This window comes from Amycolatopsis heterodermiae, from assembly GCF_034929455.1.
Classification (GTDB): Bacteria; Actinomycetota; Actinomycetes; order Mycobacteriales; family Pseudonocardiaceae; genus Amycolatopsis; species Amycolatopsis heterodermiae.
The window spans coordinates 109,046-559,971 of the sequence record NZ_JAYFSI010000004.1; the positions used below are offsets into that span (position 1 = coordinate 109,046).

Below are 450,926 nucleotides of genomic sequence, written 5' to 3' on the forward strand. Positions count from 1 at the left end.
AGGGCTACTTCCTCGGCCGCGAGGGCATGAAGTGGTTCTGGGACCAGTACACGACCGACCCCGCCCAGCGCGCGGAGATCACCGCGTCCCCGCTGCGCGCGTCGCTGGAAGAGCTTTCCGGGCTGCCGCCGGCCCTGGTGATCACCGGCGAGGCCGACGTCCTCCGCGACGAGGGTGAGGCGTACGCGGCGAAGCTGCGTCAGGCCGGCGTGCCCGTCACGGCCGTGCGGTACCAGGGCATCATCCACGACTTCGTGATGGTGAACTCGATGCGCGAGACCCACGCCGCCGAAGCCGCGATCACGCAGGCGATCATGGTGCTGACGCGCGCTTTCGCGCAGTGATTTCCTGAGAGAACGCTGAGCGAGTCCCGCGTTGCGGCCCTATGACGGAACTCACAGGGCCGCAACGCAGGTGGTGGGTCAAACGTGCTATATACGCGAGTCCCGCAATCCGGGCGCGCGTTTGCCCGTCTGGAAGGACCCGTCCCATGCACCTCAGCAGCATCCGGCTGGACTCGCCGGTCAACATGATCATCGTGGTCGTGCTGACGCTGCTCGCGATCATCGCGGTGCCGTGGTTCTGGGACCGCTGGAAGCGCAAGCGCCTGTGGCGCAGCGCGACGATCCTGCTGGCGGTCGTCCTCACGGTCGTCTCCACCGGCATGGCGGGCAACATGATCGGCGGGTTCTTCCCGACGGTCGGCTCGCTGCTCGGCACCGGCGTCTACTCCGCGCAGGGCACCGACGCCGAGGCGTCGCAGAACGGCGAGGACCTCGAGAAGCTGCGTGACACGGCGGTGGCGCACGCTCGTGAGGGCAAGGGCACCGTCGTCCACATGAAGGTGACCGGGCGGCGCACCAAGCTCACCCGCGACGTCACCGTCTACCTGCCGCCGCAGTACTTCGACCCGACGTTCAAGGACCTCAAGTTCCCGGTGATCGAGTGGATCCCGAACTACCCGTCCGGCCCCGAGGTCGTCACCGGCGGTTACCACCTGCCGGAGCAGCTCGACGCGGCGATCGGCAAGCGCGTGCTGGCCCCGACCGTGGTGATCGTGCCGGACCCGACGGGCGTCCCGAAGGTCGGCCACGACACCGAGTGCGTCGACGAGGTCAACGGCACCGCGAACGACACCTACCTCACAGCGGACCTGCGGGACTGGGCGCTGCAGAAGCTCGGCGCGGCGCCGGACCGGCGCGCCTGGACGATGGCGGGCTGGTCGTCCGGCGGGTACTGCGCGATGAACCTGGTGACCCGGCACCCGCAGTGGTACGGGCAGGCGGTCAGCGTCAGCGGTTACGACAAGGCACAGGTCGACGCCGAGACCGAGGACCTCTTCCACGGCCGGCAGGACATCAACGACGCCAACAACGTCCGGCTCAACGTGCGCCTGCACCCGTCGCCGGTGGACATCCTCGCCATCGCGGGTGACAAAGAGAGCTACGAAAGCTATGCCATCGACCAAATCCGCCTCGCGGTGCGCCCGCCACTGCGGTTTTCGTCGTGGCGCATCCCGGATGCCGGGCACAACATGAACACCTTCAAGTCCCAGCTCCCCGACCTCCTCGCCTGGATCGGCGCGCACTCCACGGCCCCGGCCCCGCCCGTCCGACAGGTCGAGACCACTGGCGGCGTCCAGCCCTGGCCGTTGCCGCGTTCGGGCGCGCACGGCGCGCTGGCCGACACCGACCAGTAGGCCGTTTGCTGTCCACTGTGGATGGTCCGGCGATTTCCGACATCGTTGTCATCGGTACGGTGCCAGTGATCGGACGTCTGGGGGTTTTCGCCTCGTTTCGCGCACAGTGGTCGCGGGGTACCTGGGTGCGGTGACAGTCGTCACCACATGCTGGGAAGGACTGGAGTCATGGCTCACGCGAAAGGCGCACGCATCCGGGTTCGCGGCCTGCAGCCGGCGCAGGTACTGGCCGGACTGGCCGGGATCGCGTTCATCATCGTCGGCATCATCGGATTCACCAGGACCGGCGTCGGGAACTTCGCCGGCCACCACGACGCCGGGTTGTGGCGGTTCTCGAGCAATCCACTGAGCAGCCTCGTCCGCGTCGTGACCGGCGTCGTCGGCTTGCTGCTCGCGTTCGGTTCGGGCCGCGCCCGGACGTTCGGCTGGCTGCTGTTCATCGGTTACGGCGCCCTGTTCGTCTGGGGCCTGATGATCGACGGCCTCATCTCGAACAACCCGTTCGCCACCGCCGGCAACCCGATGGACCTCGGCCCCGCCGACACCTGGCTGCACCTCGGTGTCGCCGCGCTCGGTCTGCTGATCGCCGTTTTCCCGGCCCGCCGCACGATTCTCGTGCCCGAAGAAGACGAGGTGGTCGACGAGCCCACGGTCGTCGAGCAGCGCACCGACCGCGACCGTGTCGTCGACAACGACCGCACCGAGCGCGTCCCGGTCGTCGACGCCTCGACTGCCGACCGCTCGGCTGCCGACCGCGACCGCGTCGCCGTCGCGGACACCGAGGCGCCCCGGCGTCGCCGTCCGTTCCTGCGCCGTGACCACAACGAGCAAGGCCCGGAGGTCGCTCGTGAAGAGCGTCCGCCGGGCCTCGCGCACTAGATCAGTGGGTTCGGTGGCTCAGTAGCTGTAGCCACCGGAGTCGCTGGAGCTGCTGGATCCCGTACCGCCGCTGCTGGCCGGAGCCTGGCTGGTGGCGGCGGTCGCGGGGTTGGTGCCGAGCTTGCAGCCGGCCGGCTCGATGACGAACCAGGTGCCGTTGACGCCCATGCCGTTCGCGTCGCCCGGCTTCAGGTCCTTCGAGAAGGTGTAGACGGGCCAGCCGCCGATGGTGACCTGCTCGGTGCCGTCCGCGCGCTTGATGCTGCCGAGCAGCTTCGAGTCAATGCCCTGCAGTTCGACCTTGCCGTTCGAGAGGACCGGGGGCCAGGTCTTCTGGCAGTCACCGTTGCAGGCGGAGGTCTTGGCCTTCTTGGTGTCCTTGGTGAACAGGTAGAGGGTCATGCCGTTCTGGTCGGTGATCGCGTCACCGAGGCCGTCGATCTTGGTGGCGCTGAGCTTGACGACACCGGCTTCGGCCGCGGCCTGCCCAGCCTTGCCACCCTTGGCGTTCGCGGCGTACCAGGCGCCACTGACGCCCTGGCCGGTCGCGTCACCGGCCTTGGTGTCCTTGGCGTAGCGGTAGAGCGCCCACCCGCCGACGGTGATCTGCTCGGTCCCGTCGTCCCGGGTCACCTTGCCGACGAGGCTCTTGTCGACCCCCTGGACCTGAACGTCCCCGGTGGCGAGCATCGGCGGCCAAGCCTTGGCGCAGTCACCGTAGCAATTGGACTTCGGCGGCTTCGCCGTGTCCTTGTCGAAGCGGTAGAGGGTCATGCCGTTCTGGTCGGTGAGCACCTGGCCCACGCTGGCGACATCGGCGACGACGAGTTTCGACTCGTTCGACGCCGGGGCCGCGTTGCCCAGCTGCTGGCCGCCGCCGGTGCCACCGGCCGCCGCCGGAGCGACGACGGGCTGTGCGGTTTCGGCGCCCGAGCAAGCGGTGAGCACTGCCAGCCCGGCTGCCGCAGCGGCGACGGAGACGGCGATGCGCGTGCGAAGCATGGAAGTTCTCCTTGTGTCCGTAGGGGTTTTCCGCCGCTCGGTGCGGCTGCCTGATACCCACTACACGGACACTCGGCGAAGGCGGTTCAAAGAATTTTCGCGGACCCTCCGGCCCAGGTCGAGGGCTCTGTTGTTGCGGAGCCGAGGGCGCGATCGACCAGCGTGCCCGCCGCGCCCGTGTACCCGGCGGGGTCCAGCAGAGCGTCGAGCGCGGCCGGCGTCAGCACGTCGGTGACCGCGGGAAGCGCGTCGAGCACCTCCCGCAGCGGACGGCCTTCGCGCACCGCCCGCCGGGACGCCTCCCCGAGCAGTTCCTTCGCCTCGGCCTTGCCGAGCAGTGGAGAGAGCACCGCCGACAGCCGCTCGGAGACGATCAGCCCGTGGGTAGAGGACAGGTTGTCCCGCATCCGGCCGGGATGAGCGGTCAGCCCACGCGCCAGCTCGACGGCCGTGTACGCGGCCCCACCGGTCAACCGCAGACATTCCCGGACGAGCTGCCACTCGGCGTGCCACACCCCGGCCGACCGCTCGTCCTCGGCCAGCATCGACTGCGTGACCCCGGCGGCCAGCACGGGCACCTGCAGCGCGGCGGAGCGCACCAGCGTCGCCAGCACGGGGTTCCGCTTGTGCGGCATCGCCGAGGACCCGCCCCGCCCCTCCGCGGCCGGTTCGGTGACTTCACCGACTTCGGTCCGCGTGAGCGTGACGACGTCGACCGCAAGCTTGCCCAGAGCACCCGCGGTGAACGCGAGCGCGCCGACGAGGTCCACAACCGGCGTCCGCAGCGAATGCCACGGCAGGACCGGCACGGCCAGCCCGGTCTCCTCGGCAAAGGCCACGGTCAACCGCTCCGCATACCCGGCGTCGGCAGAACCCGCCCCCACAGACCCGGCCTCCGCATACCCGGTGGCGTCCCCAGCCCCTACAGACCCACCGTCCGCAAGTCCGGCGCTCGCGGCCCCGGCCTCCGCAGGCTCGATGCCCGCAGACTCGATGTCGACAGGCCCGGCGCCGTCAGCCATGGGCCCAGCGTCCGTACGCGCAGCTTCGTCCGACCCGGAGAAGGCCAACTCGGTGCCGGCTGCTTCCGCGCCCGCAGCCCCGATGCCGGCAGCCACCCCGTCAGTGAACCTGGCGTCGGCACTCCCAGTGTCCGCACGCGCAGCTTCGCTCGACCCAGCGTCGGCGAGGCGGGCGTACTCGATGTACGCCGCCAGCGTTCCGGCCGCGCCGCCCAGGGAGACGGGCAGGCCGCCGTCCAGTACCCGGCGGACTCGCACGGACGCGTCCAGCACCAGCTGCCGCCAGCCCGCGGCCTTGAGGCCGAAGGTCGTCGGCACGGCGTGCGCCGTCAGCGTCCGGCCGGCCATGACCGTGTCCCGGTGCGCGCGGGCCAGCTCGGCCAGGGCCCCGGCGGTGGCGTCGAGGTCATCGGCGAGCGGCCGCAGCGTCCGGGCGGCGACCAGCATCATCGCGGTGTCGAAGATGTCCTGGCTGGTCGAGCCCCGGTGCACGTACTCAGCAGCCTCGGGCGCGCCAGCGCCGACGGCCGACGTCAGCGCCTTGACCAGCCCAACAACCGGGTTCGCGGTAGCCCGCGCCTCCCGCGCCAGCTCGACGACATCGATGCGCGCGCTACCCGCGACCTCGGTGATCGCGTCCGCCGCGGCAGAGGGCACCGTACCGAGCCGAGCCTGCGCTCGAGCCAACGCAGCTTCGGCATCAAGCATGGCGCGCAACCAGGCCTCATCACCGGTCGAAGACTCGGCCGGAGTCCCAGCCCGCACCGGAGACAACAGCCCGCAATCAGGATCGACGGTCATGACCTCAGCATCGCACGCACCTGACCCCGACCACGGCCGAGCAGTCACCCACCAAAGGCTCGGCCGGCAACCGTTCACCCAGCGCCTGCCACGACGCCTGACCACGCCAGCCGGCTTGCCCAGCCGAACCACGCCCGCCGACTGCGGCTCCCGAGCCAAGCCCGCCGACCGCGGCTCCCGAGCCACGCTCGCCGCGAGCTCACCAAGCCATGCCCGCCGACCAAGTCCACCGATCCGTGCTTACCGGACCATGCTCGCCAGCCCAAGCCTGCCGACTAGGCCTGCCGAAGCCTGCTGAACCAGGCCTACGGAACCCGCGCCTGCCGAACCGCGCTCTCCAGTCATGCCTGCCGACCAAGCTCGTGGACGAAGTCCGTCAAACCAGGTCCGCTTGAGCCAAGCCCGCCAAGCAGAACTTGCGCGACCACGCTCGCCAAACCACGCCCCGCCGACCAGGCGCACTGGACCAAGCCCGTCGAACCACCTCTGCCGACCAGGCCCACTGGACCAAGCCCGTCGAACCGCCTCTGCCGACCAGGCCCACTGGACCAAGCCCGCCGGACCGCCTCTGCCGACCGTGCCGGTCGAACCACGCCAGCCGACCGAGCCCGCCGAACCGCGCCAGCCGACCGAGCCCGTCGAACCACGCTTGCCGGCCAATCCCGCTGAGCAAGCCCACCGAGCCACGCCGGGTGACCTCGGCTTCGGTCACCCGATCGCGTCTGGCACCCTTTCCGACCATGACTGACGCCACGCCCGGCGAAGACACCGCCGCCGCATCCGAGGAACGGTTGTTCGCCGCCGAGCGGCTCGTCTTCTTCTCGGACGCCGTCGTGGCCATCGCCATCACCCTGCTCGCCCTCGAGCTGCCGCTGCCGGAGGGGCCCTCCGGCACCGAGCTGCTGCACTCACTCGGCGATCACAAGTCCGAATACATCTCCTTCCTGATCAGTTTCGCCGTCATCGGCGGGCACTGGCGCGCCCACCACCGTCTGTTCGAGCACGTCACCAGGGTGACCAGCGGCCTGATCAGGCTCACCTTCGTCTGGCTGCTGATGCAGGTGATCATGCCCTTCGCCACGAAGGTGATCGGCGAAGACGGCGCGTTCGAATTCCGCTTCGTCTTCTACGCCGTCGTGCAGGTCGTCGCGATGACCGTGTTCGTCCTGATGGTCTGGCAGATCCAGCGCCACCACCTGTACCGCGCGGACACCCCGCCGGAGCTCTTCGGCAGGACCTACCGCGGGGCCGGCGTGATGATCGCCGCCTTCGCCGTGTCGATCCCGGTCGCGTTCTTCACGACCTGGGCCTACGCCTGCTGGATCGTCATTCCGCTCGTCTCCGGCCTCCTTCTTCGGTTCCGAAAGGACTGAAAGGACTGATTCACTCGCCCGTCACGCCGTCGACCCGTTCGCGGATCAAGTCGGCTTGTCCACAGTGGCGCGCGTACTCGCCGACCATCCGCAACATGAGCCAGCGCAAGGTGAACGGCGTGCCGGTGCTCCGCCGGGTACCGGTCGCGTCCAGTGAGCTCGCCGCGACGATCTCCCTCGACCGCTCGCATTCGGCGCGCCACAAAGCAAATTCGTCCTCGACGTTCCCGTCCAGCACGGTGAACTCGAAGTCCGGGTCGTCGTCGGACAGGTAGAGGTTCGGGACGTCCTCGCCCGCGAACTGGATCTGGAACCACCACCGCTCGACACCGGTGAGGTGCCGCAGCAGCCCGTGCAGTGACAGCGACGACGGCGATACCGAGCGCTCCGAGAACTGCGCAGGTGTCAGCCCGGCGCACTTCAGCTCGAAGGTGCGCCGGTAGTAGTCGACGGTCTCGGTCAGCGCCTGCAGCTCGCCCGCGACCTGGGTCAGCTCGGCGCGCTCACCGGTGAGCCGCGGCCCGTAGACGATGTGTTCGGTCATGCGCGGAGCGTGCCACAGGGGTACGACAATTTCGGTTCGCGGCGCCGCCCGGTGACCGGGCAACGGCTGATAACCCCAGTTCAGACACGGTTTGGCGGACCCGGTAACGAATCTTCGGGAGCGGCGATCTGATCTTCGTCACCTGCTGCGCAGTACCAGTCCCCACCGGTCGGAGCGGCACCCTCGGTTCGGAAACAGGAGAACGAACTATGAAGCGAACCGGTCGAAGAACCGCCGTTCTGGCCGCGCTCACCGCCGCGGTCCTCATGGCGGCGCCCGCCGTCGCGTCCGCGGCCCCGCCCGCCAGCGCCCTCGACGTCAGCGACACCACCCTCGGCGCCGGCGACACGTTCACGGTCACCGAGCAGCTCTACAACCCGACGGACTTCACGATCACCGGAGCGAAGGCCGCGGTCTACGCCAAGGAATCGCCGATCGTCGACGTGGTCGACCTCGTGTCGTGCACCGGCTCGATCGCGCCGTGCGCGCAGTACCTGAGCAGCTTCCGCGGCGGGGTCGGCGACCTCGGCCCCGGCGACAGCGCGACGGTGACGTTCACCTTCCGCGTCAAGGACGACGCCATCGGCGGCCAGTACACGCTGCAGCACCAGTTCGCGGGCGACAACTACGCGTTCGGCGTCGAGGACGGCCCGGCCGTCACGATCACGGCGGCGCAGAAGGCCGACGTCAAGGTCGCGCTGGCCGCCACCCCGCGCATCGGCGTGTTCGCCCGGGTCGACTACGTGGTCACGGTGTCGAACACCGGCCCGGCCTCGGCGACCGGCGTCCGCGTGACGGTCAACCCGGGTCCGAACCGGACGGTCACCTCGATGACCGGCTGCACCAAGTCCGGCACGACGCTGAGCTGCACGTTCGGCACCCTCTCCGCGGGCGCCTCGGCAACGGCGAAGTTCACGTCCGAAGGCGGCATCCTCGCCTGGGGCGCGTTCACGACCACCGCCCAGCGCGCGGCGAGCACCCCGGCCGACCCGAACGCCGCGAACGACGCGGCGTCGAAGAAGTGCACGGCGTACACGGGTCTCTACGTGACGTGCTGATCCGTCCATAAGGGAGCGTCAGAGCGCAAAGTCCGCCGTGCGGCCCCGAAGCCGCACGGCGGACGTCGTCTCTTCGACGCTCTGCTCCGAGGTGTCGAGCACGTACCGCTCGAGTTCGCCCAAGGCGGCGAACGCCCAGTGCATGGCCTTGATGGGCTCGATCTCGGTGAGTTCCCGGCCTTCTCGGGCGGTCCCGCGGGCGAGCGTCACGTCGAGGCTCGGCCGCAGGACGACGTAGAACAGGTCCAGACCGTCCCGCTTCACGGCGTCGCGGAACGGCGGCAACGCCCAGGGCCCGACGATGCCGTCGAGTACCACGTCGTAACACCCGCGGGCGTACCCGCACGCGGCTTCGGCGAGCACGCCGAGCACGACCTCGTTCTGCTGAGCGGCCGCAGGCAGGTACGGCGGCACGAAGCCGGTCCGGATCCAGACGTAGAAGCTGTCGGTGTGCAGGTGAACGGTCGGCCGCGTCGCCCCTTCGGCAACCGACTGGGCGACGGTGGACTTCCCGGCCCCGGGCGGCCCGGTGAGGATCAGCAGCGAACCGCTTTCGTCAGGCATGGACGCCATCATGGGCAGGTCCGCCGGGGCAAGACCAGTCTTGACCTCCACAGCGGGCTGATCCACCCGCAGACGGCCGCCGAGCAGGTCCCGGCTAAGCTGAGCACACGGGCCGTTAGCTCAATTGGTAGAGCTGCGGACTTTTAATCCGTAGGTTCTGGGTTCGAGCCCCAGGCGGCCCACTCAAACTCGCAGGTCAGTGGTCCATCGGGCGAGCACCGGCGCAGTCTGGCCGGTGTTGTGACACGCTTCAGCTGTGGATCGATTGCTTCTCGTTGTCCGGCACGCCAAGTCCGCCTGGCCGGAGGGCGTTGATGATCACGAACGTCCTCTCGGGCCGCGGGGGCTCGAAGACGCCCCCAAGGCCGGGCGCTGGCTGAGGGAAAACGGCTACTTGCCCGAGCGCGTGCGCTGCTCCACGGCTCGCCGGGCGCGGGAGACCTGGCGGCTCGTCTCCGGGGAGTTCGAACAGCAGCCGCCGGTCGAGTACGACGGTGACCTCTACGGGGGTGACTACCTGGACATCGCGCGTCGGACGCCGGAGGACGTCGTGAGGCTTGCGCTCGTCGGGCACGAGACCAGCGTCAGCGATGTGACTTTCCAGCTGGCCGGAAGAACGGCGATCGACGCGTTCCCGACCGGTGGCGTCGCGGTATTCGCGGTGACGGAAAGCTGGGCCCGGCTCGAGCGGGCCCAGCTGACCGCTTTCTTCCGTCCTCGGGATTTCCCGGGAAACTAAACTCCGGCCACGCTGGAAATCCAGCTGCGGTAACGCGTGATGTTCGTGTACGCCGTGTTGTTCGACCGGTCGCTCGTCGACGCCACGCCGACCTGGCGGCCCGAGGCGAACATCGGGCCGCCCGAATCGCCGCCCGCTGTGATGCCGTTGACGCGGTTCGCGCACACCGCGACGCCGCCCGCGTAGTCGCTGCAGCCGATCGAGTTCACCCGGACCGTCGCGACCTTCAGGTAGCGCGACTGGCAGTTGATCTCGGAGCCGCACTGGCTGGTCGCGCCCCAGCCGTAGACCGAGACGTTCTGGCCGACCGTGACGTCGCCGACGGCGCCGAGCGGGGAGTACGTCGCGCTCACTGACGTCGTCAGGCGGACGATCGCCAGGTCGGCGCTCGGATTCCGGGTGATCGTCGACCCGGTGGCCGTCACGCCGCCGCTGGTCTGGTCCAGGCTGCCGATCCGGAACGTGTACGTGCCGGAGCTGCTCACGCAGTGCTTCGCGGTCAGGATGTACTGCGGCGCGATGATCGTCGCGGTGCAGTTCTGCTGGCCGTTCACGAACAGCCGCGCCGCCCAAGGACCGCTCGAGGCGTTGCTGCCGCCGATGATCGACGTCTCGGCCGTCGCGGGGCCGGCGAGACCGACCACCGCCAACGCCGCACTCGCGGCCAGCAGGACGAATTTGCCGAAGCGTACTTTCACGCTCACTCCTTATGGGTGCGGTGGATGACCGCACGGAAAAGGCCGGTGGGGACCGAACGTGAGGATTGTCCGTTTACGGGGCGAATTTCCGGAACCGACGAAAGTCGTCCGGCGAACCCTCATTTATTGCCGGGAGGAGGGCTACCTACTGTTCCCGTGCTCAACCCATGGGTGGAGAACCCGGATCAATCCCGGGCTTGAGGACTCCGCCGCCGCGCCGCCCTAGCGTCCTTCACACGGGGAACCGGAGGGGGAGACATGACGGCAAGGAGTGAACGCGTCGCGTTGGGGGCGGTGCTGGTCGTCGCCGCGACGCTCTGGTGCTGGGCGTTGGGCAGCCGGACACTGCAGCCTTACTACGCCGCCGCCGTGCATTCGATGTCCCGGGACGTCACAGCGTTCTTCTTCGCGGGCTTCGACCCGGCCGGGTTCGTCTCGGTCGACAAGCCGCCGCTCGCGTTCTGGACGCAGACGCTCGGCGTGACCGTGTTCGGCTTCCACCCCTGGGCGATCGCGCTGGTCCAGGCCGTCGAGGGCGTCGCCGCGGTGTTCGTGCTGCACCGGGTCGTCCGTCGCTGGGCCGGGCCGGCGACGGCGTTGCTCGCCGCGGCGCTGTTCGCGCTGACGCCGATCACCGCGGCGATCAACCGGGACAACGTGCCCGACACGCTGCTCGTGCTCCTCCTGCTGCTCGCCGCGTACTGCGTCACGCGGGCGGTCGAGGGGAACGGGACGCGCTGGCTGGTGTGGGCCGGGGTGTTCGTCGGCCTCGGCTTCCTGACGAAGATGCTCGCCGCGTGGATCGTGCTGCCCGGGCTCGCGCTGGCGTACTTCCTCGGCGCGCGTGAACGCAGGCTGTCCCGGCTCGCCTTGGCCGGCGCGGTGACGCTGGTCGTGTCGCTGTCCTGGCCGGTCGTCGTGAGCCTGTGGCCGGGCGCGAAGCCGTTCGTCGGCAGCACCACGGACGGCTCGGTGTGGCAGCTGGCCTTCGGCTACAACGGCGTGACGCGGCTGGTCGGCGGCACGACCGGCGTCGGCGCCGGGTACGGCACCACGATCGGCGCGACCCTCGGCGGCGGTCCGGGGCCGCTGCGGTTGTTCGACACCGAGGTCGGCGGGCAGATCGCGTGGCTGCTGCCGCTCGCGCTCGGGTCGCTGGTCGTCGCCGCGTGCCGGGCCCGCGGCGCCGCGCCGGAGACCAGGGCGGGCTGGGCACTGTGGGGTGGCTGGCTGGTCGTCGGCGCGGCCGTGTTCTCGTTCACCGGCGGCATCTTCCACGGCTACTACACCGCCGAGCTCGCACCGGCGATCGCCGCGCTTTCGGCGGCGGGGCTGGTCACCGCGTGGCGGTGGCGCAGCGCCTGGTTCGTCTTGCCCGTCGCGGTCGTGGTGACCGCCGCACTCGCGTTCGTCATCCTGGACCGGACGCCCGGCTGGCTGCCGTGGCTGCGGTACACCGTCGTCGCGCTGGCGCTGCTCACGGTCGTCGCGGCCCTGCTGCGGTCCCGGGTGGTGCCGATCGTGACGGGCCTGGCCACGATCCTCGCCGGGCCGCTGGCCTACGTCGTCGACACCGCGGTGCGGCCGGTCAGTGTGCTGGAGTCCGCCGACCCGAGTGCCGGGCCGTCGTCGACGTCGGCGTTGAGCAGCGTTGTCGGCGCTAAGACGGGCGAAGGTGCCGAAGCCGCGTACATCCGCTTCATGGACAGCGCGTACGAGCTGAGTCCCGGCCAGCGCGAAGTGCTCGCTTACGCGAAGGGGAGCACGCTCGCCGTCGAGGGCGGGACGTACGGCGCGGACCCGTTCCTGCTGAACACCGAGGCGCGCGTGGCGCCACTCGGCGGTTACCTCGGCTTCGATCCGGCGCCCGCCGCCGCGGACCTGCCGGGCTGGGTGGCGGCCGGGAAACTGCGGTACGTGCTGCTGCCGCGGGTCTACCTCGAGATGGGCCGCGGCGGCGGAACGGGGGCCGCCGAGGAAGCGGCCGAGCTGATCCGGCGGATCGGCTGGGAGGCGAAGCAGTGCCGTCCGGTGCCGCCGGCCCGGATCGGACCGGATGCCGCCACGGCGGGGGTGCTCTTCGACTGCGCGGTCAGGCGGTGACGCGCGCCGGGGCGGTTTTGCGCAGCCAGTACAGGCCGATGACCGGCAGGACCAGCGGGATGAAGAGGTAGCCCTCGCCGTAGACCGACCAGACGGTCGGGTGCCGGAAGGCGGCCGCGTCGACGATGCTCAGCGTGCCGATGGTCAGCACGCCCAGCAGCTCGATCGAGCAGGCCGTCAGGGCCACGCGCCACCAGCCGTCGCCGCGGCGGGCCAGTGCGATCGTCGCGACGATGTACACGACCGCGGCGAACGCCGAGAGGATGTACGCGAGCGGTGCTTCGTGGAACTTCGTGCTGATCTGGACGCCGGCCCGCGACGTCGCGGCCAGCGCGAAGATCGCGTACACGGCGACGAGCACCCGTCCGGGGCCGGTGGCCGTCCTACGCTGTTGCTCCACTCCACACCTCGTTCAGTCGCAGCACCATCACCGGGATGGCCAGGCAGGCGATGCCGAGCACGACCGTGCTCGACCGGCTCCGCTCGGCCAGCGCCCAGGCGGCGCCGGCGGGCAGCACGACCAGGCAGCCGATCAGGTAGGCGAGGAACGTCGCCAGGCTGCCGGGGCGCTCACCGCCGGCGAGCAGCACGATCCCGATCACCAGCTGGACGACCAGCAGCACCTCGATGACCGCGAGCGCGATCAGGAGCGGGTTGTCCGGTTCCCGGTTGCGGGCCGCCTGGACGAAGCTCCAGAGCGCGACGAGCGTGGCAGCCACGGCGACCGTCACGGCGAATCCGAAGATCACCCGTTCCTCCTTCCGGTCCGCCGACGTCAACTTACCCCGGGGTACCGGACGGCCCGTCGGCCGTGTGGGGCGGGCGTGGCAGGGGCCACGCGAGGTGATCCACAGTGGACCGGACGGCCAACCTGACCTCGTACTATCGGGAAAATTGATCACCATGCGCCCTTGATGGCATTCTGCCAATTCGGTGGTTTATTCCGGCGAGGTCTTGTTCGGACCTGCAGGAATGGCGTAAAAACCTTCGTGTTACACCCCGACAGGGTGGTTGGTTGCCACGTGGAAATCACGCAGGGTTCGACTACCGCCTGGTAAGTGCCTCTTTTGCCTACCTCGGATAGCCCAGTTGAACCCCCGGGTTGGCGGATTGGCGTGGACCCGTCCGGCATGGGGGAATATTCCTCGTCCCGGGCCGCGCTGCACCGGGGAACGCACAGAGGGGTTATCTCGATGGACCTGCGCTACGAAGCATTTTGCTTCGCCGATCCGTTGTTCTACGACGAACAACAGGAAATCGGTGCGTCGGTCGGCGAGTTCGCGACGGCGCTGCCGGCGCCGGACGCCGGCTGGGTCACCGCCCAGCGTGGCGTGTGGCGCGTGCTGCACCCCGAAGGTCGTGAATTGCCCGGTCAGGGCTGGAAAATCCACGTCTCCGCCGGTCTGGACAACGCTCGCCGGGTCCTCGTGCAGGTGCACGAGTACTGTCTCGAGTACCGCGTCGCCTACAAGCACCTGCGCTCGCCGCTGATCCTGCTGGCCCGGAACTCGAAATACGCACCCCGCGACGGCAGCGGGAAACTGATCACGATTTATCCGGCGAATGAAGACGAGCTGAAGCGCGTCCTGGACGATCTGTCGGTGCGCCTCGAAGGCGAGCACGGGGCCTATATTCTGAGCGACTTGCGTTATGGGGGCGGTCCCCTGTATGTGCGCTACGGCGGATTCGCCGAGCAGTGGGTCGAACACGACGGCAACCGCGTCCTGGCGATCCGCAAGCCGGACGGCAGGCTCGTTCCTGACAAACGGGAACCGACGTTCTCCGTCCCCGACTGGGTGAAGATCCCGCCCTGTTTGCAGAGCAGTATCGCTGCGCGTAAGGCCGGTGACCCGGCTCAGTTCCCCTACCGGGTGACGAGCTCGCTGCACTTCTCCAACGGTGGTGGCGTCTACCTCGCCGACCCGAAAGCGGGCGGTGACCAGGTCGTCCTCAAGGAGGCCCGGCCGCACGCCGGCCTGGACCGGGCGCAGATCGACGCCGTTGAACGGCTGCGACGCGAACACAGCGTGCTCGACCGGCTGACCGGTATCCCCGGTGTGCCGCGCGCCATCGAAACCTTCACCGTCTGGGAACACCACTACCTCGCCATGGAGTACATGCCCGGCACGTCGCTCGGCAACTGGCTGGCCCGCAACTACCCGCTGACCAGGCGCGACACCACCGAAGCCGACCTCACCGCGTACGCCGAACGCGCGCTGGCCGTGCTGGCGAAGGTCGAAGAGACGATCGAGGCGATCCACGCCCGCGGCTTCGTCTTCGGTGACCTCCACGCGCTGAACATCCTGATCGACGAAGACGACGAGAGCCGGGTTTCGCTGATCGACTTCGAGATGGCCGCGGACGTCGAGTCCGGCGAGCGGCCCGCGCTCGGAGCGCCGGGCTTCCGCGCGCCGGCCGACCGGGTCGGCTTCGAGATCGACGAGCACGCCCTGGCGGCGCTGCGGCTGTGGCTCTTCCTGCCGCTGTCCGCGCTGCTGGAGCTGGCGCCGGCGAAGCTGCGCGGCATCGCCGACTTCGTCGAACGCCGGTTCGGCCTGCCCGAGGGGTACGCCGACGCCGCAGTCTCGGTGCTGGCTCCGCGTGCGAAGTCCACGGAGCCGGCACCGGTCCACACCGAGCTGGACCAGGAGAAACCGGACTGGCCGCTGGTCCGCAAGCAGATCGCCGAGGCGATCCTCGCGAGCGCGACACCGGAGCGTCAGGACCGGCTGTTCCCCGGCGACATCGAGCAGTTCCGGGTCGGCGGCGCCTGCTTCGGCGTCGGTGCCGCGGGTGTGCTGCACGCCCTGGACGTCACCGGCGTCGGGCGGTTCCCCGAGCACGAGCGCTGGCTGATCGAATCGGTCCGCCGTAACCCGCCGACCCGGCCCGGCTTCTACGACGGCACCTACGGCATCGCCTACGTGCTGGAGAACCTCGGGCACCACGACGAGGCGGGCCGGCTGCTGGCGTCGTCCGCGCGGCTGGTCGAGCAGACCACCGACCACGCGCTCGAGGGCGGGCTGGCCGGTATCGGCCTGACCCAGCTGCACTTCGCCGCGGCCCGGCAGGACAACGAGTTCGGCAGGCAGGCGCTGACCACCGCGGTCCGGCTGGCCGAGGCGCTCGAAACCGCCGCGCCGCCCGGGAAGTTCGCCCGCGCGGGGCTGCTGTCCGGCTGGTCCGGCCCGGCGCTGCTGTTCATCCGGCTGTTCGAGCGCACCGGTGAGCCCGCGTGGCTGGCGTTCGCCGACCAAGCGCTCAGCCGTGACCTCGAGGAATGCGTGCTCGCCGACGACGCGTCACTGCAGGTCCGCGACGGCGCCACGCGCACGCTCCCGTACGCCGGCATCGGCAGCGCGGGGATCCTCGCGGTCGCCGAGCAGCTGGCGCGGCACCAGCCCGGAGCCGCCGCCTGCGAGAGCCTGCCCGAGCTGCGCCAGTCGTGCCGCGGCGAGTTCGTGATCCACCCCGGCCTGCTCTACGGCCGGCTGGGGCTCGCGGTCGCGCTCGGCATGGGTGCCGCACCCGACCAGCGCGTCCGCGACGCGATCGACCTGCACCTGGCCCGGCTGGCCTGGTACGCGGTGCCGTTCCGCGGCGGGCTCGCCTTCCCCGGCAACCAGCTGCTGCGGTTGTCGATGGACGTCACCACCGGCGGCGCGGGGATCCTCCTCGCACTCGCCGCCCTCCTGGACGGCAAGGAGGTGCTGCCCTTCCTGGGCGGCACGCCGTCCCCCCACACCTCCGGTCGCTGAGGACCGGCGGAATCGAAGAACAATCGAAAGGAAGTTCCATGGAACTCGTTCTGGAGCTGCAGGCCCTGGAGACCCCCGAGGTGCTCAACGGTGGTCACGGCGGCGGTGGCGGCGCGCCGTCGAACCTGAGCCTGCTGGCCTCCTGCACCAACAGCACGCTCTCGCTGCTGACCTGCCACTGACCTGGCAGTTCGCACGCAAGTAGTGCCTAGGTGAACAGTGCGGGAGCGGCACAGGCCAAGTGCGCCGCTCCCGCACGTTCATTCTGGCCCCGGAACCGCCTTCGCGGTACCTCGTCCGAAGGAGTGAGATGCGCGGCTCCGCCGATCGGCTGCTGGCCCGGGTGGCCGGCCTCGATCGACCGAGACTCGCCGCCATCGTCGTCACCGCCCTGGTCGCCACCGCGGCCGGGCTGTTCCTGCCCAGTGCGCTTGCGGCCGCGGTGGACGCCGTGGTCGCGGGCCGCCCCAGCGGGCCCGAGGTCTCCTGGCTGCTGCTCGTCGGCGGCGCGGAGATCGCCGCCGACGTCGTCGGCGGCATCCTGACCACCCGCGTGACCGCGACCGCGTCCGCGTGGCTGCGCCGCACGTTCTCGGACAAGCTCTTCACCCTCGGCACCCGCTCGAAGTTCGCCGAGGGCGACGCGATCAGCCGGCTCACCGGCGACTGCGTCGGCGCGGGCGGCATCGTCACGATCGTCGTCCAGTGCGGCTCGATGCTGGTCATCTCGTCGGGCGCCGTGGTGCTGCTGGCGTTGCTGGACTGGCGGCTCGCGCTCGTGTTCCTCGGCAGCATCCCGTTCGGGTTGCTGCTCGCCCGCAGCCACCTCAAGCACACCGCCGACGATGTCCTTGCCTACCAACAGGTTTCCGGCGAGCTCGCGGCCCGGATGGTCGACGCCGTCGCCGGCCTCCGCACGATCGCCGCGTCCGGCACCGCCGACCGCGAAGCCGAACGGGTGCTGCGCCCGCTGCCGAAGCTGACCCTCGCCGGGATGGGCATCTGGCGCACGCAGGCCCGCATGGTCTGGCGCGCTGGCCTGCTCACCCCGGCGGTGGAGCTGGCCGTGCTGGCCGCGGCCGGCTTCGGCGTGCTCGACGGCCGGCTCAGCGTCGGCGACGTCGTCGCGACGCTCGGCTACGTCGCCCTCGCCCTCGGCCTGGTCACCCAGATACCGCTGCTCACCATGCTGTCGCGGGCGCGCGGCTGCGCCGAACGGCTCGCCGAGGTCCTCGACGAGCCCGAACCGGCGCCCGGCAAGCTCCCGCTGCCGCCTGGTGACGGCACCTTCGACCTGCGGCACGTCGGTGTCACGGGCGCGCTGGCCGAGGTCGACCTGACGATCCCCGGTGGCACGTGCGTCGCGGTCGTCGGCCGTTCGGGCGCGGGGAAGTCCGTGCTCGCCGGGGTGCTCGGCGGGCTGGTCACGCCCGACGAGGGCAGCGTCATGCTCGACGGACGTCCCCTTTCCCGGATCCGCCGCGAAGAGCTGCGCGCGGTGGTCGGCTACGCGTTCGAACGCCCCGCGCTGCTCGGCGCGACGGTCGCCGACGCCGTCGGCTACGGCACGTGGGCCGGCGAGTCCGCGATCCGCGGCGCCTGCCGGACCGCGCAGGTCGACGAAGTCGTCGTCCGCCTGCCCGACGGCTACCGCACCCCGCTGGCCGAGACGCCGTTGTCGGGCGGCGAAGCCCAGCGCCTCGGGCTGGCCCGCGCCATCGTGCACCACCCGCGCGTGCTGATCTTCGACGACGCGACGGCCAGCCTCGACACGGTCACCGAGGCCGCGGTCGAGCGCGACCTGGCCGCCGCGCTGCCCGGCCGGACGCGCGTCGTCGTGACCCACCGGGCCGGCACTGCCGCCCGCGCCGACCTCGTGGTCTGGCTGGAGGACGGCCGGATCCGCGCGGTCGCCCCGCACGCGGCCCTGTGGCAGGAGCCGGGGTACCGCGGCGTCTTCACGGAGGACGACGAGTGAGCCTGCGCCGGCTGTACTGGTCCGCGCTCACGGGGCAGTGGCGTGGTGGCGTCGTGCTGCTCCTGTGTTCGGTGCTCGAAGGGCTACCTGCTTTCTTCTCGGGACGGCTGGTCGAGCTGTCCGTGGATCGTGGTTTCGCCGTCGGCGACCCCGGGACCGGGCTCGGCTGGCTGGCGATGTTCGGCCTGGCCGCGGTGCTGGGCGCGTTCGGCTCGCGGATGGTCTGGCACCAGCTCGGCAAGGTCGTCGAACCGCTGCGCGACGCGCTCGTGACGGCCGTCGTGCGTGGTGTCCTGCACGACGAATCCCCGCCGCGCAACCAGCCCGACTCAAGCGGGGTCGCACGGATCACCCAGCACGTCGAGGTCGTCCGCGACGCGACCGCCGGGCTGCTGGTGCAGGCCCGCGCCATGCTGGTGACGACGGCCTCGGCACTGGCCGGGCTCATGACCGTCGCCGGCGCGCTGGTGCTCCCGGTCGCGGTGCCGGTGGTCGCCTCCCTGGTCGTGTTCGGTTGTCTCCTTCCTTCGCTGGCTCGTCGTCAGCGCGCGCTGGCCCTGGCCGACGAGCACACGGCCGCGACGGCCGGCGCCTCCCTGGCCGGGATGCGCGACGTCGTCGCCTGCGGCGCCGAGCCGATCGCCGCACTGGCGGTGTACGACGCCGTCGACGCCCAAGCTTCGGCGGCCGTACGGGTCGCGCGGTCGAGTGCCCTTCGGTCGCTGGTGATCTCGCTCGGCGGGTTCGTGCCGCTGCTGCTCGCCCTGTCGCTCGCCCCGAGCCTGGTGGCCAGCGGTGCGCTGACCGCCGGCGCGGCGCTGGGCGCGCTGGTCTACCTGGCCACGACGATGCAACCCGCGCTGCGCGGCCTCGCAGCCACGGCCGGCACCGTGGTGCTGCGCCTGCTGGTCGCGCTCCGCCGTCTTTCGGAGACGGCCGAGCTGCCCGACAGGCAGGACGGCACGGCGACCCCGCGCGGCGCCGACGTCCGGGTCCGCGCCCTGACGTTCGGCTGGGGCGCGACGGCCGAACCCGTGGTCCGTGGTCTGGACCTGGGGCTGCGGCCGGGGGAGCACCTCGCCGTCGTCGGCCCGAGCGGAATCGGCAAGTCGACACTGGCCGGCTTGCTGACCGGCATGCTCACACCGCAGGAGGGCCGGGTGCTGCTCGGCGGCGTCCCGGTCCGGGACGTGCCCGCCGCGCTGCGGCACGAGCTCGTGGCGCTGATCCCGCAGGAGGCCTACGTCTTCGCGGGAACAGTCCGCGACAACGTCGGGCTGTTCGCCCCCTCAGCCTCGGACGACGCGCTCACCGCCGCCGCCGCGGCAGTGGGCGCGGGAACGCTGCTGCACCGGCTGGGCGGTCTCGACGCCGAGATCGGCCACGGTGGCGAAGGCGTCTCCGCGGGTGAAGCGCAGTTGCTCGCGCTGGCCAGGGTGTACGCCGGTTCGGCGCGGTTCGTGATCCTCGATGAAGCCACCTCCCATCTCGACCCGGTGTCGGAAGCCCGCGCGGAGCGGGCCTTCGCCGCGCGGGGTGGTGTACTGGTGGTGATCGCGCACCGGCTGTCGTCCGCGCTGCGCGCGGACCGTGTCCTGGTCATGGACGGCCGCGAGACCGCGGTGGGCCGTCACGGCGACCTGCTGGCGAGGTCGCCGCGCTACGCGGAACTCATGCAGGCCTGGGCGGCGCCGGTGGCTGGAGGAGCAGCCACTGAAGACGCCCGGCCAGCGGTGACGGCCGGGACGGACTCCGCGACCGCCGGGGTGGTCGGCGCGGATTCCGCAGTTGTCGCTGCGGGTGGCCTCGCCAGTGCCGCGACCACCACTGCCGCCGGTCGGTCGGCTCGTGGCAGCGCGGCACTTGCGGCGGGCGGCCTTGGTGGTGCCGCCACAGTCGCTGCAGGTGACCTCATGGGAGGACCCGCGACTGCTGCCGTGGTAGGTGGTGCTGCCGCCGGTCGGTCGGCTGGTGACACTTCGCCACCTGCCGCGGGATGCCTCGTGGAAGGACCTGCGACTGCTGCCGTCGCCGGTAGTGCTGCCGCAGGTCGGTCGGCTGGTGGCGCCGCGGCACCTGCCGCAGGTCGGTCGGTTGGTGGCGCCGCGGCACCTGCCGCAGGTCGGTCGGTTGGTGGCGCCGCGGCACCTGCCGCGGATGGCCTTGCCAGTGGCGCCGCGCCTCCTGCCGCGGGTGGCCTCGTCGGAGGACCTGCGACCGCTGCCGGGCCGGCTGCCGTCGCCGGTAGCGCTGCCGTTGGTCGGCCAGCTGGCCATGCCACGCCACCTGCTGCGGATGACCTTGCCAAAGGCGCCATGCCACCTGCGTCTGGTGAACTTGCCGGTGGTGGCACGACAGCCGCTGCAGAGTCCGCCGATGTTCAGCCGCCGCGGCGGCCTTCGCCGGTTCCGCGTACCGCGCGGGCCGGCTGACCGCCTGTCCACTGTGGACATGTTTATGCCGTCCACGTTACCGCCGCCGAACCGCCTCGGAACCCCTCGCGGCGAATCTGTGGATAACTCGCCGATCTTGTCACCAGTTGTGGATAACTCGCGCCGGCCGCCGATTCTTGTCGGTGGGTTGGTGCATGATCGGAAGCATGAAGAAACGCGACCTGCCGGCGGGCAGGTCAGCCAGGCTGTAGTGCTTCCAGCGCTTCGCGAAGCTTGCCGGACACCGGAACCGGCCGGCGTGAGTCGCGGTCCACGAACACGTGGACGAAGTGGCCCTCCGCGATCAGCGATTCGTCGGTGGCGTACATGCCTATCTCGTAGCGCACGCTCGACTTCCCCAGGTGTGCCACCCGCAGGCCCACCCGCAACGCTCCAGGAAAGGAAACCGATGAGTGATACCCGCAGTGCGACTCCACGCACAGCCCGATCACCGCCCCGGCTTCGACGTCGAGGCCGCCCTGCTCGATCAGCCACGTGTTGATCACCGTGTCCATCAGCGAGTAGTGCACCACGTTGTTGACGTGCCCGTAGACGTCGTTGTCCTTCCAGCGCAACGGAACCGTCTGCCAGTGCGGGTAGCCGTTCACCACAGGGACACCGACTCGCGCAGTACGCCGGCGAGGTCCTCTTCGGAGGCCTCGCGGGGTGCGGTGGCCAGCAACCGCTGCTGCTTCAGGGTTCCCTCGACGAGTGAGTCCACATCGGACTCCGTGTAGCCGACGGCACCGATGCCGTCCGGGATGCCGATCCGCCGCATCAGGTCGATCAGCACCGCGGGCAGGTGGTCGGCGAAGTCGCCGGGCCACTCGAAGTCGGGCGCCAGCAGGCGGGCGACCCGCAGGTGGCGGTCCGGCGCCGCGTCGAAGGTGAAGCGGAACGCGGCGGGCGCGGTCAAGGACACCGCCATCCCGTGCGGCACCATGGGTTCGTCACCCGGGTAGCCGTCCGGGTGGAAATCCCTGACCTGCCCGGCGATCGGGTACGCGTTCGCGTGCGGGATGTGCACGCCGGCGTTGCCGAACCCGAGGCCCGCGAACGTCGCGGCCAGCGCCATGGCTTCGCGTGCCTTGAGGTCCGAGCCGTCGGCGACCGCGGCGGGCAGGGCCCACGACAGCAGCCGCAGCGACTGCTCGGCGAACATGTCGGCCAGCGGGTTCGCGCCGCAGTACGGCACGCGCTGCTCCGGGCGCTTGCGGTCGAACTCGGTGTACGGCTTGGCGGTGTAGCTCTCCGCGGCGTGGCACAGGATGTCCATGCCACTCGCGGCCGTGACACCGGCGGGCTGGCTGACGGTGAGCCGCGGGTCGACGACGGCGAGGGTGGGGCGCAGCCGCAGGTGGCTGATGCCGCTCTTGACGCGCAGGGACAGCACGTCCAGCACGCAGACGGTGGTGCTCTCCGAACCGGTGCCGGTGGTCGTGGGCACGGCGACGAGCGGCTTCAGCGGGCGGTCCGGCGCGCGGCCGCCGCCGACCGGGGCGTTGACGTAGTCCATGAGGTCGCCGTCGTTGCTGGTCAGCAGGTTCGCGGCCTTCGCGGTGTCGATCGAGGAGCCGCCGCCGACGGCCACGAAGGCGTCGTACGGGCCGGTTCCGCGGGCGAAGTCAACCGCCTTCTGCATGCTGACATCGGTCGGTTCGACGTGTACGCCGTCGAAGATCTCGGTCTCGATGCCGTAACCCGTGATGCCGTCGGCGATGCGGCGCGGCCAACCGGTCGCGGCGACCTGTGGATCCGTCACGACGAGCACCCGGTGCGCGCCGTACTGCGTCAGGTCGTAGCCGATCTCGTCGCTGGCGCCGGTGCCGTACTTCAACGCCGGTGCGCCGTAAGTAAAAACGGTTTCATGTTCGGTGGCGGCCAAGACTTCGGTCCTCGCTCCCTTGATCGGATCCAGTCGGGCAAAGCGGACATTAAGTCCATCCTTACCGGGTTTCGGCCAAGATCACTTGACTGCACTGAACGGTGCCCGCATAAGCTCTCCTCATTAGATACCAACTGGGAGCGACCGTCGCCCAGACGGCCGTACGGATCCTGACCGAGGCGCGCGTCCGCCGTGTGTACGCGGTGGTCGGTGAATCCTTCCTGGAACTGCTCGACGCGCTCCAGCGCGAGCGCGAGATCACGCTGGTCTCGGCCCGGCACGACGCGGGCGCGGCGTTCATGGCCGAGGCGGAGGGCAAGCTCACCGAGCGCCCCGCCGTCCTGCTCGCCAGCCGCGGGCCGAGTGCGGCGAGCCTGGCGATCGGCGTCCAGACCGCGTACCAGGACGAGACGCCGATGGTGGTCCTGCTCGAGACGCCGGCCGCCGAGCCGACGACGTGGGCCGCCGGTGACCTGCCGACGTCGGACCTGACGGCGATGTTCGAGTCGATCGCCAAGTCGACGTTGCGGGTGACGGACCCGGACAGCCTGCCGAGCCTGCTGGCGCACGCGCTGACGACGTCGCAGGAAGGACGTCCGGGGCCGGTCGTGCTCGGCGTGCCCTGCGACATCTGGGGCATGCCCTACGACGCGGCGAAGCCGATGGCGCGGGTGCGGCCGCCGGCGTCCGGGACGCTGGGCCGTTCGGCGGACGCCGTGGCGCAGCTGGTGGACGAGGCCAAGTACCCGGTGGTCATCGTCGGCGGGCGGGCTCGGGCGGCCCGTGACGAGCTGATCCTGGTCGCCGACGAGCTCGCGTTGCCCGTCTACAACGCCTTCCGGCGCCAGGACGCCTTCCCGGAGAACCACGCGCGCTACGCCGGTCACCTCGGGCTCGGCATCCCGGCGCGGCAGCTGGACGCCTTGGAACGTGCTGACCTCGTGCTCGCCCTCGGCACCCAGCTCGACGAGGTGACGACGCAGAACTACCGCTACCCGACGGCCCAGCAGACGCTGGTCATGGTGGGGCTGGGCATCGAGGTCAGCCCGCGGCGGCGGGGGCTGACGTTCCGGGTGGACTCCGAGGTCGAGCCGTTCCTGCGGGAGCTGCGGGCGGTGGCCTCGCCCCGGACGCGGCGGGCGTCGGCGGCGAACGCCGCGGTCCACACCTTCATGACCCCGCCCGACACCAGTGGGAACACGCGTGTCCACCCAGTGGACGTCGTCCGGGCGTTGCGCAAGCTGGCGCCCGAGGACACCATCGTCACCAGCGACGCCGGCAACTTCGCCCAGTTCATGCACCGCTACTGGTGTTTCACGGCGCCGCGCAGCCAGCTCGGCCCGAGCAACGCCGCGATGGGCTACGCCGTGCCGGCCGCGGTCGCGGCGAAACTGGCCGAGCCGCGGCGGACCGTGGTAGCCATGGTGGGGGACGCCGGGACCCTGATGACCGGCCAGGAGATCGAGACGGCCGTCCGGTACCGGGCGCCGGTGATGGTGGTGGTGTTCCAGAACGGCCTGCACGGCGCCCTCGCCATGCACCAGGCCCGCACGCACGGCAGGCTCTCCGGGGTGTCGATCCCGTTGACCGATTTCGCATCGTGGGCGCGTGGACTCGGGGCCGCGGGGTACACGGTGGACGATCGTGAGGAACTCGAGCCGATCATCGCCAGCGCGCTGGTGCGGCAGCGTCCGTGCGTCATCGACGTGCGCACGGACCCCGATGTGGTGACTCCCGACGTGCGGTTGTCGGCCCTGCTGGGCCAGGCGCGCCCGCAACCTCCCGCCCAGTAACGGTTTTGCTCTGTTTCGATCCGGGAAACGCCGGGAATGTTCAGTGGTAGCACGGCGTTGAGTCAGGTAATCTGGCCGTGTTCCGGTGGTGGTTCGCCGCTGAACCTTCCCGGCCGGGTCCCGGCGGGAAAGAACCGGGTTTCTGTCGGTGCCGCATGGCACCATCGCGGTCATGACCCGCATCGCAGCGGGCAGGGAACGAGGGGAGTTTCGACGTGGCCGATCACCAGCACGCTTCAGAAGCAGCTCGGAAGTCCGGCGTCGTACCGGTGCTGTTCAGCGCCAGCGCGGAGGCGCACGACGACGCCGTCGTCGTGGCGGAGCACGAGACTGCCTGGCGTTCGCCGTTCTCGGCCGAGGGGCTGCGCCCGGCGAGTGGCGAATAGCTCACCTCTCCCGGGTGAAGACGGCTTGTCGGCGCAGGTCAACCTGTGCTTTACTTCAGATGGTCTCGATTTTTGTGTTCGTGTTGAATCACGCTCGCAGAATCCCGCGGGCGTAGTGTCTCCTCGCCGAGGAAGCAAACCGTCCCCGTGCTGACCCGGGGTGCCGAAGTGGCTTCCTGTTTTTTTGGTGTTACACATGGAGATTTTTGATGACTCAGGGCACTGTGAAGTGGTTCAACTCCGAGAAGGGGTTCGGCTTCATCACCCCCGACAACGGTGGCGGCGACGTCTTCGTTCACTACAGCGAGATCCAGGGTAACGGCTTCAAGAGCCTGGAAGAGAACGCTCGCGTCGAGTTCGAGATCGGCCAGGGCCAGAAGGGCCCGCAGGCCACGTCGGTCACCGTGATCTGACTTTGATCTTGGGAAAGGGCCGTCACCCGTTCAGGGTGGCGGTCCTTTTCGTATGCTCCACACCATGATCGAGCACGGGTACACCGTCTCCGGGATGAGCTGCGGGCACTGCGCGCAGTCGGTCACCGAGGAAATCACCGCACTGCCCGGAGTGACCGAAGTGGACGTCGACGTTCCGGCCGGCCGGGTCGTGGTGCGCGCCGGCGTCGCACTGACGGAAGACGCCGTTCGCGGCGCGGTGGAAGAGGCGGGTTTCACCTACGTCGGCACGGCCAGCCTGGTGCCGTAAGCGCGGCTCCCGGTTGGACTGTCCACACTGCTCGGTCCCGGGTGACGATGCGTCGCTGAGCCGATCGGGTTGACGTCGACGTTGGGCCGAACGGCGGTGCGGAGGACACGCGCGAGCCGCCGGTCCTCCTTTGTGATCTTCGCCGCGCCCCGCTACGCCCCGCGCAACACTTGCAACGGCCTGCAACCCTTCCCTGCACCACGCCTGGAGGAGTCTCCTGGTACCCGAAGCGGAACCGGGAGGTCAGGTTGGGCGAAACGGTGGCGGGGATCGTCGCGAATCCGGCGTCGGGGCGGGACATCCGCCGGCTGGTCGCGCAGGCTTCCGTGTTCCCCACCGCGGAGAAGGCGAACATGGTCCAGCGGCTGCTGGCCGCGTTCGCCGTGACCGGGGTCGATCGTGCCCTCGTGTCCACCGATCTCGGCGGGATCTCCGCCGCCGTGCTGCGGGCGCTCGGGCGCGGCGGCACCTGGCCGACCGTCGACTTCCTCGGCGAAGACCCGCTCAGCGGCACCGCGAAGGACACCACCAACGCCGTGCGCCGGATGGTCGAAGCCGGCGCCGGCGTCATCGTCGTGCTCGGGGGCGACGGGACCGCGCGCGTCGCCGCGGCGGCCTGCGACGACGTCCCCCTGCTCGCCCTTTCCACCGGGACCAACAACGCCTTTCCGCAGATGCGGGAGGCGACCGTCGCCGGGTTGGCCGCCGGGCTGATCACCACCGGCCAGATCGATCCCGACCTCGTCACGCACCGGGTCAGCATGCTCGAGGTCGTCACCAAGGCGCGCCGCGAGATCGCGCTGGTGGACGTTTGCGTGTCCCTGAGCAGGCACATCGGCGCGCGGGCGCTGTGGGATCCGGCGTCGCTCACCGAGCTGTACTGCACCTTCGCCGAACCCGACGGCATCGGCCTCTCCAGCATCGCCGGCCAGCTCTGCCCGAGCCCGCGTTCGAGCCCGGACGGCGTCGCGCTGCAGCTCGGGCCGGTCGGCGAGACGCCGTTCGTCGTGCAGGCGCCGATCGCGCCCGGCCTGGTGCGCCCGGTCGGGGTGCGGGCCTGGGGCGTGCTCCAGCCGGGCGTGCGGGTCGAGCTCGCCGCCGCGGGCGGCGTGATCGCGCTCGACGGCGAGCGCGAACTCGAACTGAAGCTCGGCGAGAGCGCGTTCGTCGAGCTCAAGCCGGACGGCCCGTGGTGCGTGGACGTCCGGGCGGCCATGGCGGAGGCGGCGCGGAAGGGCTTGTTGCGTACGGAAACCGATCTAGGGAAGGAGCGTCGTCGATGACGGACACCCTGCGGGAGGCGTATCGCACGATGCGGACCATCCGGGCGTTCGAAGAGCGCGTGCACGAAGAGTTCGCGACCGGCGAGATCCCCGGGTTGGTGCACCTCTACGCGGGTGAGGAGGCTTCGGCCGCCGGTGTCTGCGCCCACCTCGACCACCGCGACACGATCACCGGCACCCACCGCGGCCACGGCCACTGCATCGCCAAGGGCGTGGACGTCAGGGGCATGATGGCCGAGATCTACGGCCGCCGGACCGGCTCCTGCCACGGCAAGGGCGGCTCGATGCACATCGCCGACCTCTCGAAGGGCATGCTCGGCGCCAACGGCATCATCGGCGGCGGGCCGCCGCTGATCTGCGGCGCGGCCCTGGCCGCGAAGCAGCAGGACACCGGCGGCGTCGGCGTGGCGTTCTTCGGTGACGGCGCCGGCAACCAGGGGACGACGCTCGAAGCCCTGAACCTCGCGTCGCTCTGGAACCTGCCGGCGATCTTCGTCGCGGAGAACAACGGGTACGCCGAGGCGACGTCGAGCGACTGGTCCGTCGCGTCGGACAACATCGCCGACCGGGCCGCCGGTTTCGGCATGCCCGGCGTGATCGTGGACGGGTTCGACTTCTTCGCTGTGCACGAAGCCGCCGGTGAGGCGATCGGCCGGGCCCGCGAAGGTGGCGGCCCGACGCTCATCGAGGTCAAGTTCTCCCGCCGCCGGAACCTCGACTGCCTCGAGCGGTTCCGCGCCCGGGTCACCGAGAGTGAAGAGCTGTCCGGAAAGGTCCTCGACGACCTCGACGCCGAAATCGCGAAGCTCATCGAAGACGCCGTCACCGCGGCGAAAGCCGCACCGAAACCCACCTGGGAAGACCTGGAAACCGACGTCTACATCTCGTACTGAGGGAGCGCGCCATGGCCCGCACGATCAGCTACCGCGAGGCGATCACCGAGGCGCTCGCGCAGGAGATGACCCGGGACGAGTCCGTGATCGTGATGGGCGAGGACAACGCGGGCGGCGTGAACGACGACGACACGCGGGGCGGCATCCTGGGGGCCACCCGGGGTCTCGCCGACCGGTTCCCCGGCCGGGTGCTGACCACGCCGATCTCCGAGTCGGCGTTCGTCGGCGCGGCGATCGGTGCCGCGACGCGCGGGCAGCGGCCGGTCGCCGAGCTCATGTTCATCGACTTCATGGGCGTCGGTTTCGACCAGATCTTCAACCAGGCGGCGAAGTTCCGCTACATGTTCGGCGGCAACGCGCGCACGCCGGTGGTGATCCGCACGATGTACGGCGCCGGGCTGCGGGCCGCGGCGCAGCACTCGCAGTGCCTGTACCCGATCTTCACGCACATCCCCGGGCTGAAGGTCGTCGTGCCGTCGAGCCCGTACGAGGCGAAAGGCCTGCTCACCCAGGCGATCCGGGACGACGACCCGGTGGTCTTCTGCGAGCACAAGGCGCTCTACGACACCAGCGGCGACGTGCCCGAGGACAGCTACACGATCCCGTTCGGCCGGGCGAACGTCGTCCGCGACGGGGACGACGTCACGATCGTCGCGATCGGCCGGATGGTCGCGATGGCCCGGCAGGCCGCGACCGAGCTGGCCGCGACCGGCATCGAGGCCGAGGTCATCGACCCGCGCACCACCAGCCCGCTCGACACCCGCACGATCCTGGAGAGCGTCGAGCACACCGGCCGCCTGGTCGTCGTCGACGAGGCTTCGCCGCGCTGCAACCTCGCGACGGACATCTCCGCGCTCGTCGCGAAGGAGGCGTTCGGCTCGCTGCGGGCGCCGATCGAGATGGTGACGCCGCCGCACACCCCCGTGCCGTTCTCCGACGCGCTCGAGGACCTCTACATCCCGGACGCCCAGAAGGTCCTCAACGCCGCGAAGGCGGTCGTGGACTACAAAAGGTGATCCGGGCCCTGTCCGCTTCCGGACAGCTTGGCGAGATTGTCCCCACCTACCGATCACCCGGCCGAAAAGGCAGACTGGGGGCGTCGAGCGCGAGGAGCGGTGGTTGGGTCAGCGGGACCTCGAGGCAGCGTTGCCGGCCGGGGCCGACCCCCGGCAGCACGCGCACGTCCTCGCTCGGGTGCACGAAGCGGCGGTGGCCGGCCGGGAGCTGCCCACCAGGCCACGGCCGGTGATCAGCGCGTCCTGGGAACGGATGCGCCGGCTCGGCGTCGACCCGGACGGCGTGCCCACCGCGCCCGTCCTGACCTTCGAACAGCTCGAAGGACGCCGTCGCGCGAGCGGGCTGGCCGAGGCGCTGCCGACGTTGCGCGGCGGCCTGACCAGCCTCGCCGAGCAGGCCGCGCACATCATGGTGATCGTCGACGCGGGCGGGCACGTGCTCTGGCGCGACGGCAGTGCCGCGGTCAGTCGCCGGGCCGACCGGGTCGGGTTCGTCGAAGGCGCCGACTGGCAGGAGGAAGCCGTCGGCACCAACGCGATCGGCACGACGCTGGTCACGCGCCGCGCGATGCAGGTCTACTCCGCCGAGCACTACGTCCGGGCCCAGCACTTCTGGACGTGCGCCGCCGCGCCGCTGCACGACCCGCGCGACGGCAGGCTGCTCGGGGTCGTCGATCTCTCCGGCCCGGCTTCGACCGTCCACGCGTCGACGTTGGCGCTGGTCGACGCCGTGACGCGGCTGGCGGAGACCCAGCTGCGCACCACCCACCTCACCGAGCTGGAACGCCTTCGCGGCTTCGCGGTGCCGGTGCTCGCGAAGGTCGGCGGGCCGGCCGTCGTGGCCGACGAGCACGGCTGGGTCGCCGCGGCCTCCGGGCTCGCGCCGGTCGACCGGATCGCCCTGCCGTCGGGGCTCGCGCCGGGCCGGGCGTGGCTGCCGGCGTACGGCAGCGTCGCGGTGGAACCGGTGCCGGGCGGCTGGCTGATCCGGCTGACCGAAGACGAGGTCGCGCCGCTCACCCGCGTCGTCCTCGACGTCCGGTCGCCCCGGGAGCCCGACCTGACGGTGACGAGCGGCGCCGGCACCTGGACGCACCGGCTGAGCCCGCGCCACGCGGAGATGCTGTACGTCCTGGCCAGCCGCCGCGACGGCCGCTCGGCGTCCGAGCTATCGCTCGACCTGTTCGGCGACGCCGGCCGCACGGTCACCGTCCGCGCCGAGATGTCCCGGCTCCGGCGGCACTTCGGCGGCATCCTCGGCGCGAAGCCGTACCGCTTCGCCGACGACGTCGAGGTGCTGGTCCGGCGGCCGGACAACGCCGAAGCCGTGCTGCCGCACTCGCTCGCCCCGGCCATCCGCGGCTGAACTCCACCCCCGGCTCCACCCGCCGACGGTCCCGGTCCACCCCGCTTCGTTCGTAGCGTCGTCGCCATGAACAAGTCGGATCTCATCCGCCTGGCCATCGCCAAGGCGACGGAACACAACCGTGGGGGAAAGATGACCGGGAAGACCGTGCTCGGGCTCGCTGTGGTCGGCGTCGTGGTGCTGGTGGCGTTCATCGCCTACCGGCTGATCCTCGTCGAGCTGATCACGAGCCTGACCCACAAGTAAGGGGGGAGTGTTGCCGAAGCGGCCGTTGCTGCCGGACACCATCGCGCCGTCGTGGCTGGTGGTGCAGCTGCTCGGCACGCTCTTCATCGCGGCGACGCTGCTGACCGCGCGGGAGCCGGATCCACGGATCTGGGCCTGTTACGGCGTTTCCGCGGCGTGCTGGCTGGGGTTCGTCGTCCTGGCCTACCGGCTGCCGAGGACGGCGGCGGCGCTGCTCGCGGTGGCCGGCGCGGTGCCGGCCGCCGTCCTCGGCTGGGCCGGGGACTCGTCGGCGATCGTGCTGTCCGTCGTCGCGCTGGGCCGGCTCGCGACGCTGGTCACGGTCGGTGTCGCGGCGATCGTCGGCATCGGCGTGGCGGATGTCGTGCTGGCGGTGACGTCGTCCGCCGTCGCCGGGACGGGCCTCGGGCTCGTCGATATCGGCGTGATGCTCCTGCTCGTGCTGCTCGGGCTCAACCGGCGGCAGTACGAGGTGCAGGCGAAACAGGCGGAAGCGCTGCTGGAGCAGACGCGGCTCGCGCAGGCCGAGCACGCGCGGGCCGCCGCGCTCGACGAGCGCACGCGGATCGCGCGCGAGCTGCACGACGTCCTCGCGCATTCGCTGGGAGCGCTGGGGGTCCAGCTCGAGCTGGCCGAGGCGCTGCTCGCCGAGAAGTCCGATGTGGACGGTGCGCTCGCGACCGTCCGGCGGTCCCGGCGGCTCGCCAACGACGGCCTGGCCGAGGCCCGCGACGCCGTCGCCGCGCTCCGCCGGGACGTCCTGCCGCTGGCCGACGCGCTCGCCGCGGTGGCCGCCGCGCACGCCCGTGACCACGGGGTTTCGGTGGCCTTCGACGCCGAGGGCACGTCACGGCCGTTGCCGTCCGCGGCCGTCGTCGCGCTGGTCGGCATCGCGCGCGAAGCGCTGACCAACGCGGGCAAGCACGCGCCGGGCGAGGACGTCCGGATGCGGTTGACCTACGCGGACGACGACGTCCGGCTCGACGTCACCAACAACCTCGGGGAGTTCACTCGAACAGGTGAAGGTTTCGGGCTGGCCGGGATGCGCGAGCGGCTCGCGCTCGCCGGTGGCACCCTGGCGTCGGGCCCGGAAGACGGCCGGTGGTGCGTGCTCGCGGAGGTGCGGAGTTGATCAGGGTGGTCGTGGCGGACGACCAGCAGGCGGTCCGCGAGGGCCTGGTCGCGCTGCTCGGCCTGCTCGACGACATCACGGTCGTGGCCTCGGCGGCCAACGGCCGTGAAGCGGTCGAGACGCTGGCCACGCACCCCGCCGACGTCGTGCTGATGGACCTGCGGATGCCGGAGCTGGACGGCGTCGCCGCGACCCGGCTGATCCGGCGCGACCACCCCGGCACCGCCGTCGTCGTGCTGACGACCTACGCCGACGACACGTCGATCGCGGACGCCCTGCGCGCCGGCGCCCGCGGCTACCTGACCAAGGACGCCGGCCGCGCCGAGATCGCCGCCGCCCTGAGATCCGCGGCCGCCGGCCAGGCGACCTTCACCGCCGCGGTCTCCGACCGGCTCGTCGCCGCGCTCGACGGCCGGCCCGCGCCGCGCGCCAAGGCCGAGCTGCCGGACGGCCTGACCGCCCGGGAGGCCGAAGTCCTCGGCCTGATCGCGCGCGGCCTGACCAACACGGAGATCGCGGCCGAGCTGTTCATCGGTGAGGCGACGGTCAAAACCCACATCAACAACGCCTTCGCGAAGATCGGCGCCCGGCATCGCGCGGAGGCCGTCCGCTATGCGCTGTCTCACCGTCTCTGAGATCACGTGCTGATGACAGCGGGCGGTGCCGGTGCCCGCGCGCGGGGCGACTCGGCTACCTTTCTGCGGGTAGCGTTCATGGGGAGGACTCGGGGATGACCAGCACTGCGACGGCGCCGGGTCCCACCGCGCCCGCGCCGGGACCCGCACCGCCGTCGCCACCGGACGGCCGCGATCGCGCCGGGGGCCGCAGCGGCCTGCTGGGCCTGCTGGACCTTCCTGGCCAGGGGATACGCGCGATCATCCGGTCGGCCGCGACCACCCCGGGCCGGCTCACCGTGATCGCCGTCGGGCTGGTGCTGCTGGCCCTCGTCGCCGGGCTCGTCGCGACGCTGTCGGTGCAGAACCGCGACAACACGATCACCGGGGTCATCGACCACCGCGAACCCCTCGCCGCCGCGTCCCAGCAGGTCTACCGGTCGCTGTCGGACGCCGACGCGACCGCGGCGAGCGCGTTCCTCTCCATCGGCACCGAACCGCCCGAACTCCGGCAGCGCTATGAGCGTGACATCGCCGAAGCCGGTGCGGCGCTCGCGAAGGCGGCCTCCGACTCCGGTGACGTCGCCGACGCGGCCGGCCCGGTCGACGTGCTGAACCAGTCGCTGCCGGTCTACACCGGCCTGGTCGAGACGGCGCGGTCGAACAACCGGCTCGGCTACCCGGTCGGCGCGTCCTACCTGCGCGAGGCGTCCGAGCTGATGCGGGCGAAGATCCTGCCCGCCGCCCAGGACCTCTACCGCGTCGACACCGAGAAGCTGATCGAAGAGCAGGACAGCGCCACCGGCTTCCCGTGGCTCGCCGTGATCCTTATGGTCGCGCTGCTGGCCGCGCTCGTCGTCGCCCAGGTCTACCTGACCCGCCGGACCAACCGGCTGCTGAACGTCGGGCTCGTCGTCGCGACGGCCGCCGTCGTGGTCTCGCTGCTGTGGGGCTCGGTCGCGTTGATCGTGCAGGGCAGCCTGGTCGGTGGCGGCCAGGACGACGGCTCGCACCGCGTCGACGTCCTCGTCCGCGCGCGCATCGCGGCGCTGCAGGCCCGCGCCGACGAAACGCTGACGCTGGTCGCCCGCGGCGACGGCGCCGCCTACGAAAAGGACTTCGGCACCAACGCCGTCCAGCTGGCCGGGGCCGACGGGCAGGGCGGCCTGCTCGCCGAAGCCCGCAGCCTGATCCCGGACGGTGACGGCGCCAAGAAGGTCGCCGACGCGACCAAGGCCGCGAACGACTGGTTCCAGGCGCACAAGCAGGTCCGCTCCCGCGACGACTCCGGGCAGTACCAGGAAGCCGTCGACCTCGCGGTGCTGGAGGACAAGACCGACGGCTCGGCACCGGCGTTCCGGCGGCTCGACGACAGCCTCCAGGACGCGATCGACGTCGGGCGGCAGGAGTTCCTCGACAGCACCCACAACGGCGACCGCGCGCTGACGCTCCTCGCGCCCGGTTTGGCCGTTCTCGCGATCGTCGCCGCGGCGGGTGTCACCATGGGAATCCGGGAGCGACTGAGGGAGTACCGGTGAGCAGGCGGGGTTACGCGGTCCGGACGGGCGTGCTCGTCGTCGTCGCGGCACTGGCGGCGGCCTGCGGGAGTCCCGGGAAACCGGTCGACCCGGCACCGGTCAGCAACGCCGCCTGGCCGCAGCCCGCGCACGTCGGCGGCCCGGATTCGACGGCCGGCGGCGGCGCCGACACCAGCTGCAACCCGCTGGCCAGCCTCGCGCCGAGCGGGACGTCGATCCCCTCCGGCTCGACCATGGCGAAGATCAAGGAACGCGGGAAGCTGATCGCCGGCGTCGACCAGACGACGTACCTGTTCGGGTTCCGCAACCCGACCACGGGCAACCTCGAGGGCTTCGACATCGACATGGTCAACCAGATCGCCAAGGCGATCTTCGGCTCGGCGGACGGGCACGTCCAGTTCCGCGCGATCCCGTCGTCGCAGCGCGAGAACGTCCTCAAGGACCACCAGGTCGACGTCGTGGTCCGGACCTACAGCATCACGTGCGACCGCCGGAAGGTCGTCCAGTTCTCGTCCGTCTACTACAAGGCGGGGCAGCGGATCCTGGTCACCAAGGAGTCCCCGGTCCGGAAGCTGACCGACCTGACCGGCAAGCGGGTGTGCGCGGCGAAGAAGTCGACGTCGCTGGCGAAGATCGCGACGGACCCGGCGAAGCCGGTGCCGGTCTCGGTGGACAACTGGTCGGACTGCCTGGTGATGCTCCAGCAGGGCCAGGTCGAGGCGGTGTCGACCGACGACACCATTCTCGCCGGGATGGCCGCGCAGGACCCGACGCTGCAGGTCGTCGGCGACCAGTTCACCGAGGAGAACTACGGCATCGGCGTGCCGAAGGACGACGAGGACATGGTCAAGTACGTCAACGCGGTGCTGGACAACGTCCGCGGCAACGGCGCCTGGCAGGACAGCTACCACAAGTGGGTGGAGTCCTCGCTGGGCCCGGCGTCCCCGCCGTCACCGCAGTACCAGTGAGTCGCGCGCGACTAGAATCGGTCCTCGTACGTCGTCGGGGATCTGGGAGGTAGCAGTGTCGGAGGAGCCGCGCCGTCCTCGGCACGCCGCACCGGACGACGAGCAGCAGGTGGCCCCGCCGAGCTGGCAGCCGCCACCACCGGTGCGGTGGGAGACGCCCGAGCCGTCGATCTCCGGGCGGCTCGACGACACCGAGCCGCCCGCCGCCGAGAAGACCGTCTTCCACGCGCCGGTCCGGCGTCCGCCGACGCCGCCGCGGGGTGAGCGGACCTTCGTGCGCGGGCAGATCCCGGGCGCCAACGACCCGACCCGGCCGCCGGGGCGGATGACCCCGGTCGCGCCGCCTGTTGCCCCGCCTGGCGCGCCGCCGGTTGCGCCTCCGGTGGAGCCGACGCAGGCCGTCCGGCCGGACCCGAACGCGCCGCAGCCGACGAGCGTGCTCGCGGCGCCGGCGCCGGAGACCCAGAGCATCATGCCGCCGGTGCCGCGGCCGGAGACCGGGCCGGGGATGCTGCCGGACCCGGGCACCGAGAGCGTGCTGCCCGAGCGCAGCAGCGACGGCAGGCACACCGGCACCGGGACCGGCACGGGCACGGGCGCCGGGACGGGCAGCGGTTCAGGGTCCGGCTCCGGTTCGTTCCCCGGCACGTCGCGGCGGACGTCGTCCCGGACGTCGCGCTCGCGCCGCGGCCGGCTCGGCGCCGGGCTGGTCGAGGTCCCGCCGGTCCCCGCGCGCGACCCGGCGTCGGCGGTGCTGACGAACCCGGTGGTGTCGGAGGAAAAGCGCTTCTGCGGCAGCTGCAGCGCGAAGGTCGGCCGCGGTGTCGACGGGAAACCCGGTTCGCCCGAAGGAAAGTGCGAAAACTGCGGCGCGCCGTTTTCCTTCCTGCCGAAGCTGCAGCCGAACGAACTGGTCGGCGGCCAGTACGAGGTGCTCGGCGCGATCGCGTACGGCGGCCTGGGCTGGATCTACCTGGCGCAGGACCACAACGTCAGCGACCGCTGGGTCGTCCTCAAAGGACTGATCGACACCGGTGACGCGACGGCGATGGCGGCCGCGGCCAACGAACAGCGCTTCCTGGCCGAGGTCGAGCACCCGAACATCGTCAAGATCCACAACTTCGTGCAGCACCCGGACGCGCACAGCGGCACGACCGTCGGCTACATCGTGATGGAGTACGTCGGCGGCCAGTCCCTGCGGCAGCTCGCGCTGGCGCACCACCGGGAGAGCCGTCGTCCGGAGCCGCTGCCGATCGGCCAGGTCATCGCGTACGGGCTGGAGATCCTGCCCGCCATGGGTTACCTGCACAGCCAGGGCCTGCTCTACTGCGACCTCAAGCCGGACAACGTGATCCAGACGAACGAGCAGCTGAAGCTGATCGACCTGGGCGCGGTCCGGCGGACCGACGACTACGAGAGCCCGCTGTTCTTCACCACCGGCTACAGCGCGCCGGAGCTGGCGACGCAGGGCGCGTCGATCGCGTCGGACCTGTTCACCGTCGGGCGCACGCTCGCCGTGCTGAGCTTCGAGTTCACCGGCTACACCACGAAGTTCAAGTCGACCCTGCCGGGCTCGGACGCGGTCCCGCTGTTCGCGCTCTTCGGTTCGTACCACCGGTTCCTGAAGCGCGCGACGCACGCCGACCCGGACCGGCGGTTCCTCTCCGCCGAGGAGATGGCCGACCAGCTCACCGGGGTGCTGCGCGAGATCATGGCGCTGGGCACCGGAAAGCCGCGGCCCGGCGCGTCCACGGTGTTCGGCCCGGAGAGCCGCACGTTCGGCGTGCAGCTCGTGGTGCCGGAAGCCGGCGGGAGCGTGCCGCTGCCCGGCGCGGCCGAGGTCGTCGCCGGCCTGCCGATCCCGCAGGTCGACACGGACGACCCGGCGGCGGGCGTGCTCGCCACGACGACGTCGCTCGAGCCGCGCGGCGCGATCGAGGCGCTGGCCGGCGCGCCCCGCGAGTCGATCGAGGTGCGGCTGCGGATCGTCCGTGCCCGGATCGAGCTGGGCGAGCTGTCCGAGGCGCAGCGCCAGCTGCAGGCGGCGCAGTACCTGGCGATCAAGAACGGCTTCCCGCACGACTGGCGGATCGACTGGTACCGCGGCCTGATCGAGCTGGCGGGCGGCCGTTCGCGCGTCGCGCACGTCGCGTTCGAAGCGGTGTACGACGACCTGCCGGGCGAGATCGCGCCGAAGCTGGCGCTGGGGGTCAGCGCCGAGGGCGTCGGCGACTACTTCGCGGCTGCGCGGTTCTACGAGCTGGTCTGGCGGACCGACCGCAACTACGTCAGCGCCGCCTTCGGCCTCGCCCGCGTCTACCTGGCGCAGGGCGCCCGGACCAGCGCGGTCGAGGTGCTCGAGACGGTGCCGCCGTCGTCGACGCACTACGTCGACGCGCAGGTCGCCGCGATCAAGATCAAGACGACCGCGACCCGGGCAGCGGGCAAGGAAGCCCTGGTCAGCGAGCACGACCTGCTCGACGCGTCGGCCCGGCTCGAACGTCTCCGCCTGGACGCCGAGCGCCGCACGAAGCTCTCGGCCGGGGTGCTCGAAGCCGCGTACGAGTGGCTTCGCGGCCCTCGCCAGGGCCCGCCGTCACCGGGCGGGCGGGTGCTCGGCTGCCAGCTGGACGAGCGCGAGCTGCAGTTCGGCCTGGAGCGCTGCTACCGAGCCCTGGCGCGTTTGGCGGCGACGGTCGAGCAGCGGGTGGAGCTGGTGGACAAGGCGAACGCCATCCGCCCGCGCACCCTCACCTGATCAGGACCCTGCCCGACCCTCGGACACGCGTACCGTCCGCCTGGGTACGCGTGTCGTCCATCCAGGTACGGGAGTCGTCCGCCTGGGTACGCGAGTTCGCCGTTCCGGTACGCGGATCTCGCGTGATCAGTCGCGCGACTCGCGTGACTAGGCGGGCATCTCGCGTGATTGGGCGGGCATCTCGCGTGATTGGAGAGGCATCACGTGTGATCGGGCGGACGACACGCGTACTCGGGTGGACGACACGCGTACCGGGATGGACGACACGGTGTCAGGGGTTGATCTCCCAGTCGCCGCGTTCGCGCTGGTTCTTCTCGTGCTGCGCGGCCAGCTTCTCCAGCGCCTGCGGGTCGCCGTGGTTGGAGAAGTGGTCGAAGCCCACCACGATGAACAGGGCACGGGCGCTCACCGCGATCGGGCCGTCCTCGGCGTCGAGGCGGCCGTCCGCGCTGACGTAGATCTTGCGGCCGGCGATGCCGTCGAGGCGCGCGGTGATGAACAGCGTCGAGCCGACCGGCACCGGGCGGCGGAAGTCCGTCTCCAGCTTCCCGGTGACCGCCGGGCGGCGCATCAGGTTGCCGACCGTCGAGCCGAGCGCCTCGTCGAACGCGCAGGCCAGGAGGCCGCCGTGGGCGAGCCCGGGGGCGCCCTGGTGGGCCGCGGTGACGGTGAACCGCGAGTGCACGACCTGGCCCTCACCGACGGTCGAGCGCAGGTGCAGCCCGGCGTCGGCCTCGTCGCCGCAGCCGAAGCACTCGCCGAAGTGCACACCCAGCTCGGTGCCGGCCACGGGGGCCTTCGGGTGCGGGACCGCCGGCTCCACCGGTACCGGCGGCCAGGGCTGGGAAACACGACTCATGCGCTGACGTTAACTCGCCGGTAGTCGTCCGCTTCGTCCGGCCCGCGACGTGACCGGGCAACGTACACCTCTCAGTAGCCGGAAAATTCCACACCGTAGAGATTCTCCGGCTCAGACTGCCGACCTGCGGCGACCGGGCAAGACTGGAGTGATGAGCTCGAACGGCCCAGTGGGCACCGCACGGAGGAGGTCGTCGTCGGCATGAGCGAACCTGCAGCAACGACGGGCAAACCGTCGGTGGACGAGAGAACCGTCAAGCGGGCGGTGTGGGCGTCCGCGATGGGGAACGCCACCGAGTGGTACGACTACGGCGTCTTCACCTCGGGCGCCATCGCCGTCAGCATCGGCTCGGAGTTCTTCCCCGGCGAGGGCAACGCCGTGCTCAAGTCGCTGGCGCTGCTCGCGGTCGGGTTCATCGTGCGGCCGTTCGGCGGGGCGTTCTTCGGCCCGCTCGGGGACAAGATCGGCCGCCAGAAGGTCCTGGCCATCACGATCCTGCTGATGTCGGGCTGCACCTTCCTGGTCGGCGTCCTGCCGACGTACTCCGGCGGTTACAGCATGGGCATCGCGGCCCCGATCGCGATCCTGCTCCTGCGCATCATCCAGGGCTTCTCCACCGGCGGTGAGTACGGCGGCGCGGCGACGTTCATCGCCGAGTACTCGCCGACCAAGCGCCGTGGCTTCTTCGGCAGCTTCCTCGAACTGGGGACGCTCGCCGGGTACGTGCTCGGCAACCTCGTCGTCCTGGCCGTGACGCTCTCGCTGTCGGCCGACCAGGTCGACGCCTGGGGCTGGCGGATCCCGTTCTTCGTCGCGCTGCCGCTGGGCCTCGTCGGGCTCTACCTGCGGAACAAGCTCGAGGACACCCCCGAGTTCCGCCGGCTGGAGGCCTCGGGCGAGAAGCCGCGGAAGGCGCCGCTCAAGGAGATCTTCACCCGCAACTGGCGGATGATCCTCAACCTGATCGGCATCGTGCTGCTGCTGAACGTCGCGGACTACCTGCTGCTGACGACCATGCCGACGTACTTCACCGAGACGTTGAAGATCAACGACAACACGTCGACGCTGATCATCATCGCCGTCGAGGTCCTGCAGATGGCGATCATCATCCCGCTGGGTGCGCTGTCCGACAAGATCGGCCGGAAACCGCTGCTGCTCACCGCGGCCATCGGGTTCCTGGTGCTGAGCTGGCCGTCGCTGAAGCTGATGCAGTCCGGCAGCATCTTCTGGCTGTTCGTCGGGTTCCTGATCGTGGCGATCCTGCTGGTGCTGATGCTCGCGGTGATCGGCTCGACGTTCCCGGCGATGTTCCCGACCCGCGTCCGGTACGGCTCGTTCGCGATCGGCTACAACATCTCGACGTCGCTGTTCGGTGGTACCTGCGGTGTCATCGTGACGGCGTTGATCCAGAGCACCGGCAACCCGGACTGGCCGGCGTACTACCTGATGGCGGCCGCCCTGATCGCGATCATCCCGATCATCAAGATCCCGGAGACCTCGCAGGTGCCGATCGAGCAGATCGACACCGAGGACAGCGGGGGCGGCAAGTCCCTGACCGGCGCTTCCGCTCAGCGTTGAGCGGATCCGCCTCGCAAAGACGTGTGCCCCGTCCGGATCACCGGGCGGGGCACACGTGCGTCGCGGGTCGTTCCGCAACAGCTAGCGGGTGGTGGTCGCCTCGGTCGGTGCCGTCGGCATCTTCTGCCTGGTGTCGGCCGGGTTCGCGCTCGGCGGGGACGAGGGCCGCTCGGTCTTGCGGACCGTCGTCGAGCTGGGGACCGGCCGCAGCGGGGTGCGTTGCGGTGACTGACCCGGCTGAGCGGCCGGCGGCGCGATCGACGTCGCGGGGACCTCCTCCTGCGCCGGGGCCTTCGTCGGGGACGGGGGAGCGGTGCCGATCGTGGACAGGCCGGGGTCGGCGGGCTGCACCGGATCCGGCGGCCCGAAGCGGTAGCCGGCCAGGAAACCGGCCACCGCGAGGATCACCGCCGTCGCGGTCGAGGTACCCACGACGGCCATCCGCTTGCGTCGTCGCCGGATCCGGCCACCGCGTTCGATCACGTCGGCGGCCTCGAGCCGCATCGGCGGCGTGTCGGCGGCCGCGCCGGTCAGGATCACGCGGACGTCGTCTTCGGGGTCCATGTTCGTCACCTCCCCTCCGTGGGTGCGCTGAACGACAGCGCGCTGTAGTGCGGGCCGAGCCGGTTGCGCAGCGTCGCCAGGCCCCGGGAGGCCTGGCTCTTCACCGTGCCGGTGCTGCAGCCGAGGGCCTGCGCCGTCTCCTCGACGCTCAGGTCCTCGAAGTACCGCAGCACCAGCACGGCGCGCTGCTTGGGGGCCAGTACGGCCAGTGCCTGCCGGACCAGCATGTCCTGGTCGCTCCCGGCGGGTTCCGCCGGGAGCTCCGGCAGGGTGTCGGTGAGCCGCTCCCGTTTCCACCTGCTGCGCCGGTGCTCGGCGAGGAACGTGCGGAGCACGACCTTGCGGGCGTAGGCGTCCAGGGTGTCGTGGCGCGACAGCCTCGGCCAGGCGAGGTACAGCTTGATCAGGGCCGCCTGCGTGAGGTCTTCGGCTTGGTGCCAGTCACCGCAGAGCAGGTACGCCGTGGACCGGAGGCTGTGCGCGCGCTCGCCGAAGTACCGGGCGAACTCGCCGTCCCACGGCGAGCCCGGCCCGGTCGACGGACGGGAGCGGGAGATCACCTGGCTACCGGGTCTCCCAGATCGCCGGGAGGTGCAGGTCGCCGGTCGGACCGGCCGGGACGGCGCGCGGGACGCGCGGAGCCTGCTCGGCACGGGGGACCGTCGGCAGCTTCGTCGCCTCGCGGGGCACGGCGCTGGGCGCGGGACGCCTGGTCTCGGTCGGCGCGGGGGCCAGCGTCGGCGCGGCCGGGCGGGCGGTCGTGGCCTGCGGCGGCGCCGTCGGCTGCGACTGGGCCATGGCGACGCCACCGGTCAGGGCACCACCGGCGAGCACGAGCGCGCCGAGGGACAGGGCGATGCGGATACGCAAGACAGCTCCTCATTCTCGCGGGCGCGGCTGTCGATCGCCGCGCCTCTGCCCGTAGTCATGCGGTGGGTGCTCGCCGGGGTTGCATCGGATTTCGCGGGTTCTGGTGGAACACGAACGGCCGGGAAGTCCGCACTGGACTTCCCGGCCGCCCGGTGTTCGTCGGTGGTCTTGTGGCTCAGCCGGCCAGCGCCGACAGCTTCTGCCAGCTCGCCCAGTCGTAGGTCCAGTCGCTGTAGTCGCCGTCCTTGGCCGTCAGCGTCTGCGTGCTGCCGGTGATCTCGACCGGATCGCCGGTGAGCACGCCGTCGTAGTACTCCTTGGCGCGCGCGGGCGAGAGGTTCAGGCAGCCGTGCGAGATGTTCTTCTTGCCCTGCGCCCAGACCGACGCGGCCAGGCCGTGGATGAACTCGCCGTTGTTGGAGATCCGGACCGCCCACGGCACCACGACGTTCTCGTAGTGGTACTTCGGGTTGCTCATCGCGTACGTGGCCTGCTTGCCCATCACGACGTGCGTGCCGCTGTGGGTGACGCGGCCCGGGTCGGAGTCGAGGCCGTAGCTGACCGGGTAGTCGGCGATCTGCTGGCCGTCGCGGATCACCTGCATGGTGTGCTGCGTGGTGTTGCCCTTGACGATCTGCGAGCGCCCGATGGCGAAGCTGGCCGAGACGTCCTGCTTGCCGTACACGCCGTCGCCGATCTTGACGCCGTAGATCTTGGCGTTGACCTTCACCTGCGTGTTGGGCTTGAAGTACTCCTTCGGCCGCCAGTGCACCGTGGTGTCGCCGTTCAGCCAGGCCCAGGAGCCCTCGGTCTTCGGCGTGGTCTCGACGGAAAGCGCCTTCTCGACGGAGGCCTTGTCGGTGACGCGGCTCGGGAAGGTCAGCGCGATGGGCATCGCGATGCCGTACGTCTGGCCGTCACCGACGTTCAGGCTGGCCTGCGTCTGCCGCCTCGGCTTGACGGTGGTGAACGTGCCGCCGATGGGCACGTTCTTGCCGTCGGAGCCCTGCGCCTGGCCGGACCAGGTGTAGGTCTTGCCGTAGCCGAGCTGCTCGGTGGTGTTCCAGCTCTTCTTGTCCGCCGACGTCTGGCCCTGGACCTGCTTGCCGTCCGGGTTGGTCAGCGTGACCGAGACGATCGTGCCGCTGTCGACCTTGACGCCGACCGGCTCGCCGGGCGCGACGTCCTGCGCGCCCGCGGCCGGGCTCACCGCCAGTTTCGCGGGCTGCGCGGTGGGAGCCGGCGCCTGCGTCGGGCCCCCGCCCGACGTGCCGCTCGCCGACACCGTCGGTTCACTGCTGCACGCCCCCAGCGTCAGCACTGCGACCAAGCCCAGTGCCACAGCCGCGCCCCGGCGCCGCGTGGAGTTCCTCACCGTCACACCCATTCCCCTTTGCCCCTTTGGTGCTTCCCCTCTTCGAGACGCCTCGCGGACCTCGAACGTTGAGCAATGTTCGAGTGACGAACGTCACAGCCGATCCGGTGGGCCTTAACGGAGGGGGCACGGTCGGCTCCGAGCCGTATCCGGTGATCACGGAGCCGATGTGCTGCGCAAGACTAACCGGTGGGTCCGACAGAAGCGGGTGGGGAGCCCTACGACGTTCCGGTGACCTTGGCCGTGACAGGCGTTTTTCGCCTCGATCACGGGGTTCAACTTTGGCCAGATCCCGGTAGTCTGCTTGCAGGCCGTCGTTTTGCGTGTTCGTGGCTTCACACTCGCGGAACTTCTGACGCGAGCCATGGAGCCGACACGCTCTCTTGACTCGACTCGTTGGAACCGCCCGGGACGGCCGGGGTGCCGCTTCGGTGGCATTCGAAGCGGATCTGTGTAACGAGGAGAACAGCGGTGGCGCAAGGCACTGTGAAGTGGTTCAACGCGGAGAAGGGCTTCGGCTTCATCGCGCAGGACGGCGGCGAAGGCGACGTGTTCGTTCACTACTCGGAGATCGAGGGGCGTGGCTTCCGCACCCTCGAGGAGAACCAGCGAGTGGAGTTCGAGGTCGGCCAGGGCCAGAAGGGCCCGCAGGCCCAGAAGGTCCGCGCGATCTGAGACAGGCCCTTTGCGCGTCTTAAGGCCTGAGTGAAGGGCCCCCGGCTGCCGGCCGGGGGCCCTTTCTCATGTGGTCCGGGGTTCAGCGACGTCCGACGGCCGGCGCGTCGAACGCGTCGGCGGGGAAGTGGAACTCGTCGGTGAGGTCGGTCAGCTCTTCGTCCTGGCCCTGGACCTGCCGCTGGTCCTGGAGAGAGGCGGCCTGCCCCTCCCAGTTGAGCCGCTCGAGGATCCACTCCTGCGCGAGCGCCTGGGGAGAGATCCCCCGCGCCTCGGCGACGTCGGAGAGCTGCTTGCTGGCGATGAGGCTCATCCGCAGCTGAAAGACCTGAGCTTCCCCGAACCGCTTGCCGGTCCCGGTGCTCTCGTTGTCAGCATCGGGCGCCAGGGCGGCCAGGTAGCTGGTGAGTTCCTTGTCCTCGACAACACCGTCGTCGGCGGTCTTGGCGGCACCGCGGTGACGCCCGGAGGACACTGCCTTGAGGTTCGTGCGGCTGCTCAAGCGGCCGAGTGAGGGAAGGGGCACGAGCCACACGATAACGGTTAGGTCTCACACCACAAACCACTGTGAGCCACAACACGCCGATTAATTTACCCAATCAGCCCAACCGCCACCTGAATAGCCGAACCACCAGTAAACGCACCGCAATCAGTCACTAACAGTACGAGTCGATCACTTTGCGAAACGCCCTCAGGAAACGCTGGAAGTCTGGCAACCGCACCGTGGGGGTCCGGGGGCTCGGCCCCCGGGAGATATGAACGAAATGATCGAGCCCTGAAGGGCGAAGCCCGAAGGGACTCGAGAAATGGAGGACCCCCGCGCCAGGGGGAGGAACGCGGGGGTCGGAGGGGATCTCCACAGGCGCTGACCGGGGGTGTGTCAGCACCTCGATTGTTGCACGTCTTGCGTGGTTGGGCGAGTGGAGAGCGGGAAATTTCCGCGTGCGGTGTCACTTCGCGTCCGGGGTGACGTTCGTTCGGGTGGTGTTGTTCTCCGGGTGTGCTGATTGCGCTGCGTTGAGCGGAGCGTGGCCTCAGGTTCACTCTCCGGGGGGCTGTGTGTGGCGGCTTGCGCTGGTTAGCCTCGCGGCCAAGTTGTTGTGAGCCGTATGGAGGGGCTATGAGCGGGTCTGTTGAAGTGCGGCAGTTCCTCCTTCGGTACGAAGGTGCCGATGGGGGTGCTGCTCCGTTCGCCGGAGGGTTGCCGGCTCAGCGGAGCGGGGCCGCGGATACGCAGCGGGTGTCGGACGATCAGGTCCGGCGGGCTCGGCTGGCGGTGGCGAACGGTGCGCTGGGGGTCGAGGACTGCGTCCAGTTGCTGGAGATGCTGGGGCTGAACCTGGACGAGGACGGGCAAGCGCCGGTCCAGCGTTGAGCGGGTGGTCGGCCGGGGGTCCGGTGGGCGGTGTGGGTGCCGCCGGGCCTGTCCGGTGATGTTCGTGCAGGTTGTCGCCCTTTTTCGGGGGTAATTTCCGAGTGGTCGCCGGTTTCTTGACGCAGGTTTCGTAACAGTGTTACGTTTGCCGGGTCGAAAGGGGCGGACATGACGGCGATCGAGGACGCGGCCGGGGTGGCGAGCCGGATCCGGCCGGTGGTGCAGGTGCTGGGCGGCAAGTTCATGACGTCGCCGGAGCTTGCGGCGGTCGAGAGCGAGGTGGGTCTGCCGCCGCGTTCGCTGTACGTGCGAGGCCGATCGGCGGTGCTCGGCGACGTGCCGCCGCACGTCGCCGCGGAGCTGTTCGGCATCTTCCCGCACTGGCTGTTCGACTACGTCCTGCCGCCGGCGCAGGAGGCCCTGGACGCGGTCGCCGCGGTCCGCGCCTACGCGGAGTCATCGGCGCGCTGGTCCCGCGTCAACCTTTCGGCCGTATCCGAGCCGGGTCGCCTGGCGGACCTGTTGTTCCGCGTGGTCGACGCCGCGGACGCGAGCGGTCTCGCGCTCTTCGCCGGCTGGCGGCGCGCGCAGCGTCCCGAGGGTGACGTCGAGCGTCTCGGGTTCGCGCTGATGGTCTTCCGCGAGCTGCGCGGCGGCCTGCACTTCGCGGCGCTGCGGGCGGTGGGCCTGTCGGTGCCGGAGGCGGTGGTGGTCGACCCCGAGGGCGGCCGCGAGCGCCTGCTGCGCACGGCGTGGCCGCAGGACGCGGCGGACGAGCTGGTGGCGTCGGCCGAGCGCAAGCCGGACCTGAGCGACCGCTGGCACCGAGCGGAGTCCCTGATCGACGATCGGGTCGGCGAACTGCTGGCGTCGGCGCTGACGGCGGGCGAGGTGATCGAACTGGAGCGCCGGCTGTCGACGTTTGCGCAGGTCCCGGCGCCGGTGCGGGGTTAAGGAACCCCCGGTGCAAAGGGGTGGCGGCGTGCCCTATGCTTGTAATCGCTCCCGGGGGACAACCTGAGAGCGCGGTCGGTCGGTTAGCCGAAACTGATCGGGCTCCCATCGTCCAGCGGCCTAGGACTCCGCCCTTTCAAGGCGGCAACGCGGGTTCGAATCCCGTTGGGAGTACGTAGTACCGTAGTAAAGCAGTACGCAAGGCCCTGTGGCGCAGTTGGTTAGCGCGTCGCCCTGTCACGGCGAAGGTCGCGGGTTCGAGTCCCGTCAGGGTCGCAAGATCGTTCGGCTCCAGGCCGGCGTTCCCGGCCAGGTAGCTCAGTTGGTACGAGCGTCCGCCTGAAAAGCGGAAGGTCGCCGGTTCGACCCCGGCCCTGGCCACCGCTCACGAAGACCGTCTCGACTCAGTCGAGGCGGTTTTTTCGTTACCCGGTGAGCCAGAATGAGGGCATGTACGGCCTGGAAGCGGTGCTTCGACGAGTTCGACGCCGTCGGGCTCGGACGGCATCGGGAGACGGTGAAGTGGCTGTGACGCACGACCCTTGGGACGACGAAGCCGCCACCTTCGACGAGCAGCCCGACCACGGCCTCCGCGATCCCGAAGTCCGGAACGCCTGGGCCGCGCTGCTTCTTCCGCTTCTGCCGCCGGCGGCCGTGGTCGCGGATCTTGGTTGTGGGACCGGGAGTCTCTCGCTTCTGCTCGCCGAGGCCGGGCATCGCGTGCACGGGGTTGATCTCTCCCGGCGGATGCTCGAGGAGGCGCGGAAGAAGGCCGGGACGCGGGTCGAGTTCAGCCATGGTGATGCTGCTGATCCGCCGGTCGATGACCACTCCTGTGACGTCGTTCTGGTGCGGCATGTGTTGTGGGCCATGGCTGATCCGGCGGCCGCCGTCGGGACTTGGGTGCGGTTGCTGAAGCCTGGCGGGCGGCTCGTGCTCGTCGAAGGGCGGTGGTTCACCGGAGCCGGGCTGGCGGCCGAGGAATGCCGGCGTCTGGTCAGGGTGCACCGGCGAGAGGTGGACGTGCGGCCGTTGGACGATCCCGCTCTGTGGGGCGGCGAGATCACCGACGAGCGGTACCTGGTCACGAGCCTGCGTTAGGCCGGACGAGTGAACCGCGACCAGCCGTGTCCGGAACCGGCGGACGGCGTCGACCCAGCGGCGAAGGCGGCCCAAGGACGGGCTGCCACCCACAAAAGGGGAGCCGACATGCGATACCTGCTCACGCTGCACATGAACCCGACCCTCTGGGCCACCCTCACCGACGACCAGAAGAACGAGGTCTACGAAGGCCACGGCACCTTCACCAAGCTGATCACCGGCTCCGGCGAGATGGTCGAGACCAAGGCTCTCGTCGATCCCGCCGGGACCAAGACCGTCCGCGTCGAAAAAGGCACGCCGAGCGTAGAGAGCGGCACCTTCGTCGAGGCCGACTCCTTCCTCTGCGGCTACTACGTCGTCGACGTCGCGAGTGAGGCACGCGCTGTCGAGCTGGCTGCGGAGATTCCGGACGCGCGGTACACCGCCGTCGAGGTGCGCCAGGTGATCCACGAGGCTTGACCTCGATCTTGGTCGAGGTTGCATCCTGGAACCATGAGCTTCGACCTCGACGCCTACCTGGCGCGCACCGGGCAGGAACGCCGTCCGCCGTCGGCGGAAGCGCTCAAGGACCTCACCCGGGCCCACGTGAACGCGATCCCGTTCGAGAACATCGACGTGATTCTCCAGCAGCACCAAGGGATTTCGCTGGACGTCGTGAGCGCGAAGCTCGTCGGGCGGCGGCGGGGCGGCTACTGCTACGAGCAGTCCGGCCTCTTCGCCGCCGTCCTCGAGGCGCTCGGCTACCGCGTCCACCGGCTGTCCGCGCGCGTGCAGCCGCGGCGGCCCGGGCCGTACACGCACATGACGCTCGTCGTGGACGTCGGCGGCGAAAGCTTCCTCACCGACGTCGGGTTCGGGGCCGGGATCCTCGACCCGATGCCGCTGGTGGACGGGCAAGAGACCGACCAGGCCGGCTGGCCGCACCGGCTGCGGCACGAAAACGGCTGGTGGACGCTCCAAAAGGGCACCGAAGACCTGCTCGACTTCCGGCTCAACGAGATGTACCCGATCGACTACGAGGTCTTCCACCACTACACCTCGACGCATCCGAAGTCGCCGTTCACCGGGCGCGTGGTGATCATGACGCTCGAGCCGGGCGTCAGCCGGAAGCTGCTCGGCCGCGAACTCACCGTCGAAAAGCCCGACGGCAGCAGCGAAACGACCACCGTGGCACCGGAAGAGCTCGACACCACCCTCAAGGACTTCGGGATCGAGCTGACGCCGGACGAACTGGCCCGGCTGCGAAAGATCTACTGAGTGCCGAACAGCTCGGCCGCCGAGACCGGACGGCCGAGGTGGTAACCCTGCGCCTGGTCGCAGTCGAGCTTGCGGAGCAGGTCCAGCTGCTCCGCGGTCTCGACGCCTTCGGCGATCACGGTCAGGTCCACCGCGTGGGCCATCGCGATGATGCTCGTGACGATCGCCTCGGCGTCGCGTGATTCGGCGATGCCGGTGATGAACGAGCGGTCGATCTTGAGCGTGTCCAGGGTCAGCCGGCGCAGCTGCGCGAGCGACGAATAGCCGGTGCCGAAATCGTCGATCGCCAGCAGCACGCCCAGGGATCGCAGCGCGGCCAGCACCTCCCCGGCCGCTTCCTGGTCACGCATCAACGCGCTTTCGGTGACCTCCAGGCAGAGCGCGCTCGGCGGCAGGCCGGTGCTGGTGAGCGCGTCCTGGACCGCGGGCACCAGGTGCGGGTCGTCGAGCTGGCGGGTCGAGATGTTGACCTTCAGCGTCAGGTCCAGCCCCTGGTTCGCGCGGCGCGAGGCGAGCTCGCGGGTGGTCGCGCGGAGCATCTCCTTGCCGATCACGTTGATCAGGTCGCTCTCCTCGGCCAGCGGGATGAACTCCGCCGGGGAGATCGCGCCGTGCCGGGGGTGCGTCCACCGCAGCAGCGCCTCGACGGCGACCATCTCGCCGGTCTTCAGGTCGACCACCGGCTGGTAGGCGGGCCAGAGCTGGCCGTCGTGGACCGCGTCGCGCAGGTCCTGCTCCATCCGCAGCCGCCGCTGCATCCGCTCGCGCAGGCCGACGTCGAAGAAGTGGTGGCGGCCGCGCCCGAGCGTCTTCGCCTGGTACATCGCGACGTCCGCGTCGCGCAGCAGGTCTTCGGCGCTGCGGCGGTCCGCGCCGTCGACGAGCACGACGCCGATGCTGGCGTCGAGGTGCAGCTGCCGGCCGAGGACGCCGATCGGCTCGGCCAGCGCGGCCCGCAGGTGCTCGGCCAGCGCGCGGACCTCGCCGGGCTCGGTGACCTCGTTGGTGACGACGACGAACTCGTCGCCGCCCAGCCGGCCGACCAGGTCGGCGCGGCCCGAGCAGCGCCGCAGCCGTTCGCCGACGATCCGCAGCACCTGGTCGCCGACGGAGTGCCCGAGCGAGTCGTTGATGACCTTGAACTTGTCCAAGTCGAGGAACAGCACCGTGGCCGCGCTCCGGCGGGCCCGGACGTCGAGGCGGTCCAGGACCAGGGTCCGGTTGGCCAGCCGGGTCAACGGGTCGTGGGTGGCGTCGTGCGCGAGCCGGGCGCTGATCGCGCGGGTCTCGCTGATGTCGGTGAACGACGTGACGACGGTCGCCGCCGTCGGGTCGTCCGGGTTGAGGAGCCGGGAGGTCAGCGACACCCAGACGTCGCGGCCGTCCGGCCGGCGCAGGCGCACGACCAGGCCGTTGTGCGTGACGCCGGTCCGCCGCGTCTGCACCGAGGGCATCTCGTCCGGCGGGATCCACTGCCCGCCCTCGGTGAACAGCACGAGCGTGTGGCACGGGACGCCGATGAGGTCGGCCTCGGCGACGCCGAGGATCCGGCACGCCGCCGGGTTCGCCGCTTCGATGAGCCCGCCCGGCCCCACCATCAGCACGCCTTCGTCGAGCGAAGCGACGACCGTGCGGTAGTTCTGCTCGGCCCGCCGCCGCGCGGTTTCGTCGGCGCAGACGAGCACCCAGCCGTCGTTCATCTCAGCTGCTGAAACGCGGACCGTGAGCGGTGCGCCGTCCCGTCCGCGGTGCAGGGCTTCGGCGACACCACCGCGGCGCCGGAGGGCCGGCAGGTCGAGCGGCGCGCCGACCAGCTCGCTCGCCCGGCGCCCGACGGCTTCGGCGGCGGTCCACCCGTACACCGTCTCGGCGGCCGGGTTCCAGCTGGTCACGACGCCTTCGCCGGTGGTCGCGATCAGGGCGTCGCTGACGTGGGCGACGAGCGCGGCCTGGTAGCGAAGGGCGTCGGAGGCCGCCTTCTTCGCGGTGATGTCCCGCATGACGACCTGGTAGGAGTTCCCGGCCATGAGCACGGTCTGCGTCTCGACGGCGAACTTGCTGCCGTCCAGCCGGGACATCAGGGCTTCGACGGGCTCGGTGGCCGCGCCCGGCTCGGTCAGCAGCACGAGCTTTTCCAGCAGCGCGGGCCGGGAGTCCTCGGTGACGAAGTCCGTGAACCGGCGGCCGACGACCTCGTCGGCGGTGCAGGCGGCGAACGCCTCCAGGGCGGCGCGGTTGGCGTAGGTGACGACGCCGTTCTCGTGGACGCAGATCGCGTCCGGACTCAGCTCGACCAGCGTGGCGAGGGAGTCTGCCTCCATGAGCGTCCGTCCCCCAAAAAGCAATCGGCGTGTGGCCCGTCGATTACACCACCGACTCCGGTCCCTGCATACCCGCCGGAATCAGCGTCCGGCCTGCGGATGCGCGGCGCAGCCGCGGCCCCCAGAACAGCAGGCCGAAGTGCGCGGCGGCCGCGTGGCCGAGCAGCGTGACGACCGAGTCGAGGGTCGTGGGGTCGTCGCTGACGTAGATCACCGCGATGAACGCCTCCATCGCGGCCAACGCGAGGAGCCGCGCCCGGCCGCGGCACAGGAACACCAGCGCGCCGGCCGTGGTGAAGAAGCCGTAGCTGACCCCGATGTCGAGCCAGTGCCCGGCCGAGTTCGGCAGGACGTGCGCGCTGATCAGGCCCATCACGGGCAGTTCGGTGACGAGCGTCGCGAGCACGTGGCCGGAGAAGAACACCATCACCGCGCGGCGGGCGCCGAACCGGCGTTCCAGCGGCGCGACGGCGATCGCGAAGATCACGACGTAGACGAGCCAGCCTTCGTCCGCCAGCCAGAGCGCGCTGGTCAGCAGCGAGGTCAGCGGCCGCCGCCACAGGTTGTGGGCGTCGGTGCTCGACAGCCGGAGGAGGCGGTCGGTCAGCGACTCGTCGGCGAACCGGAGCAGCAACGTGGTGCCGAGCAATAGGACGAGATAGCCGAAGGTGAACGGGGTTCTCTTCGGATTCGGGAGGAACCGGACGAACTGCCGCCAATTTCGCCGCGCCGGACCCGCGAGGTCGAGCACCCTCGGTTCGGCTTTCAGCAGCATGGTCTCAGCTTCGCCGCTCATTCTGGGAGTATCACCAAAGCCAGCTGTGAAACCCCTGTGGATAGTCACTGACTGTCAGATTGCACAGCACGTAACGAATTTTTGCCCCTACCTCACCCGTTCGGGTGCTTTGTGCGGTAAAAATACCGCCGTGAACGACGAGGTATCGGTCGCCGAGCTGCTCGTGCGCGAGGGCTGGGGCGATCGTCCGGTGCAGTCGCGGTGGCGGGTGGTCGCCGTGATGCTCGCGGTCGTCATCGGCTGCGGGGCCGCCGCGGTGCTGGTCGCGTTCAGCAGCGGCCAGGTGCGCCAGGACGCCGCCCCGGTCGACCAGATCAAGGTCGTCCCGATGCCGCAGCGCACCACCGGCCTCGGCGGCGCCGACCAGGCGACGGACTCCCCGCCCGACGGCGGGATCGGCGGGGGAACCGGCGGCGACGTCGTCGTCCCCGGTGGCGGGCACGAAGGCACCGTCACCGAGGTGCCGGGCCGCACGTCGGACACGCCGAGCAGCACCGAGTCCTCGACGTCGGTCACGCCGACCAGCACGACGGCCTCGAGTTCGAGCCCGCAGACGACCGGCGCGATCGCCCCGCCCTCGAACCAGGCGCCGTCCACCACGCCGACCCCGCGCCAGACCTGCACCATCTGGCTGCTGATCTGCCTGGGCTGATCAGGCGAGCTGCCGGCCGACGTCGCTGAAGTCGGACGTGTTCCACCGCTCGGGCCGCATCACGATGGCGATGTTGTTCCCGTGCGTCCCGTCGGTCGCGTCCGTGTAGGCCTCGCTGATGCCCGGCGGCAGGTAGCGGGCCGCGACCTCGTGCCGTTCCGCCTTGGTCATCGCCCACGTCTTCACGACCGGGCCTTCGACCGAGACGTACTTGTAGACGCCGTCCTGCTCCTGCACGCACAGCGCGAACCGGCCGGCCTCCTCGATCAGCCGCGTCTTGCGCGACCCCGGCGACGTCATCACCATGACGTCCCCGCCCGGCTCGTAGCGGTACCAGATCGGCGTGGTCAGCGGCGCGCGTCCGGGTTCGGCGGCAACGCTCAGCACGCCGACACGCGGCTCGGCCAGGAACGCCTCACGCTCTTCGCGGGTCATCTTGCGGGCCATGGTCCAGCTCCTTAAGGCAATTTGATTTGCCTTAAGGGTACGCAGGCGTGACTCGCTAAAGCAAGGGCGTTTGCTTTAGGGTCTTCGCATGACCCGACCCGGTGGCCGCAGCGCCCGCGTCCGCGACGCGGTGCACGACGCCGTCGTCGAGCTGCTCGCCGCGGGCGAGACCGACGCCACCGTCCCGAAGATCGCCGAACGGGCGGGCGTGAACCCGACCAGCATCTACCGCCGCTGGGGCACCCTCGACAACCTGCTCCTCGACGCCGCCGTGACGCGGCTGCGCGAGACGTCGCCGATCCCGGACACCGGTTCCCTGCGCGGGGACCTGACCGCCTGGGCGAACGGCGTCGAACACGCGATGCGCGACCGGCACGGCCAGATCCTGCTGCGCGCGCTCGTCGCGACCATGGCCCCGGAACGCGAACCGGTCGAATACCTCCGGGCCCGCGGCGACGACCTGCAGCAGACGATCGACGCGGCCGCGGCGCGCGGCGAGGCCGTGCCTGCGGTCCAGGACGTGCTCGACTTCGTCCTGGCCCCGCTCTACCTGCGCGTGCTGTTCCGGCTCCCGGTCGAACCGGGCGTCGGGGGCGAACTCGTCGAACGGTTGCTCAGGGCTCTTTGAGCAGATCCGGTTCTTCGCGACGGCCGAGGTGGTTGAACAGCAGGTTCAGCACGAAGGCCAGGATCGCCGTCACCGTGATCGAGCTGCCGCCGATCGTCTGCAGCCAGGCGGGGAAGTGCTGGAAGATCTTCGGCGCGAACGCCGGCAGCAGGCCGACGCCGAGCGCCACCGCCACGACGAAAGTGTTGTGGTTGCCCGAAAACTCCACCGTGCGCAGGTTCTGCGCGCCGACCGCGGCGACCATCGCGAACATCACCACCGCGACCCCGCCGACCACCGGCTGCGGGATCGCCGCGATGAACGCGCCGATCTTCGGCACCAGGCCCATCAGCACCAGGATCCCGCCGGTCACCGCGACCACCCAGCGGCTGCGCACGCCGGTCATCCGCACCAGCCCGACGTTCTGCGCGAAAGCCGTGTCGGGGAAGGAGTTCATCACGCCGCCGAGCACGGCCGAGAAGCCGTCGGTGGCCAGGCCGCGGGCCAGGTCGGAGTCGGTCGGCGGCCGCCCGGTGATCTCGCCGACGGCGATCATGTCGGCCGTCGACTCGGTGAACGTCACGAGCATGACCACGCACATCGACAGGACCGCGGCGACCGGGAACGTCGGCGCGCCGAAGTGGAACGGCGACGCCAGGCCGAACCAGGCGGCCGCGCCCAGACCGTCCCAGTGCACCAGTCCCAGCGGGATCGCGACGACCAGGCCGATCGCCAGGGCCAGCAGCGGCCCGATCTGGTTGGCGAAGCCGCGCAGCACGCGCGTGAACAGCACGAGCAGCGCGAGCACGCCGAACGCGAGCAGGATGTGCGACAGGGCCGCGTAGTCCGGCGCGGTCGGGTCGTTGCCCGCGATCAGTCCCGCGCCCGGGCCGAGCAGCGAGACGCCGATGACGAGCAGCAGCGTGCCGGTGACCAGCGGCGGGAAGAAGCGGATCAGTCGCGCAAAGGGTCTGGCGATGAGCAGCCCGAAAACGCCGGAGGCCAGCATCGCGCCGTAGACCGCGGGCAGGCCGTACTGCGAGGCGATGAGGATCATCGGGTTGACGACGCTGAACGTCGCGCCCGCCACCACCGGCAGCCGGATGCCCAGCAGCTTCCCGATGCCGATCGACTGGATCAGCGTGGCGATGCCGGCGACCAGCAGGTCGGCGTTCACGAGCAGCCCGATCGTCGCCGGATCGAGCTTGAGCGCGCTGCCGACGATCAACGGCACCGCGACCGCACCGGCGTACATGATCGACATGTGCTGCAGGCCGAGCAGCGCCAAGCGGCCGGCGGGCAGGCCCTGGTCGACCGGGTGGACCTCGGGTTTCGTCATCAACAGCCCCCTTTTCCGGCGCCAGCCAACGCGCTTCGGATGACGGTAGCAAGTCTGCGGGGTCATGATCGTGTTTCCGGGGTGCGGCGGATCGGGCCGTGATGTGTGACCATCGGTGCATGACATCGGGCGGAATTTCCCAGGTGGGCCCGCCGTTTCGCGCCGATCACGTCGGGAGCCTCCTGCGGCCCCCGGTGCTGCGCGACGCGCGACGGCGGCACGAAAGCGGTGAGATCGGCGCGGAGCAGCTCCGCGCGGTCGAGGACGACGCGATCCGTGACGTGATCAAGATGCAGCGGGCGGCCGGGCTGAGCTCGGCCACCGACGGCGAGTTCCGGCGCGCCTCGTGGCACATGGACTTCATCTACGCGCTCGGCGGCGTCTCCAAGAGCGACGAACGGCTGCACGTCAAGTTCCACAACCTGGCTGGCGATCTCGAGTTCAGCCCGCCGGGCCTGCAGGTCGACGGCAAGGTGCGGCTCGAGGAGCCGATCTTCGCCGACCACTTCCGGTTCCTGCAGTCCCATGTGGACCCCGGCGTGACGCCGAAGCTGACCATCCCGTCGCCGAGCATGGTCTACTACCGCGGCGGCCGGGCGGCGGTCAGCGAGACCGTCTACCCGGAGCTGGAAGAGTTCTTCGACGACCTCAGTGCCGCGTACAAGGCGCAGGTCACCGCGATGGCCGGCCTCGGCTGCCGCTACCTGCAGCTCGACGACACGAGCCTCGCGTACCTGAACGACCCGGCGCAGCGGGAGCTCGTCGCGCGGATGGGCGGCGACCCGGACACCCAGCACCTGCGCAACATCGCGACGATCAACGCCGCGCTGGCGGGCCGTCCGGAGGGGCTGACCGTGACGACCCACCTGTGCCGTGGGAACTTCCGGTCGTCGTGGGCCGCCGAGGGCAGTTACGAGTTCGTCGCGGAGGCGGTGTTCGGCGAGCTGGCCGTCGACGGGTTCTTCCTGGAGTACGACGACGAACGCTCCGGCGGTTTCGAGCCGCTTCGGTTCGTGCCCAAGGACAAGAAGGTCGTGCTCGGCCTGGTCACGACCAAGCGGCCCGAGCTGGAGGACCCGGACGTCCTGGTTCGGCGGATCGAGGAGGCGTCGCAGTACGTCGACATCGACCGGCTGTGCCTGTCGGGGCAGTGCGGGTTCTCCTCGACGGAGGAGGGCAACGACCTCACGGTGGACGACCAGCTGCGGAAGCTGGAGCTGATCGTGAAGACGGCCGACCGCGTCTGGGGCGGCCACTGATGATCACCTGCGTCGTCGACTACGTCATCGACCCCGCGAAACTGCCCGACTTCGAACGGTTCGCCGCCGCGTGGATGCGGTTGGTGCAGCGGGAAGGCGGCGTCCACCACGGCTACTTCCTCCCGGCGGAGGGGGCGAGCGACGAGGCCAGGGCGTTGTTCAGCTTCGAGAGCCTCGCGGCGTACGAGCGCTACCGGACGCTGTTCGGCGTCGACCCGGACTTCATCGAGGCCGACAAGATCCGCGACGAGAGCGGCTGCGTGATCCGGTTCCGGCGGACGTTCATGCGCCCGCTGCTGCCGGACGACGACCTCTGACGCGTGTGCCGCCCCGGGTGTGGCCCCGGGGCGGCTCCCATCGAGGCCCGATTCGCGTGAGCCGCAATGGCTCTGCCCGCGGGTTGCGGCGCTTCCCGCCGATGCGAAGACTGATCCCCATGCGACACAGCGCGCAGCGGCCGCCGTCGGTCGTCGATCGGGTGCTCGACCTGCTCGGGGCGTTTTCCGCCGAGCGGCCTCGGCTGACGTTGTCCGAGCTGAGCCGGCGCGTCGACCTGCCGTTGTCGACCACGCACCGGCTGGCCGGGGAGCTGACCCGGCGTGGCGCGCTCGTCCGCGACGAAGCCGGCGCGTTCCGCGTCGGGCTTTGGCTGTGGGAGGTCGCTTCGCTCGCGCCGCACGGGGCCGAACTGCGCGAGAGCGCGATGCCGTTCCTCGAGGACCTTTACGAGGCCACGCACCAGAACGTGCAGCTCGCGGTGCTCGACGGGCCGGAGGTCGTCTACGTCGAGCGCATCTCCGGGCGGGGTGCGGTCAACGTCCTGACCCGGGTCGGCGGCCGGTTGCCGGCGCACGCCACCGGGGTCGGCCAGGTGCTGCTCGCGCACGCCCCGGCCGACGTCCAAGCGGAGGTCGTCGAGGGCCCGCTGAAGGTGTTCACGCCCAAGACGATCAGCTCGGAAGGCGAGCTGCGGCGCGTGCTGGCGGACGTCCGGCGCAACGGGTACGCGATCAGCGACGGCCAGATCGAGCTGATCGCCCTCTCGGTGGCGGCCCCGGTGTACGGCTCGGACGACGAAGTGGCGGCGGCGATCTCGGTCGTCGTCCCGGCGGAGGGCACCGACCCGCGGACGCTGGTCCCGGCGGTGCGGGCGGCCGCGCGCGGGATCTCGCGCGTGCTGGGCGCGCCGCGGGCGCTCAAGACGAGCGGCGAACCCCACTGATCCACTCCTCGACGCGCCGAGCGGGTTGTGCTCAGATGAAGTCATGGGTGAGCAGGGTGTGAGCACGGTGCTGGTCGTCGGAGCCGGGCAGAGCGGGTTCCAGGCCGCGGCTTCGTTGCGCGACCGGGGTTTCGACGGCCGGGTCGTGCTGGTCGGGGACGAGCCCGGGGTGCCGTACCAGCGGCCGCCGCTGTCGAAGGCCTACCTCGCCGGGACCGCCGGGCTCGAACAGCTGCACCTGCGCGGCGAGGACTTCTTCGCCGAGAAGGACATCGAACTCGTCGACGCGCGCGTCAAGTCGATCGACCGGGCCGCGCACCGCATCCACCTCGAGGACGACCAGGAGCTGGCTTACGACCACCTCGTCGTGGCCACCGGCGCGCGCAACCGGGCGCTGCCGGTGCCGGGCGCGGACCTGCCGGGCGTGCTGACCCTGCGCACCCTCGGCGACGCCGACCAGCTCCGCGCGTCCCTTTCCGAGGCGCGGAACGTCGTCGTGGTCGGCGGCGGCTTCATCGGGCTCGAGTTCGCCTCGCACGCCGGCCGTCCAGTGACGGTCGTCGAGGCGCAGGACCGGCTGCTCAACCGCGTCGCGTCACCCGAGATCTCGGAGTACTTCGCCGAACTGCACCGCGAGGCCGGGCACACCGTACTGCTCGGACAGGGCGTTTCCGCGCTGCACGGCGACTCCCAGGTGCGCGAGGTCGAGCTGTCCGACGGCTCCCGCCTGCCCGCCGACCTCGTCGTGATCGCCGTCGGCGTCGTGCCGGAGACGGCGCTGGCCGAGGCCGCCGGCCTCGACGTCGCGAACGGCGTGGTCGTCGACGAGCACCTGCGGACGTCCGACCCGCGGATCTTCGCCATCGGTGACTGCGCGAACTTCCCGTGCGTGCAGGCGGGCGCGGCGACCCGGCTGGAGTCGGTGCAGAACGCCGTCGACCAGGCCCGGTGCGTGGCCGCGGCGCTGACCGGCACCGAAGAGCCGTACGCGAGCCTGCCGTGGTTCTGGACCGACCAGTCGGGCGCGAAGCTGCAGATCGCCGGGATCCTGGCCGACGCCGACCGGACGGTCGTCGCGGGCGACCGCGAGGCGGGGAAGTTCTCGGTGCTGTCGTTCCGCGACGACGTCCTCATCGCGGTCGAGTCGGTGAACCGCCCGGCCGACCACATCGCCGCGCGGCGCCTGTTCACCGCCGACCCGCACCCGCGGTACGCGGACCTCGAGGCGAGCGAGTTCGACCTGAAGGCCCACATGAAAGCAGCGTCAACTCGCGGTTGACGATGCAGGATCGTCAACCTACAGTTGACGGCATGGACCTTCCACTCAACGTCAAGCTCGACGACCTCATCAACGCCATCAAGAGCAACAACGACCAGGACGCCCTCGCCCAGCTGACCGACGCCGTCTACGTGGGTGAGCACCTCGGCGAAGTCGCGGACCACCTGATCGGCCACTTCGTCGACCAGGCGCGCCGGTCCGGGGCCTCGTGGACCGAGATCGGCAAGAGCATGGGCGTCACCAAGCAGGCGGCGCAGAAGCGGTTCGTGCCGAAGGTCGATCCCGGCGGTGACCCGTCCGGGGCGATCGAGCGCGTCTACGGCCGCTACACCGACCGCGCGCGGCACGTGATCGTCGCCGCGCAGAAGGCGGCCATCGACCACGTCAGTCCCGAGATCGACACCGTCCACCTGGTCCTCGGCCTGCTCACCGAACCCGCGGCGCTCGCGGCGGGCGCGATCCTCGCCCAGGGCGTCACGCTGGAGACCGTCCAGGAGACGGCCGAAGCCCAGCTGCCCGAGCCGGCCGGCGAGGTGCCCAGCCCGATGCCGTTCAGCGCCGGGGGGAAGAAGGCCCTGGAGCTGACCCTGCGCGAGGGGCTGCGGCTGGGGCACAACTACATCGGCACCGAGCACATCCTGCTGGCTCTGCTGGAGCAGGGGGAAGGCGTCGGCTTCCAGGTGCTCGACGGCCTGGGGATCAAGAAGGACAAGGCCGAGGCGAAGATCGTCGCGGTCCTGACGGAGATCCTCGCCGCGCGGGGCCAGTGAGGCTCCTCTTGCTGGCCGTGCTGCTCGCGCTGGCCTGGGTGACGCTGCTCTGACCGGGATGGACCAGGGGGTCTTCCCGCTCAGGCACCCCGAAATGCCGTGAAGGCCACCTCGAGGGACTCTGAGTCCCTCAAGGTGGCCTTCACGGCCTTGGACGTCAGGCGTCGGACTCCGGGCGGGCGTCCTCGGCCCAGGCCGTGTGGAACGAGCCGTCGCGGTCGACGCGGCGGTACGTGTGCGCTCCGAAGAAGTCGCGCTGGCCCTGCACCAGGGCCGCCGGGAGGCGGTCGGCGCGCAGGCCGTCGTAGTACGCCAGCGCCGTCGAGAAGCCCGGCGTCGGGATGCCCAGCTGGACGGCGGTCGAGATCACCGAACGCCACGAGTCCTGCGCGTCCTCGACGGCCTTGCGGAAGCCGCCCGAGGTGAGCAGGGTCGGCAGGCCCGGCTCGTCGGCGTAGGCCGCGGTGATGTCGTTGAGGAACTTCGCGCGGATGATGCAGCCGCCGCGCCAGATCGAGGCGACCTTGCCGAGGTCGATGTCCCAGCCGTACTCGGTGGCGCCGGCCTGGATCTGGTTGAAGCCCTGCGCGTACGCGACGACCTTCGACGCGTACAGCGCCTGCTCGACGTCGTCGGCGAAGCGCTCCAGCGACGAGCCCGTCAGCGGCGACCGGGTCGGGCCGCCCAGCCCGCGAGCCGCCGAGCGCAGCGACGTCGAGCCGGACAGCGAACGCGCGAAGACGGCCTCGGCGATGCCCGAGATCGGGACACCCAGGTCGAGGCCGATCTGCACGGTCCAGCGGCCGGTGCCCTTCTGCTCGGCGGCGTCCGCGACGACGTCGACGAACGGCTTGCCGGACGCCTTGTCGACGTGCGCCAGCACCTCGGCGGTGATCTCGATCAGGTAGGAGTCGAGCCGCCCGGTGTTCCAGGTCCGGAACACGTCGGCGATCTCGGCGGGGGAGTAGCCACCCGCGCCGCGCAGCAGGTCGAACGACTCCGCGATGAGCTGCATGTCGGCGTACTCGATGCCGTTGTGCACCATCTTGACGAAGTGGCCGGCGCCGTCGGCACCGATGTGCGTGCAGCACGGCTCGCCGTCGACCTTGGCCGAGATGTCCTCGAACAGCGGGCCGAGGGACTCGTAGGACTCCTTCGAGCCGCCGGGCATGATGCTCGGCCCGTGCAGCGCGCCTTCCTCGCCGCCGGAGACGCCGCTGCCGACGAAGTGCAGCCCGCGCTCGCGCAGGGCCTTCTCCCGGCGGCGGGTGTCGGCGAAGTGGGCGTTGCCGGCGTCGATGATCACGTCGCCGTCTTCCAGCAGCGGCGCGAACTCTTCGATGACGGCGTCCGTCGGGGCGCCCGCCTTGACCATGATCACGACCTGCCGGGGCCGCTCGAGCGCGTCGACGAACTCCTGCGCGGAGTACGCCGGGATGAAGTCGCCCTCGTCGCCGAACTGGTCCACCAGCGTGCGGGTCCGCTCCTCGGACCGGTTGTGCAGGGCCACCGTGTGCCCGTGCCGCGCCAGGTTCCGGGCCAGGTTGCGGCCCATGACCGCCAGGCCGGTGACCCCGATGCTCGCCTTCTTGCTCATCCGAATCCTCTCGAAGTCTCGCTCGATTCAGACACTAGTCCGATCGACGCCTCATGGGAGGCCACGGAGGAGCAGCTCACTCAGTTCAGGAGAAGCAGCGGATCGGCTCGCCGTTGAAGGCGACCATGTCCGTCACGGCCGCGAGCAGGTCGATCTGCGCGCCCCACTCGGCGCCGTCCAGCTCGGCGTACGCCCGGTGCAGGTTCCCCGGCAGCCGCTCCTGTTCGGTCAGGTCCGCGAAGTCACCGAGGTCGGTGTCCTTGGCCAGCTCCAGCGGGGCCAGCCCGGCCGCCTTGCCGCGTTCGGCCGTCTTCTGGACGAAGGCCAGGTAGGCGTCCACCCGGTCGACGACGTCCAGTCCGCACGCCGGGCCGTGGCCCGGCAGGATGACCGCCGGGTCCAGCTCGCGGACGACGTCCAAGGCCTTCCGCCAGCCGGCCACCGAGCCCATCAGCGCGAACGGGCTGCCGCCGTTGAACACCAGGTCACCGGCGTAGAGGACGCGCTGCTCGGGCAGCCAGACCAGCACGTCGTTGGTCGTGTGGGCCGCGTGGCCGGGGTGGATCAGCTCGATCGTGACATCGCCCGCGTGCACGGTCAGGCGGTCGTCGAAGACGACCTCGGGCGGGCGCGAGCGCAGCTCGCCCCAGTCGCTGCCGGTGAAGATGCCCTCGAACGTCTGGATGCCCTCGGCGACCATCAGCTCGCGGGTCTTGCGGTGCCCGATGATCGTGGCGCCCTCGACCAGGTAGTTGCCGTTGGTGTGGTCGCCGTGGTGGTGGGTGTTCACCAGCGTGGTCACCGGCCGGCCGGTGGTGCCCTCGACGGCGGCGAGCAGGGCCCGCGTCCGCCGCTCGGTCGAGCACGTGTCGACGAGCACGGTGTGATCACCGGCGTCGACGAAACCGCAGTTGTTGATGTACCACGAGCCGTCCGGCTGGACGTACCCGTGGACCTGGTCGGCCAGCCGGGTGACGGCGGCGGCGGAGGGGGAGCGATCGGTCACGGGCACCACTATGCCCCGGACCGGTGCCCGCCGGTTGGCCGAACCATCACGAATCCGCTGGTCCAGGCGAGTGAAGACCAAGGTGACTGGCATTCCGCGACATTTCCTGGAACGCTGCGCGATGTCATCATCGAGTTCCGCAAGGTCAAGCACTAGCCTGGGTGGGTTCGATAGTTCGCGCGCGACGGCGACCGGGAGGCCGCCGTCGCTTGGTAGTGGTCCGGGAGAGCAGGGCGATGGCCAGCACCGTCACCTCGCGCCGGAAGCAGCTCGGAAACGAGCTCCGGCACGCCCGCACCGCGGCGCGGATGACACAGCAGCAGGTCGCCGAGGTTCTCGGCTGCACCCAGGGCAAGGTCAACAAGATCGAGTCCGGTGCCGTCGGGGTCAAGCTCGGGGATGTGCGATCGATGCTGAACGCGTTCGGGATCAACGGCGAAGAGGCCGACACGCTGATGAACCTGGCGCGCGCGGCCGCCGGGCAGCGCGGCCACTGGTCCGGCTACCGCTCCGTGGTGCCGCACTGGTTCCGCACCTTCACGGACCTGGAGCCGGCCGCCGCGGAGATCCTCACCTGGCACGGCGAGCGCATCCCGGGCCCGCTGCAGTCCGAGCACTACATGCTCAAGCAGTTCACCGAGTTCGGCGCCACGGACGTGACGTCGCTGGTGCGCAACCGGCTCGACCGCAAGGCCGTGTTCGAGCAGCAGCAGCCGCCGTACTACCGGTTCATCATCAGCGAAGGCGCCCTTCGCCGGGCGCCCGGCGGGTCCGCGCCCGCGGTGATGCTGGACCAGGTCGAGCACCTGCTCTCGCTCGAGCGGCACGCGCGGGTCTACGTCCACGTGCTGCCCTTCGGCGCGCGGCTGGCCGCGGTGCCCAACGACTTCACGATCATGCGCTTCCCGGACCGCACCCGGGACTTCGTCTACATCGAGCACTCCGCGGGCGGGCTGTACCTCGACGACGTCAAGGACTTCAACATCTTCGTCGACTCCTGGGACAGGCTGCGCGGGGCCGCGCTGGAGCGTCAGGAGACCCGGCAGTTCCTCAAGGAGCTCGCGGAGGGTTACCGCGCCCAGATGCAGCAGATCCAATAGGGCGAACGGCGGCGCGAGGCGTCCAAGTGGTGAACAACTTTCGGTAGAGTGCTGCTGTTGCGCCCCGACCCACCACCGGAAGCTGCGCCCGAAGGGGACATCGTGGACCCCGACTTCCTCCCCGACGCCGTCGATCTCGACCGGCCGAACGTGGCGAGGATCTACGACTGGGCCCTCGGCGGCACGGCGAACTGGGCGGTCGACCGGCAGTTCGGCGAGCAGGCGGTGCAGGCATTCCCGCTGGCTCGCGCCCTGGCCCGCGGCAACCGCGCCTTCCTCGGCCGCGCCGTGCGCTACTGCCTTTCCCAGGGCATCCGGCAGTTCCTCGACCTCGGCTCCGGCATCCCGACCGCGGGCAACGTCCACGAGGTGGCCGACGACCACATCGACGACGGCCGCTGCGTCTACGTCGACAACGAGCCGGTCGCCGTCGCGCACGGGCGGATGCTGCTGGAGGAGGCCGGCGACCCCGCGCGCCACGCCGTCCTGCACGCCGACCTGCGGGACGCGGAGGAGGTCTGGGACGCCGCGCTGGCCACCGGCGTGCTCGACCCGGACGAGCCGATCTGCCTGCTCAGCGTGGCCGTGCTGCACTTCCTGCCCGACGTCACCGGCGTGCGCGAGGCGATCCGCGACTACCGGACGCTGCTCGCGCCAGGGTCGGCCTACGTGCTGTCGCACGCGACCGAGTCGGGGGTCACCGGGGCGGAGCTGGAGCAGATCCGGCGTCTGGTCAAGCTGTCCGAGCGGTCGAGCTCGCCCGCGGTTTCCCGGTCGCTCGACGAGATCGCCGCGTTCTTCGGTACCTTCGACGTGGTCGAGCCGGGAATCGTGCCTGTGGGAGAGTGGCGCCCTGACCCCGGCGCCGCCACGGTCCCCCTTGCGAGCGTGGTCGGTGGTGTCGGCCGCAAGCCTGGAGGACGGAACGCATGACGACGCAGGATCCCGAGGCCCCTGAGGGCGTCGACCTGGAGCGGCCGAACGCGGCCCGCATCTACGACTGGTTCCTGGGCGGCGACGCCAACTGGGCCATCGACCGCCAGTTCGGCGAGCAGGCGGTCAAGACCTTCCCGATGATCAAGACGGTCGCCCGCGTCGGCCGGGACTTCCTCGGCCGCGGCGTGCGGTACCTGGCGCGCAACGGGATCGACCAGTTCCTCGACCTCGGCTCCGGCGTCCCGACGGTCGGCAACGTGCACGAGGTCGCGGCCGAGGTGAACCCGAACGCGCGGTGCGTGTACGTCGACAACGAGCCGGTCGCCGTGGCGCACTCCCAGATCCTGCTCGAGCAGGAGGGAGTCGCCGACCGGCACGCGGTGCTGCAGGGTGACCTGCGCGACCCGGCCGACATCTGGAAGCGCGCGCTCGACACCGGCGTCCTGGACCCGAACCGGCCGATCGGCCTGATCATCGTCGGCGTCCTGTACTTCCTCGGCAAGGACGAGCCGGTGGCCGAGACCATCCAGAAGTACCTGTCGCTGCTGCCGTCGGGCTCGTACTTCCTGTCCTCGCACCTGACCACCGAGGGCCTCGACGCGCTGGCCGACTCGGACAGCCGGGCGTCGATCGTGGAGCAGTACAACAAGTCCAGCACCCCGCTGTACCTGCGCAGCAAGGCGGAGTTCTCGTCGTTCTTCGACGGCTTGGAGCTCGTGGAGCCGGGCATCGTCTACCTGCCGGAGTGGCACCCGGAGGAGATCGAGTCCCGGGCCACGAAGAAGCTCGCGAACGACCCGGCGTTCAGCGGCCACATCTGCGGTCTCGGCCGCAAGCCGTGAGCGTGACGGCCGCCGCGTACGACGCGATGGCCGTCCGGTACGCCGAGTTCGCGCGCGACGTCTGGGACGCTTCGCCGATGGACAACGCCGCCCTGGCCGCGTTCGTCGACCACGTCCGCGGTGCCGGGCCGGTGGCCGACCTCGGCTGCGGGCCCGGGTACCTCACGGCGCACCTGCGCGACGCGGGTCTCGACGCGTTCGGGGTCGACCTGTCCCCGGCGATGATCGAGATCGCGCGCGCGAACCAGCCGGGGCTGCGCTTCGAGGTCGGTTCGATGGCGGCGCTGGACATCCCGGACGCCTCGCTCGGCGGGATCCTGTCCTGGTACTCGATGATCCACACCCCGCCGGAAGAGGTGCCGGGGTACTTCGCCGAATTCACCCGGACGTTGGCCTCGGGTGGTCACGTTCTGTTGGGCTGCTTCGAATCCGACGGCGAGCCGCTGACGGTGTTCGACCACGCGGTGACGCCGGCCTACCGGTGGCCGCTGGACGAGCTGGCCGCACTGGCGCGGGACGCGGGTCTCACCGAGCTGGGCCGTGTCTACCGCGTGCCCGGGGAGAACGAGCGGTTCCGCCGCGGCGCGCTCCTGCTGCGGAAATCGTAGCCCCGCAACGGCGAGAGCCCCGGTTCGTCGTGAACCGGGGCTCCTACGTGGTGGTGGAACGCAGTCAGGCGCGCGAGCCGACGTGGCCGCGCAGCAGCGGGGTCAGGTCGATCGCGGTCTCCAGCGGCCGCGTCGTGCGGACGCCGTCGGAGTGGCGGGCCGGGACGTCGAGGTCCGTGGCCCAGGTGGTGGTCTTGCGCAGCGGTGCCTGGATCAGGCTGAAACCGAAGCGGTTCCGCAGCTCGTCCCCGATTCCGAGGCGGCCGCGGTGCTCTTCCTCACGGCGGAAGAGCGAGTTCAAGCGGACGGCCATCGTCTACACCCCCAGCTCTCGTCGCGGTGACCGGGCGGGTTCGCCGGTGGTCAGTCCGAGACAGGGTTCACAAGGCATGCCGACCCCGGGGGTCAGCCATTCGACATCGGTTCGGGAAAGCGCTTCCCCGCACTTGGTACGGACCAGCTCGCTCGTGGCCGCGGTGGCCTCCACGCCGAAGACGTGGACCACCCGGCGGGCCTCACCGGCGGTTCCCCTGGCGAGCCTGCCCACGACGACGACGCCGGGTGGCGCACTGTCTTCGGTAATCACGCTGGTCCTCCCCCATGAGGTTCTGCGATGGTGGATGGTGTGCTGTGCGCGGCCGGCGCGGCGATCGTGCCGCCCGCCGCATGCGGGTTGTCGTTCACCGACAGCGCCGCCCCCGGCCGATGCGATTAATCCTACTCCTGGAATAATCTTCATGTCGAGGCCGGAGCTAGTTGATCACCCGCTTGGCCCTGCACTCTGCTCCATTGAGACACTGAGTAGCCGGGAGCGGGTACCTTCGACCAGGTCACGGCCGCGCCCCCCATCGATCCACGGAGGTACGACCCATGGCGGATTATCCGTCGTTCGCGGATTACGATCCGAGCACGGCCGTGTCCCTGTTCGAAGCGGCCGCGTGGGAGAAGTCGTTCGCCAGCGAGCCCAACGGTGGCAGCTGCGTCGAGGTCAACCTGGGTCGGGAAGGCCTGATCGGCGTCCGCGACACCAAGCTCGCGACCAGCCCCGTCTTCGTGTTCGACACCGCCGAGTGGGAAGCGTTCCTGGTGGCCGTGAAGGCCGGGCAGTTCGATCTGCCCGCCTGACGTGTCCCCTGCGCGGGTGATCATCATCACCCGACCGTGTAAGAAAATCGCGAAGGCCCCCTTCCCTCTACGGTGAAGGAGGCCTTCGCGACAGCGTGGATACGCGTGACTGCCGTATGTGACAGACATCTCACCCGATTGCCGGGAGCTCCCCACCCCGCAGCCGGCCCCGGGTGCGACGCCACGCCAGCACGACGATCACCACGAGCCCGATCAACGGGAGCGTGCTGATCGCCCAGCTCAGTCCCATCGGCGGCCCCGGCTGTTCGAGCACCGGCAGCGCACGCAGGTCGCCGGTGCCGGACCCGGCCGGCCCGTTCACCACGAAGTGGAACGTCCATTCGCCCGGCCGCGGCATCGAGCGGACGTCCAGGCCCCAGACCTCGCGCTTGCGCGGGTGCCGGACCAGCGGCTGGACCCGGTTCTTCCCGCCTTCCGGGTTGATCATCGTGAGCGTGCCGGACTTGTTCTCGATCCCGCCGTCGGGGATGAAGGTGAAGTCCAGCGACTGCTCCGCGCGCAGCGGCCAGGTGCTGAACCCGATGGTCATCGCGTACGGCCCGGCCTGCACGTGCTCGGTGTGCACGATGTTGACGGGCTCGTACGCGTTCGCCGGTGCCTCGGTGGCGAACAGCAGCCCGGCCACGGCGGCCAGGGCCAGAAGTGCCTTACGCATCAGCGGTTTCCCCCTTCTTCGCGGGCGCCAGCAGGCAGAGCATCCCGCCGAACCGCCACCCGGCGAACCCGCCGAGCAGCCCCAACGCCGCGCTGAGCACGGCGGTCGTCGTCAGGTACCAGACCGGCGGCACGTGCGCGCCGGTGTAGAGCATGGCTCGCTGAAGGGGCAGGCTCAGCCCGATCAGCAGCCCGGCGAACCCGCCCACGGCCACCGAAACGCGGCCCGGGCGCCAGCCGCGGCGACGGCCGAAGAGGTAGCCCAGCTCCATCAGCGCGGCCACCGGCAGCAACGCCATCGGCGTCAGCGCGGGCATCTCCGGCACCCCGGAGATCGCGTCCCGCATCGGCAGGCCGACGAGGTCGGCGTAGGCCTGCGCCGCCCACGGCGAGAACCACCAGAAGACCGCCTGCACGGCCGCGACCATCGCCGCGGTGCCGAGCGCGCCGCCCGGGCGGCGGAAGAACCCGGCGCCGACCGCGACCAGCAGCACCGCCATCATCGAGCAGCCGATCGAGACGGCGTCGGCGTAGTCGTCCGGCACCTGCTGCAGGCCGAGGGCCAGCACCGGGCCGAAGGTGAGCAGCACGGTGAGCGACGCCAGCACACCGATCCGGCCCCAGCGGTACTCCCGGGCCGCGGCGAACACGGCCGTCGTGCCGATCAGCGAGATCGTGATCGACAGCAGTAGGCCGATGTGCGGCGGTGAGTCGATGACCGCGTCGAAGCCGTAAAGCCCGTGCCACCACTGGTCCCACAGGCCGTAAAGCAGGAACGTCGCGGCGCCGACGCCCGAGACCAGGTAGCCGATCGGCGCGGCGAAGGTCCTGCCGAACACGTTGACCACGCGCCCGCCGATCCGCGGGTCGACCGGGCGGCCCGCGCGCCGCGCCGCCGTCGTCAGCAGCACGACGGCGAGGCTCGCCAGGCCGACGACCGCACTGCCCGCGTACAGGAACAGGTGCGGCAGCGTGAAGAACGTGTCCGGCCCGACGTCGCTGTGCCACTGGATGTCCCAGGTCAGCCCGACCAGTGACAGCAGCGAACCGCCGAGCACGACGTTCGCCGGCAGCAACCCCGTTCGCGCCTGTTTCGCCACCGACGTCACATGGACGCCGGATGCGGTGAGATCCATTTCCCCCGACCTTTCTACTTGACCAGTACCGGAAAGACGACCTGCGCGGGCCCGCCGGGGCCGCGCAGCGAGACGGTGATCTCCCACTGCCCGGACATCGGCAGCCCGACGTCCGCGGCGCGGAAGTGGCCGGGCCCGTCCGGCCCGGCGGGGACCGGCGCCAGCGCGTGCCCCATCTGCGCCATCACGGGCGCGACGGTGACGGCGTCGGGCGCCGGTCCGGTGACGGCGACCGCGAACGTGTTGCCGCCGATGCGCGGCTGGTCCGCGGAGAACTGCACGGTGTACGGGCCGGAAGTCGCTTGCTGCGTAGTGGGTTTCGCGCCACTGCCGCCCCAGAGCAGCCAGGCGGCCCCGGCCGCGACGACCAGCACGACCACGGTGATCAGCAACGTCGGGCGTTTCATCGGCCGGCTCCTGTCGTCGGGACGTCGACCACGGCGGGAACGGTGAGCACGTGGTAGCCGCGTTCGGCCTGCAGCCAGATCCGGTACCGGCCGGGCGCGGTGAAGGTGTAGGTGAAGCCGACGTCCGGGCCGTACGCGGCGACGGTCTCGTCGGGGCGGTCGACCTGGCCCGCGACCGGCGGGATCATGGCGTGGACGTGCGCCCACGCCGGGGCCTTCGCGGCGGACGCGCCGACATCCGGCCCGGTGATCGGCCCGGCGACGATGAGGTGGCCGAGCATGCCCAGCCACGGTTGCAGGTCACCGGCCGGGAAGTGCGCGGTGACGGTGGTCGGCGTACCGGGGGAGATGCTGAGGTCGACGGGGACGCCGTCGACCGTCCGCGGGCCGGCGCCCGGTGGTTCGGGCGCGGGCGCGGCGGTGCCGGTCAAGTCCACTGTGGACCGGGCGAGCTGGACCCCGCCGCCGCGCCGGACGAGCTCCGCGGCCACGGCGTAGGTGCCCGTCTCCGGATCGGCCACGCGGACGCGGTAGTCGCCGGGGCCGACGCGCACCGGGTGCAGGTGGCTCAGCCGCCCGGACGGCGACACGAGCACCAGGTGCACGAGCGCGTTGTCGTGGATCAGCAGGTCGTCGACCGGCAGGCCGGTGGCGCCGTCGGTGAGCGCCAGCCGCAGGCCGCCGGGTTCGGTGTGCACGGCGAGGTTCACCGGCGGCCGCGAGTAGTCCACTGTGGACAGCTGCGCGTTCGCGTACGGGTCGGTGACGTTGTCGAACGTCGGGTCGAGCTGGCTGCCGGGCGCGGGCGGCGGAGGCGTGCTCGCCGACAGCAGCGCTCCGGTGACCGCGACGGCGAGGGCGGCGACCAGGCCACCCGCCGGGATCAGCGCGAACGCCGTCCGCCGCGCCCGGATCCCGACGACCAGCGCGAGCAGCAGGAACACGCCCGCCGCCACGAACCCGCCGTAGGTCGCCTTCTCCCACGGCGGGACGACCCGCGCGGGCACCAGGAACGGGATCGTCGCGGCCGGCCCGGTCCCGTCGCTGAGCGAAAGCAGCCACGGCCCGGGTTTGTCGACCTGCAGCGTTCCCGGGTACATGCCGGGCGCGGCCCCGAGGACGACGTCACCCCGCGACGTCACGACCCCGTCGGCCGCGGCGGTCAGGTGCAGCGTCCCGGGCGCGGTGCCCTGGTGCGTGACGACGTCGACCCGCAGTGGCGACGGTGTCGTGTCGACCCGCCGGATGATCACGGTCAGCTCGCGCGCGCCGAGCGTCTGCGCCACCTGGACGTCGGTGCCGGTCGGTGCGCCGTCGGCATGCGCGGTCCCCGTGCCGAGCGTGATCCCCAGCAAGGCCAGCAGGAGCAGCAAAGTGGCTTTCGGTGTGGTCCCCATCGTGGTCCGAACCTAGCGACGCCGGGGGGTGGCGGGCGTCACGGCGGCGAGGGAACTCCGGTCCCCAGCCCGGGGGACAGTCACCCCCGGGGATCTCAGGGGTTGAAGAATTTCCGCAGGTGGGAGACGACTTCGCCGGGCTGCTCCTCCGGCAGGAAGTGTCCGCATTCGGCCAGTGCCACGCCGGTGACCTCGTTCGCGTACTCCCGCCAGATGTCCAGCGTCGGCAGGGTGCCGAGCAGGCCGTTCGCGCCCCACAGCGCGAGCAGCGGCTGGGTGATCCGCTTGCCGGCGGCGAAATCGGCGTCGTCGAGCTCGGCGTCGTCCGGGAAGGACGCGCGGTAGTCGTCGAAACCGGCTCGCAGCGCGCCGGGCTGCGAGAACGCGCGGACGTACTCGGCGACGGCGTCCGGGTCGAGGCTGTGGCGCTGGTAGGTCCAGCGTTCGTAGAAGTAACCGAGGTAGGCGGCGATGTTCTGGCCGGCCAGGAGTTCCGGCAGGTCGGGCTGGAGGTGGAAGAGCCAGTGCCAGTAGGCCTTCGCGACGCCGGTGTCGAGCCGCTGCCACATCGCGCGGGTCGGTGCGATGTCGAGCACAGCGAGGCGTTCGACCTGGTCCGGGCGGTCCAGCGCCCAGCGGTGCGCGACGCGGCCACCGCGGTCGTGTCCGGCGACGGCGACCTTCCCGAATCCCAGATGCTCGGCCAGCGCGGCGACGTCGGCGGCCATGGTGCGCTTGTCGTACCCCTGACGTGGTTTGTCGGTGCGGCCGTACCCGCGCAGGTCGGGCGCGATCACGGTGTGCGTCTCGGCCAGCGGTTCGAGGACCTCGTGCCAGCAGTGCGACGTCTGCGGCCAGCCGTGCAGCAGGAACAGCGGCGGGCCGTCGCCGGCGCGCAGGTAGTGCATCCGCAGGTCGTTCACCGTCGCCATGCTCTCTAACCTGTTCATAGGGTTAGAAGGTACGCGAGGTTCTAACCGCATTCAAGGGTTAGAATGACGGGATGGAATGGGTCTTCGACGGTGGCCGCCCGTGTCTCGACCTGGTCAACACGCGCCGCGCCCGGCACGCCGAGGGGGTCGAGCTGCTGACCGGCCCGGACGCGCTGGCGGAGTGGCTCGGCCTGGCCGGCTTCACGGCGGGCCCGGTCACGGCGGGGAACGTCCTGGCCGCGAAGGCGTTGCGCGAGGCCGTGGACCGCGTCCTGCTCACCGAACTGCCCAAGTGGCGGGACGTCGACCTGGTGAACACCACGGCCGCCGCGGCCCCGGCCCTGCCCCCGCGGCTGGCGTTCGGCGACGGTGGGCTGCGTCGCGAAGTCCCGGCGCCGCCGGACCCGGCGGCGGCGGCGCTGGCGGCCCTGGCCGCGGACGCCATCGACCTCGCGACCAGCGGCGCCTCGATCCGCATCTGCGCCGCCGACGACTGCGGCCTGCGCTTTTCCGACGCCTCCCCCCGCCGCAACCGCCAGTGGTGCTCGATGTCCCGCTGCGGCAACCGCGCCAAGGCCCGGGCCCACTACGCCCGCCTACGCCCCCAGACGCATCTTTCTCAGTGAAAGCTCCACCGGGACCGCGAGCGTGACTTTCGCTAGGAAAGATGCGTCTGGGGGCGGGCGCCGGGGCCGTTGTCGTGGCGGATCAGGAGGCGGTAGGCGCGGGGGTGGGCGCGGAACCAGACGTTCAGCTTGCCGATCCAGCGCATGTGCGCCGTCCGGAGCCCGGCTGGGATCGGCGTGCTCGCGAGCCGTACCCAGTGGGCAAAACGCGTGAAGCGGCGCTGGTCGTCGGGTGTCCACTGTAGACCCAGGCGGGCGCGGAACTCCGGGGGCAGCGTGGCCCGGAGCAGGAACATCTGGACCCGGGCGTGCAGCCGCCACCACGAGTCCGGTAGCCATCGGACCGGTTTGCGCACGGTTTGGATGGTCTCGAAGAGCGTCGCAATGGTCGGGTTCGGCTCGAAGTCCGCGACCATCGTGTCGTAGTAGCGCTCGAACGCCGTCCAGTCCGGCGGCAGGTCCTGCTCGCGCACGCCCAGCATTCGGCCGACGTCCCGCATCTGCGCGTAGTACTCATTCAGTTCCGAAGTGGACAGTGGACGGCCGAAGAAGCGTTGTGCGTCAACGGGAACCTTGACCAGGGTCGCGTGCACCCAAGCGTACGCCGCCGGGTTCAACGCGCTGTAGCGGCGGCCACCGGAGACGCCGGTGAAGGTGCGGTGCAACGAGCGCAGCCGCTCGGCTTCGACGCGAGCGCCCGCCGTACCCCCGTAGACGTAGATCGACAGCGACGCGCCCGTGCGCATCAGGCGCGTCCAGGGATCCGAGGTGTAGTTCGAGTGGTCGCGCACCCCCGCCGCGACGACCGGGTGCGCCACCTGCAGCACCAGGACCTGCCCGGCCAGCAGCCCGTCGCGGAAGTCGCCGAAGTACTTCCACGCCGCCGTGCCCCGGACGATCGGCGGAGCCATCAGGCCCCGCGGATCAGCATCATCAGCGGCTCGGCGACCGGGGTCGCGGTGTCGCCGGTGGCCAGCCGCCGCAGCTGCAGCCCGGCGATCAGCGCGACGACCGGGCCGGCCAGCCGCCGTGGATCCGGCACGCCCAGCGCTTCGAGGATCGTCACCGCGAGTTCGTCGTACGCCGCGAAGCAGCGTGAAGACGCTTCGTGCAGCTCCGGGTCACGCGCGGACTGGAGGTACAGCTCGTGCGCGCCGAGCTCGTCGGCGCCGAACGGCAGCTGCGCGATCACGTGCTCGACGATCGACGCCGCCTGCTCGAGGCTGAGGCCGTCCGAGCGGTAGCCGTCGACGATCGCGCCGAGCTTGGCCGTCTCCTCTTCGACGAACAGCAGCATCGCCTCACGCAGCAACGCCGTCTGGCTGGGGAAGTGGTAGGTGAGCGTGCCGAGCGAAACCCCGGCGGCGGCCACGATCCGGCGGTTCGTGAGGCCGCCGACGCCGTGCTCGCCGACGACGGTCAGCGCGCCGCGCAGGATGGCGTCCCGGGTGCTTACCAGCTTGTCTCGGGATGCCGCTCCGGCCACCGTTCGACCTCTTCCAGTTGCGCGGCAAGCGAAATCAGCCGCTCCTCGGCGTGTGACGGGCCGAGCAGCTGGGCCCCGAGCGGGAGCCCGCCGGCGGTGAGCCCGGCCGGGACGTTGACCCCCGGCCAGCCCAGCACGTTCCACGGCCAAGCGTACGGGCAGGCGGCGATCATGGCCTGGTCGGTCTCCCAGCCGGACAGGCCGTCGAACGTGCCGATCGGCGGCGGCGGGGTCGCGGTCGTCGGGGTCAGCAGGACGTCGACGCGGCCGAACACCGAGCCGATCCGGCGGTGCAGCCCCGGCTCGAGCGCGCGGGCCAGCCGCAGCGCGGGCCCGGCCAGCAGCCGGCCCTGGCTGGCGTTGCTGCGGGTGCGCGGGTCGAGCCCGGCCCGGTCGGGCACCCGCAGCGTCCAGTCGCGGACGCCGGTGAGCGAGCGCGGCAGGAACGTCAGGCCGATCAGCCCGTAGTCCGGCTCGACCTCGACGATCTCGTGGCCCAGCCCGGCGAGCGACTCGGCGAGGCGGCGCACGGACGACTCGACGACCGGGTCGAGCCGGGTCTTGGTGGCGGTGAACGGGATCCGCGTCGACAACCCGATGCGCAGCTTCCCCGGCTCGCGGGTGGCGGCGGCCTGGAACGTCCGGCCGGTGCCCGCGGTCGCGTCCAGCAGCAGCGCGGCGTCCTCGACGGTGCGGGCGAGCGGGCCGAGCACGGTCAGCCCGTGGAACAGCTCGCCGTCGGTGGGGATGCGGCCGCGCTGGGTCTTGACGCCGACGAGCCCGGTCCACGCGGCCGGGATGCGCACCGAGCCGGCGCCGTCCGAGCCGAGCGCGGCCGCGATGACCCCCGACGCCACCGCGGCCGCGCTCCCGCCCGAGGAACCGCCGGGCGTGTGCCCGAGGTCCCACGGGTTGCGTGTGGTCCCGAAGGCCGGCCCTTCGGTGAACGGCCATTGGCCCAGTTCGGGCGTGTTCGTCTTGCCGATGATCACGGCCCCGGCCTCGCGCAGCAGGGCGACGGCGGGTGCGTCCCGCGTGGCGGCCGGGAACTCGCCGGGGCAGCCGAACGCGGTGGGCAGGCCGGTGAGGTCGACGTCGTCCTTGATCGCGACGGGCACCCCGAGCAGCGGCCCGCGTTCGCCGGCCGCGAGCCGCCGGTCGGCGTCGGCGGCGTCCGCCCGGGCGTCGTCGTCGCGGAGGTACCGGAAGGCGTTGAGCGTGGCCTGGCTCGCGTGCGCCCGCCCGAGCGCGGCGGCGGTGAGCTCGGCCGAGGTGACGCCGCCCGCGGCGAGCTGCCCGGCCTGCGCGGCGAGCCCGGTGAAGTCGAGCCCGGTCTTCGGTGTCGCGGTCATGGCAGCCCCCGGAAGTTCTCGTTCGTTCGAACGAACGTTACCGGAAACCGACGGTTTCTGAAACTCCCGATGAGTTTTCGCGGCTCGGGACGTCTACCCGGGAAACAACCCAGGAGGAGCAACGATGGCCACGGTGCACGCGGGCATGACCATGTCGCTGGACGGTTTCGTCGCCGATCGGGAGGGCCGCACGGCGCGGCTGTCCGACCCGGTCGCGTCCCGCGGCGCGTTCATGGACGAGCTGATCCGGGAGACCGGCGCGGTCGTCCTGGGCCGCCGGACGTTCGCCATGTCCGAGGACCCGGACTGGTACGTCGGCAACTACGAGTTCCAGGTCCCGATCTTCGTGGTCACCCATACGCCGCCGCCGGTGCCGCCGAAGCAGGACCAGAACCTGACCTTCACGTTCGTCACGGACGGGATCGCGTCGGCGGTCGCCCAGGCGAAGGCGGCCGCCGGGGCGAAGGCCGTCAAGGTGATCGGCGCGAGCGTCGTCCGGCAGGCAGTGCGGGCCGGGCTCGCCGACGAGCTGCACGTCGACGTGGCGCCGGTGCTGCTGGGCGCCGGGCTGTGGCTGTTCGACGACCCGGACCTGGAAGGCGTCACCCTCGAGAAGATCGACGCACGCGACGTCGGGACGTTCACGGCCCTCCGCTTCCGGTGCGCGGCCCCTATCGTGGAGGCATGAACTTCGACGGGTTCCCCACCGCCGCGCTGGACGCCGTTCCCCGCGTCGACCTGGGCGGCTGGCCGACTCCGCTGCACGAAGCACCCCGCCTCGGGGAGGCGCTCGGCCTGCCGAACCTCCTGCTCAAGCGCGACGACGTCCACCCGCTCGGCGCGGGCGGCAACAAGCTCCGCAAGCTGGAGTACCACCTCGGCGCCGCCCTCGAAGCCGGCGCGGACACCGTCATCACCTTCGGCGCCCTGCAGACCAACCACGGCCGCCAGACCGCCGCGGCCTGCGCGAAGCTCGGCCTGCGCTGCGAGCTCGTCCTCACCGCGAAGGTCCCGCGCGACGGCGACGCGTACGAGCACTCCGGCAACATCCCGCTCGACCGGCTCTTCGGCGCGACGGTCCACGTCTGCGCCGACGGCGAGGAGACCGGCCGGACGTACGACCGGCTCGTCGCCGAAGCCGCCGCGGAAGGCCGGAAGGTCGCCACGGTCCCGGTCGGCGGGTCCAACGAGCTGGGCGTGCTCGGCTACGTCCGCGCCACCTACGAGCTCGCGACCCAGCTCGCCGACCGCGGCATCGACCGTGCCCACCTCGTCGTCCCGCACGCCAGCGGCGGCACGGCGGCCGGGGTGGCGCTGGCCACCGGGCTGCTCGGGGGCCTCGGGGTCGGCGTCGCCTGCGTCAGCCACCCGCTCGCCGAGGCCACGGAGAACCTGCGCGAACTCACCGCCGGCGCGGCGAAGCTGCTCGGCGTCGAACCGCCGTCGCTCGACCACGTCCGGCTGGGCGACTCCACGCTCGGCCCCGGCTACGGCATCCCGACCGACGCGGTCTGGGACGCGCTAAAGCTGTTCGGGCGCACGGAAGGCGTCGTGCTCGACCCGGTCTACAGCGGCAAGGTGGCCGCCGCGCTGATCGAGTGGGCGGGGCACTTCGCCCCGGACGACCACGTGGTGTTCCTGCACACCGGCGGGATGCCCGGCCTGTACGGCTACGCGCCCGAATTCGCGGCTGCCGTCGAAGGCTGATTCGAGCCGGGTCGCCACCCGGAGCAGGGTCAGCAGCAGCACGACGTCCGCGAGCAGCAGCACCCGCTGGGTCACGCCGATCGGGATCGCGTCCGACAGGAACGGGAACGGCTCGACCCCGGCCTCGCTCAGCCGCACGAACACGAAGCTCAGGGCGAAGAACCCGAACGTCACCGCCGACAGCCGCAGCGTGCGGACGACGAAGACGCGTTCCGCGCGTCCCTTCAGTGGCTCCAGCAGCGTGAAAGCCGCGCCGGGCAGGCTGCAGAAGGCGACCAGGCACGCGTACAGGTGGATCTCGCCGCTCACCGGGTTCGGCGCGGCCGGGTAGCTCGCCGGGAACACCGCGGCGGCGGCCATGCCGAGCGACCAGAGCGCGAGCAGCAGCCGCGTCGTCCGTGAGAGCGGCACGCCGGCGACCTGCAGCGCGCCGAGCACGGCCAGCGAGCCGATGGCCAGCGACAGCACGCTCGCCGCGAGCATGCCTTCGCCCCGGTCGGTCACGGTGTAGCTCGACAACGTGTCGTACACCGGGTCGTGCGAGCTGATGATGTGCAGCACCACGGCCATGAACAGACCCCAGCCGATCGCGCCCAGCGCCACGAACGTCCACGGTCTCGTGCGCTTCCCCTGTCCCGTCCCCATGGCGTCCAGGTTCCCGAAGAACCGGACGGACGTGATCCGGGAAGACCCTGATTCACACCCTGGAACAGGCCGCGAAGTCGACGAGCACGAGCGCCTGGTCGTCGTGGCGTTTCGGCCGCGGCCAGCGCTCGCCGTCCGGGTCCTGCTTCTCCGCGGTCCGGACGGCGTCCAGCACCGCGTCCGGCCCGTCGGCGCGGGTGGTCGCCAGCGCTTCGCCCCAGTCGAACAGCCGGTACTGGTCGACGCCGATGGACACGCCGTCGCTGGCGAGCAGGACGGCGTCGACGTCGGCGCGCCGCCAGCTGCGCTTCACCGCGTGCGCGGCGGCACCCGGGACGGCTTCGGCGACCCAGAACCCGTCGTGCGCGTTGCGACGGCGGCGGACGTCCGCGCCGGTCTGGAGCATCCCGCGCCGCCGCAGCCCGGCGAGCCGGTCGTCCGAGACGACGTCGACGCCGTCGGTGCCGAACCCGCCGAAGCCGATCACCGGGCTGTCGGCCAGGACCAGCGCGTCGACGCGGTCGTCGAGCCAGCGCACGGCCGCGACGGTGCTCGACGGCGAGCGCTGGGGGCGCAGCTCGTTCTCCGCCGTGACGACGGCGATCGCGGTGGTCAGGACGTCGGTCAGGTCGGCTTCGGGCGTGGTGCGCAGGTCGTCGGCCAGCCGCCGGGCCAGCCGTTCGGCGTACCAGCCGCCCGGGGGCAGCGAGGGGTCCGACGAGGTCGCGCCGTCGAGCAGCAGCACCGCGTTGTCCAGCACGACGACGTGGTCTTCGGTCGGGCGGGGGTGGCCGTCGGCGCCCACCCCGGCCCGCTCGGCGAACACGATCTCCGGCATGGCCCGACTGTACGTCGGCGGGACGATCCTCCGCGGCGAGCGCGTCAACCTGAGTTGACAGGCGGGATATGTCAACGTAGGTTGACGGCATGACGGAAGCGACAGACCTGGCCGCCCGGGCCGGCGACCGCGATCCCCGGGTGGGACTGCGTGCGGTCGCCGCGCTCCGGCGGCTGTTGGAACAACTGGAGGCCGTGCAGGTCCGCAGCGCGCGGATGCACGGCTGGTCGTGGCAGGAGATCGCCGCCGAGCTGGGGGTCAGCCGGCAGGCCGTGCACAAGAAGTACGGGAGGCACTGATGTTCGAGCGGTTCACCGAAGACGCGCGGATGGCCGTCGTCGAGGCGCAGATCGTGGCGCGGGAGTCCGGTTCGACGGAGATCGCGCCACCGCACCTGCTCGCCGGGCTGATGAAGACGGCCGTCCCGTTGCTCGCCGAGCTGGGCGTCTCCACCGAAGACGTCGCCGCGGAGCTGGCCCGCACCCGGCGCCGCGGCGGGGTCAGCGACGCCGACGCCGAAGCGCTCACCGAGTTCGGCATCAATGTCGAGCAGATCGTGGAAGCCGTCGAGCAGACCCACGGGGAAGGCGCGCTGGCCGGCCGGCTCGGCCCGGCCAAGCGTGGGCACATCCCGTTCACCAGCCAGTCGAAGAAGACGCTCGAGCTGAGCCTCAAGGAAGCCGTCCGGCTGGGGGACAAGCACCTCGGGCAGGAGCACATCCTGCTGGCGCTGGCCCAGCAGCGCGGCACGGACGACGTCCTCGCCCGCCGCGGCGCCGACTACGTGACGCTGCGACGGATCGTGCAGCAGCGCAAGGCCGGTTAGTGAGCGCGCTCCTGCTCTTCGCTCTGCGCTTCGCGCCAGGTGACGAGGGGCAGCAGCGCCTGGGTGAGCGGGCCGATCGCCAGTGCGTAGAGCACGGTGCCGACGCCGACGGTCCCGCCGAGCAGCCAGCCGACGGCGACCACGGCGACCTCGATGCCGGTGCGCACCAGCCGGACCGACCAGCCGGTGCGCGCCGCCAGCCCGGTCATCAGGCCGTCACGGGCGCCCGGGCCGAGCCGGGCGCCGACGTAGGTCGCGGTGGCGACGCCGTTCAGCGCGACGCCGCCGACCAGGAACGCGACCTGCCAGGCGAGGTCGTGCTGGTCCGGGAGCACCGCCCGGACCAGGTCGACCACCACCGAGATGACCACGACGTTCGCGACCGTGCCGATCCCGGGCCGCTGGCGCAGTGGAATCCACAGCAGCAGCACGGCCACCGAGACCACGGCGGTCACGGTGCCGAAGGTCAGCCCGGTGTGCTTCATGACGCCTTCGGCCAGCACGCCCCAGGGTTCGAGCCCCAGGTGGGCGCGGGTCAGCACGGCCGCGCTGGTGCCGTAGAGGGCGAGGCCCGCGAGCAGCTGGACGCTGCGGCGGACGGGGTCACGGGAGATCCGGACGGGCCGGAGATCGATCTGAGCCACGTCACCACTATCGGGTGCAAGTGGCCTGGTAAACCATAGCCAATTCTGGGATATTGGCCTGATGGAACCCGCACTCCCACTGGGTGGACGCATCTCTGGTCCGCGACTGGCCGTCATGCTGGGCTCGTGGCGCCAAGGTGGCTCGCGGCAGGGTGCGGTCGATCTCGCCGCGGCCATCGAACTGCAGGTGCTCGACGGCCAGCTCCCGCTCGGCACCCGGCTGCCCGCCGAGCGCGAGCTGGCCGACGCGCTCGGCGCCAGCCGGACGCTGATCGGCGGGGCACTGGACCGGCTGCGGGAGAACGGGTTCGTCGCCAGCCGCCGCGGCGCGGGGTCGTGGATCGCCGCGCCCGGCCGCCGTCGCCGCGAGCCGGTCGCTCCGGCCGGCGGTGACCTGATCGACTTCACGCACGCGTCCTCGCCGGCCATCCCGGGCCTGATCGGCGCGGTCGACGTCGCGCGCCGCGAGCTCGCCGGCCACCTCGCGGGCCACGGCTACCAGGAGCGTGGCCTGCCCGGCCTGCGCGAGCGGATCGCCCAGCGCTACACCGAGCGCGGGCTGCCGACGACCCCCGCGCAGGTCATGGTCACCAACGGCGCGCACCACGCGTTCGTGCTGGCCCTGCGCATGCTCGCCGGCCCGGGCGACCGGGTGCTGGTCGAGCAGCCGACCTACCCGAACGCGCTGGAGGCGATCCGCGCCGCGCACGCGATCCCGGTGCCGGTCGCGCTCGACCCCACCGGCGAGCGCGGCTGGGACATCGCCGGGGTCGACGCGGTGCTGCGCCAGGCGTCACCCCGGTTCGGCTACCTGGTGGTCGACTTCCAGAACCCGACCGGCCTGCGTCTCGACGCCGAAGGCCGCGAACGGCTCGGCGCGGTGCTCTCCCGCGCCCGGACGCCGGTCGTGGTGGACGAGACGCTCGTCGAGCTGGACCTGGAGGGCGACCCGCTGCAGGGGCCGCCGCCGCTGGCCGCGTTCGCCGGGGACCTGGTGATCTGCGTCGGCTCGGCGTCGAAGTCGCACTGGGGCGGGCTGCGGCTCGGCTGGATCCGCGCGTCGGAGGACCTGCTCGGCCGCCTCGTTTCGGCGCGCTACGCGGTGGACCTGGGGTCGCCGGTGTTCGAGCAGGTCATCTTCACGGAGCTGCTGCTGCGAGACGAGGGCTGGGCCGCGCTGGCACGGCGTCGTGAGGAGCTTCGCCGCAACCGTGACGCGCTGGCCGCGGCGGTGCGCGAGTACCTGCCGGACTGGACGTTCACGCTGCCCAAGGGCGGGCTGTCGCTGTGGTGCCGGATGCCCGAGCCGGTGAGCTCCCGGCTGGCGGTGGCGGCCGCGGGGCACGGCGTCCAGATCACGCCGGGCTCGCGCTTCGGCGTCCACGGCGGCTTGGAGCGCTGGCTCCGGCTGCCGTTCTCACTGCCCCCGGAGACGATCAACGAGGCGGTCCGCCGCCTGAGCGCCGCCGAGGCCGCGGTCCGCGGCACACCGCGGTCGCTGGACGCCCCGGTCGCCTGAAACGAACGGACCGGTGCGCCGGATGCGAGCCTGCTCCCAGGGATGGGCGGCGTTCGTGTGCATCCGGCGCACCGGCCTGTTTCCACCACCCGCATCGGTACGTGACTCCGATGCGGGTACCGCGGCTTCCCGGCACAGCCCCTCGACGTGCCGGGAAGCCGGCGGCTCAGGCGGGCTCTCGGTAGAACGAGCCCCTGCTCGGCGCGGTGAGCAGGAACTCCCGGAGCACGCCCGGTGTGGGTCCCGGCGTCGCAGGGGCAGTGCGACGCCGGGACCGGGATCCGACCCGGCCGGGCGCGGTCGGCCGGTCGGAAAGACTGTGGTTGCTGCGCATGGGTCGCCCCTGGGGTACGTCGGACGCGGCGAGGCGTCACGAGACGTGAAAGGGTCACGGATCACGTGCTGGAGCAGGGAAAGGTCGCGCGCTAACGGCGTGGGCGTCCGACAAGATGATCTTGGTTTGGACGCACTTGTCCCCGGCTGCCCGGTTCGGGGTCAGTCGGGTGAGGTGGTGGGCAGGGCGGCTTCGCGCCCCGCGCCGTCGACGTCGTGGTCGCGGCTGGCTCCGATGAGCTTCAGCTGCGTGGTGGTCACGTCGTCGGTGTGCACCGCGAACTGCGGGCGGGCGCCGCCGGGGCCGTCGTGGCCCGGAGCGGCGGTGGGGGCCGGCGCACTCGGCGCGGTGGTACCGCCGCCGGGCAGGCCGGGAGTGGAGTCGCCGCCACCGTTGCGAGCGTGGACGCCCGAATCGCGCGGCTGCTCCTGGACGGCGGGCAGCGTGTTCTGCACCTCGACCAGGTGCACCACCGCGGTCCGGTCGCCGGTCGCCTGGCTTTCCGTGGTGGCCGGAGTCGTCACGGGCGCGGTCTGGGTGCTGGTGGTGGCGGGGGTGGTCGTCACCGGGGTGACGACCCCGGTCACCGTGCTGGGCACGGTCGCCGTGACACCGGCGGCGTTCGACACGCCGTTGAGGATCGGGTTCAGGAGGTCGTCGAGGGGGAGCAGGGCCGGCGCGTCCGGGTTGTTCGCGGGCGGCTGGGTGAGCGGCGCGAGAACCGTGTGGCTCAGGGTGTCGGTGACCGTGCTGACGGTGTGCGTGACGACGCCGACCGTGGTGGTGACGGTATTGAGCGTGCCGCCGACGACGTTGAGGACGTTGCCCACGAGCCCGCCGAGCAGGCCGCTGCCGGACGTCGTCGCCTTGGCCGACGGCTCTTCGGCGGTCTGAACGTCCTTCGTGGACTGTTGCTTCGCCAGGCTCTGCTTCTGGGCGGCCGGGGTCTGGACGGACTTGGTCTCGACGGCCGCGGTGTCGTCGGCCTGGGTGGTCTCGTCCGCCGGGGTTTCGGCCTGCTGCTGGGTGTCGTCACCGGCCGAGGGCTGCTGCGCGCACGTGGCGGCGCCGGTCTCGCGGTGACTCGTGCGGTGGTGGTGGCCGTGCCTGCTGTGCTCCACAGTGGACACCGTCGGGTGCTGGCAGGTCGCCGTTTCGGCGGCCGACGCGGTGTTCCCGGACAGCGCGGCGCCGAGCAGCCAGCCCGCCAGGGTCAGCCCGCCGGCGAGCAGGATCCGGGCCGCGGGACGGGGAAGCGCCGCCGCCCAGGGGCGCGGCGCGGGCGTGGCTTCACCGGCTGTGAGCGCAGGCCGCGCTGGAGCGCCGGGGCGCACGAGCACCGTGCCACTCACCGTCACCACCACCGTCCGCGCCTGAGGCTCTCGCGATGCACGCTCGAGTCCGATCTTGCTGGGGTCTTTCTCCGGCCAGGTCGCAGATCCCCCGGGGCTGCACTCTTTCTAGCACCGCTCGGGAGTCTTTCATCTCTCCCGCGTTCTATCCAGCCCGTAAGGCGGAACGGCCCTACCGGGCAAGGTATCTACGGCCGACGAGTTGATCACTCTCAGTGCCGTTCGGACGTCTCTCTGCGGCCATTCGGACGAGTGCCGCGTTGGGGGTCATTCGGCGTTGACCTGATGTTTTCGGTAGCCGCGTGGCGGACCGTGCCCGACCGGTCGCGCTCGGTGCGTGTTCGCCGATTTCGATTGAGCGATCAGCACGTTTCCGAATTGTGAGACGCCCGGCTGCGGTCCGTGATCAACGGCGGCCCGACGGCGGCATCGGGCCGCCTTCGGTGACCGCGGAGCGTCACGAAGCGCTGCGGCAAGTGAGGGACCCGCCGCCTCACGGCCACCAAAGGCGCGACCGCGGACGTCAGACCAGTTTGCGCAACCGGGTGATGGCCTCGTCGATGACTTCATTGCGCTTGCAGAACGCGAAACGCAAAAGATGTTTCCACTCGTCCGGGTGATCGGTGAATACCTTGACGGGCACCGCGGCGACACCGACCCGGCCGGGCAGTTCCCACGCCAGATCGGCGGCGTCCGTGAAACCGAGCGGCCGGACGTCGACGCAGACGAAGTAGGTGCCCGCCGCCGGCCGCACGGTGAACCCGGCGTCGGCGAGCCCGGCCGAAAGCCGGTCGCGCTTCTCCTGCAGGCTCTCGCGCAGCCCGTCGACCCACGGCAGCTCGTGGTCGAGCGCGTGCGCGACGGCCGGCTGCAGCGGCCCGCCGGAGACGAACGTGATGAACTGCTTCGCCGCCTTGACCGCGGCGACCAGCTCGGGCGTCGAGCAGACCCAGCCGATCTTCCAGCCGGTGCAGTTGAACGTCTTGCCGGCGCTGGAGATGCTCACCGTCCGCTCCCGCATGCCCGGCAGCGTGGCCAGCGGAATGTGTTCGGCGTCATCGAACACCAGGTGCTCGTACACCTCGTCCGTGACGGCGATCAGGTCGTGCTCGACGCAGAGCGTGGCCAGCGCGTCCAGCTCGGCGCGGGTGAAGACGGTGCCGGTCGGGTTGTGTGGCGAGTTGACGAGGATCGCCCGGGTCCGCGGCGTGACGGCGGCCCGCAGCCCGTCGACGTCCAGGCCGAACCGGCCGTCCTCGCCCTCGACGAGCCCGACGACCCGGCGCTGCGCACCCGCCATCGCGACCGCGGCGGCGTAGGAGTCGTAGTACGGCTCGATGACGATGACCTCGTCGCCGGCCTCGGTCAGGGCGATCAGCGTCGCGGTGATGGCCTCGGTCGCCCCCGCGGTGACCAGGATCTCCGCGTCCGGGTCGTACTCGGTGCCGTAGCGCAGCCGGTGCCGCGCGATGGCCGCGCGCAGCTCGGGGCGGCCGGGCCCCGGCGGGTACTGGTTCGCGCCGCCGAACAGGGCGTTCTTCGCCGCGTCGAGCATGCCGGCGGGGCCGTCGGTGTCCGGGAAGCCCTGGCCGAGGTTGACCGCGTCGTGCTGGACGGCGAGGGCCGTCATCTCGGCGAAGATGGTCGAGGTGAACGGCCGCAGGCGGGGGACGAGAGCAGGTTCGCGCACGATCAGCGATCCTCGCGGACAATGGCGGTGTGGAGCAACTGACCCCCGCCAAGGTGACCCCGGCCGATCCGCCGGGCGGCGCAGCCGGTGAAGCGGAAAAGCGGCGCGCGCTGCGCAAGATGAAGCTGGTCGCGCTGTCCTTCCTGATCGGCGCCACCGTCGTGTTCCTGCTGACCAGCTGGGCCCAGTCCAGTGGCTGGCCGGCCTGGGTCGGCTACGTGCGAGCCGCGGCCGAAGCCGGCATGGTCGGTGCGCTGGCGGACTGGTTCGCCGTCACGGCGCTCTTCCGGCACCCGCTCGGCCTGAAGATCCCGCACACGGCGATCATCCCGAACAAGAAGGACGCGCTGGGCAACAGCCTCGGCGAGTTCGTCGGGTCCAACTTCCTCTCCGAGGAGGTCATCCGCGACAAGCTCAAGCGCGTCGAGATCGCCCGGCGCCTCGGCGCGTGGGTGGCGCAGGAGGACAACGCCGAGCGCGTGACGTCCGAGCTGGCCACGGTCGTCCGGGCGGCCGTGAAGGTCCTTCGCGACGAGGACGTCCAGGCGATCATGGAGCAGGCGGTCGCGCGGCGGATCATCGACAAGCCGTGGGGTCCGCCGCTGGGCAAGATCCTGCAGGGCGTCTTCGCCGACGGCGCGCACCACAAGCTCGTGGACCTGATGTGCGACCGCGCCTACGAGTGGGTCCGCGACAACCACACGACCATGCTGCGCGTGGTGTCCGACCGGGCGCCGAGCTGGTCGCCGAAGTTCGTCGACGAGATGCTCGCGGACAAGGTCTACGGCGAGGTGCTGTCGTTCGCGTGGGCGGTCAAGACCGACGTCAACCACCCGATGCGGCTGGCGCTGGACAAGTTCCTCGGCGAGTTCGCCCAGGACCTGCAGACCAATCCGGACGTCATGGCGCGCGCCGAGCAGGTCAAGGGCCAGATCGTGCACCACGAAGAGGTGCAGCGGCTGATCGGCTCGGCCTGGAGCACGGCCAAGGAGATGCTGCTCAACGCGGCCGAGGACCCGTCGAGCGAGCTGCGCCGGCGCGTCCGCGCGGGCCTGGTGTCGCTGGGGTCGCGGCTGGTCTCCGACGACCAGATGCGCGGCAAGGTCGACGGCTGGGTCGAGGGCGCCGCGGCGTACCTGGTGAAGAACTACTCGCAGGAGATCACCACGATCATTACCGACACGGTGGAGCGCTGGGACGCCGAGGAGACGTCCCGCAAGATCGAGCTCCAGGTGGGCCGTGACCTGCAGTTCATCCGCATCAACGGCACGGTCGTCGGCGCGCTGGCCGGCCTCGTCATCTACACCGTCGCGGAGCTGCTCTTCTGACGGCTGAGGCGTATACCACACGTGGGGGACCTTCAAACCAGTTGTCCACAGGAACCTGAGTTATCCCCCGGGTTATCCACAACTTTTCACGGTGATGGCCTAATCCCTGTCCACAACGTGTGGGGGTAAGCCCGTCCGGGGCGTGGATATGTGGTGCTGGTGTGACGAGTTGTCCACAGCTGACCGGGGGTCCGCCGCTCGGATGAGAGCCTCAGCCCGTGGCCGCGCGGGCCCGCCAGCCGCGCGCCTTCTCGCGGTTGCCGCAGACGCGCATCGAGCACCACGTCCGCGAGCGGTTGCGGGACTCGTCGTAGAACGCCCACAGGCAGGTGTCGGCGGGGCAGATCTTCAGCCGGATCCAGTCGCCGCGCACGACCAGCCGGGTGCAGGCGGCGAACACCGCGCCGACGACGTCGTCCGCCATCAGGGCCGGGCCGTCGTCGGTGAGGGAGATCCGGGTGCCGACGTCGACGCTGCCGCCGGGCAGCCTCGGATCGCCGATCGCGGCCCGCAGCGCGTCCCGCGCCGCCCGGGCCTCGGCGGCCGGGTTGGCCCGCAGCGCGTGCCCGGCCGCCCACTCGCGCCACGACCCGGGATGTTCGAGCAGGTCCGTGCCCTCTTCGACGTTGACCGTGTTCAGGAACTCCACCACGAGGGACGCGTCGGTGTGCACGGAACCAGTGTACGGCGGAAGGTGGTTGCACCCTCCAGAGCTAACCCACATAATCCGTTCACTGGTTATTCGCGATCGAAGGGAGCGACGATGGGTGCGGTACCGACGCTGGGAGTGGTGGCCCTCGACTGCCCCGACCCGGTGGCCCTGGCCGCGTTCTACCGGGCGGTGCTGGAGTGGGGCGAGCCCGATGTGGCCGACGACGGCCACTGGGTGACGCTGCCGAACCCGGCCGGCGGCACGGGCCTCGCGTTCCAGCGGGTGCCCGACTACCGGCCGCCGGCGTGGCCGTCCGCGGAGAACCCGCAGCAGATGCACCTCGACCTCGAGGTCACCGACCTGGAAGCGGCGCACGAGCGCGTGCTCGGCCTGGGCGCGAAGCTGCTGGACGACGCCCCGAAGACGTTCCGCGTCTACGCCGATCCGGTGGGCCACCCGTTCTGCCTCTGCGCCTGCTGAGCGGTTTATGCGTAGTCTCGGATGAGTGATTTGTCCGAAGTGTCAGAACCAGATGCGTACCGTGGACAAGAACGGCGTCCACATCGACCAGTGCGAGGGCTGCCGCGGGATCTTCCTGGACCGCGGTGAGCTCGAAGCCATCTCGGGTGCGGAGAGCTCCTTCTACGGCCAGGCTCCACCGCCGTACGGCGCACCGGTCCCGCAGTACGGCCGCGGCGACTCACCGCGCCCGTACCGAGGCGGCCACCCCGACTCGCCGAAGGGCTACCGCGGCGGGGGCTACTCGGACTCGCCGCGGCCGCACCGCGGCGGGTATTCGGATTCGCCGAGGCCGTACGGCCACGGCCACCGCAAGCGCGGCTTCCTCGAGAACCTCTTCGACTGAAGTGGGTCTCGACCTGCGGATCTGCCCGTCGTGCGGCGACCGGGCAGCCCGCCCGGTCGCGGCCGGCGCCGTCCTGACGTGCGTGCGGTGCGAACACCGGTGGCCGTTCACGCGGCTGCCGCTGTTCGCGCTGACCGGCCCGAGCGGAGCCGGCAAGTCGACGGTCGGGCCCTTGCTGACGTCGCGCTTCGCCGGCGAAGTGGTGGTGCTGGAGCAGGACGTCCTGTGGGCGGACGCCCTGCGCGACGACGTCCGGGCGTTCCGCTCGGTCTGGCTCCGCATGGCGGCGATGCTGCACCAGAACGGCCGCCCGGTGGTCCTCTGCGGCACGGTCGCACCCCCGGAGTTCGAGCAGCTGCCGGAGCGCGTGTTCTTCAGCGAGATCCACTACCTGGCCCTGGTCAGCTCGCCTGACTCCCTCCGACGCCGACTCCGTGCCCGTCCGGCCTGGCGCGAGTGGGACGAGCCACGGATCGAGGAGATGCTGGAGTTCAGCGACTGGCTGCGCAACTCGGGCGTGGACGTCTTCGACACCACGGACGTCGCGGCGGAGGACACGGCGGACCACGCCGAGAAGTGGATCCGCTCCCGCCTACCGGACTGAGTGCGTTGTGCCGCGTCAGGCCAGCGGCCAGGTGCGGCCGTCCGGGGCGTCGAGCCAGAACTCCTGGCGCTCACCGGCCACCGTCACGCCGAAGCGGTCGCGCTCCGGCTTGTCCAGCTCGCACCACTCCACGTAGGCCGCTTCCGCGACCTCCCACAGCGCCCGCGGGCCGCCCTGGGCGACCTCGTGCGCGCCGGCGCGTTTGCGGTGGCGGACCCACGAGCCGTCCGGGTGGACCAGCGCGACGCCGGCCTCGCCCGGACCACCCGCGCCCGGATCGACGCCGTCGTGTTCACGCACCGCCCGGACGCCCGGCAACGACAGCCCGGCGAAGAACTCGAACTGCCGGCGCGGCTGCAGCAACGTCGACATCGGCAGCCGCGTCTGCTCCCAGTCTTCGCGCGACGGCATCGGCAGCGGCTCGGTGTCAGGCAGCCGATGCGCGCGAAGGGGCATGAAGCGGCCGTCGCGGGCGAGGACCGGCCCCTGCGCGGCGCCGTCCTCGCCCACGACGAGCCGGACCAGCCCGGCGCCGATCGGCCGGTTCAGCGTCGTCACGATCAGGCCGCCCGGCACCGTCTGCTCCAGCCACGCCGGCGGGATCGACGTCACCGACGCCGTGCACAGCACCCGGTCGAAGACGGTCCCCGCCGGGAAGCCGAGTGCGCCGTCGCCGACCGCGCACGCCGGCCGGTAACCGGCCTCGGCCAGGCGTTCGCGCGCGCCGGCGACGAGCCCGGGGTCGATGTCCACTGTGGACACCTGGCCGGCGCCGCAGCGGTGGCTGAGCAGGGCGGCGTTGTACCCGGTCCCGGTGCCGATCTCGAGCACGCGGTGCCCGTCCCGCACCCGCAGCTCTTCGAGCATGATCGCCATGATCGCGGGCATGCTCGAGGAGCTCGTGGGCGTACCCGTCACCGGCCCGGACGTCCGGGCGAGCTCCCAGCGGCCGGGGTCGTCGTCGAGTTGCGTCACCAGGACGTCGCGCGAGTAGACGGCCTCGAGCCAGCCGGGATCACCGCGCTCGACCGCTGCCCACAGTCCGCCGGCCGCGGTGAAGAACCGCGGCAGGAAGACGTGGCGGGGGACCGCGCGGAACGCGGCGATCCATTCCGGGGCGTGCAGGACGTCCTCGTCGAGCAGCAGCTCGACGAGCCGTCGCCGCAGCCGGGCCGCGCTCGTCATGCGACCACGTTAGCGGTGAGCACCACCACACCCGATGTTGCAAGCAGAGTGCTTGCAATAGCTAGCACACGCGCGTAGCGTCGTTGGTGTCGCGAGGAGGTGACCGGATGACGGAAACCGGTGGGACGCAGCCAGGATCCGGCAGCCCCATGGAGAAGGTCGCGGACATCGCTTCCGACATCGGCGAGTACATCCGCCAACAGCGCAACACCGCGAAGATCTCGTTGCGCCAGCTGTCGAAGCTCGCCGGAGTGTCCAACCCGTACCTGAGTCAGATCGAGCGCGGGGTGCGCAAGCCCAGCGCCGAGATCCTGCAGCAGATCGCCAAGGGACTGCGCATTTCAGCCGAAGCGCTGTATGTGCAGGCCGGGATCCTCGATCTGCCGACGGGTGGTCCGGTGGGCGACGCGATTCGCGCCGACGCCGAGCTGACCGAACGGCAGAAGCAGGTCCTGCTCGACGTCTACGAGTCCTTCCGGCGGGAGAACGCCGCGGCACGGCCGGCCGCCGAATCCCCCACCGCAGACACCACGGACACCACTGACACCGCACCAGCCGCAGACACCAAGAAGGAGTCAGCATGACCACCCCCAAGACCGAAGACGTCAAGAAGGCCGTCAACACCGCCCTCGACCAGGTCCGCACCCCGCTGCTCGCCGCGCTCGGCGCCGGCAACCTGGCCGGCCAGGCCGTCACCGACGCCGTGGCCAAGGCCCGCGAGAACGTGACCAAGGGCAGCGAGACCGCCCGCAAGAACCTGCAGGAGCTGCCGACCGACGTCGAGAGCCTCCGCGAGAAGCTGGACCCGGCCGAGCTGCGCAAGGTCATCGACGAGTACACCGAGGCCGCGCTGAAGCTGTACAACAAGCTGGCCGAGTCGGGCGAGCAGGCGTGGGACAAGTTCTCCACCCAGCCGCAGGTCAAGAAGGCCATCGAGCAGCTCGAGGAGGCCCTGACCACCGCGCAGGGCCAGGTCGAGGGCGTCACCACCGAGGTGCGCGAGCGCGTCGACGGCGTGCTGGGCACCTTCACCAAGCGCACCCGCTCGGTCGGCGAGAAGACCGCCCGCAAGGTGACCGAGGTCGCCGGCGAAGCCGCCGAAGCCGTCGAGGAGCTGGGTGACGACGTCGCCCACGAGACCCGCTCGGTGTCCCGCAAGGTCGCGAACAAGACGGCCCCGAAGACGGCCGCCCCGGCCCGTCGCACCACCACCGGCACCACCAGCACCGCCGCGAAGAAGCCGGCCGCGCCGAAGGCCGACAAGTAAAAACGCCGTGAACCCCCGGCCCCGCCATCGTCCCCTCGGTGGCGGGGCCGGGGTCGTACGGGCGGTTTGCCGTAAGCTGTGGCTGTGCTAGTCGCCGTCTGGATCATCGAAGTCATCCATTGGGGCAGCGCGCTGGTCGGGCTCTTCGCCTTCGTGCACGCGCTGCTCCAGCGTGCCGACGCGTACTCCGCGGCCGACCGCAAGTCCAAGCCCATCTGGATGCTGATCACCGGCGGGGCCACCCTGGCGATGGTGCTGTTCTACCTGGATCCCTTCTCTCCGGGCATGATCTTCTGGGTGCCCGCGGCCGCGGCGTCGCTCGTCTACCTCGTGGACGTCCGCCCCAAACTCATCGAAGTCCAACGCGGCGGCTCCACCTGGTGAGCTCCTTCCCACCCCCGCCGCACTCGGCGGGGGCGCTGTTTTAATGGGGTCGTGACCTGGACCATCGCCGGGAGCCTGACCGTCGTTCCCGCACCCACGCGTACTGACCTCCTCGCCGAGCCCGTGGCCAAGGCGCTGGCCGCGCTCGCCGAACCGGATGCCCTCGGCGTCACGGAAATCGACCCGTCGCTGGCCGACACCGCCGCCTTCTGCGAGGCCTACGGCTCGCCGCTGACCGCGTCCGCGAACTGCGTCGTCGTCGCCGGCAAGCGCTCCGGCGAAGTCCGCTTCGCGGCCGCGCTCGTGCTCGCGACGACCCGCGCCGACGTCAACGGCGTGATCAAGCGCCGCCTCGACGTCCGCAAGGCGTCGTTCGCGCCGATGGACGAAGCCGTCTCACTCACCGGGATGGAGTACGGCGGCATCACGCCCGTCGGCCTGCCCGCCGAGTGGCCGATCCTGATCGACAAGGCCGTCGCCGACGCGCCCGAGCTGGTCATCGGCAGCGGGATCCGCGGCAGCAAGCTGCTGATCTCCGGCGCCGCGCTGGCCGCGCTGCCCGGGGCCGAGGTCATCGAGGGTCTCGCGCAGTGACGTCGGTCTGGCTCCGGTACCTGACCGGCGCCGACATCGACTCGCTCGGCGTCACGGACGCGGACATCGTCGGTGCGGTCGAAGACGTGCTCGCCGACCACGGCCGCGGTCAGGTCGTCTTCGAGCCGCGCACGCACCTCGTGCCGGACAACGGCGGCAAGGGCCACTTCAACATCCTTCGCGGCCACCTGTCGGCGAAGCAGGTCAGTGGCGTGAAGGTCGTCGGTGACTTCGTGGGGAACTTCGAACGGGGCCTCCCTTCGGAGATGGCGTTGATCCTGCTGCTGGACCCGGACACCGGCATGCCGCGGGCGATCGTGGACGGCACGATGATCACCGAAGCCCGCACCGGCGCGATGACCGCCGTCGGCGCGAAGTACCTCGCCCGCCCGGATTCGCGCGTGCTCGGGCACATCGGCGCCCGCGGTACGGCCTGGTGGAACGTCGTGCTGCTGGACTCGTTGTTCGACTTCGCCGAGATCCGCGTGACCAGCAAGCGCCCGGAGTCACGTGAGGACTTCGGCCGCCGGCTGTCCGAGCGGCTCGGCAAGGACGTCCGCGTCTGCGCCACGGCCGAGGAGACCCTGGACGGCGCGGACATCCAGGTCGAGGCCTCCCGGCTGGTCGAACCCGAGGCGCTGGTGCGCCGCGAGTACCTCCGGCCGGGCACCTTCCTGGTGCCCTACGGCACGATCAGCGCGCTGGAGCTCACGCTGCTCGAGGACGTCGACAAGGTCGTCGTCGACGATTGGCGTGAATCGCAGTCCGGCAACCCGCGATTCGGCGCCCTGCGCCCGCAGCTCAACGCCGGCCTCCTCACCGCGGACGGGGTCCACGCCGAGATCGGCGACATCGTGGCCGGCAAGAAGCCCGGCCGCGAGCACGACGCCGAGCGGATCCTGTTCTGGCACCGCGGACTGTCCACAACGGACGTCGCGGTGGCGAACATGATCCTGGCCCGTGCCGAGGCTTCCGGCGTCGGCACCATGCTGCCGTACCGATGATGATCACCGGAAGCGATTTCGCCGACGGTGAACGGTTGGTTCTGGGCAAACCACTGGTAGAAGCCCTGATACGGCGTCGGAACGAGGTCTTGACGGCCCTCCGAACGGGTGAAAACCCGGTCTACGGCGTCAACACGGGGATGGGTCGCCTCGCGGGTGTCGCGCTCGACGCGCGCCAGCAGGCCGAGCACCAGCGCAACCTGCTGATCGGCCGGGCCGTCGGCGGGCCGCCGTGGTTGCCGCCGGAGGACGTCCGCGCCCTGCTCGTCCTGCGGCTGCGGGACTTCCTGCGTCCGTGGTCGGGCGTGAGCGCGGACCTGGTGCGGTTCCTGGTCGACCGGCTGAACGACGGTTTCACCCCCGCGGTTCCGCGCACCGGCTTGGGCAGTTCGGGGGAGATCATCCCGCTGTCGCACGCTTTCCAGACGTTCCTGGGGATCGGCACGGTTCTCGAGGACGGCGTCGAGACACCCGCGGCCGAGGCGCTCGCCGCGCGTGGCGCCGCGCCTTACGTCCTCGGCCCGAAGGAAGGCGCGTCGCTGATCCAGGGGTCGCCGCTGGCCGTCATGCTCGCGCAGCGCGGCTGGGCGGAGGCGCGACGGCTGATCCGATTGCAGACGCTGACGGCGGCCGTCGCGATCGACGTTCTCGGCGCGCCCCGCGCGGTGTTCTCACCGGTCATGGCCGGCGGCGACGACCACTTGCGGAACCTGCTGGAGGAACTGAACGACCTGGTCAGCGGCGGTTTTGTACGCCCGGACGTCGTCCAGGCCCCGCTCTCGGTGCGCGTCGCGCCACGCGCACTGGCCCACGCGAGCCGCGTCGCCGCGGACCTGCGCGAGACTTGGCTGCGCTGGGAGTCGATGCCCGGGGATTCGCCGTCGTTCGTCGACGGCGCATTCGTGCCGGGCACCGGCTATCACGCGGTGGACCTCGGCTTGCGGATGGACGCGCTGACGGCGGCGCTGGTGCACCTCGGCGAGGTGTCGGTGCAGCGGACGCACCGCCTGCTCGACGAGCGCTTCAGCGGCCTCCCACCGCAGCTCACGGCTGATCCCGGACCGCGTGCCGGACTGGTGCCGCTGCACAAGCGCGCGGTGGGCGAGCTGCACGCGCTGCGCCGTCTCGCCACACCGGCGACGCTCGGTTCGATCGACACCTCGGCCGGCCAGGAGGACGTGCAAGCGTTTGCGTGGGCGGCGGGGGAGCAGCTGCGTTCGGCCGCGGCCCACCTGTTCGCGATCACGGCGTGCGAGCTGGTCACGGGCTCTCAAGCCCGGTATTTGGCCGGGGTCAAAGGCGCTGCGGGGCTTCGCGAGTCGTACGAATGGGTGCGGTCGGTGGTGCCGCCGCTGGACGAGGATCGCCCGCTCGGCCCCGAGATCGAGCGCCTGATCGCCGCCTGCCGCGCCGGCTGACCGCTTCCAAGACACCAAACTTCCTTACCGCGCCGGACTTTGCGTCCTCATAACTCCGCGCGCGTGGGGGCGCCCCCGTTCTCGAGTCTATCGGCCGGTGCCGACAATTCCGCGCCGCGCAAGGGAAATCCACCGAGTTGTCCACAGGCCGGTCCCGATGTGGACAACCGGCCGGGATCCGCCCTCGAATCGGACGGGCCGGACGCCGCGGCCGCTACGTTCGTCGGTGTGCGCCCTCCGGGGACGCGGACCCCGAGGAAGGAGGGATACGCCGGTGGGTCCGGGTGAAGGTGAGGGTGCGCGCATAGGGGCGGAAGCCGAGGTCGCGATACAACGGGAGGGCAGCTGGGGATTTCGGGTGACCGATCACGGGATACACCACGGCTTCACGGGCGCCGGCGTCACGTGCCGCGTGCAGCGCGGCGAGGCACACCGCGCGGGCCAGGCCCGAACGACGGAACTCCGGCAAGGTTCCGACGGGCTCCAGCTCGCCGACGGCGTTGTGTTCGTCGAGCCAGATCAGGCACTGGGCGGCGAACCGGCCGTCGGGTGCTTCCACGACCCAATCCAGCCGGCCGCGGTACGGCCAGGCCGTCATGACGTTGCGGTAGCTCGCTTCGGTCACCCGAGACGGGTGCCACACCGCACGATGAACGGCCACCCGACGCGCCAGATCGTCCGCGCCGACCGGGCGGACGGTGAACCCGCCGGGCACCACCGGTTCCGGCAGATCTTCGAGGAGGCGAGACATATACGGCTGGAAGACCGAACTCTCCTGAAGCGCGTAACCGCTTCGCTCCAACGCGGCGACGACATGCTTCTCGGCGTCGAGCACGGTGACCGTGAGCTCGGCGGCGGCAGCGGTGTCCTCGAACCAGCCGAGCACCTCGGACGCGAGTTCGGGGCGCGCGGGATCGACGAGCAGCGCCAGTTCACCGGGTAGCGAGACCCAGCCCCAGGCGACGACTTCGCTTCCCGCTTCCCACAGCGCGGTCGGCCACTCGGCTTCCCGGCCGACGTGCTGGAACCGCTGCCACGCGAGGTCCCCGACGTGCACCGAACTCGACGGCGACCAGATCCGCTGGGCCAGCGCCTGCATGGCTCGCAGATCCGCCGGACCGGTGTATTCGCGGCGCGTGACGGCGGGCATGGGCAGAATCGTCCTGTGCCGCGTCGGCTCCTGCCAAGCGGATTTCCGGGAGGGGCGGGTGTGGACGTCGGGCTGATCGGGCGTGCTGCCGCGATGTTCGCCGTGACGAACGTCGACGACCTCGTGCTGCTCGCGGTGTTCTTCGGCCAGGCGGCCGGGCGTCGCGGCGAGCTCAAGGTCGTGACCGGGCAGTTCATCGGCTTCGCGGCGATCTTGGCCGCGTCGGTCACCGGTGCGCTCGGGGCGGGGCTGCTGCCGGAAGGCGCCGTCCGCTGGCTGGGCGTGCTGCCGGTGCTGCTCGGGATCCGCGCGGCCTGGCAGGCGTGGCGCAGGGACGACGTCGAACCGGCTCCGGCGAGTGGCGTGCTCGCGGTCGCGGCGGTGTGCTTCGCCAACGGCGGCGACAACATCGGCGTGTACGTGCCCGCGTTCGCGGCGACCGGACCCGCGGGCCTGGCCGGCTACGGCGTGGTGTTCCTGGTGGGCGTCGCGGCGTGGTGCGTGCTCGGCCGGTACCTCGCGACCCGTCCGGGCGTGGCGCGGGTCCTCGCGCGCTGGGGGCACGTGGTGCTGCCGGTGACGCTGATCGCGCTCGGTGTGCTGATCCTGACCGGCGCGTTCTAGTCGCGGCGTGCGTTCTGGAGGGCGAGGCCGCGCGGCGTGGCGAGGCGGGTGATCAACGCGAACGCGCCGTCGCACGCCAGCGCCAGGACCACCGCGGCCAGGCCGCCGGCGAAGATCTCGCCGTAGCCCTGGGCGCCCAGCGCGAAGCCGTCGACGATGTAGCGGCCGAGGCCGCCGCCGTCGTTGACGATCGCGCCGATCGCGACCGTGGCGATCAGCTGGAGGAACGAGACCCGGGCGCCCGCCAGGATGATCGGCGACGCCAGCGGGAGCTCGAGCCGCAGCATGATCTGCCACTCGCGGTAGCCCGTGCCGCGGGCGGCGTCCACCGTCTCCTGCTCCAGGGAGACCACGCCGGCGTAGGTGTTGGTGAACAACGGCGGCATCGCCAGGGCGACCAATGCCAGCAGCAGGGGCCAGAACGTCGTGTCCAGCTCCCAGCGGCTGGCCAGGAACCAGAACAGGATGATCAGGCCGAAACTCGGGATCGCGCGGCCGATGTTGACCGCGCTGCTCGCGAGGAACGCGCCCCGGCGGTAGTGGGCCAGCCACAGGGCCGCCGGGATCGTCAGCACGGCCGCGACCACGAGGGCGAGGAGGGAGAACCTGAGGTGCTCGAGCGTCCGGTAGGGGATGCCGGCCTTGTCCGTCCAGCTCCAGCGGTTGGGGTCGGACAGCCACGCGTTCAGCTGGTCGAAGAAGCTCATCGCGCCCGCACCTTCCGGGTCCAAGGGGCCAGCAGGCGTTCGCTGAACCAGAGGATGAGATCGACGACCACGGCCAGGACCACCGACAGCACCACGCCGACGATGATCTCCGTCGGGTTGGGGGTGGCCGTCTGGATACCGGCGCGGATGAAGTAGCCCAGGCCGCCGAGGCCGAGCATCGAGGTGACCGTGACCAGTCCGATGGTCGTCACGGCGGCCACGCGCAGGCCGGCGATGACCACCGGCAGGGCCAGCGGCAGCTCGATCTGCCACAGCAGCCTGCCGCGGGTGTAGCCCATGCCGATCGCGGCCTCGCGGACCTCGTTGGGCACCTGGTCGACGCCGGTGACGATGTTGCGGACCAGGATGAGCAGCGTGTACGTCGCGAGCGGGATCATCGCGGTCACGAACGTCAGCCCGAAGAACGGCACCAGTACGGCGAACGCGCCGAGGCTCGGGATGACGTACAGCGCACCCGCGGTGCTCAGGATGACCCCGTACGACCAGCGGAAGCGCAGCGAGAACACCGCCAGCGCGATCGAGACGACCAGGCCGATGCCGAGCGCGGCACCGGTCAGCGAGATGTGCTCGACGAGGCGCTGGGCGATGTCGTCGGCGTTGCGGTCGACCCAGCGCCACTGGAAGATCGGCGGTCCGCTGTCGGCGGCCAACGGGGTCACCGCGGTCACATGCACCGGCCGACCCTACCCCGATCGGGCGGTGAAATTCCGCAGGCTGGGAATCCTGGGCCTCTTCTCCCAACATGTGGATAGTTGTCGGTGGGTCGGGCTAGGGTCCTTTCGTCTGTTCGAGTGACGAGGGAGTGGGGATTCGTGCGCTGGTTCCGGAACGCGTCCGTGATGGCGGTGGCCGTCGCGGCGACGCTCGGCTTGGCCGCCTGTGGTGGTGGCAGCGACAGCGGTGACAAGCCCGCCGCGCAGAGCAAGGGTGGGGCGCCGATCGTCGTCGCCTCCTTCAACTTCACCGACAGCCAGATCCTCGCCGAGATCTACGCGCAGGCGCTGGAGGCCAAGGGCTACCCGGTGACGCGCAAGCTCAACCTGGGCTCGCGCGAGCTGATCTACCCGTCGCTGAAGTCCGGTGAGCTGCAGTTCATCCCGGAGTACCAGGGCGCGGCGATCACCACCGGCTTCGGCAAGGACGCCGGGAAGACCGCGCAGGAGGAGCACGACCAGCTCGCGAAGCTGTTCGAGCCCAGCGGCGTCTCGCTGCTGAACTTCGCCGCGGCCGAGGACAAGAACACCTACATCGTCAAGTCCGACCTGGCCAAGGACAAGGGCATCGCCTCGATCAGCGACCTGAAGAAGCTGGACAAGGTCGTCATGGCGGGCCCGCCGGAGTGCGAGAAGCGACTCCCGTGCTTCCAGGGCTTCAAGGACGTCTACAAGCTGACGAACGCCACCTTCCAGACGATCCAGGAAGCCGGGCCGCGGGTCGAGCAGCTCAAGTCCGGTGCCGTCACGGTGATCCCGGTCGACTCGGTCAGCCCGCTGACCGGTGACTCGAACTACACCGTGCTCAAGGACGACCTGAACATCGTGCCGACCGAGAACGTCGTGCCGGCGGTGAACAAGAAGGTGCTCGACGAGCGCGGCGCCGACTTCGCGACCGCCGTCAACGCGGTGAGCGCGAAGCTGACGACCGACGTCATGCGGGACCTGAACAAGCGCGTCGACTCCGACGGTGAGAAGGCCGCCGACGTCGCGAAGGACTGGCTGTCCCAGGCCGGTCTCTGACCAACGGTTCTCTGACCAACCGCGCGAAGGCCGTCCCGGAAGGGGCGGCCTTCGTCATGCGGCCGCCGTGCCGCGCACGACCCATGCGCGGGCCGACAGCGGGATCGAGCCGTCCGGGCTGGTCGGCAGACGGCTGCGCAGCAGCTCGCGAAGCTGCGAGCGGCGTGCCTCGGGGAGCGTCATCAGGTACGCCGGCGCCGGACCCTGGCCGCCGAGGAACGGCGTCCAGTAGTCGTCGAAGCCGGTGAACACCGTCGGGACCTTGATCTCCTCGACGGACACCGCGCCGAAGCCCGCTTCGGTCCACAGGCGGCCGAGCGGTTCCGGGCGGCACAACGGGAAGAGGCGGCCTTCGTCGGGCACCCCCGGGTCGAGCTCGCCGGCGGCCTCCCAGAAGTGCCGGATCAGCTGCATGCCTTCGGCGAGGTCCCAGACGTACGCGGCGGCCAGGCCGCCCGGCGCGGTCACCCGGGCGATCTCCGCGGCGGCCTGCGCCGGGTCCGGGACGAAGTTGAGGACCAGGCCGGTCACGACGACGTCGAAGCGGTCGTCTTCGAACGGCAGCGAACGCGCGTCGGCGACCTGGAACGTCACCCGCGGGTCGGCGACGCCGGCGCGGGCGGTCTTCAGGAACTGCTCGGACGGGTCCACGCCGACGACTTCCGCGGGGTCGCCCGCGGCCACCACGGCCGACGTCAGCGCGCCGGTGCCGCAGCCGACGTCCAGCCACCGACGGCTCGCCGGGGCGTCGAGCTGCCGGACGAACGTCTCCGCGACGCGCCGGCTCCACCGCCCGATGTAGGCCTCGTACGCGTCCCCGGCCACCCAGATGTCTCCCGCCACAGTGCGAGTAGAACACACAAAAGCCCAGGTCAGCTGTTGGCCAGATCACCCGTCGCGGCGTTGCCCGCCGTCCTCGCGCGGCGGAGGAAGTCGGTGATCAGGTCCAGCTCGGCTTCGCTGTACTCGTCGCAGATCTCGTCCAGTGCGGCGTTCATGCCCGCATACAGCCGGAACAGCTCGGCGTTGCGGCCACGGACCGCACGCACGGCGATCGCGCGCCGGTCGGACGCCTCCGGGTCGCGCTCCCGGACGATCCAGCCGCCCTTCTGCAGCCGGTCGAGGATCCCGGTCATCGTCGCCGGGTGCAGACCCGCGCTGCGGGCGACCGCGCTCGGGCTCAGCGGGCCGTAGCGGGCGATCAGCTCGAGGCAGTCCAGGTCGACGTCCTTGAGCGTCAGGTGGGAGCTGACCTGGTGGTTCAGCAGCGAAAGCTGGTTCCGCAGTTCGCGCAGCGACTCCTTGACGGCCACGGTCGACCGCCGATGACGGCGCGCGGCATCCGCTCCCTCATCTGCTACGGAACTCATATGATATGCTCCTCGTATCATCTGAACTTCAGGCACCAGCGTATCCCAGGGGAAGGGGTTCTCTTATGATCGTGCTCACCGGGGCGACCGGCTCGGTCGGCCGTCTCCTCGTCGCCGAGCTCAAGGGTCACGAAGTCCGCGTCATCACGCGCTCGCCGAAGGACGCGGGCTTCCCGGCGGACGTCGAGGTCGTCGAAGGCGACCCGCAGCGGCCGGAAACCCTCGAGAACGCCCTGCGCGGCGCGGATGCGCTGTTCCTCCACTCGCGCGCCGTCGGCGACGCCGCGTACGACGTCGTCGCGCGGGCGCGGGACCTCGGTGTCCGGCGCGTGGTCGCGCTCGCCGCGGCCAACGTGGACGACCGGCTCGACGCGCAGCCGTCACGGTTCCGCGGCGACCGCAACAAGGAGGTCGACGACGCGGCCGCCACGAGCGGCCTGGAGTGGGTCAGCCTGCGCCCCAGCTCATTCGCGCTGAACGCCCTCACAGCATGGGGCGGCCAGATCCTCACCGGCGACGACGTCCGCTACGTGTACGCGGACTTCGAGGAATCGCCCCTCCATGAACGCGACCTGGTCGAGATCCTGGCCAAGGCCCTCCTCGATGACGACCTGCTGGGCCGACGCCTCGATCTGACCGGCCCGGAGTCGTTGTCGCACAAGGAAATGGTGCAGCAGATCGGCACCGCGATCGGAAGGCCCCTGCGGTTCCACGAAATCCCGGCACCGATCGCGGCGAAGGGCATGCTGGCCAACGGACTCCCGGAACCGTTCGTAACCGCGATGATGGCCCGCTACGCCGCGCACCTGGTGCGGCCCCAGTTCCCACCAACGGCCGAGGTGGAGAAGATCCTCGGCCGCCCAGCCCGCACCTTCACCGAGTGGGCCACCGACCACACAGCCGACTTCACAGCGCAGCGGTGACCGAATAGCAGCCCGAGCACGCCCCCGAGTCGGGTGCGCTTTCGCCGAGCGAACCACCGAGCACGCCGGCAGGCCGTGGTGCCCAAATGGATCCCCGAGCAGACGGCTCGATTCGGGATGTGGCGGTGAGGGAGCAGTTGCCGACCACACCACAGGCTTCGGTGGGTCGCGGTGACGGGTGGGCTGCTGATCAGTCACCTGGTTCGGAGTGCCGTGGTGAGGGAACGGGCGCTGATCGCGCTGCGGGCTTCAGTGGGTCGCGGTGAATAGGTGGGTCGCCGAGCAGATCGGCTGGTTCGGGATGTGGCGGTGAGGGATACAGGTGCCGAGCGCGCTGCGGGCTTCAGCGGGTCGTGGTGATGGGTGGGTTGCCGATCAGGTCGCCTGGTTAGGGGTGCGGTGGTGAGGGAGCCGGTGTCGAACGTGCTGCGGGGTTCGGTGGGTCGTGGTGAATGAGTGGGTTGCTGATCAGGCGGCTCGGTTTGGAGCGTGGTGGTGAGGGAGCTGCTGCCGTGCACGCTGCGGGCTTCGGTGGTCGCCGTGAACGAATGGGTCGCCGACCAAGCCGCTCCCGTTGGTGCACGGCAGGGGAACGGATGGCTGCCGATGACGCCGCCGACCTCGGTCGGGCGCGGTGAACGAATGGGGTGCCGAGTGCGCTGTGGACTTTGGGGTGTCGTGAGCGAACATTCGCTGGAGGTGTCGCGGTGAATGGGTGGGGCGCCGACCTGACCGCTCAACTCGGGGTGCGGCAATGAAGCTGACACTCTTCGCCGCGTCTGGGCGGACTGGGGCGCATGTGCTTCACCAGGCTCTTGCCGCTGGGCACGACGTTACCGCTGTGGTACGGAATCCAGACGCTGTCACGGCGCCGGTTCGCATCGTGCGGGCGGACCTGGCCGCGGCGGAGACGGCGGTGCTCAAGTCCGCAATGGACGGTTGTGACGCCGTGATCTCCGCGCTGGGGCCACGGCACCACGGTGAGTACGGCGTCGCGTCCCGCGGTACTCGGGCCATCGTCCACGCGATGACGGCGGCCGGTGTGCGGCGGCTGGTCGTGGTGAGTGTGGCCGGTATTTCGACCATTCCGACGCCGAGCCGTCCGAATCCGCCGAAGCGGGATCCGGGGGTGGGGTTCTTCACGCGGACCGTGCTGTCGCCGCTGGCGAAGCTGCGGTTGCAAAAGCACTACGAGGACGTGGCCTTGATGGAGCACGAACTCCGGGTGAGCGGCCTCGACTGGACGTCCGTGCAGCTGCCGCTGCTGACCGACAAGCCGGCGACCGGGCACTACCGGATCGCTTACGAGCAGAGTGTCCGCGGTGGATTCCGGATCGCGCGGGCGGATGCCGCTCATTTCGTGCTCCGTGCGGTCGGTATGCCCGAAACCGTGCGGCATTCCGTTGCCGTCGCGTACTGAAGGTGCGGCTGCTGCGGCCGGGCTCGCGGTCTAGGGTCGACGCTGATCGGGTACCTCGGGAGAAGGAGTGCAATGGGAAAGGTCACGGCCACCGCGGAGCGGACTATCGACGCCCCGGCCGACAAGGTGCGCGCGCTTGTTGCGGACTACGCCGAAACGCGGCCGAAGCTGCTCACCGAGCACTACCGCGACTACGAGGTGACCGCGGGCGGTGTCGGCGCCGGGACCCAGGCCGGCTGGAAGCTGCAGGCGACCTCGAAGCGCGTCCGCGACGTCAAGGCCACCGTCAGTGAGCCGAAGCCCGGCACCCTGGTCGAGACCGACGCGAACTCCAGCATGGTCACCACCTGGACCGTCGACGAGGCCGGCGAGAAGAGCCTGGTCCGGATCGAGACGTCCTGGGACGGCGCCGGTGGCATCGGCGGCTTCTTCGAGAAAACCTTCGCGCCCGGTGGGCTCAAGAAGATCTACGACGGCGTTCTGGGAAAACTTGCGGAGATCGTGTAGCCCGTCACAATCGGAATGCGCGCCCCGGTTACCCGGTTGTACCGGGAGAAATCCGGGGCGCCTGCCCCGCTTGACGTCTCGACCTTAGGAGTTCGACGGTGAACGCACCCGCCCAGGCGACCGAGATCCGGCTCGCTTCCCGTCCGCACGGTGTCCCCACGGACGAGAACTTCGCCATCGTGGACACCGAGATCCCCAGCCCGGGCGAGGGCCAGATCCTGGTGCGCAACCTGATCATGAGCGTCGACCCGGCGATGCGCGGGCGCATGCGCGACGTGAAGTCGTACGCGCCGCCCTTCGAGGTCGGCGAAGTGATGTACGGCGGCGCGGTCGGTGAGGTCGTCGAGTCGAACGTCGACGACGTGAAGCCCGGTGACCACGTGCTGCACCAGGCCGGCTGGCGGACCCACGCCGTGCTCGACGCCAAGCGCTTCGTGAAGGTGGACGCCTCCGCCGCGCCGCTGTCGACCTACCTCGGCGTGCTCGGGATGCCGGGGCTGACCGCGTACGCGGGGCTGCTGGAGTCCGCCGAGTTCAAGCCGGGCGACACGGTGTTCGTCTCCGGTGCGGCCGGTGCGGTCGGCTCGCTGGTCGGGCAGCTCGCGAAGCTCAAGGGCGCCAAGCGGGTCATCGGCTCGGCCGGGTCGGCGGAGAAGGTCCGGCACCTGGTCGAGGACCTCGGCTTCGACGCCGCGTTCAACTACAAGGACGGGCCAGTCGCGGAGCAGCTGCACAAGGCGGCGCCGGAGGGCATCGACGTCTACTTCGACAACGTCGGCGGCGAGCACCTCGAAGCCGCGATCGACGCGATCACCCTGCACGGCCGGATCGCGGTGTGCGGGATGATCTCGCAGTACAACGCCACCGAGCCGACGCCGGCGCCGCGGAACCTCTCGCAGATCATCGCCAAGCGGATCACCATCCGCGGCCTGCTGGTGATCGACCACTGGGGCCTGCAACAGCAGTTCGTCAGCGAGATCGCGCCGCTGGTCAGCTCCGGCGAGATCAAGTACTCGGAGACCTTCGTCGACGGCATCCGCAACGCGCCGGAGGCCTTCCTGGGCCTGCTGTCCGGGGCGAACACCGGCAAGATGCTGGTCCGGATCGCCGAGTAACCAGCGGAGTAACCAGCCGAGCAACTAACCCAGCAGGTCGGCCAGCTCCGGCAGGGTCGACGCGGTGTAGGTGGGCGCGGGCGAGCCGGGCAGCGGGCGGACGCCGGGGCGGGTCAGCAACGCCGTCCGCAGGCCCGCCGCCTGCGCGCCCGCGATGTCCCAGTCGTGGGCCGCGACCATCACCGCGTCGCCCGGCTGGAGCGCGTACGCGTCGAGGACCTGCCGGTACGGCTCGGGCGCGGGCTTGAGCCGGCCGGCCTGCTCGGCCGAGAAGATCCGGTCGAGCAGCGGGGCCAGCCCGGAGTTCTGCAGCTGCGCCTCGGCCGTGGCCAGCGGCGAGTTCGTCAGCGCGACGACGTCGTGGCCGGCTTCGCGCAGCTTTATGAGGCCCGCCACGACGTCCGGGTGGGCCGGGAGCGAGCGCAGGCCGTCGCCGATCGCGGTGAGCCGGTCCGGGGTCAGCTCCCGGCCGTGGCGCGCGGCGACCTCGACGGCGGCCTGGCCGGCGATGCCCGCGAAGTCGCGGTAGCCACCGGACGCCGTGACGGTCAGGACCGTGTGGATGGCCAGCCCGAACCACTCGCGCCGTAGCTCGGGGCTGCCGATGGTCTCGTCGAGCGCGGCGAGGTCGAGCAGGGTCTCGTTGACGTCGAAGACGCACAGCATGGGTTCAGTATTGCTTGGTCCGGGATCCCTCGTTGAGCCGCGCGTCCAGCTCTTCCACCGAAACCGCCAGGCACAGCTGGTCGCGCAGGATCGTGCCCAGCGACGGAAGCGCCGAGCGCTCCGGCCACGTCTCCGGCTCCCACAGCGAAGACCGCAGGAACGCCTTCGCGCAGTGCATGTACAGCTCTTCCACCTCGACGACCACCGCGAGCCGCGGGCGCTTGCCCTTGACCACCAGCCGGTCGAAGTACGGCGCGTCCGACACCAGCGTGGCCCGGCCGTTGACCCGCAGCGTCTCGTTCATGCCCGGGACCAGGAACAACAGCCCGGCGTGCGGGTTGTCGACGATGTTGCGGAAGCTGTCGACCAGCTTGTTGCCCGGCCGGTCCGCGAGCACCAGCGTCCGGTCGTCGAGCACCAGCACCGAGCCCGCCGGGTCGCCGCGGGGTGAGACGTCGCAGCTGCCGTCCGGTGCCGACGTCGCCAGCAGGACGAACGGCGAATGCGCGATCAGGTTCCGCGCGTGGTCGTCGATCCGGTCGAGGATCTTCTGCTGGGTGGTCGGCGACGACTCGCCGATCAGCTCCCGCAAGGCCTCTTGACTGTCGATGACGCTCCCCATGCCTCCAAGCTAACCCAGAGTCCGGCCCGCGATCGCGATCCGCGCGGCCTCGGTGGACTTCGCCACGACCTGGTCCACCGAATAGCCCTGCTTCACGAAGATGCCGTCGAGGTGGAACGTGCCGTAGCCGTGGGCCTGCGTGAACAGCTGCTCCAGCAGCTCCAGCCCGGTCGGCGGGTCGGGCGCGACCGTCAGCGACAGCATGAGGAACTGGTCGGTCAGGCCACGGGCCGCCTCGTGCAGCTCCGCGTAGTCCGGGCCCTGGAGTCCGTCCGCGTAGATGACGTTCAGCCCGGCACGTCGCTCGATCAGGTAGCGCGTGTACGCGCCGGCCGCGGCGGCCAGCGCGTCCGCCGGGTCGTCGTGCGCGGCGATCGCCGTCGCGACGCGGTCGGTGAGCTGGCAGACGATGTTGCGGGCGACCTCGGCGAGCAGCGCCTCCCGCGTCGCGAAGTGGCGGTACGGCGCGCCCGGGCTGACCTGCGCCCGCTTCGCCACCTGGGCCACGGAGAACCCGGAGAGCCCCTGCTCGGCGATCAGGTCGAGGGAGACGCGCACGAGCTCGGCGCGGAGATCACCGTGGTGGTACTTGCCGCCCATGACCTGGATCACATCTCTCACTCGAAATATGTAAGACCCCTCTTACGTAGACCATGTAAGAGACCTCTTACGAGGACAACGGTACTTGAACTTGGAGGGTTCCATGAGCACGACCACGCACGCCATCGCCGCACCGGCGCCGGGTGCGCCGCTCGCGCCGACCACGATCGAGCGCCGCGACCTGCGTCCTGACGACGTCCTGATCGACATCGCCTTCGCCGGCATCTGCCACAGCGACATCCACCAGGCGAAGGAGGACTGGGGCCAGGCCATCTTCCCGATGGTCCCCGGGCACGAGATCGCCGGCGTGGTCGCCGCGGTCGGCTCCGGCGTCACCAAGTACCAGGTCGGCGACCGGGTCGGCGTCGGCTGCATGGTCGACTCCTGCGGTGAGTGCGAGTACTGCCGGGCCGGCACCGAGCAGTTCTGCGTCAAGGGCAACATCCAGACGTACAACGGCGTCGGCTTCGACGGCGGGAACACCTACGGCGGCTACAGCAACCAGATCGTCGTGAAGGACGCCTTCGTCTGCGGCATCCCGGAGGGTATCGACCTCGACGTCGCCGCGCCGCTGCTCTGCGCGGGCATCACCACCTACTCGCCGCTGCACCACTGGGGTGCCGGCCCCGGCAAGAAGGTCGCCGTGATCGGCCTCGGCGGGCTCGGGCACATGGGTGTCAAGATCGCCGCCGCGATGGGCGCCGAGGTGACGGTGCTGAGCCAGAGCCTCAAGAAGCAGGAGGACGGCCTCAAGCTCGGTGCGACCGACTACTACGCGACCAGTGACGAGTCGACGTTCGACGTCCTCAAGGGCAAGTTCGACGTCATCCTCAACACCGTGTCGGCCAAGCTGCCGATCGACGCCTACCTCGGCCTGCTGAAGGTCGGCGGCGCGATGGTGAACGTCGGCGCGCCCGGCGAGCCGCTGAACTACAACGCCTTCTCGCTGCTGGGCGGCAACAAGGTGCTGGCCGGGTCGATGATCGGCGGCATCGCCGAGACCCAGGAGATGCTCGAGTTCTGCGCCGAGCACCACATCGGTGCCGAGATCGAGGTCATCTCGGCCGACAAGGTCAACGAGGCCTACGAGCGCGTCGAGAACTCCGACGTGCGCTACCGGTTCGTCATCGACGCCTCGACCATCGGGGCGTGACGACCGGGCGCGGCAACCGGATCAGAACACCACGGTCCGGTTGCCGTGCACCAGCACCCGGTTCTCCAGGTGCCAGCGCAGGCCGCGGGCGAGGGTGACCTTCTCGATGTCCCGGCCCTTGCGGACCATGTCCTCGACCGAGTCGCCGTGGTCCACGCGGATCACGTCCTGGTCGATGATCGGGCCCGCGTCGAGGTCCGCGGTGACGTAGTGGCAGGTCGCGCCGACCAGCTTCACGCCGCGGGTGTGCGCCTGGTGGTACGGCTTCGCGCCGATGAACGACGGCAGGAAGCTGTGGTGGATGTTGATCGCCCGGCCGGCCCAGTCGCGGCAGAGCTCGGCGGGCAGGATCTGCATGAACCGGGCCAGCACGACCGCGTGCGGGTCGTGCTCGTCGACCAGCTTGCGGACCTGCTCGAACGCCGTGGCCTTGTCGCCGGCGGGGAACGGCACGTGGTGGAACGGGATGCCGTGCGCGCGGGTGATGTCGGCGAGCGACTCGTGGTTGCCGATCACGGCCGCGACGTCGACGTCGAGTTCGCCGGAGGCGACCCGGCCGAGCAGGTCGTACAGGCAGTGCCCGGCCTTCGAGACCAGAATCACCGCCCGCCGCCGCTCGCCGGTGTCGCTGACCTGCCAGCTCGAGTCCGCGGACAGGTCCGCGGCCACCTCGGCGAACCGGGCGCGCAGCCCGGCGGCGTCGAACGGCAGCGAGTCCGCGCGGACGACCTGGCGGGTGAAGAACCAGCCGGTGTCCGGGTCGGTGTGGTAGGCCGCTTCGACGATCCAGCCGCCGTGCTCGGCGAGGAACCCGGAGATCCGGGCGATGATGCCGGTGCGGTCGGGGCAGCCGAAGGTGATGACGAAGCGGCGTTCGGGAGCGGTCACGCCGGATATTGTCTCCCGCCGTTCTTCAGGGTGCCGCCAGTGGTTCGAGGTCGCCGGTGACCGACGCCCGGTGCGGACGGCCCCACAGCGCGCGGTAGACGTCGTCGGCGGCGCCGGAGACCTCGGCGTTCGGCTCGCCGAACGCCCACGTGCGCTCCGGCGTCGTGACGCGCACGTCGGCCGTGATGCCCCGGCGCGGCGTGAGGAACGTCAGGTACTCGTCGACGCCGTCGTTCGCGAAGTCCGGGGAGAACCGCGTCGGCGGGACGTCGTCGAGCGCGGACTCGGCGTCGAGGCGGTGGATCGCCGTCTCGTGGGCCATCCGCCGGATCCAGTCGCCGACCGTCACCTCGAAGCCCGGGTACGGCGAGAACGCCGGGGTTTCCGGGGCCTGGCCGAAGGCTTCGCGCATTGCGAGGCGCTGGCCGTCCCACCACCCCAGGAGGTCTTCCCACTCCGCCGGAGGGGACGGTCTGACCGGCCGATTCACGGCCAGGCTGACGGCGAAGCCGTGCACGAACGCGATGTGCGCGACCAGGTCACTTACTGTCCACTTCGGACAGTTCCGGACCGGTGCCGTCGGACCGGCTTGCAGCGCCGCCCGCTTCAGCGCGTCCGCGTGGATGTCGATCGCTTCCCGCATGGGCCGACCGTAGCCGTCGCCCGGCCTCGATCGCGACGACCAGTCCGAGCCCGAGGGTGAACGACAGCAGCAGGCCCTTCACCGGGTCGTCGGCGAACGCGACGCCGCCGGCGAGGCCGATCAGGACGCTGTAGACCGCCCAGATCGACGCGCCCGCGGCGTCCATCAGCACGAACCGCAGGGGCGGGTACCCGAGGCTGCCGTTCGCGAGCGCGCTGGCGACGCGCCCGCCGGGCAGGTAGCGGGCGGCGATGATCAGCAGGCCACCGTTGCGCCGCACCTGCTCGCGCGCCCACTCGTACCGGCGCCGCCCGTTCTCCCCGCGCTGCAGCCGCTCGATGGCCCGCGGCCCGGCCGTGCGCCCGACGGCGTACCCGAGGCAGTCGCCGGCCCACGCCCCGCCGGCCGCGACGGCGGCGAGCAGCCCCAGCTGCGCCGGGTCCGGCCCGAGCAGCACGGCGACGGTGACGACGGTCGTCTCGCTCGGCATGAACGGCAGCAGCGCGTCCAACCCGGACACGGCGAAGACGAGCACCCACAGCCACGGCGAGCCCAGCGCGTCGCGCAGCAGCTCGGTGACGTGCCCCAGGAGTTCCACGGCTCAATGGTGATCACCGCAGGTCACTTCGGGGTGACGGAGCGGGGGTGGCCCGGTGAACGTTCAGGCAGGGGTGACCGCGGACCAGGGAACCGTCAGCTCGCCGAGCCGGATGCGCCCGGGCGGGCCCAGGACGGGCCAGCCGCGGGAACCCAGCAGCCGCACCGTCTCCAGCCAGCGGGAGCGGGCGCCGAACGCCTGGTGCGGGGCCGCGGCCGCCCAGCAGGCGTCCAGCGTGGACAGCAGCTCGTGGACGCGCTCACCCGGGACGTTCCGGTGGATCAGCGCCTTCGGCAGCCGCTCGGCCACCGTCGACGGCCGGTCCAGACCGGCGAGCCGGACCGACAGGGTCAGCGACACCGGGCCTTCGCGGGACACCAGAACCCACGTCGACAGGCGGCCGATCTCGTCGCACGTGCCTTCGACCAAGAGCCCTTCAGGGGGCATCGACTCCAGCATCAGCTGCCACGCGCCCGCGACCTCGTGCTCCGCGTACTGGCGCAGCACGTTGAACGCCCGGACGAGCACCGGGCGCGTGCCGGCCAGCTCGAAGCCGCCGCGGCGGAAGTCCAGGAGCGGCGGCGACGCGGCGGACTGCGCGGCAGCGACCCGCGCAACGTCCAGTTCCAGGCCCAGCACCCGGACGTCGGGGCGGACCCGGCGCAGCCAGCGGGCCAGCTCCACCGTGGTCACCGGGGACGCGCCGTAACCGAGGTCGACGACCAGGGGATCCGCGGACGCGCGCAGCAAGCGGGTCGTCGGGGGCGCGGTGGCGATCCACCGGTCGACCCGGCGCAGGCGGTTCGGGTTGGTCGTTCCTCGGGTCGGCGCGCCGACCGGGCTCAGGCGGCGTCGGCCAGCCACTTCGCGGAGAATTCGGCTTCGCGGTCCAGCAGCTTCGTCACCTGTTCGGCGATCACGCTCTCCAGCTTCGCGCCGAACAGCGGGATCCGAACGACCACCTCGCCGCTCGTCCGCAGCACCGTCTTGTCGCCGTCCACCAGCAACGCCGTGCGCGCTTTGATCTCGCCCGGGACGCCGCCGACCTCGACCGACGCCTTGCCCTGGTACTCGGCACCCGACGGCTGCCAGATCTGCGTGCGGGTCACCATCAGGTCGCCCTTGTGCAGCGTCCGGACCGCCTGGGGCAGCTTGTCGGCGCTGATGCCCTGCCGCAGCTGGTAGCGCAGGCCCTTCTCGGAGACCTCGTACGAGAGCAGGGCCGCCGCGTGGCCGCCGAGCTCGTCCAGGCGCGCCCGCAGGGCTTCTTCACCGGCCACCGCGGGGTACACGGCGGCGACATCGGCGGCGAAGTCAGCACGGTGCTCGATCCGGGATCCCATGAGCCGGACAGTACCGTCAGACGCGTGAACTCCGCCCGTACTCCCGCACTCCCGAAGCTCTCGGCGTACACCACGCTGCGCCTCGGCGGCCCGGCTCGCCGGTTCGTCAGCGCCGTGACCAGCGAAGATCTCGTCGCGACGGTCCGCGAGGCCGACGCGGCGGGCGAGCCGGTGCTGCTGCTCGGCGGCGGTTCCAACCTGGTGGTCGGCGACGCGGGCTTCGACGGCACGCTGGTCGAGGTGGCGAACACCGGCTGGCGGCGTGACGGGAACGTCGTGGAGGTCGAGGCCGGCCAGAACTGGGACGCCTTCGTCGCGGGCCTGGTCGACGCCGGCCTGGGCGGGCTCGAATGCCTCTCCGGCATCCCGGGCAGCGTCGGCGCGACGCCGATCCAGAACGTCGGCGCGTACGGCTGCGAGGTCGCCGAGTCGATCGTCTCCCTGGAGCTGTACGACCGCGTGACGCGCGAAGTGCGCACGCTCAAGGCCGACGACCTCGGCTTCGCCTACCGCACCAGCATCCTCAAGGGCACCGACACCGGCGTGGTGCTTTCGGTCCGCTTCGAGATCCGCGAAGACGGCCTCTCCGCGCCGATCCGCTACGCCGAGCTCGCGCGCACGCTCGGCGTCGAGATCGGCGAGCGCGTCCCGGCGGCCGAAGCGCGGGACGCCGTGCTCGGGCTGCGTCGCGGCAAGGGCATGGTGCTCGACCCCGACGACCACGACACGTGGAGCGCCGGCTCGTTCTTCACCAACCCGATCGTCCCGTCCGCCGACGCCGAGGCGGTCCTGAAGCGGATCACGGACGCCGTCGAGGGGACCTTCCCGCAGTACCCGGCCGACGGCGGCGTCAAGCTGTCCGCGGCCTGGCTGATCGAGCGCGCCGGCTTCGCCAAGGGGTACCCCGGACCGGGGAACCGCGTCTCGCTGTCGACGAAGCACACGCTCGCGCTGACCAACCGCGGCGAGGCGACGACGGAGGATCTGCTCACCCTGGCCCGCGAGGTCCGCGACGGCGTGTACGAGCGGTTCGGCGTCCGGCTGCACCCCGAGCCGCTGTTGATCAACTGCGTCATTTGAGCCGAAACGGGCAACCTGGACGTGTATCAGACGTCTTTGTCGACAACGGTGACGTCCACCTGAACGGATGGTCTTTACCTTTCGGCAGGTAACGTCGGGCGGGTCACCAGCGCTAAGGGCGTGGAACCTGCTGGTCGGCGGGGGAACTCGGGAGGATTTCGTGATCGAACGGCGCTTGGTCTTCAAGGCGGCTCTCGCGGCCGGGGCCGCGGTGGTCGTCGCGGCGTGTTCGGGCACGAACGACGGCACCGCGCTGCCCACCGGGGCCGCGAACGCCGACGGCGAGGGTGGCGGTGCGCAGCCGGTGGCGAAGATCACGGCCGAGCCGGCCGTCGACGTCAAGGACGCCTCGGTCCTCAAGCCGGTCGTGATCAAGGTCGCCGACGGCAAGCTCACCGAGTGCAAGGTCACCGCCGACAGCGGCAAGGACGTCAAGGGCGACACCGCACCCGACGGTCTCAGCTGGACCAGTTCCGAGCCGCTCGGCTACGGCAAGAAGTACACCTACGCGGCCAAGGCCACCGGCAGCGACGGCAAGCCGGTCGAGTTCACCGGCACGTTCAGCACGGTCAGCCCGGCCAAGCAGGTCCGCGCCACGCTCAACCCGGCCGACAACGCCCAGGTCGGCGTGGCCATGCCGATCAGCGTCAAGTTCGCTTCGCCGGTCAAGGACCGCGCGGCCGTCGAGAAGGCCCTGTCCGTGAAGACGGACAAGAACGTCGAAGGCGCCTGGGGCTGGCTGTCCGACAGCCAGGTCGACTACCGGCCGAAGGAGTACTGGCCGCAGAACATCACGGTGAACGTCGAGGCGAAGCTGTACGGCGTCGAGCTGGGCGGCGGCGCGTACGGCAAGGCCGACGTCACCACGAAGTTCAAGATCGGCCGCAACCAGGTGGTCAAGGTCAACACCCCCGAGCACCAGATGCACGTCTACCGCGGCGGTGCGCAGGTCAAGAGCTACCCGTGCGCGAACGGGCTGGACGCCGAGGTCGACCGCAACACCCCGAACGGCACCTACATCGTGATGAGCAAGGAGCCGACGGCGGTCTTCGACAACGCCCGCTACGGCTACACGAACGTCAACAAGAAGTGGGCCTGCCGGTTCTCCAACCACGGCGAGTACATCCACGAGAACCAGGACAACGCGGCCAACATCGGGAAGACCAACAACTCCCACGGCTGCGTCAACCTGCTCGAGGCCGACGCCAAGGACTACTTCGACTCCGCGCTGGTCGGCGACCCGGTCGAGATCACCGGCTCCAAGCTCGGCGCGCCGATGGCCTCGGACGTCAAGGACTGGAACTACTCCTGGTCGGCCTGGCAGGCGCTGGGCGCGAAGTAGCCGATGCGGACCGAAGTCGTCGGGCACGGCGGGACGCGGCTCGGCCTGCGGGTCGAGGGCGCCGAAAACAGCAGGCCGATCGTGTTCGTGCACGGCTGGGCGCAGTCGTCCGGGGCCTGGGCGGCGCAGCTGGCCGACCCGGCCCTGACCGAGCGGTTCCGCCTGGTCGCGATGGACCTGCGCGGGCACGGCGCGTCCGACGTCCCGGCCGCCGGCTACGACGACCCGGTGGTCTGGGCCGACGACCTCGCCGCGGTGCTCGACTTCGCCGGCCCCGGCGCGGTCGTCGTCGCCTGGTCGTACGGCGGCCTGGTGCTGGCCGACCACATCCGGGTGCACGGCACCGCACGCCTGCGCGGCATCGTGCTCGTGGGCGCGATCACCGAAATCGGCCGCGACCGGCCGGGCGGGCGCGTCGGCCCGCTGATGCGCGAGCACATGCGCGCGATGCTTTCGGACGATCCGGACATCGCGGTCCCGGCCCTCACGGCGTTCTGCCGCGACATGGTCACCCGGCCGATCGCCGGTACGCAGGCACAAGCCCTGCTCGGAGCCGGTCTGAGCGTCCCGCCCGCGGTGCGCGCGGCGCTGTTCCGCCGGGACGTCGGCAGTGAGGACGTCCTGGCCGCGATCGACAAACCCGCCCTCGTCGTGCACGGCTCGCACGACCGCGTGATCGACCCTTCCACGGCGGAACACACGATCGGGAAGATTCCGGGTGCCACCGGGCGTTGGTTCCTTGACGGGGGGCATGCGCCCTTCGCCGAGACCGCGGAGGAGTTCGACGCGGTGCTCCGGCAGTTCGCCGAGGAATGCTGACGCAACGCGGGAGACGAGACCAGGTGACCAGCTCCATCCGGGGGTTCCGTGCTGAGCCGCGCCGGGTAGCCGTGCTGTCCGTGCACACTTCGCCACTCGAGCAGCCGGGGACCGGCGATGCGGGCGGGATGAACGTCTACGTCAGCCAGACGGCGGTCGAGATGGCCCGCCGCGGCGTCGAGGTCGAGGTGTTCACCCGCGCGACGGCGTCGGACCAGCCGCCGAAGGCCGAGCTGGCACCGGGCGTGACCGTCCGGCACGTGCAGGCGGGCCCCTTCGAGCCGCTGAGCCGTGACGAGCTGCCCGCGCAGCTGTGCGCGTTCACCTCCGGCGTGCTGCGCACCGAGGCGTTCCACGAGCCCGGCTACTACGACCTCATCCACTCGCACTACTGGCTCTCGGGCCAGGTCGGCTGGCTCGCCCGCGACCGCTGGTCCGTGCCGCTGGTGCACACCGCGCACACCCTGGCCAAGGTGAAGAACGCCGCGCTCGCCGAGGGCGACAAGCCCGAGCCGCGCGTCCGCGTGATCGGCGAGGAGCAGGTGGTCGCGGAGGCCGACAGGCTGGTCGCCAACACCGCGGTCGAGGCGCGGCAGCTCATCGACCTCTACGGCGCCGAGCCGCACGCGGTGCACGCCGTGCCGCCGGGGGTCGACCTCGAACGCTTCACCCCGGGCTCGAAGGACGTCGCGCGCGCCGAACTCGGCTTGCCCGGCGACGCCGTCGTGCTCGCCTTCGCCGGCCGGATCCAGCCGCTGAAGGCGCCCGACGTGCTGCTGTACGCGGCCGAGGCACTGCTGCGACGGCGTCCCGAACTGGCGTCGAAGCTGGTCGTGCTGATCGTCGGCGGGCCGTCGGGCACTGGCCTGGAACAGCCGCAGGCGCTGCGCGAGCTGGCCGTGTCGCTCGGCATCGAGGCACAGGTGCGGTTCCTGCCACCGCAGCCGGGCCCGGCGCTGGCCCGGGTGTTCCGCGCGGCCGACGTCGTCGCGGTGCCGAGCTACAACGAGTCGTTCGGGCTGGTCGCGCTGGAGGCGCAGGCCTGCGGCACGCCGGTGGTCGCCGCCGAGGTCGGCGGGCTGCCGGTCGCGGTGCCGCACGGCGTCTCCGGCCTCCTGGTGCCCGGGCACGGCGCCGAGGAGTGGGCGGACGCGCTCGCCGCGGTCGCGCTGCGCCCGGACCGGCTCGCGGAGCTCGGGGCCAACGCCGTCGTGCACGCGCGGCACTTCTCCTGGCGTCGTACGACGGACGCGCTGCTCGACATCTATGCTCAGGCCACCAGTGCGTTTCGAAACGCGCTGGACCTGCGTGAAGAGGTGGCGGTGTGAGTCTCGACGAGCTGATCAAGTCCACTTTGGACGACGCTGAGCTGAGCTACGACCGGCGTGGCCCGGGAAAGTACTTCGTCACCTTGCCGGGCACCAAGAAACTCCAGACCAACGCGTGGCTCGTCGACGGCGACCACGCGTTCTCCGTGGAGGCGTTCGTCTGCCGCCGCCCCGACGAGTCCCATGAGGACGTTTACCGCTTCCTGTTGCAGCGCAACGCGAAGCTCTACGGCGTGCACTACACAGTGGACAGTCTCGGTGACATCTACCTGGTCGGCCGGTTCGGCAAGGACACGCTGAGCGCCGAGGAGCTCGACAAGGTGCTCGGCCAGGTCCTCGAGGCCGCCGACGGCGACTTCAACACGCTGCTGGAGATCGGCTTCGCGACGTCCATCAAGCGCGAGTGGGACTGGCGCGTCTCCCGCGGCGAGTCCCTGGCCAACCTCCAGGCGTTCAAGCACCTCGTCGAACCCGCGACGCCGCACGAACCGGGCTTGACCGAGTCGTGACCCGGCCCGTGCAACGGGGCTGAACCGGACATCCGTCTCACCGCCAGTCGAACTGGAGGGAGACGCAGGATGCGGACTCGATGGAGAACCCTGCTCGCGGTCGCGGGCGTGGCGGTCGTTCTGGTGGGCTGCTCGGCGAACTCGTCGTCGCCGTCCTCTGCGGACAGCGCCGGTGTCGGCCCCGCGCCGGCGATTCCGCAGCAGGGCAAGCCGCAGCAGGGCACCAGCGGCGCCAGCAAGGTCGAACCGAACCAGGGTCAGGTCCCCGCACCGCAGGCCGGGGCGAGTGACCGCAAGCTGTCCCGCAGCGCGCGGCTCGACCTGACCGCCACGAAGGTCACCGACGTCGTCGCGCAGGCCCGCGGGATCGCGCAGGGCGCCGGCGGTTACACCGGGCAGGAGAGCACCGGCGAGGACTCCGCGACGCTCAGCCTGGCCGTGCCCGCCGAAAAGCTGGACGGCGTGCTCGACCAGCTCTCGCACCTGGGCACCAGCCTGGTGAAGCGCGAGATGAACACCCAGGACGTCACCGAGCAGGTCATCGACGTCGAAGCGCGGCTGTCGACCCAGCGGGCGTCCGTGGAACGGATTCGTGCCCTGCTGGCGAAGGCGACTTCGGTGTCGGAGATCGCTTCGGTGGAAAGTGAGCTGACGAGCCGCGAAGCGACCCTCGAATCCCTCGAACAGCAACGGAATTCGCTCGCGGGCAGTGTCGCCATGTCGACCGTCTCGATGAGCATCCGGAGCGTGGCCGCGCCACCGCCGCCCGCCGAAGAGGACCACAGTGGATTCCTGGGCGGGCTGGCCGGCGGCTGGGACGCGTTCCTCGTCTTCGGCGGCGGCCTGCTGACGGTGCTGGGCGCGATCGCGCCGTTCCTGCTCATCGTCGGGCCGCTCGCCTGGGGCGGCTGGTGGCTGAACCGGCGTCGCCGCGCGGCGCGGCCGGAGCCGGCGCCGGTGTCGCCCGAGGCGTGAAGCGGGCAGGCGGGACGGCTCGAGGGAGGGGGGAGTCGCGATCTCGAGCCGCCCCGCTGAAGTTCCCGCCGATCAGGACCCGGTGACGAGGGGGGTGCCAACGGGGCCGGCGGGCCGCGGCTCGGCAGGGGGGAGACGAGCCGCGGTCAAAGCCCGAAACCGGCCGGGGAGTGCGTGGAATCCGGCCGCTCGGGACTTAGTCAACCTGTCAGAACTCGACCTGTAATCACAAGACTACACACTAGTCCGTTCGAGTGAACTTTGCGCAGACCGATAACGCAGTGCAGCAAGTTGCACTGAATTTGCGCCTTGTTGGCACGCTGTCTTGTCATGGAGTGAAGGTGTTACCCGCAGGTAACACACTCTCTGTAGGACGGCGGGTCACCAGTCGGCCCGCTGGTCCGTTCTGGCAGGCTAAGGGCATGGCGGAACTTGGGACGTTGGTGCTGCTGCGTCACGGGCAGAGCACGTGGAACGCGGAAAACCTGTTCACCGGCTGGGTCGACGTACCGCTTTCGGAGCAGGGCGAGGGTGAAGCCCGCAAGGGCGGCCAGCTCCTGTCGGAAGCCGCGCTGCTGCCGGACGTGGTGCACACCTCGCTGCTGCGGCGCGCGATCTCGACCGCGAACATCGCGCTGGACGCGGCGGACCGGCACTGGATCCCGGTCAAGCGCGACTGGCGGCTCAACGAGCGCCACTACGGCGCGCTGCAGGGCAAGAACAAGAAGCAGACGCTGGACGAGTTCGGCGAAGAGCAGTTCATGCTCTGGCGCCGCTCCTACGACACCCCGCCGCCGGAGATCGACCCGAAGGACGAGTGGAGCCAGGCGGGCGACGCGCGGTACGCGAACCTCGGCGACGACGCGCCGCTGACCGAGTGCCTCAAGGACGTCGTCACGCGGCTGCTGCCGTACTGGGAGTCCGAGATCGTGCCGGACCTGCGCGCGGGCAAGACCGTGCTGGTCGCCGCGCACGGCAACTCGCTGCGCGCGCTCGTCAAGCACCTCGACGGGATCTCGGACGCGGACATCGCCGGCCTGAACATCCCGACCGGCATCCCGCTGCGCTACGACCTCACCGACGACCTCAAGCCGGTGAAGGCGGGCGGCGAGTACCTCGACCCCGACGCCGCCAAGGAAGCCGCGGCCGCGGTCGCCAACCAGGGGCGCTGACCCACAAGTCCGTGAAGGCCACCTCGAGGGACTCAGAGTCCCTCAAGGTGGCCTTCACGGCTTTCAGGAGGCCGTGACCGTGCGGACGGCGGTGGCCTTCCAGGTGGTGCCTTCGCGGACCAGGTCCAGTTCCGATGTGAAGGGGCGGTCGGTTGAGGTGCCGTCCGCGCCGGTCACCTTGAGGGTCGTGAAGAACAGCACGCTCGCCGTGCCGCCGGACAGGGCGGTGACGCCGGCCATCGGGTCCGGCCCCAGCGCGACCTTCGACGCGCTCTTGCGGATCGCGTCGACGTAGGCCGCCTTCTTCGCGCGGTAATCGCTCAGTAGCGGCCCGGCCGAGACCGCTTCGGCCCGGGCGTACGAGCCGTCGGGGTCGCCGCTATCGGTGGTGAACAGCGCGCCCGCGACCGTGCGCGCCCCGGCCAGCGCCGCATCGCGCAGGCCGGCGAGGCTGCCGTCGTCCGGGTGCGGTGCCGGCGGCGGCTTCGCCGGGTTCACGGCCACGTCGGCGAGCAGCCAGCGACGGTCGGTCTTCACCGCGGTCAGGGCGGCCGTGGCCAGGCCCTTCGAGGTCCCGTTGACCTGCTCCAGCACGGCCAGCTCCCGGATCCGGTCGCCGGTCAGCTCGACCGCCGCGTTCCGCACGACGCGGGTGGTCAGGTGGACCGGCTGCGGGCTCTTCCGGACCGCGTCGAACAACGTCGTGAGCTGCTGCTTCGCCGTTCCCGTGACGTTCGCGGCGACGGCCTGGTCGAACGCGGCCGGGTTCGCCGAGTCGTAGCTGAAGACCGCCTCGGCCGCCGTCTTCACCGCGTCGAGCGCGGCGGCCGTCCCGGGTCCGTTGACGACCGCGAGGTTGCCCTCGAGCGGCTTGGCCGTGCCGGAGACCGCCGACGAGCACGCCGAGGTGGCGAGGACCAGCGCCAGCAGCGCTCGCCTCACAGCAGGCCGGCCTCGCGAGCCCGGGCTCCGGCCTGGAACCGCGACGACGCGCCGAGGAGCTCCATCAGCTCCGCCACCCGCCGCCGGTAGGTCCGCACGCCCACGCCGAGGGCCCGCGCCGCCGTCTCGTCCTTGCTGCCGGACGCCAGCTGCACGAGGATCTCGCGCGCGCCCAGCTCGGTGAACCGGGCCTGGTAGGACTCGAGGTCGGTGCCGCCGGCCCAGGCGGCCTCGAACAGCGACTGGATGCCCTGGACCAGCTCCGGGCTGCTGACGACCGTGTAGCTGCGGACGCCGCCGACGCTGTCGCCGGCCACGATCGCGATCCGGCGGTCGAGCAGGATCGTCTCGTTGACCTCGCGCTCGGTGATCCGGATGCGGGCGCCGTGCGTGGCCATGAACCGCAGGTGCTCGGCCAGCTTCGGGTCGAACAGCACGCCGGGCAGGTACATCTTGCGGACGTTCGTGGCGCGCACCGCCTGCTCCCGCACGGGTGCCGTCGGGTGCGCGACCGACCACGTGTGCAGGTCGCGGGCCGCACACGAAACCTCCGTCGCGGCCGCGAACAGGTGGTCCGTCCGCTCGAAGAGCTCGGCTTCACCCCGCACCACCACCACGTCACTGACTCTCTCCACGCATTCCAGTGTGGCAGCAAATTGCCAAAACCGGTGGTCGCGAGTCCGCGCCGGAAAGCTGGAGCCATGACCACGAACACCCTTCCCGCCGCCGCGGCGGGCACCTGGAAGCTCGGCTCCTTCGAAGTCAACCGGCTCGGTTACGGCGCGATGCGCCTGATGTCCACTTCGGACGGCGGCATCCGCGACCGCGACACGTCCATCGCGGTCCTCCGCCGCGCCGTCGAGCTCGGCGTCAACCACATCGACACCGCGGTGTTCTACTTCGCCGGTCCGCGCTCGGCGAACGAGCTCATCAACAGCGCGCTGTCGCCGTACGACGACCTGACGATCACCACCAAGGTCGGCCCCGGCCGCGACTTCACCGGCGCGTTCTACACCGCCCGTCCCGAGCAGTTGCGGGCCCAGGTCGAGGAGAACCTCCGCGAACTGGGTCTGGACCACCTCGACATCGCGAACTACCGGATCGGCGAAGGCCTCGACCGCGGCGACGGTTCCCTCGCCGACGGGTTCGGCGCGCTCGCCGAACTGCGCGAGGAGGGGCTGATCCGGGAGCTCGGCATCTCCAACGTCGGGCCGGAACACCTCACCGAAGCCCTGGCGATCGCGCCGGTCGTCTGCGTGCAGAACCAGTACGGCCTCACCGCGCGCCGGGAGGACGACGAGATCGTCCGGATGTGCGGCGAGCGCGGCATCGCCTTCGTGCCGTTCTTCGCCGTCGCCAGCGGAACGGGTGAAGACGCGCGGGTCGCGGAGGTCGCGAAGCGCCACGACGCCACCCCGGCGCAGATCCGGCTCGCGTGGACGTTGCACCAGGGCCGGCACGTGCTCGCCATCCCGGGCACGGGTGATCTCGCGCACCTCGAGCAGAACGTCGCCGCGGCGGCTCTGGTGCTCACGGAAGACGATCTGGCGACACTCGAACGGGATCAGTGATTCACCCGGAATGTCTCGCTCGGGAATCGGCCGGGTGAACGTGGGCTGACACCGCGGCGAACAAGTCGTCGCCAGGTGTCGCGGTGCTCACGACAAGGCGGACAACGCTAGGCCGAAGGGCCACATCACAGCTTACGATCGGCCTGTGACCACGCCTGTTTCACTCGCACTGGCCATCGGAACCCTGGTGGCCGGTGTGGTGGTCGGCTACTTCGTCGCGCGGGCGCGGATCCGCCGCGAGGAGACCCGGCCGCCGGGCCCGACCGTCGCGGAGCTGCTGGAGCGATTGGTCCGGTCCTCTCACAACGGCGTCGTCGTGCTCAACAAGTTCGGCGACATGGTGCTGCACAACCCGCGCGCCTACGAGCTCGGCCTCGTCCGGGTGAACCAGGCCGACACCCGGGCCCGCAAGGCCGCCGAACAGGTCGTCGAGACCGACGAGCCGATGGAGATCGACCTCTCGCCGCTGGAAGCGCGCGGCCGCCAGCCGGAGGCGGTGCTCGGCCAGGTCCGGCCCCTCGGCGACGGCTTCACCGTCGTCGAGGCGGTCGACCACTCCGAGGCCATCCGGCTGGAGGCCGTGCGCCGCGACTTCGTCGCCAACGTCAGCCACGAGCTCAAGACCCCGGTCGGGGCGATCGCACTGCTCACCGAGGCCGTGCTCGACGCCGCCGAGGACGTCGAGGAGGTCCGCCGCTTCGGCGGCAAGATCCTGCGCGAGTCCACCCGGCTCGGCCAGCTCGTCACCGAGCTGATCGCGCTGTCGCGGCTGCAGGGGGCCGAACGGCTGCCCGACCTCAACGTCGTCGAGGTCGACGCGGTCGTGCGCGAAGCACTCGGCCGCACCACGCTCTCGGCGGAGTCCGCCGACATCAGCATCACCACCGACCCGGCCAGCGGCCTGCTCATCGAGGGCGACCGGACGCTGCTGGTCACGGCGCTGTCGAACCTGCTGGAGAACGCCGTCGCGTACTCGCCGGCCGGCAGCCCGGTGTCGATCAGCAGGCGGCTGGCCGACGGCATGGTCGAGATCGCCGTCACCGACCGCGGCATCGGCATCCCGGAGGACGAGCAGACCCGCGTGTTCGAGCGCTTCTACCGCGCCGACAAGGCCCGCTCGCGGGCCACCGGCGGCACCGGGCTCGGCCTGGCGATCGTCAAGCACGTCGCGGCCAACCACGGTGGCTCGGTCGGGCTGTGGAGCCGTCCCGGCACCGGCTCGACGTTCACCCTCCGCATCCCCGCGCACGTCCGGCCCGAACCGGCACCCGAGCCGGCGCGCGCCACCAAGACCTCGCCGGCACCACGGCAGGAGAAGACCCCCGAGCGCACCCAGAGGCTCGTGGTTACCGGGCAGGAAAGCCCAGATCATGGAGGAAACCTGTGACCAGGGTTCTCATCGTCGAAGACGAGGAGTCGTTCGCCGACCCGCTCGCCTTCCTGCTGCGGAAGGAAGGGTTCACCGCGGCGGTGGCGGGCACCGGTCAGGCCGCGCTGGAGGAGTTCGACCGCAACGGCGCCGACATCGTCCTGCTCGACCTGATGCTGCCGGGCATGAGCGGCACCGACGTCTGCAAGCAGCTGCGCCAGCGCTCCGCCGTGCCGGTGATCATGGTGACCGCGCGGGACAGCGAGATCGACAAGGTCGTCGGCCTGGAACTGGGCGCGGACGACTACGTCACCAAGCCGTACTCGGCGCGCGAGCTGATCGCGCGGGTCCGCGCGGTGCTGCGCCGCGGCGGCGAGCCCGGCTCCGAGGGCGAGCTGGCCCCGCTGGTGCTCTCGGCCGGCCCGGTGCGGATGGACGTCGAACGGCACGTCGTGACCGTCGACGGCGGGGAGGTCTCGCTCCCGCTCAAGGAGTTCGACCTGCTCGAGTACCTGCTCCGCAACGTCGGCCGGGTGCTGACCCGCGGCCAGCTCATCGACCGGGTGTGGGGCGCGGACTACGTCGGCGACACCAAGACCCTCGACGTCCACGTCAAGCGCCTGCGCTCCAAGATCGAGCCGGACCCGGGCTCGCCGCGTCACCTGGTGACGGTGCGCGGCCTGGGCTACAAGTTCGAGACGTAAAGTCCACTTTGGGCGGTTCGCCCCGGCTCGGAGGCGCGCCGGGGCGCTACCGCACCGAGTGTTGTTGGTTACATGTTCGAGACCTGACGCTCGGGCCGGTACGCTGGATCCCCGTGCGCCTAGGGGTACTCGACGTCGGTTCCAACACCGTCCACCTGCTCGTGGTCGACGCCCACCGTGGCGCCCACCCGACCCCGATGCATTCCGAGAAGTCCGTGCTCCGGCTGGCCGAGCGGATCACCCGCACCGGCGACCTCAGCCGGACGGGTGCCGACGAACTCGTGACCGCCGTCGAGTCGGCCAAGGCGGCCGCCGTCCGGCTCGGCTGCGAAGAGGTCATGGCGTTCGCCACGTCCGCGGTCCGCGAAGCGAAGAACTCGGCGAAGGTGCTGGCCCGCGTGGCCGACGAAACCGGCGTCGAGCTGCGGGTCCTGTCCGGCATCGACGAAGCCCGCCTGACCTTCCTCGCCGTCCGCCGCTGGTACGGCTGGTCGGCGGGCCAGCTGCTGGTGCTCGACATCGGCGGCGGCTCGCTGGAGATCGCGATGGGCCGTGACGAAGAGCCCGTGCTGGCCGAATCGCTGCCGCTGGGCGCCGGCCGCACGACGCGCACCCGGTTCCGGCACGACCCGCCGACGCGCTCGGAGCTCGTCGCCACCTCGGCGTGGCTCGACGACCAGCTCACCGAGCTCGCGCGGAAGGTCACCAAATGGGGTGAACCCGACCGCGTCGTCGCCACGTCGAAGACGTTCCGGTCACTCGCCCGGCTGACCGGCGCCGCCCCCTCGGCGGCGGGCCCGCGCGTGCGACGTACGCTCTCCGACACCGCATTGCGCCAGCTCCTGGCCTTCATCTCGCGGATGCCCTCGGCCGATCTGGCCCAGCTCGAGGGGGTCAGTTCGAGTCGATCGCACCAGCTGGTGGCCGGCGCGCTCGTCGCGCAGGCCACGATGCGGGCGCTCGGGTTGCCGGAACTCGAGATCTGCCCGTGGGCTCTGCGAGAAGGTGTCATCCTGCGGCGGCTGGACCATTCCACCGGCGCGGATGAAACTGGAGCCGCCCTCGCGGCGCGTTTCGGCGCACAGGAGGACCGGTGAAAGCAGACGACTGGACTTCACCCAAGACGGTGTTTTGCTGGAAGCACGGGCACGATGGAGAGGTGACGGACATGCAGAGGACGACGAACAGCGCGCGCTGCGCCGCCGGCGTGCCGTCGGGAACCTCTTCCCGAGGTGCCGGCCGTGACAACTCGGGGCGCGCGGGGGATTACCAGGTATGACGGACCAGACCGGAGGCGACCAGCCGCAGAAGACCGTGGCTGAGCTGCTCGCCCAGCACGGTGCGCAGGTCGACGGCGGACGCCGTCGCCGCCGGCGCGCGGCCGACGACGAAGACGAGCCCGGCACCCCCGAGGCGCCGCCCGCCGCCCCGACGACCGGGTCGCACCGGCGTCCGGGCGTGAGCGACACCGGCCCGCAGGCCATCATCGACCGGGTCGCCAACGAGGGCGGTGGCCCGCCGCCGCCCGCACCGCCCGCCCGGCCCACCGGACGGCGCCGTTCCGAGCCGCCGGCCCCGCCGCCGCCCGCGCCCCGAGCCGTCCCGCAGGACTCGCAGCAGATGCCGCGCCCGCCGCAGCCCCCGGCCCGGCCCGCCCCCGGCGGCGCCGAGTCCGGCCAGTACGCGCGCCCGGTCCCGCCGGACTCGGGCCAGTACCCCCGGCCGCCGCAGGAGTCCGGGCAGTTCACCCGCCCGGCCCCCCAGGAACCGCCGCCGCCGGCCCCGCCGCGGCCGCAGGAGTCGGCCCAGCTGCCGGTGCCGCCGCGCGCCGCGCCGCGCCGCCAGCCGCCCCCGCCGCAGCCGTCCCAGCAGCTGCCGACGCCGCCGCCCCCGGCGGCCGAGGAGACCCGCGCCGCCGTGCCGCCGGTCCGGCGCCGCCCGCCGCCACCGCAGCCGTCGCAGCAGCTGCCGACCCCGCCGCCCGGCGGCCCGCTGTCGGCCCGTCTCGACGGGCTGAACGGCACCCCGGACGCCGACATCGACGGGCCGCCCCCGCCGCCGATGGCCAGCGGCACGTTCGCGCCGCCGCCCGGCGCGCCCGGCCGGCCGCGCCGGGGCCCGGCCCGCCGTCCGCAGCCGAAGCAGGAGGCCTACACGGAGCAGTTCTCGGCCGTCCCCGACGAGGAGCCGCCGCCCCCGCCGCCGCGGAAGGGCAAGCCGGCCGAGATCCCGGACATCTCCACCCCCGCGGGGCTCGCGAACTGGCGCAAGCGCCGCCAGAAGGAGCAGATGGAGGACACCGAGATCGGCGTCATGCCGGTGGTGCCCACCGACACCCCGGACGACGGGTACCCCGACGACGACTTCGAGCCCGACGACGGCTTCGCCCCGGAGAGCAGCGGCTACCAGGCCGCCTACGACGCGGGCCCGCCGACCGGCACGTACCCGCCGCCGATGCCGTTCGCGCCCGGCGGCGACCGCGCCTCGCGGGCGCCGATCCCGGACGACCTCGAGCCGTACGAGCGCGAGTTCGCCGAGCCCGGCTACCCGCCCGGCGGCCCGGACTTCGAGCAGGACGACTACGGCTACGAGCAGGGCGACGGGTACGAAGACGACGAGTACGACGACGTCCCGGAGCCGGCCGCCGAGCCGGAGCCGGCCGGCTCGCCGGGCAAGCAGTGGCTGGGCCTGGCCGGGCAGCTCGCGCTGGGGGTCGTCGGCGGCGCGGCCGTCTGGCTCGGCTTCAACTGGCTGTGGGTGAACATCCCGGCCGCCGCGCTGGTCGCGGCGCTGCTGGTGGTCGTCGCGCTGGTCTGGATCGTGCGGAAGATCCGCCGCGCCGAGGACCTGCAGACGACGGTGCTCGCCGTGTTGGTCGGCTTGGTCGTGACGGTCTCACCGGCGGCGTTGTTGCTGGTAGGACGCTGATCGCCGGGTAGGGGACGAGACCTGCGTCCCCTTCCCGGCCCGGCGGTGCGGCCCACCCTCGGTGACGAGGCAGGATGTCCGGCGTGACAGACGAGAAGCCGGTGCCCGTCGGGCTCAGCACGGCGTCGGTGTGGCCGCTCAAGGCCGGCTCGGCGTTCGAGCTGGCCGCCGAGCTCGGTTACGACGGCGTCGAGGTGATGGTCTGGGCCGACGCGGTCAGCCAGGACGTCACGGCCCTGCGCCGCTGGTCGCGCCGCACCGGCGTGCCCGTGCTGTCGATCCACTCGCCGTCGCTGCTGATCACCCAGCGGATCTGGTCGCCGGACCCGGTGGTGCGGCTGCGGATGTCGGTCGACGCCGCCGTGGAGCTCGGCGCGCGGACCGTGGTGGTGCACCCGCCGTTCCGCTGGCAGCGCCGCTACGGCGACGCGTTCGGTGACCTCGTCGACGAGCTGGAGGAGTCCAGCGGCGTCGAGATCGCCGTCGAGAACATGTTCAAGGTCCGGCCGCCGGGCGGGGCGAAGAACACCCGCGTCTCGGCGTTCCGGCCGTCGATCGACCCCACCGACGTCGGGTTCCGGCACTACACGCTTGATCTCTCCCACACCGCGGCGGCGCGGATGGACGCGCTGGCGCTGGCACAGCGGATGGGGGAGGGCCTCACGCACGTCCACCTCGCCGACGGCACCGGGATCCCCAAGGACGAGCACATGGTGCCGGGCCGCGGTGGCCAGCCGTGCGCCGCGCTGCTGGAGAAGCTGGTCAGCAACGGTTTCGCCGGCCAGATCGTGCTGGAGATCAACACCCGGCACGCCCTGACCCAGGCCCAGCGCGTCCGCGACCTCGCCGAGGCGCTGCTGTTCGCCCGGTTCCACCTGGGGCAGTAACTGAGCACGTACCACGACGCCCGCCTCCAAATCGGGCAGGCGAACACGTAAAGTTCCGACTGTGAACACGTTGCGCTCGTTGATCTCCGCCGTCCCCGGTCAGGACCCGTTTTCCCCGCTCGGGACGGTGGCCACGGACGGGGCCGCGCGTTCGTGAGCGCAACGGACGGCGCCGCCGTGTCCTTCGACACGGCGACTGCGACGCGGTCGATGGGGGACGGCACCTTCACCGCGGTGCTGCGCGCGGAGTGGGCCATCGGGTCCCATCCGCACGGGGGGTTCCTCCTGGCCCTGCTGGCCAAGGCGGCGATCGCCGCGCTCCAGGAACGCGGTGAGCCGCACGCCGAGCCGCTGGTCGTCAGTGCGGAGTTCCTGCACGCGCCCGCGCTCGGCCCGGTGCTGCTGCGCACGGACGTCCGGAAGGTCGGCCGTCGCGCCACGGTCGTCGAAGTCCGGCTGGAGCAGCGCGGCCGCAGCTGCGTCGAGGCGCGCGTGACCACCGGGCGGCTGCCGATGCGGCGCCCGGAGTGGACCGACGTGCCGGCGATGCCCGCGGAGCCGTCGCCGGGGGCGCTGACGATGCCGGAGAGCCCCGAGGGCCCGTTCAACCTGGCCAAGGGCTGCGACGTCCGCCTCGACCCGGCAACGGCGGGCTACCTGTCCGGCCGCACCGGCGAGCCGCCGCGGATGCGCCTGTGGGTCCGGCCGCGCCACGGCCTGGTCGACCCGTACTTCACGCTGCTGGCTTCGGACGTCAACCCACCGGTGGTGATGAACCTGGGCCGCATCGGCTGGGCCCCGACGGTCCAGCTGACGGCGTTGCTGCGCACCCGCCCGGCCCCAGGCTGGCTGAGGGTGATCGTCGAGTCGAGGTCGGTGCACGAGTCGTGGTTCGACTCGGACGCAACGGTGATCGACTCCCAGGGACGGCTGGTGTGCCAGGCACGGCAGCTGGGCCTGGCCCCGGCCCCGGGCGGCTGAGCGATCGCCCAGGCCCGGCACTGGGCGGCTGAGGGGCGTTTGGCACGCTTGACGCCATGACGGTCATCGCGGTGCTGGGTGCGGGGAAGATCGGCGAGGCGTTGCTCTCGGGGCTGCTGCACGGCGGGCACGCGCCGGGCGACCTCCTGTTCACCGAGCGGTACCCGGCGCGCGTCGAGGAGCTGACGGCGCGCTACGGCATCCAGGGTGTCGAGGTCGAGGACGCCGCGAAGCGGGCCGACGTGCTCGTCGTGGCCGTCAAGCCGCAGGACATCGATCCGGTGCTCGACGAGCTGGCGCCGCTGCTCGGGCCGTCGTCGCTCGTCGTGTCCTTGTGCGCGGGGCTGCCGACGTCGCTGTACGAGCGCCGGCTGGCCGAGGGCGTGCCCGTGGTGCGGGTGATGCCGAACACGCCGATGCTGGTCGGCGAGGCCATGAGCGCCATGTCCGCGGGCCGCCACGCGACCGCCGAGCACCTGGCCGTGGTCCGGGACCTGCTCACGCACGTCGGCCAGGTCGTCGAGGTGCCGGAGGGGCAGCAGGACGCCGTCACGGCGCTGTCCGGGTCCGGTCCGGCGTACTTCTTCTACCTGGTCGAGGCCATGATCGACGCCGGCATCCTGCTGGGGCTGCCGCGCGCGCTGGCCGGGCAGCTGATCATCCAGTCGGCGGTCGGCGCGGCGAAGATGCTCACCGAGTCCGAGGAGCACCCGGTGCTGCTGCGCGAGGCCGTGACGTCCCCGGCGGGCACGACCATCAACGCCATCCGCGAGCTGGAGAAGCACGGCGTCCGCGCGGCCCTGCTCGACGCCATCGAAGCGGCCAAAGACCGCTCGGAAGCGCTGGGCAAGGCCCACGAGAGTTAGTCACGGGGCCGGCCTGGCCTCCTGGGTGTGCCCGGATTCGCCCGGATGGGGGGTTTCATTCTCCGTGGGGCACGAGTTGCACGCGCGAGTGCTTGTGCGTTAGCGCTGGTAGGAGCCCATCTCGGTGACAGGCGTCGCATTAGTCCCACCAGTCCCGCTACTCTCGATAGAGCACGTGCGTGTCGATACCACAGGTGGGGAAGCCTCGTGGCGCGACACGTGTCGAAGGACGCGGTAAAAATGTCGCCGAACAAGAAGGAGGATCTGCCGGCAGTCGGGCAGGTCCAGTTCCTGACGGTCGCCGAGGTGGCCACGCTGATGCGGGTCTCCAAGATGACCGTCTACCGTCTCGTGCACTCGGGTGAGCTACCCGCCGTAAGGGTCGGGAAGTCCTTCCGGGTGCCGGAAAAAGCAGTGCACGAGTACCTCCAGGGTGCTTATTACGACGTGGGTTGATCCGGTGAGCGGGCACGCCGCCGCCAGCGGCGCGCGGGGCTTGGACGTGCCCGCCGACCGGCCCGCGCAACGTGGCGGGTAACCTGGAAAACCGCTCGTGCCTGTGCGCTCCACCCGTTGGACGCTGCGCCGGGCAGCGTGACCGACGACGAACTAAGGAGCGCCCATGGGCTCTGTGATCAAGAAGCGCCGTAAGCGCATGTCCAAGAAGAAGCACCGCAAGCTGCTTCGCCGCACGCGTGTGCAGCGTCGTAAGGCCGGTAAGTAGTAACCCGGCTCAGCCGAGCGTAGCCGTGGCCCGTCCAGTCTCTGGGCGGGCCACGTCCATGTTGTGGACACGCCTCCCCTGTTCGAGTGAGGCGTTCATCGCTTTTCGGGGCGTAGCGGTTAATAGCATGTAAGACACCCTGGGACTACCACTGAAGAGCGGTAACATCTCAATGTCCCCCGCGCGATGCTTCCAGTGAGTGCAGGTTCGCGCACCTCGGGTGATCGCCGACCCCCCACTCGCCCTACGCCGCAGGGAGCTGTATGCCGTCGAACATCGTGCTCGTCACCGGGGTCGCCGGGGAACTGGGCGGGAAACTGCTCGCCCGGCTCGGCAACAACCCCGACTTCGAGCGGGTCATCGGCGTCGACACGGTTCCGCCGGACAAGACGGTGCTGCAGCGCATGGGCCACGCGGAGTTCGTCCGCGCGGACATCCGGAACCCGTTGATCGCCAAGGTGATCAGCACGGCCGAAGTGGACACCGTGGTGCACGCGTCGTGCACCGCGCACCCCGCGGGGCCGGGCCGTCGCACGGCCATCAAGGAAGTCAACGTCATCGGCACCATGCGGCTGCTCGCGGCCTGCCAGCGTTCGCCGCTGGTGCGCAAGCTGGTCGTCAAGTCGACCGCCGCGGTGTACGGCGCGGGCGCGCGCTCGCAGGCCGTGTTCACCGAGGACTCCGAGCTCATCCCGACGTCCACCAGCGGGTACGCGAAGGACGCCGTCGAGATGGAGGGTTACGTGCGCGGCCTGACGCGGCGCCGCCCGGACATCACGACCACTTTGTTCCGCTTCGCCAACATCATCGGGCCGGCGACCGACACCGTCCTTTCGCGCTACTTCGCGCTGCCGGTGGTCCCGACCGTCTTCGGGTACGACGCGCGGATCCAGTTGCTGCACTCTTCGGACGCGTTGTCCGTTTTGGAGCGTGCGACGGTCGAGGACAAGCCCGGCGTGTTCAACGTCGGCTCGGACGGGGTACTCACGCTCTCACAGGCGATCCGGCGGGCGGGCCGGGTCGAGCTGCCGATGCCGCGCAGCGTGGTTCCGTCGGTCGGCAAGGTGCTGCGCGGCGCTCGCGTCGTCGACTTCTCCGCCGACCAGGTGCGGCTGCTGAACTTCGGCCGGGTGGTGGACATCACCAAGCTGAAGCAGGATTTCGGCTACACCCCGCGGTGGACGACGTGTGAGGCGTTCGACGACTACATCGTCGGACGCGGCCTGCGCCCGGTGCTCGACGGCGGCCGGTTAGCGGGCCTGGCCGGCAAGGTGCTCGTCGCTGCTGCGACGGGGCAGAGCCGGTGAGCAGACCGCACGACTTGAACGACTTCGAAAGCGAGGCGGAGACGGTGGGCGGTGCCGAGGCACAGGTCATCCCCCTGCACGGGCCGGGCCGCGAGAAGCCGGCGGCGCAGCCCGCCGCCGCGGCCGCGGAAGACCTGCGGGAGACCGATGCCGCGCGAGGAGACGCGCCGGTCGTCGCCTTCCCCGGCGCCGAGCAGCCGACCCCGCCGCCCGACGTGCTCTCCGCCGCCGCGAGATCCGCGCTCGGCTTCATCCGCGACCGGCTGACCGGCGACTACACCGTCGACGAGTTCGGGTTCGACGCCGAACTGACCGACGCGGTGTTCCTCCCGCCGCTGCGCGCGCTGTACCGGAACTGGTTCCGCGTCGACACGCACGGCGTCGAGAACCTCCCGGCCGAGGGCGGCGCGCTGCTGGTGTCCAACCACTCGGGCACGTTGCCGCTGGACTCCCTGATGACGGCGGTCGCGGTCCACGACGAGACCGGCGGACGGCACCTGCGTGGCCTCGGCGCCGACCTGGTGTTCCAGGTGCCGCTGGTGGGTTCGTTCGCCCGCAAGTCGGGCCAGACGCTGGCCTGCAACGCGGACGCGGAACGCCTGCTGCGCAAGGGTGAGCTGGTCGGCGTGTGGCCGGAGGGCTTCAAGGGCGTCGGCAAGCCGTTCTCGTCCCGCTACAAGCTGCAGCGCTTCGGCCGCGGCGGTTTCGTGTCGGCGGCGCTGCGCGCGGGCGTCCCGATCATCCCGGTGTCGGTGATCGGCGCCGAGGAGATCTACCCGAAGCTGGGCGACATCAAGCTGCTGGCCCGCATGCTGGGCCTGCCGTACTTCCCGGTGACGCCGTTCTTCCCGCTGCTGGGCCCGCTGGGCGCGGTCCCGCTCCCGACGAAGTGGAGCATCGAGTTCGGCGAGCCGATCCGCACGGACTCGTTCGAGCCCGACGCCATGGACGACCCGATGCTGGTCTTCCAGCTGACGGACCAGGTGCGCGAGTCGATCCAGCAGACGCTGTACCAGCGGCTTTCACAACGCAAGTCGGTCTTCCGCGGCTGAGGCTGTGGATGAGTTGTCCACAACGGGTGCAGTCATCCACAGATTTCCGCGGGGCCGGTTTTGAGCGGTCGGCGCCGATAGACTGGACCAGGGGACGCCCCCCGGGATAGGGCGGGGGCTGTTTTCTGGCGGATGTGGCGTGGCTCAAAGGCAGCGGAAGGCTTGATCTCGCTGTGGCTCAGCGGCGGATGCCGATCTCGCCGCCGCAGCTCAATGGCGGAAAGACGCGCTCACGGCGGGCTTAGCGGCGGCGGTAAGCCATCCCCGCGGCCACCGCCCCCGCCAAAGCTCCGGCCCCCAGTACCGAAGGCACGCCGATCTTGGCCGCTTTGCGGCCGGTGCGGAAGTCGCGGATCTCCCAGCCTCGGGCGCGGGCCACGTCGCGGAGGCCGCCGTCCGGGTTGACCGCTACCGCGGTGCCCACCGCCGAGAGCATCGGGATGTCGTTGGCCGAGTCCGAATACGCCGTGCAGCGCTTGAGGTTCAGGCCTTCGCGGGACGCCAGCGCGCGGACCGCGTGGGCCTTCGCGCGGCCGTGCAGGAGGTCGCCGACCAGGCGGCCGGTGTAGACGCCGTCGCGGGTTTCGGCCACTGTGCCCAGTGCGCCCGTCAGGCCGAGGCGGCGCGAGATGATCGCCGCCAGCTCGATCGGGGTCGCCGTCACCAGCCAGACGCGCTGGCCGGCGTCCAGGTGCATCTGGGCCAGGGCCCGGGTGCCGGACCAGATCTTGTCGGCCATCAGCTCGTCGTAGATCTCTTCGCTGATCGACGTCAGCTCGTCCACCGTGCGGCCGGCCACAAAGGACAGTGCGCGCTCGCGGTGGGACTTGATGTCTTCCTTGTTCTCACGGCCGCCGAGGCGGAACTTGATCTGGCCCCAGACGAACCCGGCCAGATCGGACGACGTGAAGAACTTCCGCGCCGCGAGCCCGCGGGCGAAGTAGAAGATGGACGCGCCCATCATCATCGTGTTGTCGACGTCGAAGAAGGCGGCCGCGGTGAGGTCCGGCGGGGCCGGCGGGGTGGGCGGCTCGGCGGCTTCGGAGACCACGCGGGCGTGGGCGGCCTCGGCCGACGCCTCGCCCGCGAGCGTGGCGAGCCGCTCGAGCTCCTGACTCTTATCCCTGCCACGCCAAGCTGACACGCAACACCGCCTCCACGCTCTGCCCACGTCCCAGCGAACGTCCTTCGCACAGGGTAGCGAGCCCCCCACCGCTGTGTCGCAGGTGTGGCCCGGACCTCAGCCGATGATGATCGGCGGCAGGCCCGGCAGCAGCGGCGGGACCGAAATCAGCGGCGGCGGCTTCGACGTCGAGGTCGCCGGCGGCCGGCTCGTGGTCGGCGGCTGGCCGAACACCGGCGGCGGCGTGAGCCCGCCGGTCGGCGCCGGGGTGCCCTGGGTCGCCGTGGCGTCCGACGGCGGCAGCTGCGTGCCGGTCGGCGTCGGCGTGGTCGTCTCCGCGGACGACGTCGGTGACGTCGCCGCCGAGGACGGCTCCCCACCCGACGACGGTGCCGGGCGCCGGGTGCACTCGCCGGTCGCCGGGAGCAGGCCGAGGTCGTCGGCCTTGCCGGTGGTGATCTGGTAGCAGTTCAGCCGCGCCACCAGGCCGCTCGTGCGCTCCTGGACCTTGCCGAGCAGGGTCTGCGCGTCGCCGAACACGGTGGCCGCCCCGGCCGGCAGCGCGCTCTGCTGCGCCGCCAGCCGCGCCGCCTGGTTCCGCGCCCACAGCCGGACGTCGGACAGCTGCTGCGCGCCGCTGCCGTCGCTGGTCGCGACGGCCGTCAGCTGCGCGACGCCGGCGCGCAGGTCGCTGGCGAAGTCGTCGTACGCGGTCCGGTAGTCGGCTTCGCTCGCGCCTTCGGCGGCCAGCTCACCGAGTTCGGTGACGCGGTTGGTGGCGAACTCGAGGTGCTTCTTGGCCTTCTCCTGGTCGCCGAAGGTCAAGCTCAGTGACGTCGACTCGCCGGCGCGCTTCACGGCGTACAGCGGGTCGCCCGGCAACGCGCTCCGCGACAGCACGAGCGTCAGGCCGGAGAGGAGGAGGAAGAGGAAGAGCGCGGCGGCCACCAGGTCGGCGGTCCGCGGCCGCCACCTCCGTACCGGGGTGGCCGCCGCCGTCTCCAGCCGGCCCGCGATCTCCGCGCGGATCCGCTGCCGGGTTTCGAGGTCCGGGGCTCCGGCCGCACCGAGCTCGCGCAGTGCGCCGACGAGAGCCAGCTCGTCGGCGAACTCGCCGTCCCGGCGTACCGGGGACGGCTCCAAAGCACGCGCGAACCGATCTGCGTCGGCTCGCTCACGCGCAAACCTCACTGCGCCAGCTCCCTCTCGGGCCTTGGCCGGTCCTGACACCGGTCTGGCAGGAGTAACGATCCAGAAGCCGCGATGGTTACCGGTTTCGGTCGACTAGCCGAAAAGTTCGCGGGTTCAGCGCAATCCGGTGGGCAGCAGTTGTGCCAAACGGCGCACCGCCCGGTGCTGCAACGCCTTGATCGCGCCTTCGTTGCGGTTCATGATCTCGGCCGTCTCCGCCACGGAGAGTCCCTGCAGGAACCGCAGGATGATGCATTCTCGCTGGTCGTCGCCCAGTTCCGCGACGCAGCGCAACAACTCGGTGCGGGTCGCGCGGCTGATGGCCTCCTGCTCGGGGCCGGCCTGCGCGGTCGCGCCGACGCTGAACGGCGCCGAACCGGGTTCGGTCACCTCGTCGGTGACGACCTCGAGGCGGAACCGGCTCGACTTCACGTGGTCGAGCACGAGGTTGCGGGCGATGGTGACGAACCAGGCCCCGACGTCACGTCCCTGGTAGCTCACGGACGTGATCCGGCGCAGCGCGCGCAGGAACGTCTCGCTGGTGACGTCCTCGGCGAGGTCGCGGTCGCCCAGGCGGAACAGGACGTAGCGGTAGACGACGTCGACGTAGCGGTCGTAGAGGCGGCCGAACGCGGACGTGTCGCCGTCCTGCGCCGCGCGCACCAGGTCCCACGCCTCGGCCTTGGCGGCTTCGGCGCGCTCTTCGTCGGAGGCGTCGGACGCGGAAGCCTGACGGCTCAGCGGCACGGCGGAAGATCGCCCGAAGACGCGTTCGGCGAACATGAAGACGGGTCCGCGGCTCACGGCGGTCGGCACGGTCATCGGGCGGCACCTCCGGCGGCGGCTCGGACCCAGTGGGTCACGGTACCCCCGATCAGCGGGCGAGCAGGGGCCTGCCGGCTCGCATGCCCCACGGCCTCGTGGGCAGGCAAGTTCGTCACGGCGACTCCCTCTCTCCGGTCGCGGCAGTGATCATCACCACGCCCCGCGACGCAGTGCAGCATACGTGTAGTTACCGCGAAGTAGGTAGTGGCTCGGGTGTTGCGAAGAGGCGACGCCCGCGGTGTGCCCCCATGACGTCGCGCGAGATGACAGACTTGCAACGCTTTGCTGGGCGAGAGGAAGGCGGGCCTCGGGTGAGTGCCGGTGCGGAGACGTTGTCCGGGGTCGGCGAGCTGCTCGCGCGGGCCGCCTCGACGTGGCCGGAGCACCCGGCCGTGCGGGAGACCGGCGGCGGCCGGACGCTGACCTACCGTGAGCTCGCGGCGGCCGCGGAAGCCCAGGCCAAGACACTTGCAGGTGCAGGTGTCACACCTGGCGACCGGGTGGCGCTGCGGCTGCCCACGTCGGCCGACTTCGTGGTCGCGTTCTACGGGGCGCTGCGCGCCGGCGCGGTCGCCGTGCCGGTGTCGCCGCAGGCGCCCGGTCCCGAGCTCGAGAAGCTGCTCGCGCACAGCGGCGCCAAGGTCGTCGTTCATCGCGACACGGATACGGCGCTGCCGGCCGGGGTGATCGGTCTCACTCCCGAAGCTGACCCGGATGGAGCAGCCGAACCCGTCGACGCCGGGGGTACCGGCGAGGACATAGCGGTCGTTTCGTACACCTCCGGCACCACCGGGCCGCCGCGCGGCGTGATGCTCTCGCACCGCGCGCTGCTGGCCAACCTGGAGCAGCTCAGCGGGGTCGAGGGCGTCCTCGAGCACGATGACAACGTGCTGATCACCATCCCGCTCTTCCACGTCTACGGCCTCGGCCCCGGCCTGCTGCAGGCGACGTCGGTCGGCGCGACCGCGATCCTCTCGGAGCGCTTCGAGGCGCAGCGCACGCTGGCGGACTGCGCCGAATTCGGCGTCACGACGATCACCGGCGTCCCGACGATGTACGCCGAGTTCGCGGCGCTGGGCGCCGAGGAGCTCGGGCGCGGGCTGGCCACCGTTCGGCGGATGACCTCGGGCGCGGCGCCGCTGCACCCGAAGGTGCTCGGCGCGATCCGGGAGGCCACCGGCCTGGACGTCTTCGAGGGGTACGGCCTCACCGAGTGTGCCCCGGTGGTGACGTCGACGCTGGTCACGGGCTACCCGAAGCCCGGTTCGGTCGGCAGCCCGCTGCCCGGGATCGAGCTGCGGCTCGTCGACAGCGACGGCACCGACCAGGCCGTGCCGCTCGACCCGGACGACGTCGACGACGTCTTCGAGGCCGAGGGCGAGACCGGGCTGGTCTCGATCCGCGGCGCGAACCTGTTCTCCGGTTACTGGCCCGACGGCGACCACGGGCCCGACGACGAGGGCTGGTTCCGCACCGGCGACGTCGGCTACCTCGACGTCGACGGCGACCTGCACCTGGTCGACCGGGCCAACGACCTGATCATCGTCAACGGCTTCAACGTCTTCCCGAACGAGGTCGAGTCGGTCATCTCCCAGCTGCCGGAGGTCGCCGAAGCCGCGGTGGTGGGTGTCGTCGACGAGCGCAGCGGCGAGGCCGTGAAGGCGTTCGTGGTGCCGGTCGCCGGCGCGTCGCTGTCCGAGCAGCAGGTCGTCGACCAGTGCGCGGCCCACCTGGCCGGGTACAAGGTGCCGCACGCCGTGGAGTTCGCCGAGTCGCTGCCGCATTCGGCCACCGGCAAGCTGCGCCGGGTGCGGCTGCGGTAGTAAGGACGTCATGGCACAGGTAGTGACGGTGATGGGCCGCGCGGGCTGTCATCTCTGCGAGGTCGCGGAAGCGGACGTCGAGCGCATCTGCGGCGAGCTGGGCGTCACGTGGAACGCGGAAGACGTCGACACGGACCCGGAATGGCGCGCCGAGTACGGCGACCGCGTCCCGGTGATCCTGGTCGACGGCGCCGAACACGGTTACTGGCGCGTCGAAGAGGACCGGCTGCGCAAGGCGCTTTCGTCCTGAACGTCCGGCGTTGTCCTCGCTCGGTGAAGCCGTAACACGTCCGTAAGCACCGCAGGCCCACCCGAATGGCCCACTGCTCCGAAGATGGAGTGGTGAGCACCTTGCAGGACGCGCCTGCCCCGCCCGAGGCGCCCAGGCGGCTTTCGCTGCCGGTCGCGACGCTGATCGGCCTTCTCGCCCTGGCCGCCGCCCTCGGCGTCGGGCACCTGGTCGCGGGCTTCGTCGGTTACACGGCCTCGCCGTTCATCGCGGTCGCGAACTACGTCATCGACCACAGCCCGACCGGCATCGTGAAGTGGGCCGAGCGGACGCTGGGCACCTGGGACAAGCCGATCCTCAAGGTCGGCCTCGCCGTGGTGCTGGTCCTGCTCGCGGTGCTCGCCGGGCAGCTCTCGCGCCGCAAGCCGCTGGCCGGGCAGGTGCTGGTCGGGCTGCTCGGCGCCGCCGGGATCGCCGCCGTTTTCGTGCGCACCGACCTCGGGCAGGTCTCGCTGCTCGCCCCGGTCGCCGCGCTGGTCGCCGGGCTGACCGTGTTCACGATGCTGCACCGGCTCGCCCTGCCGCCCGAGCTCGTCCGGTACGACCGGGGCTTCGACCGGCGGAAGTTCATGCGCGCCGGGGTCGGCATCGCGGCCGGGGCCGGGGTCGCCGCCGTGGTCGGCGAGGTGGCCGGGACCAGCACGAACGCCGAGGACTCGCGGGCCGCCGTCGGCCCGCTCGTGCCCGCGCGCACCGCGCCGCCGCTGCCCGCCGACGCCGACTTCGTCAAGCTCGGCTCACCGCCGTTCATCACGCCCAACGCGGACTTCTACCGGATCGACACCGCGCTGGTCGTGCCCCAGATCCGCACCGAGGACTGGGGCCTGAAGATCCACGGGATGGTCGACCGCGAGGTCAACTTCACCTACGCCGACATCCGCAACCGGCCGCTCGTCGAGCGCCGGGTGACGCTGACCTGCGTGTCCAACGAGGTCGGCGGCCCGCTGATCTCGAACGCGTCGTTCATCGGCGTCGACCTCGTCGACCTGCTCGACGAAGCCGGCGTGCAGACCGGCGCCGAGCAGATGTTCGCCACCAGCGTCGACGGCTGGACCTGCGGCACGCCGGCGAACGTCGCGCTCGACCCGCAGCGCGGCGCGATGCTCGCGATCGGGATGAACGGCGAGCCGCTGCCGGTCGAGCACGGCTTCCCGGCGCGGATCGTCATCCCCGGCCTGTACGGCTACGTGTCCGCCACCAAGTGGGTCAAGGACCTCGAATTCACCAAGTGGGACGCCCGGCAGTCGTATTGGCTCAACCGCGGCTGGGCCGAGCAGGCGCCGATCAAGACCGAGTCCCGGATCGACACCCCGACCGGGTTCGCGGGAGTGTCCGCGGGCAAGGTCCGGCTGGCCGGCACGGCGTGGGCGCAGCACACCGGCATCGCGAAGGTCGAGGTCCGGCTCGACGAGGGCGCGTGGCGCGAAGCCACCCTTTCGGCCGAGGTCAGCAAGGACACCTGGCGGCTGTGGTGGATCGAGCTCGACGTGCCCGCGGGCACGCACCAGGCGTTCGTGCGGGCCACCGACCAGGACGGCTACACCCAGACGGAGAACCGCGCCGACCCGGTGCCCGACGGCGCCACCGGCTGGCACTCCGTCACCCTCGACGCCCACTGACGCCGGAAGTGCCTGGCGGACAAGGATTCTGACGCGGTGTCATGATCCCCGGTGCCGTCCCGGCCCCCGGGAACCGCCTCCGACCAGTGACTTTGTGCGCGCGTTCACAAGTGGACTACCGTAGGACCATCGCCTCCGGGTGGTCCGGCATCGAACCGGACACCGGGCCCTGGGTCAAGACACAGTTCCGAACGGTCGTGGCGATGGCCGCCAGGTGCGCAGCGGCAGGGAGACAACGGCGTGGTGACACAGCGGGGGAGACGCGACGGAGCGGACTCCGCCGGCCGGCCGCCACGACGGCCCCGCCGCCCGGAAACGCCGGACGCCGACAACGCCCCGACGGCCGAGATGCCCGCGGTGCCCGCCGCCGCGGCGAACGGCCGCGGGGATGCCCCTGAGGCCGTCCGGGCGAAGCAGATCCCCGAAGCGGCGGTCGCGCGCCTCGCGGTGTACCTCCGGGTGCTGTCCGGAATGTCCGAACAAGGCGCGACGACCGTTTCGAGCGAAGAGCTTTCGCAGGCGGCGGGCGTCAATTCCGCGAAACTGCGCAAGGATCTCTCGTACCTGGGCTCGTACGGCACCCGTGGCGTCGGCTACGAGGTGAGCGTGCTCGTCAGCCAGATCGAGCGGATCCTCGGCCTGACCCGGCAGCACAAGGTGGCCGTGGTCGGGATCGGCAACCTCGGCCACGCGCTGGCCAACTACGGCGGCTTCCCGGGACGCGGTTTCCCGGTCGAGGCCCTGTTCGACCTGGACGCGGACCTGATCGGCGTGCCGGTCGGCGGCCTGCCCGTGTCCCACATGGACGACATCCCGCGAATCTGCGCCGAGCGCGGCATCTCCATCGGCGTGATCGCCACCCCGCCCACCGCGGCGCAGTCGGTCTGCGACCGCCTGGTCGCCGGGGGCGTCCAGTGCATCCTCAACTTCGCTCCGGTCGTGCTGCAGGTTCCTGCTCACATCGAGGTCCGCAAAGTGGATTTGGCCGTCGAGCTGCAGATACTCTCGTTCCATGTGGCCCGCCGGGCGGACGATGCCGCGAGTAATCAGGGCAATTCCGGGTTACCCGGCACGGGCCTGCCGTCCGACAATGGCCAGGGCAGCGGACGGAACGGCACGGGTCCGGATGGACGGGAAATGGTGGTGCGCTCATGAGCGTGTTGGCGGTCGGCCTCTCGCATCGCAGTGCGGAGCTGAGCACGCTCGAGCGCGTCGCGGTGCCGGCGCCCGAGGTCGGCAAGGTGCTCGACGAGCTGCAGCAGGCCGAGCACATCAGTGAGGTCATGCTCGTCTCGACGTGCAACCGCATCGAGGTCTACGCGGTCGTCGAGACCTTCCACGGCGGCCTGAACGACGTCTCCGAAGTCCTCGCCCGCCAGGCCGGGATGACCCCCGCCGACCTCTACGACAGCCTGTACGTGCACTACGCCGGGGCCGCGGTCGAACACCTCTTCTCGGTCACCTCGGGCCTCGACTCGATGGTCGTCGGCGAGACGCAGATCCTCGGCCAGATCCGGTCGTCCTACGCCACCGCGCGCGAGGCCGGCACGGTCGGCCGCACGCTGCACGAGCTCATCCAGACCACGCTGCGCGTCGGCAAGCGCGTCCACACCGAAACCGGCCTCGACCAGCTGGGCGCGTCGGTCGTGTCCGAAGCGCTCGCCGCGGCCGGTGACGTCACCGGCAAGCACGCCGTCATCGTCGGTGCCGGCTCGATGGGCGCGCTGAGCGCGTCCCAGCTGCGCAAGGCCGGCATCGGCGAGATCACCGTGGCCAACCGCACCGACGCCCGCGCCCGCCGGCTCGCCGCGAACGTCACCGAGCAGGGTGTCCCCGCCCGCGCGATCCCGCTGTCCCTCGTCGCGGACGCCGTCCGCGACGCCGACGTCGTGATCTGCTGCACCGGCGCGCAGGACGCCGTCTTCGGCCCCGCGCAGGTGCTGCCCCGCGGCGGCCGCGCCCTGGTCGTCTGCGACCTCGGCCTGCCCCGCGACGTCGACCCGGCGGTCGCTGACCTCGCCGACGTACGCGTCGTCGACCTGGCCACCGTCCAGCGCCGGATGCGCGAAGCCGGCACCCCGACCACCGACCGGCAGACCGCGAAGGCCACCGGCATCGTGCTCGACGAGGTGCGCGAGTACCTCGCCGGCCAGCGCAGCGCCGAGGTCACCCCGACCGTGACGGCGCTGCGCAAGCGCGCGGCCGAGGTCGTCGACGCCGAGCTGCTGCGGCTGGACCACCGGCTGCCCGACCTCGAGGCGGGCGTCCGGGAAGAGGTCGGCCGCACGGTTCGCCGGGTGGTCGACAAGCTGCTGCACGCGCCGACGGTGCGGGTCAAGCAGCTGGCCGCCGAGACGGCCGACACCGACTACGCGAACGCGTTGCGCGAACTGTTCTGCCTCGACCCGCAGGCACCCGCCGCGGTGGCGAGCCCGACGCCCCCACCGGAGAAGAAGTAGTAGTGACCAGAGTCATTCGCATGGGTACGCGTGGATCGAAGCTCGCGCTCGCCCAGACCGGGCACGTCGCCGACGCGCTGCGCGCCACCGGCGCCGAGGTCGAGATCGTCACGGTGACCACGCCCGGGGACAAGTCCATGGCACCGATCCCGACGATCGGGGTCGGCGTGTTCACCTCCGCGCTGCGGGAAGCGTTGCTGCGCAACGAGGTCGACGTCATCGTCCACTCCTACAAGGACCTCCCGACCGCGCCGGAGCCGGGCATCACGCTCGCCGCCGTGCCGCCGCGCGAGGACCCGCGGGACGCGCTGATCGCGCGCGACGGGCTGACTCTCGGCGAGCTGCCGCCGGGTGCGACGGTGGGCACCGGCTCGCTGCGGCGCACCGCGCAGCTGCACGCGCTGGGTCTCGGTTTGGAAATCGTGCCGATTCGCGGCAATATCGACACCCGCATGCGCAAAGTGACCGACGGCGAGCTGGATGCCGTGGTGCTCGCGCGTGCCGGACTGGCCAGGGTCGGACTGGTCGAGGTGATCACCGAGACCCTCGACCCGATCCAGATGCTGCCCGCGCCCGCACAGGGCGCGCTGGCGGTGGAGTGCCGGGCCGACGACGTGGACCTCGAGCAGCTGCTCACGGCCACGTTGGACGACGAGGGCACGCGGGCCGCGGTGACGGCCGAGCGTGCTCTGCTGGCCGCGCTCGAGGCGGGGTGCAGCTCGCCCGTGGGCGCGCTCGCCGAGATCGTCGAGGATCTCGACGCCGAGGGCAAGGTCGTGGAACGGATCTCGCTGCGCGGCACCGCCGCGGTCGAGGGCGAGGAAGGTGCGGTGGACATGGTCCGGGCCATCGCACTGGCCGACAAGGACCAGGCCGCCCAGCTGGGCAAGGACCTGGCCGCAGAGCTGCTGGACCTCGGCGCCGGAGCCCCCTCCGGTACCGCTGAGTAGCGCTTTTCAGCGCTTCGAAAAGACGTGTAGGAGACCTGCGTCCGTGCCATCCCGCACGGCCGCCGCAAGAGGAGAAACGCACAGATGACCCCCGCGCGAAAGACCACCGGGCGCGTAGCGTTCGTGGGCTCCGGGCCCGGCGACGCCGGCCTGCTCACGGTCCGTGCCCAGGAACTGCTGGCCAAGGCCGAGGTCGTGGTGACCGACCCGGACGTGCCCCAGGCCGTCCTGGCGATGACCGCCGAAGGCGCCGAGGTCCGCCCCGCCGTCGGCGAGGCGGCCGAGGTCGCCAAGGACCTCACCAACGAGGCCAAGGCCGGCCGCCTGGTGCTGCGCCTGATCGCCGGCGACCCGCTGACCACCCCGGCCGTGGTGGCCGAGGTCCAGGCGGTCGCCCGCACGAGCGCCGTGTTCGACGTCATCCCGGGCGTCTCCCCGGGCGCGGCCGTCCCGGCGTACGCCGGCGTCGCGCTCGGCGGCACGCACACCGAGGTCGACGTCCGCGGCGACGTCGACTGGGCGGCACTGGCCGCGGCCCCCGGCCCGCTGGTGCTGCACGCGTCGTCGGCGCACCTCGCCGAGGCCGCTTCGGCGCTGACCGGGCACGGCCTGCCCGCGTCGACCCCGGTCGCGGTGACCGCGAACGGCACCATCAACACCCAGCGCACCCTCGACACCACGCTCGAGAAGGTCGCCAACGACGCCGGTGAGCTCGTCGGGCCGCTGATCGTCACGATCGGCCAGGCCGCCGGGCAGCGCTCGAAGCTGTCGTGGTGGGAGTCCCGCGCGCTGTACGGCTGGAAGGTCCTGGTGCCGCGCACCAAGGAGCAGGCCGGAGAGATGGCCGAGCGCCTGCGCGGCCACGGCGCGACGTCCCACGAGGTCCCGACCATCTCGGTCGAGCCGCCCCGCAGCCCGGCGCAGATGGAGCGTTCGGTCAAGGGCCTGGTCGACGGCCGTTACCAGTGGATCGTCTTCACCTCCACCAACGCGGTGCGCGCGGTGTGGGAGAAGTTCGAGGAGTTCGGGCTCGATGCCCGCGCGTTCTCCGGCGTGAAGATCGCCTGCGTCGGCGCGGCCACCGCGGAGAAGGTGCGCTCGTTCGGCATCATCCCCGAGCTGGTCCCGTCGGGTGAGCAGTCCTCGGAAGGCCTGCTGGCCGAGTTCCCGCCGTACGACGACGTGCTCGACCCGGTCGACCGCGTCCTGCTGCCGCGGGCGGACATCGCCACCGAGACCCTGTCGGCCGGCCTGCGCGAACGCGGCTGGGAGATCGACGACGTCACGGCCTACCGGACCGTCCGGGCGGCGCCGCCGCCCGCCGAGACCCGCGAGATGATCAAGACCGGCGGGTTCGACGCGGTCTGCTTCACCTCGTCCTCGACCGTGCGCAACCTGGTCGGCATCGCCGGCAAGCCGCACACCCGCACGCTGGTCGCGTGCATCGGCCCGAAGACCGCCGAAACCGCGGTGGAGTTCGGGCTCCGGGTCGACGTCCAGCCGGAGAAGGCCGACGTCCCGCACCTGGTGGACGCCCTGGCCGAGCACGCCGCGCGGCTGCGCGCGGAAGGTGCCCTGCCGCCGCCCCGCAAGGCGAAGCGGGCCCGCCGCTCCTGAGGTTCGCTGGTCCGTGAAGGCCACCTTGAGGGACTCAGAGTCTCTCAAGGTGGCCTTCACGGCTTTCCGGGCAAATGCGCTCGGGCACCCTTGCGGGACCCCGGCCGAAGTGCGCGGAGTAACTTGGAGGGGTGTTTCCCGAGCATCGTCCCCGCAGGCTCCGCACCACGCCCGCTATGCGCCGGCTGGTCGGTGAAACGACGCTGCGGCCACGCCAGCTGATCCTCCCGATGTTCGTCGCCGAAGGCCTCGACCAGCCACGGCCGATTTCGAGCATGCCGGGCGTCGTGCAGCACACCCGGGACACCCTGCGGAAGGCCGCCGTCGACGCGGTCAACGCCGGGGTCGGCGGGCTGATGCTGTTCGGCATCCCCGAGACCCGGGACGCCGAGGGCTCCGGCGCCGTCGACGAGCGCGGCATCCTCAACGTCGCCCTGCGCGACCTGCGGGCCGAGCTCGGTGACGCCACCGTCCTGATGGCCGACACCTGCCTCGACGAGTTCACCGACCACGGCCACTGCGGCGTCCTCGACGCCGACGGCGGGGTCGACAACGACGCCACGCTGCGCGTCTACGCCGAGATGGCCGTCGCGCAGGCCGAAGCCGGGGCGCACGTGCTCGGGCCGTCCGGGATGATGGACGGCCAGATCGGCGTCATCCGCCGCGCGCTCGACGAGGTCGGCCACAGCGACAAGGCCATCCTCGCGTACGCCGCGAAGTACGCCAGCGCGTTCTACGGCCCGTTCCGCGAGGCCGTCGATTCGCAGCTCAAGGGCGACCGCAAGACCTACCAGCAGGACCCGGGCAACGCCCGCGAGGCGCTGCGCGAGATCGAGCTGGACCTCGCCGAGGGCGCGGACATGATCATGGTCAAGCCCGCGCTGTCCTATTTGGACGTCCTCAAGGCGGCCGCGGACATCTCCCCGGTGCCGGTGGCGGCGTACAACATCTCGGGCGAGTACGCGATGGTCGAAGCCGCCGCGGCGAACGGCTGGCTGGACCGCGAACGGACCGTCCTCGAAGTACTGACGTCGATCCGCCGGGCGGGCGCCGACATGATCCTGACGTACTGGGCAGCCGAAGCCGCTGCCTGGCTGGACTGACCGGTTAGAGTCCTCGCGTGACGGACAAAGGCACCGGTGACGCCCACGATCTCACCGACGACGAACGCCGCAAGCTGGGCGGCGCACCGGATCCGGTCCTGCCGGGCGAGCAGGCGCCGGTCGCCGACCCGCCCAAGGCGGTCAAGTGGTCGTTCTGGCTGTGGCTCGCCGGCAGCCTGCTGCTGATCGGCGGTTACGTCCAGCTGCTCAGCAGCAAGTCGGCGGTCATCGCGCAGATCGTCGAGGCCACGAAGGACCCGAAGTACTCGCCGCAGGAAATCGCGGACGGGATCACCTCGCGCCTGTGGTACATGCTCTTCGGTTCGATCATCTTCGCGCTGCTGTTCATGCTTTTCGCGTACAAGGCCCGCGAAGGCACCCGCTCGGCCCGGACGGTGCTGACCGTCCTGCCGGTCGTGATGGTGCTGCTGATCTTCGTGATCGCGCCGATCATCAACCTCCTGACGATCATCGCGCTGTTCGTCTTCATCGTCGCGATCTTCCTGCTGTACACGGCGCCGCTGTACTTCCCGAAGGTCGGCAAGCGCTCGTGAGCGAGCGGCTCTACGCCGAGTCCGGCGTGAGCTGGGCCGCCATCGTGTGGGGCCCGGTGTTCGCGCTGGTCGGCGCCCTGGCGGAGCTCGTCACGGGCGGCCCGGTCCACGTCGTGGGCTGGCTGATGGTCGGGTTCGGCCTGTGCGTCATCACGATCCCGTGGGTGTACGCGCGGCGCCGGTTCCTCTCGCTGGAAGTCACGACGAAGCAGCTGCGCCAGGGCCGCGAGAAGCTGCCGGCGGACCAGTTGGCCGACGTCACGGACGTCGGCACCCCGGTCGGCGCGCGTGTGCTGGGCGGCGGCTGGTCGGTGCCCCGCAAGTACGACTCCCTGCCGGTGAAGCTCACGGACGGCTCGGTGGTGCTGGCGTGGGCCAAGGACGTCGAGGCCCTGCAGGACGCGCTGGACCGCCTCGTCCGGGCGACACCGCGGGAGACGTGAGAAAATCTTTTCCGTGATCGACCTTCCGCAGCCCACCGGGGCCGAGCTCTGGCCGCCGGATGAATCCGGGTCCGCCGCGCGGCTGCACAAGCCGTGGCGGATTCTGGTCGCCGTTCTGGAGGTCGTGCTCGCCGTGGCGGCCGGCTGGGGCGTCTACGCCTTCTGGCACAGCGGCATGGCCACCGTCGTGACGCGCACCGACGACGGCGCCGTCCTCGAGTCGCACCGGTACTTCGGGGGCCACCTCGCCGCGGCCATCGGGCTCGGGGTCGTGGCCGCGATCCTGCTGGTGGACGCGGTCCGTCAGCTCTCTCTCGCGCTGCGTACGCGCCCCCGCAAGCCGAAGGACTGATACACAGCTCCTCCACAGGGAACCAACAGTCAATTGCTAAGCGGCGGCCGCAAGGTTGCCGCATGACGCGGGTGCGTGCCTCCAAGGCATGGGTGATCAACGGTGCTCTGATCGTGCTACTGGCCGGGGCGGGATTCGGGATATACCAAGCCTTTACCCCGGCTTCGAACACGGCTCAGGCCCAGACTCGCAGCACGCCGGTGCGCCGGGCGACGGTCTCCGAGACGATTTCCGCCGCCGGGACGCTCGCCAGCAGCTACACCGGCGCGGCGAACTTCACGACGGCCGGCAAGGTGACGTCGATCGACGTCAAGGTCGGCGACGTCGTGAGCGCCGGCCAGAAGCTCGCGACCGTCGACAGCACGCAGGCGGCGAAGCAGCTTCAGGTCGCGAAGGCGAACCTCTCGGTGGCGCAGGACAGCCTCGACGCCGCCGAGACCGCCGAGGACACCCCGGCCACCGGCCAGAACAGTCAGAACAGCCAGAACAGCGCCCAGTCCGCCGCGAACAGCGTCACCTCGGCGCAGGCGAAGCTGGACCAGGCCCAGCTGGACGTCCAGACCGCGCAGACCGCGCTGGACAACACCTCGCTGTACGCGCCCGGCGCCGGCACGGTGACCGCGGTCAACGGCACCGTCGGGCAGCAGTCCTCGAGCGGCGGCTCGGCGAGCAGCTCGCAGACCTCGACCAGCGGTCAAGGCGGCCAGGGCTCGTCGAACTCCAGCTCGGCGGCCGCGTCGTCCAGCAGCTCCAGCAGCAGCACCGGGTTCATCACCATCACGAACATGACCGGCCTGGTCGTGAACACCTCGGTCGCCGAGATCGACGTCAGCAAGGTCAAGGCGGGCCAGAAGGCCACGGTGACGCTCAACGCGCTGCCGGACAAGCCGATCCAGGCGACCGTCGCCAGCATCAACCTGACCCCGACGACCAGCGGCAGCGTCGTCTCCTACGGTGCCCAGCTGGCGCTGACCAGCCCGCCGGACAGGCTGCGGCCCGGCCAGTCGGCGAGCGTCGTGATCACCGTCGCCGAGGCGCAGAACGCGCTGAGCGTGCCGGCCGCGGCCGTGACCACCGCCGGCAACACGAACATCGTCACCGTGCAGGAGAACGGCCAGAACGTGCCGCGCCAGGTGCAGGTCGGCATCCGCGGCGAGTCGACCGTGCAGATCACCTCCGGCCTGACCGAGGGGGAGAACGTCGTGCTCACCGCGACGGCCGCGACCGGCACGGGCGGGACCGGCCGCACCGGGACCGGCGGCACGGGTGGCACCGGCGGTTTCCCGGGTGGCGGGACCGGCGGCTTCCCCGGCGGCGGCCAGCGCGGCACCGGCACGGGCGCCGGCGGCGGTTTCGGCGGCCGCGGGTGAACCCGGTGATCGCGGTCTCCGGACTGCGCAAGACCTACGGCGCGGGGGAGACGGCGGTGCACGCGCTGCGCGGGGTCAACCTGACCGTGTGGCCCGGCGAGTACGTCGCGATCATGGGCGCCTCCGGCTCGGGCAAGTCGACGCTGCTGAACATGCTGGGCTGCCTCGACGTCCCGACGTCCGGCCAGTACCTCCTGGACGGCTTCGGCGTCGGCAAGCTCAACGAGCGGCAGCTGGCGTTGCTGCGCAACCGCAAGATCGGCTTCATCTTCCAGTCGTTCAACCTCGTGCCCCGGACGTCCGCATTGTCCAATGTGGAGCTTCCGCTCGTCTACAGTGGACTCCGCCGGTCGGAACGGCGGCGCCGCGCGCTGGCGGCCCTGGACATGGTCGGGCTGTCCGACCGGGCCAAGCACCTGCCGAGCGAGCTGTCCGGCGGCCAGATCCAGCGCGTCGCCGTGGCGCGGGCGCTGGTCACCGGCCCGGCGATGCTGCTGGCCGACGAGCCGACCGGCAACCTGGACCGCCGCAGCACCGAGGACGTCCTCGGGGTGTTCGACCGGCTCAACCAGCTCGGCCGCACGATCGTCGTGATCACCCACGAGGACGAAGTCGCCGCTCATGCGCGCCGCGTCGTCCGGGTGGACGACGGCCTGATCGTCCAGGACGACGTCACCCGCGCGTCCGGGGTCGTGGGGGCCGTGTCGTGAACCTCTTCGAGATCCTGCGCTTCGCCGTGCGCGGGCTCACCGCGAACAAGCTGCGCTCGTCGCTGACCACGCTCGGCATCACCATCGGCGTCGCCGCGGTGATCCTGCTCGTCGCGGTCGGCAACGGCGCGTCGGCGGCCATCGCGGCCAGCATCCAGGGCCTCGGCACCAACGTCGTCAACGTCTCCCCGGCGCGCGGCGGCGGCCAGGGCGCGTCGGCGCGGCCGCTGACCGTGCAGGACGCGCACGCGCTGGTCGACCCGATCGGCGCGCCCGACGTCAAGGCCGCGTCGCCGGTGGTCAACACGACGGCGACCGCGACCTACGGGCAGACGTCGTACGACATCTCGACCGTCGCGGGCACCGAGCCGGCGTACTTCACCACCACGAACCGCGACCTCGCCGAGGGCGCGCTGTTCACCACCGAGGACGTCACGACGGCGCGGAAGGTCGTCGTGCTCGGCCCGACGACCGCGGAGTCGATCTTCGGCAGCACCACCGCCGCCGTCGGGAAGAACGTGCTGCTCAACAGCATCCAGTTCACCGTGGTCGGGGTGCTGCAGGCCAAGGGCAGCACCGGGCTGCAGAACGCCGACGACGTCGCGATCGCGCCGATCTCGGCCGTCCAGAACTCGCTGGCCGGGTACGGCAGCCTCAGCCAGATCGCCGTCCAGGCCACCAGCGCGGACGCCGTCACGCTGGCGCAGTCCGAGATCACCGCGATCCTCAACGCGCGCCATGGCATCCGGCTCGGCGGCACCGCCGACTACCAGATCCAGAACTCCGAGCAGCTGCTCGCGACCCGGACGTCGGCGACCGAGACGTTCACCGTGCTGCTGGCGGCGGTCGCGGCGATCTCGCTGCTGGTCGGCGGCATCGGCGTCACGAACATCATGCTCGTCACGGTCACCGAGCGGATCCGCGAGATCGGCATCCGCAAGGCCATCGGCGCCCCGCGCTCGGCCATCCTCGGCCAGTTCCTCGCCGAAGCGACCATGCTCAGCCTGTTCGGCGGGCTGCTCGGCGTCGCGATCGGGCTGATCGGCAGCCGGTTCACCATCTCCGGGATCCAGCCGGTCGTGGTGCCCTCGTCGATCCTGCTCGCCTTCGCGGTGTCGGCCCTGATCGGGCTGTTCTTCGGCAGTTTCCCGGCGAACCGGGCCGCCAAGCTGCGGCCGATCGACGCCCTGCGTCACGAATAAGGAGTTCTTCGATGTCTTCGTCCACGACGACCCCGCCGCCCGTCCCCGGGGACGAGCCGACGGCGGTGCTCCCGGCCGTCGAGCCGACGGCGGAGCAGATCGTCGCCAGCCCGGCGGTCGAGGGCGACCTGAACGCCGAGATGCGCCGCGCGGCCAAGCCGTTCTCCCGCGCCACGATGGTGCTGGCCGGGCTGGTCGTGCTCGCGGCCGTGTTCGCCGGCGGCGCCTGGACGCACGCCGCGTTCGGCTCGTCGTCGGGTTCGTCGGGCACGCCGTCCGGGCGCCAGGGCGGCGGCGGCTTCGGCGGTACGCAGGCGGGCGGCACCCAAGGCGGCACTCAGGGCGGCACCGGCACCGGGCAGCAGGGTGGCGGCTTCCGCGGGGCCGGCGGGCGCGGCACCACCGGCACGGTCGACCGCGTCGACGGCACCACGGTCTACGTGAAGACCGCGCAGGGCCAGGACGTCAAGGTGTCCACATCGGACTCGACGACGGTCGGCGTGACCCAGCCGGGCAAGCTCGGCGACCTCAAGCCGGGCGCGACCGTGACGATCCAGGGCCAGGCCGGCGACAACGGGACGGTCGCCGCGCAGGCCATCACCCAGCAGGCCGGGCGCTAGTTCAGCACGATGATGGCGGTGTTGAGCGCGGTCGCGAAGAGGATCCAGGCCAGGTAGGGCACCTGTAGCGCGGCCGCGAGCTTCGACCGGCGGGCGAACAGGACGATCGTCACGACCACGACGACGTCCAGCAGCACGATGTCGAGCAGGGCGAGCACGGCCGCGGCGCCCTCGAAGAACAGCGGGGGCCAGAGCAGGTTGGCCAGCAGGCCGATGCCGTACGCGGCGAACCCGCGGTTCTCGCCGTCGGTGCGCCAGTAGAACCAGCCGGACACCGCGATCGTGACGTACAGCACCGTCCACACCGGACCGAACAGGGACACCGGTGGTGCCCACGCCGGCAGGTCGAAGCGCTCGTAGATCTCCTTCGACGACGTCGCGGCCAGTGCACCGACCGCCGCGACCACGGCGACGACGCCGAGGAAGCCGGCCAGCACCAGCCACGGGTTGCGCTGTGACACACGTTCGGTCACCGGTTGTTCCCCTCCCGGGCGGCGTCCGGCCATCTTAGGGCGGTGACGCCCGCGCGCACCTCGAGTCGCAGGTGATGGGGTCGGCGGCCCGGCGCCCGGGTTTGCGAGACTGGAGGGGTGAGCACTGGAACCGAGCAGTCCAAGGCATGGTTCGACCGCGCGAAGGCGGCCATCCCGGGCGGGGTGAACTCGCCGGTCCGGGCGTTCAACTCGGTCGGCGGCACCCCGCGGTTCATGGTCCGCGGCGAGGGCCCGCACCTGTGGGACGCCGACGGGAACCGCTACGTCGACCTGGTGTCGTCCTGGGGGCCGATGATCCTGGGGCACGCGCACCCGCTGGTCGTCGAGGCGGCCCGCGAAGCGGCGACGTCCGGGCTGTCGTTCGGCACGCCGACGATCGGCGAGGTCGAGCTGGCCGAGGAGATCATCGGCCGGGTCGAGCCCGTCGAGCAGGTGCGGCTGGTCAACTCGGGCACCGAGGCCACGATGAGCGCGATCCGGCTGGCCCGCGGGTTCACCGGCCGCTCGAAGATCATCAAGTTCGCCGGGTGTTACCACGGCCACGTCGACGCGCTGCTCGCCCAGGCGGGCTCCGGCGTCGCGACGCTCGGGCTGCCGACGTCGCCCGGCGTCACCGGTGCCCAGGCCGCGGACACGATCGTGCTGCCCTACAACGACCTCGACGCCGTCCGGCAGTCCTTTGTGGACAACCCGGACACGGTCGCCGCGGTGATCACCGAGGCCGCGGCGGGCAACATGGGCGCCGTCGCGCCGGACGAGGGCTTCAACGCGGCCCTGCTGGAGATCGCCCACGAGCACGGCGCGCTGCTGGTCATGGACGAGGTGATGACCGGCTTCCGCGTCTCGCGCGCGGGCTGGTTCGGCCTGGAAGGCGTGGCCGGCGACCTCTACACGTTCGGCAAGGTGATGTCCGGCGGGCTGCCGGCGGCGGCGTTCGGCGGCCGCGCCGACATCATGGCCAAGCTCGCCCCGGGCGGCCCGGTCTACCAGGCCGGGACGCTGTCCGGGAACCCCGTCGCGGTGGCCGCGGGCCTCGCGACGCTGCGCGCGGCCGACCAGAGCGTCTACGCGGCGCTCGACGCCAACGCCAAGCGCCTCGGCAACCTCTTCCGCCTCGCGCTGAGCGAAGCCGGCGTCGCGAACAGCGTCCAGTACGCGGGCAACCTGGTCAGCGTGTTCTTCGGCGAGGCGCCGGTCCGCGACTACGCGGGCGCGCAGGCGTCCGAGACCTGGCGCTTCCCGCCGTTCTTCCACGCCCTGCTCGACGGCGGCGTGTACGCGCCCCCGAGCGCGTACGAGGCCTGGTTCGTGAACGCGGCCATGGACGACGAAGCGTTCTCGGTGATCGAAGCGGCGCTGCCCGCGGCGGCGCGCGCGGCAGCGGAGGCGGTCAAGTGACCACGGTCGTCCACATGCTTCGCCACGGCGAAGTCCACAACCCCGAGAAGATCCTCTACGGCCGGCTCCCCGGCTACCGGCTCTCCGAGCGCGGGCAGCGTCAGGCGCTGACGGTCGCCGAGGCCGTCGCGGGCCACGACCTCGTGCACGTCGTCGCGTCGCCGCTGCAGCGGGCGCAGGAGACGGCGGCGCCGATCGCGGCCGCGCACCGCCTCGACATCGCGACCGACGCGGAGCTGATCGAGGCCGGCAACCAGTTCGAGGGCCTGCACGTCGCGGTCGGCGACGGCGCGCTGCGGGAGCCGAAGCACTGGTCGAAGCTGGTCAACCCGTTCAAGCCGTCGTGGGGCGAGCCGTACCTGGAGATCGCGCACCGGATGCTCGGCGCGGTCCACCGCGCGCGGGAGGCGGCCGAGGGCCACGAAGCGTTGTGCGTCTCGCACCAGCTGCCGATCTGGACGCTCCGGCGGTTCCTCGAGGGCAAGAAGCTGTGGCACGACCCGCGGCGCCGCCAGTGCTCGCTGGCCTCCCTGACCAGCCTGGTCTTCGACGGCGACGAGCTGCGCGAGATCGTCTACAGCGAGCCCGCGGGGTCGACCGACCCGAAGGTGACCGGGGCATGAAACGGCTCGTCGTCGCGCTGGCCGCGCTGGGCCTGATCGCGGGGTGCAGCGCGGGCAAGGACGCGGTGGTCCAGGGGAGCAGCTTCAGCTTCGTCTCCCCGGGCGGCAAGGTCGACATCAGCTACGACGTCGCCCAGCGCCAGACCGCACCGGTCCTCTCCGGCGACGACCTGATGAACGAGGGCAAGCAGCTGTCGCTGGCGGACTTCCCCGGCAAGGTCGTCGTGCTGAACCTGTGGGGCCAGTGGTGCGGCCCGTGCCGCACGGAGGCGCCCGAGATGGAGAGCCTGGCCAAGCAGGCCCCGGGGGTGCAGGTCGTCGGCATCGACGTCCGCGACCCGGCCCGCGACGTGGCGCAGGACTTCGTCCGCGACCGCAAGCTCACGTACCCGTCGATCTACGACCCGGACGGCCGGGTCCTGCTCAAGCTGAGCGGCTACCCGCGCAACATCATCCCGTCGACGATCGTGCTGGACAAACAGCACCGCGTGGCGGCGGTCTTCCTGCGCCAGGTGCTGGCCCAGGACCTGCTCCCGGTCACCCAGCGCCTGACGGCGGAGCAGGCCTGACCCGGGCCGCCAGGCCGTCGAGGACCACTTCCAGGCCCGTCGCGAAGGCCTCGTCCCGCTCCGCGCGGGGCACGGCCGAGCGGCGGGCCTGTTCTTCGACCGTGAAGCCGTTCACGTAGCTCGTGACGACGTCCGCACAGGCCTCGGTCTCCGGGATTCCCTCGTTGTCGAGCGTCCTGAGCAGGTGGCCCAGGAACTCCGTCGCCGCCGGTCCGGGTTTGCTCATCGTGGCGATCAGGCGGGCGCCGTCCGGGTGGGCGAGCATCGTGTCGCGGTGGGCGTTCGCGAACGCCGTCACGCGGTCCCGCCAGGTCCCGGACGTGCGCAGCCGCCGGGTCGCCACCGCGAGCATGTGCTCGGCGATCGCGTCCAGCAGCGCCTGCTTGTTCGCGTAGTGCCAATAGAGCGCGCCGACGCGCACGCCGAGGCGGCCGGCGAGCCTGCGCGTGGTCAGCTCGTCCAGCCCGGTCTCGTCGAGCAGCTCGATCGCGGCGTCCAGTACCACCGCCTGGTTGAGTGCCATCACAGACCAGTGCACCACGCCTGTCGGGCCCGAGCGGTGTTCAAGCACGCGAAAGCACCAACGGGCCACGAGCGGGACCAAGGTCCTGAACTGCTGTGAGTTAGGTCCTGTGAACCGGCCCCGGAGTTCTCACCGGGACCTCACTGCCTACCCTCAATCCCGTGAACTCCGTTACCGAGCTGGCGATCTCCGGACCGCTGCTGCTCGCCGCGGGCGTCGCGCTGCTGGCCGGAACGATCTCCTTCGCCTCGCCGTGCGTGGTGCCGCTGGTGCCGGGGTACCTCGCGTACCTCGCCGCGCTCGTCGGCGCGGACGCCCCCGCGGTCAAGGCCGACGAGGAGCGCAAGCAGGGCCGCTGGGCCGTCATGGGCGCCGCGCTGCTGTTCGTGCTCGGGTTCACCGTCGTGTTCGTCGCCACCCTGGGCACCCTGGTCTGGCTGGCCGACACGCTCACCCTCAACCAGGACCTGCTGCAGCGCATCGGCGGCGTCCTGACCATCGCGATGGCGCTGGTGTTCCTCGGCTGGATCCCCGGCCTGCAGCGCGAGTTCCGTTCGCACCGCGTGCCCGGCGGCGGCGTCTGGGGCGCCCCGCTGCTCGGCGCGGTCTTCGGCCTCGGCTGGACCCCCTGCATCGGCCCGACGCTCTCGGCCGTCACGACGCTGGCCAGCGCGACCGGCGGCGCCGAGGCCCGCGGGTACCTGCTGATCGCCGTCTACTGCCTCGGCCTCGGGCTGCCGTTCCTGCTCATCGCGCTCGGCGCCCGCTGGGCCGTGCGCGCCACCGACTGGCTGCGCCGCCACGGCCGCCAGGTCCAGGTCTTCGGCGGCGCGCTGCTGATGATCGTCGGCATCCTGCTGGTCACCGGCGTCTGGGGAGATCTGATGGGCTGGCTCCGCAACGAACTGGCCGGCGACCTGAGGCTGCCGCTGTGACGACGATCGAAGCGCCGCCCGCGGCACCGAAGGGGCCCACGCCCGCCAAGCGCACCTTCGCCTTCGTGCGCAACACCTGGCGCGGCCTGACGTCGATGCGCACCGCGCTCGTCCTGCTCTTCCTGCTGGCCTTGGCGGCCCTGCCGGGCGCGCTCCTGCCGCAGCGGAAGCTGAACGCGCCCAAGGTCGACGCGTACATCAGCGCCCACGGCTGGTGGGGCACCCTGCTCGACAAGCTCGAGTTCTACGACGTCTACTCCAGCATCTGGTTCTCGGCGATCTACCTGCTGCTGATGATCTCGCTGGTCGGCTGCCTCACCCCGCGCAGCTTCGAGTACGTCAAGGCGATGCGGGCCAAGCCGGTGCTGACCCCGCGCAACCTGGCGCGGATGCCGCACTACCGGCTCGGCCGCGGCAAGCAGGACGTCTCGGCCGAGATCGCCGCCGTCCACAAGCAGCTGTCCGGCTGGCGCCGCGTGGAGCGCGAAGAGGCCGACGGCGTCCGCACGATCTCCGCCGAACGCGGGTTCCTGCGCGAGACCGGCAACCTGATCTTCCACTTCAGCATGCTGGGCCTGATCGTCTTCTTCGCGCTGGGCAAGCTGTACGGCTACGAAGGCCAGGTCATCGTCCAGGCCGACGGCAGCACGTTCTGCAACTCCGGCATCTACAACTACGACTCCTTCAACGCGGGCCTGCGCGTCGACGGCACCGACCTCGACCCGTTCTGCGTGAAGATCAACGACTTCACCGTGCGCTACACCGACGCCGGCGAGCCGGAGTACTACCACTCGAACATCGAGTACCAGTCCGGCGCGGACCTCGACACGAACACCTGGCGCCCGTACGGCCTCGAGGTCAACTCGCCGCTGCGCACCGTCGGCGACCGCGTCTACCTGCTCGGCCAGGGCTACTCGCCGAAGTTCACGGTGACCTTCCCCGACGGCACCCAGCGCACCCAGAACACGCAGTGGCGCACGGTCGACCCGACCACGATGCTCGCCGAAGGCGCGACGAAGTTCGACCAGCCCGGCGTCACCGACGAGGTGCAGCGGCGGACGCGCCAGCTGGCCATCACCGGCCTCTTCGCGCCGACGTCGTTCGTGCACGGCGGCGTCCTGACGTCGTCGGCGCCGCAGCTGACCGACCCCGCCGTCGCCGTCGACATCATGCGCGGCGACCTCGGCCTCGACTCCGGGCGCGGCCAGTCGGTGTTCGAGATCGACCAGTCGCTGGTCGACGACGGGCGGCTGAAGAAGGTCGCCCGCGAGAACATGAAGGTCGGCCAGGAGATCAAGCTCGACGACGGCACGAAGGTCCGCTTCGACGGCGTCGGCCACTGGGTCTCGCTGCAGGTCTCCCACGACCCGACGCAGGGTTTCGTGCTCGGCTTCGCCATCTCGATGTTCCTCGGCCTCGGCGCGTCCTTGCTGGTCAAGCGCCGCCGGCTGTGGGTCCGGGTGAAGCCGGGCACCGACGACGAGCCGAGTACGGTGATCGAGGTCGCCGGGCTGGCCCGCACCGACCAGGCCGGGTACGGCGAAGAGTTCCACCGGATCAGCGAACGCCTGATAAGTGGTCAGAAGGGCTGAGGCATGCCGATCAACGAGACGCTGTCGCGGTACAGCGACTGGCTGTACACCACCGCCGCGGCGATCTACGTCATCGCGCTGATGATGACGCTGATCGAGCAGGGCTTCGGCGCCAAGGGCCGGCTCGCCACCGAGCGGGCCAAGCTGCGGGCGCGGGAGCTCGTCGGCGCCGGCGGGCCGCCGATCGAGGATGTCCAGGCCGCGCAGCGCGAGGTCGGGCGTCCCGAGCGGATCGGCCGGATGGGCGCGTCGCTGCTGGTGCTCGGCGCGCTGCTGCAGCTGTCGGCGATCGTGCTGCGCGGGCTCGCCGTGCACCGCGCGCCGTGGGGCAACATGTACGAGTACGGCATGGCGGTCACCTTCATCACGGTGGTGACCTGGCTGATCGTGATGTGGAAGTTCCCGGTCCGGCACCTCACCGGCTTCCTGCTGCTGCCCGTCGTGATCCTGATGTTCATCAACGGCACCCTGCTGTACACCATCGCCGCGCCGGTGCAGCCCGCGCTGCAGTCGTACTGGCTGGTCATCCACGTCTCGGCGGCCATCATCGGCTCCGGCGTCTTCCTGGTCCCCGGTGTCGCGAGCGTGCTGTACCTGTTCCGCGCGGCCTACGAGAAGGACCAGACCAAGTTCGCCCGGTTCGCCTCGAAGCTGCCCGCGGCCGACGTCCTCGACCGGATCGCCTACCGGACGACGATCTTCGCCTTCCCGGTCTTCACCTTCGGCGTGCTCTGCGGCGCCGTCTGGGCCGAGTCGGCCTGGGGCCGGTTCTGGGGCTGGGACCCCAAGGAGACGGTCGCGTTCATCGCCTGGGTCGTCTACGCGGCCTACCTGCACTCACGCGCGACGGCCGGCTGGCGCGGCGCGCGGGCGGCGGCGATCAACATCGTCGGGTTCGCCGCGATCATCTTCAACCTGTTCTTCGTGAACCTCGTCACGGCGGGCTTGCACTCCTACGCCGGGGTGGGCTGAGCATCCCGCGGGTACGCCGACTACCGTCGTCATCAGGGGGAACGATGTCGGGCGGAGTGCGCGGAGGTTTACACCGGTGACCGGACCCAGCGAAGAATCGGCTCCAGGCCACTCCGAGCAGGGCGAACAGCAGGCCGAGCCGAAGCCGAGCCTGTTCGCCGACGACCGGACGGACTCGCATCCGCACCCGGAGACGTCGGGCGCGTTCGACGTGCAGCCCACGCAGGCCGTCGCGCCGCCGCCGAACCCGGCCGTGTCGGGCCCGCACCAGGTGCCCAACCCGAGCGTGTCCGGTCCGCACCAGGTGCCGAACCCGGCCGTGTCGGGGCCGCACCAGGTGCCGCAGGGCTACGGCTACGACCAGAACCTCCCGCCGCTGCAGCCGCAACAGCAGCAGCAGTACCAGGCGCAGGCCCAGTACCCCCAGCAGCCGCAGCAGCAGCCCTCCGGCCTGCCGCAGCCGCAGGGCGGCCGGCACGCCGCGCCGCAGCAGCCGGGCGGCCACGGCCACGACCTGTCGACGGCGCACCTGGTCAAGCAGGTCAAGCGGCCGCCGCAGTCGGGCTGGCGCAAGGCCGTCTACGTCGGCAGCGGGAAGCTCATCAACCCGGGGGAGAGCCCGGCCGACACCCAGCGCCGCGACCTCATCGCGCGGGTCAACCAGCCGCTGCGCGGGTGCTACAAGATCGCGATGCTGTCGCTGAAGGGCGGCGTCGGCAAGACCACGGTGACCACGACGCTGGGCGCGACGTTCGCCTCGCTGCGCGGTGACCGCGTGGTGGCCGTGGACGCCAACCCGGACCGCGGCACGCTCTCGCAGAAGATCCCGCTGGAGACCACGGCGACCGTCCGGCACCTGCTGCGCGACGCGGCCCGCATCACGCGCTACAGCGACGTGCGGTCCTACACGTCCCAGGGGGCCAGCCGCCTGGAAATCCTCGCCAGCGAGCAGGATCCGGCCGTTTCCGAGGCCTTCTCCGAGGACGACTACCGCCGCACGGTCAACCTGCTGGAGCACTTCTACAACATCGTGCTCACCGACTGCGGGACCGGCCTGATGCACTCGGCGATGAAGGGCGTCCTGGACGTCGCGGACGCGCTGGTGGTCGTCTCGTCCGGCTCGGTCGACGGCGCCCGCAGCGCCTCGGCCACGCTCGACTGGCTCGAGGCCCACGGCTACGGCGAGCTGGTGAAGCGCTCGGTCGCGGTGATCAACTCGGTCCGTCCCAAGGGCGGTTCGGTCGACCTCGACAAGCTGTCGGCGCACTTCGGCGCCAAGGTCCGCGCGGTCTGCCAGGTCCCGTTCGACCCGCACCTCGAAGAGGGCGCCGAGATCGAGCTGGACCGCCTGAGCGGCGACACCCGCCTGGCCCTGCTGGACCTGGCGGCCACGGTCGCCGACGGCTTCGCGACCCCGCTCTCCCAGCAGTACCGCTGACCCGCTGAGCGCTCTGGTCGTGAGTGTTCAGAAGGGTTAGAACCCTACTGAACACTCACGACGGGGGGTGCGGGAACGTAAAGGGCGGCCTAAAGGTCTTCGTCCCGGCGTTTGCGTTGCTGTTCGGCCAGCTGGCGCAGGAAGTCGGGGTCGTCGTCCGGCGCGATCGGGGCGCGCCGTGGGGTCGACGGCACTCCGATCCGCTGGCCGGCGAACGACCGCCACAGGAGCAGGGCGACGACCAGCGCGCCGACCGCCGCGAGCAGAGCGAGCATGCCGGATCCTTCCGTGTGGCTTGCCAGTCCCACGAGGTTAGCCGCTTCGGCGGGGTTTGGGCCCGAACCGGTGCCGCGGCGTGACGCCGGGAACAACGAGGGGCCGCGTGGGCGGGGTGGTTTCCCCTACCGACACGGCCCCGACGTTCGGATGGTTCAGGCCTTGCGAGCCGGTTCGCTCGCGTCCGTGGTCAGCTCGGCCAGGAGCTCGTTCACCTCGGACTCACGGAACCGCCGGTGCCCGCCCGGGGTCCGGATCGAGCCGATGCGACCTGCCGTCGCCCACCGGGTGACCGTCTTCGGGTCCACCCGGAACAGAGCTGCAACCTCGCCTGGGGTGAGCAGTCGTCCGCCCATCGTCGCGGTCATTTTCCGCCTCCTTAACGACCTCACTGCTATACCGGAGGCGTCCGGGCCCTTTTGGCCCGTTCCGCCGGGGTAGCCAACACGGCAATCGTTGCACTTCACCCGTCAGGTACTCGAACGGTTGTCCAAGAGTAAAGAGCCCTTAAAGGTCAAAACGGACAGGTTGCTTACGCTGTGCAACTATCAGATCCGGTCACCTGAAGTGCGCAGACGACCCTTCCCTTGTCCAGTGGGTGTGGGGCGTGGTGCCAATGGGGGATTGTCCAACCGCATAGAGTGATGGCGTGGATCAGTTGGACCGGAAGATCATCGCGGCGTTGCGTATCAACGGACGAGCCACCTATGCCGATCTGGGGCGGGCCGTCGGGCTGTCCGCGTCGTCGGTACACGAACGCGTCGGCAAGCTGGAGGCCGCCGGCGTGATCACCGGGTACCACGCGGTGGTCGACCCGAGCTCGGTCGGCCTCGGCGTCACCGCCCTCGTCGGCATCCATCCGACGGACACGGCGACGGACGAGGACGTCGCCGACGCGTTGGGCGAGCTCGACGAGGTCGAGAGCTGCTACGCGGTCGCGGGTGACGAAGCCTTCGTCGTCAAGGTGCGCGTGCCGACCGTCGACGAGCTGGAGCGGACCCTCGGCCGGCTCCGGCGCATCCCCGGCGTCGGGCGGACGAACACCACCGTCGTGCTCTCGACCCGCTTCGAGGGGCGCCCGAACAACGCGGGCGTGCACAAAGACCGGCCGGGCGGGGCGTAACCTGCGTCGATGTGAGCACCAACCTGCCCCGTGACCTGACGCTGTACCTGCTGGCCCGGTTCGTGCTGGTCGGCGCGATCGCCTGGGCGCTTTCGCTGACCGGTGTGCCGCTGCTGGTCGCGCTGCTCATCGGGCTGGTCGTCGGCCTGCCGCTGGGCCTGCTGCTGTTCCGCCCGCTCAACGCCCGCGTCACGGCCGGCCTGGCCAAGCGCAACGAGAAGCGCGCGCGGGCCCGGGCCCAGCTGCGCGCGCAGCTGCGCGGCGACTCCGCCGGCCAGCCGGAATGAGCCGCCTGCACAGCCGCAGCTGGGTGCGCGAGGCCGTCCGGATCATCGAGGCCGACGCCAACCGCAGCGCCGACACCCACCTGCACGTCTTCCCGCTGCCCCCGGAGTGGGGCATCGACCTGTACCTCAAGGACGAGTCCGTCCACCCGACCGGCTCGCTGAAGCACCGGCTCGCCCGGTCGCTGTTCCTCTACGGGCTCGTCAACGGCCAGATCGGGCCGGACACCGTGCTCGTCGAGGCCTCCAGCGGCTCCACCGCGGTCTCCGAGGCGTACTTCGCCCGCATGCTCGGCCTGCGCTTCATCACCGTGGTCCCGCGGCGCACGAGCAAGGAGAAGATCGCGCTCATCGAGTTCTACGGCGGTGAGTGCCACTACGTCGACCAGGCGCCGGCGATGTACCCCGAGGCGGAGCGGCTCGCGGCCGAGTGCGGCGGCCACTACCTCGACCAGTTCACCTACGCCGAGCGCGCGACGGACTGGCGGGGCAACAACAACATCGCCGAGTCCGTGTTCGCGCAGATGCGCTCCGAGCGGCACCCGGTGCCGTCCTGGATCGTCGTCGGCGCGGGCACCGGCGGCACGAGCGCGACGTTCGGCCGGTACGTGCGCTACAAGCGGCACACGACCAAGGTCTGCGTGGTCGACCCGGAGAACTCGTCGTTCTTCGGCGCCTGGGAAACCGGTGCGCTCGACTACGCGACCGGCATGCCGTCGCGGATCGAGGGCATCGGGCGGCCGCGCTGCGAGCCGTCGTTCGTACCCGGCGTGATCGACGAGATGTTCCGGATCCCCGACGCCGGCTCCCTGGCCGCGATCCGGCTGCTGCGCGAGCGCACCGGCCACTGGGCGGGCGGCTCGACGGGAACCAACCTCTACGGCGCGTTCCGGCTGATCTCCCGCATGGTCGAGGACGGCCAGGCGGGCAGCGTCGTCACGCTCCTGTGCGACGGCGGCGAGCGCTACGCGCACACCTACTACGACGACGAGTGGGTCGCCCAGCAAGGTCTGGACCTCGCGCCGCACACGGCGTTGTTCGAGGAGTTCCTGGCGACCGGGAAGTTCGCCCCGGACGCCTAGAGGTTCAGGCCGACGGCGGCCAGCACGGCCCACGCGAGCATCGCGAGACCGGTGTCCCGCAACGCGGGGATCAGCTCGCGTCCGGTCTTCCCGCCGTGGACGGCCCCGATCGCGGGAAGGAGCAGGCCGATGGTCAGCACTGCCAGCCCGGCCGGCCAGTGGCCGGTGGCCGCCAGGACCACGCTGAGCACGTACGGCACCACGATCAGTGCCAGATAGAGGTTCCTGGTGCCGCGGTCGCCGAGGCGCGTGGCGAGCGTGCGCTTGCCGGACTCGACGTCGGTCGGGATGTCACGCAGGTTGTTGGCGGTCAGGACCGCCGTCGAGAAGCAGCCGACGGCGACCGCGCACGCCAGCGCGGCCCAGCTGACCCGGCCCGCCTGGACGTAGACCGTGCCCAGCACGCCGGCCAGGCCGAAGAAGACGAATACCGCGATCTCGCCGAAACCGTAGTAGCCGTAGGGCTTCTTGCCGCCGGTGTAGAACCAGGCGCCGAGGATGCAGACGCCGCCCATGGCCAGCAGCCACCAGTACCCGGTGAGCGCGACGAGCAGCAGGCCGAGCACCCCGGCCAAGCCCAGCGCGATGAGTGCCGCCGTCAGCACGGCCTTCGGGGCGGCGACGCCGGACCCGACCAGCCGCAGCGGGCCGACGCGGTGCTCGTCGGTGCCGCGGATGCCGTCGGAGTAGTCGTTGGCGTAGTTGACGCCGACGATCAGCGAGAGCGAGACCAGCAGCGCCAGCACCGAACGCCACCAGGAGAACGCGTCCAGCGCGATCGCCGCGCCGACGCCCGCCACCACCGGGGCCACCGCGTTCGGCAACGTCCGCGGCCGCGCGCCCTCGATCCACTCGCTCACACTCGCCATGGACGTCATTCAACGCCATGACGATCACGGCCGAGCGGGAGCCCGGAAGGTCAGTTCGTGGTGGGCAGCTGCCAGGTGAGCTGGCCGCTGTTGGGGTCCGAAGAAGGACCGTCGGCCAGGGCCGCACCCGCGGGGAGGAGGACACCCAGTGCGACGGCGGTGCTGATCAGGGCGGTGCGGAGCCAGCGCGTCATGGTGAGTAGCCAAGCGGGTGCACCCCGTGCATGTCAACGAAGTGCCGCCGATCAGCCCTGCGAACCCGGCCGGAACCGGGCCTTCACCGCGGCCCGGTCGATCTTGCCCGGGCCGCGAAGGGGCAGCTCAGCGGCGTACTCCACGCGCTTCGGCGTCGACGCGGCGCCCAGCTCGGCCCGCACCGCGGCCCGCAGTTCGTCCGGTTCACGAGGTTCGCCGTCGGGGACCACGAGCGCCACCACGGCCTCGCCCCACTCCGCGTCCGGCAGCCCGACGACGCACGCGTCGCGCACCCCGGGTTGCGCGGCCAGGCAGCGCTCGATCGCGTTCGCGGACACCTTCACGCCGCCGGTGTTGATCATGTCGTCGGCCCGGCCGAGCACCTCGATCCGGCCGTCGGCGTGACGAACCCCACGGTCGGACGTCGTGAACCAGCCGGCTTCGAACGACTCGGCGGTCAGGTCCGGCCGGAGCCGGTAGCCGTGCGCGAGGACGTCACCCGCGATCCGGACGCGCTCCCCCTCGACGTCGACGCGGACCCCGTCCAGGGGGAAGCCGTCGTAGACGCAGCCGCTGGCCGTCTCGCTCATGCCGTACGCGGGCACGATCCGCACCCCGGCTTCGGCGGCGCGCTCGCGCAGGGCGGCCGACGTCGCGGCCGCGCCGACCACGATCCCGTCGAACGTCTTCGCCGCGGCCAGCCCCGCGCCGCCGTCGTCGAGCAGGCGGACCAGCTGCGTCGGCACCAGCGCCGTGTACCGCGGGCCGCCGTTCAACGCCGAGGCCGCGGCGGCGAAGTCGTCCGGCCGGAAGCCGTGGCCGGTCAGGTAGGCCGGTGTGGTGCCCGCCAGCAGCGACCGGACCAGCACCTGCAGCCCGCCGATGTAGTGCGCCGGCGTCGCCAGCAGCCACTGCCCCGGCCCGCCGAGGCGGACGTGGGTCGCCTCGGCGGACGCGACCAGCGCGCGCGCCGACAGCAGCACGCCCTTGGGCGCGCCGGTCGACCCCGACGTGGCGATGACCACGGCGGTGTCCGGCTCGGCGGGCTCGCCGGGCGCCATCGCGTCCCGTAGCGCGGGGTCGGTGAACGGCAGCACGGCCGGGCCGCCGCCCAGCGCGTCCGCGACGGCCGCCTTCAGCGTGTCGAGCGCCTCGGGGGAGCCGTCGAGGGGGAGAGGCCGCAGCTCAGTAGTAATAGGGGACGTCCTCGAAGTCGGGGTCGCGCTTCTGCAGGAACGCGTCACGGCCTTCGACGGCCTCGTCCTGCATGTACGCCAGCCGGGTGGTCTCGCCGGCGAACAGCTGCTGGCCGACCAGGCCGTCATCGGTGAGGTTGAACGCGTACTTCAGCATCCGCTGGGCCGTCGGCGACTTGGCGGCGATCGTCCACGCCCAGTCCAGAGCCTCTTTTTCGAGGTCGGCGTGCGGCACGACGGCGTTCACGGCGCCCATCCGGTGCATCTGCTCGGCGGAGTACTCCCGGCCGAGGAAGAAGATCTCGCGGGCGAACTTCTGGCCGACCATCTTCGCCAGGTAGGCCGAGCCGTACCCGCCGTCGAACGAGCCGACGTCGGCATCGGTCTGCTTGAACTTCGCGTGCTCGGCCGAGGCGAGCGTGAGATCGCACACGACGTGGAGGGAGTGCCCGCCGCCCGCGGCCCAGCCCGGCACGACCGCGATGACCGGTTTCGGCAGGAACCGGATCAGCCGCTGGACCTCGAGGATGTGCAGCCGGCCGGCCCGCGCGGGGTCCACCGTGTCGGAGGTCTCGCCGCTCGCGTACTGATACCCGGAGCGTCCGCGAATACGCTGGTCACCACCGGAGCAGAACGCCCACCCGCCGTCCTTGGGCGACGGGCCGTTCCCGGTGAGCAGGACACAGCCGACGTCGGAGCTCATCCGGGCGTGGTCGAGGGCCCGGTAGAGCTCGTCGACGGTGTGCGGGCGGAAGGCGTTGCGGACCTCCGGGCGGTCGAACGCGATGCGGACCACGCGTTTGCCACCGCGGTTCTCAGCGGAACGGTGGTAGGTGATGTCGGTGAAGGCGAAACCTTCGACCTCGGTCCACGCGGCCGGGTCGAACAGCTCGGAAACTCGGGCGTCATCCACGTTTGGGAGAATAGGACCTGTGGACACTTCTCATCTCGACGGAGCCTGCCGGTGAACCCTTCCACCGCGCAGGCCAGGGTGATCGTCGACGAACTCGTCCGCAACACCGTCTCCCACGTCGTCCTCTGCCCGGGCTCCCGCAACGCGCCGCTGTCGATCGCGCTCTATGACGCCGCGGCGGCCGGGAAGCTGCAGCTCCACGTCCGGATCGACGAGCGCGGCGCCGGTTTCCTCGCGCTCGGCATCGCCGCGCGCACCGGCCGCCCGGTGGCCGTGCTCTGCACGTCCGGCACCGCGGCCGCGAACTTCCACCCGGCCGTGCTGGAGGCCGACCGGGCCGGCGTCCCGCTGATCGTGCTGACCGCCGACCGGCCGCCCGAGCTGCGCGCGGCGGGTGCGTCGCAGGTCATCGACCAGCACCGGCTCTTCGGCAACGCCATCCGCTACTTCGACGAGCTGGCCGTGGCCGAGCGGCGGGCCGGGCAGAACTCGTACTGGCGCAGCCAGATCTGCCGGGCGTGGAACGCGGCCTACGGCGAGTGGCGCTGCGGGCCGGTGCACCTGAACATCCCGTTCCGCGAGCCGCTCGTGCCCGACCTGGACGACGACGGCGAATGGTACGAATCGCTCGAAGGCCGTCCCGACGGTGAGCGCTGGACCGAGCTGCCGGACTTCGGCGCGCTGCCGTCGTTCGTGGTGCCTTCGGCGCGCCACGGCCTGGTCATCGCGTGCGACACCGGCGTGCAGGCGGCCAGTGAGTGGGCCGAGCAGCACGGCTGGCCGGTGATTTCGGAGACCGGCGGCATCGGGCTGTCCGGCGGCACGGCCATCTCGTCCGGCGCGTGGCTGCTGGGCGTCGAGGACTTCATCACGCGGCACAAACCGGAGCAGGTGCTCTGCCTGGGCCGTCCGACGGTGTTCCGGCAGATCCAGAAGGTGCTCTCGGACGCCTCGGTCGAGGTGCTGCTGGTCCGGCCGGACTCGGACTGGCCGGCGCCCGCGCACAACGTCCGCCAGGTCGGGCAGTGGTTCGACGAGCCGACCAAGCCCGCCGACCCGGAGTGGCTGGCGAGTTGGCGCCGCGCCGACGCGGCGGCGTCCGCGGCGGTCACGTCGGTGCTGGACGCGGAGCCGTGGCCGTCGGGCCTGCGCCTGGCGTCGGAACTGGTGGACGCCCTGCCCCCGGACTCGCTACTGGTGGTGGGCTCGTCGAACCCGACCCGCGACGTCGCCCTGGCCGGCCGCCTGCGCCCGGACGTCCTGGTCCACCGCAACCGCGGCGTGGCGGGCATCGACGGCACGGTCTCGACGGCGATAGGCGCGGCCCACGTCCACCGCGGCCCGTCGTACGCGCTGCTGGGCGATTTGACGTTCCTGCACGACGCGTCCGGCCTGCTGACGGGCCCGGCCGAGCAGCGCCCGGACCTGACGATCGTGGTGTGCAACGACGACGGCGGCGGCATATTTTCGCTGCTGGAGCAGGGAGCACCAGAGCATTCGGCGAGTTTCGAGCGCGTCTTCGGCACCCCGCACGGCGCCGACTTGGGCGCGCTGTGCGCGGGGTACCGGGTTCCGCACGTGGTGGCGGAGACGCTGACGGAGTTCCAGGCAGCGTTGCGGCCGGCGCCGGGCCTGCGGGTGGTGGAGGTCAGGGTGGATCGGTCGCGGCACCGCGACCTGCACGCACGGTTGCGTGCTGCGGTTTCGGCGGCGGTCTCCGCCGTCTGACGCTTCGAGCGCTGGGGGCGCGAGTGGCCCTTTCGCGCGGTTGGGGGCGCGAGCGGCCCGTTCGCGTCGTGGTGCGGGCGCACGAGTGGCCCGTTCGCGCCGCGATGGCGGTGAGTGGCCCTTTCGCGCCGCGGTGGCGGTGAGTGGCCCGTTCGTGCTGTTCGGCGCGAGTGGCCCGTTCGCGCCGCGGTGGTGGCGAGTGGCCCTTCGGTGCCGTTTTCGGCGCGAGTGGCCCGTTCGTGCGGGCGTGCGAGTGGTCCGTTGGTGCCCCTGTGGGGTGCGAGTGGCCCTCTCGCGTCGCGGTGAGGCGGGTGGCCCGTTCGTTCCGTGGAGGCGGTGAGTGGCCCGTTCGTGCTGTTTGGGGCGCGAGCGGCCCGTTCGTGCCGTGGTGCGGGCGCACGAGTGGCCCGTTCGCGCCGCAACGGCGCCAACGGCCCCTTGGTGTCGTTTTCGGTGCGGGTGGCCCATTCGTGCGGTCGCGCGAGTGGCCCGTTGGTGCCCTGTGGGAGCGAGCGGCCCGTTCGTGCCGTGGTAACGCGAGTGGACCCTTCGCGCTGTTCAGGGTGCGAGTGGCCCGTTCGCGCCCTCGCGTCCTGGCGCGCGAGTGGTCGGTTGGTGACGTTTTCGGCGCGTTCGGCCCGCCGGCGCCACGCCACGCCGGACACGAACGGCCCGCTCGCGACCTTCGCGCACCCGAACAGCCTCATTCGGTCAACCGCTTTCCGGGTGTGATCTCAGCAGGCAAGATCCTCCCTTCGGCTGTTCCTGGGTGCTTCCTGGCTGGCTACGTTCGAGCGCGCTGATCCTCACCCGTTGGAGGGATTCGAATGCGTGCAAGAACTCGCACCGGCCTCGGTGTGCTCGCGGCCGGGGTTGCCTCGGTGCTGCTCGCCGGTACCGCCAGTGCGGCCCCGACACCCGGCGCGCCGGGCGTCGGTGACTCGTACTACCCGAACGCCGGCAACGGCGGGACGGACGTGCTGCACTACGACATCCGCCTGACCTACCAGCCCGCGACCGACGTGCTGTCCGGCACGACGACCCTGCTGCTCACCGCGACCCAGGACCTGTCGCGGTTCGACCTCGACTTCGCCCTGAAGGCGTCGAGCGTGCTGGTGAACAACCGCCCGGCCCAGTTCGCGAACCAGAACGGCAACGGCGAGCTCGTCGTCACGCCGGCGCAGCCGCTGCTCAAGGGCCAGACCGCCACGGTCGTCGTCGCCTACTCGGACACGCCGTCCACGGAGAAGGTCGACGGGCTCAACGCGTGGAAGAAGGGCTCCTTCGGCGCGCTGGGCGTCGACGAACCGCAGAGCTCCGCGTGGTGGTTCCCGGCCAACGACCACCCGACGGACAAGGCGACCTACGACGTCTCCATCGAAGCCCCGGATGACAACGTTGCCGTCACCAACGGCACGCTCGTCCGCACCACGAAGCAGCGCGCCGGCTGGACCCGCTGGCAGTGGCGCAGCACGAAGCCGCAGGCCACGTACCTGACGTCGTTCATCGTCGGCAAGTACGAGCTCAACCAGGCGACCACGCCGGACGGCAAGCCGTTCATCTCGGCGTACGGCAGCGACCTCGGCGACTCGCTCTACGCGGCGAAGGCCAGCGTCGAGCGGACGCCGGAGATCGACGCGTTCCTGGCGACGAAGTTCGGCCCATACCCGTTCGAGGCCGAGGGTGGCGTCGTCACCAGCGGCATCGGCTTCTCGCTGGAGAACCAGACCCGGCCGACGTACGGCGCGCGCAACTTCGCGGCGGGCTCCAACACGACGCTGATCGCGCACGAGAACGCCCACCAGTGGTTCGGCGACAACGTCTCGCTCGGCCGCTGGAGCGACATCTGGCTGAACGAGGGCTTCGCGTCCTACGCCGAGTGGCTGTGGTCGGAGCACGAGGGCGAGGGCACGGTCGCCGAGCTGGCGCAGTACACCTACGACTCGAACCCGGCCGACGGTGACCTGTGGAAGCTCGTCCCGGCCGACCCGGGCGCGGACAACCAGTTCGACAACGCCGTCTACGACCGCGGCGCGCTGACGCTGCAGGCGCTGCGCACGGCCGTCGGTGACGAGGCGTTCTTCAAGATCCTGCAGGCGTGGCAGGTCCAGAAGGGCGGGTCGAACGGCCGGATCCAGGAGTTCATCGCGCTGGCCGAGAAGGTCTCCGGCAAGCCGCTGTACGACCTGTTCCAGACGTGGCTGTACACGGCGGGCAAGCCGGCGGTGGGCCCGAACGGCGCTTCGCCCGCGGCGTTCACGGCGCGTGCCGCCTCGGTGAAGCCGCAGTCGTTCGACCAGATCCAGGCCAACCACCGGAATCTCGCCGCGGAGCACAAGCACTGAGCAGTACCGCTACGCTCGCGGCGTGAGCACGAGAGGTGAGCGGGCGAGGCGCGTCGGGTGGTGGATAACCCTCGCCGTCGCCTCGCTCCTCACCGTGATGTGCGTGTGCCTGCTGTTCGCGGCGATCCGCAACGACCGCTCGATCTCCGGGCAGCTCGGCACCGCGACGGCCACGGTGGACTCGGTGGCCTTCGACCGCACGATCATCCACTTCGAGACGCCGGACGGCATCGTCCACAGCCCGGCCAACGGAGTCCTCTACCCGGACGGCCTGGCCGCAGGCCAGCTGGTCCGCATCGAGTACGACGCAACGGACCCGGAACTGGCCCGGGTAGCAGGCCGCTCGGCGACGCTGACGCTGTTGCCGCTGGGCAGTTTCGTGTTCTTCACGTGGCTGGTGGCGGGCCCGCTGCTGTGGTGGATCCGACGGCTGAACAAGCGAGCGGTCGCGGAGCCGGCCGCGGCCTGACCAGCCATTTCGCTTTCGAGTGAGGTCGCACGCCTGCTGTCCTGCGCCTTCGCCTCGGTCGACGCGGGATGTCGGTTTCGCAGCGTTGGTTCCGCCTGATGGCGCCGACTGTGGTGAGGATGCGGTGGCCCTCCGGTCGAGCACGGGGACCTGCTGATCGAAAGTGTTCTTGACAGCGCCCTGACCAGACAAGAGTCCCCCACCACACCCAGGGGGGCGTGCCCAGTCCCAGTTTATCGGCGCTGCCCCGGAAAAACGGTGGCGCGGCAAATCTGTGGATAGCTGCACCCGATGTGGATAACTCGATGCACAGGGTGCCTGCCCGCAGATGGCTGTGGAACCGGGTCGAATCGTTCAACAATCTCTGATGCGGCGCCGCAGGCCAAGACCAAGGCCAAGACCTGCCTACCGCTCAACCCAGCTCCCGCAGCCACCGCGTCCGCGTGATCTCGTACTCGACCTCGCCCTGTTCGGCCCCCGGAAGCACCTCCGCATAGTCCTCCGCCGAGATGAACGACCGCGCAAACGTCAACCCCACCGAAGCCATCGTTGCGCGAGATGGCGTGTTCACCGCCATCGTCTGGGCGAAGATCCGTTCCAACCCCAGGTCCGCGAACCCGTACCGCAGCAGCTCGCGAGAACCCTCACTCGCGTACCCCTGACGCCAGTGCCGGCGCAACAGCCGATACCCCAGCTCGGCCTCGCCCTCGACGAACGGCTGGTCCGGTCCTTGCGGCGGCCGCAGGATCCACCAGCCGACGAAGCCACCGGAGGCGGAGCCAGAGCCAGAGGCGAAGCCCATCCAGAAGCCGAACCCGGGCGCGACAGCCATCCGGCGGCGGTGCGCGGCCTCGACCTCGGCCCGCGTGGAAGCCCGGCCCGTCAGGTACCGCATCACTTCCGGGTCCGAGTCCAGCTCGTACTCCAGCTCTCGGTGCTCGTCGGCCAGGGGTACGAGCGTCAGGCGCTCGGTGTGGAGCGTGGGCATGCCTCGATCCTCACAGCGGGCGCAACTCGGTTTCAGCCCGCGTGGGCCGTCTCCTGCCACCAGCCCAGGACCTCGTCCGCCACTCCCGGGGCCGCCACCAGCAGGCCGTCCGTCGGGAGGGCCGTGTCCTCGCCGTGCTTGTCCAGGACCACCGCGCCCGCCTCGATGGCCATCGCCACCGAGCCCGCGACGTCCCATTCGTGGTAGCTGTGCAGGACCGCCGCCGCCGCGTGGCCCAACGCCACCTGCGCGATCGACAGCGCCGCCGAGCCCAGGACCCGGACGCCCGCGTGGGCCGCCGCCGCTCGCTCGATGAAGCCGCCCATGCCCGGCCACGGGCCCTTGCGGGCCAGCTCCGTGCAGACGATCGCGCCCGCCGTGACGCAGCGGTCCGTCAGGCGCACCGGTTTGCCGTTCGCGCGGGCCCCTCGTCCGCGCGCCGCGGCGTAGATCTGGGCCCGGTACGGGTCCGCCACCACCCCGACCACCGGCCCGGCCGCGTCGACCAGCGCCAGGCTGTACGCGCACCACGGCACCCCCGCCACGTAGTTCGCCGTGCCGTCCACCGAGTCGACGACCCAGCGGTACTCCGCGACGTCGGCGCCGTGGTCCGCGCCGAACTCGTGGCCCACCACCGGGATGCCCGGGAACTCGGCGGTCAGCACGCGCCGCGTGTGCCGCTCGAGGATCCGGTCGGTGTCGGTGACCCAGTCGAACGGGGAGTCCAGTGTGGACGGGTGGGCGCCGCGGCCGGCGGTCGCGGTGATCACGTCGGTCGCGTCGTTGGCCAGGCGCCCGGCCACTTCGAGGGCCCTCGACAGCAGGCCGGGCTCCACGGGCCGCGGCGGCCTGGAGGACAAGAGGGTCATGCCTGCTTAGTCTGGGCCCCGCTGGTTTCCGGGACACGACCTTGAGATGACATGTCGTAGCTGATCTGTTCCGGCAGCGTTGGCCGCGGTGTCACGCGGTCGCCAGGATCGGGTGCGATGGTCGGTTGGTGCGAGTCGCGATAGTCACCGAAAGTTTCCTGCCCCAGGTGAACGGCGTGACCAACTCCGTCCTGCGGGTCGTCGAGCACCTCCGGGAACGCCGTCACGACGTGCTGATCATCGCGCCCGGCCCCGGCCCGGACTCCTACCGCGGCGCCCCGGTGATCCGGATCCCCGCCCTCGACTTCCCCGGCGTCAACTCGCTGCCGATCGGCGTGCCGACGCGCACGGTGCTGACGGCGCTGGCCGCGTTCGGGCCGGACGTCGTGCACCTCGCGTCGCCGTTCGTGGTCGGCGCGCGCGGCCTCGCCGCCGCGAGACGGCTGCGGGTGCCCTCGATCGCCGTCTACCAGACCGACATCGCCGGGTTCGCCTCCGCGTACGGCTTCGGCCTCGCCGCCCGCGCCGCCTGGCGCTGGGTGCGGCGGCTGCACTCGCGCGCCGACCGGACGCTGGCGCCATCCACCGACTCCGTCGAGCAGCTGCGGCTGCACGGCGTGCCGCGCGTGCACCGCTGGGCGCGGGGCGTCGACATCGACCGCTTCTCCCCGGCGCACGCCGACGCCGCGCTGCGGGCCGAGCTGGCGCCCAACGGCGAGCTGCTGGTCGGGTTCGTCGGCCGGCTGGCACCCGAGAAGGAGGTCGACCGGCTGGCCGCGCTGGCCGGCGTCCCCGGCATCCGCGTGGTCGTCGTCGGCGACGGGCCCGAACTGCCCGCGCTGAAGGAGCAGCTCCCGGACGCGGCGTTCCTCGGCGCGAAGTACGGCGAAGAGCTCTCCGCCGCGTACGCGAGCTTCGACGTCTTCGTGCACACCGGCCCGCACGAGACGTTCTGCCAGGCGGTGCAGGAGGCGATGGCGTCCGGCCTGCCGGTGCTCGCGCCCGACGCCGGCGGCCCGAAGGACCTGGTCCTGCCCGGCCGCACCGGCTACCTGCTGCCCGCGGACCGCGAGCTGTTCGCGCCGGCGCTGCTGGAGAAGATCGACGCCCTGCGCGACGCCGCGCTGCGGGCGCGCCTCGGCGAGAAGGCGCGCAAGGTCGTGCTCGGGCGGACCTGGCCCGCCGTGTGCCACGAGCTCGTGGGGCACTACGAAGCGGTGCAGGGCCGAGTCGCGCGCGCGGCTTGAGCATGCACATCGTCCAGCTCGCGAACTTCTACGGGCCACGCTCGGGCGGGCTGCGCACGGCGCTGCACCACCTCGGCGCCGGGTACGTCGCGAGCGGGCACGAGGTGACGCTGGTGGTGCCCGGCACCCGCTACGCCGACGAGGTCCTGCCCACCGGCGTCCGCCGGTTCTCCCTGCCGGCGCCGAAGATCCCGGGCACCGGCGGCTACCGCGCCGTCGACCCGCACCGCGTCCGCTCGGTGCTGCGCCAGCTCGAACCGGACCGCCTCGAGGTGTCCGACCGGCTGACGCTGCGGGGGATGGGCGGCTGGGCGCGGCGCCACGGCGTCCCCAGCACGGTGATCTCCCACGAGCGCCTCGACCGGCTGCTGGAGCAGTTCCTGCTGCCCGAAGTCGTCGCGCGCCGCGTCGCCGACGTCGCCAACCGCCGGATGGCCGCGAGCTACGACACGGTCGTCTGCACGACGGCCTTCGCGCGGGCGGAGTTCGACCGGATCGCCGCGCCGAACGTCCGGCGGGTGCCCCTGGGCGTCGACCTGGCGACGTTCCGGCCCGCCATGCGCGACGACGGCTGGCGCGCCGGCCTCGCCGGGGGAGCGGACGCCCTGCTCGTCCACTGTGGACGGCTGTCGCCGGAGAAGCACGTGGAGCGCAGCGTGGACACCGTCGCCGAGCTGACGGAGGCGGGCGCGCGGGTGCGGCTGGTCGTCGCCGGGGACGGCCCGCGACGCCGCGCCCTGGAACGCCGGGCGCGCGGCCTGCCGGTGACGTTCCTGGGGTTCCTGTCCGGCCGCGGTGACGTCGCGCGGCTGCTGGCCAGCGCGGACGTCTCCCTCGCGCCGGGCCCGCACGAGACGTTCGGCCTGGCCGCGCTGGAAGCCCTGGCGTCCGGGACGCCGGTGGTGGTCTCGGCGTCGTCGGCGCTGCGGGAGATCGTCCGGCCGGGCTGCGGCGCGGCGGTCGACGACCACGCGCCCGCGTTCGCCTCGGCCGTCACGAACCTGCTGGACAGCCCGGAGGACCTGCGCCGCGCGGCGGCCCGGGCGCGGGCCGAGGAGTTCACCTGGCCGGCCGCGGTGGCCGGGATGCTGGCCACCTTCCGCTAGGACAGGCGACCGCGCGCGTAGCCGGGGTGGACGCCCGGGGTGAGCCCCTGGTCCTCGGCGATCCTGCTCAGCAGGCCGTGCAGGACGTCGCGTTCGTCGTCGGTCAGCACCGCCGTCATCGTCCGCTCGTGCGCCGCGCCGGCCTGCGCGACGCGGCCCATCAGCGCCTGGCCGTCCTCGCTCAGCTCGACCGCGTAGAGCCGCCGGTCCTCGGCGTTGCGGCGCCGCTCGATCAGGCCGCGCTTCTCCAGCCCGTCGACCAGCGGGACCAGCCGGGTCGCCGGGGTGCCGAGCTGCTTGGCGAGGGTCTGCTGGCTCTGGCCCGGCCGCATCGCGACGAGCCGCAGCAGCCCGACCTGCGCCGGGGTCAGGTCCAGTTCCGCGATGCGTTCGGTGAACCGCTGGGCCGCGTGCGCGCCGACCTGTGCGAGCAGGAACGCGCTGCCCAGCCGCGGTCTCTTCGCTTCCATGGCCGGAACGATAGTCGTTGACAATTCATTACACCAGTGTAATCGTTGACGGCATGAAACGAATTGCGATCACCGCTTACGGCCTGTTCACCGTCGCCGGGGGCGTCCTCGGCGCCACCGGCACCCGCCCGGACTCGTCCGCGGCCGACGTCGCCGCCTACGACGCGAGCCACCACGGCCTGATCCAGCTGCTGGCGCTGGCCGTCTTCGGGGCCGGGTTGTCGCTCGCGGTCTGGACCGCGGCCGCGAGACCGCCGCGGCTGGGCTTCGCTGGTGGTCTCCTCGCTTCGGGGAGCCTCCTGCTGAGCGGCCTCGCGACCTGGACGGCCGCGCAGGACACCGCGTTCGCCCGGCCCTTCACGTCGCTGGCGTTCGCGGCGGGCGCGTTCGGCTTCGCGGTGCCGCTCGCGCTGCTCGTCGCCGCCGTGGCGCGGACGACACCACGCTGGCTGGCGATCACCGGCTACGTGATCGCCGCGCTGGCCGCGCTTTCGGTGTTCGGGATGCTGACGTCCGTGCTCTACCCGCTGATCCCGGTCGGCCGCTTCGGCGGCCTGATCTGGCTGGTGCTCGTGAGCTTCCGCAAGCGCGCCGACTAGCCCGGACCCCGCCCCGCCGCCACCCTCAACGGACGGGCTCCGCCCGACTGTTTAGATTCGAGGCATGTCACGCGCCAGCCTGGACAAGGACCCGCACGAAGTCGCCGCCATGTTCGACGGTGTCGCGGACGGGTACGACCGGGCGAACTCGTTCATGACCTTCGGCTTCGACCGGCGCTGGCGCACCACCACCGCCCGCGTGCTCGACGCCCGAAGCGGCGAGAAGGTCCTGGACCTCGCCGCCGGCACCGGGGTGTCCACCGTCGAGTACGCCCGCGGTGGCGCCTGGTGCCTGGCCGCGGACTTCTCGTTCGGCATGCTCCGGGCCGGGCTGCACCGCAACGTCCCGATGGTGGCGGCGGACGCGCTGAACCTGCCGTTCGCCGACGAGAGCTTCGACGCGGTGACGATCTCGCTGGCGCTGCGGAACTTCGTCGACACGAAGGCCGCGCTCACCGAGATCGCCCGCGTGGTCAAGCCGGGCGGGCGCCTGGTGATCTGCGAGGTCTCGACGCCGCCGTTCCCGCCGATCCGGTTCGTCCACCGGCGGTTCATGCTGAAGCTGCTCACCTGGGTCGGCAAACGGACGTCGTCCAACCCGGAGGCCTACTCCTACCTGGCCGAATCGATGCTGGCCTGGCCGGACCAGCGCACGCTCGGCGAGATCATCGCGAGCGCGGGCTGGGCCGACGTCGAGTGGTTGAACCTCACATTCGGCGTCGTCGCGATCCACCGGGCGCGCAAGCCTGCCTAAACTCGCGTACATGAGTCGTCGCACCGCAGATCAGGACGCCGAAGTCATCGTCGTCGGCGCCGGACCGGCCGGGTCCACCGTCGCGACCTACCTCGCCCGGTCGGGCGTCGACGTCCTGCTGCTGGAGAAGACCGAGTTCCCCCGCGAGAAGGTCTGCGGCGACGGCCTGACCCCACGCGGCGTCAAGCAGCTGATCGACCTCGGCATCGACACGAGCGAGGACGCGGGCTGGGTGCACAGCCGCGGTCTGCGGATCCTCACCGGCGACCTCACGCTGGAGCTCGACTGGCCGGACCTCACGAGCTACCCGCCGTACGGCGTTTCCCGCACCCGCCACGACTTCGACGACCTGCTGGCGAAGCTGGCGGTGAAGGCGGGCGCGCGGCTGTACGAGCGCACCACCGTCACCAGCGCGATCACCGACGCGACCGGCCGCGTGGTCGGCGTCGAGGCGAAGGTCGGCCCGGAGCGCACGCCGGTGAACTACCGCGCGCCGCTGGTCCTGGCCTGCGACGGCGTGTCCGCGCGGCTCGCGCTGAGCGTCGGCATCCAGAAGAACGAGAAGCGCCCGATGGGCGTCGCGGTGCGCCAGTACTACAAGAGCCCGCGCCACGACGACCCGTTCATCGAGGGCCACCTCGAGCTGTGGGACAAGTCCGACCCGCGCGACCCGAAGCTGCTGCCGGGCTACGGCTGGGCGTTCCCGCTCGGCGACGGCACGGTGAACGTCGGCCTCGGCATGCTCTCGACGTCGGCGTCGTTCCGGAACACCGACTACCGCGCGCTGCTGCGCCAGTGGCTCGACGGCACGCCGGAGGAGTGGGGCTACCGCGAGGAGAACGCGATCGGCAAGGTCGGCGGCGCCGGCCTCCCGATGGGCTTCAACCGCACCCCGCACTACCGCGACGGCCTCCTGCTGCTCGGCGACGCGGGCGGCATGGTCAGCCCGTTCAACGGCGAGGGCATCTCCGCGGCGATGGAGTCCGCCCAGATCGCGGCGGAGGTCGTGGTGCAGGCTCTGGCCCGGCGAGAAGGCCCGTCACGCGAGCGCGCGCTGGAGGCGTACCCGCGCGCGGTCCGCGAGCTGATGGGCGGCTACTACCAGCTCGGGAACGTCTTCGCGAAGATCATCGGCAAGCCGAAGATCATGCACGCGTGCACCAAGTACGGCCTGCGCATCAACAAGATCCTCCCGCTGGTCTACAAGGGCCTCTCGGGCTGCTACGACGCCAAGGGCGGCGACGGCGTCGACCGCCTGATCTCGGCCCTGGCGAAGGCCGCCCCCAGCCCCCGCTGACCGGGGTTCTTCGCGCGCGGACACTCGACCGGCCTAGCAAGTTGGCCGTGCGGCCAGTGGGATAGGTCACAGGTCAGCGCCCTGTTTGTCCGGTCGTGACGTGATCATGAAACGTCTTCGTGCAGGTCGCGCGGGCGGCGTTGCCGGGTCGTGACAACGATGGCGTTCGAAGTTAGGGCACCCTTATAACACGGGGGTCTAGGGACAAGAATGTGAGTCGCGTCCTACACTCCCCCCATGCTTTGTGAATCGCTTCACATCCACGACGAGTGGCTTGTGAACTATTTCACAAGCAGGCCCCGGCACCGCCACGGGCCGTAAGGAGACCCTGACCCTCGGCGGTGTGACCCAGGTCCCTTAGGGTGCCGACGAGGCTGAGCGGTTCCCACCACAAGCAAAACCGCAGCGGCGCGGAAAGGATGGCGAAGACCCCGTGCTGATGTTGCCCGTGCTGACCCAAACGGACGCAGTGAACCTGGCGCAGCAGGCCCCGAGCCTGAAGCCCTACCTGCCCCTGGTCCTGTTGTTCGTGCTGGCGCTGGCGTTCGCCACGCTGTCGGTGCTGCTGGGCCCGCTGGTCGGCCCCAGCCGCTACAACAAGGCCAAGCTCGAGGCCTACGAATGCGGCATCGAACCGTCGCCGCAGCCGCTCGTCGGCGGCGGCCGGATGCCGGTGGCGTACTACATCACCGCGATGCTGTTCATCCTGTTCGACATCGAGATGGTCTTCCTCTACCCGTTCGCCGTGCAGGCGGACGCGCTGGGCACGTTCGGCCTGGTGGAGATCCTGCTGTTCATCGCGACGGTCGGCTTCGCGTACGCCTACGTGTGGCGGCGCGGCGGCCTGGATTGGAACTAGACCCATGGGCCTCGAAGAGAAACTCCCCAACGGCATCCTGCTGGCCAGCCTCGAAGGCCTCGTCAACTGGGCGCGGAAGAACTCGATGTGGCCCGCCACCTTCGGGCTGGCCTGCTGCGCGATCGAGATGATGACGGTCGGCGGCTCCCGCTACGACATCGCCCGGTTCGGCATGGAGCGCTTCAGCGCGACGCCGCGCCAGGCCGACCTGATGATCGTCGCGGGCCGGGTCACCCAGAAGATGGCCCCGGTCCTGCGCCAGATCTACGACCAGATGGCCGAGCCCAAGTGGGTCCTCGCCATGGGCGTCTGCGCCTCCTCCGGCGGCATGTTCAACAACTACGCCGTGGTCCAGGGCGTCGACCACATCGTGCCGGTCGACATGTACCTGCCCGGCTGCCCGCCGCGGCCGGAGATGCTGCTGGACGCGATCCTCAAGCTGCACGCCAAGATCCAGGACGAGCCGATCAACGCCCGCCGCGCCGCGATCCGCGCCGCCAGCGGGGCCCGCACCGAGCTCGTCGCGTCGTCGATCAAGTACGCGAAGAAGTAGAAGCGATGACTGAGACCCCAGAACCCGGCGGCGAGCAGTCCAGCGCCGATCGTCCGACCGAAGACGGCCTCGAGCCGCGCGGCACCCGGCCCGCCGGGCCCGTCGTCACCGGCCGCGAACGCCAGGGCATGTTCGGCGTCCACGGCACCGGTGACACCTCCGGCTACGGCGGCGTCCGGCTGCCGGCCTACAACCCGGCGCCGGCCGAGCGGCCGTACGGCGGCTGGTTCGACCAGTTCGCCGACGAGTTCTACGCCGCCTTGTCGGACCACAAGATCCCGTCCGACGCGATCCTGCAGACCACCGTCGACCGTGGCGAGATCACCTTCTACGTCGCCCGCGAGCACCTCGTCGCCATCGCGAAGGTCCTGCGCGACGACGGCGGCCTGCGCTTCGAGCTGCTCAGCTCGGTGTCCGGGGTGGACTACGGCGTCGACGTCCCGCAGCGGCTGCACTCGGTGTACCACTTCACGTCCCTGACCTACCGCCGCCGCATCCGGCTCGAGGTCACCCTCGACGTCGAGGACGCGCACGTGCCGTCGCTGGTCGGGATCTACCCGACCGCCGACTGGCAGGAGCGGGAGACCTGGGACATGTTCGGCATCGTCTACGACGGCCACCCCGCGCTCACCCGCATCCTCATGCCGGACGACTGGGACGGCCACCCCCAGCGCAAGGACTACCCGCTCGGCGGGATCCCGGTCGAATACAAGGGCGCGGAGATCCCGCCGCCGGACCAGCGGAGGTCGTACTCGTGACCATCAACGAAGACGCCACTCAAGTTCCCGAGGCCGACTCGCGCGACACGACCGAAGGCCGCGTCTACTCGGTCTCCGGCGGTGACTGGGACGACGTCGTCGCCGACGCGGCACACGACGAGCGCATGGTCATCAACATGGGCCCGCAGCACCCGTCGACGCACGGCGTGCTCCGGCTCGTGCTGGAGATGGAGGGCGAGACCGTCACGCAGCTGCGGTCGGTCATCGGCTACCTCCACACCGGCATCGAGAAGAACTGCGAGTACCGGACCTGGACCCAGGGCGTCACGTTCGTGACGCGCATGGACTACCTGGCCCCGCTCTCGACGGAGATGGCGTACTGCCTCGGCGTCGAGAAGCTGCTGCAGATCGAGGCCCCGCGCCGCGCGCAGCTGCTGCGCGTGATGCTGCTGGAGATCAACCGCATAGGCTCGCACCTGGTCTACATCGCCACCGGCGGCATGGAGCTCGGCGCCACCACCGCGATGACGCTCGGCTTCCGCGAGCGCGAGGTCGTGCTGCACCTGCTGGAGCACCTCACCGGCCTGCGGATGAACCACGCGTTCATCCGCCCCGGCGGCCTCGCGCAGGACATGCCCGAGGACTACCGCGAGAAGGTCACCGAGTTCGTCCAGACGATGAAGGAACGCCTTCCGCTGTACGACAAGCTCTTCACCGGTCAGCCGATCTGGCGCAACCGGCTCAAGGGTGTCGGGTACCTGCCGGTCGACGCGTGCCTCGCGCTCGGCGTCACCGGCCCGGTGCTGCGGTCCGCGGGCCTGCCGTGGGACCTGCGCAAGACCGAGCCGTACTCCTGCTACGAGGAGTTCGACTTCGACGTCCCGGTCGACAACGGCGCCGACTGCTGGTCGCGCTACCTGATCCGGGTGCACGAGATGCACGAGAGCCTCAAGATCATCGAGCAGTGCCTGGAGAAGCTCGAGCCGGGCCCGGTCATGGTCGAGGACAAGAAGGTCGCCTGGCCCGCGCAGCTGTCCATCGGCAGCGACGGCATGGGCAACTCGCTCGAGCACGTCAAGAAGATCATGGGCCAGTCGATGGAGTCCCTGATCCACCACTTCAAGCTGGTCACCGAGGGCTTCAAGGTGCCGGCCGGGCAGGTCTACACCTCGGTCGAGTCGCCGCGCGGCGAGCTGAGCGCGCACCTGGTGTCCGACGGCGGCACCCGGCCGCTGCGGGTCCACGTGCGCGAACCGAGCTTCGTGAACCTGCAGTCGATGCCCGCAATGGCCGAAGGCGGCCTGGTCGCGGACGTGATCGCCGCCATCGCCTCGATCGACCCCGTCATGGGGGGAGTGGACCGATGACCTCTTCCACCGCAGTGCCCGAACCCGGGCCCAACGCGGCCGACCGGACCCACGCCGCCGCCGGTGGCGACGTCGACGTGATCGCCATCGCGCCGGATCCCGCCGTGGCCGAAGGGATCCTGGCCGAGACGCCGCTTGAGGACATCTTCGACGTAGGCGTCGTGGACCGCGCGCAGGAGATCATCGCGCGCTACCCGGTGGCCCGCTCGGCGCTGCTGCCGATGCTGCACCTCGTGCAGTCGGTGCAGGGGTACGTCAGCCAGGAGGGCATCGCGTTCTGCGCGAACCAGCTCGAGCTGTCCGACGCCGAGGTCGGCGCGGTCGCGACGTTCTACACGATGTACAAGCGCCGCCCGTGCGGCGAGCACCTGGTGAGCGTCTGCACGAACACGCTGTGCGCGGCCATGGGCGGCGACGCGATCTACAAGAAGCTCCAGACGCACCTCGGGTCCGAGTCGGAGCCGCTGGGGCAGAACGAAACCGCGGGCACACCGAACGAGCCGGGTTCGATCACCCTCGAGCACGCCGAGTGCCTCGCGGCCTGCGACCTCGCGCCGGTCATCCAGGTCAACTACGAGTTCTTCGACAACCAGACCGAGGACAAGGCCGTCGCGCTGGTCGACGCGCTGCAGGCCGGCAAGAAGCCGGCCCCGACGCGCGGTGCCCCGCTGACCAGCTTCAAGGGCGCCGAGCTGCAGCTCGCCGGGTTCTTCCCGGAGGACGACCGCCAGTACCGCACGGACGTCGACGGCCCGTCGCAGGCCGTCGAAACCCTGCGGGGCGCGCAGATCGCGCAGGAGCGCGGCTGGGTCGCGCCCGTCGCGCAAGACGTCCCGCTCCCCGAAGTGGAGAAGAAGTAATGGCAGATCCCATTACGCCGGTCCTCACGAAGCGCTGGCTGTCGCCGAACTCCTGGCAGATCGGCACGTACGAGGCGCTGGAGGGCTACACGGCCGTCCGCAAGGCGCTCGCCGGCACGCCGGAGCAGCTCGTCCAGCTGGTCAAGGACTCGGGCCTGCGCGGCCGCGGCGGTGCGGGCTTCCCGGCCGGCATCAAGTGGTCGTTCATGCCGCCGAACTTCGACAAGCCGCACTACCTGGTGATCAACGCCGACGAGGGCGAGCCGGGCACGTGCAAGGACATCCCGCTGATGATGGCGGACCCGCACTCGCTCATCGAGGGCTGCATCATCGCCTCGTACGCGATGCGCTCCAACCACTGCTTCATCTACGTCCGCGGCGAGGCGCTGCACTGCATCCGCCGCCTCAACGCGGCCGTGCGCGAAGCCGAAGCCGCGGGCTACCTGGGCGAGAACATCCTCGGCTCGGGCTTCGACCTCAAGATCACCGTGCACGCCGGCGCCGGCGCGTACATCTGCGGTGAGGAGACGGCGCTGCTCGACTCGCTGGAGGGCCGTCGTGGCCAGCCGCGGCTCAAGCCGCCGTTCCCGGCCGCGGCGGGTCTCTACGCCGCGCCGACCACGGTCAACAACGTCGAGACCATCGCGAGCGCGCCGTTCATCGTCAACGGCGGGTCGAGCTGGTTCCGCGAGATGGGCCGCGAGAAGTCGCCCGGCCCGAAGATCTACTCGATCTCCGGCCACGTAGAGAAGCCCGGCCAGTACGAGTGCCCGCTCGGCACCACGCTGCGCGAGCTGCTCGACATGGCGGGCGGCATGAAGGACGGCGTCCCGCTCAAGTTCTGGACCCCGGGCGGCTCGTCCACCCCGATGTTCACCGCCGAGCACCTCGACGTTCCCCTGGACTTCGAAGGCGCGGCGGAAGCCGGGTCGATGCTGGGCACGACCGCCGTGCAGGTCTTCAACGAGACGGTGTCGGTGCCCTGGGCCGTGATGAAGTGGACGCAGTTCTACGAGCACGAGTCCTGCGGCAAGTGCACGCCGTGCCGCGAGGGCACGTACTGGCTCGCGCAGATCCTCGAGCGCATGGTCGAGGGCCACGGCACCGAAGAGGACATCGACACCCTCCTCGACGTCTGCGACAACATCCTCGGCCGGTCGTTCTGCGCCCTCGGTGACGGCGCGGTGTCGCCGATCCAGAGCGGCATCAAGTACTTCCGCGACGAGTTCCTCGCGCTGTGCGAGAAGAACCGGCACGAACAGACCAAGCCCGAACTCGTGGGAGCGCAGGCATCATGACGATCGCCCCCGACAAGCCAGAGACCCAGGAGACGCCGGTCCCCGAAGGCCACGTGAAGCTGGTCATCGACGGCGAAGAGGTCATCGCCCCCAAGGGTGAGCTGCTGATCCGCACGGCCGAACGCCTCGGCACGGTCATCCCGCGGTTCTGCGACCACCCGCTCCTCGACCCGGCGGGCGCCTGCCGCCAGTGCCTGGTCGAGGTCGAGATGGGCGGCCGGCCGATGCCGAAGCCGCAGGCGTCCTGCACGATGACCGTCGCCGACGGCATGGTCGTCAAGACGCAGCTGACGTCGCCGGTCGCCGACAAGGCCCAGCAGGGTGTGATGGAGCTGCTGCTCATCAACCACCCGCTGGACTGCCCGATCTGCGACAAGGGCGGCGAGTGCCCGCTGCAGAACCAGGCGCTGGCCCACGGCCGCACGGAGTCCCGGTTCGTGGATACCAAGCGGACGTTCCCGAAGCCGCTGCCGATCTCCTCGCAGGTGCTGCTCGACCGGGAACGCTGCGTGCTCTGCCAGCGCTGCACCCGGTTCTCCCGCGAGATCGCCGGCGACCCGTTCATCGAGCTCCTCGAACGCGGCGCCCACCAGCAGATCGGCACCGCGGAGACGGCGGACGTGCTGGACCTGGCCTCGCGCACGACGTCCGGCCAGCCGTTCCAGAGCTACTTCTCCGGCAACGTCATCCAGATCTGCCCGGTCGGCGCCCTGACGAGCGCCGCCTACCGGTTCCGCTCCCGCCCGTTCGACCTGGTGTCCGCGCCGAGCGTCTGCGAGCACTGCTCGTCCGGCTGCGCCGAGCGGACCGACTTCCGCCGCGGCAAGGTCCAGCGCAAGCTGGCCGGCGACGACCCCGAGGTCAACGAAGAGTGGATCTGCGACAAGGGCCGCTTCGCCTTCCGCTACACCTCCGCCGAGGACCGCATCCGGCGTCCGCTGGTCCGCAACCGCGAGACCGGTGAGCTGGAAGAGGCGTCCTGGACCGACGCGCTGCGCATCGCCGCCGCCGGCCTCACCGAGGCCCGCGGCAACGGCGGCGTCGGCGTCCTGCCCGGTGGCCGGCTGACCGTCGAGGACGCCTACGCGTACTCGAAGTTCGCCCGCGTCGCCCTGCAGACCAACGACGTCGACTTCCGCGCCCGCGCGCACTCGGCCGAGGAGCTCGCGTTCCTCACCTCGCACGTCGTGGGCGTGACGCCGGAATCCGGGGTCACCTTCGGCGAGATCGAGCGGGCCCGCACGGTCCTGTGCGTCGCCTTCGAGCCCGAGGACGAAGCGCCGATCGTGTTCCTGCGGCTGCGCAAGGGCGCCCGCAAGAACCGCACCCGGGTCGTCCACCTGGGACAGTGGACGACGTCGTCGGTGCGCAAGACGTTCGGTGAGCTGCTCGCCTGCGTCCCCGGCCAGGAGGCCGCGGCGATCGAGGGCATCAGCAAGCACGCGCCGGACCTCGACGAGGCGCTGAGCGGCGAGAACGCCGTCGTCCTCGTCGGCGAGCGCGCCGCTTCGGTGCCGGGCCTGTTCTCCGCGCTGCACGACCTGGTGGAGCGCACCGGCGTCCGGCTCGCGTGGATCCCGCGCCGCGCCGGTGACCGGGGCGCGCTGGAGGTCGGCTGCGTGCCGGGCCTGCTGCCGGGCGGCCGCCGCGTCGGTGACGACGCCGCCCGCGTCGCCGTCGAAAACGCCTGGGGCGTCCCGCTTCCGTCCGCTCCCGGCCGCGACGCGACCGAGATCCTGAAGGCCGCTTCGGGCCGCGAGCTCGGCGGCCTGGTCGTCGGCGGGGTCGACCCGTACGACCTGCCGGACCCGGACCTCGCGCTGCGCGCGCTGGATGCCGCAGGGTTTGTGGTCAGCCTCGAGCTGCGGCACAGCGCGGTGACCGAGCGCGCGGACGTCGTGCTCCCGGTGGCCGCGTCGGACGAGAAGGCGGGCAGCTACCTCAACTGGGAGGGCCGCACCCGCCCGTTCGACATCACCATCGAGGGCACCGGCTCGCTGCCGGACTGCCGGGTGCTCGACACCCTGGCCGTCGAGATGGACACGGACCTGTTCACGCAGACGCCGGCCGCCGCGCGCGGTGACTACGAGAAGCTCGGCGCGGCCTCCGCGCTGCGCTGGGGTTACGTCGCCGCCGATGGAGCCGCGGTGACTTCCCCGGCCCCGGGTGCCGGCCAGGCGGTCCTGTCGACCTGGCGCCAGCTGATCGACAACGGGTCCCTGCAGGACGGCGAGCCGCACCTCAAGGGCACCCAGCGCAAGCCGGTCGCGCGGTTGTCCGCGAAGACCGCCGAGGGGCTGGGCGCGTCCGTGAAGGTGAGCACCGAACGCGGCGCGATCACGCTGCCGATCGAGGTCGCCGACCTGCCCGACGGCGTGGTGTGGCTGCCGGGCAACTCCGACGGCTCCGCCGTGGCCAAGACGCTCGGTGCCGGTCACGGCGCCGTGGTGAACCTCGCTGGGGGTGAACAGTGACACCGTTGCTGACCGAAGCGGCCGTGGGCAGTGTCCCGGACGCGGCGACGCGTGCGGCGCTGCTGGCGGACGACCCGTTCTGGCTGATCCTGCTGAAGTCCGTGGTCATCCTGCTGATCGGGCCGATCATGACGATCTTCCTGATCGTCTGGGAGCGCAAGGCCGTCGGCCGGATGCAGAACCGGCCCGGCCCCAACCGGGTCGGCCCCGGCGGCTACCTGCAGTCCCTGGCGGACGCGATCAAGCTGCCGTTCAAGGAACAGATCATCCCGGACACCGCCGACCGCAAGGTGTACTTCCTCGCGCCGGTCCTGTCCGCGGTGCCCGCGCTGATCGCGCTGTCGGCCATCCCGTTCGGCCCGGTCGTCTCGATCTTCGGCGAGCGGACCGTGCTGCAGCTGCTCGACCTGCCGGTCAGCCTGCTGGTCGTGCTGGCCTGCTCCTCGATCGGCGTCTACGGCATCGTGCTCGCCGGCTGGGCGTCCGGGTCGCCGTACCCGCTGCTCGGCGGCATGCGCTCGGCCGCCCAGGTGATCTCGTACGAGATCGCGATGGGCCTCTCGATCGTCGCGGTGATCCTGCAGGCCGGTTCGCTGGACCTGGCCGACATCGTCGGCGCCCAGCAGAAGTGGTGGTTCCTCCTCCTGCTGCCGAGCTTCGTGATCTACCTGATCTCGATGGTCGGCGAGACCAACCGCGCCCCGTTCGACCTCCCGGAGGCCGAGTCGGAGCTGGTCGGCGGGTTCCACACCGAGTACAGCTCGATGAAGTTCGCGATGTTCTTCCTCGCCGAGTACGTCAACATGGTGATCGTCTCGGCGTTCGCCACCACGCTGTTCCTCGGCGGCTGGATGGCCCCGTGGCCCCTGTCGCTGATCGGGAACAACGTGCTCAACACCGGCTGGTGGCCGGTGCTGTGGTTCTTCGCGAAGATGTTCGTCCTGCTGTTCGGCTTCATCTGGCTGCGCGGCACGCTGCCCCGCCTGCGCTACGACCAGTTCATGCGCCTGGGCTGGAAGGTCCTGGTCCCGCTGAACCTGGTGTGGATCGTCATGGTGACCTTCGCGAAGGTCATCCACTGGACACCGCTGTCGATCACCATCGCCGCGATCGCGATCCTCATCCTGATCATGCTGTTCTTCTACGTCCGCGCGTCGGGCCGTGAAGAGGAGAGCGACGTCGTGCCGGTGACCGGTGGCGGTTTCCCGGTCCCGCCGCTGGACCTCAAGGTCCCCCAGACCACCCCGCGTCAGAAGGCTTTGGCCAAGGCCGAGGCGAAGGCGGCCCGGCGCAAGCCGGCGGCCGTCGGTACCGCACAGGAAGGAGCGCAAGATGGGGTTTCTTGATCCCGTCAAGGGCTTCGGCGTCACCTTCGGGATGATGTTCAAGAAGGTCGCCACCGAGGAGTACCCGGAGGCCGGCGCGCCGGCCGCCCCGCGCTACCACGGCCGGCACCAGCTGAACCGCCACCCGGACGGCCTCGAGAAGTGCGTCGGCTGCGAGCTGTGCGCCTGGGCGTGCCCGGCGGACGCGATCTTCGTCGAGGGCGGTGACAACACCGAGGAAGCCCGGTACTCCCCGGGCGAGCGGTACGGCGCCGACTACCAGATCAACTACCTGCGCTGCATCGGCTGCGGCCTCTGCATCGAGGCGTGCCCGACCCGGTCGCTGACGATGATCAACTTCTACGAGCTGGCCGACGACGACCGCCAGCGGCTGATCTACACGAAGGAAGACCTCCTCGCGCCGCTGCTGTCCGGCATGGAGCAGCCGCCGCACCCGATGCGGCTCGGCGAGAACGAGCAGGACTACTACGTGAACGGCCCGGAACTGGCGCGCGGGGAGGTCAAGCCGTGATCGCCGCACTCCTGACCCAGGCCCCCACCGGCGCCGCCGCGGGCGTGACGACCGGCGAGGCCATCGCGTTCTGGATCCTCGGCCCGGTCTGCCTGCTCGGCGCGCTCGGCATGATCTTCTCCCGCAACGCCGTGCACTCGGCGCTGTGGCTGGTGCTGACCATGCTGAGCCTGGGCGCGCTGTACATGATCCAGTCGGCGCCGTTCCTGGGCTTCACGCAGATCATCGTCTACACCGGCGCGATCATGATGCTGTTCCTGTTCGTGCTGATGCTGGTCGGCCGCGAGAGCTCCGACTCGGTCGTCGAAGTCCTGCGCGGCCAGCGGCTCGCGGCGACCGTGCTGGGCATCGGCCTGGCCGCGCTGCTGGCCACCGGCATCTACCGGGCGCTGGACACCGTCACCCCGGCCGTCCCGCTCGACTCGGCGACGTCGGCGGGCGGCGGGCCCAAGGGCCTCGGCCGGCTGATCTTCACCGACTACCTGTTCCCGTTCGAGCTGACGTCGGCGCTGCTCATCACCGCCGCGGTCGGCGCGATGGTGCTGGCCTTCACCGACCGGCACGCCAAGGGCGGCAAGAAGACGCAGAAGGAACTGGTCGTCGAGCGCTTCCGCGGCGAGCACGACCGGCCGTCGCCGCTGCCCGGCCCGGGTGTCTTCGCCACCGCCAACTCGGTGTCCACCCCGGCGCTGCTGCCGGACGGCTCGGTCGCGCCGGAGTCCCTGTCGGCGATCATCGAGTCCACCTCGGCGATCGAGCTGGCGAAGGAACGCAAGCTCGTCGCGGACGACCGCCCGCACCCGGACGCGCACGCGCTGGTCGCTTCCGAAGCCGCTTCGGAAGGGGAGAAGGAATGACCCCGACGTACTACCTGCTGCTGTCGGCGCTGCTGTTCTCGATCGGCGCCGTCGGCGTGCTGGTGCGCCGCAACGCGATCGTCGTGTTCATGTGCATCGAGCTGATGCTGAACGCGGTGAACCTCTCGCTCGTGACGTTCGCCCGGATCAACGGCAGCCTCGACGGCCAGATCATGGCCTTCTTCGTGATGGTCGTGGCGGCCGCCGAGGTCGTGGTCGGGCTGGCGATCATCATGGCGATCTTCCGCACCCGGCGCTCGGCCTCGGTCGACGACACCAACCTGCTGAAGTACTAGGAGACACCGAGTGACCGCATCATCGTGGCTGCTGGTGGCCCTGCCTGCCTTCGGCGCGCTCGTCCTGCTGCTGGCGGGCAAGCACGCGAAGGGCTGGGGGCATCTGCTCGGAACGGCCACCGTCACGCTCGCCTTCGTCTGGGGCCTGATCACGTTCTTCTCGGCCGACGGCAAGGCCACGACGGACACCAAGCTCTACTCGTGGATCCCGGCCGGCGCCCTGCAGATCGACTTCGGGCTCCGGGTCGACGCTCTGTCGCTGACGTTCGTGCTGCTCATCACCGGCGTCGGCATGCTGATCCACTTCTACTCGATCGGCTACATGGAGCACGAGGACGGCCGGTACCGCTTCTTCGCGTACCTGAACCTCTTCGTCGCCTCGATGCTGATCCTGGTGCTGGGCAACAGCTTCGTGACGCTCTACCTGGGCTGGGAGGGCGTGGGTCTCGCGTCCTACCTGCTCATCGGCTGGTACCAGGGCCGCCCGTCCGCCGCGACCGCGGCGAAGAAGGCGTTCCTGATGAACCGCGTCGGTGACGTCGGGCTCGCGCTGGCGATCTTCATCATGTTCAAGTACGCCGGTTCGACCGGCTACGCGCAGGTCTTCGACGCGGTGGGCGCCGGCAAGTTCCCGCCGGCCGCGATCACCGCGATGGCGATCTTCCTGCTGCTGGGCGCCTGCGGTAAGTCCGGCCAGTTCCCGCTGCAGGCCTGGCTCCCGGACGCGATGGAGGGCCCGACCCCGGTCTCGGCCCTGATCCACGCGGCGACGATGGTCACCGCCGGCGTCTACCTGGTGGCCCGCTCGCACGACATCTTCAACGCGACGCCGGACGGCAGGCTGATCGTCACGCTGGTCGGAGCGTTCACGCTCCTGCTCGGGTGCATCATCGGCTGCGCGTACGACGACATCAAGAAGGTCCTCGCGTACTCGACGGTCAGCCAGATCGGCTACATGATGCTGGCGGTCGGCCTCGGCCCGGGGATCTACGCGCTGGGCATCATGCACCTGGTGGCGCACGGCTTCTTCAAGGCCGGGCTGTTCCTCGGGGCCGGTTCGGTCATGCACGGCATGAACGACGAGGTCGACATGCGCAAGTTCGGCGGTCTCCGCAAGAAGATGCCGATCACATTCGTCACCTTCGGGCTCGGCTACCTCGCGCTGATCGGCTTCCCGTTCCTCACCGGCTACTACACCAAGGACGCCATCATCGAGGCGGCGTTCGGCCAGGAAGGCTGGCGTGGCTGGGTCTTCGGCATCGCGACGATCGTCGGCGCCGGGCTGACCGCGTTCTACATGACCCGCCTGATGATGATGACGTTCTTCGGCAAGGAGCGCTGGAAGGACATCAAGAGCACCGACGGGCGGGACTTCCACCCGCACGAGTCGAAGCCGATCATGTGGATCCCGATGGCGATCCTCGCGGTCGGTTCGGTCGGCGCCGGTGCGTTCTTCGCGATCGGCGACCGGTTCGTCGACTGGCTGGCCCCGACGGTCGGCGAGTTCCACGAGGCCGAGCACACCCCGATCCCGGCGGCCGTCGTACCGATCCTGACCCTCGTGTTCGCCGCGCTCGGCGTGCTGATCGCGTACCTGATCTTCCGCCGGCCGGTCCCGGTCGAGCGTCCGGAGCGGGTCTCGTTCGTCACCCGCGCCGCCCGCAAGGACCTGTACGGCAACGCGCTCAACGAGACGCTGGTCGCCCGCCCGGGCACCTGGCTCTCGCGGGCGCTGGTGTTCGTCGACAACCGCGGCGTCGACGGCGCCGTCAACGGCCTCGCCGCCGGTCTCGGCGGCGGCTCCGGCCGGCTGAGGCGGCTGCAGACCGGGTTCGTCCGGTCCTACGCGCTGTCGATGCTCGGCGGCACGTTCCTGCTTCTGGCGGCTCTCCTGCTGGTGAGGTTCTCCTGATGACCTGGTTGCTGATCCTCATCCTGGTGCCGCTGCTCGGCTCCCTGGTGCTGGCGTTCCTCAAGGGGAACGACCGCGCCGCGGTGCTGGCCGCGCTCGCCTTCTCGATCCTCGAGTTCCTGCTGATCATCCCGTTCTGGCTCAGCTACTCGCCCTCGGGCGCGCGGCTGCAGATGACGTCGAGCTTCGACTGGATCCCGAGCTTCGGGGTGCACATCGCGTTCGGCACCGACGGCATCTCGCTGATCATGATCGCGGTGATCGCGCTGCTGGTGCCGATCGTCGTCGGCGGGCTCGGCACGATGGACAAGCTCCCGCCCGGCCGCAGCGCCGGCGGGTTCCTGTCGCTGATCCTGCTGCAGGAGGCGCTCACCATCGGCGTCTTCGCCGCGACGGACGTCTTCCTGTTCTACGTGCTGTTCGAGATCATGCTGATCCCGATGTACTTCCTCATCGGCGGTTACGGCGGCGCGAACCGGCAGTACGCGGCGGTGAAGTTCTTCCTCTACTCGTTCCTCGGCGGCCTGATCATGCTGGCCTCGGCGATCGGGGCGTACTCGCTGGCGGACAAGAAGCTCGGCCACGGCACGTTCGACTGGGCCACGCTCGTCACGGTCGTCCGGGACGCGCCGCTGAGCACGCAGATCTGGCTGTTCCTCGGGTTCTTCCTGGCGTTCGCGATCAAGGCGCCGCTCGTGCCGTTCCACACCTGGCTGCCGGACGCGGCGGGGGAGGCGCCGATCGGCGTCGCCGTCCTGCTGGTCGGTGTGCTGGACAAGGTCGGCACGTTCGGCTTCCTGCGCTACTGCCTGCCGATGTTCCCGGACGCGAGCAAGGCACTGGCGCCGCTGGTGCTGGTGCTGTCGGTGATCGGCGTGCTCTACGGCTCGATCCTCGCCGCGGGGCAGCGGGACATGAAGCGGTTCATCGCCTACGTCTCGATCGCCCACTTCGGGTTCATCTCGCTCGGCATCTTCGCGTTCAACGAGCAGGCGATGATCGGCTCGGCGACGTACATGCTCAACCACAGCCTCGCGACCGGCATGCTGATCGTGGTGATCGGCCTGGTCGTCGCGCGCGGCGGGTCGACGAAGATCTCCGACTACGGCGGCATGGCGAAGGTGACCCCGCTGCTCGCGGGCCTGTTCCTCCTCGCCGGGCTGTCCACGTTGTCCTTGCCGGGCACCAACTCGTTCGTCTCCGAGTTCCTGGTGCTCATCGGGTCCTATGTGGACCAGCCGGTGTACACGATCCTCGCGACGGTCGGCATGGTCCTGGCCGCGGCCTACGTCCTCTGGCTCTACCAGCGCGTCATGCAGGGCCCGCTTCGCGGCGATGCCCTGGTGCCGCCCGCCGGGAAGGGCGGTGCCACCCCGGCCCCCGTGGAGTCGGGTGGCGCCGTGGCCACCGCGACCGTGGCCGAGCCGGGAGCGACCAAGGTCATCCGCGACCTCGGCGGCCGCGAGATCGCGATCCTCGCGCCACTGGTCGTGCTGATCATCGTCCTCGGCTTCTACCCGAAGCCGGTGCTCGACACAGTCACCCCGACGGTGCAGCAGACGCTGTCCGCGGTTCAGGGAGGCAAGTAACCCGTGCTCGACATCCTCCTGACCCAGGCGCCGGAGCCACCGATCACGACGCCGTCGGTCGACTACAACGCCGTGCTGCCGGTGCTGATCATCTTCGGCGCGGCCTGCCTCAGCGTGCTGGTGGAAGCGTTCGCCTCGAAGCGCTCGCGGTTCGGCGTGCAGGTCGGGCTGAGCCTGGTCGCGATCCTCGCCGCCGGCGGCTGGCTGATCAAGTACGCGCTGAGCGACGCGCCCGCGGGCGGCGTGAAGACGTTCAGCGGCGCGATCTCGATCGACAAGCCGGCGCTGTTCCTCTGGGGCACGCTGCTGGCCCTGGCGGTCGGCGCGGTGCTGCTGATCTCGGACCGCGTCGTCGAGCCGGGCGGCGCGCTGGTCGCGCAGGCCGGCATCCGGCCGGGCACGGTCCAGGACCGTGCGCAGACGGCGACCGTCATGCAGACCGAGGTCTTCCCGCTGACGCTGTTCGCGCTCGGCGGCATGATGGCGTTCTGCGCGTCGAACGACCTGCTGACGATGTTCATCGCGCTGGAAGTGCTGTCCCTGCCGCTGTACCTGATGTGCGGCCTGGCCCGGCGCCGCCGCCTGCTGTCGCAGGAGTCGGCGGTCAAGTACTTCCTGCTCGGCGCGTTCTCCTCGGCGTTCTTCCTCTACGGCCTCGCGCTGCTGTACGGCTACGCGAACTCCGTGAAGCTGGGCGACATCGCGGCCGCAGCGGCCGGTTCGGACCGCTCGGACACGCTGCTGTTCGCCGGCCTCGGCCTGCTGGTCGTCGGCCTGCTGTTCAAGGGCTCGGTCGGCCCGTTCCACACCTGGACCCCGGACGTCTACCAGGGCGCGCCGACTCCGGTGACGGCGTTCATGGCGGCGTGCACCAAGGTCGCCGCGTTCGGCGGGATCCTGCGGGTGCTGTCGGTGGCGTTCGGCTCCACGAGCTGGGAGTGGCGCGGCGTGCTCTGGGGCGTCGCGATCATCTCGATGGTGATCGGCGCGGTGCTGGGCCTGACCCAGACCGACGTCAAGCGCATGATCGCGTACTCGTCGATCGCGCACGCGGGCTTCCTGCTGATCGGCGCGATCTCGATCACCGAGAACGGCCTGTCCAGCACGCTGTTCTACCTGCTGTCGTACGGCTTCACGACGCTGGCGGCGTTCGGCGTGATCAGCCTGGTCCGCGATTCCTCGGGCGAGGCGACGCACCTCTCGGCGTGGGCGGGCCTGGCGAAACGGTCGCCCCTGGTGGCGGCGGTGTTCACGTTCCTGTTGCTGGCGTTGGCGGGCATCCCGTTGACGTCGGGCTTCGTGGGCAAGTTCGTCGTGTTCTCGGCGGCCCTGTCCGACGGGATGGCCCCGCTGGTGGTCATCGCCCTGGTGTTCAGCGCGGTGGCGGCGTTCTTCTACCTGCGCGTGATCGTGCTGATGTACTTCTCGGAGCCGGCCGCCGACGGCCCCACGGTCACGATCCCGGGCTTCGGCACGGGAACGGCGATCTTCCTCGGCACGGCGGTCACGCTGATCCTGGGCCTGGTCCCGGCGTTCGCCCTGTCGTGGGCGGGTGCGGGCGGCTTCGCTTCCTGAGTTGTTCTTCTGAAAGGGCCGTCACCTGTTCCGGTGGCGGCCCTTTCAGCAGTCCAGCAGTGCTGCGACCCTCCGTCCCAGCACGACGGGATCCCCGGGCATGACGGTGATGTACTCGGCGGCGAGCCCGATGCCCACCCGCCCGGCGTCGACGTCGAGGTAGCTGACCGAGTCCCGCGCTTCTTGGCGTTGTCCCTCCACCTGCTTCGCGGCGTACATCTGCCCGATACCGACGTACGGCCGCTTCAGGAGGTCGTCGAGCCGCTGCGCGTCCCGGCTGCGAGCCGGCGCGTCATCGAAGACGTCGCTGAGCGGCCCCTCCTGGAAGTCCTGCTGCGGCAAGGTGAACGGCGTGAACTCCGCGGCGTGGTAGGGCGGCAGGTTCGCGACGAGCGCGTCGACGGGATGGGTGTCGGGCGGGACACCCTTGAGCCAGACCCGCGAGCCCTGGCACACGGCGGTGACGGCAGTCCGGCCTTTTGCGGCGACCAGAACCCCGATCTGCTCGGTGAGATCGCGAGCGTAGGCGAAGAACTCCGTAGCCGGCCGGTCAAGCAGGTGAAGCACGTCGTCGAATTCGGGCGTGAAGCCGTCGCCCTGGGTGAAGCAGTGCGCGCTGAGCTCCTCAAAGGCGGCCCGGCCGGCCTGCCTCGCGGCGGACGGCGGAATATACCGCAACCCACCGGCAAAGACCGGGTGCGGTTCACCGCAGCCGGCCTGGCGCAGAGCGGTGAGCAGGGTGTCGAGCGAGATGTCGGCCTTCAGCATGTCCTCCTACTTAGGCCGGTTCTCCCCGATGACCGGCGGCATGGGCTTTTCGGTGAACCCGCCGAAGGTCTCGTCAGGATCGGGGTTCTTCAGGTAGGGAGCGGTTTTCTTCTCTTTGTCTTCGTCCTGGGAGCCGCGCCCACCGGCGGCGGTGCCCATGGGCATCCCGTTGGCGCCTCGGGCGCCGGTTGTGCCGCGGGAGGACGGTTGCCCAGGGAGGCGTTCCTCGGAAAGGCGGGCACCAGACCCGCTTCCTGGTCCACGCGGGGTGACGACACCGGCGTTCGGTCCACCCCGGGTGCCTGTGTTGTTCCCCGGCCCAGTCCCGGTGCTTGGCGCGCTCCCAGTGCTGGACCCCGTTCCTGGCCCGATCCCTGTCCCAAACCCTCCGGTCCCTGGCCCGAAGCCACCGTACGGCTGATAACTGGAGCCACCACCGCCGAGATTGCTGACAAACTGCCCGCTGGGCCCGAACTGATACCCACCCTGGGCAGCCGGGGGAGCGACCGGCTGAGGCACGTAGTTGTTGGCATGGGTGCTGTCGGAGGACCCGTTTCCGGGAGTCTGCGCCACAACCTGGTTGCTCGGCTGGTTGGTGGGCTGCACCTGGTTGCGTCCAACTTGGACGTTCTGATCCTGCGCAGAGGTTCGGTCCTGCCCGGAAACGCCCGGCTGATGCGGATTCCGAGCCCATTCACCGGTATCAGTGGCAAAGCTGGTAGGCCGCCCAGTGGTGTCCTGCCCGTGAGTGTCCTGCCCAGGGGCGGTCATGGAGACAGACGCCCCGGAGTCCGCAATTTGAGCGTACTGAGCAGGCATCCGCCCACCATTGGAGGTACTGGCGGAATGGTAAGCGCCAAAGGCATCGATATTGGCCTGGCTATCAGCCTGCCACCCGGCAACCTTGGCGTTGTAAGAAGGACCAACCCCAGCAAGCAGATTGGTGAGATCCTCCGAAGTCATCACCGGCGGCTGAGGCGCAACGGGCTTGACGGAGTTCTTGGCCGTCCCATAGGCATCCATCTGAGCCCCAACAGCCGTCCGGGCCGTCTCAAGATGAACAGCATCATCAGCAGCAGCCCGAACAAGAGGAACGGTGGCATCAGCAGCAGAGTCCCCAGCAGCACCCCGCCACCCAGACATGGTCTTGGCCCGCAACGCACTGATCCGCTGAGCCCGCTCAACCATCCGATCAGTGAGCTGACCAGCCCCATCCTGCGCGTCGGCCAACGAACCTATGCCTTCACCGCCAGTGACCTGCTCGTAGATCTGCGCGGCAGTCAGCGGCACTTCGGTGGCCATCAATTGCCTCCCTTGACGGTAGCGAGGACTTTGGAGCCAACGGTTTGGGCGACCGCACAAGGGTCGCTGTTCCCGATCTTCTCGCGAGACTGGGTGACTGCGATATCCAAGGTGTTGTGATCGCTGGTGCCGACTGCGATCGAGCAGACGCCGTCGGCTCGGTGATCCGCGGTTCCGTACGCCACCGCGGGGTAATCGCCGACCGGTTCGAGGACCTCGAAGAACTTGTAGGTGCTGCCCTTTGCCTGATACACACTGGTCAGGCCCAATCGGTCGACCTTGGAGAAGATGAGGTTGACGCTCGCGCCCGATCCGTCCGCCGGGTCCCAAGTACATGTTGGCCCGGCCGGCCCCTGAAGGTCCGGTTTCGGTGTGACGGACCGGCCGAAAAGCTCTGTCACCTGGGATTCGGTCATCGCAGTGCACGGCGCGGATGCGAACTGATCCGTGTCGATCGGGGATCCCACCTTCGGGACACCGGGACCAGGCACCTCAGGGCTCGTGTTCGAGACCGATGGAGAGCTAGGTGTGTTCGCGGGGGAGGCAACGCCTGATGTTTCTGGTGAGCACGCGGTGAGCGCCACGAATCCGATGCAGACTGGAAAAATGATGCGGCGCACTAGACAATGCCCTTCGCGGTGTTGCCGATCTCCGTGGCGTGAAGCTCTTCGGCGGTCGCGTACTTTCCCAAGGCGATGACGTACTTGTTCGCCATCGCTTCGCAGTAGTCGATCCGCTGCTGCAACGTTGAGTACAGGGACTCACCGGACGATCGGATCAGTTCTGCGTTGCCTCCGCTCGCGTACTCGAGACCTGGCCCCTGCGCCCGCGCGAGTACTTCCGCGTGCGCGAGATCGGTGCGGAACTCAGCGGCCAGATCTCGCCACTCCTTGACCAGTTCTTGCAGCGTCGCCTCGTCGTACTGGAACCCCGGTCCACCAGCCCCCGAGCCCTCAGCTCCATAAACCCCAGCCCGCGGCACCCCATTGGGCCCCGGCAGCTGCCAGTTCCCACCCGGGTCGTAGACCGGGCCCTCACCCACGACCGCTCACACACGCCGTCACGTCAGCTCTCCCCTAGCTTGCACGGTGCTCACGCCCGAGCACCCTGCGTATCCGACGGCTCGTAGCCTACCAAGGTTCCGCCAGGAGAGAATCCGCAGCTCACGGGGGCCGCGGCCGCCAAAACCGCGGCCCCCAAAGAGACCTAAGGCGTCGGTGAGCAGGACGTGTGGCCCAGGATCACCTGGCCCGTGATGCCCGATGCCGGGAGGAAGTTGATGCGCAGCATCGTCAAACCGATGCTGCCGTCGCCCGGGAGGTTCTGGATGTTGAACACCGCGTTCGCCAGGACCGTGCCGTTCGACTTCTTGATCGGGGACACGTAGCCCACCGGGACCGGGCTCGGCGGGTTCGTGATGCCGCTCATGCCGCCGTACGTCCAGCTCGCGTTCGTCTGCTTGTGGGTTGCCGTGCAGGTCACCTTGAACGTCGACAGCTTGATCCGCGGCCCGCCCACGCTGACCAGGGCCGACAGCTCGAAGTTCTTGCCCGTCGCCGTGGACGTCGTCGTCGTGGCGTCCGACTTCGGGTCCGTGACGGCCGTCGTGCAGGACGACGAGCCGCCGCCGAAGGTGACGCCCGTCTTCGACACCGACTGGGCCGTCGCCGTCTTCGGGCCGGCCACCGAGCACTTGCCCTGCACCGGCACCGAGATCGCCGATCCCGCCTTCGTGAAGTCGGCCGAACCGATCTGGGCCACGCCCGGCTGCGGTGCGGCCTGAGCCGGCACGGCAACGGCGAGTCCGGCCACCAACAGCGTTCCGGCGAGCCCCGCTCGCCTCGCGATAGTGCGCATTGCGCTGTCCTCCTTGCTGACCGGGAGAGCTGTCGGGTTCGGCAGTTCTTCCACGCCGTGAATATCCGCCCGTCCGAGCCGCCCGTTGCGTCCGAAACTGTTGATCATCCGTTCGTGGATCATGAACCACCCAGTGGGTATCCCACCGGTATTCGGATACCGAAAGTATTTGGGCCTGTCGGCGACCACGCCGGGTCGATCACCTCGACGACGTCGGGATCAGGTGCCGCCGAGGTGTCATGTTCGTCACCGTTTCCGCAGGACAGCGGGTAAACGGTGGCGCGGGGTAGCCACTACGCTCAAGGGAGAACCCGACCGGTGCACGAGTAGAGCGGAGCCGACGTGTCTGTGCCTTCCCCAGCCCCCGGGGCGGGATCCCTCCCCGCTGCGCCGGGTGGCGCCCTCGAGGACCTGCGCTCGTCGGTTGGCCTGCAGATCGCCGACGAGTCCCTGCTGCGCTCGATCGCCGCCGGCCTGTCCGACGTCGAGAAGCTGCTGCGCGAGGTCGTCCGGAGTGACGTCCAGGCCGTCAACGACGCCGCGTTGCACCTGGTCGAGGCGGGGGGCAAACGCTTCCGCCCGATGTTCACGCTGCTGTCCGCGCAGTTCGGGCCGAAGCAGGACGACCACGTCGTGATCGCCGCCGCCGCGGTCGAGCTGGTGCACCTGGCCACGCTCTACCACGACGACGTCATGGACGAGGCGGACATGCGCCGCGGCGCCGAGAGCGTCAACGCGCGCTGGGACAACACCATCGCCATCCTCACCGGCGACTTCCTCTTCGCCCACGCCTCGCGGCTGGTCGCCGACCTCGGCACGGACGCGGCGCGGATCATCGCCGAGACCTTCGGCGAGCTGGTCACCGGGCAGATGCGCGAGACCGTCGGCCCCGGACCGGGTGACGACGCCGTCTCGCACTACCTCACCGTGATCGCGCAGAAGACCGGTTCGCTGATCGCGACGTCGGGCCGGTTCGGCGGGATGATGTCCGGCGCCGCCGACGAGCACATCGAGGCGCTGCGCCGGTTCGGCGACATCATCGGCACCGCGTTCCAGATCTCCGACGACATCATCGACATCGCCTCGGCGTCCGACGAGCTGGGCAAGGCGCAGGGCACCGACCTGCGCGAAGGCGTCCGGACGTTGCCGATGCTGTACGCACTGGCCGACCCCGGGACCGACCCCCGGCTGGTCGAGCTGCTGTCCGGGCCGATCGCCGACGACGACCTCGTTTCCGAAGCGCTGGAGCTGCTGCGCGCGAGTAGTGGACTCGAACGCGCGCGCGTCACCCTTTCCGACTACGCTCAGCGCGCGCGTGCCGAGCTCACCGCGCTGCCGGCGTCCCCCGCACGGGACGCCTGCGAGTCGGTTGCCGCTTACCTGGTCGCGCGCACGCACTGAACTAGGGGCAGGGATAGATGTCCATTTTCGGACAGGTTTGGCTGTGGAGCCTCGCGGCGTTCTTCGTCGGGGCGCTGCTCACCTGGCTGGTGCTGGTGCTGCCACTCCGCAAGAGCGTCCGCAAGCTGGAGAGCGCGCTGGCGCAGGCCCACGCCGACGCCGCGCGCACCCCCGCGAACGCCGCCGGACTGGCCGCACCGGGCACCGAGGGCTACACGCGACCCGCGCCGTCCTACGACGACGACGAGAGCCGGTACGAGCACAACCCGTACGAAGAGGCCCGGCCGCAGGAGACGTCGTACCCGGGGACGCTGGTCGCGTCGCCGGTGAGCCGTGACGACGTCCACGACGACATCGACCAGGACTTCGCCGAGCTCGACTCGCAGGTGCCGCCGCGGACCCCGCCGGTCGACGACTACCGGCCGGAACCCGAGCCGGAGCCCGAAGACGCCTACCCGGCGTCCGCGACCCAGGTCATGGCGCCGGTCGCGGAGCCGGAGCCGGACGACCCGTACCGCGCGGCCGCGTCCGACTACCTGAGCCCGGAGGACGACGAGCACTTCGAGCCCGAGGCCGCCCCGGCGCTTTCGCAGCTGGAGCAGCAGCTCGAGCCGGAGACCGCGGGCTCACTGTTCCAGCCGGGCGCCGGCGCGGAGCCGCAAGACCCGGACTGGTTCGACCACGCGCCGTCCGGGCAGCGGTCGGCCTTCGAAGAGCCGGTGGAGCGCACGCGCTACATCAGCGCGCACCCGGGTTCGGTCCGCAAGGAAGAGTCCCCGGAAGAGCCTGGGGAAGAGCCCGAGGACGACGAGACGCCGCAGTACGCCTTCGCGGGCGACGACGCGTCCGACCGCGAACTCGACGTGCCGCCGGAGACCCCCGCCGAGGCGACGCAGGTGCTGCCGAAGCGCCAGCCGCGCGGACTGGGGTCGGTGCGGGGCGGTTTCGACGCGCCGCAGCCGATCCAGCCGTCGATGCGCACGGTCGAACGCCGCGACCCCGAGCTGTCCGGCGCGCACAGCGGCTCGCTGTTCGAGCCGTCGGTGCAGCCGAACCAGACGGCCGTCGGCGTCGCGCCGGAGCCGCCGCCGGCCCCGCCCGCGCGGGAGACGGCCGAGGACTCGGTCCCGCCCGGCCCGTTCGGCCCCGGTTCGGCCATGCCCCGCCCCGGCGGCGGCCGGCCCAGCGACGCCTTCGAGGTGAAGGCCAGCGTCACGGCTTTGCGGTACTGCACCGACGAATCCGAGCAGTTCCCGAAGATGGTGGCCGAGGTCTGGTTCCGCACCGCCGAAGACGCCGAGCGCGTCGGGTTCCGCCCGATCGTCTGAGCCTTCAGGCCGCCTGGAACAGCACCATCGCGGCCCCACCGGGGTCGGTGACGACGACCAGCGAGCCGACCGGCAGATCCGTGCGTGCGCGCACGAGCTTTCCGCCCAGCGCCACCGCTTTCGCCGCCGCGGTGTCCACATCGGACACCGCGGCGTAGGGCAGCCACTGCGGGGCGCGGTCGTCGTCCGCCGCCAGTTCCGTGAGGCCGCCCCACGGGGCGCCGTCCTCGGTGAGCAGCGGGCCGTTCGCCCGCCAGCCCAGCAGTTCGGCGAAGAACCGCTTGCTTCCGTCCACATCGGACGTCCGGACGTCGAAGAACACGAACGGTGCGGCCATCCCGCACCACCTCCTCAGGTCGCTTGACCTAAAACTTAGGACAAGCGTCCCAATCAAGCAACACCAAAAGGCCACCTCGTGCTGAGGTGGCCTTCCGGGTTACGCGACCGTCCAGGTGTCCTTGCCGCGCAGCAGACCCTGCAGGTCCGGCTTGCGGGCCGCGCGGGCCTCCTCGACCTGGGCGCGGGCGCCGTCGTCGTAGGTGGGGCGCTCGACCTGGCGCAGGATGCCCGTCGGGACGTGGTTCAGGCTCTGGTCGCCGAGGCGCGAGAGCGCGAACGCGTACGACGTGTCGGTGATCGTCGGGTCGTGCACGACGATGTCGTCCTCGCCGATGTCGGCGACCTTGGCGACGTCCAGGCCGCCCCAGTCGCTGCGCTTGACGCCGAACTCCTGGTTCGGGCCGAACCGGATCGGCGCACCCGCCTGCAGCGGGATCAGCCGGGCGGCGGCCTCGTCGGCGTCCTTGAGGACGTCGAACGCGCCGTCGTTGAAGATCGGGCAGTTCTGGTAGATCTCCACCAGCGCCGACCCGCGGTGCTGCGCCGCGGCCTGCAGGACCTCGGTGAGGCCCTTGCGGTCGGAGTCCATCGCGCGGCCCACGAACGACGCCTCGGCGCCGATGGCCAGCGACAGCGGGTTGAACGGCGTGTCCACCGAACCCATCGGCGACGACTTGGTGACCATGCCCGGCCCGGAGGTCGGGGAGTACTGGCCCTTGGTCAGCCCGTAGATCCGGTTGTTGAAGAGCAGGATCTTGATGTTCACGTTGCGGCGCAGCGCGTGGATCAGGTGGTTGCCGCCGATGGACAGCGCGTCGCCGTCCCCGGTGACGACCCACACCGACAGGTCCGGCCGGGTGGTGGCCAGCCCGGTCGCGATCGACGGCGCGCGGCCGTGGATCGAGTGCATGCCGTAGGTGTTCAGGTAGTACGGGAACCGCGAGGAGCAGCCGATCCCGGAGACGAACACGATGTTCTCGCGCTTGAGGCCGAGCGTGGGCAAGAAGGACTGGACCGCGTTGAGCACGACGTAGTCGCCGCAGCCGGGGCACCAGCGGACCTCCTGGTCCGACTTGTAGTCCTTGGCCTTCTGCGGCTCGTCGGTGGTCGGGACGAGATCCAGACCGCCGAGAGTCGGCAGCCCCAGGTCTATCGCAGTCACTTGACGGCCTCCGTAACCCCAGTGATGATCTCCGAGAACACGTTCTGCAGCTCTTCGGCCTTGAACGCCATCCCGGCGACCTTGGTGTACGAGTGGATGTCCACCAGGTACTCCGCGCGCAGCAGCAGGGAAAGCTGACCGAGGTTCATCTCCGGCACCACGACCTTGTCGTAGGAGCGGAGCACGTCACCCAGGTTCGACGGCAGCGGGTTCAGGTGGCGCAGGTGGGCCTGCGCGATCGGCATGCCGAGCTTGCGCACCCGCCGGCACGCGGCGCCGATCGGGCCGAAGCTGGAGCCCCAGCCGAGCGCGAGCACCCGCGCCTTGCCGCCGCTCGGGTCGTCGACCACGACGTCGGGGACGTCGATGCCGTCGATCTTCGCCTGCCGCAGCCGGACCATCTTGTCGTGGTTGTCCGGGTCGTAGGAGATGTGCCCGGTCCGGTCGGCCTTCTCCAGTCCGCCGATGCGGTGCTGCAGGCCGGGCGTGCCCGGGATCGCCCAGGCGCGGGCGAGGGTCTCCGGGTCGCGGACGTAGGGCCAGAACTCGCCGGAGTCGTTGTCCGAGTTGGGCTCGGTCGCGAACTCGACACGCAGGTCGGGCAGCGTCGAGACGTCCGGGATCAGCCACGGCTCGGAGCCGTTGGCGATCGCGCCGTCCGAGAGCAGCAGCACCGGCGTGCGGTACTTCAGCGCGATCCGGGTGGCCTCGATGGCCGCGTCGAAGCAGTCGGCCGGCGACAGCGGCGCGATGATCGGCACCGGCGACTCGCCGTTGCGGCCGAACATCGCCTGCAGCAGGTCGGCCTGCTCGGTCTTGGTCGGCAGGCCGGTCGACGGGCCGCCGCGCTGGACGTCGATGACGACCAGCGGCAGCTCCATCATCACGCCGAGGCCGATGGTCTCCGACTTCAGCGCGACACCCGGGCCGGACGTCGAGGTGACGCCGAGCGCGCCGCCGTAGGACGCGCCGAGCGCGGCGCCGATGCCGGCGATCTCGTCCTCGGCCTGGAAGGTGATGATGCCGAAGTTCTTGTGCTTGGACAGCTCGTGGAGGATGTCCGACGCCGGCGTGATCGGGTAGGTGCCGAGCAGGATCTGCAGGCCGGACTGCTGCCCGGCGGCGACGATCCCGTAGGCGAGTGCGGTGTTGCCGGTGATCTGCCGGTAGGTGCCCTGGTTCAGCTTCGCCGGCGCGACCTGGAACGTCGTCGCGAACGACTCGGTCGTCTCGCCGTAGTTCCAGCCCGCGCGGAAGGCCAGGATGTTGGCCTCGGCGATCTCCGGCTTCTTCGCGAACTTCTCGCGCAGGAACCGCTCGGTGCCTTCGGTCGGCCGGTGGTACATCCACGACAGCAGGCCGAGGGCGAACATGTTCTTGCAGCGGTCGGCGTCCTTCTTGCCGAGGCCGGTGTCGGCGAGCGCGCCCTGGGTCAGGGTCGACATGGCGACCCGGTGCACCTGGAACGGGGTGAGCGTGTCGTCGTCCAGCGGGTCGGTGGCGTAGCCGACCTTGGTCAGGTTCCGCTTGATGAAGTCGTCGGTGTTGAGGATGATCGTGCCGCCGCGCGGCACGTCGCCGAGGTTCGCCTTGAGCGCGGCCGGGTTCATCGCCACCAGCACGTCCGGCCGGTCGCCGGGGGTGAGGATGTCGTAGTCGGCGAAGTGGACCTGGAACGAGGAGACGCCCGGGATCGTGCCCTGCGGGGCGCGGATCTCGGCGGGGAAGTTCGGCATGGTCGACAGGTCGTTGCCGAAGGCGGCGGCCTCGGACGTGAAGCGGTCGCCGGTCAGCTGCATGCCGTCACCCGAGTCGCCCGCGAACCGGATGACGACCCGGTCCAGCTTGCTGACCTCGGTCTGCCTGGTCGCGGCGAGCGAGCCGTGACCAGCGCCGTTGCCGTTCGCACTCGTGCTCATGGGTCAGGGATTCCCTCTCTCCCGACGTTGCGGCCTTCGGTCGCTCTTGCCCGGTGTCGTGACATTCGGGGCACCAGGCCCTACCACGAGGTTAGCTCGCGCATGACCACGATGTTCCCAGTGTCCCTACAGTCGAACGACCTCTCCGCTGCGCTGGTGGTTCTTCTGTGCTGGTCCGACAAATACCTGTTACCGATGGTAACGGGAATATCTTTTCGAACGCTGTGACGCGTGTCTCCCGCGTCGCGTCCATCTGCTGGGAATCACGGCCGCGCCCGGATCCGCGCCCGCATCGCCGCCAGTCGTTCGGCGAACTCCGGGGACGCCAGCGAGGCGAGCTGGGGCTCGATCTCGACGTCCACGGCGTCGGCGTGCGCGGCCAGCGACGCGGTCGTCCGGAGGCTGCGCTTGGTGGCGAGCAGGGCCTCGCGCGGCGCGGCGACCGCGGGGGCCGCCAGCTCGCGCGCCGCGGCCACGAGCTCGTCGTGCTCGCCCTCGACCACGCGCAGCGCCAGCCCGGCGCGCACCGCCGCCTCGGCGTTGAGGGGCTGGCCGAACAAGGTCATCGCGGCGGCCTGCTGCGGGCCGGCCAGCCGCTGCGTCATCCACGTCATCCCGCCGCCCGGGTGCAGGCCCAGCTCCAGGAACCGGGCGACGAACTTCGCGTGCGGCCCCGCGAGGCGGACGTCCGCGGCGAGGGCGAGGTTCAGCCCGGCACCGACGGCCGCGCCGCCGACCGCGGCGATCGTCGGCAGCGCGCAGCGCGCGACGGCGAGGAACCCTTCGTAGATGGCACGCAGGCCGGCCTCGTCGGCGGCGCCCAGTGCGGAGAGGTCGGCGCCGGCGCAGAAGGCCGGCGGAGTGCCGGTGACCACGACGGCGTGCACCGACTCGTCCCGCTCCGCGGCCGCGACGGCCGCCGCGAGCTGCGAGGACAGCTCGAGCGTGAGCGCGTTGCGGCTGCCGGGCGCGTCGACGGTCAGCAGGGCGACGCCGCCCGCGTGCTCGCTGACGATGCTGTCGGTCATGGGGGTAAGGGTGGCACGGGGCGGCGGAGGCCGTGCTCGGGTATGACTGGAGGTATGGGGGAGCTGGTCGGAGTGCTGGTCCGGGGGTTCATCGTGCTGGCGGGCAACGTGCTGACGATGATCGACACGGCCGAGTTCTTCGGCGCCCGCCGCCGCAAAGCGCGGCAAAAGGCGCTGGCCCGCGGCGAGCAGGTGAAGATCCCGTGCGTGCTGCGCGACCCGGACCTGACGGACGGCCGCGAGCAACAGGGCAGGCTCCTCCTGGGCGACGGCAGGCTGCGCTGGCTGGCCCCGGGCCGCCCACCGGCGGCGTTCGAGCCGGGCGAGCTGACGATGCAGGCGGTCGACGAGCAGGCCATCACGTTCCACGCCCACCGCACCGAGCTGCGCCTCCACCCGGACGAGGCCCCGGCGGTCCTCCGCGCCCTCGGCACCTGAAACTGTCAGTCCCCACCACTACGCTGGAAAGCGGGGGGCGCCGCCCCACGCTCGTGCACATTTCCGCCGTCGACCAGCGGGAAGCGTGCGGCCGGCGGCCGGCACCCCGCCCCGGCGAACGGCGGATTCCGGCGCGTCACTCCTCCGGCGTCGGCGGCCGTTCGAGCAGCCGCGAAAGCACGACCGTCGACACCGTCCGGTCCACGATCTCCAGCCCGCGCAGCCGCTCCAACGCCGTCTCCAGGTGGTGGATGTCGGCCGCGCGCAGGTGGACGATCGCGTCGGCCGCGCCCGAAACCGTGTACGCCGCCACCACCTCCGGCAGCGGCTCCAGTCGCGCGCGAATGCGGGCCGGGGTGATGTTGCCCTGGCACGTGACCTCGACGAACGCCTCCGTGCCCCAGCCCAGCGCCTCCGGGTCGACGACCGCCGTGAAGCCGCGCAGGATGCCGGTTTCGAGCAGCCGGTCGACCCGCCGCTTGACCGCCGGCGCCGACAGCCCGACGACCTTGCCGATCTCCGCGTAGCTTGATCTCGCGTTCGCCACGAGACACGAAACGATTCGCTGGTCGATGGTGTTCACACGCAACATTTAGCACAGATACGCGCATCGAACAGCGATTGATTGCGAGTTTGGGCAGCACTTACCCTGCAATCATGCAGGGATCACAGCCCTTGGCCGCTCGCGTACCGACCACCCGCCGATACCTGATGTGCCCGCCGCGCTTCTTCGCGGTGGACTACGTGATCAACCCCTGGATGGACCCGACCCAGCCGGTCAGCGCCGACGTCGCCGTCGCGCAGTGGACCGAGCTGCGCGACACCTACCGCCGCCTCGGCCACACCGTCGAGGAGATCGAGCCCCAGCCCGGCCTGCCCGACATGGTCTTCGCCGCGAACTCCGGCACGGTCGTCGACGGCCGCGTCCTCGGCTCGCGCTTCCGCGCGCCGCAACGCTCCGCCGAGGCCGAGCACTTCCGCCGCTGGTTCGTCGAGCACGGCTACCGCGACATCACGATGCCGGAGAAGATCAACGAGGCCGAGGGCGACTTCGCCTGGACCGGCAGCCTGCTGCTGGCCGGCACCGGCTTCCGCACCGACCCCGCCGCGCACGCCGAGGCGCAGGAGGTGCTCGGCGTCCCGGTCGTCTCGCTCAACCTGGTCGACCCGCGCTACTACCACCTCGACACGGCGCTGTTCGTGCTCGCCGAGTCGACCGACACGACCCGCGCGCAGATCGTCTACTACCCGGAGGCGTTCTCCGCCGGCTCGCGCCGCGTGCTGGAGCGGCTCTTCCCGGACGCCGTGCTCGCCACCGCGGCCGACGCCGAGTGCTTCGGGCTCAACGGGGTGTCCGACGGCCGGAACGTCGTCCTGCCGGTCGAGGCGACACGACTGGGTGAACTCCTCACCGCCCGGGGGTACGAGCCGGTCTACGTCGACATCTCTGAGCTGCGGAAAGCCGGCGGCGGGCCGAAGTGCTGCACGATGGAAATCCGGAAAGGCTGATTGCCGGAAAAAGTGTGTAACTCACCCGTTTGCTTCCGCGATTAATCGAGGTAATAGCTCGACTACGCGCGGTGGCAGGGGGTGAAGCGGTGGCGGTGAACCTCGCCATGCACGGGATCGGCCGGCCGGCTCGCCAGCTCGAGCCGGGGGAGAACGAGCGCTGGGTGACGGTCGAGCAGTTCGAGCGCATCCTCGACGCGGTCCAGGACCGCGTCGACGTGCACCTCACCTTCGACGACGGCAACGAGTCCGACGTCGAGATCGCCCTGCCCCGGCTCGTCGAGCGCGGCCTGGCGGCCGAGTTCTTCCCGCTCGCGGGCCGTCTCGGGCAGCGCGGTTACCTCGACCGCGAAGCCCTGCGCGAGCTCGCCCGCGCCGGGATGGAGATCGGCTCGCACGGCTGGGAGCCCCGCGACTGGCGCCGGCTCGACGACCGCCACGCCCGCCGTGAGCTGACGGAGGCGCCGAAGCTCCTCGGCGACCTGTGCGGCAAACCGGTGCAGCGGTACTCACTGCCGTTCGGCGCCTACGACCGGCGCGTGCTGACGCGGCTCAAGCAGGCGGGCGCCACCCGCGTCTACAGCAGCGACGGCGGCGAAACCAGCCGCGACGGCTGGCTGCAGGCGCGCACGGAGCTGCGTCACGACCTGGACGACGCCTGGCTCGACGGGGTGCTCTCGGGTGGCCGCCGCAAGGGCTGGTGGGGCGGGCGGCTGTTCCGGCGGTCCGACGGGTAGCCGGTACGACGGCCTGTCGCTCGTCCGAGGCTGACGGGCGGCATGGCGCTGGTGCCGGGCTTGCCGAGCGGTAAGCCGGCCTGATGGGCCGTCGGTCGGCCGCAGCCGCGTGAGCTTGCCGGCCGGGCTTCCCGGTGGCCGGAACACGTCGCGAACCGTTTCCGCGCGACCGCGTCCGGTGAGCAGGGTTTTCGTCAAGTCCCGCCGGATGCTGGGAAATTCTCGTACCTCTGGGACTTGAACCCGTCACGGTCCGGGTGCATCCTGTGTGCCTCGCCGCCGTAAGGAAAGTTTCCTAACTAAGGGAGCACCAGGAATGCGGAAACTGATCCTGCTCGCGACCATGGCGCTCGCCGCGGCCGTGATGCCCTCGGCCCTCGCGTCGGCAGCCCCGGCCCCCGCCGCACCGGCTTCCGTCGAAGCCGGGCCGACCGCGGCCCAGCTGCTGGCCAAGACCACCAGCTGCAACCAGATCTCCAACGGCAAGTACAAGACGGACGAAGACGTCTCGGCCAAGACGGTCGCCGTCTGCGACGCGAACGGCGCGGTCTTCTGGAAGGCCGACATGGACATCGACTGCGACGGCCAGCGCACGACGCAGTGCAACGAGGACACCGACTGCTGCTACCAGGACGACACGGCGTTCCACCAGTCCGACGGCAAGCCGCTCAGCGCCGCGAAGCTGCCCTACATCGTCGTGCCGAGCTCGAGCAGCATCTGGAAGTACTCCTCGTCGCAGCTGAAGGGCGGCGGCTCCTGCGCGGTGATCTACAACGGCAAGATCGAGTACGCCGTCATCGGCGACACGGGCCCGACCCAGATCATCGGTGAAGCCTCCTACGCGACGGCGAAGGACCTCGGCATCAACCCCGACCCGTCCAACGGCGGCACCGACTCCGGTGTGACGTACATCTGCTTCAAGAACTCGACCGTCTCGCCGATCGAGAACCACACCAATGCGATCAGCAAGGGCGAAAGCCTCGCCACGACTTTCGTGAACAACAACTGACTCACGCATGTCCGGGGCCGATCCGTTCAAGACGCGGGTCGGCCCCGGCTGCTGTGCTGGGCCCATGAGCGAACTGCTGAAGCTGGCCAACATCGGCCCGGCGATGGTCCGCGACCTCACCCGGCTCGGCATCACCGAACCCGCCCAGCTGGCCGGGCGCGACCCCGTCGAGCTGTACGAACGCCTCTGCGCGACCGACGGGCACCGGCACGACCCGTGCGTGCTCGACACCTTCATGTCGGCCGTCGACCAGGCCGGCGGCGCGCCACCCCGGCCGTGGTGGACATACACCCCGGAACGGAAACGCCTTCTCGGGGAACGCTGACCGGAACCGCGCCGAACGCGTTGCCCGCCCACCTGCAAGATGCAATTCCCGGGTGAATCGAGACGCGATTCTTACCGGAAAACCGTTGCGCCTCACGGTCGCCTCACGCATTGCCCCGTTCGCGGCCCTCGCGGTAACGATCCAGGGGGGCCCGCCGACCAACTCATGGGTCGCGTGGGAAAAAGCGGAGGTTTTGGCGTGAAGATCAGTGTCTTCGGGCTCGGTTATGTCGGATGTGTCTCCGCGGCGTGCTTGGCGGGGCAGGGGCACCGGGTGGTCGGCGTGGACGTCAACCCGGTCAAGATCGACCTCATCACCCAGGGCAAGGCCCCGGTGGTCGAGGAGCGGATCGGCGAGCTGACCGCCGAAGTCGTGGCGAGCGGGGCGCTGAGAGCCACGACCGACGTCGCGGAAGCCGTCGCCGACAGCGAGATCTCGCTGGTCTGCGTGGGTACGCCGTCGGCGCCGAACGGCAGCCTCTCGACGGTCTACCTCGAGCGCGTCGCCGAGGAGATCGGCGAGGCGATCGCGAAGAAGGCCGAGCGGCACACCGTCGTCTTCCGCAGCACGATGCTGCCGGGCACCTGCCTCGACCTGCTGGTTCCCATCCTGGAGAAGGCGTCGGGCCGCACGGCCGGCGTCGACTTCGGTGTCGCGGTGAACCCCGAGTTCCTGCGCGAGGGCACCAGCGTCCGCGACTTCTTCGACCCGCCGAAGACCGTGATCGGCGAGATCGACGCCACCAGTGGTGACGCCGTCGCGGCGCTCTACGAGGGCCTGCCCGGGCCGGTCTTCCGCGTGCCGATCCCGGTCGCGGAGATGACGAAGTACGCCGACAACTCCTTCCACGGCCTGAAGATCGGGTTCGCGAACGAGCTCGGCTCGATCTGCCGCGCGCTCGGCCTCGACTCGCACCAGGTGATCGACGTCTTCCTCGCCGACACCAAGCTGAACATCAGCCCGGCCTACCTGAAGCCCGGCTTCGCGTTCGGCGGCTCGTGCCTGCCGAAGGACCTGCGCGGGCTGGTCTACGCCGCGCACCGCGCCGACGTGAAGGTGCCGATCCTGTCGCACGTGCTCAGCTCCAACGAAGAGCACCTGCAGCGGGCGTTCGACCTGGTCGCCCGCACCGGCAAGCGCAAGGTCGGGCTGTACGGGCTGTCGTTCAAGCCGGGCACGGACGACCTGCGCGAGTCGCCGCTGGTCGAGCTGGCCGAGAAGCTGCTCGGCAAGGGCTACGACCTCAAGATCTACGACGCGAACGTCAGCCTCTCGCGGCTGATGGGCGCGAACCGCGAGTACATCGAGGGCCGGCTCCCGCACCTCGGGCAACTGCTCGCCGGGTCCGTCCAGGAAGTCATGGACCACGCCGACGTCGTGATCGTCGGCTGCAAGGACCCGGACGTGCTGGCGGCCCTGCCGCACGGCGGCGACCGGGTGCTGATCGACCTCGTCCGCCTGCCCGACGCCGAGAAGCGTCGCCTTGAAGAGGGATACGCCGGCCTTGCTTGGTAAAACACAGTCTGGTAAAGCGCTCATCTTGGTCGAAAACCTTTCGGTGCCCTTTGATCGGCGCGTCTGGCAGGAGTCCACGACCCTGCGCGACGCCGGTTGGGAGGTGCACGTGATCTGCCCGCAGGGCACGAAACGCGACACCGAGGCCGAAGCCGTCATCGACGGCGTCCACATCCACCGGTACCCGTTGAAGGCCGCGACCGGCGGCCCGGCCGGGTACCTGCAGGAGTACGGCAGCGCGCTGTGGCACACGCTGCGGCTGGCCCGGAAGATCGGCCCGGTCGACGTGGTGCACGCCTGCAACCCGCCGGACCTGCTGTACCTGGTCGCGAAGGTGCTCAAGCGCCAGGGCGCGAAGTTCATCTTCGACCAGCACGACCTCTGTCCCGAGCTGTACCTCTCGCGCTTCGACCGCGGGCAGGACCTCCTCTACCGCGGGGTCTGCGCGCTGGAGCGCGCCACCTACCGCGCCGCCGACGTCGTCATCTCGACGAACGAGAGCTACAAGCAGGTCGCCCGGATCCGCGGCGGCAAGCGGCCCGAGGACGTCTTCGTGGTGCGCAGCGCCCCGGTCGTCGAGCGGTTCCACGAGGTCCCCGTCGAGCCCGAGCTGAAGAAGGGCAAGCCGTACCTGCTGGCCTACCTCGGCGTGATGGGCCCGCAGGACGGCGTCGACTACGCCCTGCGTGCGCTCGCGAAGCTGCGTGACGAGGTCGGCCGCACCGACTGGCACGCCGTGTTCGTCGGCTCCGGGGACGCCTTCGACGACATGGTCGCGCTCTCGGCGAAGCTCGGGCTGGCCAACCAGGTCGAGTTCACCGGCCGGATCTCGGACGAGGACCTGGTCCGTTACCTCTCCACCGCCGACGTCTGCCTGTCGCCGGACCCGCTCAACCCGCTCAACGACGTCTCCACGATGAACAAGGTCATGGAGTACATGGCGATGAGCAAGCCGATCGTCTCGTTCGAGCTGCGGGAGGCGCGCGTCTCCGCCGGCGACGCCGCGGTGTACGCCCCGGCGAACGACGAAACGGAGTTCGCGGCCCTGGTCTCGCGCCTGCTCGACGACCCCGAGGAGCGGGTCAGGATGGGTAAGCTCGGCCAGGCCCGGGTCGCTGGCGCGCTGTCCTGGGAGAACTCGGCGAAGGCCCTCATCGCCGCGTACGAGCACGCACTCGGTTCCTGATCGCTGTTCGGTCAAGAAGTCACCGGACGTGTAACCAATGATCCCGGCCGGACGACGGTTGGGGTAACCGGCCGATCCACTGAAGCCGTTCGGCGTACTCGCCTCAGGAATGGAGATCCCGCCGTTGACTGACGACACGGTGCGCCTGAGCCTCATCGGGCAGGTTCTCCGCCGGCGCTGGCGGCTGCTGGTCGCCCTCGCGGTCCTGGGCGGGGCGGTTGGCGCCGGCGCTTCGGTGCTGGTTTCGCCCGGGTACCAGACCTCGTCCAGCGTCCTGCTGCAGGGACCGCGCCAGGCGGACGAGCTGCTCACCCAGGCCGAGGTCGCGACCAGCTCGGTCGTCCTCGACCGCGCCGCCGCGCAGCTGCAGTGGCACCCGAGCGGTGCCGACCTGAAGAAGCAGGTCACAGCGTCGGTGGCGAACGGCAACGTCGTCACGGTCACCGTCTCGGCCGACACCGCCGAGCACGCCCAGCAGCTCGCCGACCAGGTCGCGCAGCAGTTCGTCAAGTACTCGGGGCAGCTCGCCAGCAACTCGGCGGACGCCTCGGTGCAACTGGCCCAGGAGCAGCGCGAGACGCTGCGCCAGCAGGTGCAGCTGACGACGCAGAAGATCAGCGACCTCGCCAAGACCGTCGGCGGGGACCTGACCGTCGAGAGCGTCCAGGTCCGCACGCAGCTCGAAGGCCTGCGGACGTCGCTGGAGCAGGCCATCAACGACCTCAACCAGGCCGACCTCGCGACCGGCATCGGCAACACCGTGGTGCTCGGTCCCTCCGAGCGCCCGGCCGGCCCGGCCGCCCCGACGATGACGCAGCTGGCCGCCGGTGGCGCCGTGCTGTTCTTCCTGATCGGGGTCTTCGGGCACCTCTTCACCGCACGTGCCGACAGACGGCTGCGGGGCGAGCCGGAGATCGCGTCCGCGCTCGGCTCGCCGATCCTCGCCGGCGTGGACGTCCCGACGCCGGAAGGCGACCGCCTCCCGGCGACCGGCCTGTACGGCAAGGTGCGGCGCCTGCTCGGCGGCGACCGGCCGTGGGTGCTGCCGCCGGTGGCGACCTCGGCCGACGACGTCAACCGCGGCATCCGGTACCGCCGGGTGCTCGCCCGGCTGGCCACCGGGCCCGCCGACATCCTGCTGCTGGTGGCCGACGACGACGAGACGGCCCGGCTGGCCGCGACGCAGCTGGCCGCCCTGGCCGACGAGATGTCGCTGCCGCTGCGCGTCCAGGAGGTCACCCCCGGCCGCCCGACCGTCCCGGACGCCGGGGCGAGCTCCGGCGTGCTGGTCGTGCTCAGCACGGCCAGCCGGACCGCGTGGGAGCTCGTTTCGCTCGCCGAGGCCTGCTCGGAAGCCGGGCGGGAGATCATCGGCGCGGTCCTCACCCATCCCGTCCGGCCCCGTGAGCCGGTCGCCGAACCCGCGGCGGAAGCCCCAGAAAACTCCGAGAAAGCCTTGGCAGGTTCGGCGTGACGACTACTTCGGAAACCCCGGCCGCTCCGCTGGTCGACTTGGCGCGGCTGTTCGTCGCCATCCGGCGCCGCAAACGATTCTGGCTGGCCACGGCGCTGCTCGGGCTGATCGCGGGCGCCCTGGTCGCGATCCTGCTGCCGGCCCCGCCGACCGCGGTCGCCAAGGTGATCGTGGTCCACCAGGACGACTCGCCGACCGACAGCGGCACGCTGATGCGCACCGACGTCGCGGTGCTGTCGACCACCCAGATCGCCGAAGGCGCGCTGAAGAAGCTCAACAGCACCGAATCGCCCGAAGAGTTCATGAAGAACTACTCGGGCCTGCCGGTGACGAACAACGTCATGCAGATCACCGTCAAGGCCAAGACCAACGAAGAGGCGGTCGCGCAGGCGAAGGCGCTGGCCGACACGTTCATCGCCGACCACGTCCAGCGCAGCCAGGCCGCCGCGGCCGCGCAGTCGAAGGCCATCCTCGACCAGCGCAAGAACGCCCAGGACGAGCTGACGAAGGTCGACGCGCAGATCGCCGACGAGACCGGCAAGGGCCGCAACGCGAACGCGAGCACCCTCGAGGGCCTTTACGGCCGCCGCGCCGCACTGGCGTCGCAGGTCTCGGACTTCGACTCCCGCGCCCAGCAGGCCGGCATCGGCAGCCCGCAGGTCGCCGCCGGCACCCAGATCGTCGACGCGCCCCGCGCGCTGCCGAAGGCGTTCCTCAAGACGACCGCGACCAACGCCGGCATCGGGTTCGCACTGGGGCTGGCCCTCGGGATCGCGTTCGCCGCCATCGGCGCGGTCTCGCGGGACCGGCCGGTGCTGCGCCGCGAGATCTCGACGCACCTCGGCGCGTCCGTGATCGCCCAGCTGCCGTCGAAGCGCCGCGGCCCGGCTCGCCTGTGGCAGCGGTCCCGCGCGGTTTCGGAACGCAAGCGCGTCGCCACGACGCTGGTCCGCGCGATCCAGAAGGACGTCACCGAGGTGTCGTTGCTGGAGCTCGGCGCGCCGAAGATCGCCGCCGCGCTCGCCCTCGACGTCGCGGAGCAGCTCGGCGAGGACGGCCGCGCGAGTGTCGTGGACGACCTGCCGGGCGAGGACGTGCGCAAGCTGGCGAGCGAGACCAAGAGCGAGGTCACCGTGGTCGGCGCGGGCGACCCGGACGCCGAGGACGGCGAACGCCGCGTCGGCGTCGGCACGGTGTCCCCGGGCACCGCGTGGACCGACCTGGAGCACCTGGGCGCGGAGACGGTGCTGGTCGTCAAGGCCGGGCACGCGAACACGCTTTGGCTGCACACCGTCGCGCGGCAACTGGCCGACCAGGAGATCCCGATCCTCGGTGTGGTGCTGGTCGACCCGGACCCGCGCGACAAGTCCGACGGGACGCTGTGGGACGGCCTGCACACCGCGCTGCGCGGCCGCGCCGGCCTGACACCCGCGGCGCCGCGCGTCGACGTCGAACGCGAAGACCGGATCGACGAGCTGGCGGCCCGGGTCGCCGAGCGCGTCGCGCTGGTGGACCCGCCGACGCGCAAGTTCGCGCCGGTCCGGCCGATGGTCCCGACGGTCGCCAAGCCGCTGCAGTCCAAGCCTCACCCGCCGAAGCCGCAGCAGGGCCAGAAGCTCCCGGAACCCGGCAGCGTCAGCGTCCCGCACGCGGACGCGCCCACGAAGAAGTTCGCTCCGGTCAAGCCGAAGCCGCGGCCGACGCCGTTCAAGCGCGACCACGGCGAGCCGACGCACCAAGGCGAACTGAACGCCGAGCTCGAGTCCGAAAAGAGCGCAGAGGTCTCCTGACCTCCGCGCGCCGCGACGAAGGGGAACCCACTCGAGATGTGCGGCATCGCAGGCACCTACCTCTGGCCGGACGGCGGACCGCTGACCGACCGGCTGACGAAGACGCTGGCCCACCGCGGGCCGGACGGTTCCGGCCGCTACGACCACGGCGTCGGCTCCGGTGAAGTCCACTTGGGACACCGGCGGCTCTCGATCGTCGACCTGACCGAGACCGGCGCCCAGCCGATGGTCCTCGACGGCCTCGCCCTGAGCTACAACGGCGAGCTGTACAACGCGCCGGAACTGCGGGCCGAGCTCGAGGGCGCCGGGGTGCGCTTCCGCGGCACGTCCGACACCGAGGTGCTGCTGCAGGCGTGGCGGCGCTGGGGCACCGACTGCCTGCCGAAGCTGCGCGGGATGTTCGCTTTCGCGCTGTTCGAGGAGGGCACCGGCGAGCTGTTCCTGGTCCGCGACCAGCTGGGAATCAAGCCGCTCTTCTTCGTGCGGCGAAACGGCGGTGTCGCCTTCGCGTCCGAGCTGAAGGCGCTGGCCGGTGAGCTGGGCGGGTCGCTGCAGATCGACAACGCGGCGCTGGTCGCGTCGCTTCTCTACTACTGGGTGCCGGACAGCCGCTGCGCCTACCAGGGCGCGGAGAAGCTGCAGCCGGGCACGTGGCTGCGCTGCCGGCCGGACGGCCAGGTCGACCGCGGCCGCTACTGGTCGCTGCGGGAGGTCGCCGAGGAGGGCGCGGCCTTCGAGGGCGAGGTCGACCTGCACGAGGTGATCTCCGAGTCGACCGCCAAGCACCTGATCTCGGACGTCCCGGTCGCGACGTTCCTCTCGGGTGGCCTGGACTCCAGCTACCTCACGGCGCTGGCCGCGCGGTCGCGGCCGGGGATCTCGGCCTACACCATCGGGTTCCGCGCCGAGGACGCCAAGTTCGAGGCCATGCCGGACGACCTCAAGTACGCCCGGATCGTCGCGCAGCAGTTCGGCGTCGACCTGCACGAGATCGAGATCGCGCCGCAGGTGCTCGACCTGCTGCCGAAGATGACCTACCACCTCGACGAGCCGATCGGCGACCCGGCGGCGATCAACTCGTTCCTGATCTGCTCGGCCGCGCGGGACGCCGGCGTCAAGGTGATGCTGTCCGGCATGGGCGCCGACGAGCTGTTCGCCGGCTACCGCAAGCACCTCGCGAACCTGATCGCCCTGCGCTACCACAAGGTGCCGGGCGCGGTCCGGCGTCCGGTGGAGTCCCTGGTCGACCGGCTGCCGGTCGCGTCGGCCAAGCGCGGCTACCGCTCGGTGCGGTTCGCGAAGCGGTTCCTCTCCTTCGCCGGCCTGCCCGAGGAGACGGCGTTCCGGCGCAGCTACACGATGTACGACCAGGCGGAGCTGCTCGGCCTGCTCAACCCGGACCTCGCGCCGACGGTCGACGACGTCCTCACCGAGCACGCGGACACCTACAACGACCAGGCGCTCGACGACTTCGTCAACCGCATGTGCCTGGCCGACTCGCGGCTGTTCCTGCCCGGCCTGAACCTGACCTACACCGACCGCTCGACGATGGCCGCGTCCACCGAGGTGCGGACGCCGTTCGTCGACGTCGAGGTCGTCCGGGCGGCGTTCAAGATCCCGGGCGACAAGAAGATCGTCGGCCGCGCCGGCAAGGTGGCGCTGAAGAACGCGGCGCTGAACATCCTGCCCAGCGAGATCGTGCACCGGCCGAAGGGCCTGTTCAGCGCGCCGCTGCGGGCGTGGATGAGCCGCGACCTGGCGCCACTGGTGCGGGAGGTCGTGAACGAGGGCGTGCTCGTCGAGTCCGGCTTCCTGCAGCGTGACGCGCTGCAGCGGATGGTCGCCGAGGACGCCGCCGGCCAGGAGGACCGCGGCAAGCACCTCTGGCACATCTTGACCCTTGAGTACTGGTACCGGAATGCGATGGCGGGAGCGAAGTGAAGCAGGTCGTTCAGAACTACAAGAGTGGTGAACTGGCACTGCTCGAGGTGCCGGAGCCGGCGTGCAAGGCCGGCGGCGTGCTCGTCCGCACGGTGTACTCCCTGATCTCGACCGGCACCGAGATGATGAAGGTGTCCGAGGCGAGCCTGTCGCTGGTGGGCAAGGCGAGAGCCCGGCCCGACCAGGTCGCGAAGGTCGTCCAGAGCGTGGCGACCAACGGCCTCTCGGCGACCTACCGCAAGGTGACGTCCAAACTGGACTCATACACGCCCCTCGGTTACTCGTTGTGCGGGATCGTCGAGCAGGTCGGCGACGGGATCACCGACGTCGCGGTCGGCGACCTCGTGGCCTGCGCGGGCAACGAGCACGCGCTGCACGCGGAACTGAACTGGGTGCCCAAGAACCTCTACTCGCGCGTCCCGGCCGGGGTCGACCCGCGGCACGCGGCGTTCGGCACCGTCGGCTCGATCGCGATGCAGGGTGTCCGCCGCGGCGAGCCGCAGATCGGTGATGTCGCCCTGGTGATCGGGCTCGGCCTGATCGGCCAGCTCGTGGTGCAGCTGCTCGTGTCGTCCGGCGTGCGCGTGTTCGGCGTCGACCCCGACCCGGACCGCTGCAAGCTCGCCGAGAGCCTGGGCGCGCTGGTGTGCAGCCACCCGGGTTCCGGCGTGGTCGACACCGCCGTCGAGGAGCTGACGCACGGCGCGGGCGTCGACCAGACCTACCTCGCCGCCGGCGGCAACACGAACGACCCGGTGGAGCTGGCCGCGAAGCTGTCGCGTGACCGCGGCCGCGTGATCGACATCGGCAAGTGCAAGCTCGACCTGCCGTGGAACGCCTACTACGAGAAGGAACTGGACGTCCGGTTCTCCCGCTCGTACGGCCCCGGCCGCTACGACCCGTCGTACGAGCTCGAAGGCCGTGACTACCCGATCGGCCAGGTCCGCTGGACCGAGCGCCGCAACCTCGAGTGCGTCATCGACCTGATCGACCGCGACCGCCTCGACGTCGAGCCGCTGATCACGCACGTCTCGGACTTCTCCGAGGCCGTCGAGACGTACAAGGCGCTCAACGACGGCGAGCTGAAGGCCGTCGCGGTGCTGTTCCGCTACCCGGACGCGGTCGCGAAGACCGAGCCGGTCGTGACGTCCGCGCGGGTCGGGCTGGTCGAGCACAAGGCCGCGCCGCGCCCGGCCGGGCAGCCGGTGCGCCTCGGCTTCATCGGGGCCGGCAACTACGCGTCGTCGATGCTGCTGCCGCACCTCGCCGAGCGCGAGGACGTCCACCTCGAGCACGTCGCGACGACGTCGGCGCTGTCCGGCGCCAACGCCCGGCGCAAGTTCGGCTTCGCCGAGGCGTCCACCGACATCGACAACGTGCTCGGCGACGAGTCGATCGACGCCGTCTTCGTCGTCACCCGCCACAGCTCGCACGCCGAGCTGACCCGCCAGGCGCTGCTCGCGGGCAAGACGGTGTTCGTCGAGAAGCCGCTCGCCCTGTCGGAAGCCGAGCTGCAGAAGGTGCTCGACGCGATCGAGGAGTCCGGCAACGACCGGCTGCAGGTCGGCTTCAACCGCCGGTTCGCGCCGCTGCTGCACGAGGCCCGCGGCCAGTTCGGCCCGCGCGTCGGCCCGGCGACGGTCCGCTACCTGGTCAACGCCGGCCGCCTCGACCACGGCAGCTGGTACAACCAGACGGCCACCGAGGGCTCGCGCTTCGCCGGTGAAGGCGGGCACTTCATCGACACCGTGAGCTGGCTGCTCGACGCCGACCCGGTCTCGGTGTACGCCACCGGCGGCACGGACCTGCAGGTCACCCTCGGCTACGCGGACGGCTCCACGGCGGTCATCAGCTACGCCGAGAGCGGTTCGTCGGGCTTCCCGAAGGAGACGCTCGACGTCACCGCCGACGGCAAGGTCCTGAAGTTCGACGACTTCGTCCGCGCCTCGGTGTACTCCCGCAAGAAGTGGGCCAGTTCGCGGATCCCGAAGGGCCGCGACAAGGGCCAGGCCGCCGAGGTCGACGCCTTCCTCGATGCGGTCCGTACGGGCAGTCCGATGCCGATCTCGGTCGCCTCGCTGGCCGCGACGACGCTGGCCACGCTCGCCGCGCAGACCAGCGTCGCGAACTCGGCGCCGGTCCGGATCGAGCTCCCGCGGAAGGCGGGTGCCCCGGCATGATGGGTCCCGGCTGGTACCTGCGCCGGCTGTCCCGGATGGGGCCGGCGGAGGTCGTCGGCCGTGCCCGGCACGCCGTCGTCCAGCGGCAGTGGCGGTCGGCGCTGCCCGAGCCGCCCGCGTGGCCGTCACACCCACGGTTCACCGCCCCGCTGCCGGACGGTGTCCTCGGCAAGGTCTCCGGCGAGGCCGTCACGCGGCTGCTGGCCACGGCCGACGGGCTGATGGCCGGCCGCGCCGAGTACTTCGGTGTCCTCCGCGAGGACATGGCCGACCCGGACTGGGCGCTCGACCCGAAGACCGGCCGCCGCGCACCGCTGGACGTCTACGCCTTCGATGTGCCGTACCGGTCGGAGGACACGGTCGGCGACATCAAGCAGATCTGGGAGCCGTCGCGGCACCAGCACCTCACTGTGCTGGCTGCGGCGTACGCCCTGACCGGCACCGAGGCGTACGCCGAGCGCGTCGCCGCGCACCTGCGGTCCTGGTGGGCGGCGAACCCGCCGCTTCAGGGGCCGCACTGGGTGAGCGGCATAGAGCTGGGCATCCGGCTGCTGTCGTGGGTCTGGGTCCGCCGGCTGCTCGACGGCTGGGCGGGCGTCAAGGCGTTGTTCGAGGACAACCCGGGCTTCCACCTGCAGCTGTGGCACCACCAGAACTGGCTGGCGACGCTGCGCAGCCACGGCTCGTCGGCGAACAACCACGTCATCGCCGAGGACGCCGGGCTGCTGGCCGCGGCCTGCGCGTTCGGCTGGTTCCCGGAGTCGGCGCGCTGGCGGGCGGAGGCGACCCGCTCGCTCGACGTCCAGCTGGGCCGCAACACCTTCGACTCCGGGCTCAATGCCGAACTCGCGTCCGAGTACCACGGCCTGGTGCTGGAGCTGGGCCTCGCGGCGGCGCTCGAAGCCGACGCGGCGGGCATCCCGGTGCCGGACACCACCTGGGACGTCCTGCTCCGGATGACCGACGCCCTGGCGTCCATTGTGGACAACCGGTTCCGGCCGCCGCGGCAGGGTGACGCCGACGATGGCTTCGGCCTGATCGTCGACGGCTCCGAGACCAGCCGCTGGGGGTCGCTGCTGGCCACCGGGGAAGCCCTGTTCGGCCGCCTCGACTGGTGGCCGGTGCCGGGCGACGACGTCCGCACCCCGCTGCTGGCCGCGCTCGCTCTCCGGACCCCGCGCGTCACGGGTGCCCGCCCCGGCCGGCGTCCCGCCCACCTGCGGGACGCGGGGATGACGATCCTGCGCTCGGGCAAGGTCTGGGCGCGCTGCGACGGCGGCCCGCACGGCTTCCTGTCGATCGCCGCCCACGCCCACGCCGACGCTCTGTCGGTGGAGGTCCGCCACGACGGCGTCGACGTCCTCGCCGACCCGGGCACCTTCTGCTACCACGGCGAGCCGCAGTGGCGGTCGTACTTCCGGTCCACGCTCGGCCACAACACCCTCGAGCTGGGCGGCAGCGACCAGTCCGTGTCCGGCGGCCCGTTCCTCTGGACCCGGCACGCGGTGACGAAGGTGCTCGGCGTGCACACCCCGGACGACGGCCCGTCCCGCTGGTCGGCGGCCCACGACGGCTACGCGCCGGCCGTGCACCGCCGCACGGTGGAGCTCGACGGCGCCGTGCTGAAGATCGTCGACGAGGTGCTCGGCGACACCGGCCCGGCCGCGCGGCTGGCGTTTCACCTGGGCCCGGCCGTCACGGCCACGCTCGAGGGAAACGTCGCCCACCTGAGCTGGGCGGGCGACGGCCGTACCTTGGCCCCGGTGCACACCGCGGAGCTGGAACTGCCGCCCGAGCTGTCGTGGACGGCCCACCGGGGTGAGCTCGACCCGCCGCTCGGCTGGTACTCGCCGGGCTTCGGCCGCAAGGAACCCTCGACCACCCTGGTCGGCTCCGGCACCCCCGGACACCTGACCACCCTGCTCCGTTTCAGTTAGGACCCGCCCGTGACAGCCCGCCGTTCCCGACTCAGCCGTGCCGCTCCGCTGCTCGGTGTGCTGCTCACGCTCGCGGCGTGCTCCAGCAGCCCCGACGACAGCGGCCCGGCCCAGGCGACGTCGGCACCCAGCGGGTCGGTCGCGGCGGTCTGCGACAAGGAGCCGGCCGGCCCGACGGCGGCGCCGGCGGGTGCGGTGGTCGTCGACCCGGCGATCCCGAACGACCTCGCCGTGAAGACCCGCACGGCCGGCCCGGGCACGACGTTCTGGCTCAAGCCGGGCAAGCACGTCCTCGGCGACGACAAGTACGACCAGGTCTCCCCGAAGGACGGCGACGTCTACGTCGGCGCGCCCGGCGCGATCCTCGACGGCCGGAAGGTCAACCAGTACGCGTTCACCGGGCACGCGGCCAACGTCAAGCTCACCTACCTGACCGTGCAGGGCTTCGCGGCGCCGCGCGACGAAGGCGTCGTCAACCACGACTCGGGCGACGGCTGGGTGATCGAGCACTCCACGATCCAGGACAACGACGGTGCCGGGCTGATGGCGGGCGCGCGCCAGCAGGTGCGCGGGAACTGCCTGCGCCGCAACGGCCAGTACGGGATCAACGCCTTCTCCGGCAGCACCCCGATCACCGCGCTGGTCGTCGAGGGCAACGAGATCGCCGGCAACAACACGGGCGACTGGGAAACGAAGATCGACGGCTGCGGCTGCACCGGTGGCGTCAAGTTCTGGGACGTCAACGGCGCCGACGTGCGCGGCAACTGGGTGCACGACAACCACGGCACCGGGCTGTGGGCCGACACCAACAACAACGACTTCCTCATCGAGGGCAACCTCATCGAGAACAACGACAGCGCCGCGATCATCTACGAGATCAGCTACAACGCGATCATCCGCGACAACACGATCCGGAAGAACAACTGGGTCGACGGCCGCAAGTACGCCGACAAGGGTGACAACTTCCCGACGCCGGCGATCTACATCTCCGAGTCCGGCGGCGAGCCGCGGATCAAGGCGCGCACCGCGAAGCTGGAGATCTCCCGCAACTACCTGGAGAACAACTGGTCCGGGATCACGCTGTGGGAGAACGCGGATCGGTACTGCAACAGCCCGGCCAACACCTCCTCCGGTGACTGCACCCGGCTGGTGCCCGACGTGAAGAAGTGCGCGGCCCCGGCCATCAGTACCGAGCCCCTGCTGAGCGACTGCCGCTGGAAGACCCAGCACGTCGACATCCACGACAACAAGTTCGTGCTGGACCCGTCCGTGGTCGGCTGCCAGGCGTCGTGCGGCCGGATGGCCCTGCTGTCGAACTTCGGCACCTACCCGGACTGGTCGCCCTACAAGGGTGCCGTGGTCCAGGAGGCGATCACGTACAAGCAGGACAACCGCTGGCACGACAACAGCTACGCCGGGCCGTGGACGTTCATCCCCTACACCACCGACCGCGTCGTCGAGATCGGCGAGTGGGAAGGGTCGCCGTACTCGCAGGACACCGGAAGCACGTTCACCGCGCAGGGCGGGGGCTGACATGGCGGCACACACCGGAGTGGCGGGAATCCGGGGCGAAGCCACGACCGAGCCCGTGTCCTCGGCGCCCAAGTGGGCGGCCTTGGCCTGGGCCCTGCTGATCATCAACACGCTCGGCTCGACCGGCGCGAAGACGGTCATCCCGCTGCCGCGCTCGGTCAGCCAGCTGGTCACGATGGGCTCGCTGATGACGGCCTTCGTGATCGCGCTGGTGCTGAACAAGCACCTGCGGATCCGGCCGAGCGCGTACCTGCTGCTGCTGACGTTGCTGCTGCTGTCCAGCATCCTCGCCAGCGCCGACCTGAAGGAAGGCGCGGGCGCGCTCTTCCGGTGCTTCCGGCTGACCGTGTTCGTGTCGACGCTCTGGCTGCTGACCCGCTGGTGGGACGGCGGGTTCGCGTTCGTCCGCTCCCATATCCGGACGTACGGGATCGTGCTGGCGTCGGTCGCGATCGGACTGGTCATCTCGCCGGGCAACGCCATGCCGGAGGAGTACGGCGGCCGCCTTTCGGGCGCGGTCTGGCCGCTCACCCCGCCGCAGATCGGCCAATACGCCGCGGTCATCGCGGGACTCACGCTCCTTCTCTGGTTCGGCCGCCGCACGACGTGGCGCAGCGCGTTGGTCATCGTGGTGCCGGTGCTCGGGTTGCTGCTGCTCACGCACACCCGCACGGCGACGCTCGGCCTGATCGCCGGGCTCCTGGTGGCCTTCCTGTCGATGGCGCTGACCAGTGCCCGCGCCCGCAAGGTGTTCGCCTGGACGGCGGGCATCGGCGGCGTCGCCGGCATCGTGCTGGCCGGGGCGCTGCAGGCGTGGTTCCTCCGCGGCCAGAGCGCGGACAACTTCTCCAGCCTGACCGGCCGCGCGAAGGTGTGGGACGCGCTGCTCGAGGCCCCGCGGACGACGTCGGAGTACATCTTCGGCGTCGGCCTCACGGACAAGTCCTACGACGGCCTCCCCATCGACAACAGCTGGCTCGCGATCTACCACGAGCAGGGGTTCGTCGGGATCGCCTTGGTCGCCGCGTTCCTCCTCACGCTGGTCGTGGTCGCGGTGCTGCGCCCGCCGTCACTGGCTCGCGCGTGCGCCATCTTCTTGATCACCTACTGCATTTCGGCCTCCTACACCGAAGCCGGGCTCGGCGACGCGTCGCCGTACCTGCTGCACCTGGCGCTGGCCGCGTCGCTGCTGGTGCGGGGAGCGCCGCAGACCGACGAAGAAGCATTCATCCCGTCGAAGGGGGCAAGCGTGCGAGGTGCAGGCGCGTGAAGGTGCTCGTGGTCCACAACCGATACCGGTCCGAGCAGCCGAGCGGGGAGAACAACGTCGTCGACGCCGAGGTGTCGCTGCTCGCCGAGGGCGGGCACAAGGTGTCGTTGTTCGAGCGCCGCAGCGACGACATCGCGCAGATGCCGTTGCCCCGCAAGGCGGCCGTCCCGCTCATGGTCCCGTGGAACCCGGCGGTCCGGAAGGAGCTCGCGGCCCGGCTGCGAGCCTCGCGCCCGGACGTCGTGCACATCCACAACACGTTCCCGCTGCTGTCGCCGTCGGTGGTCGCGGCCTGCGCGGACGCGGGCGTGCCCGCCGTCGCGACGCTGCACAACTACACGATGGTCTGCCCGCCGGGCACCCTGCACCGCGACGGCCACATCTGCACCGAGTGCGTCGGCGGCTCACCGCTGCCCGCGGTGAAGCACGGCTGCTACCGCGGCTCGAGCGCCGCGACGGTGCCGATGGCGGCCAGCATGCTCGCCAACCGCCGCCGGTGGTGGACGGGCGTCTCCCGGTTCTTCTGCATTTCGGCGGCCCAACGTGACCTCCTGGTGTCGGCCGGCATGCCCGGCGAGCGGATGGCGGTGAAGCACAACTTCGTCACCGACCCCGGCGTCCGCCGCACCGGCGACGGGACCCACGTGCTCTTCCTCGGCCGCATCACCGAGGAGAAGGGGGTCGGGCTCCTCATGCGGGCCTGGGACCGGCTCGGCGGCGCCCTGGGCGTGCCGCTGGTCATCGCGGGTACCGGCCCGATGCAGGACGAGGTCGCCGGCTGGGCGAACGGCCGCTCCGACGTCTCGTACGTGGGCCTGCGGAACAAGGCGGAGTGCCGCGCGTTGACGGCCGACGCGGTGGCGGTGGTGGCCCCGTCGACGTGGCTGGAGGCGTTCGGCCTCGTGGTCGTCGAAGCGATGGCCGCCGGAGTGCCGACGGTCGCGGCGGCCCACGGTGCGTTACCCGAACTGGTCGAGGACGGCGTGACCGGCCTCCTGCACCAGCCGAACGACGCGGCTTCGCTCGCGGACCGGCTGCGCGAGGTGGTCGGCGACCGGAACCGGGAGATGGGCGACGCGGCCCGCGTCCGGTACGAGAAGGACTTCACCCCGGAGGTCGGGCTGGACCGGCTGATCTCCGGGTACCAGGCGGCGATCGAGGCGCACGGGTGAGGGAACTCGTCCGGACCGCGCCCGTGGCCCTGCCGGCCACGCTGCGCACCCCGCTGGCGATGACGGGCGCGCTCGCGACGGCGGTGCTCGTCGCGCTCGGCATCCTCCACTTCCACGACTCCGGCCTGACCGGGATCGACGCGGCCGTGCTGCCGTCGATCGACGGCGTCCGGCCGCCGTGGCGGTACGTGGCGCTGATCTTCGACTTCGGCGGCGAGCCCGTCGGGTCGACGATCCTGGTGGCGCTGATCGCCCTGGCCGGGTTCCTGGCCCACCGGGTCCGGATCGCGGTGCTGACCGTGCTCGGCGTTCTCGCCACGGTCGCGGTGACGACGGTGCTCAAGCCGATCGTCGGCCGCACGATCCACGGCGAGTTCCTGTCCTATCCGAGCGGGCACACGGCCCTCGCGACGGCGCTCGCGCTGGTCATCGGCCTGCTGGTGGCCGACCGCCTGCACCTGGGCCGCACCGCGGCGGTGACGCTGCTGCTCGGCCTGGCCGTGGTCGCCGGGCTCGCGATGGGCTGGGCCGAGGTGGCCCTGGGCGCGCATTACCCGACGGACGCGATCGGCGGTTTCTGCGCCGCGCTGGCGGTGGTCCCGGCGACGGCGTGGGTCGTCGACCGCGTCGCGGACCGCCTCTGACCAGGGCCCGGCCGCTCGGCTGATCGGTTCCACGGGGGTGTCGGTCTTCGCCCGGCCTGTTCGTCGGTGGGGTGACCTACTCGTGAAGGAGACCCCGATGATCCAGGACCTGATCGCCGCGGAACGCCGTGACCTGGCGGTGGTGCTCGACGGCCTGTCCCCGGCCGAATGGGCGACGCCGACGTTGTGCGCCGGCTGGCGCGTGCCGGAGGTGGTTGCCCACATGACGATGCCGTTTCGCATGTCGACCGGCCGGTTCGCCCGCGAAATGCTGAAGTCCGCCGGCCGCTTCAACCACATGGCCGACCGGGTGGCTCGCCGCGAAGCGGCCGAGCTGTCGGCCGAGGCGCTCGTCGCCTCGCTCCGCGACAACGCCGAACACCCCTGGCGGCCACCGGGCGGGGGAGCGGAGGGCGCGTTGAGCCACGACGTGATCCACGGCCTCGACATCACGACTGCCCTGAACCTCGACCGGAACGTGCCCCTGGACCGGATCGAAGTGATCCTGAACAGCCTCAAGCCGAAGCAGGTGAAGTACTTCGGCACCGACCTGACGGGCGTCTCCCTGCGTGCCGACGATCTCGACTGGTCGTACGGCACCGGCACGCCGCTCACCGGCGCGGCCCAGGACCTCCTGCTGGTGCTCTGCAACCGGCGGCTGCCTTCCGGGCGGCTGCGGGGAGAGCCGAGTTCGCGGTTCACCACGGTCTGAGCTCTCTTCGTAGCTGGTCCATTGTGGACAGACCGGCCGAGCCGAACCGCAGCGCCTGCAGCCCCGCGGCGCGCGCGGCCATGACGTTCTCCGCGCGGTCGTCGATCAGGAGGATGCGGTCCGGCACCACGTCGAGCCGCCGGCGCAGGCCGGTGAACGCTTCGGGATCGGGTTTGCGCACGCGGGTATCGCCGCTGACGAACCAGTCGGTGATGAACTCGGCGAGCCCGAAACGTTCCTGCAGCAGCTTGGACCATTCGCTGACGTCGTTGCTGAGACAGGCGAGCCGCACGCCGGTGGTGTCGAGCTCGGCGAGCACCGTGACGACGCCGTCGGTGAGACGGTGGCCGCGGCAGTATTCGTCGTCCGGGGCACCGGGTACGCCCGCCGCCGCCCAGAAGTCCGCGGAGGACATCTTGCCGAGGCTGCACGCGCGGTAGAGGTCGTCGATGTCACGTCGTTCGAGGACGCATCCCTTGCCGCGCAGGAAAGGGACCAGCAGCTCGCCGACGTCGTCGGCGCACGAGTAGAGGACGCCCATGGCGTCGAACACCACGACGTCGATCGCGTCGCGGCGGCGGGGTTCGGAGACGGGGCTCGGGGTGGCCATGTCTCCGACGGTACCGAACACCCGTGCGAACACCATCGCTGAAACGGGTGATCTCCAGGTGTCCGGAATTTACCGGTCGCGACTTTTCCCTTGTGTGCCAAGGGAAAGCGTCACCGCTGTCGCGGCCGTCGGAGAAAAGTGTCGGACCCCGCTGTCACAGTCGTGATCAGCAACCGGCGGCCCCACCGTCGAACGAAGAACACGCGTCCTGCGAGTACGGGCCCGCCCGCCAGCCCGCAGGATCGACCGTCCTGGAGGTGTCATGCGCGACGAAGGTCCACTGCCCCGCGTAGGAGTTGTCGTGCCACCGGTTGTCCTGCCGGAACGTGATCGCCTCCTGGACCGCGGTTCCCTTGTAGGGCGACCAGTCCGGGAACGTCCCGTAGTTCGACAGCAGGGCCATCCGCCCGCACAGACTCGTACACCCGAGCCGTGCCGGATCGAACCGGAAGGTGTTCCCGTGAACCTCCACGTGCTGCGTCTTCCAGCGGCAGTCGCCGTAGGACGGCGCCTTCGCGATGGTGCCCGCCGAGCACGAAGACGGGGACGCGAGCTTCGTGCAGTAGCCCGAAGACGTGTTGGCCGGGCTCGTGCAGAAGCGGTCGGCGTTCTCCCACAGCGTGATCCCGGACCAGTTGTCGGCGAACGTGTTCCCGCTGATGTCGATGGCGGACGTCCGCGCCGGGACTCGTGGCTCGCCGCCCGACTCCGACAGGTACACCGTCGCCACGGGGAAGTTGTCGCCGCGCGCCGCGAACGCGCGGCCTTGGACCAGGCTGTTGCCGCGGAAGGTGTTGCCGCGCAGCACCAGGTTGTAGCTCGTCTCGTAGAACAGCGCCTCGGCGTCGTTGGCCTCGAACAGGTTGTCTTCGACGAGGAAGTCGTTGTTGTTGGTGTCGGCCCACAGGCCGGCGCCGTGGTTGCCGTGGACCCAGTTGCCGCGGACGTCGGCGCCGTTCACGGCCCAGAACTTGGCCCCGCCGCTGCAGCCGCAGCCCGGGACCTTGGTCTCCCAGTCGCCGGTGTTGTTGCCGGTGATCTCGTTGCCCTCCAGCACGAGCCCGGTGATGCCGTCGCCTGCCTGGTACGCGTTGAGCCCGTACTGGCCGTTGTTCCGCAGGCAGCTGTGCCGCACGACCTGCCGCGCGCCGGCCATCAGGGCGGCGCCGGCGTTGTTCTCGATGGTGGCGTTCTCGATGAGCCAGCCGTCACCGGAGTCGTGGTTGACCACGCCCTGGTCCTGCAGCGCCGCGAAGCCGCGGATCGTCAGGTTCCGGATCTCGACGTCACGGGCCCGCTGGGTGAACGCCGCGCGGTTGACGCCGCGGCCGTCGACGACCGCGCCCGGGGCGCCGAGGTAGACGTCCCCGTCCTTCGGGGCGACCTGGCCGAACTCGTCGGTGCCGAGGGTGTGGGTGCCGGGGCGGAGCCAGAACGTGGTGCCGGGCGGGTTCGCCGCGGTCTTGGCCGAAAGGTCCCCGTCGACGCCCGGATCGACGGAGACCGCTCCGGAAGGCGCCTCTTCGTACGCCGCGGGCTGGTGATCGCACACCGGCCCCGGCCCGTCGGCACCCCTCGCGATCGCCGGGCAGGCCACGGCGATCAAGAGCGAGCAAGCACCAACGAGGAACGCACGAGATCTGCCCATGGCAGGACGCTATGCACGATCGGGCGGGAAAACAGTCACCCTGGAGTGTCCTCATCGGACCCAAGGAGTGAATCCGGCTCCCCGGGGCGGCGAACCGGCGTGCTTCCGTGGAGACGGAACCGCCCGGTGTCCGGTCGAGACCGGGCACCGGGCGGGGCGTGGCCCGTCGGGTCAGGCGTACTTGCGGAAGACCGGCTGCACCGGCCGGCCGCCCGTCCACGGCGTGGGGTCGCTGGCGTCGAGTGCCTTGCGGTAGACCGTGCAGGCCTGGGCGACCACGTCGATCGTCTTGTCGATGTCCGCCTCGGTGAGCGCGGCACTGACCACGAAGGACGGGCCGAGCACGCCGCCGGAGATCAGCTCGCGCAGGAACAGCGTCCGGTACGGCTGCGACGGCTTGCCTTCCTCGTCGAGCGTGCCGAAGACCATGTTGCTGGCCCGGCCGCGGACGACCACGTGGTCCTCGACGCCGATCCCGGCCGCGACGTCGCGGACGCCGGCGGCGAGCCGGTCGCCGAGGGCGTGCATGCGGCCGATGACGTCCTCGTCGCGGTAGACGTCCATGACGGCCATCGCGGCGGCGAGGGAGTGGGTTTCGGCACCGTGGGTGGTCGAGAGCAGGAACACCCGTTCGCGGTCGGTGTGCAGGCCGCCGATCTCCATCAGCTCCCGCTTGCCCGCGAGCGCGGAGACGGCGAAGCCGTTGCCGAGTGCCTTGCCGAACGTCGAGAGGTCCGGGGTGACGCCGTAGAGGCCCTGCGCGCCGTGGGCGGACCAGCGGAAGCCGGTGATCATCTCGTCGAAGACGAGCACGACGCCGTGACGCGTGGCGAGGTCCCGCAGGCCCTGCAGGTACCCCGGCGGCGGTTCGACCGCCGCGGCCGGCTCCAGGATCATGCACGCGATCTCGCCGTCGTGGCGCTGCAGCAGCTCCTCCGCGGCCTGCAGGTCGCCGTACGGGAAGGACACCGTCTGCTCGGTCGTCTCGTCCGGGATGCCCGCGTTCATCGGCGTGGTGCCGATGAACCAGTCGTCGGTCGAGAAGAAGGCGTGGTCGGCGCACTTGGCGACGAGCTTGCGCCCGGTCGCGGCGCGAGCCAGCCGCACGGCCGCCGTCGTGGCGTCGGAGCCGTTCTTGGTGAACTTCACCATGTCGGCCGTCGGGACGTTCTCGAGGAACCGCTCGGCGGCGTCGGCCTCGATGATCGACGGGCGGATGAAGTTGCTGCCCTTCTCCAGTTCGCCGCGGACGGCGTCGAGGACGCGGGGGTGGGCGTGACCCAGGCTGACCGCTCTCAGCCCGGCGCCGTACTCGATGTACTCGTTGCCGTCGACGTCCCAGACGTGGCCGCCGCGGCCGTGGGAGATGACCGGGGCCATCTCGAAGGGATACTGGTCCGAGCCCTTGGCGTAAGTGTGCGCACCGCCCGGGATGACCCGGTGCAGCCGCTCGTTCGCCGTCGTGGAGCGGGGCAAGTTCGTTCCCATGGGGGTCACCTCGTTGGTTTCAACGCCTCTCCGAGAGACGGCGCACGTTCGTCTCGGTCACTGACCATTGTGACTGACAGTGGCCAGGAAATGTCCAATTCAGGGTCTTTGTACGAAATCGTAATGTCTTCGTTCGGGTTGTGCGCCCGATCGATACGGTACGAGACGTCGGAGGGATCTGTGAGTGACTGGAATCCGTGCGCGCACCCCGCGGGGATGTACACGGAAACCTGCGTCTCACCCGAAAGTTCGAACGTCTTGATATTTCGGAATGTCGGGGAATCCGGTCGGAGGTCCACCACGACGTCGAAGATCGCGCCGTGGGAACAGCGCACGAGCTTCGATTCGCCGGCCCCGCCGCGCAGGTGCATCCCGCGCACGACTCCCTTGCGGGAGCGGGAAAGGCTGTCCTGGGCGAAGCCGTCCGGGTCGATCCCGACCGACGCGACGACCTCGCGGTCGAAGGTGCGGCTGAAGAAGCCGCGTTCGTCGACGTGGGGTGCCGGTTCGAACAGGTACACGCCCTCGATTTCGGGCACCGGAATGGCCTTCATCGCCCACCCCCGAAGAGGGCCGCCGAAAGGGCGGCGAACTGGTCCTTGAGCCGTTGCGCGTTCATCTCGTTCCGTTCCAGCAGTGTCTGGCGCAGTTCGGCCGAGCGGTTCTCGAGTTCGGTGAACTGCTCGACGAGACGGTCGAAGTCGACGGTCTTCGCCCGCTGGGTGAAACCGCCGAGCCCCATCTCCGTCATGAGGACGTCGTTCTTCGGCGCGTACCCGATCGCCACGGTCGGTTTCGCGACCTTCAGGGCGCAGAGCACGTTGTGGTAGCGCGTCGCCACCACGCGGTCCACCGCGGCCATCTCGTGCATCAGCTCGTCCAGGGTCTCCGCCGAGGCCGCCGTCACCAGCGGGGAAGCGGTCTTCTCGATGATCTCGTCGACGACCTGCCGGTCGATCTGGTCGCCGATGAACAGCCGGACCGGCCTGTCCTGGTCAACGAGCCAAGCGACAAAACGGTTCATCGTGTCGACGTAGTGGCGGTAGATCCGGTCGGCCTCGGCGCGGTCGTCGTTGCCGCCGTAGTAGGCCATCACGCCGACGCCGACGGTGCCCGGCTTGCCGTCGCCGTCCGGCGTGGGAAGGGAGAACGCGAGGTCCGGGTACACCTGGTCGCGGCTGGTGTCGACGCCCATGGCGCGCATCGCGTCGCGGGAGATGTCGTCCCGGTAGGAACGGTAGGCGGCGAGCCGGCCGACCCAGCGGACCAGCGTCCGGGTGGCCCGTGCGCTGATCTCGTTGGCGCCGACGCTGACCAGCGCCACCTTCGTCCCGAAGAGCTTTCCCGTGGCAGAGAGGAGGAACAGCGAATACGGAAAACCCCAGGGGCGCAACGGAAGCGTCGCTTCGAGGACGCCCATGCCGGGCACGATCACGACGTCCTGCTTGCGGACCCAGGCGGCCGTGCGGCCGATGTCGACCAGCTTGCCGAGTCCCTTGAGGACGATCGATCGGAGGCCGGACGCCGTCTCGTACTCGGACTGGTTCCAGTGCAGCGGCGTGGTGTCGAGGCCGTACCGCTCGCGGACGATCTCCGGGCCGCCCACCAGGGCGCTCAGCACCGCGTCCGGGTACTCGGCGCGCAGGTAGCCGAGCACGGCCTCGAGGGAACCGTCGTTGCCGAGGTTCCCCGAGCCGAGCAGGCCGAACACGCCGACGCGCGGGGCACGCTTCACGCGAGCCTGCCTTCCCGGCCGGCGACGATCTCGTTGACCGTCGCGACGTCGGAGGCGGTCGGCGCGCGGTCCTCGACGCGCTCGCCGTGGCCGGAACGCGCGCGGTCGGTCAGCCAGCTGCCGAGGTGCCGGAAGCACTCGCGCTTGTCGGCGCCCGAGATCGGGGCCCGCCGGATCAGGTCGGCGAACCCGACGATGTACTCGCCGACCAGGCGGACGGTGGGATTCCGGAGCCGGTCCGCGCGCCGCGGGTCGAGGTTGGCGCACCGGCTCCGGATGGTCGGGTTGGCACGTTCCGCGCGGCCCGGGTGGTCGCGGCGGAAGTACAGCAGCTCGGGCACCTGGTAGAAGGGGCCGTGCAAGGCCATCTCGGCCGAGTACGTGCGGTCGGCGTGGTGGTAGCTGTCGAGCGGCTTGACGCGGCGGAGGACGTCGGCGCGGATGACGCCGTAGAAGTCGTCGCCGCCGGGCTCGAACAGGATGCTGCGGAAGCGGTCCGGGGCGTGCCGGGAGCCGGTGTTCAGCGTGTACTCGAGCGGCTGGACGATGCGGCCGTCGCCGTCGATGATGGCCTGGTCGCAGTGGGCGAGGATGACGTCCGGGCGTTCGTCGAGCGCCTCGATGCAGCGCTTGAGGAGGTCGCGGGCGTAGAGGTCGTCGTGGGAGACCCACTTGAAGAGCTCGGTGCGGGACACGTCGAACACGAAGTTGTGGTTCGGCGTCGCGCCGATGTTCTTCGGCTGGCGAACGTAGCGGATCCGCGAGTCCTTCTCGGCGTAGCGGCGGCAGATCTCGTCGGTCGCGTCGGTGGACGCGTTGTCCGAGATGATCAGCTCGTAGTCCTCGTAGGTCTGGCCGAGCAGCGCGTCCAGTGACTCGGCGAGGTACTCCTCGCCGTTGTACACCGGGAGGCCGAGGCTCAGCCGCGGGACGGTGGTCATGGAGTCCTCATTCCTTGATCGGCTCTTTGATCGGCTCGAAGACCACGGTGATTTCGTTGATCGTCTCCTTGAGCGGCGCGAAGACGATGGTGGCTTCGTTGGCCCCGGCGTCGTCCGGGGCCGGTGGCACGTACTCGCGCAGGCCGAGCCGCAGCTGCAGCCACCAGACGACGGAACCGGTGAGCGTGGCGGTCGCGACGCCCCACGCGGATCCCGCCGCGCCACCCAGGAAGGCACCGGTGATGCCGAACGTGACGTAGAACAGGGAGGCGATCAGCTGGGACCGCAGGCTCCGCGGGGCGGCGCCGAGGGCCCGCAGGCCGGCCGCGGCGCCGGTCGAGAAGCTCGCGCCGACCACGGCGAGGGTCACCGGGAGGATCAGCGGGGACGACGAGTCCCACACCGAGCCCATCACCCAGCGGCCGGCCGAGTCGGGGAGGAGGAGCAACAGCGCCAGGCCCCAGCACAGCGCGGCGGCGGCTTGGCCGCCGCCGAGGATGATGCAGAAGTGCTTCAGCCGGTGCGGCGCCCGCTGAAGCACCCGCGCGCCCTCGGCGACGGTGACCAGGGACAGGCCCATGAGCAGGGCCAGGAACGGGCCGAGCAGCTGCTCGGCCCCGCGGACCGCGCCGACGGCGGTGATGCCGGCGATCGCGCCGAGGCCGTACGCGCGCAGCTGCGACGCGCCGCTGTTGCTGACGTTCTCGACGAGGTAACGGACGCTCAGGTCCCGCTGGGTCCGGAACCAGCCGACCATCTCGCGCGGGTGCGGGAGGACGCCGGTCTGGAACCAGCCGAAGAGCGCCGCGACCGCGCCGGAGAGGCCCCAGGCCAGCACGAACGCGACCACGGTGTGGATCTGCGCGGCGATGAACAGCGCCGGCAGCAGGGCCACGCCCCACACGCAGTCGTTGATGAACGCCTTCTTGCCTTCGCCGCGCGCGAAGAACGCGAAGCGCCAGGCGTCCTGCAGCAGCAGGCCCGGCAGCACGATGGCGAGCGCGACGAACGCGTTGCCGAGGGGGCCGCCCGCGGCCAGCCCCGCGACGAGGCTGATCACGCCGGTCACGCAGCCGACACCGATCGCGGTGCCGGACGCGCTCGCGACGCCGGAGCGCCACTGATCCGCCGAGACGGCGCTGAAGCGCACCATCAGCGGGTCGGTGGCCAGGCCGCGCGAGACGTTGAGCACCACGCCGTAGGTGACCCAGGCGAGGCTGAAGATGCCGAAGGCGAACGTCCCGAGGGAGCGGGCCACGTACAGCCCGACCGCGAAGTTGGTGAGGCTCGACACCGCCTGGTCGCCGAGTCCCCAGCTCAGCCGTCCGGCCATGGCGCGCACGGCGCCGTTCCGGAGCAGCGAGCGGGGGGCACGGCGATGGTTGGCCACGTTGCTCATTCCTTGACCAGACCGGCGTCGTGCAGGGCACGCGCCGCGACATCGACGATGTCGAAGGGCAGGCCGGCCCGTTCGGCGATGTCGAGGAGCGAGTGGTCGCCGTCGGACAGGTTGAGCACCCAGAGCATGGCCATCTGGGCTTCCTTGGCGTCGCTGCGGCCGCCGAGCGAGCCGTACAGCCCGCGCTTGCCGAGCTGGGGCTCGCCGTACGGGCTGAGGTTGACGTACCGGCGGTTGCGGTCCAGGACGCCGAAGGCGTCGAGCAGCGCGCCGAGCGTGTCCTCCATGGCGGCCGGGGAGACGAAACCCGGGTTGTCGGCGGAGGTGTGGTACTCCGGGTAGCCCGCGTACGGCGTCCGCGTCAGGGAGCCGACGCCGAGGTTGAAGCCCGGCGAGCAGAACTGGCGCTCGTCGTAGCCGTAGGGCGAGAAGTCGACGACCTTGTGCTCCCGTGAGCGGAGCACGTGCTGCACCACGCGGTCGATCTCGGCGTCGTCGCGGCGGGACTTCTTGTACGTCAGCGGGCCCGGGTCACCCGCGCACGCCAGCACCAGCCCGTGCTTGACCTTGTCGATCCGGTCGGAGTTGCGCGCCAGCCAGGTGATCGAGCCGATCGTGCCCGGCATGAACAGGAACCGGTACGTGTAGTGGGGCTGCGATTCAGCCAGCTGCTGGGCCAGCGAGATCGCGACGGCGATGCCGGCGAGGTTGTCGTTGGCCAGCGACGGGTGGCACACGTGGCACGACACGATGACCTCGTCGGTGACGCGGCCCGGGACGACGTGCTCGCCGTAGGTGAGCGAGCCGTCGGCCAGGGTCGAGTCGACGACGACGTCGTAGTCGCCGTCGGGCAGCGCGTCCAGCTTCTCCTGCGCGAGGCAGAATCCCCAGGCCGGGGCGTAGTAGCTGGTCCGGTAGGGCACCCACGACGGCTGGTCCGGCAGCGTGTGCAGGTGCTCCCGCAGCTCGCTCAATGGCATCCGCTCGGACACCGGGACGCTGTACCCGACGACGTGCAGGTTCGACTCCCGGAAGTCGATTACCCGCTCACCGGAAGGCGCGGCGACGTAGGCGTCGCGGATGTTCCACTCCTGCGGGATCGTCCAGTCCAGCACCTGGGTGCCGGTCGGGACCTCGTGCCGCTCGAGCGTGATGTGCTCGCCGATGACGTCCAGGGTCTGCCGCACGCCGTCGCCGGTGATGCTGCGGCAGATCGGGTACAGCCGCTCGACCAGGGCGTGCAGCTCCGCCCCCGACCGCAGCTGCGAGCCCGGCACTAGTGCCGCCGCAGGGTGTCGTCGACGCGGCCGGCTTCGCCCTCGCTGCGCAGCCAGGCGAGCCTGGTGAACAGCTTGTTGAACGATTCCCTGGTCAGGCCGAACTTCCGGTAGGCCTCGATCAGCTCGACGGCGCCGTCCTTGACCGACCACTCGCAGGCGAAGCCCGGGATGGCGTCGCGGAAGCGCGAGAAGTCGACGCGGTAGGAGCGCGGGTCGGCGCCGGCCTCGCCGGTGATGTTCAGCGTCGAGCCCGGCACGGCCTCGACGACCTCCTGCGCGATCTCGGCGACGGTGACGTTGTTGTCCTCGGTGCCGATGTTGAAGGCCTTGTTGTGCACGGCCTCCTTCGGCGCCGTCAGCGCGGCGGTGAACGCGCGGGCGATGTCCTGGGCGTGCACCAGCGGCCGCCACGGCGTGCCGTCGGAGAGCACCAGCACCTCGCCGGACAGGTGCGCGTGCGCGGTGAGGTTGTTCAGCACGATGTCGCCGCGCAGCCGGGGCGAGTAGCCGAACGCCGTCGCGTTGCGCATGTAGACCGGGGTGAAGTCGTCGTCGGCGAGCTCGTGGACGTCGGCCTCGACGCGGACCTTCGACTCGGCGTACGGCGTCACCGGCTTCAGCGGCGCGTCCTCGTCGACCAGGTTGTCGCCGCCCGCGCCGTACACCGAGCAGGTCGACGCGTAGAGGTAGCGGCTGACGCCGGCGTCCTTGGCCAGCTTCGCGAGCTTCACCGACGCGTGGTGGTTGATGTCGTAGGTCAGCTCGGGCGCGAGCGAGCCGAGCGGGTCGTTCGACAGCGCGGCCAGGTGGATCACCGCGTCGACGTCGGCGACGTGCTTGGCCGTGACGTCGCGCAGGTCGACCTCGTAGCCGCCCGGGTCGGCCGGCGCGGGCCCGAGCAGGCACTGCTCGAACAGCCCGGAGTCGAGGCCGACGACCTCGTGGCCGGCCGCGGCGAGCACCGGGGCCATCACCGTGCCCAGATAGCCCTTGTGCCCCGTCAGCAACACCCGCATCGAATTCAGCCCTTCAGGTCGAGAGTGAGTTTCTTGACGAAAAACGCTTCGGCGTACTTCGCGGCCGTTTCGATCCCGCGGATCCGGGCGAGACCGAGGAAGGCCTCGCGGTCGTACCAGCCACGGTGCCGCTGGGACGCGTAGTGCGCCTGCAGCAGCCGGACCTTTTCCTCGGCGACGTCGTCGTCGAGCGGCTGGTACACCGACGGCGCGCCGAGGTCGCCGTCCCACTTGACGATCTCGTAGCCCAGCGCCAGGTGGTCGCGGAACGCCGTCGGCACGAGCTTCGCGAGCCCGCGGTGGTCCTGGTGCGCGTCGTCGGTGCGCGGCGCCAGGATGACGTCCGGGTCGGTCCGGCGCCGCAGCTCCTCCAGCGCGTTCTTGGCCTCTTCCCAGTGCGCCGGGAACCGGCCGTCCGGGAGTTTCAGCACCGTGACGTCGACCTGCGCGCCGGGGCAGAACGCCGCGAGCGCCGCGCGCTCCTCGTCCTCGCGGGGCGTGCCGCCGCCGGAGAGGACCAGCGCGTCGACCCGCAGGCCCGGACGCGACCCGCACATCGTCAGCAGGGTGCCGCCGGCGCCGATCGCGATGTCGTCGCAGTGCGCGCCGAGGGCGACGACGCTGCCGAGCCGTCCCGGCCGGAGCCCGATCACGCGGTGCTCGCGACGGGCCGCTCCCAGAGCGCCCAGGGCTTCTTGCCGTGCGTGTACGCGTCGTCGAGCGCCGCGCGCTCCTTGACCGTGTCGGTCGGCTTCCAGAACCCGCGGTACGGGTAGGCCAGCAGACGGCCGCGCTTGGCCAGCTCGCCGCAGCCGTCGGCGACCAGGTCGCCGTTCTCCGGGATGTGGTCGAAGACCTCCTGGCGGAGCACGAAGTACCCGCCGTTCTCCCACAGCGGCATCTCGCTGACGGCGGTGATCGCGCCGACCATGCCGCCCTCGTTCATCTCGACGCAGTGGAACGACGACTGCGGCGGCACGACCATCATCGACGCGCCGGCGTCGGTGTTCTTGAACCGCTCGATCATGTCGGGCAGCGGCGCGTCGGACAGGACGTCGGCGTAGTTCGCGAGGAACATCTCGTCGCCGTCGAGGTAGTCGCGGACGCGGCGCAGGCGCTCACCGATCGGCGACTCGATGCCCGTCTGCACGAAGGTGATCGTCCAGTCGGCGATGTCGGTCGAGAGCAGCTCTGCCTGGCCGTTGCGCAGGACGAAATCGTTGGAAATGGTTTCCTGGTAGTTCAGGAAGAAGTTCTTGATGTGCGCCGCGCCGTAGCCCAGGCACAGGATGAATTCGGTGTGCCCGAAGTGGGCGTAATACCGCATGACGTGCCAGATGAGCGGTCTCGGACCGACCATCGCCATCGGCTTGGGGACGTCGTCGGCCGCGCCGTTGCGCATCCGCATCCCGTAACCACCGCAGAAGAGAACGACCTTCACTTCAAGACACCTCGACGATTTCCAGGCGGGGGATGGGGAACACGAGCTTTCCGCCCCAGGCACCCACGAACGACAGCTGTTCGGTCAGTTCCTCCCGGAGGTTCCACGGGAGGACGAGCACGTAGTCGGGCCGATCGGCTTCGATCCGTTCCGGGGGCAGCACCGGAATGCGCGTGCCCGGCGTGAAACGGCCGTGCTTGTACGGATTGCGATCGACGGTGTAGCTCAGCAGGTCCGTCCGGATCCCGCAGTGGTTCAGCAGGGTGTTGCCCTTGCCCGGGGCGCCGTAGCCGACGACGGTCTTCCCGTCGTTGCGCGCCTCGATGAGGAACTTCAGCAGGTCCAGCCGCACGCGGGTGACGCGCTCGGCGAACTCGGTGTACCCGGACAGCTCGTGCAGCCCGGCGGCCTTTTCGCGTTCCAGGACGTCGGTCATCCGCTCGCTCGGCTCGCCCGCGACCTCGTCGGGACGTGCCCACAGCCGGATCGAGCCGCCGTGCGTCGGCACGAGTTCGACGTCGACCACGGTCAGGCCGCCGGTCGCCAGCGCGCGGCGGGCGGATTCGACCGTGTAGTACTGGAAGTGCTCGTGGTAGATCGTGTCGTACTGGTTCTTTTCGATCAGCGTGAGCAGGTGCTGGACCTCGATGGAGACCCAGCCGTCGTCCGCGACCAGGGCGCGCAGGCCCTTGGTGAAGCCGAGGACGTCGGGGATGTGCGCGTAGACGTTGTTGGCGGCGACCAGGTCGGCCGGCCCGTGTTCCTCGCGCACCTGACGGCCGGTTTCCTCGGAGAGGAAGGCGGTCAGGGTGGGCACGCCGGCGTCGCGCGCCGCCTGCCCGACGTTCACCGAAGGTTCGACACCCAGGCACCGGATCCCGTGGCCGACGACGTGCTTGAGCAGGTAGCCGTCGTTGCTGGCGACCTCGACGACGAACGACTTCTCGTCCAGCCCCAGCCGCTCGACCGAGCCGTCGACGAACCGCTTCGCGTGTTCCACCCACGACGTCGAGAACGACGAGAAGTAGGCGTATTCGGTGAAGGTGTCGTCCGGGTCGATCAGCGGCGGGATCTGCGCCAGCCAGCACTCGGTGCACACGATGAGGTGCAGCGGGAAGGTGGCTTCCGGCTCGTCGAGCTGCTCGGCGGTCAAAAATCGCTCACACGGGGGAGTCGCGCCGAGGTCCACGACGCTGGCCGTGTTTGTCGAACCGCAGAGTCGACATGTGGTCATCTACCAGGCTCCTTGGACTCGCGGTCGCGATATGCGTTAGACACGTCGAGCAGCGGTGGAAGGTCGTTACAGCGACGCGTCCCGGTCAGGTGGACCGATTCGGAACCGCAACATCACCACGCCAAGCAGGTGACCTGTGGTGCAGATCACGGACGGTGCCGGGCCGGATCCGTAACGTCCACAGTGGACCTGGGCCCTACGCTGGGCGGATGACTTCGGAGCCGACTCCCCGCCTGAGCGGGGTCGCGGGCGTGGTGCTGACGATCCGGTTCCTGACCGAACTGGCGCTCCTGGGCGGCTTGGCCCTGGCGGGCACCCAACTCGGCGGCGGCCTGGCGCTGGCGATCGTCGACGCGATCCTGCTGCCGGTGGCGGCGGCCGCGATCTGGGGTCTGTTCATCGCCCCGCGCGCGTCGCGGCGCCTCCCGGAACCGGCCCGTTTCCTGGTGGAGTTCACCCTCTTCGCGGCGACCGGCGTGGTGCTGGCCCTGGTGGGCTGGGTGGTCGCCGGGATCGCGCTGGCGGTGGTGGGCATCGGCGTCGCGGCCCTGACCCGGCGCGTCGCCAAGGACGGCTGAAGGCCTCCTCGTCAAGACGAGAAGTCCTCCAAAGCCGCAGGTCAGAGCTTGTTCGCCACCGGGATCACGTCCGTGGCGAAGCGCTCGATCACCGACAGGTCCGGAACGCCCGGGACCCAGCCCAGCACCGCGTCGATGCCCAGGCCGGACAGGCGCTCCAGCTCCTCCAGCAGCGCTCCGGTCGACGAGCCGTCCGTGCCCGTGTCCAGCCACATCGCCACCGTCTTGGTGATCTCGCTGTAGTCGCGGCCCTCCGCTTCGCAGTGGGCCCTGAGCACCGACAGCTTGTGCTCCAGGTCGGGCCCGGCGATCAGGTTGCAGGCGTCGCCGTACTTCGCGACGAAGCGCAGGGTCTTCTTCTCGCCGCCTCCGCCGATCATGATCGGGGGGTGCGGGCGGGACAGCGCCTGCGGGACGTTCAGCAGGCGCTCCGCCGTCACGTGGGTGCCCGAGAAGCCCGAATCATCCGATGACCACATCTGGTGGACGTACTTCAGCGCGTCTTCCAGCTGCTCGAAGCGCTCCTTCGTGGACGGGTAGCGCATGCCGAGGCCGCGCGCCTCCTCCTCGTTCCAGCCGGCGCCGAGGCCGAGCACGGCGCGGCCGCCGGAGAGGACGTCCAGCGTGGTGATCGCCTTCGCGAGCAGGCCCGGGTGACGGTAGATCACGCCGCTGACCAGCGTCAACAGCTTCACCTGTGACGTGTGCGCCGCCAGGAAGCCGAGGGTGGTGTACGCCTCCAGCATCTCGTGCTCGGGCGGGCCGTAGCGCGAGATCTGGAAGAAGTGGTCCATCACCGAGAGGTAGCCGAAGCCGGCTTCGTCGGCCGCCCGGGCCGTCGCGGCCAGGTCGGCGCCGAGCGCGGCCGGGCCGTTCGGGTACGTCTGCTGAGCGAGGTGGAGACCTAGTTTCATCCGATGTTCTCCGCGGCGGGGATGACGTCGGTGCCGAACTTCTCGAGCACCGCCTGGTTGTGCACGTGCGGGACCGCGCCGAGGGCGACCTCGATGCCGAGCCCGTTCAGTCGCTCGAGCTCCTTCAGCAGCTCGTCGGTCTTCTCACCGCTCTCGCCGATGTCGAGGACGTGGTAGACGGTCTTGGTGATCGAGTCGTAGTCCCGGCCCTCGTTCTCGCAATGCTGCTTGAGGACGTCGAGCTTGTGCTTCAGCTCCGGGCTGTTGAAGAGGTTGCACTGGTCGGCGTACTTCGCGACGAAGCGCAGCGTCTTCTTTTCGCCACCGCCGCCGATCATGATCGGCGGGCGCGGGCTCGAGAGCACCTGCGGCACGTTCAGGAGCCGCGAAGCGTCGAAGTGCTTGCTCTTGAACGCCTCGTCGCCCTCGGCCCACATCTGGAGGATGTACTGGAGGTTCTCCTCCAGCAGCTCGAACCGTTCGGCGACCGGCGGGAACGGGAAGCCGAGTCCCTTCGACTCCTCCTCGTTCCAGCCCGCGCCGATGCCGAGGATCGCGCGGCCGCCGGACAGGACGTCCAGGGTCGTGATCGCCTTGGCCAGCAGGCCCGGGTGCCGGTAGAGGACACCGGTGACGACGGTCAGCAGCTTGGCGCGCTCGGTGTGCGCCGCGATGAAGCCGAGGGCGGTGTACGCCTCGAGCATGTCGTTTTCGACGGGGCCGACCCCGCGAATCTGGAAGAAGTGGTCCATCACGGCGATGGAGTCGAAGCCCGCGTTGTCGGCGGTGCGGACGACGGCGGCCAGGTCGGCGCCCAGCGCGGACGCCCCGTTCGGCCAGGTGAAGTCGGGAATCTGCAGTCCGAGTTTCATAGTCTCCGACCGTATACCTGGAGTTACCCCAGCTGGGTACTCAGAAATCCCGGACGAGGGAAACCCTGCCGTGCAAGGGATCCGTGACGAACACCGTGTGCGTGCGCTGGTCGACGGCGATGTCGCCCGGGTTGACGCCCAGCGAAAGATCACCCGACAGCGTGCCCGTCGCGCCGTCGATCCGGCTGAGCCCGTTCGAGCCGCCGTTGGTGTACACGGTGTTGGTGCCCTGGTGCACCGCGAGCGCGGAGGATTCACTGCGCAGCAACACGGTCTTGCGCTCGGTGCGCGTCGAGGAGTCCACAATGGACATGTGGTGGATGCCGGAGTTCGCGACGTACACCGTGCCGCTCGCGACGTGCACCGCGACGGCCGTCGGCTTCGCCCCGACCTGCACGCTCGCGACGAACTTCCCGGCCTCGATGTCGAACACCTCGACCGAGTCCGTGCCGGTGCTGGCGCAGTAGGCGAGCTTGCGGCCGGGGTCGACGGCGATGCCGCCCAGGCTCGACTTCGGGCCGGGCACGAGCGCCGCCAGGGTGCAGCTGACGCCGTCGAGCACGGCGAGCATGCCGGTGCCGCCGGAGGCCGCGTAGACGCGGTTGGCCTGCTCGTCCACCGCCAGGGTGGCCGCGCCGGCGCCCGCGCCGATCACGCTCACCAGGTCGTGGGTGCGGCCGTCCAGCACCACGACGGTGCCGGCGGGCGGGTTCGCGACGTAGACGCGGTTGGCGACCGAGTCGACGACGACGTCCCCGGGCTCCCCGCCGACGCGGACCACCGCGCCGACCGTGGCGCTCTGCGGATCCACGACCGACACCGTGCCGGCCTGCGGATCCGTGACGTACCCGAGCCCGGTGACCGGATTCACCGCGATGCCGGTCGGGGCGCCGCCGACGTCGATCGAGCGGACGTTCTCCGCGCGCGCGACCCCGGGCAGGACCAGGGCCCCGGCGCCCGCCGTGACCAGGGCGAACAGGGTCCTCCGGCGTATCTGGCGACCTCGCATCGGCGCCTCCGCTCGTGATCAATTCGCCTCCCGAGCGTAACCCGCGCGATGATCACGTGAAGGAACTTCGAGTCCCCCGATCGCGTTGTTTCCAGTGGGTAACCCACCTGAAGAGCGGACCAGCGGACGGAGGCGAGCGCGCGTGCACGGGCACCAGAACGGACTCAAGACGGCGTTGCTGCTCGGCCTGCTGTCGGCGATCATCGTCGCGATCAGCGGGCTCTTCGGCCGTGGTGCCCTGGTCATCGGCCTGGTCGTCGCCCTGGGGATGAACGCCTTCGCCTACTTCAACTCGGACAAGCTGGCGCTGCGCGCGATGCACGCCCAGCCGGTGTCCGAGGCCGAGCAGCCCGCGATGTACCGGATCGTGCGCGAGCTAGCGACCGTCGCCCGCCAGCCGATGCCCGCGCTGTACCTCAGCCCGACCGTCGCGCCGAACGCGTTCGCCACCGGACGCAGCCCGCGTCACGCCGCCGTCTGCTGCACCACCGGCATCCTCGACCTGCTCGACGAGCGCGAGCTGCGCGCCGTGCTCGGCCACGAGCTGTCCCACGTCTACAACCGCGACATCCTGATCTCCTGCGTCGCGGGTGCCCTGGCCAGCGTGATCAGCGTGCTCGCGAACATCGCGCTGTTCTTCGGCGGCAACAACCGCGACGGGGGCCCGCTGGTCAGCCTGATGCTGATCTTCGTCGGCCCGATCGCGGCGGCCGTCATCCGGATGGGCGTCAGCCGGTCGCGGGAGTACCAGGCCGACGCGTCCGGCGCCGAGCTGACCGGCGACCCGCTGGGCCTGGCCTCGGCGCTGCGCAAGCTGGAGGCGGGCACGCGCGCGCGGCCGCTGGTCGCCGAGCCGCAGCTGGTGTCGCAGTCGCACCTGATGATCGCGAACCCGTTCCGCCCGGGTGAAGGCCTGAGCAAGATGTTCTCGACGCACCCGCCCATCGCCGACCGCATCGCGCGGCTCGAGGAGATGGCCCGCCGCGGCCCCGGTGGTCTCTAGGCCGAGGCCCCGGCCGCCACGGCGACCGCCTTGACGTAGTCGCCGTAGCCGGACTTCGCGAGCTTCGAGCCCAGGGCGTAGCACTCGTCGGCGTCGATGAAGCCCATCCGCAGCGCGATCTCCTCGAGGCAGGCGATGCGCACGCCGGTCCGGTGCTCCAGCACCTGCACGAACTGCCCGGCTTCGAGCAGCGAATCGTGCGTCCCGGTGTCGAGCCAGGCGAACCCGCGGCTCAGCTCGACCAGCGTCGCCCGATCCTGGCGCACGTAGGTGAGGTTGACGTCGGTGATCTCCAGCTCGCCGCGCGCGGACGGCTTGAGCGCGCGCGAGATCTCGACGACCTCGTTGTCGTAGAAGTACAGGCCGGTGATCGCCTTGTTCGACCGCGGCTTGGCCGGCTTCTCCTCGATGGAGACCAGCTTGCCGTCCGGCCCGACCTCGCCGACGCCGTAACGCTCGGGATCCTTCACGGGGTAGCCGAACAGGACGCAGCCGTCGAGCTCCCGGACCGCGGCCTGGAGGCGGCTGGAGAAACCCTGGCCGTAGAAGATGTTGTCGCCCAGCACCAGCGCGACGTCGTCGTCGCCGATGAAGTCCGCGCCGATCACGAACGCCTCGGCCAGGCCGTTCGGGCTGGGCTGCTCGGCGTAGCTGAACGAGAGGCCGTACTGGTCGCCGTTGCCGAGCAGCTTGCGGAAGCTCGGCAGGTCGGCCGGGGTGGAGATGATGAGGATCTCGCGGATCCCGGCCAGCATCAGCACCGAGATCGGGTAGTAGACCATCGGCTTGTCGTAGACCGGGAGCAGCTGCTTCGACACCGCCTGGGTGATCGGGTGCAGGCGTGTCCCGCTGCCTCCGGCCAGCACGATGCCCTTCATTCGCTGCCTCCCTCTCGTCGACCACAGCCCCGCCCACCCTACGGGGCGACCTGTGGAGCCGGGATGGGGAAGCGCTAGAAGAGCGGGCCCTTGCCGAAGTAGGCCTTGCAGCCGAGGTTGTACTCGGTGGCGATCTCCAGGACGTTCTTACCGTCGTCGACCGGCAGGAGCGTCGAGGAGTAGTTGGGGCAGAAGTTGTTGTAGATGCCGGTGATGTGCACCGGCGCGGGCAGCTCGTACCAGTTGCCGCTGCCGAAGTTGTCGTTGGCCAGCAGGACCTGGCCGTTGCCGGGCTGCGGTTTGCCCTTGGCGTCGGTGTAGATCTGCCCGACCATGACGATCCGGACGCCGTTCGGGCCACCGGGGAACAGCGTGATCGTCTGCGCGTGCTGGAAGTAGTTGCCGTTCGCGGTGTTCACGCGGGTGCCGGGGTCGGTCGTGCTGCCCCAGTTGGCGCCGTCGGGCGAGATCTTGAAGTACGGGTCGCAGTAGCGGTCGCGGAAGTTGCAGATCTCGTAGGCGAAGTAGTACCGGCCGTCGGGCAGCCGCCGGATGATCGGCATGCCGGGGCGGACCCGGTCCGGCGGGATCGCCAGGGTGAGCTGCTTGGTGCCCCAGTTCACGCCGTCGGTCGAGGCGACCCGGTTGAGCACCTGCGCGTACTTCGGCGCCTGCGTCTCGTCGGCGAAGTGCAGCCAGAGCGTGCCGCCGGCGTCGACGGTGAACTCCGGCTCCCAGATGCCGTCGATGTTGTGCGAGCGCGCGGCTTCGGCGAGGAACCCCCAGGAGCGGCCGCCGTCCTTGCTGGCCCAGATCTTGATCCCGACGCGGCGCTGCGCCCCGGCGTCCTGCCGGTAGGACGCGGCCCACAGCAGGGTGCCCGCGCGGAGCCGGCCGACGCGCTGGGGGAGTTCGTAGAGGGTGCCGCAGCACATGCCGTAGCGGCCGTCGGGGTCGTGGATCTCGGCGATCTTGTGGAACGTCTCGCCCTCGTCCGTGCTCTCCATCACCGGGGTGAACTTGCCACCGGCGTCTTCGCTGGTCAGCGCGGCGATGATGTGGCCGCGGCCGAAGATCGAGTGCTCGAGCCGCACGAGGCGCGCGTAGGAGCCGTAGCCGGGGACGAGCTGCTGGCGTTCGGCGGCGCTCGCGGGCGTCAGCAGTGCGGTGACGAGGACCAGCGGCAGCACGAAGACGAGCAAACGGCGCATCCTGACCCTCTCCACGCGGTGACCGCGCGATTACAGCACGGCCAGGCCGTCTCTTGTGGACAGTCGTCGGGCGTTCGCGCTTTCGGGGGCTGGGTAGGCACGATCGGGTGACCGATCACCCAAGGCGACGGTAACGCCGCGCCAAAGGGGACCGAAAGATCACCTGGGGGCCCGGTGGTGGTCCCGAGGGGGAACGATGAAACTCCGGCTGTCCTGTCTGCTGGTCCTGATACTGGCGTCCGCGTGCGCGCCGCCCGTCGGTTACGGCGAGATCATCGCCGCTTCGTCTTCCGGAGAGCCGTCGACCGGGCCGGCCGCCCCGCGCGAGGTGCCGCCGGAGACGCACACGGGCACGGGGAGCGGCGAGTTCGCGACCAGCTGGCCGGCCGACCAGCCCGGCTTCTTCACGTTCGACTGCCCGAAGTGCTCGTCCAACGTGATCATCGACACCGACGGCGGCGAGCACGGCCTGGTCAACGCCATCGGCGCGTACAAGGGCACGACCTGGCTGAACACGTACCCCGACCGCCCGACGACAAGGGTGACGGTCCGAGCGAACGCCCCCTGGACGGCAACGATCCAGGACTACCGAAGCCTCTCGACGGCCGCGGTGGGCCAGCCGTCCTCAGGCAAGGGCGACGCGGTGCTACGCCTGCCGGAAGGGGCAGCGCACGTCCAGCTCACGGTGAAGACCCGCGGCAACACCGGCCTGTGGCTGATGTCCCCGGAGAAGCGCGACCTGCTGGTCAACCAGATCGGGGACCTACAGGTGGAGCGGGACGTCCACGGCCCGGCGTACCTGCGGGTGGACGGCTACGAGGCGACCTGGACGCTGACCCCGTCTTAGACAACGCAAAGTGGGTGGCCCGCGGCATCTCGTCGACCTGGCGAAGCCCGATCACGCCGGGTCAAGGGGGCACTTCCCGCTAAGGCCGGCTTAACGAGGAGTGGCCCCCTTGACGCGGCGTGATAGCCCTTGTGGAGGTCGACGAGATGCCGCCCGCGCCGCCCACGAACGCAAGTTGCAAGCCCATCCGGCCATCTCAGAGACCTGCCCGTCCGGCGAGGACATCCCTAAAAGCCGGGCGAGCAGATCACCGGTAGTTCGTGAACTGCGTCCAGCCTGGGGTGATGCTGTGGCGCGGGGCTCTGAGCTGCGGGTTTGTGCCCGTTGGTGGTGGTCGTTGGTCGTCGCTGGCTGGTGCCATCTGTACCGGATTTGTACCCCGCCTACTGCGGTAGCCTGCCCCGTCTTGCCTGCTGAAGGATGTGTAGCTAGCCATAAGACTGTGTGTGGTACGTGCCGTGACGTATCATCGGAGCATGGCGAGCAAGGACGTGGAGATCGTGCCGACCGGCGGTGGTTGGCACGTTGTCGTGCCTGGTAAGCCTCGTTCGGCCGGCGACCGCGTATTCAAGACCAAGAGAGAAGCGGTCAACTACGCTCGTACCTCCCTGCACCGGCGCAGCATCACTGGCGTCGTTACGAACTCTGCCGTTGGCGCCTTCAGGGCCACTGTGAAGAAGGCTGGCAGCGGTAGGCGTGCCACCACGGTGCGTGGTAAGTCGGCGAAGGGTACGACTCCTGCAGCGACTCCTTCTCCGCGCGCTGAAGCTTTCAGTCGTGTTCAGGCTGAGTACGATCGCTCTGGTGCGCCGGGTAATGAGTTTCGGGACTTGATCAAGGCGGCTGCTTTGAAGAACGAGGCTGCCTTGAATCGGCTTGCTAAGTAGGTAGTCAGAATCGGTGGCTGAGCCAATTCGCTACTTGAACCTTAACTACTTCGTTTCGGCCGCTGCTGTTGCCTTGAATGTTCCCGAGGGTACTGCTGCATTGATGGTGAACGTTGGGCTGGCTGAGTCGGCGTTGGCGGCGCCTGCGGCAGGGTTCGGCGACTATGAACAGTACCCGAGATTTGCTGATAAGGTCGCCATCCTGCTGCAGCGAGTAGCGTCGAATCACTCTCTTCCGGACGGCAATAAGAGAACTGCACTTCTTTGCGCGATCGCATTTGCGGCACTCAATGGCTGGGATTGGGTTCCGCCTGAGGGTGACCTTGATGACGGAAAAGAGACGGACGAGGTTGTGAGGGCGGCTGCCGCTGGTACCGTTCCTTTTCCTGCGTTGTCGGCATGGGTGACCTTAAGGTTGAAGCGCGTCAAATAATTGCGGTCTTGTAAGTACAAAGTGGGTGGCCTCTCGGCATCTCGTCGACCTGGCGCAGCCCGATCACGTCGGGTCAAGGGGGCACCTTCCGCCGACCGTGACCAAGCTCTGAAACCGCCCCCTTGACGCGGCGTGATAGCCCACTGGGAGGTCGACGAGATGCCGTCTAGCCAACCACGGACGCAACGTGAGAGCCTTGCCGGCCATCTCGGAGACCTGCCCGTCCGGCGAGGGCATCGCTTCTCGGATTCGCGGCTTACTCGAACCCGTCGGCCCACTCGCCCCGGCCGACTCGCGGGGGACCGGCTGCCAGGCCGCACGTCCTCGCGAGGGCTTGGCCGGGCAAAGAGCTGGGGCCGAGCGGCCCCGGAGGGGCCGCCTTGATCCTGTAGAGAAGGATCTCTCCAAGCCTCCACCTCACGGGTGGCGGCTTAAGCGAGGAGAACCCGAAGCGCTGTGGCGTCGCTGGCGAGTCGCGCAGGGTCGATTCGGGCTTCGTCACCACTCTGAGGCAGCAGCGGAAACGGCCTCCCCGGAGCAGGGTCCTCGACGAAGCGCGGCAGTAGGTGTGTGTGGAGATGCGGGACGGTGTTCCCCAGGGTCTCGTAGTTCATCTTGAGCGGCCGGTAGAACGTCGCTAGCGCCTTCGCCACGGTCAGGGTCGCCTTCCAGTAGGACTGCGCCTCTGGCTCGGTCAGCTCGAACGGCTCGACGACGTGACGCCCGCGCCAGATGACGAGCGTGTACCCGCGCTGGATGTCGGCTCGCTGGAGCACGGCGTCCACATCGGCCGTCTCGAAGATCCGAATCCCGTAGGTGTCTTCGTCCAAGCGCTTCGACTGGCACATATCACAGGCTTCGCCGTTGATCCGGTCAGTCCAGTTGCCGGGCCACTCGCTCGTCATGGCTGAATGTCGCCTTCGTTCCACTCGTAGACGGACTCGTGCTTGTCGCCGGCGTGGACGTCGTGAGCGGCCTGTAAGGCCTGCTGTCCTTGTCGTAGTCGACGTCCCAAATGTGCATCACTGGCACCCTGCACGGAGGTTGAGCAGCTCGTCTCCTCCGGGTCGGCATGAGCGCGCTGAACACCTCGGCCCCTCGAATCTTCGGCGGAGCGAACGTCAAGACCGTCCAGCTCGCCATGGGCCACACCACGCCCACGGTGACGCTCAACACCTACGTCGGCTACTGGCCGGACGCGGTGGACCAGACGCGGACGCTCGTCGACTCCGCGCTCGGTTGTACCGACGTTGTACCCGCGGGCACCTGAAGCCAGATACCCGCAGGTCAACGCCATAAAGTCACCGGTAGTTCGTGAACTGCAACGCGATCTCGAAGTCCTTGCCCTTGAGCAAGGCGATCACGTCCTGCAGCTGGTCCTTCTTCTTGCCCGACACCCGCAGCTGGTCACCCTGAATCTGGGCCTGCACACCCTTGGGCCCCTCGTCCCGGATGAACTTCGCGATCTGCTTCGCCTTGTCCGAAGCGATGCCCTGGATGATCTTGCCGCTCAGCTTGTAGATCTTGCCCGAGAGGGCCGGCTCGTCCGCTTCGAAGGCCTTCAACGAGATGCTGCGCTTGATCAGCTTCTCCTTGAACACCTCGACCGCGGCCAGCGCGCGCTCCTCCGTCTCGGACTCGATCGCGATCGCCTCCTCGCCGGACCAGTTGATCGTCGTGCCCGTGCCGCGGAAGTCGAAGCGCGTACCGAGCTCCTTGCTCGCCTGGTTGAGCGCGTTGTCCACCTCCTGGCGGTCGACCTTGCTCACGACGTCGAAAGAGGGATCCGCCACGTGTCCTCACACCTCGTACTCGCTTGTCAGGGGCACCCAGCCTAGTCCCGGGTATCCCGGTTGACCCCCGCCGGGAGTGCTTCGGTAAGCTTCTTCCCGGCCGGTACGACCGGCTTGGGCGGGTTACCCGAGTGGCCAAAGGGGACTGGCTGTAAACCAGTTGGCTTACGCCTACGGGGGTTCGAATCCCTCACCCGCCACACCAGCAGCCCCGGTGACCAGCAAGGTCACCGGGGCTGAGGTGTGTCTAGAAGCCGGAGTTGCCGGCTCCCCGTACCAGCGTGTAGCCGCCGTCGTTCAGCAGGCCGCCTGATGTGGCGCCCGTCACCGTCGTGTGGGCGATCGACGCGCTGCCCGTCGCGTTCGTCTCGATGCCGTACGTGCCCGCTCCGGTGATCGTCACGCGGTCGAAGCTCAGCTGCGTGATCGACTTCTGGAAGCTCAGCAGCACGCCCTGGTAGCCGCTGTCGGTCAGCGTCAGGTCCTCGACGACGATCGGGGCCGCGATGGGCGCCGAATCGGCGTAGATCCAGAGGGCGCCGATCGCCGAGTTCCAGTTGTATTCGAAGCTGCCCGTCCGCACGAGGGTGTTGCGCCGGATCGACGTCGTGCCGGACAGCGGCACCGGGTTGAAGCGGGTGCCGACCGTGATGCCCGAGCCCGCCGTGACGCTGTCCGCGACCAGGTTGTCCTCGACGCGGTTGCCCGACCCGCCGAAGACGCCGATGCCGTTCGCCAGCGCCGGTGACTGGACCGTGTTGAACGTGTACGCGCTCCCGGCCACCGTGTTGCCCTCGGAGAACATCGCCAGTCCGTCGTCACCCGTGTTGCGGACCATCGACTGGTCCACGCGCACGTTGCTCGTCCCGGCGGTCTTGGCGTGGATGTTGACGCCGTCCGCGAACGTGTCGCGGATCCGCGTGCCGACCACGTACAGGCCGTTCGTGCCCGAGTCCGCCCACAGCCCGACCTTCGTGTGCTCGATCCACAGGTTCTGGATCAACGACCCGGACCCGAAGTTGCCGTCCAGGGCGCCGTCGGAACCGTTGTCGTCGCGGATCCGGACGTCACCGAAGATCGCGAAGTCGGCCAGCGTGACGTTGTTGCCCGTGCCGAAGAAGCCGCCGCGCGGACCCGTGCCCTGGATCACCGAGGACCACGGACCCGCGCCGAAAACGTGCACGTTCGCGACGTTGATCTTCGACGTGATCCGGAACGTCCCGGCCGGGATCCAGACGGGCTTGTTCTGCGCTGCGCCCGCCGCGATCGCGGCGTTGATCGCCGACGTCGCGTCCGAGCCGTTGTCCGGCACTGCGCCGTACGACGTGATCGACAGCGCGCCCGCGGGAGCGGCCGCCGCAACGGGCGCCTGCTCGGCGTCCAGCAGGTCGACGTCGTAGTACGCGGCCGTGCTCGACGCGTCCTTCTGCAGCTTCAGGACCGTGCCCGCGGGCCAGTCCCCGATCAGGGCGCGCGTCTCGTCGTAGTACCGGTGCGGGCTGCCCTGCGACGGCACGTTCGTGTACGGGTAGTCGCCGTAGACCCAGCTGTAGTTCGACGTCAGGGACAGGTCGCGGACCTTCGTCCCGTTCGCGTACAGCGCCAGCGGCGCGGTCTGCCCGGCGCCGTCCGCGCTGTCCGGGATCGAGAACCGCAGGGTGACGGCGTTGGCGGGCTTGGTCAGCGTGATGCTCACCGACTGCCCGGTCGCGCCCAACCGCACCGCGCGGCGGCCGCTCGACTCGGCCTGGACCGTGTGGAACGTCCGGTCCGCCGCGAGCACGGTCCCGGTCGTCGTCCCGGCTTCGGCCTCGTACTCGATGTACGGCGTGGTGGCGCCCCGCGCGGCCAGCGCCGTCTCGTTCGCGACGACCACGCTGTCGACCAGCACGTCGCTGCCCGTGCCGGCCAGCTGGAGCGTGTTGACGCCGGCGCGGACCGGCACCGAGACCGTCGCCGTGCGCCAGCCGGTGCCCGACGGCAAGGAGACGGACCCGGCGTCACGGCCGTTCGCCGCCACGGCGAGGGTGCCCACGCCACTGAACCGGATCGTCGCGGTGGCGGTTCCGGCGGAAGCCATCGCGAAGGCGCGCACCAGACGCGCGCCCGCCGTCGCGAAGCCCGTCACATAGCCCGGTCCGGTGTAGCCCGCGGTCGTGGACCCGACGGTCGCGCCGCCGGAGAGGAACGCGGCCTCCGCCTCGCCCGGACCAGCGGGAACCGAAGCGGTCACGGTCAGGCTGTCGAGGTTCACGTTGCCGGAGTCGGTGCTGTCGAAGGCGTACGCCACCGTGTGGTCGCCCGCGGTCAGCGTCACGGACTCGGTCGCCGACGCCCAGGTGTCCCAGTTCGCCGACGGCGGTAGCGACACCTGGCGTTGCCGGACGCTGTCGACATAGAGCGAAAGCGTCATGGCGGTACCGGTGCCGTTCGCGTACCGCAGCGCGAGGGCCTGCGCCCCGGCGGTCGTCACCTTGACCGCGAACGACGTCCGCGCGGCCCCCTTGTTTCCATCGGTGTAACCGCCGACGAAGCCGGTCCCGCTGTAGCCGGGGTGGTCGGTCGCGACGACCGCGCCGCCCGACAGCGTTGCGTTCTCCGCTTCGAACAGCGGACCGGCCTGCCCGGTGGCGGACGGCGTGACGTCGAGGCGGTCCAGGTTGACGTTGCCGCTGTCGCCCGAACCGAAGGTGTACGACACGCTGTGCGCGCCCGCACCGAGCGGGACGGCCACGCTCGCCGAGCCCCAGCTGTCCCAGGAAGCCGTGGCGGGCAAGGAAATCTGTTGTGCCGTGGAATCCACGGTCAGGGTGAGGGTTCGGGAAGAGCCGGTGCCGTTCGCGTAGCCGAGTGCGAGCGTGTACGAACCGGCTGACGCGGCGGAGACGGCGAACGTCGTCCGGGCGGTGCCGCGGTGGCCGTCGGTGAAACCGCCGACGAAGCCGGAACCGCTGTAGCCGGGATGGTCGGTTTCGACCACCGCGCCGCCCGAAAGGGCAGCGGATTCGGCTTCCAGACGGGTGGTCGCGGCATGGGCCGGGACCGTGCCCAAGAGAGCGGTGAACGTGAGCACCACGACGGCCAGGACAGGGGATCTGCGCATCTGTTTTCTCCCAACAAAGAGAGTCAGCCCTTGACGGCTCCGCTCAAGGCGTTGCCGCGCAGGAACATCCGCTGGAACACGAGGAACAGCACGACGGGGATGACCGTCGAAATAGCCAGAGCGGCGAGGAAGACGTCCAGCTCGACGAACTTCTGCAACGCCGGCAGCCGGACCGAGAGCGGCTGGACCGCCGGGTCGGGCAGCACCAGCATCGGCCACAGGAAGTCCTTCCAGGCGGCCACGATCGCGAACACCGAGACGACACCGAGGATCGGCCGGGACATCGGCAGCACGACCGACCAGAACAGCCGCAACGGCCCCGCGCCGTCGACCCGGGCGGCTTCGAACACCTCACGCGGGAGGTTGTCGAAGAACCGTTGCACCAGAAGGATGTTGAACGCGCTGGCGCCCGAGGGCAGCCAGACCGCCCAGAACGAGTTGATCAGCGAGAAGTCCACCATGGACAGATACAGCGGCACGAGGAGCACCACCCCCGGCACGAACAACGTCGTCAGGACGACTCCGGTGAGCACCCGCCGGTAGCGCGGCCGCAGCACCGACAGCGCGAACCCGGCCGTCGTCGCGACGAGCAGCTGCACCAGCCACGACCCGGCGGCGACCCAGACGGTGTTGAGGAAGTACTTGTCGATCTGGACGCGGTTCCACGCCGTGGCGAGGTTGGCGAAGTCGATCCCGTGCGGCCACAACGCGAGCGGTTCGCGCAGCGTGTCCTGCGTCGGCGTGACGGCCGCCTTCGCCAGCCACAGCATCGGGCCCAGCCCGGCCAGGAACAACGCCGCGAGCAGGAGCGCGTGCAGGGTTCGCGTGGTACGCCGGACAAGTGGGCGTCGCCAGTCCGACGGCGAGAGCAGGGCGCGCGTCATGACTTGCTCCAGGAGCGGGTGAGGCGGAAGTACACGGCGGAGAACAGGCCCAGGACCAGGGCGAGCAGGACGCTCAACGCGGTCGCCGCGCCGTAGTCGCCGCCGAGGCTGTCGGCGAAGGCGTAGTTGTAGACGAGCAGCAGGATCGTGGTCGTCGAGCGCGCCGGGCCGCCGCCGGTGAACAGGAACGGCTCGAGGAACACCTGCGCCGTGCCGACGATCTGCAGGATGAACGTGATCAGCAGGACCCCGCGCAGGTGCGGCAGCGTGACGTGCCAGACCTTGCCCCAGACCGACGCGCCGTCGATCTCGGCCGCCTCGTACTGCTCGGGCGGGACGCTGGTCAGCGCGGCGAGGTAGATGATGATCGTGGCGCCGGCCGCGGCCCACGTCGCCTCCGCGACCAGCGAGAACATCGCCGTCGACGCCGACTGCAGCCACGGCGACGGGCTGAGGCCGACGGCGCCAAGGACGGTGTTGAACACGCCGTTCGGGCTCGCGTCGTAGAAGAACTTCCACAGCAGCACGGCCACCACCGGCGGGATCACCACCGGCAGGTAGGCCAGCGCGCTGTAGAGGCCCTTCGCCCGCCGGACCTCGCTCATCAGCACCGCGGCGACCAGCGGGATCGGGTAGCCGAGCAGCAGCGCGAGCACGGCGAACCACAGCGTGTTGCCGACGGCGTTCCACAGTTGCGGATCGCCGAGCACGGCGCGGTAGTTGTCCAGGCCGACGAACACCGGGTCCGAGACGAGGTTCGTCTGCTGGAAGCTCATCACGACGGCCTGGCCGATCGGCCGCCACGAGAACAGCCCGAACACCACCAGCATCGGCAGCAGGAACAGCACCGTGCCGAGGCCGCCGCGGCGCACCCACGTCAGCGGGGTGCGCCGGCGGCGGGCCCGGGCCGGGCGGGTGGTGGTGACCGCCGGCCGGGCCGCCGTGAGCGTCACGGCTTGTCCAGCAACGCCTGGGCCTGCGTCTGCGCGTCGGCCAGCAGCGCGGGGATGTCCGCGCCGCGGTCGGTCAGGACCTTCTGCGCCACCGGGTCGAGCAGGCCGTAGACCTGCTGCGTGGAGCGGGTCGGTTCCGGGACCAGCGGCTGGCCGAACATCTTGTCCGTGTACGGCGTCATCTGCTTCACCGGCACGTTGACGTACTGCGCGATCCAGCCCATCCGCTGGTCGTAGGTCGCCTTGTCGAACACCGGCAGCTCGGGCGAGCCGACGGCCTCACCCGAGTCCGCCGTCGTCTTCGCGTCGGCGACCGCGGCGGCCTGGTCGGCCTGCTTCTGCAGGTAGTAGAAGTCGATCCACTTCACGGCCGCGGCCTTCACCGGGTCCTTCGCCTTGGCGTTGACCGCGGCGAGGGTGCCGCCGCCGAGCACGCCGGCGCCCGGGCCGTCGAGCGGGAGGGCCGTGACGCCGTAGTCGTCCGCCTTGATCGCGTTCTGCGCCTTCAGCGAGCCGTAGTTGCCACCGCCGGAGACGTACATCCCGATCCGGCCGGCGGCGAAGTCCTGGTTGATGCCGTTCCAGTCGTAGAGGAAGTTGGCGCCCATGCTGTTGTCGTCCCAGCGCATGGTGTGGACGGTCTGCAGCGCGCGGGCCATCTGCGGGGTGTTCAGCGTGGCCGTCGCCTTGTCGCCGGTCAGCTGCTCGGTGCGGCCGCCGAAGGCGTAGTCGAGCGTGGCGAGGATCCAGCCGCCGGTGTTGTCCGTGGTCAGCTGGGCGTAACCGGCCTGGCCGGTCTTCTGCGCGATCTGCTTCGCGTCGGTGCGGATCTCGTCCCAAGTGGACGGTGGCTTGTCCGGGTCGAGACCCGCCTGCTTGAACAGCGTCCGGTTGTAGTGCAGGGCCTGGCCGTGCGCGGCGATCGGGACGGCCCACATCTTCCCGTCGTCGGCCGAGCCCGCCTTCGCGACTTCGGGGTTGAACTTCTTCGCGTACGGGAGACTGGCGACCAGGTCGCTGATGTCGGCGATCTGACGGCGTTCGATCAGGCCGCGGCCGTCGGTGAACGGCATCGTGATGACGTCGGGGAGCGTGCCGCCCGCCAGCTGCGCGGTGAACGTCGTCGCGTCCCACTTGAACTCCTGCGGGACCAGGTCGATCTTCGGGTTCGCGGTTTCGAACTGCGTCACCCGGGCGTTGAACGCGGCGACCGCGCCCTGGTCCAGGCCCGGTTCGATGGACACCTTCACGACGGTCTTGCCGTCGGCGGTCGTGGTGTCGTCGGTGCCGGAACAGGCGGTCAGCGCGGCGGCGGCGCAGAGACACACCGCGGCGATCTTCGAGGACTTCATCGTCACTCCTGAGCGGGGTTACTGGACTCGCAGCCAGACGGCTGTGTCGGTGGGCAACTGGGAGCCGGGCAGCTCGCCGCTGGCGAGCAGGATTTCGAGGTGGGCGGGCAGGTCGACGGCGGTTTCGCCGAAGTTGACCAGGCAGAGCAGGTCGTCGCCCCGGCGGAAGGCGAGGACGTCGTCGCCGTCGTCGGCCGCCCAGGCGAACTCCTCACCACGCAGCGCGGGCTCGGACCGGCGCAGCGCGATCATGGTGCGGTAGAGCGTCAGCATCGACCGGGGATCACCGTCCTGCCGCTCGACGGAGTAGTCGCCCCAGTTCGCGGGCTGGGGCAGCCACGGGGTTCCGCCGAAGCCGAACGCGCTGTCCGCGTCGGACGTCCACGGCAGCGGGACGCGGCAGCCGTCCCGGCCGGGGTCGGTGCCGCCGGAGCGGAAGTGCATCGGGTCCTGCAGGACGTCGAGCGGCAGGTCCTCGACCTCGGGCAGGCCCAGCTCGTCGCCCTGGTAGACGTACAGCGAGCCGGGCAGCGCCGCCGAAAGCAGCGCGGCCGCACGGGCCCGGCGCTGCGCCTTCGCGAGGTCGGTGGGGATGCCGAACGCGCGGGCGACGAAGCCGAACGAGCTGTCCTCACGGCCGTAGCGGGTGGCCGCGCGGGTGACGTCGTGGTTGGACAGCACCCACGTCGGGGGCGCGCCGACCGGGCCGTGGGCGTCCAAAGTGGACACGATGGCGGTGCGGAGCTCACCGGCGTCCCACGGGCGCATCATGAAGTCGAAGTTGAACGCCGTGTGCATCTCGTCGGTGCGCAGGTAGCGGGCGAAGCGGTGCGGGTCGGCCAGCCAGACCTCGCCGACCAGGACCCGCGGCTCGGCGTAGGAGTCGGCGACCGCCCGCCAGCCGCGGTAGATGTCGTGGATCTCGTCGCGGTCGACGAACGGGTGCGCGTCCGGCGTCACCTCGTTGGGCAGCGCGGGGTCCTTGACCGGCATGGTCGCGGAGTCGATGCGGATGCCCGCGACGCCACGGTCGAACCAGAACCGCAGCACGCGCTCGTGCTCGGCGCGGACGTCCGGGTGGTTCCAGTTGAGGTCCGGCTGCTCGGGTGCGAACAGGTGCAGGTACCAGTCGCCGGGCGTGCCGTCCGGGTTGGTGGTGCGGGTCCAGGTGCCGCCGGAGAAGCTGGACTCCCAGTCCGTCGGCGGCAGCTCGCCGTGCTCGCCGCGGCCCGGGCAGAACCAGAACCGTTGGCGCTCCGGCGATCCCGGCCCGGCGGCGAGCGCGGCGCGGAACCACTCGTGCTGGTCCGAGACGTGGTTGGGGACGATGTCCACAATGGTCTTGATGCCCAGCCCGGCCGCCTCGGCGATCAGCTGCTCGGCCTCGGCGAGGGTGCCGAAGGCCGGGTCGATGACGCGGTAGTCGGCGACGTCGTAACCGCCGTCGGCCAGCGGCGAGGAGTACCAGGGCGTGAACCAGAGGGCGTCCACGCCGAGGCTCTTGAGGTGGGGCAAGCGGGCGCGGACGCCGGCGAGATCGCCGGTGCCGTCGCCGTTGCCGTCGGCGAAACTGCGGGGGTAGATCTGGTAGATGACCGCACCGCGCCACCACGGCGCCGCCTGGTCGGCGGGTGCGGTCAGCGGGTCGGTCGAGATGTCGGTGGTCACGGGACTCCCGTTCTGGCTCAACGGTTTCCGGAGCGCGGCGAAGGGTGCGGACCGGCGTCCGCAGCGATTAGGTTTAGCGCTATACCTCGATAGACGGTAATGTCGTCCCCGGCCGCTTGTCAACGGCCGGTCCCGTAACCTGGGGCCCGGGTGAGCGAGAGGAGACCGAGGGTGCGCGTCACGCTGCGGGAGGTCGCCGAGCAGGCGGGCGTGAGCATGATGACCGTGTCGAACGTGATGAACGGCAACCGCGCGCGGGTCTCACCCGGCACCATCGAGAAGGTCCAGCGCATCGCGGACGAGCTGGGTTACGTCCCGAGCGCGTCGGCCCGCAGCCTCGCGACCAAGGCGTCCCGGCTGGTCGGCCTGCTGGTGCCGGCCGCCGACGAGGACAGCCTGATGATCAGTCCGCACACCATGGCGATCGTCGGCCTGATCGAGCGCGAGCTGCGCAAGTACGGCTACCACCTGCTGCTGCGCGGGGTCGCCCACCCGGACGAGGTCGCCGAGGCGCTGCGGTCGTGGAGCCTCGACGGCGCGATCCTGCTCGGCTTCCTCGACGAAGAGGTCGGCAACCTGACCAAGAAGACCATCGGCGCGGTCCACGTCGTCGCGATCGACAGCTACTCGGCGAACCGCCTCACGACGGGCACGCGCTCCGACGACTTCGCGGGGGCTCGCCTGGCCGCTCGCCATCTGCTGGACCTGGGCCACCGCCGGATCCTGTTCGCCGGCCCGGCCTTCAGCGGCGTCGGCGTGGTCCACGAACGCTTCGAGGGTTTCGGTCAGGCGTTCGCGGACGCCGGGATCCCGCACCCCGAATTGGTGGAGACGGTCAACACGACGTACGCGGAAGGCCACGAGCTGGGGCTGGTCCTGCGGGAGCGCCACGACCTGACGGCGGTGTTCGCGACGGCGGACATCCTCGCGGTCGGCATCGTCCACGGCCTGACCGAGGCGGGCGTCCGCGTCCCGCAGGACGTCTCGGTGGTCGGCTTCGACGACCTCGACCTCTGCAACTACGTCACACCGAAGCTGACGACGGTCGCCCAGGACATCACCCGCAAGGCGTCGACGGCGGTGTCGATCCTGCTGGACTCGATCGAGAAGGGCGAACGCCCGAAGCGCCCGGTGACGATCGACGTCTCCCTCGTCGAACGCGAGTCGACCGCGCCGGTCCGGAACTGAGCGCGGGCAGCTCCCTGGTCAACCCCGCAGCTGTAGAGCCGTCACCACTTCGTCCGCCACCTCGGCAACCTGCCTGGCGAGTTCGTCGTCGTCCACAGCTTCGAACTCGACAAGGGCGCCGAGGCGCTTGAACCTCTTGAGCATCTCGCGAAGCACGGTGCGCTCGTCCTTCTGCTCCAGACCCAACCGCGGCCAGGTACGGGCGAGGGCGCGGATGAGCGTCCGGCTGCCTCCCAGAGAGCGGCGACGAGAAAAGATCTGGTCGAACGCGGCTTCCCTGAACACCCCGATCAGCGCGTACCGATCGCCGAGAGCGTTCGGGTCCTCGAGGAGGTGTGCACGCCACCAGAGCCTGCCGAACACGTGACGGGTGATGTCCGTGTCGAGCACCCGATCGCCCGGAGCACTCGGGTACCGCCAGTAGGCGACATCCGGCAGGAGTACGAGAGCCAAGAACGCCCAGGTCGATCGCACGGACGCTTCGGCGGGCACGAGCCCGCTGCGCTCGTGCAAGAGCTTGGCGACGCGCAGGTCGAACTCCGCACGTCCGTCTCGCGTACCCGGGTAGGGGTAGTTCGCCTTGACGGCCTCGGCCAGCACCTCTTCCCGGAGGGCTTGTAGTTGCTCGGTGTGGACGCGTGCCCCGCCGGTCGCCGTGAAGATTGCCGAGGGGTGGCGAAATGCCGCTTTCGGCTGAAGCTCTTCGACCTGCATGCCTACGTATTCCTCGTGGAGCTCACGAGCCACCCGGCTGAGCAGACGCGGGTAAAGGACGCTCACGCCTCCTCCTTCAGCAGACCGGCCGCGGCTTGGACCCGGGCAGCGAAATACGCGGGATCGTGAGTGTGCTCGCGCCGGAGGGTTTCGAGGTCGTCGTCGAAGTGCTGCCGGAGCACCGCCTGAAGCACGGCGCCCGTCGAGCCGATCGGGTACTCCGTCGAAATGTCGAAGTCTTCATCGACCACCGCTCGTTCGATGAGACTGCGCAACGTGTCGGAGCGCAGCATCGACAGCACCGCCGCGCTGCGCGTGGGATCGCCCGCCGCGCGACCGGTCACCACATCCACGACGTTCTTCCGCTTCTCGTTGACGAGCAGCAGCAGCGAACCCAGAGCCGCGTCCTCCAGCCCGCCACCGATATCCAGGATCCAGGGGGCGTCCGCCGGATAGGCGGATGAACCGAAGTCGGTCACGACGATCGGGAACTGGGTGGCATCCCCACGAAGACGGACGTCGCGTCGGTCGGCCCACAACACGCTGCCTGGTCGCCGCGGGGCGATCTTCGAGGTCGTACTGCCTGCGTCGATCAGGACGAGGGAGAAGTCGAGCCCGAGCGTGCCGCCCAGATCGGTGCCGGGCAGGTCGAACTCCACCGAGAGTTCCACGCCGTCGATCGGCGGAACTGGCGCACGCCACGCGCATCCTCTCAACAGCGAACCGGACGCCGTCCAGCGGACCGAGACGGCCAGTTCGGCGTCGTCTGCCAAGCCGCATTCGTTTCGCGCCCGAGCGCCGTCCACGACCAGCGTCCGCCGCAGCGGCAGCACCGTGTCGTAGTCCCAGTCCGGGAGGTCGTCGGCGAGTTCGGTCAGCTCGCCCGCGAGCGTCCAAAGAGTCGCGCGGACGACGTCATCAGAGGGCCTGCGATAGGGGTGGACGACACTCATGATGCCTCCTCGACCAGCAGGCCCTCGACGGCCACGTCGATCAAGGTGTCCGGCACGCTTCGGACCCGCAGCTCGACCTCGACGGGTGCGAGGACGAAGCAGGTGTCCGATTCGAACTCGCCCGCGGGCGTCCGCCAAGAGTGCACCGAGGGCGGGACGGCGCCGACCGGCGCCTCGTCCTCGCGTCCGTCCACGGTCATGACCGTGAGCTTGGCGCTGAGTGCCACCGGGCCGGTTCCACCGACGGTCAGCTGTTGGAAGATCAGCGGTTCGCCGGCGAGTTCGTCCAGTACGGGTGCACCGACCAAGGTGACCGGCCCCCGAGTTCGGGACCGTCGTGCGACGGGCCCATCGTTCGGCCTGTCAGGGCCCCGGGGCTTGTCCGGTCCCGATTTCGGCGTTTCCTCGGCGTAAGCGGCTGCGATCAAGCCGCCGAGGAACCTGCTCGCGCTTCCGAGCGGCAATCCGGTGACTGCGGGCGCGGGCGTCTCCGGGCGCTTGAACTCCGCCAAGCGCTCCTTGATCCGGGTGAACGTCGTCCGGACGAACGTCTTGTTGGCACCCTGCAACTGTTCGTGCACCCAGTTGTCGTGGGTCGGCGGTTCCGCGGCCGAGTACACCTCGTCGAGTTCGTCCATCGCTCGGAAGACGCCGGCGTAGGCGACATTCGTGGAGAACGTCTCCGGGCCTTCGAAGTACCTGACGACGAGTTCCGGCGAGCGCATGAGGCACACGTGGTGCGGATCGTCCGGCACGCCCGCGTAGGCGGCGGCCTTGGTACCACCGTTCTTCTCCATCGGCAGGACGCGGCGTTTCGCGAGCGAGAACCGGCCGAGGTCCTTCTTCGGACTTCCGCACTTGAGGATCTCCGCGTCCGGCAGCCGGGCGCTTCGGTACGCCTTGACGAAGAGGTTCAAGGGATACGTGGCCGCGGGATCGGGGACGGGCACGTCGGTGCCCTCGACGCGCACCTGCGGGACCAGTCGGTCGTCGCCGCGCTCGTCCAACATCAGAGGCCAGGTGTGCCAGGCGATGGTCTCGGCGAGGTGATGCCCGGCTGAGATGGCGTCCTCGAATTCGTCGAGCTCGGGGGCGACCACCACGAGAGTTGTGCCGGTTTCGCCCGGCGCGAAGACGCGGAGGCCGAGGCTGCGGGCAACCTGGTCGGCCTCGTCGCCCGTCAGCGGCTCCACGTGTTCGTCCTCTACACGGCCCCACCAGTGTCTGCCGGTGTACGGCCGCGGGTCGACGTGCTCCCGCAGTTCGAACGACGCTCCCAGCGCGATGCCGATCAACCGCGAGACTCGCTGCCCGGAGCTGTCGGACGTGCGCGTGTAGACGAGGACTGTCCCTACCTTCGACAGCCGGTAGAGGACGGCCTTGCCGTAGCCGTAGGTGCCGCCACCCTGTTCGGTGTCCCGCTTCTCGCCGACGTTCAGCACGAACGAGATCCAGTCGCGGCGGCCGTCGGTGAGTTCGTCGGCTCTGGTCGGACCGCCCAGCCCGGCGGTGCCCCGGTCGGACACCGTCAAGAGCCGAACCGGCGGCTCGCGCAGTACTCGGCCCACGCCCAGATGCCGTTCCACGCGGGCGGCGGGCGTCAGCAGGCGTTCCCACACAGGGCGTTGTGCGGCTGCCACGGTGTCGATTTCGAGTCGGTACGTCACCGGGCCGGTACGCAGCCTGGCATCCCACGAATTCTGCACGGTTTCCCGGACGAAGACGGTGAGCGGATCGACGGGTGGTCTGCCCAGCTGGTTGCGGATGCCTTCGGAGGTGATCGCCCCGGTGGGCGGGAAGGGCTGGGACCACCATCGTGGCTGGTCGTTCACGATGCTCCAGAGACGAAGATGACGAAGTCGGCGACTTCGTGTTCAAGTGCTTTCGGGCTGTCGAGGTCGACCGAATAGACGAGGTCGTCGATGCCGGGTTCGAGCGCGTCACCGATGAGGGACGCGGGCACGATCCGAGGGAATCCGTTGTCCACTCGGTAGCATCTTCGCTCGATGATTTCGTAGCGGATCGACGAATAACGATCGACATCACGTTCGCGGTAGCCCAGCTCGGCGAGCCCCCTGCGGATGGGCGAAGGGTTGTCGGCCAGGGCCAGCACGTCTTCGATCAGGTCCGGCACCGATGTCCCGGAGGCCGCCCTTCGCAGGCGGAACCACACCAGGCCGAGGTCCCCGCTTGCCGGCGGCTCCAACTGGTCGACGCCGTGGACCCGGATCGTCCGGCCCTCCGGCGCAGTCGTCGTCTTCACTTCGATTGCGTTACCGGCGAGGTGAAAGTCCTTCGCGGTGCCGCCCGGCCCGTGCCAGCTCTCGGCGAGCCCCGAGTCCTGCTGCAGAAGCCGGCGGAGGACCGACAGCTCGCCGAACAGCCCGGCGAGAGCCTGGGCGTTCAACGGCCCCTGGGCGCCCGACAGGAGCTGACGCCACTCGTCCAACACGCGGCGGAGTGCGCGGACCGCCTTGTCGGGATGCGTGGCCACGGCCTTGAGCACATCCTCGCAGAGGGAGGTGAACACGTCGTGCAGCGAAGGGTCGAGTAACACCAAGTCCGCGTAGTGCCGGTACTGGACCGAGTCCTCGAGCGGTTTCATGACCAGGTGCACCGCGCGGCCGGTCAAGTCGGGCTCGACGGTCTGCCGAGCTGCCAACGGGACCAGCAAGTGGCTGTGCCCCGACGTGTCGATGCCCAGCAGAACCGGCCCCTGTGAGGTGTCCACCGGGACCGGGCTCGTGACGATCGTCGAGCTCGAGCTGCGCGCCGCGGCCTCCAGCACGCGCCAGCGATCGACGACGACGTCCCGCAGCTCGGTCATTCCTCTTCCTCGTCGTCGATCTCCAGAGCATCGACGTCGTCCTGCTCCACCAGGTTCGCCGAGTAGTACTCGGCCTCGACCTTGTCATCTTCGCCTGCGGGATGCGGGAAGAGGAGCGCTGTGCCCATGACCACGTCGGCAGGTGCGTTGAGATCGACACGACCCGCGACTTCGGTGTGGGAGATCGGGTCGATCGGATAGAGCAGAAGCAAGCCGACATCCGGGGCCTGTGCTTCTCGCAGCTGTTCGATTTCCGATCGTTTGAGTTGCTCGACACCACTCGGGAGCGACAGGTCCAGCGTGGTGTCGCGTGCACTTGTCAGTGTCTTGATGTCGGCGGGCTCACCCGGTGCGACGCCGGACTTGGGGTCGATCCGGCCGCGGCGGACCATCCCGATGCTGGTCTCGGAATCGATCGCGTACGGTGTCGCGCCTGTCTTGTTGTTGCCGATGACGGCGACGTTCCAGCGTTTCAAAGCGCCTGCGCGCAGCCTCTTCTCGATGTAGCCGAGCAAGCGGCGACTGTCGGCCTCCGTGGACTTGCGGTGGAATTCATACTCCGCCAGGTATCGGGTAACCCGCTCGTGCGGGACATCCTTGAACAGCACGCGATTCCTGTCGGACTGCACCCGCGAGCCGCTTGCGGAAAGGCAGTCCTCGATCAGGTCCTTGGCTGCCCTGGCGTTCTTCTCGAGCCACGACTTGCCTTCGGGACGGACGTCGAAGTACCGGGACTCGATGAGATGACCGCCGTACGCTGCCTCTGCCTTGACTGCGTCCTTCATCTTCGCCTTCGCCGTAATCAGCAGCTTCGGATGCGAACGCAGACGGACCGCGAAGGTCATCGGGTTTTCGTTGGTGGTCATGTAGCGGTCGATGTCGACGCGCATCTCGGCTTCGACCGTGGCGAGATGGCGGAACCAGCCCTGAAGCTCGTCGGTCATCCAGATGCGGGGCAGGTCGGCGTAGCCGTCGCGGTAACCGAACCAGCGCCCCATCTGCAGGAGGGTGTCGTAGGCCGAGGCGCCGCGGACGAACAAACTGCACACGAGTCCCTCGAGCGTGAGGCCGCGGGACAGCGTGTTGCCACCCACCGCGATGGTGGTCACCGGGCCGGAGTCGTAATCCAATCGGTCCTTGCTGCGGTAGTTGTCCACGACCAGAGTTGTCTCGCGGACCACGCCGTGGAGGTGGACCAGAAGCTCGTCGAACGAGACCGGGATTTCGCCGAGGTCGGCCGCTCGCACCTTCGCGGTCTCTTCGGTCCACTGCTGCCGGAGGTCGTCCAGCAACTTGCGGGCCTGTCGGTTGAGACCGTCGAGCGTCCTGGACCGGAAGGCCTTCAGCACCGGCACGAACCCGAAGTGGACGCTGGAGTCGACGCTGGTGTGGATGAGCATGGACGAGTGCGGGTTGCCGGTGCCCCGCACCCGCCGAGCCGCTGTGGCCAGCCAGAACCACCGGACAGCCGCCTCCAATGAAGGAGTCAGTGCGGGTGCGAAGGTGGGGGCTTCCTTCTTGTTCTTGGGTTTGAGGTCTTCGACCTCGTCGTCCGGGACTCGGCGGATCATGTCGTAGCCGCCGGGGACGTCGGCCGCGTCCTCCCAGTCCAGAGGCTCACGCCCGAAGAGGACCTCGGTGCCCTGGTGACCGATTGGCTTTGGCAGGTTGACGATGAAGTCCCGGGGATAGAAGTCCTCCGTGACCGAAGGATCGATCAGGAGGTTCGCGAACGGCGTCGCCGTGTACCCGACGTAACCGACCTTCGGGAATTTGCTCAACACTTTGAAAAGCAGCGGGTTGATCTTCTTCGTCGCGACCGTGGACTGGTCGGCCTCGTCGTCGATGATCAGCGTGGGGCAGTTCTCGAGGTATTCGTGCGCCGTCCCGAGCCATGCATTGAGCTTTCGCAACACGGCAGCGTTCTTCTTCACGACCAGCAGCAGGTGCTGGTCCTTGGCCGCCAGGTACGCCGCGGCATTGCCCCGTTCACCGAAATCCCGTTCCGGGGTGGTGACCTCGTGCCACAGTTCCGGGTTCGCGGCGATCAGGTCGTTCTTCAGACGGATCTGGGTCTGCTTTCGCAGTGCGTTGTGGACGCCGGAAAGCACGATGAACAGCTTGTAGCCCCGGTCGGCGGCCTTGGCCATGACGGCCGTGAAATTGGTCGTCTTGCCCGACTGGACGAAGCCCACGACCAGGCCGCGGGTGGAGAATTCCGCCAGCTTCGGGTGCTCCAGCAGCGAGACCACCTTCGTCGATGCGTCGTCGACGGCCTTGACAGCGTCCTCGTTCCGGTACTTGTCCCGCAACGACTGTTCGAGGGAAGGCCAGTTTCGGTCGCCCGACTGCGGACCCGTGTACCAGGTCATCCGGTTGTCGCGGTAGACGGAATGCGGTTCGTCCATGTCGCGGACCCGAATGCACTCGTGCTCGTGGCGTTCGACGATTCTTCTGACGATGTCCTCGGGCACACCCATCCGCCGGATGCGACGAGCCGCTTCCGCCGGCGTGAACTTCTCGACGATTGCCCTGAAGACCTCGTAATCCTCTTGGATCTCCGAGTCTTCCGCGAGCGATTTCGTCACGTGCGCTCCAACGTCGTCGATTCGCCCGGGCGCGGCTGAGCCCGGATCACCTCACTCTAGGAACCTGATCGACGATCCGCACAGTCCTGTTACGCCCCGTGGTCTTTCGTGATCGTGATGCCCCGAATGGAGTACGGCTCGCATCCGGGCGGTCACCACCGCGCCCGCTCGGACATAGGAAACGGCCGGTTTCCCTGGGGGGAGAGGGAAACCGGCCGTTCAGGTGGCGGCGTTCGGGGTTACGCCGCCTGGGAAACCGGCGTCGAAGCCGGGGTCAGGGCGAGGTCGAGGACCTCGCGCACGTTCGCCACCGCGTGGACGTCCAGCTGGGACAGCACCTCGGCCGGGACGTCGTCCAGGTCCGGCTCGTTGCGCTGCGGGATGATCACCGTCTTCATCCCGGCCCGGTGGGCCGCCAGCAGCTTCTGCTTGACGCCGCCGATCGGCAGGACGCGCCCGGTCAGGGACACCTCGCCGGTCATCGCGACGTCCGCCTTGACCACGCGGCCCGAGAGCAGCGACGCCAGCGCCGTCGTCATCGTGACGCCGGCCGACGGGCCGTCCTTGGGCACCGCGCCCGCGGGGACGTGGACGTGGATGCCGCGGTTCTTCAGGTCACCGACCGGAAGCTCCAGCTCCGCGCCGTGCGACCGCAGGTAGGACAGCGCGATCTGGACGGACTCCTTCATCACGTCGCCGAGCTGGCCGGTCAGCTGCAGCCCGGACGCGCCGGACTCCTGGTCCGCCAGCGACGCCTCGATGTAGAGGACGTCACCACCGGCGCCGGTGACCGCCAGGCCCGTGGCCACACCCGGGGTCGCGGTCCGCTGGGTCGACGCGGGCAGCGACGACTCCGGCAGGTGACGCGGCCGGCCGAGGTAGGTCTCGAGATCGGCGTCGTCGATCGTGAGCGGCAGGGACACCTCGTCCAGTGCCACCTTCGTCGCGATCTTGCGCAGCACCTTCGCGATCGTGCGGTTCGCGTCGCGCACGCCCGCCTCGCGGGTGTACTCGGCGGCGATCCGGCTGAACGCGGCGTCGGTCAGGCTGACGTCGGCCGTGGCCAGGCCGGCGCGCTCCAGCTCGCGGGGGAGCAGGTGGTCGCGGGCGATGGTGACCTTCTCGTGCTCGGTGTAGCCGTCCAGCGTGACGAGCTCCATCCGGTCCAGCAGCGGGCCGGGGATGGTCTCGAGCGCGTTGGCCGTCGCCAGGAACACGACGTCGGACAGGTCCAGCTCGACCTCGAGGTAGTGGTCGCGGAACGTGTGGTTCTGCTCCGGGTCCAGCACTTCGAGCAGCGCCGCGGTCGGGTCGCCGCGGTAGTCGGCGCCGACCTTGTCGATCTCGTCGAGCAGCACGACCGGGTTCATCGAGCCGGCTTCCTTGATGGCGCGGACGATCCGGCCGGGCAGCGCGCCGACGTAGGTGCGGCGGTGGCCGCGGATCTCCGCCTCGTCGCGGATGCCGCCGAGGGCGACCCGGACGAACTTGCGTCCCATGGCCTTCGCGACGGACTCACCCAGCGACGTCTTGCCGACCCCGGGAGGGCCCGCGAGGGCGAGCACCGCGCCGGAACGACGTCCGCCGACCGGGCCGAGACCCGATTCCGCGCGACGCTTGCGGACGGCCAAGTACTCGATGATGCGTTCCTTGACGTCGTCGAGGCCGGCGTGGTCGGCGTCCAAGACGGCCCGCGCGGCGGCGATGTCGTAGACGTCCTCGGTGCGCTCGTTCCACGGCAGCTCCAGGACGGTGTCCAGCCAGGTGCGGATCCAGCCGCCCTCGGGGGACTGCTCGGACGTCCGGTCCAGCTTGTCCACCTCGGCCAGCGCGGCCTTCTTCACGGCGTCGGGCAGCTCGGCGCCTTCGACGCGGGCGCGGTAGTCCGTGTCGTCGGCCGAGCCGTCGAGCTCACCCAGCTCCTTGCGGATCGCTTCGAGCTGGCGGCGCAGCAGGAACTCCTTCTGCTGCTTCTCCATGCCTTCGGAGACGTCCTTGCGGATCGTGTCGGTGACCTCGAGCTCGGCCAGGTGCTCCTTGCTCCACTCGAGCGCCTTCTCCAGGCGTGCGGTGACGTCGAGCGTGGTGAGCAGCTCGACCTTCTGGTCGGTGTCCAGGTACGGCGCGTTGCCGGACAGGTCGGCGACCGCGGACGGGTCCTCGACCTGCTGGACGGCGTCCATCAGCTGCCAGCCGCCGCGCTGCTGGAGGATCGAGATGACGACGGCCTTGTACTCGGCCGCGAGCTGCGCGGTCCGGTCGTTCGTGGTTTCGGGGGCGTCCTCGGCGTGCACCCAGCGGGCGGCGCCGGGGCCGTCGGCCATCCGGCCGACGAGCGCGCGGGCGGTGCCGCGCAGCAGCACGGCCGCCTTGCCACCGGGCACGCGCCCGATGCGCTCGACCGTGGCGACGGTGCCGTACTCGGCGTACTCACCGTGGACGCGCGGGACGATCAGGACCTCGGCCTTGGTGGCGCCGGTCGACCGGATGCCGGGGAAGCTGGCCTGGCTGGGCGTGTTGGCCTGGGCGGACTCCACCGCGGCCCGCGTCTCGGTGTCGGTCAGGTCGAGCGGGACGACCATGCCCGGCAGCACGACGTCGTCATCGAGCGGGAGCACGGGCAGGAGGCGGGTGTCGGACATGTGCACTCCTCGGGTAGTTGAGTCTGCCTAGCTCAACTCTCCGATAGGCGTGTTTGTTTCCGATGGTGCGTTCGCCCACAGCGATCAGGGAAACCGCAGCTCAGAGGCGCTTGGGGTCAGGCCGACCGGGTCGGGTCAGAGGCTGGGGCGGCGGGCGACCGCGCACCAGGCGAACGGGCGGGTCTCCAGGTCGATGGCGTTCGGCGGGGTCTCCGGCCGCCAGTCTGGCAACGATGTCATCCCCGGCGGCAGCAACGGCCAGCCGCCGAACCAGGGGAGCAGTTCTTCGGCCGTGCGCAGCCACGCCGGGTTCGTCGTGTCGCGGTAGGCGTCGATGAATCGTTTCACCTCGGCCGCGCGGACCGGCGGGGCGTCGTCGCGGCAGGTGCCGTGGGTCAGGGCCAGCCAGCTGCCCGGGGCGAGCTTCGCGCGGTACGCCGCCATCAGGCCCTCGGGGTCGTCGGACGGGCCGACGAAGTGCATCACGGTGATCATCAGCAGGCACACCGGCCGGGACCAGTCGATGAGCGACGAAGTCACGTCGTCCGCGAAGATCTCCGCCGGACGGCGGATGTCCCGCTCGACCAGGCCCGCCCAGTCCGTCGCCTCTTCCTTCTCCAGGATCAGCCGGGAGTGCGCGGCCGCCACCGGCTCGTAGTCGACGTACACGACCGCCGCGCGTTCGCCGCCGGGCAGCAGGTCGCGGACGATCTCGTGCACGTTGCCCGCGGTCGGCACGCCGGAGCCGAGGTCGACGAACTGGCGGACGCCGGCGGCCATCGCGGCCCGGACGACCCGGTTCATGAACGCCCGGTTCTGCCGCGAGATCGGCCGGATCAGCGGCCACACCTTCTCGACGCGGCGGCCGAACTCGCGGTCGACCGCCCAGTGGTGGTTGCCGCCGAGGTACCAGTCGTAGACGCGCGCCGCGGACGGCTTCTCCGTGTCGACCCCGGCCGGCGCGATCGGGGCGGTTTCGCTCATGCGCGGGGCCTCTCGGCGATGCCGCACCAGGCGTACGGGCGGGCTTCGGCTTCCAGGGCATTCAGCTTCCGGTCGGGCCGCCAGTCCGGCAGGTGCACGATGCCCGGCTCCAGCAGCGGCCAGTCGCCGAACAGCGGCTCGATCTCGTCGCGGTCGCGCAGCCACACCGGGTTGCTCGTCTTCCGGTACTGCTCGACGAACCAGCGCAGCCCGGCCAGCATCTCGCCCTCGCCGTCACCCTCGCTCATCTGCGAGATCGCCAGCCAGCTACCGGGCGCGAGCGCGTCCCGGTAGGCCTTGAGCAGGCCGTGCGGGTCGTCGTCCGGGCCGACGAAGTGCAGCACCGCCATCATCATCACGCAGACCGGCTGCGAAAAGTCGATCAGCCGCTTCGTCTCCGGAGCGCGCAGCACGGCCTTCGCGTCCCGCATGTCGGCCTGCACGATGCCGGCCCAGTCGGTCGCCGCCTCCTCTTCGAGGATGAGCGTCGCGTGGGCGACGGCGACCGGCTCGTAGTCGACGTAGACGACCGTGGCGTCGTGGTCGTCCGGCAGCTCGGCCTCGACGACCTCGTGCACGTTGCCGGCCGTCGGGACGCCGGAGCCGAGGTCGATGAACTGCCGGATCCCCGCCTTCAGTGCCGCGCGCACGGCGCGGTTCATGAACTCGCGGTTCTGCTTCGAGCCGGGGCGCACGAGCGGCCACTGCTGTTCCATGCGGCGGCCGAACTCGCGGTCCACGGCCCAGTTCTGCGTACCGCCGAGGTACCAGTCGTAGATCCGGGCCGCGGACGGCTTCTCCGTGTCGACGCCCTCGGGTGCTCTGGGCGCGGCGTCCCGCTGCTCGTTCACTTCGGCTCCCCGTCCCTTGTACTGACATCAGCCTATAAGGACGGGGCACCCGGGGTAATCCGCCAGTAGTTCACCGAACGGCTGGGCGACGCTGCCAGTACGTCCACAGCGGGCGGTAACCCTGGGCGTACCAGAACGGCGTCGAAAGCGGGTTCGCCGCGGCGTGGTGCAGCAGGACGACGTCGGTGCCCTCCTCGTCGAGGACGTGGTGGGCGTGGGCCGCCAGCGCCGTGCCGACACCGGACGAGCGCGCCGCCTCGGCGACGGCCAGTGACGACAGGTACCCGACCCGGGTGGCGGCGACGCGGTCGCTGATCCAGCCGGTCTCGCCCGGGTGCTGGACGTTCACCATGCCGAGCGGACGGCCGTACAGCTCGGCGATCCACAACGGCGGCTCCGGCCGGTTCAGCTGCTCGGCGAGGTCCTTGGCGAGGATGTCCTCGACGCCCTTGCGCAGGTTGACCGTGCCGTACTGGGCGTCGTAGGAGTGCAGCTCCAGGCCGAGGGAGACGGCCGTCTCCAGGTCGCCGGGCTCGGCGCGCCGGATCTTGACGCCCGGGGTGCCGCGCGGGCCCTCCGGGATCATCCGGTCGGCCGGGCGGACCGCGACGACGCGCAGCGGCGCGAAGCCGTGGTGCAGCATTTCCCGCGCGCCGGCGGCGTCGCGGCTGGCGCGGGGGACGACCGCGGCGGTCTCGGTGTCGCCACGCTCGGCAACCGCGCGCAGATGTTCATCCCATCGGGTGAGGAGGGCGTCGAGGGCGCCGGCCGGGTGCGGGCCGGCGAGCTGGAGGTCGAGCCGGTGCTCGGTGAGGGCGCGCCACGGCGCGTTGGGGGCGTCGCGGTCCACCTGGACGCGGGAGGCGAGTCCCGACGCGGCCGAGTCGTCGGTGGCCACCTCCAGGACCACGGCGTTTTCGGCCGCTTCGAACGGAGAGGAGCCAGGGAGGAGGGGATCCACCGCCGCGAGTCGCGCCGCGTGCTCGGTGGCAATCACATCGCTGTGCATGGGGCACATTCAAGCGCTACCCGGCCCGGAATGCGTACAGAACCTCCCGGGGAAGGGGTCGCGGCTCCCGCACCGGATGTTTCACCCCTTGGTCCACGCAGGTCAGCGCTATCGAGGCATTGTTAACCCTGGGGTGATCTCCTACTGTCTCGAAAGGGACATGAGTACGCCCTACGGGGTACGGTATGGCCCTTGTCCACACCTGACGTCACGGATCAGCGACCAGTGGACAAGCCGGGAGGGAAGAACGGATGCCGGAGACCACCGCGCACGGCGACGCCGTGGCGCAGCCCGGGCCGGGCGGTCCCGCGACCGCACCGATCCCCGCGGCCTCCGTCGAGGCACGGACCGACGAACGCCGGTTCCGCGCCTACACCTTCGCGGTTTTGAGCCTGGGGCTCGTCGCCGCGTTCGCGGTCGGCTCGTGGCTGCCGTTCCACTGGGACAGCAAGCTGCTGTGGATCGGCCCGGTGCTCGCGGTCGCGTTCCTGCTCGCCGAGCAGCTCGGCATCAACGTCGACGTCCGCAGCGGCATCTCGTGGACCATCTCCTTCACCGAGATCCCGCTCGTCATCGGCTTCTTCATCGCGCCGTTCGAGGTCGTGCTGGCCGCGCACCTGGTCGCCGGCATCGGGACGCTGCTCGCGCGCAAGGTCGCCGGCCGCGTCCTCTACAACGCGGGCGCGTTCCTGCTCGAGATCACCGGCGCCTTCGCGGTCGCCGGGCTGGTCAAGGTCGCCGTCGGCGCCGGTTCGGGCAGCGAGATCCCGTGGGTCGCCGCGCTCGCCGGCACGCTGACCGCGCCGCTCGTCAGCACGCTGCTCGCGCTCGCCGCGGTGCGCGTGCTGCGCCGCCGGATGCGGGTCAGCACCGCGGTCCGGCTCACCGCGCGGATCCTGGTCGTCGGGTTCGTCAACGCGTCGGTCGGGCTCTCCGGTTACCTCGTCATCTCGAACACGCCCAAGGCGTGGCCGCTGGTGCTCGCCGTCTTCCTCGGCCTCACCGCGCTCTACTGGGCCTACTCCGACCTGCTGCGCGAGCAGCGGGACATGGAGGCGCTCTCGGACGTCAGCCTGATGGTCGCCCGCTCCGGCCAGCAGGCCGCGGCGCGCCCGGCCAGCCGGGCCGACGAGCTCGTCGGCGGCGTCGACGTCCGCGAGTGGGCCACGATCGCCGAGCGCATCAAGGACCAGCTCGCCGCCGGCCGCGTCGTGCTGCGGCTGCGGCTGGAGCCGAAGGACACCATGCGCGTCGTCGTCGCGGGCGACGAGCTGCCGGCCGCCGACCCGGGCGCCGACGACCCGCTGCTGCGCCTGCCGGGCGCGCACGTCCGGCACTTCCGGATCACCGAAGCCAACCCGGACGTCCGTGCCGCGCTGCTCGACCGCGGTGCGCAGGAGGCCCTCGTAGTCCCGCTGCGCAGCGCGAACCAGCTGCTCGGCGTGGTCGAGGCGCACGACCGGCTGTCCCGCTGGCGCGGGTTCGGCAAGTACGACGTCCAGCTGCTCGGCACGATGGCCAGCCACCTCGCGACGTCGCTGGACAACCGGCGGCTGCTCGCGACCCTGCGCCACGACGCCTACCACGACCCGCTCACCGGGCACCTCAACCGGCCGGGCTTCCGGCAGGTGGCGAAGGAGCCGTTGCGGGACTTCGCGAACGCCGTGGTGCTGCGGATCGACCTCGACGTGTTCTCCACCGTCTCCGACGCGCTGGGTTACGCCTGGGCCGACCGGATGGTCATCGCCGCCGGCCGCCGCATCCGCGACGCGCTCGGCCCCGACGTCCCGCTGGCCCGTCTCGAGGGCGCGTCGTTCGCGGCGCTGCTCGTCGGCTGCGCGCCGGAGGACGCCCACCACGCGGCCGAACGGCTGCGCGAGGAGCTGTCCGCGCCGTACCCGGTCGACCGGCTTTCGGTCGAGGCCAACGCGATGATCGGCTACGCGACGACGACGCCCGAAGAGGCCGGCGACCCCGTCGACATCGAAGGCCTGCTCCAGCGGGCCGACGTCGCTGTTCGCGCTACCAAGGGCGGCGAAGAGGTCCGCGGCTACGTGCCGAGCATGGGCCAGATCTTCCTGCGCCGCTTCCAGATGGTCACGCAGTTCCGGCAGTCCCTGGAGGACGGCCAGGTCAGCGTCCACTACCAGCCCAAGATCACCCTGCCGAACCGTCAGGTCCAGGGGGTCGAGGCGCTGGTCCGCTGGGTGCACCCGGAGTTCGGCAGGCTCGGCCCGGACGAGTTCGTCCCGGCCATCGAGGCGGCCGGCCTGATCGGCGTGCTGACGTCGTTCGTGCTCGGCGAGGCGCTGAAGCGCTGCCGCAAGTGGCTCGACGAGGGCCTGCGGATCTCGGTGGCGGTCAACCTGTCGGTGCGCAACCTCGCCGACGAGGACTTCCCGAACAAGGTCGCCCGCGAGCTGGACCGCGTGGGCATCCCGCCCGAGCTGCTGACGTTCGAGCTGACCGAGTCCGGCGTGATGTCCGATCCGCAGAAGGCGCTGCCGATCCTGCGCGAGCTGCACTCGCTGGGCATCACGCTCGCGGTGGACGACTTCGGCACCGGGTACTCGTCGCTGGCCTACCTGCGGCAGCTGCCGGTCGACCAGGTCAAGATCGACAAGAGCTTCGTCCTCGGCATGGGCACCGACCTCGGCGACCTGGCCGTGGTCCGCTCGATCGTCGAGCTGGGGCACTCGCTCGGCCTGACGGTGGTCGCGGAAGGCGTCGAAGAGGACGTCGCGCGTGATCAGCTCGAGGCGATGGGCTGTGACGTCGCCCAGGGCTACCTCATCTCGCGGCCGCTGCCGGAGGACCGCCTGGAGGCGTGGCTGCAGGCCCGCACGGCACGGTCTCCCGGCCGCCACTCCGAGACGGTTTTGACCCTGCTGACCTGAGGTTTTGCTCTTTCGGGACCCCGGTTGCACGACGGGGTGACGGGCCTTGGTAATCTTTCCAAGTCCTCGCGAGAGGCCAGGCCCCTTTAGCTCAGTCGGCAGAGCGTCTCCATGGTAAGGAGAAGGTCTACGGTTCGATTCCGTAAAGGGGCTCACGACCTCAGCCGCGTCACGCCTGCGTGTCGCGGCTTGGGTCATGTAAGGGCGGTGTAGCTCAGTTGGCAGAGCAAGCGGCTCATAATCGCTGTGTCGCCGGTTCAAGTCCGGCCACCGCTACGCAGCTGAGAGGATTGTGCTCGCGGACCGCGCGAGCCACAGCCGCTCCGCTTAAACCCCGGGGGTCGAACCCCCGGACCCCCGCCAGGGGGCAAGCCCCCTGGACCCCCGCTTCGGGCGGCTGACGCTGTCGGGTGCGGACTCGGTACCGAGAGAGAAGGAAACGCTGTGGCTGCCACCGACGTGCGACCCAAGATCACGCTGGCGTGCGAAGAGTGCAAGCACCGCAACTACATCACCAAGAAGAACCGGCGCAACAACCCGGATCGCCTGGAGATGAAGAAGTTCTGCCCGAACTGCGGTACGCACCGGACGCACAAGGAAACCCGCTGACCGCGTAGCGCGTTCGCACCAGCTTCGAAGAGCCGCCCTGGACCACCGGGGCGGCTCTTTGCTGTTGGTAGCCTCGTCGGCGTGCCCTTGGACGAGTCGTTCACCGGGCGGGTTTACCCGCCGCAGACCAGTTACGAAGTGAGCCGGGAGAAGATCCGGGAGTTCGCCGACGCGATCGGTGACCGGAACCCGCTCTTCCGCGACCCGGAGGCGGCCCGCGCGGCCGGCCACCCGGACGTCATCGCGCCCCCGACGTTCATCACGATCATCAACCTCGCCTCGATCAACTCGATCGTCACCGACCCCGAGCTCGGCCTCGACTACTCGCGGATGGTCCACGGCGACCAGCAGTTCAGCTACACCCGCCCGGCGCACGCCGGCGACGAGCTGCTGCTGACCACGCACATCGACCGGATCATGTTCCGGGCCGGCAACGACTTCATCAACCTGCGCGCCGAGATCACCGACGCCGACGGCGGGCACATCGCCACCACGCGCGCGCAGCTCGTGGTGCGGGGGGAGGACGCGTGAACGTCGGAGACGAACTGGCCGCCCTCGAGGTCCGGATCACCCGCGACCAGCTGGTGCGCTACGCCGGAGCGGCGCTGGACTTCAACCCGATCCACTGGAACGAGGCGTTCGCGAAGGAGGTCGGCCTCCCCGACGTCATCGCGCACGGCATGCTCACGATGGCCGTGGCCGGCCGCGTCGTCACGGACTGGCTCGGCGACCCGGGCCGCCTGGTCGACTTCAGCGCCCGCTTCACCCGCCCGGTCGTGGTCCCGAACACGCCGGAAGGCGCGGTCGTCGAGATCACCGGCAAGGTCGGCGCCCTGCAGGACGACGGCATCGCGCGCATCGACCTGGTGGTGAAGTCCGACGGCAAGACGGTGCTCGGCAAGCCGCAGGCCCTGATCCGCGTCTAGCCCCGCCCGCCACGGCAGCTCCTGCCCACCGCCGCCGCACCCGGCCTTGGCACCGGTGCCGGGAAAGTCCGTGAAGGCCACCTTGAGGGACTCAGAGTCCCTCAAGGTGGCCTTCACGGACAGCGGCGAGCGGGCACGAGCGGCGGCGGGGCCGGTGAGCTACGGCAGCTTCAGCAGGGAGACCACGGCGTCGGCCATGCCCTGTTCGCCGCGGGCGTTCGGGTGCAGCGGCGCGGCGGGAGAGGCCGGGAGGATGCCCTCCACCCAGCGCTTGTCCGACGCCGTGCAGACGTCGTGGCCCTTGCCGGGGGTCGCCGTGTCCGCGTAACCCGCTCGGTGGGCCTTCGCCTGGTCCTCGAGCATCGCGTTCAGCTTGGCCAGCGTGTCGCGGAAGTACGCGACGTCGCCCGCGCCGAGGGGCAGGGGGGGCCAGCAGCCGTCGCCGTCGGGCAGGACCGTCGGGTAGCCGACCAGCACCACCTTCGCCCGCGGCGCCTTGGTGTGGATCTTGTCGAGCACCGCGCCCAGCTTCGGCGCGGTGGCGTCGATCCGCTCGGCGAGCTGGTCGTGCCCGCCCGCGGTCAGCCGGTCCTTGCAGGGTGACGCCGACGGGTGCGCCGTCGCGCAGGTCGGCGCCAGCGCCAGGAAGCCGACGTCGTTGCCGCCGATGCCGAGGGTCACCAGCGTCGTCTTCCCGGTCACCGCGTCCAGCTGCGGCGGGTTCGTGCCGTTCGACGTCTTCTGCGCGGCGGTGAGGCTCGCCGTGGTCGCCCCGCCGCAGCTGACGTCGGCGAACTCGGCCGGCTTCAGCTTCGCCGACACGAGGTGCGGGTAGTTGTCGTCCGAACGCTCGCAGCCCACCGGGGTCCCCGACTGCCGCCCGGTGCGCGGCGAGGACGTGTACGAGTCCCCCAGCGCGACGTAGCGGCCGCTGCCGCCGCCGGTGTCGTCACCACCCGGCGGCGCCGCCGACGAGCCGTGCTGCCACTTGTAGTACCCGAAGATCAGCAACCCGACCACGAGCACGACCACGAGACAGCCGCCCCCACCGCTCTTTTCGCCACTCGTCCGTTTCTACCGGCCGCCGTGGCCCGCGCACCTAGTCAATCCGGGTGACGCCCTGCGCGATCAGGTCGTTCACCAGGCCGGCGCCGGTCTCCGGGTCGTCGACGCTGACCAGCACGGTCCGGCCGTTCTCCAGGGTCAGCGCCAGCGCCGGCCCGCCGCGCACCTTGTACGCCGTCGTGCCGGTGACCGCGTTGAAGCGGAGGCCGAGCCCGCCGTCGCCGAACGTCGTCAGCTCGCGCACGGTGGCCTCGCGGATTTCGCCCAGTTCCAGGTGCCGCCACGGGAAGCCGAGGAGGCCGAAGCGGATCGTCACGCCCGTGGCGTCCACCTTCGCCCGCAGCCGGTACGTCAGGGCCGTGACCACCGCGCCGACGAAGCCGATCCAGACGGCCGTCGGCCACGGGAGCCCGGCGGGCAGGAAGGCGATCGCGGCGGGGATCGCCAGCAGCGCCCAGAGCATCGCCGGGTTCGACGCCCGGCCCGACCAGAACGCCCGCTGTCCCGGCTGGAGCCCGACGCTCGGCCGGTACGCCCCGTCCTGGTGCTCGCGGGGCGGCGAGGGCAGGCCGCCGACGAAGGCCGCCACGACGCCCAGCACGGCCACGCCCAGCAGGAAGAGCAGGACGAGGGCGCCTCCGCGGGCCGCGTGCCAGTCCGGCGCGTCGAGGTTCAGCACGAGCGTCGACACGAGGACGGCGGCCGGCATCGCGGCGAGCGAAGCGCCCAAGCCCGCGGCCGTGCGCGGCAGCGGCCGTCCGTTGCGCAGCCCGGCGACGGCGATCACCGCCACGACCACGGTCACGACCACGCCGAGCGCCAGGCACACGCTGACGAACAGCCCGAGGGAGTTGGCGTTGTTCGGCCCGTCGTTCCAGTGCGTCGCGATGGGATCGGGCAACCGGTCCCGCCACGCGTTCGCCAGGACGGCGGCGACGGCCAGGACCGCACACGGCAGCACGGCCGTCGCGACCAGGACCCGGATCAGCTTGTTCATGAGTACTTCTCCTTGATCACCCCGGTGAGCTCGTCCGGGCCGACGCCCGCACGTTTCGCTTCGTCGACCAGCTCCGCGACGAGCTCGGTCAGCCGCGCCCGCGACGGTGCGTCGCCGAGCACGACGGCACCGCGCCGTCGCCGCAGGTCGATGAGGCCTTCGTCGCGCAGGAGCGCGTACGCCCGCAGCACGGTGTGGACGTTGATCTCGAGCGACGCCGCCAGCTCGCGAGCCGGCGGCAGCTGTTCGCCGCGCGCGGGGCTGCCCCCGGCGAGGGCGCGGCGGATCGACGCCGCCACCTGTTCGAAGAGCGGGACGGGCGAACCCGGGTCGATGCGGACCAACATAGTTCTAACTGTACTAGAACTAACCGGCTTTGTGCGGGTGAACCTGAGTGAGGGAACAGCCCTTGCGTGAGACGGCGATCACAGCGAGGGTGGGGCCCGTTCCGTAGTCGAAACCGAGGAAGGCAGGAAAAGCGCTGTGGGCCTGAACCTGAACAAGCTCGTCGACAAGGCTTACGAGGACAAGTCGATCAAGGAGCTGCTGGACGCCCCGCCGTCCGCGCTCGAGGGGCTCACGCCGAAGCACGACGAACTGCTCGCCGAACTGAAGATCAAGACGATCCGCGACCTCGCCAACTGGAAGTACGCGGCGAAGGCGCAGGCGCTCGCCGCGCTCGCCGACAGCGAGTCGTAGGGCTCAGCTGGCCAGTTCGCCGGCCAGCTCCAGTGCGTGGTCGACGTCCTTCGCGACGTAGTGCAGGTCGACCAGCACCTCCGCGATGCCCTCTTCGCGGGCCACGTCCAGGCACGGCAGGACGTCCGCGACCGACTCGACCCCGGTGCCCGCGCGCGGGTTGATCCGCAGGACCCGCCGCAGGGTGCCGGGGTCCCGGCCGGCCTTTTCGGCCGTTTCCAGCGCGACCGTCCAGAGGCTCTTGAGGTACGGCCGGGGCATCCAGCCGGCCAGCCAGCCGTCCGCACGGCGGCCGATGCGGGCCAGCGCCGGCGGCGCGAAGCCGGCGAGCAGCACCGGCGGCCGCGGGTCCTGCGCCGGGCGCAGGCCGACCGTCGACGGCGCGATGCGCCACTGCGGGCCCTCGTGTGACACCGGGTCACCGGTCCAGATCGCTTCAAGGGCGTCGAGCACCTCGTCGAGCCGACGGCCCCTGTCCTCCCATGGCACGCCCGTCGCGAAGTACTCCTCACGCAGCCAGCCGAGCCCGAGGCCGACGTCCAGCCGTCCCGCGCTGGCGAGGTCGAGCGAGGTCAGCGCCCTGGCGAGCAGGACGGGGGAATAGACCGGGCCGGTCAGGGCGCTCATCCCCAAGCGGACCGTGCTCGTCACCGCGGCTGCGGTCGCCAGCGTCGTGAACGGGTCGGCGAAGGTCGTGAACTCCTCCGGGTACGGGTGCTCCGGCGTCCCGCCGCCCGGGTAGAGATCGGACGGCTCGAGCGGCGTCAGGATCCGGTCGCCGACCCACAGCGACGCGAAGCCGAGTCCCTCCGCGGCGACGGCGAAGCGCGCCACGGCGGCGGGGTCGGCGAGGGCGCCGTACTGCGGCAGGGCGAGCCCGAGCCGTGTTCCGCTCACCGGGTTGCTCGTCATGGCGGACATCCTGGCATGATCACCAGGTCGGCGGGAGGTTTTCCGCAGGCCGACCGGGGTTCGGCGGTCGATCGGGGGGCGCGGTTGCGGGCTCTCGTGAGGCTTGCCGTAGACTTCGGGACTTGGAAAGCACTACGGTCATCCCCGCCTGGATGGTGGGGATGCTGGAAGGCGTCCACGGGACTCCGAGTGATCGGGATCCCACAGGGGTGTAGCTCAATTGGCAGAGCAGCGGTCTCCAAAACCGCAGGTTGCAGGTTCAAGTCCTGTCACCCCTGCGTAACGGAACTGGTGGAGCGAAGGAGTGGTCGTGAGCGACAGCGACGCCAGCGGCGGCGAGCAGGAGCAGGACGGCACCGGGCAGAAGCCCGACAGCCAGTCCCGTCCCGTCACAGCTGCTGCCCGGCGTGAGCGCCGCGCGACCGCTCGTCCGGCGGGCAAGTCCGCGGCACGTGCGGACGACAAGACCCGGCCGGCCGGGAAGTCGGGGGAGAAGACCGCCCCCGACGCGAAGGGCGCTGCGACCCCCAAGCGGGACCAGAAGCCGAAGAAGGCCTCCGTGTTCGCGCGGCTGGTGCGCTTCATCCGCGAGGTCTGGGCGGAGCTGCGCAAGGTCATCTGGCCCAACCGCAAGCAGATGGTCACCTACACCGCGGTCGTGCTGGTCTTCGTGGTGTTCATGGTGGCCCTGGTGAGTGGCCTGGACCTGCTGTTCAAGTGGGGCATCGGCCACGTCTTCGGCTGACGCGCTTCGGCGCGCGCCGATAGGGGCTCAGGTCCCGGCCTGACCCCGGCAATGATCAACTGAGAGGACGGAACGTGACCTCCGACAACGGCACAGCAGCCGGTCAGGAGCTGACCGAGCTTTCCGACGAGCAGGTGCACGCGGCACTCGGTGACGAGGAGTCCGAGCACCTGGAGCCCGTCGACGTGCCCGAAGCCGAAGAGGTCGACGAAGCCGCCTCCGAGGAAACCGACGTCACCGACGAGGTGGCCGACGACGCCGAGGCCGAGCCCGCGGTGGACGACGACCCCGTCGCCACGCTGCGCGCCGAGCTGGTCGCCGCCCCCGGCGAGTGGTACGTCGTGCACTCCTACGCCGGGTACGAGAACAAGGTGAAGACCAACCTCGAGACCCGGACCACGACCCTGGACGTCGAGGACTACATCTTCCAGATCGAGGTCCCGACCGAAGAGGTCACCGAGATCAAGAACGGCCAGCGCAAGCAGGTGCAGCGCAAGGTGCTGCCCGGCTACATCCTGGTCCGGATGGACCTGAACGACGCCTCGTGGAGCGCGGTGCGCAACACGCCGGGTGTCACCGGGTTCGTCGGCGCCACCTCGCGGCCGTCGCCCCTGACCGTGGACGAGGTGCTGAAGTTCCTCGCCCCGAAGGTCGAGAGCGAAGCCCCCGCGAAGGGTGGCAAGGGCGAGTCCGGCACGGCCGCGGCCCCGCTCGGCGGCCCGGCGGTCGAGGTCGACTTCGAGATCGGCGAGTCGGTCACCGTCATGGACGGCCCGTTCGCGACGCTCCCGGCGACGATCTCCGAGGTCAACGTCGACGGGCAGAAGCTGAAGGTCCTGGTGTCGATCTTCGGCCGGGAGACCCCGGTCGAGCTGTCGTTCACGCAGGTCTCCAAGATCTGACGGCTGCAGCGCGGCCGCAGTCCCCACGTCCACGGCAGGTACGCGGGGAACGTAGTACAGGACAGGAAAAGAAATGCCACCCAAGAAGAAGAAGCTTGCGGCGATCATCAAGCTGCAGATCAAGGCGGGCGCGGCCAACCCCGCTCCGCCGGTCGGCCCGGCCCTGGGTCAGCACGGCGTCAACATCATGGAGTTCTGCAAGGCCTACAACGCCGCGACCGAGTCGCAGCGTGGGGACGTCGTCCCGGTCGAGATCTCCGTGTACGAAGACCGGTCGTTCGACTTCAAGCTGAAGACGCCGCCGGCCGCGCGCCTGCTGCTCAAGGCCGCTGGTGTCGAGAAGGGCTCCGGCGAGCCGCACAAGACCAAGGTCGCCAAGGTCACCTGGGACCAGGTCCGCGAGATCGCCAAGACCAAGGAGACCGACCTCAACGCGCACGACATCGACCAGGCCGCGAAGATCATCGCCGGCACCGCCCGCTCCATGGGCATCACGGTCGTCGACGCCTGATCTGAGTTGTCTGCCTCGACTCCGTCGAGGCGGCGAAATCGCCCTTAGCCGATTTCTTCCCTCCCGATCCGCTCGGCCCGAGGGGCCGATCGAATCGCTCAGTCCAGAAACCGGCGCGATTTCGCGCTAGCTCGAGTGGGAGAGCCGGTGCGGCTCGTCACCACACTGATCCGTTTTGAGAAGTTAAGGACAGAAGCATGACCAAGCACAGCAAGGCTTACCGCCAGGCTGCGGAGCTGATCGACAAGGCGCGGCTGTACGCGCCCCTCGACGCCGCGAAGCTGGCGAAGGAGACCTCCAAGACCAAGATGGACGCGACCGTCGAGGTCGCGATGCGTCTCGGTGTGGACCCGCGCAAGGCCGACCAGATGGTCCGCGGCACCGTGAACCTGCCGCACGGCACCGGTAAGACCGCTCGCGTCATCGTCTTCGCCGTCGGCGACAAGGCCGCCGAGGCCGAGGCCGCCGGCGCGGACGCGGTCGGCACCGACGAGCTGATCGAGCGCATCCAGGGTGGCTGGCTCGACTTCGACGCCGCGATCGCGACGCCGGACCAGATGGCCAAGGTGGGCCGCATCGCCCGCATCCTCGGCCCGCGTGGCCTGATGCCGAACCCGAAGACCGGCACCGTGACCCCCGCGGTCACGAAGGCGGTCCAGGACATCAAGGGCGGTAAGATCAACTTCCGCGTCGACAAGCAGGCCAACCTGCACCTGGTGATCGGCAAGGCTTCCTTCGACACCGAGAAGCTGGTCGAGAACTACGCGGCGGCGCTGGACGAGATCCTCCGCGCCAAGCCGTCGTCGGCGAAGGGCCGTTACCTGAAGAAGGTCACCTTCACCACGACGATGGGCCCGGGCATCCCGGTCGACCCGCTGCGGACCCGCAACCTCCTTTCCGAGGACGCGAACGTCTGAGTCGGACATCACCGGAAAGGGCGCTCCCGCTTGCTGCGGGGGCGCCCTTTCTTCGTGTCTTATTGACGGCATGCCGACATTCGCGTCGTTCGACGGGCTCCAGCTGAACTACACCGTGTGGGAGGGCGACGCCGCCGTCCGCCCGGTGCTGCTGCAGCACGGCTTCGCGGCCGACACGAACGCGAACTGGATCTCCACCGGCGTCGTCGCCGCCCTGCGCAAGGCCGGCTTCACGGTCGTCTCGCTGGACGCCCGCGGCCACGGCCGCTCCGAAAAGCCGCACGACGAGTCCCGCTACACCGAAACGACCATGGCACGAGACGTCTCCGCCCTCCTGGACGAGCTGGCCCTGGACGAGGTCTCGATGGTCGGCTATTCGATGGGCGCGATCATCGCCCTGGCGGCCACGGCGGCGGACAAGCGCATCCGCTGCCTGGCCACGGGCGGAGTGGGCTCGGGCATCGTCGACTTCGGCGGCGTCGACCTGCGCGTCGTCAAGCCGGCCGACATCGCCTCGGCCCTGCTGGCCGAGGACCCGACCACGGTCCCCCCGTCCGGAGTCCCGTTCCGCCTCCTGGCCGACGCAGTGGGTGGCGACCGTAAGGCCCTGGCGGCGGTGGCCCTGGCCTCCCGCGAGGGAGTGGTGGACCTGTCGGCGATCGGCGTCCCGACGCTGGTCCTGGCGGGCGACCAGGACGTCTTGGCAGCGGAACCCGAGCGCCTGGCCGCAGCCATCGCGGGAGCCCGCCTGGTCCGCATCCCGGGCGACCACATGACGGCGGTCATGTCCCCGGCCTTCTCAGAGGCCCTGGTCTCGTTCCTGTCGGCCCCGCACCCGCGTTAACGGGTGGTCGGCGTCGGCGCGGGGCACGGCGTCTGCTCGTTCGTGTGCCCGACGATCAGCCACTGGTTCTTTTCGACCTTCTGCACGGTGAACGCGCCGAGCGCGGGGCCACCGCGGATGCCGAACTTGCACGAGCTGATCGTGAAGCTGTCGCCCGGGAGGGGTTCCGAGACGTACGAGGGCATCGACTCGGCGTAGTCGTTCTTGCTCTTCACCTGCCGGTTCAGCTCGTGCACCGCGACCTGGCAGTCGGCGTACCCCATGTCCTGGGCGAACTTCTGCTGGATCGGCTCGTCCATCCGCCCGCACGCCTGCGGGACGAGGTTCTGGGCGACGGCGTCGTAGACCTCGCGCACCGCCTCGTACGGGCTGGTCGAGAGGATGTGGTTCGTGTGGTAGGTCCCGCCGCCCTCCTGGGCGAGCTGCTCCGACGTCTTTCCCGCGTCGTTGGGGAAGAAGTGGTTGTACAGCCACGTTCCCGCGACGGCGAGGACCACGAACGCCAGCACCCAGGCGATGACCTTCTTGCCCAGCCACGTCAGCCACTTCGGCGCCGGGCGGCGACGGCGTTCGGCCGGGACGAGGTCGTGCGGTGGGCCGGGCGGGACCGGCGGATAGCCACCCGCGTACTGCTGCACCTGCCCGGCGCCCTGCGGCGGCGCGGGCTCGTTGCCCTGCTGGGCTTGGGTGAACCTCAGGTAGTCCTGGAACTGCTGGAACTGGCGGAACTGCTCCAGCTGCGCCGGATCCATCGGCGGCTGGGGCGGAGTAGCGGGCGTGTGAGAGCCCGCCGGTTCGACTTCCGCGCCCGGCTTTCCGTCATCACGCTGCTCCGCCACGTGACCATGATGCCCGCCGGGGCCGGAGAAGGAACCCCCGCCGCCCCAAAACGCAGGTCAGGGGGGTGGCGAAAACCTTGTCGAGAGTCAGGGTTATAGTTATCCGTAGTTCTACCGAAGACCGCTGGTTATCCGAGTGCCCCCACGGACACGAGGAACGAAGGTCCCGCATCGCCGGGCGGCCCGCGCAGGAGGAACGAGGCTCGGCACGTCATGTGCCGTACTACGCCCCGCGCCTGTCTGCGCGAGGGCGTTTTGTCGTTTCGGGGGCTCTTCGGGCCAGTGGAAACACTAGCCAAGAGAGGAGGCGACCATGGCGAAGCCCGACAAGGTGGCGGCCGTCGCCGAGATCGCGGAGAGCTTCCGCAGCAGCTCGGCCACCGTCGTTACCCAGTACACCGGCCTCTCCGTGTCCCAGCTGTCCCAGCTGCGCCGCGCTCTCGGCACCAGTGCCAAGTACCGGGTCGCGAAGAACACCCTCGTCAAGCGGGCCGCCGAGGACGCCGGCGTTGCCGGTCTCGACGACCTGTTCGTCGGCGCGACCGCCATCGCCTTCGTTGAAGGTGAAGCGGTCGACGCCGCCAAGGCGCTTCGCGACTTCGCGAAGGACAACAACGCGCTTGTGATCAAGGGCGGCTACATGGACGGCAAAGCGCTGTCCGTGGACGAGATCAACAAGATCGCCGATCTCGACAGCCGTGAGGTCCTGCTCGCCAAGGCGGCGGGCGCGTTCAAGGCGAAGCTCTCCCAGGCCGCCGCGCTGTTCCAGGCGCCGGCGTCCCAGGTCGCCCGCCTGGCTGCCGCGCTGGAGGAGAAGCAGCGCAACGCCACCGGTACCGAAGCAGCCGAAGCACCCGCCGAGAGCTGAACCACCCCCATCCCGAACGTTTTTAGTTCGTTTTTCTGAGAGGAAGCCATCATGGCGAAGCTGAGCACCGCCGAGCTGATCGACGCCTTCAAGGAGCTCACCCTCCTCGAGCTGTCCGAGTTCGTGAAGGAGTTCGAAGAGGTCTTCGACGTGACCGCCGCCGCGCCGGTCGCCGTCGCCGCCGGCCCGGCCGCCGCCGCTGCCGCCCCGGTCGAGGAGCAGGACGAGTTCGACGTCATCCTCGAGGGTGCGGGCGACAAGAAGATCCAGGTCATCAAGGTCGTCCGCGAGGTCGTCTCCGGTCTGGGCCTGAAGGAGGCCAAGGAGCTGGTCGAGGCCGCTCCCAAGGCCCTCCTGGAGAAGGTCGACAAGGAGGCCGCCGAGGCCGCCAAGGAGAAGCTCGAGGCTGCGGGCGCCAAGATCTCCATCAAGTGATCTCGGGCGCGCAAGCGCCTACGCACCACCTCGTGAAGGGGCGGGCATCCACCGGATGCCCGCCCCTTTCGTCGTATCCCCCTAGGGATGGTGTCCGAATAGCCCCGGGTCCCTAAATCGTGGATTCCGGGCCGGGTGAATCTGCGCCACTGGCCCGTTTGGACTACCGTGCTCCGAGTTGGCGATCACGGCGGGGTGACGATGCCGTCGGGGCTGGCCAGAAAAGAAAACTCGTGAGTAACCTGTTCGCACTCAGCTCGTTGCACCTGGTTGACGCGGGTTCTCGGGGCGCATGGCCCGCACCCGCCGACAGGGTGTGGCAGCGGGCGCAATGACGCGGAACAGCTCCTGGAGGTGCGATGGGTGCCGAGGTGGTCATCGAAGGTCTGACGAAGTCCTTCGGTAAGCAGGCCATCTGGCGGGACGTCACGTTGACGCTGCCTCCGGGCGAGGTGTCGGCGATGCTCGGCCCGTCGGGAACCGGTAAGTCGGTGTTCCTCAAGTCGATGATCGGGCTGCTCAAGCCCGACCGCGGTCGCTGCGTGATCAACGGGGTGGACATCGTCACCTGCTCCGAGCACAAGCTCTACGAGATCCGGAAGCTCTTCGGCGTCCTCTTCCAGGACGGCGCGTTGTTCGGCTCGATGAACCTCTACGACAACGTCGCGTTCCCGCTGCGGGAGCACACGAAGAAGTCCGAGACCGAGATCCGGCAGATCGTGCGCGAGAAGCTCGAGATGACCGGTCTCGCCGGCGCCGACAAGAAGCTCCCGGGCGAGATCTCCGGCGGTATGCGCAAGCGCGCCGGCCTGGCCCGCGCTCTCGTGTTGGACCCCGAGATCATCCTCGTCGACGAGCCGGACTCCGGCCTCGACCCGGTCCGCACGACCTACATCTCGCAGCTGTTCCTCGACGTGAACGCGCAGATCGACGCGACGTTCCTGATCGTCACGCACAACATCAACCTGGCCCGGACCGTGCCGGACAACCTGGGCATGCTCTTCCGCAAGGAACTGGTCATGTTCGGCCCGCGCGAGGTGCTCCTGACCAGCGAAGAGCCGGTCGTCAAGCAGTTCCTCAACGGCAAGATGCAGGGCCCGATCGGGATGTCCGAGGAGAAGGACTCCGCGCAGATGGCCGCCGAGCAGGCGATGTTCGACGCCGGGCACCACGCGGGCGGCGTCGAGGACGTCTCGGGGGTGCCGCCGCAGATGCAGACGACGCCGGGTGTGCCGCAGCGGATGGGCGCGGTCCGCCGCAAGGACCGGGTCATGGAGATCATGCACCGGCTGCCGGACGCCGCGCAGCAGGGCATCATCGCCTCGCTGAGCCCCGAGGAGCAGCGCCACTACGGCGTCAGCCCGCGGCAGGTCGCGCGGGCCCAGCAGCAGCAACAGGTCCCGGCCGGCGCGCGCCAGGGTGACGGCGTCCCGAACCAGCACCACGGCCAGCTGCCCGCCGACCAGGTCGCGCGCATCCCCGGCGGCCAGCAGCCGAGACCCGGCGGTTCGCACCGGATGCCACCGCCGCCGAACAACGGGCCAGGTGGCAGGTGAGTTCTCCCGCTTCACAGGCGAAGATTCCCGGGATCGGCATCCTCCGCGAAACCGGGAACCTGTTCGCCCTCGGCCTCGACATCGTCCGTGGCATCTTCCAGCGCCCGTTCCAGCTGCGGGAGTTCATCCAGCAGGCCTGGTTCATCGCGAGCGTGACGATCCTGCCGACGGCCCTGGTGGCCATCCCCTTCGGCGCGGTCATCTCGCTGCAGTTCGGTTCGCTCGCCCGGCAGCTGGGCGCGCAGTCCTACACCGGCGCGGGCTCCGTGCTCGCCACCGTGCAGCAGGCCAGCCCGCTGGTCACCGCGCTCCTGGTGGCGGGCGCGGGCGGCTCCGCCGTCTGCGCCGACATCGGCGCGCGGACCATCCGCGAGGAGATCGCCGCGATGGAGGTGCTGGGCGTCTCCGCGGTGCAGCGGCTGATCGTGCCGCGCACCCTCGCGATGATGCTCGTCGCGCTGCTGCTCAACGGCATGGTCAGCGTCATCGGCGTGCTGGGCGGCTACTTCTTCAACGTCGTGCTGCAGGGCGGGACGCCGGGTGCGTACCTGGCGAGCTTCTCCGCCCTGGCCCAGCTGCCCGACCTGTGGGTCGGTGAACTGAAGGCGCTGATCTTCGGGTTCATCGCCGCCGTCGTCGCGTCCTACCGGGGCCTGAACCCCTCCGGCGGCCCCAAGGGCGTCGGGGACGCGGTGAACCAGTCGGTGGTCATCACGTTCCTCATGCTGTTCGTCGTGAACTTCGTGATCACCCTGATCTACCTGCAGATCGTGCCCGGAAAGCTGGACTAGCGCCATGACGTTCCTCCAGGGCGCGAAACGCGTCGCCAACCGACCGCTCCAGACGCTGGACACCTTGGGTGACCAGATGTCGTTCTACGGCCGCGCGCTGCTGTGGACGCCGCGGACGCTGCGCCGCTACACCAAGGAAGTCCTGCGGCTGCTGGCCGAGGTGAGCTTCGGTTCCGGCTCGCTGGCGGTCATCGGCGGCACGGTCGGCGTCATGGTCGGCCTGACGCTGTTCACCGGTGTCCTCGTCGGCCTCCAGGGCTACTCGGCGCTGAACTCGATCGGGACGTCGGCCTTCACCGGCTTCCTGACGGCGTTCTTCAACACCCGCGAGATCGCGCCGCTGGTCGCTGGGCTAGCCCTGAGCGCCACCGTCGGAGCCGGCTTCACCGCGCAGCTCGGCGCGATGCGGATCTCCGAGGAGATCGACGCGCTCGAGGTGATGGGCGTGCCGAGCCTGCCGTACCTGGTGACGACCCGGATCATCGCCGGGTTCGTCGCGGTCATCCCGCTCTACATCATCGGCCTGCTGAGCTCGTACCTCGCGTCGAGACTGGTCGTGATCTACATCTACAACCAGTCGGCGGGTACCTACGACCACTACTTCGATCTCTTCTTACCGCCGCAGGACGTGCTCTATTCGTTCATCAAGGTGCTGCTCTTCAGCGTCCTGATCATCCTGTCGCACTGCTACTTCGGGTACCGGGCGACCGGTGGCCCGGCCGGGGTCGGCGTCGCGGTCGGCAAGGCGGTCCGGCTCTCGATCGTCACGGTCTCGATCATGAACTTCTTCATCGGTTTCGCCATCTGGGGAACCGACGTCACGGTGAGGATCGCGGGATGACCACGTTGCGACGCAGGCTGCTGGGCCTGCTGCTGGTCGCCGTGATGGTCGGCGGCGTGGCGCTTTCGATCGCGCTCTACGACAAGGCGTTCACCAAGTTCGTCACGGTGAAGCTGCAGGCGGACAAGATCGGCAACCAGCTGATCCAGCAGTCCGACGTCAAGGTCCGCGGCCTCATCGTCGGCTCGGTGAAGGACATCTCGGCCACCGCAGACGGCGCGGAGCTGACGCTCGCCCTGAACCCGGAGTCGGCGAAGCTGATCCCGGAGAACGTCTCGGCGCGGTTCCTGCCGAAGACGCTCTTCGGTGAGCGCTTCGTCTCGCTGGAGATCCCGGCCAAGCCGTCGTCGAAGACTCTGACGAACGGCGACGTGATCCCGCAGGACCGGACGTCGAGCGCGGTCGAGCTGGAGCAGGCGTTCGCGCACCTGATGCCGGTGCTGCAGGCGGTCCAGCCGCAGAAGCTGTCGGCGACGCTCACCGCGATCTCGACCGCGCTTTCGGGCCGCGGCGACCAGCTCGGCGACACGCTGACCCAGCTGGGCAGCTACATCGGCGAGCTGAACCCGCACGAGCCGGAGCTGCAGCACAACCTCAAGGCACTGGCGGAGTTCTCCGACCACCTCAAGGACTCGGCCCCGGACCTGGTGCAGAGCCTCGACAACCTGAGCACGACCACCCGCACCGTGGTCGACCAGCAGCAGAACCTGTCGAGCCTCTACGGCACCCTGACCCAGGCGTCGGTGGACCTGCAGACGTTCCTGCAGAACAACAAGGACAACATCATCTCCCTCGCCTCCACCGCCCGGCCGACGGCCGAGCTGCTGGCGAAGTACGCGCCGGAGTACCCCTGCGTGATCTCCCAGATGGCCAAGAACGTCCCCCTCATCGACCAGGCGCTGGGCAAGGGCACCAACCAGCCCGGCCTGCACGCGACCATCGAGGTCGTCGTGCCGCGCGCGCCGTACCAGGCGGGCAAGGAAGAGCCGCGGTTCGACGACAAGCGCGGCCCGCGCTGCTACGACGCGGACAAGCTGCCCAACCCGTTCCCCTCGGAGCCGCCGGACGGCGCCTTCAAGGACGGCACGATCCACCAGACCGCGCCGAAGACCGTCGGTGAGGGCCTCAACCCGGCCAACTTCAAGGCCGACGCCACCGGGGGCAACGGCTCCGGCGGGAACCTGGCCTACTCGACGGCGGAGCAGGGCTTCCTGGCCGACCTGCTGGGCCCGCAGCTCGGCATGAACGCCGCGGACGTCCCGGGCTGGAGCGCGCTGCTCGTCGGCCCGCTGTACCGGGGCGCGGAGGTGACGGTCAAGTGAGGGGACTGCTCGCGCCGCTGATCAAGCTCGGCATCTTCGTGGTCGTCACCGTGCTGTTCACGACGATCCTCGGGATCAGCATCGCCAACATCAACACGACCAGCACCAACGCCTACAAGGCGCGCTTCACCGACGCGACGCTCCTGCTGCCCAACGACGACGTCCGCATCGCCGGCGTCCGCGTCGGGCAGGTCAAGGACGTCAAGATCGTCGACAAGCGCCAGGCCGAGGTCGAGTTCGAGGTCGACGCCGGACGGCAGCTGCCCGCCGGGGTGACCGCGCAGATCAAGTTCCGCAACCTGGTCGGCCAGCGCTACGTCTCGCTCGGCGAGGGCAACGACACCTCCGGCAAGACGCTCGGCCCCGGCGGCACCATCCCGCTGGAGCGGACGCAGCCGGCGCTGGACCTGACCGAGCTGTTCAACGGCTTCAAGCCGCTGTTCACCGCGCTCAACCCGGACGACGTCAACAAGCTGTCCTACGAGGTCATCCAGGTCCTGCAGGGCGAGGGCGGCACCGTGGAGAGCCTGCTGTCGCACACCGCGTCGCTGGCCACCACGATCGCCGACAAGGACCAGGTCATCGGCCAGGTCATCGACAACCTCAACTCGGTGCTCGACACGGTCAACGCGCACACCCCGCAGCTCAACGACCTGATCGTGAAGCTGCAGCAGCTGGTGTCCGGCCTGGCCGCGGACCGCAAGCCGATCGGCGACGCGATCGAGAGCCTCGGCAACCTGGCCCAGACGACGTCCGGTCTGCTCGGCGAGGTCCGCGAGCCGCTGAAGAACGACATCAGCGCGCTGGGCACGCTGACCGACAAGCTCAACAAGAACCAGCCGGAGCTGGAGCACTTCATCCAGTTCCTGCCCGAGAAGGTCAGCACGCTGACCCGCACCGCGGACTACGGCTCCTGGTTCAACTTCTACGCCTGCGAGTTCTCCGGGAGCGTCAGCTTGCCGCCACTGATCAACGACGTCGCGATCCCGCTGATCCCGGTCAACCGGGAGAGGTGCACGGGATGAAGTCCTTCCAGAAGCGCAACCCCGTCCCGATCGCGCTGGTCGGCATCGCCGTCCTCGCGCTGGCCTTCATCGCTGCGCTGAACTCCGACGACCTGCCGGTGATCGGCGGCGGCACGACCTACACCGCCGAGTTCAGCGAGGCTTCCGGGCTGCAGACCGACAACGACGTCCGGATCGCCGGTGTCAAGGTCGGCAAGGTCAGCGACATCAAGCTCGACGGCGCGTCGGTCAAGGTGTCGTTCAAGGTCAAGGACGCCTGGCTGGGCGACCGGACCAGTGCCGCGATCAAGATCAAGACACTGCTCGGGCAGAAGTACCTGTCGCTGGACCCGCAGGGCGAGGGCGCGCTGAACCCGGGCGCGGCCATCCCGCGGGACCGCACGATGGCTCCCTACGACGTGCTCGACGCCTTCCGCGGGCTTTCGCAGACCGTCGACGACATCGACACCAAGCAGCTGGCGCAGAGCTTCGACACCATCTCGGGGACCTTCGCCAACACGCCGCAGGACGTGAAGGGCGCGCTGTCGGGGCTGTCGAAGCTGTCCGACACGATCGCCTCGCGCGACAGCCAGCTGTCCAACCTGCTGGCCAACACCCGCGAGGTGTCGCAGACGCTCGTCGACCGCGACGCCGAGGTGCAGAAGCTGCTCACCGACGGCAACGCGCTGCTCGGCGAGCTGGCCAAGCGCGAGGACGCGATCACGTCGCTGCTGAACGGCTCGCGTGAGCTGGCCACCCAGCTGCAGGGCCTGATCGACGACAACGGCAAGCAGCTGGACCCGGTGCTCACCCAGCTCGACCAGCTGACGTCGATGCTGCAGCGCAACCAGGACGCGCTGGGCCAGGGCATCGCGAAGTTCGCGCCGTTCATCCGCGTCTTCACCAACACCATCGGCAACGGCCGCTGGTTCGACAACTACATCTGCGGCCTGCTCCTGCCGTCGTTCGGTCCGCTCAACGAAGAGGGGTGCTACACGAAATGAGTGACACCCGCTTCGGCCAGTCCCTGACCCGGGGCTTCACCATCGCGATCGTCCTCGCGCTCGTCGTCGCCGGCGGGATCTGGTGGACGCTCAAGGACGCCGGCCGCAACCACCTGACCGCGTACTTCGCCGGCGCCGTCGGCCTGTACGAGGGCAACAGCGTGCGGATGCTCGGCGTCGACATGGGCACGGTCACCAAGATCCAGCCCATGGGCAACCAGGTGAAGGTCGAGTTCGAGTACGACCGCTCGGTCGCCGTCCCGGCCGATGCGAAGGCGCTGATCGTGGCGCCGTCGCTGGTGTCGGACCGCTACGTCCAGCTGGCTCCGGCCTACACCGGCGGCCCGCGGATCTCCGACGGCGCCACCATCGGCCTCGACCGCACCGAGGTGCCCCTCGAGGTCGACCAGCTCGCGTCCAGCCTGGCCCGGGTCAGCGAGACCCTCGGCCCGAACGGCGCCAACAAGAACGGGTCGCTGTCGAACCTGCTGAACACCGCGGCGGCCAACGTCGACGGCAACGGCCAGGCCCTGCACGACACGATCACCAAGCTCGGCCAGGCGGCCGGCACGCTGGCCGGCAACAAGGACGACCTGTTCTCCACCGTCGAGAACCTCGGGAAGTTCTCCCAGACGCTGGCCGACTCCGACAGCCAGGTCCGCAATTTCGAGGGCCAGCTCGCCGACGTCAGCGGCTACCTGGCGTCCGAAAAGGACAACCTGGCCGCGACCGTGCAGCAGCTGGGCACCACGCTCACCTCGGTGCAGGCGTTCATCGACCAGAACCACGACCGGCTCAAGTCCAATGTGGACAAGCTGGCCGGGATCACCAACGTGCTCGTCGACCAGCGCAGCTCGCTCGCCGAGATCCTCGACGTCGCGCCGGTCGGCCTGAGCAACCTGGTCAACACCTACAACGGCTCGTCCGGCACGCTCGACGCCCGGCCGAACCTCAACGAGCTGACCCAGCCGCCGCTGGTGATGATCTGCCGGCTGCTCAAGCAGGTCGGCACCAACAGCATCCCGGACGTGCTCGGCAACGCCTGCGAGAACATCGCCGGCGTCGTCGACAAGGTGATCCCGCTGCCGTCCCTGGCGCAGACCCTGCAGGCCCTGCAGTCCGGTCAGCTGCCGCCCTTGCCGCTGCCCATCGCCGGGCAGCTCTACGGAGGTGGCCAGTGAGGAAGCTGCTGACCGTCGGGGCGCTGGTGACGGCGTCCGCGCTGGTGCTCACCGGCTGCTCGTTCAAGGGCATCTACGACCTGCCGCTGCCCGGCGGCGCCGACCTCGGCGACCACCCGTACACGGTGAACGTCGAGTTCCGGGACGTCCTCGACCTGACGCCGAAGGCGGGCGTGAAGGTCAACGAGGTGCCGGTCGGGCAGGTCGAGAACGTCGGCCTCACCAAGGACGGCTGGCACGCGCTGGTCACGCTCAAGGTCAACGGCGACGTCAAGCTGCCGGCCAACGCGCTGGCCAACGTGAAGCAGTCCAGCCTGCTCGGCGAGAAGTACGTCGAGCTCGCCTCGCCCGGTGACGACCAGGCCCAGGGCAAGCTCGCCGACAACGCGACGATCCCGCTGGCCCGCACGAACCGCAGCGTCGAGGTCGAAGAGCTGCTGGGCGCGCTGTCCCTGCTGCTCAACGGTGGTGGGGTCGACCAGCTCAACACCATCACCAAGGAGCTCAACAACGCCACGTCGGGCCGCGAGCCGGACATCAAGGCGTTGCTGGACAACGCGAACCTGCTGGTCACCAACCTGGACAACCAGTCGAAGAACATCACCCGGGCCATCGACGGGCTGAACCGGCTCTCTTCGACCCTCAACGACCAGAAGGACAAGCTGGTCGGCGCGGTCGACAACCTCGGGCCCGGCCTCGGCGTGCTCGAGTCGCAGCGAGGCCAGCTCGTCACGATGCTGAACGCGCTGGACAACCTCTCCGGCGTGGCCACCGAGACGGTCAACGCGTCGCAGAAGGACCTCGTCGCCGACCTGAAGGCGCTGACGCCGACGCTGCAGAAGCTCGGCGAGGCGGGCAACGACCTGCCGAAGGCGCTGCAGATCCTGCTGACGTTCCCGTTCAGCGACCAGGCCGTCAACGGCGTCAAGGGCGACTACTTCAACCTCTACGCCAAGGTCGACCTGAACCTGCAGACCATCATCGGCAACCTGGGCAACAGCCGCCAGAACATCCTCAACGGCCAGCTCCCGCTCCCGGGCCTGACCGGTGGCGTCCAGGGCACGCCGTCCAACCAGCCGCCGCCGCTGCCCATCCCGGGTGAAAGCGGCCAGTCGGGTCAACCCGGGAAGTCGCAGTCCGGCCTGTCCGGGCTCTTCGGTCTCCTGTCGGGAGGTAACGGCTGATGCTGGTGCGCAGGACGAGGTTGCAGCTGGTCGCGTTCGCGATCATCTCGATCGTCGCGATCGTGTACGCGCTGATCCGGTTCGCCGGGCTCGGCACGGTGTTCGGCAACAGCGGTTACACGGTGAAGCTGGAGCTCAACGAGTCGGGCGGCATCTTCACCAACGCCGAGGTCACCTACCGCGGCTTCAACGTCGGCCGGGTGGGGGAGCTGCGGCTCACCCAGACCGGGCTGGAAGCGGACCTCAACATCGACCCGTCGGCACCGCAGGTCCCGGCGGACCTCGACGCCGTCGTCGCCAACCGCTCGGCCGTCGGCGAGCAGTACGTCGACCTGCGGCCCAAGGCCGACAAGGGCCCGTACCTCGTGGCCGGCTCGGTCATCCCGGCGTCGAAGACGACCACCCCGGTCAGCACCGACCGGCTGATCGGCGACCTCGACTCGCTCGCCGCGTCGGTCCCGGTCGACTCGCTGCGCACGGTCGTCGACGAGTCCTACGACGCGTTCCGCGGCACCGGCGGCGACCTGCAGAAGCTGCTCGACACCGCGCGCAGCTTCACCACGACGGCGCAGCAGTACCTGCCGCAGACGATCCAGCTGCTCGACGCCGGCGGCCAGGTGCTCGACACGCAGAACGACGAGGCGGCGAACTTCGCGTCGTTCAGCAAGAGCCTGAACGAGCTCACCGGCACGCTGAAGAACTCCGACGGCGACCTGCGCAGGCTCATCGGCATCACACCGCAGGTGGCGTCGCAGATCAGCCAGGTGCTGAGCGAGTCCGGCCCGGGCCTCGGCGCGCTGACGGCGAACCTGCTGACCACGGCCAACCTGACCGTGACCCGGCTGGACGGCATCGAGCAGGGGCTCGTCACGTATCCGGCGCTGGCCGGCGCGGCCAGCAGCGTCGCGCCCGGCGACGGCACCGCGCACCTCGGGCTGGTGCTCAACCTGTTCAACCCGCCGGCCTGCACCAAGGGCTACATCCCGTACCAGCAGTACCGCACGGGGGCCGACCTTTCGGCGAAGCCGGCCAAGGAGGACGCTTACTGTGCCGAGCCGAAGGGCAGCCCGATCAACGTGCGGGGCGCGCAGAACGCGCCGTACAACGGGGTGCCGGTCGCGCCGAGCAACGGTGACGTCGCGGCGAACGCGAACCGGCCGGCGGAGGAGCTGGCCGACGAGCGGAACACGCGGGGTGTGCCGGGCATCGTCGGCAGCCCGGGTGTCAGCCTGAACAGCCTGGGTTCGCTGCTCGGGCTCGCCTGACGTGGATTTGATGACCGTTACCTACCCTGGAGTGTTATGAGTGCGGACGAGCAGGGCGCCGTCGCCGTGGCGGAACCCGAAGAGGAGTCGGCGGGTGCCACGAAGGCGCCGAACGAGTCGTCTTCGCGGATCCTCGTGCTCGGTGCCGCGGCGCTGGCGCTGGCCGCGCTGATCGCCGCGATCCTGTTCGGCGTGCTGTGGTGGGTGGCGGCGAACGACGACAACGCCGGTCTGGCGGCGTCGCGCGAAGCCGTGGTCAAGGCGGGCACCAACGCGCTGAAGGCCTACACCGAGGTCGACTACCAGGACCTCGACGGCTTCTTCGCCCGGCAGAAGTCCGTCTCGGACGCCACGATGTCGCAGCAGATCGACCAGTCGGCGCCGACGTTCCGCAAGGCGCTGTCGGACGCCAAGACGAAGGTCACCACCGACGTCCAGGACATCGCCGTCGAGGAGCTCGACGACCACGAAGGCAAGGCCAGCTTCCTCGCCGCGATCGCCACGACCGTCACCCAGGGGGACAAGAGCAGCGCGAAGCCGCTGCGCCTCGAAGTGTCGATGACCCGCGTGGGCGACGACTGGAAGCTGTCCGGGATCGACAGCGTCCCCCTCGTCGCGGCCGGTCAGTAGAGCGTCACCAGAAGGAGCTTGTAGTGCCCCCCTCCCGCCGCCAGCCGCCTCGCAGCAGCACCCCGCCGCCGCGCCGGCCCCGCGTGGCCGGCCTGCGCCGGCCGGCCACGGACGAGTCGCCCGCCGAGCGGACCGGCCAGGTTCCCGCCGTGCCGCCGGTCGAGACGCCTTCCGAGACCGCCAAGACCGCCGCCGAGACCCGCAAGCCGCGGCCCCGGCCGGCGCCGCGCCCGATGCCGCGTCCGGTGGCCCCGGTGGCTCCAGTGGCTCCGGCCGAGGAGCCGTTCGAGCCGGCCGGCGGAAGCATCGACACGGCGTCCGCCGAGGACACCACGGTGTTCGCCGCGGTCGGCACCGAAGAGGCCGAGAAGGTCGACGCGCTCACGGGTGAGCCGGAAGCCCCCGTCGAAGAGGACGCGCCGGCCCGGTCGGCCCCGCGGCGGAAGAAGCGCGACACCGGGATCGCGAAGCCGACCGAGGTCGAGGAGGTCCCGGCAACCGCCGCCAACGAGCCGGAGCGCCCCGCGGAGCCCCGCGCGCAACGGCCGTACCTCGTGGCGGGCGCGCTGGTGCTCGTCGCGATCCTGCTCGGCGGCCTGGCGTTCTGGTTCCACAGCAAGGAGAGCGCGGTCTCGGACGCGACCAGCAACACCGCGCTGCTGGACGTCGCGAAGACCGCGCAGGTCAAGGACGCCGTGTCGAAGGCGGCCGAGGCCCTGTTCTCCTACGACTTCAACAACATCAAGAAGACCGAGGACGCGGCGAACGACCTGCTCGCCAACGACGACGTCCGGAACAAGTACAACTCGCTGATGGGCGAGGTGAAGCGGCTCGCGCCGGGGCAGAAGATGATCGTCACGTGCAAGGTCACCCGGGCCGCGGTGATCATGCTGAACGACGACCTGGCGAAGGTGATGGTCTTCGTCGACCAGACCTCGACCCGCACGGACACCAAGAAGACGACCGCGGGCACCGCCCAGCTCCACCTGAACGCCCAGCTCCAGGGCGACAAGTGGAAGATCACGGACATGGACACGTACAACGCGCCCAAGGTCCCGGCGGCGACGCAGGCCCCTTCGTCGCAGGCTCCCGCTTCGCCGTCCCCGTCCAAGTAAGCCGCCGGGCGACGCTCGCTGCCGCTCGTCGATGTGGGCGGTCAGCGGGCGGTGGTGGCGCCGCTACGGTGGGCCGATGGGATTAGAACAGGCGTACGCCAGTCTCGTCGGCCTCGCCGTCGGTGACGCCTTCGGCGCGCAGATCCTCCGGCCCGGCGACCACCCGGAAGTCCTCGGCAGACAGCTGCCCGCCGCGCCGTGGAGCTGGACCGACGACACCGAGATGGCGTGTTCGGTCTTCGCCGTCCTGCAGCAGCACGGCCAGGTCGACCAGGACGCGCTCGCCGAAGAGTTCGCCACCCGCCTCGACTCCGCCCGCGGTTACGGCCCGGGCGCGGAGTGGCGCCTGAACCAGATCCGCAACGGGCGGCCGTGGCAGGAGATCAGCGAGAAGGACGGCCACGGCTCCTGGGGCAACGGCGGCGCGATGCGCGTCGCCCCGCTGGGCGCGTGGTTCTGCGACGACCTGCCGCAGGCGCTGCGCCAGGCGGAACTGTCCGCGGTGGTGACGCACTCGCACCTCGAAGGCATCGCGGGCACGGTGGCCGTCGCGGCGGCGGCCGCGCTGCGGGCCGCATCTCCCGGACTGGCCGGTGCGGACCTCCTGGACGGCGTGATCCCGCTGGTCCCACCCGGCCGCGTCCGCGACGGCATCGCCTGGTCGCTGAAGTTCTCGGACGCACGTGACGTAGCCGCCAAACTGGGCACGGGCCGCGAGATGGCGGCGCACGACACGGTCCCGCTGGCCCTGTGGATCGCGGCCCGCTTCGCGGACAGCTTCACCGACGCACTGTGGACGGTGGCAAGGTTCGCCGAGGACGTGGACACGGTGGGCGCGATCGTGGGCGGGGTCCTCGCGGCGGACGGTTCGGAGGTGCCGGACGAGTGGCGCGCGGCTTGTGAGCCGTTGCCGGCTTGGGTGGCCGGTCCGGCCTGAGGGCGCTTGGGCCTGGTTTGAGGGGCTCGCTCCCGCGGCGGATGGCTCGCGGCCTTCTGGGGCGGCTGGCTCGGTTGCCGGTCCCCGGCCGGCAGCGCGCTGAGTCCGGCCGGAGGGGCTCGAGCGGGCCATCGCACTCGTAGCCGGGACGAGCGCCCCTCACCGCTGCCGAGGGGCGCTCGAGCGGCCTTGAGCGTCCGCAGCGCCCAGGCGAGCCGCTCCGGGTCACGATCCGGTCGGCATCGAGCGGCCCAGCGCGCCCACAGCGGCGCTCCGAAGCGATCAGCGAGCCGCCCCGGGCCCCTCAGCGCGCCGTAGCGCCTCCGCCGGACCAGAGGGCGTCGAACCGGACCAGTGAGCGCCCAGCGGCCCAGAGGCGGGCGGGGCACCTGGTGCGGGTGTGACGTCGCTCGTGCCAGCCCGGAACCGGTTACCCAACTCCCCGCGACACGCCGCCGATGGGCGAACCTGAGGCCGTCCGAAGTGGCCTGGAGCACAGGCCGCACGTCCGGAGAAGCCGGTAAATCCGCAGGTCCAGACGCAGTGGTGGCGCTACTGGCCGGTAACTGGGAGGATATTCGGCCGCTCACGCTCCGCAGACCTACTTCCACGCTGCGCCAACCGGCGGGACCCCCGTGTGGCATCTTGACTCTCGCGCCCGGTGGGTTCACGCTTACTCCCGAACGGCGAAACCGGGAGCCCTTGCGGGAGGGACCACCGGCTCGCCTGGAGGCATACCTGAAGACGTCGCGAAGCAGGCTGGGCCCCATCGGGAGCGCCCCCTGGACAGACCGCGCCGTTCGGGCTAGACTGCCTCTTTGCGCTGCCCTCTTTCAGGCTGCCCGGAGCCGGTAGTTAGGATAGTGGGCACACGGCACCCTTGACAGTCGCTCATAGCTGTTGCTATGGCGGCCGTCACCGCTCATTGTCCCCGGAAGGACGCATCTTGGCAGTCTCTCCCGCGAACCAGGCCACTGCTGCGACCACCTCGGCTGAATCTCGCTCGGAGTCCACGGGAATCCCCGGCGCGCCCAAGCGGGTTTCCTTCGCAAAGATTCGCGAACCGCTCAACACTCCCAACCTGCTCGACGTCCAGATCCAGTCGTTCCAGTGGTTCACCGGGGACGAAGCGTGGTTCGAACGCCGTGTCGAAGAAGGTGAAGAAAACCCGGTCGGCGGCCTCGAAGAGGTCCTGAACGAGATCTCCCCGATCGAGGACTTCTCCGGATCGATGTCCCTGTCCTTCTCCGCTCCGCGCTTCGACGAGGTCAAGGCCTCGATCGAGGAGTGCAAGGACAAGGACATGACGTACGCGGCCCCGCTGTTCGTCACGGCGGAGTTCGTCAACAACAACACGGGCGAGATCAAGAGCCAGACGGTCTTCCTGGGCGACTTCCCGGTCATGACCGACAAGGGCACGTTCATCATCAACGGCACCGAGCGTGTCGTCGTGTCCCAGCTGGTCCGCTCGCCGGGCGTCTACTACTCGAAGGACGTCGACAAGACGACCGACAAGGACGTCTTCAGCGTCCGCGTGATCCCGAGCCGCGGCGCGTGGCTCGAGTTCGACGTCGACAAGCGCGACACCGTCGGCGTCCGGATCGACCGCAAGCGCCGCCAGCCGGTCACCGTGCTGCTGAAGGCGCTGGGCTGGACCACCGAGGCGATCCGCGAGCGCTTCTCCTTCTCGGAGACGCTGCTGGCGACCCTCGAGAAGGACCACACCGCCGGCACCGACGAGGCCCTGCTCGACATCTACCGCAAGCTGCGCCCGGGCGAGCCGCCCACGAAGGAGAGCGCGCAGACCCTGCTGGAGAACCTGTTCTTCAAGGCGAAGCGCTACGACCTGGCGAAGGTCGGCCGGTACAAGGTCAACAAGAAGCTGGGCCTGACCACGCCGTACGACACCGGGACGCTGACCGAAGAGGACATCGTCACCACCATCGAGTACCTGGTCCGGCTGCACGCCGGCGAGGACAAGATGAACGAGGGCGACCTCGAGGTGCCGGTCGAGACGGACGACATCGACCACTTCGGCAACCGCCGCCTGCGCACCGTCGGCGAGCTGATCCAGAACCAGATCCGGGTCGGCCTGTCGCGCACCGAGCGAGTCGTGCGCGAGCGCATGACCACGCAGGACGTCGAGGCGATCACCCCGCAGACCCTGATCAACATCCGCCCGATCGGCGCGGCGATCAAGGAGTTCTTCGGCACCTCGCAGCTGTCGCAGTTCATGGACCAGAACAACCCGCTGTCGGGCCTGACGCACAAGCGCCGCCTGTCGGCCCTCGGCCCGGGTGGTCTGTCCCGTGAGCGCGCCGGCATGGAGGTCCGGGACGTCCACCCGTCGCACTACGGCCGGATGTGCCCGATCGAGACGCCGGAAGGCCCGAACATCGGCCTGATCGGCTCGCTCTGCTCCTACGCGCGGGTCAACCCGTTCGGCTTCATCGAGACGCCGTACCGCAAGGTCGTCGAGGGCCGGGTCACCGACCAGGTCGACTACCTGACCGCGGACGAAGAGGACCGGTACGTCAAGGCCCAGGCCAACGCGCCGATCTCGGACGACGGCACCTTCGTGGAAGACCGGGTCATGGCCCGCCGCAAGGGTGGCGAGGTCGAGCTGATCGACCCGCTCGACATCGACTACATGGACGTCTCGCCGCGGCAGATGGTCTCGGTCGCGACGGCGATGATCCCGTTCCTCGAGCACGACGACGCGAACCGCGCCCTGATGGGTGCGAACATGCAGCGCCAGGCCGTGCCGCTGCTCCGCAACCAGGCGCCGTACGTCGGCACCGGGGTGGAGCTGCGTGCCGCGGTCGACGCCGGTGACGTGCTCGTCGCCGAGCAGTCCGGTGTCGTCGAGGAGCTCTCGGCGGACCTGATCACGATCATGCACGACGACGGCACGCGGAAGAGCTACGGACTGTACAAGTTCCGCCGCTCGAACCACGGCACCTGCTTCAACCACCGCCCGATCGTCAACGAGGGCGACCGGGTCGAGCAGGGTCAGGTCATCGCCGACGGCCCGTCCACCGAGAACGGTGAGATGGCGCTCGGCAAGAACCTGCTCGTCGCGGTCATGCCGTGGGAGGGCCACAACTACGAGGACGCGATCATCCTCTCGGAGCGCCTGGTGCAGGACGACGTGCTCACGTCGATCCACATCGAGGAGCACGAGATCGACGCCCGCGACACGAAGCTGGGCGCCGAGGAGATCACCCGGGACATCCCGAACGTCTCCGAAGAGGTCCTGGCCGACCTCGACGAGCGCGGCATCATCCGGATCGGTGCCGAGGTCCGCGACGGCGACATCCTCGTCGGCAAGGTCACGCCCAAGGGCGAGACCGAGCTGACGCCGGAAGAGCGCCTGCTCCGCGCGATCTTCGGTGAGAAGGCCCGCGAAGTCCGCGACACCTCGCTGAAGGTGCCGCACGGCGAGACCGGCAAGGTCATCGGCATCCGCGTGTTCTCGCGCGAGGACGACGACGAGCTGCCCCCGGGCGTCAACGAACTGGTCCGCGTCTACGTGGCCCAGAAGCGCAAGATCCAGCCGGGCGACAAGCTCGCCGGCCGGCACGGGAACAAGGGTGTCATCGGCAAGATCCTGCCGGTCGAGGACATGCCGTTCATGGAGGACGGCACGCCCGTCGACATCATCCTGAACACCCACGGTGTGCCGCGACGGATGAACATCGGCCAGATCCTCGAGCTGCACCTGGGCTGGCTGGCCTCGCAGGGCTGGACGATCGAAGGCGAACCGGACTGGGCGAAGAACCTGTCCGAGGAGCTCTACGACGTCGCGCCCGGCACGAACACCGCGACCCCGGTGTTCGACGGCGCGAAGGAAGAGGAGCTCACCGGGCTGCTCGGGGCGACCAAGCCGAACCGTGACGGCGAGCGCATGGTCAAGGAGAACGGCAAGGCGACGCTGCTGGACGGCCGCTCCGGCGAGCCGTACCCGTACCCGGTCGCGGTCGGCTACATGTACATCCTGAAGCTCCACCACCTGGTCGACGACAAGATCCACGCCCGCTCCACCGGCCCGTACTCGATGATCACGCAGCAGCCGCTGGGTGGTAAGGCGCAGTTCGGTGGCCAGCGCTTCGGTGAGATGGAGTGCTGGGCGATGCAGGCGTACGGCGCTGCCTACACGCTGCAGGAGCTGCTGACGATCAAGTCGGACGACGTGGTCGGCCGCGTCAAGGTGTACGAGGCCATCGTCAAGGGGGAGAACATCCCCGAGCCGGGCATCCCGGAGTCGTTCAAGGTGCTCCTCAAGGAGCTCCAGTCGCTGTGCCTGAACGTCGAGGTGCTCTCCAGCGACGGTGCGGCCATCGAGATGCGCGACTCCGACGACGAGGACCTCGAGCGCGCTGCGGCGAACCTCGGCATCAACCTGTCCCGCAACGAGTCGCCCTCGGTGGACGACGTCGTGCACTGATCGCGAGCTGAGCGTCGGGGGCCGGCCTCCCGCAGGCCCCCGACGCTCGCCCGCCAACCCCTCTAGCCGAAACAACCCCAAGGGGATCTAGACGTGCTGGACGTCAACTTCTTCGATGAGCTCCGCATCGGTCTCGCCACGGCTGACGACATCCGTCAGTGGTCGTACGGCGAGGTCAAGAAGCCGGAGACCATCAACTACCGGACGCTCAAGCCCGAGAAGGACGGCCTCTTCTGCGAGAAGATCTTCGGTCCGACCCGGGACTGGGAGTGCTACTGCGGCAAGTACAAGCGCGTCCGCTTCAAGGGCATCATCTGTGAGCGCTGCGGCGTCGAGGTGACCCGCGCCAAGGTGCGCCGTGAGCGGATGGGCCACATCGAGCTGGCCGCGCCGGTGACCCACATCTGGTACTTCAAGGGTGTTCCGTCCCGCCTGGGCTACCTGCTGGACCTGGCGCCGAAGGACCTCGAGAAGATCATCTACTTCGCTGCTTACGTCATCACGGGCGTGAACACGGAGCTGCGCCACAACGACCTGCCGACCCTCGAGAACGAGATCGGCGTCGAGCGTAAGAACCTCGAAACCAAGCGTGACGCGGACATCGAGACCCGCGCGCAGAAGCTGGAAGCCGACCTGGCCGAGCTGGAGGCCGAGGGCGCCAAGTCCGACGTCCGCCGCAAGGTCAAGGAGGGCGGCGAGCGCGAGATGCGCCAGCTGCGTGACCGTGCCGGTCGCGAGCTGGACCGCCTCGAGGAGGTCTGGACGACCTTCACGAAGCTCGACACCCGTCAGCTGATCGCCGACGAGCTGCTCTACCGCGAGCTCGTCGACCGCTACGGCGAGTACTTCACCGGCGGCATGGGCGCGGAGGCCATCCAGAAGCTGGCCGCCGAGTTCGACGTCGCGGCCGAAGCCGACAACCTGCGCGACACCATCCGCAACGGCAAGGGGCAGAAGAAGCTCCGCGCGCTGAAGCGGCTCAAGGTCGTCGCGGCCTTCCAGGCGACCGGCAACGACCCGCGCGGCATGGTGCTCGACGCCGTCCCGGTCATCCCGCCGGACCTGCGCCCGATGGTGCAGCTCGACGGTGGCCGCTTCGCGACGTCGGACCTGAACGACCTGTACCGCCGCGTGATCAACCGCAACAACCGCCTCAAGCGGCTGATCGACCTCGGCGCGCCCGAGATCATCGTCAACAACGAGAAGCGGATGCTGCAGGAGGCCGTCGACGCGCTGTTCGACAACGGCCGCCGCGGGCGTCCGGTCACCGGCCCGGGCAACCGGCCGCTGAAGTCGCTGTCCGACCTCCTCAAGGGCAAGCAGGGCCGGTTCCGCCAGAACCTGCTCGGCAAGCGTGTCGACTACTCGGGCCGTTCGGTCATCATCGTCGGCCCGCAGCTGAAGCTGCACCAGTGCGGCCTGCCGAAGGACATGGCGCTCGAGCTGTTCAAGCCGTTCGTCATGAAGCGGCTGGTCGACCTGAACCACGCGCAGAACATCAAGTCCGCCAAGCGGATGGTGGAGCGCTCGCGGCCGCAGGTGTGGGACGTGCTCGAAGAGGTCATCACCGGTCACCCGGTGATGCTGAACCGTGCGCCGACCCTGCACCGCCTCGGCATCCAGGCCTTCGAGCCGCAGCTGGTCGAGGGCAAGGCCATCCAGCTGCACCCGCTGGTCTGCGAGGCGTTCAACGCGGACTTCGACGGTGACCAGATGGCGGTGCACCTGCCGCTGTCGGCCGAGGCGCAGGCCGAGGCCCGGATCCTGATGCTGTCGGCGAACAACATCCTTTCGCCGGCGTCGGGCCGTCCGCTCGCCATGCCGCGTCTGGACATGGTGACGGGCCTGTTCCACCTGACCCGTCTCAACGAGAAGGCCGAAGGCGCGGGCGGCGCGTACTCCTCGCCGGCCGAGGCCATCATGGCCTTCGACCGCAAGGCGCTGGGCCTGCACGCCCCGATCAAGATCCGCGTGTCCGACCGTCAGCCGGCGAAGGCCGACGAGGCGCGGCTCGCGGAAAAGGGCTGGGAGCCGGGCAAGACCTGGCTGGCCGAGACGACCCTGGGCCGCGTGCTGTTCAACGAGCTGCTGCCGGCGGACTACCCGTTCATCAACGAGCCGATGCCGAAGAAGCGTCAGGCCGCGATCGTGAACGACCTCGCCGAGCGGTACTCGATGACCCAGGTCGCGCAGACCCTGGACCGGCTGAAGGACGCCGGTTTCTACTGGGCGACCCGGTCGGGCGTCACCGTCGCCATCTCGGACGTGCTCACCCCGGTGGGCAAGAAGGCCATCCTCGACGAGTACGAGGGCAAGGCCTCCCAGGTGGAGAAGCGCTACCAGCGTGGTCAGCTGTCGCACACCGAGCGCAACAACGAGCTCGTCAAGGTGTGGACGCAGGCCACCGAAGAGGTCCACAAGATCATGGAGACGGCGCTGCCGGACGACAACCCGATCGCCATGATCGTGAAGTCGGGCGCGGCGGGCAACATGACGCAGGTCCGGTCGCTGGCCGGTATGCGTGGCCTGGTGTCGAACCCGAAGGGTGAGTACATCCCGCGTCCGATCAAGGCCAACTTCCGTGAAGGCCTGTCGGTGGCGGAGTACTTCATCGCGACGCACGGTGCCCGCAAGGGCCTGGCGGACACGGCGCTCCGCACCGCCGACTCGGGTTACCTGACCCGTCGTCTGGTGGACGTCTCGCAGGACGTCATCGTCCGCGAGATCGACTGCGGCACCACCCGCGGCATCATGATGCCGATCGGCGAGGACATCGGCGACGGCAAGGTCCTGCGCGACCAGCACGTCGAGACCTCCGTGTACGCGCGGAACCTCGCGACGGACGCGGTGGACGCCAAGGGCAACGTCGTGCTGAACGCCGGTGACGACATCGGCGACCCGGCCCTCGACAAGCTGCTCTCCAGCGGCATCTCGAAGGTCAAGGTCCGCTCGGTGCTGACCTGCGAGTCGGCCGTCGGCATCTGCGCGACCTGCTACGGCCGCTCGATGGCGACCGGTCAGCTCGTCGACGTCGGCGAGGCCGTGGGTATCGTCGCGGCCCAGTCGATCGGTGAGCCGGGTACGCAGCTGACGATGCGTACGTTCCACCAGGGTGGTGTCGCCGGTGACGACATCACGACCGGTCTGCCCCGTGTCCAGGAGCTGTTCGAGGCCCGGGTCCCGAAGGGCAAGGCGCCGATCGCCGACGTCGATGGCCGCGTGCGCATCGAGGAGAGCGAGCGGTTCTGGAAGATCACGCTGATCCCGGACGACGGCGGCGAAGAGATCGTCTTCGACAAGCTGTCCAAGCGTCAGCGGCTCGCGAACACCCCGAACGGCCCGCTGGGCGACGGTGACCACGTCAACGTCGGGCAGCAGCTGCTCGAGGGCACCCCGGACCCGCACGAGGTCCTGCGCGTGATGGGCCCGCGTGAGGCGCAGATGCACCTCACCGACGAGGTCCAGAAGGTGTACCGGGCCCAGGGTGTGTCGATCCACGACAAGCACATCGAGGTCATCGTCCGGCAGATGCTGCGCCGGGTGACGGTCATCGACTCGGGTGGCACGGACTTCCTGCCGGGCGAGCTGCCCGAGCGGACCAAGTTCGAGGCCCGCAACCGTTCGACGGTTTCCGAAGGCGGCGAGCCGGCTTCGGGTCGCCCGGTGCTGATGGGGATCACGAAGGCGTCGCTCACCACGGACTCGTGGCTGTCGGCGGCGTCGTTCCAGGAGACCACGCGCGTCCTGACCGACGCAGCCATCAACGGCCGCTCGGACCGGCTCGTGGGCCTCAAGGAGAACGTGATCATCGGTAAGCTGATCCCGGCCGGTACGGGCATCAACAAGTACCGCAACATCCAGGTGCAGCCGACGGAAGAGGCCCGGGTCGCGGCGTACGCGATCCCGTCCTACGACGACGGTTACTACACCCCGGACGTGTTCGGTACGGGTACCGGTGCCGCGGTGCCGCTGGACGACTACGACTTCGGCCGCGACTTCCGCTGACCGAGTCCCGCTCAACGGGAAAGGCCCTCGCCGGGTTTCCGGCGGGGGCCTTTCCCGTTTCCAAACGCGATTCGGAGCTTTGTGCGTTTCAACGGGTAATCAGGGCTGACCGTTCGTGAACAATTCCAGCAGCGCAAGATCTGTCGCGCGTTCGTTCGCCACGTTCGCCGCGCCGGCGCAGAAGGAGCCGGCCTCCACCACACCGTCCACATCGGAGACGGCACTGCCGCCGAGCGGTTCCACGGCTCCGGAGCCGACCGGGCCGGAGTCCACCACGCCGAGTTCCAGCGCACCGGCGATGCGGAAGCAGGACGATCCGGCGCAGCGTGCTCAGGTCGAAGTGTCGGCCTCTCTGGACACGGTGACCAACACCGGCTCGACCACCGCGAAGGGCCTCTGGGTTTCCCAGGACATCATCGAACCGACCGACCTGGTCGTCCCGTACGACCCGGGCTGGGGCCCGCTCAAGACCAGCGATCCCGGACTCGACCTCGAGCCCGGGAAGTCCTTCGTGCTGCACGGCACTGGAAAGGTCCGGGAAGTCGACCAGACCTCCGTCGTCCTGCGGGGCGTCGTGTTCGACGCGACCCACTTCGGCGTCGGCGAGTTCTCCGCGGCCGCGAAGGTCGCACCGGCGCCCGGCCACGCCGAAGGCGTCGTCTACGGCGACAAGAACGGCAACGGCAAGCGCGACGCGGGCGAAGAGCTGGCCGGCGCGAAGCTCACCCTGCGATACGTCAACGGCAGCGGGACGCACACCGCCACGAGCGGTCCGGACGGGTCGATCACCTTCGACGTGCCGGGCGCCGACTACTACCTCGGCGGGGAGGTCGTCGACGGCTGGCTGATCCCGTTCCACGTCATCCGGATCGGCGCGGACACCCAGCTGGACGTCCGCGGTGCGCCGCCGCTGAACGGCGCTCTCCAGGCGTCGATGGCCTTCACCCAGGACAGCTACCAGGTCGGGGACCTCGCGCACCTCACCGTGACGCTGGCCAACTCCGGCCCGATCCCGCTCACCGGCATCGTGGCCGGGTGCAACCGCATCGGGGACCCGTACATCCTGAGCGGCCGCAGCCCCGGCTGGGGTGATCTCGCCGGGGACGGCGTGACGATCGCGCCGGGTGAGACGCGCACGTTCGACGTGTCCGAGGCGGTGCCGGCGGCCGCGTTCAACCGCGGCATCGTCGTCGCCGCCTGCGACTTCGGCTACGAGGAAGTCGACATCGAGAACCACGCCAACGCGAGTGACCAGGCGGCCGTGCCGGGGGCCAAGGCCACCGTCGAGGGCACCCTCGGCGTCTTCGACGACCAGGGCAACGTGGCGAAGGGCGTGGCCGGCGCCAAGGTCGTGCTCGTCTCCGACCAGCACTGCCCGGTCGTCGGCGAGCGGACGACCGACGCGAAGGGGCACTTTGAGTTCTTGGACGTGGCGCCCGGGCCGGAGTTCCACCTGTACTTCCTGCCGCCGAAGGGGTGGAAGGTCAAGTACGAGAACCCGATGTGGATCAACGTCTACGGCCCGCCGGAGAACCACTACCCGTACCGGATCGACGCCGAGGAAGGCGATGCGGCGGTGCCGGCCGTGCCCGCCAACCCCGCGGACTGCGGTGCGGCCGCCACGCCCACGCCGACCACGGGCACGCCCGGGTCCGGCGGCGGTGGTGGTGAGAGCGGTGGCGGACTGGCCAGCACCGGCGTCGACGCGCTCGGGCTCGGTGCGCTGGCGCTGATCGCCCTGGCGCTCGGCGGTGGCCTGGTGATCGGCGCCCGCCGTCGCCGTCACTCGGCCTGATCGAACCGGCGGAGCGCCCCGGTCCACAGTGGACCGGGGGCGCTCCGTCGTTCAGGGGAGATGGCGGTGGCTCACCGGGAAGTCGAAGTAGGTGTCCGGGAACGGCTCGTTGTCGAGCGTGTAGTGCCACCACTCCTCGGGCAGGTTGTGGAAGCCGGCGGCGATCATGGTGGTCCGCAGCAGGTCGCGGTTCTGCCGCGCGACACCGGTGATCGCCGGGTTGTCGGTGTGGGCGAGCGGGTCGAAGCAGTCGTAGCCGGTGCCCATGTCGACCATGTTGTCGGGGAAGCGCTGGTTCTGCGGCGCGAAGCAGGGCCGCAGCGGCTCGCCGGGGAAGTACGGCCGCTGGGGCCGCGGCGGGATCCGGACGATCGTGAGGTCCATGGTGCTGCCGCGGCTGTGCCCGGACTTCTCGGCGATGTAGCCGTCCTCGAAGAGCCGGTCCTTGGCGACGTTCGGGTAGAACTCGGCCTTCATCTTCTCGTCGGCGAGGTCCTTCGCCCACCGCACGAAGTGGTCGACGGCGCGCTGCGGGCGGTAGCAGTCGTAGACCTTGAGCGTGTAGCCCTGCTTCCGCAGCTGCGCCTGGACCGTGCGGAGGCCCTCGGCGGCCTGTCGGGTCAGGATGCAGGTGGGCTCGAGGTAGCCGTCGACACGCTGGCCGACGAAGTTGTGCCGGGTGGCGTAGCGGATGTCCTGCAGGATCGACGGCGCGACGTCGGACAGCGCGACGAACGAGTGGGTCGTGGTCGCCTGAGCCGGTGCGGGGACGGCGAAGGCGGTCAGGGTGGCGAGGGTGACGGCGAAGGTGCGTATCCGGGTGGAAATCGGCATACCGCACGTCTAGCAGGAAACCGGCTCGCGATCAGCCGCCGCTCAGGGTGAAACCCAGCCCTCCGACGTCGTCGCGCGCAGGAAGTCGTCCGACGGCGGCTGGACCGGCCGGCCCTCGTACTGCGTCGACAGCACCACCGAGGACCGCAGTTCGCCGTGCGTGCCGAGGCGTTCCAGCAGGCCCTCGAAGTGCTCCAGGGACGCCGCCCGGACCTTGAGCATCGTGCAGTGGTCGCCGCTGAGGCGGTGGATTTCGACGACTTCGGGGTAGTCCTCGGACTTCGACGTCTTCAGCAGGCAGCGGCTCAGCGCGCAGCGCATCTCGACGAACGCGTGCAGCGGCTGGCCCGCGCGCCGCGCGTCGACCTCCGCGCGGTAGCTCGTGATCACCCCGGTCTCCTCGAGCCGCCGGACCCGCTCGGCCACCGCCGGGGCCGACAGGTTGATCCGCCGGCCCAGTTCCTTGAACGACAGCCTCCCGTCGGCCTGCAGGGCCGCCAGCAGCCGCCAGTCGACGTCGTCCAGCGGCTTTTCCGAACGCAAGGTCATGAGCCCCATCTTCCTTCCGAAAGGGGGCCCGAGCGACCGAATTGCCGTTGATCGCCCCTTCGTCCGGGGCCCGGAAATCCCTAAAGTTGCTGGTCATGGGGACTCTGACGACAACCGGCCGGACCCGGTCGATGGCGGCGCTCTTCACCGGCGTCGCGCTGCTCAACACGGCCACGGTCGGGCTGAGCACCGCGGCCACGCTGATCGTCGCCGCGGGCAGTGGGCCGGGGTGGAGCGGCCTGCCGAGCGTCGCGAGCGTGCTCGGGACGGCCGCCGGAGCGCTCGGCGCGGGCCTGCTGCTCCCGGCGCACGGCCGCCGCCGGGTCCTGGGTGCCGGGTACGGCGTCGCGGCGGCCGGTGCGCTGGTCGCCTTCGCGGGCGCCTTGACGACGTCGTTGCTGCCGCTGCTGCTCGGCATCCTCCTGGTCGGTATCGGCAACGGGGGAGCGCAGCTGTCCCGCTACGTCGCCGCGGACCTGTACCCCGAGGAACGCCGGGGCCGCGCGCTCTCGACGGTCGTCTGGGCGGGCACGGTCGGCGCGCTCGCCGGGCCCGCGCTGATGGCGCCGGCGGCGAACGTCGTGACGCGGTTCGGCTGGCCGTCGCTGTCGGGGCCGGTCGCCGTCGCGGTGTTCGCCACGGCGGGTGCGGCGCTGGCGGCGGCGTTCCTGCCGCGCGGCGTCCCCGAGCGGCTCCCGGACCGGCCGGCGGTGTTCGCCGCCGGCGGGCCGGTGCGCTCGCCCGCGGTGCTGAAGCCGTTGGTGGCCATGGTCGCCGCGCAGCTGACGATGGTCGCGGTGATGACGATGACGCCGTTGCAGCTGCAGGACCACGGGCACGGCCTCGACGTCGTCGGCTGGGTGCTGAGCGCGCATCTGGTCGGCATGTTCGCGCTGGCGCCGCTGAGCGGCCGGATCGCCGACCGCTGGGGCCCGCGCGTGACGATCAACGCGGGGCTCGGCGTGCTGGCGCTGGCGTCGGCGACCGCGGTCGCCGCCCCGACGGCGCACACGACCGGCCTGCCGGTGGCGCTGTTCCTGCTCGGTTACGGCTGGAACCTGGTGTTCGTCGGCGGCAGCGCGCAGCTGAGCCGCGACCTCGCACCGGAGACGCGCAGCCGGGTCCAGGGCGTGGTCGACGCGGTGGTCTGGTCCGCGTCCGCTTTGGCCGGTTTGGGGTCGGGACAGCTGTTTTCGGGCGGTGGGTACGGTTTGGTGGCGGTCGTCGGCGGTGTTCTCGCGCTGCTGCCGCTGGTTCTGGTGGTACCACGGCGATCGTGACGTCCGGTAGCCGAGCCGTTGTCGGCAAAACTTCCGTCACCGGGCCCGCGCTCCGCTGGGGAAGATGGGCTGTGGCTGACTCTGTGCCCTTCACGGACAACTTCTCGGACCTCTCCAACACGCAGGGGTACCAGTTCGAGTTCCGCTGTGAACGCTGCGGGAACGGTTTCCGTTCCGCGTTCCAGCGCGACAACATGGAAACCGGGCGAAGCGTGCTTCGCACGGTCGGCTCGTTCTTCGGCGGGACGCTGCGGGACCTGAGCTATTCGGCCGACCAGTGGCGCTACGACCGCGCGACGAACTCTCCCGCCAAGGACCGCGCACTGGCGGCGGCGGTCAAGGAGATCACCCCGAGCTTCCGGCAGTGCCGCGGCTGCGGCGACTGGATGTGCCACGACCAGTGCTGGAACGAGGAGATCGGCCAGTGCCTGCGCTGCTCGCCGAGCGTCGCCGAGGAGATCTCGCGCGCGCAGGCTTCGGCGCAGCGCGACCAGATCTGGGACAAGGCCCGCGAGAAGGACTGGACGTCCGGCCTCGACATCGACACCCGCGCCAAGGTGTCCTGCCCGGGCTGCGGCCTCAAGGCCGAAGGCGGCAAGTTCTGCCAGTCGTGCGGCACCGCCCTGGCCCTGAAGGTCCGCTGCGGCGGCTGCGGCAGCGAAACCAACAAGGCGGGCGCGATGTTCTGCTCGGACTGCGGCACCAAACTCTGAGCGGATGTTCCTGCGGGGACGCGTTGCTCGCCCGGCCGGTGACGCTTTCCGTTGTGCCCCAACGATTCAGTCGAGCACCTTCGCGAACCAGTGCTCCGCGTACTTGTCGTCGTTGAAGGGCTCGACCTCGGCGTACCCGGTCCGCGCGTAGAGGGCCCGCGCCTCGACGAGGTCGTGGCGGGTGTCGAGCCGCATCAGGCGCGAGCCGAGCCGCCTGGCTGCGTCCTCCGCGGCCGCGACCAGGCGGGGTGCCGCTCCCGAGCCGCGGTGGGCGGGCTTGACGTACATCTTCGTCAGCTCGCTGAGCCCCGGCTCGAGGACGCGGGTGCCGACGCAGCCCGCGAGGACGCCGTCGCGCCGGCCGAGCAGGAACGCTCCGGTCGGGGCGACCAGGTCCGTGCCCGGCTCGTCGGCCAGCGCGGTCTCGATCTCCGCGTCGGTGGCCGGGCGGCCGTAGTACCGCGAAGCGACTTCGTCCATGTACTCGCGCATGATCGCGACGGCGTCCGGGTCGTCGACGGGGACCTCGGTGATGTTCCACTCCACCTCCCCATCCTGGGGAAGCTGTCCACCGAATTCAGCGGGCGCGGGCGACCCCGGGCACCATGGGGACATGACGCCTGTCACGAAGCGCCTCACGGTGGTGGCCGTCCTGCTGATCACGGTGGGAGCGGTCCTGCTGTCGGTGGGCGCCCTCGGTTTCCGGGCCACGTCCGACGAGCCCGACGCCAACATCGGCGCCGGGTTCGCGCTGCTCGCCGGGCCGTACGTCGTCGGCCTCGGCCTGGTGTTCGCGCTGTCGGCCGGGCTCACGCACCTGACGACGCGCCGCCGCTGACGCTCAGCGCGGCGAGTGCGCCCACAGCGCCGCGGGCAGGCTCCCGGCCAGGTCGACGAGGTAGTCGGCCTCGGCCACGAGGTGCTGCCGCGTCGCGCAGCCCTGGCCCCACGTCCGCGCGGACCCGTGCTCGACGACGACGTCCCGCTGCGCGAACCGCGGGTTCGCGGCCAGCCACCGGACGAGCTCGCCTTCGAGCCGGGAGTCCGGCGGCAGCGTCGGCATGGTCATCGCCCGGCCCGGCACGATCCGCAGCTCCGGGCACGGCGGCACCTGCACCTGCGTGACGTGGGTGTCGCGGAAGTACACGTGGTCGTCGAAGTGCCGGTACGACTCCTGGTCGTCGATCCCGATCACCGGCCGGTCGCGGTGGCGGAACTCGACCCAGGTCTCGCGCGGCCACTCGGCCAGCGGCCGGCCGGCCGGGTGCACGACGCCGAACGTCGGCGCCGGGCCCGCGTCACCCGGGAGTCCACTGTGGAACGTCCCGCCCTGCTCGGCCGCGAAGGCCTTGAACCAGTGGCCTTCCTGGCTCGCGACGAACTTCCGGTGCGACCGCCACCAGAGCGCGGCGGCGATCGCGGCCACCACGACGACAACGGCGATCGTGAACAGCGTCTCCATCGTCAGAAGTCCAGGTCCTCGCGGGTTTCTTCGGCCGACTGGTCGCGACCGGTCTCGTCGTAGTCGCTCGCCTTCTTGGCGTTCTTGACGTGGCTGGTGAGCTTGCCGAGGTGGTCGTTCAGCGTCTTGGCCGGGTTGTCGCCCGGGTCGGCCGGGTTGTACCCGAGCACACCCTTGACCGCCGCTTCGCCGCCCTTCTTCAGGGCTTCGCTCGCGCCGGCCTTGAGCATCGTCTTCGTGTAGTCGAACCTGCCGGCGGCGTCGAGAACGGGGTTCTCGAAGGCCTTCGCCCAGCGCTTGCCGAGCATTCCCTTGTCACCGGCGGTTTTCTGGAGGAGGTCCTTGCCCTCGTTCTCCTGCGCGATCTTCGTCAGCGCCTTGCCGAGCTTCGTGTTCGCGAACTGCTGCTGCAGCTTCTTCAGCCAGGCCAGCACCTTCTGCAGCAGCTCGCGCAGCTTGGACACCTTCTGCGTCGTCTTCGCGGTGGTCTGGGCCGCCTTGACCTCGGACACCGGCGCCGCGGCCGACAGCGAGGCCCCGCAGGTCGGCACCGCGGCCGCCAGCGCCGGCACCCACAGCATGATCAGCCAGGTCACGAACTCGGTGAGGATCGCCTTGACCAGGTCCTCGACGAAGCTCATCAGCATGCTGTTGAGCTGCAGCATCTTCGCCAGGTCGCCGGACTTGCCCGCGACGCCCTCGATCCCGTGCGCGAACTCGCCCAGCGCGGTCTTCGCCGCGTCGCTCGCGTCGCCGTGCCAGTCCTTGAGCGTGTCGTCGGCCACCTCGCCGAAGTTCTTCGCCAGCTCGTCGAGCCCGGTGGCGATCGCCCCGAAGTTCTCGGCCGCGACGCCCAGCGCCGGGCCGTCACCGCTGACGAAGTGGATCGCGTCCTGGATCGGCTGGACCGCGTTGACCAGGAAGTTCAGCCCCTGCCCGACGAGCCAGCCGAGCGGGTCGGTGGCGATCTCGGTGATCGTGCTCGAGCTCGACTGGATGAAGCTCGCGGTGTCGGTCGCGATCGAGCCGAGCGCCAGCGTGATGTCGGCGCCGTCCTTCTGCGGCGCGAACACCGCCTTCGTCACGGAGACGGCGTCCTGGCCGACGGTGACCGCGCCGCCGACGAACGGCGTGGCCTTGACCGCGTTGCCGACGTTGATCCCGAGCACCGTGGCCGGGTCGCCGGACTTGACGGTGATCCCGCTCGCGACGTTCTCCACCTCTGCCATCGGTTCCCCTACTTCTTCGGCTGCTTGCCTGGGCCGTCGAGCAGGACCTCGACCTGCCCGAAGAAGGCCGTGTGGTCGTCTTCGACGCCCTGGTAGACGTTCGCCGCGTCGGTGAACTTCTCCTGCGCCGAGGTCAGCCCGTCGGCGATCGACTTCAGCAGCTCCCGCAGCTCGCGGAGGGTGTCGTCGTACCCGCCCTTGGTGAAGACGCCGACGACGCCCCACGACTTGTCGCCGACGTCGGACTGGGCCACCTTGTCCGCGATCGCTGCGCCCTGGTCCTTGTAGTCGCCCAGCCGGCCGACGTACTCGTGCAGCGCGTCCACCCGGACCTGGTAACCGCCGGCTCCGTCGGGCATCAGTCCTCCTCGTCGTACAGGCTCCGCAGGAAGCTGTCGCCCGCGGACCCGCCGCGCGCGGGCGGTGCCGGCGGGGGCGGGGCGTCGGCCTGGCGCAGCACCCGCACCTCGGGGAAGTCTTCGGAGGCGGCCGGCGCTTCCTGGCTCGTCGTCTCTTCCGCCAGCTTCGACCGCAGCTCCTCGACGCTGGTTCCGAACGCCTCGGCCTGCGTCTCGAGGACCCGCTCGACCAGGCCCTCGTCGTCGCCCATGTGCTCCTCGACGATCACCGCCTGCCGCCGGGCGGCCGCGCCGACGGCTTCCCGCAGCGTCGCCATCAGGGCGGTGGACAGCGCCTGCGGACCCTTCGCCAGCGCCGCGGCGGTGAACTTCACGTCGAGGACCGCGCCGCCCGGCCCGGTGGTCACGGTGACCCCGCCGTCCGGTGACGCCGCGCTCGCCCGCAGCTCGGTCAGCTCCCGCTGCATCGCGCCCAGCCCGGCGAACCGGTCGTCGACGTTCCGGATGCTCGCCTCGAACCGCTGGAACTCGGCTACCACCTGGTCGAACTCGGCCGACATGTCCTGCTTCCTCCTCGACGTCCGGTACGTGGTCCACACATCGTGGTCCCTCGGCGACGGTGTGACGCACGGAACGGCGGATCCGATCCCACTGCGTCACCCGACCGGGTAATGGGTAGTTTCGGGCCCGAGGGAAGCAGGGGACGAGCGCTAGGAGTGTGTGATGAGCAGCACCGAAGGGGCCGGACGGTCCGAAGAGGAATCGAAGCCGGGCGGCAGCCACGCGGCGCCCGAAGGGGCCGGCGTGCACCCGCTGATCGACCTTTCGCGGGACCCGAACCCGGGCAAGCCGGACCACGCGAAGCCCGACGAGGACTGAGCCGCCGGCCGCGAAACGGGCCCCTGGCGGGGTTCCCGGCTCCCGCCGGCACCCGCCGGGCCTCCTCGCGCCACCCCGTGGAATGTCCGGCGCGCCGTCGGCGTTGAGAGGTAGGCTGAAGGTTCGCCGACCTTCAGACCCCCCGCTGGCTCCGTCCGGTAGATGGGCGGGTATCTTTGGAGACCGTGCCCGGCAGGCGTCGGGCCGCTCCGCGTGCCGTGCGGCATGGGCGGGGTGCTCAGGCACCCGGTCACCGGCTTCGGCAGGTCGGGGTTCCGACGGAAAATCCCTCCGGGAAGTTACCGGTCGACAGACCGTGACGCGGGCCGACACGCCCGACCGCGGGGGCCGGTGAAGACACGAAGAAGCAGATCACGACAGGAAGCTGGTCCATTGCCCACGATCCAGCAGCTGGTCCGCAAGGGCCGCCAGGACAAGGCTGCCAAGCAGAAGACCGCGGCCCTCAAGGGGAGCCCGCAGCGGCGTGGCGTGTGCACTCGCGTGTACACCACGACCCCCAAGAAGCCGAACTCGGCGCTGCGCAAGGTCGCGCGTGTGAAGCTGACCAGCGGCATCGAGGTCACCGCCTACATCCCCGGTGAGGGCCACAACCTGCAGGAGCACTCGATGGTGCTCGTGCGTGGTGGTCGTGTGAAGGACCTTCCGGGTGTCCGTTACAAGATCATCCGCGGTTCTCTCGACACCCAGGGTGTGAAGAACCGCAAGCAGGCGCGCAGCCGGTACGGCGCGAAGAAGGAGAAGAGCTAATGCCCCGCAAGGGTCCGGCCCCGAAGCGGCCGCTGATCTCCGACCCCGTCTACGCCTCCCCGCTGGTCACCCAGCTGGTGAACAAGGTGCTGAAGGACGGGAAGCGGTCCCTGGCCGAGCGCATCGTTTACGGCGCGCTCGAAGGCGCTCGCGAGAAGACGGGCACCGACCCGGTCGTCACGCTGAAGCGCGCTCTCGACAACGTGAAGCCCACCATCGAGGTGAAGAGCCGCCGCGTCGGTGGCGCCACCTACCAGGTGCCGATCGAGGTCAAGCCGGGCCGCTCCACGACCCTGGCGCTGCGCTGGCTGGTCTCCTTCTCGCAGGCCCGCCGCGAGAAGACGATGATCGAGCGTCTGCAGAACGAGCTCCTCGACGCTTCCAATGGCCTCGGTGCCAGCGTGAAGCGCCGCGAGGACACGCACAAGATGGCCGAGTCCAACCGGGCCTTCGCGCACTACCGCTGGTGATGACCGCCCGGCTGTCGACCAAGCCATGCCGGGCCCCAAGCATGAGAACAGGGGAACACTCTCGTGGCACGTGAAGTGCTGACCGACCTGAACAAGGTCCGAAACATCGGCATCATGGCCCACATCGACGCCGGCAAGACGACCACCACCGAGCGGATCCTGTTCTACACCGGGGTCAACTACAAGATCGGTGAAGTCCACGACGGCGCCGCCACCATGGACTGGATGGAGGAGGAGCAGAAGCGGGGTATCACCATCACCTCGGCTGCGACCACCACCTTCTGGGACGACCACCAGATCAACATCATCGACACCCCGGGCCACGTCGACTTCACCGTCGAGGTGGAGCGCAACCTCCGGGTGCTCGACGGTGCGGTCGCCGTCTTCGACGGCAAGGAAGGCGTCGAGCCGCAGTCCGAGCAGGTCTGGCGGCAGGCGGACAAGTACGACGTCCCGCGCATCTGCTTCGTCAACAAGATGGACAAGCTCGGTGCGGACTTCTACTACACCGTGAAGACCATCGTCGAGCGCCTCGGTGTCCGGCCGCTGGTCATCCAGCTGCCGATCGGCGCCGAGAACGACTTCGAAGGCGTCGTCGACCTGGTCCGCATGAAGGCGCTGACCTGGCGCGGCGAGGTCCAGAAGGGTGAGGACTACTCCGTCGAGGAGATCCCCGCCGAGCTGGCCGAGCTGGCCGCGGAGTACCGCGAGAAGCTCGTCGAGACCGTCGCCGAGGCGGACGACGCGCTGATGGAGAAGTTCCTCGAGGGTGAGGAGCTGACGGAGGCCGAGATCAAGGCCGGCATCCGCAAGCTCACCATCACCAGCCAGGTCTTCCCGGTGCTGGCCGGTTCCGCGTTCAAGAACAAGGGCGTGCAGCCCATGCTCGACGCGGTCATCGACTACCTGCCGACCCCGCTGGACGTCCCGGCCGTCGAGGGCCTGCTGCCCGACGGCGAGACCGTGGCGTCCCGCAAGGCGTCGGTCGACGAGCCGTTCGCCGCGCTCGCGTTCAAGATCGCCGCGCACCCGTTCTTCGGCAAGCTGACCTACATCCGGGTGTACTCGGGCAAGGTCGCCGCCGGGGCGCAGGTCGTCAACGCGACCAAGGAGCGCAAGGAGCGCATCGGGAAGATCTTCCAGATGCACTCCAACAAGGAGAACCCGGTCGACGACGCCCAGGTCGGCCACATCTACGCGGTCATCGGCCTGAAGGACACCACCACGGGTGACACCCTGGCGGACCCGCAGAACCCGATCGTGCTGGAGTCGATGACGTTCCCCGAGCCGGTCATCCGGGTCGCGATCGAACCGAAGACGAAGGCCGACCAGGAGAAGCTGTCCCTGGCGATCCAGAAGCTGGCCGAAGAGGACCCGACGTTCCAGGTCAAGCTGGACGAGGACACCGGCCAGACGATCATCGCGGGCATGGGTGAGCTGCACCTCGAGGTGCTGGTGAACCGGATGAAGTCCGACTACAAGGTCGAGGCGAACATCGGCAAGCCGCAGGTCGCCTACCGCGAGACGATCAAGAAGACGGTCGACAAGCTCGACTACGTCCACAAGAAGCAGACCGGTGGTTCCGGCCAGTTCGCGAAGGTCATCGTGAAGCTGGAGCCGCTCGAGCGCACCGACGGCGCGCTCTACGAGTTCGACAACAAGGTGTCCGGTGGCCGCGTGCCGCGGGAGTACATCCCGTCGGTCGACGCGGGCGCCCAGGACGCGATGCAGTACGGCGTCCTGGCCGGCTACCCGCTCGTCGGGTTGAAGTTCACCCTGTTGGACGGTGCTTACCACGAGGTCGACTCTTCGGAGATGGCGTTCAAGATCGCCGGTTCCATGGCGATGAAGGAAGCCGCGAAGAAGGCCAACCCCGTGATCCTGGAGCCGATGATGGCGGTCGAGGTGACCACGCCCGAGGACTACATGGGTGACGTCATCGGTGACCTCAACTCCCGTCGTGGTCAGATCCAGGCCATGGAGGAGCGGGCGGGCATCCGCGTCGTGAAGGCGCTGGTCCCGCTGTCGGAGATGTTCGGCTACGTCGGTGACCTCCGGTCCCGCACCCAGGGCCGGGCGAACTACTCCATGTTGTTCGACTCCTACGCCGAGGTTCCCGCGAACGTCGCGAAGGAAATCATCGCGAAGGCGACGGGGGAGTAACTCCCCCCACCGCGCGCGGGCATTAAGGGACTCTCCTGAACGTCCGCTAGCACCGACGAAGGAACATTCGGGGGTCGGCAGCCACGCCGGCCCCCGAGCACAAAGCGAAATCAGTCCAGGAGGACATTCCAGTGGCGAAGGCGAAGTTCGAGCGGAGCAAGCCGCACGTCAACATCGGGACCATCGGTCACGTCGACCACGGCAAGACCACGCTGACCGCGGCGATCACCAAGGTTCTGCACGACAAGTACCCGGAGCTCAACGAGTCGCGTGCGTTCGACCAGATCGACAACGCGCCCGAAGAGCGCCAGCGCGGTATCACGATCAACATCTCGCACGTCGAGTACCAGACCGAGAAGCGTCACTACGCGCACGTCGACGCCCCCGGTCACGCCGACTACATCAAGAACATGATCACCGGTGCCGCGCAGATGGACGGCGCGATCCTCGTGGTCGCGGCGACCGACGGCCCGATGCCGCAGACCCGTGAGCACGTGCTGCTCGCCCGCCAGGTCGGCGTGCCCTACATCGTGGTCGCGCTGAACAAGGCCGACATGGTCGACGACGAGGAGATCCTCGAGCTCGTCGAGCTGGAGGTCCGCGAGCTGCTGTCCTCGCAGGAGTTCCCGGGCGACGACGCTCCGGTCGTGCGCGTCTCGGGCCTCAAGGCCCTTGAGGGCGACGAGAAGTGGGGCGAAGCCGTTCTCGAGCTGATGACCGCTGTCGACGACAACGTGCCGGACCCGGTGCGCGAGCTCGACAAGCCGTTCCTCATGCCGATCGAGGACGTCTTCACGATCACCGGTCGCGGCACCGTCGTCACCGGCCGCGTCGAGCGTGGCGTGGTCAACGTGAACGAAGAGGTCGAGATCGTCGGCATCAAGGAGAAGTCGACCAAGACGACGGTCACCGGTGTCGAGATGTTCCGCAAGCTGCTGGACCAGGGCCAGGCGGGCGACAACGTCGGCCTCCTCGTCCGCGGTATCAAGCGCGAGGACGTCGAGCGCGGCCAGGTCGTCGTGAAGCCGGGTACCACCACCCCGCACACCGACTTCGAGGGCCGGGTCTACATCCTGTCGAAGGACGAGGGTGGCCGTCACACCCCCTTCTTCAACAACTACCGCCCGCAGTTCTACTTCCGCACCACCGACGTGACCGGCGTCGTGACCCTCCCCGAGGGCACCGAGATGGTCATGCCGGGCGACAACACCGACATCTCGGTGGCGCTGATCCAGCCCGTCGCCATGGACGTGAACCTGCGCTTCGCCATCCGCGAGGGTGGCCGCACCGTCGGTGCGGGTCAGGTCACCAAGATCATCAAGTGATTTAGCGCCCGGCCCGGGGGCAATACACCCCCGGGTCAGGGGCGTCAAATCACGTGTGCGACACTATTCAGGTTGCTCGTCCTGGGGCGGCCGATCCTCATCGGGGTTTTCTCCGAGAGGGTCCGGCCGCCTCGGTATGAGTGGCCACGGTCCGCCGAGCCTCTTCCTTCGGGTAGGCGAGCGGGCAAAGGCAGTGAGACGGTCAGCCGGCTCATAGCCTCCTCACGTTGAGGAAGACCAGGCAAGACGACGATCCCGCGGGATCCGTCTGTGCGTCGGGCGCGACACGCCCGACCGCGTGGACCGGGGACAGGGCCGTTGAACTGCGGAAACTCGGGTCTGGATGGGGACATCCGGGACGGGTTTGTGAGATAGCGGCACGAGACGACAAGGAACGAGCAGCCACCATGGCGGGACAGAAGATCCGCATCCGGCTCAAGGCCTACGACCACGAGGCGATCGACACCTCGGCGCGCAAGATCGTGGAGACGGTCACGCGCACCGGCGCCCGTGTTGTCGGGCCGGTGCCGCTGCCCACCGAGAAGAACGTTTACTGCGTCATCCGCTCGCCGCACAAGTACAAGGACTCGCGCGAGCACTTCGAGATGCGCACGCACAAGCGTCTGATCGACATCCTCGACCCGACGCCGAAGACGGTCGACGCGCTCATGCGCATCGACCTGCCGGCGAGCGTCGACGTCAACATCCAGTAAGCGTTGGGCGAGCGGCGGAGATAAGAGACTCATGTCTGACAGGCAGATGAAGGGCATCCTGGGCACCAAGCTCGGCATGACCCAGGTCTTCGACGAGCAGAACCGGGTTGTCCCGGTCACCGTCGTGAAGGCCGGTCCGAACGTGGTCACCCAGGTTCGGACGCAGGAGAAGGACGGCTACAAGGCCGTGCAGCTGGCGTTCGGCGCGGTCGACCCGCGCAAGGTGAACAAGCCGCGCACCGGCCACTACGACAAGGCGGGCGTGACCCCGCGGCGCTTCCTCGCGGAGCTGCGTACCACCGACGCCGAGACCTACGAGGTCGGCCAGGAGATCACCGCCGAGGTGTTCGCCGCCGGCGTCGAGGTCGACGTGACCGGTACCAGCAAGGGCAAGGGCTACGCCGGTGTCATGAAGCGCCACGGTTTCAAGGGCCAGGGCGCGAGCCACGGTGCCCAGGCCGTGCACCGCAAGCCGGGTTCGATCGGTGGCTGTGCCACCCCCGGCCGCGTCTTCAAGGGCCTGCGCATGGCGGGCCGGATGGGCAACGACCGGGTCACCACGCAGAACCTGACCGTGCACGCCGTGCGTGCCGAGGACGGCCTGCTGCTGATCAAGGGCGCCGTGCCCGGTCCCAAGGGCGGCCTGCTGTTCGTGCGCAGCGCCGCGAAGGGTGGTAACTCCGAATGACAAGCGTCGAGCTGAAGACCCCGGCCGGTAAAGCCGACGGCACCGTGGACCTCCCCGAGGAGATCTTCGACGTGCAGGCCAATGTCGCGCTGATGCACCAGGTGGTGGTGGCCCAGCAGGCCGCCGGCCGCCAGGGCACGCACGACACGAAGACCCGTGGCGAGGTTCGCGGTGGCGGCAAGAAGCCGTACCGCCAGAAGGGCACCGGCCGTGCCCGCCAGGGTTCGACCCGCGCGCCGCAGTTCGTCGGTGGCGGTGTCGTCCACGGCCCCACGCCGCGTGACTACTCCCAGCGCACCCCGAAGAAGATGAAGGCCGCCGCTCTGCGTGGCGCCCTCTCGGACCGGGCCCGCGCCGGCCAGCTGCACGTCGTCACCGAACTGGTGACGGGTGAGAAGCCGTCGACCAAGGCCGCCAAGGCCGCCCTCGCCGCGGTGACGCAGGCGAAGCGCGTGCTCGTGGTGCTGCACCGGGACGACGAGCTCAGCTGGGTTTCCCTGCGGAACCTCGCCGAGGTCCACCTGATCTGGTTCGACCAGCTCAACACCTACGACGTCCTGGTCAACGACGACGTCGTGTTCACCAAGGCCGCTTACGACGGCTTCGTCGCCGGCCCCGCCCGGGGCAAGAGCGCGAAGGCTTCGGCTCGGTCGAGCGAGATTTCGGAAGGGAGTGACGAGCAGTGAGTTCGGTCGCCATTGCCGATCCCCGCGACATCTTGCTCGCGCCGGTGATCTCCGAGAAGTCCTACGGGCTCCTCGAGGACCACAAGTACACGTTCATCGTCCGCCCGGACGCCAACAAGACCCAGATCAAGATCGCGGTCGAGAAGGTGTTCGGCGTCAAGGTGGTCAGCGTCAACACGGCCAACCGGCAGGGCAAGCGGAAGCGGACTCGCGCGGGCTTCGGCAAGCGCAAGGACACGAAGCGCGCCATCGTGACTCTTTCGCCTGAGAGCAAGGCGATCGAGATCTTCGGCGGACCCACCGCGTAAAGGACTGAGCTGACATGGGCATCCGCAAGTACAAGCCGACGACCCCGGGTCGTCGCGGTTCGAGCGTCTCGGACTTCGCCGAGATCACGCGCTCGACTCCCGAGAAGTCGCTGCTGCGTCCGCTGAGCGGTTCGGGCGGTCGCAACTCGTCCGGCAAGATCACCACCCGGCACAAGGGTGGCGGTCACAAGCGTGCGTACCGGCTGATCGACTTCCGCCGGAACGACAAGGACGGCGTTCCCGCCAAGGTCGCGCACATCGAGTACGACCCCAACCGGTCCGCTCGCATCGCGCTGCTGCACTACGCCGACGGTGAGAAGCGCTACATCATCGCGCCGGAGAAGCTCCGCCAGGGTGACACGGTCGAGAACGGCCCCCGCGCCGACATCAAGCCGGGTAACAACCTGCCGCTGCGCAACATCCCGGTCGGTACCGTGATCCACGCGATCGAGCTCCGCCCCGGTGGCGGCGCGAAGATGGCGCGGTCCGCGGGCGCGAAGGTGCAGCTCGTCGCCAAGGACGGGCCGTACGCCCAGCTGCGTCTCCCCTCGGGTGAGATCCGCAACGTGGACGTGCGCAACCGCGCCACCATCGGCGAGGTCGGCAACTCCGAGCACGCCAACATCAACTGGGGCAAGGCCGGCCGCAACCGCTGGCGCGGCAAGCGCCCCACGGTCCGTGGTGTCGTCATGAACCCGGTCGACCACCCGCACGGTGGTGGTGAGGGTAAGACCTCCGGTGGTCGCCACCCGGTCAACCCGAACGGTAAGCCCGAGGGTCGTACGCGCCGCCGCAAGGCATCCGACGCGATGATCGTCCGCCGTCGCCGTACCGGCAAGAACAAGCGCTGAGCAGGGAGGTAGAAGAACATGCCACGTAGCCTGAAGAAGGGCCCCTTCGTGGACGACCACCTGCTCAAGAAGGTGGACGTTCTCAACGAGTCGGGCAAGAAGACCGTGATCAAGACCTGGTCGCGTCGTTCCACGATCATCCCGGACTTCCTGGGTCACACGATCGCGGTGCACGACGGCCGCAAGCACGTCCCGGTGTTCGTCACCGAGGCAATGGTGGGTCACAAGCTCGGGGAGTTCGCCCCGACTCGGACCTTCAAGGGTCACATCAAGGACGACCGGAAGTCGCGCCGCCGCTGAGCGGGCACGAGAGATCAAGGAACTAGCGATGAACGCCCAGAACGACGTGGCCGAGGCTCTGCCTGTGGCTTACGCGCGGGCTCGCTTTGTCCGGGACTCGCCTACCAAGGTGCGCCGGGTCATCGAGCTCATCAAGGGACGTAGCGCCGCCGACGCCTTGGCCGTGCTCCGTTTCGCCCCCCAGGCGGCGAGCGAGCCGGTCGCGAAGGTGCTCGCGAGCGCCGTGGCCAACGCCGAGAACAACCTTCAGCTGGACCCGGAGACGCTCTGGGTCAAGAACGCGTACGCCGACGAGGGCCCGACCCTCAAGCGCATCCGCCCGCGGGCCCAGGGCCGCGCGTACCGGATCCGCAAGCGGACCAGCCACATCACCGTCGAGGTGGAGTCGCGTCCGGCCGCCGCCGCGCCGAAGGCTCAGAGCAAGAAGAAGGCAGGTGGCCGGTAGTGGGCCAGAAAATCAACCCGCACGGCTTCCGCCTGGGTATCACCACGGACTGGAAGTCGCGCTGGTACGCCGACAAGCAGTACGCCGAGTACGTGGCCGAGGACGTCAAGATCCGCAAGCTGCTGGCGACGGGCATGGAGCGCGCCGGCATCTCCAAGGTCGAGATCGAGCGCACCCGTGACCGCGTCCGCGTCGACATCCACACCGCCCGGCCGGGCATCGTCATCGGCCGCCGCGGCGCGGAGGCCGACCGGATCCGCGGCGCGCTGGAGAAGCTGACCAAGAAGCAGGTCCAGCTGAACATCCTCGAGGTCAAGAACCCCGAGGCCGACGCCCAGCTGGTCGCCCAGGCGGTCGCGGAGCAGCTTTCCAACCGCGTGGCGTTCCGCCGCGCGATGCGGAAGGCGATCCAGACCTCCATGCGTTCGCCGCAGGTCAAGGGCATTCGCGTGCAGTGCGGCGGTCGTCTCGGCGGTGCCGAGATGTCCCGCTCCGAGCACTACCGCGACGGCCGGGTCCCGCTGCACACGCTGCGCGCCGACATCGACTACGGCTTCTTCGAGGCCAAGACGACGTTCGGTCGCATCGGCGTCAAGGTGTGGATCTACAAGGGTGAGCTCGTCGGTGGCCTGAAGGCCCGCGAAGCCCGTGACGCCGCCGAGCGCGCGCCGCGTCGCGAGCGCAGCGACCGGCCGTCCCGTCCGCGTCGTTCCGGCGCCTCGGGCACGACCGCCACGTCGACCGAAGCCGGTCGCGCCGCCGCTGCCGCCACGACCGAGGCGGCTCCGGCCACCGAGACCGCAGAAAAGACGGAGGGCTGAGACGTGCTCATCCCGCGCAGGGTCAAGCACCGGAAGCAGCACTCCCCGAAGCGCCACGGCGCCGCCAAGGGTGGCACGAAGGTCAGCTTCGGCGAGTACGGCATCCAGGCGCTTGAGCACAGCTACGTGACGAACCGGCAGATCGAGTCCGCTCGTATCGCCATGACCCGTCACATCAAGCGTGGTGGCAAGGTGTGGACGACGATCTACCCGGACCGCCCGCTGACCAAGAAGCCGGCGGAAACCCGCATGGGTTCCGGTAAGGGTTCGCCCGAGTGGTGGATCGCCAACGTGAAGCCGGGCCGCGTGATGTTCGAGATCTCGTTCCCGAACGAGGAGACCGCCCGTGAGGCGCTCCGCCGCGCGATCCACAAGCTGCCCATGAAGTGCCGCATCGTGACCCGTGAAGGTGGTGAGTTCTGATGGCGAACGCTGGTGCTGTGGCATCGGAGCTGCGTGAGCTCACCGCGGAAGAGCTCGTCCTGCGTCTGAAGGAATACAAGGAGGAGCTCTTCAACCTCCGCTTCCAGATGGCGACCGGGCAGCTCGACAACAACCGCCGTCTGCGCACCGTCCGCACGGACATCGCGCGGATCTACACGGTCATGCGCGAGCGCGAACTCGGCCTGTCCGTTGCCCCCGACGCCGAGAGTGAAGGTGCCGCATGAGCGAGCCCACCACCGAGACGCCGGCCCGGAACGACCGCAAGGTCCGCGAGGGCTACGTGGTCTCGGACAAGATGAACAAGACGATCGTGGTCGAGCTCGAGGACCGCAAGAAGCACCCCCGTTACTCGAAGGTCGTCCGCAGCACCACCAAGGTCAAGGTGCACGACGAGAACAACGAGGCGGGCGTGGGCGACCGGGTCACCCTGATGGAGACCCGCCCGCTGTCGGCAACGAAGCGGTGGCGCCTGGTGCAGATCGTGGAGAAGGCCAAGTAAGCAGGGCTCTCCCAAGAGTCCTTAGTTCCGCAAGGCTCGCTCGTCGGGGCGAGAACCGGCGCGACATACAGGAGTTGACGTGATCCAGCAGGAGTCGCGGCTTCGGGTAGCCGACAACACGGGTGCGAAGGAAATTCTCTGCATCCGCGTTCTCGGTGGCTCCGGGCGGCGCTACGCCGGCATCGGCGACATCATCGTCGCCACCGTGAAGGACGCCATCCCGGCTGCCGGGGTGAAGAAGGGCGATGTCGTCAAGGCCGTCATCGTCCGCACGGTGAAGGAGCGTCGTCGTCCGGACGGTTCCTACATCCGGTTCGACGAGAACGCCGCCGTGCTCATCAAGAACGACAACGAGCCCCGGGGCACCCGCATCTTCGGCCCGGTGGGCCGCGAGCTGCGCGACCGAAAGTTCATGAAGATCATTTCGCTCGCGCCGGAGGTGCTGTGATGAAGGTGAAGAAGGGCGACACGGTCGTCGTCATCGCCGGCAAGGACAAGGGCGCCAAGGGCAAGGTCATCATGGCCTACCCCGAGCGCGACCGCGTCCTGGTCGAGGGTGTGAACCGGATCAAGAAGCACACGCGGATCAGCCAGACCCAGCGCGGCGCGCAGTCCGGCGGCATCGTCACGCAGGAGGCGCCCATCCACGTCTCGAACGTGATGGTCGTCGACGCGGACGGCAAGCCGGCGCGGGTGGGTTACCGCATCGGCGAGGACGGCAAGAAGGTCCGGATCTCGCGCCGGAACGGTAAGGACATCTGATGACCACCGCAGAGAAGGTCGCGCCGCGCCTCAAGGTGCGCTACCGCGAAGAGATCAAGGGACAGCTGCAGGCGGAGTTCTCCTTCGTCAACGTCCACCAGATCCCGGGTGTCGTGAAGGTCGTCGTGAACATGGGTGTCGGTGACGCCGCTCGCGACAGCAAGCTGATCGAGGGTGCGGTCAAGGACCTCTCCCTGATCACCGGCCAGAAGCCCGAGGTCCGGAAGGCCCGCAAGTCCATCGCGCAGTTCAAGCTGCGTGAGGGTCAGCCGATCGGCGCGCGCGTCACGCTGCGCGGCGACCGCATGTGGGAGTTCCTCGACCGGCTGCTGACCATCGCGCTGCCGCGTATCCGCGACTTCCGCGGGCTTTCGCCGAAGCAGTTCGACGGCCACGGCAACTACACGTTCGGTCTCAACGAGCAGTCGATGTTCCACGAGATCGACCCCGACTCCATCGACCGCCCGCGCGGTATGGACGTCACCGTCGTCACGACCGCCACGAACGACGACGAGGGCCGGGCGCTGCTGCGCAAGCTCGGCTTCCCGTTCAAGGAGAACTGAGCCGATGGCCAAGAAAGCACTGGTCCACAAGGCCGCGAAGAAGCCGAAGTTCGCCGTTCGCGGTTACACCCGCTGCCAGCGGTGCGGCCGCCCGCACGCGGTGTTCCGCAAGTTCGGGCTCTGCCGGATCTGCCTTCGCGAGATGGCGCACGCGGGCGAGCTGCCCGGGGTCCGCAAGTCCAGCTGGTAGAAGCGTTTCTTTATCTTTAACTCCCACTTCGCCACAGGCCCCGCCGCCCGCACTCCGGGCGGCGGGGAACCAGGCGAGAAAGGTTGACAGGTCACCATGACGATGACCGACCCGATCGCAGACTTCTTGACCCGTCTGCGTAACGCGAACTCGGCGTACCACGACGAGGTCGTGCTTCCCCACTCGAAGCTCAAGGCGAACATCGCGGAGATCCTCAAGCGCGAGGGTTACATCGCGAGCTACCGCGACGAGCCGGGCGAGAAGCACAAGAACCTGATCGTCGAGCTCAAGTACGGCCCCAACCGTGAGCGCAGCATCGCCGGCCTCCGGCGCGTGTCCAAGCCCGGCCTGCGGGTCTACGCAAAATCGACCGAACTGCCGTCCGTTCTCGGTGGCCTCGGCGTCGCGATCATCTCGACGTCCTCGGGGCTGCAGACGGACCGTCAGGCCAAGCGAAACAGCGTGGGCGGCGAAGTCCTCGCCTACGTCTGGTAAGGAAGGGGGCACAGACATGTCACGCATCGGAAAGCTGCCGGTCGCCGTCCCCTCCGGGGTCGAGGTGACCATCAACGGTCAGCACATCAGCGTCAAGGGCCCCAAGGGGACCCTGGAGCACACCATCGCCGAGCCGATCACGGTCGAGCGCGATGAGGACGGCACCCTGCTGGTCAAGCGCCCGGACGACGAGCGCACCAGCAAGGCCATGCACGGCCTCACCCGCACGCTGGTGAACAACCTCGTCGTCGGCGTCACCGCCGGCTACGAGAAGAAGCTCGAGATCCACGGTGTCGGTTACCGTGTGCAGGCCAAGGGCTCGGACCTCGAGTTCGCCCTCGGTTTCTCGCACCCGGTGAAGATCGAGGCCCCCGAGGGCATCACCTTCAAGGTGGAGACCCCGACCCGGTTCTCGGTCTCCGGCATCGACAAGCAGAAGGTCGGCCAGATCTCGGCCGTCATCCGCAAGCTGCGGCGCCCGGACCCGTACAAGGGCAAGGGCCTGCGCTACGAGGGTGAGAAGATCCGCCGCAAGGTCGGAAAGACGGGTAAGTGATCATGAGCGACACGACTACGAAGCGCAAGCCGGTGGGCAAGGACATCTCGACCCGCCGCCGCGTTGCGAAGACCCGTCGGCACTTCCGGCTCCGCAAGAAGGTCTCGGGCACCGAACAGCGTCCGCGCCTGGTCGTCAAGCGGTCTTCGCGGCACATCGCCGTGCAGGTCATCGACGACCTGGTCGGTCACACGCTGGCCTCGGCGTCCACCCTCGAGGCGGACGTGCGGGCGCTGGACGGCGACAAGAAGGCCAAGGCCGCCAAGGTCGGGGAACTCGTCGCGGCCCGTGCCAAGAGCGCCGGGATCTCGGCTGTGGTGTTCGACCGTGGGGGCAACGCCTACCACGGCCGCATCGCCGCGCTCGCCGACGCCGCCCGTGAGGCGGGGTTGGAGTTCTGACGATGCAGAAGCTTGTTAACGGAAGGAATGCCTGATGCCGGGACGTACACGGCAATTCGGCGGCGGACAGGGCGGACCCGGCGGGCAGGGCGGCAACGACCGCAATGAACGTCGCGGTGGCGGCCGGGACCGGCGCGACAGCGGCCGTGGCGGGGCCGGCCAGGACAAGACCCCGCACCTCGAGAAGGTCGTGACGATCAACCGCGTCGCCAAGGTCGTCAAGGGTGGTCGTCGCTTCAGCTTCACCGCCCTCGTCGTCGTCGGTGACGGTGACGGTCAGGTCGGCGTCGGCTACGGCAAGGCCAAGGAAGTTCCCGCGGCGATCGCCAAGGGCGTCGAGGAAGCGAAGAAGAACTTCTTCCGCGTTCCCCGCGTCGGCGGCACCATCCCCCACCCGATCACGGGTGAGGAAGCCGCTGGTGTGGTCCTGCTCCGTCCGGCTTCCGCCGGTACCGGCGTCATCGCCGGTGGCCCGGTGCGCGCCGTGCTGGAGTGCGCGGGCGTCCACGACGTGCTGTCGAAGTCGCTCGGCTCCGACAACGCGATCAACATCGTGCACGCGACCGTGGCGGCCCTGAAGGGTCTGCAGCGTCCCGAAGAGGTCGCGGCCCGCCGCGGTCTCCCGCTCGAGGACGTCGCTCCGGCCCGGATGCTGCGCCAGCGCGCGGGCCAGGGGGTCTGACATGACTCAGCTCAAGGTCACCCAGGTCAAGAGCAAGATCGGCACGAAGCACGCTCACCGCGAGTCGCTGCGCACCCTCGGGCTGCGCAAGATCCGCCAGAGCGTCGTGCGTGAAGACACCCCCCAGGTGCGCGGCCTGATCCACACCGTCCGCCACCTGGTGGAGGTCGAGGAGGTCAAGGCATGACGGCCATCAAGATCCACCACCTCCGCCCGGCTCCGGGCTCGAAGCGCGAGAAGATGCGCGTCGGTCGTGGTGAAGGCTCGAAGGGCAAGACGGCCGGTCGCGGTACCAAGGGCACCAAGGCCCGGAAGAACGTGCCCGCCGGCTTCGAGGGTGGGCAGATGCCCATCCACATGCGGCTCCCGAAGCTTCGCGGCTTCAAGAACCGCTTCCGCACCGAGTACCAGCCGGTGAACGTGGGCGACATCGCCCGCGTCTTCCCGGACGGTGGCACGGTCGGCGCCGAGGAGCTCGTCGCGAAGGGCCTCGTCCGCAAGGGCAAGCTCGTCAAGGTGCTCGGCAACGGTGACGTCAACGGCGTCAAGCTCAACGTGACCGCCGACGGTTTCTCCGGCTCCGCCAAGGAGAAGCTCGAAGCGGCCGGTGGCTCCGCCACCACCAACTGAGCTGTACCCACGTTCGAAGGCCCGCCTGGTTCGCCAGGCGGGCCTTCGGCGTTTCCGGGCCTCGTCCTTGCCCGCCGCGTGTTTCGCCTGGAAGATCCCGGTGTGGACACCCCTCAGCCCGCTCGGTTCTTCCTCGCCCCAGGGCTCTACGCGCTGGCTGCCGTACTGATGGCCGGCGGCCTGGTCCTGCCGCTCTTCCGAGCCGTCCACACCCTCTCGCAGGTACGGGCCGGCGCCCTGGCGGTCATCACGACGTCGGCGTGGAGCACCCGGTTCCAGGTGACCACCGACGCGTCCTTGGACCGCCCTGGCGCCCCTTTCGGCGTCCCGATCATCGTCACGATGGTGCTACTGGTCACCGCGGCCGGGTTTTTGGTGGCCCGCCGGCGCCCGGGCGCATGGCTGGGGCAACTGGGCACGGTGTTCGCCGCCGGGGTGGTCCTGACCATCGAGATGTTCGGCCTGGGCCAGGGCACGAGCGAGCAGTTCGACCGCGTCGACCTCACCACCGAGCTGGGCATGTGGCTCCTCATCGGCGGCACGCTGGTAGCCGCGGCAGCCGCGGTCGTCGCCCACCGAGCGGCCGCCCCAGCAGACGAGGACTGGGCCGACCCGTCGGTGGCCTACGCCGACACGGAAACCCCGCCGTCCGGGTTCGCCGTGCCGGGCGCGGGCTCGGGTGAGGTCGCGATCACGGTCCTGCCACCGGACCACCCGGCCCGCTGAACCGGAGTTTCTTGCCGATACCGGAATCCGCGCGGAAGATCACAGGGTGGACGAACCGTCGAAGGAGCCGAACCCCCCGGCCGAGCCCCACCGCCCGGCCACCGGGGAGTCACCGCCGACCGCCGGAGACTCCGACACGGTGCGACCAAGCGCAGCCCCGCTGACGTCCCCGGAGGAGTCGCCGCGGCCGGCGGGGGAGTCCACCGCCGAGGCGGAACCCGACTCGGTTCGGCGCGGGGACGCTCCGCTGGCGTTTCCGGTGGGCGAGTCCTCCGGGCAGCTGGAGCCTGGTGTGCAGCCCGGCGCCGCTCCGCTGGCGTTCCCGGCCGAGGCGTCGCGGCCCTCGGGGGAGTCTCCCGCCCAGGTGGAACCCGGCGTCGCGCAACCGAGGGATGCTCTGCTGGCCTTCCCGGTGGAGGCGCCGCGTCCGGCGGCAGGCGCGCCCTTCTCGCCGGTGGAATCCGACGAGGTGCGGCCGGAGGGCCAACCGTCGTTCCCGGTGGAGGTGCCGCAGCCCACAGCCGAGGAGCTTTTCGCCCCGGTGGAGCCCGACGTGGCGCGTCCGGAGGACGGACTGCTGGCGTTCCAAGCCGAACCACAGCGGCCCGCGGGTGAGTCCTTCGCGCAGGCAGAGCCCGATGTGGCCGGACCGAGTGCCGCTCCGCCGGCGTTTCCGGGCGCGGCGCCTCGGCACGCGCCGCCGGTTGGTGACCGAACCCCGCCCACCGAGCCCGTTCCGGTCGCGATCCTGCCTGGCTTGCCTCCGCGACCCGCGCCGGCGGAACCCCAGCCGATCGCCGCTCCTCAGGAACCCGCTGCCGGGCCGCCGCGGGTGCTCGTGCCCGTCCTGGTGGCCTTCGCGGCTCTCCTCGTGCTCGGGGCGTGCTTCCTGCCGCTGTTCCGGATCGAGCAGCACCTCAGCCCGCAGCAGACCTTCTTCACCCCCAAGCTGATCTTCACGGAGACCGCCTGGAGCAGCCAGGTCTCCGCGCAGGGGAACGAGACCGTCGAGCAGCCCGCCGCGCCCGTCGGGATTCCGCTCGTGATCGCCGTTGTGGTGCTGGGGGCCGGGGCGGTCTTCGGCTTCTCCCGGTGGGGGCGGCTCGGGCACCGGCTCGCCGTGGTCGGGGCGAGCTTCGCCGCCGGAACCACCCTCACCATCGGGATGAGCGGCTACGGCTGGTCGTCCGGCCTCGGCGACCAGACCCTCGACGTCAGCCTCGGCCTGGGGCTGTGGTCCGTGATCGCCGGGGTCGTGGTGGCCGTCGTGGCGGTGGTGCTCGGGTACCTGCCGGCCCGGGCGCCGGACGACTGGGCCGATCCCGCCCTGGCCTACGCGGACACGCCGACCCCGCCCGCCGGGTTCGCGTTGCCGACGGTCGAAGACGCCGACGGGGTCGCCATCACGGTCCTGCCACCCGAACCACAGGAACCTCCGGAACCACCCGGACGCTGATCCGGAATCCTTGCCACGGCCGGAATCCGCCTGGAGGATCCCAAAGGTGGACGAATCGTCGCAGGACCCGCCCCCGCCCGCCGCCGAACTCCGGCCGGCGCGGCGCGTTCGCGACTTCCTGCCCGTCCTCCTGGTCACGCTGGCCGCCGTGGCCACGCTCGCATCCGGGTTCCTGCCGCTCTTCCGCATCGACGAGACGCTCGCCGGCCGCGGGGTGCTGCTCTACACCCAGAACGGCTGGTCGACCGTCTTCCCGGGTGAGAAGAGCCAGGCGTCCGAACCGCTCGGCGTCGCGCTGCTCGTGGCCGCCGCGCTCCTGCTGGCCGCCCTCGTGCTCGTGATCCGCCAGGTCGTGACCGGACGGGCGAGCGCGGCCGCCAGGGGCGTGACGTTCGGCGCCACGGCCTTCCTGGCGGGCGCGGTCCTCGCGAGCGTGATGGCGGGCATCCCGGCGCCCGTCGACCGCGGCAACCTCCGGCTCGAGATGAGCCTGCAGGGCGGCATGTGGCTGCTCTTCCTGGCGGTGGCCGCCGCCGCGGCCGCCACGGTGCTGGGTCACCTGGTGTCCCCGGACGCCCGCCCGGCCCACGCGGACGCCGGCGGCGTCGTGACCACCGAACGCGGATAACCGCTCGCGGCCGCGGTTACCGTGGAGTTGGAGGTGGTCCCGTGTCCTGGGTGCTGGTCTTCTTCGGCGCGTCGGTCCTCATCGCCCTTACGCCAGGGGCGAACAACCTGCTCGGCCTGCACCACGGCATGACGCACGGTGTTCGCCGCGGCCTCGCCGGACTGGTGGGCCGGCTGGTCGCGTTCACGCTGATGATCACGGCCGTGGCGGCCGGGCTGGGGCAGCTGCTCGCCGCATCGGAGACGGCGCTGACGATCATCAAGTGGGCCGGCGCGGCCTACCTGCTCTACCTCGGACTGCGCGTCCTGTGGTCCACGATCCGCCGCGGTGACGACGCCGAGGCCGTCGAAACGCCCGCCGTGCCGCTGTCCGCCTGGCGGGTCGCGCGCAAGGAGTTCGGCGTCGCGATAACGAACCCGAAGGCCGTCCTCATCTTCACGGCGTTCGTCCCGCAGTTCATCGACCCAGCTCACGGGGCCTTTCCGGCGCAGATCGCGCTGCTCGGCGCGGTCTACCTGCTGGCCGAGTTCCTGGCCGGGTCGGCCTACGTCGGCGTCGGCGCGGCCGTGAAGTCGATCAAGCTTTCGCGGCGGGCGCGGCGCAACGTGGACCGCGGCACCGGGGTGGTCCTGGTCGGCCTCGCGGGTGTCCTCGCGACGTCGAACGCCTGACCCCGCGGGGCCCGGATCCATCATGATCACGCGCCCGTGTGTCAAGGAATACAGCCAAGTCCGGGAAGTGGATCAACCCGCCGGAGCAACCTTGGTACGGAAAACGCACACGGACTGCGGACACGCCCTGTGAAGCTGTTAGAGTCGGCGACACGCTTCGGGACGAGTGTGCCCCGAAGCGTTCCTGGCTTGCGTGCCAGTAGTGCTGTGTTCCCGCCGGCCACCCGTGCCGGCCAAGCCGATCGTCGGTTAGGACAGCCGACGACGCCGAGGAGGTCCCCCGCGTGCTCAGCGCCTTCCGCTCGGCTCTCGCGACGCCGGATCTACGCAAGAAGATCCTGTTCACGCTAGCCATCGTCGCGGTCTACCGAATCGGTGCGACCATTCCGGCCCCCGGGATCTCGTACGGAGCCGTCCAGGCGTGCAGCTCCCAGGCGCAGCAGGAGGGCGTCTACCAGCTGCTGAACCTGTTCAGCGGTGGTGCGCTGCTGCAGCTGTCGCTCTTCTCGACCGGCATCATGCCGTACATCACGGCGAGCATCATCATCCAGCTGCTGACCGTCGTCATCCCTCGTTTCGAGGAGCTGAAGAAGGAAGGGCAGTCCGGCCAGGGCAAGCTGACCCAGTACACCCGGTACCTGACGGTCGCGCTGGCGATCCTGCAGGCCACCGGTGTGGTCGCGCTCGCGGACCGCAAGCAGCTCTTCCCGGACTGCGACTCGCCGATCATCCCGGACAACAGCGTCTACTCGCTGGCGATCATCGTCATCACCATGACCGCGGGTACCGCCGTCATGATGTGGCTGGGTGAGCTGATCACCGAACGCGGTGTCGGCAACGGCATGTCCGTCCTGATCTTCCTGAACATCGCGGCGCGCATCCCGGTCGAGGGCGGCAACATCCTCAGCAACGGTGGTGGCATCGCGCTGACGATGATCTGCGTCTTCGGCCTGGTGATCATCGCCAGCGTCATCTTCGTCGAGCAGGGGCAGCGCCGGATCCCGGTGCAGTACGCCAAGCGCATGATCGGCCGCCGGATGTACGGCGGCACGTCGACCTACCTGCCGATCAAGGTGAACCAGGCCGGCGTCATCCCGGTCATCTTCGCGTCTTCCCTGCTGTACCTGCCGGACCTGATCAGCCGCCTCGTCGGCGACCAGAACAGCAACTCCGGCTGGCAGGTGTTCATCAAGAACTACATCGTGAACCAGTCCAGCTGGGTGCACATCGCGCTGTACTTCGCCCTGATCATCTTCTTCACGTACTTTTACATCACGATCACGTTCAACGTGGACGAGCGTGCGGATGAGATGAAGAAGTTCGGCGGGTTCATCCCGGGCATCCGCCCGGGCCGTCCCACCGCGGAGTACCTGAGCTACGTGCTCGGCCGGATCACCCTGCCGGGCTCGCTGTACCTGGGCATCATCGCGATCCTCCCGAACTTCTTCCTGTCGTTGACCGGTAGCGGGAACAACCAGAACTTCCCGTTCGGTGGCACGGCTGTGCTGATCATGGTCGGTGTCGGTCTCGACACCGTGAAGCAGATCGAAAGCCAGCTGATGCAGCGCAACTACGAAGGGTTCTTGAAGTGACGCGGCTGGTTCTCGTGGGTCCGCCCGGCGCGGGCAAAGGTACGCAGGCGGTGGCGCTGTCCGAGCAGTTGCGGATTCCGCACATCTCGACCGGCGACCTGTTCCGCGCGCACGTCGGCCAGGAGACCCCGCTCGGCCAGGAAGCCAAGCGCTACCTGGACTCGGGCGAGCTCGTGCCCGACTCCGTGACGAACGAGATGGTCCGCGAGCGGCTCGCGGAGCCGGACGCGAAGATCGGCTTCCTGCTCGACGGCTTTCCGCGCAACACCAAGCAGGCCGAGGTCCTCGGCGAGATCCTGGGTGACGCGGACGCGTCGCTCACCGCGGTCATCCAGCTGCAGGTGCCGGAGGACGTCGTCGTCGGCCGTCTCATGTCGCGGGGCCGCGCGGACGACACCGAGGACGTCATCCGCCGCCGTCAGCAGATCTACGTGTCGGACACCGCGCCGCTGCTCGAGTACTACGCCGACATCCTCGTGACCGTCGACGGCGTCGGCAGCGTCGAGGAGATCTCCGACCGCGTGCTGAAAGCGCTGCGCGACCGCACGTGAATCTCGGAGGATTGCGTGTTCTGCAAGTGCTCCGGCGTGGGCGCATGATCGAGGTCAAGACCGCGGACGAGCTGCAGGCGATGCGGGCCGCGGGGCTCGTCGTCGCCCGTACGCTGGCGGCGGTGCGCGCAGCCGCGGTCCCGGGGGTCAGCACCGCCGAGCTCGACGAGCTGGCCGAGCAGACCATCCGTGACGCCGGCGCGGTGCCGTCCTTCAAGGGCTACCACGGCTTCCCGGCGTCCATCTGCGCGTCGGTGAACGAGCAGATCGTCCACGGCATCCCGGCGAAGACCCAGGTCCTCGCCGACGGTGACCTGATCTCGGTCGACTGCGGTGCGATCCTCGACGGCTGGCACGGCGACTCCGCCGTCACGCTGGCCATCGGGAAGGTCGCCGACGCCGACCTGGCGCTGTCCGCGGCGACCGAAGCGGCGATGTGGGCCGGGATCGAGGCGGTCAGCGCCGGCGGCCGGCTCACCGACATCTCCTACGCCGTCCAGTCGGCCGCCGAACGCGCGGCGAAGGACGACGGCGTCGACTACGGGATGATCGTCGAGTACGGCGGCCACGGCATCGGCCGCCAGATGCACATGGACCCGTTCCTGCCGAACGTCGGCAAGCCCGGCAAGGGCCCGCGGCTGAAGGCCGGCATGGCGCTGGCGATCGAGCCGATGCTGACCGGCGGCGGTGGCGAGACCCGCGAGCTGGACGACGGCTGGACGGTCGTCACGGCCGACGGCTCCCGCGCGGCCCACTGGGAGCACACGGTGGCGATCACCGAAGACGGCCCCTGGGTGCTCACGGCTCCGGAAGACGCCTGACCTGCGCATTCACCCACTCGTGGTGATCGCGATCACGCCCACCTGCACGTTCGCCTAGCATGGTTACCCCCGGTTTGGGGGTCGCGACACGGGTTGCGTACACTGTCAAGTCGGCGCACTTATCGCGCCCGGATCCTGCGCGCTCGTGAATTCACGATCATGGGACTCGGGCACCAGTGTGCCACGCACCACCCAACCCAGCACTAGTGCTCGAGTTGATCAGGTGTGGCGACAGGCAATGCTGACAAGGAAATGCGGAGGACATGGCGAAGAAAGACGGGGCCATCGAGGTCGAAGGCCGCGTAGTCGAGCCGCTCCCCAACGCGATGTTCCGCGTCGAGTTGGAGAACGGTCACAAGGTCCTGGCACACATCAGCGGCAAGATGCGGCAGCACTACATCCGCATCCTGCCGGAGGACAGGGTTGTCGTGGAGCTCTCGCCCTACGACCTCTCTCGTGGTCGCATCGTCTACCGCTACAAGTGATCACGAAGAGCAGCTCAGAAGCAGGAGAGCAGAAGACGTGAAGGTCCAGCCGAGCGTCAAGAAGATCTGCGACAAGTGCAAGGTGATCCGCCGTCACGGCCGGATCATGGTGATCTGCGAGAACCTGCGGCACAAGCAGCGGCAGGGCTGATCACTCGCACTCGACCAGAGTGGATTGACGGCTACACACCCTCCCCGCACCTGCCGGGTCACGCGAGTGACCTGGTTCACCCCCGGGCTTCAGGCCGGGGCCGGGACACCCGAAGCGCAAGCCGAGGGCACGACAGGCGAGTCGGTCCCGGAACCGGACGGGGAGCAGACCTGAAGATGAAATCTATGAAGGAGCATCAACGCCAATGGCACGACTCGCTGGCGTAGACCTCCCCCGCGAAAAGCGGTTGGAGATCGCGCTTACCTACATCTACGGCATCGGCCGTACCCGCTCGAAGCAGCTGATCAAGGCTGCCGAGCTCAACGCGGACACCCGCGTCAAGGACCTCAGCGATGACGACCTCGCGAAGCTGCGTACGTACATCGAAGAGAACTTCAAGGTCGAGGGTGACCTTCGCCGCGAGGTGAACGCCGACATCCGTCGGAAGATCGAGATCGGGTGCTACGAGGGCCTTCGCTGGCGTCGCGGACTGCCCGTCCGCGGTCAGCGCACGAAGACCAACGCCCGTACCCGCAAGGGTCCGAAGAAGACGGTCGCCGGCAAGAAGAAGGCTGGCAAGAAGTGAGCGTCCAGGGCAAGAAGGTCGTGCAGATGGGCGGCGCCCAGCGCCGTGGCACGGCTTGCGTTTCGCCCAAGGCGCTCTACGCCCGCCCGATGGCGCTCCGCAACCTGTACACCGACGCCGGGTCGATCATCCGGCGCGGACAGGCCGAAGCGGTCGCCGCTCACCAAGAGAACGCGCGCTAACAGGAGAACCCTCAGAACATGCCACCGAAGTCTCGTACCGCGGCGGGGGCCAAGAAGGTCCGCCGCAAGGAAAAGAAGAATGTCGCGCACGGCCACGCGCACATCAAGAGCACCTTCAACAACACCATCGTCTCGATCACGGACCCGACCGGTGCCGTGATCGCGTGGGCGTCGAGTGGTCACGTGGGCTTCAAGGGCTCGCGCAAGTCCACCCCGTTCGCCGCGCAGATGGCCGCCGAGAACGCTGCCCGCAAGGCCGCCGAGCACGGCATGAAGAAGGTCGACGTCTTCGTGAAGGGCCCGGGTTCGGGCCGCGAGACGGCGATCCGCTCGCTGCAGGCGGCCGGCCTCGAGGTCGGCACCATCCAGGACGTGACCCCGCAGCCTCACAACGGCTGCCGCCCGCCCAAGCGGCGCCGGGTCTGAGGAACGGGGAGGAGTAAGAAGAAATGGCTCGTTACACCGGCCCCGCGACGCGTATTTCGCGTCGCCTCAAGGTTGACCTCATCGGCGGCGACCAGGCTTTCGAGCGTCGCCCCTACCCGCCGGGCCAGCACGGCCGCGGGCGCATCAAGGAGTCCGAGTACCTCCTGCAGTCGCAGGAGAAGCAGAAGGCTCGCTACACCTATGGCGTTCTCGAGCGCCAGTTCGTCCGGTACTACAAGGAAGCCGTCCGGCGTCCCGGTAAGACCGGTGAGAACCTGCTGCAGATCCTCGAGTCCCGCCTGGACAACGTGATCTACCGCGCCGGCATCGCCCGCACCCGCCGTCAGGCGCGTCAGCTGGTGAGCCACGGCCACTTCCTGGTCAACGGCACGAAGGTCAACGTCCCGTCCTTCCAGGTCTCGAAGTGGGACATCATCGACGTGCGGCCGAAGTCGTTCGCGATGCTGCCCTTCGTCGTGGCCAAGGAGTCCTTCGGCGACCGCCCGATCCCGGCGTGGCTGCAGGTCGTCCAGTCCAACCTCCGCGTGCTGGTCCACCAGCTGCCGGAGCGTGCGCAGATCGACGTTCCGGTTCAGGAACAGCTGATCGTCGAGCTCTACTCGAAGTAATCGAGTTACGGCGGCGGCGCCTTCCGGGCGCCGCCGCCGCGCCATCCCTTCGACGTCATATGGCGGGCGTCGTCTGGAAAGGAATTAGGAAGAATGCTGATTTCCCAGCGGCCGGCTCTCGGCGAAGAGACGGTCAACGAGACCCGCTCCCGGTTCACCATCGAACCGCTGGAGCCCGGCTTCGGCTACACGCTCGGCAACTCGCTGCGGCGCACGCTGCTGTCGTCCATCCCGGGCGCGGCCGTGACGAGCATCCGCATCGACGGCGTGCTGCACGAGTTCACCACCGTTCCCGGGGTGAAGGAAGACGTCACCGACATCATCCTGAACCTCAAGGAGCTCGTGGTGTCCTCGGAAGAGGACGAGCCGGTCACCATGTACCTGCGCAAGCAGGGCCCCGGTGAGGTCACGGCGGCCGACATCGTGCCGCCGGCGGGTGTCACCGTGCACAACCCGGATCTGCACATCGCGTCGCTGAACGGCAAGGGCAAGCTCGAGATCGAGCTCGTCGTCGAGCGCGGCCGCGGTTACGTTCCGGCCCTGCAGAACAAGCAGGCGGGCGCGGAGATCGGCCGGATTCCGGTCGACTCGATCTACTCGCCGGTGCTGAAGGTGACCTACAAGGTCGAGGCCACCCGTGTCGAGCAGCGCACCGACTTCGACAAGCTGATCCTGGACGTCGAGACCAAGCCGTCGATCACGCCGCGCGACGCGGTCGCGTCGGCCGGCAAGACGCTGGTGGAGCTGTTCGGCCTCGCCCGCGAGCTGAACGTCGACGCCGAAGGCATCGAGATCGGCCCGTCGCCGCAGGAAGCGGACACCATCGCCGCCTACGCGATGCCGATCGAGGACCTGGACCTCACCGTCCGGTCGTACAACTGCCTCAAGCGCGAAGGCATCCACACGGTGGGCGAGCTGGTCTCGCGCTCCGAGGCGGACCTGCTCGACATCCGCAACTTCGGCGCCAAGTCGATCGACGAGGTCAAGCTGAAGCTCGTCGGCCTCGGCCTCGCGCTGAAGGACAGCCCGCCCGGGTTCGACCCGACCGCGGCTGCCGCCAGCTACGACGGTGAAGGCTGGTCGGAGGGTGTCGGTGGCATCGCCGACGGGATTTCGGACGGCCACGACGATGGCCAGGACTACGCAGAGACCGAGCAGCTCTAGGGCTCTGTGCCTGGACGCTGCGAGCTGAACTAGTAGGAGAACCAATGCCCACCCCTACCAAGGGAGCCCGGCTCGGCGGATCAGCCGCGCACGAGCGGCTGATCCTGGCCAACTTGGCCACGCAGCTGTTCGAGCACGGCAAGATCACCACCACCGAGGCGAAGGCGAAGCGGGTCCGCCCGCTGGCCGAGAAGCTGATCTCGAAGGCGAAGCGGGGCGACCTGCACAACCGCCGTCAGGTTCAGCGCGTCGTCCGTGACAAGGACGTCGTCCACAAGCTGTTCGCCGAGATCGGTCCGCACTTCGCGGAGCGTCCCGGTGGCTACACCCGCATCACCAAGACGATGGCCCGCAAGGGCGACAACGCCAAGATGGCCGTCATCGAGCTGGTGAACGAGAAGACCGTGACGAGCGAGGCCGAGCGCGCGCGCAAGACCAAGTTCGCCAAGGACGAGAAGCCGGCCGCCGTCGAGGCCGCCCCGGCCGCCGAGGAAGCCGCTTCGGAGGCTCCCTACGGTGAGGGCAGCCACGCTCCGCTCGAGGACGGGACGCAGCCCGAGGGCTTCCCGATCAAGGGCAACGACGAGTCGAAGTACTACCACACCGAGGAAAGCCCGTACTACGAGCAGACCAAGGCCGAGGTGTGGTTCGCCACCGCCGAGGCCGCGGAAGCCGCGGGCTTCTCGCTGCCGCCGTCGCAGCAGGACGACGAGTCCTGACGACGGAATCCGTCCCGGACGAGCCCGCCATCCCCGCTGGGGACGGCGGGCTCGTTCGTCTGCGCCTGGACGTCTCCTACGACGGCACGGACTTCTCGGGCTGGGCCCGGCAGCCGGGCCGCCGCACGGTGCAGGGGGTGCTGGAGGAGGCCCTGCGGCGCCAGCCGCCGGGTGCCTCGGTGCCGAAGCCGGTCGTCGTCGCCGGCCGTACGGACGCCGGGGTGCACGCGAGCGGCCAGGTGGTCCACGTCGACGTCGTGCCGCTCGATCCTGGCGTGGCCGGCCGGGTCCCGGTGTCACCGGAGGGGATCCCGGACCTGACCCGCATGGCGGGCCGCTGGAACCGCCTCCTGCCGGGCGATGTGCGCGTCCTGGGGGCCCGCGTGGCCGCGCCGGGCTTCGACGCCCGGTTCTCGGCGATCCGCCGGCACTACCGCTACCGCGTCTCGGACGCCCCGTGGGGCGTGGACCCGTTGCGCCGCAACGACACCCTGGCCTGGAACCGTCCACTGTCGACGGACGCGATGAACGACGCCGCGGCGGCGTTGCTGGGGCTGCAGGACTTCGCGGCGTACTGCAAGCAGCGCGACACGGGCACGACGATCCGCGAGCTGCAGCGCCTGGTCTGGCGCCGGCTCGACGAGCACCTGCTGGAGGTCGAGGTCTCGGCGGACGCGTTCTGCCACTCGATGGTCCGCAGCCTGGTCGGCGCCCTCCTCCTGGTCGGCGACGGCCGCCGGGCACCGGGCTGGCCGGAGCAGGTCCTGGCGAGCGGCGTCCGCGACAGCGCGGTCGCCCCCGCGCACGGCCTGACCCTGACGGCGGTGGACTACCCGCCGGACGAGGAGCTGGCCGCCCGGGCGGAGCAGACGAGGAACGTCCGCACCTCGCTCTGACACACAAAAAATGCGGGTGGCTCCGGGGAGCCACCCGCATTTCGTGGAAAACCTCAGTCGCCGCGGCGGACGGGGCCCAGGAGCTGTTGCTCCTTGCCCGTCGTCACCAGCCTCAGCGGTCGCCACAGGTTGCGGCCCAGGGCCACCACCTGGTCGTCCTTCAACGTCGTCAGCTGGCGCATCATCTGGGGCGGCAGGCGCCAGATGCGGGCCGCCAGCTCGGCCTGGCCGGCCGGGAGGCGCTGCATCAGCACCAGGTCCGCCGCGTTGGCCGTCGCGCCCGCCTGCGGGTGCAGGTACGGAAGGACGTAGACCGTCGTCTGCCACGGCGAGCGGGGCGGGAACAGGTCCTGCGGGGTCGGGCCGCCGTCGGTGACCACCAGCAGCGGGGCGTCCTCCGACGGGCGCGGCAGCTCGACCGGCGAGAGCCGGCGGATCTGCACCAGCGGCGACGGCCGTCCGTCGTTACCGCTGCTGCCGGCCGCGCGGGCCAGGACCTGCCACTCCGTCGGGCGACCGGTCGCGACCACGACCCACGCGCCGACCGCCATCGCGCGCATCGCGACCTGGCGGGCCAGGTACAGCCCGCCCACCAGCACGATGCGGGTCGGCGTCGAGCGCAGGGCCGAGATGGTCAGTGGCTCGCCCTTGAGGCCCGAGCCGAGCACGATGCCACCGCGGTCACCCGAGGGGCTGATCGCGTCGAGCATCGCGGGGTCCACGGTGAACTCCGGCGCCACACCGGTGTTCTGCCCGGCGTCGCGGACGCGGGAAGTCATGCCGTACCTCCGATCGGCAACGTCGCGGCGAGCGCGGAGACCTGCAGCCCGCGCAGCGGCGTCAGGTCGACGCCCAGCCGTTCGGACAGGCTCTTCAGCCGCTGGTCCGCGGCGTCGAGCTCACGCGGGTTGCGCGCGCTCAGCCGGACCACGCCGCGCAGCCCGATCTTGCCGTCGTCCGAGGCCGGCGAGATCGACATCGCGACCGAGGCGGACAGCGCGCGGACGCTCGTCAGCGCGTTCAGGCTGCCGGTGATCTTGCCCTTCGGCCAGCCGGTGATCGCGTAGCTCGCGTGGCCGATGCCGGCCGCGGTCACGCCGGACCACCGCTCCTGCAACGTCACCCGGGTGGGAGAGCCCGCGACCGACGTGAGCTCCGCGGCGGAAATGCTCGCCCGCAGCAGCTCGTCCGGGTCGAGGGGCCGGGTCGGCACCCCCTGGGACTCAAGGGCGTTGCGGACGCGGGAAAGCGCGCCGATCAGCGCGCGGTGGGCGCCGACGACGCCGCCGCCGCGCTCCCGGATCGCCGCCGGGCACCGCTTCGGGTCCAGCCGGATCGCGACCCACGTCGTCCGCCGCGCCGCCGCGGGCAGCGGGCCGAGCACCTCCATGTAGGAGCTCAGCGCCGGCGAATCCGACGGCAGCGCCGCGCTGCCCGGGTAGCTGTGCCAGATCATCTGGATGGAGTCGAGGACCACACCGCGGTCTTCGAGGCACGGCGCCAGAGCCGAGAGCGGCAGGCTCGGCGCGTCCCCGGCCTGGGTGATCATCGCCGGGGTCGGCTCGACGAGCAGCACCGCCGTCCACGTGCCGTCGTGCCAGGCGAGGCCGACCTGCTGGCGCTCGTGGTCGACGCCGTGCGCGACGACGAGGTCCGGGACGGCGATGCGGAGCAGGTTCACGCGCGCGTCGTCCGCGCCGGTCACCGCGGTCTCCTCGGCCGCCATCGCCTCGACGGAGCTCGGCGGCAGCGGCTCGGCGACCCGGTCGTGGGACCGGAAGGTGTAGCGCATCGTCAGGCCGAACCACTGGGTGAACCAGCGGCCGCGCCACCGCAGCAGCGCGACGATCAACGCGAACGCGAGGATGCCGATCCCCACGTACTTCAGCGACATGTCGATGGCGAGCAGGACCAGCCCGATCGCGAGGCCGACCTCGAGCACGACGAGGTTCGCCACGGGGAGCGGGCCGAGGTTCACCCCGGAGGACCGGCGCCGCGCGGGCGGGGCCATCCGGGCCGGGGCGGGAGCGGAAGGAGCGGGACCGTCGGAGTCACCGGATCCCTGCGGACCGCCACCGGGACCACCCGGACCTCCGGGTCCACCGGGTCCGCCCGGGCCACCACCGCCGGGCCCACCGGGGCCGCCAGGTCCACCGCCACCGGGGCCGCCCGGGCCGTTCGGGCCACCGCCGCCGGGGCCGCCAGGTCCGCCCGGGCCGCCGGGACCGTTCGGGCCCCCGGGGCCACCAGGAAGGGGACGGGGTCCGGTGGAACCAGGACCGCCGGGGCCGCGCGGAGGCATAGTGGGGACGCCGGGTCCGCCAGGCATGCCGCCGGGGCCTCCGGGTCCGCCACCGGGACCACCCGGTACGCCACCGGGTCCTCCGGGACCACCCGGGCCCATGGGTCTCCCCGGACGAGGCGGCGGGCCCGGCTGACGGCCGGGCGGCGGGGGCCCAGGCGGACCTGGCGGACGTGGAGGGTTGGTGACGGACATCCGCGCTTTCTCTTCCCCTCGTGCTTGCTGCGTACCCAGAAGCCGGGTCCCGGGGTGTCCGACCCTAGCTTGAGTTGGTAGAAACCCCACACCAGACGGTCCCCGTACGGCTATCCTGCGGAACCGTACCGCGACGGGGAGAGCTGTAGGTCGAGAATGCCATCAACACCCACGACTAAGTCTCAGGTTCAGGCGTACAAGTTCGTCCTGCGCCGGATGCAGTCGGCACTGGTCCGGCGCGACGCCGTGATGTTGCACGACCCGATGCGCACCCACACGAGGGCGACGATCGTCGGGGTGGTGCTCGGCGCCCTCGTCGCGGTCGTGTTCGTCGTCTTGGCCCTGCTCAGCCCGGCGCCGTCGGTGCCCGAGGCCGGCAACATCGTCATCGGCGAGCAGTCCGGCACGGTCTACGTGGTGATGGGGAACCCGAAGACGCTCGTCCCCACCTTCAACCTCGCGTCCGCGCGGCTTCTGCTGATCGCGCAGCAGAAGCAGTCGAGCGCGGGTGCCGCCGGCGCCGCGGGGGCCCCGGCCGCGCCCGCCGCGGCGGCCACCCCGGCGAGTGTGAAGAACCCCACCGTCGTTTCGGATGAACAGCTGAAGAACATTCCGCGCGGAAAGCTGACCGGAATTCCGGACGGCCCGCAGTTGATCCCGGGGGACACCCAGCGGATTTCCGCGAATTGGGCGGTGTGCGACCAGGTTCAGCTCGACCCGTCCCTGCCGAACCCCGATACCGGCAAGGTCAACACCTACGTGTTCGGCGGCGTCGCGCCGACCGGTCTCGGCACGGAACTGCGCGAGAACGAAGCGCTGCTGGCGGCCGCCGACAACGGCAAGACGTACCTGATCTACCGGCTGCCGAGCTCGCAGAACCGGCCGAACGCGAACACCGTCCGCGCCGAGATCGACGAATCCAACGCGAACGACGCCGTCCGCACGGCGCTCGGGCTGCAGAAGCCGGCGCGGAAGATCACGCAGGGCCTGCTGAACGCGATCCCCGAGGTCGCCAAGCTGAGCCCGCCGCTGATCCCGGACGGCGCCCCGCCCGCCGACTTCGACGGGCTGGCCGTCGGCGACGTCTTCTCCACGCAGCCGACCGGTGACCAGCCGAAGTACTGGGCCATCACGACGGCCGGCATCCAGCAGGTGTCGAACGCGGTCGCCGACGTCATGCGCGTCGCGAAGCACGGCAGCGCGAGCCGGCTCCAGATCCTCGGCCTCGACAAGCTGTCCGGCGTCAAGGTCCTGCTGCCCGGCGACCCCGCCTACATCCCGGTCGACGACTTCCCGCGCGCGGTCCCGACGATCCTCGACGCGACGAAGAACTCGTCGGTCGCGTGCCTCGGGTGGTCGCTGGTGGGTTCGGGCACCGGCCAGGACGGGCACACCTCGGTGTACATCGACACGCAGCTGCCGGGCGCGAAGGCGACCGGCGACAAGTTCACCCCGACGAACGTCACGACGCCCGGCCCGAACCGCGTGCCCATCAACGGTTTCTACCTGCAGCCCGGCTTCGGCGCGGTGGTGCAGTCCGCCACCGGCAAGGACAGCTTCGGCAAGGGCGCGATCCAGCTGATCTCGGACCGCGGCATCCGCTACAGCGTCCCGGACGCCACGACCGCCGACGCGATCGGCCTGAACAACCGGCAGCCCGCGCCCGAGTCGATCATCGGGCTGCTGCCGACCGGGGCTTCGCTGAACACCCAGGACGTGCTCAAGCAGTTCGACTCGGTGCCGATCGACCCGAACGCCGGCTCGTTCCCGACGCAGACGCCGCAAACCGGCGGCTGAGGGAACCACCGGGCCGCGGCGCGCGTCACACGCTCGACGAGTCTTTTGGGCGAGCGGAGGGTGCCGTGGCCGGCTTGAGGATGGACGGCGTTGCCGTCGCCGAGTACGCCAAGACGGCCGAGGAGGCCGCTGCCGACCTGGATTCGGCCGCGGCCGACGTGGGCGGGGGAGGCGTCTCCGACGAGTCCTACGGCGCGCTGGGGGCCCGGATCGGCCTCGGTGCGTCGTACGGCCGCGCGTCGGGTGCGCTGCGGCAGCAGCTCGCCGACGGCGCGGAGGCGTTGCGGTCGGCCGCCGAGGCCCTCGAGCGCGTCGCGACGCGCCACAGCAACCAGGACGCCGAAGCCGCGGACCTGATCAAGCGCGCCGGGAGGCTCGAATGATGTTCGCCGAACCGGAGGGCTCCACCGACTCCATCCCGCACCCGCTGTCCAAGCGGGCCACCGCCGTGGCCCCGGCGGTGCCGGCCCTGGTGTTCGGGCCGGACGCGGACGGCGACGAGATCGCCGCCACGGCCGAGCCGTACCTGGCCTACCTCACGGATCTTTCGGGACGGCTCGGGCTGATCGACCCCGTCGAGACGTACTTCCGCCCGCTGATCGGCCGGTGGAGCGAGCTCGGTGCCGAAGCCGGCCGGCTGCGCCAGGCCGCCGCCACGGCCGCCGAGGTGTCCGCCCGGCTCGACGACCGGCTCGGCCGTCTCGACGGCGGCTGGGAAGGACGGGACGCGGACGCGTTCGTCGCCTACATCCGCGAGATCGGCGCGGCGGGCGGCGACGTCCGGGAGGCGCTCGAGGTCCTGGCCGGCGCGCTCGACGAGCTGGTGACGACCCTGCGGCACGTCGTCGTCGATCTCGTCGAAGTACTGGTGGACGCGGCGGATCTGGCGTCCGAGTCGATGACGCTCCCGAACGGCGGCACCCGCCGGGCGCGGTCGCAGCTGCAGGAGACGCAGGAATCGGCGAAGGCCCTGTACGAGACCGCGCGGGACGTCCTCGAGGCGTTCGACCGGCTTTGTGACGGTGTCGACGATCCCGACGTGGCTTCCCGCAGCGTCGAGATCAACCACCGGTACCCGCAGGAGCGCTTCAAGCTGCACGACGACGCTCTCACCGAGAGTTCCGCCGCGGAAGGTGACGCGACGACGCCGTCTTCGGACGACGTCATGACCCCGTCGTCAGCGGAGCCGAAGCACACGGGGGTGGCGACGCCGGACGACACGCAGCAACCCGCCGCGGCCGCGCCCCAGCCGGCCCCCGCCCCGGACAGCTCGGCGAACGCCGGCGCGTCGGGCATGCCGATGATGCCGATGATGGGCTTCGGTGCCTTCGGCGGAGGTGGCGGCCAGGGCCGCCGGCCGTCGAAGAACCGGCCGATGATCAAGTCGTCGGAGCTGCTGGGCGAGCCCGGTCTGGTGGCGCCGCCGGTCATCGGCGAGGACGAAAACCCGCAGCCGAAGCCGAAGAAGCCGCCGGCACCGCAGTAACGGGCGCGGGCCGGCGGCGGGGGTTCAGCGGCCGGGGCCGGTCTCGGCCGGGCGGTTGCGGCGGATCGTGCGCATCACGAAGAGCGTGATCAGCAGGGCCACGAGGCCGCCGCCGGTGCCGGCCAGCGCCACGATCATCGGGGTCGAGCTGTGGTCGTTGGCCGGGGGGAGCTGCGCCATCTGCGGGCCCGGGATCGGCGCCTGGTTCCCGACCTCGGACGGCAGGCTCTGCGTCAGCGCCGCCACCGGGTCGATCACGCCGTACCCGACGAAGTTGTCGCGGCCGCCCGGCGCCGCCGGGTGCTGGGCGGTCTGCTTGATGCGGTTGACGATGCCCTTGCCGTCGAGCTGCGGGAACTTGGCCTTGACCAACGCCGCGAGGCCCGCCACGTACGGCGCGGCAAAGCTCGTTCCCTGGATCGGGCTGGCCTTGTCACCGCTTTCGAACGTCAGGTTCGCCAGGCCCGGGGAGCCCTCGGCGGGGTCGAGCGAGGTGATCTGCGTGCCGGGAGCGGCGACGCCGACCCACGGGCCGTGCACGCTGAACGGCGCCACACTGCCGGTCTCGTCGATGGCTCCGACGGACAGCACGTCGTCGGCGAACCACGGCGGCGTCACGATCGTCTTGGGCTTCCTCGCGTCCGGCTGGTCGTTCTGCGGGCACGTGTCCGTCGCGTTGCCGGCGGCGGCCACGATCACGATGCCCACCGACGCCGCGTAGTGCACGGCGGCCTGGACCTGCTGCTCGCCTTCGGTGATCGACCCCGTCGCCGGGCGGCAGTTGTCGACCGACATGTTGATGACGTCGGCGGCCTTGCGGTCGGCGATGCCGCGGATGATCTCGGCCAGCGTCTTCAGCGTGCCCGCCGTGCCGGCCTTTTCCAGCTGCCGTCCGCCGTTCGTCTGCCCGGGTGAGGTCCGGTCGCCGTCACCGGAGCCGCTTCCGCCACCACCGTTGCCGGACGGCGGGAGTGAGGACTCGGTTCCGGAGGGCGGGTTGGTGCTGGACGAGGGCGTACCACTGGCGGTGTTGCTCGCCGGCGGGGTCGACGTCGAGGTGTCGGGCTCGTAGTTCTCGCTCAGCTGGCGGTAGGACACGATGGTGGCGTCCGGTGCGACGCCGACGAAACCGACCTCGGGGTTGTCCGGCTTGCCGGCGATGATGCCGGCCACCTCGGTGCCGTGGCCGTCGCAGTCTTCGAGGCCCGGCTGGGCCTTCGAGGGCGTCGCGACGTACTCCCCGCCGGACTTGATCCGGTCCTGGAACCAGGGGTGCGGCGTCACGCCGGTGTCGACCACCGCGACCTTCACGCCGCCGCCGGCGGAATGGTCGGGGGTGGCGGCCTTGACGATCTCCTGCGCCTTGGAGATCTGCAGGTAGTCCTGGCCCCACGGCCGGTTCTTCAGCACGACGGTCTGGCCGAGGACGGCGCGCTGGACGCAGCCCTTCGACTGCTTGTACTTCTTGTCCGGCTGGCCCGAATCCGGGATGAGCTTGCTCATGTCCACCGGCGGCGGGGTCGCGAAGTAGCCGTCGGCGGGTGCCGTCTGCGCCCAGCCCGGCAGCGCCACGGCCAGCGGGGTCAGGAGGCCGATCGTGCCGGCCAGCAACGCGGTCGTGGTCCGCCGGGCCGGGCCGAAGCGGTGTCCTACAGCCATCCGAGAGTCACCTGGCCCGGTCACTTGAAGTTCAGGTGCCGCAGGGTGGTGTAGAGGTCCATCACACCCAGGGCGAGCGGGAGCACGGACGCGATGCAGAGCGCCTCGATGATCTCCACGGTGCGCCGCAGCGGCGGGGAGAAGCGCTGGTTCGGGAAGATCACGCCGACCACGAGCGCGCCCGCGGCCAGCAGGATCAGCACGCCGAACACGATGAACAGGCGGTTCTGCGGGCTCGACGTGGTCAGCCAGCCGATCGCGATGCCGGTCGCCGAGACCAGGCCCGTGGTGAGCAGCGCGATGGCCTGGCTGCCGTTCGCGTACGCGCGGGCACGCAGCAGCAGCACGAGCGTCGCGACGACGCTGAGGATGATCCCGAACACGCCGGGCGCACTGGCGGCGATGACCGCGGACACCGCGACCGTGGCGCCGCAGCCGATCATCAGGCCGGTCATGTAGTTGTGCGCGATCGCCGTGCGGCGCTCGATCGCCCGGTAGTCGGGGAAGCCCGAGTCCTCCTTGAGCTCCTCCGCGCTGCCCGGGACGTGCGGCAGCGGCAGCTTCGCGAGCCAGATCGTGGCGCGCGGCAGGACCGAGATGCAGGCGAGGGTGACCGCGATGGTGCCGGCCGCGATGCCGGGGGCCGGGTGCGCGATGAGCGTGCCGAACAGGAACGCCAGCGCCCCGAAGGTGCCCGCGGTGGCGGCCGCGATGAACGTCGTGATGCCGGCGCCGATGACCATGATGCAGACCGACGCGACGATGATCACGAGGACCGCGCCGAGCAGCAGGTTCGCCCGCAGCGACAGGCCCGGCACGATGTAGAAGCCGCTGACGAAGGCCAGTGGCAGCCCGCCCGCCGCGGCGACCAGCACTCCGGTCGACTCGGCCTGGTAGGCCTTGGCGAGCGTCGCGCCGACCGCGACGCACGCGATCGCGCCGATGCCGCCCGCGATGGCCGCGCCGAGCGCGCTGCCGCCGTAGAACGAGCCGCTCAGGAACAGCGCGACGGCGGCGGCGATCAGCGCCAGCCCACCCGCGACGTGCCCGAAGCGGTTGGCCGTTTCCTTCGTCCACGGCCGGAAGCTGTCCGGCGACGACTCGGCGATCGCGTCGACGACGTCGTCGTACAGCGGCGGCGGCGGGTTCTCGTTGCGCTTGCGCAGCTGCAGCAGCTCACCGTCGACGACGCCGAGCGAGGCGAGCGTGCGGCTCGGGTCGAGCGGGGCGTCGCCGAGCTTCGCCAGCGCCCAGCCGCCGTGGCGGGCGCCGCCGTCGGGCGACGACTCCTTGGCCATGTCCAGCAGCATCGGGAGGAGATCGGCCACCGCGACGTCGGCCGGCAACGCCACGTCGATCCGGGTGGACGGCGCAACCACCGTCACCCTGCTGAAAACTGTCGTGCCCGTAGCCACTGCACTGCCCCCGCTCGATCGAGACTGCTCCCGGGGGAACTTATACCGGACCCGGGTGCGGACATCATCGAACGTCCGAAATTCACCGACGACCGCGGTCGTCCCGGTCGGCTACTGGTGGTACCAGTGGGTGCAGTAGTACGGGCCGCCGTCTTCGTGGGTGCAGACCCGCCACCAGTGATCTCCGGGCACGGTGCCGTTCGCGGTCCGGCCGGTCCCGAGCGGGCCCTCGGCGATCCAGCCCGCCCAGCGGGCCGGATCGGGACCGTAGTCGGCCCGGTCCAGATAGGTGCGGGTGTTGCGCAAGTAGGAGCCGGCCGCGCCTTCGACGTCGGCGCAGAAGAAGAGGCTCTGTGAGCGGCCGCCGACTATTTCGTGAGGTGTCTCGTGGCACCCGGCTGCGGACTCGGTGGTCAGGCCGGCGCCGGATGCTTCGGCGGCCGTCGCGGTCAGCAACGCTGCCGCCGAAATGCCCGCCAGTGCCAATTTCCAGGTGCTCTCGTTCACGTGCCCCTCCTCGATCGATGATCATCGTCAACTCATGCCTAGCACGGTTGTCGCCGAGGGTGAACCGACCGTAACCGAGAGTGTGAAAGTCGATCTTCCGCGACCGGTCATGACTGTCGGTGGTGCGCCGTACACTCGCCTTGCGAGGGCAGGGACGCCCAGTTCCGGTATCCGGCGGAATTACCCCGCGGCGTTCGATAGGTTGTTCCGCGCACCTTGCGCACTAAACGGTGGCCGCCATCGTCGAGTTTGAATGAGGGGTCCTTCGATGAGCACGCTGCAGTTCAAGAAGTCGCCGCGGCTGGCGGCACCGCGCCCGCCCGGTGGCGAGGTGCACCTCGAGCCGCCGCCCGAGGTGCCCCGGGTCATCCCCGGCAACATCGTCATGAAGGCGCTGCCGATCGTCATGATCGTCGCGTCGCTCGGGATGATGGTCTTCATGTTCCAGGCCAGCAACCGGAACCCGATGATGATGGCCATGGGCGGCATGATGGTCGTCGGCACGCTCGGGATGATGGCCGGCGGCGGTGGCAAGGGCGGCGGCGCCAAGCGCGCCGAGATGGACGAAGACCGCAAGGACTACCTGCGTTACCTGGGCCAGATGCGCGACCGCGCCCGCGAGGCGATGGTCGACCAGCGGGCCGCGCTCGAGTGGGTGCACCCCGACCCCCAGTCCCTCTGGTCGCTCGCGGCGAGCCGCCGGATGTGGGAACGCCGCCAGAACGACCAGGACTTCCTGCACCTGCGCGTCGGGCGCAGCTCGCACCGCCTCGCGACGCGGCTGGTCCCGCCGCAGACCGGGCCGGTCGACGAGCTGGAGCCGATCGCCACCCTCGCGCTGCGCCGGTTCGTGCGCGCGCACTCGATCGTGCCGGACCTGCCCACCCAGATCACCCTGCGCGGGTTCGCCGCGGTGAGCATGCAGGGCGACCGGGCGCTGACCCGCGGCCTGACCCGCGCGATGCTCGCGCAGATGGTCACCTTCCACAGCCCCGACGACGTGCTGGTCGCGGTGGCCACCGCGGGCCGCGCGAAGGAGGAGTGGGAGTGGGCGAAGTGGCTGCCCCACGCCCAGCACCCCACGATGTCCGACGGCATCGGCCAGCTCCGCATGATGGCGGGTTCGCTGGCGCAGATCGAAAACTGGCTCGACGAAGAGCTGCGTGACCGCCAGCGGTTCTCCCGCAACGCGACCCCCGCGCCGGACCAGCCGCACGTCGTGATCATCGTCGACGACGCCGAGGTGACCCGCGAAGAGCAGATCATCCTCGAAGAGGGCCTGGTCGGCGTCACCCTGATCGACCTGTCCGACTCGATCGGCAACCTCGCCGCCCGCCGCGGCCTGCGCCTGGTCGTGGAAGCCGACCGGCTCGGTGCCCGCAGCGCAGGCGGCGTCGAGTGGTTCGGCCGCCCCGACACCCTCAGCGTGGTCGAGACCGAGTCGCTGGCCCGGCTCATCGCCCCCTATCGCGTCGGTGGCGCGGCGGGACAGGACGTCAGCGACGAAGAGCCGCTGCTGTCCAACCCGTCGCTGCTGGAACTGCTCGGCATCCCCGGCGACCCGATGACCTTCGACGTCCAGCAGGCGTGGCGGCCCCGCCCGATCCGCGACCGCTACCGCGTCCCGTTCGGCGTCGGCGAGTACGGCCAGCCCGTCGAACTCGACATCAAGGAAGCCGCCGCCGAAGGGATGGGCCCGCACGGCCTGTGCATCGGCGCGACCGGTTCCGGTAAGTCGGAGTTCCTCCGCACCCTGGTGCTGGGCATGCTCGCGACGCACTCGTCGAGCACGCTCAACTTCGTCCTCGTCGACTTCAAGGGTGGCGCGACCTTCCTCGGCCTCGACAAGGCACCCCACGTCTCCGCGGTCATCACCAACCTCGCCGACGAGGTGACGCTGGTCGACCGCATGAAGGACGCACTGGCCGGGGAGATGAACCGCCGGCAGGAGGCCTTGAAGAACGGCGGTAACTTCAAGAACGTCTGGGAGTACGAGAAAGCCCGCGAGAACGGCGCCGACCTCGACCCGCTGCCCGCCCTGTTCATCGTCTGTGACGAGTTCTCCGAACTGCTGGCGGCGAAGCCGGACTTCATCGACCTGTTCGTCGCGATCGGCCGGCTGGGCCGGTCGCTGCAGATGCACATGCTGCTCGCCTCCCAGCGCCTCGAAGAGGGCAAGCTGCGCGGCCTGGACTCGCACCTGTCCTACCGGATCGGCCTGAAGACGTTCTCCGCCGCGGAATCCCGCGCCGCGATCGGCGTGCCGGACGCGTTCGAGCTGCCGTCGGTCCCCGGTGGCGGTTACCTCAAGTTCGACACCTCGACGTTGGTGCGGTTCAAGGCCTCCTACGTCTCGGGCCCCTACCGCCCGGCCGGCATCCAGGCCGCCGGCCCGGCCGCGACCGTGGTCCGCGCCGACAAGCGGCCGCAGCTGTTCGTCCCGGACTTCGTCGAGCTGCCGAAGGAACCGGAACCGGAGCTGCTCGAGGCGGCACCGAAGGTCGAGGAACGGCAGTCCGAGGAAGCGGTCGAGCCGTCCGAGCTGGACGTGATCGTGTCACGGTTGATCGGGCAGGGCCCGCCGGCGCACGAGGTGTGGCTGCCGCCGCTGAAGGACCCGAACTCCCTCGACACGTTGCTGCCGAACCTGAACCCGACCGACGACCGCGGGCTGTCCCCGGTCGGCTTCTTCGGCAACGGCCGCCTGCAGGTCCCGCTCGGCATCATCGACCGGCCCTACGAGCAGCGCCGCGACCCGCTCTGGGCGGACTTCTCCGGTGCGTCCGGCCACGGCGTGATCGTGGGCGGGCCGCAGTCGGGCAAGTCGACGATGCTCCGCACGCTGATCATGTCGATGGCCCTGACCCACACCCCGGAAGAGGCGCAGTTCTACTGCCTCGACCTCGGTGGTGGCACCTTGGCCGGTCTGGCCGACCTGCCCCACGTCGGCGGGGTGGCCGTGGCCCGGCGCGAGCCGGACAAGGCCCGCCGGATCGTGGCCGAGCTGACCACCCTGCTCACCGAGCGGGAGGGCCGGTTCGGGGCGATGGGCATCGACTCGATGACCGAGTTCCGCAACCGCAAGCGCCGCGGCGAGGTCCGGCCGGAGCAGGACCCGTTCGGTGACGCGTTCCTGATCGTCGACAACTGGCGCGCCCTGCGCGACGACTTCGAAGAGCTGGAAACCGCGATCACCCGGCTCGCCACCCAGGGTCTGTCGTACGGCGTGCACGTGTTCATCGCCGCGAACCGGTGGGCCGACATCCGCCCGGCGATCAAGGACATGATCGGCACCCGGTTCGAGCTGCGCCTGGGTGACCCGACCGAGTCGGACATCGACCGCCGCGTCGCGGTGAACATCCCCTCCGGACGCCCGGGCCGCGGTCTGACGCGGGAGAAGCTGCACATGCTCGGCGGCCTGCCGCGCATCGACGGCTCCAGCGACCCGGAAACCATCGCCTCGGGCGTGGCGGACGCGGTGGCGAAGATCCGGGCCGCCTGGCGCGGCCGGGTCGCGCCGCAGGTCCGCCTGCTGCCGGAGATGATCACCTACGACGAGGTCCTCAAGCTCGATCAGCACCGCGACTCCAAGCTGATCCCGATCGGGGTCAACGAGGAGGACCTGCAGCCGATCTACCTGGACTTCAACGCCGAGCCGCACTTCTACGCCTTCGCCGACGGCGAGTCGGGGAAGACCAACCTGCTGCGGCAGATCGCCCGGGGCATCTCGGATCGGTTCACCGCGAAGGAAGCGCTGATCCTGCTGGTCGACTACCGGCGCAGCATGCTCGGGTTCGTCCAGGGCGATTCGCTGCTCGGGTACGCCGTGTCGGCGGCGCAGCTGGAGAGCATGGTCACCGACGTCTTCAACTCGATGACGCGCCGCCTGCCCGGCCCGGACGTCACGCAGGAGCAGCTGAAGACGCGGTCGTGGTGGAAGGGCCCGGAGCTGTTCATCCTGGTCGACGACTACGACCTGGTGGCGACCTCGACGAACAACCCGTTGCGCAAGATCTCCGACTTCCTGCCGCAGGCCAAGGACGTCGGCCTGCACCTGGTGGTCGTGCGGCGCACCGGTGGTGCGAGCAAGGCGATGTACGACCCGATCATCGGCAAGCTCAAGGAGATCGCGGCGCCGGGCATGGTCATGAACGGTTCGCGGGACGAAGGCGCCCTGGTCGGCAACATCAAGGCCGGCGCGATGCCGCCGGGCCGGGGCAACCTGCTGACCCGCAAGGCGGGCAAGCAGCTGGTTCAGGTGTCGTGGATCCAACCGGACTGAGCTGTGCCGTTGGTTCCCGATCCGGCCACAGTCACGGCCGAAGGGTTTCGCGGCACGGTTGCGCCCCGCGGGGGCGGCGGCCTGCTTTTGGCCGGATCGGGAACAGCGCGGCGGGGCGCACGGCGGTGGAGGGTAGGTTCCTCCCCGAGGGTGCGCCCCGCCGGCTCGGCCGCGGTGGCGCGGGGGATCGCGACGAATACTGCGGGAGCTGCTGGTGACGGTCCGGGTTGCGGTGGACTTCGGGACGTCGAGCACCTGCGTCGTCGCCTCGGTGAACGGGCGCGACCCGCAGGTCGTGGTGATCGACGGCCAGCCGCTGATGTCCTCGGCGGTCTTCGCGGCGGCGGACGGCACGCTGTTCGTCGGCCAGGAGGCCGAGCGGCAGGCGGCGGTCGACCCGTCGCGCTACGAGCCGAACCCCAAGCGCCGGATCGACGAGGGCGAGCTGCTGCTCGGTGACAGCGTCCTGCGCGTCACCGACGTCGTGCACGCCGTGCTGGGCCGGGCGGTCGCCGAAGCGCGGCGCCTGGCCGGTGAGGCCGAGGTCGACCTGCTCGTGCTGACCCACCCCGCGGACTGGGGCGCCATCCGCACCCGCCTGCTGCGCCAGGCCGCGGGCGGGCTGGCGCGCGAGGTCGCGCTGGTGCCCGAGCCGGTCGCGGCGGCGGTCTACCACGCGGCGACGTTCGCACCCCAGGACGTGACCAACGACCGCACCGTGGAGTTCAGCGGCCGCCCGGGCGACGCGCTGGCCGTGCTGGACCTCGGGGGCGGCACCGTCGACGTCAGCGTCGTCCGCCGGCTCCCGCCGGACACCGCGCGGGACCGGGCCGGCCGGCCGCAGCGCGGCGGTTTCCAGGTCCTCGCCACCCGGGGCGACCCGGCCTTCGGCGGCGCGGACATCGACCAGGCGCTGCTGGAGCACGTCGGCGAGCTCGTCGCGGGTGGGGAGCAGGACGCCTGGCGCCAGCTCGTCGAAGGCCGCGAGATGGTCGACCGGCGCCGTCGCCGCGTCCTGCGCCAGGACGTCCGTGGCGCGAAGGAGACGCTGTCGCGGCACGCCTACACCGACGTGCCGATGCCGCCGCCGTTCGCCGACGCGCACGTCACCCGCGAGGACCTCGAACGGCTGATCGCGGCGCCCCTGGGCCGCGCGGTGGAGCTGACCGTCGCCGCGATCGGCGACGCCGGCCTGCGCCCGAAGCAGCTCACCGCGATCTTCCTGGTCGGCGGGTCGAGCCGGATCCCGATGATCTCCCGGCTGGTGCACGAGCGCACCGGTGTCGTGCCGACGAGCCTCGACCAGCCGGAGACGGTGGTCGCGCGGGGCGCGTTGCGCGCGGTGCTGGTCGACCCGGACCGCACCGGCGCCCTGCCCGGCGAGGCGATGGCCCGGATGGGCGCGGTGCCGGGCGGCGCCCAGAGCCCGGCGGCCCAGCGCACCGAGGTCGTCCGCCCCGGCGAGGTCGCCCCGCGCCCGGTGCCGCCGCGCACGCCGCCCCCGTCGTTCGGCCCGCCGAACGCGAACCGCCCCGGGCCGCCGCCCTCGCCGCCCCACGGCCAGCCGGTGGCCCGCCCGTGGACGCCGGCGGCGGGCCAGCCCGCCCAGGGTGGCCCCGGCGGCCCGCCGCCGGCCCGTCCCGGTGGCGCGTCCGCACCCGAGCCGCCCGCGAAGAACCGCAAGAAGCTGTGGGGCCTCGTGGCCGGCGCCGTGGTCGTCGTCGCCGCGCTCGTCGTCGGCGGGGTGGTCCTCTTCTCCCACGACGACACCCAGGCCGAGACCGGCCGGACGCTCTCGCAGTACGACTTCAAGTTCGTCGTCCCCGACGACTGGGTGCAGACCGACGACCGGGTCGCCGACCGTCAGGTCGTCGTCCACCCCCAGGAGTCGGCGGACGGCAACGACCTGCTCGTCGCGCAGGAGTTCGTCATGGACTACGACGCGACCGCGGACCCGCAGAAGCTCGTGGACTTCCTCAAGCAGGGCGCGGACGAGAAACCCGCCCAGTACAGTGCGTTCAACCCGGCCCTGTCGTACGCGGGCCGGACCGTGATCGGCTACCACGAGAGCAAGAAGGACCGGCCCGACCTCCAGGTCGACTGGTACGTCATCGCGAAGGGCCGGATCCGGGTCCACGTCGGCTGCCAGTACGCGAAGGCCGAGTTGCGGGACCGGGTCTCCGCCGCCTGCACGCAGGCTGTGCGCACGGTCGAGATCCTCAACTGAGAGGCGGGCACGCGGGTGCCGTCCGAAGAATTCGAGAGCGCCGCGTCGTCGTTCCGGCGGATCGGCCAGGACGCGGTGACGCACGCCCGGCGCGTCGCCGGGAACGCGAAGGCGCGCAGCCGGCGCCACCACAGCGAAAACGTCGAACTGCTGAAGCGAACGGGACGCGGCGCGAAGTCCGGGGACCCGACGCCCGGCACGCTGCGCGCGGCCGCCGAACGGTTCCGCCGCGCCCGCGGGTTGTCCCTCCCGGCGGTTCCCGATCCGGCCGATTCGGTTCCTTCGCTTTCGCAATCTCCCGCTCGTACCGCTCGAACGAGTGAAGACGACGAAGACTTTTCCCAAATGCGAATCATGAAACGCGACGACTGAGCCGACTCGGCGTTAGCTGTGCGTGTGCTAACCCCGCTGGTGGGGAACGCATTTCCGGGTGACGTGTCGCCGGTTCGGGGAGTTTCGGGGATACCCGTGGCAATCGGTTCCCGGCGCGGGCGTTCACGCAAGCAACTACTTGCCCGCGAAGCACGACAAGAGGGAACCGGACATGGCATGGTCTGCGTCGTAGGGCCGTACAAACGAACGAGCTTGGTACGGCCAACCACTCTTACGAAGGGGGTTCCAGCATGGCTGGATTCCAGGGAACACCGGAGCAGTTCACCGACGCCGAGGCGCGCGTGACCGAGGTCCGCACGGGCATGGACCAGAACCTCGCGACGCTGCGCGACCGCATCGAGGCCACCCGCGCCGGCTGGCAGGGTCAGGCCCAGAAGGCGTTCGACCACGTGATGCTGCGGTTCGACGACGACGCCCGCCAGATGAACCAGGCGCTGCAGCGCATCGCCGACCTGCTCCGCGAGGCCGGTTCGAAGTACGCCCGTTCCGAGCAGCAGCAGCAGGAAGTCATCGGGTCGCTGAACAAGGGCTTCGACGCCCTCGGCTGAGTCGCACCCCTGATCTTTCCTTTCCATTCACCAAAACTTCCCAGCACAGAAGGAGCACATCATGCCCGATGGCGCCGGCATTGTCGTTAATTACGCCACCATCCACGCGGCCGCCGAGGACTGCAACAGCACCGGCAACGAGCTGCAGCAGGCCTTCGACCGCCTGAAGGACGACCTCAAGCCGCTGGTCACCACCTGGACCGGTAACGCCAAGGAGTCCTACGACCAGGCCCAGCGCGTCTGGGACCAGAAGTTCGAGGACCTGAAGCAGGTTCTGGCGCAGATCGCCGCCGCCCTGCCGCAGATCGCCGACGGCTACCAGTCGACGGACAACGCCGTCGAAGGCCTGTTCTGAGCCGCTAGCCCCGGGAACCACGGCGGGCCCGCACTTCGGTGCGGGGCCCGCCGTTTTCCGTTTGCGGGTAAGGGAAGAACGTCAGTGCGGCGCGCCGACCTCGTACTCGGGACGGTCGTTGAGCACCCGCACCGTGACTTTCTTGGCCTGGCCACCGATCTTCACGGTGCAGTCGAACGTGGTGCCGTTCTGCGCGGCCTCGTTCGACGGGCACTGCGCGTCCTTGACGTCCGGCTCGCCGTAGTTCTCGTTGAGGACCTTGACCACACCGTCCTGAAGGGACTGCTGGTCGAGGACGTCACCGCGGAACGCGCCGAGCAGCCACGCGGCACCGCCGCCGAGCACGAGCACCAGGACGGCGATTCCGCCGATCAGCAACGGCTTCTTCGACTTCGGCTTCTTGTCGGGTGCCACGTCGAACGCGCCGAGGCCGCCGTACTGCGCCGGCTGGAACCCGCCGCCGAACTGCTGCGGGGGTTGCTGCGCGGGCCAGCCGCCGCTCGGGGGGCCCGGCTGCGGCTGCTGCTGCCACGGCGCCGCGGGTGGCTGCTGCCCCGGCCACGGCCCGGAGAACGACCCGCTCGTGCCGGGCTGTTGTTGTTGTTGTTGCTGTTGCTGCGGGGCCCACTGGCCGGTGTAGGACCCGCTCGTCGCGCCCTGGCCGTCGTTCTGCTGCCACTGCCCGGGGTGCGGGCCGGTCGCCTGCTGCTCCGGCTGCCACGCCGGCGGGGTGCCGGGGGCCTGCGGGGTGGCCGGCGGCTGCCACCACTGCGGCTGCTGCTCGGGCGGCTGGGTCATCGGAGATCACCTCGGGTCGGGCGGTGGGGAACGGCCATGGGGGTCAGCTGCCCTGCGCTTCGCCGAGCCGGCGGTAGAACTCGTCCATCGCCGCCCGGTCGGGCAGCACGGTGATCTGCGACGCGTCGGGCACCCGCGGCATGTCCTGCACGCTCGCCTTGCCGGTGAACTTGAACTCGTACTTGAGCTCGACCTGGTGGCCGTCGCCGCCGAACTTGGCCTCCATGACGAACGAAACCAGGCTGCCGTCCGGGTTCAGCGTGATCGTGGTCGGCACCATGGCCTTCTTCAGCTCCGGCCCGACCTGGCTGGTGATGCTGGGCGGCAGGATCTCGACCTTGTTCTTGACGAAGACGTCGAACGGCACGTTGACGGTCAGCGCCGTCCGGCCGTCGCCGAGGCTCTTCGCCCCGCGGACCGCGCGCTTGTCGGCCTTGTAGGCGTCCACCGTCGAGTCGGCCATCCGGCACGGGGTCAGCACGCCGCCCCAGACGCACGGCTGGACCAGGCCGGTCTCGGGCTTCGGCATCGACACCCACGCCGTGGGCGAGACGCCCTTCTGCACGTACAGCGGGCCGAGGTAGGTGTACTCGACGGCGCCGTCGGCCGGGGTGTACGTGTCGATGATCTCGTCGGGGTTCTTCAGCGAGCGGTGCCGCACGGCCCGGCTCTCCGGGTTGCCGGTGCGGGCCGACGTCACGCCGCTGTGGACCCACTTGTCGTCGAACTTGAAGTAGGCGTCCAGCGAGTTGGTGACGTCGCGGGTGTCGGTGATGCTGTCCTCGAGCTTGCCGATGACCTGCTCGAACTTGCCGCCGACGTAGTCCGCCGCGTCGTCGCCCTTCGGCAGCGGCGTGCCCGCCTTGGCCTGGCCGCAGGCGCTGACGAGCACCAGGAGGGCACCCAGGACGAAGATCGCCGTCGGTCGTTTCCTCATCGCCGTCCCCTGCTCGACTGTGCCGGTGCTCCGGCCGCCCGGATCGTCTCATCCTCGCGTGTCGGGACCGCGCGTGCAGGTACTTCGGGCGGAAAACCGGGTAGAGTCCGCACCAGCCGGACCTGTACCGGCGCTTCCACCCACCCCCGATGCGTGGCTGCGGCGAGCGTGGGGGTATCTTCATATGTCGTTGTGCGTTGCGGCGCATCAGCGCGCTAGGCCCGCACAGAACCCACACGCAATGTTGACGACGAGGTAGACCCTTGCCCACGTACAGCCCCAAGCCCGGCGACGTCACTCGTGCCTGGCACGTGATCGACGCCGAGGATGTCGTGCTCGGCCGGCTCGCGACCGAGGTCGCCACGCTGCTGCGCGGCAAGCACAAGCCGACCTACGCCCCGCACGTGGACACCGGTGACTTCGTCATCATCGTCAACGCCGAGAAGGTCGCGCTCACCGGAAACAAGCGCGAGCAGAAGTTCGCGTACCGGCACAGCGGTTACCCCGGCGGCCTGCGGAAGCGGTCCTTCGGTGAGCTGCTCGACAGCAAGCCCGAGCACCTTCTCGAGAAGGTCGTCAAGGGCATGCTGCCCAAGAACAAGCTCGGCCGCGCCCAGGCCAAGAAGCTGAAGGTCTACGCCGGCCCGGAGCACCCGCACGCCGCGCAGCAGCCGCAGGCGCGCGAGATCACCAAGATCGCGCAGGTCGCGCAGTGAGTGAGGAACAGTCTGTGACCAGCACCGAGCCCGAGACCGCCGAGGTCACGACCGAGGCGACCGAGACCGGCGCCGTCGAGACCAGCGAGACCCCCGTCGCCACCAGCGAGACGCCGGTTGCGACGAGCGAGACCCCGGTGGCGACCAGCGAGTCCGCCACCGCCCCGCGCCCGTCGCGGGCCGCGGGCGGCAACGCCCAGACCGTCGGCCGCCGCAAGGAGGCCGTCGTCCGCGTGCGTGTCGTCCCGGGCACCGGCGAGTTCAAGCTCAACGGCCGCACCCTCGAGCAGTACTTCCCGAACAAGGTGCACCAGCAGCTCATCCGTGACCCGCTGGTCCTGGTCGAGAAGCCGGACGCGTTCGACATCTTCGCCAACCTCCACGGTGGCGGCGTCTCGGGTCAGGCGGGCGCGCTGCGCCTGGCGATCGCCCGTGCGCTCATCGAGGTCGACCCGGACGACCGCCCGGCCCTCAAGAAGGCCGGCTTCCTGACCCGTGACGCGCGCGCCACGGAGCGGAAGAAGTACGGCCTCAAGAAGGCCCGTAAGGCCCCGCAGTACAGCAAGCGCTGATCGCGCCCCTGGCGCAACCCACCGGAGCGCCCATCCGTCCATCGGATGGGCGCTTCGGCGTTTTTTCAGGGCGGGTGTCGCATTTCCGGAGCTCGGAGCGACATTCGGGGGTGGGGGAGAGCGTCCGGGGACGGTCGCTAGGTTGTCGTGGTGGTTGCGCTGCCGCAGCCGCTCAGAGGAGGTCGATCGATGGCACGCCTGTTCGGTACCGACGGGGTACGTGGTCTGGCCAACGCCGAGCTGACGCCGGAACTGGCCCTGGCCCTGGCGGCCAGCGCCGCCCGGGTGCTCGCCGCCCACGACCGTTCGCACCGCCCGGTCGCGGTCGTCGGCCGGGACCCGCGTGCCAGCGGAGAGATGCTCGAGGCCGCCGTCGTGGCCGGGCTCACCTCCGCCGGGGCGGACGTCCGCCGGGTCGGCGTCCTGCCGACCCCGGCCGTCGCCTACCTGGTCGGCTCGCTCGAGGCCGACCTGGGCGTGATGATCTCCGCGTCGCACAACCCGATGCCCGACAACGGCATCAAGCTCTTCGCCGCGGGCGGGCACAAGCTCCCCGACGGCATCGAGGACGAGATCGAAGCCGGCCTGGCCTCGAACGCCGTCCGCCCGACCGGGGCCGGTGTGGGTCGTGTCACGGACGTCGAGGACGCCCTGGACCGCTACGCCGAGCACCTCCTCGCGGTGACGCCGCATTCGCTCGACGGCCTCAAGGTCGTCGTCGACTGCGCCAACGGCGCGTCGTCCGCCGCCGCGCCCGAGATCTACCGGCGTGCCGGCGCCGAGGTCGTCGCGCTGTACGCGGAGCCCGACGGCGTCAACATCAACGAGCACTGCGGCTCCAACCACCCGGAGCGGCTGCGCGAGGCCGTCGTCAAGCACGGCGCCGACCTCGGCATCGCCCACGACGGTGACGCCGACCGCTGCGTGGCCGTCGACTCCGCCGGCGAGCTGATCGACGGCGACCAGATCATGGCGGTGCTGGCGCTCGCGCTGGCCGAGTCCGGTGAGTTGGCCAAGGACACGCTGGTCGCGACCGTGATGAGCAACCTCGGACTGCACCTGGCGATGCGCGCCCACGGCATCACCGTGGTCACCACCGCGGTCGGCGACCGCTACGTCCTGGAGGAGCTGCGCTCCAGCGGCTTCGCCCTCGGCGGCGAGCAGTCCGGCCACGTCGTGCTCCCGGCGCACGCCACCACGGGTGACGGCCTGCTGACGGCGCTGCGCCTGATGAGCCGCATGGCCGAGACGGGGAAGTCCCTCGCCGACCTGGCCGCCGTGATGAACCGCCTGCCGCAGGTGCTGGTGAACGTCCCGGTCGCCGACAAGGCGGCGGTCGCGGGCTCGACCGAGGTGCGCGACGCGGTCGGTGAGGTCGAGGCCGAGCTGGGCGAGGAGGGCCGGGTGCTGCTGCGCCCGTCCGGCACCGAGCAGCTGGTCCGCGTGATGGTCGAGGCCCCGGCCCAGTCGACCGCCCAGGCCGCGGCCGACCGCCTCGCCGGCGTGGTCTCAGCGGTTTCGTAGTCTGCCGCGGCCCTCGTGAGTGTTTAGGGCGGTTCTAACCGCCCTAAACACTCACGACAACCCGCGCCGAGGCCAAGCCGCGAAACACCGGGTGCGTCTTCCACCGGACGTCCTCGACCCGGCAGCCGCCGCTGAGGACCTCCGACAGCGCCCGCAGCGCGATTTCGGCTTCGGCCAGTGCTACTCCCGACCCCGGGCAGGCGTGGCGGCCGAGGCCGAACGGCAGGCCGTCGGCCAGGGAGATCGCGACCGGGCCCTCCGAGCCGAAGCGCAGCACGTACCGGGCCGGGCAGATTTCCGCCGCCAGCTCACGCACGCCGCGCGTCTCTGCCTCGGAAGCCAGCGTGAGCCCGGCCGACGCCAGGAAGTTCAGCGAGTTCTCGTACGCCGCGTGCGCCAGCACCACCGGGTTGATCGCCAGCTCGTCGTCGTCGAGCCGGCCCTCGGCGTGTGCCGCGCGCAACGCCGCCAGGCCACTGCCCGGCTCGGCCGGAGCCCGGCTGAGCTGCACCGAAAGCCGGAACGCCGACGCCTGGGCCGCGCGGTCCACGCCACCGAAGACGTCGAGGTTCGCCGTCGTCCGCTCTAGGTGCTCCAGGAAGACGTCGTCGAGCGGCACGCCCAGCACCGCGGCGGTCACCAGGCCCGCGACCGGCCGCGCGAAGTCGCCGACCAGGTCGAACGACGTCCCCAGCGCGCCGACGGCCGCCTCGATCTCCGCCCGCACCGAGTCCGGGAACGGCTCCAGCCGGCCGATGATCTCCCGCAGGACCCCGCGCACCCGGGTGTGACCTTCGCCGTCGCGCAGCAGCACGCTGGGTGAACCGGCGCCGGGATCCGACGTCAGCTCCGGCGACCGCAGGGCCCGCGCGGCCGCGTCACGGCCCTCGACCACCGCGATCCCGTGTCGTTCGAACTCGTCCATCGCCTGCAGACGGTAGGGCAGGATGAGGCCGTGCCGCCCGCAGACGTCCCGGAAGAGGTCCTCACCACGCCGCTCACGGACCTCCTGGTCCGCAACGCGGCCGAAGACCGGCCCGCGTTCACCTGCCGGGTCTTCCCGGGGCCGGTCGACCACACCCTGACGTGGCCCCAGGTGCTCGCGCGGGTCCGCGGGGTCGCCCGCGAGCTGCGCCGCCACACCGAGCCGGGGGATCGGGTGGCGATCGTCGCCCGCCAGGACCTCGGGTACGTGGTCGGTTTCCTCGGGACGCTGTACGCGGGGCTCGTCGCGGTGCCGCTGTCCGTCCCGGCCGGGCGCACGCACCGCGCCCGGCTCGAGTCGGCCCTCGCCGACGCCACGCCGTCGGTCATCCTGACCTCGAAGGACTTCCTGGACAGCCTGGCGTCCCGGCCGGAGGTCCTGCTGGCGGTCGACGACATCGCGTCCGACGACAGCGAGCCGCCCGCCGCGGTCGCCATGACCGACCCCGCCTACCTGCAGTACACGTCGGGCTCGACGAGCCGTCCGGCCGGCGCCGTGATCTCGCACCGCGCGCTCGTGGCCAGCTGCTGGCAGACCACGGACTGCTACCGCGCCGACGCGTCGACCCCGCTCGCCGGTTGGGTGCCGTTCTTCCATGACATGGGCCTGGTCCTGCTCATCGGCACCCCGGTCTTCCTGGGCGCGCGCTCGGTGTTCTTCACGCCGATGGAGTTCGTGCGCGACCCGCTCCGCTGGATCCGGCTGCTCGCCGACCACCCGGGCGCGGTCACGGCCGCGCCGAACTTCGCCTTCGACCTGGCCGCCGAAGCTGCCGTCGATATCGAAGACGTCGACCTGTCGCACGTGAACTCGGTCCTCAACGGCAGCGAGCCGGTCCGCGTGGCGACCGTCGAGGCGTTCGACCGGGCCTTCGCGCGGTTCGGGCTGCCGCGTGCGGCGCACAAGCCGTGTTACGGGCTGGCGGAGGCGACGGTGTTCGTCGCCAGCGCGGGGGACGAGGGCCCGACGGTCACGGCGTTCGACCACGAGACCCTGGTGTCGTCGGGACGGCCGTACGGCCAGCGCGTCCGGATTGTCGACAAAGAGATCTGGGTGTCCGGGCTCAACGTCGCCGACGGCTACTGGGGACGTCCGGACCGCGGCGACGCCTTCACCGCGGACGGCTGGCTGCGCACGGGCGACCTCGGTTTCCTGCACGACGGCCAGTTGTACGTCACCGGGCGGCTGAAGGACCTGATCATCGTCGACGGCCGCAACCACCACCCGCAGGACATCGAGGCCACGATCGAGGCCGCGCACCCCGCCGTCCGGGCCGGCCGGGTCGCGGCGTTCGCGGTGCGGGACGCCCGCGGCGAGGGCGTGGCGGCGGTCGTCGGCGCCGCGGACCACGGCGACTCCGTGGCCACCGCCGTCCGCCGCGCGGTGTCGGCGGGCCACGACCTGCCGCTGCGCGGCCTGTGGCTGGTCCGGCCGGGCGCGGTGCCGAGGACGTCCAGCGGCAAGGTGTCCCGCGCCGCCGCCCGTGATCGCTGGTGGGGCGAGAATGGGCGCCATGACTGACGCGGGTGGCTACGCCGACGAGATCCGGAAGATCGTCTGCTTCGCGCTGGAGATCCCGCCGGAAGAACTCGCCGACTCGACGCCGTTCGACGACATCGGCCTGACGTCCCGGCAGCGGATTCAGCTGCTTTCGCGCGTCGAGGTGCGTTACGGCGTCTCCGTGAATTTGGACGAGCTCGACCGGCTGGTCGACGTCCGCGGCGTCGCCGAGGTCATTTCCGAAGCCGTCGAGGCCCAGCGCGCCACCGGGTGAGTGCACTTTTCCGAAGTCTCCGCTGGCCAGTCGGCCGAACGCTAGACTCTGTGTGCATCTGCGACGGCACCGAACGGGGTCCGGGCGCGTCACAGTCTTCGAACAGGTGCCAGGGACTGTGGGATCGAAGGGGGCAGCCACCATGCCAGACGGTTATACGGCGAGTACCGAGGCGATGACGCGGGCGCAGATCCGCCTCAACGACGCCGCCGACGATCCGGCGGCCGAGGCCAAGAAGGTCGCGCCGACGGAGATCGTCGCCGCCGACCTCGGCCGCGTCCACCAGGACGGATACGGCAAGTACAAGTCCGGCATGGACGAGATCGGCGCGGGCATGACCGGGCTGTCGAACGCCCTGATGAACCTGGGCAGCGGGATCGGCACGGCCGGTTCGACCTACACCACCCAGGAAGCGAACGCCGGTGCGCAGGCCAACGCCGCGGGGAGCAAATAATGGCTGACTGGCCGGAAATCAAGGCCGTCCTCGATGACCCGAACGTCTCCATGGAGACGAAGACGAAGCTCATGGAGGAGTACGACCGCAATACCTTCAACTTCAACGACGAAGAAGAAAGGTATGCGAAGGAGTACATCGACGGCTACTCCGACGGCGACAACGACGGATACCGCGTTCTCGAGAACGATGACACCGACGAGATCGTCGCCGAAGCGAAGCAGGAATCGGCGGCCAAGGGCAAGGAACAGCAGGCCCAGACCGACCGCAAGAACGCGGCGAAGAAGAACCTCGACGGAATCGCGACGCCGACGCTGGGGGCCGGCGCGAAGACGTCCGACGAGATGCTCGACCAGGGCAACGTCACGGTCGACTTCCTGGTCCTGTGGACCACCGACATCTGGAACAAGATCAAGGGCGGCACCGGCCAGCTCGACCCGCAGAAGGACCTCAAGGACAAGTTCCACGAGAACCGCGGGATCCAGTTCCAGAAGTTCCTCACCGAGGCCGACGACCTGAGCAAGGCGCACAAGGTCGTCGAGGACACGCTCAGCAAGAGCGACACCGAGCTCCAGACCCTCTTCGGGGAGTGGAAGGGCAAGGGCGCCAGCGCGGCGGAGATCAAGTACGACGAGACGATCAAGCCGCACGCCAAGGAGCTGCAGGACCAGATCGCCGGCGCCGCGAAGCTGATCCCGGAGACCGTGACGCACGTCTACGACGCCGTCAAGAAGAAGGTCGACGAGGTCCTCGCGTTGCACCGCACGACGATCGCGCAGGCCGACATCAACATGGCCCGCGACGTCCTCAAGATCGCCAACGGCGAGACCGAGGAGTTCGACGACTTCATGAAGGTCGCCGGCTGGGTCGACGCGGTCAACGCCAAGAACGGCAACCAGACGAACCTCGCCGAGCGGCTGCAGAACGACGACTGCGGCTTCAACGACGAGAACAAGGAGTACGGCCGCAACGTCTGCCGCTACTGGCGCGACGGCGCGTTCACGACCGAGTACCAGGGCCTGATCAACGCGTTCAACGGCTCCTGCAAGTCCGCCAAGGACACGATCGACCAGCAGTGGGGCGCGCTCGAGAAGTACATGGACGGCTACCGCAACCAGCTGACCGAGGCCAAGGGCACCGGCGGCGGTGACAAGGGTGGCGACAAGGGCGGCGACAAAGGCGGCGACCAGGGCGGCGGCACCGGTGGCGGCACTGGCGGCGGCACTGGCGGCGGCACCGGTGGCGGTACGGGTGGGGGCACCGGCGGCGGTACCGGCGGTGGCGGCACCACGACGCCGTCCGCGGTCGAGACGCCGAAGCCGGAGGACACCCCGAAGCCGGACGACGCCGGCACGAACCCGGTGACCGGCAAGCCCCTCGAGGTCGACCCGGCTACCGGTGAGCCGTACCCGATCGACCCGAAGACCGGCGAAGCGATCAAGGACGCCGACGACACGGAGACCGTGTCGGTCAAGAAGGGCGACAACACGATCGAGATGTCCGAGCCCGACAAGCAGGGCAAGATGGACATCACGGTGGACGACGGCCAGGGCCACAAGAAGGACTACGCCCTCGACTGGGGCGACGACGACAAGGCTGACGCCAAGGGTGCGGACGGGAAGGGCGCCGACGGCAAGGACGCCTCGTTCGGGCCGCAGGGCAGCCAGGCCGTCAAGGACGGGCTGCCGTCGGCCGACGGCAGCTACAAGCCGGGCCCGGACGGCAAGATCCACATCCAGGACGGCAACCTGAAGATCACCGCCGAGCGTCCGGAGGGCCCCGGCGGCCCGACGGTCGTCACCGTCGACGACGGCAAGGGCGAGCCGACCACCTACACGCTGGACTCGAAGGACGGCCCCAAGGCCGGCGACCTCAAGGCCGACGGCACCACCGGTGCGGCGGCCGACACCGGCACGTCCAGCGCGTCCTCCGCCGTCCAGCACGACGCGAACGCCGAGCCGCCCGTGACGAAGGATCCGGCGCCGGCCAACCCGGACCCGGGCATGACCCAGGGCGCGGCGGCCGGTGGCGGTGGCGGGTTCAGCACGCCGGGCGGCATGGACTTCTCGGGTGACCTCGGTACCGACGCGACGGCCGAACCCGCGGTGGCCGTGGCCGACGCGGGTGTCGGCGGTGGCGCCGGCGACGCCACGACCACGGCCGGGGCGAGCGACTTCGGCTCCGCCATCACGGGCGGCCAGACGGCCGACTTCGCCGGCGCGGTCTCCCTGGACCCGGGGGCCCAGACGGGCAGCGACGCGTCGCTGCCCGCGTCCGACGGGGGTGGGCTCGGCGCGACGCCGGTCGACCCCGGTGCGCACCAGGCGGCCGCGAGCGGCTCGGCCAGTGGCATGAGCGGCATGGGTGGCATGGGCGGGATGATGGGCGGCATGGGCGGCGCGCCCGGTGGCGGCGGCGGTGACCAGCAGCGCGGGCCGAGCCAGTACCGCATCGAGGGCGGCGTCTTCGAGACGAGCGGCGCGAAGGGCCGGATCAGCGGCTCGCTGGACGACGAGGGCGAGCGCTCGATCCGGTACGACCGGTGAGCTGCTTTTCAGGTGAAGGCTTTCGGGTGAGGGCTGAGGAGGGGCGATGAGCAGCGCCGAAGAGAGGTACCGCGCGGCGATCTCCACGATGGACGCCGCGGCGCGCGAGCAGGACGAGCAGCGGGGGCTGCGGGAACGGCGCGTCGCGGAGGCCGAGGCGCAGGCGCGTGAGGGCTTGAAGAACGAGCTGGGTGCCGCGCAGAAGTACGCCGAGCACATGGACGAGCTCAACAAGCGCAAGCAGAGCGCGGGTGGCTGGGCGACGGAGAAGACCCTGGCCGACAAGGGCCGCGAGTCGCTGATGCAGTTCGGCGCCGAGGACGAGGACTCGACGCCGACGAACAGCTTCCCCGCGTACCCGGCCCCGTCCGCGGCGGAGCCACGCCCCGAGCCGGCGCCGGAGCCTCCCGCCCCGGAACCCGAGCCCCAGCGCCCGCGCGGAAGGCACGCCCGCCCGGTCGAGGACGAGGACGACTTCTCCAGCACGAGCTGGCTGGTCTGAGGTTTGCCGCAGTGAGAAGGGCCCGGCGTTTTGCCGGGCCCTTCTCACGTCAGCGGGTGGGTTCGCTTGGCTGGAGCGCGAGCTGGCCGGTTGAACTGCGAAAGGGTGCTCGCCGGGGCTTCTTCGCGTCGGTGGCGGATTCGCGCATCTGGGGCGTGGATTCCGCCGTCGGAGCGCGAGCCGGCTGTTCTGAACCGCAAAAAAGGACCCAGCACTCGCCGGGCCCCCTTTCGCGTCGGGTCTAGTGAGCCGGTTCGTCCTCGCGCTCGATGGTTGCGCGCTTGACGTCTGCCTCCAGCAACGGCCGGTACTTGTCCGTGCCGGTCAGGTGGGTCAGCAGGAACGCCGTGAACAGCGCGCGGGTGAGCTGCTGCGTTCCGCGGTGCGGCTTGCCGTGCATGATCAGCTGCGACCAGTGCCGGCCTTCCGTCACACCCAGGTGCGAGGCCTTGCCGAGCGTGCGCAGCTGGACGTCGTCGCCGCCCCAGTTGTCCGCGATCGCCTGTGCGTGCCCGACGGCCGGGGCGACCAGGTCCTCTTCGGCGGCCAGGTGCAGGCCCGCGACGGTGATGGCGCGCGCCGCCTCGCTCGCCGGCGGGAGCGTCTGGGCGGCCGTGATGGTCGCGACCGCGCGGATCCGCGGGTTCTCGGCCTGCGCGTCCTGCGCCGCGGCCAGCACCGCCGAACCGCCGCCGGCCGAGTGGCCGGTGAGGCCGAGCTTCGCCGGGTCGACGCTGATGCCGTCCGGGCCGAGCCGCACGGTCGTGATGACGTCGAGGGTGGTCAGCAGGTCCGCGGCGAGCAGCCGGTGCGAGGGCAGCGGCCCGCGCTGGGTGGCCGGCGCCGCGGCGACGATGCCCCAGCTGGCGAGGTGGTGCAGCAGCTGCCGGTACCGGTCGGGCGGCTGCAGCCAGCCGTGCCCGAAGGCGACGGCAGGGAGGCCGAGGCCGGCGCGGGGCGTGTACACCACGCCCGGCAGGCCGACCAGGGCGAGGTTGCCGCGAAGGACCTCGTGCGGACCCGGGTGCTTCAGCTCCGCGAGCAGCTGCTTGGGCTTGCTGGCCATGGCCGGAACCCTACTGCCCGCACCCCTCCCCGGCTCGCCCGCCGCCCCGGCCCCCCTCAAACGCCCCAATGTGGCGTTGGGTGCGTCAGATGCACCCAACGCCACATTGGGGCGCTCGGGGCCGGCCGTGAAGGCGCGGAGCGGTAGCGGGTGTTTACGCAGCGTATGTCACTCTAAAAGGATTGGTCCGGACCATGTCGAGCGGCGTTCCCGCAGGTCGGGAGCGGTTCACGTGCCCCGTCGCTCGGCCGAATGTCCCTCGTTAGGCTGGTGCGCGTGTGTGGAATCGTGGGATATGTCGGGCACCGCCCGGCTCTGGACGTCGTTCTCGGTGGGCTCCGGCGCATGGAGTACCGCGGTTACGACTCGGCCGGTGTCGCGGTCCTCGACGGCGCCGGCGCGCTGAACGTCGAGCGCAAGGCGGGCCGGCTGGCCAACCTGGAGGCCGAGCTCGACAAGGTCGGCCGGGACCACTTCGCCGGCACCGCCGGCATGGGCCACACCCGCTGGGCCACCCACGGTGCCCCGGTGGACCGCAACTCGCACCCGCACCGGGACGCCACCGGGCGCGTCGCGGTCGTGCACAACGGCATCATCGAGAACTTCGCCGCCCTCCGCGCCGAGCTGGAGGCCGACGGCGTCGAGATGGCCAGCGACACCGACAGCGAGACCGCCGCGCACCTCATCGCCCGCGCGTACACCGGCGGCGAGACCACCGGGTCCTTCGCGGCGAGCGTCGCCGCCGTCTGCCGTCGCCTCGAAGGCGCGTTCACGCTGGTCGTGACCCACGCCGACCACCCGGACACCATCGTCGCGGCCCGCCGGTCCTCACCGCTGGTCGTCGGCGTCGGCGACGGTGAGCACTTCGTCGCCTCCGACGTCTCGGCGTTCATCGAGCACACCCGCGAGGCCGTCGAGCTGGGCCAGGACCAGCTCGTCGTGATCACGCGCGAGGGCTACGAGGTCACCGACTTCCACGGCGACGCCGCCCAGGCGAAGCCGTTCACCGTGGACTGGGACCTGAGCGCCGCCGAGAAGGGCGGCCACGAGTACTTCATGCTCAAGGAGATCGAGGAGCAGCCGGAGGCGCTGGCGAACACCCTTCGCGGGCACTTCGACAACGGCCGGATCATCCTCGACGAGCAGCGCATCTCCGACCAGGACCTCCGCGACGTCGACAAGGTCTTCGTCGTCGCCTGCGGGTCGGCCTACCACTCCGGCCTGGTCGCGAAGTACGCCATCGAGCACTGGTGCCGCCTCCCGGTCGAGGTCGAGCTGGCCAGCGAGTTCCGCTACCGCGACCCGGTCCTCGACCGCGCGACGCTGGTCGTCGCCGTGTCGCAGTCCGGCGAGACGGCGGACACGCTGGAGGCCGTGCGCCACGCGCGGGAGCAGAAGGCGCGCGTGCTGGCCGTCTGCAACACCAACGGCGCGCAGATCCCGCGCGAGTCCGACGCGGTGCTCTACACCCACGCCGGCCCCGAGATCGGCGTCGCCTCGACGAAGGCGTTCCTCGCCCAGATCGCGGCCAACTACCTGGTCGGCCTGGCGCTGGCGCAGGCCCGCGGCACCAAGTACCCGGACGAGGTCGCCCGCGAGTTCGCCGAGCTGGAGGCCATGCCCGCGGCCGTCCAGAAGGTGCTGTCCACTGTGGACCAGGTGCGGGACCTCGGCCGCCGGATCGCCGACTCGAAGGCGGTGCTGTTCCTGGGCCGTCACGTCGGCTTCCCGGTCGCCCTCGAAGGCGCGCTGAAGCTCAAGGAACTCGCGTACATGCACGCTGAGGGCTTCGCCGCCGGCGAGCTCAAGCACGGCCCGATCGCCCTGATCGAGGACGGCCTGCCGGTCGTCGTCGTGATGCCCTCGCCCAAGGGCCGCGCGGTGCTGCACTCGAAGCTGGTGTCGAACATCAGCGAGATCCAGGCCCGCGGCGCGCGCACGATCGTGATCGCCGAAGAGGGTGACGAGACGGTCCGGCCGTTCGCGGACGAGCTGATCGAGGTCCCGGCGGTCCCGACGCTGCTGCAGCCGCTGGTGTCCACCGTGCCGCTGCAGGTGCTGGCCGCGGAGATCGCCCGCACCCGCGGGTACGACGTCGACAAGCCGCGTAACCTGGCGAAGTCCGTGACTGTCGAGTAGCCAGGAGGCCGCCGCCGTGCAGGGAATCTGGACCACGGAACGGATTCGCGAGGCGGAGGGGCGGGCGTTCGCCGTCACGCCCGACGGCGAGCTGATGCGGCGCGCGTCGTTCGGGCTGTCGGTGCAGATCGCGGACGTGCTCGCCGAGCACACCGGCACCGTGTCCGGACGCCGGGTGGTGCTGCTGGCCGGCTCGGGTGACAACGGCGGCGACGCCTTGTGGGCCGGGGCTTTCCTGCGCCGCCGCGGGGTCGCCGTGACGGCCGTTTTGCTGGGGTCGCGCGCTCACGAAGCCGGACTCGCGGCCTTGAAACGCGCCGGCGGCCGGGTCGTGTCCGCCGAGGACGGTCCACAGTGGATCGCGCGGGCGGACGTCGTGGTCGACGGGATCGTCGGCATCTCGGCGTCGGGATCGCTGCGGCCGGAGGCGGCGCGGCTGGTTTCGCTGGTCGAAGCGCCGATCGTGGCGGTCGACCTGCCCAGCGGCGTCGACCCGGACACCGGCGCGGTCGACGGCCCGGCGGTGCGCGCGACCCGGACGGTCACCTTCGGCGCGCTCAAGCCGGTGCACGCGCTCGCGCCGTCGTGGTGCGGCGAGGTCGTGCTCGTCGACATCGGCCTCGAGCTGACGGACCCCGACCTGCAGCGGCTCGACGTCGCCGACGTCGCCGCGGCCTGGCCGGTGCCGGGGCCGGAGGACGACAAGTACAGCCAGGGTGTGGTCGGTGTCGCGGCGGGCTCGGCGACCTATCCGGGCGCCGCGGTGCTGACCGCGGGCGCGGCGGTGCGCGCGACGGCCGGGATGGTCCGCTACGCGGGCCACGCGGCGGACGTCGTCCGGGCGCAGTGGCCGGAGGTCATCGCGACGGGCACGGTCGCCGACGCCGGCCGCGTGCAGGCCTGGGCGGTCGGTCCGGGCATCGGCATCGGCTCGGAGGGCCGCGACGTCGTCCGGTACGTCCTCGGCCAGGGTCTCCCGGTCTGCGCGGACGCCGACGCGACGACGATCATCGCGAAGTCCCCGGAGGTCCTGGACGCCCGCGACCCGGACACCCCGCTGGTCCTGACTCCGCACGCCGGCGAGTACGAACGCCTGATGGGCCGCAAACCGGGCCCGGACCGCGTGACGGCCGCGCGCGAAGCGGCGAAGAAGTACAACGCGGTGGTGCTGCTGAAGGGGCACGTGACGGTGGTGGCGGCCCCGGACGGCCGCGCCGCGGTTAACACCCCACGCGGCGCGTGGCTCGCGACACCGGGCTCGGGCGACGTGCTCTCGGGCCTGCTCGGCTCCCTGCTGGCGGCAGGCCTGGACCCTTGGCTGGCGGCGGCGATGGCCGCCCACGTGCACTCCCTGGCGGGCGCGATCGCGGCCCAGAACGCGCCGACGTCGTCGTCGGCGCTGGTCCACGCGATCCCGGAGGCGATCCGTTCGATCCGCTCGCTGCTGTCCTGAGCGGGGTCGGGCGGGTGGGGGTCGCGAGTGGCCCGTTGGTGCTTGTCCCTCGGTCGCGAGTGGCCCGTTGGCGCGCTGCCTCGGTGGTCGCGAACGGTCCTTTCGCACCCCGAGGAGGGGCGCGAGTGGCCCTTTCGCGCCCAGCGATCACCGCAAACGGTCGGTCCATGCCGTGGCGGGCCGTCGCGGGTGGCCCGTTGATGCCCGGCGGGCGTCGGAAGTGGCCCGTTGGTGCCCGGCGGGCTGTCGCGGGTGGCCCTTTCGTGTGCAGCGGGTGTTGCGGGTGACCCGTTGGTGCCCGGCGGGCTGTCGCGAGTGGCCCTTTCGTGTGCGGCGGATGTTGCGAGTGGCCCGTTGGTGCCCGGCGACCGTTGCGAGTGGCTAACTCGTGCTGCGGCGGGTGTCGCGAGTGGTGCGGCGGGTGTTGCGGGTGGTCCGTTGGTGCCCGGCGATCGTTGCGAATGGCCCGCTCGTGCGGCGGCGGATGCCGCGAGCGGCCCGTTGGTGGCGCGGCGGGTGTCGGAAGGGGCCCGCTGATGCTCGGCGGGCGTCGCGAGTGGCCCTTTCGCGCGTCGGCGGGTGTCGCGAGTGGCCCGTTGGTGCCCGGCGGGCGTCGCGAGTGGCCCGTTCGCGCCCCCGCAAGCCTCGCGAACCGCCCGTCCCTGCCGCCAAGAAGCCGTGAACCAAGCCCCCAACCCACCACCGAGCGAAGAGTTATCGAGTTCTCTGTTAACTCCCGGCGATAAATCTGGTAAGAAGGCCGTGTGAGCGGCGGCACAGCGTCTGGAGACCGGAAGACCCGGCCGTCCGATGCTGCCGTCGAGCAGCGGCGGCAGGACATTCTCGATCACGTCATCGAGCAGGGTGAAGTCCGGATCGACGACCTCACCACCCGCTTCAAGGTCAGCCTGATGACCATGCACCGCGACCTCGACGACCTGGCCGAACGCCGGCTTCTGCGCAAGCTTCGCGGCAAGGTCGAGGCCTACCCGGCGCTCACCATCGAGACCGCCGCTCGCTTCCGCGACACCCTGCACCACGGCGAAAAAGAAGCCCTCGGCGAAGCCGCCGCGAAGCACGTCCAGCCGGGTCAGACCGTCTTCGTCGACGACTCCACCACGCTGCTTCCGCTGGTCAAGCGGCTCGCCGAGATCGACGCGCTCACCGTCGTCACCAACTCGCTGCACGCCGCTCGGCTGCTCGGGCCGAAGGTCGACGTCGTGCTCGCCGGCGGCCGGTACAGCCAGGAGTACGACTCCTGCGCCGGGCCCGAGGTGCTCAACCTGCTCGACAGCATCCGCGCAGACGTCTCGTTCGTCTCCGTCACGGCCGTCGCCGTCGGGCGGCTCTACCACCCCGATCGCGACTACGCGGAGCTGAAGAAGGCCGCGCTGAAGGTCGCGAACCACACCGTCCTCGTCGTCGACCACTCGAAGTTCGGCCGGACCGCGACCTACGCGCACGGCGACGTCGGGGACTACGACCTGCTCATCACCGGGGAGACCACCCCGACCGAGGAGATCGAGGCCGCGCTGAACGCCGGTACCGCGATCGAGATGGTCGAACACGTCGAGGAGGGGCAGCCGTATGACAGCTGAGCTGGTGGCCGGCATCGATTCGTCCACGCAGTCGACCAAGGTCGTCGTGTGCGACGCCGGGACGGGCGAGATCGTCCGCACCGGCCGTGCGCCGCACCCGGACGGCACCGAGGTCGACCCCGCGGCCTGGTGGGAGGCGTTCAACACCGCCACCAAGGGCCTGCTCGACGACGTCAAGGCCATCGGCATCGGCGGCCAGCAGCACGGCATGGTGACCCTCGACGAAAACGACGACGTCGTCCGGCCCGCGCTGCTCTGGAACGACAACCGCTCGGCGCAGGCCGCGCTCGACCTGATCGACGAGCTCGGCGGGCCGTCCGTCTGGGCGAAGTCCGTCGGCTCGGTGCCGGTCGCCAGCTTCACCGTCACGAAGCTGCGCTGGCTGGCCGACCACGAGCCGGAGCTGGCCGACCGCGTCGCCCGCGTGATGCTGCCGCACGACTGGCTGACCTGGAAGCTCACCGGCGGCGACCCGGTCACCGACCGCGGCGACGCCTCCGGCACCGGCTACTTCTCGCCGTCCGACAACGCCTACCGCCTCGACGTCCTCGCGCACGCCTTCGGCGGCCGCACCCCCGAGCTGCCGACCGTGCTCGGCCCGGCCGACACCGCCGGTCACACCGGCGGCGGTGTGCTCGTCTCGGCCGGCACCGGCGACAACATGGCCGCCGCGCTCGCCCTCGAACTGCAGCCCGGTGACGTCGTCGTGTCGCTCGGCACCAGCGGCACCGTGTTCGGCGTCGCCGAGACCGGCGCGGCCGACGCCAGCGGCGAGGTCGCCGGGTTCGCCGACGCCACTGGCCGCTTCCTCCCGCTGGCCTGCACGCTCAACGCGGCCCGCGTGCTCACCTCGACCGCCGCGATGCTCGGCGCGACGCTGAGCGAGTTCGACCGGCTCGCCCTGCGGGCCGAGCCCGGCGCCGGCGGCCTCACCTTCCTGCCCTACCTGGACGGCGAGCGCACCCCGAACCTGCCCGGCGCCACCGGCTCGCTGACCGGCCTGACCCGGGCGAACATGACACCCGAAAACCTCGCGCGCAGCGCCGTCGAGGGCATGCTGTGCGGCCTGGCGGCCGGCCTCGACGCCGTCCGCGCGCACGGTCTCGACGTCCACCGCGTGCTGCTGATCGGCGGTGGCGCGCAGTCGGCCGCCGTCCGCGCGGTCGCGCCGCTCGTGTTCGGCGTGCCCGTGCAGCTGCCCGAGGTCGCCGAGTACGTCGCCATCGGCGCGGCGCGGCAGGCGGCCTGGGCCCTGACTTCCAGCGCGGAACCCCCGTCCTGGCAAGGAAACACCAAGACGCGGCTCGAGCTGGACGAGCCGACCGAGGCGCAGCGCGCCGAGGGCCACCGGATCCAGCAACGCCACCTCGAAGCGCGCGAAGCCGCGTACGGGGTCCGGCGCACTTTCGGAGAGGACTGACCGATGGCTTCCATCACCTACGACAAGGCGACCCGGCGTTACGCCGGCAGCGAGCGCCCCGCGGTCGACGCGCTGGACCTGGAGATCTCCGACGGCGAGTTCTTGGTGCTGGTCGGCCCGTCGGGCTGCGGCAAGTCGACCAGCCTGCGGATGCTCGCCGGGCTCGAGGACATCGACGACGGCGCCGTCTGGATCGGCGACCGCGACGTCACGCAGCTGCCGCCGCGCTCGCGCGACATCGCGATGGTGTTCCAGAACTACGCGCTCTACCCGCACATGACGGTCGGGCAGAACATGGGCTTCGCGCTGAAGATCGCCGGGCGCCCCGCGTCCGAGATCAAGCAGAAGGTGCTCGACGCGGCCAAGCTGCTCGACATCGAGGACTACCTCGACCGCAAGCCGAAGGCGCTCTCCGGTGGTCAGCGCCAGCGCGTCGCCATGGGCCGCGCGATCGTGCGCGAGCCGCAGGTCTTCCTGATGGACGAGCCGCTGTCGAACCTCGACGCGAAGCTGCGTGTGTCGACCCGTACGCAGATCGCCGCGCTCCAGCGCCGCCTCGGCGTCACGACCGTCTACGTCACGCACGACCAGGTCGAGGCCATGACGATGGGTGACCGCGTCGCCGTGCTGTCGGACGGCCTGCTGCAGCAGTGCGACACCCCGCGCGCCCTCTACGACCGGCCCGCGAACGCCTTCGTCGCCGGGTTCATCGGCTCGCCCGCCATGAACCTCGTCACGGCCAAGCTCACCGCCGACGGCGCCGAGCTGGGTGGCGCGCGCCTGCCGCTGACCCGCGAGATCATCGCCGCCGCCGAGGGTGACACCGTGACGGTGGGCTTCCGGCCGGAGTCGCTGGAGGTGTCGGCCACCGAAGAGGGCTCGGTGCCGATCAAGGTGGAACTGGTCGAGGAGCTGGGCTCGGACGCCTACGTCTACGGCAAGCTCGCCGAGACCGACGCCGAGGGCACCAAGTCCAACATCGTCGCCCGCGTCGACCCGCGCACGCCGCCCGCCATGGGCGACACCCTGCACCTGCGCATTCGGCCCGACGAGCTGCACGTGTTCTCCGCCAAGTCCGGGGCGCGCCTGTCCTGACCTCGGGTCATGGGAAACTGGAGGGCGTCATGACGCCCTCCAGTTCTCCCCGCGCCCAGGTCGACATCGACCTCGACGCCATCCGCCACAACCTCGCGCTGCTGGGCGCCCGCACGCCCGGCGCCGAGGTGATGGCCGTGGTGAAGGCCGACGCCTACGGCCACGGCGCGCTGCCGGTGGCGCGCGCCGCGGTCGAGGCCGGTGCGAGCTGGCTCGGCACCTGCTCCCTCGGCGAGGCTCTCGACCTGCGCCGCGCCGGGATCACGACCCGGCTGTTCAGCTGGCTGGACGTCCCGGAGGTCGACTTCGCCGCGGGAATCGAGGCCGGCGTCGACCTGGCCGCCAGCTCGGTCGGTGAGCTACGTCGCATCGCCGCCGCGGTCCCGGCGGGTACTCAAGCCCGTGTGCACCTCAAAATCGACACCGGCCTTTCGCGCAACGGCTGCCCGCCGGCGGGCTGGGCCGAGCTGGTTTCCGCGGCTGCCGCCGAACCGCGCGTGGACGTCGTCGCGATCTGGTCGCACCTCGCCTGCGCCGACGAGCCGGGCCACCCGTCGATCGACGCCCAGGCGAAGCGCTTCGCCGAGGCCTACGACGTCGCCCGCGCCGCCGGGCTCGACCCGAAGCGGCACCTGGCGAACTCCGCGGCCGTGCTGACCCGGCCGGACCTGCACTTCGACGTCGTCCGGCCCGGGATCGCGATGTACGGGCTCAATCCGGTGCCGCAGGCCGAGGACCTGCGCCCGGCCATGACGTTCCGGTCCGCCGTCGCGCTCGTCAAGCGGATCGAAGCCGGGGAATCGGTGTCCTACGGGCACACCTGGACGGCGTCGCACGACACGAACCTGGCCCTGGTGCCCGCGGGGTACGCCGACGGCGTGCCGCGGTCGCTGTCCGGCCGGATGGACGTCTGGCTGGGCGGGCAACGGCGTCCGGTCGTCGGGCGCGTCTGCATGGACCAGCTGATCGTGGACTGCGGTGACTTCGAGCCGGGCGTCGGCGACGAGGTCGTCCTGTTCGGGCCGGGGACGAAGGGCGAGCCGACCGCGCGGGAATGGGCCGACAAGCTGGGCACGATCGACTACGAGATCGTGACGTCGATGTACCGCCCGCGGGTGCGGCGCCGGTATCTGGGAGCGGGCTCGTGACACCTTCACGTCGACTGCTGGCCATCGCCGGCGGGGTCGGGGCCATCGCCACCGGGACCGCCGCCGCCGCTATCGTCGCCGCGCAGCAGCGGCGGCACAGTGAGGATCCGTACGTGGACGAGCCGCTGGGGGAGCTGAAGCCCGACCGCGCGTCCACGGTCGCGGCCGATGACGGCACGCCGCTCTCGGTCGAGGAGATCGACCCGGAGGACGGCGGAAAACCGGACCTGACCGTCGTGGGCGTGCACGGCTTCGCGCTTTCGCGGCGCTGCTTCCACTTCCAGCGACGCGACCTCGCGACGCTCCGGCTGCCGCGCGTGCGCCAGGTCTACTACGACCACCGCGGCCACGGCCTGTCCGGCGCGGCGTCGTCGGAGAACTCGACGATCGAGCAGCTGGCCCGCGACCTCGACGTCGTGCTGCGGTCCGTGGTGCCCGAGGGGCCCATCGTGCTGATGGGGCACTCGATGGGCGGCATGGTGATCATGGAGCTGGCCGCGGAGTTCCCCGAGCTGTTCGAGGAGCGCGTCGAAGGGGTCGCCTTCATCGCGACGGCGGCCGGTGAGGTCGGCGCCCGCGGGCTGCCGCGTTCGCTGCTCTCGAAGTACAACCCGCTCACGCGCGCCGCCGGCGGGCTCGCCGGGTGGCAGCCGGGGCTGGTGGAGTTCGTCCGCGCGGCGGGCGGCCAGCTGACGCGGCAGGCCGTGCGGCGGCTGGCGTTCGGCAGCCGCGACGTCGCGCCCCGGCTCGTCGACTTCATGCTCGAGATGCTGGAAGTGACGCCGGTGCGTGGCCTGGTGAACTTCGTCGACACGCTCGGCAGCCACAACCGCTACGCGGCGCTGGCCGGGCTGAAGCACGCGGAAGTGCTGGTCATCGGCGGTGATTCGGACCGCTTCACGCCGTTCGCGCACGCCGAGCGGATCGCGTCCGAGCTGCCCGACGCGGAGCTGGTGCGCGTGCGCGGCGCCGGGCACATGGTGCTGCTGGAGCAGCCCGAGCTGGTGAACAGCCATCTGATCGACTTACTGCAACGCTGTTCCGGTGTGGACGGCGAAGACTCGTCCCGGCGGAACTGGTGGTGGCAGCGTTGACGTTCGTGTTCCCGAAGCCCGAAGACACGATGGAGTTCGGGCGGTCACTGGGCCGTTCCCTGCGTGCGGGTGACCTGGTCCTGCTCGCCGGCCCCCTCGGCGCGGGCAAGACGACGCTGACCCGCGGCATCGCGGACGGCCTCGGCGTCGGCGGCCGCGTGAGCAGCCCGACGTTCGTCCTGGCCCGCGTCCACCCGGCGGGCGCGGCGGGCGTGCCCCTGGTCCACGTGGACGCGTACCGCCTCGGCGGCGACCTGTCCCAGCTGGACGACCTGGACCTGGACACGGACCTGGAGCGCTCGGCGATCGTCGTCGAGTGGGGTGAGGGCTCGGCGGAGCGCCTGTCGTCGGACTACCTGGTGGTGCGGCTGGACCGCCGCGAGGACGACGTCCGCGAGGTGGCCCTGGAGCCGCACGGCACTTGGGCCGACCGGGTCCCGGAGCTGGCCCGCTCGTGACGCACGCGCCGTCCGGCCTGTCGAAGGCGACCTGGACCGACGCGGACTTCCCGGCCATGGGCTGGCACGACTGCCGGATCCACGCGTTCAGCGTCGGCGAGTACGAGGACGACACCATGCCCCCGGCCCGGCTCCTGCTGGACCTGGACTACGTCGTCCGCTGGGTGGATCCTGAGCCGCCGGAAAAGCACTTCACGTTCTGGATCGCGCCGGCGACGCTCGTGTTCGAACAGGCGTGGAACATCACCGGCGAGCTCGGCCCGATCCACGAGACGCTGGAGATCGAGGACCTGCACCGCCTCGCCCCACCGGGCCGCGGCCCGGAACCGGCGTGGCACATCGAAGGCCAGAACTTCGACCTCCGGCTGCGGGCGCGCGGCTTCCGGCAGTACCTGCGCCGGCCGCCGCAGCACGTCGCGCAACAGACCCTCACCGCGGCGCAACGCGGCGGGATCAGCTTCGCCGAACAGGCCTTCGCCTAGGCGCCGGGCTTACTCGGCCGGGCTGACCACCGCGCGCGCCACGCCCAGCTGCACCAGGTCCTGCGGCCGCAGCCGCAGCTGGTTGGCCAGCGCCGGGACCTCCGACGCCGGACGCTTCAGGATCGCCGCCGCGGCCTCCGGGGACGTCACCGAGAAGTACGCGTCCGGGGTCACCCACGTCGAGCCCGGGGCCGCGAACGCCAGCGCACCGCCCGAGCCGCCTTCGCCGATCACCAGCGTCGTCACCGGGGCGACCGCCGTCGCGACCGCCTCGAACAGGTCCGCGATCGCCCCGCCCGCGCCCGCCTGCTCGGCCGCCGCGTCGTTGGCCGCGCCCGGGGTGTCGACCAGGGTCAGCACCGGGATGGCCAGCCGGGACGCGAGCCGGACCAGGCGGGCCGACGTGCGGAAGCCCGCCGGCAGGGTCGGGGTGCCGCACTGGGCCGCGTACGCGATCGTGCGGCCGTTGCGCCAGCCGAAGCCGCAGCGGACGCCGGGGTCGACGCCGCCGCAGCGGTCGCCGCTGATGTCCTCGCGCCAGTCGAAGTACGCGTCGAGGTACTCGTCGGCGCGGGCCCGGCGCGGGGAGCGCGCGGCCTGGACCGCTTCCCAGCCCGTGTCCGGCAACGCGGCCTCGCGCAACGCACCGGGTGGCGGCGCCGCGGCGTTCGACGGGGACGTCAGCAGCCGCAGCCAGCGTTCCAGCGCCGTCCCGAGGTCGTCGGCCGCGACGATGGCGTCGACCTGGCCCCACTCGAGCTTCGCTTCCGCCGTGTACGCCTCGGGCGAGCCGGACGGACGCACCCGCGAGCCCGCGAACCCGACCTGGGCCTCGGGCAGGGCGAGGATGACGTCGGCGCCCGCGCCGAGCGTGGCCCAGCCGCCACCGGTCGTCGGGTCGCGCAGCACCGCGATCTGCGGGACGCCCGCCGCGCGCGTCCGGGCCGCCGCCCGGGCCACCCGCTGCAGCTGCATGAGCGCGCGCATCCCCTGCTGCATGCGGCTTCCGCCGGTCGCGACCAGCGACACCACGGGCAGCCGCGCGTCGCGGGCGTGCGCGAACGCCGCCTCGATCCGGTCGCCGGTGCGCTGGCCGAGCGAGCCGCCGAGGAAGCCGAACTCGAACGCGATGACGACGGCTTCGGCCTCGCCGATCTTCGCCGTCCCGCAGACGACCGACTCCTTCTCACCGGTGCGCTCTTCGGCGGCGGAGCGTGCTTCGCGGTAACCCGGCCAGTCGATCGGCCCGTCGGCGGGCTCCTCGCGCAGCGGCGTCGTGAACTCCTCGAAGCCGGTCGAAATCGCGTCGACGACCTCGCGTGCCGGCCGCCTACTCACCGAGCGCCCGCTTCAGGACCTTGCCCATGTCGTTGCGCGGCAACGCATCCAGGTACCGGACGACCCGCGGGCGCTTGTGCGGCGCGAGCAGCCGGGCGACGTGGTCGGCCAGCTCCTCGGCCGACGGCCGCGCGCCCTCCGGGACGATCCAGGCGACGATCCGCTCGCCGAGGTCGTCGTCCGGTTCGCCGGTGACGGCCGCCTCGGCGACGCCCGGGTGCTCCAGCAGCGCGTTCTCGATCTCGCCCGCGCCGATCTTGTAGCCGCCGCTCTTGATCAGGTCAGTCGCCTTGCGCCCGACGATCTTGACGTACCCGTCGCTGTCGCGCGTGGCCATGTCGCCGGTGCGGAACCAGCCGCCGTCCAGCGCGGCCGCGGTGGCGTCCGGGCGGTTGAGGTACTCGGTGAACAGGTTCGGCCCGCGCACCTGGATCTCGCCGACGGTCTCGACGTCGTCGATCACCTCGCCGGCGTCGCCGATCAGCCGGAGGTCGACCCCGCCGAGCGGGACGCCGACGGTGCCCGGCTTGCGTTCGCCGTCCGCGCGGACGCTCGTGTTCATCAGCGTCTCGGTCATGCCGTAGCGCTCGACGACCTGCTGGCCGGTCGCCTCGGTGATCCGCTGGTGGTCGTGCACCGGCAGCGCCGCCGACCCGGAGACGAGCAGCCGTGCGCCGCGCAAGGCGTCGGCCAGCGCGTTGTCGCCGCCGACCTCGCCGGCGATGCGGTGGTACATCGTCGGGACGCCGAACACCATGGTCGCGCCGGCCTTCAGCTCACGCGCGACGCCGTCCGTCGAGAACCGGCCGAGGTGGCGGACCGAGCCGCCGCGGCGCAGCGGGCCGAGGATGCCGAGGATCAGGCCGTGCACGTGGAACAGCGGCAGGGCGTGCACCAGGACGTCGTCGGCGGTCCACGCCCAGGCGTCCTCGAGGGCGTCCAGCGTGGTCGCGATCGAGCGCCGGGGGAGGACGACGCCCTTCGGCGGCCCGGTGGTCCCCGACGTGTAGACGATCAGTGCAGGCGCCTCGGCGTCCGGCTCTTCCGTCAACGGCGTGTCCGGGCCGGTCAGCGGGATGTCGCGCCGCGGCAGGTCGGCGAGCCCGGCGGGCAGCTCGACGCCCGGTTCGGCCAGCACCAGCTGCGGCTCGCTGTCCGCGACGATGTGCGCGAGTTCGCGCTCGCCGATCTTCGGGTTGACCGGCACCGCCGGGACCCCGGCCAGCAGCGCGGCGACGACGGCGACGCTGGTGTGCAGGGTGGGGGTCGCCCAGACGGCGACGCGGTCGCGGGGGAGCTCGGCGGCGAGGCTGCCGGCGACGGCGGCGAGCTCGGTGTAGGTGAGGGCTTGTTCGCCGAAGCGGAGGGCTTCTTTGCCCGAGGCTGACGTGAGGGCGGGGAACAACGGGTCGGGCACCGCGGGGACCTCCAGCTCGGGGGACTCGCTCCTGCGAACCCCGATTCGCACGCTACCGTGCGGATCTACCTCTCGCAGCGACCGGTTTCACAGGAGCGCCCGGGCCCGCGAAGGCGACGTCCGGGCCTGGTCGTAGGCTGGTTCACCGTGTTGGTACTGGCGATCGATACCTCGACCCCGGCGGTCACCGCGGGCGTCGTCGCGCTGGACGGCGACCGGGTCGAGACGCGCGGCGACCGCGTCACCGTGGACCCGCGTGCCCACGGCGAGCTGATCACGCCGCACGCCCTGGCCTCGGCCGAAGCCGCCGGAGTCACCCTCAAGGATCTCGACGCGATCGTCGTCGGTGTCGGCCCCGGGCCGTTCACCGGCCTGCGCGCCGGCATGGCCACCGCGGCCGCCTTCGGCCACGCGCTCGGCATCCCGGTGTACCCGGTCGGCAGCCTCGACGCGATCGCCGCCGACGTCGTCCCGGGCGGGCAGCCGTTCCTCGTGCTCACCGACGCCCGCCGCCGCGAGGTCTACTGGGCGGCCTACGACGCTTCCGGCGCGCGCACGGACGGCCCGGCCGTCCAGCGCCCGGCCGACCTCGAGACCGGCGTCAAGGTCGCGGCCGGCGACGGCGCGATCCTGTACGGCGAGGTGCTCGACGTCCAGCCGATCGAGCCGCGGTTCCCGTCGCCCGCCGGGCTGGTCAAGGCGGCAAAGGCCGCGCTGCTCGCGAAGGAAGCGCCCGCGCCGCTGACGCCGTTGTACCTGCGGCGCCCCGACGCCGTGGAGCCCGCGGCGCCGAAACGGGTGACCACGCCGTGAGACTCGATCCCCTGCGCCGCAAGGACATCACCCGCTGCGTCGAGATCGAGAAGATCCTCTTCCCCGGTGACGACCCGTGGAGCGCCCGCGCGTTCCACTCCGAGCTGGACATCGGCCACTTCTACCTGGCCGCCCGGCCGGACGACGGCGACGAGGTGCTCGGGTACGGCGGGCTGGCCGTCGTCGGGCGGCGCCGCGGCGAGTACGAGGCGACCGTGCACACCATCGGCGTCGCGCCCGAGTACCAGGGCCAGGGGATCGGCAAGGCGCTGCTGCGGGCCCTGCTGAACCGCGCCGACGAGTTCGAGGCGCCGGTGTTCCTCGAGGTCCGCACGGACAACACGACCGCGCTCGGCTTGTACGAGACGCACGGCTTCGAACGGCTCGGCATCCGGAAGCGCTACTACCAGCCTTCCGGCGCCGACGCGTACACGATGGTCCGCCCGGCGCGGACGCGAGACGAGGTGGCGGGCTGATGTCGCGCATCATCATGGGCATCGAGAGCTCGTGCGACGAGACCGGCGTCGGCCTGGTCCGCCTGCACGACGACGGCGCGGTCGAGCTGCTGGCCGACGAGGTCGCTTCGAGCGTCGAGCAGCACGCACGCTTCGGCGGTGTCGTGCCCGAGGTCGCCAGCCGCGCGCACCTCGAGGCGATGGTCCCGACGACCGAGCGGGCCTTCGCCACGGCAGGCCTGAAACTGTCCGATGTGGACGCCATCGCGGTGACGGCGGGGCCGGGCCTCGCGGGCGCGCTGCTGGTCGGCGTCTCCGCGGCGAAGGCGTACGCGACGGCGCTGGACGTGCCGCTCTACGGCGTCAACCACCTGGCCGGGCACATCGCGGTGGACACGCTGCAGCACGGCCCGTTGCCGGCGCCGTGCCTGGCGCTGCTGGTCTCCGGCGGTCACACGCAGCTGCTGCGGGTCGACGACATCGCGTCGTCGATCACCGAGCTGGGGTCCACTGTGGACGACGCGGCGGGCGAGGCGTACGACAAGGTCGCGCGCGTGCTCGGCCTGCCGTACCCGGGTGGCCCGCCGATCGACAAGGCCGCGAAGAACGGCAACCCGTCGGCGATCGGATTCCCTCGCGGTATGACGGGCCCGCGTGACGCGAAGTTCGACTTCTCCTTCTCCGGCCTGAAGACGTCGGTCGCGCGGTGGGTCGAAGGCGCTCAGCGGCGTGGCGAGGAGATCCCGGTGGACGACGTCGCGGCGTCGTTCCAGGAGGCCGTCGCGGACGTGCTGACGGCGAAGGCGATCCGCGCGGCGAAGGAGCAGGGGATCGGCACGATCGTCATCTCCGGCGGCGTGGCGGCGAACTCGCGCTTGTCGTCCCTGGCGGCAGAACGCTGCGCGGCGGCGGGCATCGAGCTGCGCGTCCCGCGGCCGCGGCTGTGCACGGACAACGGCGCGATGATCGCGGCACTGGGCGCCCACGTGGTCGCGGCCAAGCGCCCGACAGCGCCCCTGGACTTCAGCGCGAACCCGGCCCTCCCGGTCAACGTCATCTCGCTCTAGTGCCGCTCGTGAGTGTTTAGGGCGGTTCTAACCGCCCTAAACACTCACGACAAGTCCGGGCCTACGAGGCCGCGGCGTGCCGGTGCGCCGGGGTCCCGACGCCCAGCAGCTCCTCGATCGCCGCGACGGCCAGGACGGCCGCATTGCCTTCGCCGTAAGGGTTTCCCACCTGCGCCGTGCGCAGCTCACCGCTCAGCAGCCGGGCCGCCGTGTCGGCGATGCGGGCCGTGTCCGTGCCGACCAGCCAGGCGCAGCCGGCCTCGACGACCTCGGCGCGCTCGGTGACGTCGCGCAGGACCAGCACCGGGGTGCCGAACGTCGGCGCCTCCTCCTGGATGCCACCCGAGTCCGTCAGCACCAGGGACGCCAGCCGCAGCGCGCGGACCAGGTCCGGGTACTCCAGCGGGTCCGTCACCGTCACCCGCGGCAGGCCGCCCAGCGCGGCCTCCACCTGGTCCCTGACCTGCGGGTTCGGGTGCGCCGGGAACAGCACCTGGACGTCCGGGTGCTCGGCGACGATCAGCTGCACCGCGGCCAGCGTCCGTTCGAGCGGCTCACCCCAGGACTCGCGGCGGTGCGACGTCACCAGCACCAGCCGCTCGCCCGCCTCGGCGAGCCCCATCTCCAGCAACGCCAGTGCCGTGTCGCGCGCCGGGAGGTCGCGGGCCGCGATCTCCAGCACCGCGTCGACGACCGTGTTGCCCGTGACCGCGATGCGTTGCCGCGCAACGCCTTCCGCGCGCAGCTCCGCGGCCGCGCCGAGGGTCGGGGCCAGGTGCAGCGCGGCCAGCCGGGACACCATCTGCCGCGCGCCCTCCTCGGGGAACGGCGCGGTGAGGTCGTGCGTGCGCAGCCCGGCCTCCAGGTGCACCACCGGGATGCCCAGCCAGAACGCGGCGAGCGCGCCCGCCAGCGTCGTCGTCGTGTCGCCCTGGACGACCAGCGCGGCCGGCGCGTACCGGCGGAGCGCTTCGTCCAGAGCGGGCAGCAGGCCGGCCACGAGCTCCGCCTGGCCGCCGGTGACGCGCGGCGGGACGTCCAGCCACTCGTCGACGACCAGGCCGAACGGCAGCAGCGCCTGCTCGACCATGCCCGCGTGCTGGCCGCTGTGCACCAGGATCGGCCGGAGCGCCGGGTGGGCGTCCATGGCCAGTGCCAGCGGCGCGAGCTTGAGCGCTTCCGGGCGGGTCCCGGCCAGCAACATCACATCCACCCCGCGGTGCCCCTTTTCCACATCGTCCAGTCTCCATGAAAATTCCGGACCGACGCCGCGGCATCGTCCAGTCTCCATACTGTGCATATCTCCGGCAAGGGCCGCCGGCGTGCGAGGGGCGCACGCCGACGGCCCCGGCCTCAGTGCTCCCGCGCCTGGGAGAGACGGCGGTTGCGGCGGTGGACGGCGATCAGCGCGACGGTCCCGAGCAGGACCAGCAGCACGCCGACGGCCAGCCACCACCCGATGTCGGCACCGGTGGCGGCGAGGGTGCCCACCCCGCCACCGGCCACGCCGACGCCCGCGCCCGGCATCTTGTACATCCGGGCCTCACTCAGGCCGTGCGGCGGTTGCGGAGGATGCGCGTCCCGACCGGCAGCGCGATCGCGCCGAGCAGGCCGAGCCCGACCCACAGGCCGGCACCGGACGCCAGCGGCATCGGCGGCGCGGCCGGGCCGCAGGTCGCCGACGACACGACGACGTCGCCGGAGCCGATCGCGCCGACGACCCCGCCGAGCAGCTTCACGTGGAGGGCGTTGACCGTGAGGCTGCCGTCCTTGTTCTGGATCTGCTCGTTGAGGACGACCGTCGCCACGTTGACCAGGCCGATGGCCACCTTGATCTGGGTGTTCGGCGCCGGGTTGGCGTCGACCGCGCCGATGCTGCCGAACTTCGCGTCGGCCAGCGTGCTGCTGCCCTTGACGCCCTCCTGGGTGGCGGTGCACACGGCTTCGACGGTCTTGACGCCGACGGTGCCGAGCGCGGCCTTGAGCAGCGGCAGGCCGACGTCGGCGGTGGTCGCCTTCGCCGTGACCGCGCCGGAGTCGTCGTCGCGCTTGGCCTCGGCGGTGATCACGCCGGCGGTCAGGATCCCGGACGCGTTCGCGCTGGCCACGGTGCTCGTGGTCGGGCCGGCGGTGTTCGCGGCCGCGAGCGGGCCCACGTTCACGGCGGGCTGGCCGAGCAGCGTCACGTTCACCTTGACGCCGTACGCCGAACCGTCGCCGGGGGCCGCCGAAGCGGGGGCCGCACCGGCGAGCACGACGCTCGCCACGACCGCGGCGAGCAGTCCGCCGCGTCGCACGAGGGAGCTCTTCATCAACTGATCCTCCGAATTCGCTGAGTTTCTCGGGGGTTGGGGTTCACGTGACTGCGGGCGCGGATGCATCCGGCTTGCCTCGATTCGGCACGCGAATCGACTATCGCCAAGACCGCCGCGAATAGCACACAAAATTTGGCGAATCACCGGATCGGGTAGTACTACGGGACATTCCCCCAGGTCGAATTCGGCATCACCCGGACGGCCTAGCAAGTTCGCTGCCGGAACTGCCGAATGGCCGCCTAAACCCCACCTCCGAGTGGAACCGCGGGGTGGTCGTGACTTACGCTCGCCCGGGGTCCGCAGCTTGAACGAGAAATCGTCTCCGAGAGGAAAGTCGTGGCCGTAGCGAGCGCTCCGAACGCAGGGATGACGAAGTTTCCGCTGGTCGTGGCGCTGGGTGCGCTGGCGGCCGCGGGAGCCGTGGTGGTGCTGACCGAGCGGTTCTACCGCGAACTGGAAGTGCGGCTCGCGGGTGCGATCCTCAATGTCATCACTACATCGGGTGTTTATGTGGCACCCGATCGGGAGTCCGTTTACTTTGGGTTGAGTGGCGCTACTCCGTTCGGGTTGAGAATGACCCCGGAATGTTCGTCGGCGTTCCTTTTGCTGCCACTGCTCGTTGTCACGATGGCGATGCTCTACTTCCGTCCCGCCAATGCGAAACGGCTCTTCTTTTCCCTCGGTATTTCCGCGGTCGTCGTCGTGCTGGTGAACCAGCTGCGCATTCTCACGATCGTCGGGCTGGTCCACTGGCTCGGCCCGGACGAGGGTTACTACTGGGGCCACACCCTGCTCGGCTCGATGGTGAGCGTGTTCGGCGGCGCCGTCTCGCTCGTGCTGTTCGTCTGGCTCGCGACGCGCAAGCCGAAGGCCGTCGCATGAGCGTCAAGGTCCTCCTGGCGATCACCCAGGCGTTCGCGCTGACCATGAGCGTCGCGTTCCTGGTCTACGTCGTGCTGATCGTGGTGCCGTACCTGCGCCGCAAGCCCGGCCCGGTCGGCGACCCGGCCGACTTCACCTGGCACTTCTTCGTGCCGTGCCGCGACGAGCAGGCCGTCATCGGCGAGACGATCCGCTACCTGCGCACGACGTTCCGGCACGCGCACGTCTGGGTCGTCGACGACGACTCGGAGGACCGCACCGCCCGCGTCGTCCGGATGCTGTGGCGGCGCCACGGCGGTTACGACCCGTACCTGCACCTCGTGCCGCGCGTCCGCCCCGACGCCCGCACCGGCAAGGGTGACGCGCTCAACGCGGCCTACCGGGCCCTGAACAACTGGATGGGGCGGGAGGCGCCCCGCGACGACGTCGTGGTCGTGGTGGTCGACGCCGACGGCCGCCCGGCGCCGAACTGCCTGGAGGTCTGCGCGGCCGGCCACCTCTTCGGCGACGCGGGGATCGGCGCGGTGCAGCTCGACGTCTGGATGAGCAACGTCGAAACCCCGCCGCCGACGCGCAACCCGGCCGGCCGCTGGTTCGGCCTGAAGCTCGCGCAGCTGCAGGACCTGGAGTTCCGGACGGCGATCGCGGCGATCCAGACGTCACGCGGGTTCACCGGCACGATCTCCATGGGCGGCAACGGCCAGTTCACCCGGCTCACCGCGCTCGACTCGATCGCCGGCCCCGACGAGCAGCCGTGGCGCGGTTCGCTGCTGGAGGACTTCGAGCTCGGCGTCCACCTGCTCACCGAGGGCTGGCGCACCGGGTTCACGCCGGATTCCCATGTCGCGCAGGAGGGTCTGTACAGCCTGCGGCGGTTCCTGGTGCAGCGCACGCGCTGGGGCCAGGGCACCATGCAGTGCGCGCGGTACCTGCGGCGGATCTGGGACTCGCCGCACGTCAGCACGCTCGGCGCGGCGGAGATGATGTACTACCTCGCCCAGCCGTGGCTGCAGCTGCTCGGGTCGCTGCTCTACCCGATCCCGTTCCTGCTGCTGCTCTTCAGCACCGCGGGCGACCCGGCGCAGATGTGGACGTGGTTCACCGGCGGTGCCTGGATCCTCTTCGCCATCTACGGGTCGTTCGGCCTGCTGCCGTTCCTCGTCTGGGGCCCGGTCTACCAGCTGAAGTGCTTGCGCAGCAGGAACATCCTGCGCGGCATCGGCCTGGGCTTCGCGTACGCGGCGTACATCTACACGTTCTACGTGACGTCGTGGCGCGCGTTGTTCCGCCTGATCCGCGGCCGCAACGGCTGGGCGAAAACGCGCCGCAACACCGAGACCTCGACCGGGGCGAAGGTCGCGCTCGACGCTTGAGCGCGACCTCCGCCGACCCGGCTAGAACGCGGGCAGGAACCGGACGTCGTCCGCCTTGACGAAGGCGATCCGGTGCCCGAACTGGATCTGGACGTACTTGAGCTTGCCCTTCACGACCACGTGGTCGGCGACGTCGAACGTCGTCGCCGAGTAGTACTCCGACCCGACCACCCCGGCCGACGAGTACCGCTGCCCGGCGGCCAGCGTGTACGGCAGCGGCGTGATGGCCTGCGGCGTGAGGTTCGCCGGGTAGGCCTCGGGCTCGGGATAGGCGCGGCCGTACACCGGAATCGTGGCCAGGCCGGGCTTCGGCGTCACCACGAGCCCGATCGCGGGCTTCGCGACGCTCGCCTTGCGCGGATTGTGGAACCAGCCCTTCTGCCCGAGGAACCAGATCGCCGTCCAGTCGCCGCTGGTGCCGGCGACGGCGTACTGCTGCCCGGTGGCGGCCCGGCTGCCGACGTCCGCGACGTCCATAGTGGACGGTGTGCCCTGGGGGTGCAGGCCGACGTCGACCAGCAGCGGCGAGGACTCGGAAGGCTGCGAGTGCAGCACGACGGCCTCGGAACCCCTTGGCGCGCAAGGCGTTCCGGCGGAGTCGCAGCCGGTGAAGGCGGGCTGGTTCTTCGCGAAGTCCGGGTCGATGGTGACCAGCGACGAGCCGGGCAGCCCGAACCCGCCGAGCGGCGCGCCCAGCAGGTCGAAGTAGTGCGACCAGTCCCAGAAGGGGCCCGGGTCCCAGTGCATGCCGGCGATCGTCGAGGGGATCGTGCCGGGCACGTTGTCGTGGCCGATGATGTGCGCGCGGTCGAGCGGGATGCCGTACTTGCGCGCGAGGTAACCGACGAGCTTCGCGCTCGAGCGGTACATCGCCTCGGTGTACCAGGTGCCCTTCGCGGCGAAGCCCTCGTGCTCGACGCCGATCGACTTGGCGTTGATGTACCAGTTGCCGGCGTGCCAGGCGACGTCCTTGGTCGGCACGTGCTGCGCGATCAGGCCGTCGGCCGAGCGGACGGTGTAGTTCCAGCTGACGTACGTCGGGTCCTGGGCGAGCTTGAGGACGCTGTCCCAGTAGCCCTCGGTGTCGTGGATGACGATGTGGTCGATCTTCTGGCTCACCGGCCGGTTGGCGAGGTCGTGGTTGCCGTAGTCGTTGCCCGGCAGCTCCTGGTAGGGCGCCGGCACGGACTCGCAGGTGACGGTCCGCGGGCACTCGACGTTCGCCGGGTTCGCCACCTCGGCGTGCTGCGGCACGGTGACGCCGGGCGTGGCGGCGAGGGTGACCAGCTGGCCGTCGTCGGTGGTCCGGCTCACGCCGCTCTTGATGGTCGCGAAGACCTCGTCGGCGAAGGTCTGCCCAGCGGCCTGGTCGGCCCCGCTGTACCGCGCGACGGCGTCGTACCAGCCGGTCTGGCCGAGGTGGTACTTCGCGAGCAGTGCGGCGCCACCCCGGATATTCTGCGTGGTGTCGGTACGCAGGGTCTTCGCATCGGTCTTGAGCAGCTGAGCGGCCTCGTCGACGGTCTGCAGCCCGCCTTGCGGCGGCACGTCGGGCCCGGCCTGCGGATGCAACGCGGGCCGCGCATCGTCCCCACGAGGGTCTTCGCTGCCGACGTCGTGGTGAGTGCCGGCGACCCCGGCTTCCCGCAGGTCGGTGAGGTGCATGGGCCCATACCCGGCGGCCGTGCTGGGCGTCCCGCCGTTGAAGTCCCACCGGGACTCGAGGTAGGAGACGCCGAGCAGGACGTCGAGCGGAACCCCGAACTCGGCGGCCGCGGCAGCGAAGTCGCGTTGCCGCTGATCGGTGGTAGCGGCGTGGGCGGGCGCGGTGGCGAGCCCACCGAGCAGGGCAACGGCAGCGGCCAGCGCCGCCGTTCTGGAGAGCGAACGAGACGACATGGGCATAAACCCCCAGGGTCCAGGTGCCAGACGGTGAGAACCTAACCAGAAACTCACGCCGGGGGTAAGAGCCGCCGCCGACCTGCCGAAGAATGACGGCACCGGCCTTCGGGTGGACCCTGGTTGCACGGCTGGCACTCCCGTGGCTAGAGTGCTAATCGCACGGCCCGACAGCCCCGGCACCCGCGACGGCGGGGGTGGTAGAGCCGTAACCACATCCTGCCAACGCTTTCGACGACCGTGGAGGTCAACCCGGTGAGCGTGAACATCAAGCCGCTCGAGGACAAGATCGTTGTCCAGACGAGCGAGGCCGAGGAGACGACCGCTTCCGGCCTCGTCATCCCCGACACCGCCAAGGAGAAGCCCCAGGAGGGCAAGGTTCTGGCCGTGGGCCCGGGCCGGATCGACGACAAGGGCAACCGCGTCCCGCTCGACGTTTCCGTCGGCGACGTCGTCATCTACTCGAAGTACGGCGGCACCGAGGTCAAGTACAACGGTGAGGACTACCTCATCCTGTCCGCCCGCGACGTGCTGGCCGTCATCAACTGACGTCCGCTCGCAGCGCATGACGCCCCGGGCCCCGCACAACGCCGGGGAGCGGGGCGTTCTTGCGTTCAACGAAAGGTAAGCGGAACACGCTATGCCCAAGCAGATCAGTTTCGACGAGGACGCTCGTCGCGCGCTGGAGCGCGGGGTGAACAAGCTCGCCGACGCGGTCAAGGTCACCCTCGGCCCGCGCGGTCGTCACGTCGTGCTCGACAAGAAGTTCGGCGGCCCGACCATCACCCTCGACGGCGTGACCGTCGCCCGGGAGATCGAGCTCGACGACCCGTTCGAGAACCTCGGCGCCCAGCTCGCCAAGAGCGTCGCCACCAAGACCAACGACGTCGCCGGTGACGGCACCACGACCGCGACCGTGCTCGCGCAGTCGCTGGTGAAGGTCGGCCTGCGCAACGTCGCGGCCGGCGCGAACCCGACGTCGATCGGCCGTGGCATCGAAGCCGCCGCGGCGAAGGTCATCGAGGTCCTCAAGAGCAAGGCCACCCCGGTCAAGGGCCGCGAGAGCATCGCCCAGGTCGGCACCGTGACCTCGCGCGACGCCAACATCGGCGCCCTCCTCGGCGAAGCCGTCGAGAAGGTCGGCGAAGACGGCGTCATCACCATCGAGGAGTCGTCGACCCTGGCGACCGAGCTGGTGATCACCGAGGGCGTCCAGTTCGACAAGGGCTTCCTCTCGGCGCACTTCGCGACCAACCCGGAGGAGCAGAAGGCGATCCTCGAGGACGCCTACATCCTGCTCGTCCGCGAGAAGGTCTCGTCGCTGGCCGAGCTGCTGCCGGTGCTCGAGAAGGTCGTCGAGGCCAAGAAGCCGCTGCTGATCATCGCCGAGGACGTCGACGGCGAAGCGCTGTCCACCCTCGTGGTGAACTCGCTGCGCAAGACGATCACCGCGGTCGCCGTCAAGGCGCCGTTCTTCGGTGACCGCCGCAAGGCGTTCCTGGACGACCTCGCGTTCGTCACCGGCGGCGAGGTGATCTCCGCGGAGATCGGCCAGAAGCTGTCCGAGACCGACCTCGGTTCGCTGGGCAAGGCCCGCCGGATCGTCGTCACCAAGGACGACACCACGATCGTCGACGGTGGTGGCAGCAAGGACGTCATCCAGGGCCGGATCGCGCAGATCCGCAAGGAGATCGAGACCACCGACTCCGACTGGGACCGCGAGAAGCTGCAGGAGCGGCTCGCGAAGCTCGGCGGCGGCGTCGCGGTGATCCGCGTCGGCGCGGCGACCGAGACCGAGCTCAACGAGCGCAAGCACCGCATCGAGGACGCCGTGGCGGCGACCAAGGCGGCCGTCGAAGAGGGCATCCTGCCCGGCGGTGGTTCGGCGCTGGTGCACGCGGTCAAGGAGCTCGAAGGCGGCCTCGGCCTCGAGGGCGACGAGGCGACCGGCGTCCGCATCGTGCGTGACGCGCTGTCCGCGCCGCTGTTCTGGATCGCGACCAACGCGGGCCACGAGGGCGCCGTCATCGTCAACAAGGTGCGGGAGCAGAGCTGGGGGCACGGCTTCAACGCCGCCACCGGCGAGCTGACCGACCTGCTGGCCGCCGGCATCGTCGACCCGGTCAAGGTGACCCGGTCCGCGGTGGCGAACGCCGCTTCGATCGCGCGCCTGGTGCTGACCACGGAGAGCTCGATCGTCGAGAAGCCGGCCGAGGAAGAGCCCGCCGCGGCGGGCCACGGCCACTCGCACTGACGCACGTCCGGACACGAGAACGGGGCGGCATCCCGCAAGGGGTGCCGCCCCGTTCCCGTCCCGGGCCGTGGCCTGGAAAGCACGGAGGGCGGCACCCCACCCGGTGCCGCCCTCCGTTGTTCGTGGACCCTCAGCCGCCCGACATGGTGAGGGTGCGCTTGTCCGCCTTGATGAGGTGCTCCCGCTCGGACTCGGAGAGCCCGCCCCAGATGCCGTAGGGCTCGTGCACCGCCAGCGCGTGGCTGCGGCACATCTCGAGGACGGGGCAGCTCAGGCAGACCGCTTTCGCCCTGGCCTCCCGCCGTGCCCGCGCCGGGCCGCGCTCGCCGTCCGGGTGAAAGAAGGACGCACTGTCCATCCCCCGGCACGACCCCTCCAGCTGCCAGTCCCACATGTCGGCGTTGGGGCCCGGGAGCCTGCGCGTGTCTGCCATCGTGACCCGCCTCCGTCATTCGGTCGATGCCGCTAGCTGCTCTGCTGTGGAGTCGATACTCCATTCGGTGCAACGGCGGTAACGTTAGAAGCGCGCCAATAGTTGTTCAAGCGATTCGGGTCGATGTCAGCCGTTAGGCATCCCCCGGATGTGTGAGCGGGGGTTCTGCCTCCGGTTGCCGACCTGGGTGAGTGCCTGGATATTGAGGCTCGTGGGAGCTGGGTCGGGTACCGAAGAACCCACCCTGCCGGTGGCCTCGGTCGCCCGCCGGCTCGGGGTCGCGCCGTCCACCCTCCGAACGTGGGACAGGCGCTACGGACTGGGCCCCAGCCGCCACACAGACGGACGCCACCGCCGCTACGGCACCTCCGACATCGGCCGGCTGGAACTGATGCAGCGAGCGCTCCTCAGCGGCGCTTCGACGGCGGAGGCCGCGCGGTACGCCCTCGAGCAGATCCCGCGCTCCGGGCCGCCCCAGCCGGAGGAGGCGGGGGAGCCTCCCGGACCCGACCCGGCCGACGACGGCCACGAAGTCCGGTCCCGGCTCGCCCGGCGGCTGAGCACGGCCGCGCTCGCCATGGACGTCCACGCCGTGCAGCACATGCTCGCCGACACCATCACCGAGCTCGGGGTGCTGCCCGCCTGGACGGGCGTCGTCGAGCCGGTGCTGTCGGCGCTCGGCGCCCGCTGGCGCGGGGCCAGCGCGGGCGCGGAGGTCGAGTACCTGCTCACCGAGTGCGTGTTCGCGGCCCTGGTGCGCGCCACCCCGGTGCTGGACGAGCCCCGCAACACCCGTCCGGTGCTGCTCGGCGCCGCCCCGGACGAACGCGACACAATGCCGATGTACGCGCTCGCGGCGTCGCTCGCCGGCCGCCGGATCGGCGCCCAGCTGTTCGGGGTGCCGCTGCCCGCCGAGGTCCTGGCGGTGGCGGTCCGCCGCAGCGCCCCGGCGGCGATCGTCCTGTGGGCCCACCGCCGCGGGGTCGCGGACACCCGCCTGTTCGCGCGCGTCTCCCGCGGCCGCCAGCGCAGCAGGCTGTTCGCCTGCGGCCCGGGCTGGGACCCGGCGGCGCTGCCGGAGAAGGTCGAGCTGCTCCCGGACCTCCCCGGGGCGGCGGACCGCATCGAGCACGTCCTGGTCGGCACCCGCCGCTGAGCACCTTTCGGGAGTTGTCCACAGCCCGCGCCGGATGTGGACAACTCCGACTCCGCGAACCGCGATCCGCCGGTTTTGTCACGCCCCGCCGATACGCTGGAGCGGGGACGCCCCCCAGGGATGGGCGGGGGCATGTTCGGCCTGCCAGGGATGCCGTGAGGGGCGCCTTCATGCCTTTTAGGTCCCTGAAGGTGCCCCTTCACGACCTGGCCGACCGCGAACTTTGGCTCGGCCTTGCCTTGGAGCTGACGACGGTTTGTTGCTATCCCGTGAGGGGCACCTTCAGAGCCTGTCCGGTGGGCGCTCGCCCGGCGGGAGTCGCTGTTGGCCGGTTGGGCTGCCCGGGGATGTCGCGGGGGCAGCTTCACGAGCCAGCCGCCGTGCTCCCAATCCCACTTCGATCACGTTCTTGTCGGTGGGACCCGCTAGAAAGGACGGGTGCACGAACCCGCCCTGCGGGCCGCCGCCTTCGGGGGTGAGCCGCTGCCCGATCCCGCCGTCCTCCGTGGTGCCCGCACCTCGACCGAGCGCCTGCTCGCGGCGATCGTCCTCGGCGCCCAGGGCCGGTACGCGGCCGCCGCGACGCTCCTCGGTCCGCTCCGCGCGGCGAAGGACCCCCTCCGAAGCTCCCTCGCCGCCAGCACGCTCGCCGCGCACCGGCGGCAGCTCGGTGGGCACGCCAACGCCCGCGCGCTCGACGGTGAGGCCTTCGCCAAGGCCGTCGGCCTGACATCCGCTCCCGACCCGGACGGCCTCGACGCCGCCGGTGCCCGGGCCGACGCGCTGCTCGGCCTGGCCGCCGACAACCTCGCGCTCGGCCGCCTCGCCGCGGCCCGGCGGCTGGCCGGACGGGCCGCCGACCAGCACTCCGGGTGGCGCGCGACCGTCCGGGGCGGCTGGGTCGGCGCCGAGATCGAGCTCGCCGCCGGTCGGGGTGCCGCCGCCGTGGCGCCCGCCGAGCGCGCATTCGAAACGGCCGTCGCGCGCGGGGCGCGGCGGCACGCGGTCAAATCCGGGATCGTGCTGGCTGTGGCCTTGCGGGCGGCCGGCGCGCCCGATCACCGGAAGATTTCGGACGACCTTGTCGGAAAGGCAATGGCGACCGCCGAAGAATGCGAATTGCTTTCACTTTTGTGGCCGGCCGCCCTCGTCGCGGCCGACTTGCGCCCAGGACACGCCGAGGAGTATCGATTCAGAACGGCCCAGGTGTTGCACGCAGTGTTACGAAGCGCAGATCCTTGCGGGAGGAGGATCGCGGAGGATTCACCATGGGTCCCCGCCCCGGGTGGTTGAGCCGTCGGAATGGGGTGTTCCGGCATCCGGGCTAAGAAGTTTCAAAAAAAGCCACCGGATCGTGTCAAGGTTCGGGCTAAAGCGTCCGATAGGGGAAGTGGAATGTCACCCGGCTGCAGGAAGGAAACCCCGTGACGACGGTCTTGATCTGCGACGACCGACGCAGTGTCCGTGAAGGGCTCACCCGAGTGATGTCCGCGGTCCCTGGGGTCAGTCGCATCGACTGCGTAGCGCACGGTGACGAGCTGCTGGCCCGGTACTCCCGTCAGCCCGTCGACGTCGTGCTGGTCGGGACGCAACGCGCGGTCCCGACAGGTGTCGAGGCCACCCGGCGGCTCGTCTCCGCGAACCCCCAGGCGAACGTCATCGTGTTCGGCGCCCCGGACGACGCGGGCAGCATCGCCGCCGCGATCGCCGGTGGTGCCCGTGGCTACCTCCGCTGGGACGCGTCCCGGCCGGAGCTGGTCGCCGCACTGGCCCACACCCTCGCGAGTACCTCGGTGCCCGCGCCCCGTCAGCCGTCCGACCCGGGCGTCCAGCTGACCGAGCGCGAGCTTCAGGTGCTCCGCGGGATGAGCCAGGGCAAGAGCAACGGCCAGATCGGCCGCGAGCTCTACCTGTCCGAGGACACGGTCAAGACCCACGCCCGGCGGCTGTTCCGCAAGCTCGGCGTGCGCGACCGCGCGCAGGCCGTGGCTCACGGCTTCCGCCGCGGCCTGGTCAGCTGACCGGTTCCACGGCACTCTCCTCGATCCTGACACGGCCGGAATACAGGTGACGACGGGCCAGGGCGCACCGCCCTGGCCCGCACTTGTGTGGTCCCCATCACATTCCGGCGCCCTTCGGGGCAGCCCCCGGGGCGGTCTTCCGCCCCGGCCCCGTCCGGTGGACGGGAACACGTACCTGTGACGCGCGTCGCTCGTTGATTCGACGACATCGACCGCGGGTTTCAGAGGCTAATCCGTATTTTCGCGGCGCCGGGAGGCGCGGCGCGCCCGGGAGTACCGCGCGTGCCGCTCCGAGGCCGGCCGAAGGTACGGTAGCGGTCACCGGTGCGCGGCTGAGGGCAACCGCGGGCCGCACTCTTTGCACGCCTACACGTAACACTGGGACTGTTGTCTGCGATGGCCAATGTGGGGGATGGACTGGATGAACCGGTCGCCGCTGCTGTCGAGGGAGATCCCCAGGCAGTGGAGCGGCTGCTGGCTGCTATCCGTCCACTGGTAGTGCGGTATTGCCGCGCTCGGGTTGGCAGGCAGGAGCGATCGTTCGCTTCGGCGGACGACGTTGCGCAGGAGGTGTGTCTCGCGGTGCTAACGGCATTGCCCTCGTACCGCGATCAAGGGCGCCCTTTCCTGGCCTTCGTCTACGGGATCGCCCAGCACAAGGTGGCCGACGCGCACCGCGCGGCGGCTCGCAACCGCGCCGAACCGGTCGCCGAGATCCCCGACGAGGTCGAGGGTGGCGTCGGTCCCGAGCAGCGGGCGTTGCAGGGTGAACTGAACGAGCGGATGTCCCAGTTGTTGCAGGTGCTGCCGGACAAGCAGCGGGAGATCGTGGTGTTGCGCGTGGTCGTGGGCCTGTCCGCGGAAGAAACCGCGGACGCGGTGGGTTCCACCCCCGGCGCCGTCCGCGTCGCTCAGCACCGCGCCCTCGCGCGGCTGAGAAAGGTCTTGGCTGCGGAGGAGGTGATCTGAGTGACCGGTCACGAAAAGGGTTTCGAGGACGACATCTGGGGTGATGGCCTGTCGGGCTCGGAGGCGGAGTTCGCCGCCGACTTGACGGCCGTGCAGGCGGACGACGCGCTGCTCGACGCGCTCGGCGGGTCCGATCCGGCCTTGGCCGACGGCCTCGGCGACCAGGAGCTCAACGCGTTGCTGGTGGCGTGGCGAAGAGACATCGACAGTGAGCCCCTGGCCGAACTCGTCGACGTCGACACAGCTGTGCGCACCGTCAACACCGCCGCTCTCGCGCAGCGGCACGCCTCGGGCGGACGACGCCGCAGGCTGCTCGTCCCGGTCGCCGTCGCCGCCGCCGTGCTGGCGATCGCCTTCACCGGGACCGGGCTGGCCGCGCGCTCCGCGGAACCTGGCGACACGCTTTGGGGCCTCGCGAAGGTCCTGTACTCCGATCACACGCACTCGGTCGAGGCGGCCGCGAGCGCGAAGCTCGACCTCGAGAAGGCGAACCTCGCCCTCGCCGGCGGCGACCTCGCCACCGCCCGCCAGGCCCTCCAGGACGCCCAGACCGCGTTGTCCCAGGTCAGCGACGAGGACAACCGCGACCAGCTGATGGAGCAGCATCGGCAGCTCGCCGCCCAGCTCCAGAACCCGGCCGCGCCGGTTCAGAGCCCGACCCAGACCACGTCGACGCAGGTGCCGCCCGGCGGCTCGGCGACGCAGGTGCCGCCGGCCGGTACGGCGACGTCCATCCCGGGCAGCGGCAGCGGCACCACCAGCCTCCCGGGCACCGGGACGCCGACCCCGACGCCTCCGCCGCCGACCACCGATACGCCCACGCCTCCGCCGCCGACCACCCCGACGTCGACGGCCGCGAGCGGCAACGACCCGGGCACCTCACCCCGCAGCGAGACCGCGGGCGGTGCCGCGCAGGGCACCGGCAACACCCCGTAACCATCCGAAAAGAGCCCTGGTGAGCAAGCTCACCAGGGCTCTTTTGTTCGGTCGGGAGCGCTCAGTACGCGCTTTCGTTCGCCGTCACGCCGTCCGCGAAGCCGCGGCAGTAGTCCCAGCTGACGTAGTCGCCGGGGTTCGGGTCGTAGGCCGGCTCGTGCGGGCGCATCCGCCCGTCGGCCAGCAGCTGCTCCAGGCTGGCCCGCAGCAGGTGCCAGTCGTGGTAGTGCGGTTCGTCGCACTCGCCGCAGTCCACGACGATCCCGCGGACCCCGCGAGGCTCGAGAAGCGCCTGGTAGACGGCCAGATCCGAAAGATCGGCCAGCAGCTCGGTGCGTTCTTGGTCGCTGATCGGCTCGTCCAGCCGTTCCTCGTTGTCGAGGAACGCGCGGGCCGGGTCGTCCGGGTCGTCCGCGAACGGGTCCGGAGGCAGAACGTCATGCGCCACGGCCTGCACGCTACCGGTCGGTCTTCGCGGCTCGCCCACCACCCGGGGCGGGGGCCGGGCCCGGATATCATGAGGGGAAGGCTCCGAGTCGCCCCGGCGACGCCGCTCACCCCGCGCCAGGAAGGCCCTTCACCCGCTATGACCAGCGACGGCATCACCGCCCCCGTTCCGGCCAAGTTCGCCATGCTCGGCCTGACCTTCGATGACGTGCTGCTGCTGCCGGCGGAATCGGACGTCGTCCCCAGCACGGTCGACACCGGCACCCGGCTGACCCGGAACATCACCCTCGGGGTCCCGCTGGTGTCCGCGGCGATGGACACCGTCACCGAGGCGCGGATGGCGATCGCCATGGCCCGCCAGGGCGGCATCGGCGTGCTCCAGCGCAACCTCCCGATCGACGAGCAGGCCGCCGCGGTCGAGGTGGTCAAGCGGTCCGAGGCCGGCATGGTCACCGACCCGGTCACCTGCGCGCCCGACGCCACGCTGGCCGAGGTCGACGCCCTGTGCGCGAAGTTCCGCATCTCCGGGGTGCCGGTGGCCGACGCGTCCGGCACGCTCGTGGGCATCATCACCAACCGCGACATGCGGTTCGAGGTCGACCACAGCCGCCCGGTGTCCGAGGTCATGACCAAGGCGCCGCTGATCACCGCGCAGGTCGGCGTCTCGGCGGACGCCGCGCTCGGCCTGCTGCGCCGGCACAAGATCGAGAAGCTCCCGATCGTCGACGGCGCGGGCAAGCTGCGCGGGCTGATCACGGTCAAGGACTTCGTGAAGACCGAGCAGTACCCGAAGGCCACGAAGGACCCGGACGGCCGGCTGATCGTCGGTGCCGCGGTCGGCGTCGGCCCGGACGGCCACAAGCGCGCGATGGCGCTGGCCGACGCGGGCGTCGACGTCCTGATGGTCGACACCGCGCACGGGCACTCCCGCGCGGTCGTCGACACCGTCTCGCTGCTGAAGAAGGAGCTGGGCGACGCCGTCGACATCGTCGGCGGCAACGTCGCGACCCGCGCGGGCGCGCAGGCCCTGGTCGACGCGGGTGCGGACGGCATCAAGGTCGGCGTCGGCCCGGGCTCGATCTGCACCACCCGGATCGTCGCCGGCGTCGGCGTCCCGCAGATCTCGGCGATCTACGAGGCCGACCAGGCCGCCCGCCCGGCGGGCATCCCGGTGATCGGCGACGGCGGCATCCAGTACTCCGGCGACATCGCCAAGGCCATCGCGGCCGGCGCGTCCACGGTGATGCTGGGCAGCCTGCTGGCCGGCACGGCGGAGGCGCCCGGCGACCTGATCCTCGTCAACGGCAAGCAGTTCAAGGTCTACCGCGGCATGGGCTCGCTGGGTGCGATGCAGTCGCGCGGCGAGGCGAAGTCGTACTCCAAGGACCGCTACGCCCAGGACGACGTGCTCAACGAGGACAAGCTGGTCCCCGAGGGCATCGAAGGCCGGATCCCGTTCCGCGGCCCGCTCGCCAACGTGGTGCACCAGCTGGTCGGCGGCCTGCGCGCGGGCATGGGCTACGCGGGCGCCGAGACGATCGCGCAGCTGCAGGAGGCGCAGCTGGTCCGGATCACCGCGGCCGGCCTCAAGGAGAGCCACCCGCACGATGTCACGATGACCGTCGAGGCGCCCAACTACACCACCCGCTAGGCCGCCCTTTCGGTCGTTCCCCCTCGGCGTCGGGCCCGCGAAACTCGGGTTCGACGACCAGGGGAGGGGACGGCCGATGGCGGTTTCGCGACGAGCGGCGGTGACGATGTGCGCCGCGGCGGCGGTACTGGGGCTGGGCGGTGGCGCCGCGGCGGCGTCCGGCACACCGGCGGCCACGCAGGTGCCGCAGCAGTCGCCGGGGGAGATCTGGAAGCGCACCGAGCTCTTCTTCGGCACCGGCAAGCCCGACGGCAGCGAGGTGACCGACCGTGAGTTCGCCGCGTTCTCGGACCGTGAGATCACGCCGGCCTTCCCCGACGGTTTCACCCGCTTGGACGGCAGCGGCCAGTGGCGCGGCGGGTCCGGCGCGATCGTCCGGGAGCACTCGCACGTGATCGTGCTGCTCTACCCGTTCTCCGACCGCGACGCCGAGCGGGAGATCGAGGGCATCCGGGCCGACTACGAAAAGCAGTTCCAGCAGGAGTCCGTACTCCGTTCGGACTCAGTGGAGAAGGTCTCCTTCTAGGTTTTCGTGACCTAGAGTGCTTACGGTAACTGGCCTATCGCCTTCCGTGGCCACCGTAGTGTGCACTGGACGCCATGACGGTCGGCAGCTTCACGCGCGTGTTCCGCAGGGTGTTCTTCACGGCTGTCGCGCTCGTCTCGCTGTTCCTCGGCGGCGTGGTCTGCCTCATGTGCCAGGTGCTCGCCGGCCGGGACGCGCCCACCTACCGCGTCGACGGGCACGTGGTGTCCCACGAGCAGGGTGAGCTCCCGGTCGGCGGGGACGACGGCGCCGTGCGGCACACCATCGGCATCGACGCGGCCGACGGGCGGCACTACAGCCTCACGACGGTCGGGTCCGGCCTCGACCTGCCGCCGGGCCAGCCGGTCGCGCTCGACGTCTCGACCGCGGACGGCTCCATCGCCTACCTGCGGGCCGGCGGCGGCGTGCTCGACCTGCGGGCGGGGGTGATCCGGCCGGTGCTGCTGATCGTCGCGTCGCTGCTGGCCCTCGGCGCGGTGTACTTCGGCGCGGTCCGGCTCAACCTCTATCCACCGCTGGCGACCTGGCTGGCGGTGGCCCTGGGAGCCGTCCTGTCGCCCGTCGCGGTGTTCGTCCGGGTGTAGCCGTGAACCCCACACCGGCGGTGCTGGCGGCCTTCGCCGGAGCTGTGCTGACCGTCGGGACGTACTGGCTGGTCGAGTCGGCCGGTCCGGCCGGCTGGGAAGAAGCCGTCGTCGAGTCGGCGGACCGAGCGCAGTCGTCCCTGAGCACCGAGCCGGGTGCGGGGGACGACGAGCAGCACCACTTCGTCCTCCGCACGGCGTCGGGGGAGCGCTTCGACGTCCGGGGCCGGGGCCGGAAACTCGTCCAGTCGGAGGGGACGTGGCTCCAGGTGGAGATCTCCGACGTCGGACGGGAGGCCCAGGCCATCAAGGTCTACGGCACGCGGATCTCCGTGGACTCCGGTGGTTTCGGGGTCTTCTGGGCGGCGGGGATCGGGGGCGGACTGCTGCTCGGCGCGGTCGCCTCGTGCGCCGACGCGAAGCGCCCGATCCCGGCGGTGGCGAGCGTGGTGGCCGGGCTCGGGGCCGGCGCGCTGCCCGTGTTGCTCCTGTTCTAACCCCCGTGCGCGGGTCACCCACGCGGACTAGCGACAATGGGGCACGGCAGATTGTCGTCGTCGGAGGAGGCTTCACGTGCGGGACCTGGTCGAGATCGGGATGGGCCGCACCGCGCGGCGGGCGTATGACCTCGACGACGTCGAGATCGTGCCGTCACGGCGGACCCGGTCGTCGTCGGTGGTGTCCACCTCGTGGCAGATCGACGCCTACCGCTTCGACCTGCCGCTGGTCACCCACCCGACGGACGCGATCGTCTCGCCCGGCACCGCGGTCGCCGTCGGCGAGCTCGGCGGGCTGGGCGTGCTCAACGCCGAAGGCCTCTGGGCCCGGCACCCGAACGTCGAGGACGCGATCTTCCAGCTGGTCCGCGCGGCCGAGGACGTCGAGGACCCGACCGCGGTCGGCCGCGTGCTGCAGGAGCTGCACGCCGCGCCGATCCGGCTCGACCTGCTGACCGAGGCGATCAAGACGGTCCGCGAGTCCGGCGTCACGGTGGCCGCGCGCGTCAGCCCGCAGCACGCCGCCGAGCTGACCCCGGACCTGATCGCGGCCGGCGTCGAGATCCTCGTCGTGCAGGGCACGATCATCTCCGCCGAGCACGTGCAGCGCGACGCCGAGCCGCTGAACCTCAAGGACTTCATCGGCCGCCTCGACGTCCCGGTGATCGCCGGCGGCGTCAGCGACTACCGCACGGCGATGCACCTGATGCGCACCGGCGCGGCCGGTGTCATCGTCGGCCACGGGTACACGCCGGGCGTGACGAGCACCGACCGCGTGCTCGGCATCGGCGTCCCGATGGCCACGGCCGTCATCGACGCCGCGGCCGCCCGCCGCGACTACCTCGACGAGACCGGCGGCCGCTACGTGCACGTGCTGGCGGACGGCGGCATGACGACGTCGGGCGACATCGCGAAGGCCATCGCGTGCGGCGCGGACGCCGTCATGCTCGGCTCACCGCTGGCCGCCGCGTCGGACGCCCCCGGTCAGGGCCTGTACTGGACGGCGGCCGCGGCCCACCCGTCGCTGCCGCGCTCGCGCGTGGCGGCCGGGCCGGACTACGCCGTCGACCTCAAGACCCTGCTGTTCGGGCCGTCGTCCGACGCGGAGGGCGTGGTGAACCTCTTCGGCGCCCTGCGCCGCGCGATGGCCAAGACGGGTTACTCGGACTTGAAGGAGTTCCAGCGGGTGGGGCTCACCGTCCGCCGGTGACGTGCACGAGGAACGCGGCGAAGGCGTCCGACGAGTAGACGAGCACCGGGCGGGCGGCCAACCTCGCCTGCTTGGTGTCCCGTACCCCGACGACGCCCGGCGCGGAACCGATCTCCACGCAGGCGTTCTCTTCGAAGTGACTGTGGCTCGACTTGCGCCAACCGGTGAGCTGCTGGGGGCCCATGTCGGTCCCTCCCGGGGATTCGTGTCCCGCCGACGGGTCTCGCCGACGTGAACATCGAGCTACTCTTTGTATACCCACAATCACTTTCCGAGAATCGTGCAGACGGGTGACTGGCCGGTAACTTACCTCTGGTCAGGACGGGAACCCCGGGTTACGCTCAAGGTGTGACTGCCAGTAACACCACCACCAGTGCCGATGGTTTCGACTACGACGTCGTCGTGGTCGGGTCGGGGTTCGGCGGCAGCGTCGCGGCGCTGCGGCTCACCGAGAAGGGCTACCGCGTAGCCGTCGTCGAGGCCGGGCGCCGGTTCGCCGACGACGAGTTCGCGAAGACGTCCTGGGACCTCAAGCGCTACCTCTGGGCGCCGCAGGTCGGCTGCTACGGGATCCAGCGCATCCACATGCTCAACGACGTCATGGTGCTCGCGGGCGCCGGTGTCGGCGGCGGGTCGCTCGTCTACGCGAACACGCTCTACCGGCCGCTGAAGCCGTTCTACGCGGACAAGCAGTGGTCGCACATCACCGACTGGGAGTCCGAGCTCGCGCCGCACTACGACCAGGCCAGCCGGATGCTCGGGGTCGTCACGAACCCGACCATCACGCCGTCGGACGTCGTGATGCGCGACGTCGCGAAGGACATGGGCGTCGGTGACTCGTTCCACCCGACCCCCGTCGGCGTCTACTTCGGCAAGCCCGGCGAGAAGGCCGCGGACCCGTTCTTCGGCGGGGCCGGGCCCGCGCGCACCGGCTGCACCGAGTGCGGCGCCTGCATGACCGGCTGCCGCGTCGGCGCGAAGAACACGCTGGTCAAGAACTACCTGTACCTCGCCGAGCAGGACGGCGCGCAGGTCATCCCGCTGACGACGGTGACGTCGGTGTCGCCCGTCGGCGGCGGCTACGAGGTCTCGTTGAAGAAGACCGGGACGACGTCCCGCCGGTTCCGGACGACGATCACGGCCGAGAAGGTCGTCTTCGCCGCGGGGACCTGGGGCACACAGAACCTGCTGCACAAGATGAAGGACACCGGCACGCTGCCCGCGCTTTCGCGCCGGCTCGGCGAGCTGACCCGGACGAACTCCGAGGCGATCATCGGTGCCGCGCGCACGGACGTCGACGAGAGCCGCAACTTCAGCCGCGGCGTCGCGATCACGTCGTCGATCCACCCGGACGAGAACACCCACATCGAGCCGGTCCGCTACGGCAAGGGCAGCAACGCGATGAGCCTGCTGCAGACCATCGCGACCGACGGCGCCTCGCCGGTGCCGCGCTGGCGGCAGGCCGTCAGCTTCATGGTCAAGCACCCGCTCCAGACGGCGAAGCTGCTCAACGGTTACCGCTGGAGCGAGCGCACGGTGATCCTGCTGGTGATGCAGAGCCTCGACAACTCGATCACGACGTACACGAAGCGCGGGCTGTTCGGCCGCCGCAAGTACACGTCGAAGCAGGGCCACGGCGAGCCGAACCCGAGCTTCATCCCGGCGGGCCACGAGGCCAACGAGCGCACGGCCGACCGCATCGGCGGCCTCGCGGGCGGCACGTGGGGCGAGATCTTCGACATCCCGCTGACGGCCCACTTCATCGGCGGCGTCCCGATCGGCGCCACGGCGGACGAGGGCGTGATCGACCCGTACCACCGCGTCTTCGGCTACCCGGGCCTCTCGGTCGTCGACGGCGCGGCGATCACGGCGAACCTGGGCGTGAACCCCTCCCTGACGATCACCGCCCAGGCCGAGCGAGCGTTCTCGTTCTGGCCCAACAAGGGCGAACCGGACGCGCGCCCGGCACAGAACGCGGGGTACGCACGGCTGGAGCCGGTGGCGCCGAAGAACCCCGCGGTCCCCGCGGAGGCCCCGGCGGCCTTGCGGCGGTCCTAGACTCGGGGCCGTGACGGCATCCGAGAAGGCTCACGCACTGCTCGACGGCGTACGGAAGCTCGACGACGAATGGGCCCGCGTGGCCGGGGGGCTCGGTGAACCCGAGCTGCGCGCGCCCAGTGCGCTGCCCGGCTGGAGCCGGGCTCACGTCTTCGCGCACATCGCGCGCAACGCCGATGGGCTGCGCAATCTGCTGACCTGGGCGAACACCGGGGTCGAGACGCCGATGTACGTCAGCGCCGAGGCGCGCGACGAAGACATCGAGGCCGGCGCCCAGCACGGGGTCGCCGAGATCCTCGGCGACTTCGTCGCGTCCGCCGGGCGGTTCGAGCAGTACGCCGCCGCGATGCCGGACGAGGCCTGGGCGCGTGAGGCCCGCAACCGGCAGGGCGGGCCCGTGACCGGGACCGTCGTCGCGCGGATGCGGCTGTCCGAGCTGACCATCCACCTCGCCGACCTCGGCCTCGGGCACTCCCTCGACGACGTCCTCGGGCTGCTCGGCCCGCTCGCCGAGGACGTCGTCCAGCACGCGATCACCTCCCGCGGCGCGCACCTGCCCGCGCTGCGGCTGGCCGGCGGCGGCTACGAGTGGACGATGGGCACCTCACCCGCCGCGACCGTCACCGGGACCTGCGGTGAACTGCTCGCCTGGCTCAGCGGCCGGTCCGACGGGTCCGCTCTGGACGGTGCCGTGCCACGGATTCCCGCCTGGTCTTGAACGCCGTGCGGCCGTCCGCCGTGTAGGTCGTGGGGCCGCCCGAGATGTTGATGTCGGCCCGCGGACCTAGACTGGGCGTCCCCCGGCAGCGAGGAGTCCGATGTGGACAACGTGAGCAGGCCGGCCCGGTGACCGGGCAACCCGCCGGACGGCCGCACGTCCACCCCCGTATGGACCTGGACCGCAGGGCGTTCCTCCGGATCGCGGGCGTGTCGGCGGCGGGCGCCGTCGCGGCCGCCTGCTCGAACAACGGCAGCCCGGTGCCGGTGAGCTCCACCGCACCGTCCAGCGCGCCGACGTCCGAGGTCCCCACCAGCCGGCCGCCGACCGGGCCGCCGAACTGGGACGACCTGCGCACCAAGCTGACCGGCGGCCTGCTCCGGCCGGGCAACGACGCCTACGACGCCGCCAAGCGCGGGTTCAACCCGCTCTTCGACAGCCGCAACCCCGTCGCCGTGGCGCAGGCGGCGTCGGCCCAGGACGTGCAGGCCTGCGTCCAGGGCTTCGCCGGGCGCCTGAGCATCGCCGCGCGCAGCGGCGGGCACAGCTACGCCGGGTACTCCGTGCCCGACGGCGGCGTGGTCATCGACCTGTCCGCGCTGAAGAAGGTGGACGTCCAGGGCAGCAAGGCCGTGATCGGCGCCGGCGCGAAGCTGAAGGACGTCTACGCCGCGCTCGGGGCGGCCGGGCGCGCGCTGCCCGCCGGGTCCTGCCCGACCGTCGGCATCGCCGGGCTCACCCTCGGCGGCGGCATCGGCGTGCTGGCCCGCAAGTACGGCCTGACGTGCGACCACCTGAGCTCCGCGCAGGTCGTCACGGCCGACGGCCGGCTGGTGACGGCGTCCGCGACCTCCGAGCCGGACCTGTTCTGGGCGCTGCGCGGCGGCGGTGGCGGCAACTTCGGCATCGTCACCGAGTTCACCTTCGACACCGACCCGGCGCCGAACCTGACGGTGTTCTCCCTGCGCTTCCCGGCCGGTTCGGCGGCGAACGTGCTCAACGCGTGGCAGCAGTGGATCACCGCGATGCCACCGGAGCTGTGGGCGAACCTGGTCCTGTCGGGCGGCTCGCCGGTCCAGTGCCGGGTGGGCGGGTGTTACGTCGGCAACGCGCCCGCGCTGAACACGCTGCTGAACAACCTGACCACCAACGCCGGTGCGAAGCCGACGCAGCGCACCGTGCGCAGCCTCGACTACCTCGGCGCCATGAAGTACTTCGAGGGCAGCTCGGACCGCCAGTCGTTCCTCGGGTCGTCGCGGATCATCACGGCGCCGGTCGACGCGGCGAAGGTCGTCGCGCTCGCCGACGGCCGCACGGGCACCGACCTGCTCATCGACGGCCTCGGCGGCAAGGTCGGCGAGCCGGCCAAGGACGCCACGGCGTTCTGGCACCGTGACGCACTGGCCAGCGTGCAGGTCTACGCCCAGGCGACGGCGAAGAACCAGGCGAAGGTGAGCCAGTCCGTGGCCGAGGTCGTCGCCGGTCTCGCCGCCGCCGGGGCGGGCGGTGGGTACGTCAACTACATCGACCCGGGCCTGCCCGACTGGAAGACCGCCTACTACGGCGACAACGCCAAGCGACTGCAGGACGTCGGGAAGAAGTACGACCCCTTCAACGTCTTCCGGTTCGGGCAGAGCGTCCAGATCTAGAGGTCGATGCCGGTGAACACCGTGACGCGCTCCTCGGTGAGGTCGTGCATCGCGGCGAGCACGCCTTCGCGGCCGACACCGGAGCCCTTCACGCCGCCGTAGGGCATCTGGTCGGCGCGGTAGGACGGGACGTCGCCGATGATCACGCCGCCGACCTCCAGCTCCGCCGACGCGTGGAAGGCCAGCTGGACGTCGGCGGTGAAGACGCCGGCCTGCAGCCCGTACGCGGATTCGTTGACCGACCGGAAAGCCTCGTCGACACCGTCCACAACGGACACCGCGAGCACCGGGCCGAAGATCTCCTCCGACCACGCCTTCGTGTCCGGCGGGACGTCGGTGAGCAGGGTCGGCGCGACGGTCGCGCCCTCGCGCGTGCCGCCGGTGAGCAGCTTCGCGCCCGCCGCGACGGCTTCGTCGACCCACGCGACGATCCGCTCGGCGGCGGCCTCGTCGACGACCGGGCCGACGTCGGTGTTGCGGTCGTACGGGTCGCCGGTCCGCTGCGACTGCACGGCTTCCAGCAGCTCGGGGACGAACTCGCCGGCGATCGCGGCGTCCACGATCACGCGCTGGACGGCGATGCAGGACTGCCCGGCCTGGTAGTTGCCGAAGGTCGCGATGCGGTGCGCGGCGCCTTCGGGGTCCGGCCAGTCGCGCAGCACGACGGCCGCCGCGTTGCCGCCGAGCTCCAGCACGACGTGCTTGCGCGGCGCGGCGTCCTTCAGCGACCAGCCGACCGGGCCGGACCCGGTGAACGAGACGACCGGCAGCCGCGGGTCGGCGACGAGCGCCGTGGTCTCGTCGTTCCCCAGCGGCAGCACGGAAAACGCGCCTTCGGGCAGGTCCGTCTCGGCCAGGATCTCGCCGAGGATCAGTGACGAGAGCGGCGTCCGCGGCGCGGGCTTGACGATGATCGGCGCGCCGATCGCCAGCGACGGCGCGACCTTGTGCGCCACCAGGTTGAGCGGGAAGTTGAACGGCGCGATGCCGAGCACCGGCCCGCGCGGGACCCGGCGGGTCAGCGCCAGCCGCGCCTCGCCCGCGGGGTCCGTGTCGAGGCGCTGGACGTCGCCGGTGAACCGGCGGGCCTCCTCGGCGGCGATGCGGAACACCGACACCGCGCGGTTGACCTCGGCCTCGGCCCACTTGAGCGGCTTGCCGTTCTCCGCCGTGATCACCTCGGCGATCTCGTCGGCGCGGGCGGCGAGCACGCGCGAGACGTGCTCGAGCGCGCCGGCCCGGACGTGCGCGGGCGTGCGGCGGAACTCCTTCGCGACGGACACGGCCGCGGCGACCGCGCGTTCGACCTGCTCCGGCCCGGGTACCGCGACCGTGGCGACCTCGCTGCCGTCGTACGGGTGGTGCACCACGAGGGTGGTGGCGCCCGGCTCGGGGCGTCCGGCGATCCAGGCGGGGCGCGGCTCGGGGGTGATCATGTCCATGCGTACCAACGTAATCCGGGTGGGGAGTCCGGCGTGGGACCCCCACCCGGACGGGTCACGGCTTGATGAGCACCTTCAGCGCCTCGCGGTCCGCCATGGCGCGGTAGCCGTCCGGGACGCCTTCGACGTCGATGGTCCGGTCGAAGACCTTCCCGGGCTGGTACTTGCCGTCGAGGACGTCCGGCAGCAGCTCGGGGATGTAGTGCCGGGCCGGCGCGACGCCGCCGGTGACGGTGACGTTGCGGCGGAACACGCCCACGCCGACCGGGCCTTCTTCGTACTGCGGCAGGCCGACGCGGCTGATCGCGCCGCCCGCGCGCACGACGCCGATGCCCATCTCGAAGGCGCCCTTGGTGCCGACGCACTCGAGCACGGCGTGCGTGCCCTGGCCGCCGGTCAGCTCGCGGACCTTTTCGATGCCTTCGTCACCCCGCTCGGCGACGACGTCGGTCGCGCCGAACTCGCGGCCGAGGTCGGTGCGGGCCCGGTGGCGTCCCATGAGGACGATCCGGTCGGCGCCGAGGCGCTTCGCGGCGAGGACGGCGGAGAGGCCGACGGCGCCGTCACCGATGACCGTGACGTTCTGGCCCTCGCTCACGCGGGCCTTCACCGCGGCGTGGTGCCCGGTGGAGAAGACGTCCGACAGCGTGAGCATCGACGCGAGCAGGTCGTCGTCCTCGGTGTGCGGGAGCTTGACCAGGGTGCCGTCGGCCTGCGGCACGCGCACGGCCTCACCCTGGCCGCCGTCGACGCCCTTCGCGCCCCAGCCGCCGCCGTGCAGGCAGGACGTCTGGAGGCCTTCGCGGCAGAACTCGCAGGTGTTGTCGGACCAGACGAACGGCGCGACGGCGAGGTCGCCCTTCCGGACGGTCGTGACGTCGGCGCCGGTCTCCTCGACGATCCCGAGGAACTCGTGCCCGATCCGGCGGCCGTGCTCGCGCGGCTCCATGTCGGCGTACGGCCAGAGGTCGCTCCCGCAGATGCAGGACCGCACGACCCGCAAGATGACGTCCGTCGGCTCGGCGAGCTTCGGGTCGGGCACGGTCTCGACCCGGACGTCGCCGGCACCGTAGATCACTGTCGCTCGCATGCAAGGGCCTTTCGTGACAAACGTCGGGGGTACGGCGGCGGTGGCGCGCCTAGATTTTCGTCCATGACCACGCGCACCGCATCCCGCAACCCGTTCGGGGCCCTCACGGCCGGACCACGGCTCCCGCTCGTCACGGCCCTGGTGTTCCTGGTGACGCTGGCGTGCGGCATCGCGCAGCTGGTGCACCCGCCGCTGTACGACGCGGTGGTCCGCGACGCGGCCCGCATCGACGACGGCCAGTGGTACCGCCTGGTGACGGGCATGTTCTTCCAGGACGGCTGGGGCTTCGGCCTCGTCTCGAACCTGCTCTGGCTGGCGGTGTTCGGCACGCTCGCCGAGCGCGCGTTCGGCCGGTGGCGCTGGCTGGTCCTGTACTTCGGCTGCGGCCTGTTCGGCCAGTTCATGAGCTACGTCTGGCTCAACCCGGTCGGCGCGGGCAACTCGATGTGCGTGGCCGGCCTGCTCGGCGCCCTGGCGACGCTGGTGATCGTGGCCTCGCGCCGCTACGGCGTGACGCTGCCCCTGCAGTTCCGGGTCATGGCGTTCGCGCTGCCGGTCTTGGCGGTCGTCGACACGGTGTTCCACGACAACCACGGCCTGCCCGCCCTGCTGGGCATGGCCCTCGGCTTCCTGCTACTGCCGCGGCCTGTCGTGAGTGAGAAACAGGGTTAGAACACTGTTTCTCACTCACGACTCAGCCCGGGTAGTGGCCGCCGAGCCGGTGCCAGTGCGCGACCAGGTGCGGCTGCACCGGCACCGCGAGCAGCTCCGCGAGGTCCTGCTCGGCCGCGCGAGCCGCCACCTCGGTCCGTTCCCGGGCCCGGACGTCGTCCTCGACGGCCACCCGCGCGCCGGCGCCCGGCCGGGCGTGGGCGGCCGCGATCAGGTCGCAGCGCAGCTCGTCGGCCCGGCCCAGGTCCACGGTGTGCCGTGCGTCGAGGACGATGCCGAGCCCCGAACGCACGCCGTAGCGCACGGCGATCCGCAAGAGGTCGTTGCTGAACGCACGTGTTTCGGCGGGCAGCCACGACAGCCGTTCCCAGTCGGGCGGAGGCTGGTCGTCGGCGCGGCAGACCGCGTACCCGGGCACGTCACACCAGGTCAGACGGTTTGGCGGCCGGAGTCGGTAGAGCATGCGCGTCCCCCTCGGCGGCAGGTGGCCACGGCGGGCCACACCCGTTGAGTCGGACTGATCGTGACTCCGCGTTACAGCGGCCGGTTCCGGTAGAGGTCGCGCAGCAGCAGGACCTCGGCGAGGTGGTGGATCATCTCGCGGTGGATGTGCAGCACCAGTGTCGCCATCGGGTACGCCGCGTACGGGCCCTCCGCCGGGCCGCACGCCCGCGCGAGACCGTCGTCGTCGAGCGACTGCACGCCTTCGACCCACCGGGCGTAGTACTCGTCCAGCAGGGCCAGCGCCTCGGCGGCCGTGCCCGGGTACGGGTAGTCGTCGTACGTCATCGGCGGGCCGTCGAAGTGCGAGGCGATCCGCATGCCCAGGACGCCGACCAGGACGTGGTTGAGGCGCCAGGCGATCGTCGTGACCGGCGGCGGGGTCGGCTCGGGGAAGGCGAAGTCGATGGTGAACGGGCCCGTGCCGGGCTCGTCGTCCGACTTGCGTTCGCGCACGGTCCAGCAGCCCGCGACCGGCTCCCAGAAGTACTCGTCGTCGGTGAGCCCCTCGAGCCTCGGGCGCGTGTGCACCTTCCAGTGGAAGTCGAGCTGGTCGGTCAGTTCCTTCGTCCAGTTCACAGCCATACCGGAGACCGTAGAACCTCTCGCGGACAGCTGCTGTCCTCGTTCGCAACCGGGGCCGGGACCCGGGTGACCGGGCCCACCTGGGACGATGGAGGGGAATCCCGCCGCTGCCAGGAGGTCGTCAGGTGCCCAACCCCACCGGTCCGGTTCTCGTCGTGGACTTCGGGGCGCAGTACGCGCAGCTGATCGCCCGGCGCGTCCGGGAGGCCCAGATCTACTCGGAGGTCGTGCCGCACAGCGCGTCCGTCGACGAGATCCTCGCGAAGAACCCCGCGGCGATCATCCTGTCCGGCGGCCCGTCCAGCGTGTACGCCGAAGGCGCCCCGGGCATGGACCCGAAGCTCACCGAAGCGGGTGTGCCGATCTTCGGCATCTGCTACGGCCACCAGCTGCTGGCCAGCGCGCTCGGCGGCGTCGTCGAGCCGACCGGGGTCCGCGAGTTCGGCCGCACCGAGGTCCGCGTCACCGGTGACGGCGGTGTCCTGCACGCCGGCCTGCCCGCGCACCAGCCCGCGTGGATGAGCCACAACGACAGCGTCACCAAGGCCCCGGAGGGTTCGGTCGTCACCGCGTCCTCCGACGGTGCCGTGGTCGCCGGCTTCGAGGACGTCGAGCGCCGCTTCGCCGGCGTCCAGTACCACCCCGAGGTCGCGCACTCGCCGCACGGCCAGGAGGTGCTGCGCCGCTTCCTGCACGACATCGCGGGCATCAAGCCGCAGTGGACGACGTCGTCGATCGTCGAGGAGCAGGTCCAGCGGATCACCGAGCAGGTCGGCGACGGCCGCGCGATCTGCGGCCTGTCCGGCGGCGTCGACTCCGCCGTCGCGGCCGCACTGGTGCAGCGCGCCATCGGCGACAGGCTGACCTGCGTGTTCGTCGACCACGGCCTGCTGCGGGCGGGGGAGCGCACCCAGGTGGAGCGCGACTTCGTCGCCGCCACCGGCGTCAACCTGGTCACCGTCGACGCGCGCGACCGCTTCCTCGACGCGCTGGCCGGCGTCACCGACCCGGAGCAGAAGCGCAAGATCATCGGCCGCGAGTTCATCCGCGTGTTCGAGCAGGCCGAGCGCGACCTCAAAGCCGAGGGCGACTACCGCTTCCTGGTCCAGGGCACGCTCTACCCGGACGTCGTCGAGTCCGGCGGCGGCGAGGGCGCGGCCAACATCAAGAGCCACCACAACGTCGGCGGCCTGCCGGACGACCTGCAGTTCGAGCTGGTCGAGCCGCTGCGGCTGCTGTTCAAGGACGAGGTCCGCAAGGTCGGCACCGAGCTGGGCCTGCCCGAGACGATCGTGCAGCGCCAGCCGTTCCCCGGCCCCGGCCTGGGCATCCGCATCATCGGCGCGGTCGACGCCGAGCGCCTCGAGACCCTGCGCTCCGCCGACCTGATCGCCCGCGAGGAGCTGACGGCGGCCGGGCTGGACCACGAGATCTGGCAGTGCCCGGTGGTGCTGCTGGCGGACGTCCGCAGCGTCGGCGTCCAGGGTGACGGCCGCACGTACGGCCACCCGATCGTGCTGCGCCCGGTGTCGTCCGAGGACGCGATGACGGCGGACTGGACGCGCCTGCCGTACGAGGTCCTGGAGCGCATCTCCACCCGCATCACCAACGAGGTGGCGGAGGTCAACCGGGTGGTGCTGGACGTGACGTCCAAGCCGCCGGGCACCATCGAGTGGGAGTAAGGCCTTAGACAGGACTCGAGGCCCCGGCGTGGGATCCGGGGCCTCGAGAGAGTGGTGGATTTCGTTCTAGCGTCGGCGTTTCCCGCCGAACGACGCGCCGAGGAGCATCAGCCCCACGAACACCGCGCCGCCCGCGATCACCCAGCGGAAGTCGAAGTGCGGCAGCCAGCTCGCGCCGTCCGAGAGGACGTAGGCGGAGATCAGCAGCGTCGCGACCCCGACGACCAGGGTGAAGAAGTCCACGCCGCGTCGCGCGGGCGGAGCCTCAACCGGGTTGTCGTAGGCGTAAGGGTTCTGGTCAGCCACGGCGCACCTCCACGTCGCCCACAGTGTTCGACACGTGCAGGGTGATCTTCTGGCCGCCGACGCCGTCGGCGCCGTAGTCCGTCCCGGTCAGCGCGTCCTGGCTGATGCCGTCGGTCGTCCGGTTGAAGCAGTCCGCCGTACCGGCGCCGGTACGGCAGTCGAAGGTGACGTCCGCCGTGTCCGGCACGGTGATCGTCGAGTTGCCGGCGCCGTTGACCACGTTCGTGGTGATCGGTGAACCGACCGGCATCTTGCTCAGGTCGAGGTCGATGTCGCCCGCCGCGTGCTGGTAGAGCGGCTTGACGTCGGTCGCCGCGGCGGGCGTCAGGTCGAGGTCGCCGGCGCCGCCGCGGAAGTCGAAGTTCTGGAACGGCACCGTCGTCAGGATCATCCCGACGATCGCCAGCGGCACCGCGAGCCCGATCAGGCCACGGCCGCCACGGACGAACGCGCCGGTGACCAGGCCGAGCCCGACCACGCCGAGCACCAGCCCGATGACGTGCTGCGCGGAGAACCAGGTCACGCCGTTGAGGTTCGCGAGCACGCCGGCCCCGGCGGTCACGACGGCCAGTCCGAACGTCGCCGAGCCCACCTTCGAGCGGCGGCGCGGTTCGGGCGCCTTGAACGCCTTGGGCGGCGCGGGCGGCGGCGGTTCCTGATAGGACGGTGCGTCGGGCAGGTCCCAGCCGGCCGGGTCGGCCGCGAGGGGGTCCCAGCCCTGCGGGGACGCCGGCGACTTCGCCTCGGCGGTCGCGGTGTCGGTCATGGTGAAGGCTCCGTTCCCGGTGAAGGCCGTGTACTGCTGCGACCGCGGGGTGACCGGCGCCGGGCGGTTCTCGTGACCGCGGCTGCGGTGCAGCAGGTAGAGCGCGATGCCGAGCAGGGCGAAGCTGATCAGGCCGCCGCCGTCGAACCAGGAGCCGCTGAAGCTCCCCCCGACGCTCACGACGGTCAGGATCGACAGCACCACGGCGAACGCGGGCGACACCGACGAGCGGCCCCGTCCGATCAGGCCCTCGAAGCCGGAGACGTCGTCGCTCTCACCGGGCAGGAACAGCCACCCCAGCAGGTAGAAGGTCACCCCGAAGCCGCCGAAGATCGTCGCGACCACCAGCGCCACCCGCACCACGACGGGATCGAGCCCGTACCGGTTCCCGATGGCCGCGGCCACCCCGGCGACCTTCCGCCCCCCGTGCGGCCGCCGGGGCCGGCTCCCCCAAAAGTCCTTGACGGTCTCCTCGAAGCCGTTCAACGGACCCGGCTTCGGTGCCCGTGTCTCACTCGCACCACTCATAGCCCAAAGCATGCGCGACGCCGATCCCGCAGACATCCGGGAAGGACCCTGATTCTCCCCGGAGAGGGTCCCGGGGGCGTGGACCGTAACGCGGGATGCCCGCTCGCGACCTTGTTCCGGACGACGGCGGACCGTGGAGGAGCAGTGGCCCGGAAACAGAACCCGGTCGGCGGGGCCGGCTGCGTGGTGTCCGCACTGGGCGTCGCCGCGGCCGGCGTGGCGGTGGCCGCGGTGCTGAGCGTGGTCGCGGCGCACCCGGTCGCGTCGATCGTCATCGGCACCGCCGTGCTGGGTGTGACGATCTACCTGCTGGTGCTGTGGCAGCAGTCGCGCACCCGCGCGGCGCGGCAGGCATGGGAGCTCGACGTCGCCCGGTCGCAGGAGATCGCCAGGTACCACGCGATGGAGCCGGGCGAGTTCGAGCGAGCGCTGGCCTTCCTCTGCGCCCGGGACGGTTGTGCGCACGCCCAGGTCACCGGCCGCGCCGGCGACCTGGGGGCGGACGTGGTCGCCTTCGCTCCCGACGGGCGCAAGGTCGTCCTGCAGGCCAAGCGGTTCGCCGTCACCCACAAGGTCACCGGCCCGGACCTGCAGCGCTTCGGCGGAACTTGTTACACCGTGCACGGGGCCCGCGTCGCCGCCGTGGTCACCACCTCGACGTTCACCAAGCAGGCCCGGGAGTACGCGGCGCACCACGGCATCCGGCTGTTCGACGCGCACGGTCTCGCCGCGTGGGCGAGCCGCACCGGACCGGCGCCCTGGCACTGATCCGCGGCGGCCGGAAGGGCGCCTATCCACCGGATCAGGGGTTTCCCCGATGGAACCCCACGCCCGTGCGTGTGACCATGGACGGCGTGCAGGAGTCCCTCGACCAGGTCGTCGTCCCCGAGACGGTGACGCAGGCCGTTACCGTCCCGCCCTCGCCGAAGATGTTCCGGCGCCGGTCCGGGCGGGCGATCGCCGGCGTCGCCGGTGGTCTCGCCGACCACCTCGGTGTGCCCGTCGTCTGGGTGCGGACCGGGTTCGCGCTGCTGGCCGCCCTCAACGGCGCCGGCCTGCTCGCGTACGGCCTGCTCTGGGTGTTCGTCCAGCAGCAGACCGAAGAGACCGCGAAGGCCCCCACCTCGAAGGAGCGCCAGCAGGCGTTCGGCCTGATCGCGCTCGGGGTCGGGCTCGCCGTCGCCAGCGGGACGCTCACCGGGTTCATCAGCGGCTGGGTCGCGGTGCCGCTCGCCATCGCCATGATCGGTCTCGCCGTCGTCTGGCGCGAGGCCGACGAGTCGCAGCGCCGCCGCTGGCGGGTCGGCGCCAAGGACGGCTTCGCGGGCGCGTTCCTCGGCGGGGGCGGCTGGTCGGCGGCCATCCGGATCGTCGCCGGCGTTGCGCTGGTGATCACCGGCATCGGCGTCGTCGTGCTCCGCAGCGGCAGCCTCGACCAGGTCCAGTTCGCCCTGATCGCCGTCATCGCGACGCTGATCGGCGTCGCGGTCCTGACCATCCCGTTCTGGCTGCGGCTGGTCCGCGACCTGTCCGACGAGCGCAAGGCCCGCATCCGCACCGACGAACGCGCCGAGATCGCCGCCCACCTGCACGACTCCGTGCTGCAGACGCTGGCGCTGATCCAGAAGCAGAGCGAGCAGCCGCGCGAGGTCGCGCGCCTCGCCCGCAGCCAGGAACGCGAACTGCGCGGCTGGCTCTACGGCCCGAACGGCTACGGCAAGCCCGTCGAGAAGCCCGAAGAGGCGCAGACGACCGGCCAGCTCTCGGAAGCGCTCGCGACGGCGTGCGGCGAGGTCGAGGACACCTTCGCGATCTCCGTCGGCCAGGTCGTCGTCGGTGACGCCGAGCTGGACGAGTCGCTGGTCGCGCTGGTCCAGGCCGCGCGCGAGGCGATCGTCAACGCCGCGAAGCACGCCGGGGTCGAAGAGGTGAGCGTCTACGCCGAGGTCGAGCCGACGTCGGTCACGGTGTTCGTCCGCGACCGCGGCAAGGGTTTCGACCCGGACGTCGTCCCGGGCGACCGCCACGGCCTCGCCGACTCGATCCGCGGCCGGATGACCCGTCACGGCGGCACGTGCAAGCTGCGCACCGCGCCGGGTGAAGGCACCGAGGTCCAGCTCGCCATGCCGGTCAAAGCGGGCAAGGGCGCGGTGTGAGGCGGCTATGCTCGAACCCGTGACTGACACCCAGCGCGAACCGGTGAAGGTGTTCCTCGTCGACGACCACGCGCTGTTCCGCGCGGGCGTGCGCACCGAGCTCGACTCGATCACCGACGAGGTCCGCGTGGTCGGCGAGGCCGGCTCGGTCGCCGAGGCGGTGGCCGGCATCGCCCGGACCAAGCCCCAGGTCGTGCTCCTCGACGTCCACATGCCCGACGGCGGCGGCGCCGAGGTGCTGCGCCGCATCCGCCCCGAGCTGCCGGACGTGGTGTTCCTGGCGCTCTCGGTGTCGGACGCCGCGGAGGACGTCATCGCGGTCATCCGCGCCGGCGCCCGCGGCTACGTGACGAAGACGATCTCGTCGAAGGAACTGGTCCGCGCGGTGGTCCGCGTCTCGGACGGCGACGCGGTGTTCTCACCGCGGCTGGCCGGGTTCGTCCTGGACGCGTTCGCCGACCGCCCGGGTTCGGCCCCGATCAACGACCCGGAGCTGGACCTGCTGACCCCCCGCGAGCGCGACGTCCTGCGGCTGCTGGCCCGCGGGTACGCGTACAAGGAGATCGCGTCGGAGCTGTTCATCTCGGTGAAGACGGTCGAGACGCACGTGTCGAGCGTCCTGCGCAAGACCCAGCTCTCGAACCGCTACGAACTGTCTCGCTGGGCCTCCGACCGCCGCCTGGTCTGACGTTCTTCGGGAGCGACGGCCAGCTCCTTTCCGTGGACGAAGCTGCCCGTCACGATCTCGGAACTCGGGTGGTAGTAGCGGCGCTCGAACATCTTTCCCATGCCCGTGACCTCGTGGCGCGCGAAGATCTGCAGCCTGATGAAGGAATGCGGGTTGTCCGACAGCAACTGCCGGATATCCGATTTGATCCTCAGGCGGTAAGCGTTGTCGTAGTCCGTACCCGATCGAATGCGTCGAGGAAGCAGCAGGGGTGCGTTGCCGCATTCGAGGGGAGTCCGCCGCTTGATGCTCCCTCCTTTGGCGCCGATCGGTGTCACGAGGTGAGCATCGAAGCGGAGGTCCATCGCGGCCCGGCGGCTCTGGTTGATCACCTTGATGCGGAAAACAGGTGACTGGGGATCCTCGGCGATCTCCGGCGAAATGGTCAATTTCGGTGTGAGGCGGCTGACGATCAGGATCCACACCGCCGACGCCACGACACTCGACAAGATGCCGACCACAATGGCTTGAACCGTTTCCATCCGCACCTCGCGCTGCCGACCGGGTTGTCGGGCGGAAAGTCGGGTCTGTCCGCTGCGCTGTTACGGCTCGAAGCTGCTACGGCTCGAAAACTCAGTCCGCCAGAGGAGCGAGAGGTCTGGGCGCGCGTCCGGTGGTGTCGTCACCAAGCCCATCCGCTTGGTCACCAGGCTCCGCCAAAACCCCTCGCTCCGGCTTCTGGAGGCGGGTCAGCGCGACCCCGCCGAGGACGACCAGCATGCCCGCGGTCACCCGCAGGTTGAGCTGCTCGCCCAGGAACACCGCGCCCAGCAGGACCGACACCACCGGCAGCAGGTAGCCGACGACCGAGGCCGCCACCGCGCCTTCGCTCGCCAGCAGCTGGTAGTTCAACGCGAACGCGATCCCCGTCGAGCCGATGCCGAGCACCAGCATCGCGAGCAGCGGCCCCACCGAGAAGTGCACCGGCGTGAAGCCGCCCGCGGGCAGCGCCAGCAGCAGGAAGCCGCTCGCCAGCAGCATCTGCCCGGCCGAGAGCGCGTACGGCGACGTCGACGTCCCCGACAGGTACTTGCCCTCGTAGACGAACGCGAAGCCGTAGCTCGCCGCCGCCGCGAGGCAGGCCAGCGCGCCCCAGCTCAGCAGGCCCGACGCCTGCCACGGCGCGAAGATCAGCAGGATCCCGCCGAGGCCCACCAGGAGCCCCGCCAGCCGCGTCCCGGTCATCCGCGACGTCGTCCCCATCATCGGCGCCGCGAGCAGCACCCACAGCGGCGTCGTCGAGTTCAGCACGCCGGTGATGCCCGAGTCGACCGTCGTCTCGCCGATCGCGAACAGCAGGAACGGCAGCGCGTTGTGGAAGAAGGCCGCGACGGTCAGGTGTCCCCACGTCCGCCGGTCGCGCGGCAGCTTGGCCCGCTGCAGCTTGCACAGCAGCAGGAGCATCGCCGCGCCCAGCACCAGCCGCGCCAGGACCAGCTGCACCGGCGAGAACATCCCCAGCCCCAGCTTGATCCAGAAGAAACTCGAGCCCCACATCAGCGCCAGTGCGGCGATCCTGAGCAGGGTCTTCGTCTCGCCCACCCCAGTCCTCCTTCAACGATCACCGCCAGCTTCGTCGCGGCGAGACGTAAGGACAAGCGCAAATAACTGCAGGAACACTTAAGCCGAGCTGTACGATCGGCCCATGCTCGACGTCCGCCGCATGCAGGTCCTCCGCGCCGTGATCACCAGCGGGTCGATCACCGCCGCGGCCCGCAACCTGGGCTACACGCCGTCCGCGATCAGCCAGCAGCTCTCCGCGCTGGAACGCGAGGCGGGCACCGAACTGCTCGAACGCGTCGGCCGCGGCGTCCGGCCGACGCCGGCGGGCTCACTGCTGTCCGAGCACGCCGAGACGCTGAGCACCGAGCTCGCGAAGGCCGAGGCCGCGCTGACCGAGCTCAAGGAGGGCCGGATCGGCCGCATCACCATCCGCTACTTCGCGACGGCGGGCGCGTCGCTCGTCCCGCCCGCCATCGCCGCGGTCCGCCGCGAGCATCCCGGCGTGCGCCTCGACCTCAAGCTCGTCGAGCCGCTGGATCCGCTGGCCGACGTCGAGTCGGGCGAGGCCGACGTCGCGATCACCGTCTTCCCGCGCAAGACCCCGCCGAGCAAGGGGGTCGAGCTGCTCCACCTGCTCGACGACCCGTACCGCGCGGTGCTGCCCAAGACCCACCCGCTGGCCCGCAAGCGCGTGCTCGACCTGACCGAGTTCGCCGAGGAGCCGTGGGTCGGCGTCGACGGCATGCCCGGCATCTGCCGCGACATCCTGCTCGGCGCCTGCGCGCAGGCCGGGTTCGCGCCGAACGTCGTCGTCGAGTCCGAGGACTACCAGACGGCGCAGGGGTTCATCGCGGCCGGCATCGGCGTCGGGCTGATCCCGGAGCTCGGGCTGGGCTCGCAGCACCCCGGCGTGATCGTCCGCAGGATCCGCCACCCGGAGCCGATCCGGGCGATCCACGCCGCCGTCGCGACGCGCGTCTGGGGACACCCGGCCGTCCGCACGCTGCTCGAAGCGATGCGCGCGGCGACCGCGAAAGTGGCCTAGACGAAGAACAGTTCCGAGACGAGGATGCCGACCAGCACGGCCGCGAGGATCGCGGCCACGGTGATCAGCGTCTTCTTCGACACCGGCAGGTTCCACTCGTCCGCGGCCTGCTTCGGCGGCTGGGCCACCGGCGGCGGAATGTACTGCGTCGCCTGCTGGCCCGGCGCCGCCACCGGCTGCATCCGCTGCGTCTCCTCCGCCGAGGAGAAACCGGGTGCGGGTGTGGTGAGCGGGATCTGCTGCTGGTACTGCGGTCCCGACGGCGGCAGCGGCGGGGCCGCGGGCGTGTGCGCCGGGTTGAACGGTGGCGTCGGCGGGGCCGGCGGTGGCGGCATCCCGGGCGCGGTCGGCGGGATGAACGCCGTCTCCCGGCCCTCGGTGATCGCGCTCAGCGCCCGGACCGTGTCCGCCATCGTCGGCCGGGTGGTCGGGTCCGAGCGCAGCATCTTGCGCAGCGCCGCGGTGAGCACGCCGGCGTTCTGCGCCGGGCGCTCCGAAGACTGCCCGTCGTCGCCGAACGGCGGCACGCCCTCCACCGAGGTGTAGAGCGTCGCGCCGAGCGAGAAGACGTCCGCGGGCGGTGACGGCGGCAGGCCGCGCGCCACCTCGGGCGCCACGTACGCCGGGCTCGGCCCGCCGCCGCTGATGCCGATGTCGGTGAGCTTGACGCCACCGTCGTCGGCCAGCAGCACGGTGCCCGGCTCGAGCGTGCGGTGCACGAACCCGGCCGCGTGGATCGCGGTGAGCGCGTTCCCGAGCTGGATCCCCAGCGCCGCCGCCTGGTCGGGCGTGAGCCGGCCGTGCTCGGCGAGGAACGTCGCCATGCTGCGCGACGGGATGTACTCCATCACCAGCCAGACGTCCTGGCCCTCGGGCAGCACGTCGAACACCTTGATGGCGGACGCGTGCTCGATCCGGGCCGCGTCCTTGCCCTCCTGCATGGCGGCCGCACGCGCCTGCTCGGCCCGGTCACCGGCGCCGACGGGCAGGTACATCCGCTTCATCGCGACGGTGCGGAACAGCCGCGTGTCGAACGCCAGCCACACGATCCCGGCGCGGCCGCGGCCGATCGGCTGGTCCAGCCGGAACCGGCCGCCGACGATGGTGCCTTCAGAGCTCAAGTCGAATCCTCGATCAGCCAGCCGGAGGAGTGATGCTGGTCGACGGCGTGGTTGGCGTGGTGGGTGTATCGGACGGCTCCGTCGGCGTCGTCGTCTTCGGAGTCGTCTTGGGAGTCGTGGTCTGCTGCGGCTCAGTCTGCCGTGACGTCGTCCGCTTCGCCGACGTGGTCGGCTCGTCCGTGCTCGACGGCAGGTCGACCGTGCTGGTCGGCAGCTCGTCCGTCGTCGACGGCAGCGACTGCGACGTCGCGGCCGGCGTCGGCCGGTTGCTCGAGATCGGCGTCGCCGGGTTCTCGGGGTTGTTCGGGCTCAGCAGCCAGACACCCAGCGCGACCAGGCCGATGACCACGATGCCGCCGATGATCGCCGGGCGCTTCCAGGCCCCGGGCTTCTCGTCGTCGTCCGGCGGCGGGCTCGCCTGCGGCCGCTGCCGCGGCGGGGGCGGCGGGGCCGGCTCGTCTTCGTAGTCGTCGTAGTCGTCCGCGTACGGGTCCTGCTGGCCGTGCGGGGGCACCGGCACCGCGCGGGTCGCGGCGAGCCCGGGAGGCACGCCTCCGGCCTCGTACGGGTGATCGTCCTCCGGGTAGCGCGTGTACCCGCGGTCGTAGTCGTCCTCGGGGTAGCCCGTGCCCTCGGCGTAGTCGTCCTCGTCGTAGTACGGGACGGCCTGCGTCGGCGCCGCGTCGCCCAGCAGCGTGCCCGAGTGGCCCGCGGGGATCTCGTCGAACATCTGGGTCGCGCCGGGGTCGGCCAGCGCGGCCGCGCCCAGCACGCCGGCCGCGGGGGCCAGCATGGTCTCCTCCGCCGGCCCGCCGAGCGGCAGTTCACCCCGCGCGACGGCGGCGAGCAGCTCCTCGCACTCCTCGGCGGTCGGGCGGTGCTCGGTGTCCGGGTGCAGCAGCACGGCCAGGACGCTCGCCAGCGGCCCGGACTGGCGCGGCGGGTTGATCTGCCCGGCGGCGACCGCGTGCAGCAGGCTCAGCGTGTTCTCGGACAGGCCGAACGGCGGCTGGCCCTCGCACGCGGCGTACAGCGTGGATCCGAGGGAGAACACGTCGGATTCCGGACCGGGATCACCGCCGATGGCGACTTCGGGGGCCAGGTAGGCGGGGGTGCCGGCGATCATCCCGGTCTTGGTGACCGTGACGTCGTCCTTGGCGCGGGAGATGCCGAAGTCGGTGATCTTCACCGTGCCGTTGCCGCCGAGCAGGATGTTGCCCGGCTTGATGTCGCGGTGGACGATGCCGACGGCGTGGGCCTCGCGCAGCGCCGCGGCGACCTGGGCGCCGATGCGCGCCACCTCGACCGGCGGCAGCGTGCGGCGTTCCTGCAGGACGGCCGCCAGGCTGGTGGAGTTGAGGTACTCCATGATCAGGCACGGCTGGCCGTTGTCGTCGGTGACGACGTCGAAGACGGAGATGGCGTTCGGGTGGTGCAGCCGCGCCGCGATCCGGCCCTCGCGCATCGTGCGCTGCCGGGCGTCCTCGGCGTCGTGCTCGTCCAGGTGCGGCTGGAGGAGGAGCTGCTTGATGGCCACGGTGCGGCCCAGGATCTCGTCGTGCGCCTGCCAGACGGCCCCCATCGCGCCCGTGCCGATCCGGCCGACGATGCGATACCGACCGGCGACCAGACGACCCTCGTCGCTCACGCGACCTCCCTTTGGGCTCCGTCTTCACCAGGGCGTGAGGATTGGTTCCTGGTGACGCGGCCACGAGCACGCCGCTTCGCTGGAGCGTATGCACATGTCGTGGGCTGTGTGCCGGCATTTCCGAGACCGACGCGTGACAAGGCTAGGCGCTCACTCTGCGCACACGAATCCGGTACAGGCACTTGAACCACGGGTGAAGGAGTGATCGCCCTGGGCTACATGTACTGGGCGGAGACGAGCTCGGCCTCGGTGATCAATCCGCCGGTGTCCGCGACCCGGAACAGCTGGGTCACGCGCACCAGCGCGCCGTCCGGCCGGTGGAGCGTGGCGACGGCCAGGATCGAGCCGTCCGGCTTGATCTGGGTGTCGGCTTCCTGGACGTCGATCGCGTCCATCGCGCTCCACGTGCGGACCAGCTCACCGGCGGCGCCGTCGGCCAGCGTCGGGCTGAGCAGGGCCAGCGCGCCGTCCGAGTTCTTGGCGATCGCGGCGTAGAAGTCCTTGACGGCCTGGATCTTCCGGGTCGCGCTGCGCGGGTCCGCGGCGGCGTCCGGCACCGCGTCCGACGTCTTGGGCGCCGCCTGCGGCTGCGGGCTGCCACCGGAGGTCGACTCCTGGGCCGACGGGGCACCGCCGGAGTGCGTGGTGCCCTGGGTGGCCGGGCCGGGCTGCTCCGGCGTCCCGCCGCCGGCCTGGCGCTGCGGGACGGCGAGGCCGCCGAGCTCCGCGGCGCCGTTGAACCCGGCGGGCGTGGACTGGCCGCTGTCGGCGGACACGGCGCGGTGCGCGCTGGTCAGCATGGGCGCGGCGATCACGGCACCGGCAACGAGCGCGCCGGCGGCGAGGAGCCCGGCCAGCTTGGCGCGCCGGACGAACCGGCTCTCCGGCTCACCCTGGTCGTCGGCCTGCTCGGCTTCGCGGTCCGGTTCCGGGCGCGGCGGCAGGAACTTCTGCGGATCGCGGAAGACCTGCTCGAGATAGTCCCGGTCGGCGTCACCGACGCCGTCGAGAATCTCGGCAGGGATCACGTCCTCGACGCGGACGGCGTTGGGTACCTCACGCCGTGTGCGCTGCCGATCAAGCACGAAAGTCCTCGCTCTGGGGTTCCGGGGACGGCCACTCGGCTGTTCGGCCGGGTGCCCGTTGGTCCGGATGGCCGACTCGTGGCCGGTTCCGGACCCGCTGTCGTTAGGTAACCCTGCGCGGAAGGCAATCGCCAGGCTCTGTCGCCGGAATGCCTCCGCGACACGACGAGCGGCAGCTTATGTCACCCACCCGGACCAGGGCTAACCGCTCGGCGCACCGCACGTGCATCGGAACGGGCGAACCGCACGTGCAGGTCCGGTCACTGACCGTCGCTGGTGATCTTGTCGCCGTCCCCGAACGTCAGCGTGCGCTGTTCGATCGTCTTGGTCCCGTCATCGTGCGTGATCTCGACGGTGTTCACCGTGACGCCGCGCTGCTGGTCGATGCTGACCTTCTTGACCTCGAAGTAGGCGATGCCGGCGTACCGCTCGGCGAGCGCCCGCGGCCCCTGGTCGTGCAGCTGGCCGGTGGTCACCGACGAGGCCGTGCCGGGGTCGGTCGTGACCGTGTTGAAGAACTTCTCCGAGTTGTCGCCCAGGGTCTGGACGTCGGGCGGAAAGGAGTACCACCACGGCGCTTTCACGGGGGTCTCGCGCTCGGCCGAGGTGACCGGCGGCTTCTGCGGCGCCCGGCTGATCGTGGCCGGGTCGTCGGTGGTCGACGGCCCCGACGTGCTGCCCGGCGGCGGCGGGGACGCGCCGTCGACCGGCCCGGCGCCGCCGCCGTCGGTCGTTTCGTTCGTCGCGCTCGCGTCGTCCGGCTGCCGCGTGCTGTCCGGGCCCGCCGCGGACCCGCCGGGCCGGGAGGTCGGCTGGTGCTGCTCGCCGTTCGCGGGGTCGTCCACCGTCGGCGCGCCCTGGTAACCGGGCCACGCGCCCTGCACGGCCTGGTCCATCGGCGGGTTGCCGACCAGGTAGGACCCGGCGAACAGCAGCCCGACGACCACGGCGCCGGACGCGCCGGTCGCGAACCACGCCGCCTTCCGCCAGGTCTTCGGCGGGGTCACCGACGCGGGCACCGAGCCGATCGGGAAGCCGCCGAGCCCGTCGATGGCGTCGATCGGCGGGGCGGCGTAGATGCGGACGTCGTCCTCGTCGGGCTCGACGCAGCGCGGTTTCGGGCTGGCGAGCGAGACTCGCGTGCGCCGGGCGGCCTGGTCGGCGCGCGACTCGGTGTCGGGCATCGAGACCGGGCCCGGCTCGCCGAAGTCGGGGCCGTCGTCCAGCGGCAGGTGGCCCTGGGTGGCGGGGAAGAGCGCGGGCCGCCGGTCACGCGGCTGGGGCAGCAGCGGCCGGCTGGGCTGGGGGAGCGGGAGCGACCCGGACACCGGCACGTCGATCGGTGCCGTGTCGTCCGCGCAGTGGCGCACGGGACGGTACGGCGGCGCCGAAGGCGTCCAGCCGTCGGTGACGCCCTGCCGGTGCCGTCCGGGGTGCGCGGGGGCGGTGCCGCGGCCGTGGAACTCCGTGCCGTTGCTCATGCGGACTCGACCACCCGGCGGACGGAGCCTGACGCCATCCGGCGCCCGGTCAACCCGAACGGAGCACCCTCACGCGCGGAATCCTGTTCGGAATCCTGCGCAGATGCACGCGCATGCGAGAATGGACGCGCGGGGCCAGTGCCCCCGCGCGCCTTCCGGGCGTCGCCCGACCCAGGCGCAAGGGTCCTCACGGCCCCAACATTAGGAGCATCCGGCGTAGAAAGTCGCCCCCAAACCTGCAAGTTGCAGAGGTTTCACTCGGTCGGGCGCGACCGAAAGGGGGAAGCTGGCACCGCGCGTTTTCACGCAGCGCAATCGCCACAGCTCAGGGGCGTTCAGCTGCCGGTGCGGTAGCGATCCCGGGTCGACTGCAGCGCCTTCGTGGCCACCACGCCACTACCCCCAGCGACGAGGATCGCGATGATGTCGAGCGGCGTTCCCCCGAGCGTGAGCAACCAGGCGAACAGTGATGCCGCAGTGGTACCGCCGGCAATCGCCCATCGGCTGCGGACGTACTGCGCAACCGGGGCACCTCCGGCGCGCTTACCCGCCGCATTGTTCAACAGCGCCAGATAACCCACATGGCCCAGCGCGGCCAGCACGCTCGCGAGCGCGACGATGACGGCGATGAGGTTCACGAGCCAGTCCATGACCACAGTCTGCCCGTACCGGGGCCGCCGGTGCCTCGGGGAAGACCCCGAATTCGGCCAACCGTTACCGGCCGAGCCGCCCGCGGCCCAGGTTCAGCAGCGCCATGGCCAGCTGACGGCCGTCGGGACCCAGCTCGCGGTAGCGCGCGAGGACGTCCATCTCGCGGTTGTAGACGATCCGCGTGCCGCCGGCGGCCATCCGCGCGGCGCCGATCGTCTTGGAGACCTCGACCCGGCGTTTCACCAGCCGCAGGATCTCCTTGTCGAGCCAGTCGATCTCCTGCCGCAGTGACGCGATGTCGTCACCGGCGGGGGTGTGCTCGGCGGGCTGGCCGTCGGCGTTCGTCGCTCGTGCGTTCATCGGGACCTCTTCCTTGAAGCCCGGATCCGGCCCCAGGGACGGCGACAGCCCCGGGTCCGTGGACTCCGGGGCTGGCGTGATGGCGGGTTCGGGCACTACGCGATCACGGGAGCCGGAGTCCGGGTCCCGTAGAAAAATCGCTCTGCGTAGTGCCGCATGACTTCAGTATGGCACAGCCGTCCGGGCGCGTTCCCGGGCCGAGCGGACCCGCGCATGAACGAAGAGGCTCACCACGAGCCAGAACATCGGGAAGGCCGGCCAGAAGAATCCGGCGCCCAGCACGGCCCACCGGACGATCGCCACGACCGCGACGGCGACCACCACGGCGAGGTGCAGCCGCAGCGCGGGGTGACGGCGCAGCGCCGCCCGGGACAGCGGGAAACCGGGCCACGGCGGCACCGGCCGCGGCAGGTCCGCGGTGAGCGCGGTCAGCTCGTCGGTGAACTTCGCGGCGTAGACGTGGGTGAGGCGTTCTTCGACCTCGTCGAGGGTGAGCCGGCCTTCGGTGCCGGCGGACTGGACAGCGGTGGCGACGCGCTCGCGATCGGCGTCGGCGGCCCGGAGGCGGGCGGGGTGGATGTCTTCCATGCAGCCGATGCTCCGCGCGGCGGGCCGCCCGCGCGTCGGGCGCCAGGCGACATCTCCCGCTACGCCTGACGCGGTAGCCCACCCGCCCGGGGTAGCGTGGACGGACGATGGACACCCTCTTCGATCTCCCCGCCGAGACCCCCGCGCGCAAGCCCGCTTCCGGCGGGCAGGCCGATCTGCTCGAGGACCTCAACCCCGCCCAGCGCGAAGCCGTCACCCACGCCGGTGGCCCGCTGCTGGTGGTCGCGGGTGCGGGATCGGGCAAGACCCGGGTGCTGACCCGCCGGATCGCCTACCTGCTCGGGCAACGCCGGGTGCACCCCGGCGAAATCATGGCGATCACGTTCACCAACAAGGCCGCCGCCGAGATGCGCGACCGCGTCGCCGCGCTCGTCGGGCGCCGCGCGAACGCCATGTGGGTCTCGACGTTCCACTCGATGTGCGTGCGGATCCTGCGCCGTGAAGCCAAGACGCTGGACATGTCGTCGAGCTTCTCCATCTACGACTCGGACGACACCAAGCGGCTCATCACGCTCGTCGCGCGGGACCTCGACATCGACCCGAAGCGCTACGCCGCCCGCACCCTCGCCATCCACATCTCGAACCTGAAGAACGAGCTCGTCGACGCCGACGAGGCGGCGGCCAACGCGGGCAATGACCTCGAGCGCCGCGTCGCCGAGGTCTACGCGGAGTACCAGCGGCGGCTGAACCAGGCCAACGCCTTCGACTTCGACGACCTCATCATGCGCACGGTCTCGCTGCTGCAGGCGTTCCCGGCCGTCGCCGAGTACTACCGGCGGCGCTTCCGGCACGTGCTGGTCGACGAGTACCAGGACACGAACCACGCGCAGTACACCCTGGTCCGCGAACTGGCCGGGACCGCGCCGAACGAGTCGGGCGTCGAGCCGGCCGAGCTGGTCGTCGTCGGTGACGCGGACCAGTCGATCTACGCCTTCCGCGGCGCGACGATCCGGAACATCGAAGAGTTCGAACGGGATTTCCCGAACGCGCACACCATCCTGCTGGAGCAGAACTACCGCTCCACGCAGACGATCCTGTCCGCGGCCAACGCCGTCATCGAGCGGAACCCGAACCGGCGGGCGAAGCGGCTGTGGACCGATTCGGGCGACGGCGAGAAGATCGTCGGCTACGTCTCGGACAACGACCACGACGAGGCCGCCTTCGTCGCGAACGAGATCGACGCGCTGGCGGAGAAGGGCGAGGCCGACTACTCCGACGTCGCCGTCTTCTACCGCACCAACAACCAGTCGCGTGTCTTCGAAGAGATCTTCATCCGGCTCGGCCTGCCGTACAAGGTCGTCGGCGGCGTGCGGTTCTACGAGCGGCGCGAAGTCCGCGACATGGTCGCCTACCTGCGCGTGCTGGCGAACCCGGAGGACACGGTCAGCCTGCGGCGCGTGCTGAACGTGCCCAAGCGCGGCATCGGCGACCGCGCCGAAGCCGTCGTGGCGACGCACGCCGAGCGCGAGCGGATCTCGTTCGCCCAGGCGCTGCGCGACGCCGCCGAGGACCGGGTGCCGCTGCTGAACCCGCGCTCGGTCAAGGCGATCGGCGGGTTCGTCGCGATGCTGGACGAGCTCGGCGACCTGATCACCTCCGGGGCCGAGGTGCACGACGTCCTCGAAGCCGTGATGGACAAGACCGGCTACCGCGTCGAGCTCGAGGAGTCGGACGACCCGCAGGACGCGACGCGCGTGGAGAACCTGACCGAGCTCGTCACGGTGGCCCGCGAGTTCACCGAGATCACCGCCGAGATCGTCGCGGACGAGAACGCCGAGCTGGTCGTGGACGAGGGCGTCCCGGCGCCGGGTTCGCTGCCCGCGTTCCTGGAGCGCGTGTCGCTGGTCGCGGACGCCGACTCGGTGCCTTCTCCCGACGGTGGTGAGGAAGGCGACGGCGGGGCGGGCGTGGTCACGCTGATGACCGTGCACACCGCGAAGGGCCTGGAGTACCCGGTCGTGTTCTGCACCGGCTGGGAGGACGGCGTCTTCCCGCACATGCGGGCCCTGGGCGACCCGACCGAGCTGGCCGAGGAACGGCGGCTCGCGTACGTCGCGATCACGCGGGCCCGCAAGCGGCTGTACGTCTCGCGCGCGATCACGCGGTCGGCGTGGGGCCAGCCGTCGATGAACCCGGCTTCGCGGTTCCTGGACGAGCTGCCGCCGGACCTCGTCGACTGGCGGCGCCTGGAGCCGTCCAGCCGCGGCTTCGGCTCGTTCGGCAGCGGTTCGCGCGGTACGCCGCGGGCGGCGACCACCTGGGGTGGCCGGTCTTCGTCGGCGCCCTCTTCTTCCCCTGGCGTGAGCTCGTTCGGCAAGGGCTGGAAGGACACGGTGGCGCTGAAGCTGGACGTCGGCGACCGCGTCAGCCACGACAAGTACGGCCTGGGCACGGTCGTCTCGTGCGACGGCGTCGGCCCGCGCGCGACGGCGACCATCGACTTCGGCGCGGCCGGCAAGGTCCGGCTGATGCTGATCGGCAGCGTCCCGATGGTGAAGCTCTAACACTCTTACGGGTGATCCCGGCGGCGATCTCGGCGATCGCCGCCGGAATCGTCGTACCCCACCGGTAGAACTGACCCCGTGATCGAACACGAGTTCGACGAGGGGAGAGCCTGGTGTGGACGCGGTGCTGTTTGGCCTGCTGGCCGAAGGGGTACAAAATTACTTGCGAGGAGTCCTGGGGACGACGGTTCCGGATCGGGGTCGGGAGCCTTCGGGGGCTTCAGGAACTGCTTCGCGTGCGGGAGCGGAGGCGTGCCGGCTGGCCGCCGCCTGGCGAGCGCTGCTCAGGCAGCACGAACTGGGCGCGGACGGGCACTGCGTCACCTGCGGCCGGGGACGCCGCTGGACGACCAGGGCCCGGAGGGCCGCGCGTGTCCGCTCCGCGAAGACCACGGTGGCGTGGGGCTGGTGGCCGGTGCGAAGACCGGCGGAGCTCTGCACGGTCTGGGAGGTCGCGGTGGCGTACTTCATCCGCCGGTCTCCCGGGAGGCCATCGGTAGGCGTTTCCGGGCGCTGAGGAGCTTGTGGGCGGGCAGGGGAGCGCCGTGGGTGGTCCGGACCACCCCGCGTGTCCAGGGGCGGTCTCAGCTCGCCTCGGTGGCTCTCACCACCTCGGCCGCGCGGCTGCTGGGCAGCTCTCGCGCGGCCGTGAAAGGTGGGGCGATCGGGTCGGGTGACCCGGGCGGCTCAGATGACGATGCCGCGCGCGGCCAGCCAGGGCCGGGGGTCGATCTTCTTCGTGCCGTTCTGCCAGACCTCGAAGTGCAGGTGCGGGCCGGTGCTTTGGCCGCGGTTGCCGATCTCGGCGATCTGCTCGCCGCACTTGACCTTCTGGCCCTCCTTGACGGAGAAGCTGTTCATGTGGCCGTAGACCTGGATCGTGCCGTCCTGGAGCTGAACCCGGACCCACAGGCCGAAACCGCTGGCCGGGCCGGCCTCGATCACGGTGCCGTCGGAGGTGGCGTAGATCGGGGTGCCGATCGCGTTGGCGATGTCGATGCCGAGGTGGCTCGTGCCCCACCGGGCACCGAAGCCCGAGGTGAACGTGCCGTGCGCGGGCAGGCAGGTCTTGGGGCGAGAGGCTTCTTCGGCGGCCTTCTTGGCGGCGTCGGCTTCACGCTGCTCGCGGGCCTGCGTGATCGAGGCGCTGTCGGCGAGCTTCGCGGCTTCGGCGGAAGCGTCGACGGTGTGGCCGGTGGGCAGGAGCTCGGGGGCGCCCCCGGAGCCCGCACCTCCCGCGGTGAGCGACGCGCTGGCGTCCTGGCTGTTGGCCAGGGGCGTCACGGCGGTGTCCGAGTCGGTGACCGTCTTGAGGGTCGAGCCCGCGGCGGCGGCCGCGAACGCACCAGCCGCCACAGCGGCGACCACGACCCGGCCGCGAAGGGCCGAGGAGGGCGGGGCGATGCGGTGCGCACCCCGGACACGAACGACCGCACCTTGCAGTGCGTCCTTCAATGCCGGGGAAGGAGCTTGGCCGCCGGGGGAGCGGTGTGAAGCCAAGACAGGGCCTTCCATCGTCGGGGAGCCGGGCCTAGGACCGCGGGCGGGGGAACCCGGTGAGCCAACCTCGGGGGTGGTTTGCTCGGTGTCCTACTTCGTGACCTGACTGTAATGGGGACCGGGGGACAGTAACGAAGGGGCACCGCTGTAAGCAAGATGTGCCCCGTCCGTCGGCCGATCGGGTGGTCGCGATTTTGCGCCCACCTGTGGCAATTACGCAAAGTTAGAGGGGGTTTACGGCGTTAGGTGTGACGTGCCTTACACCGTTTCCGTCTGGCCGGAGGCCCCCGAGACGCCCGCGGCACCGGCGCCCCCGGAATAAGGATTTGCGGGACGGCGTTGAACACTGCTCGACGACTCGAGCCCCGGCGACGCTCCCCGAGCGGCCCGGACTTGCTAGGTTCGCGGGCAATGCCCCCACGCTCAGAGCCCCCAGCCGGGAGCGCCCCCGCCTCCCCGGGCACCCCCCGAACCCCGGCCCCCGGCAACCAGCCGCGCCCCCACGCGAGCCGGAACCCCGAGGCGACGGACAGCCCAACCCCGCCGGCCGACTCCGCACCAGAGCCGCCGACGGTGGGTTTCCCGGCCGCCCAGCCAACGCCGGACGCCACAGAGACGCCTGCCCTCGGTCTCAAGGCAGCAGGCGGCTCCCCGCAGCCCACCGACGGCGGCCAGGCCACCTCAACGGCAGCGGACTCGGCGAAAACCCCTGCACTGGGCCTTGCTGCCGCCCGTGGATCCGCTGAGCCGGCTCGCGCCCAGGAGGTCACCTCTGCGTCGAGTTCCGGTGAAAATGCTGTGCCCACTGAAGAAGCCTCGCCCGCGCGATCTCAGGCGGAGTCAGCGAGGCGTAGCGGCGAAGCCGTGAAGCCGACGCCGAAATCCGCGGCCAAGCGAACCCCCGCCACCAAACGACCGGCCGAAGAACCCCCCATCACCCCCTGGGCGGACGATGACTACGTCAACCCGCAGCTGACCACAGCTCTCGTACTCCTCGCCCTCGGCGCCGTCGCCCTGACCGCAGCGGCCTTCGTCCCCGTGTCGCCGGCCGCGTCCCCGGGCTTCACCAGCTGGCCCTGGCTGGCCGTGCTCGCGCTCGGGCCCGTCTTCGCCGCCGTAACCATGCGTGGCAAGCCCGGCCTGGCCGCCGGTGTCGTGCTCGGGCTGGCCGCGCTGGCTCCCGGGCGGCTGGTGCTCGACCTGCAGTTCGCCGTCAACGGGCCCCTCACCATCCGGCCCGAGCTGTACCTGCCCGACCGGTTCCTGGGCGGCTCGAGCGTCGGCGCCGGGTTTTGGTTGCTCGTTGCCGGGGACGTGCTCACCGCGGGTGCCGGGGTGGTGGCCTGGCGGGCCGTCCGGGCCCGTGACGAAGAGCCCGAACGGCGACGGTGGCGGCTGCTCGTGCCCTTGCTCGCCGTGGCCGCTTCCGTGGGGTTGCTGACGGCTCCCGTCCACTCGGACAACGGTTTCCTGCTCGCCCGCGCTGCTTTCGAAGGGCCGTGGCCCGCTCTCGGTGGCTACCTGCTGCTCGCCGCGGCTCTGCCGTTCGCCGCCGTGCTGGCGCTCGCCGCTCCTTCCGAACGCGTCGCTCGCGGAGCGCTCGGCGGGCTCGCCGCCGCCGGCTGCGGGGTCGCCTTGCCGTCCGTGGTGGCCGGGCTTTCCCGGGACGATCTGCATGTCGCCTGGGGACCCGTTCTCGTGCTGCTCGCGATGGTGGCCGTCGCCGGGCTCGCGGGTACGCGGCTGACCGAAACCTCGAAGGAGGACGCCGAGAACCTCGCCGGTGCGGCGAAACTCCCCGGCCTGTTCTGGTGGCGGCTGACGACCGGCGTGCTCGGGCTGGCGACGGCACTGGCCGCGGTGATCGGCACCCTCGCGCCGCAAGTCGCCGTCACCGCGCTCAACCCGGCCGCCGCCGCGCCCGTCAGCGCGGCCGCCGAAAGCCCGGCCCGCTGGTTCCTGCTCGCCGCCGCGATCGTGGTCGCGGTGCTGAGCCTCGGCGTGCTCGTCGCACCGACAGCTCCGGTCGCGCGGTCGCTGCTCGCGCTCGCCTGGGCCGGGATCGTGCTGGCCGGCACGGCCGTGCTCAACACCGCGCTGACCGCCACCCAGGCCGGCAACCTCGCCGGGTTCGGCGGGGCCGACCCGAGCGGCGCCGCACCCGTGTTCACCTACGACCTCGGTGCCGGCGCCGCGTGGGCGTTCGCCGCGCTCGTGCTGGCCGTCCTGGCCGCGCTCGCCGCCGTCGGGACCGGCGTCGTCGAGCGGGAGGACGCCGGGGACGGCGCCCAGCCCAACGGCGGCGTGCTCACCCCCGTCGTGGCCGGGGCCGTGCTGGCCGTCGCCGCGTTCGGGCTGCCCGTCTTCACCGTGCCCGGCTACGTCGCTCCCGGCCTCTGGTCGAACTTCGACACGCCCTCGTGGGGCCTGCTGACGGCGGCCGCGGTGGTCGTCGGTGCGGCCGTTCTCGCCTTGCGGTCGCGGCCCCGACCGGCCGCGGCCCTGCTGGCCGGCGCCGCCCTGCTCGCCGTGCTGCACGCCGCCGAGCTGCCGCTCGTCGGCGGCTCGTTCGGGGGCGCGAGCCCGGCGACCGGGTTCTGGGTCGCGCTCGCCGCGGCCGTCGCGTTGCTGGTCGCGGCGGCCATGTCGGCCGCGGGTGCCCGGCGGAAGGCGTGAGCCGGGCGAGGCCGCGGGTGCTCGTCGTCGAGCTCGGCGGGCCCGACCCGCGGGCCGTCGCGCTGGGCCGAGTGCTGCGCGACGAAGGCATGGAGGTCGTCCACGCCGGCCCGGTGGACACCGACGAGCAGGTCGCCCGCATCGCCGAGCAGGAGGACCCGGACGCCGTCGGCGTGCTCGGCGGTGAGCTGCGGACGAGCCTGAAAGATGTTCGCGTCTTCCGCCTCGGGGAAACGGCAGATCCGGCGAACGGCGTCTTCGAAACCCCCGGCGAAGTGGCGGAATGGTTGGCCGGTGGGCGGTCTCACACTCCGGGAACACCGTCTGACCGCGTACGGTGACCGACTTCACCAGGTGCGGAGTCCCCGCCGTTCGCGCAGGTCGCTAACCTCGACTGGTCCGACAGCGCGGTCCGGTCGCGGACCACCTGCAGTGGCGTGTCGTCAGGAGACTGGAGTAGTGGACCTCTACGAGTACCAGGCGAGGGATCTCTTCGCCGCCCACGGAGTACCGGTTCTGCCGGGCTCGGTGGCTAGCACCCCCGAAGAAGCCAAGGCCGCCGCGGAGCAGATCGGTAACCAGGTCGTCGTCAAGGCGCAGGTGAAGGTCGGCGGCCGTGGGAAGGCGGGCGGCGTCAAGCTGGCCCAGACGCCCGACGAGGCGAAGGAGAAGGCGGAAGCCATTCTCGGCCTCGACATCAAGGGCCACATCACGCGTCGCGTGCTGGTGGCCGAAGCCTCGGACATCGCGTCCGAGTACTACTTCTCCTTCCTGCTGGACCGGGCGAACCGCACGTTCCTGGCGATGGCGTCCTCCGAGGGCGGCATGGAGATCGAGCAGCTCGCGGTCGAGCGCCCCGAAGCGCTCGCGAAGATCCCCGTCGACTCGATCGCCGGCGTGGACAAGGCGAAGGCGCTCGAGATCCTGAAGGCCGGCAACTTCCCGGCCGACATCATCGACGAGGCCGCCGACGTCGTCGTGAAGCTCTGGGAGACCTTCGTCTCCGAGGACGCCACGCTGGTCGAGGTCAACCCGCTGGTCCGTGACCCGCAGGACAAGATCATCGCCCTCGACGGCAAGGTCACCCTCGACGAGAACGCGGACTTCCGCCAGCCGGGCCACGAGGCCCTGGTGGACAAGGAAGCGGAGAACCCGCTCGAGGCGAAGGCCAAGGCCAAGAACCTCAACTACGTCAAGCTCGACGGCCAGGTCGGCATCATCGGCAACGGCGCGGGCCTCGTCATGTCCACTTTGGACGTCGTGGCGTACGCGGGCGAGAAGCACGGCGGCGTGAAGCCGGCGAACTTCCTCGACATCGGCGGCGGCGCGTCGGCCGAGGTCATGGCGGCCGGGCTGGACGTCATCCTCAACGACACCGACGTGAAGAGCGTCTTCGTCAACGTCTTCGGCGGCATCACCGCCTGCGACGCGGTGGCGAACGGCATCGTCGAGGCCCTGAAGATCCTGGGCGACGAGGCCGCCAAGCCGCTGGTCGTCCGCCTGGACGGCAACAACGTCGTCGAGGGTCGCCAGATCCTGGCCGACGCGAACCACCCGCTGGTCACCGTGGTGGACACAATGGACAACGCGGCCGACAAGGCTGCCGAGCTCGCCGCGGCAGGTGCGTGAAGATGTCGATCTTCCTGAACGAGAACAGCAAGGTCATCGTGCAGGGGCTCACCGGCTCCGAGGGCATGAAGCACGCGACCAAGATGCTGAAGTCCGGCACGAACATCGTGGGTGGCGTCAACGCCCGCAAGGCCGGCCAGACCGTCACCATCGAGGGCAAGGACCTCAAGGTCTTCGGCACGGTCGAAGAGGCCATCAAGGAGACCGGCGCCGACGTGTCGGTCATCTTCGTGCCGCCGAAGTTCGCGAAGGACGCGGTCGTCGAGGCGATCGACGCCGAGATCCCGCTGGCCGTCGTCATCACCGAGGGCATCCCGGTGCACGACTCGGCGTACTTCTGGGCGCACGCGGTCGCGAAGGGCGGCACGACCCGGATCATCGGGCCGAACTGCCCCGGCGTGATCAGCCCCGGCAAGTCGAACGCCGGCATCATCCCGGCCGACATCTCCGGCCCGGGCCAGATCGGCCTCGTGTCGAAGTCCGGCACGCTGACCTACCAGATGATGTACGAGCTGCGGGACATCGGCTTCTCCACCGCGGTCGGCATCGGCGGTGACCCCATCATCGGCACCACGCACATCGACGCCCTCGAGGCGTTCGAGGCGGACCCCGAGACCAAGGTCATCGTGATGATCGGCGAGATCGGTGGCGACGCCGAAGAGCGCGCCGCGGCCTACATCAAGGAGAACGTGACGAAGCCGGTCGTCGGTTACGTCGCGGGCTTCACCGCGCCCGAGGGCAAGACCATGGGCCACGCGGGCGCCATCGTCTCCGGTTCCTCCGGCACGGCCGCCGCCAAGAAGGAGGCCCTCGAGGCCGCCGGCGTCAAGGTCGGGAAGACCCCGAGCGAGACCGCCGTCCTGGCGCGTGAGCTGTACAACAGCCTCGGCTGATTCCGGGGAGTAACTCCTGGTGAGGCCGGGCACCCTCCGGGTGCCCGGCCTTTCCTGGTTTCAGGACGAAACCTCTCGAGGTATTCACGCGTCTGATGGGCTGGTGGCCTGCGAGTGCGCTAGCGTTCTGCGCACGCAAGCCGCCTCGTCTTCCCCGGGTGCCCTCGTGCCCCGGAGTGCCGGTCGAACCGACAGGAGTGCTTCCCGATGACCTTCCCCAGCGGCGGGCCCGGCTACCCCCAGCAGGGTGGCGGCCAGCAGCCCCCCGGACCCCCGCCCTCCGGCGGCTTCCCGCAGCAGCAGCCGCCCCAGCCGCCGCACTCGCACCAGGCACCTTCGGGGCCGGCGAACCTGACGCAGAACCTGCCGCTGCTGCTCGCGCTGGTCGTCGCGGTCTTCGGCCTCGTGCAGTACTTCCTCGGCTTCTCCGACAACGCCGCCGTCGGCTCGGCCACGACCTTCTTCCTGGTCGCGGCCCTGCTCGCCGGGTTGCACGCGCTGCCGAAGGGCCCGCGGACGCTGCCGTTCGCCGCGCTCTTCAGCGTGCTCGGCGCCCTCGAGGCGCTCGACTCGCTGGTCGCGCTGCCCAGCGCCCCGGGCATCGTCGTGGTCATCCTGATCCTCGGCATCCTGCAGATGCTGGGCGCGGTCGCCGCGGTGCTCTTCGAGTACGACATCGTCAAGGCGCCGTCCCCGAAGGCCGCCGCGCCGTCCTACGGCGGCCAGTACGGCCAGCCCGGCCAGCAGTACGGCCAGCAGGGCGGGCCCCAAGGTGGAGCACAGTTCGGGCAGCAGCCGGGGCAGGGCGCGCCGGGTGAGCCGCCGGCGCCGTTCTCGCAGCCGGGCCAGTACGGCTCGCCGAACCCGCCGTCGACCACGCCGCCGCCGGGGCAGCAGGCCACGACGTACGCCCCGATGCAGGGCCAGTTCTTCCAGCAGCCGCCGTCGGACAACCCGGGCACGCCGCCCGGTGGCTTCGGCAAGTCGAGCTGACACAAGCCGCTCGCAAAACACCCGCTGTGACGCTTCGTGTCACAGCGGGTGTTTTGCACTCCGGGGGTTACCCGACCGGGTGGGTTAGCTTCCCCACGCCGGCCGGCGGCGGCGTGGCTCACCCGTACGGACCAGCCCGGATGCCAGGGTGCGGATCATGGACCTGCTCACCCGCGACCCCCGCGAAGAGCCGGTGAGCGACTTCGAACCCGGCGTCGAACCGACCGGCGCGGCGCGGGTGCGGGTGTTGCTCGCGGCGGCGCTCGGCCCGCTGGTCACCGGTTACGCCGTCGTGGCCACCGTGCTGACCCTGGTCACGCTCACCGCCGAACGCACCGTCTTCTCCGGCTTCGGCGTGCTCCTGGCCGCGGGGCCGGGCTGGCTCGCCGCGCACCAGGTGCGTCTCGGGATCGGCGGGCACCCGCTCGGCCTGCTGCCGCTGCTGCCGACGCTGGGCGCGGTCGCGCTGGCCGCGCGGACGGCGTCCGGCGCCGCCCAGCGGCTCGGCTGCCGGTCGCCGCGCGAGGCGCTGCCGGTGTTCGCGGCGATCACCGGCGCGCACGCGGTGTTCGGGCTCGTCATCGCGCTCTGCGCGCAGGGCTCGCCGGTGACGGCGAACCCGCTGCTCGCGTGCGCGGTGCCCGGGCTGCTCGCGGCCGTGGCGTCGGCCGTGGGCATCGTGTGGTCCTGCGGCCTGCCGGACGTCGTCGCCGAGCGGCTCGACCCGCTGGCCCTGCGCGGGCTCCGGGCGGGCGTGCTGGGCCTCGCGCTGCTGCTGGCCTGCGGTGCCGCCGTGTTCACCGTGGCCACCGCGGTGTCCTGGTCGACCGTGGCCGACATGTACGAGCCCGGTTTCGGCAGCAGCTTCGGGCTCTTCCTGCTGTCCCTGATGTACCTGCCGAACGCCGTCACGGCGTCGCTGTCGTTCGTCACCGGCCCCGGGTTCTCGATCGGCCCGCTGAACGTCGGGATGTTCGGCTACCACGGTGGCACCGTCCCCGGCGTCCCGATCCTCGGCGGGCTGCCCGAGCACTCGAGCGCCTGGTGGCCGGCCCTGCTGGTGCTGCCGGCCGCGACCGGTGTGCTGGTCGGCTGGTCGCTGCGCAAGGTCGACGCCGACCCGGCCCAGCGCATCCGCACGGTCGCGGTGGCCGGCGCGGTGGTCGCCCTCGGCTGCGTCGTGCTGGGCACGCTGTCCGGCGGACGGCTCGGCGACGGCCCGTTCGACCCGGTGAGCGTGCCCGTCGGGGTCGCCTCGGTGGTCGGGTTCTGCTGGATCGTCATCCCGGGCGCGTTCACGGCGTTCTTCGCGGGGGAGCACGAGCCGCCCGCGCCGCCCGAAGCGCTCGAGGACAACGAAGCCTTTGAGGACGCCGAAGACGTCGACGCCGACGAAGCAGCCGAAGCGCTCGAGGAACTCGAAGAGTCCGAAGAGGACGAAGACGCTCTCGACGACGAAGACGCCGAGTTCGAAGCCGAGGCGGACGCCGAACTCGGCCTCGATGACCCGTCACTTTCACGTGAAAGTGACGGGTCCGAGGACGCGGCACTTTCACGTGAAAGTGCCGCCGAGCCCGACGAGGCTGTGACCGGAGGCACCGAGACCTGCGGCGACGTCGAGCCGGGCGAGGCCGACCGTTAGGGTTGACGCGACCTGGTGAAGCGCCGTGCGCCCTGGCTGCGCACCGCCGGCGGCTAAGGAGCCTGCTCTGTCTCAACGGTTGGAGCTGCCCACTCCGGTGAAGCTCGTCGTGCTCGCGTCGGGCTCCGGCACCCTCCTGCAGGCGTTGCTGGACGCCACCGGGCGGTCCGGCTTCCCGGCCAAGGTCGTCGCCGTCGGCGCCGACCGCACCGGCATCGAGGCGCTGACCCGCGCCGAACGGCTGAGCATCCCGTCGTTCACGGTCCGCGTCGCCGACCACCCCGACCGCGCCGCCTGGGACAAGGCGCTGGCCGAGGCCGTCGGGGCCTACCAGCCCGACCTGGTCGTCTCGGCCGGGTTCATGAAGATCCTCGGTGGCGAGTTCCTGGGCCGGTTCACGGTGGTCAACACGCACCCGGCGCTGCTCCCGTCGTTCCCGGGGATGCACGCGGTCCGCGACGCGCTGGAAGCCGGCGTGAAGGTCTCCGGCTCGACCGTGCACTTCGCGGACGCCGGGGTCGACACCGGGCCGATCATCGCCCAGGAGGCCGTCGTCGTGGAGTACGACGACACCGAAGACGTCCTGCACGAACGGATCAAGGCCGTCGAACGCAGGCTGCTGGTGGAAACGATCGAGCGACTCGGCCGCGGTGGCTGCACCGTGGACGGACGAAAGGTGACATTTCGTGAGCACTGACCTGGGACGGCGCCCGGTCCGCCGGGCGCTGATCGGCGTCTCGGACAAGGCGGGCCTCCTGGACCTGGCGACGGGCCTGCACGCGGCCGGCGTCGAGATCGTGTCCACCGGCGGCACGGCGAAGGTCATCGCCGACGCGGGCGTCCCGGTCACCCCGGTCGAGCAGGTCACCGGGTTCCCGGAGTCGCTGGACGGCCGGGTCAAGACGCTGCACCCGCGCGTGCACGCCGGGCTGCTCGCCGACCAGGGCAACCCCGACCACGTCGAGCAGCTGCGCAAGCTGGACATCGCGGCGTTCGACCTGCTGGTCGTGAACCTCTACCCGTTCACCCAGACCGTCGCCTCCGGCGCGAGCCCCGAGGACTGCGTCGAGAACATCGACATCGGCGGCCCGGCCATGGTCCGCGGTGCCGCGAAGAACCACGGCAGCGTCGCGGTCGTCGTCGACCCGGCCCGTTACGGCTGGGTCCTGGAGCGCGTCGCCGACGGTGGCTTCGACCTGAACGACCGCAAGCGGCTCGCGGCCCAGGCGTACGCGCACACGGCGTCCTACGACATCGCCGTCGCGTCGTGGTTCTCGAACGTCTACGCGCCCGCCGACGACTCCGGTTTCCCCGAGTTCTCCGGCATCAGCTGGGAACGCGGCGAGGTGCTGCGCTACGGCGAGAACCCGCACCAGAAGGCCGCGCTGTACCGGGGACACCGGGCCGGCCTGGCCCACGCCGAGCAGCTGCACGGCAAGGCCATGTCCTACAACAACTACGTCGACACCGACGCCGCGCGCCGGGCCGCGTTCGACTTCGCCGAGCCCGCCGTCGCGATCATCAAGCACGCCAACCCGTGCGGCATCGCGGTCGGCACCGACGTCGCCGAGGCACATCGCAAGGCGCACGCGTGCGACCCGGTTTCGGCCTACGGCGGCGTCATCGCGACGAACCGGCCGGTCAGCCGCGAGGCCGCCGAGCAGATCGCCGAGGTCTTCACCGAGGTCGTGCTCGCACCGGACTTCGACACCGAGGCGCTGGAGATCCTGCAGCGCAAGAAGAACATCCGGCTGCTCAAGCTGCCGGAGATCGCGCACCCGGCGCCGATCGAGTTCCGCCAGATCTCCGGTGGCGTGCTCGTGCAGACCGTCGACGCGATCGACGCGCCGGGCGACGACCCGGCGTCGTGGACGCTGGCCACCGGCACCCCGGCCGACGAGCAGACCCTGCGCGACCTCGAGTTCGCGTGGCGCTCGCTGCGTTCGGTGAAGTCGAACGCGATCCTGCTGGCCGCCGACGGCGCGACCGTCGGCGTCGGCATGGGCCAGGTCAACCGCGTCGACTCGTCGCGGCTCGCGGTTTCGCGCGCGGGTGACCGCGCCAAGGGCTCGGTCGGCGCGTCGGACGCGTTCTTCCCGTTCCCGGACGGCCTGGAAGTGCTGGTCGAGGCGGGCGTCCGCGCGGTCGTGCAGCCCGGCGGCTCGGTCCGCGACGCCGAGGTCATCGCGGCCGCGGAGAAGGCGGGCGTCACCATGTACCTCACCGGTACGCGGCACTTCGCGCACTGATCCACCCGCCGCCGGCGTCTCGGCGCCGGCGGCGGGGCTTCGAGAGGGAGGGCTCGATGCAGCAACCGCCGCCGTTCGGCCAGGGACAGCCGGGGTACGGCCAGCAGCCACCGCCTGGCTACGGCCCGCCGCCGGGTCACCCCCAGCAGCAGCCCGGCTATCCGCCGCAGGGGTATCCCCAGCAGCCGGGCCAGGTGCCGCCCGGGTACCCGCCGCAGCAGGGCTACCCGCCGCCCGGGTACGGCGGTCCGGTGCCGCCGCCCAAGAAAAAGAAGACCGGGTTGATCCTCGGCATCGTCGGCGCGGTCGTCGTGCTGCTCGGCGCCGGCATCCCGCTCGGCATCTTCGCGAGTGACTACTACGCGAGCACCGGCGTCGACCCGGTGTCGTCGCCGGTGCCCGGCGAATGCCAGATCCCCGCGCTGGTGCTGGAGAAGGCCGGGTTCCCGAGCTTCACCGGCACCAACGCCGGCGGCGCCGCGTCCGTGCCGGGCCTGAAGCAGATCGGGTGCGGCTTCAAGCCCGGACCGGACGAGAACGTCCGCGACGCCACCATGAACATCCGGGTCGTCGAGTACTCCGGCGAAGGCGCCGCGCAGCAGGCGAAGAACGGCTTCATGCCGACGAAACCGGAGGTGGCGCCGACCGAGGTGCGCGGCCTCGGTGACAAGGCGGCGCTGGTCCGCCTGATCACCCAGAGCGCGTTCAGCGGCGCCGAACTGCACGTCCTCAAGGGCACGAACGTCTTCACGGTCGAGATTTCCGGCTGGGACAAGGGATTCTTCTCGAAATCGCCGATTCCGCAGCAGGAGGCGGACGACGCCGTGAAGGCCGTCGGCGCCGAGATCGTCAAGCGGCTGCCGCGTTAAGGACGGAAGAGCGCGTAGATCACTTCGTCGCGCCAGCTCCCGTTGCGCCAGGTGACCTGGCGCATCACGCCCTCGCAGTGGAACCCGGCGCGCTCCAGCGTCTTCTGCTCGGCGATGTTCTCGCCGTCGGTGAAGGCTTCGAGCCGGTGCGCGCGGGTGACGGCGAACAGGTGCGCGACGAGCAGCCGGTGCGCGGCGAGCCCGGTGCCACGGCCGCGGTGTTCCGGCAGGAGCGTCAAGCCGATCTCGAAGCAGCCGCCCGCGGGTCCGCCGCGATCGGCCGCCTCCCAGCTCGCCATGCCCGCGACGGCGTCGTCGGCCACCACGGCCAGCGCGGTGTCCCGCGTGCCGAGGAACCCGTCTTCGGCCCAGCGGCGGCGGCGTGCTCGCGGGTCGGCGAACCCGGCCCACTGGTGGACGCCGAGCACCGCCGGCTCGGTGGCGAACCGGTCCAGGACGGGCAGGTCCTCTTCGCGGAAGGGCCGCAGAATTACGTCGATCACGCGGGTGCCGGCAGCGTCTTGCAGAGCGCCGTGGGGAACTTCGGGTCGGCCGCCCGGATCTCCGTGCAACCCGCGGTCTTGGCCTGCGCGAACGACGTCCACCCGGCGTCGCTCCAGCGGAAGGCCGTGCGGGACGGCGGTGCGGCCTTTTGCGCCGGCAGGTCGAGGACCAGCCAGTTCGCGTCGCAGACGCGGGTCGTGCCGCTGCTCTCGGCGCCGGCCGCGGACGCCGCCGCGCCGATCCAGGCGGGGTCGCAGTGGTCGGCGGGCGGGGCGCAGGTGCCCTGCGGCGCGCAGTGGCCCCAGCCGGCACCGAGCTTGTGCCAGGAGTTGCCGTTGTCGGCGTTGAGGATCACCGTCCGGTCCGCGATCGGGCCGGACGTGGTCAGCCGCAGCTCGGCGGGCACCTTGGCCTCGCAGCCGCCCGCCGCGGGCCGCGTCGAGTAGAACACGTCGGCGCGGATGTCGGTCTTCGCCTCGACGACCTGCTCGATCCGCGGGTCCTGGACGCAGCCGGGGTCCTTGCCGGGCAGGGCGACCTGCACGAACAGGCTGAACAGATCGGGGCCGGGGCGGATCCCGGTGACCTCGGCGCGGAAGGTCCGCCACTCCGCTCCCACGGTCGTCGGACCCGGGGCCGCGGCCTTCGCGCCGGGCAGCCCGCCGCTCCCGCTCGCGAGCACGACGGCGAGCACCGCGCCCGCCACGACCAGCACTCCGGCGGCCCACAGGATCGGCCGTCCGCGTCCGTTGGTCATCGTCACCCCCAGAAGTCCACCGGGGAATCTAGCCGACCCCGCAGCGTCAAGCGGGCGGACCGAAGATTTCGCGCTGTGTGACGTCCTTCTCGAGGTGAACGGCGCCGCGGATGTGCCCCGGCGCGTCCGGGAGGTCGGTGAGCCGGTAGCCCGCGCGCTGGTACATCGTGATGTTGCGGGTGCTGCGGGCGCCGGTGAACAGGACGAACCGGCGCGCTTCGGCGGGCGCCTGAGCCTCGGCGTGCGCGAGGAGACGGCGGCCCAGCCCGCGGCCGGCGAAGTCGGGCGCGACCATCAGCCGGCCGAGCTCCCAGCGGTCGCCGTCGAGCCGGGCGCGGACGGCGCCGATCAGCCGGTGCCCGTCCCGCAGCGTCCAGACCGACCAGGTCTTCGTCCAGTCCCGCAGGTCTTCGAGGGTCTCGTGCAGCGCGGGGATGTCGAGGGTGTCGTTGAGGATCGCCTCCTGCACCCAGCAGCAGCGCTGCAGGACCAGCAGTTCCGGGCAGTCTTCGGGCCGTGCGGCTTCGATCTCCACACGGGTCTGTCTAATGAGGTCCTCGGTGCGCGGGCAACTTCATTACGGTGGCGGGGTGACTCCCGGCCCGCTCGACGTCCCCGGCTTGGCCCCGCTCCCGCCGCGGGCCCGGGCGCTGCCGGAGTCGCTTTGCGCGCCGCGGCTGACCGCGCACCTGCGCGCGGTGCACGCTTGACCGGCTGGGCCGGATCGCGGGCCGCGTTCGACCGCCCAGCGGCGCGGTTTGCGCGGACGCACGGCTCCTGGGCGCCGAGGACGTGACGCTCGAGGACCTGCTCGTCAGCCTGAAGGCGAAACGGGTTCCGGACCCGGGTGACCGAGCACCTGCGCGTCTGGCTTTCCAGGCGTCGTACCCCACTTGTGGGTGACTTGACAGGGTTCGCGGTTCGCGGTTGACTGAAGACGTCGAACAGGTGTTCGACATGGATCCGCCGCCTTCCCCGCGGTGTACCAGAGGTGCCGGTCGTGTTTTGGGAGAGGCGCGGCCGTCGTCTCCGGTCCGTTGGTGGGGAGGTGCGTGCGGTGACCGCTGTGGTGGAGCCGCCGGTGGCCCGGCTGGCGGCCCTGCCCGGGGTCAGCACGGCGAGCCGGGTCGCGGCCCAGGCCGACCAGGCGCGGGTGACGGGAAGGGTGCTCCCGGTCGCCCCGGCGCTGGCCGGGCTGCTGCCCGCCGCCGGGCTCCGGCGCGGAACCACGGTGGCGGTGCACGGGTCGAGTTCCCTGCTGCTCGCCCTGCTGGCCGAAGCCACCGCCGCCGGGTCGTGGGCGGCGGTGGTCGGCCTGCCCTCACTGGGTCTGGCGGCCGCGGCCGAGTACGGCGTGGACATCGCCCGCCTGGCGCTGGTCCCACGCCCGGGCGCGGACCTCCCGGCGGTGCTCGCGGCCCTGCTCGACGGTGTGGACCTGGTGGTCGCCTCGACGTCGACGATCCAGCCGGCGGTAGCCCGCCGCCTGTCCGCCCGAGCCCGCCACCGAGGCGCGGTCCTGCTGGCGTTCGGCGCCTGGCCGGCCGCGGACGTCGAGCTGTCCTGCCGCCTGGAACCCTGGTCAGGCCTGGAGGACGGCTACGGCCACCTCCGCCAACGCCAGGCGCTGGTCCGGGCGCGAGGCCGCGGCGCGGCGGCCCGCCCGGTCTCGGCGCACCTGTGGCTCCCGTCTCGCGACGGCTCGCTTCGCTCCGCCGCCGCTCACCTGGCCCCGGCCCCCTCGCTCCGCGAGGAGACAGCATGACCCCACCCCAACCGCCCCCGCCCCAACTGCCCGGGTGCGCGTGTCGTCCGTCCAGGTACGCGTGTCGTCCGTCCAGGTACGCGTGTCGTCCGTCCAGGTACGCGTGTCGTCCGGCTGGGTACGCGAGTCGTCCCTCCAGTTACGCGAGTTGCCAGCCCGCGAACTCGCTGTCTGGGTGCGCGATCCGCCCCTCCGGGTACGTGTGTCGTCCATCCAGGTACGCGTGTCGTCCGGCTGGGTGCGCGTGTCGTCCGTCCAGGTACGCGAGTTGCCCGCCCGAGCACGCGAACCCGTTGCCCGGGTGCGGGAGCCGCCCCTCCGGGTGCGTGTGTCGTCCGTCCAGGTGTGCGAGTTGCTCGCCCGAGCACGCGAACCCGCTGCCCGAGTGCGGGAGCCGACCCACCAAACCGGCGTGTCGACCCTCCAATCACGCGAGTCGACTCTCCGGTCACGGGAGCCGACCCTTCAATCACGGGTGTCGGCTCTCCAGTCACGCGTGTCGACTCTCCAGTCACGGGTGTCGACCCTCCAATAACGCGAGTCGGCTCCCCAATCACGCGAGCCGACTTCCTGATCACATGGCGAGTGGTCGAGCCCAGCTGCCAGTGGCGTGGACCGCCGGATCACCGCGAGGTAGCGCCACCCAAACTCGGCTGGGGGAGGGCGCATGACCGTCCCCAGTCAGCGCGGCTCCTCCTCCCTGCCCACCCGGATGCTCGTCCTGTGGTGTCCCGACTGGCCTGCCGTCGCGGCCGCGGCTGTCGGTGGCGTTGCCGTCACCCGGCCGACCGCCGTTTTCAGTGCCAACCGGGTTGTCGCCTGCAATGCCGTCGCGCGGCGGGATGGGGTTCGGCGGGGGATGCGGCGGCGGGAAGCTCAGTCGCTGTGTCCGGAGCTGGCTGTCTTCGGGGCCGATGACGGTCGCGACGCGCGGCTGTTCGAGGCCGTCGCGCGGGCCGTCGAGGCGCTGGTTGTCGGGGTTGAGGTGGTGCGGCCCGGTCTCGTCGCCGTTCCGGTTGCCGGGGCCGCCTCCTACTTCGGTGGGGAACACGCTCTCGTCGAACGGCTTGTCGACGAGGTGTCGGCCGCCGCGGGTGTGGAGTGTCAGGTCGGCGTCGCCGAAGGGCTTTTCGCCGCGACGCTCGCCGCGCGGCGGGGTGAGCTCGTCGAGCCCGGGCGGGTTGCCGAGTTCCTCGCGCCGCTGCCCGTCACCGAGCTTGACGACCGCGCGGAGCTGGTCGACCTGCTTCGGCGCCTGGGGTTGCGCACGCTCGGCGCCTTCGCCGCGCTGCCCGAACGCGACGTCGTCAACCGGTTCGGTGCGGACGGGCTGCTCGCCCACCGGCTGGCGCGGGGACGCTCCGAACGTCCGCCGCTGCGCCGCCGTCCGCCGCCGGAGCTGACGCTCACCGAGGAGTTCGACCCCGTCATCGAGCGGGTGGACGTCGCGACGTTCCTCGCCCAAGGCCTCGCGACGCGCTTCTGCTCGGGCCTCGCCGGGCACGGCCTGGCGTGCACCCGGCTCGGCATCTACGCCGTCACCGAGGACGGCGAACAGCTCGGCCGGGTCTGGCGATGCGCGGAACCGCTGACGCCCGCCGGGGTCGCCGACCGCGTCCGCTGGCAGTTCGAGGGCTGGCTGCGCGCCGCGCCCGGGCGGCGGCCGACGTCCGGGGTGACGCGCCTGCGGCTGGAACCCGAGGAGACCGTCGAGGGCCGGTCGTTGCAGCTCGAGCTGGGCGGCGAAGGGAGCCTGGAGGAGGACAACGAGCGCGCCGCGCGGGCGTTCGTGCGGGTCCAGGGCCTGCTCGGGCCCGAGGGCGTGCTCACGCCGCTGCTCGACGGCGGCCGCGACCCGGCCGCCCGGATCCGGCTGGTGCCGTGGGGCGACCCGCGCGATCGCGCGACGCCGGCGGACGCCACCTGGCCGGGACGCCTCCCGGCGCCTTCGCCGGCGACGGTCCTCGACCGGCCGGTGCCCGCCCAGGTCTTCGACGCCGACGGCCGTGCCGTCGGGATCACCGCCCGTGAGTGGGTGACCGCCGCCCCGCGGCGGCTGAGCGTCGCCGGCGGGACGCAGCGGGACGTCGTGGGCTGGGCGGGCCCGTGGCCGCTCGCGGGCGACCGTCGGCGGCCGGGCCCGCAGCGCGCGCGGCTCCAGCTGCTGCTGGCGAGCGACGGCGGACCGGACGAGCCACCCGAAGCGGTGCTGGTGCACTGCGCCGGCACCGAAAATCCTTTGTGGACAGTTGAGGGAGTGTACGACTGAGCATGGACGAGGACTACGCACGCCTGCTGCGCGACTGGTTGCTGGCCGACCCGGGCACGCCGCGGCCCCGCCCGAAATCCGACGACGTGGTGATCCCGCTGCCCCGCCTGTCCGAGGAGAACCACCGCCGGAACGCGACGAAAGATCGAAGGGGATGGCCGCGCGACCCGGAGAACCGCAGCGACGCGGAAGGCCGGCCTGCGGCTGACGGGCCGAGGCGGCTGGGCGATCCGGAGAGCCGGAACGGGCTGGAGGGTCGGCCTGCGGCTGACGGGCCGAAGCGGCTGGGTGATCTGGAGGGCCGCAGCGATGTGGAGGGCCGGTCTGCGGTTGAGGGGTTGGGCCGGCTGGGTGATCCTGAGGGCCGCAGTGACACGGAAGGCCGGCCTGCGGCTGACGGGCCGAGGCGGCTGGGCGATCCGGAGGGCCGGAACGGGCTGGAGGGCCGGTCTGCGGTTGAGGGGTTGGGCCGGCTGGGTGATCCGAACGACCGGAACGGGGTGATAGGCCGGCCTGCGGGTGAAGGGCCGAGGCGGCTGGGTGATCCGGAGGGCCGCAGCGATGTGGAGAGCCGGCCTGCGGTTGATGGGCTGGGGCAGCCGGGTGCTCCGGAGAGTCGCAGCAACGCGGAAGGCAGAACTGCGGCTGATAGGTCGGCGCAGCTGGGGGATTCGGCGAGCCGGAGCAGGGGCGAGAACTGGACCGAGGCGGAGGGTTGGAGCCCAGCGCAGCCGCGGGAGGCGGAAAGCCGGACCACAGCTGACGATCGTGGTCCGGAGCTGCTGCATCGTCCGGAGAACCGGAGCAACGCGGAAGGCAAGACTGCGGCTGAAGAGGCAGGCGAGAGCCACCGCGGGATCGAGGGCTGGAGCCCTGCCCCGGAAAGCCGGAGTGCGGCCGAGGCGCGGAGTCGCTGGAATCACCCCTCCAACTGGCACCGGCGGAAAGCCGCGCGTGCCGAGATCACTGATCGCGTGGCCGAACCCGCGGAGCCCGGTTGGCCGCCGCACGATCCTGACCGTCGCGTCGAAACGCTTGATCAGCAGCGGCCGTGGCGGGAACTCGACGACGCCATCGAGCGCAGCCGTCGTCAAGCGCTCGACGCTGCCGAGAACGACGAGAACCGGGGTCGCTAGATGGGGTGGAACAACCCGCCCGTTCCGTGGAAGGACCTTGCGCGGCGGTTGGGGGGAGAGTTGCCGCCCGGGGATCATGGGGACAGTCCCGCCTGGGGCCGTCATCGCGAGGGCTATCGGCGGCCCGGTGACCTGCCCGGCCGGGGCAGCGATGACGGCGGGGAGGCCGTCCGGGTGCCCTACGCCGAGCTGCACTGTCACTCCAACTTCAGCTTCCTCGACGGCGCCAGCCATCCCGAAGAACTCGTCGAGGAGGCCGCGCGGCTGAACCTCGACGCCATCGCCCTCACCGACCACGACGGCATGTACGGCGTCGTGCGCTTTGCCGAAGCCGCGCGGGAACTCGGCGTGAACACCGTCTTCGGCACCGAACTCAGCTTCGGGCTGAGCAACCCGCAGAACGGCGTCGCCGATCCCGAAGGCGAGCACCTCCTGCTGCTGGCGCGCGGCGACCAGGGCTACCGGGCCCTCTGCCGCGCCATCACCGCCGGGCAGCTGTCCGGCTTCGACAACCAAAGCCCCAAGGCCGAGAAAGGCCGTCCCGTCTACGACCTCGGTGCGGTCGCCGAGGAGGTCGCCGGGCAGTGCGTGGTGCTGACGGGCTGCCGCAAGGGCGCGGTGCGCTCGGCCCTCGTCACGCACGGCCCGGCGGCCGCCGCGGAAAGCCTCAAGGACCTCGTCGAAAGGTTCGGCCACGACAACGTCTACGTCGAGCTGACCGACCACCGCCAGCCGCTCGACAGCACGCACAACGACCTGCTGACCGCGATGGCGAAGGACTTCGGGCTGCCGACCGTCGCCACCACCGCCGCGCACTACGCCCGGCCTGAGCGGGCCCGGCTGGCCGACGCGCTCGCCGCGATCCGGGCCCGGCGGGGGATCGACGAGCTCGAGGGCTGGCTGCCCGCGGACGGCGCCGCGTTCCTCCGTTCGGGCGCCGAGATGGACGTCATGTTCCGGCGCTACCCCGGCGCGGTGCGGCGCTCGGCGTTGCTGGGCATCGAATGCGCGTTCCCGCTCAAGCTGATCGCCCCGAAGCTGCCGCCCTTCGACGTCCCCGAGGGGCACAACGAGACGACCTACCTGCGCGAACTCACCGAAGAAGGCGCGAAGAAACACTTCGACGGCAAGGAGCACGAAGCAAAAGCAAGAGCGCAGATCCAGCACGAGCTGGCCATCATCGAAGAACTCGGCTTCCCCGGGTACTTCCTGATCGTCTGGGACATCGTGCGGTTCTGCAACGAGCAGAAGATCCTTTGTCAGGGCCGGGGTTCGGCCGCGAACTCGGCCGTCTGTTACGCCCTGGGCATCACCAAGGTCGACTCCGTCGCCCACGAGCTGCTCTTCGAGCGCTTCCTCGCCCCGGACCGCGACGGCTACCCGGACATCGACCTCGACATCGAGTCCGATCGGCGCGAGGAGGCCATCCAGTACGTCTTCGAGAAGCACGGCCGCCTGAGAACCGCGCAGGTCGCGAACGTGATCACCTACCGCGCGCGCTCCGCGGTCCGGGACGCCGCGCGGGCGCTGGGGTACTCACCCGGCCAGCAGGACGCCTGGAGCAAGCAGATCGACCGCTGGGGATCGTTGCGCACCACCGAAAAGGACCACGACCACGACATCCCGGACGAGGTCGTGCAGCTCGCGTTCGCCCTCGAGGACTTCCCGCGCCACCTCGGCATCCACTCCGGCGGGATGGTCATGTGCGAGGAGCCGGTGAGCCAGGTCGTGCCGGTCGAGTGGGCGCGGATGGCGAACCGCAGCGTGATCCAGTGGGAGAAGGAGGACTGCGCCGCCGCCGGTCTCGTCAAGTTCGACCTGCTCGGCCTGGGCATGCTCTCGGCACTGCACTACATGCTCGACCTCGTCGAGGACCACAAGGGCGAGAAGATCGACCTCGCCGAGCTGGACCTCACCGACCAGAAGGTCTACGAGATGCTGTGCCGCGCCGACGCGATCGGCGTCTTCCAGGTCGAGAGCCGGGCGCAGCTCGCGACGCTGCCGAGGCTGAAACCCGACGAGTTCTACGACCTCGCCGTCGAGGTGGCGCTGATCCGGCCCGGCCCGATCCAGGGCGGCTCGGTGCACCCGTACATCCGCCGCAAGCAGGGCAAGGAGACCTGGACGTACGACCACCCGCTGCTGGAAAAGGCGCTGCACAAGACCAAAGGCGTGCCGCTCTTCCAGGAGCAGATGATGCAGATCGCGCTGGACGTCGCGAACTTCACCGCGGCAGAGGCCGACCAGCTGCGGCACGCGATGGGGTCGAAGCGGTCCGAGAAGAAGATGGACCGGCTGCGGCAGCGTTTCCTCGAAGGCGCCGCCGTGAACGGCGTCGAGGAAGAGCTCGCGAAGAAGATCTTCCTGAAGCTCAAGGCGTTCGCGAACTTCGGCTTCCCCGAGAGCCACGCGCTGAGCTTCGCGCACCTGGTGTTCTCCAGCGCCTACTTCAAGCTCTACCACCCGGACGCGTTCCTGGCCGGCCTCCTGCGC

454 protein-coding genes, 8 tRNA genes and 3 pseudogenes (2 of these 465 running past the window's edge) are annotated in these 450,926 nt (G+C 70.6%); 304 read left to right on the forward strand and 161 right to left on the reverse strand.

Translation table 11 applies throughout. From position 1 onward, the window contains the following. The 3 genes from VA596_RS19410 to VA596_RS19420 form a co-directional block, all read left to right on the forward strand. Window positions 1-344: the final stretch of an alpha/beta hydrolase gene (locus tag VA596_RS19410; RefSeq protein ID WP_323329113.1), read on the forward strand. It extends 619 nt beyond the left edge of the window; 344 of the gene's 963 nt are visible here — the last part of the coding sequence; its start codon lies off the left edge, out of view; the stop codon is at window positions 342-344. 146 nt (window positions 345-490) lie between these two features. Next, window positions 491-1,699: an alpha/beta hydrolase gene (locus tag VA596_RS19415; protein ID WP_323329115.1), complete on the forward strand. Its 1,209-nt coding sequence runs from the start codon at window positions 491-493 to the stop codon at window positions 1,697-1,699. Between the two features lie 168 nt (window positions 1,700-1,867). Next, window positions 1,868-2,578 (forward strand): DUF4383 domain-containing protein, encoded by a 711-nt coding sequence (locus VA596_RS19420; protein WP_323329117.1) that lies wholly within the window; start codon window positions 1,868-1,870, stop codon window positions 2,576-2,578. Between the two features lie 18 nt (window positions 2,579-2,596). On the opposite strand, the gene VA596_RS19425 is transcribed toward VA596_RS19420, so the two are convergent. Together VA596_RS19425 and VA596_RS19430 are read right to left on the reverse strand one after the other, a co-directional pair. Next, window positions 2,597-3,580: an SCO0930 family lipoprotein gene (locus VA596_RS19425; RefSeq protein WP_323329119.1), complete on the reverse strand. Its 984-nt coding sequence runs from the start codon at window positions 3,578-3,580 to the stop codon at window positions 2,597-2,599. Window positions 3,581-3,666: 86 nt separating this feature from the next. Beyond that, on the reverse strand, window positions 3,667-5,403 hold the full coding sequence (locus tag VA596_RS19430; protein WP_323329121.1) for a class-II fumarase/aspartase family protein: 1,737 nt from the start codon (window positions 5,401-5,403) through the stop codon (window positions 3,667-3,669). A 740-nt stretch (window positions 5,404-6,143) separates the two neighbouring features. Here VA596_RS19430 and VA596_RS19435 point away from each other — a divergent pair. Beyond that, window positions 6,144-6,776, forward strand: coding sequence for a TMEM175 family protein (locus VA596_RS19435; RefSeq protein ID WP_323329122.1), 633 nt, complete (start codon window positions 6,144-6,146; stop codon window positions 6,774-6,776). Between the two features lie 10 nt (window positions 6,777-6,786). Here the strand turns inward: VA596_RS19435 and VA596_RS19440 are convergent, their stop codons facing one another. Continuing rightward, the gene (locus VA596_RS19440; protein WP_323329124.1) at window positions 6,787-7,320 is read right to left on the reverse strand and encodes a DinB family protein; all 534 of its coding nucleotides are present in this window, start codon (window positions 7,318-7,320) and stop codon (window positions 6,787-6,789) included. A gap of 209 nt (window positions 7,321-7,529) precedes the next feature. Here VA596_RS19440 and VA596_RS19445 point away from each other — a divergent pair, with 209 nt between their 5' ends. Beyond that, window positions 7,530-8,378, forward strand: a complete 849-nt coding sequence (locus VA596_RS19445) for a COG1361 family protein (protein WP_323329126.1) — start codon at window positions 7,530-7,532, stop codon at window positions 8,376-8,378. Between the two features lie 18 nt (window positions 8,379-8,396). On the opposite strand, the gene VA596_RS19450 is transcribed toward VA596_RS19445, so the two are convergent. Then, window positions 8,397-8,942, reverse strand: coding sequence for an AAA family ATPase (locus tag VA596_RS19450; RefSeq protein WP_323329128.1), 546 nt, complete (start codon window positions 8,940-8,942; stop codon window positions 8,397-8,399). Window positions 8,943-9,051: 109 nt separating this feature from the next. Here VA596_RS19450 and VA596_RS19455 point away from each other — a divergent pair. Both VA596_RS19455 and VA596_RS19460 read left to right on the forward strand, forming a co-directional pair. Further along, window positions 9,052-9,124, forward strand: a tRNA-Lys gene (locus VA596_RS19455). 74 nt (window positions 9,125-9,198) lie between these two features. Then, complete coding sequence (locus VA596_RS19460) at window positions 9,199-9,681, forward strand: SixA phosphatase family protein (protein WP_323329130.1); 483 nt, start codon at window positions 9,199-9,201, stop codon at window positions 9,679-9,681. On the opposite strand, the gene VA596_RS19465 is transcribed toward VA596_RS19460, so the two are convergent. Then, complete coding sequence (locus VA596_RS19465) at window positions 9,678-10,379, reverse strand: S1 family peptidase (RefSeq protein ID WP_323329132.1); 702 nt, start codon at window positions 10,377-10,379, stop codon at window positions 9,678-9,680. The genes VA596_RS19460 and VA596_RS19465 overlap by 4 nt on opposite strands. 258 nt (window positions 10,380-10,637) lie before the next feature. Between VA596_RS19465 and VA596_RS19470 the strand changes: the two genes are divergently transcribed. Continuing rightward, a complete protein-coding gene (locus tag VA596_RS19470) occupies window positions 10,638-12,482 on the forward strand; it encodes an ArnT family glycosyltransferase (protein WP_323329134.1) in 1,845 nt (614 codons plus the stop codon). On the opposite strand, the gene VA596_RS19475 is transcribed toward VA596_RS19470, so the two are convergent. After that, window positions 12,472-12,843: a hypothetical protein gene (locus tag VA596_RS19475; RefSeq protein WP_323329724.1), complete on the reverse strand. Its 372-nt coding sequence runs from the start codon at window positions 12,841-12,843 to the stop codon at window positions 12,472-12,474. The two genes, VA596_RS19470 and VA596_RS19475, sit on opposite strands and share 11 nt — an antisense overlap. A 22-nt stretch (window positions 12,844-12,865) precedes the next feature. Continuing rightward, complete coding sequence (locus VA596_RS19480; protein WP_323329136.1) at window positions 12,866-13,231, reverse strand: hypothetical protein; 366 nt, start codon at window positions 13,229-13,231, stop codon at window positions 12,866-12,868. A 444-nt stretch (window positions 13,232-13,675) separates the two neighbouring features. Between VA596_RS19480 and lanKC the strand changes: the two genes are divergently transcribed. The 4 genes and pseudogenes from lanKC to VA596_RS19500 form a co-directional block, all read left to right on the forward strand. Next, window positions 13,676-16,240, forward strand: coding sequence for a class III lanthionine synthetase LanKC (lanKC, locus tag VA596_RS19485; RefSeq protein ID WP_323329138.1), 2,565 nt, complete (start codon window positions 13,676-13,678; stop codon window positions 16,238-16,240). 38 nt (window positions 16,241-16,278) lie between these two features. Beyond that, entirely contained in the window at window positions 16,279-16,422 is a 144-nt protein-coding gene (locus VA596_RS19490; protein ID WP_155548626.1) for a SapB/AmfS family lanthipeptide, read from the forward strand. Window positions 16,423-16,550: 128 nt separating this feature from the next. Then, entirely contained in the window at window positions 16,551-18,218 is a 1,668-nt protein-coding gene (locus VA596_RS19495) for an ABC transporter ATP-binding protein (RefSeq protein WP_323329141.1), read from the forward strand. Beyond that, a pseudogene (locus tag VA596_RS19500) lies at window positions 18,215-19,906 on the forward strand (ATP-binding cassette domain-containing protein); the annotation flags it as partial. The gene VA596_RS19495 and the pseudogene VA596_RS19500, both read left to right, overlap by 4 nt. A 941-nt stretch (window positions 19,907-20,847) precedes the next feature. On the opposite strand, the gene VA596_RS19505 reads toward VA596_RS19500, so the two are convergent. Then, complete coding sequence (locus VA596_RS19505; RefSeq protein WP_323329143.1) at window positions 20,848-21,261, reverse strand: acyl-CoA thioesterase; 414 nt, start codon at window positions 21,259-21,261, stop codon at window positions 20,848-20,850. Beyond that, window positions 21,255-22,535, reverse strand: coding sequence for a hydroxyacid-oxoacid transhydrogenase (locus VA596_RS19510; RefSeq protein ID WP_323329145.1), 1,281 nt, complete (start codon window positions 22,533-22,535; stop codon window positions 21,255-21,257). The genes VA596_RS19505 and VA596_RS19510 overlap by 7 nt, the downstream gene beginning before the upstream one ends. 134 nt (window positions 22,536-22,669) lie before the next feature. On the opposite strand from VA596_RS19510, the gene VA596_RS19515 reads away from it, so the two are divergent. The 14 genes from VA596_RS19515 (at window position 22,670) to VA596_RS19580 (ending at window position 37,230) form a co-directional block, all read left to right on the forward strand. After that, entirely contained in the window at window positions 22,670-24,328 is a 1,659-nt protein-coding gene (locus tag VA596_RS19515; protein ID WP_323329725.1) for a thiamine pyrophosphate-dependent enzyme, read from the forward strand. Between the two features lie 215 nt (window positions 24,329-24,543). Continuing rightward, window positions 24,544-24,714, forward strand: a complete 171-nt coding sequence (locus VA596_RS19520; protein ID WP_323329147.1) for a hypothetical protein — start codon at window positions 24,544-24,546, stop codon at window positions 24,712-24,714. A 209-nt stretch (window positions 24,715-24,923) separates the two neighbouring features. Then, the gene (locus VA596_RS19525; RefSeq protein WP_013222289.1) at window positions 24,924-25,127 is read left to right on the forward strand and encodes a cold-shock protein; all 204 of its coding nucleotides are present in this window, start codon (window positions 24,924-24,926) and stop codon (window positions 25,125-25,127) included. Between the two features lie 64 nt (window positions 25,128-25,191). Continuing rightward, the gene (locus tag VA596_RS19530) at window positions 25,192-25,416 is read left to right on the forward strand and encodes a heavy-metal-associated domain-containing protein (RefSeq protein WP_323329152.1); all 225 of its coding nucleotides are present in this window, start codon (window positions 25,192-25,194) and stop codon (window positions 25,414-25,416) included. A gap of 248 nt (window positions 25,417-25,664) precedes the next feature. Next, window positions 25,665-26,699, forward strand: coding sequence for an ATP-NAD kinase family protein (locus VA596_RS19535; protein WP_323329154.1), 1,035 nt, complete (start codon window positions 25,665-25,667; stop codon window positions 26,697-26,699). Continuing rightward, complete coding sequence (locus VA596_RS19540) at window positions 26,696-27,592, forward strand: thiamine pyrophosphate-dependent dehydrogenase E1 component subunit alpha (protein WP_323329156.1); 897 nt, start codon at window positions 26,696-26,698, stop codon at window positions 27,590-27,592. Before VA596_RS19535 ends, VA596_RS19540 begins: the two co-directional genes overlap by 4 nt. A gap of 11 nt (window positions 27,593-27,603) precedes the next feature. Continuing rightward, window positions 27,604-28,608 carry an alpha-ketoacid dehydrogenase subunit beta gene (locus VA596_RS19545; RefSeq protein ID WP_323329157.1) on the forward strand — a complete coding sequence of 335 codons (1,005 nt, stop codon included), beginning with the start codon at window positions 27,604-27,606 and terminating at the stop codon, window positions 28,606-28,608. Window positions 28,609-28,711: 103 nt separating this feature from the next. Further along, entirely contained in the window at window positions 28,712-29,974 is a 1,263-nt protein-coding gene (locus tag VA596_RS19550; RefSeq protein WP_323329158.1) for a GAF domain-containing protein, read from the forward strand. 66 nt (window positions 29,975-30,040) lie between these two features. Then, window positions 30,041-30,220, forward strand: a complete 180-nt coding sequence (locus VA596_RS19555; RefSeq protein WP_323329160.1) for a hypothetical protein — start codon at window positions 30,041-30,043, stop codon at window positions 30,218-30,220. Window positions 30,221-30,230: 10 nt separating this feature from the next. Beyond that, on the forward strand, window positions 30,231-31,352 hold the full coding sequence (locus VA596_RS19560; RefSeq protein WP_410171900.1) for a sensor histidine kinase: 1,122 nt from the start codon (window positions 30,231-30,233) through the stop codon (window positions 31,350-31,352). Further along, complete coding sequence (locus tag VA596_RS19565; protein ID WP_323329164.1) at window positions 31,349-31,987, forward strand: response regulator transcription factor; 639 nt, start codon at window positions 31,349-31,351, stop codon at window positions 31,985-31,987. Before VA596_RS19560 ends, VA596_RS19565 begins: the two co-directional genes overlap by 4 nt. A gap of 95 nt (window positions 31,988-32,082) precedes the next feature. Then, window positions 32,083-33,504, forward strand: coding sequence for a hypothetical protein (locus VA596_RS19570; RefSeq protein WP_323329166.1), 1,422 nt, complete (start codon window positions 32,083-32,085; stop codon window positions 33,502-33,504). Then, entirely contained in the window at window positions 33,501-34,472 is a 972-nt protein-coding gene (locus tag VA596_RS19575) for a glutamate ABC transporter substrate-binding protein (protein WP_323329168.1), read from the forward strand. The genes VA596_RS19570 and VA596_RS19575 overlap by 4 nt, the downstream gene beginning before the upstream one ends. Window positions 34,473-34,527: 55 nt before the next feature. Beyond that, the gene (locus VA596_RS19580) at window positions 34,528-37,230 is read left to right on the forward strand and encodes a serine/threonine-protein kinase (RefSeq protein ID WP_323329170.1); all 2,703 of its coding nucleotides are present in this window, start codon (window positions 34,528-34,530) and stop codon (window positions 37,228-37,230) included. Between the two features lie 271 nt (window positions 37,231-37,501). On the opposite strand, the gene VA596_RS19585 is transcribed toward VA596_RS19580, so the two are convergent. Beyond that, window positions 37,502-38,089 carry a PaaI family thioesterase gene (locus VA596_RS19585; RefSeq protein ID WP_323329172.1) on the reverse strand — a complete coding sequence of 196 codons (588 nt, stop codon included), beginning with the start codon at window positions 38,087-38,089 and terminating at the stop codon, window positions 37,502-37,504. A 237-nt stretch (window positions 38,090-38,326) separates the two neighbouring features. Here VA596_RS19585 and VA596_RS19590 point away from each other — a divergent pair, with 237 nt between their 5' ends. Continuing rightward, window positions 38,327-39,667, forward strand: coding sequence for an MFS transporter (locus VA596_RS19590; RefSeq protein WP_323329726.1), 1,341 nt, complete (start codon window positions 38,327-38,329; stop codon window positions 39,665-39,667). A gap of 81 nt (window positions 39,668-39,748) precedes the next feature. On the opposite strand, the gene VA596_RS19595 is transcribed toward VA596_RS19590, so the two are convergent. The 4 genes from VA596_RS19595 to VA596_RS19610 all read right to left on the reverse strand — a co-directional run bounded on the left by VA596_RS19595 (window position 39,749) and on the right by VA596_RS19610 (window position 42,488). Continuing rightward, a complete protein-coding gene (locus tag VA596_RS19595) occupies window positions 39,749-40,231 on the reverse strand; it encodes a hypothetical protein (protein WP_323329174.1) in 483 nt (160 codons plus the stop codon). A gap of 5 nt (window positions 40,232-40,236) precedes the next feature. Next, a complete protein-coding gene (locus VA596_RS19600) occupies window positions 40,237-40,791 on the reverse strand; it encodes a SigE family RNA polymerase sigma factor (protein ID WP_323329175.1) in 555 nt (184 codons plus the stop codon). A 4-nt stretch (window positions 40,792-40,795) separates the two neighbouring features. Beyond that, entirely contained in the window at window positions 40,796-41,101 is a 306-nt protein-coding gene (locus VA596_RS19605; protein WP_323329177.1) for a hypothetical protein, read from the reverse strand. A gap of 175 nt (window positions 41,102-41,276) precedes the next feature. Continuing rightward, complete coding sequence (locus VA596_RS19610) at window positions 41,277-42,488, reverse strand: L,D-transpeptidase (protein WP_323329179.1); 1,212 nt, start codon at window positions 42,486-42,488, stop codon at window positions 41,277-41,279. Window positions 42,489-42,947: 459 nt separating this feature from the next. Between VA596_RS19610 and VA596_RS19615 the strand changes: the two genes are divergently transcribed. After that, window positions 42,948-43,151: a cold-shock protein gene (locus VA596_RS19615; RefSeq protein WP_003097368.1), complete on the forward strand. Its 204-nt coding sequence runs from the start codon at window positions 42,948-42,950 to the stop codon at window positions 43,149-43,151. An 82-nt stretch (window positions 43,152-43,233) separates the two neighbouring features. On the opposite strand, the gene VA596_RS19620 is transcribed toward VA596_RS19615, so the two are convergent. Then, the gene (locus VA596_RS19620) at window positions 43,234-43,677 is read right to left on the reverse strand and encodes a hypothetical protein (protein WP_323329192.1); all 444 of its coding nucleotides are present in this window, start codon (window positions 43,675-43,677) and stop codon (window positions 43,234-43,236) included. 594 nt (window positions 43,678-44,271) lie between these two features. Between VA596_RS19620 and VA596_RS19625 the strand changes: the two genes are divergently transcribed. The 8 genes from VA596_RS19625 to VA596_RS19660 all read left to right on the forward strand — a co-directional run bounded on the left by VA596_RS19625 (window position 44,272) and on the right by VA596_RS19660 (window position 47,838). Then, window positions 44,272-44,526: a hypothetical protein gene (locus tag VA596_RS19625; protein WP_323329194.1), complete on the forward strand. Its 255-nt coding sequence runs from the start codon at window positions 44,272-44,274 to the stop codon at window positions 44,524-44,526. Window positions 44,527-44,694: 168 nt separating this feature from the next. Then, the gene (locus VA596_RS19630; protein WP_323329196.1) at window positions 44,695-45,480 is read left to right on the forward strand and encodes an SCO6745 family protein; all 786 of its coding nucleotides are present in this window, start codon (window positions 44,695-44,697) and stop codon (window positions 45,478-45,480) included. Window positions 45,481-45,581: 101 nt separating this feature from the next. Then, window positions 45,582-45,654: transfer RNA gene (locus VA596_RS19635), tRNA-Glu, on the forward strand. 28 nt (window positions 45,655-45,682) lie between these two features. After that, a tRNA-Asp gene (locus tag VA596_RS19640) sits at window positions 45,683-45,756 on the forward strand. A gap of 31 nt (window positions 45,757-45,787) precedes the next feature. Next, window positions 45,788-45,861 (forward strand) — tRNA-Phe (locus VA596_RS19645). Window positions 45,862-45,930: 69 nt separating this feature from the next. After that, entirely contained in the window at window positions 45,931-46,581 is a 651-nt protein-coding gene (locus tag VA596_RS19650; RefSeq protein WP_323329198.1) for a class I SAM-dependent methyltransferase, read from the forward strand. A gap of 108 nt (window positions 46,582-46,689) precedes the next feature. Further along, window positions 46,690-47,040: a YciI family protein gene (locus VA596_RS19655; protein WP_323329200.1), complete on the forward strand. Its 351-nt coding sequence runs from the start codon at window positions 46,690-46,692 to the stop codon at window positions 47,038-47,040. Between the two features lie 33 nt (window positions 47,041-47,073). Then, window positions 47,074-47,838: an arylamine N-acetyltransferase family protein gene (locus VA596_RS19660; RefSeq protein WP_323329202.1), complete on the forward strand. Its 765-nt coding sequence runs from the start codon at window positions 47,074-47,076 to the stop codon at window positions 47,836-47,838. Here VA596_RS19660 and VA596_RS19665 read toward each other — a convergent pair. Both VA596_RS19665 and VA596_RS19670 read right to left on the reverse strand, forming a co-directional pair. After that, on the reverse strand, window positions 47,832-50,159 hold the full coding sequence (locus VA596_RS19665; RefSeq protein WP_323329204.1) for a sensor domain-containing protein: 2,328 nt from the start codon (window positions 50,157-50,159) through the stop codon (window positions 47,832-47,834). The genes VA596_RS19660 and VA596_RS19665 overlap by 7 nt on opposite strands. Window positions 50,160-50,202: 43 nt before the next feature. Beyond that, entirely contained in the window at window positions 50,203-50,955 is a 753-nt protein-coding gene (locus tag VA596_RS19670) for a rhomboid-like protein (RefSeq protein ID WP_323329206.1), read from the reverse strand. 130 nt (window positions 50,956-51,085) lie between these two features. Here VA596_RS19670 and VA596_RS19675 point away from each other — a divergent pair, with 130 nt between their 5' ends. Further along, window positions 51,086-51,607: a hypothetical protein gene (locus tag VA596_RS19675; RefSeq protein WP_323329208.1), complete on the forward strand. Its 522-nt coding sequence runs from the start codon at window positions 51,086-51,088 to the stop codon at window positions 51,605-51,607. Here VA596_RS19675 and VA596_RS19680 read toward each other — a convergent pair whose 3' ends face one another. Further along, the gene (locus VA596_RS19680) at window positions 51,608-52,054 is read right to left on the reverse strand and encodes a pyridoxamine 5'-phosphate oxidase family protein (RefSeq protein WP_323329210.1); all 447 of its coding nucleotides are present in this window, start codon (window positions 52,052-52,054) and stop codon (window positions 51,608-51,610) included. A gap of 88 nt (window positions 52,055-52,142) precedes the next feature. Here VA596_RS19680 and VA596_RS19685 point away from each other — a divergent pair, with 88 nt between their 5' ends. Next, entirely contained in the window at window positions 52,143-52,682 is a 540-nt protein-coding gene (locus VA596_RS19685; RefSeq protein WP_323329212.1) for a TetR/AcrR family transcriptional regulator, read from the forward strand. Here VA596_RS19685 and VA596_RS19690 read toward each other — a convergent pair. Next, a complete protein-coding gene (locus VA596_RS19690) occupies window positions 52,669-54,000 on the reverse strand; it encodes a nucleobase:cation symporter-2 family protein (protein WP_323329214.1) in 1,332 nt (443 codons plus the stop codon). The two genes, VA596_RS19685 and VA596_RS19690, sit on opposite strands and share 14 nt — an antisense overlap. A gap of 119 nt (window positions 54,001-54,119) precedes the next feature. Here VA596_RS19690 and VA596_RS19695 point away from each other — a divergent pair, with 119 nt between their 5' ends. From VA596_RS19695 to VA596_RS19715, 5 genes are all read left to right on the forward strand, one after another. After that, the gene (locus VA596_RS19695; protein WP_323329216.1) at window positions 54,120-55,259 is read left to right on the forward strand and encodes a 5-methyltetrahydropteroyltriglutamate--homocysteine S-methyltransferase; all 1,140 of its coding nucleotides are present in this window, start codon (window positions 54,120-54,122) and stop codon (window positions 55,257-55,259) included. Next, complete coding sequence (locus tag VA596_RS19700) at window positions 55,259-55,576, forward strand: NIPSNAP family protein (RefSeq protein ID WP_323329218.1); 318 nt, start codon at window positions 55,259-55,261, stop codon at window positions 55,574-55,576. Before VA596_RS19695 ends, VA596_RS19700 begins: the two co-directional genes overlap by 1 nt. Before the next feature lie 119 nt (window positions 55,577-55,695). After that, the gene (locus VA596_RS19705; protein WP_323329219.1) at window positions 55,696-56,481 is read left to right on the forward strand and encodes an IclR family transcriptional regulator; all 786 of its coding nucleotides are present in this window, start codon (window positions 55,696-55,698) and stop codon (window positions 56,479-56,481) included. A 58-nt stretch (window positions 56,482-56,539) separates the two neighbouring features. Continuing rightward, window positions 56,540-57,760 (forward strand): NAD(P)/FAD-dependent oxidoreductase, encoded by a 1,221-nt coding sequence (locus VA596_RS19710; RefSeq protein ID WP_323329727.1) that lies wholly within the window; start codon window positions 56,540-56,542, stop codon window positions 57,758-57,760. A 32-nt stretch (window positions 57,761-57,792) separates the two neighbouring features. Further along, the gene (locus VA596_RS19715) at window positions 57,793-58,530 is read left to right on the forward strand and encodes a Clp protease N-terminal domain-containing protein (RefSeq protein WP_323329221.1); all 738 of its coding nucleotides are present in this window, start codon (window positions 57,793-57,795) and stop codon (window positions 58,528-58,530) included. Between the two features lie 157 nt (window positions 58,531-58,687). On the opposite strand, the gene gndA is transcribed toward VA596_RS19715, so the two are convergent. Further along, complete coding sequence (gndA, locus tag VA596_RS19720; protein WP_323329222.1) at window positions 58,688-60,127, reverse strand: NADP-dependent phosphogluconate dehydrogenase; 1,440 nt, start codon at window positions 60,125-60,127, stop codon at window positions 58,688-58,690. 85 nt (window positions 60,128-60,212) lie between these two features. Beyond that, on the reverse strand, window positions 60,213-61,133 hold the full coding sequence (locus tag VA596_RS19725) for an MBL fold metallo-hydrolase (RefSeq protein WP_323329224.1): 921 nt from the start codon (window positions 61,131-61,133) through the stop codon (window positions 60,213-60,215). A 236-nt stretch (window positions 61,134-61,369) separates the two neighbouring features. On the opposite strand from VA596_RS19725, the gene VA596_RS19730 reads away from it, so the two are divergent. From VA596_RS19730 to VA596_RS19745, 4 genes are all read left to right on the forward strand, one after another. Beyond that, window positions 61,370-62,233 carry a helix-turn-helix domain-containing protein gene (locus VA596_RS19730; RefSeq protein ID WP_323329226.1) on the forward strand — a complete coding sequence of 288 codons (864 nt, stop codon included), beginning with the start codon at window positions 61,370-61,372 and terminating at the stop codon, window positions 62,231-62,233. 102 nt (window positions 62,234-62,335) lie between these two features. Beyond that, complete coding sequence (locus VA596_RS19735) at window positions 62,336-63,166, forward strand: SAM-dependent methyltransferase (protein ID WP_410171902.1); 831 nt, start codon at window positions 62,336-62,338, stop codon at window positions 63,164-63,166. Continuing rightward, complete coding sequence (locus tag VA596_RS19740) at window positions 63,163-64,011, forward strand: SAM-dependent methyltransferase (protein ID WP_410171903.1); 849 nt, start codon at window positions 63,163-63,165, stop codon at window positions 64,009-64,011. Before VA596_RS19735 ends, VA596_RS19740 begins: the two co-directional genes overlap by 4 nt. Window positions 64,012-64,013: 2 nt before the next feature. Next, window positions 64,014-64,619: a class I SAM-dependent DNA methyltransferase gene (locus VA596_RS19745; protein WP_323329228.1), complete on the forward strand. Its 606-nt coding sequence runs from the start codon at window positions 64,014-64,016 to the stop codon at window positions 64,617-64,619. 64 nt (window positions 64,620-64,683) lie between these two features. Here the strand turns inward: VA596_RS19745 and VA596_RS19750 are convergent, their stop codons facing one another. Continuing rightward, window positions 64,684-64,932 (reverse strand): hypothetical protein, encoded by a 249-nt coding sequence (locus VA596_RS19750; protein ID WP_323329230.1) that lies wholly within the window; start codon window positions 64,930-64,932, stop codon window positions 64,684-64,686. A 3-nt stretch (window positions 64,933-64,935) separates the two neighbouring features. Beyond that, entirely contained in the window at window positions 64,936-65,205 is a 270-nt protein-coding gene (locus tag VA596_RS19755; protein ID WP_323329232.1) for a hypothetical protein, read from the reverse strand. A 284-nt stretch (window positions 65,206-65,489) separates the two neighbouring features. Here VA596_RS19755 and VA596_RS19760 point away from each other — a divergent pair, with 284 nt between their 5' ends. Then, the gene (locus VA596_RS19760) at window positions 65,490-65,744 is read left to right on the forward strand and encodes a DUF397 domain-containing protein (RefSeq protein WP_323329234.1); all 255 of its coding nucleotides are present in this window, start codon (window positions 65,490-65,492) and stop codon (window positions 65,742-65,744) included. Between the two features lie 130 nt (window positions 65,745-65,874). On the opposite strand, the gene VA596_RS19765 is transcribed toward VA596_RS19760, so the two are convergent. From VA596_RS19765 to VA596_RS19785, 5 genes are all read right to left on the reverse strand, one after another. Then, window positions 65,875-66,420, reverse strand: a complete 546-nt coding sequence (locus VA596_RS19765; RefSeq protein ID WP_323329236.1) for a hypothetical protein — start codon at window positions 66,418-66,420, stop codon at window positions 65,875-65,877. Beyond that, a complete protein-coding gene (locus VA596_RS19770) occupies window positions 66,413-67,555 on the reverse strand; it encodes a hypothetical protein (protein ID WP_323329237.1) in 1,143 nt (380 codons plus the stop codon). Before VA596_RS19770 ends, VA596_RS19765 begins: the two co-directional genes overlap by 8 nt. 14 nt (window positions 67,556-67,569) lie before the next feature. Continuing rightward, a complete protein-coding gene (locus VA596_RS19775) occupies window positions 67,570-67,962 on the reverse strand; it encodes a FixH family protein (protein ID WP_323329239.1) in 393 nt (130 codons plus the stop codon). Beyond that, window positions 67,959-69,359, reverse strand: coding sequence for a hypothetical protein (locus VA596_RS19780; RefSeq protein WP_323329241.1), 1,401 nt, complete (start codon window positions 69,357-69,359; stop codon window positions 67,959-67,961). Before VA596_RS19780 ends, VA596_RS19775 begins: the two co-directional genes overlap by 4 nt. Before the next feature lie 95 nt (window positions 69,360-69,454). Further along, window positions 69,455-70,291: an alpha/beta fold hydrolase gene (locus VA596_RS19785; protein WP_410171904.1), complete on the reverse strand. Its 837-nt coding sequence runs from the start codon at window positions 70,289-70,291 to the stop codon at window positions 69,455-69,457. Window positions 70,292-70,362: 71 nt separating this feature from the next. On the opposite strand from VA596_RS19785, the gene VA596_RS19790 reads away from it, so the two are divergent. Next, on the forward strand, window positions 70,363-70,917 hold the full coding sequence (locus VA596_RS19790) for a CGNR zinc finger domain-containing protein (RefSeq protein ID WP_323329245.1): 555 nt from the start codon (window positions 70,363-70,365) through the stop codon (window positions 70,915-70,917). A 32-nt stretch (window positions 70,918-70,949) separates the two neighbouring features. On the opposite strand, the gene VA596_RS19795 is transcribed toward VA596_RS19790, so the two are convergent. From VA596_RS19795 to VA596_RS19805, 3 genes are read right to left on the reverse strand one after another with little or no spacing between them, the layout of a single operon-like run. Next, window positions 70,950-71,828 carry an oxygenase MpaB family protein gene (locus VA596_RS19795; RefSeq protein WP_323329247.1) on the reverse strand — a complete coding sequence of 293 codons (879 nt, stop codon included), beginning with the start codon at window positions 71,826-71,828 and terminating at the stop codon, window positions 70,950-70,952. After that, on the reverse strand, window positions 71,828-72,403 hold the full coding sequence (locus tag VA596_RS19800) for a TetR/AcrR family transcriptional regulator (protein ID WP_323329248.1): 576 nt from the start codon (window positions 72,401-72,403) through the stop codon (window positions 71,828-71,830). Before VA596_RS19800 ends, VA596_RS19795 begins: the two co-directional genes overlap by 1 nt. Beyond that, a complete protein-coding gene (locus tag VA596_RS19805; protein WP_323329250.1) occupies window positions 72,370-73,755 on the reverse strand; it encodes an amidase in 1,386 nt (461 codons plus the stop codon). The genes VA596_RS19800 and VA596_RS19805 overlap by 34 nt, the downstream gene beginning before the upstream one ends. Before the next feature lie 124 nt (window positions 73,756-73,879). Here VA596_RS19805 and VA596_RS19810 point away from each other — a divergent pair, with 124 nt between their 5' ends. Together VA596_RS19810 and VA596_RS19815 are read left to right on the forward strand one after the other, a co-directional pair. Continuing rightward, on the forward strand, window positions 73,880-74,443 hold the full coding sequence (locus VA596_RS19810; RefSeq protein ID WP_323329252.1) for a dihydrofolate reductase family protein: 564 nt from the start codon (window positions 73,880-73,882) through the stop codon (window positions 74,441-74,443). After that, window positions 74,440-75,462, forward strand: a complete 1,023-nt coding sequence (locus VA596_RS19815; protein WP_323329254.1) for a D-cysteine desulfhydrase family protein — start codon at window positions 74,440-74,442, stop codon at window positions 75,460-75,462. The genes VA596_RS19810 and VA596_RS19815 overlap by 4 nt, the downstream gene beginning before the upstream one ends. Window positions 75,463-75,543: 81 nt before the next feature. Here the strand turns inward: VA596_RS19815 and VA596_RS19820 are convergent. Then, window positions 75,544-76,107 (reverse strand): annotated as a pseudogene (locus tag VA596_RS19820) (DUF998 domain-containing protein); the annotation flags it as partial. 52 nt (window positions 76,108-76,159) lie between these two features. After that, complete coding sequence (locus VA596_RS19825) at window positions 76,160-76,945, reverse strand: hypothetical protein (protein WP_323329255.1); 786 nt, start codon at window positions 76,943-76,945, stop codon at window positions 76,160-76,162. 89 nt (window positions 76,946-77,034) lie between these two features. Between VA596_RS19825 and VA596_RS19830 the strand changes: the two genes are divergently transcribed. Together VA596_RS19830 and VA596_RS19835 are read left to right on the forward strand one after the other, a co-directional pair. After that, window positions 77,035-77,244 (forward strand): helix-turn-helix domain-containing protein, encoded by a 210-nt coding sequence (locus VA596_RS19830; RefSeq protein WP_323329256.1) that lies wholly within the window; start codon window positions 77,035-77,037, stop codon window positions 77,242-77,244. Further along, entirely contained in the window at window positions 77,244-77,771 is a 528-nt protein-coding gene (locus VA596_RS19835; protein ID WP_323329258.1) for a Clp protease N-terminal domain-containing protein, read from the forward strand. Before VA596_RS19830 ends, VA596_RS19835 begins: the two co-directional genes overlap by 1 nt. Here VA596_RS19835 and yczE read toward each other — a convergent pair. Beyond that, entirely contained in the window at window positions 77,768-78,415 is a 648-nt protein-coding gene (gene yczE / locus VA596_RS19840; RefSeq protein ID WP_323329260.1) for a membrane protein YczE, read from the reverse strand. The two genes, VA596_RS19835 and yczE, sit on opposite strands and share 4 nt — an antisense overlap. A gap of 61 nt (window positions 78,416-78,476) precedes the next feature. Between yczE and yczR the strand changes: the two genes are divergently transcribed. Then, window positions 78,477-79,934, forward strand: coding sequence for a MocR-like transcription factor YczR (gene yczR / locus VA596_RS19845; RefSeq protein WP_323329262.1), 1,458 nt, complete (start codon window positions 78,477-78,479; stop codon window positions 79,932-79,934). A gap of 495 nt (window positions 79,935-80,429) precedes the next feature. Here the strand turns inward: yczR and VA596_RS19850 are convergent, their stop codons facing one another. Both VA596_RS19850 and VA596_RS19855 read right to left on the reverse strand, forming a co-directional pair. Beyond that, window positions 80,430-81,620 carry a hypothetical protein gene (locus tag VA596_RS19850; protein ID WP_323329264.1) on the reverse strand — a complete coding sequence of 397 codons (1,191 nt, stop codon included), beginning with the start codon at window positions 81,618-81,620 and terminating at the stop codon, window positions 80,430-80,432. A 523-nt stretch (window positions 81,621-82,143) separates the two neighbouring features. Beyond that, window positions 82,144-83,310: a pyridoxal phosphate-dependent aminotransferase gene (locus tag VA596_RS19855; protein ID WP_323329266.1), complete on the reverse strand. Its 1,167-nt coding sequence runs from the start codon at window positions 83,308-83,310 to the stop codon at window positions 82,144-82,146. Window positions 83,311-83,339: 29 nt separating this feature from the next. Here VA596_RS19855 and VA596_RS19860 point away from each other — a divergent pair, with 29 nt between their 5' ends. Next, complete coding sequence (locus VA596_RS19860) at window positions 83,340-84,638, forward strand: DUF445 domain-containing protein (protein WP_323329268.1); 1,299 nt, start codon at window positions 83,340-83,342, stop codon at window positions 84,636-84,638. A gap of 211 nt (window positions 84,639-84,849) precedes the next feature. Here the strand turns inward: VA596_RS19860 and VA596_RS19865 are convergent, their stop codons facing one another. After that, window positions 84,850-85,311: a CGNR zinc finger domain-containing protein gene (locus tag VA596_RS19865; RefSeq protein WP_323329270.1), complete on the reverse strand. Its 462-nt coding sequence runs from the start codon at window positions 85,309-85,311 to the stop codon at window positions 84,850-84,852. 90 nt (window positions 85,312-85,401) lie between these two features. Here VA596_RS19865 and VA596_RS19870 point away from each other — a divergent pair, with 90 nt between their 5' ends. From VA596_RS19870 to VA596_RS19880, 3 genes are read left to right on the forward strand one after another with little or no spacing between them, the layout of a single operon-like run. Further along, window positions 85,402-85,770 (forward strand): VOC family protein, encoded by a 369-nt coding sequence (locus VA596_RS19870; RefSeq protein ID WP_323329272.1) that lies wholly within the window; start codon window positions 85,402-85,404, stop codon window positions 85,768-85,770. Window positions 85,771-85,795: 25 nt separating this feature from the next. Further along, window positions 85,796-86,155: a TFIIB-type zinc ribbon-containing protein gene (locus VA596_RS19875; protein WP_323329274.1), complete on the forward strand. Its 360-nt coding sequence runs from the start codon at window positions 85,796-85,798 to the stop codon at window positions 86,153-86,155. Between the two features lies 1 nt (window position 86,156). Further along, the gene (locus VA596_RS19880) at window positions 86,157-86,759 is read left to right on the forward strand and encodes an AAA family ATPase (protein WP_323329276.1); all 603 of its coding nucleotides are present in this window, start codon (window positions 86,157-86,159) and stop codon (window positions 86,757-86,759) included. 15 nt (window positions 86,760-86,774) lie between these two features. On the opposite strand, the gene VA596_RS19885 is transcribed toward VA596_RS19880, so the two are convergent. Beyond that, a complete protein-coding gene (locus VA596_RS19885) occupies window positions 86,775-87,944 on the reverse strand; it encodes a methyltransferase domain-containing protein (RefSeq protein ID WP_323329278.1) in 1,170 nt (389 codons plus the stop codon). Between the two features lie 149 nt (window positions 87,945-88,093). Here VA596_RS19885 and VA596_RS19890 point away from each other — a divergent pair, with 149 nt between their 5' ends. The 6 genes from VA596_RS19890 to VA596_RS19915 all read left to right on the forward strand — a co-directional run bounded on the left by VA596_RS19890 (window position 88,094) and on the right by VA596_RS19915 (window position 92,611). Continuing rightward, window positions 88,094-88,528, forward strand: coding sequence for a helix-turn-helix domain-containing protein (locus VA596_RS19890; protein WP_323329729.1), 435 nt, complete (start codon window positions 88,094-88,096; stop codon window positions 88,526-88,528). Next, complete coding sequence (locus tag VA596_RS19895) at window positions 88,525-89,211, forward strand: hypothetical protein (RefSeq protein WP_323329280.1); 687 nt, start codon at window positions 88,525-88,527, stop codon at window positions 89,209-89,211. Before VA596_RS19890 ends, VA596_RS19895 begins: the two co-directional genes overlap by 4 nt. Before the next feature lie 84 nt (window positions 89,212-89,295). Continuing rightward, window positions 89,296-89,595, forward strand: a complete 300-nt coding sequence (locus VA596_RS19900) for a DUF2516 family protein (protein ID WP_323329282.1) — start codon at window positions 89,296-89,298, stop codon at window positions 89,593-89,595. 51 nt (window positions 89,596-89,646) lie between these two features. Continuing rightward, window positions 89,647-90,189, forward strand: a complete 543-nt coding sequence (locus tag VA596_RS19905) for a YbaK/EbsC family protein (protein WP_323329284.1) — start codon at window positions 89,647-89,649, stop codon at window positions 90,187-90,189. Next, the gene (locus VA596_RS19910) at window positions 90,186-91,193 is read left to right on the forward strand and encodes an ornithine cyclodeaminase family protein (RefSeq protein ID WP_323329286.1); all 1,008 of its coding nucleotides are present in this window, start codon (window positions 90,186-90,188) and stop codon (window positions 91,191-91,193) included. The genes VA596_RS19905 and VA596_RS19910 overlap by 4 nt, the downstream gene beginning before the upstream one ends. Next, the gene (locus tag VA596_RS19915) at window positions 91,190-92,611 is read left to right on the forward strand and encodes an aromatic amino acid lyase (protein WP_323329288.1); all 1,422 of its coding nucleotides are present in this window, start codon (window positions 91,190-91,192) and stop codon (window positions 92,609-92,611) included. The genes VA596_RS19910 and VA596_RS19915 overlap by 4 nt, the downstream gene beginning before the upstream one ends. Window positions 92,612-92,825: 214 nt before the next feature. Here the strand turns inward: VA596_RS19915 and VA596_RS19920 are convergent, their stop codons facing one another. Continuing rightward, window positions 92,826-93,761 (reverse strand): GNAT family N-acetyltransferase, encoded by a 936-nt coding sequence (locus VA596_RS19920; RefSeq protein ID WP_323329290.1) that lies wholly within the window; start codon window positions 93,759-93,761, stop codon window positions 92,826-92,828. Between the two features lie 60 nt (window positions 93,762-93,821). On the opposite strand from VA596_RS19920, the gene VA596_RS19925 reads away from it, so the two are divergent. Beyond that, window positions 93,822-94,385 (forward strand): cadmium resistance transporter, encoded by a 564-nt coding sequence (locus tag VA596_RS19925; RefSeq protein ID WP_323329292.1) that lies wholly within the window; start codon window positions 93,822-93,824, stop codon window positions 94,383-94,385. Here VA596_RS19925 and VA596_RS19930 read toward each other — a convergent pair. Then, entirely contained in the window at window positions 94,382-95,092 is a 711-nt protein-coding gene (locus VA596_RS19930; RefSeq protein ID WP_323329294.1) for an ABC transporter permease, read from the reverse strand. The genes VA596_RS19925 and VA596_RS19930 overlap by 4 nt on opposite strands. Then, window positions 95,089-95,787, reverse strand: coding sequence for an ABC transporter permease (locus VA596_RS19935; protein WP_323329296.1), 699 nt, complete (start codon window positions 95,785-95,787; stop codon window positions 95,089-95,091). The genes VA596_RS19930 and VA596_RS19935 overlap by 4 nt, the downstream gene beginning before the upstream one ends. A gap of 138 nt (window positions 95,788-95,925) precedes the next feature. On the opposite strand from VA596_RS19935, the gene VA596_RS19940 reads away from it, so the two are divergent. Next, a complete protein-coding gene (locus tag VA596_RS19940) occupies window positions 95,926-96,849 on the forward strand; it encodes an ABC transporter substrate-binding protein (protein ID WP_323329298.1) in 924 nt (307 codons plus the stop codon). 54 nt (window positions 96,850-96,903) lie between these two features. Here VA596_RS19940 and VA596_RS19945 read toward each other — a convergent pair whose 3' ends face one another. Continuing rightward, window positions 96,904-97,692, reverse strand: coding sequence for a class I SAM-dependent methyltransferase (locus tag VA596_RS19945; RefSeq protein ID WP_323329300.1), 789 nt, complete (start codon window positions 97,690-97,692; stop codon window positions 96,904-96,906). 29 nt (window positions 97,693-97,721) lie between these two features. Continuing rightward, window positions 97,722-98,219, reverse strand: coding sequence for a MarR family transcriptional regulator (locus VA596_RS19950; RefSeq protein WP_323329302.1), 498 nt, complete (start codon window positions 98,217-98,219; stop codon window positions 97,722-97,724). Window positions 98,220-98,284: 65 nt separating this feature from the next. On the opposite strand from VA596_RS19950, the gene VA596_RS19955 reads away from it, so the two are divergent. From VA596_RS19955 to VA596_RS19970, 4 genes are all read left to right on the forward strand, one after another. Further along, window positions 98,285-99,142: an NAD(P)H-binding protein gene (locus VA596_RS19955; protein ID WP_323329304.1), complete on the forward strand. Its 858-nt coding sequence runs from the start codon at window positions 98,285-98,287 to the stop codon at window positions 99,140-99,142. 754 nt (window positions 99,143-99,896) lie between these two features. After that, entirely contained in the window at window positions 99,897-100,562 is a 666-nt protein-coding gene (locus VA596_RS19960; RefSeq protein ID WP_323329305.1) for an NAD(P)-dependent oxidoreductase, read from the forward strand. A gap of 72 nt (window positions 100,563-100,634) precedes the next feature. After that, window positions 100,635-101,069 (forward strand): SRPBCC family protein, encoded by a 435-nt coding sequence (locus VA596_RS19965; RefSeq protein ID WP_323329308.1) that lies wholly within the window; start codon window positions 100,635-100,637, stop codon window positions 101,067-101,069. 98 nt (window positions 101,070-101,167) lie between these two features. Next, entirely contained in the window at window positions 101,168-102,184 is a 1,017-nt protein-coding gene (locus tag VA596_RS19970) for an NADP-dependent oxidoreductase (RefSeq protein ID WP_323329310.1), read from the forward strand. Between the two features lie 24 nt (window positions 102,185-102,208). Here VA596_RS19970 and VA596_RS19975 read toward each other — a convergent pair whose 3' ends face one another. The 3 genes from VA596_RS19975 to VA596_RS19985 are packed head-to-tail and all read right to left on the reverse strand — an operon-like array spanning window position 102,209 to window position 104,084. Beyond that, entirely contained in the window at window positions 102,209-102,850 is a 642-nt protein-coding gene (locus tag VA596_RS19975) for a haloacid dehalogenase type II (RefSeq protein WP_323329312.1), read from the reverse strand. A gap of 4 nt (window positions 102,851-102,854) precedes the next feature. Beyond that, a complete protein-coding gene (locus VA596_RS19980) occupies window positions 102,855-103,472 on the reverse strand; it encodes a pyridoxamine 5'-phosphate oxidase family protein (RefSeq protein WP_323329314.1) in 618 nt (205 codons plus the stop codon). 9 nt (window positions 103,473-103,481) lie between these two features. Further along, complete coding sequence (locus VA596_RS19985; protein WP_323329730.1) at window positions 103,482-104,084, reverse strand: TetR/AcrR family transcriptional regulator; 603 nt, start codon at window positions 104,082-104,084, stop codon at window positions 103,482-103,484. Window positions 104,085-104,175: 91 nt separating this feature from the next. Here VA596_RS19985 and VA596_RS19990 point away from each other — a divergent pair, with 91 nt between their 5' ends. After that, window positions 104,176-105,225 carry an NAD(P)-dependent alcohol dehydrogenase gene (locus VA596_RS19990; protein ID WP_323329316.1) on the forward strand — a complete coding sequence of 350 codons (1,050 nt, stop codon included), beginning with the start codon at window positions 104,176-104,178 and terminating at the stop codon, window positions 105,223-105,225. A 21-nt stretch (window positions 105,226-105,246) separates the two neighbouring features. Here the strand turns inward: VA596_RS19990 and purU are convergent, their stop codons facing one another. The 5 genes from purU to VA596_RS20015 form a co-directional block, all read right to left on the reverse strand. Further along, entirely contained in the window at window positions 105,247-106,113 is an 867-nt protein-coding gene (gene purU / locus VA596_RS19995) for a formyltetrahydrofolate deformylase (protein ID WP_323329318.1), read from the reverse strand. A 25-nt stretch (window positions 106,114-106,138) separates the two neighbouring features. Beyond that, window positions 106,139-106,756, reverse strand: a complete 618-nt coding sequence (locus tag VA596_RS20000; RefSeq protein ID WP_323329320.1) for a maleylpyruvate isomerase family mycothiol-dependent enzyme — start codon at window positions 106,754-106,756, stop codon at window positions 106,139-106,141. Then, entirely contained in the window at window positions 106,653-107,354 is a 702-nt protein-coding gene (locus tag VA596_RS20005; protein WP_323329322.1) for a DedA family protein, read from the reverse strand. The genes VA596_RS20000 and VA596_RS20005 overlap by 104 nt, the downstream gene beginning before the upstream one ends. 63 nt (window positions 107,355-107,417) lie before the next feature. Then, window positions 107,418-108,218 (reverse strand): class I SAM-dependent methyltransferase, encoded by an 801-nt coding sequence (locus VA596_RS20010; RefSeq protein ID WP_323329324.1) that lies wholly within the window; start codon window positions 108,216-108,218, stop codon window positions 107,418-107,420. Continuing rightward, window positions 108,197-108,697, reverse strand: coding sequence for a DUF2505 domain-containing protein (locus VA596_RS20015; RefSeq protein ID WP_323329326.1), 501 nt, complete (start codon window positions 108,695-108,697; stop codon window positions 108,197-108,199). Before VA596_RS20015 ends, VA596_RS20010 begins: the two co-directional genes overlap by 22 nt. Before the next feature lie 24 nt (window positions 108,698-108,721). Here VA596_RS20015 and VA596_RS20020 point away from each other — a divergent pair, with 24 nt between their 5' ends. The 7 genes from VA596_RS20020 to VA596_RS20050 all read left to right on the forward strand — a co-directional run bounded on the left by VA596_RS20020 (window position 108,722) and on the right by VA596_RS20050 (window position 115,922). After that, window positions 108,722-109,777 carry a UDP-N-acetylmuramate dehydrogenase gene (locus VA596_RS20020; protein ID WP_323329328.1) on the forward strand — a complete coding sequence of 352 codons (1,056 nt, stop codon included), beginning with the start codon at window positions 108,722-108,724 and terminating at the stop codon, window positions 109,775-109,777. Between the two features lie 160 nt (window positions 109,778-109,937). Next, window positions 109,938-111,119 carry a L,D-transpeptidase gene (locus tag VA596_RS20025; protein ID WP_323329330.1) on the forward strand — a complete coding sequence of 394 codons (1,182 nt, stop codon included), beginning with the start codon at window positions 109,938-109,940 and terminating at the stop codon, window positions 111,117-111,119. A 3-nt stretch (window positions 111,120-111,122) separates the two neighbouring features. Further along, window positions 111,123-111,938: an alpha/beta fold hydrolase gene (locus VA596_RS20030; RefSeq protein ID WP_323329332.1), complete on the forward strand. Its 816-nt coding sequence runs from the start codon at window positions 111,123-111,125 to the stop codon at window positions 111,936-111,938. Continuing rightward, the gene (mshA, locus tag VA596_RS20035; protein ID WP_410171905.1) at window positions 111,932-113,266 is read left to right on the forward strand and encodes a D-inositol-3-phosphate glycosyltransferase; all 1,335 of its coding nucleotides are present in this window, start codon (window positions 111,932-111,934) and stop codon (window positions 113,264-113,266) included. Before VA596_RS20030 ends, mshA begins: the two co-directional genes overlap by 7 nt. Further along, a complete protein-coding gene (locus tag VA596_RS20040; protein WP_323329336.1) occupies window positions 113,263-113,775 on the forward strand; it encodes a type III secretion system chaperone family protein in 513 nt (170 codons plus the stop codon). The genes mshA and VA596_RS20040 overlap by 4 nt, the downstream gene beginning before the upstream one ends. A gap of 69 nt (window positions 113,776-113,844) precedes the next feature. Beyond that, window positions 113,845-114,750, forward strand: coding sequence for a DUF4349 domain-containing protein (locus tag VA596_RS20045; protein WP_323329338.1), 906 nt, complete (start codon window positions 113,845-113,847; stop codon window positions 114,748-114,750). A 422-nt stretch (window positions 114,751-115,172) separates the two neighbouring features. Beyond that, on the forward strand, window positions 115,173-115,922 hold the full coding sequence (locus VA596_RS20050) for a phosphoglyceromutase (RefSeq protein WP_323329340.1): 750 nt from the start codon (window positions 115,173-115,175) through the stop codon (window positions 115,920-115,922). A 63-nt stretch (window positions 115,923-115,985) separates the two neighbouring features. Here VA596_RS20050 and VA596_RS20055 read toward each other — a convergent pair whose 3' ends face one another. After that, window positions 115,986-116,864, reverse strand: coding sequence for a hypothetical protein (locus tag VA596_RS20055; protein ID WP_323329342.1), 879 nt, complete (start codon window positions 116,862-116,864; stop codon window positions 115,986-115,988). Continuing rightward, window positions 116,861-117,499 carry a DNA-binding response regulator gene (locus VA596_RS20060; protein ID WP_323329344.1) on the reverse strand — a complete coding sequence of 213 codons (639 nt, stop codon included), beginning with the start codon at window positions 117,497-117,499 and terminating at the stop codon, window positions 116,861-116,863. The genes VA596_RS20055 and VA596_RS20060 overlap by 4 nt, the downstream gene beginning before the upstream one ends. A 66-nt stretch (window positions 117,500-117,565) precedes the next feature. Here VA596_RS20060 and VA596_RS20065 point away from each other — a divergent pair, with 66 nt between their 5' ends. The 12 genes from VA596_RS20065 (at window position 117,566) to VA596_RS20120 (ending at window position 129,253) form a co-directional block, all read left to right on the forward strand. Further along, window positions 117,566-118,435, forward strand: coding sequence for an oxidoreductase (locus VA596_RS20065; protein WP_323329346.1), 870 nt, complete (start codon window positions 117,566-117,568; stop codon window positions 118,433-118,435). A 145-nt stretch (window positions 118,436-118,580) separates the two neighbouring features. Further along, window positions 118,581-119,822, forward strand: a complete 1,242-nt coding sequence (locus tag VA596_RS20070) for a sensor histidine kinase (protein ID WP_323329348.1) — start codon at window positions 118,581-118,583, stop codon at window positions 119,820-119,822. Further along, the gene (locus VA596_RS20075; RefSeq protein WP_285482158.1) at window positions 119,819-120,508 is read left to right on the forward strand and encodes a response regulator transcription factor; all 690 of its coding nucleotides are present in this window, start codon (window positions 119,819-119,821) and stop codon (window positions 120,506-120,508) included. Before VA596_RS20070 ends, VA596_RS20075 begins: the two co-directional genes overlap by 4 nt. A gap of 113 nt (window positions 120,509-120,621) precedes the next feature. Continuing rightward, window positions 120,622-121,605, forward strand: coding sequence for a Ppx/GppA phosphatase family protein (locus tag VA596_RS20080; RefSeq protein WP_323329350.1), 984 nt, complete (start codon window positions 120,622-120,624; stop codon window positions 121,603-121,605). Window positions 121,606-121,783: 178 nt separating this feature from the next. Further along, window positions 121,784-123,436, forward strand: coding sequence for a hypothetical protein (locus VA596_RS20085; RefSeq protein WP_323329352.1), 1,653 nt, complete (start codon window positions 121,784-121,786; stop codon window positions 123,434-123,436). A gap of 74 nt (window positions 123,437-123,510) precedes the next feature. Then, entirely contained in the window at window positions 123,511-124,323 is an 813-nt protein-coding gene (locus VA596_RS20090; protein WP_323329354.1) for a sugar phosphate isomerase/epimerase family protein, read from the forward strand. A gap of 210 nt (window positions 124,324-124,533) precedes the next feature. Further along, entirely contained in the window at window positions 124,534-125,304 is a 771-nt protein-coding gene (locus VA596_RS20095; RefSeq protein ID WP_323329731.1) for a thioesterase family protein, read from the forward strand. A gap of 56 nt (window positions 125,305-125,360) precedes the next feature. Next, window positions 125,361-126,170: a pyrroline-5-carboxylate reductase gene (proC, locus tag VA596_RS20100; RefSeq protein ID WP_323329356.1), complete on the forward strand. Its 810-nt coding sequence runs from the start codon at window positions 125,361-125,363 to the stop codon at window positions 126,168-126,170. Window positions 126,171-126,410: 240 nt separating this feature from the next. After that, on the forward strand, window positions 126,411-126,626 hold the full coding sequence (locus VA596_RS20105) for a helix-turn-helix domain-containing protein (RefSeq protein WP_013222402.1): 216 nt from the start codon (window positions 126,411-126,413) through the stop codon (window positions 126,624-126,626). Between the two features lie 166 nt (window positions 126,627-126,792). Continuing rightward, on the forward strand, window positions 126,793-126,894 hold the full coding sequence (locus tag VA596_RS20110; protein WP_007030867.1) for a 30S ribosomal protein bS22: 102 nt from the start codon (window positions 126,793-126,795) through the stop codon (window positions 126,892-126,894). Window positions 126,895-127,157: 263 nt separating this feature from the next. Beyond that, on the forward strand, window positions 127,158-128,201 hold the full coding sequence (locus VA596_RS20115; RefSeq protein ID WP_323329358.1) for an NAD-dependent epimerase/dehydratase family protein: 1,044 nt from the start codon (window positions 127,158-127,160) through the stop codon (window positions 128,199-128,201). 14 nt (window positions 128,202-128,215) lie between these two features. Next, window positions 128,216-129,253, forward strand: coding sequence for a lysophospholipid acyltransferase family protein (locus VA596_RS20120; RefSeq protein WP_323329359.1), 1,038 nt, complete (start codon window positions 128,216-128,218; stop codon window positions 129,251-129,253). Between the two features lie 241 nt (window positions 129,254-129,494). On the opposite strand, the gene VA596_RS20125 is transcribed toward VA596_RS20120, so the two are convergent. The 3 genes from VA596_RS20125 to VA596_RS20135 all read right to left on the reverse strand — a co-directional run bounded on the left by VA596_RS20125 (window position 129,495) and on the right by VA596_RS20135 (window position 132,389). Continuing rightward, on the reverse strand, window positions 129,495-130,397 hold the full coding sequence (locus VA596_RS20125; RefSeq protein WP_323329360.1) for an HAD family hydrolase: 903 nt from the start codon (window positions 130,395-130,397) through the stop codon (window positions 129,495-129,497). Between the two features lie 96 nt (window positions 130,398-130,493). After that, on the reverse strand, window positions 130,494-131,567 hold the full coding sequence (locus VA596_RS20130) for a DUF5667 domain-containing protein (protein WP_323329361.1): 1,074 nt from the start codon (window positions 131,565-131,567) through the stop codon (window positions 130,494-130,496). Between the two features lie 114 nt (window positions 131,568-131,681). Continuing rightward, complete coding sequence (locus VA596_RS20135; RefSeq protein WP_323329362.1) at window positions 131,682-132,389, reverse strand: sigma-70 family RNA polymerase sigma factor; 708 nt, start codon at window positions 132,387-132,389, stop codon at window positions 131,682-131,684. 266 nt (window positions 132,390-132,655) lie between these two features. Here VA596_RS20135 and VA596_RS20140 point away from each other — a divergent pair, with 266 nt between their 5' ends. From VA596_RS20140 to VA596_RS20210, 15 genes are all read left to right on the forward strand, one after another. After that, complete coding sequence (locus tag VA596_RS20140) at window positions 132,656-134,215, forward strand: AMP-binding protein (RefSeq protein ID WP_410171906.1); 1,560 nt, start codon at window positions 132,656-132,658, stop codon at window positions 134,213-134,215. A 10-nt stretch (window positions 134,216-134,225) separates the two neighbouring features. Next, a complete protein-coding gene (locus VA596_RS20145; RefSeq protein ID WP_323329364.1) occupies window positions 134,226-134,465 on the forward strand; it encodes a glutaredoxin family protein in 240 nt (79 codons plus the stop codon). Between the two features lie 92 nt (window positions 134,466-134,557). Then, window positions 134,558-136,123: a molybdopterin-dependent oxidoreductase gene (locus tag VA596_RS20150; RefSeq protein ID WP_323329365.1), complete on the forward strand. Its 1,566-nt coding sequence runs from the start codon at window positions 134,558-134,560 to the stop codon at window positions 136,121-136,123. 240 nt (window positions 136,124-136,363) lie between these two features. Then, the gene (locus VA596_RS20155; protein WP_323329366.1) at window positions 136,364-137,278 is read left to right on the forward strand and encodes a redox-sensing transcriptional repressor Rex; all 915 of its coding nucleotides are present in this window, start codon (window positions 136,364-136,366) and stop codon (window positions 137,276-137,278) included. After that, window positions 137,275-138,582, forward strand: a complete 1,308-nt coding sequence (locus VA596_RS20160; RefSeq protein ID WP_323329367.1) for a glutamyl-tRNA reductase — start codon at window positions 137,275-137,277, stop codon at window positions 138,580-138,582. The genes VA596_RS20155 and VA596_RS20160 overlap by 4 nt, the downstream gene beginning before the upstream one ends. Before the next feature lie 20 nt (window positions 138,583-138,602). After that, window positions 138,603-139,532, forward strand: coding sequence for a hydroxymethylbilane synthase (hemC, locus tag VA596_RS20165; protein WP_323329368.1), 930 nt, complete (start codon window positions 138,603-138,605; stop codon window positions 139,530-139,532). A gap of 84 nt (window positions 139,533-139,616) precedes the next feature. Next, on the forward strand, window positions 139,617-141,149 hold the full coding sequence (locus tag VA596_RS20170) for a bifunctional uroporphyrinogen-III C-methyltransferase/uroporphyrinogen-III synthase (protein ID WP_323329369.1): 1,533 nt from the start codon (window positions 139,617-139,619) through the stop codon (window positions 141,147-141,149). Between the two features lie 131 nt (window positions 141,150-141,280). Then, a complete protein-coding gene (gene hemB, locus VA596_RS20175; RefSeq protein WP_247060290.1) occupies window positions 141,281-142,252 on the forward strand; it encodes a porphobilinogen synthase in 972 nt (323 codons plus the stop codon). Between the two features lie 17 nt (window positions 142,253-142,269). Continuing rightward, window positions 142,270-142,806: a hypothetical protein gene (locus VA596_RS20180; RefSeq protein ID WP_323329370.1), complete on the forward strand. Its 537-nt coding sequence runs from the start codon at window positions 142,270-142,272 to the stop codon at window positions 142,804-142,806. Beyond that, a complete protein-coding gene (locus tag VA596_RS20185; protein ID WP_323329371.1) occupies window positions 142,803-143,249 on the forward strand; it encodes a hypothetical protein in 447 nt (148 codons plus the stop codon). The genes VA596_RS20180 and VA596_RS20185 overlap by 4 nt, the downstream gene beginning before the upstream one ends. Before the next feature lie 13 nt (window positions 143,250-143,262). Then, entirely contained in the window at window positions 143,263-143,601 is a 339-nt protein-coding gene (locus tag VA596_RS20190) for a hypothetical protein (RefSeq protein WP_323329372.1), read from the forward strand. 62 nt (window positions 143,602-143,663) lie between these two features. After that, window positions 143,664-144,971, forward strand: a complete 1,308-nt coding sequence (locus VA596_RS20195) for an efflux RND transporter periplasmic adaptor subunit (RefSeq protein ID WP_323329373.1) — start codon at window positions 143,664-143,666, stop codon at window positions 144,969-144,971. After that, window positions 144,968-145,681: an ABC transporter ATP-binding protein gene (locus VA596_RS20200; protein WP_323329374.1), complete on the forward strand. Its 714-nt coding sequence runs from the start codon at window positions 144,968-144,970 to the stop codon at window positions 145,679-145,681. Before VA596_RS20195 ends, VA596_RS20200 begins: the two co-directional genes overlap by 4 nt. After that, on the forward strand, window positions 145,678-146,883 hold the full coding sequence (locus VA596_RS20205) for an ABC transporter permease (protein WP_323329375.1): 1,206 nt from the start codon (window positions 145,678-145,680) through the stop codon (window positions 146,881-146,883). Before VA596_RS20200 ends, VA596_RS20205 begins: the two co-directional genes overlap by 4 nt. 11 nt (window positions 146,884-146,894) lie before the next feature. Continuing rightward, complete coding sequence (locus tag VA596_RS20210; protein ID WP_323329376.1) at window positions 146,895-147,503, forward strand: hypothetical protein; 609 nt, start codon at window positions 146,895-146,897, stop codon at window positions 147,501-147,503. Here VA596_RS20210 and VA596_RS20215 read toward each other — a convergent pair. Further along, entirely contained in the window at window positions 147,500-147,976 is a 477-nt protein-coding gene (locus tag VA596_RS20215; RefSeq protein ID WP_323329377.1) for a TspO/MBR family protein, read from the reverse strand. The genes VA596_RS20210 and VA596_RS20215 overlap by 4 nt on opposite strands. Before the next feature lie 117 nt (window positions 147,977-148,093). Here VA596_RS20215 and hemL point away from each other — a divergent pair, with 117 nt between their 5' ends. Genes hemL through VA596_RS20230 form a run of 3 tightly spaced genes read left to right on the forward strand, consistent with a single transcriptional unit; the run spans window position 148,094 to window position 150,587 of the window. Next, a complete protein-coding gene (gene hemL / locus VA596_RS20220) occupies window positions 148,094-149,395 on the forward strand; it encodes a glutamate-1-semialdehyde 2,1-aminomutase (RefSeq protein WP_323329378.1) in 1,302 nt (433 codons plus the stop codon). Continuing rightward, window positions 149,392-150,018: a histidine phosphatase family protein gene (locus tag VA596_RS20225; protein WP_323329379.1), complete on the forward strand. Its 627-nt coding sequence runs from the start codon at window positions 149,392-149,394 to the stop codon at window positions 150,016-150,018. Before hemL ends, VA596_RS20225 begins: the two co-directional genes overlap by 4 nt. Next, window positions 150,015-150,587: a TlpA family protein disulfide reductase gene (locus VA596_RS20230; protein WP_323329380.1), complete on the forward strand. Its 573-nt coding sequence runs from the start codon at window positions 150,015-150,017 to the stop codon at window positions 150,585-150,587. The genes VA596_RS20225 and VA596_RS20230 overlap by 4 nt, the downstream gene beginning before the upstream one ends. Here the strand turns inward: VA596_RS20230 and VA596_RS20235 are convergent. Then, window positions 150,556-151,110 carry a TetR/AcrR family transcriptional regulator C-terminal domain-containing protein gene (locus tag VA596_RS20235; protein WP_323329381.1) on the reverse strand — a complete coding sequence of 185 codons (555 nt, stop codon included), beginning with the start codon at window positions 151,108-151,110 and terminating at the stop codon, window positions 150,556-150,558. The two genes, VA596_RS20230 and VA596_RS20235, sit on opposite strands and share 32 nt — an antisense overlap. A gap of 161 nt (window positions 151,111-151,271) precedes the next feature. Between VA596_RS20235 and VA596_RS20240 the strand changes: the two genes are divergently transcribed. The 4 genes from VA596_RS20240 (at window position 151,272) to VA596_RS20255 (ending at window position 156,047) form a co-directional block, all read left to right on the forward strand. Next, window positions 151,272-152,045, forward strand: coding sequence for a cytochrome c biogenesis CcdA family protein (locus tag VA596_RS20240; RefSeq protein WP_323329382.1), 774 nt, complete (start codon window positions 151,272-151,274; stop codon window positions 152,043-152,045). Further along, window positions 152,042-153,637 carry a cytochrome c biogenesis protein ResB gene (gene resB, locus VA596_RS20245; protein ID WP_323329383.1) on the forward strand — a complete coding sequence of 532 codons (1,596 nt, stop codon included), beginning with the start codon at window positions 152,042-152,044 and terminating at the stop codon, window positions 153,635-153,637. Before VA596_RS20240 ends, resB begins: the two co-directional genes overlap by 4 nt. Before the next feature lie 3 nt (window positions 153,638-153,640). Continuing rightward, window positions 153,641-154,609 (forward strand): c-type cytochrome biogenesis protein CcsB, encoded by a 969-nt coding sequence (gene ccsB, locus VA596_RS20250; RefSeq protein WP_323329384.1) that lies wholly within the window; start codon window positions 153,641-153,643, stop codon window positions 154,607-154,609. A gap of 76 nt (window positions 154,610-154,685) precedes the next feature. Further along, window positions 154,686-156,047, forward strand: a complete 1,362-nt coding sequence (locus VA596_RS20255) for a MinD/ParA family ATP-binding protein (RefSeq protein ID WP_323329385.1) — start codon at window positions 154,686-154,688, stop codon at window positions 156,045-156,047. Window positions 156,048-156,136: 89 nt separating this feature from the next. Here the strand turns inward: VA596_RS20255 and VA596_RS20260 are convergent, their stop codons facing one another. Further along, entirely contained in the window at window positions 156,137-156,322 is a 186-nt protein-coding gene (locus VA596_RS20260) for a hypothetical protein (RefSeq protein ID WP_323329386.1), read from the reverse strand. Window positions 156,323-156,478: 156 nt separating this feature from the next. Beyond that, window positions 156,479-156,691: a BldC family transcriptional regulator gene (locus VA596_RS20265; protein ID WP_072474890.1), complete on the reverse strand. Its 213-nt coding sequence runs from the start codon at window positions 156,689-156,691 to the stop codon at window positions 156,479-156,481. Window positions 156,692-156,972: 281 nt separating this feature from the next. On the opposite strand from VA596_RS20265, the gene VA596_RS20270 reads away from it, so the two are divergent. The 3 genes from VA596_RS20270 to cds1 are packed head-to-tail and all read left to right on the forward strand — an operon-like array spanning window position 156,973 to window position 158,812. Further along, entirely contained in the window at window positions 156,973-157,446 is a 474-nt protein-coding gene (locus VA596_RS20270; RefSeq protein ID WP_323329387.1) for an Lrp/AsnC family transcriptional regulator, read from the forward strand. A gap of 11 nt (window positions 157,447-157,457) precedes the next feature. Then, a complete protein-coding gene (locus VA596_RS20275) occupies window positions 157,458-157,733 on the forward strand; it encodes a DUF4229 domain-containing protein (RefSeq protein WP_323329388.1) in 276 nt (91 codons plus the stop codon). Further along, window positions 157,730-158,812: an L-cysteine desulfhydrase Cds1 gene (gene cds1, locus VA596_RS20280; protein WP_323329389.1), complete on the forward strand. Its 1,083-nt coding sequence runs from the start codon at window positions 157,730-157,732 to the stop codon at window positions 158,810-158,812. Before VA596_RS20275 ends, cds1 begins: the two co-directional genes overlap by 4 nt. Here cds1 and VA596_RS20285 read toward each other — a convergent pair. From VA596_RS20285 to VA596_RS20300, 4 genes are read right to left on the reverse strand one after another with little or no spacing between them, the layout of a single operon-like run. Then, window positions 158,809-159,681 carry a 1,4-dihydroxy-2-naphthoate polyprenyltransferase gene (locus VA596_RS20285; RefSeq protein WP_323329390.1) on the reverse strand — a complete coding sequence of 291 codons (873 nt, stop codon included), beginning with the start codon at window positions 159,679-159,681 and terminating at the stop codon, window positions 158,809-158,811. The genes cds1 and VA596_RS20285 overlap by 4 nt on opposite strands. A gap of 50 nt (window positions 159,682-159,731) precedes the next feature. Beyond that, window positions 159,732-159,875, reverse strand: a complete 144-nt coding sequence (locus tag VA596_RS20290) for a hypothetical protein (protein ID WP_323329391.1) — start codon at window positions 159,873-159,875, stop codon at window positions 159,732-159,734. A 51-nt stretch (window positions 159,876-159,926) separates the two neighbouring features. Next, on the reverse strand, window positions 159,927-161,060 hold the full coding sequence (menE, locus tag VA596_RS20295; protein ID WP_323329732.1) for an o-succinylbenzoate--CoA ligase: 1,134 nt from the start codon (window positions 161,058-161,060) through the stop codon (window positions 159,927-159,929). A 1-nt stretch (window position 161,061) separates the two neighbouring features. Further along, window positions 161,062-161,985, reverse strand: coding sequence for a 1,4-dihydroxy-2-naphthoyl-CoA synthase (locus tag VA596_RS20300; protein WP_323329392.1), 924 nt, complete (start codon window positions 161,983-161,985; stop codon window positions 161,062-161,064). 51 nt (window positions 161,986-162,036) lie between these two features. On the opposite strand from VA596_RS20300, the gene menD reads away from it, so the two are divergent. The 3 genes from menD (at window position 162,037) to VA596_RS20315 (ending at window position 166,527) form a co-directional block, all read left to right on the forward strand. After that, window positions 162,037-163,713: a 2-succinyl-5-enolpyruvyl-6-hydroxy-3-cyclohexene-1-carboxylic-acid synthase gene (menD, locus tag VA596_RS20305; RefSeq protein WP_323329393.1), complete on the forward strand. Its 1,677-nt coding sequence runs from the start codon at window positions 162,037-162,039 to the stop codon at window positions 163,711-163,713. Window positions 163,714-164,540: 827 nt separating this feature from the next. Next, window positions 164,541-166,058, forward strand: coding sequence for a M1 family metallopeptidase (locus VA596_RS20310; RefSeq protein WP_323329394.1), 1,518 nt, complete (start codon window positions 164,541-164,543; stop codon window positions 166,056-166,058). Window positions 166,059-166,080: 22 nt separating this feature from the next. Beyond that, a complete protein-coding gene (locus VA596_RS20315; RefSeq protein ID WP_323329395.1) occupies window positions 166,081-166,527 on the forward strand; it encodes a DUF3592 domain-containing protein in 447 nt (148 codons plus the stop codon). 412 nt (window positions 166,528-166,939) lie between these two features. On the opposite strand, the gene VA596_RS20320 is transcribed toward VA596_RS20315, so the two are convergent. Continuing rightward, entirely contained in the window at window positions 166,940-167,515 is a 576-nt protein-coding gene (locus VA596_RS20320) for a GNAT family N-acetyltransferase (protein ID WP_323329396.1), read from the reverse strand. Window positions 167,516-167,547: 32 nt separating this feature from the next. Further along, the gene (locus tag VA596_RS20325) at window positions 167,548-168,384 is read right to left on the reverse strand and encodes an inositol monophosphatase family protein (protein WP_323329397.1); all 837 of its coding nucleotides are present in this window, start codon (window positions 168,382-168,384) and stop codon (window positions 167,548-167,550) included. Between the two features lie 176 nt (window positions 168,385-168,560). On the opposite strand from VA596_RS20325, the gene VA596_RS20330 reads away from it, so the two are divergent. Beyond that, window positions 168,561-169,631 (forward strand): glycosyltransferase family 4 protein, encoded by a 1,071-nt coding sequence (locus VA596_RS20330; RefSeq protein ID WP_323329398.1) that lies wholly within the window; start codon window positions 168,561-168,563, stop codon window positions 169,629-169,631. Window positions 169,632-169,633: 2 nt separating this feature from the next. Beyond that, entirely contained in the window at window positions 169,634-170,737 is a 1,104-nt protein-coding gene (locus VA596_RS20335; RefSeq protein ID WP_323329733.1) for a glycosyltransferase family 4 protein, read from the forward strand. Here VA596_RS20335 and VA596_RS20340 read toward each other — a convergent pair. Further along, complete coding sequence (locus tag VA596_RS20340; RefSeq protein WP_323329399.1) at window positions 170,734-171,207, reverse strand: MarR family winged helix-turn-helix transcriptional regulator; 474 nt, start codon at window positions 171,205-171,207, stop codon at window positions 170,734-170,736. The two genes, VA596_RS20335 and VA596_RS20340, sit on opposite strands and share 4 nt — an antisense overlap. Before the next feature lie 53 nt (window positions 171,208-171,260). Between VA596_RS20340 and VA596_RS20345 the strand changes: the two genes are divergently transcribed. The 17 genes from VA596_RS20345 (at window position 171,261) to nuoN (ending at window position 190,073) form a co-directional block, all read left to right on the forward strand. Then, on the forward strand, window positions 171,261-171,806 hold the full coding sequence (locus VA596_RS20345; RefSeq protein WP_323329400.1) for a DUF4386 domain-containing protein: 546 nt from the start codon (window positions 171,261-171,263) through the stop codon (window positions 171,804-171,806). A gap of 64 nt (window positions 171,807-171,870) precedes the next feature. Further along, window positions 171,871-172,560 carry a demethylmenaquinone methyltransferase gene (locus VA596_RS20350; RefSeq protein ID WP_323329401.1) on the forward strand — a complete coding sequence of 230 codons (690 nt, stop codon included), beginning with the start codon at window positions 171,871-171,873 and terminating at the stop codon, window positions 172,558-172,560. Window positions 172,561-172,570: 10 nt separating this feature from the next. Next, on the forward strand, window positions 172,571-173,857 hold the full coding sequence (locus VA596_RS20355; RefSeq protein ID WP_323329402.1) for a geranylgeranyl reductase family protein: 1,287 nt from the start codon (window positions 172,571-172,573) through the stop codon (window positions 173,855-173,857). Window positions 173,858-174,296: 439 nt separating this feature from the next. Further along, window positions 174,297-174,716 (forward strand): NADH-quinone oxidoreductase subunit A, encoded by a 420-nt coding sequence (locus VA596_RS20360; protein WP_323329734.1) that lies wholly within the window; start codon window positions 174,297-174,299, stop codon window positions 174,714-174,716. A gap of 4 nt (window positions 174,717-174,720) precedes the next feature. Continuing rightward, window positions 174,721-175,269: a NuoB/complex I 20 kDa subunit family protein gene (locus VA596_RS20365; protein WP_086863694.1), complete on the forward strand. Its 549-nt coding sequence runs from the start codon at window positions 174,721-174,723 to the stop codon at window positions 175,267-175,269. Between the two features lie 5 nt (window positions 175,270-175,274). Then, window positions 175,275-176,027, forward strand: a complete 753-nt coding sequence (locus VA596_RS20370) for an NADH-quinone oxidoreductase subunit C (RefSeq protein ID WP_323329403.1) — start codon at window positions 175,275-175,277, stop codon at window positions 176,025-176,027. Next, window positions 176,024-177,355, forward strand: coding sequence for an NADH-quinone oxidoreductase subunit D (locus tag VA596_RS20375; protein ID WP_323329404.1), 1,332 nt, complete (start codon window positions 176,024-176,026; stop codon window positions 177,353-177,355). Before VA596_RS20370 ends, VA596_RS20375 begins: the two co-directional genes overlap by 4 nt. Further along, the gene (gene nuoE, locus VA596_RS20380; protein WP_323329405.1) at window positions 177,352-178,215 is read left to right on the forward strand and encodes an NADH-quinone oxidoreductase subunit NuoE; all 864 of its coding nucleotides are present in this window, start codon (window positions 177,352-177,354) and stop codon (window positions 178,213-178,215) included. The genes VA596_RS20375 and nuoE overlap by 4 nt, the downstream gene beginning before the upstream one ends. Then, window positions 178,215-179,513: an NADH-quinone oxidoreductase subunit NuoF gene (gene nuoF / locus VA596_RS20385; protein ID WP_323329406.1), complete on the forward strand. Its 1,299-nt coding sequence runs from the start codon at window positions 178,215-178,217 to the stop codon at window positions 179,511-179,513. Before nuoE ends, nuoF begins: the two co-directional genes overlap by 1 nt. Next, window positions 179,510-181,987 (forward strand): NADH-quinone oxidoreductase subunit G, encoded by a 2,478-nt coding sequence (locus VA596_RS20390; protein ID WP_323329407.1) that lies wholly within the window; start codon window positions 179,510-179,512, stop codon window positions 181,985-181,987. The genes nuoF and VA596_RS20390 overlap by 4 nt, the downstream gene beginning before the upstream one ends. Continuing rightward, window positions 181,984-183,333: an NADH-quinone oxidoreductase subunit NuoH gene (gene nuoH / locus VA596_RS20395; protein WP_323329408.1), complete on the forward strand. Its 1,350-nt coding sequence runs from the start codon at window positions 181,984-181,986 to the stop codon at window positions 183,331-183,333. The genes VA596_RS20390 and nuoH overlap by 4 nt, the downstream gene beginning before the upstream one ends. Then, on the forward strand, window positions 183,320-183,844 hold the full coding sequence (gene nuoI / locus VA596_RS20400; RefSeq protein WP_323329409.1) for an NADH-quinone oxidoreductase subunit NuoI: 525 nt from the start codon (window positions 183,320-183,322) through the stop codon (window positions 183,842-183,844). Before nuoH ends, nuoI begins: the two co-directional genes overlap by 14 nt. After that, window positions 183,841-184,701: an NADH-quinone oxidoreductase subunit J gene (locus tag VA596_RS20405; protein ID WP_323329410.1), complete on the forward strand. Its 861-nt coding sequence runs from the start codon at window positions 183,841-183,843 to the stop codon at window positions 184,699-184,701. The genes nuoI and VA596_RS20405 overlap by 4 nt, the downstream gene beginning before the upstream one ends. Then, window positions 184,698-184,997 carry an NADH-quinone oxidoreductase subunit NuoK gene (nuoK, locus tag VA596_RS20410; protein WP_247060354.1) on the forward strand — a complete coding sequence of 100 codons (300 nt, stop codon included), beginning with the start codon at window positions 184,698-184,700 and terminating at the stop codon, window positions 184,995-184,997. Before VA596_RS20405 ends, nuoK begins: the two co-directional genes overlap by 4 nt. A 10-nt stretch (window positions 184,998-185,007) precedes the next feature. After that, window positions 185,008-186,909, forward strand: a complete 1,902-nt coding sequence (gene nuoL / locus VA596_RS20415; RefSeq protein WP_323329411.1) for an NADH-quinone oxidoreductase subunit L — start codon at window positions 185,008-185,010, stop codon at window positions 186,907-186,909. After that, a complete protein-coding gene (locus tag VA596_RS20420) occupies window positions 186,909-188,498 on the forward strand; it encodes an NADH-quinone oxidoreductase subunit M (RefSeq protein ID WP_323329412.1) in 1,590 nt (529 codons plus the stop codon). The genes nuoL and VA596_RS20420 overlap by 1 nt, the downstream gene beginning before the upstream one ends. Before the next feature lie 3 nt (window positions 188,499-188,501). After that, window positions 188,502-190,073 carry an NADH-quinone oxidoreductase subunit NuoN gene (nuoN, locus tag VA596_RS20425; protein WP_323329413.1) on the forward strand — a complete coding sequence of 524 codons (1,572 nt, stop codon included), beginning with the start codon at window positions 188,502-188,504 and terminating at the stop codon, window positions 190,071-190,073. A 45-nt stretch (window positions 190,074-190,118) separates the two neighbouring features. On the opposite strand, the gene VA596_RS20430 is transcribed toward nuoN, so the two are convergent. The 6 genes and pseudogenes from VA596_RS20430 to VA596_RS20450 all read right to left on the reverse strand — a co-directional run bounded on the left by VA596_RS20430 (window position 190,119) and on the right by VA596_RS20450 (window position 194,189). Then, the gene (locus VA596_RS20430; protein ID WP_323329414.1) at window positions 190,119-190,841 is read right to left on the reverse strand and encodes an ESX secretion-associated protein EspG; all 723 of its coding nucleotides are present in this window, start codon (window positions 190,839-190,841) and stop codon (window positions 190,119-190,121) included. 6 nt (window positions 190,842-190,847) lie between these two features. After that, window positions 190,848-191,000, reverse strand: a complete 153-nt coding sequence (locus VA596_RS20435) for a hypothetical protein (RefSeq protein ID WP_323329415.1) — start codon at window positions 190,998-191,000, stop codon at window positions 190,848-190,850. 837 nt (window positions 191,001-191,837) lie between these two features. Further along, window positions 191,838-192,143: pseudogene (locus VA596_RS50820) on the reverse strand (PPE domain-containing protein); the annotation flags it as partial. Continuing rightward, a complete protein-coding gene (locus VA596_RS20440) occupies window positions 192,143-192,763 on the reverse strand; it encodes a DUF3558 domain-containing protein (RefSeq protein WP_323329416.1) in 621 nt (206 codons plus the stop codon). The pseudogene VA596_RS50820 and the gene VA596_RS20440, both read right to left, overlap by 1 nt. After that, window positions 192,763-193,185, reverse strand: coding sequence for a hypothetical protein (locus tag VA596_RS20445; RefSeq protein WP_323329417.1), 423 nt, complete (start codon window positions 193,183-193,185; stop codon window positions 192,763-192,765). Before VA596_RS20445 ends, VA596_RS20440 begins: the two co-directional genes overlap by 1 nt. Before the next feature lie 164 nt (window positions 193,186-193,349). Next, entirely contained in the window at window positions 193,350-194,189 is an 840-nt protein-coding gene (locus VA596_RS20450) for a hypothetical protein (protein ID WP_323329418.1), read from the reverse strand. A 159-nt stretch (window positions 194,190-194,348) separates the two neighbouring features. On the opposite strand from VA596_RS20450, the gene VA596_RS20455 reads away from it, so the two are divergent. Continuing rightward, complete coding sequence (locus tag VA596_RS20455) at window positions 194,349-195,401, forward strand: polyprenyl synthetase family protein (protein WP_323329735.1); 1,053 nt, start codon at window positions 194,349-194,351, stop codon at window positions 195,399-195,401. 17 nt (window positions 195,402-195,418) lie between these two features. Beyond that, window positions 195,419-196,729 carry a sunset domain-containing protein gene (locus tag VA596_RS20460; RefSeq protein WP_323329419.1) on the forward strand — a complete coding sequence of 437 codons (1,311 nt, stop codon included), beginning with the start codon at window positions 195,419-195,421 and terminating at the stop codon, window positions 196,727-196,729. A gap of 4 nt (window positions 196,730-196,733) precedes the next feature. Here the strand turns inward: VA596_RS20460 and VA596_RS20465 are convergent, their stop codons facing one another. From VA596_RS20465 to VA596_RS20480, 4 genes are all read right to left on the reverse strand, one after another. Further along, window positions 196,734-197,066 carry a VOC family protein gene (locus VA596_RS20465; RefSeq protein WP_323329420.1) on the reverse strand — a complete coding sequence of 111 codons (333 nt, stop codon included), beginning with the start codon at window positions 197,064-197,066 and terminating at the stop codon, window positions 196,734-196,736. Window positions 197,067-197,165: 99 nt separating this feature from the next. Continuing rightward, window positions 197,166-198,230 carry a 2-oxoacid:ferredoxin oxidoreductase subunit beta gene (locus tag VA596_RS20470; protein ID WP_323329421.1) on the reverse strand — a complete coding sequence of 355 codons (1,065 nt, stop codon included), beginning with the start codon at window positions 198,228-198,230 and terminating at the stop codon, window positions 197,166-197,168. Next, window positions 198,227-200,149, reverse strand: coding sequence for a 2-oxoacid:acceptor oxidoreductase subunit alpha (locus VA596_RS20475; protein ID WP_323329422.1), 1,923 nt, complete (start codon window positions 200,147-200,149; stop codon window positions 198,227-198,229). The genes VA596_RS20470 and VA596_RS20475 overlap by 4 nt, the downstream gene beginning before the upstream one ends. A gap of 263 nt (window positions 200,150-200,412) precedes the next feature. Beyond that, complete coding sequence (locus tag VA596_RS20480; protein WP_323329423.1) at window positions 200,413-201,177, reverse strand: enoyl-CoA hydratase; 765 nt, start codon at window positions 201,175-201,177, stop codon at window positions 200,413-200,415. A 54-nt stretch (window positions 201,178-201,231) separates the two neighbouring features. On the opposite strand from VA596_RS20480, the gene VA596_RS20485 reads away from it, so the two are divergent. After that, entirely contained in the window at window positions 201,232-201,615 is a 384-nt protein-coding gene (locus VA596_RS20485; protein ID WP_323329424.1) for a hypothetical protein, read from the forward strand. A gap of 136 nt (window positions 201,616-201,751) precedes the next feature. On the opposite strand, the gene VA596_RS20490 is transcribed toward VA596_RS20485, so the two are convergent. Further along, window positions 201,752-202,198, reverse strand: a complete 447-nt coding sequence (locus tag VA596_RS20490; protein ID WP_026468878.1) for an Lrp/AsnC family transcriptional regulator — start codon at window positions 202,196-202,198, stop codon at window positions 201,752-201,754. A 74-nt stretch (window positions 202,199-202,272) separates the two neighbouring features. Between VA596_RS20490 and ddaH the strand changes: the two genes are divergently transcribed. From ddaH to VA596_RS20570, 16 genes are all read left to right on the forward strand, one after another. Beyond that, window positions 202,273-203,124 (forward strand): dimethylargininase, encoded by an 852-nt coding sequence (ddaH, locus tag VA596_RS20495; protein ID WP_323329425.1) that lies wholly within the window; start codon window positions 202,273-202,275, stop codon window positions 203,122-203,124. Window positions 203,125-203,231: 107 nt separating this feature from the next. Further along, the gene (locus tag VA596_RS20500; protein WP_323329736.1) at window positions 203,232-203,861 is read left to right on the forward strand and encodes a polysaccharide deacetylase family protein; all 630 of its coding nucleotides are present in this window, start codon (window positions 203,232-203,234) and stop codon (window positions 203,859-203,861) included. Between the two features lie 316 nt (window positions 203,862-204,177). Beyond that, window positions 204,178-204,870 (forward strand): glycoside hydrolase family 75 protein, encoded by a 693-nt coding sequence (locus VA596_RS20505; RefSeq protein WP_323329426.1) that lies wholly within the window; start codon window positions 204,178-204,180, stop codon window positions 204,868-204,870. 64 nt (window positions 204,871-204,934) lie between these two features. Next, window positions 204,935-205,195: a helix-hairpin-helix domain-containing protein gene (locus tag VA596_RS20510; RefSeq protein WP_323329427.1), complete on the forward strand. Its 261-nt coding sequence runs from the start codon at window positions 204,935-204,937 to the stop codon at window positions 205,193-205,195. A gap of 198 nt (window positions 205,196-205,393) precedes the next feature. Beyond that, window positions 205,394-206,710, forward strand: a complete 1,317-nt coding sequence (locus VA596_RS20515) for a nucleotide sugar dehydrogenase (RefSeq protein ID WP_323329428.1) — start codon at window positions 205,394-205,396, stop codon at window positions 206,708-206,710. 43 nt (window positions 206,711-206,753) lie between these two features. Next, window positions 206,754-207,896: a glycosyltransferase family 4 protein gene (locus tag VA596_RS20520; RefSeq protein WP_323329429.1), complete on the forward strand. Its 1,143-nt coding sequence runs from the start codon at window positions 206,754-206,756 to the stop codon at window positions 207,894-207,896. A gap of 109 nt (window positions 207,897-208,005) precedes the next feature. Beyond that, window positions 208,006-209,370, forward strand: a complete 1,365-nt coding sequence (locus VA596_RS20525) for a GumC domain-containing protein (RefSeq protein ID WP_410171907.1) — start codon at window positions 208,006-208,008, stop codon at window positions 209,368-209,370. Continuing rightward, on the forward strand, window positions 209,367-211,160 hold the full coding sequence (locus tag VA596_RS20530) for a Wzz/FepE/Etk N-terminal domain-containing protein (protein WP_323329431.1): 1,794 nt from the start codon (window positions 209,367-209,369) through the stop codon (window positions 211,158-211,160). The genes VA596_RS20525 and VA596_RS20530 overlap by 4 nt, the downstream gene beginning before the upstream one ends. A gap of 36 nt (window positions 211,161-211,196) precedes the next feature. Next, window positions 211,197-213,101: an asparagine synthase (glutamine-hydrolyzing) gene (gene asnB / locus VA596_RS20535; protein ID WP_323329432.1), complete on the forward strand. Its 1,905-nt coding sequence runs from the start codon at window positions 211,197-211,199 to the stop codon at window positions 213,099-213,101. Beyond that, window positions 213,098-215,281, forward strand: coding sequence for a bi-domain-containing oxidoreductase (locus VA596_RS20540; RefSeq protein ID WP_323329433.1), 2,184 nt, complete (start codon window positions 213,098-213,100; stop codon window positions 215,279-215,281). The genes asnB and VA596_RS20540 overlap by 4 nt, the downstream gene beginning before the upstream one ends. Next, the gene (locus VA596_RS20545; RefSeq protein ID WP_323329434.1) at window positions 215,278-217,218 is read left to right on the forward strand and encodes a heparinase II/III family protein; all 1,941 of its coding nucleotides are present in this window, start codon (window positions 215,278-215,280) and stop codon (window positions 217,216-217,218) included. Before VA596_RS20540 ends, VA596_RS20545 begins: the two co-directional genes overlap by 4 nt. Before the next feature lie 9 nt (window positions 217,219-217,227). Further along, complete coding sequence (locus VA596_RS20550) at window positions 217,228-218,751, forward strand: right-handed parallel beta-helix repeat-containing protein (protein ID WP_323329435.1); 1,524 nt, start codon at window positions 217,228-217,230, stop codon at window positions 218,749-218,751. A gap of 1 nt (window position 218,752) precedes the next feature. Continuing rightward, window positions 218,753-220,021 (forward strand): O-antigen ligase domain-containing protein, encoded by a 1,269-nt coding sequence (locus VA596_RS20555; RefSeq protein ID WP_410171908.1) that lies wholly within the window; start codon window positions 218,753-218,755, stop codon window positions 220,019-220,021. Continuing rightward, window positions 220,018-221,193 carry a glycosyltransferase gene (locus VA596_RS20560; protein ID WP_323329436.1) on the forward strand — a complete coding sequence of 392 codons (1,176 nt, stop codon included), beginning with the start codon at window positions 220,018-220,020 and terminating at the stop codon, window positions 221,191-221,193. The genes VA596_RS20555 and VA596_RS20560 overlap by 4 nt, the downstream gene beginning before the upstream one ends. Beyond that, a complete protein-coding gene (locus VA596_RS20565) occupies window positions 221,190-221,837 on the forward strand; it encodes a phosphatase PAP2 family protein (RefSeq protein WP_323329437.1) in 648 nt (215 codons plus the stop codon). The genes VA596_RS20560 and VA596_RS20565 overlap by 4 nt, the downstream gene beginning before the upstream one ends. A 97-nt stretch (window positions 221,838-221,934) precedes the next feature. Continuing rightward, entirely contained in the window at window positions 221,935-222,549 is a 615-nt protein-coding gene (locus VA596_RS20570; protein WP_323329438.1) for a maleylpyruvate isomerase family mycothiol-dependent enzyme, read from the forward strand. On the opposite strand, the gene VA596_RS20575 is transcribed toward VA596_RS20570, so the two are convergent. From VA596_RS20575 to VA596_RS20630, 12 genes are all read right to left on the reverse strand, one after another. Further along, window positions 222,536-223,159: an HAD family hydrolase gene (locus VA596_RS20575; RefSeq protein WP_323329439.1), complete on the reverse strand. Its 624-nt coding sequence runs from the start codon at window positions 223,157-223,159 to the stop codon at window positions 222,536-222,538. The genes VA596_RS20570 and VA596_RS20575 overlap by 14 nt on opposite strands. 166 nt (window positions 223,160-223,325) lie before the next feature. Then, the gene (locus tag VA596_RS20580; protein ID WP_323329440.1) at window positions 223,326-224,807 is read right to left on the reverse strand and encodes a right-handed parallel beta-helix repeat-containing protein; all 1,482 of its coding nucleotides are present in this window, start codon (window positions 224,805-224,807) and stop codon (window positions 223,326-223,328) included. Window positions 224,808-224,978: 171 nt separating this feature from the next. Further along, window positions 224,979-226,295 carry a glutamate-1-semialdehyde 2,1-aminomutase gene (locus VA596_RS20585; protein ID WP_323329441.1) on the reverse strand — a complete coding sequence of 439 codons (1,317 nt, stop codon included), beginning with the start codon at window positions 226,293-226,295 and terminating at the stop codon, window positions 224,979-224,981. 5 nt (window positions 226,296-226,300) lie between these two features. Then, complete coding sequence (locus VA596_RS20590; RefSeq protein ID WP_323329442.1) at window positions 226,301-226,849, reverse strand: dTDP-4-dehydrorhamnose 3,5-epimerase family protein; 549 nt, start codon at window positions 226,847-226,849, stop codon at window positions 226,301-226,303. Continuing rightward, complete coding sequence (locus VA596_RS20595) at window positions 226,846-228,030, reverse strand: polysaccharide pyruvyl transferase family protein (RefSeq protein WP_323329443.1); 1,185 nt, start codon at window positions 228,028-228,030, stop codon at window positions 226,846-226,848. Before VA596_RS20595 ends, VA596_RS20590 begins: the two co-directional genes overlap by 4 nt. After that, window positions 228,027-228,971 (reverse strand): glycosyltransferase family 2 protein, encoded by a 945-nt coding sequence (locus tag VA596_RS20600; RefSeq protein WP_323329444.1) that lies wholly within the window; start codon window positions 228,969-228,971, stop codon window positions 228,027-228,029. The genes VA596_RS20595 and VA596_RS20600 overlap by 4 nt, the downstream gene beginning before the upstream one ends. Before the next feature lie 7 nt (window positions 228,972-228,978). Further along, complete coding sequence (locus tag VA596_RS20605; protein ID WP_323329445.1) at window positions 228,979-230,370, reverse strand: MATE family efflux transporter; 1,392 nt, start codon at window positions 230,368-230,370, stop codon at window positions 228,979-228,981. Then, window positions 230,367-231,647 (reverse strand): DUF4910 domain-containing protein, encoded by a 1,281-nt coding sequence (locus tag VA596_RS20610; RefSeq protein WP_323329446.1) that lies wholly within the window; start codon window positions 231,645-231,647, stop codon window positions 230,367-230,369. Before VA596_RS20610 ends, VA596_RS20605 begins: the two co-directional genes overlap by 4 nt. Continuing rightward, window positions 231,647-232,666, reverse strand: coding sequence for an NAD-dependent epimerase/dehydratase family protein (locus tag VA596_RS20615; protein ID WP_323329447.1), 1,020 nt, complete (start codon window positions 232,664-232,666; stop codon window positions 231,647-231,649). The genes VA596_RS20610 and VA596_RS20615 overlap by 1 nt, the downstream gene beginning before the upstream one ends. 5 nt (window positions 232,667-232,671) lie before the next feature. Further along, complete coding sequence (locus VA596_RS20620; protein ID WP_323329448.1) at window positions 232,672-233,319, reverse strand: PIG-L deacetylase family protein; 648 nt, start codon at window positions 233,317-233,319, stop codon at window positions 232,672-232,674. Continuing rightward, window positions 233,316-234,107: a glycosyltransferase family protein gene (locus tag VA596_RS20625; RefSeq protein ID WP_323329449.1), complete on the reverse strand. Its 792-nt coding sequence runs from the start codon at window positions 234,105-234,107 to the stop codon at window positions 233,316-233,318. Before VA596_RS20625 ends, VA596_RS20620 begins: the two co-directional genes overlap by 4 nt. A gap of 1 nt (window position 234,108) precedes the next feature. Beyond that, entirely contained in the window at window positions 234,109-235,341 is a 1,233-nt protein-coding gene (locus VA596_RS20630) for a class I SAM-dependent methyltransferase (protein WP_323329450.1), read from the reverse strand. A gap of 209 nt (window positions 235,342-235,550) precedes the next feature. Here VA596_RS20630 and VA596_RS20635 point away from each other — a divergent pair, with 209 nt between their 5' ends. Beyond that, a complete protein-coding gene (locus VA596_RS20635; protein WP_323329451.1) occupies window positions 235,551-235,919 on the forward strand; it encodes a YrdB family protein in 369 nt (122 codons plus the stop codon). A 41-nt stretch (window positions 235,920-235,960) separates the two neighbouring features. On the opposite strand, the gene VA596_RS20640 is transcribed toward VA596_RS20635, so the two are convergent. Genes VA596_RS20640 through VA596_RS20650 form a run of 3 tightly spaced genes read right to left on the reverse strand, consistent with a single transcriptional unit; the run spans window position 235,961 to window position 238,714 of the window. Further along, on the reverse strand, window positions 235,961-236,833 hold the full coding sequence (locus tag VA596_RS20640) for an LLM class F420-dependent oxidoreductase (RefSeq protein ID WP_323329452.1): 873 nt from the start codon (window positions 236,831-236,833) through the stop codon (window positions 235,961-235,963). Next, window positions 236,830-237,705: an LLM class F420-dependent oxidoreductase gene (locus VA596_RS20645; protein ID WP_323329453.1), complete on the reverse strand. Its 876-nt coding sequence runs from the start codon at window positions 237,703-237,705 to the stop codon at window positions 236,830-236,832. The genes VA596_RS20640 and VA596_RS20645 overlap by 4 nt, the downstream gene beginning before the upstream one ends. Before the next feature lie 40 nt (window positions 237,706-237,745). Continuing rightward, window positions 237,746-238,714: a YncE family protein gene (locus VA596_RS20650; protein ID WP_323329454.1), complete on the reverse strand. Its 969-nt coding sequence runs from the start codon at window positions 238,712-238,714 to the stop codon at window positions 237,746-237,748. Between the two features lie 142 nt (window positions 238,715-238,856). Between VA596_RS20650 and htpX the strand changes: the two genes are divergently transcribed. Further along, entirely contained in the window at window positions 238,857-239,717 is an 861-nt protein-coding gene (gene htpX, locus VA596_RS20655; protein ID WP_323329455.1) for a zinc metalloprotease HtpX, read from the forward strand. Here the strand turns inward: htpX and rfbA are convergent. Continuing rightward, window positions 239,714-240,595, reverse strand: a complete 882-nt coding sequence (gene rfbA / locus VA596_RS20660) for a glucose-1-phosphate thymidylyltransferase RfbA (protein WP_323329456.1) — start codon at window positions 240,593-240,595, stop codon at window positions 239,714-239,716. The genes htpX and rfbA overlap by 4 nt on opposite strands. Window positions 240,596-240,669: 74 nt before the next feature. Further along, complete coding sequence (locus tag VA596_RS20665; RefSeq protein ID WP_323329457.1) at window positions 240,670-241,806, reverse strand: sialidase family protein; 1,137 nt, start codon at window positions 241,804-241,806, stop codon at window positions 240,670-240,672. A 196-nt stretch (window positions 241,807-242,002) separates the two neighbouring features. On the opposite strand from VA596_RS20665, the gene VA596_RS20670 reads away from it, so the two are divergent. The 3 genes from VA596_RS20670 (at window position 242,003) to VA596_RS20680 (ending at window position 243,973) form a co-directional block, all read left to right on the forward strand. After that, the gene (locus VA596_RS20670) at window positions 242,003-242,653 is read left to right on the forward strand and encodes a hypothetical protein (RefSeq protein WP_323329458.1); all 651 of its coding nucleotides are present in this window, start codon (window positions 242,003-242,005) and stop codon (window positions 242,651-242,653) included. Window positions 242,654-243,129: 476 nt separating this feature from the next. Next, window positions 243,130-243,540 (forward strand): hypothetical protein, encoded by a 411-nt coding sequence (locus tag VA596_RS20675; RefSeq protein WP_323329459.1) that lies wholly within the window; start codon window positions 243,130-243,132, stop codon window positions 243,538-243,540. A gap of 13 nt (window positions 243,541-243,553) precedes the next feature. Beyond that, the gene (locus VA596_RS20680) at window positions 243,554-243,973 is read left to right on the forward strand and encodes a Fic family protein (protein ID WP_323329460.1); all 420 of its coding nucleotides are present in this window, start codon (window positions 243,554-243,556) and stop codon (window positions 243,971-243,973) included. 431 nt (window positions 243,974-244,404) lie between these two features. Here the strand turns inward: VA596_RS20680 and VA596_RS20685 are convergent, their stop codons facing one another. Continuing rightward, window positions 244,405-244,878, reverse strand: coding sequence for an HIT family protein (locus VA596_RS20685; protein ID WP_323329461.1), 474 nt, complete (start codon window positions 244,876-244,878; stop codon window positions 244,405-244,407). A gap of 167 nt (window positions 244,879-245,045) precedes the next feature. Between VA596_RS20685 and VA596_RS20690 the strand changes: the two genes are divergently transcribed. Beyond that, the gene (locus VA596_RS20690) at window positions 245,046-245,243 is read left to right on the forward strand and encodes a hypothetical protein (protein WP_323329462.1); all 198 of its coding nucleotides are present in this window, start codon (window positions 245,046-245,048) and stop codon (window positions 245,241-245,243) included. Window positions 245,244-245,274: 31 nt separating this feature from the next. On the opposite strand, the gene VA596_RS20695 is transcribed toward VA596_RS20690, so the two are convergent. Further along, on the reverse strand, window positions 245,275-245,766 hold the full coding sequence (locus VA596_RS20695) for a YajQ family cyclic di-GMP-binding protein (RefSeq protein ID WP_284747809.1): 492 nt from the start codon (window positions 245,764-245,766) through the stop codon (window positions 245,275-245,277). A gap of 117 nt (window positions 245,767-245,883) precedes the next feature. Here VA596_RS20695 and VA596_RS20700 point away from each other — a divergent pair. Beyond that, a tRNA-Tyr gene (locus VA596_RS20700) sits at window positions 245,884-245,966 on the forward strand. 47 nt (window positions 245,967-246,013) lie between these two features. On the opposite strand, the gene VA596_RS20705 is transcribed toward VA596_RS20700, so the two are convergent. The 5 genes from VA596_RS20705 to VA596_RS20725 are packed head-to-tail and all read right to left on the reverse strand — an operon-like array spanning window position 246,014 to window position 253,726. Then, the gene (locus tag VA596_RS20705) at window positions 246,014-248,869 is read right to left on the reverse strand and encodes a CBM35 domain-containing protein (RefSeq protein ID WP_323329463.1); all 2,856 of its coding nucleotides are present in this window, start codon (window positions 248,867-248,869) and stop codon (window positions 246,014-246,016) included. A gap of 23 nt (window positions 248,870-248,892) precedes the next feature. Beyond that, a complete protein-coding gene (locus tag VA596_RS20710; protein ID WP_323329464.1) occupies window positions 248,893-249,753 on the reverse strand; it encodes a carbohydrate ABC transporter permease in 861 nt (286 codons plus the stop codon). After that, entirely contained in the window at window positions 249,750-250,706 is a 957-nt protein-coding gene (locus VA596_RS20715; protein WP_323329465.1) for a carbohydrate ABC transporter permease, read from the reverse strand. The genes VA596_RS20710 and VA596_RS20715 overlap by 4 nt, the downstream gene beginning before the upstream one ends. Continuing rightward, a complete protein-coding gene (locus VA596_RS20720) occupies window positions 250,703-252,058 on the reverse strand; it encodes an ABC transporter substrate-binding protein (protein WP_323329466.1) in 1,356 nt (451 codons plus the stop codon). The genes VA596_RS20715 and VA596_RS20720 overlap by 4 nt, the downstream gene beginning before the upstream one ends. Window positions 252,059-252,076: 18 nt before the next feature. Continuing rightward, window positions 252,077-253,726: a glycoside hydrolase family 13 protein gene (locus VA596_RS20725; protein WP_323329467.1), complete on the reverse strand. Its 1,650-nt coding sequence runs from the start codon at window positions 253,724-253,726 to the stop codon at window positions 252,077-252,079. 171 nt (window positions 253,727-253,897) lie between these two features. Here VA596_RS20725 and VA596_RS20730 point away from each other — a divergent pair, with 171 nt between their 5' ends. Then, window positions 253,898-254,914: a LacI family DNA-binding transcriptional regulator gene (locus VA596_RS20730; RefSeq protein ID WP_323329468.1), complete on the forward strand. Its 1,017-nt coding sequence runs from the start codon at window positions 253,898-253,900 to the stop codon at window positions 254,912-254,914. 18 nt (window positions 254,915-254,932) lie between these two features. Here VA596_RS20730 and VA596_RS20735 read toward each other — a convergent pair whose 3' ends face one another. From VA596_RS20735 to VA596_RS20775, 9 genes are all read right to left on the reverse strand, one after another. Further along, the gene (locus VA596_RS20735; protein WP_323329469.1) at window positions 254,933-255,694 is read right to left on the reverse strand and encodes a DUF6339 family protein; all 762 of its coding nucleotides are present in this window, start codon (window positions 255,692-255,694) and stop codon (window positions 254,933-254,935) included. Next, window positions 255,691-256,581 (reverse strand): hypothetical protein, encoded by an 891-nt coding sequence (locus VA596_RS20740; RefSeq protein WP_323329470.1) that lies wholly within the window; start codon window positions 256,579-256,581, stop codon window positions 255,691-255,693. The genes VA596_RS20735 and VA596_RS20740 overlap by 4 nt, the downstream gene beginning before the upstream one ends. After that, window positions 256,578-258,107, reverse strand: a complete 1,530-nt coding sequence (locus VA596_RS20745; protein ID WP_323329471.1) for a hypothetical protein — start codon at window positions 258,105-258,107, stop codon at window positions 256,578-256,580. Before VA596_RS20745 ends, VA596_RS20740 begins: the two co-directional genes overlap by 4 nt. 302 nt (window positions 258,108-258,409) lie before the next feature. Further along, window positions 258,410-259,408 (reverse strand): PD-(D/E)XK motif protein, encoded by a 999-nt coding sequence (locus tag VA596_RS20750; protein WP_323329472.1) that lies wholly within the window; start codon window positions 259,406-259,408, stop codon window positions 258,410-258,412. After that, the gene (locus tag VA596_RS20755; protein ID WP_323329473.1) at window positions 259,405-261,996 is read right to left on the reverse strand and encodes a Z1 domain-containing protein; all 2,592 of its coding nucleotides are present in this window, start codon (window positions 261,994-261,996) and stop codon (window positions 259,405-259,407) included. Before VA596_RS20755 ends, VA596_RS20750 begins: the two co-directional genes overlap by 4 nt. Before the next feature lie 239 nt (window positions 261,997-262,235). Further along, window positions 262,236-264,638: an endopeptidase La gene (lon, locus tag VA596_RS20760; RefSeq protein ID WP_323329474.1), complete on the reverse strand. Its 2,403-nt coding sequence runs from the start codon at window positions 264,636-264,638 to the stop codon at window positions 262,236-262,238. Window positions 264,639-264,773: 135 nt separating this feature from the next. Further along, window positions 264,774-265,622, reverse strand: a complete 849-nt coding sequence (locus VA596_RS20765; protein ID WP_323329475.1) for an SAM-dependent methyltransferase — start codon at window positions 265,620-265,622, stop codon at window positions 264,774-264,776. Then, window positions 265,619-266,473: an SAM-dependent methyltransferase gene (locus VA596_RS20770; RefSeq protein WP_323329476.1), complete on the reverse strand. Its 855-nt coding sequence runs from the start codon at window positions 266,471-266,473 to the stop codon at window positions 265,619-265,621. The genes VA596_RS20765 and VA596_RS20770 overlap by 4 nt, the downstream gene beginning before the upstream one ends. A 70-nt stretch (window positions 266,474-266,543) precedes the next feature. Continuing rightward, window positions 266,544-267,482 (reverse strand): GNAT family N-acetyltransferase, encoded by a 939-nt coding sequence (locus VA596_RS20775; protein WP_323329477.1) that lies wholly within the window; start codon window positions 267,480-267,482, stop codon window positions 266,544-266,546. 251 nt (window positions 267,483-267,733) lie between these two features. Here VA596_RS20775 and VA596_RS20780 point away from each other — a divergent pair, with 251 nt between their 5' ends. The 6 genes from VA596_RS20780 to VA596_RS20805 all read left to right on the forward strand — a co-directional run bounded on the left by VA596_RS20780 (window position 267,734) and on the right by VA596_RS20805 (window position 271,914). Next, a complete protein-coding gene (locus VA596_RS20780; protein ID WP_323329478.1) occupies window positions 267,734-270,379 on the forward strand; it encodes a putative bifunctional diguanylate cyclase/phosphodiesterase in 2,646 nt (881 codons plus the stop codon). Window positions 270,380-270,459: 80 nt separating this feature from the next. Then, window positions 270,460-270,532: transfer RNA gene (locus VA596_RS20785), tRNA-Thr, on the forward strand. A 50-nt stretch (window positions 270,533-270,582) separates the two neighbouring features. Then, window positions 270,583-270,655: transfer RNA gene (locus tag VA596_RS20790), tRNA-Met, on the forward strand. 168 nt (window positions 270,656-270,823) lie between these two features. After that, window positions 270,824-270,988, forward strand: coding sequence for a 50S ribosomal protein L33 (rpmG, locus tag VA596_RS20795; RefSeq protein WP_005152047.1), 165 nt, complete (start codon window positions 270,824-270,826; stop codon window positions 270,986-270,988). 81 nt (window positions 270,989-271,069) lie between these two features. Beyond that, entirely contained in the window at window positions 271,070-271,519 is a 450-nt protein-coding gene (locus VA596_RS20800) for a MaoC family dehydratase N-terminal domain-containing protein (RefSeq protein WP_323329479.1), read from the forward strand. Next, window positions 271,516-271,914, forward strand: a complete 399-nt coding sequence (locus tag VA596_RS20805; protein ID WP_323329480.1) for a MaoC family dehydratase — start codon at window positions 271,516-271,518, stop codon at window positions 271,912-271,914. Before VA596_RS20800 ends, VA596_RS20805 begins: the two co-directional genes overlap by 4 nt. Window positions 271,915-272,073: 159 nt before the next feature. Here VA596_RS20805 and VA596_RS20810 read toward each other — a convergent pair whose 3' ends face one another. From VA596_RS20810 to VA596_RS20820, 3 genes are all read right to left on the reverse strand, one after another. Then, the gene (locus tag VA596_RS20810; RefSeq protein ID WP_323329481.1) at window positions 272,074-272,946 is read right to left on the reverse strand and encodes an SGNH/GDSL hydrolase family protein; all 873 of its coding nucleotides are present in this window, start codon (window positions 272,944-272,946) and stop codon (window positions 272,074-272,076) included. A 67-nt stretch (window positions 272,947-273,013) separates the two neighbouring features. Further along, window positions 273,014-273,976, reverse strand: a complete 963-nt coding sequence (locus tag VA596_RS20815) for a hypothetical protein (protein ID WP_323329482.1) — start codon at window positions 273,974-273,976, stop codon at window positions 273,014-273,016. Beyond that, window positions 273,973-274,323, reverse strand: a complete 351-nt coding sequence (locus tag VA596_RS20820) for a GntR family transcriptional regulator (protein WP_323329483.1) — start codon at window positions 274,321-274,323, stop codon at window positions 273,973-273,975. The genes VA596_RS20815 and VA596_RS20820 overlap by 4 nt, the downstream gene beginning before the upstream one ends. Window positions 274,324-274,459: 136 nt before the next feature. On the opposite strand from VA596_RS20820, the gene VA596_RS20825 reads away from it, so the two are divergent. Then, window positions 274,460-274,675 carry a hypothetical protein gene (locus VA596_RS20825; protein ID WP_257921896.1) on the forward strand — a complete coding sequence of 72 codons (216 nt, stop codon included), beginning with the start codon at window positions 274,460-274,462 and terminating at the stop codon, window positions 274,673-274,675. A gap of 3 nt (window positions 274,676-274,678) precedes the next feature. Here VA596_RS20825 and VA596_RS20830 read toward each other — a convergent pair whose 3' ends face one another. Then, on the reverse strand, window positions 274,679-275,587 hold the full coding sequence (locus tag VA596_RS20830) for a TIGR03619 family F420-dependent LLM class oxidoreductase (protein WP_323329484.1): 909 nt from the start codon (window positions 275,585-275,587) through the stop codon (window positions 274,679-274,681). A 205-nt stretch (window positions 275,588-275,792) separates the two neighbouring features. Here VA596_RS20830 and VA596_RS20835 point away from each other — a divergent pair. The 6 genes from VA596_RS20835 (at window position 275,793) to VA596_RS20860 (ending at window position 279,506) form a co-directional block, all read left to right on the forward strand. Then, a tRNA-Trp gene (locus tag VA596_RS20835) sits at window positions 275,793-275,865 on the forward strand. Window positions 275,866-275,891: 26 nt separating this feature from the next. Further along, on the forward strand, window positions 275,892-276,332 hold the full coding sequence (secE, locus tag VA596_RS20840; protein ID WP_323329485.1) for a preprotein translocase subunit SecE: 441 nt from the start codon (window positions 275,892-275,894) through the stop codon (window positions 276,330-276,332). A gap of 74 nt (window positions 276,333-276,406) precedes the next feature. Beyond that, on the forward strand, window positions 276,407-277,234 hold the full coding sequence (gene nusG / locus VA596_RS20845) for a transcription termination/antitermination protein NusG (protein ID WP_323329486.1): 828 nt from the start codon (window positions 276,407-276,409) through the stop codon (window positions 277,232-277,234). 73 nt (window positions 277,235-277,307) lie between these two features. Next, window positions 277,308-277,745 carry a 50S ribosomal protein L11 gene (rplK, locus tag VA596_RS20850; RefSeq protein ID WP_003079266.1) on the forward strand — a complete coding sequence of 146 codons (438 nt, stop codon included), beginning with the start codon at window positions 277,308-277,310 and terminating at the stop codon, window positions 277,743-277,745. 197 nt (window positions 277,746-277,942) lie between these two features. Then, a complete protein-coding gene (rplA, locus tag VA596_RS20855; protein ID WP_323329487.1) occupies window positions 277,943-278,662 on the forward strand; it encodes a 50S ribosomal protein L1 in 720 nt (239 codons plus the stop codon). A gap of 70 nt (window positions 278,663-278,732) precedes the next feature. Beyond that, a complete protein-coding gene (locus tag VA596_RS20860) occupies window positions 278,733-279,506 on the forward strand; it encodes an alpha/beta fold hydrolase (protein ID WP_323329488.1) in 774 nt (257 codons plus the stop codon). Here the strand turns inward: VA596_RS20860 and VA596_RS20865 are convergent. Next, window positions 279,503-280,345 (reverse strand): hypothetical protein, encoded by an 843-nt coding sequence (locus VA596_RS20865; RefSeq protein ID WP_410171909.1) that lies wholly within the window; start codon window positions 280,343-280,345, stop codon window positions 279,503-279,505. The genes VA596_RS20860 and VA596_RS20865 overlap by 4 nt on opposite strands. 313 nt (window positions 280,346-280,658) lie before the next feature. Here VA596_RS20865 and rplJ point away from each other — a divergent pair, with 313 nt between their 5' ends. The 16 genes from rplJ (at window position 280,659) to VA596_RS20945 (ending at window position 302,930) form a co-directional block, all read left to right on the forward strand. Then, the gene (gene rplJ, locus VA596_RS20870) at window positions 280,659-281,213 is read left to right on the forward strand and encodes a 50S ribosomal protein L10 (protein WP_323329490.1); all 555 of its coding nucleotides are present in this window, start codon (window positions 280,659-280,661) and stop codon (window positions 281,211-281,213) included. Window positions 281,214-281,264: 51 nt separating this feature from the next. Next, complete coding sequence (rplL, locus tag VA596_RS20875) at window positions 281,265-281,648, forward strand: 50S ribosomal protein L7/L12 (RefSeq protein WP_284747833.1); 384 nt, start codon at window positions 281,265-281,267, stop codon at window positions 281,646-281,648. 359 nt (window positions 281,649-282,007) lie between these two features. Further along, window positions 282,008-283,204: an ABC transporter ATP-binding protein gene (locus VA596_RS20880; protein WP_323329491.1), complete on the forward strand. Its 1,197-nt coding sequence runs from the start codon at window positions 282,008-282,010 to the stop codon at window positions 283,202-283,204. Then, window positions 283,201-283,995 (forward strand): MlaE family ABC transporter permease, encoded by a 795-nt coding sequence (locus VA596_RS20885; protein ID WP_323329492.1) that lies wholly within the window; start codon window positions 283,201-283,203, stop codon window positions 283,993-283,995. The genes VA596_RS20880 and VA596_RS20885 overlap by 4 nt, the downstream gene beginning before the upstream one ends. A gap of 4 nt (window positions 283,996-283,999) precedes the next feature. Next, window positions 284,000-284,836, forward strand: coding sequence for an MlaE family ABC transporter permease (locus VA596_RS20890; RefSeq protein ID WP_003060266.1), 837 nt, complete (start codon window positions 284,000-284,002; stop codon window positions 284,834-284,836). Next, a complete protein-coding gene (locus VA596_RS20895) occupies window positions 284,833-286,158 on the forward strand; it encodes an MCE family protein (protein WP_323329493.1) in 1,326 nt (441 codons plus the stop codon). The genes VA596_RS20890 and VA596_RS20895 overlap by 4 nt, the downstream gene beginning before the upstream one ends. Next, on the forward strand, window positions 286,155-287,183 hold the full coding sequence (locus VA596_RS20900; protein ID WP_323329494.1) for an MCE family protein: 1,029 nt from the start codon (window positions 286,155-286,157) through the stop codon (window positions 287,181-287,183). The genes VA596_RS20895 and VA596_RS20900 overlap by 4 nt, the downstream gene beginning before the upstream one ends. Continuing rightward, entirely contained in the window at window positions 287,180-288,166 is a 987-nt protein-coding gene (locus VA596_RS20905; RefSeq protein ID WP_323329495.1) for an MCE family protein, read from the forward strand. Before VA596_RS20900 ends, VA596_RS20905 begins: the two co-directional genes overlap by 4 nt. Continuing rightward, the gene (locus VA596_RS20910; protein WP_323329496.1) at window positions 288,163-289,347 is read left to right on the forward strand and encodes an MCE family protein; all 1,185 of its coding nucleotides are present in this window, start codon (window positions 288,163-288,165) and stop codon (window positions 289,345-289,347) included. The genes VA596_RS20905 and VA596_RS20910 overlap by 4 nt, the downstream gene beginning before the upstream one ends. Further along, on the forward strand, window positions 289,344-290,531 hold the full coding sequence (locus VA596_RS20915) for an MCE family protein (protein ID WP_323329497.1): 1,188 nt from the start codon (window positions 289,344-289,346) through the stop codon (window positions 290,529-290,531). The genes VA596_RS20910 and VA596_RS20915 overlap by 4 nt, the downstream gene beginning before the upstream one ends. Next, entirely contained in the window at window positions 290,531-291,796 is a 1,266-nt protein-coding gene (locus tag VA596_RS20920) for an MlaD family protein (RefSeq protein WP_323329498.1), read from the forward strand. Before VA596_RS20915 ends, VA596_RS20920 begins: the two co-directional genes overlap by 1 nt. 36 nt (window positions 291,797-291,832) lie before the next feature. Next, on the forward strand, window positions 291,833-292,426 hold the full coding sequence (locus VA596_RS20925) for a hypothetical protein (protein ID WP_323329499.1): 594 nt from the start codon (window positions 291,833-291,835) through the stop codon (window positions 292,424-292,426). A gap of 83 nt (window positions 292,427-292,509) precedes the next feature. Next, window positions 292,510-293,541: a hypothetical protein gene (locus tag VA596_RS20930; protein ID WP_323329738.1), complete on the forward strand. Its 1,032-nt coding sequence runs from the start codon at window positions 292,510-292,512 to the stop codon at window positions 293,539-293,541. Window positions 293,542-293,617: 76 nt separating this feature from the next. Continuing rightward, a complete protein-coding gene (locus VA596_RS20935; RefSeq protein WP_323329500.1) occupies window positions 293,618-294,478 on the forward strand; it encodes an ADP-ribosylglycohydrolase family protein in 861 nt (286 codons plus the stop codon). A 946-nt stretch (window positions 294,479-295,424) separates the two neighbouring features. Continuing rightward, the gene (gene rpoB / locus VA596_RS20940) at window positions 295,425-298,925 is read left to right on the forward strand and encodes a DNA-directed RNA polymerase subunit beta (protein ID WP_323329501.1); all 3,501 of its coding nucleotides are present in this window, start codon (window positions 295,425-295,427) and stop codon (window positions 298,923-298,925) included. Between the two features lie 93 nt (window positions 298,926-299,018). Beyond that, complete coding sequence (locus tag VA596_RS20945; protein WP_323329502.1) at window positions 299,019-302,930, forward strand: DNA-directed RNA polymerase subunit beta'; 3,912 nt, start codon at window positions 299,019-299,021, stop codon at window positions 302,928-302,930. A 99-nt stretch (window positions 302,931-303,029) separates the two neighbouring features. Here VA596_RS20945 and VA596_RS20950 read toward each other — a convergent pair whose 3' ends face one another. Further along, complete coding sequence (locus VA596_RS20950) at window positions 303,030-303,206, reverse strand: hypothetical protein (protein WP_323329503.1); 177 nt, start codon at window positions 303,204-303,206, stop codon at window positions 303,030-303,032. Window positions 303,207-303,228: 22 nt separating this feature from the next. Between VA596_RS20950 and VA596_RS20955 the strand changes: the two genes are divergently transcribed. Beyond that, a complete protein-coding gene (locus VA596_RS20955; RefSeq protein WP_323329504.1) occupies window positions 303,229-304,725 on the forward strand; it encodes a hypothetical protein in 1,497 nt (498 codons plus the stop codon). Between the two features lie 51 nt (window positions 304,726-304,776). On the opposite strand, the gene VA596_RS20960 is transcribed toward VA596_RS20955, so the two are convergent. Together VA596_RS20960 and VA596_RS20965 are read right to left on the reverse strand one after the other, a co-directional pair. Beyond that, entirely contained in the window at window positions 304,777-305,559 is a 783-nt protein-coding gene (locus tag VA596_RS20960) for a M15 family metallopeptidase (protein ID WP_323329505.1), read from the reverse strand. A gap of 42 nt (window positions 305,560-305,601) precedes the next feature. Continuing rightward, window positions 305,602-306,108: an Lrp/AsnC family transcriptional regulator gene (locus tag VA596_RS20965; protein ID WP_323329506.1), complete on the reverse strand. Its 507-nt coding sequence runs from the start codon at window positions 306,106-306,108 to the stop codon at window positions 305,602-305,604. Window positions 306,109-306,203: 95 nt separating this feature from the next. Here VA596_RS20965 and VA596_RS20970 point away from each other — a divergent pair, with 95 nt between their 5' ends. Then, window positions 306,204-307,388, forward strand: coding sequence for an MFS transporter (locus VA596_RS20970; RefSeq protein WP_323329507.1), 1,185 nt, complete (start codon window positions 306,204-306,206; stop codon window positions 307,386-307,388). Between the two features lie 71 nt (window positions 307,389-307,459). Continuing rightward, window positions 307,460-308,101 carry a zinc ribbon domain-containing protein gene (locus VA596_RS20975; protein WP_323329508.1) on the forward strand — a complete coding sequence of 214 codons (642 nt, stop codon included), beginning with the start codon at window positions 307,460-307,462 and terminating at the stop codon, window positions 308,099-308,101. A 66-nt stretch (window positions 308,102-308,167) separates the two neighbouring features. Here VA596_RS20975 and VA596_RS20980 read toward each other — a convergent pair whose 3' ends face one another. Next, window positions 308,168-308,647, reverse strand: coding sequence for a GNAT family N-acetyltransferase (locus VA596_RS20980; RefSeq protein ID WP_410171910.1), 480 nt, complete (start codon window positions 308,645-308,647; stop codon window positions 308,168-308,170). Between the two features lie 67 nt (window positions 308,648-308,714). On the opposite strand from VA596_RS20980, the gene VA596_RS20985 reads away from it, so the two are divergent. Beyond that, on the forward strand, window positions 308,715-308,939 hold the full coding sequence (locus VA596_RS20985) for a hypothetical protein (protein ID WP_323329509.1): 225 nt from the start codon (window positions 308,715-308,717) through the stop codon (window positions 308,937-308,939). A gap of 3 nt (window positions 308,940-308,942) precedes the next feature. On the opposite strand, the gene VA596_RS20990 is transcribed toward VA596_RS20985, so the two are convergent. The 4 genes from VA596_RS20990 to VA596_RS21005 are packed head-to-tail and all read right to left on the reverse strand — an operon-like array spanning window position 308,943 to window position 311,711. Further along, a complete protein-coding gene (locus VA596_RS20990; protein ID WP_323329510.1) occupies window positions 308,943-309,563 on the reverse strand; it encodes a hypothetical protein in 621 nt (206 codons plus the stop codon). Window positions 309,564-309,565: 2 nt separating this feature from the next. After that, window positions 309,566-310,792 carry a hypothetical protein gene (locus VA596_RS20995; RefSeq protein WP_323329511.1) on the reverse strand — a complete coding sequence of 409 codons (1,227 nt, stop codon included), beginning with the start codon at window positions 310,790-310,792 and terminating at the stop codon, window positions 309,566-309,568. An 8-nt stretch (window positions 310,793-310,800) separates the two neighbouring features. Then, on the reverse strand, window positions 310,801-311,151 hold the full coding sequence (locus VA596_RS21000) for a hypothetical protein (protein ID WP_323329512.1): 351 nt from the start codon (window positions 311,149-311,151) through the stop codon (window positions 310,801-310,803). Further along, entirely contained in the window at window positions 311,151-311,711 is a 561-nt protein-coding gene (locus tag VA596_RS21005) for a YbaB/EbfC family nucleoid-associated protein (RefSeq protein ID WP_323329513.1), read from the reverse strand. The genes VA596_RS21000 and VA596_RS21005 overlap by 1 nt, the downstream gene beginning before the upstream one ends. Window positions 311,712-311,874: 163 nt before the next feature. Between VA596_RS21005 and VA596_RS21010 the strand changes: the two genes are divergently transcribed. The 42 genes from VA596_RS21010 (at window position 311,875) to truA (ending at window position 338,473) form a co-directional block, all read left to right on the forward strand. Then, complete coding sequence (locus tag VA596_RS21010; protein ID WP_323329514.1) at window positions 311,875-312,030, forward strand: hypothetical protein; 156 nt, start codon at window positions 311,875-311,877, stop codon at window positions 312,028-312,030. Between the two features lie 393 nt (window positions 312,031-312,423). After that, on the forward strand, window positions 312,424-312,798 hold the full coding sequence (rpsL, locus tag VA596_RS21015; protein WP_003102113.1) for a 30S ribosomal protein S12: 375 nt from the start codon (window positions 312,424-312,426) through the stop codon (window positions 312,796-312,798). After that, complete coding sequence (gene rpsG / locus VA596_RS21020) at window positions 312,798-313,268, forward strand: 30S ribosomal protein S7 (protein WP_003102106.1); 471 nt, start codon at window positions 312,798-312,800, stop codon at window positions 313,266-313,268. Before rpsL ends, rpsG begins: the two co-directional genes overlap by 1 nt. 63 nt (window positions 313,269-313,331) lie before the next feature. Continuing rightward, window positions 313,332-315,431, forward strand: a complete 2,100-nt coding sequence (fusA, locus tag VA596_RS21025; RefSeq protein WP_323329515.1) for an elongation factor G — start codon at window positions 313,332-313,334, stop codon at window positions 315,429-315,431. A gap of 131 nt (window positions 315,432-315,562) precedes the next feature. After that, on the forward strand, window positions 315,563-316,756 hold the full coding sequence (gene tuf / locus VA596_RS21030; RefSeq protein WP_323329516.1) for an elongation factor Tu: 1,194 nt from the start codon (window positions 315,563-315,565) through the stop codon (window positions 316,754-316,756). Window positions 316,757-317,163: 407 nt separating this feature from the next. Next, window positions 317,164-317,469 (forward strand): 30S ribosomal protein S10, encoded by a 306-nt coding sequence (gene rpsJ, locus VA596_RS21035; protein ID WP_003102098.1) that lies wholly within the window; start codon window positions 317,164-317,166, stop codon window positions 317,467-317,469. 31 nt (window positions 317,470-317,500) lie between these two features. Next, window positions 317,501-318,157 (forward strand): 50S ribosomal protein L3, encoded by a 657-nt coding sequence (gene rplC, locus VA596_RS21040; protein WP_086675504.1) that lies wholly within the window; start codon window positions 317,501-317,503, stop codon window positions 318,155-318,157. Further along, the gene (gene rplD / locus VA596_RS21045; protein ID WP_323329517.1) at window positions 318,154-318,843 is read left to right on the forward strand and encodes a 50S ribosomal protein L4; all 690 of its coding nucleotides are present in this window, start codon (window positions 318,154-318,156) and stop codon (window positions 318,841-318,843) included. The genes rplC and rplD overlap by 4 nt, the downstream gene beginning before the upstream one ends. After that, window positions 318,840-319,151, forward strand: a complete 312-nt coding sequence (gene rplW, locus VA596_RS21050) for a 50S ribosomal protein L23 (protein WP_091618496.1) — start codon at window positions 318,840-318,842, stop codon at window positions 319,149-319,151. Before rplD ends, rplW begins: the two co-directional genes overlap by 4 nt. A gap of 14 nt (window positions 319,152-319,165) precedes the next feature. Continuing rightward, window positions 319,166-320,002, forward strand: coding sequence for a 50S ribosomal protein L2 (gene rplB / locus VA596_RS21055; RefSeq protein WP_323329518.1), 837 nt, complete (start codon window positions 319,166-319,168; stop codon window positions 320,000-320,002). A gap of 18 nt (window positions 320,003-320,020) precedes the next feature. Continuing rightward, window positions 320,021-320,302, forward strand: coding sequence for a 30S ribosomal protein S19 (rpsS, locus tag VA596_RS21060; RefSeq protein WP_026468892.1), 282 nt, complete (start codon window positions 320,021-320,023; stop codon window positions 320,300-320,302). Window positions 320,303-320,330: 28 nt separating this feature from the next. Next, window positions 320,331-320,747 carry a 50S ribosomal protein L22 gene (gene rplV, locus VA596_RS21065; protein ID WP_323329519.1) on the forward strand — a complete coding sequence of 139 codons (417 nt, stop codon included), beginning with the start codon at window positions 320,331-320,333 and terminating at the stop codon, window positions 320,745-320,747. Continuing rightward, on the forward strand, window positions 320,747-321,568 hold the full coding sequence (gene rpsC, locus VA596_RS21070) for a 30S ribosomal protein S3 (RefSeq protein ID WP_323329520.1): 822 nt from the start codon (window positions 320,747-320,749) through the stop codon (window positions 321,566-321,568). Before rplV ends, rpsC begins: the two co-directional genes overlap by 1 nt. Before the next feature lie 3 nt (window positions 321,569-321,571). Continuing rightward, the gene (gene rplP, locus VA596_RS21075) at window positions 321,572-321,991 is read left to right on the forward strand and encodes a 50S ribosomal protein L16 (protein ID WP_004558864.1); all 420 of its coding nucleotides are present in this window, start codon (window positions 321,572-321,574) and stop codon (window positions 321,989-321,991) included. Next, entirely contained in the window at window positions 321,991-322,236 is a 246-nt protein-coding gene (gene rpmC / locus VA596_RS21080; RefSeq protein ID WP_323329521.1) for a 50S ribosomal protein L29, read from the forward strand. The genes rplP and rpmC overlap by 1 nt, the downstream gene beginning before the upstream one ends. Beyond that, window positions 322,233-322,511, forward strand: coding sequence for a 30S ribosomal protein S17 (gene rpsQ / locus VA596_RS21085; RefSeq protein ID WP_013222609.1), 279 nt, complete (start codon window positions 322,233-322,235; stop codon window positions 322,509-322,511). Before rpmC ends, rpsQ begins: the two co-directional genes overlap by 4 nt. Before the next feature lie 79 nt (window positions 322,512-322,590). Further along, complete coding sequence (gene rplN, locus VA596_RS21090) at window positions 322,591-322,959, forward strand: 50S ribosomal protein L14 (RefSeq protein ID WP_004558867.1); 369 nt, start codon at window positions 322,591-322,593, stop codon at window positions 322,957-322,959. After that, complete coding sequence (rplX, locus tag VA596_RS21095; RefSeq protein WP_323329522.1) at window positions 322,959-323,273, forward strand: 50S ribosomal protein L24; 315 nt, start codon at window positions 322,959-322,961, stop codon at window positions 323,271-323,273. Before rplN ends, rplX begins: the two co-directional genes overlap by 1 nt. Further along, window positions 323,273-323,836: a 50S ribosomal protein L5 gene (rplE, locus tag VA596_RS21100; protein ID WP_323329523.1), complete on the forward strand. Its 564-nt coding sequence runs from the start codon at window positions 323,273-323,275 to the stop codon at window positions 323,834-323,836. The genes rplX and rplE overlap by 1 nt, the downstream gene beginning before the upstream one ends. Window positions 323,837-323,840: 4 nt before the next feature. Then, window positions 323,841-324,026, forward strand: a complete 186-nt coding sequence (locus VA596_RS21105) for a type Z 30S ribosomal protein S14 (RefSeq protein ID WP_284745392.1) — start codon at window positions 323,841-323,843, stop codon at window positions 324,024-324,026. Between the two features lie 96 nt (window positions 324,027-324,122). Next, the gene (gene rpsH / locus VA596_RS21110) at window positions 324,123-324,521 is read left to right on the forward strand and encodes a 30S ribosomal protein S8 (RefSeq protein WP_155548873.1); all 399 of its coding nucleotides are present in this window, start codon (window positions 324,123-324,125) and stop codon (window positions 324,519-324,521) included. Between the two features lie 16 nt (window positions 324,522-324,537). Further along, window positions 324,538-325,077 (forward strand): 50S ribosomal protein L6, encoded by a 540-nt coding sequence (rplF, locus tag VA596_RS21115; protein ID WP_323329524.1) that lies wholly within the window; start codon window positions 324,538-324,540, stop codon window positions 325,075-325,077. 2 nt (window positions 325,078-325,079) lie between these two features. Continuing rightward, complete coding sequence (rplR, locus tag VA596_RS21120) at window positions 325,080-325,478, forward strand: 50S ribosomal protein L18 (RefSeq protein ID WP_323329525.1); 399 nt, start codon at window positions 325,080-325,082, stop codon at window positions 325,476-325,478. A 34-nt stretch (window positions 325,479-325,512) separates the two neighbouring features. Continuing rightward, window positions 325,513-326,160 carry a 30S ribosomal protein S5 gene (gene rpsE / locus VA596_RS21125; RefSeq protein ID WP_013222614.1) on the forward strand — a complete coding sequence of 216 codons (648 nt, stop codon included), beginning with the start codon at window positions 325,513-325,515 and terminating at the stop codon, window positions 326,158-326,160. Between the two features lies 1 nt (window position 326,161). Then, the gene (gene rpmD, locus VA596_RS21130) at window positions 326,162-326,347 is read left to right on the forward strand and encodes a 50S ribosomal protein L30 (RefSeq protein ID WP_005166796.1); all 186 of its coding nucleotides are present in this window, start codon (window positions 326,162-326,164) and stop codon (window positions 326,345-326,347) included. Continuing rightward, on the forward strand, window positions 326,344-326,790 hold the full coding sequence (rplO, locus tag VA596_RS21135; protein ID WP_323329526.1) for a 50S ribosomal protein L15: 447 nt from the start codon (window positions 326,344-326,346) through the stop codon (window positions 326,788-326,790). Before rpmD ends, rplO begins: the two co-directional genes overlap by 4 nt. Window positions 326,791-326,892: 102 nt before the next feature. Further along, window positions 326,893-327,516, forward strand: coding sequence for a hypothetical protein (locus VA596_RS21140; protein ID WP_323329527.1), 624 nt, complete (start codon window positions 326,893-326,895; stop codon window positions 327,514-327,516). Window positions 327,517-328,273: 757 nt separating this feature from the next. Then, window positions 328,274-328,972 (forward strand): hypothetical protein, encoded by a 699-nt coding sequence (locus VA596_RS21145; RefSeq protein ID WP_323329528.1) that lies wholly within the window; start codon window positions 328,274-328,276, stop codon window positions 328,970-328,972. 46 nt (window positions 328,973-329,018) lie between these two features. Continuing rightward, the gene (locus tag VA596_RS21150) at window positions 329,019-329,600 is read left to right on the forward strand and encodes a hypothetical protein (protein WP_323329529.1); all 582 of its coding nucleotides are present in this window, start codon (window positions 329,019-329,021) and stop codon (window positions 329,598-329,600) included. A gap of 41 nt (window positions 329,601-329,641) precedes the next feature. Then, window positions 329,642-330,271, forward strand: a complete 630-nt coding sequence (locus VA596_RS21155; RefSeq protein ID WP_323329530.1) for a LysE family translocator — start codon at window positions 329,642-329,644, stop codon at window positions 330,269-330,271. Window positions 330,272-330,555: 284 nt separating this feature from the next. After that, window positions 330,556-331,863 carry a preprotein translocase subunit SecY gene (gene secY, locus VA596_RS21160; protein ID WP_323329531.1) on the forward strand — a complete coding sequence of 436 codons (1,308 nt, stop codon included), beginning with the start codon at window positions 330,556-330,558 and terminating at the stop codon, window positions 331,861-331,863. Continuing rightward, the gene (locus tag VA596_RS21165; RefSeq protein ID WP_323329532.1) at window positions 331,860-332,414 is read left to right on the forward strand and encodes an adenylate kinase; all 555 of its coding nucleotides are present in this window, start codon (window positions 331,860-331,862) and stop codon (window positions 332,412-332,414) included. Before secY ends, VA596_RS21165 begins: the two co-directional genes overlap by 4 nt. A gap of 44 nt (window positions 332,415-332,458) precedes the next feature. Then, entirely contained in the window at window positions 332,459-333,235 is a 777-nt protein-coding gene (map, locus tag VA596_RS21170) for a type I methionyl aminopeptidase (RefSeq protein WP_323329533.1), read from the forward strand. A 263-nt stretch (window positions 333,236-333,498) separates the two neighbouring features. After that, window positions 333,499-333,720 carry a translation initiation factor IF-1 gene (gene infA, locus VA596_RS21175; RefSeq protein WP_004558881.1) on the forward strand — a complete coding sequence of 74 codons (222 nt, stop codon included), beginning with the start codon at window positions 333,499-333,501 and terminating at the stop codon, window positions 333,718-333,720. 37 nt (window positions 333,721-333,757) lie between these two features. Continuing rightward, on the forward strand, window positions 333,758-333,871 hold the full coding sequence (rpmJ, locus tag VA596_RS21180) for a 50S ribosomal protein L36 (protein WP_004558882.1): 114 nt from the start codon (window positions 333,758-333,760) through the stop codon (window positions 333,869-333,871). A 205-nt stretch (window positions 333,872-334,076) separates the two neighbouring features. Further along, entirely contained in the window at window positions 334,077-334,457 is a 381-nt protein-coding gene (gene rpsM, locus VA596_RS21185) for a 30S ribosomal protein S13 (RefSeq protein WP_004558883.1), read from the forward strand. Next, on the forward strand, window positions 334,454-334,639 hold the full coding sequence (locus VA596_RS21190; RefSeq protein ID WP_323329534.1) for a hypothetical protein: 186 nt from the start codon (window positions 334,454-334,456) through the stop codon (window positions 334,637-334,639). The genes rpsM and VA596_RS21190 overlap by 4 nt, the downstream gene beginning before the upstream one ends. Window positions 334,640-334,657: 18 nt before the next feature. Then, a complete protein-coding gene (gene rpsK, locus VA596_RS21195) occupies window positions 334,658-335,065 on the forward strand; it encodes a 30S ribosomal protein S11 (RefSeq protein ID WP_004558885.1) in 408 nt (135 codons plus the stop codon). A 23-nt stretch (window positions 335,066-335,088) separates the two neighbouring features. Beyond that, the gene (gene rpsD, locus VA596_RS21200; RefSeq protein ID WP_323329535.1) at window positions 335,089-335,694 is read left to right on the forward strand and encodes a 30S ribosomal protein S4; all 606 of its coding nucleotides are present in this window, start codon (window positions 335,089-335,091) and stop codon (window positions 335,692-335,694) included. Window positions 335,695-335,787: 93 nt separating this feature from the next. Then, window positions 335,788-336,858, forward strand: coding sequence for a DNA-directed RNA polymerase subunit alpha (locus VA596_RS21205; protein WP_004558887.1), 1,071 nt, complete (start codon window positions 335,788-335,790; stop codon window positions 336,856-336,858). A 44-nt stretch (window positions 336,859-336,902) separates the two neighbouring features. Then, window positions 336,903-337,577 (forward strand): 50S ribosomal protein L17, sunset domain variant, encoded by a 675-nt coding sequence (rplQ, locus tag VA596_RS21210; protein WP_458364012.1) that lies wholly within the window; start codon window positions 336,903-336,905, stop codon window positions 337,575-337,577. A 65-nt stretch (window positions 337,578-337,642) separates the two neighbouring features. Next, complete coding sequence (truA, locus tag VA596_RS21215) at window positions 337,643-338,473, forward strand: tRNA pseudouridine(38-40) synthase TruA (protein WP_323329740.1); 831 nt, start codon at window positions 337,643-337,645, stop codon at window positions 338,471-338,473. 53 nt (window positions 338,474-338,526) lie between these two features. Here truA and VA596_RS21220 read toward each other — a convergent pair whose 3' ends face one another. Further along, window positions 338,527-339,252 carry a hypothetical protein gene (locus VA596_RS21220; protein ID WP_323329536.1) on the reverse strand — a complete coding sequence of 242 codons (726 nt, stop codon included), beginning with the start codon at window positions 339,250-339,252 and terminating at the stop codon, window positions 338,527-338,529. Then, the gene (gene eccE / locus VA596_RS21225; protein WP_323329537.1) at window positions 339,249-340,484 is read right to left on the reverse strand and encodes a type VII secretion protein EccE; all 1,236 of its coding nucleotides are present in this window, start codon (window positions 340,482-340,484) and stop codon (window positions 339,249-339,251) included. The genes VA596_RS21220 and eccE overlap by 4 nt, the downstream gene beginning before the upstream one ends. A 642-nt stretch (window positions 340,485-341,126) precedes the next feature. Between eccE and eccB the strand changes: the two genes are divergently transcribed. The 3 genes from eccB to VA596_RS21240 all read left to right on the forward strand — a co-directional run bounded on the left by eccB (window position 341,127) and on the right by VA596_RS21240 (window position 344,253). Then, window positions 341,127-342,767, forward strand: a complete 1,641-nt coding sequence (eccB, locus tag VA596_RS21230) for a type VII secretion protein EccB (protein ID WP_323329538.1) — start codon at window positions 341,127-341,129, stop codon at window positions 342,765-342,767. 65 nt (window positions 342,768-342,832) lie between these two features. After that, window positions 342,833-343,150 (forward strand): hypothetical protein, encoded by a 318-nt coding sequence (locus VA596_RS21235; RefSeq protein ID WP_323329539.1) that lies wholly within the window; start codon window positions 342,833-342,835, stop codon window positions 343,148-343,150. Next, window positions 343,147-344,253 (forward strand): WXG100 family type VII secretion target, encoded by a 1,107-nt coding sequence (locus VA596_RS21240; RefSeq protein WP_458364013.1) that lies wholly within the window; start codon window positions 343,147-343,149, stop codon window positions 344,251-344,253. Before VA596_RS21235 ends, VA596_RS21240 begins: the two co-directional genes overlap by 4 nt. Before the next feature lie 24 nt (window positions 344,254-344,277). Here VA596_RS21240 and VA596_RS21245 read toward each other — a convergent pair whose 3' ends face one another. The 3 genes from VA596_RS21245 to VA596_RS21255 form a co-directional block, all read right to left on the reverse strand. Next, window positions 344,278-345,912 (reverse strand): S8 family serine peptidase, encoded by a 1,635-nt coding sequence (locus VA596_RS21245; protein WP_323329540.1) that lies wholly within the window; start codon window positions 345,910-345,912, stop codon window positions 344,278-344,280. A gap of 20 nt (window positions 345,913-345,932) precedes the next feature. Next, the gene (gene eccD, locus VA596_RS21250) at window positions 345,933-347,297 is read right to left on the reverse strand and encodes a type VII secretion integral membrane protein EccD (protein WP_323329541.1); all 1,365 of its coding nucleotides are present in this window, start codon (window positions 347,295-347,297) and stop codon (window positions 345,933-345,935) included. A gap of 141 nt (window positions 347,298-347,438) precedes the next feature. Beyond that, a complete protein-coding gene (locus tag VA596_RS21255; protein ID WP_323329542.1) occupies window positions 347,439-347,834 on the reverse strand; it encodes a hypothetical protein in 396 nt (131 codons plus the stop codon). Window positions 347,835-348,102: 268 nt separating this feature from the next. Here VA596_RS21255 and eccCa point away from each other — a divergent pair, with 268 nt between their 5' ends. The 5 genes from eccCa to VA596_RS21280 all read left to right on the forward strand — a co-directional run bounded on the left by eccCa (window position 348,103) and on the right by VA596_RS21280 (window position 355,639). Beyond that, the gene (gene eccCa, locus VA596_RS21260) at window positions 348,103-352,116 is read left to right on the forward strand and encodes a type VII secretion protein EccCa (protein ID WP_323329543.1); all 4,014 of its coding nucleotides are present in this window, start codon (window positions 348,103-348,105) and stop codon (window positions 352,114-352,116) included. A 214-nt stretch (window positions 352,117-352,330) separates the two neighbouring features. Next, on the forward strand, window positions 352,331-354,343 hold the full coding sequence (locus VA596_RS21265) for a type VII secretion-associated protein (protein WP_323329544.1): 2,013 nt from the start codon (window positions 352,331-352,333) through the stop codon (window positions 354,341-354,343). Between the two features lie 75 nt (window positions 354,344-354,418). Beyond that, a complete protein-coding gene (locus tag VA596_RS21270) occupies window positions 354,419-354,715 on the forward strand; it encodes a hypothetical protein (protein ID WP_410171911.1) in 297 nt (98 codons plus the stop codon). A gap of 251 nt (window positions 354,716-354,966) precedes the next feature. After that, on the forward strand, window positions 354,967-355,284 hold the full coding sequence (locus VA596_RS21275; protein ID WP_323329546.1) for a WXG100 family type VII secretion target: 318 nt from the start codon (window positions 354,967-354,969) through the stop codon (window positions 355,282-355,284). 61 nt (window positions 355,285-355,345) lie between these two features. Further along, a complete protein-coding gene (locus VA596_RS21280; protein WP_323329547.1) occupies window positions 355,346-355,639 on the forward strand; it encodes a WXG100 family type VII secretion target in 294 nt (97 codons plus the stop codon). Between the two features lie 81 nt (window positions 355,640-355,720). Here VA596_RS21280 and VA596_RS21285 read toward each other — a convergent pair whose 3' ends face one another. Then, window positions 355,721-356,437 carry a DUF4333 domain-containing protein gene (locus VA596_RS21285; RefSeq protein WP_323329548.1) on the reverse strand — a complete coding sequence of 239 codons (717 nt, stop codon included), beginning with the start codon at window positions 356,435-356,437 and terminating at the stop codon, window positions 355,721-355,723. 43 nt (window positions 356,438-356,480) lie between these two features. Next, window positions 356,481-357,374, reverse strand: a complete 894-nt coding sequence (locus tag VA596_RS21290; protein WP_323329549.1) for a hypothetical protein — start codon at window positions 357,372-357,374, stop codon at window positions 356,481-356,483. A 263-nt stretch (window positions 357,375-357,637) separates the two neighbouring features. On the opposite strand from VA596_RS21290, the gene rplM reads away from it, so the two are divergent. The 3 genes from rplM (at window position 357,638) to glmM (ending at window position 360,186) form a co-directional block, all read left to right on the forward strand. Then, on the forward strand, window positions 357,638-358,090 hold the full coding sequence (rplM, locus tag VA596_RS21295) for a 50S ribosomal protein L13 (RefSeq protein WP_323329550.1): 453 nt from the start codon (window positions 357,638-357,640) through the stop codon (window positions 358,088-358,090). Between the two features lie 137 nt (window positions 358,091-358,227). Beyond that, on the forward strand, window positions 358,228-358,662 hold the full coding sequence (gene rpsI, locus VA596_RS21300; protein WP_410171915.1) for a 30S ribosomal protein S9: 435 nt from the start codon (window positions 358,228-358,230) through the stop codon (window positions 358,660-358,662). Between the two features lie 189 nt (window positions 358,663-358,851). Continuing rightward, window positions 358,852-360,186 carry a phosphoglucosamine mutase gene (gene glmM, locus VA596_RS21305; RefSeq protein ID WP_323329552.1) on the forward strand — a complete coding sequence of 445 codons (1,335 nt, stop codon included), beginning with the start codon at window positions 358,852-358,854 and terminating at the stop codon, window positions 360,184-360,186. 43 nt (window positions 360,187-360,229) lie between these two features. Here the strand turns inward: glmM and VA596_RS21310 are convergent, their stop codons facing one another. Continuing rightward, complete coding sequence (locus VA596_RS21310; protein WP_323329553.1) at window positions 360,230-361,111, reverse strand: cytochrome P450; 882 nt, start codon at window positions 361,109-361,111, stop codon at window positions 360,230-360,232. Between the two features lie 30 nt (window positions 361,112-361,141). Between VA596_RS21310 and VA596_RS21315 the strand changes: the two genes are divergently transcribed. From VA596_RS21315 to VA596_RS21335, 5 genes are all read left to right on the forward strand, one after another. Beyond that, entirely contained in the window at window positions 361,142-362,692 is a 1,551-nt protein-coding gene (locus tag VA596_RS21315) for a fatty acyl-AMP ligase (RefSeq protein ID WP_323329554.1), read from the forward strand. Further along, window positions 362,685-362,945: an acyl carrier protein gene (locus tag VA596_RS21320; protein ID WP_323329555.1), complete on the forward strand. Its 261-nt coding sequence runs from the start codon at window positions 362,685-362,687 to the stop codon at window positions 362,943-362,945. The genes VA596_RS21315 and VA596_RS21320 overlap by 8 nt, the downstream gene beginning before the upstream one ends. Window positions 362,946-363,087: 142 nt before the next feature. Next, entirely contained in the window at window positions 363,088-363,399 is a 312-nt protein-coding gene (locus tag VA596_RS21325; protein WP_323329556.1) for a hypothetical protein, read from the forward strand. Next, window positions 363,399-365,945, forward strand: a complete 2,547-nt coding sequence (locus VA596_RS21330) for a WXG100 family type VII secretion target (RefSeq protein ID WP_323329557.1) — start codon at window positions 363,399-363,401, stop codon at window positions 365,943-365,945. Before VA596_RS21325 ends, VA596_RS21330 begins: the two co-directional genes overlap by 1 nt. A 46-nt stretch (window positions 365,946-365,991) precedes the next feature. Next, window positions 365,992-366,447, forward strand: a complete 456-nt coding sequence (locus VA596_RS21335) for a hypothetical protein (protein WP_323329558.1) — start codon at window positions 365,992-365,994, stop codon at window positions 366,445-366,447. A gap of 241 nt (window positions 366,448-366,688) precedes the next feature. Here VA596_RS21335 and VA596_RS21340 read toward each other — a convergent pair whose 3' ends face one another. After that, the gene (locus tag VA596_RS21340) at window positions 366,689-367,513 is read right to left on the reverse strand and encodes a dienelactone hydrolase family protein (RefSeq protein WP_323329559.1); all 825 of its coding nucleotides are present in this window, start codon (window positions 367,511-367,513) and stop codon (window positions 366,689-366,691) included. A gap of 276 nt (window positions 367,514-367,789) precedes the next feature. Here VA596_RS21340 and glmS point away from each other — a divergent pair, with 276 nt between their 5' ends. The 9 genes from glmS (at window position 367,790) to VA596_RS21385 (ending at window position 378,400) form a co-directional block, all read left to right on the forward strand. Continuing rightward, window positions 367,790-369,652, forward strand: a complete 1,863-nt coding sequence (gene glmS / locus VA596_RS21345) for a glutamine--fructose-6-phosphate transaminase (isomerizing) (protein ID WP_323329560.1) — start codon at window positions 367,790-367,792, stop codon at window positions 369,650-369,652. Window positions 369,653-369,668: 16 nt separating this feature from the next. After that, window positions 369,669-371,105 carry an NAD(P)H-hydrate dehydratase gene (locus tag VA596_RS21350; RefSeq protein ID WP_323329561.1) on the forward strand — a complete coding sequence of 479 codons (1,437 nt, stop codon included), beginning with the start codon at window positions 369,669-369,671 and terminating at the stop codon, window positions 371,103-371,105. Window positions 371,106-371,869: 764 nt separating this feature from the next. Then, window positions 371,870-372,703: a DeoR/GlpR family DNA-binding transcription regulator gene (locus VA596_RS21355; protein ID WP_323329562.1), complete on the forward strand. Its 834-nt coding sequence runs from the start codon at window positions 371,870-371,872 to the stop codon at window positions 372,701-372,703. After that, the gene (gene xylB / locus VA596_RS21360) at window positions 372,693-374,123 is read left to right on the forward strand and encodes a xylulokinase (protein ID WP_323329563.1); all 1,431 of its coding nucleotides are present in this window, start codon (window positions 372,693-372,695) and stop codon (window positions 374,121-374,123) included. Before VA596_RS21355 ends, xylB begins: the two co-directional genes overlap by 11 nt. Window positions 374,124-374,126: 3 nt before the next feature. Beyond that, window positions 374,127-375,218, forward strand: a complete 1,092-nt coding sequence (locus VA596_RS21365; RefSeq protein ID WP_323329564.1) for an ABC transporter ATP-binding protein — start codon at window positions 374,127-374,129, stop codon at window positions 375,216-375,218. A gap of 29 nt (window positions 375,219-375,247) precedes the next feature. Next, entirely contained in the window at window positions 375,248-376,366 is a 1,119-nt protein-coding gene (gene alr, locus VA596_RS21370) for an alanine racemase (RefSeq protein WP_323329565.1), read from the forward strand. Further along, complete coding sequence (locus tag VA596_RS21375) at window positions 376,363-377,460, forward strand: alpha/beta fold hydrolase (protein ID WP_323329566.1); 1,098 nt, start codon at window positions 376,363-376,365, stop codon at window positions 377,458-377,460. The genes alr and VA596_RS21375 overlap by 4 nt, the downstream gene beginning before the upstream one ends. After that, the gene (gene tsaE / locus VA596_RS21380; protein WP_323329567.1) at window positions 377,457-377,918 is read left to right on the forward strand and encodes a tRNA (adenosine(37)-N6)-threonylcarbamoyltransferase complex ATPase subunit type 1 TsaE; all 462 of its coding nucleotides are present in this window, start codon (window positions 377,457-377,459) and stop codon (window positions 377,916-377,918) included. Before VA596_RS21375 ends, tsaE begins: the two co-directional genes overlap by 4 nt. Then, window positions 377,915-378,400: a hypothetical protein gene (locus VA596_RS21385; RefSeq protein ID WP_323329568.1), complete on the forward strand. Its 486-nt coding sequence runs from the start codon at window positions 377,915-377,917 to the stop codon at window positions 378,398-378,400. Before tsaE ends, VA596_RS21385 begins: the two co-directional genes overlap by 4 nt. A gap of 9 nt (window positions 378,401-378,409) precedes the next feature. On the opposite strand, the gene VA596_RS21390 is transcribed toward VA596_RS21385, so the two are convergent. Together VA596_RS21390 and VA596_RS21395 are read right to left on the reverse strand one after the other, a co-directional pair. Continuing rightward, window positions 378,410-379,738, reverse strand: a complete 1,329-nt coding sequence (locus VA596_RS21390; RefSeq protein WP_323329569.1) for a carboxyl transferase domain-containing protein — start codon at window positions 379,736-379,738, stop codon at window positions 378,410-378,412. Next, entirely contained in the window at window positions 379,731-381,155 is a 1,425-nt protein-coding gene (locus VA596_RS21395; RefSeq protein WP_323329570.1) for an acyl-CoA synthetase, read from the reverse strand. Before VA596_RS21395 ends, VA596_RS21390 begins: the two co-directional genes overlap by 8 nt. A 147-nt stretch (window positions 381,156-381,302) precedes the next feature. On the opposite strand from VA596_RS21395, the gene tsaB reads away from it, so the two are divergent. From tsaB to tsaD, 3 genes are read left to right on the forward strand one after another with little or no spacing between them, the layout of a single operon-like run. After that, the gene (gene tsaB / locus VA596_RS21400) at window positions 381,303-381,968 is read left to right on the forward strand and encodes a tRNA (adenosine(37)-N6)-threonylcarbamoyltransferase complex dimerization subunit type 1 TsaB (protein WP_323329571.1); all 666 of its coding nucleotides are present in this window, start codon (window positions 381,303-381,305) and stop codon (window positions 381,966-381,968) included. Then, the gene (gene rimI, locus VA596_RS21405; RefSeq protein ID WP_323329572.1) at window positions 381,965-382,444 is read left to right on the forward strand and encodes a ribosomal protein S18-alanine N-acetyltransferase; all 480 of its coding nucleotides are present in this window, start codon (window positions 381,965-381,967) and stop codon (window positions 382,442-382,444) included. Before tsaB ends, rimI begins: the two co-directional genes overlap by 4 nt. After that, complete coding sequence (tsaD, locus tag VA596_RS21410) at window positions 382,444-383,490, forward strand: tRNA (adenosine(37)-N6)-threonylcarbamoyltransferase complex transferase subunit TsaD (RefSeq protein WP_323329573.1); 1,047 nt, start codon at window positions 382,444-382,446, stop codon at window positions 383,488-383,490. Before rimI ends, tsaD begins: the two co-directional genes overlap by 1 nt. Before the next feature lie 61 nt (window positions 383,491-383,551). Here tsaD and wecB read toward each other — a convergent pair whose 3' ends face one another. The 3 genes from wecB to VA596_RS21425 all read right to left on the reverse strand — a co-directional run bounded on the left by wecB (window position 383,552) and on the right by VA596_RS21425 (window position 385,802). Then, on the reverse strand, window positions 383,552-384,703 hold the full coding sequence (gene wecB, locus VA596_RS21415) for a non-hydrolyzing UDP-N-acetylglucosamine 2-epimerase (protein WP_323329574.1): 1,152 nt from the start codon (window positions 384,701-384,703) through the stop codon (window positions 383,552-383,554). A gap of 140 nt (window positions 384,704-384,843) precedes the next feature. Beyond that, window positions 384,844-385,026, reverse strand: coding sequence for an LPXTG cell wall anchor domain-containing protein (locus VA596_RS21420; protein ID WP_323329575.1), 183 nt, complete (start codon window positions 385,024-385,026; stop codon window positions 384,844-384,846). Window positions 385,027-385,037: 11 nt separating this feature from the next. After that, on the reverse strand, window positions 385,038-385,802 hold the full coding sequence (locus tag VA596_RS21425; RefSeq protein ID WP_323329576.1) for a choice-of-anchor P family protein: 765 nt from the start codon (window positions 385,800-385,802) through the stop codon (window positions 385,038-385,040). A 369-nt stretch (window positions 385,803-386,171) separates the two neighbouring features. Here VA596_RS21425 and xrtP point away from each other — a divergent pair, with 369 nt between their 5' ends. Both xrtP and VA596_RS21435 read left to right on the forward strand, forming a co-directional pair. Then, on the forward strand, window positions 386,172-386,687 hold the full coding sequence (gene xrtP, locus VA596_RS21430; RefSeq protein WP_323329577.1) for an exosortase P: 516 nt from the start codon (window positions 386,172-386,174) through the stop codon (window positions 386,685-386,687). Then, entirely contained in the window at window positions 386,684-388,060 is a 1,377-nt protein-coding gene (locus VA596_RS21435; RefSeq protein ID WP_323329578.1) for a glycosyltransferase family 2 protein, read from the forward strand. Before xrtP ends, VA596_RS21435 begins: the two co-directional genes overlap by 4 nt. A 21-nt stretch (window positions 388,061-388,081) precedes the next feature. Here the strand turns inward: VA596_RS21435 and VA596_RS21440 are convergent, their stop codons facing one another. Then, entirely contained in the window at window positions 388,082-389,965 is a 1,884-nt protein-coding gene (locus VA596_RS21440) for an N-acetylmuramoyl-L-alanine amidase (RefSeq protein ID WP_323329579.1), read from the reverse strand. A gap of 249 nt (window positions 389,966-390,214) precedes the next feature. On the opposite strand from VA596_RS21440, the gene groES reads away from it, so the two are divergent. Both groES and groL read left to right on the forward strand, forming a co-directional pair. After that, on the forward strand, window positions 390,215-390,508 hold the full coding sequence (groES, locus tag VA596_RS21445; RefSeq protein WP_007031106.1) for a co-chaperone GroES: 294 nt from the start codon (window positions 390,215-390,217) through the stop codon (window positions 390,506-390,508). A gap of 91 nt (window positions 390,509-390,599) precedes the next feature. Further along, entirely contained in the window at window positions 390,600-392,213 is a 1,614-nt protein-coding gene (gene groL, locus VA596_RS21450) for a chaperonin GroEL (protein ID WP_323329580.1), read from the forward strand. 130 nt (window positions 392,214-392,343) lie between these two features. Here the strand turns inward: groL and VA596_RS21455 are convergent, their stop codons facing one another. Continuing rightward, on the reverse strand, window positions 392,344-392,646 hold the full coding sequence (locus VA596_RS21455; protein ID WP_323329581.1) for a WhiB family transcriptional regulator: 303 nt from the start codon (window positions 392,644-392,646) through the stop codon (window positions 392,344-392,346). Window positions 392,647-392,896: 250 nt separating this feature from the next. Between VA596_RS21455 and VA596_RS21460 the strand changes: the two genes are divergently transcribed. From VA596_RS21460 to VA596_RS21480, 5 genes are all read left to right on the forward strand, one after another. Continuing rightward, window positions 392,897-393,802, forward strand: a complete 906-nt coding sequence (locus VA596_RS21460; protein WP_323329742.1) for a MerR family transcriptional regulator — start codon at window positions 392,897-392,899, stop codon at window positions 393,800-393,802. Window positions 393,803-394,240: 438 nt separating this feature from the next. Next, a complete protein-coding gene (locus VA596_RS21465) occupies window positions 394,241-395,095 on the forward strand; it encodes a hypothetical protein (protein ID WP_323329582.1) in 855 nt (284 codons plus the stop codon). Between the two features lie 131 nt (window positions 395,096-395,226). Next, window positions 395,227-395,823, forward strand: a complete 597-nt coding sequence (locus tag VA596_RS21470) for a response regulator transcription factor (protein WP_003073605.1) — start codon at window positions 395,227-395,229, stop codon at window positions 395,821-395,823. Window positions 395,824-396,219: 396 nt separating this feature from the next. After that, window positions 396,220-396,792: a sigma-70 family RNA polymerase sigma factor gene (locus VA596_RS21475; protein ID WP_026468912.1), complete on the forward strand. Its 573-nt coding sequence runs from the start codon at window positions 396,220-396,222 to the stop codon at window positions 396,790-396,792. Beyond that, entirely contained in the window at window positions 396,793-397,728 is a 936-nt protein-coding gene (locus VA596_RS21480; RefSeq protein WP_323329583.1) for an anti-sigma-D factor RsdA, read from the forward strand. It begins immediately after the preceding gene. Between the two features lie 61 nt (window positions 397,729-397,789). Here VA596_RS21480 and VA596_RS21485 read toward each other — a convergent pair whose 3' ends face one another. Further along, the gene (locus VA596_RS21485; RefSeq protein WP_247060636.1) at window positions 397,790-398,185 is read right to left on the reverse strand and encodes a DUF5319 domain-containing protein; all 396 of its coding nucleotides are present in this window, start codon (window positions 398,183-398,185) and stop codon (window positions 397,790-397,792) included. Window positions 398,186-398,314: 129 nt separating this feature from the next. Here VA596_RS21485 and guaB point away from each other — a divergent pair, with 129 nt between their 5' ends. The 5 genes from guaB (at window position 398,315) to VA596_RS21510 (ending at window position 402,664) form a co-directional block, all read left to right on the forward strand. Beyond that, a complete protein-coding gene (gene guaB, locus VA596_RS21490) occupies window positions 398,315-399,826 on the forward strand; it encodes an IMP dehydrogenase (protein ID WP_323329584.1) in 1,512 nt (503 codons plus the stop codon). 76 nt (window positions 399,827-399,902) lie between these two features. Then, the gene (locus tag VA596_RS21495; protein ID WP_323329585.1) at window positions 399,903-400,352 is read left to right on the forward strand and encodes a DUF3574 domain-containing protein; all 450 of its coding nucleotides are present in this window, start codon (window positions 399,903-399,905) and stop codon (window positions 400,350-400,352) included. Window positions 400,353-400,426: 74 nt separating this feature from the next. Continuing rightward, a complete protein-coding gene (locus tag VA596_RS21500) occupies window positions 400,427-400,957 on the forward strand; it encodes a hypothetical protein (RefSeq protein ID WP_323329586.1) in 531 nt (176 codons plus the stop codon). Between the two features lie 2 nt (window positions 400,958-400,959). After that, window positions 400,960-401,454 (forward strand): hypothetical protein, encoded by a 495-nt coding sequence (locus VA596_RS21505; RefSeq protein WP_323329587.1) that lies wholly within the window; start codon window positions 400,960-400,962, stop codon window positions 401,452-401,454. 76 nt (window positions 401,455-401,530) lie between these two features. Next, window positions 401,531-402,664, forward strand: a complete 1,134-nt coding sequence (locus VA596_RS21510) for a GuaB3 family IMP dehydrogenase-related protein (RefSeq protein WP_323329588.1) — start codon at window positions 401,531-401,533, stop codon at window positions 402,662-402,664. On the opposite strand, the gene VA596_RS21515 is transcribed toward VA596_RS21510, so the two are convergent. Beyond that, window positions 402,648-402,848 carry a DUF397 domain-containing protein gene (locus tag VA596_RS21515; RefSeq protein ID WP_323329589.1) on the reverse strand — a complete coding sequence of 67 codons (201 nt, stop codon included), beginning with the start codon at window positions 402,846-402,848 and terminating at the stop codon, window positions 402,648-402,650. The genes VA596_RS21510 and VA596_RS21515 overlap by 17 nt on opposite strands. Window positions 402,849-403,012: 164 nt before the next feature. Here VA596_RS21515 and VA596_RS21520 point away from each other — a divergent pair, with 164 nt between their 5' ends. From VA596_RS21520 to VA596_RS21530, 3 genes are all read left to right on the forward strand, one after another. After that, entirely contained in the window at window positions 403,013-404,722 is a 1,710-nt protein-coding gene (locus VA596_RS21520; RefSeq protein ID WP_323329590.1) for a GMC family oxidoreductase, read from the forward strand. A 10-nt stretch (window positions 404,723-404,732) separates the two neighbouring features. After that, on the forward strand, window positions 404,733-405,440 hold the full coding sequence (locus tag VA596_RS21525; RefSeq protein ID WP_323329591.1) for a maleylpyruvate isomerase N-terminal domain-containing protein: 708 nt from the start codon (window positions 404,733-404,735) through the stop codon (window positions 405,438-405,440). Between the two features lie 170 nt (window positions 405,441-405,610). Next, complete coding sequence (locus tag VA596_RS21530) at window positions 405,611-407,089, forward strand: FAD-dependent oxidoreductase (RefSeq protein ID WP_323329743.1); 1,479 nt, start codon at window positions 405,611-405,613, stop codon at window positions 407,087-407,089. Here the strand turns inward: VA596_RS21530 and VA596_RS21535 are convergent. Together VA596_RS21535 and VA596_RS21540 are read right to left on the reverse strand one after the other, a co-directional pair. Next, the gene (locus VA596_RS21535; protein ID WP_323329592.1) at window positions 407,086-408,531 is read right to left on the reverse strand and encodes an aldehyde dehydrogenase family protein; all 1,446 of its coding nucleotides are present in this window, start codon (window positions 408,529-408,531) and stop codon (window positions 407,086-407,088) included. The two genes, VA596_RS21530 and VA596_RS21535, sit on opposite strands and share 4 nt — an antisense overlap. A 55-nt stretch (window positions 408,532-408,586) precedes the next feature. Continuing rightward, window positions 408,587-409,621, reverse strand: coding sequence for a zinc-dependent alcohol dehydrogenase family protein (locus VA596_RS21540; protein ID WP_323329593.1), 1,035 nt, complete (start codon window positions 409,619-409,621; stop codon window positions 408,587-408,589). Between the two features lie 63 nt (window positions 409,622-409,684). On the opposite strand from VA596_RS21540, the gene VA596_RS21545 reads away from it, so the two are divergent. Further along, a complete protein-coding gene (locus tag VA596_RS21545) occupies window positions 409,685-410,293 on the forward strand; it encodes a rhomboid family intramembrane serine protease (RefSeq protein WP_323329594.1) in 609 nt (202 codons plus the stop codon). A 22-nt stretch (window positions 410,294-410,315) separates the two neighbouring features. Here the strand turns inward: VA596_RS21545 and VA596_RS21550 are convergent, their stop codons facing one another. Both VA596_RS21550 and VA596_RS21555 read right to left on the reverse strand, forming a co-directional pair. After that, a complete protein-coding gene (locus VA596_RS21550) occupies window positions 410,316-410,711 on the reverse strand; it encodes a hypothetical protein (RefSeq protein WP_323329595.1) in 396 nt (131 codons plus the stop codon). A gap of 116 nt (window positions 410,712-410,827) precedes the next feature. After that, the gene (locus tag VA596_RS21555; protein ID WP_323329596.1) at window positions 410,828-411,379 is read right to left on the reverse strand and encodes a DinB family protein; all 552 of its coding nucleotides are present in this window, start codon (window positions 411,377-411,379) and stop codon (window positions 410,828-410,830) included. Window positions 411,380-411,504: 125 nt separating this feature from the next. On the opposite strand from VA596_RS21555, the gene guaA reads away from it, so the two are divergent. Further along, window positions 411,505-413,061: a glutamine-hydrolyzing GMP synthase gene (gene guaA, locus VA596_RS21560; protein ID WP_323329597.1), complete on the forward strand. Its 1,557-nt coding sequence runs from the start codon at window positions 411,505-411,507 to the stop codon at window positions 413,059-413,061. A gap of 66 nt (window positions 413,062-413,127) precedes the next feature. Here the strand turns inward: guaA and VA596_RS21565 are convergent, their stop codons facing one another. Next, window positions 413,128-413,367, reverse strand: coding sequence for a hypothetical protein (locus tag VA596_RS21565; RefSeq protein WP_323329598.1), 240 nt, complete (start codon window positions 413,365-413,367; stop codon window positions 413,128-413,130). Continuing rightward, window positions 413,360-414,661 carry a PspC domain-containing protein gene (locus tag VA596_RS21570; RefSeq protein WP_323329599.1) on the reverse strand — a complete coding sequence of 434 codons (1,302 nt, stop codon included), beginning with the start codon at window positions 414,659-414,661 and terminating at the stop codon, window positions 413,360-413,362. The genes VA596_RS21565 and VA596_RS21570 overlap by 8 nt, the downstream gene beginning before the upstream one ends. Window positions 414,662-414,805: 144 nt before the next feature. Here VA596_RS21570 and VA596_RS21575 point away from each other — a divergent pair, with 144 nt between their 5' ends. The 3 genes from VA596_RS21575 (at window position 414,806) to VA596_RS21585 (ending at window position 417,505) form a co-directional block, all read left to right on the forward strand. After that, entirely contained in the window at window positions 414,806-415,429 is a 624-nt protein-coding gene (locus tag VA596_RS21575; protein WP_323329600.1) for a restriction endonuclease, read from the forward strand. Between the two features lie 71 nt (window positions 415,430-415,500). Beyond that, the gene (locus tag VA596_RS21580; protein ID WP_323329744.1) at window positions 415,501-416,817 is read left to right on the forward strand and encodes an ATP-binding protein; all 1,317 of its coding nucleotides are present in this window, start codon (window positions 415,501-415,503) and stop codon (window positions 416,815-416,817) included. A gap of 7 nt (window positions 416,818-416,824) precedes the next feature. After that, window positions 416,825-417,505, forward strand: coding sequence for a response regulator transcription factor (locus VA596_RS21585; protein ID WP_323329601.1), 681 nt, complete (start codon window positions 416,825-416,827; stop codon window positions 417,503-417,505). Here the strand turns inward: VA596_RS21585 and VA596_RS21590 are convergent. After that, entirely contained in the window at window positions 417,463-418,032 is a 570-nt protein-coding gene (locus VA596_RS21590) for a hypothetical protein (RefSeq protein ID WP_323329602.1), read from the reverse strand. The two genes, VA596_RS21585 and VA596_RS21590, sit on opposite strands and share 43 nt — an antisense overlap. Window positions 418,033-418,117: 85 nt before the next feature. Then, complete coding sequence (locus tag VA596_RS21595) at window positions 418,118-419,086, reverse strand: DMT family transporter (protein WP_323329603.1); 969 nt, start codon at window positions 419,084-419,086, stop codon at window positions 418,118-418,120. A 103-nt stretch (window positions 419,087-419,189) separates the two neighbouring features. Between VA596_RS21595 and VA596_RS21600 the strand changes: the two genes are divergently transcribed. Beyond that, window positions 419,190-420,092 carry a LysR family transcriptional regulator gene (locus tag VA596_RS21600; RefSeq protein ID WP_323329604.1) on the forward strand — a complete coding sequence of 301 codons (903 nt, stop codon included), beginning with the start codon at window positions 419,190-419,192 and terminating at the stop codon, window positions 420,090-420,092. Here VA596_RS21600 and VA596_RS21605 read toward each other — a convergent pair. The 7 genes from VA596_RS21605 to VA596_RS21635 form a co-directional block, all read right to left on the reverse strand. Then, entirely contained in the window at window positions 420,089-421,213 is a 1,125-nt protein-coding gene (locus VA596_RS21605) for a serine/threonine-protein kinase (RefSeq protein WP_323329605.1), read from the reverse strand. The two genes, VA596_RS21600 and VA596_RS21605, sit on opposite strands and share 4 nt — an antisense overlap. A gap of 13 nt (window positions 421,214-421,226) precedes the next feature. Further along, window positions 421,227-422,861 carry a serine/threonine-protein kinase gene (locus tag VA596_RS21610; RefSeq protein WP_323329606.1) on the reverse strand — a complete coding sequence of 545 codons (1,635 nt, stop codon included), beginning with the start codon at window positions 422,859-422,861 and terminating at the stop codon, window positions 421,227-421,229. 215 nt (window positions 422,862-423,076) lie between these two features. Then, window positions 423,077-423,946 carry a hypothetical protein gene (locus tag VA596_RS21615; protein WP_323329607.1) on the reverse strand — a complete coding sequence of 290 codons (870 nt, stop codon included), beginning with the start codon at window positions 423,944-423,946 and terminating at the stop codon, window positions 423,077-423,079. A 260-nt stretch (window positions 423,947-424,206) separates the two neighbouring features. Further along, window positions 424,207-425,427: a hypothetical protein gene (locus tag VA596_RS21620; protein ID WP_323329608.1), complete on the reverse strand. Its 1,221-nt coding sequence runs from the start codon at window positions 425,425-425,427 to the stop codon at window positions 424,207-424,209. A 335-nt stretch (window positions 425,428-425,762) separates the two neighbouring features. After that, window positions 425,763-426,077, reverse strand: coding sequence for a hypothetical protein (locus VA596_RS21625; protein WP_323329609.1), 315 nt, complete (start codon window positions 426,075-426,077; stop codon window positions 425,763-425,765). 64 nt (window positions 426,078-426,141) lie between these two features. Then, window positions 426,142-426,438, reverse strand: coding sequence for a chorismate mutase (locus VA596_RS21630; protein ID WP_323329610.1), 297 nt, complete (start codon window positions 426,436-426,438; stop codon window positions 426,142-426,144). A gap of 162 nt (window positions 426,439-426,600) precedes the next feature. Beyond that, on the reverse strand, window positions 426,601-427,026 hold the full coding sequence (locus VA596_RS21635) for a DUF1707 SHOCT-like domain-containing protein (protein WP_323329611.1): 426 nt from the start codon (window positions 427,024-427,026) through the stop codon (window positions 426,601-426,603). 107 nt (window positions 427,027-427,133) lie between these two features. Between VA596_RS21635 and pcrA the strand changes: the two genes are divergently transcribed. Continuing rightward, the gene (gene pcrA / locus VA596_RS21640) at window positions 427,134-429,551 is read left to right on the forward strand and encodes a DNA helicase PcrA (protein WP_323329612.1); all 2,418 of its coding nucleotides are present in this window, start codon (window positions 427,134-427,136) and stop codon (window positions 429,549-429,551) included. Between the two features lie 687 nt (window positions 429,552-430,238). Here pcrA and VA596_RS21645 read toward each other — a convergent pair. Beyond that, window positions 430,239-430,919, reverse strand: coding sequence for a M23 family metallopeptidase (locus VA596_RS21645; RefSeq protein WP_323329613.1), 681 nt, complete (start codon window positions 430,917-430,919; stop codon window positions 430,239-430,241). A gap of 996 nt (window positions 430,920-431,915) precedes the next feature. Between VA596_RS21645 and VA596_RS21650 the strand changes: the two genes are divergently transcribed. From VA596_RS21650 to VA596_RS21690, 9 genes are all read left to right on the forward strand, one after another. Next, window positions 431,916-433,727 carry a hypothetical protein gene (locus tag VA596_RS21650; RefSeq protein ID WP_323329614.1) on the forward strand — a complete coding sequence of 604 codons (1,812 nt, stop codon included), beginning with the start codon at window positions 431,916-431,918 and terminating at the stop codon, window positions 433,725-433,727. Then, on the forward strand, window positions 433,724-434,068 hold the full coding sequence (locus VA596_RS21655; RefSeq protein ID WP_323329615.1) for a hypothetical protein: 345 nt from the start codon (window positions 433,724-433,726) through the stop codon (window positions 434,066-434,068). Before VA596_RS21650 ends, VA596_RS21655 begins: the two co-directional genes overlap by 4 nt. Before the next feature lie 118 nt (window positions 434,069-434,186). Next, a complete protein-coding gene (sucC, locus tag VA596_RS21660) occupies window positions 434,187-435,356 on the forward strand; it encodes an ADP-forming succinate--CoA ligase subunit beta (RefSeq protein ID WP_323329616.1) in 1,170 nt (389 codons plus the stop codon). Between the two features lie 2 nt (window positions 435,357-435,358). Next, the gene (sucD, locus tag VA596_RS21665; protein ID WP_323329617.1) at window positions 435,359-436,249 is read left to right on the forward strand and encodes a succinate--CoA ligase subunit alpha; all 891 of its coding nucleotides are present in this window, start codon (window positions 435,359-435,361) and stop codon (window positions 436,247-436,249) included. A 207-nt stretch (window positions 436,250-436,456) separates the two neighbouring features. Then, window positions 436,457-437,242 (forward strand): DUF5336 domain-containing protein, encoded by a 786-nt coding sequence (locus tag VA596_RS21670; RefSeq protein WP_323329618.1) that lies wholly within the window; start codon window positions 436,457-436,459, stop codon window positions 437,240-437,242. Window positions 437,243-437,390: 148 nt separating this feature from the next. After that, entirely contained in the window at window positions 437,391-438,884 is a 1,494-nt protein-coding gene (locus tag VA596_RS21675) for a cell division protein PerM (protein WP_323329619.1), read from the forward strand. Between the two features lie 79 nt (window positions 438,885-438,963). Then, window positions 438,964-439,581, forward strand: a complete 618-nt coding sequence (gene purN, locus VA596_RS21680; RefSeq protein ID WP_323329620.1) for a phosphoribosylglycinamide formyltransferase — start codon at window positions 438,964-438,966, stop codon at window positions 439,579-439,581. Beyond that, on the forward strand, window positions 439,571-441,133 hold the full coding sequence (purH, locus tag VA596_RS21685) for a bifunctional phosphoribosylaminoimidazolecarboxamide formyltransferase/IMP cyclohydrolase (protein WP_323329621.1): 1,563 nt from the start codon (window positions 439,571-439,573) through the stop codon (window positions 441,131-441,133). Before purN ends, purH begins: the two co-directional genes overlap by 11 nt. Before the next feature lie 56 nt (window positions 441,134-441,189). Further along, window positions 441,190-442,002: a hypothetical protein gene (locus VA596_RS21690; RefSeq protein ID WP_323329622.1), complete on the forward strand. Its 813-nt coding sequence runs from the start codon at window positions 441,190-441,192 to the stop codon at window positions 442,000-442,002. Here VA596_RS21690 and VA596_RS21695 read toward each other — a convergent pair. The 3 genes from VA596_RS21695 to VA596_RS21705 are packed head-to-tail and all read right to left on the reverse strand — an operon-like array spanning window position 441,999 to window position 443,798. Then, the gene (locus tag VA596_RS21695; protein WP_323329623.1) at window positions 441,999-442,505 is read right to left on the reverse strand and encodes a GNAT family N-acetyltransferase; all 507 of its coding nucleotides are present in this window, start codon (window positions 442,503-442,505) and stop codon (window positions 441,999-442,001) included. The two genes, VA596_RS21690 and VA596_RS21695, sit on opposite strands and share 4 nt — an antisense overlap. After that, window positions 442,502-443,263 carry a hypothetical protein gene (locus VA596_RS21700; RefSeq protein ID WP_323329624.1) on the reverse strand — a complete coding sequence of 254 codons (762 nt, stop codon included), beginning with the start codon at window positions 443,261-443,263 and terminating at the stop codon, window positions 442,502-442,504. The genes VA596_RS21695 and VA596_RS21700 overlap by 4 nt, the downstream gene beginning before the upstream one ends. Window positions 443,264-443,309: 46 nt before the next feature. Continuing rightward, window positions 443,310-443,798: a GNAT family N-acetyltransferase gene (locus tag VA596_RS21705; RefSeq protein WP_323329625.1), complete on the reverse strand. Its 489-nt coding sequence runs from the start codon at window positions 443,796-443,798 to the stop codon at window positions 443,310-443,312. Between the two features lie 522 nt (window positions 443,799-444,320). On the opposite strand from VA596_RS21705, the gene VA596_RS21710 reads away from it, so the two are divergent. The 4 genes from VA596_RS21710 to VA596_RS21725 all read left to right on the forward strand — a co-directional run. After that, complete coding sequence (locus tag VA596_RS21710; RefSeq protein WP_323329626.1) at window positions 444,321-445,028, forward strand: hypothetical protein; 708 nt, start codon at window positions 444,321-444,323, stop codon at window positions 445,026-445,028. A gap of 712 nt (window positions 445,029-445,740) precedes the next feature. Next, a complete protein-coding gene (locus tag VA596_RS21715; protein ID WP_323329745.1) occupies window positions 445,741-447,297 on the forward strand; it encodes a DNA polymerase Y family protein in 1,557 nt (518 codons plus the stop codon). Window positions 447,298-447,299: 2 nt separating this feature from the next. After that, window positions 447,300-448,433 carry a hypothetical protein gene (locus VA596_RS21720; protein WP_323329627.1) on the forward strand — a complete coding sequence of 378 codons (1,134 nt, stop codon included), beginning with the start codon at window positions 447,300-447,302 and terminating at the stop codon, window positions 448,431-448,433. Continuing rightward, window positions 448,434-450,926, forward strand: the 5' portion of a protein-coding gene (locus VA596_RS21725; protein WP_323329628.1) for an error-prone DNA polymerase. The gene runs 834 nt beyond the window's last position; the window shows 2,493 of its 3,327 coding nt (coding positions 1-2,493); the start codon lies at window positions 448,434-448,436; its stop codon lies beyond the right edge, outside the window.

Bases quoted from the DNA above. Each gene is read 5' to 3' on its own strand.
- VA596_RS19415 (WP_323329115.1), top strand. From the start codon at position 491: ATGCACCTCAGCAGCATCCGGCTGGACTCGCCGGTCAACATGATCATC.
- VA596_RS19420 (WP_323329117.1), top strand. From the start codon at position 1,868: ATGGCTCACGCGAAAGGCGCACGCATCCGGGTTCGCGGCCTGCAGCCG.
- VA596_RS19425 (WP_323329119.1), bottom strand. From the start codon at position 3,580: ATGCTTCGCACGCGCATCGCCGTCTCCGTCGCCGCTGCGGCAGCCGGG.
- VA596_RS19430 (WP_323329121.1), bottom strand. From the start codon at position 5,403: ATGACCGTCGATCCTGATTGCGGGCTGTTGTCTCCGGTGCGGGCTGGG.
- VA596_RS19435 (WP_323329122.1), top strand. From the start codon at position 6,144: ATGACTGACGCCACGCCCGGCGAAGACACCGCCGCCGCATCCGAGGAA.
- VA596_RS19440 (WP_323329124.1), bottom strand. From the start codon at position 7,320: ATGACCGAACACATCGTCTACGGGCCGCGGCTCACCGGTGAGCGCGCC.
- VA596_RS19445 (WP_323329126.1), top strand. From the start codon at position 7,530: ATGAAGCGAACCGGTCGAAGAACCGCCGTTCTGGCCGCGCTCACCGCC.
- VA596_RS19450 (WP_323329128.1), bottom strand. From the start codon at position 8,942: ATGCCTGACGAAAGCGGTTCGCTGCTGATCCTCACCGGGCCGCCCGGG.
- VA596_RS19470 (WP_323329134.1), top strand. From the start codon at position 10,638: ATGACGGCAAGGAGTGAACGCGTCGCGTTGGGGGCGGTGCTGGTCGTC.
- lanKC (WP_323329138.1), top strand. From the start codon at position 13,676: ATGGACCTGCGCTACGAAGCATTTTGCTTCGCCGATCCGTTGTTCTAC.
- VA596_RS19490 (WP_155548626.1), top strand. From the start codon at position 16,279: ATGGAACTCGTTCTGGAGCTGCAGGCCCTGGAGACCCCCGAGGTGCTC.
- VA596_RS19495 (WP_323329141.1), top strand. From the start codon at position 16,551: ATGCGCGGCTCCGCCGATCGGCTGCTGGCCCGGGTGGCCGGCCTCGAT.
- VA596_RS19525 (WP_013222289.1), top strand. From the start codon at position 24,924: ATGACTCAGGGCACTGTGAAGTGGTTCAACTCCGAGAAGGGGTTCGGC.
- VA596_RS19530 (WP_323329152.1), top strand. From the start codon at position 25,192: ATGATCGAGCACGGGTACACCGTCTCCGGGATGAGCTGCGGGCACTGC.
- VA596_RS19540 (WP_323329156.1), top strand. From the start codon at position 26,696: ATGACGGACACCCTGCGGGAGGCGTATCGCACGATGCGGACCATCCGG.
- VA596_RS19545 (WP_323329157.1), top strand. From the start codon at position 27,604: ATGGCCCGCACGATCAGCTACCGCGAGGCGATCACCGAGGCGCTCGCG.
- VA596_RS19555 (WP_323329160.1), top strand. From the start codon at position 30,041: ATGAACAAGTCGGATCTCATCCGCCTGGCCATCGCCAAGGCGACGGAA.
- VA596_RS19570 (WP_323329166.1), top strand. From the start codon at position 32,083: ATGACCAGCACTGCGACGGCGCCGGGTCCCACCGCGCCCGCGCCGGGA.
- VA596_RS19585 (WP_323329172.1), bottom strand. From the start codon at position 38,089: ATGAGTCGTGTTTCCCAGCCCTGGCCGCCGGTACCGGTGGAGCCGGCG.
- VA596_RS19595 (WP_323329174.1), bottom strand. From the start codon at position 40,231: ATGGACCCCGAAGACGACGTCCGCGTGATCCTGACCGGCGCGGCCGCC.
- VA596_RS19610 (WP_323329179.1), bottom strand. From the start codon at position 42,488: ATGGGTGTGACGGTGAGGAACTCCACGCGGCGCCGGGGCGCGGCTGTG.
- VA596_RS19625 (WP_323329194.1), top strand. From the start codon at position 44,272: ATGAGCGGGTCTGTTGAAGTGCGGCAGTTCCTCCTTCGGTACGAAGGT.
- VA596_RS19630 (WP_323329196.1), top strand. From the start codon at position 44,695: ATGACGGCGATCGAGGACGCGGCCGGGGTGGCGAGCCGGATCCGGCCG.
- VA596_RS19650 (WP_323329198.1), top strand. From the start codon at position 45,931: ATGTACGGCCTGGAAGCGGTGCTTCGACGAGTTCGACGCCGTCGGGCT.
- VA596_RS19655 (WP_323329200.1), top strand. From the start codon at position 46,690: ATGCGATACCTGCTCACGCTGCACATGAACCCGACCCTCTGGGCCACC.
- VA596_RS19660 (WP_323329202.1), top strand. From the start codon at position 47,074: ATGAGCTTCGACCTCGACGCCTACCTGGCGCGCACCGGGCAGGAACGC.
- VA596_RS19665 (WP_323329204.1), bottom strand. From the start codon at position 50,159: ATGGAGGCAGACTCCCTCGCCACGCTGGTCGAGCTGAGTCCGGACGCG.
- VA596_RS19670 (WP_323329206.1), bottom strand. From the start codon at position 50,955: ATGAGCGGCGAAGCTGAGACCATGCTGCTGAAAGCCGAACCGAGGGTG.
- VA596_RS19680 (WP_323329210.1), bottom strand. From the start codon at position 52,054: ATGGCCCGCAAGATGACCCGCGAAGAGCGTGAGGCGTTCCTGGCCGAG.
- VA596_RS19685 (WP_323329212.1), top strand. From the start codon at position 52,143: ATGACCCGACCCGGTGGCCGCAGCGCCCGCGTCCGCGACGCGGTGCAC.
- VA596_RS19690 (WP_323329214.1), bottom strand. From the start codon at position 54,000: ATGACGAAACCCGAGGTCCACCCGGTCGACCAGGGCCTGCCCGCCGGC.
- VA596_RS19695 (WP_323329216.1), top strand. From the start codon at position 54,120: ATGACATCGGGCGGAATTTCCCAGGTGGGCCCGCCGTTTCGCGCCGAT.
- VA596_RS19700 (WP_323329218.1), top strand. From the start codon at position 55,259: ATGATCACCTGCGTCGTCGACTACGTCATCGACCCCGCGAAACTGCCC.
- VA596_RS19705 (WP_323329219.1), top strand. From the start codon at position 55,696: ATGCGACACAGCGCGCAGCGGCCGCCGTCGGTCGTCGATCGGGTGCTC.
- VA596_RS19715 (WP_323329221.1), top strand. From the start codon at position 57,793: ATGGACCTTCCACTCAACGTCAAGCTCGACGACCTCATCAACGCCATC.
- gndA (WP_323329222.1), bottom strand. From the start codon at position 60,127: ATGAGCAAGAAGGCGAGCATCGGGGTCACCGGCCTGGCGGTCATGGGC.
- VA596_RS19730 (WP_323329226.1), top strand. From the start codon at position 61,370: ATGGCCAGCACCGTCACCTCGCGCCGGAAGCAGCTCGGAAACGAGCTC.
- VA596_RS19740 (WP_410171903.1), top strand. From the start codon at position 63,163: ATGACGACGCAGGATCCCGAGGCCCCTGAGGGCGTCGACCTGGAGCGG.
- VA596_RS19750 (WP_323329230.1), bottom strand. From the start codon at position 64,932: ATGGCCGTCCGCTTGAACTCGCTCTTCCGCCGTGAGGAAGAGCACCGC.
- VA596_RS19760 (WP_323329234.1), top strand. From the start codon at position 65,490: ATGGCGGATTATCCGTCGTTCGCGGATTACGATCCGAGCACGGCCGTG.
- VA596_RS19765 (WP_323329236.1), bottom strand. From the start codon at position 66,420: ATGCGTAAGGCACTTCTGGCCCTGGCCGCCGTGGCCGGGCTGCTGTTC.
- VA596_RS19770 (WP_323329237.1), bottom strand. From the start codon at position 67,555: ATGGATCTCACCGCATCCGGCGTCCATGTGACGTCGGTGGCGAAACAG.
- VA596_RS19775 (WP_323329239.1), bottom strand. From the start codon at position 67,962: ATGAAACGCCCGACGTTGCTGATCACCGTGGTCGTGCTGGTCGTCGCG.
- VA596_RS19780 (WP_323329241.1), bottom strand. From the start codon at position 69,359: ATGGGGACCACACCGAAAGCCACTTTGCTGCTCCTGCTGGCCTTGCTG.
- VA596_RS19785 (WP_410171904.1), bottom strand. From the start codon at position 70,291: ATGGCGACGGTGAACGACCTGCGGATGCACTACCTGCGCGCCGGCGAC.
- VA596_RS19790 (WP_323329245.1), top strand. From the start codon at position 70,363: ATGGAATGGGTCTTCGACGGTGGCCGCCCGTGTCTCGACCTGGTCAAC.
- VA596_RS19795 (WP_323329247.1), bottom strand. From the start codon at position 71,828: ATGGCTCCGCCGATCGTCCGGGGCACGGCGGCGTGGAAGTACTTCGGC.
- VA596_RS19805 (WP_323329250.1), bottom strand. From the start codon at position 73,755: ATGACCGCGACACCGAAGACCGGGCTCGACTTCACCGGGCTCGCCGCG.
- VA596_RS19810 (WP_323329252.1), top strand. From the start codon at position 73,880: ATGGCCACGGTGCACGCGGGCATGACCATGTCGCTGGACGGTTTCGTC.
- VA596_RS19815 (WP_323329254.1), top strand. From the start codon at position 74,440: ATGAACTTCGACGGGTTCCCCACCGCCGCGCTGGACGCCGTTCCCCGC.
- VA596_RS19825 (WP_323329255.1), bottom strand. From the start codon at position 76,945: ATGCCGGAGATCGTGTTCGCCGAGCGGGCCGGGGTGGGCGCCGACGGC.
- VA596_RS19830 (WP_323329256.1), top strand. From the start codon at position 77,035: ATGACGGAAGCGACAGACCTGGCCGCCCGGGCCGGCGACCGCGATCCC.
- VA596_RS19835 (WP_323329258.1), top strand. From the start codon at position 77,244: ATGTTCGAGCGGTTCACCGAAGACGCGCGGATGGCCGTCGTCGAGGCG.
- yczR (WP_323329262.1), top strand. From the start codon at position 78,477: ATGGAACCCGCACTCCCACTGGGTGGACGCATCTCTGGTCCGCGACTG.
- VA596_RS19870 (WP_323329272.1), top strand. From the start codon at position 85,402: ATGGGTGCGGTACCGACGCTGGGAGTGGTGGCCCTCGACTGCCCCGAC.
- VA596_RS19885 (WP_323329278.1), bottom strand. From the start codon at position 87,944: ATGACGAGCGCGGCCCGGCTGCGGCGACGGCTCGTCGAGCTGCTGCTC.
- VA596_RS19890 (WP_323329729.1), top strand. From the start codon at position 88,094: ATGGAGAAGGTCGCGGACATCGCTTCCGACATCGGCGAGTACATCCGC.
- VA596_RS19895 (WP_323329280.1), top strand. From the start codon at position 88,525: ATGACCACCCCCAAGACCGAAGACGTCAAGAAGGCCGTCAACACCGCC.
- VA596_RS19915 (WP_323329288.1), top strand. From the start codon at position 91,190: ATGATGATCACCGGAAGCGATTTCGCCGACGGTGAACGGTTGGTTCTG.
- VA596_RS19920 (WP_323329290.1), bottom strand. From the start codon at position 93,761: ATGCCCGCCGTCACGCGCCGCGAATACACCGGTCCGGCGGATCTGCGA.
- VA596_RS19930 (WP_323329294.1), bottom strand. From the start codon at position 95,092: ATGAGCTTCTTCGACCAGCTGAACGCGTGGCTGTCCGACCCCAACCGC.
- VA596_RS19950 (WP_323329302.1), bottom strand. From the start codon at position 98,219: ATGAGTTCCGTAGCAGATGAGGGAGCGGATGCCGCGCGCCGTCATCGG.
- VA596_RS19955 (WP_323329304.1), top strand. From the start codon at position 98,285: ATGATCGTGCTCACCGGGGCGACCGGCTCGGTCGGCCGTCTCCTCGTC.
- VA596_RS19960 (WP_323329305.1), top strand. From the start codon at position 99,897: ATGAAGCTGACACTCTTCGCCGCGTCTGGGCGGACTGGGGCGCATGTG.
- VA596_RS19965 (WP_323329308.1), top strand. From the start codon at position 100,635: ATGGGAAAGGTCACGGCCACCGCGGAGCGGACTATCGACGCCCCGGCC.
- VA596_RS19975 (WP_323329312.1), bottom strand. From the start codon at position 102,850: ATGCTGTGCGTCTTCGACGTCAACGAGACCCTGCTCGACCTCGCCGCG.
- VA596_RS19980 (WP_323329314.1), bottom strand. From the start codon at position 103,472: ATGGGGAGCGTCATCGACAGTCAAGAGGCCTTGCGGGAGCTGATCGGC.
- VA596_RS19990 (WP_323329316.1), top strand. From the start codon at position 104,176: ATGAGCACGACCACGCACGCCATCGCCGCACCGGCGCCGGGTGCGCCG.
- VA596_RS20000 (WP_323329320.1), bottom strand. From the start codon at position 106,756: ATGCGGGAAGCGATCGACATCCACGCGGACGCGCTGAAGCGGGCGGCG.
- VA596_RS20015 (WP_323329326.1), bottom strand. From the start codon at position 108,697: ATGGGATCCCGGATCGAGCACCGTGCTGACTTCGCCGCCGATGTCGCC.
- VA596_RS20030 (WP_323329332.1), top strand. From the start codon at position 111,123: ATGCGGACCGAAGTCGTCGGGCACGGCGGGACGCGGCTCGGCCTGCGG.
- mshA (WP_410171905.1), top strand. From the start codon at position 111,932: ATGCTGACGCAACGCGGGAGACGAGACCAGGTGACCAGCTCCATCCGG.
- VA596_RS20045 (WP_323329338.1), top strand. From the start codon at position 113,845: ATGCGGACTCGATGGAGAACCCTGCTCGCGGTCGCGGGCGTGGCGGTC.
- VA596_RS20050 (WP_323329340.1), top strand. From the start codon at position 115,173: ATGGCGGAACTTGGGACGTTGGTGCTGCTGCGTCACGGGCAGAGCACG.
- VA596_RS20065 (WP_323329346.1), top strand. From the start codon at position 117,566: ATGACCACGAACACCCTTCCCGCCGCCGCGGCGGGCACCTGGAAGCTC.
- VA596_RS20085 (WP_323329352.1), top strand. From the start codon at position 121,784: ATGACGGACCAGACCGGAGGCGACCAGCCGCAGAAGACCGTGGCTGAG.
- VA596_RS20090 (WP_323329354.1), top strand. From the start codon at position 123,511: ATGTCCGGCGTGACAGACGAGAAGCCGGTGCCCGTCGGGCTCAGCACG.
- VA596_RS20095 (WP_323329731.1), top strand. From the start codon at position 124,534: ATGGGGGACGGCACCTTCACCGCGGTGCTGCGCGCGGAGTGGGCCATC.
- proC (WP_323329356.1), top strand. From the start codon at position 125,361: ATGACGGTCATCGCGGTGCTGGGTGCGGGGAAGATCGGCGAGGCGTTG.
- VA596_RS20105 (WP_013222402.1), top strand. From the start codon at position 126,411: ATGTCGCCGAACAAGAAGGAGGATCTGCCGGCAGTCGGGCAGGTCCAG.
- VA596_RS20110 (WP_007030867.1), top strand. From the start codon at position 126,793: ATGGGCTCTGTGATCAAGAAGCGCCGTAAGCGCATGTCCAAGAAGAAG.
- VA596_RS20115 (WP_323329358.1), top strand. From the start codon at position 127,158: ATGCCGTCGAACATCGTGCTCGTCACCGGGGTCGCCGGGGAACTGGGC.
- VA596_RS20135 (WP_323329362.1), bottom strand. From the start codon at position 132,389: ATGACCGTGCCGACCGCCGTGAGCCGCGGACCCGTCTTCATGTTCGCC.
- VA596_RS20140 (WP_410171906.1), top strand. From the start codon at position 132,656: ATGACAGACTTGCAACGCTTTGCTGGGCGAGAGGAAGGCGGGCCTCGG.
- VA596_RS20145 (WP_323329364.1), top strand. From the start codon at position 134,226: ATGGCACAGGTAGTGACGGTGATGGGCCGCGCGGGCTGTCATCTCTGC.
- VA596_RS20160 (WP_323329367.1), top strand. From the start codon at position 137,275: ATGAGCGTGTTGGCGGTCGGCCTCTCGCATCGCAGTGCGGAGCTGAGC.
- hemC (WP_323329368.1), top strand. From the start codon at position 138,603: ATGGGTACGCGTGGATCGAAGCTCGCGCTCGCCCAGACCGGGCACGTC.
- VA596_RS20170 (WP_323329369.1), top strand. From the start codon at position 139,617: ATGACCCCCGCGCGAAAGACCACCGGGCGCGTAGCGTTCGTGGGCTCC.
- VA596_RS20195 (WP_323329373.1), top strand. From the start codon at position 143,664: ATGACGCGGGTGCGTGCCTCCAAGGCATGGGTGATCAACGGTGCTCTG.
- VA596_RS20210 (WP_323329376.1), top strand. From the start codon at position 146,895: ATGTCTTCGTCCACGACGACCCCGCCGCCCGTCCCCGGGGACGAGCCG.
- VA596_RS20230 (WP_323329380.1), top strand. From the start codon at position 150,015: ATGAAACGGCTCGTCGTCGCGCTGGCCGCGCTGGGCCTGATCGCGGGG.
- VA596_RS20235 (WP_323329381.1), bottom strand. From the start codon at position 151,110: ATGGCACTCAACCAGGCGGTGGTACTGGACGCCGCGATCGAGCTGCTC.
- ccsB (WP_323329384.1), top strand. From the start codon at position 153,641: ATGCCGATCAACGAGACGCTGTCGCGGTACAGCGACTGGCTGTACACC.
- VA596_RS20260 (WP_323329386.1), bottom strand. From the start codon at position 156,322: ATGCTCGCTCTGCTCGCGGCGGTCGGCGCGCTGGTCGTCGCCCTGCTC.
- VA596_RS20265 (WP_072474890.1), bottom strand. From the start codon at position 156,691: ATGACCGCGACGATGGGCGGACGACTGCTCACCCCAGGCGAGGTTGCA.
- cds1 (WP_323329389.1), top strand. From the start codon at position 157,730: ATGAGCCGCCTGCACAGCCGCAGCTGGGTGCGCGAGGCCGTCCGGATC.
- VA596_RS20285 (WP_323329390.1), bottom strand. From the start codon at position 159,681: ATGGCGAGTGTGAGCGAGTGGATCGAGGGCGCGCGGCCGCGGACGTTG.
- VA596_RS20290 (WP_323329391.1), bottom strand. From the start codon at position 159,875: ATGACGCGCTGGCTCCGCACCGCCCTGATCAGCACCGCCGTCGCACTG.
- VA596_RS20310 (WP_323329394.1), top strand. From the start codon at position 164,541: ATGCGTGCAAGAACTCGCACCGGCCTCGGTGTGCTCGCGGCCGGGGTT.
- VA596_RS20320 (WP_323329396.1), bottom strand. From the start codon at position 167,515: ATGCCCACGCTCCACACCGAGCGCCTGACGCTCGTACCCCTGGCCGAC.
- VA596_RS20325 (WP_323329397.1), bottom strand. From the start codon at position 168,384: ATGACCCTCTTGTCCTCCAGGCCGCCGCGGCCCGTGGAGCCCGGCCTG.
- VA596_RS20335 (WP_323329733.1), top strand. From the start codon at position 169,634: ATGCACATCGTCCAGCTCGCGAACTTCTACGGGCCACGCTCGGGCGGG.
- VA596_RS20340 (WP_323329399.1), bottom strand. From the start codon at position 171,207: ATGGAAGCGAAGAGACCGCGGCTGGGCAGCGCGTTCCTGCTCGCACAG.
- VA596_RS20345 (WP_323329400.1), top strand. From the start codon at position 171,261: ATGAAACGAATTGCGATCACCGCTTACGGCCTGTTCACCGTCGCCGGG.
- VA596_RS20350 (WP_323329401.1), top strand. From the start codon at position 171,871: ATGTCACGCGCCAGCCTGGACAAGGACCCGCACGAAGTCGCCGCCATG.
- VA596_RS20355 (WP_323329402.1), top strand. From the start codon at position 172,571: ATGAGTCGTCGCACCGCAGATCAGGACGCCGAAGTCATCGTCGTCGGC.
- VA596_RS20360 (WP_323329734.1), top strand. From the start codon at position 174,297: ATGTTGCCCGTGCTGACCCAAACGGACGCAGTGAACCTGGCGCAGCAG.
- VA596_RS20365 (WP_086863694.1), top strand. From the start codon at position 174,721: ATGGGCCTCGAAGAGAAACTCCCCAACGGCATCCTGCTGGCCAGCCTC.
- VA596_RS20370 (WP_323329403.1), top strand. From the start codon at position 175,275: ATGACTGAGACCCCAGAACCCGGCGGCGAGCAGTCCAGCGCCGATCGT.
- nuoE (WP_323329405.1), top strand. From the start codon at position 177,352: ATGACCTCTTCCACCGCAGTGCCCGAACCCGGGCCCAACGCGGCCGAC.
- nuoF (WP_323329406.1), top strand. From the start codon at position 178,215: ATGGCAGATCCCATTACGCCGGTCCTCACGAAGCGCTGGCTGTCGCCG.
- VA596_RS20390 (WP_323329407.1), top strand. From the start codon at position 179,510: ATGACGATCGCCCCCGACAAGCCAGAGACCCAGGAGACGCCGGTCCCC.
- nuoI (WP_323329409.1), top strand. From the start codon at position 183,320: ATGGGGTTTCTTGATCCCGTCAAGGGCTTCGGCGTCACCTTCGGGATG.
- nuoK (WP_247060354.1), top strand. From the start codon at position 184,698: ATGACCCCGACGTACTACCTGCTGCTGTCGGCGCTGCTGTTCTCGATC.
- VA596_RS20420 (WP_323329412.1), top strand. From the start codon at position 186,909: ATGACCTGGTTGCTGATCCTCATCCTGGTGCCGCTGCTCGGCTCCCTG.
- VA596_RS20430 (WP_323329414.1), bottom strand. From the start codon at position 190,841: ATGCTGAAGGCCGACATCTCGCTCGACACCCTGCTCACCGCTCTGCGC.
- VA596_RS20435 (WP_323329415.1), bottom strand. From the start codon at position 191,000: ATGGGCACCGCCGCCGGTGGGCGCGGCTCCCAGGACGAAGACAAAGAG.
- VA596_RS20460 (WP_323329419.1), top strand. From the start codon at position 195,419: ATGTCCATTTTCGGACAGGTTTGGCTGTGGAGCCTCGCGGCGTTCTTC.
- VA596_RS20465 (WP_323329420.1), bottom strand. From the start codon at position 197,066: ATGGCCGCACCGTTCGTGTTCTTCGACGTCCGGACGTCCGATGTGGAC.
- VA596_RS20475 (WP_323329422.1), bottom strand. From the start codon at position 200,149: ATGAGCACGAGTGCGAACGGCAACGGCGCTGGTCACGGCTCGCTCGCC.
- VA596_RS20480 (WP_323329423.1), bottom strand. From the start codon at position 201,177: ATGACCGACAGCATCGTCAGCGAGCACGCGGGCGGCGTCGCCCTGCTG.
- VA596_RS20485 (WP_323329424.1), top strand. From the start codon at position 201,232: ATGGGGGAGCTGGTCGGAGTGCTGGTCCGGGGGTTCATCGTGCTGGCG.
- ddaH (WP_323329425.1), top strand. From the start codon at position 202,273: ATGCAGGGATCACAGCCCTTGGCCGCTCGCGTACCGACCACCCGCCGA.
- VA596_RS20500 (WP_323329736.1), top strand. From the start codon at position 203,232: ATGCACGGGATCGGCCGGCCGGCTCGCCAGCTCGAGCCGGGGGAGAAC.
- VA596_RS20505 (WP_323329426.1), top strand. From the start codon at position 204,178: ATGCGGAAACTGATCCTGCTCGCGACCATGGCGCTCGCCGCGGCCGTG.
- VA596_RS20510 (WP_323329427.1), top strand. From the start codon at position 204,935: ATGAGCGAACTGCTGAAGCTGGCCAACATCGGCCCGGCGATGGTCCGC.
- VA596_RS20525 (WP_410171907.1), top strand. From the start codon at position 208,006: ATGGAGATCCCGCCGTTGACTGACGACACGGTGCGCCTGAGCCTCATC.
- asnB (WP_323329432.1), top strand. From the start codon at position 211,197: ATGTGCGGCATCGCAGGCACCTACCTCTGGCCGGACGGCGGACCGCTG.
- VA596_RS20545 (WP_323329434.1), top strand. From the start codon at position 215,278: ATGATGGGTCCCGGCTGGTACCTGCGCCGGCTGTCCCGGATGGGGCCG.
- VA596_RS20555 (WP_410171908.1), top strand. From the start codon at position 218,753: ATGGCGGCACACACCGGAGTGGCGGGAATCCGGGGCGAAGCCACGACC.
- VA596_RS20570 (WP_323329438.1), top strand. From the start codon at position 221,935: ATGATCCAGGACCTGATCGCCGCGGAACGCCGTGACCTGGCGGTGGTG.
- VA596_RS20575 (WP_323329439.1), bottom strand. From the start codon at position 223,159: ATGGCCACCCCGAGCCCCGTCTCCGAACCCCGCCGCCGCGACGCGATC.
- VA596_RS20580 (WP_323329440.1), bottom strand. From the start codon at position 224,807: ATGGGCAGATCTCGTGCGTTCCTCGTTGGTGCTTGCTCGCTCTTGATC.
- VA596_RS20585 (WP_323329441.1), bottom strand. From the start codon at position 226,295: ATGGGAACGAACTTGCCCCGCTCCACGACGGCGAACGAGCGGCTGCAC.
- VA596_RS20590 (WP_323329442.1), bottom strand. From the start codon at position 226,849: ATGAAGGCCATTCCGGTGCCCGAAATCGAGGGCGTGTACCTGTTCGAA.
- VA596_RS20600 (WP_323329444.1), bottom strand. From the start codon at position 228,971: ATGACCACCGTCCCGCGGCTGAGCCTCGGCCTCCCGGTGTACAACGGC.
- VA596_RS20605 (WP_323329445.1), bottom strand. From the start codon at position 230,370: ATGAGCAACGTGGCCAACCATCGCCGTGCCCCCCGCTCGCTGCTCCGG.
- VA596_RS20615 (WP_323329447.1), bottom strand. From the start codon at position 232,666: ATGCGGGTGTTGCTGACGGGGCACAAGGGCTATCTGGGCACGGTGATG.
- VA596_RS20630 (WP_323329450.1), bottom strand. From the start codon at position 235,341: ATGACCACATGTCGACTCTGCGGTTCGACAAACACGGCCAGCGTCGTG.
- VA596_RS20635 (WP_323329451.1), top strand. From the start codon at position 235,551: ATGACTTCGGAGCCGACTCCCCGCCTGAGCGGGGTCGCGGGCGTGGTG.
- VA596_RS20640 (WP_323329452.1), bottom strand. From the start codon at position 236,833: ATGAAACTAGGTCTCCACCTCGCTCAGCAGACGTACCCGAACGGCCCG.
- VA596_RS20645 (WP_323329453.1), bottom strand. From the start codon at position 237,705: ATGAAACTCGGACTGCAGATTCCCGACTTCACCTGGCCGAACGGGGCG.
- VA596_RS20650 (WP_323329454.1), bottom strand. From the start codon at position 238,714: ATGCGAGGTCGCCAGATACGCCGGAGGACCCTGTTCGCCCTGGTCACG.
- rfbA (WP_323329456.1), bottom strand. From the start codon at position 240,595: ATGAAGGGCATCGTGCTGGCCGGAGGCAGCGGGACACGCCTGCACCCG.
- VA596_RS20665 (WP_323329457.1), bottom strand. From the start codon at position 241,806: ATGCGCCGTTTGCTCGTCTTCGTGCTGCCGCTGGTCCTCGTCACCGCA.
- VA596_RS20670 (WP_323329458.1), top strand. From the start codon at position 242,003: ATGAAACTCCGGCTGTCCTGTCTGCTGGTCCTGATACTGGCGTCCGCG.
- VA596_RS20675 (WP_323329459.1), top strand. From the start codon at position 243,130: ATGGCGAGCAAGGACGTGGAGATCGTGCCGACCGGCGGTGGTTGGCAC.
- VA596_RS20685 (WP_323329461.1), bottom strand. From the start codon at position 244,878: ATGACGAGCGAGTGGCCCGGCAACTGGACTGACCGGATCAACGGCGAA.
- VA596_RS20690 (WP_323329462.1), top strand. From the start codon at position 245,046: ATGAGCGCGCTGAACACCTCGGCCCCTCGAATCTTCGGCGGAGCGAAC.
- VA596_RS20705 (WP_323329463.1), bottom strand. From the start codon at position 248,869: ATGCGCAGATCCCCTGTCCTGGCCGTCGTGGTGCTCACGTTCACCGCT.
- VA596_RS20710 (WP_323329464.1), bottom strand. From the start codon at position 249,753: ATGACGCGCGCCCTGCTCTCGCCGTCGGACTGGCGACGCCCACTTGTC.
- VA596_RS20720 (WP_323329466.1), bottom strand. From the start codon at position 252,058: ATGAAGTCCTCGAAGATCGCCGCGGTGTGTCTCTGCGCCGCCGCCGCG.
- VA596_RS20740 (WP_323329470.1), bottom strand. From the start codon at position 256,581: ATGAGTGTCGTCCACCCCTATCGCAGGCCCTCTGATGACGTCGTCCGC.
- VA596_RS20750 (WP_323329472.1), bottom strand. From the start codon at position 259,408: ATGACCGAGCTGCGGGACGTCGTCGTCGATCGCTGGCGCGTGCTGGAG.
- lon (WP_323329474.1), bottom strand. From the start codon at position 264,638: ATGTCCGACACCCGCCTCCTGCCCGTGCTCCCGCTCGATGACGACGTC.
- VA596_RS20765 (WP_323329475.1), bottom strand. From the start codon at position 265,622: ATGAGCGAAACCGCCCCGATCGCGCCGGCCGGGGTCGACACGGAGAAG.
- VA596_RS20775 (WP_323329477.1), bottom strand. From the start codon at position 267,482: ATGCACAGCGATGTGATTGCCACCGAGCACGCGGCGCGACTCGCGGCG.
- VA596_RS20780 (WP_323329478.1), top strand. From the start codon at position 267,734: ATGCCGGAGACCACCGCGCACGGCGACGCCGTGGCGCAGCCCGGGCCG.
- VA596_RS20815 (WP_323329482.1), bottom strand. From the start codon at position 273,976: ATGAACAAGCTGATCCGGGTCCTGGTCGCGACGGCCGTGCTGCCGTGT.
- VA596_RS20820 (WP_323329483.1), bottom strand. From the start codon at position 274,323: ATGTTGGTCCGCATCGACCCGGGTTCGCCCGTCCCGCTCTTCGAACAG.
- VA596_RS20830 (WP_323329484.1), bottom strand. From the start codon at position 275,587: ATGACGAGCAACCCGGTGAGCGGAACACGGCTCGGGCTCGCCCTGCCG.
- rplK (WP_003079266.1), top strand. From the start codon at position 277,308: ATGCCACCCAAGAAGAAGAAGCTTGCGGCGATCATCAAGCTGCAGATC.
- rplA (WP_323329487.1), top strand. From the start codon at position 277,943: ATGACCAAGCACAGCAAGGCTTACCGCCAGGCTGCGGAGCTGATCGAC.
- VA596_RS20860 (WP_323329488.1), top strand. From the start codon at position 278,733: ATGCCGACATTCGCGTCGTTCGACGGGCTCCAGCTGAACTACACCGTG.
- rplJ (WP_323329490.1), top strand. From the start codon at position 280,659: ATGGCGAAGCCCGACAAGGTGGCGGCCGTCGCCGAGATCGCGGAGAGC.
- rplL (WP_284747833.1), top strand. From the start codon at position 281,265: ATGGCGAAGCTGAGCACCGCCGAGCTGATCGACGCCTTCAAGGAGCTC.
- VA596_RS20880 (WP_323329491.1), top strand. From the start codon at position 282,008: ATGGGTGCCGAGGTGGTCATCGAAGGTCTGACGAAGTCCTTCGGTAAG.
- VA596_RS20890 (WP_003060266.1), top strand. From the start codon at position 284,000: ATGACGTTCCTCCAGGGCGCGAAACGCGTCGCCAACCGACCGCTCCAG.
- VA596_RS20895 (WP_323329493.1), top strand. From the start codon at position 284,833: ATGACCACGTTGCGACGCAGGCTGCTGGGCCTGCTGCTGGTCGCCGTG.
- VA596_RS20905 (WP_323329495.1), top strand. From the start codon at position 287,180: ATGAAGTCCTTCCAGAAGCGCAACCCCGTCCCGATCGCGCTGGTCGGC.
- VA596_RS20910 (WP_323329496.1), top strand. From the start codon at position 288,163: ATGAGTGACACCCGCTTCGGCCAGTCCCTGACCCGGGGCTTCACCATC.
- VA596_RS20920 (WP_323329498.1), top strand. From the start codon at position 290,531: ATGCTGGTGCGCAGGACGAGGTTGCAGCTGGTCGCGTTCGCGATCATC.
- VA596_RS20925 (WP_323329499.1), top strand. From the start codon at position 291,833: ATGAGTGCGGACGAGCAGGGCGCCGTCGCCGTGGCGGAACCCGAAGAG.
- VA596_RS20935 (WP_323329500.1), top strand. From the start codon at position 293,618: ATGGGATTAGAACAGGCGTACGCCAGTCTCGTCGGCCTCGCCGTCGGT.
- VA596_RS20955 (WP_323329504.1), top strand. From the start codon at position 303,229: ATGCGGAAGCAGGACGATCCGGCGCAGCGTGCTCAGGTCGAAGTGTCG.
- VA596_RS20960 (WP_323329505.1), bottom strand. From the start codon at position 305,559: ATGCCGATTTCCACCCGGATACGCACCTTCGCCGTCACCCTCGCCACC.
- VA596_RS20965 (WP_323329506.1), bottom strand. From the start codon at position 306,108: ATGACCTTGCGTTCGGAAAAGCCGCTGGACGACGTCGACTGGCGGCTG.
- VA596_RS20970 (WP_323329507.1), top strand. From the start codon at position 306,204: ATGGGGACTCTGACGACAACCGGCCGGACCCGGTCGATGGCGGCGCTC.
- VA596_RS20985 (WP_323329509.1), top strand. From the start codon at position 308,715: ATGACGCCTGTCACGAAGCGCCTCACGGTGGTGGCCGTCCTGCTGATC.
- VA596_RS20990 (WP_323329510.1), bottom strand. From the start codon at position 309,563: ATGGAGACGCTGTTCACGATCGCCGTTGTCGTCGTGGTGGCCGCGATC.
- VA596_RS20995 (WP_323329511.1), bottom strand. From the start codon at position 310,792: ATGGCAGAGGTGGAGAACGTCGCGAGCGGGATCACCGTCAAGTCCGGC.
- VA596_RS21000 (WP_323329512.1), bottom strand. From the start codon at position 311,151: ATGCCCGACGGAGCCGGCGGTTACCAGGTCCGGGTGGACGCGCTGCAC.
- VA596_RS21005 (WP_323329513.1), bottom strand. From the start codon at position 311,711: ATGTCGGCCGAGTTCGACCAGGTGGTAGCCGAGTTCCAGCGGTTCGAG.
- VA596_RS21010 (WP_323329514.1), top strand. From the start codon at position 311,875: ATGAGCAGCACCGAAGGGGCCGGACGGTCCGAAGAGGAATCGAAGCCG.
- rpsG (WP_003102106.1), top strand. From the start codon at position 312,798: ATGCCCCGCAAGGGTCCGGCCCCGAAGCGGCCGCTGATCTCCGACCCC.
- rpsJ (WP_003102098.1), top strand. From the start codon at position 317,164: ATGGCGGGACAGAAGATCCGCATCCGGCTCAAGGCCTACGACCACGAG.
- rplC (WP_086675504.1), top strand. From the start codon at position 317,501: ATGTCTGACAGGCAGATGAAGGGCATCCTGGGCACCAAGCTCGGCATG.
- rplD (WP_323329517.1), top strand. From the start codon at position 318,154: ATGACAAGCGTCGAGCTGAAGACCCCGGCCGGTAAAGCCGACGGCACC.
- rplB (WP_323329518.1), top strand. From the start codon at position 319,166: ATGGGCATCCGCAAGTACAAGCCGACGACCCCGGGTCGTCGCGGTTCG.
- rpsS (WP_026468892.1), top strand. From the start codon at position 320,021: ATGCCACGTAGCCTGAAGAAGGGCCCCTTCGTGGACGACCACCTGCTC.
- rplV (WP_323329519.1), top strand. From the start codon at position 320,331: ATGAACGCCCAGAACGACGTGGCCGAGGCTCTGCCTGTGGCTTACGCG.
- rpmC (WP_323329521.1), top strand. From the start codon at position 321,991: ATGGCGAACGCTGGTGCTGTGGCATCGGAGCTGCGTGAGCTCACCGCG.
- rpsQ (WP_013222609.1), top strand. From the start codon at position 322,233: ATGAGCGAGCCCACCACCGAGACGCCGGCCCGGAACGACCGCAAGGTC.
- rplX (WP_323329522.1), top strand. From the start codon at position 322,959: ATGAAGGTGAAGAAGGGCGACACGGTCGTCGTCATCGCCGGCAAGGAC.
- rplE (WP_323329523.1), top strand. From the start codon at position 323,273: ATGACCACCGCAGAGAAGGTCGCGCCGCGCCTCAAGGTGCGCTACCGC.
- VA596_RS21105 (WP_284745392.1), top strand. From the start codon at position 323,841: ATGGCCAAGAAAGCACTGGTCCACAAGGCCGCGAAGAAGCCGAAGTTC.
- rpsH (WP_155548873.1), top strand. From the start codon at position 324,123: ATGACGATGACCGACCCGATCGCAGACTTCTTGACCCGTCTGCGTAAC.
- rplF (WP_323329524.1), top strand. From the start codon at position 324,538: ATGTCACGCATCGGAAAGCTGCCGGTCGCCGTCCCCTCCGGGGTCGAG.
- rplR (WP_323329525.1), top strand. From the start codon at position 325,080: ATGAGCGACACGACTACGAAGCGCAAGCCGGTGGGCAAGGACATCTCG.
- rpsE (WP_013222614.1), top strand. From the start codon at position 325,513: ATGCCGGGACGTACACGGCAATTCGGCGGCGGACAGGGCGGACCCGGC.
- rpmD (WP_005166796.1), top strand. From the start codon at position 326,162: ATGACTCAGCTCAAGGTCACCCAGGTCAAGAGCAAGATCGGCACGAAG.
- rplO (WP_323329526.1), top strand. From the start codon at position 326,344: ATGACGGCCATCAAGATCCACCACCTCCGCCCGGCTCCGGGCTCGAAG.
- map (WP_323329533.1), top strand. From the start codon at position 332,459: ATGATCGAGGTCAAGACCGCGGACGAGCTGCAGGCGATGCGGGCCGCG.
- infA (WP_004558881.1), top strand. From the start codon at position 333,499: ATGGCGAAGAAAGACGGGGCCATCGAGGTCGAAGGCCGCGTAGTCGAG.
- rpsM (WP_004558883.1), top strand. From the start codon at position 334,077: ATGGCACGACTCGCTGGCGTAGACCTCCCCCGCGAAAAGCGGTTGGAG.
- rpsK (WP_004558885.1), top strand. From the start codon at position 334,658: ATGCCACCGAAGTCTCGTACCGCGGCGGGGGCCAAGAAGGTCCGCCGC.
- rpsD (WP_323329535.1), top strand. From the start codon at position 335,089: ATGGCTCGTTACACCGGCCCCGCGACGCGTATTTCGCGTCGCCTCAAG.
- VA596_RS21205 (WP_004558887.1), top strand. From the start codon at position 335,788: ATGCTGATTTCCCAGCGGCCGGCTCTCGGCGAAGAGACGGTCAACGAG.
- rplQ (WP_458364012.1), top strand. From the start codon at position 336,903: ATGCCCACCCCTACCAAGGGAGCCCGGCTCGGCGGATCAGCCGCGCAC.
- VA596_RS21220 (WP_323329536.1), bottom strand. From the start codon at position 339,252: ATGACTTCCCGCGTCCGCGACGCCGGGCAGAACACCGGTGTGGCGCCG.
- eccE (WP_323329537.1), bottom strand. From the start codon at position 340,484: ATGGCCCCGCCCGCGCGGCGCCGGTCCTCCGGGGTGAACCTCGGCCCG.
- eccB (WP_323329538.1), top strand. From the start codon at position 341,127: ATGCCATCAACACCCACGACTAAGTCTCAGGTTCAGGCGTACAAGTTC.
- VA596_RS21240 (WP_458364013.1), top strand. From the start codon at position 343,147: ATGATGTTCGCCGAACCGGAGGGCTCCACCGACTCCATCCCGCACCCG.
- VA596_RS21245 (WP_323329540.1), bottom strand. From the start codon at position 345,912: ATGGCTGTAGGACACCGCTTCGGCCCGGCCCGGCGGACCACGACCGCG.
- eccCa (WP_323329543.1), top strand. From the start codon at position 348,103: ATGAGCACGCTGCAGTTCAAGAAGTCGCCGCGGCTGGCGGCACCGCGC.
- VA596_RS21275 (WP_323329546.1), top strand. From the start codon at position 354,967: ATGGCTGGATTCCAGGGAACACCGGAGCAGTTCACCGACGCCGAGGCG.
- VA596_RS21280 (WP_323329547.1), top strand. From the start codon at position 355,346: ATGCCCGATGGCGCCGGCATTGTCGTTAATTACGCCACCATCCACGCG.
- VA596_RS21285 (WP_323329548.1), bottom strand. From the start codon at position 356,437: ATGACCCAGCCGCCCGAGCAGCAGCCGCAGTGGTGGCAGCCGCCGGCC.
- VA596_RS21290 (WP_323329549.1), bottom strand. From the start codon at position 357,374: ATGAGGAAACGACCGACGGCGATCTTCGTCCTGGGTGCCCTCCTGGTG.
- glmM (WP_323329552.1), top strand. From the start codon at position 358,852: ATGGCACGCCTGTTCGGTACCGACGGGGTACGTGGTCTGGCCAACGCC.
- VA596_RS21310 (WP_323329553.1), bottom strand. From the start codon at position 361,111: ATGGACGAGTTCGAACGACACGGGATCGCGGTGGTCGAGGGCCGTGAC.
- VA596_RS21320 (WP_323329555.1), top strand. From the start codon at position 362,685: ATGACTGACGCGGGTGGCTACGCCGACGAGATCCGGAAGATCGTCTGC.
- VA596_RS21325 (WP_323329556.1), top strand. From the start codon at position 363,088: ATGCCAGACGGTTATACGGCGAGTACCGAGGCGATGACGCGGGCGCAG.
- VA596_RS21330 (WP_323329557.1), top strand. From the start codon at position 363,399: ATGGCTGACTGGCCGGAAATCAAGGCCGTCCTCGATGACCCGAACGTC.
- VA596_RS21335 (WP_323329558.1), top strand. From the start codon at position 365,992: ATGAGCAGCGCCGAAGAGAGGTACCGCGCGGCGATCTCCACGATGGAC.
- VA596_RS21340 (WP_323329559.1), bottom strand. From the start codon at position 367,513: ATGGCCAGCAAGCCCAAGCAGCTGCTCGCGGAGCTGAAGCACCCGGGT.
- xylB (WP_323329563.1), top strand. From the start codon at position 372,693: ATGACAGCTGAGCTGGTGGCCGGCATCGATTCGTCCACGCAGTCGACC.
- VA596_RS21365 (WP_323329564.1), top strand. From the start codon at position 374,127: ATGGCTTCCATCACCTACGACAAGGCGACCCGGCGTTACGCCGGCAGC.
- alr (WP_323329565.1), top strand. From the start codon at position 375,248: ATGACGCCCTCCAGTTCTCCCCGCGCCCAGGTCGACATCGACCTCGAC.
- tsaD (WP_323329573.1), top strand. From the start codon at position 382,444: ATGTCGCGCATCATCATGGGCATCGAGAGCTCGTGCGACGAGACCGGC.
- VA596_RS21420 (WP_323329575.1), bottom strand. From the start codon at position 385,026: ATGTACAAGATGCCGGGCGCGGGCGTCGGCGTGGCCGGTGGCGGGGTG.
- VA596_RS21425 (WP_323329576.1), bottom strand. From the start codon at position 385,802: ATGAAGAGCTCCCTCGTGCGACGCGGCGGACTGCTCGCCGCGGTCGTG.
- xrtP (WP_323329577.1), top strand. From the start codon at position 386,172: ATGACGAAGTTTCCGCTGGTCGTGGCGCTGGGTGCGCTGGCGGCCGCG.
- VA596_RS21435 (WP_323329578.1), top strand. From the start codon at position 386,684: ATGAGCGTCAAGGTCCTCCTGGCGATCACCCAGGCGTTCGCGCTGACC.
- VA596_RS21440 (WP_323329579.1), bottom strand. From the start codon at position 389,965: ATGCCCATGTCGTCTCGTTCGCTCTCCAGAACGGCGGCGCTGGCCGCT.
- groL (WP_323329580.1), top strand. From the start codon at position 390,600: ATGCCCAAGCAGATCAGTTTCGACGAGGACGCTCGTCGCGCGCTGGAG.
- VA596_RS21455 (WP_323329581.1), bottom strand. From the start codon at position 392,646: ATGGCAGACACGCGCAGGCTCCCGGGCCCCAACGCCGACATGTGGGAC.
- VA596_RS21475 (WP_026468912.1), top strand. From the start codon at position 396,220: ATGGCCAATGTGGGGGATGGACTGGATGAACCGGTCGCCGCTGCTGTC.
- guaB (WP_323329584.1), top strand. From the start codon at position 398,315: ATGACCAGCGACGGCATCACCGCCCCCGTTCCGGCCAAGTTCGCCATG.
- VA596_RS21495 (WP_323329585.1), top strand. From the start codon at position 399,903: ATGGCGGTTTCGCGACGAGCGGCGGTGACGATGTGCGCCGCGGCGGCG.
- VA596_RS21500 (WP_323329586.1), top strand. From the start codon at position 400,427: ATGACGGTCGGCAGCTTCACGCGCGTGTTCCGCAGGGTGTTCTTCACG.
- VA596_RS21515 (WP_323329589.1), bottom strand. From the start codon at position 402,848: ATGGGCCCCCAGCAGCTCACCGGTTGGCGCAAGTCGAGCCACAGTCAC.
- VA596_RS21530 (WP_323329743.1), top strand. From the start codon at position 405,611: ATGGACCTGGACCGCAGGGCGTTCCTCCGGATCGCGGGCGTGTCGGCG.
- VA596_RS21535 (WP_323329592.1), bottom strand. From the start codon at position 408,531: ATGGACATGATCACCCCCGAGCCGCGCCCCGCCTGGATCGCCGGACGC.
- VA596_RS21540 (WP_323329593.1), bottom strand. From the start codon at position 409,621: ATGCGAGCGACAGTGATCTACGGTGCCGGCGACGTCCGGGTCGAGACC.
- VA596_RS21545 (WP_323329594.1), top strand. From the start codon at position 409,685: ATGACCACGCGCACCGCATCCCGCAACCCGTTCGGGGCCCTCACGGCC.
- VA596_RS21555 (WP_323329596.1), bottom strand. From the start codon at position 411,379: ATGGCTGTGAACTGGACGAAGGAACTGACCGACCAGCTCGACTTCCAC.
- VA596_RS21570 (WP_323329599.1), bottom strand. From the start codon at position 414,661: ATGAGTGGTGCGAGTGAGACACGGGCACCGAAGCCGGGTCCGTTGAAC.
- VA596_RS21585 (WP_323329601.1), top strand. From the start codon at position 416,825: ATGCTCGAACCCGTGACTGACACCCAGCGCGAACCGGTGAAGGTGTTC.
- VA596_RS21600 (WP_323329604.1), top strand. From the start codon at position 419,190: ATGCTCGACGTCCGCCGCATGCAGGTCCTCCGCGCCGTGATCACCAGC.
- VA596_RS21620 (WP_323329608.1), bottom strand. From the start codon at position 425,427: ATGAGCAACGGCACGGAGTTCCACGGCCGCGGCACCGCCCCCGCGCAC.
- VA596_RS21625 (WP_323329609.1), bottom strand. From the start codon at position 426,077: ATGGACTGGCTCGTGAACCTCATCGCCGTCATCGTCGCGCTCGCGAGC.
- VA596_RS21630 (WP_323329610.1), bottom strand. From the start codon at position 426,438: ATGAACGCACGAGCGACGAACGCCGACGGCCAGCCCGCCGAGCACACC.
- VA596_RS21635 (WP_323329611.1), bottom strand. From the start codon at position 427,026: ATGGAAGACATCCACCCCGCCCGCCTCCGGGCCGCCGACGCCGATCGC.
- pcrA (WP_323329612.1), top strand. From the start codon at position 427,134: ATGGACACCCTCTTCGATCTCCCCGCCGAGACCCCCGCGCGCAAGCCC.
- sucD (WP_323329617.1), top strand. From the start codon at position 435,359: ATGTCGATCTTCCTGAACGAGAACAGCAAGGTCATCGTGCAGGGGCTC.
- VA596_RS21670 (WP_323329618.1), top strand. From the start codon at position 436,457: ATGACCTTCCCCAGCGGCGGGCCCGGCTACCCCCAGCAGGGTGGCGGC.
- VA596_RS21690 (WP_323329622.1), top strand. From the start codon at position 441,190: ATGCAGCAACCGCCGCCGTTCGGCCAGGGACAGCCGGGGTACGGCCAG.
- VA596_RS21700 (WP_323329624.1), bottom strand. From the start codon at position 443,263: ATGACCAACGGACGCGGACGGCCGATCCTGTGGGCCGCCGGAGTGCTG.
- VA596_RS21715 (WP_323329745.1), top strand. From the start codon at position 445,741: ATGCTCGTCCTGTGGTGTCCCGACTGGCCTGCCGTCGCGGCCGCGGCT.
- VA596_RS21720 (WP_323329627.1), top strand. From the start codon at position 447,300: ATGGACGAGGACTACGCACGCCTGCTGCGCGACTGGTTGCTGGCCGAC.